Raw genomic sequence first — 461,373 nt, forward strand, 5'->3', positions numbered from 1 at the left:
GGACGGGCCGACGGCCGTTGCCGGGCCGGACGGGCCGGGCAGGCCGACGGCCGTTGCCGAACCGGACGGGCCGGCAGCCGTGGGCGGGCCGGACGGTTCGGCGCCGGACGTGGTCGGGGCGGCCGGCCCGTCAGCAGCGGCCGGCCCATCGGCAGCGGCCGGCCCGTCGGCAGCGGCCGGCGCGCGGTAGCGGACCAGTGCCGGGAAGGCGAGTCCGAGCAGCAGCGCGAGTACCGCCGCGGCCACGCCGCCGCCCACCCAGGCGATGCCGACCCCGAAACCGGCGGCCATGGTGCCGGCGCGCAGGTCTCCCAGGCGCGGCCCACCGGCGACCACCGTGACGTTGACGCCCTGCAACCGACCGCGCAGCCGGTCCGGGGCGTAGACCTGCAACATCGACTGCCGGAAGACGGCGCTGACCAGATCGGCCGCCCCGGCGAGCGCGAGCAGCCCGACCGCCAGCCAGAGCTGCCGGGCCAGTCCGGCCGCGGCGATCGCCACGCCCCAGCCGACGACGGCGCAGACCAGGGCCAGCCCCTGCCGGCGGACCCGGCTGATCCAGCCCGAGGTGAGCCCGCCGAGCACCGATCCGATCGCGATCGCGCTGAAGAGCCAGCCGACCGCCGAACCGCCGCCGAACCGCTCCTGCGCGACCTCCGGGAAGAGCGCCCGGGGCATGGCCAGCACCATCGCGATGATGTCGACGGCGAAGGAGAGCAGCAGCACCGGCGTGGTGGCCAGATAACGGAACCCGTCCACGACGCTGGCCAGGCCGGCCCGCCGGGGCGCCCCGCCGTCGTCCAGCGGCGGCATCGAGGGCAGCCGGTAGGTGGCCCAGAGTGAGACGGTGAAGAGCAGCGCGTCCACCCCGTACGCCACCGGCAGCACCGCCTCGACCGGGCCGACCGAGAAGACCAGGCCGGCGGCGAGCGGTCCGAGTACGCCACCGGCGGTCGAGGTGGTGTAGCCGAGCGTGTTCGCCGCCGGCACCAGCGTGGTGGGCACCAGCCGGGCGATGATCGCCTGCCGGGCCGGCGAGCTGACCGCGAAGGCGACCGTCTGCACCGCGACCAGGAGCAGCAGCAGGACCGGGCTGCCCACCCGGAAGAGCGCCTGGAGCAGCAGCCCGAGGGTGGAGAGCCACATCAGCAGCGAACTGGCGAGCAGCAGCCGGCGCCGGTCCACCGCGTCCGCCACGGCGCCGCCCCAGAGCCCGAAGACCAGCAGCGGGACGAAGCCGGCGACGCCCAGCAGGCCGACCCAGAACGACTCCCGGGTCAGCGCGAACATCTCCACCGGTACGGCGACCGCGGTGAGCTGGAAGCCGAACATCGAGACGCCGTTGCCGATCCAGAGCCGCCGGTACGCCGGCACCCGCAGCGGACGTACGTCCATCGCCCATCGGGCGAACCGGCCTCCGGAGCGTGCCCCGGAGGCGTCGCTGTCGGCACCGATCACACCGTCAGCGCCGATCGAATCATCAGCGCGGGTCGACCTGTCAGCGCCGGTCAAGGTGCCAGCCGCTCAATGATCCACTCGTCCGCACCGGTCTGACGGTAGCGCAGCCGATCGTGCAGCCGGCTCGCCCGGCCCTGCCAGAACTCCACCGTCTCCGGGACCACGCGCAGGCCGCCCCAGTGCGGGGGCGCCGGCACCGGCACGTCACCGGCGAACCGCTCGGCGGCGTCCCGGAACCGGGCATCGAGCGCGCTCCGGTCGGCGAGCACCCGGGACTGCGGGCTCGCCCAGGCGCCGAGCTGGGAGCCGCGCGGGCGGCCGGCGAAGTACGCCTCCGTCTCGGCCCGGTCGACCGGTCCGATCGTGCCGCAGATCACCACCTGCCGCTGCATCGGAAACCACGGCAGCAGGAGGCTGGCGTGCGGGTTCGCCAGCGCCTCGACACCCTTGCGCGACTCGTAGTTGGTGTAGAAGACCAGGCCGCGTTCGTCGTACCCCTTGAGCAGCACCGTCCGGGTGCTGGGCCGCCCCTGCGCGTCGGCGGTGGCCACCACCATCGCGTTCGGCTCGGGCAGCCCGGCCGCGACCGCGTCGAGGAACCAGTGGTGGAACTGGCTCCACCAGCGGGCCGCCAGATCGGCCTCGACGAGCCCCTCCACCGCGGAGTACTCCCGGCGCAGGTCGGCCGGTGGTGTGTCCCGCATCACGTCACATCCTCGTCCGTCTATCGAAAGCGGGCCGGTCAGGGCCGGCCGAGCAGCGTCCGGCGCCGGTCCGGCGAGACCCGCGCTTACCGTGCTGTGTCGCGCGTAGCACAACCGTGACCTCTCGCAAAGTTAGTTACCCAGCAGGCAAGATGGCACGAATACCTAGCTGAGTTGGCCGAGGACCCGCGCCGGGCACCGCCGGGTGGGCCCTCGAATCGCACGGACGACCGATCCAGGAGCGCGCATGTCCGACTTCAAACCGGGGCTCGAAGGCGTGATCGCCTTCGAGACCGCCATCGCCGAGCCCGACAAGGAAGGAGGGGCGCTGCGCTATCGAGGGGTCGACATCGAGGATCTGATCGGCCAGGTCTCCTTCGGCAACGTCTGGGCGCTGCTCGTAGACGGCCGGTTCGGTCCCGGCCTGCCCCCGGCCGAACCGTTCCCGGTGCCGGTGCACTCCGGCGACATCCGGGTCGACGTGCAGTCCGCGGTGGCGATGCTGGCCCCGTACTGGGGGCTGTCGCAGTTCCTCGACATCTCCGACGAGCAGGCCCGGGAGGACCTCGCCCGGGTCTCCGTGACCGCGCTCTCCTTCGTCGCCCAGTCGGCGCGCGGGCTGGGCCTGCCGGCCGTGCCGCAGAAGGAGATCGACAAGGCGGAGACCATCGTCGAGCGGTTCATGAAGCGCTGGCGGGGCGAGCCCGACCCCCGGCACGTCAAGGCCGTGGACGCGTACTTCATCTCCGCCGCCGAACACGGTCTGAACGCCTCCACCTTCACCGCCCGGATCGTCGCCTCGACCGGTGCGGACGCCGCCGCCTGCATCTCGTCCGGGATCGGCGCGCTCTCCGGCCCGCTGCACGGCGGCGCGCCCTCCCGGGTACTGCACATGATCGAGGCGGTCGAGCGCAGCGGCGACGCCGAGGGGTACGTCAAGGGCGTACTCGACCGGGGCGAGCGGTTGATGGGCTTCGGGCACCGGATCTACCGGGCCGAGGACCCGCGCGCCCGGGTGCTCCGGCGCACCGCCAAGGAGCTCGGCGCGCCCCGCTTCGAGATCGCCGAGGCGCTGGAGAAGGCCGCGCTGGAGGAGCTGCACGCCCGTAAGCCCGACCGGGTGCTCGCCACCAACGTCGAGTTCTGGTCGGCCGTGGTGCTCGACTTCGCCGAGGTACCGGCACACATGTTCACCTCCATGTTCACCTGTGCCCGGATGGGCGGTTGGAGCGCGCACATCCTGGAGCAGAAGAAGCTGAAGCGGCTGGTCCGGCCCGCCGCCCGCTACACCGGCCCCGGCCCCCGCAAGCCCACCGAGGTGGACGGCTGGGACGCCGTCCCCCACGACGTCTGAGGTGCAAGGAAGGGCCCCCGCTTATCGTTTTCTGTTGTAGCGGGGGCCCTTCCTAACACCCCAGACGGCGGGCCGGCGGGAATGTGGGGCAGAACTCAGCCGGTGCCGTGGGATCGTCGGGCGGGTCGCGGGGCGTGGGTGCGAGGATGGGCGGGCGGCAGCGTCGCCGGATCACCCGCTCGGCTCACGGGCCTCTCGGCCCACCGGAAGGATCTTCTAACCGTGGCTGACGTATCGACCATTCGGATTCCCGACGAGATCAAACCCGCTGACGGCCGGTTCGGCTGCGGCCCGTCCAAGGTGCGTCCCGCAGCGGTCTCCGCGCTGGCCGACGTCGCCACGACCTACCTCGGCACCTCGCACCGGCAGAAGACCGTACGCGACCAGGTCGCCCGGCTGCGTCGCGGCATCGCCGAGTTCTTCTCCCTGCCCGAGGGCTACGAGGTGGTGCTCGGCAACGGCGGCACCACCGCCTTCTGGGAGGTCGCCACCTTCGGGCTGATCCGGGACCGGGCGCAGTTCGCCAGCTTCGGCGAGTTCGGCGCCAAGTTCGCGAAGTCGGTGAAGGACGCGCCGTTCCTCGCCGAGCCGACCGTCCGCAAGGCCGACCCGGGCAGCGCCCCGGCGCTGGTCGCCGAGGCCGGGGTCGACGTCTACGGCACGCCGCAGAACGAGACCTCGACCGGCGTCGCGGTGCCGATCCGCCGGGTGGCCGGCGCCGACGACGACGCGCTGCTGCTGGTGGACGCCACCTCGGGCGCGGGCGGCCTGGAGGTGGACGTCCGGGAGACCGACGTCTACTACTTCGCCCCGCAGAAGTGCTTCGGCTCCGACGGCGGGATCTGGCTGGCGCTGATGTCGCCGGCCGCGCTGGCCCGGGCGACCGAGATCAAGTCGTCCGGCCGCTACATCCCGGCCTTCCTCGACCTGGTCACCGCGATCGACAACTCGCGGCTGGAGCAGACCTACAACACGCCGGCGCTGGCCACCGTCTTCCTCGCCGCCGAGCAGACCGACTGGATGAACGCGCAGGGCGGGCTGGCCTGGGCGACCAAGCGCACCGCCGAGAGCGCCTCGATCGTGTACGGCTGGGCCGAGCGTTCCGCCGTGACGACACCCTTCGTGACCGACCCGGCACTGCGCTCCAATGTGGTGGCCACGGTGGACTTCGCCGAGGGTGTCGACGCCACGGCGATCGCCAAGGCGCTGCGGGCGAACGGGATCGTCGACACCGAGCCGTACCGGAAGCTGGGCCGCAACCAGCTCCGGATCGCGCTCTTCCCGGCCGTCGAGCCCGGCGACGTGGAAGCCCTGACCACCTGCGTCGACTACGTGGTCGACCGGCTCTGAGCCGATTCGCCGCTCGGGTCGGGCCGGTCGGACAGACCACCCGACCCGAGTGATCAATCTACCCAGCTCACCCGCGACATGCGGGCGCGCCTCTCCCCAAGGAGTGACCGACCGGCGTACCGTGTGACGAGGACGCCCGGGTGGCTGACCTGTGGCGTGGGGCCAGCGAGGCGGGACGGAGGCAACGCGATGCGGCCAGTACGCTTCGTCGCCCTCTCCGAGGACGGCCAAGCTATGGTGCTCACCGACGAGGTGGGCCGACTTCTCGCGCTGCCGATCGACGAGCGGGTCGCGACCGTCCTGCACAACGAGCCCGGCAGCGCCCCACTGACCGCGGTCGGCGGCGTCACCGAGCCCGCCCCCTCACTGTCGCCACGGGACATCCAGGCCCGGATCCGCTCCGGCGAGTCGGCCGAGGACGTGGCGCGGATCGCCGGGGTTCCGGTCGACCGCGTGCTGCGCTATGCCGGCCCGGTGCTTCAGGAGCGGGCGATGCTGGCCCAGCACGCCCGGCGCACCCGGCTCAGGAACGCGGAAAACCAGGCACCGCTCGCCGAGATCGTCGACGGCCGGCTCTCCCAGCACGGCATCGACACCGAGAAGATCTCCTGGGACGCCTACCGGCGCGACGACGGCACCTGGCGGATCATCGCGACCTGGCCGTCGGGGAAGGCGACCGCGCAGGCGATCTGGGATCTCGACAAGGCGCGCCAGGCGGTGACGCCGCACGACGACATGGCGCAGTACCTCTGCGCCGAGCGGCCGGCGCCGCTGCTCGGTCAGGAGCCCGCGCCGGAACGCGGCGGTCACGCCCTGCCCGGCCCGTCCCGGGTGGAGCCGAGCCGCGGCGGTCACGGGCTGCCGGCACCGGCCGGCGAGCACACCCGTTCCGGTCGGGACCCGATCCGGGCCGGCCGCGACGCGCTGCTCGCCGGGCTCGACCGCCCGCTCGGCTCGTCCGCAGGGCGCGGCCTCGACCCGGCCGCGTCGATGGCGTCGCCGGATGCGCCGCGGCAGCGGCCGGTTTCGGGCGGTGCCGCCGCGCTGCTCGGCGGTGGCCCCGGCTCCGCCTTCGACGACGACGCCGACGCGCCGAAGGAGGTCCCGGCGGTGCCCTCGCTGGCGGTCCTGCGGCCGCGCCGCGCCGCCGCGGCAGGCTCCGGCGAGTCCGGTGACGCCTCGGGCAAGCCGCGCAAGCGCCTGCCGAGCTGGGACGACGTGCTCTTCGGCAGCGGCCCCGCCGCCCGCGAAACCTCCTGACGGCGACCACCGCCGCGGGCCTGCCGGTGACGGCCGCCGCCCGCGAAACCTCCCGACGGCGACCACCGCCGCGGGCCTGCCGGTGACGGCCGCCCACCCGGGACGCCTTCTCACGCCGACCGCCGCCCCCGTGGGCTTCCGATCGGGCGGTGGCGGTCGGCTACCCGAGCGGCCAGGCCGCCAGCCGGTCGTACGTCGGGCGGGGGCCGAGGTGGCTGCGGACCAGCACAAGCTCGGTGGCCGGCCAGGAGGGTCCGAGATAGCTGTCGAGGAGATCCAGGTCCTCGTCGAGGCTCGCCCGGTCCAGCCGGTCGCCGGGGCGGGCCAGGGTGAGGTGCGGTCGCAGCGGCTTCCAGTCGAACGGGATCCTGGATCGGCGCAACTCCCGCCGGATCGTCCCGGCCAGCCGGTGCAGGGCGTCGACCTCGCCGAGCAGACCCACCCAGAGCACCGTGAACCGCCCCCGGCCGAACCGTCCACCACCGCCGAGCCGGAACCGGGGCGGTGGCCGGCCGGACGGGCCCGGATGCTCGGCGGCGGCCGGGGTCTCCTCGCCGGAGCGGGAGCGGGAGCGACGGCGGCGGGGAGGCGGACGGTGCCACAGCTCGACGGCCCGGGAGAGCGCCTCCCGCACCGTGCCCAACCGGTCCTCCGGCACCTCGCCGAGGAACGCCACGGTCACGTGCAGGTTCGACCGGGCGGCCAGCCGGACGTTGATCCCGGCGTCGGCAGCGGCGCCGGTCCGGAGCCGGCGCGCCTGCGCCATGACGTCGTCCAGGGCCTCCAACGGCGGATAGATGGCTACGAAGAGTCGCACCGGGGAACCCTTTCCGGCAGGCGGGACGGCGAGCGGGACGGCGGCCGGCGGGACGGCGGCCGGCGGCTCAACCGCCGCCCTGGCGCGGGCCGGGCTGCGGGGAGGCCAGGACCAGGCCGGCCGCCTGCAGCTCGCCCTCGACGCGTACCCGCTCGATCTCCCGGTCGACCCCGTCCAGGTCGCCGAGGTGCTCCGCCACGCCCAGGCACCGGCTGGCCAGGCGCAGCCGGTCGTCGTACGCCTCCAGCACCGCGTCCTGCCAGAGCCGGGACCGCCCGGCGACGCTCCGCCGCTGGTCGCCCAGCCGGCGCAGGTCGGCGGCGATGCGCTCGATCGCCGGATGCGCCACCCGGTCGAGCTGGGTCGGGTCGACCTGCCGGGTCAGCACGTCCACTTCGAACGTCCGGTCGAGCCGGTCCATGGCGCGGCGCGACCGCCGGCTGTCCCGGCGGTCGGCGAACCAGCCGGCGCACCGGTCGACCAGCTCGTCCGCGCAGATCAACGCGGCCACCACGGCCGGCAGGCACGCTACGGCAAGAAGTGCCAGCGGCAGCGCGAGAGCATGCACAATGGCCACATCCTCGGACGCTAACCGGCGGCAACCCGCCCCGCCACCGGTTTTGCGGTGAACGAATATTCACCTGGTCGCCGGGGCGAGAGCCAGGCGCAGCCGGTCGACGGCCGCCCGGTCACCCGCCCAGCCGACGGCGTCGTCGGCCGAGCGCCGCCAGAGCCAGAGCAGCAACTCCTCGGGCGCGGCGCTGATGGTCGCGTCCGCCCCGCCGGCCGGCGACCCTCCGGCCCGGGTGGTGCCGGGCTCGGCCCGGATCGTGCCGGGCTCGGCCCGGCCGGCGGACTCGGTCGGGTCGGAGACCACGGTCGCGCCCTCGGGGGCGAGCCGGACCAGCCAGCTCGTCGAGCCGGCGGTGGCCACGAGTTGGACCGCCGGGTCGGGCAGTACGGCGGCGAACTCCTCCGGCCACCGCCGGGTGCCGTAGCCGAGGAAGATCCGCAACACCTCGTCGATGCCGTCGGTGGCAAGGTCGTCGGGGATCTCCGTCGCCTGCTGGACGGTCGCCAGCTCGGCGTCGACCCGGTGGACGACCGTCTCCTGTGCCATCCGCCGGAGCCAGAAGCCGACCGTCTGGTCCGGGTCGTACCAGGTGGGGGCCAGCGCGGCCGAATCACGGGCGTCGAACTCGGCGCGCAGCGCGAGACAGGCCCGGTCGAGCAGGGCCAACGGCTCCACCCCGGAGACGTCCGGCGGCCACGTCGACGGCATCCGCCCGGCCCGCATGCACTCCACCTTGTGCAGATAGACCAGGGCGACGTGCCGGACGAGCTCGGCCACCGTCCAGCCCGGGCAGCCCGGCACGGGGGCGGCCAGATCGGCGGAGGCGACCTGCCGCAGCCGGGCCTGGTCGGCGGCCAGGCACTCCAGGAGTCGCACGCGCAGCATGGGGCCAGCTAACCAGAGGGATCCGACGCCCGCAGGTCGCCGAGCCGGTCGCCGGATGGCCGGTGCGCGGTGTCGGCCGGCCGTAACCTGCGAGGACTCCTCTTTCAGGTGTCTGCCGGGTGCACCACGTAGAACCGGGGCAGCGGCAGGATCCGCAGCCGGAGCCGGGTGCCGGTGCGGTGCAACTGCCAGACCAGCGCCGCACCGGCGACGGCCAGCGATAGCAGGCCGCCGATCCAGATGCTCGCCCCGGCGCCGAAGCGTTCGGCGATCCAGCCGATGATCGGTGCGCCGACCGGATTGCTGCCGAGGAAGACCAGCACCCAGAGCGCCATCACCCGCCCCCGGAACGCCGCGTCCACGCCGAGCTGCACCCGCTGGTTGGATGCCTGGGCGAAGAAGACCATGAAGAACCCGGTGAGCGGCAGCAGCGCCACCACCAGCCAGTACGTCGGGGCGAGCCCGACCAGTGTGCCGCAGAGTCCGGTGGCCACGGCGGCGCCGAGCACCACCCAGACCGAGGGGCGGCTGCGCCGGCCGCTGCCGGCGAGCGCACCGACCAGGGCACCGACCGCGAGGGCGGTGGTGAAGAGGCCGAACGAGGCGGCTCCGGTGTTGAAGGTGGTCTTGGCGAGCGCCGAGAGGGTGAGCTGGAAGTTGAAGAGCGACAGCCCGAGCACCGACATCAGCACCATCGGCAGCACCAGGTCGGAGCGGCGGGCGACGTACCGGAGGCCGTCGATCACCCGGGCGGACCCGCGCTCGCCGAGCGGCGGAAGCTTCTCGCGGTGCAGCTCGGCCGGGCGCATCAGCACCACGCAGACCACCGGGGCGATCGAGCTGAACGCGCTGACCAGGAAGACCGGGCCGACGTCGAAGAGGGCGATCGCCACCCCGGCCACCGCCGGGCCGATGATCCGGGCGGAGTTGAAGGTGGCGGCGGAGAGCGCCAGCGCGTTCGGCAGCAGCGGGTTACCGACGAGTTCGGAGACGAAGGACTGCCGTACCGGCGTCTCGACCGCGTTCGCCACGCCGAGCAGACCGGCGAAGACGAAGACGTGCCAGAGCTGGACGATGCCGGTGAGCACCAGCACGCTCATCCCGAGCGCCAGCACGCTCCAGGTGGTGTTGGCGAGAAAGAGCAGCAGCCGCTTGTCGTAGCGGTCGGCCAGCCGGCCGGAGAGCAGGGTGAGCAGGAGCACCGGGGTGAACTGCAACGCGATGACCACGCCGAGCGCGGACGCCGAGTCGTCCGAGAGGTTCAGGACGAGCCAGTCCTGGGTGGTGAACATCATCCACACGCCGATCAGCTTGATCAGCTGACCGGTGGCGAAGAGCCGGTAGTTGCGGACCGTCAGGGACTGGAACATGGTGCTCAGCTTTGCCCGCACTCGGGGTGCGCCTCCTCGGGTCGTACGCGTCATCCTCGACCCTCGGCCCCGACATTGCGGCCAGAAGGTCCTCGCGGACGAAGCGGACCCGATCCCCGGCGGCGGTCAGTCGCGCGCCACCTTCTGCAGGATCTCCGCGGCGCGCTGGAGCGCGTCGCGTTCCTCCGGGGTCAGCTCGGCGAGCCGACCGGCCAGCCACTCGTTGCGGGCCCGGTCGAACTGGGCGAGCATCGCGCGGCCGGTGTCGGTGGTCGCCAGGATGACCTGCCGGCCGTCGGTCGGATGGGGGGTGCGCTGCACGAGGCCGCGCTCCTCCAACTTCGCGACGATCTTGGTCATGGTCGGCGGCTGCACCCGCTCGGTGTCGGCCAGCTCGCGGGGGGTCAGCGCGCCGGCCAGTTCGAGGCTGGTCAGCGCGGAGAGCTGGGTCCCGGTGAGGTCGCCGACCGGCCGGGTCTGCCGTACCCGTCGGTTGAGTCGGGTGATCGCGTCCCGCAGCACCGTCGCAAGCTGCGCGGGGGACATGCGTTTCGCCATCACCGTCCACTCCGTCACAGTCGTTAGCCTAACTAATAAGCCTGGCTAACGACCACCGATTATGACCACTGTCACCGGGACCCGGCGCGTAGTGTGCCACAGCCTAGAAGAGCAGGGTCTCGAGCGGGCCACGCAGGAAATAGAGCACGAAGAGCACGGCCACCGCGTAGAGCAGCGGATGCACCTCCCGGGCCCGACCCCGGGCCACCTTCAGCAGCACGTAGCTGATCACCCCGGCGCCGATGCCGTTCGAGATCGAGTAGGTGAAGGGCATCAGCACGATGGTGAGGAACGCCGGGATGGCGATCTCGTAGTCGGTCCAGTCGATGGTCCGGACCGCGGTCATCATCAGGAAGCCGACCACCACCAGCGCGGTCGAGGCCGCCTCGAAGGGCACCACCACGACCAGCGGGGCCAGGAACATGGCCAGCAGGAAGAGCCCGCCGGTGACCAGGTTGGCCACCCCGGTCCGGGCACCCTCCGCGACCCCGGCCGCACTCTCGATGTACGAGGTGTTGCTCGACGTGCTCGCCGCACCGCCGGCCGCGGCGGCGATCGAGTCCACCAGCAGGATCTCCCGGGTACGCGGCGGCATCTTCTGCTCGTCCAGCAGCCCGCCCTCCTGCCCGACCGCCACCATCGTGCCCATGGTGTCGAAGAAGTCCGTGATGAGCAGCGTGAAGACGAACATGAGTGCCACCAGCACGCCCGCCCGCTGCCAGGAGCCGAGCAGGTCGAAGTTGCCCAGCAGGGAGAGGTCCGGGGTGTCCACCACGGTCTCCGGCAGGGCCGGCACGTTCAACGACCAGCCGGACGGGTTGGGCCGCCCGTCCACGAACGACGGCCCGACCTTGGCGATCGCCTCCACCACGATCGCCAGCACGGTCGAGGCGAGGATGCCGATCAGGATCGCGCCCCTGACCCGGCGTACCACCAGCACCAGCGTGAGCAGCAGCCCGAGGACGAAGACCAGCGCGGGCCAGGTCACCAGCTTGCCGCCGATGCCGAGCCCGACCGGGACGGTGGTGCCGGCGGCGTCCGGGATCCGGCGGACGAAGCCGGCGTCGACCAGCCCGATGACGGTCAGGAAGAGCCCGATGCCGACCCCGATCGCGGTCTTCAGCTGCGTCGGCACCGACCGGAACACGGCGGTACGCAGCCCGGTCAGCACCAGGACGGCGATGATCACGCCCTCGATCACCACCAGGCCCATGGCGTCTGCCCAGGTCATCTGCGGGGCGATCTCGTACGCCACCAGCGCGTTGACGCCGAGCCCGGCGGCCAGCGCCAGCGGGAACCGGGCGACCACACCCATCAGGATGGTCATCACCCCGGCGACCAGGGCGGTCGCCGCCGCCAGCGCCGGAATGGCCAGCCGCGCACCGTCCCCGTCGACCGCGTTGCCCAGGATCAACGGGTTGAGCACCACGATGTAGGCCATCGTGAAGAACGTGGCGAGCCCACCGCGCACCTCCCGGCCGGGTGTCGAGCCGCGCGCCGTGATCTCGAAATACCGGTCGAAGGCGTTGTTCATCGCGTCCTCGCAGGGGGTGTACGAGTGTGATCGGGGCATCGTCCCAGATCAACGGTTACCGGCAAAGGCCCGCCTCGTTACCAACCCTTACCAGTACGGCCGTACGCTGGAACGGTGCCCGAGGAACCGCGGATCGAGCCGATCGATCCACCGATGGTGCCGTTCGCCGTGGCCGGGATCGCCGTCTGGGCGGCCGTCGGGCTGGTGCTGCTGATCTTCTTCCGGGGCTGGCTCGCCGACACCGGCCGGGAGAACTGGCTCTGGGTCTGCCTCGCCGGTGTCGTGGTCGGGTTTCCCGGGCTGGCCGTGATGATCCGGCACGACGCCAACCGCCGTCGCCGCCGCGCCGGCAGGTGAGCGGGTTCCGACCTCAGCCCTGCCCGTACGGCTCGGACGGTTCGCCGGCCTCGGCCGGGCCGGACGCCCGACCCACCGCTACCGCCTCGACCTCGCTGTCGTCGTAGATGGTCGGCAGCTCGTCGACCGGCACCTCGGCCGACCCGACCAGGGCCTCGGAGTGCGCGCCGCAGCCGTGGTCGGCGCTGACCGCCCGGCCGTCGTCCGGGGCGTAGAAGTTTCCGCAGACCCCGAAGGACTGGCGCAGCGCACCGGCGAGCGGGAGATAGAAGCCGCAGGTGCCGCAGCGGGCACTGCGCGGTGCGGCGACCGCGATCGGGGCGGCCGGGCCGTGGTCGCCGTCGTACCACCGCTGGGCGGTGTCGGAGCGCCCCTCCCGGGACATCACCCGGGCGCGTCCGAGCCCCAGTTCCCAGGCCGTCTCCTCCACCGCGGGATCGTCGGAGAGCAGATAGCCGGGGGCGAGCCGCTCGTCGTCGGCCGGAGTGTGCAGCAGGTCGCCGACGCCGAGATCACCCGGCTGGAGCCGCTCCTGCCACGGCAGCCAGCTCGGCGCCAACAGCGCGTCCGGGCCGGGCAGCAGGGTGGTCTCGCAGACCGTGACGTGCCGGCTGCGCGGCACCCGGGTCACCGTGACGGCCCAGCGCCACCCCCGGTAGCCGGCGAGCCGGCACTCGAAGAAGTGCGTCACGAGCCGGTCTGCCTCGGCGATGACGCCCTGGTGGTCGCCGACCTCCGCCGGGTCGACCTCGGTGATCCCGGCCCGCGCCACGTCCACGGCGGTGGCGCAGACCTGGTCGAGGCGGGCCGTGCGCGAGGTGCTGCTCCTGGTCACCCACCCATTCTTGCCTATCCTTGACGGCGGGTCGGCGGCACTCCCCGGCACTTTTCACCGCAGAGATATCTCGGCACAGATCCGACGGTCACCGACCAGATGGGCGAGGATGGTCCTCATGCCGCTGTTCAGCCGCTCTGGGCGATCGATACCCGGACGCGTCGTCGGTACGGCGTTCCGTGCCGTCAGGCTGCTCTTCCGGGGTTCGCTCGGCAGCGCCCGCTGGACGACGCGCCGGGTCGCCCGGGTACGCACGAAGGGTGCCGGCGGCGAGGTCGGGATGGTGCGCCTCTTCGACCTGCACGCCGCCTCCTGCGCCGGTGACACGCTGATCACGATCGGCCTGGCCGGGACGATCTTCTTCAACGCCCCGCTCGGCGAGGCGCGGAGCAAGGTCGCGCTCTACCTGCTGGTCACCATGGTGCCGTTCGCGCTGCTCGCCCCGGTGGTGGGGCCGCTACTCGACCACTTCCGGCACGGCCGCCGGTACGCGCTCGCCGCCACCATGCTCGGCCGGGCCTTCCTGGCCTGGCTGATCTCCGACTACATCCACGGCTTCGGGCTCTATCCGGCCGCCTTCGGCGTGCTGGCGCTCTCCCGCGCGTACGGGGTGGCCCGGTCGGCGGCGGTCCCCCGGTTGCTTCCGGAGGGGATCGGGCTCTCCCAGGCCGGCGCCCGGGCCAGCGTCTACGGCTCGATCGCCGGTGGACTGGTCGTGCCGATCGGGGTGGCGGCGTTCTGGTTCGGCCCGCAGTGGCCGCTCCGGGTCGCCTCGGTGATCTTCCTGGTCGGCATGGTGATCGCGCTCCGCCTGCCGCCCCGGGCCGACTCGGATCCCCCGGAGACCGTGCCGAGAGCGTTCCGGGCGCTGCGGCCGGGCCGCAACGGGCGGGAGCGGGCGCTCAGCCGCAGCGGTCCGGGCGGCCGGCTGGTGGTCGCCGCCCTGGTCGGCAGCGCCGCGCTGCGCGGCGGCTACGGCTTCCTGCTGCTCTTCCTCGCCTTCGCGATAAAGGCCGGCGACCTGGAGACCGAGCTCTTCGGCCGACAGCACGGCGCCGAGGTCGCCCTCGGGGTGATCGGGGCCGGGCTCGGCATCGGGACGTTCCTGGCCACCGCCCTCGGCACCCGGCTGCGGATCCACCGCCCGGTGGTGCTCCAGGCCACCGGCCTGGTGCTGGTCACCGCGGTCGCGGTGCTGGCCACGCTCCGCTTCTCGCTGCTGCTGGTCGCGCTGCTCTGTCTGGTCACCGCCGTGATCAGCGGCGTCGCCAAGCTCGCCGTGGACGCCTCGATCCAGGAGCGCGTGCCGGAGCGCCTCCGGGCGACCGCGTTCGCGCACTCCGAGACGGTGCTGATGCTCGCCTTCGTGGCCGGCGGCGGGCTCGGGCTGGTGCCGGTGGAGGGGCGGATCGGGATCGGGATACTCACCGCTCTCGCCGCCGCCGGGACGGTCTGGGCGGTCGTCTCCGCCGGCCGGCTCCGGGGCGAGCGGCTCTCCGGCCGGGCGGCGGCCGAGGTCACGGCGCCGACCTCCCCCGCGCCGGCCGGCGCTCCCCCGGGTGGTGCCGAACCCTCCGGCGACGCCGCACCCGCCTCCGGCGGTAGGCCCTCCGGCGATGTGCCCGCTGCCGAGGACGCACCGGTGGAGGAGGTCGAGGCGGACCCGGAACTGGCGCCCCCCGGCTATCACATCTACCGTCCGTCGTCCGCCGTACCCGGCCCGGGACCGGGCGACGACGGCTCCCGCCGGGAATCGCGGGGGACGTAGTGGGCGGGACGCTGCTGGTGGTCACCGCCGTCCCGGCCGAGGCCGAGGCGGTACGCGCCGGCCTGGTCGGCGACGGGGTGACCGTCGCCCCCGTCGGGGTGGGCCCGGCCGCGGCCGCCGCCGGCACCGCCCGGCTGATCGCACTCGCCGAGGCGACCGGTCGGCCCTACCGGGGCGTGCTCAGCGCCGGTATCGGCGGCGGATTCCCGGACCGTGTTCCGGTGGGCGGCACGGTGATCGCCATCCGCAGCGTCGCCGCCGACCTCGGCGCCGAATCGCCGGACGGCTTCCTTCCCCTCGACGAGTTGGGCTTCGGCGCCACGGCCCGTCCCGCCGACCCGGCACTGCTCGACGTGTTGCGGGCCGGGCTGCCGCGGGCGGTCACCGGCGCCGTCCTCACCCTGAGCACGGTGACCGGCACGGCCGCGACCAGCGCCGGCCTGCTGGCCCGGCACCCGGACGCGGTGGCCGAGGCCATGGAGGGGTACGGAGTGGCGACCGCAGCCGCCGACGCCGGCCTGCCCTTCGCCGAGCTGCGTACGATCTCCAACCCGATCGGACCGCGCGACCGCTCGGCGTGGCGGATCGGCGCCGCCTTCGCGGCCCTCACCACCGCCTTCAGGCTGGTCGCTCAGAAGCTCTGAGCCGCCGGCCCCGATGCCCAACCCGCGACACTCGGGGGCGGACGTGATCTGGCCGACCGGAGGTGCCCGGCCGGGTGGCGGCCGGGGTGGGCGGGGTTACGGTGGGCGGCGTGGCGCTCTCGCTGGCGATCTCGCCCTGCCCCAACGACACCTTCGTGTTCCACTCCCTGGTGCACGGGCTCGTCCCCGCTGCCCCGCCGGTGGAGGTGACCTACGCCGACGTGGACGTCACCAACACCGCCGCGCAGCGGGGGGCGTACGACCTGGTGAAGGTGAGCTACGCGGCACTGCCCTGGCTGCTCGACGACTACCACCTGCTGCCCTGCGGCGGGGCGCTCGGCCGGGGCTGCGGGCCGCTGGTGCTGACCCGGCCGGGCCGGGCCGGCGACGCCGACCTGACCGGGGCGACCGTGGCGGTGCCCGGCGACCGGACCACGGCGTACCTGCTGTTCCGGCTCTGGTCGGCGCGGCGGCCGCCGGCCCGGATCGAGGTGGTGCCGTTCCACGAGATCATGCCGGCGGTGGCGGCCGGCCGGTACGACGCCGGGCTGGTCATCCACGAGGCCCGGTTCACCTATCCCCGGCACGGCCTGACCGCCCTGGTCGACCTCGGCGAGTGGTGGGAGGGCGAGACCGGCCTGCCGATCCCGCTCGGCGCCATCCTGGCCCGCCGGGGCGGCGTCGACCCGGTCGAGGCGGCCGGCTGGATCCGCGACTCGGTACGCCGGGCCTGGGCCGACCCGGCCGGCACCGAGGCGTACGTGCTGGCGCACGCGCAGGAGATGGAGCGCGACGTGGTCGACCGGCACATCGCGCTCTACGTCAACGAGTTCACCGCCGAGCTGGGCGACGAGGGGCGGGCCGCGGTCGACGCCCTGCTCGGCCGGGCGGCGGCGGCCGGGCTGACCCCTCAGATCTCCAGTTCGCGGGCGACCGCGTGGACGAGCTGAGCCACGGTCTGCGCGGTCTTCCGGTCGGGGAACCGGCCCCGGCGCAGGTCCGGCTGGACCTTCGCCTCCAGCACCTTGATCATGTCTTCGACCAGGCCGTGCAGCTCCTCGGCCGGCCGGCGGCGAAGCTCCGCCATGGACGGTGGCGCGTCCAGCAGCTTCACCCCGAGCGCCTGCGCGCCCCGGCGGCTGTCCACGACGCCGAACTCGACCCGCTGGCCGCCCTTCAGGTCGGTGACACCAGCCGGCAGCGCGCCCTTCGGCAGGAACACGTCGCCACCCTCGTCACTGGTGACGAATCCGTATCCCTTGGCCGCGTCGTACCACTTCACTCGACCCGTCGGCACCTGAACCTCGACTCCCCTGATGAGATTGCTGTCCTCACAAGGCTAGCCGCATCACCCGCGCAAGCGCCTGCGGGAATCCGGTAAGGTCCGCCAGGACCAGGTCGGCGCCGGCCGCGCGCAGTTCGTCCCCGTCGTGCGACCCGGTGGTGACGCCGAGTCCGGGTATGCCCGCGGTCTGCGCCGCCTGCATGTCGGCGACGTGGTCACCGACGTAGACCTCCGCGCCGTGTGTGGTCAGCGCGGTCGCCTTCTCCGCCGCGAAGAGCTCGCCGACCAGGTCGTCGACCGGCATACCGAGGTGGTCCAGGTGCAGCCGGGCCAGCGGGCCGTACTTCCCGGTGACCACCACCACCCGCAGGCCGCGCGCCCGGACCTCGGCCAACGCCTCGGCCGCGCCGGGCAGCGGCCGGGACCGCGTGATCGCGTACTCGGGATAGAGCGACCGGTAGGTCTCGACCGCCTCGTCCAACCGCTCCGGCGGAAACCAGTTCCGCAGCTCGGTGCGGAGCAGCGGGCCGAGCCGGCTCACCACGAGTTCCGCGTCGACGTACACCCCGGTCACGGCGGTGAGCGCCCGGTAGGCGGCGGCGATCCCCGGCCGGGTGTCGATCAGGGTCATGTCGAGGTCGAACCCGACCGCGGGGGCAGCCACGCCGCCATGATCGCACGCCAGGTGCGACGGCCCGGCGCCCGCGTCGACGACCGACGCGCACGGCGGGTGCGACGGCCGGCAGTCGCGTCGGCGTCCGACGCGCACGACCGGGGCCCGGCCGGATAGCGTGGAACGACGATGACCACACTCGCCGACCATCTGCGGGCGCTGCCCGACGAGGCGCTGGCCGCTCTCTTCCGGCTGCGTCCCGATCTCGTCGTGCCGGTACCGACCGATCTGTCCGCCCTGGCGGTCCGCGCCCAGTCCCGGGTGTCGGTGGCGCGGGCGCTGGACGGGCTCGACGAGTTCACCCTGCGGATCATGGACGCGGCCCGGCTGACCCGTGACACAGATCATGCCGGGACGGGAGGTCGTGCCGAGACGTCGGCGGAGGCGATCCTCACCCTGGCCGCCGGGACCGGCCGCCGGGTGGACCGGGCCGCGGTCCGGGCCGCCGTCGACCGGCTCCGGGCGCTCTTCCTGCTCTACGGGCCGGTGGACGCCCTGCGGGTCGTGCCGGCGGTGGACGAGGTCTGCTCGCCGTACCCGGCGGGGCTGGGCCGGCCGGCGGCGGAGCTGGACCCGGAGGCGGCCGCGCTGGTCGCGGACCCGGCCCGACTGCGCCGTACCCTGCTGGCCGCCCCGCCACCGGCCCGGGCGATCCTGGACCGGCTCGCCGCCGGGCCCCCGGTCGGCACGCTGCCGGCGCCGGCCGCCGCCCCGCCCGCCGAGGGCCGCCCGGCCACACCGGAGGAGAAGAGCGCGGCGACTCCCGTCTCCTGGCTGGTGGAGAACCGCCTGCTGGTGCCGGTCCCCGAGACCGCCGGTGGAGCCGCCGCGCCGGCCGCCGTGGAACTGCCCCGGGAGGTCGGCCTGCTGCTGCGCCGCGACACCGGACCGCTCGGTCCGCTGCGCCCGCAGCCGCCTGCGGTGGCCGGCGCCACCCGGGAGCCGAAGGCCGCCGACTCGGCCGGGGCCGGGCAGGCGATGGAGGCGGTACGGCACACCGAGGCACTCCTCGACCAGCTCGCCGCCGAACCCGCCCCGGTACTCCGCTCCGGCGGGCTCGGCGTGCGCGACCTGCGCCGGTTGGCCAGGGCCACCGGGCTGGACGAGTCGACCGCCGCCCTGCTGCTGGAGGTGGCGTACGCGGCGGGCCTGGCCGGCGAGCTCGACCTGCCCGGCGCGGCCACCACCCGCAACGGTGCCGACCAGCAGATGCTGCCGGCCGCCGGCTACGAGGGCTGGCGGGACGCCTCGCTGGCGCACCGCTGGGAGCACCTGGCCCGGGCCTGGCTCACCATGACCCGGCAGGTGGGGCTGATCGGCCAGCGCGACGAGCGGGACCGGCCGATCACCGTCCTCTCCGCCGAGGCGGAGCGGGCCGGGATGCCGGCGGTGCGGCGGGCCGCCCTCGACGTACTCGCCGGTCTCGAACCGGGCACGGCGCCCGGCCCGGACGAGGTGGTCGACCTGCTCGCCTGGCGGGCGCCCCGGCGCAGCCTCGGCCGGGAGACCGGCCAGCGGGAGGTGCTCGCCGAGGCGGCCCAGCTCGGCGTCACCGGTCTCGGCGCGCTCACCACCTACGGCCGGCTGCTGCTGGCGCAGTGGAGCGGCGGGGACGGCCGGCTCGGCGAGCCCGGCGACGACCCGCTCGGCGTCCGGCCGGACGCCGCCGGGGCGGCCGGCGGCGGTTCCGCCACGGTGCGGGCGCTGGACGCGCTGCTGCCGGCACCCGTCGACCACTTCCTGGTGCAGGCCGATCTGACCGTGGTGGTGCCCGGACCGCCCGAGCCGACCCTCGCCGCCGAACTGGCGAGCGTGGCCGAGCAGGAGTCGGCGGGCGGGGCCAGCGTGCACCGGGTCACCGGGGAGAGCGTGCGGCGGGCACTGGACGCCGGGTACGCGGCCGAGGACCTGCACACGCTCTTCAAGCGCCGGTCCCGTACCCCGGTCCCGCAGAGCCTGACCTATCTCGTCGACGACGTGGCCCGCAAGCACGGCGGCCTCCGGGCCGGCGCGGCCGGGTCGTACCTGCGCAGTGACGACGAGGCGCTGCTGGCCGAGGTGCTCGCCGACCGCCGGCTCGCCCCGATGTCGCTGCGCCGGCTCGCCCCGACCGTGCTGGTCACGCCGCACCTGGTGGGGCGGCTGCTCACCGCGCTGCGCGACGCCGGCTATGCGCCGGTCTCCGAGGATGCCAGCGGGGCGACGGTGCTGACCCGGCCGAAGATGCGCCGGGCCCCGGCCAGGGGCTCGATCGCCAACCGGGTCACCGATCCGCTCGCCACCCCCAGGCTGACCACGCCCCGGCTGCTCGGGATCGTGGAGCAGATCCGCCGGGGCGACGCGGCGGCCCGGGCCGCCCGCCGGGCACCGAGCACGGTCCGGGACGCCGGCCGGCCGGGTGGCGCCGGCCCGGCGGCGGCGACCGCCCACGCGCACACCCAGGCGCTCGCCGTGCTCCAGCAGGCGGTCCGGGACCGGGCACTGGTCTGGGTCGGGTACGTCGACGCGCACGGCGCCACCGCGTCCCGGCTGGTCCGCCCGGTCTCGATCGGGGCCGGTTACCTGCGGGCCGAGGACGAGCGCACCGAGACGCTGCACACCTTCGCCCTGCACCGGATCACCGCCGCCGTCCTCGACGGATGAGGCGCGGGGTGTTAGGAAGGGGCCCTTCTACAACAGAAAGCGATAAGCGGGGGCCCTTCCTTGCACCTCACTCGTGTCGGCGGTGGCGGCGGATGGAGCCGACGACGGAGACGATGAGCAGCAGGGTGAAGGCGGCACCGAGCCCCTCACCGAGCGAGTCGACGATGCCCTGCCGCTGCACCAGCCACCCGAAGAGCACCCAGCCGACCAGCAGCGCCGCCACCACGGCGTAGGCCAACAAGGTGGCCCGGGAGACGGGCTCCGAGGCGGGATCCGGGCCGGTCGGAGGGTCTGTCTCGGACCTCACCTCGCGGTCGACCGTCATGCGAACCTCCACGGGCGTCTGCTCCGGGTTCCAAGACTCGCATCCGGCCGACGGATATGACAGGTACGACGACCCGAAGTCGTGTCAGGTCCTCCGACCGACGACCCGGGGTCGTGTCAGGTCCCCGGGCGGCGGCCCATCACGTGCACGCGGGTGCCGACCTTGCCGAGCTGCCACATCCGCCGGGCGTCGCTCGGGAGCAGGTTGACGCAGCCGTGCGAGCCGATCGACTTGTTGTGCAGGTAGGTGGTCGTCTCGTGGAAGCCGATCCCGCCGACGAAGCGCTGCCAGTACGGGAGCCAGACCTCGTACGGGTCGGACCACTCCTTGGTGTTCCGGAAGTTGATTTTGTAGGTGCCGGCCGGGGTGGCGTAGCCCGGCATGCCGGTCCGGGTGACGGTGGGCGGCATCACCACGGTGCTGCCGCGCATCGCCCAGACGGTCTGCTGGGTCAGGTCGATGCAGAAGGTCGTGGCGCTGCCGGCCTTGCACCGCCCGGTGTCGGTGCGGGCCAGCCGCCGCGCGACGTCGGCGGTGAGTGGGCCGGCCCGCCCCTCCGGCGGCCGGATGTCGTAGCGGCGCTGGAACTTCTTGATGGCGGCGCAGTCGGCGGCCGACTGTCGGCCGTCCACGGTGACCTTGCCGAACCCGCCCAACTGGGCGAGGTAGGTCTCCACCTCGCGCTGCCGCTCCCCCTGCGGGCAGCCGGCCGCCGGCTTCGGCTTCGGTGAGTTGGTGGTCGGCTTCGGCGTCGGCTTACGGGTCGGCGGCCTGGTCGTCGGCGGCCTGGTCGTCGGCGTGCTCCGGCGCGGGGTCGGGCTCGGCTCGGCCGCCTCGTCGGAGGCCGCCTCCTCATCCGGCGCGGGCGGCGCGCTCGCCCCCGTTGCGTCCTCCGCCGCCCCGACCGGCGCGGGGCCGCCGGCTCCCGACCCGTCGGACTGCGGATCAAACGCGCACGCACCGGCGCCGAACAGGGCGACCGCCGCTAGAGTGATCAGACCGGTGCCGAGACGCGCCAGTGTCATCTGCTCTGCCCCTCCCCAGAAGCCGTCGTCAGCTAGACGCATGGGAGCGCCGCTCCGGTTGCATCAGGTGAAGAATTTTTCCGGTTCGTTATCCATCGTGCAAGACTGGAGGGTCGGCCCGGAGGCGGCCCGACCCCCGGACGGGAAGGCGTGAGTGTGAGCGGCGGACCACTGATCGTGCAGTCGGACAAGACCCTGCTGCTGGAGGTCGACCATCCGGACGCGCTGGCCTGCCGGATGGCGATCGCTCCCTTCGCCGAGCTGGAACGCTCACCGGAGCACGTGCACACCTACCGGCTGACGCCGCTGGGCCTCTGGAACGCCCGCGCGGCCGGACACGACGCCGAGGGCGTGGTCGACGCGCTGTTGCGCTTCTCCCGCTATCCGGTGCCGCACGCCCTGCTGGTCGACGTCGCCGAGACCATGGACCGCTACGGCCGGCTGCAACTCGTCGCGCACCCCACGCACGGCCTGGTGCTGCGGGCGGTGGACCGGATGGTGCTGATCGAAGTCGCCAAGAGCAAGAAGCTGGCCGGGATGCTCGGGGCGAAGGTCGACGACGACACGATGGTCGTGCACCCGTCGGAGCGGGGCCGGCTCAAGCAGGCCCTGCTCAAGCTCGGCTGGCCGGCCGAGGACCTGGCCGGCTACGTCGACGGCGAGGCGCACCCGATCGAGCTGGCCACCGCCGGCACCGACGGGAAGCCGGGCTGGGAGCTGCGGTCGTACCAGCGGGAGGCGGTGCAGCAGTTCTGGGCCGGCGGGTCGGGGGTGGTGGTGCTGCCCTGCGGCGCCGGCAAGACCCTGGTCGGTGCCGCCGCGATGGCCGAGGCGAAGGCGACCACGCTGATCCTGGTCACCAACACCGTCGCCGGCCGGCAGTGGAAGCGGGAGCTGGTCGCCCGCACCTCGCTGACCGAGGAGGAGATCGGGGAATACTCCGGCGAGCGCAAGGAGATCCGCCCGGTCACCATCGCGACGTACCAGGTGCTGACCTCGCGGCGCGGCGGCGCCTTCACCCACCTGGACCTCTTCGGCGCCCGCGACTGGGGCCTGGTGATCTACGACGAGGTGCACCTGCTGCCGGCGCCGATCTTCCGGTTCACCGCCGACCTCCAGGCCCGGCGCCGGCTCGGCCTGACCGCCACCCTGGTCCGGGAGGACGGCCGGGAGGGCGACGTCTTCTCGCTGATCGGCCCGAAGCGGTACGACGCACCGTGGAAGGACATCGAGGCGCAGGGTTGGATCGCCCCCGCCGACTGCACCGAGGTACGCGTCACGCTCACCGACGCCGAGCGGATGACCTACGCGATCGCCGAGCCGGAGGAGCGCTACCGGGTGGCGGCGACCGCCCGGACCAAGCTGCCGGTGGTGAAGGCGCTGGTCGAGCGGCACGCGAACGACCAGGTGCTGGTGATCGGTGCCTACATCGACCAACTGCACGAGCTGGGCGAGACGCTGGGCGTGCCGATCGTGCAGGGCTCGACCACCAACAGGGAGCGGGAGCGCCTCTTCGACGCGTTCCGGGCCGGCGAGATCTCCACCCTGGTGATCTCCAAGGTCGGCAACTTCTCCATCGACCTGCCGGAGGCGGCGGTGGCGATCCAGGTCTCCGGCACCTTCGGCTCCCGGCAGGAGGAGGCGCAGCGGCTCGGCCGGGTGCTCCGGCCCAAGGCGGACCGCCGGCAGGCGCACTTCTACACGGTCGTCTCCCGGGACACCATCGACACCGAATACGCGGCACACCGGCAGCGCTTCCTCGCCGAGCAGGGCTATGCGTACACGATCGTCGACGCCGACGACGTGCTCGGCCCGCCGCTGCCCAGCGTGGACTGACAGGTGGCCTCAGGGAAGTGCGAAATGACGGGCCGTGGCCCGGCCCTTAACGCAGTAGCAGAGCATTGTGTACGTCATCGTCACCTGATCGAAAACCGGCTGGATCGGGTCAGAAATGTCACCTTTCCACGAAAGGTGCTGGCCAGCTCGGTGCCGGCTCCGCATCGCACGATGGTTACTATCCGCAGTCTTGGCGTTGGCGCATAACAGCTGATCGCAGGTGTGTCGCATAGCCCGCGCCCGTCACTAACTGCAATCGGCGCGGCACCTCACGTGCCGTGGCACATTACAAAACATCCTCAAAGCGGACGGATCGAGAGCGCTCCCAGTCCTGTTGTTGTATGCGCATGCAGATGCTACTGTGCGTCCATCGAAGGTGATGCCCAGCTAAGACAACAGACCGTGACTTGGTGGGGGACGGGACCAGCCTTGGCCGCAGAACGCACTAGCCACGTAGTAGGCATCATCAGAGGTGCCGCGCACCGCGTCATTGGCGGGCACGAGCCCGCGGCCGGTATTCCAGACTCTGACCAGCGGCCGCTTGTGCTTCGGGCGGCAAAGAGCGCCCCCCTGCTCGAGGTCGTCATGGACAGACTGGGGCAAGGAGATGTGGTAGCTCTCGTTCCCGAGACCTGCGGACTCGATTATGTCGGCGAGGTGCGGGCCCAGATCGGGGAAACCAGGCTCATCCGGTCCACAGCCGGTGGGCGCGACGAGGGAATTCTCGCGCTCCCGACATCGGGATCGACAGGTCGGCCCAAGTTGGTCGCGCTTCCGATTTCTCGGATCGAACGGTTCATCGCCTGGGGTGTCCGGCAGTTCTCGTTCCACAGCGGAACGGTCTCTCTAAGCCTGAGTCCGTGGAATTTCGACGTGTCGCTCCTGGACACCTGGGCGGCTCTGGCGGCCGGGGGCACGGTCGTGGCCGCCAATGCGCAACGGCTCGCCGAGACGGAGTACGTGGCTAACCTGCTGAACAGCCACGATGTGACCTTCGTTCAGACCGTTCCGTCGACGCTCGACGCGCTCGTCAGAGCAGGGAACGGAAAGCCGCTTTCCTCGGTCACCGATGTCGTCCTCACCGGAGGAGTCGCGGGAGCCGCGACGCGCCAGGCCGCAGTCGACCTGTTTCCGCACGCACGCTTCCACAACGTGTACGGGTCGACCGAAGTCAACGACTGCCTCCTGTACACAGCATCGCCCGAGACATTCGCGGCTGCGGACAGTGTGCCGTTGGGAGCTCCCATCGCCGGCTGCGAGGTCCACCTCGCCCACGACGGTCGCGTTCTGCCGCTGACCGCCTGCGCCGACGGTGTGCGTGGAGAACTGTTCGTGCGTACTCCCTGGATGGCCGCTGGCTACTTGAATCACGGCCGGATCGAAGCGCTGAGCGACTCCGATGCCGGGCAGGAGCTCTACCCGATGAGAGACCGGGTGGAGCTCGTGGACGGTCAGCTCCGATACCTCGGTCGCAGTGATCGCACCGTAAAACTTCGTGGCCAGCGGGTGAACCTGGACGAGGTCGAGCAGGCGGCATGCGCCACCGGAGTGGTGGGAGCGGCCTGCGCATGGGTCGGCCCGTCAGACTCCGGCGAGGAGCTCCGTCTGGCCTACACCGGGCCGGACAACGGTCCCAAGAGCGTCTCCGGCATCGAACTCCGCCTGGCCCTGAGCCGCCGGCTACCGCCGTACGCCATGCCGAACCGCTTGTACGCGTTCGAAGGCCCCTTTCCCGTCAACGCGAACGGGAAGCCAGATCTCCGACAAATCAGGACAGAGATTGAGAGGGCATGAACTATGACGACGCTCGATGACGTCAAGAAATACATCACTGAAAGATTCGCTCCCGACACCGAACCGCAGGGTCTGCCCGACGACGTGGATCTGAACGCCACGGGAATCCTCACCAGCGTGAGCACCGTGCAGTTGCTCGAATGGTGCGGGAGGACCTACCGGGTCCCGGTCAACTCGATGTCGATCGACCCCGCACAACTGAGCACGCCACAAAGGATTGCCCATTTCATCGATACTCACCGGACCAAACAAGCGTGACTGTGGAAGGAGAGGAAGTTGTTCGCCAGATCGAGGGAGGAAGTCGCTTCCGTGGAGTGGGGGAATGGCACCAGCCACAGGCTCCTGGTCGAAGAGGACAACATGGGCTTCGCCCTTGCACACACCCTGGTACGAGCTGGTACCGAGTCAAGGCTCGAGTATCGGCGCAACCTCGAAGCCTGCTACTGCATCAAGGGCTCCGGCACCGTTGAGGATACCGAAGGAAATGTCGTAGAACTCAGGCCCGGTGTTCTCTACGCCCTCAACAACCACGACCGACACTACCTGCGGGCATCCGACGACGAGGACCTCGAACTGATCAGCGTGTTCAACCCTCCGATCCGTGGAGACGAGAAGCATATCCTCTCCGATGCCGGGTTCAGTTCTTACTGAGGACGAGGAAAGCCATGATCGAAGAACGTTGGCAACGTATCCTTGAAACGCTCGGCGGGCGAGACCGTTCGGTGCGAGAGGGCGGGTTCTGCCGGGACCTTTGGCGCGAGGTCGCCGAGACCGGGCTCTTCGCGGTCCTTCCCGGGTCCGCGCCGGGCGAGTGCATGGCCGAGGCGGTCACGCGGTTCCGCGAACTGGGCCGGGTCAGTCCAGACCGGGGACTCACGTTCTCGGCGGTGACCCAACTGGCCAGCACCGTCTTCTGTCTGACGGTCTTCGGCAGCCGCGAACTGCGGGAACGATACCTGCCCGCAGCGCAATCCGGCGCCGCGATCGGCGGTCACGCGATCACCGAAGCCGAGGCCGGCTCGGACGTGATGAACATGTCGACAACAGCCGTCCGGCGGGGCGACCACTATGTACTCACCGGAAGCAAGCGGTTCATCACGAACGCCCCGATCGCCACGACCCTGGTCGTCTACGCCAAGACCGAGGGCGACGGACCCGAGGGGGGCCTGTCGGCGTTCCTCGTGGAAACGGGGTGGCCGGGTGTCGGCGCTGCCGGGGCGATGCCGACCGCAGGGTTGCGTAGTGCCCCGATCGGGGAGGTTCATCTTGACGGGGTCAAGGTGCCCGAGGCCAACCGCGTCGGCCACCCCGGAGCCGGCATGCTCATCCTCGATCAGGTGATGAAGCGCGAGATCCTCCTGGCGTTCGCGGCCAACGTCGGCGAGATGGAGCGCTCCGTGCGGGAGTCGGTCGACTATGCCAACCAGCGCGTGCAGTTTGGCGCGCCTATCGGCGGCAATCAACTGGTTGCCGATCGTTTGGTCGAAGCGCAGATCGCAATCGAGCTGGGTGGGACGTTACTGGAATCCATTGCCGCCAAGATCGATGGATACAGCGACGTGACGATACCAATCGCGGCAGCGAAGGTGTTCATCAGCGAGGCACACCTGGCCTGCGCGCTGAACAGCATCCGGATCCGGGGCGGTAACGGCTATCTCGACACGGAACCATACTGCGCAGATCTCCTCGACGCGGTGCCGGGAACGATCTACTCCGGGTCGAACGACGTCCTGCGTACGAAGATCGCAACTATGATGGGGATAAAGACATGAATTTCGACCGACTGGCACTTGTGAAATCTACCGAGGTGTTGGACTACGGCAATCCGGCCGTTTCTTCCTTCGTGGAAGACGCGGGGTGCTATCGGGCTCCCAGCATCGCCGGCGCTGTCGAGCGCCTCCACGACGCCGTGCGGGACGGAATCGACTACAATGTCTTCAACGTGCCACTGCACGAAGGGCTCCGTGCCTCGGAGGTGGTGACGTACGGGTCGGGGTTCTGCCTCCATAAGAGCCTGCTGTTCGTCGCCGGGTGTCGCAAACTCGGTGTGCCCGCAGTCCTCTGCTCCGATATCGTCACCAACCACGTGGCCGACAGGGCGATGCTGAAGCTGGTCGGCGGAGACGAATTCCTCCACTGGTACGCGCAGATTTACCTGAATGGAAGGTGGTGCAAGGCGGCACCGGTCTTCAATGCGCTCCTGTGCAGTCTGTACGGAATCGAAGTGCTGCGTTTCAACCCGCACGGGGATGCGGTCAGGCAGCAATACCGCGGAAACACCAGCCTGGTCTTCATGGGTGGGGAGCGCCGCTACCCAAACCCTGACATGCGCGAAGTCCTGGCGGCTATCCAGAAGATGCATCCTCGAATGGTCACGCCGTCAGGACGGACACCCACCTCACAGTCGCTCTCGGCGGCGGCCCACGCGTGAAATAGAAAGGAATGCTTCCCGATGTGGAAACCCGACGGCTGGGACTCGGAGTTCAAGCTTGGTGTCGTCGCGCCTCATGCCGATGTCGGTCCGGAGGCCGAAGCTCAGGCCATCCTCGCCGGGCATCCGGTGACCGTCCACGGTGCACGCGTCCACTTCGCGCCGATGCACCCCGGCGGGCATATCGATGACAAGATCGCCCACGACCCGGTCCTGCGGTTCATCCAGCCGGATGTGATCGATCCTACGGTTGAAAGTCTCTCGAGCGCACCTCTCGACGCGATCGGCCTGGCGTTCACCAGTTCGTCGTTCAAGATCGGCGCGGCTGGCGAGCGAGACCTGCTCACCAGGCTCGCCCGGTCCAGCCACGGTATCCGGCTCGTCACCACGGGCACCGCCACGGTGACCGCGATCCAGACGCTCGAGTTGACCCGGATCGCCGTGATGGCACCCTCCTGGTTCGACGACGATCTCTGCGGCGCGGGTGGGTCCTACTTCACCGAGCAGGGGGTGGATGTTGTCTCGGTGACACCGAGTGGGCCGCCCGGCGGACCGTTGGCGATCACGCCTGCGGCGACCGCCGAGGCGGTCCGGGCTCTGGTGGCGCGCACGAAGGCTCGGGCGGTGTTCATCGCCGGTAACGGCCAACGTGCGATCGGCGCCATCGACCAGATCGAACACGAACTCGGCGTGACCGCTCTGACGGCCAATCAGGTCCTTGTCTGGTCGTGCCTGGAAGGAATCGCTCTGCGGGGAAGGATCAAGGGTTACGGAAGACTCTTTTCGTTCGGGTGAACGCCAGCACCTCCTGTGGTACGTTAGTTGTATGTACATGGATCATGGTGGCGAAGGCCGGGAAGGTCAGCGGGACGCCAGGGATCTCCCTGCGTCCTGGTCGCAGATCGCCCTCTTCGCTTCCGCCGTGGACACGAGGCTCGGCAAGTGGCTCGCGGACGCATACAGCATCGGCCTGACCGAATACCGCGCCCTCCTGCTGCTCAGTCGGGCACCGGACAAGGAGTTGCGGGTCAACGACCTGGCGCAGCAGGTCGGCTTGAACCAGAGTTCGGTGACCAGGCTTCTGAGCCGACTGGAGGCCAAGTCGCTGAGCTACCGCGACATATGCCCTGACGACGGTCGGGGTGTGTACGCCGTCATCGCGGACAAGGGCATGGAACTCCTGCGAGAGGTTCGCACGCCCTACGAGGCGAAGGTGGCCGAGGTCCTAGAGGACGTTGCCGACCAGCAGGTCACGGTGGGCCGCCATCAGGTCAGCAGAGCCTTCATGACAGTCGGTGAGCTGCTCGGTAAGTAACCGCGTCGCCAGGGGAGGCCGCACTGTACCGCCACATCTGCATGTACATGCAGTGACCAGAAGTGGGAGTCAAGATGACGACAAAGGTCGATGTGTACGTGGACTACGTGTGCCCGTACTGCCTCCTCGCGGAGGAAGCGATCGAAGAGCTGGCACGTGAGCGCGACATCGAGATCAGACTCCAGCCGTTCGAGCTTCGGCCCGACCCCGTGCCGACGCTCCGGCCCGAGGACGACTACCTGCCGACCGTGTGGAGCAGGTCGGTCTATCCGATGGCGCGCCGGCTGGGCGTGCGGATCTCGCTGCCCACGATCTCGCCGCAGCCCCGAACGCAGAAGGCGTTCCTGGTCCTCCAACTGGCCAAGGAGCAGGGGGTGGCGGAGCGGTACTCGCACGCGATGTTCGCCGCGTTCTTCCAGCACGACCGCGACATCGCAGACGACGACGTGATCATCGACGTCGCCGCCTCGGTGGGTCTGGGGCGCCCGGAGGTCGAAGCGGCACTGGCGAGCCCGCAACGGCGCGCCCGGCACACCGAGGACCTCAGGTACGCGGTCGAAAGGGTCGGCGTGCGGGCAGTGCCGAGTTTCCTCGTCGGCAACAATCTCATCTCCGGCGTCGCTGACGCCGGCCAGTTGAAGGCCGCGGTCGACCAGATCGTCCGCTCAGGAGTCACATCGTGAGTTGGTCGAACGAGCAACTCACGAGCCTCATGCGCGACGCGGTCGCGTTCACCCTCCGGCACGTCGAAAGCGGTGGTCTGCCGTTCGTCGGGGTGGTGATCGACGAGTCGGGACACGTCTCCGAGTACGGCGTCAACCAGGTTCGCGAGACCGGAGATCCCACAGCCCACGCCGAGATCGTCGCGATGCGCGCCACCATCCGGGATCGTGACCGCACCGACCTGGCAGGCATGTCGCTGCTGGCGACCGGTGAACCTTGTGGGATCTGTTACCGCTTCGCGATCAGACAGCGCATCAAGCGAATCTACGTCGCCGTCTGTAGCGACGCCGTCGCCACCTGGGGCTTCGACTACCGGGACAGCTACCGGCTCCTGGGTATCGACCGCGCGCGAATGGTCGACCTCGTCACACCCCTTCCGGTCACCAACGGGTTGGAGCCGTTCGAACGATATCTGCGACTCAACCGTCCGGTCTGACAAATTCGATCGTAAGAGCGAAAAGGAGATTCAACATGCACTGGCTGTATCTGGCGGTTGCGGTGGTCTTCGAGATCACCGTGGCGATCGCCGCGGGAAACGCGAAAGGATTCACCCGGCCGTGGTGGACCGCCGCCACGCTTGTCAGCGGCGGCATTGCCACCTACTTCCTCAGCCTCGCACTGCTGACCTTCGATGTCGGCGTCGGGTACGCCATCTGGACCTCCATTGCCAGCGTCGGGATCGTCGTTCTCGGAGTGCTGCTGTTCGGGCAGCGGCTGGGCTGGAGGAAGCTGCTGGGCATCGCCATCGTCATCGGCGGCGTCGTCGGCCTGCGGATCAGCGGTGCGGCCTGAACCATCCTTTGACACTCGACCCGAGAGGACAACGACATGACGTCGACAGGTGAGAACCACACGAACAACGGCTTCGCATGGGTGATGCTCCTCCTCGCCGGGGGATTCGAGATCGGCTACGCGTTGAGCGTCGGAGGCAGCCAGGCCTTCACCGAGCTCGGCTGGTCGCTCGTGGCGGTCGTGTTCTTCCTGCTCACACTCTTCTTCCTCAGCGTCGCACTCAAGACGATCGACGTGGGCATCGGCTACGCGGTCTGGGCGGGCATCGGCTCGGTGGGCTCGGCCATCTTCGGCGCCTACCTGTTCGACCAGCCACTGACTCCGATCCAGGCATTCTTCCTGGCGGTCATCATCGCCGGAGTCGTCTGGCTGAAGCTCGCCGACAGCGCCAAGCTCAAGACCAAGGACAGCGACCCACTCCTCGTGGAGGCCGGGCGGAACGGCTGAGCCCGTTCGTCGTTCTCCGCAGCCCGCTGACGTCGGCCTGCCGGTCCTCGACGTGCACGGCCACCGCCCAGCGACCGTCCGGTTTCTCGCCAGAACCGACGATCACGGCGGTGGCCGTGGAGGCTCCACTCCACCTCCACAACGCATAGCTCACTTGTGATCATCGAGCATCCTCAGAATCAAGTCTCGGGACTGGACCACGGGCAGCGCCAGCGCGTCCATGCTGGCGGAGAGCGCGACGGGGTTTTCCCGGTGGATCGTGTTCGCCTGCCGCTCGCGGCAGGTGGCGACCAGGTCGTCGACCTGGCCGGCATTGCGCGGCTCCGCCACGAAGACCTCGCGACGGAGCCAGACCACCCCGGGACGAGCTGAGCCATGCGTCCCCGCCGCTCCGGGAGACCGATATTGTCGCCACCGATAGGACTAGAAGTGCCGCTGATAGTATCGACGGCGTGACGGTCAGCATCTCGATCACCTTGGACGACGACCTCGGCGCCGAGCTCAACACGGCGGTCGGCGGCGGCAACCAGTCCGCTGTCGTCGCCGAGGCGATCCGCGAATACCTGGACCGCCGGGCTGTCGCGGCAGCCGCTGTGTGGCACGCTTCGTTGACTGGCGACGATGCTGCTGCCTTCGCCGAGTTCAACGCCGAGTGGTAGCGCAGGCGAGCGGACCGACCCGCGGCGACGTCTACGACTATGCGCTCGGCAGCCGGCGCATCCGTGTGCTCGTCGTCAGCGCGACCGCGTACAGCCGCGTCTATCCGGTGATCGTCCTTGTCCACGACCGCGCCGACGGCGACGTTCCGGGGATCCTGCTGCCGTTGCCTGGTGATCTGGCCGGAGGCGGCACCATCGACCTCTCTCGCGTTCGTTTCGCCGATCCAGCAGCGTTCGGGCATCGTCACGGCAGGATCGCGGCCGCACTCGCTGCGAAGGTTGACCACGGCCTGCGCCGCCTGCTCTCCCTGGAGCAACACAGGACAAGCTGGATCAGAACACCCGGCGACGACCGGCGGGTTGACCCATCTTCGTACTAGTCGAGCGGCTGACCCGCACCAACCTGGGCCCCGGCTTCCCGGTGCGGCGCTGGCGTCAATTGGGCGCCTGCGCAACATGGACGCCTCGACCGGTAGCTCTCAGCGTCCGTCATAAGCCGCTCCAGGTCTGTCCAGACGCGCCACGAATGCTGGCCTACGCGGTGTTCTATGGAAGCAACCGCGCCGGGCCGGAGATCGCACAAGATATGGTGCCAGGTGTCGAGTTTGACCTCCGGATACCGCCTATGCGCTGTCGCGCCAACGATACCGATGCCTGTCCAGGCTGGATCTGCTGATGCGTGACACCGGGTTCGTTCATCGGGTCCTGGCCGAGTTGGCAACGACGTAAGGTGAGCCCGACCGAGGCAGCGGTCCTGCTGGCGATCTCCCGTCCGCAAGTCCGCATTGCTCGCCTTCACCACTCGTCGGGGTGGTCGCGTCGCCACCGGTCCCGGTGCCGGCGCTCCCGCGCCAGCCGCTCGCGCAGTTCGGCGAACTCCCGCTCGCCCCGGGCGGCCTGTTCGGCCCGCTCCGACTCGGGGATCTCCGCCCAGCGCCGCATGAACTGGTCCACCCCGGTGTCCAGCCCGGAGGCGAAGACCGGGGAGGTGGCCGCCTCGCGCAGTCCGCGCCGGCCGTCCAGCACGTCGTCCACCAGCCGGCGGAAGTCCGGGTCGTCGGTACGCTCCCCGAGCACCCTCAGCGACTCGCGCAGGTGCCGGGAGAGCGCCGGGTCGCCACCGGCGACGTCGAGCAGCGGTTCGTCGTCCAGCAGCGATTCGTCGTCGTTTCCTCGGGTGTCGTCCGCTCGGGTCATGGTGTCGTCGACTCCGTTTCAGCCCCGGTGGTGGGAGACGGGCGTTTCCTTGGGCGGCCGCACCGCCGGATGGTCGTACTCCCGGGAGGGCAGGTACGGCAGGCTCGCGTTCTCCACCTCGCCGAGCAGCCCGGCGACCACCCCGGCGTACGCCTGCACGATGTTCCAGATGTGGTTCTGCACGCTGAGGATCTGCTGCCACTTCGCGGCCGCCTGCCCGGCGGTGAACGCAATGCTGGCGCCGCCGAGCAACGGGCCGATGACGGTGGGTGCCGAGGCGGCCGTGGCCGCCATCTCGATGCCGATCGCGATCAGCAGGTCGGTCAGTCCCTCCAGCAGGCCCTTGAGGGCGCCGGCCGTCTCGTAGACGCTGAACGCCGTCGTCTCCAGTTGGTAGCCGAGCGAGACGAGGGCGCTGATCTGCCCCCTGAGCACCTGCGATATCCCGCTGAAGTACTCGTCGGCGGTGTCGGCGGCGTTGCCCTCCCAGCCGTACCCGACGGTCGCGACGGCGGAGTTGACGACACTCGCGCAGGCGTCGTTGAACGCGGCCAGGTTCTGCACCGCCGCGCCGGCCGTCTGCAGCGCCTGCCAGTCGCCGGTCAGCTCCCCGGCGAGCCACTGCCACGGGTTGGTGCCGCAGACCAGCTCGGCTGCCCGGCCCAGCCAGTACGACGGGCTGATGTACTGCGGCAGCCCGAGCACGTTCTCGAGACTGTCCGGGATCGGATCCGCTGCCTTCGGCTCGACCAGATCGTCGATGGGTGCGGCCATGCCGTCGTCGTCCTCCCCACCCGCTCAGTGCGTGCGGTCGAACGTCTCGGCCGACCGGGCGTCCGTGGACTGGTAATAGTCCGCAGCCCGGTCGGCCTCCTGGGCGGAGAGGGTCAGCACGTTCGCCAGCTGGGCGTACGAGAGCGTCAACGTCCCCTTGATCCGGGCGACGGCGTCGAAGGCCGTCTGGTAGAGCGGCCCCCGGTCGCCGCTGATCTCCAACCACCGCTCGGTGTAGCGCTGTGCGGCCTCGGCATCATCGACCAGCCCGGCGATCTCGGCACCGAACTCGCGGATGATCGCCGGTTCCGCCTTGAAGTACGGCACGCGTTCTCCCCATACGTCCCCGGACACGACGGCGTCGAGGGTGGCAGCCGGCTGCTTCAGATCGGTTTCACCGCCGGTCCCATCGCCGGCCTCATCGCCGGTCTCATCGGCGGTACGCCTGCGGCGCCGGTCACGGATCGGCAGCCGGCGCCGGTCACCGGACCGGGAGCTCCGGGCCGCCGTCGAGCAGCTCGACCAGCAGGTCGCCGTACTCCTCGATCCGGTCCAGCACCTCGGCGGCGGGCAACTGGCGGACGGCGCCCGACTCGCCCTCGGCCGCCGCCTCGACCTCGGCCCAGGTCAGCGGGGTGGAGGCGGTGGGGGTGGGCTGCGCCCGCAGCGAATACGGCGTCACCGTCGTCTTCGCCGCGTTGTTCTGGCTCCAGTCGATGAAGACCTTGCCGGGGCGGAGCCGCTTCGCCATCTGGGCGGTGATCGACTTCGGCGCCTCGCGGGCCAGCTCCTCGGCGACCCGCCGGGCGTACGCCGACACGGTGTCGGCGGACTGCCGGCCCGAGATCGGGCAGAGCAACTGCATGCCCTTGCGGCCGGAGGTCTTCGGATAGCTGTCGACCCCGTCGGCGGCGAGCCGCTCCCGGAGCAGCAGGGCGACCTCGCAGCACTCGGCGAGCCCGGCCGGGGCGCCCGGGTCCAGGTCCATCACCATCAGGTCCGGGTCGGCACCGACCTTCCACTGTGGGGTGTGCAGCTCCAGCGCCGCCAGGTTCGCCAACCACACCAGCGTCGGCAGGTCGTCGCAGACGACGTAGTCCAGCATCTCCCGGCCCCTGGACGAGCCGGGCGACGGGAGCCGCTCCAGGCGTACCCAGTCCGGGGTGCCGCCGGGGGCGTTCTTCTCGAAGAAGGAGGCGCCGTCGACGCCGTTCGGGTAGCGGATCCGGGTCAGTGGGCGGTCGCGCAGGTGCGGCAGGAGCGCGCCGGAGACCCGGGTGTAGTAGTCGATCACCTCGCCCTTGGTGAAGCCGGAGGCCGGATAGAGCACCTTGTCCAGGTTGGAGAGCTCGAGGCCGCGGCCCCCGACCTCGACCCGGATCCGCTGTTCACGTGCCATCGACGTCCGCCACGTCGGTCACGTCAGTTACGTCGGTCGCCTCGCCCACGTCGGTCGCCTCGCCCACGTCGGTCACGTCCGTTACCGCCTTGTCCGGGCGCAGCCGGCGGATCCGGGGGAACCGCAGCCGGCCGTCCGGCGTCCGCTGGCCGTACTTCACCTCCACCACGATCTCCGGACGTACCCAGATCGCGCCCCGGGCATCCTCCCGGGGCACCGGGGTGACGAACGGCGACCCGCCGGTGCGCAGCGGCTCCAGCACCGACAGCAGCTCCCGCTCGATCGCCGCTCCGATCCCGCCGCCGACCCGGCCCCGGTAGACCAGGCCGCCGCCCGGCGCCGGCACCCCGACCAGCAGGCCGCCGATCCGGCGTACGCCGGGCCGCCAGCCGCCGACCACGAAGTCGTCGGTGACCTCCAGTTTCACCTTGACCCAGTCCGGCGAGCGGACCCCGGGCCGGTAGATCGCGTCGACCCGCTTCGAGACGACACCCTCCAGCCCGTGCTCGCCGGCCGCCTGATAGGTGGCGGCACCGTCGGGGAAGACCGGCGGCACCGCCCAGCGCGGCCCGGCCAGGCCGAGCGCCTCCAGCGCCTCCCGGCGGCGCAGGTAGGGCCAGCCGGTCAGATCCGTCCCGTCCCGCCGCAGCAGGTCGAAGATCATGTACGTCACCGGCAGGCTCGCCGCGAGCCGGGCGGCCCGGTTCCGCTCCCGGACGTGCATCCGCTCGGCCAGGGCGGTGAAGGACGGCTGGCCGCTCTCGGTCAGCACCACCACCTCGCCGTCGAGCACCGCGTCGGTCAGCTCCCGCTCGCGCAACTGCGCCCCGAGGGCGGCGAGCTCCGGATAGGCGGCGGTGATCTCGACCCCGGAGCGGGCGTAGAGCCGCAGCGTGCCGGCGGTGACGTCGCCGAGCGCGCGTACCCCGTCCCACTTGAACTCATGCACCCAGCCGGGGCCTGCGGGCAGCTCCCCGGTGACCGCGAGCATCGGCTTGACCGGGGTGCCGGGCACGATCTCACTCTAGGTCCAGCCCGAAACACTCGCGCCCGGTTCGATCCGGTGCGATCCTGGATCGAACCGGTCGCCCGCACCGGCAAACCGTGGGATACCGGCTGCTCAGGGGGACTTTCTCGCCCGACCGGGTGAATATCCACCCGGAGAGGGGAAGGTACGGGATCATGCGGGCTATCTGGCGGGGCGCCGTCTCCTTCGGGCTGGTCTCGATCGGCGTGCGGGTCTACTCGGCGACCGAGGAGAAGGACATCCGGTTCCACCAGGTGCACCGCACGGACGGTGGCCGGATCCGCTACAAGCGGGTCTGCTCCATCGACGGCGAGGAGGTCAGCTACGACGACATCGCCAAGGGGTACGACATCGGCGGCGGCGAGATGGTCATCCTCAGCGACGAGGACTTCGCCGAGCTGCCGCTGAGCACCTCGCACGCGATCGACGTGCTGGAGTTCGTCCCGGCCGAGCAGGTCGACCCGATCCTCTACAACAAGGCCTACTTCCTGGAGCCGGACAACGCGGCGATGAAACCGTACGTGCTGCTCCGGGACGCACTGACCGACTCGGAGCGGGTGGCCATCGTCAAGGTGGCGCTGCGGCAGCGGGAACAGCTCGCCACGCTGCGGGTCCGGGAGGGCGTGCTGCTGCTCAATACCATGCTCTGGCCGGACGAGATCCGCCGCCCCGACTTCGGCTTCCTCGACGAGGACATCACGGTACGCCCGCCGGAGCTGGCGATGGCGAGCTCGCTCATCGACTCGATGGCCGGCGAGTTCGAGCCGGACGTCTTCACCGACGACTACCGGACCGCGCTCCAGGAGGTGATCGACGCCAAGGTGGAGGGCCGGGAGGTGGTGCAGCCGGAGGAGGTCGAGGAGGCCCCGGCGGCGGCGGTCGACCTGATGGCGGCGCTGCGCGCGTCGGTGGACCGGGCCCGGGCCGCCCGGGGCGAGGAGCCGGCCGGGGCCGGCGCCGGCCAGCCCACCCCGATCTCCGCCGCCAAGTCCGCGAAGGCCGCGGCGGCGAAGAAGACCACCCCGGCCGCGAAGAAGACCGCCACCGCGAAGAAGGCCGGCGACAAGGCCGCCAAGAAGCCGGCGGAGAAGTCCACCGCGGCCAAGAAGACCGCGAAGAAGACCGCCGCCGCCAAGAAGACCCCCGCGAAGAAATCTCCGCGCAAGTCCGCCTAAGGTGTAAGGAAGGGCCCCCGCTTATCGTTTTCTGTTGTAGAAGGGCCCCCGCCTAACAGGGGCTCAGTATGCCGGCGGCGTGCCGAACGGGTACGCCTGCGGCGGCGCGTCGGCATTGTGCGCGGCACAGTACGCCGCCCGGGGGCTGGGCCCGGTGAACGGCGGGACGTAGCTGGTCAGCACGGCCAGTCCGGCGGCGATCGCCACGGCGCTGGACTCGATGTCGAACTCGACCACTGCCCGGGCGAAGGGCGTACGGGCGCCGGCCAGCCGGACGGCGTTGCGCCATGCCTGCTCCCGCCAACTGATGATCAGCGCCAGGACGGTGCCGGTGGAGATGCCGACGTCGAAGCCCTGCGCGTCGAAGCGGGCGATCAGCTCGGCCAGCAGCGGATCCATCACCGCTTCGAGGATCTCGTTGACCTTGTCGTGGTCGGGCTTGCGGCTGCTGCCGTCCGGAGTGGTCAGCCCGACCCGTTCGAGCACGTACGGCAGGTCGCGGTTGATGTGCGCGTTCATGCCGAGCATCAGGTCACCGGCTCCGGTGAGCCGACGGGACCGCGCCGCGTCCAGGGCGGCGAGCCATGCGCCGGGTACGGCGGAGCGGCGCCCGGCCGCCCAGTCGTCGTACGCCCGGTAGTAGTACTCGGCGAAGAGCGCGCCCTCCCGGTTGACCCAGGCGTTGTCGGCGAAGTAGCCGTCCTGGTCCCGCCCCCACTTGAAGCCCTGGGTGGTCCGCAGGTATGCGAGCACGAAGGTGGCGTGGTGGCCGCAGGCTTGCCCGAGCCGGGCGAAGCGCTCCCGGAGGTCGGCGATGGTGCCGTCCACGCACCCGGCACCGCCGTCCGGGCAGGTGTCCGGCACCTCCGCCCGCGCCGCCGCTGCCTGCGCCGATCGGGTCGACGGCGGGGTGGCGAAGGCCGGTGGGGCGACCGGGGTAGCCACCGTCGCGCCCAGCGTGGCTGCCAGCAGTGCGCGCCATGCCGTCTGTCGTCCCATGACCGCCCCCTCAGATGATGATCGACATCAATCTAAGAACATCATTCCGAATCTGAGTTACCAGTCAGGAATGTTGGTCTGATACCCGACTCGACCAGCAGAAAGGGTGGTGTCGGCAGTTATCCTGACGGCCGGTCGCGGCAGCGGTCGTCACACCCGGCGACACCGCGCCGCGCCGAGACTCCCGGCCGGTCCGCCGGATGCGGGCGGAGCGGACCGGCCGGGGCATCCCGTCGGCGGGTGCCGGGCAGCCGCCAGCCGTCGCCGAGCAGCCATCGGCGGTCGCCGGGCAGCCGCCAGCCGTTGCCGGGCAGCCGCCAGCCGTCGCCGAGCAGCCATCGGCAGTCGCCGGGCAGCCGTCAGCCGTTGCCGAGCAGCCGTCACCCGTCACCCGTCAGCGGTCACCCGTCATCCGTCAGCGGGCAGCCGTCACCCGTCACCCGTCATCCGTCATCCGTCAGCGGGCAGCCGTCACCCGTCACCCGTCATCCGTCAGCGGTCGCTGAGCAGCCGTCAGCGGTTGCCGAGCACCGTCACCTCGGCCAGCCCGGCCCGCGCGTAGGGCACCTCGGGCAGGTCGGTGACGGTGACCCGGACGTACCGGCCGAGCCCGGTGAAGAGTCCACGCTGGGTCGCGGTGGTCAGCGCGTTGTCGGTGCGGTCCAGCACCGGCACCCAGTGCTGGGCGTCGGTGGAGGTCTCCACCAGGTAGCCGTACCCGAACTCGGCGCCGTGCGGGTCACCGGCCGGGACGTCGGCACACTGCCCGGCCGCCGGCCCGGCGACGCTGTTCGGCTCGCCGTCGCGCACCGGTGCCGGCTGGTTGCCGGCGCAGGCCAGCCCGCCCCGCACGCCGTTGCCGGAGACCACCAGCGGGGTCCCGCCGGTCCGGTTGCCGACCAGGGTCACCGGCCCGGTCACCTGGTTGCCGGTGAGCACCACCCGGCCGGTCGTGCCGACCACCGACAGCGGGCCGGTGACGCGCACGCCGGTGAGCTGCACGGACCGGGCGCCGAGCGCGGAGACCGGGCCGGTCACGGTCGCGTCGGTGGCGGCCAGCGAGGCCCCCGGCAGCACGGTGACCGGGCCGGTCACCGTCGCACCGGCGGCCAGGCAGGTCACCCCGGCGGGCACGGTCAGCGGCCCGGTGTGCCGGCCCGTCACGGTACGGGTGCAGGCCGCCCGCAGGTCGGTGGCGGGGAAGGTGAGCTGGATGCCGGTCAGCGTGTACCAGCGGCCCAGGTCGACCTGCCAGCTCTGCCCGGTGCCGGTGGCGGCGGCCCGCCAGGCGGTGCCCGGGTCGCCGTCGACGGCGAGCGCGCCGGGCTGGTCGGGCAGCGCGCTGCTGGTGGCGGTGGGGCGGCCCGCGGAGAGCGTCACCGGGCTGTCCCCGGCGGTGTAGCGGGTGTAGTTGTGGAGCCGCTTGGCCTGCGGCAACGGATGCCCGGTCACCTTGGCGGCGAGGTCGCACGGGCCGTTGCTCCTGATCGTCACGGACCGGCCCTGGATGTACTCGATGACCTCTTCCCGGTCGTCGCCGCAGAAGTCGGCGTGCCAGAGCCGGGCCGCCGGATCGAGGGTGCTGATCACGTCCCCGGCACCGTTCATGATGGTGGTCGGCTCGCCGCAACCCCGGTTCCACACCATGATCAGATCGCTGTAGTCGCCGGTCCAGTTGTGGATCGGCTCCGGGATCGAGCCCCAGCAGCCCCGGGTCTCCCGCGCCTCCCGCCAGACGTGCCGGCCGTCGACGTCGAGCAGGAAGAGCCCGTCGTAGCCCTGGGCGCTCCGGTCGATCCGGTCCAGGCCGAGGGACTCCAGGCCGGGCAGGTCGGGCAGGTAGTCGCCGGTCATGATGTTCTGGGTCTCGACGATGTCGGCGTTGCGCCAGATCTCCGCCCCGGTACGCCCGTCGTGCGCCACCGCCGCGTCCCCGCCGAGGATCAGCTCCAGGTCGTCGTCGCCGGTGATGTCGGCCATCCACATGGTGTCGGCGTGCCCGCCGCCCCGGTGCTGCCAGAGCAGGTCACCGTCCGGGCTCAGCATGTCGTAGCCGATCATGATCTCCTGGCGCCCGTCGCCGGTGAAGTCGTACGGCCACGGGTAGTGGCCGGTGTTGCCGCGGTGGGTCCAGAGCAGGTTCCCCTGGTCGTCCAGCGCCCACGCCGTCTCGTAGCGGTCCTTCAGCACGATCTCCCGCGCGGTGTTCCCGCCGCTGAGGTTGGCGAAGATGATCGCGTCGTGCGCCAGCCGGTCCGGCAGGGCGAAGTCCCGGACGAGTCGACCGGTCCGACCATCGAAGATCATGAACCGGCCCTCGGCCGTGGTGTCGCCGCCGGGGTGCATGACCGCGACGACCTCGTTGTCCCCGTCGCCGTCCACGTCGTGCACCTGGGCCGGGATGTCGCTGCCGTTGTTGCGCCCGCGCGGATCGACCGCCCCGGCCTGCCAGAGCAGCCGCCCGTCCAGGTCGTACGCGGTCAGCGCGGCGACCAACGCGCCCTCGTAGCGGTCGTCGGCGATGTAGTGCGGCTGCATCATCACCACGTCCAGCCGGCCGTCCCCGGTGACGTCGCCGAGCAGCGGCCGGGCGCCACCTCCGGCGGCGCCGGTGTCGAAGCTGGTGACCACGGTCGGTTCAATGACCACGGTCGGTTCAATGACCACGGTCGGTTCAATGACCACGGTCGGTTCAATGACCACGGTCGGTTCAATGACCACGGTCGGTTCGATCTGCGCCGCGCCGGCCGGGGCGGCGGGTGCCACCCCGGCGAGTGCCACCAGCAGGGCGAGCACCGCTCCGGCACCCGGCAGGCGGAGGTGCCGGCTCGACGGCTTCGGGGACATGGACGACCTCCGGTTCGACTCGCCGGGTTTCATGAATCGTTTCAACGTCGCCAACCGAACCTACTGACCCACATGGGCGGATGTCAATACCTACCAGGCCGGCCGCCGGGGCGAGACCGGATCTTCCGGGTGAGGCAGGATGGAAGCCGTGGTGGACGCGGTGATCTTCGACCTCGACGGCGTACTGGTGGACTCGGAACCTGTCTGGGAGCGGGTCCGACGGCGCTACGTCGACGCCCGCGGCGGCCGGTGGCAGCCCGACACCCAGCGCCGGCTGATGGGGATGAGCACCGGGGAGTGGTCCTCCTACCTCGGCGAGCTCGGCGTTCCCGGCAGCACCGAGCAGATCGCGACCGAGGTGATCGACGCGATGGCCGAGGAGTACCAGGAGCAACTTCCGGTGATCGACGGCGCGCCCGAGGTGGTCCGGCGGCTCGCCCGGCACTGGCCGCTCGGGCTGGCCAGCTCGTCCCCGCGCCGGCTGATCGACGTGGCGCTGGCCGCGACCGGGCTGGCCGAGGAGTTCCGGGTGACCCTCTCCACCGAGGAGGTGGCCCGGGGCAAGCCGGCCCCGGACGCCTACCTGACCGTCGCGGAGCGCCTGGGCGTGCCGGCCGGCCGCTGCGTCGCGATCGAGGACTCCAGCAACGGCGTACGCTCGGCCGCCGCCGCCGGCATGCGGGTGGTGGCGGTCCCGCACGGGGCGTACCCGCTCGACCCGGACGCCGAACAGCTCGCCGCGTTGATCCTGCCACAACTGGGCGATCTCACCGAGGAATCCGTGCCGCCGGCCCGGTCACCCCGGATCCTGGAGATCTCCTGGGGCAGCATGACCGTCGACGGGCTCGGCGACGGCAAGGACTTCAAGCTCTATCCGGGCGGCGGCCGGCCCTGGGACTGGTCCGAGACCGGCACCCGGCACGAGCCGGGGATCCAGCCGGCCGACGTCGAGGAACTCCTCGCCAACGGAGCGACCCGGGTGGTGCTCTCCGAGGGTTTCGACGGGCGGCTGCGGGTCGACCCCGCCACGCTGCGGTTCCTCCAGGAACGGGGCGTCGAGATCCAGGTGGCCCGGACCGGCGAGGCCGTCGCGCTCTACAACGGCCTCGCCGCGCGGGAGCCGGTCGGCGGCCTCTTCCACTCCACCTGCTGACCTGGCACTATCCCCGGCCCTCCAGCCGCAGTGCCATCTCGCGGTAGCGCGCCACCGGCACCAGATGCACGCCGTCGAACGCACCGCTGTCCCGCAGCCGCTCGATCTGCTCGCAGGCCGCGTCCACGCCAGCCCGCCGGTCCCGCCCCACCCGGGCGACCAGGTCGGCCGGGATCTCGATGTCCGGAATCGTCGCCGCGAGCCGCTGCGCCATCGCCGGGCTCGCCAGCACCATCACCCCGGCGTAGACCGGCACGTCGAGCGCGACGGACTCGCGCCAGCGCAGCAGGGCGTCGACCGAGAAGCTGACCTGCGCGAAGACGAAGTCGGCGGCGCGCTTCCAGCTCGGCAGCCGGCGCAGGCCGGCGGCCACGCCCACCCGGAACGGCGGCAACCCGGCGAAGACCGGACCCTCACCGGCCGCGCGGGCCTCGTCGATCATCGCGCGTACGGTGAGCTCGCCGCTCCGGTCGCCGACCGCCGGCTTGTCGCCGTAGACGAAGAGGAACTCCCGCACCCCGTACGCGGCGGCGGTCAGCATGTCCCGCTGGAACCCGAGCCGGTTGCGGTCCCGGGCGTTCAGGCAGGCGATGCTCCGGCCACCCATCGCCGCCACCTCGTGCGCGACCGCGATGCTCGACACCGTGGCCCGGCCGATGTGGTTGTCGGGAATCAGGAACGAGGAGGCCACCGGAGCCAGCACCCCGATCTGGTGGCGGACGTGCCGCAGGTCGGGACGGGTCGGCGGCTCGATCTCGCAGATCAGCTCGAAGCTCGGCGGGTCCATGTGAGCAGCGTAGGCGGCGCGGGTCCGGCCGGTCCGGCGCCGCGCGGCCGAGGTGGCCGTCTCGTCAACCGGTCACCCAGCCCAGCGCCCGCCCGGCCGGCCGGGTGTGTCGGCTTTACGTCAGGACGGCGCAGGCGGACGGACCAGGTCGGGCGGATCGGGTGTGCAGCACCGGCGGCGCCGAGGAGATCGCGGAGGCGGCGAAACGGCGCCGGACAAGGGCGTTTCTGCGGAGTACGCCCGGCTCCGACCGCATCGCTCCCCACTCCGGCCATGACCAGCACAAACACGAGAGCGTTCCACGTATAACTCCGCTTCGTGGCCACCCTGTTGCTGAACGTGATTGTCTGCGTACCATGCCCGAGGAGCAGGCCACGATGCGACATCCCCCAACGATCAGCGAGAACGGTCAACGGTATGCCAACTTTTCGATCGACGCTGCGCCGCGCCTTCCACCAGTCCGGCGCACACCACGTCCGTCGGGCCGCCCACCGGATCGCCCTCCGTACCCGGGCAGGGGCGTTCCGCAACGAGATAGGCGTGATCATGCACGCCGACCACACCGACATCCGCGGCACCGAACTCGCCGTCTACAAGGGAAACCTCGACCGGAAGGCGGTGGCCGCCTGGCGGCGCCTGGTCGCCGAGATCCGGCCCACCGTGGCTGTGGACGTGGGCGCCAACTACGGCGAGGTGGCCTTCTCGACCTGCTACTACGGGCTCCGGGAACTGCATCTCGTCGAGCCGAACCCGGCCGTGCTCCCCTGGCTGGGCAAGACGATCGCGGCGGCCGCCGCCGACTATCCGGGCACCGTGCTGCACGCGGGTGCCGCCAGCGACCGGTCCGGCACCGCCCGGCTCTACCTACACCAGCACACCGGCGTCGCGTCGCTGCGGGTGCAGAACGACCGGGGCGTCGAAGTGGAGTGCTTCCGGCTGGACGAACGGATCCACCTGCGCGACGACGACTCGCTGCTGTTCAAAATCGACGTCGAGGGTCACGAGCAGGCCGCCCTGGAGGGCATGGCCGGGCTCCTCCGCCACCGGCGGGTCGCCGGCATCTGCGAGGTGCTGCACGCCGACGACGCCCTGCTGGAATACCTCTGCGCCAACTTCGCGGTCACCCTCCAGCGCGCCGGCCGGGAAGAGCCGGTGGACGAGGCGCAGTTGCGTGCCACCGTCGCCCGGGCCAGGGAGGACGGCTGGGGCGACCTCAGCAAGGACGTGGTGCTCCGGTCCCGCTGACCGGCGGCAGCCGCAGGCCGTCCGAGCGGGGGCGACCGCAGGCCGGGAGGGGCCGGGCTAGGCGGCACAGACGAACTGCGGATCCGCCCAGACGCCTACCGCACCGCCGGAGGCGCTGCTGGTCACCAGGTCGACGAAGCTGGCCCTCGGGATCCGCACGTCGATCTGCTCGGCGCTGTCCGCCCGGCTCCGCACACCCGACTCGAAAACGGTCACGTCGTCCGCGCGTACCGCGAAGACGACCTCGACATCGTCGTCACCGACATCGATGACGGCCCGGAGCCGCTCGCAGCCGAGCGGCGGTTGCACCCGGAGCCGGCTCGGCGCCGCGGTGAGCACCGCGCGCGGATAGACCTGGCCGTGCACGGTGACCGAGCCGGGGCTCGGCCCGGCCGCTGGCGGCGGCGAGGACCGCCGCTCCGCGCCTCCGTCCACGGCGCTGCCCTCCACCAGGATCGGCAGGTCGGAGAGGCGGTAGGTGACCTCGGCCCGGGCCATCTGGGCAGGGCTGCGGGTCGTCACGCCCGGCCACAGGTTGAGCGCCACGAACCCCAGGCCGACGGCGAGCACCGCGACCGTCGCGGTCATCGCCCGGTGCCAGCGCCGGGCGGCGCCGGCCGTCAGCGGTACGGCGGCCACCGCCACCGGTACGGCGGCCGGTCGCACCGCCGGCCCGGCGGGCGGCCCGGCACCGACGGCCGGGCGTGGACGGACGGAAGGCGGGATCACCGCCGGCCGGCGCCGAGCGGCCAGATCCTCGATCCAACCGACGAGCGCCACCACCACGGCGACCAGCAGCCAGACGGCGGCGAGCCGGAGCGCGACGGTCTGCACCCAGCCGGAGACGGCCACCGGGGCGATCAACGCCCCGGCCAGCACCCCGGCCGGCAGGTGCCACAGGTAGATGGTGACCGCCCGGGCGTTCAACAGCTCCACGAGGCGGTCCAGCGGGCGGATCCGGGCCAGCCAGTCGAGTCGCGGGCGGAACCGGAGCACCGTCGCGACGAAGGCCATCGACCACAGGGTGTTGCCGCCGGCGATCCGGTTCAGGTCGTAGTTCCCGCTCGACCAGCCCACCACGAGCACCCAGGCGGCTCCGGTCACGGCGAGCGCGGCGACGGCGAGCGCGTACCGCCGGGCGGGGATCCGGCGCAGCAGCCCGTCGTGGTGCGCGAAACCCAGCAGCCAGCAGGCGAGGTAGGTGCTGACGTTGGTGGCCTGCTCGTTGAAGTACCCGCCGACGGTCACCACGTCGAACCGGAAGGCGATCGGCAGCGCGACCGCCAGTGCCAGGCTCTGCCAGGGCCAGCGCCGGAAGGCGGCGAGCAGCACCGGCGAGAGCAGCACCAGCCACAGATAGGTGACGATGTACCAGAGCACGACGTTGTAGGCCCAGGCCCACGGCTGGTCGCCGACCGGCGGCGTGCGGGCCGGAAAGACCCACCAGGCCAGCTCGCCCCAGCCGAGCCGGGCCTCCGGCTCCGTCCGCCAGCCGGTCACCAGCAACAGCGTGACCGTGACCGCTCCGAAGCCCCACAGGGGTGGCAGCAGCCGGCGCAGCCGGCGGCCGACCGCGCGCCGCCCGGCGCGGTCCAGCGAGCCGGCCATCAGCGATCCGGCGAGCGCGAACATCAGCCCCATCGCCGGGAAGAGCACGGTCAGCCAGATCCAGCCGAGCACGTGGTAGCTCACCACCCGGACCAGTGCCGCCGCCCGCCACAGGTCGAGATACCGGTCCCGGCCTTCCGTCGGCGCACCTGGCCGATCCTCCGCCGGCGCGGCAGGCCGATCCCCTGCCGGCGCGGCAGGCCGATCCTCGCCCGGTACGACGGCAGCCGTCACCGTCGGCTCGGTTGACGAAGTCATCGGCGTCTCCACGTCTCCGGTCGGACCGCGCCCGGCGGCCCCCGCCCACCGCCCAGAACCGCCCAGACGGGCAGGCGCTTCGACAGACGGACGTTGCCCAACAGTCCTACCCGACAAACCTGAACGATTCCTGACCGGGGTCGGCGCAGGTCGGCGCATGTCCCTCCTTCGGGTGCGGCCGGGTTTCGTGGCGCGATGTGACGTCCCACACCCCGCCACGGCGCGGCGAAACTCCGGCGCTCCACCCGGTCGGGCAGCAAGATGGGTGGATGGCCGGCGAGTGCGCGGAGCCGACCGCGCAGACCGGGATCGAGACCGAGAGGTGATCGTGGGTGGCAGCACCGGGGAGGTCAACGATGAAGGCAGCCGTCTACCAGCGCACCGGCGACCCGTCCGTCCTCGAGGTGGTCGACCGGCCGGTGCCGGAGCCGGGCCCGGGTGAGGTGCTGGTCCGGGTGGCGGTCTCCGGGGTCAATCCGACCGACTGGAAGTCGCGGCGGGGCGACGGGTCGGGGGCGCCGCCCCGGCACGGCTGGCAGATCCCCCACCAGGACGGTGCGGGGATCATCGAGTCGGTCGGCACCGGGGTGGACGCGAAGCTGACCGGCGAACGGGTCTGGATCTGGGAAGCGGCCTGGCAGCGGCCGTGGGGCACCGCGGCGGAGTACACGGTGGTGCCGGTCCGGCAGGTCGTCCGGCTCGGCTCGGCCTCCTTCGACCTCGGTGCCAGCCTCGGCATCCCGTTCCTGACCGCGCACCGCTGCCTCACCGTCGGCGAGACGATGCCGGACCGGCTCGACGTCGGCGCGCTCAGCGGGCGGACCGTGCTGGTGCAGGGCGGGGCGGGTGCGGTCGGCAACGCCGCCGTCCAGCTCGCCCGCTGGGCCGACGCCACCGTCATCGCCACGGTCAGCAGCGCCGAGAAGGCACAGCTCGCGGTCGCCGCAGGCGCGTCACACGTGATCAACTACCGCGACGAGGACGTGGTGGCCGAGGTCCGGAAGATCGTGCCGGACGGGGTGGACGCGATCGTCGAGGTCGCCGCCGCGCACAACGCCGAGACCGACTGCCAGGTGATCGGCGCCAACGGGGCGGTCGCGGTCTACGCCGACGACGGCGGCGGGTCGCTCACCCTGCCGGTCCGCCCGCTGATGGTGCCGAACGTCCGCTGGCAGTTCGTGCTCGTCTACACCCTGCCGACGGTGGCCAAGGCACACGCCGTGACCGACGTGGCCGCCGCCGCGTCCTCCGGGGTGCTCCGGGTCGGCGCCGAGGTGGGCCTGCCGCTGCACTACCACCCGTTGGACGAGGTGGCCCGGGCACACCAGGCCGTGCAGGACTCGGCGGTGGGCAAGGTGCTGGTGGTGACCAGCGAGTCCTGAGTACCGCAGATCACCGGGGCGCCGCCCGCCGCTACGGGACGAGGACGATCTTTCCGCGCAGCCGTCCCGCCTCGACCAGCCGGTGTGCGTGGGCCGCCTCCGCCAGCGGCAGCGTGGCCGCGACCCGGGTGCGCAGCCGCCCGTCGGCGACCTCCGCCATCAGCTCGGCCAGCATCGGCCGGTCGAGCCGGATCAGCACGATCTCCTGCCGTACCCCGCGCTCCGGGTCGATCGGCGGGACCGGCCGGGTCGACACCAGCGTGCCGCCGTCGGCGACCGCGGCGGCGGCCTCCGGCCCGAGCGGCACCGCGTCGAGCACCGCCGGCACCGGCCCGACCCCGGCCAGCCCGGCGGAGCGCGGCACCACCTCGGCGACGCCGAGGCTGCCGACCCACTCCTCGTCGTCGGTGCTGGCCAGCGCGATCACCCGGAGCCCGGCCCGCGCCGCCAACTGGGCCGCGAAGCCGCCCACCCCACCGCTGGCGCCGGTGACCAGCACGGTCGAGCCGGGAGCCGGCGACATCATCTCCAGCGCCCGCCGGGCGGTCAGCGCGTTCAGCCCCACGGTCGCCGCCTCCGCCGGGTCCAGCCCGTCCGGCACGCCGACCAGCCAGTCGGGCCGGGCCACCAGAAGCTCGGCGTACGCGCCGACGCTGCCCCGGGTCTGATACCACGGCACCATCCCGGCGACCCGGTCGCCGGTTCGGTGGCCGGGGACACCGTCGCCGACCGCCGCCACGTCACCGGCGAAGTCCCAGCCGAGCAGGAAGGGTGGCTCGACCGGCCCGCCGGGGATCGGCCCGATCCGCGCGGCCACGTCGGCGGGATGCACCGCCGCCGCGCGCACCCGGACGAGGATCTCACCGGGGCCGGCGACCGGGTCCGGTCGCTCGACCACCGCAAGCACACCGGGCCCGCCCAGCGCCGTCACCGCCACCGCTCGCATCGCACGCCCCTTCCGCGTGCCCGACATCCTTCCCGGCCCGACATCGGGTTGGCAACGGCTCGACCGGCGACCTGCGCCGCTCAGCCGGCCAGCTCGGTCACGTCCAGGGTGCCGGCGGCGTAGTCGGCGCGTACCCGCTTCTTGTCGAACTTGCCGACCGAGGTCTTCGGTACGGTCTCGACGAAGGCCCACCGCTCGGGGAGCTGCCACCCGGCCACCCGGTCGGCGAGGAATCCCCGCAGCTCCTCGGCGTCCACCGTGGCGCCCTCCCGGCGCACCACCGTCGCGAGTGGACGCTCGTCCCAGCGTGGGTCGGGTACGCCGACCACGCACGCCTCCAGCACCGACGGATGCGCCATCAACGCGTTCTCCAGCTCGACCGAGGAGATCCACTCCCCGCCCGACTTGATCACGTCCTTGGCCCGGTCGGTGAGGGTGATGAAGCCGTCCGCCGAGAGCGTGCCGACGTCACCGGTACGCAGCCAGCCGTCCCGGAACTTCTCCGGGTCGGGTGCGTCGTCACCGACGTACCGGCCGGTGACCCACGGGCCACGGACCTCCAGCTCCCCGACGGCCTCGCCGTCGGCGGGCAGGTGCCGGCCGTCCGGGCCGACGATCCGGGCGGCGACCCCGGCCGGCACCCGCCCCTGGGTGTAGCGGTAGCGCCAGGCGTCGTCGCCGGTCGCCCCGGCCGGGGGTCGGGCCACCGAGCCGAGCGGGGACATCTCGGTCATCCCCCAGGCGTGGATCACGTCGATGCCGTGCCGCTCGGCGAAGGCGTGCATCAGCGCGGGCGGGCAGGCCGAGCCGCCGACGATGACCTCGGTCAGCGAGGAGGTGTCGACCTCGTGGGCGTCCAGGTGGTTGAGCAGGTCGGTCCAGATGGTCGGTACCGCGCCGGCCAGGGTCGGCCGTTCGGCCTCGATCATCGCGGCGATCGGCGCGCCCTGGAGGAACCGGTCCGGCATGACCAGCGAGGCGCCGGAGAGGAAGGCGGCGTAGGGGATGCCCCAGGACATGGCGTGGAACATCGGCACGATGGCGAGTTCCCGGGTGGTCGGGCCGAACCCGAACGACTCCGGCAGGCAGATCTGCACCGAGTGCAGCCAGATCGAGCGGTGCGAGTAGGCCACGCCCTTCGGGTTGCCGGTGGTGCCGGAGGTGTAGCAGAGGGCGGCGGCGTCGCGCTCGTCCAGCTCCGGCCAGTCGTACCGGTCGGGCCTGTCCCGCAGCAGGTCGTCCCAGCGGTGTACGGCGACCCGCCCGCCCCCGGCGGCCAGCAGCGGAGCCGGGTCGCCGGCACCGACCACCACCACGTGTGCCACAGTGGACATCTCGGGCAGCGCCCTGGCCAGCAGCGGGATCAGCGTCGAGTCGACGAGCACCACCCGGTCCCCGGCGTGGTTGGCGATGTAGGCCACCTGGTCGGGAAAGAGCCGTATGTTCAGGGTGTGCAGCACCGCGCCCATGCTCGGCACCGCGAAGTAGGCGACCAGGTGCTCGGCGTTGTTCCACATGAAGGTGCCGACCCGCTGGTCGCCGGTGACTCCGAGGTCGTCGCGGAGCGCGTGCGCGAGCCGGGCCGCCGCCACACCGACCTCGGCGTACGTCGCCCGGCGGGAGCCGTCGCCGGTCCAGGTGGCCACCTCGGCGGTGCCGTGCACCGTGCTGCCGTGCTCGAGGATTCGGGAAACCAGCAGGGGGGCGTCCATCATCGTGCTACGCATGGGCAACAACCTAGTGGCGCAACTCACACCTTGACCACCCGGAAGGCGGGCAGATGAGCAGCATCCCGTGGGCCGAGTCCTACATCGGTCAGCTCCGCGCGCTCGCCGGTGACCGCACCCTGATGTTCGTCGGTGCCCGGGGAGTGGTACGCGACGCGGCCGGCCAGGTGCTGCTGATCGAACGCTCCGACAACGGTCACTGGGCGATGCCGGCCGGCGCGATGGAACTCGGCGAGTCGATCGCCCAGTGCGCCATGCGCGAGGTCTGGGAGGAGACCGGGCTGACCGCCACCGGAGTCACCCCGTTCGCCATGTACACCGGCCCGGACCGCACCTTCACCAACATGTATGGCGACACCTACCAGCTTTTCGTGGTCGCCTTCCGGGTCGACGCCTGGTCCGGGACGCTTGTCACCGCGACCGACGAGACCACGAACGCCGGCTTCTTCGCACCCCGGGCCCTGCCGGCGCCGGTCTCCGCCACCGTGCTGGAGACCCTGGACGACCTGACCGTCTTCGAGCAGACCGGCCACGTCGTCCTGAAATAGCGAGGGTTGAGCGCAAGCGACAAGACGACCGGATTCCTTTATATCCACCCTGGACCATTGCCCGAACTCGGCGGAAAATTGGCGGCGGTCAGCATTTCCATCCCGGCTCCGAGCCGCCGCGAGAAAGTTCGAGAATAAATGAGTCACAGTGGTGTTCCGCAGATCCTGAAGTTCCTGCGCTCCCTCAACGGCGGTATGACGCAGGAACAGGTCGCCGGACGGCTGAATGTCTCCACGTCCCTGATCGCCAAATTCGAGACGGGCCGGCTGGTGCCCATGCCGGACACCGCGAAACTGTTGGACGAGCTGTTCGGCAGCGGCGATCTGGTCCAGAGCACCTCGGCCGCCGCCCGGAGGACGACCCCGCAGGAGTGGTTCCGCCAGTGGCCCGACATGGAGCGCGAGGCGGTCGCCATCCGGTGGCACGAGGCGAACTACGTGCCCGGCCTGCTCCAGACCGAGGCGTACGCCCGGGCGGTGCTGACCTCCGGTCTGCTCGACGCCGACGAGGTCGAGGCGCAGGTGGCGCTCCGGATGGAGCGCCAGGCGGCCGTGTTCGGCCGCGAGAGGATGCCGGTCTGCACCTTCATCGTCGACGAGCTGGCGCTGCTGCGCGGCGAGCCCCGGTCGATGCTGAAGGAACAGTTGGCGCACCTGGTCGAGATGTCGACCCGGCCGAAGATCTTCATCCACGTCGTGCCGCGATCCGCCGGGCTCTATGTCGGGCAGATGGGCCCGCTGATCCTGGCCTCCCTGCCCGGCGGGAGCGACGCGGCGTTCCTCGAAGACCAGGCGGGGGGACGGGTGCTGGCCGAGCCGGACCAGGTCGCCGCGATGGCGCGGGCCTGGGACGCGATACGCTCGGTGGCACTCCCCCGAGACATGTCCCGGGACCTGATCGTGAGGATGGCGGACGAGCTATGACTCCCACCTGGCGGAAGTCGACCCGCAGCAACGCGAACGGCGGCGCCTGCGTCGAGGTCGCCGACAACCTTCCCGGCCGCGTGCTCGTCCGGGACAGCAAGGACCCGCACGGGCCGGCCCTGACCTTCGGCCCGACCGCCTGGCGGCACTTCCTGCACGGCGTCGCCGCGCGCTAGACAGCGCGCGGCGACGGGCGGCCCCGGAGCAGCACGACCGGCGGCCTCAGATCATCGTCTGGGTGTTCGCCTCCATCTCGGTGGCGGCGTCCCCCTTCCGCTCCCCGGCCAGCCCCTCGCCGGAGCCGGCCGGTGGGCCGCCGCGCAGCTCGTCGTTCGGCATCGCCAGGGTGATCGCCACCGCCAGCAGGGCGATCAGCCCGGCGACCAGGAAGACGGTGTGCAGTGCGCCGACGAACGACTCCTGCACGGCGGCCCGGATCGGATCCGGCAGCGCCAGGATCCGGGACGGCTCGTTGACCGAGAACTCCGTGCTGGCGCCGGCGAACTGCGTCCGCTGCTCCGGCGGGAGCTGGGCGATCGCGCCGGGTAGCCGGTCGGAGAGCCCGGCGGAGATCCCGGCGGAGAGCAGCGCGCCGAGGATCGCCACCCCGAAGGAGCCGCCGAGCGACCGGAAGAAGGTGGCGGCCGAGGTGCCGGCGCCGAGGTCGCGGACCGCCACCGCGTTCTGCGCGGCGAGGATCAGCGACTGCATGCAGAGGCCCAGCCCGACGCCGATGACCACCATGTAGACGAAGGCGTTCCAGAGCGGGGTGTCGACCTGCAACCGGGTGAAGAGCAGCATGCCGGCGACCAGCACGATCGCCCCGGCCACCGGAAACCACTTGTACCGGCCGATCCGGCTGATCGCCTGCCCGGAGAGGACCGAGGTGACGATCACGCCGACCATCATCGGCAGCATCAGCAGGCCGCTGTCGGTCGGCGAGGCGCCCTTGACGATCTGGAGATAGAGCGGGATGAAGATGATCGACCCGAACATCACCAGGCCGAGGATGAAGCCGGCGGCGTTCGCCAGCGCGAAGGTGGACCGGCGGAAGAGGCGCAGCGGCAGGATCGGCTCGGCCACCCGGGCCTCCTGGCGGAGGAAGAGGAGGCCGAACACCGCGCCGGCCACGAAGAGCCCGAGGATGACGGCGGAGCCCCAGGCGTACTCGTTGCCGCCCCAGCTCAGCGCGAGCAGCAGGGCGCTCACCCCCGCCACCAGCAGGCCGGCGCCGAGCCAGTCGATCGCGTGCTGCCGCCGCTGGAACGGGATCAGCCGCATCACGTGGTAGCAGACGATGATGGCGACGACCGCCAGGGGCACGTTCAGGAAGAAGATCCACCGCCAGTCATGCTCGGCGAAGTAGCCGCCGACCAGCGGTCCGGCCACCGAGGAGACCCCGAAGACCGCCCCGAAGAGGCCCTGGTAACGGCCGCGCTCCCGGGGCGAGACCACGTCGGAGATGATGGTGAAGGCGAGCGTCATCAGCCCGCCGGCACCGAGCCCCTGCACCCCACGCGTGATGATCAACTGGGTCATGTCCTGGGAGAAGCCGGCGGCGAGCGAGCCGACCAGGAACGTCCCGATGGAGAAGAGGAAGACGGGGCGGCGACCGAACAGGTCGGCCGTCTTCCCGTAGAGCGGGGTGGAGGCGGTCGCCGCCAACAGATAGGCGGTGACCACCCACGAGTAGTGGTTGATCCCGCCCAGCTCACCGACGATCGTCGGCAACGCCGTCCCGACGATGGTCTGGTCCAGGGCGGCGAGCAGCATCCCGGTCATCAGACCGCCCATCAGGAGCAGGATCTGACGACGGCTCAGGGCGGGCCGGGACTCGGCAGCGGTGGTCATGGTGCCTTCTCCCCCTGTCGGCCTGGAAAATGCCTACCGTCTGCCTACGGTCTGCCTACCGTCGCGCCCGGACCGGCGGCGGACGCAGGCCGGGCAGCCCGGCGCCATGCCGGGCCGCCCGGAACGAACCACCGCTGATCAGGTCACCGGTGCGGTGCTCAGTGGATGCCCTCGGCGATTTCCTCCACGAGCTTCGCGCAGAACGCCGGCAGGTCGTCCGGCCGGCGGCTGGTCACCAGGCCGTTGTCGACGTGGCACTCCTCGTCGACCCAGTGCGCGCCCGCGTTCGACAGATCCGTGCGCAGGCTGGGCCAGGAGGTCAGCGTCCGGCCCTTCACCACGTCGGCCTCGATCATCGTCCACGGCGCGTGACAGATCGCCCCGACCGGCTTGCCGGCGTCGAAGAAGGCCCGGACGAAGCGGACCGCGTCCGGGTTGCCCCGCAGGGCGTCCGGGTTGGCCACCCCGCCGGGCAGCACCAGGCCGTCGTAGGCCGCCGGGTCCGCCTGCGTCACTGTCGTGTCGACGTCGTACGCCCCCGCCTTGTCCAGGTGGTTGAAGGCCCGGATCTGGCCGCCGTCGAGGGAGACCAGCTCCGCCCGGCCACCTGCGGCCTCGACCGCCGCCCGGGGCTTGGTGTACTCGACCTCCTCCACTCCGTCGGTGGCCAGAAACGCGATGCGCTTGCCCTGCAAGGTCGCAGTCATCTCGGTTCTCCTTTCCGGGGTGGAAACGGGGGATCCGCGGGCACGAACTCTCTGCTCGCGTCCCGATAAAAGACGTTCCCGGTACGGCAGGAGCCAAACCACGCAGCGTACGCCGCCCAGGCCACCTCGGGGCGGGGTTCGGCGGGCCCAGGTTTGCCCGGCCGGACACCGGGGACCCGCAGCCACATGGCGACAGACGCAGCGGAACAGCGCCGGTTGGCCTCGGTGGTGGAGAGCTGGCTCGGCAGGGGCGTACTGGTGGTCGGCGACGCCATGCTGGACGAGTGGCGGTTCGCCGAGTCCGACCGGCTCTGCCGGGAGGCACCGGCCCCGGTGCTGACCCTGCGCCGCCGGCTCACCGCCGCCGGTGGCGCCGCGAACACCGCCGTGAACCTGACCGCCCTGGGGGGGCGGGCGGCGCTGGTCGCCCCGGTCGGCGCCGACGTGGCAGGTGACGAGCTGCACGACTGCCTGGACCGGGCCGGTGTCTGGGACCGGACCATCAGCCAACCCGGCCGCCCCACCCCGGTCAAGCGACGGCTGCTCGCCGCCGACCAGATACTGCTCCGCGAGGACGAGGGCGACGCCGACGAGACCCTCCCGGAGGAGGGCGTACACCGGATGGTGAACGCCCTCGCCCGGGCGACCGAGGAGTTGCGGGCCGACCGGGACGGCCAGCCGCCGACCCTGGTGGTCTGCGACTACGGCCTGGGTGCGCTGCCCGAGCCGGTACGCAGCTGGCTGGTCCGGCACCGCGACCACTTCGCCACGGTCGCGCTGGACGCCCACGACCTGGTCTACTGGCGCGGGCTCGCCCCGACCGTGGTGACGCCGAGCTTCGCCGAGGCGACCCGGCTGCTCGACGAGGCGGTCTCCGCCGCACCGCCCAGCCCGGCGTCGGCGGTGGCCGGCACCCGGGTCAGCCTCGCCGAGGACGGCACCGCCGTGGCCACCGGCGTGCCAGCCGGCGGCCCGTCGGCCGGCGGCGGCCCGTCGGCCGACAGCCCATCAACCGGCAGCAGCCCGTCGGCCGACAGCCCATCAACCGGCAGCAGCCCGTCGGCCGACAGCCCATCAACCGGCAGCGGCCCGTCGGCCGACAGCCCATCAGCCGGCGGCGGTGGCGCGGACGACGGCCGGGACGGTGACGGCTCCGGCGCACCGGAGGGAACCCCGCCGGGTGGCGGTGACGGCGCCGGACCGGTCGGCGGCGACGGCATCACGGTGACCAGCGACGAGATCGGGGTCTCCGGCGACGACATCGTGGTGGCCGGAGACGAGCGGGCGAGCGCCGGCGGTGGCCGCCCCGTCGCGGCCGGCGGGGCCAGCCGGGCGCTGGTCGCCCAGGCCCGCCTCGCCGAACTGCGGGAACGCACCGGAGCCGACGTCGTGGCGGTCACCCTGGACGCCGAGGGCGCCGTGGTCGGCGGTGCCGACGGTCGGTCCCGGCGCAGCCACGCCACCCCGGTCCCGGCAAGTTACGCGGTCGGCGCCGGTGACGCCTACCTGGCGGCGATGACCCTGGCGCTCGCCGCGGGAGCGCCACTGCCGACCGCCGCCCAGCTCGCCCAGCTCGCCGCGACCACCACCGTCTCGGACACCGGCACCTGCGTCTGCCTCCGCGAGGACCTGCTCGTCGCACTCGGCTCGACCGACGAGGAGCCGGCCCGGATCGTGCTGGACCGGGACGCCCTGCTGGAGCTCGTCGGGCGGCACCGGGCCGAGGGCCGGACGCTCGTCTTCACCAACGGCTGCTTCGACGTGCTGCACCGGGGACACGTGCGCTATCTCGACCAGGCCCGTGAACTCGGCGACCTGCTGGTGGTGGCGGTCAACTCGGACGAGAGCGTGCGGCGGCTCAAGGGCGCGGACCGGCCGGTGAACCCGGTGGAGGACCGGGTCGCCCTGCTCGCCGCACTCTCCTGTGTGGACCACGTGGTGGTCTTCGAGGAGGACTCGCCGGCCGCGCTGATCGAGGCCGTCCGCCCCGACGTCTACGTCAAGGGCGGCGACTACCCGCCGGAGATGGTCCCGGAGGCACCCCTGGTACGCCGGCTCGGCGGCCAGGTCCGCACCCTCGGCTACGTACCCGACCGGTCCACCTCGGCGGTGATCGACCGGATCCGCTCGCACGCCGACGACCGGAAGGGCGCCCGGAGCAGTGACGCCGGCACACGCCCGGCCCCCGACGGAGGTGGCGAGCCGGTTCCCGCGCCGGCCGACGCGGGCGGTACCGCGTCCGGGCCGAGCCACCGGGTGTGACCGCCGCGCCACGTCCCGACCCGGCTGGCCGGCGGCCACTCGACCCGGGCACGCCGACCGGTTTCCGGGCGCCCCGGCTGCTGGACGTGCTGATCCCTACCCGGAACCGCGCCGCCGAACTGGCGGTCACCCTGGCCGGGCTGGCCGCGCAGCACCCCCCGGGAACCGCCCCGGAGAACGCGGCCGGAGCCGCCCCGGACGGCACGGCGGCTTTCGGGGTGGTGGTCAGCGACCAGTCCGACGGCGAGCCGGGCTGGGCCCAACCGGCGGCGGCGGCGATGGTGCGGGTACTGCGCCACCGGGGCCACCCGGTGCTGCTCACCCGCCGGCTGCCCCGGCGCGGCCTGGCCGAGCACCGCGCCTACCTGCTGGACGCCTCGGCGGCCCGGTACGTGCTCTACCTCGACGACGACGTCTGGCTCGAACCCGGCACCGTCGACCGGCTGCTCACCGCGATCCGGCAGCTCGGCTGCGGCTTCGTCGGCAACGCCGTGCACGGTCTGTCCTATCTGGACGACGTACGGCCGGAGACCCATCGGCACTACTGCGAGTGGGACGGGCCACCGGCACCGGAACGGCTGGCCCCCGGCACGCCCGAGTGGGACCGGGCCCAGATCCACTCGGCCGCCAACCTGCTGCACGTCACCTCGGCCCGGCGGCTGCCGCCGGGGCAGTGGCGGGCGTACAAGGTCTCCTGGATCGGCGGGTGCGTGCTCTACGACCGTGCCCGGCTCCGCGCGGCCGGCGGGTTCGACTTCTGGACCCGGCTCGACCCGGGCCACCAGGGCGAGGACGTCGCCGCCCAGCTCGCCGTGATGGGCCGGTACGCCGGCGCCGGCGTCCTGCCCAGCGGCGCGTACCACCTGGAGGCGCCGACCACGGTGACCGAGCGGAGCCAGGAGGCGTGGGAGGTCACCGCCCGGTCAGGTCGGCCACCGCCGCCAGCACCTCCACCACCGGTACGTCGGTGACGAAGGAGACCCGGTGCGGGCAGCCCGCTCCGCCGCCCCGGGCCGGATACAGCTCCCGGCTGCAGTCCTGCCCGCAGACCGGGCAGTTGAGGGTCCACGAGGCGATCGGCCGGTGCCGGGCACGCAACGGCACCGCACAGTTGATCATGTTGCCGACCCAGAAGATGCCGACGGTCGGGGTGCCGAGCGCGGCGGCGACGTGCACCGGCCCGGTGTCGTTGGCCACCACCACCTCGCAACCGGCATAGCAGCCGATCAGGCCGCCCAGAGAAAGCTCGCCGACCAGCGACCGGACCGGATGCCGGGCCGCCCCCACCACCTGCGCGACGAGGGCCCGCTCCTCCGGCGTACCGGTCAGCAGCACCTCGTACCCCTCGGCGACCAGCTCGTCGGCGACGGCGGCGAACCGGTCCGCCGGCCAGCGCCGACGCGGGTCGCTCGCACCCGGGTGCAGGGCGATCCTCGGCCGCTCCGGCTCGCCCAGCACCGCGTACGCCTCGGCCAGGTCCGCCCCGGTCGCGGCCAGCCGGGGCACCAGCCCGGTCGGGGTGGCCCCGACCAGCCCGGCCACCTCCAGATAGCGGACGACCTCCGGCTGGTAGTAGACGTAGCGCAGCCACCGGTCCAGCGGCGGCGCGTCCTCGGCGCGCAGCCCCGCGGTCACCCGGGCGCCGAGCCCGGCCACCAGCGGGTTGGAGTTGGCCCCGCCCCCGTGCATCTGCAGGGCGAGGTCGAACCGCTCCCGGCGGGCCGCGTCGAGGAACCGGGCCATCGACTCCGGTGCCGGCTCCGGCTCGCCGGACCCGGCGGGCCGGATGCCGTGCGCGGGCGGCACCACCAGCACCCGGTCGACCGGGCCGGGCCGGTCCCGGAGCAGCCGCTCGTGCCAGGGTGCCCCGATCAGCACCAGCTCGGCGGCCGGATAGCCGGCCCGCAGCGCGTCGAGCGCCGGAAGCGCGAAGATGAAGTCGCCGAGGGCGTTGGCCCGGAGCACGGCGATCCGCTCGACGTCGGCGACGAGGTCGCGCACCTTGCCGATCATCGGGTGCGGGTCCGCCGGCGCCGGGTCAACCGTCGAACCGCGGGGCCGGGGTGCCGGCAGCGGTGTCCGGCCGGTGCAGTTCCCGGTCGGCGGCGGGGTCCACGTTCTCCGGCCGGCCGCCGGCCGTGGTCGTACCCCCGGCGCGCTGGCCCGGGTCGTGCCGCCGGCCGCCGATGATGATCGTCCGCCGGCCCGGCCGGGGCGCCTTCGGCAGCCGCACGGTGAGCAGGCCGTGATCCATCACGGCGTCGATCCGGTCCGGGTCGACCGGAGCCGGCAGGTGCACCCGGTGCTCGAAGGCCCGGCTCTGCGATCCGCTCCCCGCCATCCCGTGGTCGGCGTTCACCTCGGCCTCGGAGCGGGCCCGGATGCAGAGCTCGCGGTCGTCGAGTTCGAGCGCCACCTCCTCCGGAGCCACCCCGGGCAGCCGGGCGGTGACGGTCCAGCCGTCCCCGGCCGGCTTCAACTCGACATCGGGCTGCCCGCTCCGGCCGCCGACCAGTGCGGATCCGACCACCCGGCCCAGCTCCGCGCGGAGCGCCTGCAACTCGCCGAAGGGGTCCCAACCCCGGTCGCCGGTGCCACGCCGGTCTGCCGTGCCATGTCGGTCTTCGGCACCCCGTCGGTCTTCCGTACCACGTCGGTCTTCCGTACCACGTCCTGGCTCACCCATGCCGCCGTGTTCCCTCCGTCGTCACTCGTCGCCCACCGTGCGTCGTGCTGGGGCTCACCGCTCCTCGTGGTGGTCGGCGGAGGCTGCGGCGGCGGTCCGGGGGCGCAGCGAACTCGGCGCGTTCAGGCCGGCCTCCGGGTCCACCCCGACCCCGAGCCGGTCCACCAGTTCCCCGCCCAGCCAGGCGCCGACACCGGCACCCGCCACCGCCACCACCTCGATCGCCACCAGCGCGCCACCGGCCGCGCGGGTCTCCGCCGCCAGCCGCACCGCCCAGACCGCCGCGAAGAGCAGCAGTACGGCGATGTTGGTCGCGGCGTGCGCCACACCCACCCGCTTGGCACGGGTGCCGCCCGGCACGGCGAGCAGGTCCACCGCGCCGGCCATCAGCGCCAGCACCCCGCCGATCAGGCCGACCAGGATGTTCCAGTACGCCAGTTCGCCGAGGAAGCCGGGACCGCCGGCCACGTCGATGACGTCGAAGATGGTGGCCGCCACGAAGAGGGCGATCGGGAACATCACCAGCATCGGATGGACGGGGTGCCCCAGCACCTTCAGTCGGCTCTCCATCATCGTCGCCTCCCAGGCTCATCCGGATGCCGCGCGCCGGACCGCCGCACTCGCCGGTGCGCCCGTCGACGGAGTTCGACGCTGCTGAGGCGGTACCCGAATTGTCCGTCGGCAAACCCTCCGTACCGGCGTCGCACACAGGCGGTCGTACCGGCGACGGTGCCGGCTGTCGCGACGACGGTGCCGGCCGGCGCGGGGGTTGGGCTCAGGCCGTGGCACAGCGGTCGCGGAGGACGGGGACGCCGTCCCCGGTCAGCTCGTCGCAGTGGCTGGCACGCCCGGTCATCGCCATCACCAGCGCCACCGTGCGGCCGGAGACCATCGGTCCGGCGCCGGTGGCGAACGGCCCGTCGGTAGCGGCGAGCCGCAGGCCGCCGATCCGCCCCTTGGCGAGTACGACCAGGTCCGAGCCCCGGTAGTACTCGGCCACCCTGGTCACGGTGGCGACCGGGTAGTCGTACCGGATGCCCAGCGGTCGCCGGATGTCCTCGCCGTGCACGATGCTCTCCCCGAGCATCGCGATCGTCGGCAGCGGCGGCTTGGTGGTGCTGCCGGCCACCCGGCGGAACCGGTCGAGCGTCTCCGCCGGGGTGGCGCCCACCTGCTCGGCCAGCCGCATCGCGACCTGCCGGTCGAAGTCGAACCGGCAGCGGAGCACTCCGGCCAGCCAGCGCAGCGGGGTGAGGCTGGCCGCTGCGGTCAGGTGCGCCAGCACCTCCCGCACCGAGAGGCCCACGCAGAGCGACGGGGTGGCCCACCGTTCGTCGGGCAGTTCCGCAAGGTCGGCCGCCAGCGCCTCGCGCTCGGCGTGGACCAGCGCCCAGAGGTCGGTACGGTCCGGCGATCCCGGTGTCGATGCGGTCATCTCAGGCAGCCTCCTGGCTCGTGGTGGATAGGGAACTCTCGTGGCGCGCTCGGAGCTCGCGGTGCGCTGGGGGCTCTTGGTGCGCTGAGGGCTCTTGGTGCGCTGAGGGCTCTTGGTGCGCTGAGGGCTCTTGGTGCGCTGAGGGCTCTTGGTGCGCTGAGGGCTCTCGGTGCGCTGAGGGCTCTCGGTGCGCTGAGGGCTCTCGGTGCGCTGAGGGCTCTCGGTGCGCTGAGGGCTCTTGGTGCGGTGAGGGCTCTCGGTGCGGTGGGGTCGGTGGGGTCGGTGGGGTCGGTGGGGTCGGTGGCCGACGGACGCGCCGCGAAGACGGGCGGCCCGGAAAGAAGGACTGCCGGCGTGGCGGAGAATCGTCGCTCGTGAGCGAAGTTTCTCCGGCGACGGCCGGCCCCCCGACCACCGCCGGGGCTGCGGTGGGCGGTGATCTGCTCGATGCGGCCCGGGACGGCGACGACGCGGCGTTCGGCCGCCTGGTGGCGCCGCTCCGTCCCGAGTTGCACGCACACTGCTACCGGATGCTGGGGTCGACCCACGACGCCGACGACGCCGTGCAGGACGCCCTGCTCCGGGCCTGGCGAGGGCTGGCCGGCTTCGCGGGCCGGGGCTCGCTGCGGTCGTGGCTGTACACCGTCGCCACCCGGGCGTGCCTGGACATCGTCAAGGCTCGCGGCCGGCGGGCGCTCCCGGTGGACCTCGGCCCGGCCAGCCACCAGGTGGTGCCGGACGGTGCCGGGCCGGCGCGCGGGGAAGGCTGGCTCGGCCCTTATCCGGACGCACGGGTGGCGGACGGGCCGGCCAGCCCGCACGCCCGCTACGAGCGGCGCGAGGCCGTCGAACTCGCGTTCGTCGCGACCCTGCAGCACCTACCCGGCAACCAGCGGGCGGTACTGCTGCTCGCGGACGTCCTCGGCTTCCCCGCCGCCGAGATCGCCGGCATCCTCGGCGCCTCCGTGACGTCGGTGCACTCGGCCCTGGCCCGGGCCCGCCGGCTCGTCACCGAACGGGTTCCCGCTCCCAGCCAGCAGCAGACCCTGCGCCGGCTCGGCGACGACCGGACATGGCAGGTCGCCCGCAGCTATGCCGACGCCCTGGAACGCCGCGACATCGATGCGCTGGTCGCGCTGCTGACCGAGGACGTCACCTGGTCGATGCCGCCGCTGCCGCACTGGTACTCGGGCGCCGAGGCCGTCGCCGACTTCGCCCGGCAGGTCCCGTTGGGCCGGTGCCCGAGCTGGCGTACCCGACTGGTCGGCGCGAACGGGCAGCCGGCGGTGGCCTGCTATGTCGGACCCGAACCCGCCGCGCCGCACGCCGCCTGGTCGATCACCGTGCTGACCCTGCGCGGCGCGCGGATCGCGGCGCTCACCTCGTTCCTCGACGCCGACCGCTTCGGGCCGTTCGGCCTGCCCCGCGTCCTGCCGTGAGCGGCGGCCCGCGCCATGAAGGACCGCACGGTGACGACCGGGCCGAGCAGGAGCGTGGGCGTGGCCCGGGACAACCCGATCCCGGCGGAGATCGTCGTCGCGTCGGCGCCGGACTCGGGGAGGGGAGGGTCGGGCGCTAACTCCGGGGAGGCAGGGTGATGGCTACGACGACGCTGTTGACGACGGTGGCCGTCACCGTACGGGTCACGGCCTCCGCGGCGGCTCCGGCTCCCCAGTTGCCCCGCTCGAGTTCCTTCGCCCGGGTGATCACAGATGACGTCCACGGGATCCCGGGATGGAACTGCGGCAGAGTGCCGCTTCCCCAGAGCAGCGCCGCGAGCGCGGCGACCCGTGCCTGCGGCTCTGTGCCTTCCACCAGGACCCGCCGGACCTCGCCGAGGAGGCGGGCCCGACGTCCGGTGCCACCGTCCCGGAGAGCGGTCGTACGGAACAGGCCGAGCACCTTGCGGTCCGTCCGGTCGATGTCGCCGCGTTCGATGAGCCGCTGCAACACCGGCTCGCGCAGCGGAGGGCCGATCGCCGCGAGTGCCGCCTGCACGCTCCGGGGCTTCGTGGACAGGTGGTCCCACGCCGATCGGAGGATCTCGTCCGACGGCGCACTCCCCTCGACGCTCTGCACCCGCACCGCCCTGCCAGCGGGTGCCGTCGTCACGTGTTCGGCGAGGGCGAGATCTGCGAGTACGGCACCCGCGAGGACGTAGAAGAGGGTGTTCTCGCCCGCGATGGTGCCGGAGTCGGGCTGGAAGAGGAGGAGCAGGAGGTCTTCCGCCAGCGTCGGGGCGCCGGGCTGCCCCGCCGCGTCGGGCATCTCGAACGGCGGTGTCATCGGCGGGGTTTGTCGCCGTATGTGACGTTCGGTCCTTCGACTTCGACAACTGGTGTGCTGGACATGCCACCAATGACACCAGCGGAGACCGCCATTCGTCAGTGCCCGCGTGTCACGACAACGATGTGACGTGGTGTCACTGACGGCCGGTCGGGACCGGAAGCATACTGGGCAGGTGACGGCAAGATCCCTGCGCATCACCGAGGCGACGCAGGGACGGCTGCGCCGGCTCAACCTCATGACGACACTGCCGCCACTCCTGATCGCGGCGGCCTTCGTCGTCGCCGTCGACTCGCACGCCTGGTGGCACGCCGTCATCCTGGCTCCAGGCGTCCTGGCGGCCCTGGTGATCTTCGAACGGTGGACGGCGGACGACGTCATGCGGGTCGCCCTGCCCTGCACCATCGTGGCGGGGGCCGTGTGGCCGGTCGGCGCACTGGTGACCGCCAGCCCCAACGCCTACTGGGGGATCTGTACCGTCGGATCTCTCGCCCTCACCCGACCGCCGCGGCATCGCGGCCTGGTGGCAGCCGCACTCTTCGGCTACGTCGCGGCGGTGGGCGCGGCACGGCTGCTCGTCGATCGGGACGACGTACCCAAGGTCCTGATCACCTACATCCTCATCCCGACGGTCGTCACCGTGGTCGTGACCGTCCTGACGTTGCTGGGCGAGCGCTTCTACGACATCGTTCGGGAGCTCGAACAGTCCCGGAAACGCGAAGCGGAGCTGGCCGTCATCCGCGAACGCGTCCGGTTCGCCAACGATCTGCACGACATCCAGGGCCACACGCTGCACGTGGTCAAGCTGAAGCTCGCGCTGGCGCAGAGGCTGGTGTCCGGTGACACCGACCGGGCGAAGAGGGAACTGCACGAGACCTACGCTCTGGTCAGCGACACCATCACCCAGACCAGAGAACTCGCGTACGCCCAACGGCGGCTCAACCTCTCCGCGGAACTCGAGAACGCGAAGAACCTCTTCGAGGCGGCCGGCATTCGCGTACGGGTGACGCGGGAGGCCGAGGTCGAAACCCGGGTCAGCGAACTGCTCGGCCTGGTCCTCCGCGAGACGACCACCAACATTCTGCGGCACGCACAGGCCACACAGGTGCGGATCACACTCTCCGCCTCCGGCATAGCGATCGTCAACGACGGCGTACCGGGCGACGCGCCTCCCGAGATGAAGGGACTTGCCGCCCTCAGGCAGCGGGTGGCGGACGGCGGCGGTGATCTGGTGGTCGAGCAGGAGAAGGGGGAGTTCACGACGAGTGCCTCCTTCGCGCGATCCGTGACAACCTCGTCATATCCCCGGGAGGAGGCCCGTTGACCACCGTCGTGCTCGCCGACGACGAGGCCCTGCTCCGCAGGGCCCTCGCCGCGCTGCTCCCGCTCGAAGGCGACATCACCGTCCTCGCCGAGGCGGAGGACGGTGGGACGGCCGTCGAGGCCACTCTGCGACACCGGCCCGACGTGCTGGTCATCGACCTCGAGATGCCGGGCGTCGACGGCCTGGGCGCGATCACGCAGATCCGCCGTGTCCGGCCGGAGCAGGTGATCCTGATGCTGACCCGGCACGCCCGGCCCGGCGTGCTGCGCAAGGCGCTGCGGCTGGGCGTCCAGGGCTTCGTCAGCAAATCCGCCGAACCGGCTCACATCACCTCGGTCATCAACACCCTGCACGAAGGCAGGCGCTGGATCGACCCGGAGGTCTCCGCACTCGCCATCGTCGACGACTGTCCCCTCACCGACCGCGAACTCGACGTGCTGCGGGTGACCGGCGAGGGCTACTCCGTCGCCGACATCGCCGCCCGACTCCACCTCGCGCAGGGCACCGTACGCAACTACCTCTCCAACGCCATGCAGAAGACCCAGACCCAGACCCGCCACGAGGCGGCGCGCTACGCCCGCGAACACGACTGGCTGTGACCCACGCCTCGACCAGCATCAGCAGCAGCGGGTCGGGCTCGCGCCCGTCGGGCAGGCGCAGCCAGCCACTGATCCGTCCCTCGCCGGAGGGCTGACCCGCCGCCCAGCCGATGGTGGCCGGGTCGAGGCGCAGGTCCAGGCGCTGGATGATGGGCGATCGCTCGAGAAACGCGGGTGGTGCCTGGTCGGCCCGGAAACACTCGTCCGGGCCGGGCAGTGGCGGCGGGATGGCCGACGTCCGCACCTCATCGGTGAGGGCGTCGAGCTCGCCGTAGGTGGCGAGCACGCGGAGTCGCTCCACCTCGACACCCGTCTCGTCCCGCTGCGACAGCCGGGCGGCCCCTATGGAGAGGGTGTTGCCCCGGCGGAGCACCTCGGTCCGGACGGTCGCCTTTCCGGGACGCGTCGCCGACTGGTAGTAGGCGGTGATCGCCGGCCCGCGGCCGTTGAGCTGTTGGGTGGCTTGGCTTCCCGCATCGCGCGGTCGCTCCTATTACTTGTCGCCACTGGTCGACCGTCGGCAGGGGTTTTCGGGGGTAGGCGGGGGCGACAACCTGGCGGGGCGCATCGCTGTCGCTGGGGCTTGCGCAGGTTGGCATCCCGCCGGGCACTCGTCCTGACCTGCACGACAAGGCCGCTGACCCGGGCAAGCCCAGTCAGCGGCCTTCATCATCTGTCCCGGCTGGGTCCGGCCGTCACCGGTCCTCCGGCCGTCACCGGCCCTACGGACGGACGCGGCCGGAACCCTCTGGGCGGCGTCGCCTGCCCTACGGCGGCGGAAAGAACATGCCCTGCGCGGTCACCGACGGACTAGCCGCCGACTCGTTGCCGGCGGCATCGACGGCGACCACCGTGTACGTGTGCCAAGTCGCCCCGCCCACCGCCAACGTCAGCTGGGTCCCGTCGGCCGCTCCGGCGACGGTCGCGCCCTCGTACACCCGGTAGCTGATAGCGGGCTCGCCTCCGGTGGAGGCAGACCACGCCAAGGTGAGCCGAGCGTCGGTGGGCCAGTTGCCGGGGGCGTTGCCGGTGACCTCGAGCGACGCCGGTGCCGCTGGCCGGGCGGCGGGACCGGGTGTGGTGGTGACCCGCGCCTGGGCGGAGCGTGTGGTCTCGCCGCAGGACTGGGGAAGGGTCGCGCTGACCCGATAGACGTGTCGGGACGCGGACGGCAGACCGGAGACGACCGTCTCCGGGTAGCGGGAGGTGGCGACAGCCGTGTCACCGTCCCAGATGGTGTACGAGGTGGCGGTGGCGTCGAAGGTCCAGCCGAGCCGCACCGACGACGGGGAGAGCGCGGTCGCCGTCAGCCCGACCGGCTGGGGCGGGCTGCTCAGGCAGGTCTCGGTACTGGCCGACACCGCTGGGCTGTGCGTCGACTCGTTGCCGGCGGAATCGAGCGCGGCGATGGTGAAGCGGTGCCAGGTGGCGTGGAAGAGCCGTTGAACGGTGGCCGTGGTGCCGACTGTGACGGCGACCCGGGTGCCGCCCTCGTAGACCGCGTACCGGTCCGGCGGCGGTCCGGCCGGCGCGGTCCAGGCCAGGCTGATTGTGGTGTCGGTGCGCCCGGTGACGGTGAGCCCGGCAGGCGGGGCGGGCCGCGCGGGATCACCGGCGGCGGTCGTGGCGCTGGTCGAGCCGACCGGTTCGGTCGATCCGGGACCGCATTGGTTGAGCCGGTAGAGCCGGATCTGGTGATCGGTGGCGGGCGCCAGACCGCCCACCCGGGCGCTGGTCAGCGATGTCCAGCCCAGGCTGACGCCGTCCACCCGCAGTTCCAACTCACCGCCGAGCGGGTGCCGGGGCCAGGAGAGCGAGACCGCCGACGCGGTGACGGCGGTGACGGTGATCGGCAGGGTCGGGATCGGCAGGCACTCCGGGTTGACCCCGGAGAGCCAGGACCGGCCGGTCACCGGGTCGGTCGGCGCCGACTCCCGCCCGTGCCGGTCGACAGCGGTGACGGTGTACGCGTGAGACGAACCGAAGGGCACGTTCATCGTCGCCGACGTGGTGGTGGTGCGGGCGACCACTTCTCCGCCCTCGTACACCCGGAAGGAGTGGACCCGTGGCCCGGTGGGCGGTTGCTGCCAGGTCAGGCTGATCGCGGTGCCGTTGGTGCTGGCCCAGAGCGCGGTCGGGGTCGTGGGGCCGGTCGGTCCGCCGTACCGCGCGGCGGCGGGGGATGCGCCGAGCAGAATGACGGCGATGAGTGCGGCGCTGGTCCGCACGGCGGCGCCGCGCCAGTGGGATGGGGTACGCACGGCTGTCCCTCCATTGACACCGACCATTTATCGATTGCAATCAATCATGTCTAGGAAACTGGCGCATCGACGCCATGTCAAGCGCGGGTTGACCGCACTGGCGGACATCGCCGCGTTCATCGCCGCCACTCTCACCAGCACCCCCAGACCGACCAGGTGCCGCGCGGTGAGCAACGGGTCTTGCGGAAGGCCATTCGGGGCGTTCTCGTACTCGGCGACCATCGCAAGTTGTACTCCTGGCTGAAGACCCGCCGCGACGGCTTCGGCGCCGGATCAGCCCCGCCACCGGACGCCGACTGCTTGCCAGATGAAGCTCGGCCAGCCGCGGGAACCCCGGGTTCGGCACCTACTCGGCCTCCAAGGCGGCGATCCGGCAGTACGCCCGGGTCTGGGCGGCCGAACTGGCCCCCGCCGCATCCGGGTCAACGTCCTGGTCCCCGGCCCGACCGACACTCCCGGTCTGCGCAGCATCGCCGGCGATGACCAGACGCAGGTCGCCGCCCTCCTGGCGCAGATGGCCGCTACCACGCCCCCGCACCGGGTCGCCGACCCCGCCGAGATCGCGCAGGCGGCGCTGTTCCTCGCAAGCGACCGATCCAGCTTCATGACCGGCAGTGAACTGTTCGCCGACGACGGCGAGGTTCAGGTGTTCCCCGCCGCCGTCCAAATGGTTGAGTCCTGACCGGGGACTCGACCGCGACGCCGTCCAGGCCGCGGTGACCATGCCTTACCACAACGGTGGAACCGAAGGCGTGAACACCAAGACCAAACGAATCATGCGGCAGATGCACGGCCGAGCCGGGTTCACCCTGCTCCGTCACCGCATCCTGCTCAACTGAAGTCACCTACGGTCACCACCGAAAGAGCGCCAGAGCCGTAGTCGGTTCTGTCGACGATCTTGTGATAATCAGCGGGCGAGAAGAGCGCGTTTGCGGAGCAGTAAGAGGCCGGCTCGGCCGAACATCTGCCGTTTGATCATCTTGATGCGGTTGATGCTTCCTTCGACGGGTCCCGAGCTGTGCGGCAGGGTCAGGCCGTTGCGGATCGCGTCGATGTCGCGGCGCAGGTTTCGGGCGAATCCGGCCAGCGGTGCCATGGTGTCGTTCTCGGCGGCGGTGATCCAGTCGTCGAGGCGGTCGCCGTGGCGGCTGGTCATCATCACCGCGAAGGCTCGGACATGTTTGACCAGGCGATCCAGGCTCTGGTCGCGATTGCGGATGTCGCGTAGTTTCGCGGCGTCGCGGGAGTCGACCCGGTCGGGGTGGGTCATGATCCATGAAGTGACCTGGCGGACGGTGGGTGGTTTCGGGCCCGGATGTGGGGCGTGCCCGCGACCCTTCCGGAAGCTGCGAAGGTAACGCTGAACAGCGAGTTCGCCGCCTGGGTAGCCTTTCTGCTGAATCTCGCGGAAGAGTTGGGTGGCGTTGCGTTCGCCCTCGTTCCAGCGTTGGTGCAGGTAGCCGGTGAACGGGTCGACCACATGGGTCCGCTGTTCGGTGACCGCGGTGAGGTCTTCGATGCTGCGGGCGTTGGCGAACTTGCGGACGGTGGCCTGGTGTAGGCCGAGCTTGCGTCCGATCGCCGCTTTGGACATGCCCTGAGCGGCTAACTCTTGGACGGCGGTGTAGTTCGCCCGCAGCCGCGTGACGATCTTCTTCTCGGGCAGCGGCTGCACCACTTCTGGTGCGGTGTCACCAGCCGGGCGGCGGTGTTGGCGCTGCGAGTCCAGCCCGGTGGGCGTTGACGGTCTTCTCGATCGCCTGGCCCAGATTCATCCAGAGGTGAAACCGGTCAGCGACCTGCACCGCGTCCGGGGCGCCTTGCCGGGCTCCTTCGCCATAGCCGCCGGCCCGATCCCGGCAGATGACCTCGACCTCCGGATGTTGCCGCAGCCAGGCTGCGAGACTGTCGCCATCGCGGCCGTCGAACATCTCGATCGGGCGGTGGGTGGCCATGTCGATGAGCACGGTGCCGTAGTGGCGGCCTCGCCGGAACGCGAAGTCGTCGACGCCCAGCACTGTCACGGCCCTCGCCGTCGGGTCCGGCAAGGCTTTGACCAGTCGTAACAGTGTGTCTCGTCCGGCCGGCATCCCGAGCACGGCAGCCAGCCGGGCCCCGGCACGGCCTGCCAGTGCCAGACCGATCTCGGTGAGCAACACCCGCAACCCGGGCGTGAAGCGGGCATGCGGGGTGGTCACTCCGTCGACCTGCTCGGCGAAGGTCACCACGGTGCAGGCGACGTTATCGCAGCGGAATCGGCGTACCTGGATCTGAAGGATCACGCCGATCCCGGCGGTCGCAAGATCACGCAGTTGTCGCAGGTAGCGGCCGTGAACACGAGCAGAGGGCTGTTGGCAACCGTGGCATCGCGCGGTCGAGGACAGGACTCGGGTGGAGAGAATGACATCGCCCTCCCTATGCTCAACACCATCGATCAGTAGACCTGACAGATGAGGCAGTAGCTGCTCTACAAGCGAACACGCCCCACATGATCAACGGCTCCCGAATGCTGCCGCCGCAACTGTCCACATCACAAGATCGTCGACAGAACCACGCCTGGGTCACGGTCGGCACCAAGCCGAACGGGAAACCGGACCGGCGCCACGTCAAGCGGCGGACGAAGGACGAGGCGAAGGAGCGCGTCGACGAGCTGCTCGCCCAGAAGCAGGCGGGCACCGTCGTCCGGCCCGGCCGGGCGATGACCGTCGAGGCGTGGCTCACCACCTACCTCGACACCGTGGCGCCGCGGCGCTGTGACCCGAGCACGATCTACGACTACCGCAGCAAGATGCGCACCTGGGTCTACCCGGAGATCGGCAGGGTCCGGCTCGACCAGCTCACCGCCGACCACCTCGACGCGGTCTACACGGTGATGGACCGTGCCGGCCGGGCCGGGTCGACGGTGCTGAAGGTCCACCGGATCCTCAGCAGGGCGCTGGAGGTGGCGTACCGGCGAGGGCACATGCCCCGCAACCCGGCCCGGATGATGGACGCGCCCAGCTTCAAGGCGCGCGAGATCCAGCCGTTCCGCGAGGAGGAGGCCGTAACCGTGCTGGACGCCACCGAGTGGCGCCGCAACGCGGCTCGGTGGGCCGTCGGTCTGGCCCTCGGCCTGCGCCAGGGCGAGGTCCTCGGGCTCCGGTGGCCGTACGTGGACCTGGAGGCAAAGGAGCTGCGGGTGTGGTGGCAACTGCACCGCAGATCCTTCGAGCACGGGTGCGCCGGCGAGCCGTGCGGTCGGCGGCGGGCCGGGAACTGCCCGTCCCGGGTCCTGCCGCTGCGCAGTGGAGAGCAGATCGTCGACGGAGGGTTGATCTTGAAGGAGCCGAAGGGGAAGTCGAAACGGACGGTGCCGCTGCCGCAGGAGCTCGTCGACGCGCTGCGCCGGCATCGGGAGATCCAGGAGCTGGAGCAGGCGATGGCCGGCGCGGCGTGGCTCGATCACGGCTTCGTCTTCGCCACGGCCACCGGCGGCCCGATCAGCCCTGAGGCCGACTGGGACGAGTGGAAGGCGCTCCTCAAGGCGGCGGGGGTCAGGGACGCCCGGGTGCATGACGGGCGGCACACGGCGGCGACCATCCTGCTCGCCCTCGGCGTACCGATCGAGGTAGTGCAGGAGCTGTTGGGACACAGCGACATCCGGCTGACCCGGGGGTACAGCAAGGTCGCGTCGGCGATGGCGCGGGATGCTACGGACCGTATCGGTGGTGCCCTGTTGCGGAAGCGGGCTGCTCCCTGATTCGCACCCTTGATCTTGGCCGGGGATCGCCGAAGGCCCGGTGACCGTGGAGGGGAACTCCAGGTCACCGGGCCTTCGGTGTTTCTGAGCCGCCTGACGGAATCGAACCGTCGACCTACGCCTCTCGACCGTTGCCCTTCTTGGCTTGTCATTAGTCGCCAAGAACGACGGTTGACCTGCGCAGACACAACTAAGTGATGATCAACTTTGTCGCCTGTCGTCAGGCTTTGGCATGGATTTTCGGGGGGTAAACGGGGGCACCGTCCAAGCTGCCGGGACGTCCGGGTGCTGCAAGGAACCGCAAACCCGGTGGGCGCCGCGTCTGTCCCCGATCGCCGCCTCGCCGAATAAGACGCGCGGTCGGCCTCTGCTGGCCGGGATGGGCACGAGCCGGCCGGGGAAGCGAAGGCGCCATCTTTGCGGCAGCGTCCTGGATGCGTGTCAAAAGCGCCGCCGTCGGGGACTGCGGCGTCCGGGTCAGCAGCGGCCCACACGGATGCGGCGGGTGGTGATCCGGGCTAGTATGGGCACGGGCAGTGCGCCTGCCCGTGCCCGGTGTGGTGACCCACGCAGAACCACATGATGGGCCAAGAGGCTCCGACTCAGCGCAATCAACCGCCTGGCGTTCTCATGCGCCCTGCAACTGGCGGATGCGTGGGGTCTCGCCGGGGGTGTGGGTTGTGATGTTTGAGCGGTTCACCGACCGAGCGCGGCGGGTTGTCGTCCTGGCTCAAGAAGAGGCCCGGATGCTCAACCACAACTACATCGGTACGGAGCACATCCTGCTCGGCCTCATCCACGAGGGTGAGGGCGTGGCGGCTAAGGCCCTGGAGAGCCTCGGCATCTCCCTGGAGGGCGTCCGTCAGCAGGTGGAGGAGATCATCGGCCAGGGTCAGCAGGCGCCGAGCGGGCACATCCCGTTCACGCCGCGGGCCAAGAAGGTGCTGGAGCTGTCGCTGCGCGAGGCGTTGCAGCTCGGCCACAACTACATCGGTACGGAGCACATCCTGCTCGGTCTGATCCGTGAGGGTGAGGGCGTCGCGGCCCAGGTGCTGGTGAAGCTCGGCGCCGACCTGAACCGGGTCCGCCAGCAGGTGATCCAGCTTCTCTCCGGCTACCAGGGCAAGGAGCCGGCCGCCGCGGGTACGGCGCCGGGTGAGGCCGCGCCGTCGACCAGCCTCGTGCTGGACCAGTTCGGCCGCAACCTGACCCAGGCCGCCCGGGAGGGCAAGCTCGACCCGGTCATCGGGCGGGAGAAGGAGATCGAGCGGGTGATGCAGGTGCTCTCCCGCCGTACCAAGAACAACCCGGTCCTGATCGGGGAGCCCGGGGTCGGTAAGACCGCGGTCGTCGAGGGGCTGTCCCAGCGGATCATCAAGGGCGAGGTGCCGGAGACGCTGAAGGACAAGCAGCTCTACACGCTTGACCTGGGTGCCCTGGTGGCCGGCTCGCGTTACCGCGGTGACTTCGAGGAGCGCCTGAAGAAGGTGCTCAAGGAGATCCGTACCCGGGGCGACATCATCCTCTTCATCGACGAGATCCACACCCTGGTGGGCGCGGGTGCCGCCGAGGGCGCGATCGACGCGGCGAGCATCCTCAAGCCGATGCTGGCCCGTGGCGAGCTGCAGACCATCGGCGCGACCACCCTCGACGAATACCGCAAGCACCTGGAGAAGGACGCCGCCCTGGAGCGGCGGTTCCAGCCGATCCAGGTGGGTGAGCCGTCACTGGCGCACACCATCGAGATCCTCAAGGGCCTGCGGGACCGCTACGAGGCACACCACCGGGTGAGTATCACCGACGCCGCGCTGGTCGCGGCGGCGACGCTGGCCGACCGGTACATCTCCGACCGGTTCCTGCCGGACAAGGCGATCGACCTGATCGACGAGGCCGGTGCCCGGATGCGGATCCGCCGGATGACCGCGCCGCCGGACCTGCGGGACTTCGACGAGCGGATCGCCCAGGTCCGCAAGGACAAGGAGTCCGCGATCGACGCGCAGGACTTCGAGCGCGCCGCGCAGCTGCGGGACAAGGAGAAGCAGCTGCTCGGCCAGAAGGCGCAGCGGGAGAAGGAGTGGAAGGCCGGCGACCTCGACGTCGTCTCCGAGGTCGACGACGAGCAGATCGCCGAGGTGCTGGCGAACTGGACCGGTATCCCGGTCTACAAGCTGACCGAGGAGGAGACCTCCCGGCTGCTCCGCATGGAGGACGAGCTGCACAAGCGGGTCGTCGGCCAGGAGGACGCGGTCAAGGCGGTCTCGAAGGCGATCCGGCGGACCCGGGCCGGCCTGAAGGACCCGAAGCGGCCGTCCGGCTCGTTCATCTTCGCCGGTCCGTCCGGCGTGGGTAAGACCGAGCTGTCCAAGGCGCTCGCCGAGTTCCTCTTCGGCAGCGAGGACGCGCTGATCCAGCTGGACATGTCCGAGTTCCACGACCGTTACACGGTCTCCCGGCTGGTCGGTGCGCCCCCCGGCTACGTCGGCTACGACGAGGGTGGCCAGCTCACCGAGAAGGTGCGGCGCCGGCCGTTCTCGGTGGTCCTCTTCGACGAGATCGAGAAGGCCCACCCGGACGTCTTCAACACCCTGCTCCAGATCCTGGAGGACGGGCGGTTGACCGACGGCCAGGGCCGGATCGTGGACTTCAAGAACACGGTCATCATCCTGACCACCAACCTGGGCACCAGGGACGTGGCCAAGGCGGTCTCGATGGGCTTCCAGGCCTCCGAGGACTCCGACTCGAACTACGAGCGGATGAAGCAGAAGGTCAACGACGAGCTGAAGCAGCACTTCCGGCCGGAGTTCCTCAACCGGATCGACGACACGATCGTGTTCCACCAGCTCAACGAGGTGGAGATCCTCTCGATCGTGGACATCATGATCCAGCGGATCGAGACCCAGCTCCGCAACAAGGACATGGGGCTGGAGCTCACCGACAACGCCAAGAAGTACCTGGCGAAGAAGGGCTTCGACCCGGTGCTGGGCGCCCGGCCGCTACGCCGGACGATCCAGCGCGACATCGAGGACAACCTGTCCGAGCGGATCCTGTTCAACGAGCTGACCCCCGGTCAGATCGTGGTCGTGGACTGCGAGGGCGACCCGGACAACATCGACAAGTCCAAGCTGGTGTTCCGTGGTGCGGAGAAGCCGGTGCCGGTGCCCGACGCGACGCCGGCCGTGTGACCTGGTGCGGGAACCGGAGCCGGTCTCCCGCACCAGCCAGGCCCCAACGAAGTCACTAGTCAGCGGAGACCTGATATGTCTGACCTGCCCACCGGCAAGAGGAAGGCGGTGCCCGACCGGGCCCGCAAACGAGCCGTGCGCGACTATGCGGCGCAGGCAAACGTGCCGTACTCGGTCGCCGCGCGGCATCTGGCCCCGCCCCCGGCCCCGGCAGACCGCACGATCTACCCGCCCGGCGACGATGCCCACCGGGCGTGGCTCATCGAGTGCCGTGAACGCCGGACCGCGCAGCAACGCGTTGCCGACACCCGCCGGAGCGCCGACCTGCCGTTCGGACGTGCCCAGCACCTCGTCGAACGGTTCCCGCCGAGCCGGGGTATGCACGGCACCGGTGTCGGCCAGCTATATCACGGGACTGGCCGGGTCGAGACCCTGGCATTGCTGTACCACGTCGTCGCCCGAGAGTCGCCGCAGGTGTTGCCGAAAGCCGGCGAACTGGCTTGGACGGCGGAAATGGGTGAGGAGACGGCGATGGACACCATCTGCGCTGTCCTCGACCGGACCGCGCGGCTGCTGCTCGACGACGATGACATGAGCCTGCGGACCCGGATCCGGGCCGCGCTCGATGCCGGCGCGGCACACCACCAGGTGCAGGTCCGGAGCAACAGCGCGCGCCTGGACGCAGTATTTCGTGCCGCGGACACCGTCGTCGACCAAGAGGGCGTCTGGGACTCGCGGCTGGGACTCGCCCTGACCGGCGTCAGCCACATTCTCGACGCGGTCCTCGTGGTGAACGAGGACGGCCACGCGCCCGGCACCCGGGTGCTCCTGGGCGGCCTCCGGGCCACGATCGTCGGCGCGGCATGGGACCGCAGCGGCCCGCCCCGGCGGTACGTCGTGGCGGTGGACGCCTCGACGCGAAGCACCGTGCACCAGCCGGGCGAACTGACCGTGCTGCCCGGGCAGGCGTCCTTCTGAAGCTCTGTGGCTGGACGAAATCATTGCGGAGGAACGCGTCACGCCGCAGACGATCAGCAGGTACGAGATCAGCGTGCGCGTCTCGATCGTGCCAAGCCTTGGCAACCTGCGCATCCGAGAGGCCGGCGCGGGCCGCATCGACAAGTTCCTCCGTAAGGTCGCCGAGGACCGCCCGTCAGCCGCTAGGAGTGCAGAAGTCGTCCTCGGCCAAATGTTCGCCCTGGCCGTACGCCGTGGCGCGCTGACGACCAACCCCATACGCGAGACCGGTCGACTACGTAACCCGCAACGTAAGGTGGTCGCCCTAGAAACGGAGCAGCTGGACGGCGTTCGCTCGGCAATCCGCAAATGGCAAGAGCCCACACCAGGGAAGTCCGGACCTCGCCCCACCACTGACTTGGCCGACATCGTTGACCTCATGCTCGCCACCGGCGCCCGCATCGGCGAGATCCTGGCGCTCCGCTGGGAAGACCTGGACCTCTCCAGCGAACACCCGACCCTGACCATCTCCGGCACCATCGTCTACCTCAAGCGCAAGGGCTTCTTCCGGCAGGACTGGACGAAGTCCGACGCGGGTCACCGGGCAATGGTCCTGCCTCGGTTCGCGGTCGGGATGCTGATAGCCCGCAAGATCACCGCCGCTGACAACCCCCACGACGCGATCTTCGCCTCCCGGCGTGGGACCTGGCTGTCCCCGCAGAACGTTCGTCGCCAGTGGCGCCAGGCCCGCGCCGACACCGGCCTCGAATGGGTGACGCCGCACACCTTCCGCAAGACCGTCGCCACCCTCATCGACAAGGAGGCCGACGCCGACAGCGCCGCTGCCCAGCTCGCCACAAGACCAAGAAGATCACCAAGAAGCACTACATCGTGAAGCCCACCCTCGCCCCGGACAGCTCCAACATCCTCGAACAGCTCGGCGCCAAACTGGTCACAACCGACCCCAAGCGTCGCGATCATGGGCCAACCCGGGCCACGTAGACGCGGGCAGGCGAGGGCCCGCCCGACATGACCCGCCATGTCGAACCTGATCGCCTACGGACGTTATCGAGGGGTTTTCGGGGGGCGATTCAAAACTACATAGACAAACATGAGACCCTGCCCAGCATTTCTGCTGGTCAGGGCCTCACCTTGGAGCCGCCTGACGGAATCGAACCGTCGACCTACGCATTACGAGTGCGTCGCTCTGACCGACTGAGCTAAGGCGGCAACGCCGGCAAGTCTACGACACCCCTCGCCGGCCCGTCCCACGGGTTTCCGACGAGCGCGCCGGCCCGCCGGCCGGCAGCCGCCGCAGCAGAGGACAGCCGCTACGCCGGCGCGGAGGGACGGCCGCTCCGTGGAGCGGGCAACGGTCGGTACGCGGACAGTTGTCCGAGCCCCGCCGGACTACGCTGCCACCGATGACCGATCACCAGGCACCGCCGATCCCGGTGCAACCCGCGGCCCCACCCCGTCCCGGCAGCCTCGATCCCCGCGAGCTCGGTTTCACCCCACAGCGCCCGGTGCCGTGGCTCGCGCCGCTGCTGCTGATCAGCACCGGGCTGCGTACGCTGCTGGCGTTCCTCTTCGGCGCCTACCTCGACAAGCGCGAGCTGCAGAACTCGCTGCCGAGCGAGGTGACCCGGCAGGTCGGCCCGGACGGTGACCTGTGGCTGGACTACGTCGCCGACCTCGGTGACGGTTTCGACGCCACCTACTCGGTCGCCTACCTCCTCTCCCGCCCCGAGGTCACCACGGACGGGCACCGGCTACCGCGCGGCCAGATGCTGCTGATGGGCGGCGACCAGGTCTATCCGACCGCGAGCGGCGAGGCGTACGAGAACCGGTCCAAGGGCCCCTACCAGGCGGCCCTGCCGCAGCCGCCGGCCGACGGCCCGCAGCCGGTGCTCTACGCCCTCCCCGGCAACCACGACTGGTACGACGGCCTCACCGCCTTCCTCCGGCTCTTCGTCCGCTCCCGGGACGACAACGTCGGCGGCTGGCGTACGCCGCAGAGCCGCTCCTACTTCGCCGTCGAACTGCCGGCCGGCTGGTGGCTCTTCGGGCTGGACTCGCAGGCCGGTTCCTACCTCGACGACCCGCAACTGCGCTACTTCGAGGAGGCGGCGCAGCGGCTCACCGCCGAGTCGCGGGTGATCATCGCGGTGCCGGAGCCGGCCTGGCTCAAGGCCGTCGACAAGCCGGGCGAGTACGACACCATCGACTATTTCATCCGTACCATCGTCGCGCCGACCGGCGCCCGGGTGCGGCTGCTGCTCTCCGGCGACCTGCACCACTACGCCCGCTACACCGGGCCGGACCGCGAGCTGGTCACCTGCGGTGGTGGCGGCGCCTACCTCTACCCCACCCACAAGCTGCCCGCCCGCATCGAGGTGCCGCCGAAGGACACCCTGTCCCGGCGGGCCAGCACCAGCGAGTGTTACGAGCTGGCCGCCCGCTATCCGGAACCGGGCCGGTCCCGGCGGTACGGCTGGGGCATCTTCGGCCGGCTGCCGCTGCGCAACCCGGGCTTCGCCACGCTGCTCGGTGGGCTGCACACCCTGCTGATGCTCGCCATGGCCGGGGTGGTGGCGCCGCGCTCCGAGGCGGCGGCGCAGCGGCTCTTCAGCATCCCGCTCGCCGCCATGCTGGTCGTCACGCTGCTCGGCGCGGTCTTCTTCGCCAAGCCGCCCAGCGCCAGCGGGAAGCGCCACGCCCGGCACTGGATCCTCGGGCTCTGTCACGGCTTCGCCCATGTCGGGCTGGCCGCCGCCGGCACCTGGATCTGGCTGCAGCTCTTCTTCCACGCCTGGCCATGGCCGATGTCGGTGGTCGCCGCGGCGGTGGTCTACGGGCCGGTGGCGGGTCTGGTCGCCAGCCAGCTCACCGCGCTCTACCTGCTGGTCGCCGGTTCGTTCGGGGTCAACCTCAACGAACTCTTCGCCGGGCAGGGGATCGAGGACGCCAAGAGCTTCCTCCGGCTGCACATCGCCGCCGACGGCACCCTGACCGGCTATCCGGTCGCGGTCGACCGGATCTGCCGGCGCTGGCAGGCGGAGCCCGACGGCGCTCCGGACGCCGCCTGGCTGACGCCCACCCAGCCACTGCCACTCCGCCTCGCCGAACCGCCGTTCACGCTCCGTTGACCACCCTCCGCAGCTCCGGACGCCGGTGAACGACCGGCGGGAACGGCCGGGGCCGCGGAACGACCGGGGAACGGCCGGGGCCGGGGAACGGCCGGCGGGGGCCGTGCGGCGGCGCGCGGGTCTCCGCCGGTCAGCGCTCTTCGTAGGCGCGGCGGGATCCGCAGACCTCCGACAGGGCACACCGGCGCACACTGCCGTCGGAGAGCTGCCGGACGGTCACGGTCTCGCTCGGCGGGTGCCTGGAGACCACCTTGGCCTGCCCGTCCGGTGTCTCCACCCGCTGGCCGGGGCTCGGATAGCTGCCGCTCTCCGCATAGAGCGGGTGCTCGTATTTCAGGCAGCACATCAGCCGGCCGCAGGCACCGGAGATGCGCAGCGGGTTGAGCGGCAGTTCCTGATCCTTGGCCATCCGGATGGTCACCGGCTCGAAGTCGGTCAGGAAGGTGGCGCAGCACAGGTCGCGCCCGCAGGAGCCGATGCCGCCCTGCACCCGCGCGGAGTCCCGTGCCGAGAGCTGGCGCAGCTCGACCCGGCAGTGCAGGGTGGCGCCGAGGTCGCGGACCAGGGATCGGAAGTCGACCCGGTGCGGCGCGGTGAAGTAGATGGTGGTCCGCGACCCGCTCGACGAGCCGCTCGGAGCCGAGTCGACGACGTGGTCGACGGCGACCACCTTCATCGGCAGCCCGTGCTCCCGGATCAGCCGCTTCGCGGCCACCTTCGCCTCCGCCTTGCGCTTGCGCAGCATCTCGTCGCGGCGCAGGTCCTCCTCACCGGCCAGGCCCGCCAGTCGGGGGAAGCCGCTGGTGTCGTCCGACACCCACTGCGCGGCCCAGACGCACTCCGCCACCTCGGTGCCCTCGTCGGTCGGGACCAGCACCCGGTCGCCGACCGCCGGCCGCAGCTCGCCGGGATCGAGGTAGTAGAGGCGGCCGTAACGGTTGAAACTGACCGCGCACAGCATGCCCATGCGCTTCACCCTACGACGGCCGCACTGTCAGAGGACGATCCGGCCGCCGTCGGGGCCCCACACGGGGAGGTCCGTCGGCCGGTGGGCGAGGACGTCCAGCTCCGCCGCCCACCGCTGCGGCAGCACCTCCGCCCGGTCGTACGCCTCGGCGACCGTGGCCAGGATCCGGGCGCCGATCTCGGCGGCGGCCGGTGCGACCGGCGGACCGACGCCGGCCCGGGCGGCCGTCACCACGGCGACCGCCTCCGCCGAGCCGAGCACGTCGCCGACCGTACGGGCCAGCGCCCGGCGGGTGTCGGCGATCCAGTCGGCGACCGCCCCGGCGTACGCGGCCGTGGCGTCGACCCGCCCGGTCAATCCGGTCACGTGCTCCGCCAGCCCACTGCGGTGCGCCGCGTACGCCTCGGCGGCCGGCCCCTGCCAGGAACCGCCCTCGGCCAGCGTGGCCCGGACCTCCTCGTAGGCCCGGCGCAGGTCCCCGGTCACCCGCGCGGCGTCGGCCAGTGCGCCGGGGCGCAGCTCGATCACCGCCTGCACGGCGTCGCCGGGCAGCACCCGGAGCCGGCGGAGCAGCGGCCAGATCCGGTGCCCGGCGGGCGCACCGGCGGCGGCGAGGACGTCGTCGACCCGCCCGGACAGCTCGACGGCCGGCTCGGCGAGCTGGTCGAGGGCGTCCTCCATCACGCCTCCTCCGCGTAGCGTCGCTGCGCCGCGGCGTCGCTCTCCGCATAGCGTCGCTGCGCCGCGGCGTCGCTCTCCGCATAGCCGCGGCCGGCGATCCGCAGTGCGGCGCCGGTGTCGGTCAGCGTCTCGGCCGCCGCCAGCAGCTCCCGCCCCCGGGCGTCGAGCGCGGCCACCCACTGCCGGTGCAGGCACGCGCCGACCTCGCCGAGCCGCCCCGGGCCGTCGGCGACGACGGCGCCACCGTCCGGCCCGGCGTACGGCAGCCGGCGGGCGAGATCGGTGAGCGTGCCGGCAACGTCGTCGAGCCGGCCGGCGATCTCCCGCAGGGCCTCCACTCAGGCCTCCGTCAGTCGGCGGTATTCGCCGAACGTCTCGGTGTGGAGCTTCTCCCGGGCCCACCGGGCGGCGTCGTCGGCCGCGGTGATGGCGGTCCGGACCGATCGGGCCACCTCCGGTCCGGTACGGGTGTGCAACGGCCCGAGGAACCGTACGTCGGTGACCGTCCCGGCGGCGCTGACGACCAGTTCGACCAGTCCGTCCGGCGAGCGGACGGTGACCTCGACCCGGCGGATCGCCTCGTCGAACTCGGCCTGCAGCGCCTCGATGCGCCGGTACCGCTCGATCGCTTCCTCGACCCACGACTGGTCGATCTCCCGCGTCACCGGCAGGCCCTCCCGCTGTGGTGAAACCGAGCGCGTCGCTCACCGAATGTGTCACCCTCGCTGCGTTACGGCACCGAACCGTACCGGGCGGACCACCCGAAGGGAACCCTTCACCCAAGATCGACCTGATCAGGACCGATCGCCCGGATCCGGCCAGTCCCATCTACTCCGGCCGATGCCGACCGATGCCGGTCGCCCCGGCGGCGGGGTCAGCCCCGCCAGAGGGCGAGCATCATCGCCTCGACGGCGATCCGGGGCTTGACGTTGGTCTCGATCGCCGCCCGGCAGCCGAGCACCGCCTCAAGCCGGCGCAGCGTGCCTTCGGGGGTCCACTTCCCGGCGGCGGTGGTCGCCATGCCGGCGACGTCGGTGTGCACCGGCTCGACCGGTGCCCGCAACGAGACGGTCAGCACGTCCCGGTAGAAGCCGGCCAGGTCGACCAGGGCCCGGTCCAGCGCGTCCCGCTGGGCCCGGGTGGCCCGGGACTTCTGCCGGCGTTCGAGGTCCTTGAGTTGGCCGGCCGCGCCCCGGATCGCGCTGGTCGCGCCCCGGCCGGTACCACCGGCGCCGAGCGCGGTCTCCAGGGCGGCCCGCTCGGCCGCGTCGGTCTCGGCCACGGCCGCCGCCGCCTCGGCCTCGGCCGCGTCGATCAGCGCGGAGGCGGCGTCGAAGCAGGCGCCGACGCCGGTCAGCCTGCGCGGCAGGGCCAGCACCGCCTCCCGCCGCCTGCGCGCGTCCGGATCGCGGGCCAGCCGGTGCGCCCGGCCGACGTGCCCCTGGGCGGCCGCGGCCGCCCAGGCGGCCACGTCCGGCCCGATGCCGTCGCGGTCCCGGAGCACCATCGCCACCGCCTCGGCCGGCGGCTGGCGCAGCGCCACCACCCGGCATCGGGAACGGATGGTCACCGAGATGTCGTCCGGGTGCGTCGACGGCGTGCAGAGCAGGAAGACGGTACGCGGCGAGGGCTCCTCGATCGCCTTGAGCAGCGCGTTGCCGGCGGCCTCGGTGAGCCGGTCGGCGTCGGTGATGACGAGCACCTGCCAGCGTCCCCCGCTGGGGGTGCTGGCCGCCCGCAGCACGAGCGCCCGCATCTCGCTCACCCCGATGGAGAGCCCTTCGGGGACCACGAACCGGACGTCGGCGTGCGTCCCGGCGAGGGTCGTGTGGCAGCCGGCGCACTCGCCGCAGCCGGTGCCACGGAGGCACTGCAGGGCTGCCGCGAACGCCCGGGCCGCGACCGAACGTCCGGAGCCGGGGGGCCCGGTGAAGATCCAGGCATGCGTCATCGCGCTTCCGGCGGTGGCCACCTCGACCGGTGCGGTCTCGGGGCTGTCGGCGGCCGGGACGGTCTCCGCCGCTGCGCTCGCCGGGACGGTGTCCGCCGCTGCGGTCGCCCGGATCGCCTCCGCCGCCGCGGTCGCCCGACGGAGGGTGTCGACCGCCTCTGGCTGCCCGACCAGGTCGGCGAAGACCTCGGGCATCAGGGCCGCCGTTCGAGTTCGAAGCCGCCATGCCCACCACCGACGCGGTCCGCCGCACCGCGGCCCGCCTCCGCACCACCGGCACCCCGCTGCACCCCGGCACCCCGCTCCGCCGCTCTGGCAGGCGGCTCGGCCTCGGGACGCGGCTCGGCCTCGACAGGCGACTCCGCCTCGACAGGCGGCCCCGCCTCGGCCTCGGCACGCAGCTCGGCCTCGGCACGCAGCTCGGCTTCGGATAACTCCGGTCGGGCCGAGGTGTCCGGTGGGCTCGCCGGTTCGGGATGAGCGGCCAGGTCCGGGTCGGCGAGCATCCCGGTGACCCGCTCGGCCACCGCCGCCGCGAGTTCGTCGGCGGGCCGGGCGGCGTCGAGCACCAGGTAGCGCTTCGGGTCGACGGCCGCCAGGTCGAGGAAGGCGTACCTGACCCGGTCGTGGAAGTCGAGCGACTCGGCTTCCAGCCGGTCCGGATCGCCGCCCCGGGCGCCCACCCGGGACAGACCGGCCCGGGGCTCGATGTCGAGGAGGACCACCAGGTCCGGCTTGAGGCCGCCGGTGGCCCAGGAGGAGAGCCAGGAGATCTCCTCGACCGGCAGGGTCCGGCCGGCGCCCTGGTAGGCGAGCGACGAGTCGACGTAACGGTCGCTGATCACCACCGCGCCCCGGGCGAGCGCCGGGCGGACCACGCTGGCGACGTGATGGGCCCGGTCGGCCGCGTAGAGCAACGCCTCCGCCCGGGGTGCGACGGCCTCGGCGCCGGCCGTCCGGCCCAGCACCAGGCTGCGGATCTGCTCCCCGATGCCGGTCGCACCCGGCTCCCGGGTCACCACCACCTCGTGGTGTCGCTGGCGCAGCGTCTCCGCCAGCCTGCTCACCTGCGTCGACTTGCCCGCGCCCTCACCGCCCTCGAAGACGATGAAGGCGCCGCTCGCGGCGAACGGCTCGGCCGGGAAGAGCGGCCGGCCCCGGATCGAGCCCCAGAGGTCGGAGAGCACCGGCACGCCCGGCTTGTCGTCCATCTGGCGGAACGCCTTGATCCCGGTGAAGATCCCGACCGCACCGGCGACCAGCAGCAGCAGCCGGGTCGAGGAGACCGAGACACCCAGGTCGACGATGCGCAGCTGCCAGGAGCCACCGACGCCGACCAGCAGGCTGCTGACCGAGATCGCCAGGATCAGCACCAGCCGGGTGCCGGTCTGCACCACGGCGAAGACCCGGCCGCGTACCTCGTCGGCGATCTCGCCGCCGAGCAGGGTGATGCCGGCCAGGAAGGCCATCCCGGCGCCGGCGCCGACCAGGACCGCGCCGAGGATCGCCATGGAGAGGTGGATCGAGCCGGCCAGCACCAGCACCGAGGCGCTGGCCAGCACGATGCTCATGCCGAACCAGCGCCGCCGGGACATCTCCCGGACGATCATCGGCCCCAGCCCGACGCCCGCCGACAGGCCGAGGAAGATCGCACCGAAGAGCAGGTAGAACGCCGCGTCACCGGCGGCCAGCGACTTGGTGAAGAAGTTCGCCGTACCGATCACGACGCCGCCGCCGGCGAAGGCGCCGAAGATGCCGAGCACCAGCCCCCGGACCAGCGGGGTCTTGCCGATGAACCGCCAGCCGTCGACGAACTGGCGCAGCACGCTCTCGTCGGCCCTGCCGGCGCTCTCGCGGCGACCGCTGCGACCACTGATCTCCCGGATGCCGAAGAAGACCACCAGCGCGGTCGCCAGCCGGCTGAGCGAGTTGAAGTAGAGCGCCAACTGGGTCGGGTCGGCCCAGCCCGGCGGCGGACCGGCGGAGACCGCCCGGATGCTCCGGTCCAGCACGGCGATGCTCACCGCGGCCAGCACCGGGGTGAGTCCGTAGGTGGTGATCAGCGTGAGCTGGTTGGCCACCTCCAGCCGGGTCCGGGGGATCAGGTTCGGGACCGCGGCCTCCTTGGCCGGAATCCAGATCAGCGTGATCGCCTCGATCAGGAAGGTGGCGACCGCCGCCCAGCCGACCACCAGGCCACCGCCGACGTCCAGCAGGGCGGCGAGCGGGATCGAGGCGAAGAGCACGAACCGGAGCAGGTCGCAGACGACCATCGTGATGCGGCGGTCGAACCGGTCGGCCAGCACCCCGGCGACCGGGCCGAGCACCAGGGCCGGAAGCAGCCGGACCGCGATCACGGCGCCGAAGGCGAGCCCTTTCGCGGTGTCGCCGGTGACCTGGCTGGAGGCGAAGACCGAGGTGGCGAGGAGGCCGAGCCAGTCACCGAAGGAGGCGGCACCCAGCACCAGCCACAGCCGGCGGAACGGACGGATCCGCAGCACCGAGCGGAGCGCCTGGTAGCCGGTCCGGTCGACCGGACCGGCGGTGGAGACGGGCGCGGATGCGCCGGGCGGCGGCGTCGTGCGCCCCGCGCTCCTGTCGTTGTCGTCGATGGCCGTACCCCTCCGCGCCCCGGCCCATGGCTGGGCTCCCCCGATCACACTCTAATCGCGGTACGGATCCGCCCCGACCCCGACATTCCCCGGAGCCGGAGCCCAGGGACCTCCCGGACGGCCGGCCCGATACGCGAGACGGTTTCGCATTTCAGCCCCAGAGGTTAGCGTGCACGAATGGCCACCGAACGCGACCACCTGCACCGATGCCTGGACCGGGCGACCGCGCACCTCGACCCTCCCTTCGCCGTGGTCGACCTCGACGCGTTCGACGCCAACGCCACCGCCCTGGTGGGTCGGGCCGGCGGGAAGCCGGTCCGGATCGCCAGCAAGTCCCTGCGCTGCCGGACCCTGCTCGACCGGGCCCTGGCCCGACCCGGCTGGCAGGGAGTGATGACCTACACGCTGGCCGAGGCGATCTGGCTGGTACGCAGCGGCGTGACCGACGACGCCCTGGTCGGCTACCCCACCGCCGACCGGCAGGCGCTGGCCCGACTGGCGGCTGAACCCGAACTGGCCGCCGCGATCTGTCTGATGGTCGACAGCACCGCCCACCTCGACCTGATCGACGCGGTCGCCCCGGCAGGCTCCAGGGCGGAGGAGATCCGGACCTGTCTCGACCTGGACGCCTCGTGGCGCCCGCTCTCCGGCGCCCTCGGCGGCCGGTTGCACATCGGCACCCGCCGCTCGCCGCTGCACTCACCCGCCGAGGCCGGCGCGCTGGCCGCCACGATCGCGCAGCGGCCGGGATTCCGGCTGGTCGGCCTGATGTCGTACGAGGCACAGATCGCCGGGCTCGGCGACGCACCGCCCCGGCAGTCCGTACGCGGTGCCACCATCCGGCTGCTGCAACGGCGCTCGTACCGGGAACTGGCGCACCGGCGCGCGGCGGCGGTGGCCGTGGTACGTGACCACGCCGACCTGGAGTTCGTCAACGGCGGCGGCACCGGCAGCATCGCGCTGACCGCGGCGGACCCGGCGATAACCGAGGTCACCGCCGGATCCGGCCTGTACGGCCCGACGCTCTTCGACGCGTACCGGAGCTGGCGACCCCGACCGGCGGCGTTCTTCGCACTGCCCGTCGTGCGCCACCCCACCGCGCGGATGGCGACCCTGCTCGGTGGTGGCTGGGTCGCCTCCGGACCGGCTTCCCCGGGCCGGCTGCCCACCCCGTGGCTGCCGCCGGGTCTGCGGCTGACCCGCCTCGAGGGGGCCGGCGAGGTGCAGACGCCGCTGACCGGCACCGCCGCCGGATCGCTGCGGATCGGTGACCGGGTCTGGTTCCGGCACGCCAAGGCGGGCGAGCTGGCGGAACATGTCGGAGAGTTGCACCTGGTGCAGTCGGGCCGGGTCGTGGACACCGTTCCGACCTACCGGGGCGAGGGCCGGGCCTTCCTCTGATCGAGGATCGGGCCCGACACGCCCGGAAACACGGCCGGCAGCGGCCGGTCGGCCAGCCAGCGCAGATGGCCGGTCAGCCGGCGCACCGCCGGTCAGCCGGCGGAGGACGCGGCGTCGACGTGCCGGTGCAGGTACTCGCGGATCAGCGCGGTCGCCTCGGCCAGCACCTTCTCGTCGCCCTCGGGATCACGCCGGAAGGCGAGCTTGATGAGCGCGTCGGCGGCTTCCACCGCGATCTCCAGCGCGAAGCGCAGCCGGGGCGCGTCGGCGGTGCCGAACTGCTCGACCAGGACCCGGGCCAACTGCTCGGCGATGACCCCGTTGTTGTCCCGCTCCTCGTCGAGCAGGTGCAGGTCGACGACGTCGCCGAAGTGCAGGGTACGGAAGCCGGGCACCTCCCGGTGCATGGTGATGTACTCGTCGATGGCGGCGTCGACCCCGTCCCACCAGTGGGTCAGGTCGCCCCGGGAGAAGCGCTCGCTGAGCCGCTCCAGGTATGCCTCCATGTTGCGCAGGGTCAGTGCCTGCACGATCGCTCGCTTGTCGGGGAAGAACTGGTACACCGACCCGATGGCCACTCCGGCCCGCTCGGCGAGCAGGGTGGTGGTCAGTCCCTCGTAGCCGACCTCGTCGACTATCTCGGCACAGGCGTCGAGCATGCGCTGGACCCGGGCGACGCTGCGGCCCTGCACCGGTACGCGGCGCAGTGGACCGGATGTGGCGGTTGACGTGGACACTCGTCGCCACTCCCTTTCGACGGGGTGAAGGTTACTAGGCGTCACGATTCGAGGACGCTAACCGTACTAACGAGCCGAACGGATATCGGTATTTACTCGCCGTGACGATCCTGATTTACTCGCCCTGGTACACCTTCTACCTGAGTATAATTCGTGTTCATCTATTGCTGGCCTGGTCACGGCCGGGGAGGTCACGATGAGCGGGCGTGCCGCACCACCCGGAGCCACCTCCTCCTGGCGCAACTGGGCCGGTAACCAACGGGTCAGCGGCGACGCACTGCGACCATCGACCGTGGACGAGATCGTCGCCACGGTCGCCACCGCGCGGGCCGCCCGCCGGCGCGTCAAGCCGGTCGGCAGCGGCCACTCCTTCACCGCGATCGCCCGGGCCGAGGACCAGCGGGTCGATCTCACCGCGCTGAGCGGACCGGTCCGGGTCGATTCCGAGCGTCGGCAGATCACGGTACCGGCCGGGACGACACTGCATGCGCTCAACGAGTTACTCGCCGGTCACCAGCTGGCGCTGGCCAACCTCGGCGACATCGACGCGCAGACCGTGGCCGGGGCGATCTCCACCGGCACCCACGGCACCGGCGCCGGATACGGCTGCCTCTCCGCCTTCGTCACCGGGCTCACCCTGGTGACCGGCACCGGAGAGGTCCTGGAGTGCTCCGCCGACCGGCACCCCGACGTCTTCGCGGCGGCCCGGGTCGGGCTCGGCGCCCTCGGGGTGATCGTCGAGGTCACCCTGAGCTGCGTGGACGCCTTCGTGCTGCGCGCCGACGAGCGCCCGGCCCCCCTCGCCGAGGTGCTCGCCGACCTGCCCGCCCTGGTCGGCGGGAACGAGCACTTCGAGTTCTACTGGTTCCCGTACACCGACCGGGTCCAGGTCAAAATCAACAACCGGGTGCCCGCCGACGACCGGCCGCTGCCGAAGCTGCGGGGCTGGCTGGACGACGACTTCCTGGCCAACTCCGTCTTCGCCGGTGCCTGCCGGCTGGGCCGGGCCGCCCCGGCGCTGGTGCCGACCATCTCCGCCGTCTCCGCCCGCGCGCTCACCGCGCGCAGCTACACGGCCCGCTCCGACCGGGTCTTCTGCACCTCGCGCCGGGTCCGCTTCGAGGAGATGGAGTACGCGCTGCCCCGGGCCGCCCTGCCCGAGGCACTGGCCGGGCTCCGCCGCGTCGTCGACGAGCTGCCGTTCCGGGTGCTCTTCCCGGTCGAGGTCCGGTTCACCGCCCCGGACGACATCTGGCTCTCGCACGGCTACGGCCGCGAGTCGGCGTACGTCGCCATCCACCAGTACGCCGGGATGCCCGCCGAGCCGTACTTCCGGGCCTTCGAGCGGATCGCCACGGCGCTGGGCGGCCGGCCGCACTGGGGCAAGCTGCACTACCGGGACGCGGAGTCGCTGCGCCCGGCGTACCCGCGATTCGCCGACTTCCTGGCCGTGCGGGACCGGCTCGACCCGGACCGGATCTTCGCCAACTCCTACACCGAGCAGGTGCTCGGCCCGTAACTCCGCCCGTCGGCCCGGCAGGCGACCGGCGGTGGGAAATCGGTCGGGCCGGGGCGGGCGATGCCGTATACAGGCCCGATGACCGGTCCGACACCCCGGATGCGCCAGTACTCGGACGCCGACCTGCCCCGCCTGTCCCGGACCTTCACGGCCTGGATCGCCGACGCCGGCCGGTGCGGCTACGACCACGTCGGCGAGGTGCCGCACCGGATCTACGAGAACCTGCGGGGCCGGCCGGTGCAGGAGCTGGTCCAGCTCTGGGAGGCCGACGGCGAGATCGTCGGGCTCGCCGTCAACCTGCGTTTCGGCACCGCCTTCGACGTCTTCACCGCGCCCGCGCTGCGCGGCGGCGCCGCCGAGGCCGAGATGCTCCGGGCGGCGTACGAGACCACGGCCGCCTGGATGGACCGGACCGGGAGCGCCGAGCCGTACGTGCTGACCGACGTCTTCGACTGCGACACCACCCGGATCGGGCTGCTCACCGGGCTCGGGTTCACCCGGTTCCGCACCTGGGACGACGTGACCGTGCGGGACCTCGCCCAGCCGACAGCCCGGCCGATCACCGAGCCGGTCACACCGGAGGGCTTCGTCCTGCGTACCGCCCGGCCGGGCGACGCCGAGCAGCTCGCGCAGGCGCGCAACTCCGCGTTCGACGCGGACTGGACCGGCGAGCTCTACCGGTCGGCGGTGATGACCCGGCCCGGCTACGACCCGGAGCGGGAGATCGTCGCCGAGTCGCCGGACGGGCGGATCGCCGCCTTCACCGTCTACTGGCTCGATCACCGCAACCGGGTCGGCCACCTCGAACCGGTCGGCACGCACCGGGACTTCCACCGACGCGGGCTGGCCCGGGCGGTGCTGCTGACCGCGATGCACCGGATGCGGACGGCCGGCATGGCGACGGTGACCGTCAACCACAACGCGGAGAACCAGCCGGCCCGCAGGCTCTACGCCGGGCTCGGCTTCCGCCGCGAACACCGGACGTACGGCTTCCGCCGCCCCCGGCCGGACCCGCCGTCGGCCTGACGCGGCGCGGATTCAGTCGGTCGGCTCGACGGAGGCCGTCGCCCTCGTCGGGGTGGCCTTCTTCGCCGCCGTCGCCTTGGCGGCGGTCGTCTTCTTCGCGGTCGCCTTCTTCGCCGTTGCCTTCTTGGCGGTTGCCTTCTTCGCGGTCGCCTTCTTCGCGGTCGCCTCGGTCGTGCCGGTGGCCTTGGACGCCGCCTTCTTCGCGGTCGTCTTCTTCGCCGCCCGCTTGCGCGGCGAGGGGCCCTTGGCCCGCTTCTCGGCGAGCATCTCGGAGGCCTCCTCCAGGGTCAGCGCCTCCGGAGTCTGGCCGCGCCGCAGCGACGCGTTGGTCTCGCCGTCGGTGACGTACGGCCCGAACCGGCCGTCCTTGATCACCAGTGGCTTCTCGGTGAGCGGGTCGGCGCCCATCTCGCGCAGCGGCGGGGCCGCCGCCCGACGCTGCCGGGTCTTCGGCGCCGCCAGCAGCGCCAACGCCTGCTCCAGGGTGACCGTGAAGAGCTGCTCCTCCGACTCCAGCGACCGGTAGTCGTCGCCGCGCTTCACGTACGGGCCGTAACGGCCGTTCGCGGCCAGCACCTCGGCACCGTCCGGATCCACCCCGACCCGCCGGGGCAGGGTGAGCAGTTGCAGCGCCTCCGTCACCGACAGCGAATCCGGGGACTGGGAGCGCAGCAGCGAGGCCTTGCGTTCGCCGCTGGTGACGTACGGGCCGAAGCGGCCGGAGCGGAGCACGATCGGCTCACCGGTTTCCGGATGCTCGCCGAGCTTGCGCTCCCCGCCACCGCCGAGGAAGAGCTCGTGCACCTTCTCCGGGGTCAGCTCGTCCGGGGCCAGCCCCTCGGGGATCGGCGCCCGATCGCCGGCCCCGGCCGTCTCCTCGGGCGGGCCGCCGTCGCCGGTCTCCCGGGGAGCCTGGGCGGCCGGCTCCGCGCCGGGCAGGCTCCGCTGCAGGTACGGGCCGTAGCGGCCGACCCGGACCACGACGTCGCGCCCCTCGTCGTCCCGGAACAGCGGGATCGAGTTGACGCTGCGCGCGTCGATCTCGCTGAGGTTCTCGGTGACCATCTTCTTCAGCCCGCCGGAGCGGGCCACCGACTTGTCACCGCCCATGTCGCTGCCGAAGTAGAACGAGGTGAGGAAGTCGACCGCCGCGTGGTCACCACCGGCGATCTCGTCCAGCTCGTTTTCCATCGCGGCGGTGAAGTTGTAGTCGACCAGCCGGGGATAGTGCCGCTCCAGCAGGCCGACGACCGCGAACGCCAGGAACGACGGGATCAGCGCCTGACCGCGCTTGAAGACGTACCCCCGGTCCTGGATCGTCGCCATGATCGACGCGTACGTGGAGGGGCGGCCGATGCCCAGCTCCTCCAGCGACTTGACCAGCGACGCCTCCGTGTAGCGGGACGGCGGCTGGGTGTGGTGCCCGGTCGCGGCCAGCTCCTCGGCGGTCAGCGGCTGGTCCTTGACCAGGTTGGGCAGCCGCCGCTCGGCATCCTCGGCCTCGGCGTTCTCGTCGTCGGAGGACTCCACGTAGGCCCGCAGGAAGCCCGGCTCGGTGATGGTCTTGCCGGTCGCGCCGAAGTCGGCCTCCTCGCCCGCGCTGGAGACCGCCCGGATCCGCACCGAGACGCTGGAACCGACCGCGTCGGTCATCTGGGAGGCGATGGTCCGCCGCCAGATCAGCTCGTAGAGCCGGAACTCCTCGGCGGAGAGCTCGTTGGCCAGCTCGCCCGGGGTGCGGAAGGTGTCCCCGGCGGGGCGGATCGCCTCGTGCGCCTCCTGGGCGTTCTTCACCTTGCCGGTGTAGCGGCGGGGCTCCGGGGGCACGTTCCGCTCGCCGTAGAGCTCGGCGATCTGCCGGCGGGCGGCCGCGATGGCCGTCTCCGACAGGTTCACCGAGTCGGTACGCATATAGGTGATGTAGCCGTTCTCGTAGAGCCGCTGGGCGGTGCGCATCGTCTGCTGCGAGGAGAAGCGCAGCTTCCGGGCCGCCTCCTGCTGGAGCGTGGAGGTGATGAACGGCGCGTACGGGCGGCGGCGGTAGGGCTTCTCGTCGACCCGGGTGACAGTGAAAGGCCGCCCGTCGAGGCGGGCGGCCAGGCCACGGGCGCCGTCCGCATCGAGGTGCGTCACCCCGGCGCCCGGCTTCACCCGGCCGGTGGTCGGCTCGAAGTCCTTGCCGGTGGCGATCCGGTCGCCGTCGAGCGCGACGAGGGTGGCGGAGAAGCTGCGCGGCCCGTCGGCGGCGCCCTGCACGGCGAGGGTGGCCAGGATGTCCCAGTATTCCGCGCTGCGGAAGGCCATCCGCTGCCGCTCGCGCTCGACCACGATCCGGGTGGCGACCGACTGGACCCGGCCGGCGGAGAGTCCGGAGCGGACCTTGCGCCAGAGCACCGGGGAGACCTCGTAGCCGTAGAGCCGGTCCAGGATCCGCCGGGCCTCCTGGGCGTCGACCAGGTCGCGGTCGATCTCGCGCGGGTTCGCCACCGCGGCCTGGATGGCCTGCCGGGTGATCTCGTGGAAGACCATCCGCTTGACCGGGACCTTGGGCTTGAGCGTCTCGACCAGGTGCCAGGCGATCGCCTCGCCCTCGCGGTCCTCGTCGGTGGCGAGGAAGACCTCGTCGACCTCCTTGGCCAGCCGGCTCAGCTTGCTGATCTGCTGCCTGCGGTCGGGCGAGACGACGTAGAGCGCGGCGAACCCGTTGTCGACGTCGACGCCGAGCCGGGCCCAGGACTCGCCCTTGTATCTGGCGGGCACGTCGTCGGCGTTGCGCGGCAGGTCACGGACGTGACCGAGGCTGGCCTCGACGACATAACCCGGGCCGAGATAGCCCGAGATCGTCTTGGCCTTCGCCGGTGACTCGACGATGACCAGACGGGTGCTCCTGGCGTTGCTCGGCACGTCTCTCCTGACCTCACTCACGATCTTCCCCCTGCGGACCGCCCTGTCCGCGCCGCCGGCCGGGGACGGGATCGACCGCCCGGTGTCCGGACGTCCAACGTAACGCGCTCGCCGACCCGGGAGTTGCGCGGGCCGAGAAGAGCACCGCTACGCTGCGGTGACACCGGGTGCAACAACCTGGGACGGGCGGTCATGCCGGTCGGCGACACCGTACACCCACGGACGATCGGTGCGGGACCAACCGGACGGATCACGTCCCACCTGTTGGGCCGCCAACCGGAACAATCAAACAAAACCGGCGCCGAGCTGTCCGGGATGCGACAGTTGTCGATCCATCCGCTCCCGGGGCGGCAGTTACCCGATCGAGGGCACCGGGGCGACACTTCCCGGCCACTGGCCCGGCGGCGCCGCCGGGGGCCGGTCACCCACCAGCTCCGCGAGCCGGGCCAGCCGGCGCCGGCCGGTGATCCGGTACGCCGGACCGCCCGCCCCGGCGTCGAGCAGCACCGCCGGCAGGCCGATCGCGGCCAGCGCCGCACCGACCGGCTCCCAGCACGCCTCGTCGGCGGCGCCGAGCCGGAGCAGGAAGCCGAGCGGCTCGGGAGTGCCGGCCGCCGCCACCCAGATCCGGAGCCGCGGACCGGTCAGGAAGAAGTTCGCCGGCGGCCGTTTCACCGTCTCGCGCAGCCAGGCCGCGCCGAGCGGCGCGAGCAGCGTGCTGTACGACGTCTGCACCCCGTGCCGCTCCGCCGCCCGCGTCCGCCCCAGCCAGCTGGCGGTCAGCCCTCGACGGGCCAGCTCGGCGACGAGCACGTGTACCCGCCAGGCGTCGTCCACCATGATCGTGATCCGGGCGGTGCCCCCCATCCGGACCAGCTCCCCGGGGCCGGCGAGCAGCCCGGCGAGGTCACCGACGGCGGGATCGGCGGCCTCGACCCCGAAGAGCGAGAGCTGCCGGACCGGATCCGGCGGCGGCTCGGGACGCCCCGGCCGCTCGGCGGCCGGTTCCGGAGGCGGCTCGGCCGGCTCGGCCGGCTCACCGCCTCCGCCCGGCTCCGCCGGCACGAGCGCCTCCGCCGGCACGAGGGCCTCCACCGGCACGAGCGCGTCAGCCGGGGGTGCGGGCGGGTCGGGCGGCACGAGCGCGTCGGCCGGGGGTGCGGGCGGGTCGGGCGGAGGCGCGGGTGCGTCAGCCGGCGCGGACGCGTCGGCCGGGGGCGCGGGCGGGTCGGGCGGGATCAGCGACACTCCGGAACCTCGTCGAAGGCCTGCTTCAACTCCACCGAGTCCAGCTCGCTGGTGTCGAGCGAGCTGGCGTCGTACTCCTGGTTGAGGGTGTCGACCGCGGCCTTGACCCCGTCGTAGAACTCGGCGGGCCGCCCGGTGCCGAGCGCCTCGATCGACTCGCCGGCCCGGCCGTAGGCGTCCCGCATCGAGGCCAGCGAGGAGACGAAGCCCTCGGAGATCGCCTCGCCCTTGTCCGTGTCCGGCACGCCGGCCGCCGCCACCTTCTGCCGGGCGGTCTCACTGGCCTGCTCGGCACCCCGGAGCAGCCGGACCAGGTTTTCCTTGGCCTGCGCCGGGCTGGTCTGCGCGGTCATCTGCTGCTGGGTGCTCCGGGTCAGTGCCCCGATCTCGGCCCGCCACGGCGCCAGTGCCGCGCAGACGGCGGCGGCCCACGCCTGCGGGGTGGGCCCCCCGGCACAGCCCCCAAGAAGCAGGGCGATCGTGCACAGGGCCGCCGTGAGTTTTCCGGCGGATGCCGTGCGGGGGGTTCGCATGCGTTGCAGCGTACGGGTTGGACCCGACTTCGCGAGGGGGGTGATCCCGGTGGAACGAGCCGGGCCCGCCGCGATACGCGACGGGCCCGGGTCGGCCTGCCTGCCGTCTCAGGCGTTGACCGTCTGCGGCTGCTGGTCGGAGCTGCCGCTGCCGGCACCGCCGGAGTCCGGGTCGGAGTCCGACATGGCCACCGGCTTGCGCTTGCTGATCAGCACCGCCACCACGATGACCAGCGCGGCGACGACCGCGACGGCGATCCGCAGCCCGGTGTTGGCGTCCTCGCCGACGCTCCACGCCACCACGGCCGGGGCGATCAGCAGCGAGACCAGGTTCATCACCTTGATCAGCGGGTTGATCGCCGGCCCGGCGGTGTCCTTGAACGGGTCACCGACCGTGTCGCCGATGACCGTGGCCTCGTGCGCGGCCGAGCCCTTGCCGCCGAACGCGCCGTCCTCGACGAGCTTCTTGCTGTTGTCCCAGGCACCGCCCGAGTTGGCCAGGAAGACCGCCATCAGCGTGCCGGCCCCGATGGCACCGGCCAGGTACGCGGCCAGCGCACCCGGACCGAGCCCGAAGCCGACCGCGATCGGCGCCATGATGGCGAGCAGCCCCGGGGTCATCAGCTCGCGCTGCGCGTCCCGGGTGCAGATGTCGACCACCTTGCCGTACTCCGGCCGCTGGCTGTAGTCCATGATCCCGGGCAGCTCGCGGAACTGCCGGCGTACCTCCATCACCACGGCACCGGCCGAGCGGGAGACCGCGTTGATGGCCAGGCCGGAGAAGAGGAAGACCACCGCGGCACCGACGATCAGACCCACCAGGTTGCGCGGGTTGGCGACGTTGAGCAGACCGTCGATCGACAGGTCGGAGCCCGCGTCCCGCAGTGCCACGCCCAGCGTGTCGGTGTACGACCCGAAGAGCGCGGTGGCCGCGAGCACCGCCGTGGCGATCGCGATGCCCTTGGTGATCGCCTTGGTGGTGTTGCCGACCGCGTCCAGCTCGGTGAGCGTACGCGCGCCCTGCTCGTCGATGTCGCCGGACATCTCGGCGATGCCCTGCGCGTTGTCGGAGATCGGGCCGAAGGTGTCCATCGCCACGATCACGCCGACCGTGGTGAGCAGACCGGTGCCGGCCAGCGCCACCGCGAAGAGCGAGAGGGTGAGCGAGCCGCCGCCGAGCAGGAACGCGCCGAAGACCCCGGCGCCGATCAGCAGCGCCGAGTAGACCGCCGACTCCAGGCCGACGCTGATCCCGGCCAGCACCACGGTGGCGGGGCCGGTCAGCGACGACTTGCCGATGTCCTGCACCGGGCGTCGGTTGGTTTCGGTGAAGTAGCCGGTCAGCGCCTGGATGGCGGCGGCCAGCACGATGCCGATCACGACGGCGCCGATGGCGAGGATCCGCGGGTCGATCGGGTCGGAGGCGCCCTCGGCGAGGCCGAGCCGGGTCCGCCAGTCGTCACCGAGCAGTTCGGCCCAGGTGGCCGGCAGGTAGACGAAGGACATCACCGCGACCAGGATCGCCGAGACCACCGCGGAGGCGTAGAACGCCCGGTTGATCGCGGTGAGCCCGGAGCGGTCGCCGGCGCGCAACCGGGTGATGAAGACGCCGAGGATGGCGATGAGCACGCCGATGGTGGAGACGATCAGCGGAAAGACCAGCCCCTGCTCGCCGAAGGCGGCCCGGCCGAGGATCAGCGCGGCGACAAGCGTCACGGCGTACGACTCGAAGAGGTCGGCCGCCATGCCGGCGCAGTCGCCGACGTTGTCGCCCACGTTGTCGGCGATGGTCGCCGCGTTGCGCGGGTCGTCCTCCGGGATGCCCTGCTCGACCTTGCCGACCAGGTCGGCGCCGACGTCGGCGGCCTTGGTGAAGATGCCGCCGCCGACCCGCATGAACATCGCGAGCAGCGCGGCACCGAAGCCGAAGCCCTCCAGCACGGTCGGCGCGTCACCCCGGTAGATCAGGACGACCGCCGCCGCACCGACCAGGCCGAGGCCGACGGTGAGGAAGCCGACGACGCCACCGGTGCGGAACGCGATCTGCATCGCGTTCTCCCGGCCGCCCTGGTGCTCCCGGGCGGCGGCCGCGACCCGGAGGTTGGCCCGGGTGGCCAGGGCCATGCCGGCGCCACCGATGAAGGCGCTGAACAGGGCGCCGACCACGAAGAAGCCCGAGCGGCCGATCTTGACCAGCGTCTCGCTGCCGTCGGTGTCGTGCACCGGCAGCAGGAAGAGCAGGATCACGGCGACCACGACGAAGATGCCGAGGGTCCGGAACTGGCGGAGCAGGTAGGCCGAGGCCCCCTCCTGCACAGCTCCGGCGATCTCCTGCATCTTGTCGGTGCCCCTGCCGGTCGAGAGCACGGCCCGGGTCAGCGCACCCGCGAAGCCGAGCGCCACGAGGGCGATAACCGCCGCGACGACGACGTACGTCAAATTCTCGCCGCCGAGGGACAGCCCGCCACTGTCGGCGGCCATATCTACGGACATCTATGTCCTCCTGTACCGAACACTCGCGCCCGACCGGCGGACGAACCGGTCAGGCGTCTCCACGCGTGGAGCGACGACTCGCAAGCGTTCCGCCGGCCCGCCACCCCGGGCGTCCGGCGATGCTCCCCCACCCACAGGAGCGGGACCAGCACACTTGCCGATAACCCCGGGTACTCTAGCGGGCCGTCGTGTTGAGGGTCACAACCAGGACCCGGGCAAACGCGATGATCTTCGTCGCTGTGCTAGCCGTGGGAGTCTGCTAAGGCGCTCCCCGTGCCCGCCCGGTGCGCTCCCCGTGCCCGCCCGGTGCGCTCCCCGTGCCCGCCCGGTGCGCTCCCCCAGGCCCGGCCGGTCAGCGGCCGAGCGGCCAGGCCATCCGGACCTCGGTGCCGACACCCTCGTCCACCGGACGCACCTGGAGATCCTCGACAAAGCCTGCGAGCAGGGCGAACCCGACACCCACCGTAAGCGCCTCGTCGGTCAGCGACTCGTCGGCCAACTCGTCCGGCGGCAGTGCCGCCAGCCCCAATCCGGCCTCGATCGGCGCGCGGTCGATCACCCGGACCGTGTACGTCGGCCCGTCCGACATCTCCACCAGCACCAGATCGGCCAGTCCGTACTGGCGGTGCAGGGCGACCGCCCGGGCGCAGGCCTCGCCGATCGCCAGCCGTACCTCGTCGAGCAGTTCCTCGGGCACGCCGGCCCGCCGCGCCACGGCGACCCCGACCAGGCGGGCGGTGCGGACGTGGACCGGAGCCGGGCTGAAGGAGAGCCTGACCCTCGACATCACGCCTCGACCGTCGACATCAGGCACCGGGACGTCGACATCAGGCATCGGCGCCGGAGGAGTCGGCCCCGATCGCGGCGTCCAGCGTGGCGAAGATCGGGAAGACCTGGTCGAGGGCGGTGATCCGGAAGATCTTGAGCAGCGGCTCCTTGTCGCAGACCAGCCGGAAGCTGCCACCGACCGGACGGAGCCGCTTGAGCGCCCCGACCAGCACGCCGAGGCCGGTCGAGTCGAGGAAGTCCACCCGGCCCAGGTCCACGACGATCGCCCGGGCGCCGCCGTCGATCAGCTCGACCAGGCGCTCACGGAGCCGGGGGGCGGTGTAGACGTCCACCTCGCCGCCGACCTCCAACACGGTGTGCTCACCGATGGTGCGGGTCGTCAGCGACAGATCCATCAGTCCTCCTCTGACCGCCAGGAACGCTCCTGCGCATCTAACCATCGACCAGCGGACCGCGCAGCGGCGGCGGACCGGCGGCGGACCGGTCGCCACCCGGTCTTCCGACGCACGTACGAGAGTGCGAGAGTGCAGGGCGTGACGTTTCCAGCAACAGTATCGGCCGGTACCGGAGCCGGAGACTCCCACCCGGCCGGTCGCCCCGGCGCGGGCGAGCTGCTGGACCGGCTGCGGGCCCGGGCCCCCGGCGCAGCGGTCGCCGGCCCGGTCACGCACGTCGAACGGATCCCCGCCCGGCCGGGCACCGTGGCCGAGTGGCCGGAGTGGGTGCCGGCGGACCTGCGCGCGGCCCTGGCCGGCCAGGGCGTATCCGCGCCGTGGCGGCACCAGGTGGAGGCGGCCACGCAGGCGTACGCGGGCCGGCACGTGGTGGTCGCCACCGGCACCGCCTCCGGAAAGTCCCTCGCGTACCAGCTCCCGGCGCTGGCGACCCTGCTCGCCGACCCCCGGGCCACCGTGCTCTACCTGGCCCCGACCAAGGCACTCGCCGCCGACCAGCTCCGGGCCGTCGCCGCGCTCGGTCTCGACGGGGTACGTCCGGCCTGCTACGACGGCGACACCCCGCGCGCCGAGCGGGACTGGATCCGGGCGCACTCGCGGTTCGTGCTGACCAACCCGGACATGCTGCACCACGGCGTCCTGCCCGGACACGCGAAGTGGTCCGCCTTCCTGCGCCGGCTGGCGTTCGTGGTGGTCGACGAGTGCCACACCTACCGGGGCGTCTTCGGGTCACACGTGGCACACGTGCTGCGCCGGCTCCGGCGCCAGGCGGCGCGCCATCCGCGTACCCCCGGACAGCCCGTGCCGGGCCAGCGGGGCGGCGCGGCCGGCCCACCCGGCGCCGCGACGGCGGCCGGGCCGGTCTTCGTGCTGGCGTCGGCGACCTCGGGCGACCCGGCGGTCGCCGCCGAGCGGCTGACCGGCCTGCCGGTCAGCGCGGTCACCACGGACACCGCGCCGCGCGGCGGCCTGACCTTCGCGCTCTGGGAACCTCCGCTGCTGCCCCCGCCCACCGCGAACGCCCCGGAACCCGCCGACCCGACCGAGGTGGCCGAGCCGACCGAGGTGGCCGAGCCGACCGAGGTGGCCGAGCCGACCGAGGTGGCCGAGCCGACCGAGGTGATCGCGGCCGTTTCCGCCGACGCCGCTCCGGTGCGCCGGTCCGCGCTGCGGGAAACCGCCGACCTGCTCAGCGACACCGTCGCGGCCGGGGTCCGGACCCTGGCCTTCGTCCGGTCCCGGCGCGGCGCCGAGGTGATCGCCACCACCGCCCGGCGGGCACTGGACGAGGCCGTCCCCGGACTCGGCGCCCGGGTCGCCGCCTACCGCTCCGGCTACCTGCGCGAGGAGCGCCGGTCGCTGGAGCAGGCGCTGCTCGGCGGTGAGCTGCTCGGGCTCGCCTCCACCAGCGCCCTGGAACTCGGCGTCGACCTGGTCGGCCTCGACGCGGTGCTGATCTGCGGCTATCCCGGCACCCGGGCCTCGCTCTGGCAGCAGGCCGGCCGGGCCGGACGCTCCGGCCGGGAGGCACTCGCCGTGCTGGTCGCCCGGGACGACCCGCTGGACAGCTATCTGGTGCACCATCCGGAGGCGCTCTTCGGCCGTCCCGTCGAGGCGACCGTGCTCGACCCGGCCAACCCGTACGTGCTCGGGCCGCAGCTGGCCTGCGCGGCGGCGGAGTCCCCGCTGACACCGGCCGACCTGGAGCTCTTCGGCGAGGGGGCGAAGGAGGCGGTCGAGGAGCTGGTGGCCGGTGGTGCGCTGCGGCACCGGCCGACCGGGTGGTACTGGCGGCACGTCCGCAGGCCCGAGGTGGACCTGCGCGGCACCGGCGGCGCGCCGGTGGACGTGGTCGAGTCCGCCACCGGCCGGCTGCTCGGCACCGTGGACCCGGCGTCGTCGCACTTCCAGGTCCACCCCGGCGCGGTCTACCTGCACCAGGGCGCGTCGTACGTGGTGGACGACCTCGATCTCGACGACGGCTGCGCGCTGGTGCACGCCGAGGAGCCGGACTGGTCCACCCATCCCCGCGACGTCACCTCGCTCTCGGTCGTCTCGGTCCGCTCCTACCTGGACGCGGGCCCGGTCGGGATGTTCCTCGGCGAGGTCGACGTGACCAGCCAGGTGGTCTCCTACCAGCGTCGCCGGCTCGCCTCCGGCGAGGTGCTGGCCACGCTGCCGCTGGAGCTGCCCGCCCGGGAGCTGCGTACGGTCGCGGTCTGGTTCACCGTCTCGCCGGAGTCGCTGGCCGCCGCCGGGGTCGAGCCGGCCGACGTGCCGGGCGCGCTGCACGCCGCCGAGCACGCCGCGATCGGGTTGCTGCCGCTGGTCGCCACCTGTGACCGCTGGGACATCGGCGGGCTCTCCACCGCCGCCCATCCGGACACCGAGGCGCCGACGGTCTTCGTCTACGACGGGCACCCGGGCGGTGCCGGCTTCGCCGAGCGGGCGTACCGGGCGGCACCGGCGTGGCTGACCGCGACCCGGGACGCGATCGCGGAGTGCGGCTGCGAGGCCGGCTGTCCCTCCTGCGTCCAGTCCCCGAAGTGCGGAAACGGCAACAACCCGCTGGCCAAGGCGGAGGCCGTACGCGTCCTCGACGTGGTGCTGGCCAACCTGGCGGCGGCCGGTCCGACGGAACCGGGCGAGTCCGATCGCTCCGATCGCGGATAGTCGGTATTCGCACGCATGGATCTATGGCTATCCGGTTAAGTTACGCTGGGAGCGCTTCCACGGATCCTGAGGAGGACGTCGTGGCCGACACCATCGCCGAGACCGTCGAACTGCTGTACACCATCGACCAGGCACATCTCACCGTCGATCAGCAGATCGCGCTCTCCCAGGCGTACGCGGCACTGGCCCAGGCCGAACGCCTGGACCAGATCCACCAGATGCTGCACAGCATCCATCAGGTGCTCAACAGCTGGGTGGTACGCCGCGCCACGGAGGGCAGCCTCCGCTGACGATGCGGCCAGGGCTTGGGATGGAGGGAAGGGCTTCCGCCTATCGTCTCCGGCAGCACAGGGGGCCCTTCCCCGCCGTCCCGATGCGACTCGACCGGAGGCCGGTTGCGTAAGCACACATTGACGTCCTCGAATCCATGCACGTAGAGTTGGTTACTCTCACACTGAGTCAGCGGAAGACTGCGGCGCGGCGTCCGGCGCCGACCGGCCTCGCGTCGACAGCGATCCACCACCGCTCTCCGTCGCGCCCTCGAAGGCAGGTCGTCGCTGTGATCACGCCAGCCAGCACCACCGCCGGCCGCCGCCGATCCCGCCGCCCGCACGGCTCACTCGGCACCGGCCTGGCGCTGCTCATCGCCGCCGTGCTCGGTCCGCTCCCGCCCGCGACGGCAGCCGCGGCGGCGGCGTTACCGGCCATGCCGCCGGACGTCCAGGCGCCGACCCAGCCCGGCCAGCCGCAGGTGCTGTCGGTGACGCCGGGCGCGGTGACCATCACCTGGGCGGCCTCGACGGACGACGTCGGGGTGACGCAGTATCTGGTGTTCCAGGGCGAGCAGTTCTACCGCCAGTACCTCGCCCGGACGGTCTCCGACAACGCTCCGCTGACCCTGAGCCTCAGCCCGACGGCGGCGAGCACGCACTTCTCGGTCGTCGCCCGCGACGCGGCCGGCAACAGCTCTCCGTTCTCCGGCCGGACGAACGTCCGGCAACCGCCGAGCTTCCCGCGCACCGGCGACAACACCGTCCCGCCCACCGCGCCGGGCAGTCCGGTGGTCACCGCCGTCACGCCGAACGGCTACGAGGTGACCTGGGAGCCGGCGACCGACGACCTCGGCGTGATCGAGTATCACGTCTACCACGTCTTCGCGATCGACGAGATCCGGGTCGATGCCAGGGTCAGCACCAACTCGGCGACCATCGTGCCCCGGCGCGGGTACGAGACGATCTACGTCGTCGCCTACGACGCATCGTGGAATTCCAGCAGGAGCCCCACCGTCCAGCTTCTGCCCCCGCCAACGCCGGCACCAACGCCGGCGCGATAGCGACGCCGGCGAGGCAGCCCGGACCTCGCCGCGACTCTCCGGTGCCGACCTGCCGCAACGGTGGAACTTTGCCGAGCCGGGTGCTCGGACCAACTCCGTCACCTGCCTAGCGTGGCGCGGCCGAGGTGCCTCGGACAGGGCCGGCTCGGCTGGTTGCCAGGGCGGTCCGAATCAGCCCGGGTAGCGGTTCGACCGTCACCTCGGCGGTGATCTGGAGGTCGAGCCCGTCCAGCGTGCAGCCGGTGATCCGCGCACTGTTCGCGGCCGCGATGGCGGCAGCCCGGGCGCACGCCGGATCCGCGCCGTCGAGCGCGCGGGCGGCTCCAGCGAGCGCGCCGAGATCGGCCGCGATCCGGGCCTGATGGCGGGCCACCCGAGCAGCTTCGACCGCCGCCCCGCCGAGACTGAAGACGACCAGGGCGAGTCCGACGGCGAGCAGCCACAGGCTGGCACCGCCCCGGTCCGGCTCGCCGCCGAAGCCGGCACCCCCGGTGACACCGACCCCCGTGGTGTGGTCGGTGGTCACGATGCCGGCTCCGGTGCGCCGGGCTCGACCGCCGCGACCGCGGTCGCGCTCACCGTCAGGCGAGGCAACCGTGCACCGAGCGCACGCACCGGCGCTCGTACGGTGGCCACCACCCGGTCACCGCTCACCGCGACCGACACCACCGCACCCGGCGGCGCGGCCCGGATGCCGGCCTGAACACCGGGGGCACCGCGGGAGGCGGCCAGCGCCGCCTCCCGCGCCGCGTCCACACACTGCCCCTTGACGATCACCGCGTTGACGGCGGTGAGCCCGGCGAGCATCAACAGCAGCAGCGCCGGCAGGCCGGCCGCCAACTCGGCGGTGAACGAGCCCCGGTCGCGGCCGGCCGGCCAGCGCCGGGTCACGACAGCGCCCGGTCGATCACCCCGGCCAGCGCGGTCTGGACGCGGCCGGAGGTCAGTACCTTCAACAGGATCCCGGCGAAGGCGACGGCGGCGAGGGTGCCGACGGCGTATTCAGCGGTGTTCATCCCGGCGTCGTCTCGGAGCCGGGCACGCAGCTTGCGCAGCATGGAATTCCTCTCTCGAATCGGTCACAGCACGTCGCCGAGCACGGCGACGATCACCGGCACCAGGCCGGCGAGAATGAAGGCGGGCAGGAAACAGAGACCAAGTGGCAGGACGATCAGCACGCCGGCCCGCCGCGCCGCCGCCTCGGCAGCGGTCAGACGATCCGCGCGCAGGTCGTCGGCGAGCCGGGTCAACGCCCCGGCAAGAGCCGCCCCGCTCGCCGAGGAGCGGATCGCCGCCGCTGCCAGCCGCTCGGCGCCCGCCACGGGGCCGAGTCGCCCCCACGCCTCCTCCGGCGTACCGCCGAGCCGGAGTGTCCGGCCGACCTCGGTGAGGCGCTCGCCGAGTGGTCCGGCGAGCGCCTCCGCGACGGCACAGACGGCACCGTCGACCGGTGCACCGGCCCGTAGCGCCGCAGCGAGCAGGTCGGCAGCGAGCGGCAGGTCGGCGGCCTCCCGCAGTCGGCGCCGCCGGGCCGCCGCCGGTTCGAGCCGGCGCAGCAGGCGGTCGAGAAGCCCTGCCGTCGCCACCCCGAGCAGCACGCCCGGCCAGCCACCCAACAGCACGCCGGCCGCCAGCCCGGCCAGCCCGGCACCCAGCCGAACCATGTCGAATCGGCCCGAGCGCCCCGGCGGGTCCTGTTTCATCCCCTGCCCCGGGATGGCGACATTGGTCGGGTAGGGCGGCCGGTCGAGCATCTCCCCGGCCGAACGGCGCGGCCGCACGGCCTCCAGCCCGAGCACGGACAACCGCTGTCGGGGCGATCGGCGGGTCGGGCCGCCGGTCAGCGCCAGCAGTAGTGCCAGGCCCGCCAGGATCCACGGGACCGCCGCCATCCGCACCGGAATCAGCGCCCCACGGTAGCGGCACGACCGAACCCGCCGGCCCTGCCACCTCTGGTGGTACGGGCGGCGTCACCCCCGGCGGTAAACCCGGCACCACCGCAGGCGGTACGGGTGGCGGTGCCACCGGCAACCGTGCCACCGGCAACCGTGCCACCGGCGACGGTGCCACCGGCGACGGTGCCACCGGCGACGCCGAGCCGAGCCGCCCAGAGCAGGCCGGCCAGTTGCAGGGTGACGGCGCCGATCGCGCACCCTGCCCCGAGCGAGGTGTGCAGCAGGATGTCCAGGGGATCGACGCCGATGCCGTAGCCGAGGGCGATGCCGCCGGCCGGCAGCGCGGCGAGCAGCCACGCGGTGGCCCGGGCGCCGGCCGCCTGTGCCTCGGCGGCGGCCAGCCCTCTCGCCATCGCCCGCGCGTCCGCCTCGATCCGCTCCACGAGATCGGCCAGCGGCGCACCGGTCTGCTCGGCGAGCCCCACGGCGGCACGGACCAGCGCGGTCAGCCGGTCCGGCCCCTCGGCCACCCGCACGGCGGCGACCGGCGGCAGGCCGGCGCGCAGGTCGGCGGCGAGCGCACAGAGGTCGTCGAGCTGCTGCCGGTGTGCCCGCTGTGCCGAACGATCGGCGCGACTGCGGAGCAGCCTGCGTACCGCCAGGCCGGCGTAGGCGGCGGCGATGAAGCCTGCGACAGGGCCGCCGGCAAGTTCCCCGCCGACGCCGCCGAGGACCGCGCCGCCGAGCACCGCTCGCCAGGGCGGCACCCGGGCCAGGCCGTCCAGAGCGGTCCGCCAGGGCAGTCGCGAGCCGGACCACGCCGCTGTCGAACCGCACCGCGCCGCCGTCGAACCGCACTGCGCCGCCGTCGAACCGCACTGCCGCACCGGAGCCCGGACGGCGACGACGGTGTGCCGGCCGCCGATCACGGCCCGGCGGCGGCGCCGGATGCGCCGGGCCGGCCAGCCGAGCAGAATCCCCGCGCCGGTCAGGCAGGCGCCCGCCAACCACCAGGCGGTCATGGCGTAGTGCCCCGGGTCATCTCCCGCCGGTGCGAGGCGGGCGACCACGGCCGGGCTCCGGGGTCGAGCAGCGGGGGCACCGGCACGCCCCGTTCGGCGAGCAGCGCGGCCAGTGCCGGGGCGGCCGGCCCGACACCCCGGTCCCGCCGCCAGGCCGGTACGGCGGTGACCAGCCGCTCGGGGCCCGCCGGCAGCAGCAGGCAGACCGCCTCCAGCACCCGCCCCGACGCGGTGCGCCGGACCTGGAGCAGCACCTGTAGGGCGGCGACCACCTGGGCGTGCAGCGCCGGCCGGGACAGCCCGCCGAGCAGACCCAGCGCCTCCAACCGGGCCGGCACGTCACCAGGGGTGTTGGCGTGCAGGGTGCCCGCCCCACCCTCATGCCCCGTGTTGAGCGCGGCGAGCAGGTCGACCACCTCCGCACCCCGGCACTCGCCCACCACCAGCCGGTCGGGGCGCATCCGCAGCGCCTGCCGGACCAGGTCACCCAGACCCACCGCGCCGGCTCCCTCCACGTTGGAGGTCCGCGCCTGGAGGCCGACCACGTGCGGATGGAGCGGCCGCAGCTCGGCGGCGTCCTCGACCAGTACGATCCGCTCGCTCGGCGGCACCAGCCCGAGCAGCGTGTTCAGCAGTGTGGTCTTAACCAACCAACGACATGTACCATTTATGTTTGCGCAGCGGCCCGTGGCGGCGGTTGCGAGGTGCCGGCGAACACGGCGCTGGCGTTGCGGGTCTGACGATGTCTCTGTCGTCGTCGCGCTTCTCCTGGTCGCCGCCATGCGCCTGGCTGCTGCCCGGGTATTCGGGTACGGAAGCCGGGTCAATCGGCTGGCTCGCAATCGCCTGCCTGATCACAGCCGTGTGGACATTGCCCGCGCTTGCCGGCTCCTGAACTCTCCCCGCTACCCCTCGTAGGCGAGAAGCCGGCGCCGAAAATCCTCGCCCCGTTAACCTTTTTGATCGTCCCCAGCCGGGGACTGCTCGGTCGCCCGGCCTGGTATGACTTACTGCCCCTGTCGTACGCATGATCCGGGGGGTGTTGTCGCCGGGCCGGGTGGCGTCGGCGGACCGCTGATAGGGACCCGGCCACCCCGTCCGTGGGGTAGGTCTCTCCGTAACGTGGATGCCGGCAGTCCGGCGCTGTGACCAGCGGCCGAGCCAGGACATCGCGGTGAGGAGGGCAGGCTGTGCACGACGGGTTCGGCGTCTTCATCGGACTCGATGTGGGCAAGGAAGGACACCACGCGGTCGCGTTGAACCGTGAGGGCAAGCGGCTGCACGACGCGACCCTGCCCAACACCGAGACCGGGCTGCGGAAACTGTTCGACAAACTCGCCCGCCACGGCCGGATCCTGGCCGTGGTCGACCAGCCCGCCTCGATCGGTGCGCTGCCTGTCGCGGTCGCCCGCGCCTGCGGCCACCAAGTGGCCTACCTGCCCGGTCTGGTCATGCGCCGGCTGGCCGACCTGCACCCCGGCACCGCGAAGACCGACGCCCGCGACGCCTACGTCATCGCCGACGCCGCCCGCACCCTGCCCCACACCCTGCGTCGGGTCGACACCGGCGACGAGACCCTGGCCGAACTGGAGGTGATGGTCGGCTACGACGACGACCTCGCCAGCGAGGTCACCCGCGTGGCCAACCGCATCCGGGGCCTGCTCACCCAGATCCACCCACCCCTGGAACGCGTCCTGGGACCGAAGCTGCAGCACCCCGCAGTACTCGAGGCGCTCTCGCGGTGCGGCGGACCCACCGGTCTGCGCAAGGCCGGCCGGGCGAAACTCACCGAGATCGTCAAGGCCCGCGCGCCGCGCATGGGCACCCGCCTGGTCGAGCAGATCTTCGCCGCACTCGACGCGCAGACCGTCGTGGTCCCGGGCACCACCGCCGCCGAGACCGTCCTTCCCCGACTCGCCGACAACCTGCGTGACCTGCTGCGACAACGCGACCAGGTCGCCGAACAGGTCGAAAGGATGCTCGATACGCACCCTCTTGCCCCGGTCCTGACGTCGATGCCCGGCATCGGCGTCAGGACCGCAGCCCGAATCCTGCTCGAAGTCGGCGACGGCAGCTCGTTCCCCACCCCCGGCCATCTGGCCGCGTACGCCGGCCTGGCCCCGGTCACCCGCCGCTCCGGCACCAGCATCCGCGGTGAACACCCACCCAAGGGTGGCAACAAGCAGCTGAAACGCGCGTTCTTCCTGTCCGCGTTCGCCGCTCTCGCCGACCCGCTCAGCCGCGCCTACTACGACCGCAAACGCGCTGAGGGCAAGAAACACAACGCCGCCCTCATCTGCCTCGCCCGCCGCCGCGTCGACGTCCTCCACGCCATGCTCCGCACCCAGCGGCCATACCAGCCCAAAACGGCGGACGAACCCCGCCTCGCTGCTTGACACAACCCATAGGGACACCCCCCCGCCTGATGCGGCGCCAACATCACCCCGCCTGCCATGGTCCTATCCGGGTTGTCGGCAGGCGGGGTGATGTTTCTGTGTCCGGGTCTGGACACAGGACTCGCCGACCGGGTGCGGGTGTCGTTGATTAGCGGGTAGACGAGCGAGAGGAGTAGAGCGTGCCCCCGAGTGACCCTCGCTGGCCGCCGAATCGGAGTGCGACCCCTTCGCGGCCCGCCGAAGGGAAGCAGCCGTCCCGTCGTCTCAACCCGATGTTCGCGATCTTCTGCGCTTTGTTTCTGAGCGGGATGGTAGCGACGACGTGGCCAGGGATTGGAACCTGGATCTTCATCGGGACGGCGGTGCTCTTGGCTTGGCTCATCAGACGGCCGCCTGGCGGGCCGTAGCGGTACGGGGGTACCTTGCCGTCAGGCCGGATCTCAATCCGCCACCGGCAGCCCTCGACGTCGTGCGGGGGCACCAACCCACACACACCTGCGGGAGTATTCGCCACCGCAGCGTTCAGGCCGGGGGGCCGTGAGGTCGAGCAGCGGAAGCAGACGGCACGGATCGGTAAGTGACGGCAGCAACCCGATTGAGCGGTCCCGCCACGTGATCAAGATCGCAATGAACCTCAAAATGCACCCTGAACAGGCAATATGGTCTCGTGATCTTCAAATCGCGGATAGTTGCTGAGCGAGTTGACCGGTCCGTCGCCCGAATGCTGGCGGCAGCCTGATGCCCGCCTACCGGCTCGACGACCCGGAACTCGATCGGGTGATGCGGGACCTCGCCGCCGACACGGCCGCCGGGTGGCCCGCACTGTCCGAGGAGCAGCGCGCCCAGCTCGCCCCTCTCCTCGCCCCGTCCCTGCCGCGTCGCAGGCCACGCTCTCAACCTGACACCTCAGGTCGACGTAGGAAAGCCGCCTGATGCCGCACTATGCAATGGACGACCCGCGCCTTGAGCAGGAGATCAGGGTAATCGCTGCCGAGACTGCCGCGAACTGGCCCGTCACCGACGAGATGCTGAACCGCCTCGGCCCGCTCCTGAACCCGCCGTCGACCGCTGGGCCTCCTCCAGCGTCGGCAGCGTCGGATCAGTGAGCTGCATGACTACCCGCGCCGAGGCGATTGAGGCCGCCGGACGGGCAATCGCCGCCGGCCTCGCCCTGCGGGACTCCCTGCCGCCACGCCAGGCCGCCGAACTTGCCTGGACCCCGTCCGGCCCGTCTGCGGAGGAGATCGAACAGCGAATCCGGGCGCGACGGGACGCCGTACGACTGCAAGCGAGCCGCCCCAATGGACGATGACCGGCTCCTCATCTCCTTGGCCGAGGTCGCGAAGCTCACCGGCTGGTCGGAACGGTCCCTCCTCGACGACTGCCGGGCCGGGCTGATCGCCCACGTGTGCCGGAAGGGCTCGTACAGCTTCACCCGCAAGCAGCTCGACGCGCTCATCGAGCGGTACACCGTCGAGGGTACTGCCGAGCCGGAGTCGGCTGCGGAGCGTGAGGCCCGCGAGATGGAAGAGGCGATCCGGTACAACAGGACACTTCGCCGAGGCGCCGAGTAGCCGCTCCTAGTTCGACGGCGGCCGATTATCGGCGGCCCGGCCGGGCTGGGCCTGCTCGTTGATCCGGTTCGCGAGGTCGCGTTGGGAGAGGCTGGCGAGTCGCCGGAGGGTTCGGATGCGGTTGGGGGTTGTCCCGCTCACGGCGTCTCCTCGCCAGTAGGCAACTGTTCGACGTTCGGTCGTCAGGTTACCGACATACCGTGACGCTGCTGGCTGGCGACCGAGTTGAACACCTGTCGATGCTGTTCAATGCCGGCTGGGTTCGGCGGAGCGTATGTGGCATGACCTGCGCTCCTGCGAAGCAGCCACCCACGGGGAGGCTACGGCTTCGGTTCGACTCCAGCCGCCCGGCAAAGCTGGTAGATCCGCTTCCGGCTGTACTCGGTGAGTTCCCGGATCTCGGTCACAGTGCGCCCGTTGCGGGCCGCTTCGACGACGGCGGGCGCGACGCGCTTTTGCAGCTCAGCAACCTTGGCTTGGGCTTCGGCGAGCAGCACCTTGTATCGCGCGGAGTCCTCCCGCGCTTGGGCGAACTCCCGCGCCACGTCATCGAGGGTTTCGGTCACACGCCCGATCTTGCCCGATCTGGTGCGCGAAAAACATCCCTCGTTTTCCCGATGACCTCTACCTGTGGTGAGAATTTCTTGGTAGAGTTTCCCCATCAGCAAGGCGGCCCGAGGCCGGTGCGCGAACACCGACCAAGGGCCTTGACCAGACGACCTGCGCGAACAGGAGTCCGATCCGCCATGCACGCTATCAAGCCTGCTCTCAAGGCCATCGGCGACACGATCACCTACACCGCCGGCCGCCACACGATCACCCTCCAGTGGGTCCGTGAGGACGTCTACACGGTCACCACCTACCAGGGCACCTACCGCATCGAAGACCAGTGCGGTTCCTACTCGACCGAGGGACTGGCCCGGTCCGTCGCCCGCCTCTACGCCGAACTGGCCAAGGCCGAGACCGACCCGTTCACCCTCGCCGACACCGTCCCCACCGGCCAGCACCAGCAGGTGCGACCGACGATGGCGGGCGCCCACCTCGCCGACGTCACCGACGTCCAGCACCGGGCACTCGCCACCGCCGCCATGTTCGGCCGGGTCGAGCGGTCCGCCGACCACAACGTCCGCACCCTCAAGGCGCTCGCCCGCAAGGGATACCTGACCCTCGTGATGCGGCCCGGCAAGCGGTACGACGTGGCGCACGGCGTCATCACCGAACGCGGCGAGCGGGAGCTGACGCGTCTCGACGCGATCCACGACCGGCAGGAGAAGACGGCCGCCCACCGCGCGGCGCTCTCCCACCTGTAGACGGCGGACCGGGCGGACGCACAGGCAGGCTTCGCCCGGTTCTGCACACCCCATCCGAGCATCTCCCCCGCCGGGGGTGGCGTGGCCTACCGGCCACGAAGCAGCGCCCGTCACCCCCCGGCCCAACCCAAAACACGAGCAAGGGCAGCAGTAACGGGCGGATCCCAGCACCGCGTAGGCACACAGCAACCGGGATCCCAGATCGCCACTTGGAGGCGACCCGCAATGAGTATCCACCCGACCTCCCCCGCCCCGTCCGCCGACGGGCCGGACAACCCGAAGACCAACATCCCCACCCCGCGTACCCCCGGCAGCATCGACGACCGGGGAACCGGCGCCGCACCGCAGCCGGACGGGTTCGACACCGACGAGCAGGTCGAGACGTTCCTCAACGGCTGTCAGAGCCTCATCGCCGGGAAGGGCGCCGACGACCTCGCCGAGGCCGGTCGTCTCGTATTCGCCGGAGCGAAGACGTTCAGCGAGATCGTCAACTCCGGAACCGGGGCGCAGTGGCAGAAGTTCCGGGAGGAGACCGACGCCGCGCTCGCCCGGATCGAGGCCCGGCCGTTCACCGACGACTACTGCCGCCGCCTGAAGTCGATCGACCTGCACGCGCTGACCTCGGATCAGGTGGTCGCGTCGGTGATCGCGTTCGCGCAGTGCCCCTCCTGGTGCGACCCGGCCGAGTGCTGCCCCGACGACCTCGGCACGTCGCCGATCCACGCCGGGATCGTCGCCACGATCCGCGACCGGGTGAACCAGGACGACACCGAGGTTGAGGTGCGGATCGAGCGGCAGGACATGAACGGCGTGCCGGAGATGGCGTACGTGGCGGTCAAGCCGTCGTCGGGGGTGTTGGAGTTCAGCACCAAGACGGCCGGGCAGCTCGCGGACGCGATCGGCCGGGCGCAGCGGGCTGTGCTGCGGGACCAGGGCAACCCCGAGGGCGGTGCCCGATGACCCTCGCACCCGTCCGGCCCGATGTGGCCGCGCCCGTCTTCATCGCCCCGGCCACGCTGCCATCCCTGCCGCCGTGCCCCGAGTACTGCGACGGCACCTGCTTCGAGCAGTGGTACGACGCCCAGTCGGGCACCACCTACCACGGCTCACCGTTCACGGAGGCGACCGTCACGAGCCCCATTCGGGGCGAGGAGACGCTGTCGGTATCGGTGACCCGGACCGACACCCTCGCCGGCCCGGGTGAGCCCGTCGTGCACGCCATCGTCGGTGACCCGGCGTTCGACGACATCGAGATGACGCCGGAGCAGGCTCGCCGGGTGGCGACTCTGCTCCTGGCCGCTGCCGACATCGCGGACGGGGTGACGGCATGACGCTCGCACCCGTACGGCCACACACGGGCGACGTTGCGTTCGTCCCGCCGCAGCGCACTAGGGTTCCGGCCGTCACGCCGTGCCCGCTGTTCTGCGATCGCAACCACCAGCCCGACCCCGACGGCAGCATCGACCACTCCGGTGAGATCGGCGAACTCATCGCCGCCCACGACAACATCGCCAGCCGGGACGTGGAGACCGCCGTCACGGCGTACCGGCTCGACATCCCCGGCCAGCCGAGCATGCCAGAGGTTCTGCTCGACATCGCCGTTCCGGGACAGATGCCGTACGCGCACCTGTCGTGGACGCCGACCAACGCCCGTCGGCAGGCCGGGGTGCTGGTCGAGGCCGCCGACATGGTAGATCCGCTGCCGGTCGGCGAGACGTGGGAGCCGGCCCGGCATGTGCGTGTCGGTGACGAGATCCTGACCGGCGACGGCTGGCAGCACGTGTACATGCTGCTGATCTGCGAGCGCGACCGGCAGGTGTCCCTGTGGACCCCGGAGCGGGACGGTGACACCGACGGGTGGGAGTACGACACGGCCGACCTGATCCGGGTCCGCCGGCCCTCCGGCACGCTGACGATTCCGGCGCAGGAGATCCGGTACGACGACCACCTGCTCACCTCCGACGGCTGGCAGGCGGTCGAGGTGACCACGGTCGACGCCAAGTCCAAGTTCGTGGCGGTGTTCACGGAGGAGAAGAACGCCGACGACTCCGACGGTTGGCAGTTCGGGTTCGGTGACGAGATCACGGTTCGGCGGGTGGCTCGATGACCACCGTCATCATGGAGCGGCAGGCCGCTGTCGGGGCTTCGGTCCCGGCGGTGGCCGCCGGCCCGACCCACCTGATCCGCGCCTCTTCGACGAACCCGGGCAACATCCTGGTTAGCCGCGCCGAGCGGGGCGGCACCATCAACCACCTGTTCCCGGTGGTGGAGGTTCACGAGTTCACCGACCGGACCGGCTACCGCATCGCGCTGGTCGTCTGCCGTAACGGCACCTTTGCCTTCTCGCAGAGCAACGTGATCGAGATCGCCGGTCCGCGTCCGGCTCGACGTCAGCGGGTGAAGCGATGACCGCCAGCGCCCCGCCGTTCGACTTCGACGCGTTTGTCCGCAACGAGCGGACCACGCTTCTCCGGGTCGTCGCCGCACAGACCATGGACTGGCACGTTGCCGAGGATGCGGTGCAAGAGGCGCTGTTGACGGCATGGCAGGAGCAGGCGCAGTACGAGGTCCGGGAAGACTCGTCACCGCTCGGCTGGGTTATCACGATCGCGAAGTACCGGGCAATGTCGGCACTAAAGGCTCAGCGCCGCATCCTGTCGACGGGCGACTGGGTCGAGCGGTTCGCCGAGATCGAGGATCGGCCCACCGACAGTGGCCTGCCCTGCATGGCCGATCCCGACGTATGCGAGCGAGTTGCGGCGGCCCTGGAGGTTCTACCACCTGGGCAGCGTCAGGTTGTCGAGATGCACTGCCTTCAGGGACTTCCGCTCTGCGAGATTGCCAAGCAGCTCGGCATTACCGAATCGGCTGTGGGGTGGCAACTCAAGACCGCGCTCGGCCGTACCGACTGGACTCCGCCGCCACCACGCAAGGCCGTGCATGACGGCGGAGTCTCTGGCTGGTTCAACGACGCCAATCTGCCCGTTGGCTTCAGTAAGGCTGAGGTTCTGGCTGCCTTGACCGCGAAGCAGCGTGAGGTTGTTCGGCTGCGGCTTGTCGAGGGGATGACTTACACGAGGATCGCCAACAAGATGGGCATCTGCCCCAGTGCCGTTGATGGTCTTATGGAGCGGGCCAAGGCCACCATGAGGCGCGTTCTGGCAGGGGATCCGCCGCCGCCCTCGAAGCCAACTTACCGCCCGGGGCCGTCGTCGACCGCGCTGGAGGTGTTGAACACTCCGGCACTGTTCAACCGCCTGACATCGCGGCAGCAGGATGTTCTTCGCCTCCGCTACCGCGACGGCCTGAGCTGCAAGGAGACAGCGACCCGGGTTGGCGGCATGACTCCGAATGCGGTCAAGAAGCTCGTTTGGAACATCTGCGACCGGGTGGAGGCGGCTCGCCGGGAAGTGCCGTACTCGTTCCCGGTCGCGTCCCGGTCGATGGCGGCAAAGGCGAACGCGTCATGACCGCCGCGATGATCGCACCCGCCTGGGCCACCCGGACGAACCCGGAGGCCGACGACTGGACCATCCACACTTCGGACCCGACCGACGTGGTGACCGACGGCCCGGATGGTCCCGGCACCTTCCGGATCGAACTGTCCGAGGAGATCGAGAACAGCCAGTCGAAGGGCGTCATGATCGCCATGCTCAACGTCGGCGACTGGGCCGACCTGAGCCCGGCACACGCGCTCGACTTCGCCGAGCAGCTACGCGACCTCGCCCTCACCGGAGCCGGCCCGGCCGGCGTCGACCTGCCCGCCGACCGGGTACGTGTCGGTGACGAGCTGCTGACTTCGAACGGCTGGCAGCTCGTCGAGACGGTCGACGTGGACGGCTGGGTGGAAACCGGACACGCGCACGCCGTCAGCCTCGGCACCACCGTCCACAACGGCGACGTCGGGTACCGGTACCCGATCGGCTTCCCGGTCCGGGTCCGCAAGGCGGTGACCCGATGACCGCCGCCGTGATCGAGCCTGGCACCGAAACGGCAGCCGTCACCGAACCCGAGTGGTGCAGGTGGCAGCAGTGCGCCGCCGACGCGCTCGGCGACCGGTACCACATGTCGGCACCCGAGGACGTGCCGACCGACGAGGGAACCGGCCTGCTCGATGTGGCGCTCGCCCGCCTCGACGACGTGGACGGGATCGGCAAGCCGACCGTCTCGATCAACCTCGGTCGTGGTGGTGGGCAGAGCGTCGAACTGACTGCCGCTCAGACGCTCCACTTCGCCGAGGTGCTGCGCCGGTACGCGCTACGCGCCGCCGGGCGGTCCGGGGTCGAGATGCCTATCGGACTGGTCAGGGTCGGCGAGGAGATTCAGACCGACGCCGGTTGGGATGCCGTCGAAGGTGTTGACGCCGACGGCTGGTGCTGCGGGCGGCCGATGCTGCCGGTCGAGGCCCAGATCGCCGACCGGGATGGGGAGACGAACCGATGAGGGACGTCAAACCGGCGCTCATCTTCCGAACGGCGGTGCCCGGCCGGGCGTTCGCCGCCATGAACGCCGACAACCCCGCCGCCGCGCTTGCCGTCGCGATGCGCCGCCCCGACGGGTGGACGGTCGCCACGGCCGGCGGCCGGGTCGTCGCCGACCGGCTCGACCAGCGGAAGGCGAAGGCGCTGATGCTCCGCACCGCCACCACGGCCGCCGGTGCCCTCACCCGCCCGCTCCTGTCGACCGCCCCAGCGGCGGCGGCCCGGCCGGTGGAGGTGACCGGATGCCCGTTCTGACCCGACCCGGTACCCTCCTGGTCCGCGCCCGGTCGGTCGAGCCCGGTATGCGGATCACCCGAGACATCCACGTCGGCGGCGGCGTCTACAAGCCCGCCGAACCGCTGACCATCACCGCTGTCCACCTGTTCCGCGACCGTGCCCGCGATTGCGTGCTGCTGATGGTGTTCGCCGGTTCCGACCTGTGGCCACTGCCGTGGGTGCTACGACTTCCGGCCGGACGAGCTGGTCGAGATCGTCGCCGAGCCCGAGCAGGTGACCCGATGAACCGTCGCCGTACCGGCTGGCGGTTCCTCCTCGCTGCCGCCCTGCTCCTTCTCCTGGCGCTGCCGGTCGGCGGCTGGCTGACCGTCACCCTCGCCGCTATCGCAACCGCGTGTACCGCTGTCGCGTTCCGACTCTTCACCGTTGGAGGTGGTCGCTGATGGACCCCATGAGGCATGAACCGTGGTGCTCGGCCGGGCACTGCACCGTCGCCGATGACCTGCCCGCCGACGGTGGGGAGCACCGGTCGAAGCCGATCGCGCTGGACATGGCCGGTGTCATCGGCCCGCGCCAGGTGGTCGTCCAACTGTCCCGCGTCGAGGCGGCGTGGCCGACCGACACCTATCTGATGATCGGTGTGGCGGGGGCGGAGGTGTTGATGCCGACTCGGACGGCCGGGAATCTGCTCGCGACCGTCGATGGTCTGCTGGCCCGGACGGCGCCGCCGCCGATCCGGGTTGACGAGCGGGCAGCCGAGATGGCCTTCCGGTATGGGTTCCCGGCGAGCGCGGACGACGACGCCTGCCCGGTCGACGGGATCGAACACGGCACCACCTGGCTTGGTGTCGACGACTCCGGCCACAACTGGTGGACGCATGACGTCGGGCCGGAGGCGTGCGGGCTGCGCTGGTCGAACCCGATCCGGAAGCCGCACAACGGGGTTCCGATCGTGCTGGTCACTCCGGCCGAGACGATCTGCCACTTCTGCGGCGACTACCGCCTACACGCCACGCCGGAGGTGTCGGCGGCGTACGGGGCCGCGCACACCCGCGCGCACGAGCGGGAGGTGCGGTCGTGAACCGGGTCACCCGCGTCTATCTCGCCACCGTGTATCTCGCCACCGTGGCCAGGCTGTGCGTGCTGGTCGCGATCGTCTGCCACCTGAGCGGGGGGTGGTGACCGTGGTGGAGATCCGTCTTCAGGGCAGCCGGACCGAGGTCGCCCGCCTGGTCGAGCGGGTTCGGGTCGTCTTCGACGTGGTGTCGGTGTCCCGCACCTACCGCAATAACCGGGCCGACGACCGGGACAGCGTCCGCGTGTACGTCCACGTCAACCCGCCACCGGTCGCCCCGCCCGCCCTCAACGAGACCGAACGGCCGGCGGATCGGGGCGAGCTGTGCGTGTGTGGCCGTCCGGCGGTGAAGGTGTTCCTCGGCGGCCCGTTCGGTCCGACCGGCTACTGCGGCATGCCCGATGGTGGCCAGCGCGGCCCGTGCCGGTTCTGCGGCGGAGAGCGACACCAGGCCGCACGCTGTTCGCGGTACGTGCTCCGTCCGGACGGCGACGGGGAGGTGCGGCCGTGATGGCGAGCCAGCTTCAGACGATCCGTCGTCGACCTGCCAAGCTGACGCCGGAGGTTCTGGTGCGGTTGCTCCGCGAACTCGGGGAGGTGCCGCCCCGGCGGCCGGTCCGGTCGGTTCGTCTGCCGAAGAGGAAGGCCGTCCGATGAGCGAGACCAGCCAGCCCACCCCCGCCGCGTTCAGCCTCATCGACTTCTACCGTGATGAGGCCAACAAGCGGGCCGAGCAGTACTACGAGCTGCGCGCGGCTCTCGGCAGCATCAACTTCGAGACGAAGGCCGGGCTGCACCGGCACGAGAGTGGGGCGCGTAGGACGCCGTCGCAGGCGCTCCGGGAGATCGCGGCCATCATCGCCGACTGGGAGAAGCGGTCAGGGGTGATCCTCTGATGGGCGGCGCCCGCACGCCGCCCATTTGCGAGAGGCTGCGAGTTGCCTGCTGATCCGGCGAGCCGGTGCCGAGCGGAAGGTTCAGGGGATCCCCGCGAACACCTTTGCTGAGCAGGGCCAGTAGCCGGAGGCGTCAGCGTGACGAATCTCTTCGACCCGCGTTGGTTGGTCGTGGGTCACGTCGGCCAGCGGTAGCGGACATTGCGCCGGTTTCCCGCCTTGATGAGCAGTTGGCACTCGACCGGCTGCCCGTCCTCCGTGATGGAGACCCGGAACGTCCGCAGAATTGGAACTTCGGTTGGCAGTTCCAGGCGGACGAACTCCTCCGACGTCGCCGGTCGCGCCGACACCACGTCCTCGAACCGGGCCAGCACCCGACCCATCCTGGCCAGAGCGGCCGGCGATCCGCCTCGGATCTTCCGCTGCTCTGCCAGTGCGGTACCCCGAGCCAGGTTGACCGGGTAGAAGGTACTGACCAGCTCGACCGGCTCGTTGTCGAGGGTGAGTAGCTGGTACCGCCGAACCACCGGCATCCCACGGTCGGTACCGAAAGCGGCGGCGACTTCCGCCGGTGCCGGCACCTCGCCGACGTCGATCAGGGCCGAGGCGCCTTCCTCGCCCCGACGGCTGGCGGCCGTGATCCAGGCGTACGGCTGGCCCGGCTCGACCGGCTCGGCGTAGTCGGCCGGAGTGATGGTCTGCTGCTGGACGGGACGGACGTAGACCCCTCGACCGGGCTGTCCCTCGACGTAGCCCTCCGATTTGAGAATCGTGATCGCGTTCTGGATCGTGGCCCCGGGCGCCTCGTAGGTGGCGCTCAGCTCAGCGGTGCTGGGCAGCTTGGCGCCGGCCGGCAGGTCGCCGCTCATGATGTAGGCGCGCAGCTCGGCGGCGATTTGCTGGGACCTCGGGCGCGGGTCGCGGATTACGGGCATCAGGCACCGCGTCGGGTGTAGACCAGCGGCAGGCCCGGCCGCCGCGTCATGATGCTGTGCTCGTACGGCGCCCCGTCGTTGTCGTAGACCGTGCGCTGAAGAACGAGGACCGCGGCGGTCGGTGCGATGCGCATCTCGTGACGGTCGTCCGGGCTGAGCGCGCTGCCCGCCAGCGACACGTCGACCTGCTCGCGAGTGATGGCCGGCTGGTACCCGAGCTTCGCCAGTAGGGCGACGGCACCACCGGGGATCTTCGCGGCTCCGGCGAGCGGCGTGTTGCTGGCAATCTCGGCAGGCCAGTACGACTCGGCAATCTCGACGGGGGTGTCGTCGGCGAGGATCAGTCGGCGCCGCACCACGACCTGGTCGTGCGGGTTGAGCCCGAGTGCTGTACTGACCGCCTCGGGAGCGGGGGTGGTGGCGACGTCGAGGATCCGCTGCGAGCCGCGCTGGCCGGACTGCTCGGCTTCGGCTGCCCAGGTGTCGCCGGTGCCGGGCGTCAGGTAGCGGTCGGAGGTGCTGGTCCACCTCTGGCTGTCCATGCGCGGCTCCCTCGGTCGGTCGTTCGCTGTTGACCTTACTGCCTTATCCGGTACGCATCAGCGTCTCCGTCAGACATGAGCCTACATCAACCTTGCTGCCTCATCTATATGGCTGTACGGTTGCTGCATGAGCCGCTTCGAAATCTCCGCGTGGTGGACAGCGGTTGTCGACTTCCTGCGGGTGTACGACCAGTACGTCGCGGTCGGCGCCGGCCTACTCGGCGCGGTCATCGCTGTGCGAACGATCCGGAAGTTCGTCAAGGGCCGCGAGCACGACGAGGTCGCCGCCAACCTGGGCGTGTTGCTATTCCTGGTCGTCACCACCGAGGGCATGTGGGAGGTCGTCCACGAACGGCTTGGCGTCAACATCCCCCTGACCGTGGCGATGTTCGCCGCCTACGACGTGGTGATCTACTCGCAGGGCGCTGCCGCCGTGAAGGCGCTCAAAGCCGATCCCAAGGCGCGGATCGCAGGCTTCCTCTTGATCATCTGGTTGATGTCCGCCGCCGGGTCGGTGACGGTCTCCTTTGCCAGCGGCAATGCCGCTACCTGGTTTTTCCGGTTCTTCTCGCCGCTGGTCGCCGCTGCTCTGTGGACGCAGAAGATCCTGGCGAGGCGGGAGCGTGATACCGGCGGCGAGCGCCAGGAGTCCAACTGGATCTGGACGCCGACACGGCTGATGGTCCGCTGGGGGTGGATGAAGCCGGGCGCGGCCGACGATCTGACCGACACGATGCGGCAGCGGCACGTGGCCAAGCTGGTCGACGCGGCGCTGGCGGTGCACGCGACCCGGCCAGTAGAGGGCGTTAAGCAGGACCCGAAGACGGCCGAGCAGGCCGCGAAGTACGCCCGCCGTTTGCAGACGCTCGCGAAGGCAGCCGACGAGACGACGGTCGCCGCCGCCCGCAAGCAGCTCCGGATCGCCCTTGGCATCCAGCGCGAGTTGCTCGCCGACGTCGACCGGCCCGCCGATCCGATCGACGATCGCACCCGGGCCGCCCTCGACGAGATCCGGCTGGGCACCCGGGAGACCACCCGCCGGCTCCGTGCCGGACTACCTCAAGCGGACCCGTTCTGGTCCAACAACGTGGTCCGGATTCCGACCGGTCTGATGGACCAGGTCCAGACCAGCCCGGTGGACCACCGGGTGGACCAGCCGGCGGCCCAAGAGCCGGACCAGAAGGTGGACCAGTCGGCGGACCACTTCGGCAGCCCGAAGGTGGACCAGTCAAACCCGGTGGACCAGCAGGTCAACGGCCGGTCCAAGAGTCGGGCCACCGCACCGGTCGACGACGTTCCGCCGCGCGTGCTGGCGATGGTGAAGGCGCTCCGCAAGCGATATCGGGGCGAGATCCCTGGCCGCCGGACTGTAATGCCGGTCATGGGTTGGACCAACTCCCAGGATGCGCAGGCGGCTATCAACTTGGTCCGCGCTGAGCGGGCTGAACGGACCAACGACACGGACCGCAACGCGGTCTGAAAGGAGCACCGATGAGGCCCAAGACCCTCGGCGAGCTGATCCGTGACTACGGACGGGTCATGCAGTTGGCCGGGATCCATCAGGGCAGCGGCAGCCGTTACGGCGCCCAGGCCGAGCAGGTTCAGGCCAACGCTCTGTACGCCGAAATCGAAAAGCGACTGACCAGCGACAACGTCGACCGCGCTGTGGTCTGAGAGGAGCACGAGATGCAGACCAACGAGCTGACCCGGGCCATCGATGAGCCGATCGACGCGTACCCGGTGCACCTCTGGACTAGCGCCGTGCACAAGGTAGGCGTCGCCACGACCATGCCGGTCGCCGGCACCATCATCAGCGAACTGGTCGGGCCGTCCTGGTTGACCTGGCTGTTCTTCACACTGTCCCTGCTCGGGATGGCCGCGTGTGTCGCCGCGTTGGCGCGGGAGTACCGGGCGGACCAGCGATGAGCCGCCGTCGGCAGCGCGCCCTCGATACCCGGGGCAACATCGCCCTCGGCGCGGCGGCGGCGTTGGGCCTGTTTCTGCTGGCCACCGTGCCGTCCGGTGGATGGGCGCGGATCCACACCTGGCTCGCCGTTGCCCTCGGCGCGCTGGGCGGCACCGCGCTGCTCTGCTTCCGCCTCGCCCGCCGACTGGCGCCCCGGATGGTCGTCGAGGACGAGCCGGCACCAGCTGAGGCGCTGAGCCCCGACGAGGTGATCCCGTGGGGTGAGTCACCCCGGGTGACTCACCCCGCCGACGAGTCACCCCAGACCGCGCTTGAGGTGCGGAAATGACAACTGACGAGCAGGTGACTCACCCCCCGGTGACTCACCCGGAAACGATCACCCTCAAGGTGGCGCAGGAGCGCCCCAGGAAGGTGCCTGACGGGGTCATCCGCGAGCGAACCAAGCGACGCCGTCGCCCGTTGCCCCCGCCGAAGACGATCGCGGCGGTCGCGCTCGTGGTGGCCGCGCTGGAGCTGCTGATCTGGCAGGTCGGCGGGCTGTGGTGGGGCATCGGCATCCATCTGGCGGCCGTCGTGCTATTCCTGCTGCCGACCGGGGTGCTGCTGTTCCTCGCCTGGCGGAAGGCCCGCGCGGCTCGTCGGACCGGCACGACCCAGGCTGCGCGGAAGGTGACGACCACTAGCACCACCCACGGCGGTGGACCGTTGCGCCGGCTGTTCGGGCCGGCCCGGGGCAAGTCCGGCCGCGACCGGGAATCACCGGCCGGCGGCCGGCAGCGCAAGCCCGGCCTGCTCGGCAAGCTGTTCCCCGGTCGCGGCCGGACTGACAAGGCTCCGGTCGGCGGGTCCGGCCGCCCCAGCGGTAGTCGACGCAGCCCGCTCGGCCGGCTGTTCGGCCCCGGTCGACGGTCGTCGCCGAAGGGCGCCACCCGATCCGGTCCGGCCGGTGGGCGTTCGCCGAAGGGCAGCCTGTTCCGCAATCCGTTCCGGGGAGGCACGACGCCGGCCGGTAGCAAGGCGAGCCCGACTGGCTCCCGCAGCCGCAACTCGTTCACGCGCCGGCCGTCCAGCGGCAACCCGTCCGGCCAGTCGCCGAAGGGCAGGGGCGGTCGGTTCTGGCCGGACCTGCTCAAGGGGATACGGCAGGGCGCCGCGCCGCAGCCGGCAGCTCAGGCCGAGCCGAGGCGGAAGCCGTCGCCGGGCCCGACCGCCGTCAAGCCGGCACAGACCCAGAAGGCGCAACCGGCCCAGCCGAAGCACACCAACGAGGAGCGGGTTCGCGAGGCCGTCCAGAAAGCAGCCGACGTCAAGCCGGCGCCGGTCACCACCCCGCGACACACAGGAGGTAGCTACATGGGAGACATGAACCGAGTACGGGCAGCGGCCGACGACCTTGCCGCCGCGCTGAGGGAGTACGACCCGGAGAACATGCACCAGATGTTCCGGGAGATGCCGCACCTGGGCGAGGCGCTCGGCGCGGTAGCGGCGGGCATGCGTCAGATGGCCAGTCGCGCCGAATCGGAGTGGCCGGTGGCGCCCGAGGTCGCCGAGGCCCTGCGCTCCGTGTCTACCGACATCAAGGCCGCGGCCGGCACTGCCGAAGAGGCCCGAGGCACCGTGCGCAAGGAGAACGAGACCGACATCGAGCGGGGCGAGGCGCCGCGTCACGGCTCCCGCGACATCGAGGCGAAGTGGGACGTCCGCGACGCGGACTGACCAAGGAACAACAGGTAGAGGAGGTAGGAGCGTGGTGGACGGTCGGGGATCGTGGGGGAACCTCGCGGGTGGCGTCATCGCCACCGTCGGGCCGCTGGTCGCGGCCGGACTCGGGCAGGCGGTCGACGTGCCGACGTGGGCGCCCGCGATCCCCGCCGTCGGGGTGGTGACCGGCATGGCGGTTCGGGACTGGGTGACGTCTCGGCCGTGGTCGGAGCGGGCGTTCCGGCTCGCCGCCGGGGTCGCGGCCGGAGGGTGGGCGGTCTGGTCGACGATCACCGGCCCGTGGAACCTGGCGAACCTAGTCGTTGGCGGCTCCGTCGCTGCAGCCGGCTGGCTCGTCGCTCCAGCGTTCGCTCCCGAGGATGCGTCACAGCCGGCGAACGCCACCCAGCGCGACAAGCTGCCGGAACCGGCCGGTCGGTGCGCGTACTGGAAGGCGCTTATTGAGAAGATCTGCCGCGTTCAGCCCGTCACGGTCGCCGATTTCGGCGACTGGCCGAACGGGGCCGGATTCACACTCGGTGTCGAGTTCGCTCCTGGCTCGGGGGACACCTGGACGGCCCTTCGCGACAACGCGACACGCCTGGCGAGCTCCGTTCATCCACGCCTGCCGAAGGGTTGCATGATCTCGGCCGTTGAGGGCGACTTGCAGGGCACGGCCGTCGTCCGGATTCCGACCGTGTACGCGCTGGCTAAGGACGTGCCGCTGCCCGATGACACCGACCGGCTGTCGATTTGGGGCGATCTGCCGATCCGCCTCAACGAGGACACCACCACGGCGGTCGTCAACCTCCGGCAGGCATCCGGTCTGATCGCCGGCCAGCGCGGCGGTGGAAAGACGAACCTGCTCAAGGTGCTGATCGGACAGCTCCTCCGCTGCCAGGACAACGTCACCTGGGTCGCCGACCTGAACGGCGGCGGACTCGCGGTTCCATTCATGCTGCCGTACGCCGAAGGGGAGGTGACCACGCCGCCGATCGATTGGGTGGCCTCCACTGCTGAGGAGGTCGTGCTGATGGCCCGGGTCGCCGCTGCCATCGCCGCCGATCGTAAGGCCAGGTACGCGGGGCTGACCGCCCGTTCCGGCGGTGACCTGCTTCCGGTGACCCGTGACCTGCCGCAGATCACCATCGTGGTCGACGAGACGGCCGAGGTCGACGACGACCCCGCGGCCCGGGCGGCGATGGACGCGCTGCGGAAGGTGCAGCGGATCGGCCGCGCCGAGGCCGTCAACGTGATCTTCTCGGCGTTGCGGGCGACCCAGGACACCATTCCGGTATCGCTGCGGAAGCAGTCCAGCCTCAAGTTGTGCGGCCCGGTCGAGGATGACACCGAGTTGGAGTACATGTTGCCGGGCGCCCGGGTACGCAGCGCCGACCTGGTGCACCCCGGCACGTTCTTCCTCCGGCGCGGCGACCAGGGCGCGGCGGTGCGGCAGATCAAGGTGTACCGGACTCTGCCGGACAAGATCCGGCGGTTGGTGCTGGCGACCGACGGGCACCGCGCCCAGGTCGACCGGGCGGGCCAGCAGGTTGGCGCCGGGATTTACGGCGAGCGGTTGCAGCGGTTGCAGCACTGGCTGGACCGGCTTGCCGGCCGGCCAACCTCAGCCTCCGTGCCGGTGGCGCCACCCGACCCGAATCCTCCCGTCGTGCCGGCCGCTGGTGCCCGCCCGTCGACTGGGCGCCACGCCGTTTCCGAGGAGGCACCGCCGCTGACGGCCGCCGAGCGGGACGAGCGCCGTCGTCGGGCCCGGGAAGGGCTCCGGCGGATGGCACACCGGCAGCAGTTCCGGGAGATGGAGCCTGAGCAACTCGGCAGCATCTTCAACGAACTGGTCGCCGACCTCCGTCCGGCCGCCGAGCAGGACGGCGCGAGTTGGCGGCCGGAACTGCTGATCGAGCTGGCTCGGGACGCCGGACCGGAAGGCATCGGACCGACCGAGATGCAGCGGATCCTCGGCACCCGAGGCGTCACGGTCAGCATGAAGACGATCAATAAGTGGGTGGGCAAGCTCGCCGACGAGGGCAGGCTGCGGAAGCTCGACGGCGGACGGTACACCACCTAACCAGCACACACGAAGAGGCACACGCGAAGAGAGGCCCGGACCATTGCCACGGTCCGGGCCTCTCAACGTATCTGGGGTCAGAACGAGTCGTTGCCGTCATGCACCCGGGCGCGGGCGGTCGCAGCCAGCCGGGACGTGGACGCCTCCTCGGCGGCGGCGCGCTCGACGACGGCGAGGGTCTCTGCCCACGTTGCGCCTCGACCGATCGCCACCTGCACAGCGGTGGCCAGCTTGCGCAGACCCTCTGCGTGCGACTCCTTCGACCGGGCGAGCCGGCCCGGGTCGGCGAGCGCCTCGGCGACGTCGGCCTCACGCGGGCGCGGCGTTTCGATCGTCATCACGCGCTCCACTGTCCCACACGCCCCGCGCAGCGTGCTACCGCCGAAGCGGCACGTACCTGCTGCGTACGGCGCAACGGCGATCTTCAGGCTGGACGACTAGCTGCCGCCGCTTCCTCGCCGGAACCTCTCGTGCAGCCAGCGTCACCGACGCTACGATCCGAGCATGGCTGACCTCGAAGCGCGATGGTTCGGTTCTCTCGACAACGCCTTCGCGAAGCTGCTACGAGAGGCACGCAGTCGGGCTGGGCTACGACAGGAAGACGTAGCTCGCCTCGCAGACGTCTCCCTGCGAAGGATCAGCCAGTGGGAAAATGGCGACTTCGACAACCCAAAGTCAGATGACGTGCGAGCTGTCTGCATCGCCCTTCGGATCTCACCGATCCAAGCCGCGATCGCCCTCGGCCTTCTCAACAGATCATCCAACCCCCTTGCCGTGGAGGCGTCCCGCAGTAGTCGGGCCGTCGCCGCCAGCATCCGCAACGCTCGCGTCAGGAAGGGATGGACGCAGCGGTTGTTGGCAGACCGGACCGGGCTTCCGGTTGCCCGAATCGACGAAATCGAATCCAGCTTCGGGAGCTACGCCGAGCCAGACGAAGTCCGGCCCCTTTACGACGCGTTGGGGATCCCCCGCTTACAGCTCGTCGCCGCTGGGTACGGCGATGACCTCGGCCTGACACCGACTGTCGATGAGATCATGCGGATGCTGAGGGCGCGAGATATCCCCGACGAGGCCAAACAGGCGTTCGTTGATTACCTACGCCACCTGCGGGAGTCGACCACGTCAACCACTGTCCAGACCGCGTCGCAGCGGTTCTGTGCGGCGATCGGCAAACCTCACCGACTACTCAGCCCGGAGGAGAAGGCGGACTGGATGCGGCTTCAGGATGAGGTAGATAGCCAGCCACATTCTCGACGCTCGGACCCCCGACGCGACGTCGCATGAGTCAACGCATCCTCCGGGTGCTTGACGCATCCGCCCTGATCGCGTTCTTCCAAGCCCACCCGAAGATGACCGACCTTCTCGACGATGCCGAGTCCGGCAGGCTCGGCCTGATCGTCCCTGTCGCGGCGATGGCCGTCGCGCAAGCCGAGATTGATCACACTTCGGATGGCTGGTCCGCTCTGCTGCTGTGCCCCGGCGTGGACACCATCGGGATGGGCCAGCAGTGCGCGATCGACGTCGGAGCTTGGCCTGGCGATCTTTCCACGAGACACACCGTCTACGAGGCGCACGCACTGAACGCCGTGATCGTTACACGTGACCCTGGTCTCTACAAGGGCTACGAAGTCCGGCTGCTGGTCTTCTGACCTGGCCCCGCGCGGGCGCCGCTCGTTCGGCTCGTTCCGAGCACGGCTGCCGTGCTCCCGTTTGCACCGATCACCAACCATGACCCGCATGGACGTACTCGCAGGATTGCTGGGCGCGGCTATCGGTGGACTGCTGGTTCTCGCCGGCGACTTCGTCCGCCGTCGCGCGGAGTCTCGACGTGATCAAGTTAGGGCGCTTGCCGAGGTGGCTATCGCGTTCTCAGTTCAGTACGGGCGACATGTCGGCAACCTCCGGGAGGCGCTCCGCGGCGGGGTGGCCGCCTCTGGGCACCCCACGCCCTTTTCGGACCGCTATGAGGCTTCAACGAGGTTTTTCATGACGCCGGGCAGTGAGGAGTTAAGGGATGCCGCAGTGACGCTGATCCATGAATACCAGCGGCTGGATGCTAGGTCGCCAGCGAAGGCGACTACCGATACGGATTTCGGCCCATTCTCGGGCGCTCAAAAGATCTTTGAGGCCCAAGTGAGAGAGATTGTCGCAAGGGGGCATGTAATGTCCCGGCGGCGGCTACGCCCGTCGCCTGCCTCGGGCGGCAAAGTGTTAGAGATTCACGATGGCTGACCCTCACATCTATCGGCCGATGCAGCCAGATCGACTTCGCCTGGGCATGCCGTACCACCGCAACAACCGGTCCTGGCTGAAGTCGGTCTTGGGCGACCGGATCCAGCCAACGTGGGTCAAGAACCCTGGCTACTGGACTTTGGCCCGGAGCCACTTCACGCCGTTGGTCGACGCGCTCCTTGAGCGGTTCGGGGTCGTATTCGCGTCGGTGGAGTTCTCGACCACGCAAAAGTGCGACACGCGCTGTCGGGAGGCGCTGGGCGACGACTGCGAGTGTTCGTGCTTGGGCGAGCGTCACGGCGGTGGTCTGTGGGGTGACGGCTGGGTTCAGGTGGGGGAGACGACGCTTCTTCATTCGGACCGGCAGGTGCGGCACATGCGGTTGACTCGCTGACCACGGCGAGTCCGGCTAACCCCCGGGGGCCGGTCAGACCCATCTCGCTTGCGCTTTCGGTCGCAGGCTGCGAGGGACCTCGACAGATACCAGTGGCTTCCACTCGGCCTTGCCAACCTTGGCGATGCAGCGCAGCGTCACCTGATCGCCGTGTACGTGCTTGCCGGCGGCAGCGACCCGCCACATGACGGTGTCCCCGATCGCCAGGCCGGGCCGGTTGTCGTCGTCCGTCGCCACATGCCGCCGCTGGGCCTCTTCCGGCTGCGGTTCCCTGTTGCGGTCAGAGACGTAGATCAGCTCCTTGTCGAGGATGTCGACGGTTAGGTCGTCGAGGTCGTTGGGTCCGTCGAGCCGGACGGCGAGCCGGTGCCATTTCCCGCCGTTGACCGGTTCGATCTCGGCGGTGAACGTGGGGGTCTGCTGTTGGTGAACGGCGCGTTCGGCGGCTTTGGCGGACCGGTGTGCGGCACGCCAGGCGAGGACAGATATGACGAGGGCGGAGGCGGCGACGACGACGCCTACCCACGCAGCCCATGCGGTGAGGGTCGCGGTGAGGGTCGCGGTGAGGGGTTCAGGTTCCACGGCGGTTGATGTTCGCCGTCTGGTGGGTAGCGTGGCCAGGGTGTGTCGCCGATCTGACGCGCGAAGGGGGGGCGGTGGTGGGTGCGGAACGGTCGAAGCCTCCGCACGTGTTGAAGCCCGGGGTGACGGTGGTTCCGACCCGGCATGTGGGCCCGTACAAGGCGGCGATGCGTGGCCGGTGGACCCTGTACGTGGCGGCGTCCCGGTCTGGGGAGCGGGATCGGCGGGCCGGGCTGGTGGTGGAGGATCGGGAGGAGTGTCGGCGTACGAGTTTGTGTCCCCAGGTAGGTACGGATGAACGTGGCCAGGCTGTCCGGGGAGGTCAATCGGGCTGGGGCGGGGTCAGCGGGGACTCCCGGGGGCGGCTTGTGGCGTAGCTTGGTTCGGTGCCGTTGACCTACCCTGCTGTTGATCTTGTTGATGGGGCTGTTCGTCTTCGTCGATGGCGGGAGGATGATCTGGACTGTGTTCGAGTCGCGGCCCAGGATCCGCGAATTGTCGAGGCCACGACGGTTCCGGGAGTGTTCTCGGTCGATGCGGGACAGGCGTTCATCGCTCGGCAGTGGAGTCGAGTCGGCAGCGGTGAGGGCGTCTCGCTTGCGATTGCTGATGCGGTGACTGATCAAGCGCTCGGTTCGGTCGTGCTCATGCTTCGGCCGCAGCCGGAGGTGGCTGGTCTCGGCTACTGGCTTATCCCGTCGGCGCGAGGACGAGGAATCACCACTCGTGCGGTGAGGATGGCGTCGTCGTGGGCGTTGGACGTCGCGGGCATGGAGCGGGTGGAGGCGTGGGTGGAGCCGGACAACGAGGCGTCCCGGCGGGTTCTCACCGCTGCCGGCTTCGAGCAGGAGGGTGTGCTGCGCAGCTTCCTGTCGTTTCCCGGCCGTCGCGCTGACGCGGTGGTCCTTTCCAGGATCCGAGGCCCTCGTCCTCGAAAAGTGTGACCGTGGCCTGGCCGGGCTCAGGCGACGTTGGCTTGGCCGTCGATGGCGGTGAGGCGGTTCTTGAGCCGGTAGCTGGGTCCGTTGATCGCGACGACGTCGCAGTGGTGCAGGAGCCGGTCGAGGATGGCGGTAGCGAGGACTTCGTCGCCGAAGACCTGGCCCCATTCGCCGAAGCTCTTGTTCGAGGTGAGCAGCGTGGAGCCCTTCTCGTAGCGCTTCGAGATCACTTGGAAGACAAGGTTGGCCTGGGCCCGTTCGAGGGGCTGGTAGCCGACCTCATCGATGACCAGGACATTGGGGCGTAGGTAGGTGTGCAGCTTGCGGGCCAGCCGTCCGATGTCATCGGCGGCCGTGAGGTGACGGACCATGTCGTCGAGGCTGGTGAAGTAGACGGTGAACCCGGCTCGGCAGGCAGCGACGGCCAGGGCGACGGCGATGTGGGTCTTGCCGACGCCGGGCGGACCGAGGAGGGCGACGTTGGCTTTGGCCTGCACGAACGCGAGGGTGGCCAGGTCCCGGATCTTGCGCGGGTCCAGCTCGGGTTGGAACGCGAAGTCGTATTCGTCGAGGGTCTTGTGATGCGGCAGCTTCGACAGGCGTAACGCTGAGCGGAAGCGACGCTCGTCGCGGACGGCTTGTTCTTCTTCGAGGACCAGGTCGAGGAAGTCCAGGTAGCCCATGGCCTCGGTGTCGGCGCGGGCCGTGAGGTCCGCCAGGGTGCGGGCCAGGTGCGGCAGGCCGAGGCGGGTGGCGGTGGCCCGGATGCGGTCGGCGACGAGGTCACTCACGAGCTGGTGCCCTTCGGGTAGGTGCGTGTGCTGGTGAAGGGGCTGGTGCCGGCGATCTGGTCATAGACCGACAGCGGTCGGCGGTCGACGGTGACGTGGGCGGCGGCGGCCCGGTTCAGCAGCGCCTGCAGCGGACCGCCGCCGGGTGCCGGTCGGGTGCGTGGGGGTGGGGTGTCGCCGGTCGTGGTCGACCGGCTGTGTCCGTCGGGCAGACCGTCCCAGTGGGCGGGGTCGACGATCCGGGCGCCGCGTCCGACCGCCCTCGGGTGGCTGGCCAGCAGGGTCTGGCCGTACTGGTCGGCGATGGTGGCGTGGATGGTGATGGTCGCGGCGGTGGCGCGGACCTCGACCAGCTGTCGGTGCCGGACCCGGCGGGCAGGGACGGAGTAGAGGTTCGCGTCGTAGGCGATCAGGCAGTCCTTGCCGACATGCCGCAGATGCCTCGCGGCGACCACATACGGCCGCGCCGGCAGGGACCGCAGGGCGGCGTGGTCACGGGCGGCGCGGACGCCGATGACCTCGCCGTGAGTGCGGTGGGTTCGGGCCCGGCGCATCGGCACCCACGCCTGGAATGCGGCGTCCAGGTCGGCCAGCGACGAGAAGCCCCGCCCGGCCAGGACGTGGTCGCGGACGATGGTGACCTGCCGCTCGACCCGGCCCTTGCCAGTGGGTCGGTAGGCGGCCAGGACGTCGATGTCGAAATCGTAGTGCCCGGCGAACGCGACCGCCTCCGGGTGCAGTGGCACCGCCTGCCCGGGGGCGACGTGCCGGCGCACCACCGTTTTCGTCCGGTCGTAGACGATCGACTTGGGCACCCCGCCGAAGTGGGCGAACGCCCGCCGGTGACACTCCCAGAACGCTGACAGGTCCTGACTGGTGGTGAAGCAGCAGAACGGGTCTCGCGAATACGACAGCACCATGTGGAACGAGTAGACCTTGGCGATCCCGACGTGGGCCAGGATTCCGCCTTCGTCGCCCCAGTCGACCTGCGCCTGCGCACCCGGCACGACCTCGAACCGGCGGTGCAACCCGGCCAGCTCGTCCGGGCCGATGCCCAACTCCGCCGCGATCCGCGGCCGGGCCTCCTGCAGATAGAGCTTCACACGTTGGTAGTTGCCGGTGAACCCGTACTGCTCGACCAGCCGCTCATGGATCACCGTGCCCTTGAGCAGCAGTTCCGCCCGCAGCCACGCGTCGATCACGTGCGCGAACGGGCTCAACACCGACGCCCGGGCGTCCCGACGCGGTGACCGCTGCGGCGGCGCCGCCGCGGCCTCGCCGGCCAGGTACTTCCGCACCGTCTTGCGATCCAGCCCGGTCTCCCGAGCGATTTGCGACAGGCTCAGCCCCGCCTCATGCAGCGCACGGTACCGGCGCAGCTCCAGCCACCGCTCCGACCGCAGAACCATCGCCGCCCTCCGCCCAGCTCATACCGGGCGAAGTCTTACTCATCGGACACCCCACCGGCCCGTCGCCACGCCGCGACCTGGCCACGTTCATCCGTACCTACCTGGGGAAACCAACCCGTACACCGACAAGGAGGGGTGAGTGGTGGCGAGGATGCCGGGCCGGTATGCCCGCCCGTGGTGCCCGCACTGCCGTGCACCTGCCAGCCCGGACTGCCCGGATCGGTCCATCTCGCCTCGGCAGGTGCGGCGCCGGCTGGGACGGGAGTTGCGGCGGGAGGCCGCCGACGGGATGCGAGGGTGGCGTGATGGTGGAGGCGTCTGCTGTTGAGGCCCGGCTGCGGGAGATCGTCGGGGATCCGTCGTGGCCCGGCTGGTTCCGGGCTGAGGTGAAGTCATGGGGTGCTGAGGGGTTGGAGCCGGCGTCGCTGGCCGACGGCGACATCCGGGAGGCGCTGCGGGCGCGGATGTTGACCCGGCCGAAGCCCGGCGGTCCGCCGATGACGCGTGAGGGCATCGGTTGAGCGCCGTGTCATTGAGCCGATAAACAGGAGACGGCTTCATCGGGCAGCGGCTACGTTGGCCGATCATGGACGATCGTGAGAAAGAGTTCTTCAACCAGCTCCTTCAACTCTTGACTCAGATCGACCCATGGCTTACCCGCATCGACCCGGACTCGCCACGGGCCACCGTCGCCCCCGGCAGCCCGTTAAGTACCGACAACCACCGAACTGACCCATACCAGACCAGCTATGCCACCTGGCACTCCATCAGCCACGCTGTCGACTGCCTGCACATGCTGCGGACAACCCTCAGGACCGGCATGCTGCACATGTACGCCCCGTATTCGCTGGTTCGCGGGGCGATGGAGAACGCCAGCACCGCAGTCTGGCTACTCGCTCCGGCCTCACGTTCGGAACGCGTGTTGCGGCGCCTTCGCCTTGCGGCGGTCGACATCCACAACGGCGAGAAGATCAAAAACTTGATCGGCTCTGTCGGTCCCCGGTCGCCCGAGGAGCGACGGGAGCAGATTCGAGATCTTGCCCAGCGTTCCAGTCTCGATCCGAAGCGGGCGCTCAACCGTCCCGGCTACGGCGAGATCGTGGCATCGGCGGGTGGGCACGCGCCGATGGGCGAAACGATCGCAAGCCTCATCTGGGGCATATGCAGCGCCGTGGCGCACGGAGACTTCTGGTCAACCGTTGCGGTGGCGGCGCACGACGAACTGCCAGGGGCTCCGGCTGGCATCGCTCATCTGCGGGTGACAGTCAACGTGGAGCGGTTGTTCTTCTCAACGTTCTTTGCCCTGAAGATGACCGAGCACGCATGGCGGTTGTTCGACGAGCGGTCCCGAAGCCCCTACTAACCTCCTGACCTGCCGTTTACGTCGTGTACGCTGGTCGGGTGGACGAACAGTACCGGTTCGACGACACCAGCTACGCCAACCTGGCGGCAGCGGGCATCGACTGGCGCGACGCGATCCACGTCCTCAGAAACGCCCACCGGCGTATCCGCCACCACACCGGATCCGTACTGAGGGTCGCCGCACCCGACCGCGACGGGCGTTGGCTCGCCCTCGCCCTGATCGAGGAAACCGACGACGCCTACCTGCTGGTCGGCGGTCGGCATCTCGACCGGGAAGAGATCGACGCCATCCGCAAGATGTTCGAAGGGGGATCCTGATGGCCAGCCGCGATGACGCGCTCCGAGCGTTGGAAGACCGGGACTGGAGCGGCGCCGAGGTTGACACCTCACCCTCCCGGCCGGCGATGGTGGTGCAGTCGATCCGCCTGCCTGAGGATCTGGCCCGCTGGGTGGAGGATGAGGCGGCCCGGCAGGGCACGAACCCGTCCGTGGTGATTCGTGGCCTGGTGGAGCGGGCGGCCCGGCCGGCGGGCCGGACTGATGTGGTGACGGTGCGGCGGACCGAGTTGGAGTTGGCGTTGCATCAGGCTGTGGAGCGGGCGATCGAGCCGGCGGCGTGACCGGTGTCGGTCGAACCTGAGGTTGAGCTTCCCAACCCCGACGCCGTCTATCTGTTTCGCGGTCGCAGGAAAAGTGCCGCGAAGATCGCAGCGAGAATACCTGCGGTGGGCGGAAACCCCGCTGGCGCGCCGTAGCTGTGGAGCGCCAGCCCCACACCCAGCCCGACAAGAACGCTGGCACTGACTCGGTTCGCATCCACGGTCGGCAGTCTGCCAGCCTCTTGGCAGCCCAACGGGTCGCCGAGTCAGAAGTCGGACATCCGATCCTGGCATGACGTCGGGTGGCTCCGCCCGAGGGCAGTAGGTGCCCGGATGCGACACGCCGCGCATGCGATGTGGAGTCGCTTCGTACATTGATCCATGTGGCAGAAAGCTTGGAAGCCCTACGGCAACTCAACGACGACGAGATCGTCCGTCGCCATGACTCGCACGCGAGAAACACGGTCGTGGGCACGCGGCACTACCTCGATGAGCTGGACCGACGCTCGCGAGAGCGGTCAGCCGTGGCCTCGGAGAAGTTGGGTCGAGAGGCGGTAGGACTCGCACGCCGGACCTACTGGCTGACTTGGACGAATACTCTCCTCGCGTTGGTGGCCGTAGTCGTCGCGCTGCTGGCGCTACTGTTCGGCTGACGACGGTGCGACACACGGTCACGGTCCGTCGGGGATCGTGCCGATCGCGTCGCCCGACTCGTCTGGCCAGGTGGCTTCGATCCGCTGCTTGAGCATGCTACGGGCGTTCATGAATCTGATCGGTCGCCAGATGCTCGGGTTGAAGACCTCAGCTGCCGGCTCCGCCAGCCCGACGATGATGTCCGCCTTGCGGTTGCGGCGGCGGCCGGACAGCGTCACTCCTCGCAGGCAGGTGATGTAGTCGATGGTGTCCGTCATCAGCCGCCCATACGTGGCGGCGTAGCGTCCCATCTGGTCGAACATCCGTTGTACCCACTCCACCATCTGCTCGTACTGCCGCTGCTGTTCGGTGTGGAAGTTCTCCCGGACCTCTCGCCCAGCGTCCTTCGGTAGCTCGCCGACGACGAATCGGGCGGCTTGGGCCAGGGTGACGATCTCGCCGAGGAATTCGCGTCGCGCACGAAAGGTGTTCATGAACTGCTCTTTTCGGCGTTCCAGGTATGGCCGCAGGAGAAGTTCAATGGCCAGGGTGACCACGACGGCGGTGAGGGCTGCATCCCAGTTTGATTCTCACTCCCGGCAGTGTGACGAGACGTCGCAACTCGCCAAGCCGCCCAACGACGTAGGAAAGCCGCTGACCGGCGTCAACAACCAGCCCGTCTACCGGTTGCGCACACGACCGAAGGGCCGGCAGGGGGTACGCGTACAAGCCCCCCGCCGGCCCTTCACCCTCGCACCCCCGAGCTATACGCCGACGTCTACCGCCTCCGCCTAGCCGCCCATATGCCGCCAGATACAACGGCAGCGACCGGTAGCAGGCAGCAGGTCGAGAGGATGACCAGGTGCCACGGCTCGAATGCTCCCATGCCGGGTGACGCTACCTACGATGCGCAACCTCAGGCTCTGGCGAGGAGGTCGGCGTCGCGTCCGGTGATGTAGCCGACGGTTCGGCCGTCGAGTTGCACGGTCACGCCGATCATCGCGGCGCGGACAGCCTGCGTGAGCACCAGCGGATCCAGGACGGGCGCGGGATCCTTCGGCGGCGTGTACGCGGCGGCGCGCATGCCGGCGAGGAACGCGGCCGGCAGGCTGCCGTGCGGGACGACCTCGTGGTCGTACCACTCCATCGCCCGCCGGCCGATCGACAGCGACCGGTCCCGATTCCCGAGCCGGGGAATGAACGCCTCCCCGCCCGTCTCCGCCTCCGCAAACGCGTACCGGCGGGTCGTCGCGGCGGCGTAGACATCCGCCTCCCGCAGCAGCCCCGTCTGCGCCCGCTCGGTGATCCCGCCCCAGCGGCGCACCGACGTCGCCTCGGACTGCTTGTAGTAGGTGTGGACGTACACGTTCGCGGTCTTGCCGTTGAGACTGCTCAGCGTGTTCCGGATCGTCCGCAGCGACGCTTCCGCGCCGGCCGTTCTAGCCGTGACCGTGGTGCCGATACTCTCCGGCATCCTGGTGTAGGCGCCGATCAGCGTTTCGATCTGCGCCTTCGTCAACCCCGCCTGCGTCAGGGTGCGGCGTAGCTGGCCGATGTAGCCGTTGTAGACCTCGTTCGCGGCCTTGATGCTGCCGGTTTCTTCATACTTCTTCTGCGCAGCGTTGGCGGCGGCGGCGGCCATCTCACCGACCCGGATCCGGTTTTCCAGCGCGGCAGTGGAGTTGCCCGTGATGGCCTTGCCGTTCTCCTTGAACGACTCCTTCACCGCTTCCAACGCCTCGTTCGCGGCCAACATCGCTTCATCGGTCGACAGCATCTCCCCGTTGAGCTGCTTCCACGCCTGCGTGTAGCCGCCGACGATCCGGATCGCGTCTTCCATCGACCCGTTCAAAATCTGCTGCTCGGCGGTGACGCCGTGCGCCCGAGCCTGTGCCTCCTCAAGCCACGCCGCTGTCTCCGGCAACAACTTGTTGAACTCGGCGATCGTCATACCCGACTCGGCAAACAGCTTCCGGAACACCTCAGACACACCATTGACGTCCCCGGTCGTCTCCCCGATGTTCCGAAGCTGCTCGTCGACCTCACGGAAGCGTTGCGCCGCCCCCGTGAACGAACCGTCCTGAAATTCCTCGTTGAGAACCTTCAACGGCGGAAGGATCGCTTCCAGACTGCGACCGATCTTCGGCAACCACCCATCCCCGGCGGCGTGCGCTTCCTTCCCAAGCTGGTTGAGATCCTGACCGAACAGACGGGTCAGTTCACCGGACAACTCGCCGGTCTGGGTGAACTTGGTCAAGGAACGATTCAGCGCCTCAACCTTGGTTGCGGAGTCGTCGAACTGGTCGAACACGACCCCGGCGACCTGCAACGCGAGCAGGGCACCTCCGACCTTGCCTGCGGCGCTCGCCACCGATCGAAGACCACGGCTGGCGCGCTGCCCGGCCGGCCCCATCCTGTCCAGCCGGTCTGTTGCCGTGCCGACCGCCACACCCATCGTGGTGGCGGCACCCCGAAGCTTCCCGACCACGATCAGCAACGCGGCCAACACCAGCACCGTCGACTGGACCGGACCCGGCAGGGCCGCGAACGCCTGCACCAGCCCGGACACCACCTGCGCGGCGACGCCCAGGATGTCGAAGAACGCGACCACCGCGTCCCGGGTGGCCGGGTCGGCCAGGGTCTCCCCGAGCGTCTCGCCGAGGATGACAAGCACGTCGACCAGGCCACGCACGGCCGCGTTGCCGGTCGCGATCACACCCTCCACGGAACGCATGTTGTGCGCCTCGTCGTTGAACCGTTCGAGGGCGTCGGCCATGTCCCGCAGCGTGTCCCCGCCGTACGGCAGCCCACCGATCCGACCAACCAGCACCAGCACCTCTTTACCGATGTCGAGCAGGGCGTCGGCCTGCTCGGCGGCGTCGGAGAAGAAGCGGGTCAGGTCACCGCTGCCGGCGGCGTCGTCGATCCACGCGTTGAAGTCGTCGACATACGACAGCAGCGAGCCGCCGAACCGGTCCACGTACGGCTGCGACGTCCGGAACAGTTGACTCAACGCTCGTGCGGTGGTCGGGATCCGCAGGTTGACCCCGTCGAAGAACCGGTCCGCGCTGTCGAACGCCGCATCCAGACCGGCCAGAAACTGCTGGTCCTGGCCGACGCGGGAGAGTTGCCGGAACGTCTGGTTCCACGTCGTCCCGAACCGGACGACCTGCCGCTCCGCGAACGGCAGCACCGTCCCCGCCAGGGCGGTCACCTCGGCGTCCAGGCCGGCGAACACCTGATCCTGCGCCACCCGCCGCAACCCCAGCAGCGCGTTCCGCTGCCCGGCGATCACATCGACCAGCTTCTGCCCGGACGCGGACAGGCGCGTGTACGGGTCGACACCGTCCGGGGTTTCGAAGATCTCCTCGATGCTGTCGCCGAGCCCGGCCGTCGCCAGCTTGAGAGTGCCGATCGACCCCGCCGCGCCGGCCGCCAGGCCGGGGATCGCACCCAGCCCGCCGCCGATCACGCCCAGCACAGGCGGGATTGTCTGCAACGCCGCCGCTGCGGCAGCCGCTGTGGTCGGGATCGCCGCCAGGCCGACGACGGAGGCGAGGGACGCCCGGCCGCCGATCTCTCCGACACCGCTCGCGGCGGCCCGCGCCGTCCGGGCGGCCTCACCCAGATCAACGTTGCGGATCGACCGGCCGGCCGCCTGCGCCGCCGCCGGCAGCCTACGGAATGTCGCCAGCGCGGCGGCGACGGTGCCGTTCACGGCGGCAAAGTCGTTCGCCAACTTTCGGGTCCGGTCGGCGAGAGCGGCCATGTCCTGCCGGGCCGACCGGACCGCCGCCCCCACGTCGACGAGCTGCCGGCGACCGTCCGCGAACCGGCGCAAATCCTGCTGCGCGCGAACCGATTCCCGGGCCAGGTTCCGCACCTCGACCTGAGCAGCCTTGGATTCGTCGCGAAACTTCCGGACCTGGTCGGCGCCGTCCCGCGTCCCGCGCCTGAACTGGCCGAGTTCGGCGATGAACTCGACGGCGACACGACGACGGGCCACGACTCAACTCCTCACCAGAACAACAAGCACGGCCGGCGGTGCCGCCACAGCGCAGGATCGATCACAGCAGCCGAAAGGAGGGAAAACCGCTCCTGATCCTTGGATTCCGCCCCCGACCCGGTACGGCAGGCCGGACGGTGACTTTGACGCCATCAGCGACACCACCCCGGTCAGCTACGAACGCTGTCCAACACCAGCCGCGCCACATCCGACACCGCCGGCAGCGCCCGGCCCGCCCGCTGCCTCACCTGCTCCGGCCGACCGTCAGCCGCGAGCTTGATCAGACTGTTCGCTTCCTTCACCAGCGCGTCCGCCTGGTCCAACGCCGCCTGCGTCCGGGTCCGGTTGTGGAACGTCCCACCACCGACCGAACGAACCACCGCAGGCTGAAACGAGGTGCCCTCCCAGTCGGCGAGCGCAGCGAGCAACTGATCCGTCTTCGCCTGCCTGACCGCCGCCGCCTCCCGCAGTTCGGCCGCCTGAGCCTTCAACGTGCCAGCCCGCGCCCGCAGCAGATCCCGCCGGGCCGGATCCACCTGCCCGCGTGCCGCGTCCGCAGCCTGAACGGCGAGACGCTGCTGTGTCTCCAGACTGGCGAGCCGTTCCGCCATCCCCGACAGGGCGGCCGTCACCGACTCCCACTCGGCGTCGTCGAGCAGATCCTCACCGGCCCGCGCCTGCCGCTCCACCAGCTCGGCAGCCAGCGCCTCCGCCTCACGCGCCTTGCCCGCCGCTTCCGACTCCCACCGGGCGAGAGCCGTCTCGGCCTGGGTCAGCGTCTCCGCCGCCTCGTCGACCGTCGGGATCTCTTCCTTACGCCGCCGCCGAACCGCGATCATCGGAGTTCCGTCAACTGGCGGCGGGCCGCGTCACGACGCAACGCGTCGGCGGTCGCGGTCATCATCCGCAGCGCCCCGTCGTGGCCGTACCGCCGCCGGTACTCCTGCGACTCCCGCAGCGCGTACCGGCCGGCTGCCTCCGGGCTCATACCGACCGCCTGAGCGGCGACGGTGACCGCCTCGACCGCAGCCGCCATCGGATCCCCGCCTCCGGTGGCCTGCCCGTCTTCCCGCAGCGGCCCGGACCACACCCGCCGCGCGTCGGTGACGTTCCCGTCGAAAGGTCGAGCGGCGGCCGACTCCGCCACCGCCCGGGGCAACCCCCACCGGGCGAACGTGTCCGCCATCCTGTCGAACGCCGCGCCCTGGCCCGCCCCGGCCTGATCGCTACTGCTGTTCATGCGCCGCTAGCCTCCTCGCCTCGACACTGTTCCGATCGATCCACCACGACCGGCCAACATGCCGCCCGTTGACCTGCCCCGACCGGGCCAACTGCCGAACCCGGTTCGGGCTCACCCCGAGCAGCTCAGCCGCCGTCACGGTGTCGATCTCCGTCGAAGTTGATCCTTCCGGGATTGCCGCCACCCGCTCTGCCGTACTGCCATCAACGGCAGACGACTCCCGCCAGTACGCGGCGGCGGCCCGGATCGCCTCATGCACCCGGCGAACCTCCACCACCCGGCCAGGATCCAGCCGGCCCAACGCCACAAGCTCGTCAAGTGTCTGCAACCGCTGAGGCAGCGCACCATCGAGAACCCACGCCAACACCACCGCCGGAAAACCCGCCACCTGGACACCCAGCAACGGTCGCCCCGGCGTGGTCATGACCCGCCACCTCGACCACCCGCCGCACCATCAGAGGACCCACCCGCAGCAGCCCGGAACTCGAACACCCTGCGACCCGCCGACGGATCCTCAACCACCACCGCCCGCAGAGCGTCCAGCCGAACCGTCAACTCCTGAATCCGCGCCTGGTCGGCGGCAGTCAGCTCGCCATCCTCAGCAAGCCGGCACAACGCGAACAACCGGTCCTGCAACCGCACGATCTCCACCGCCACCGACGCCCGCGCCAGCAGATCCGGAACCTCCGCACGCTGCCTGGTCTCCACCACCCGCCGGATCGCAGTCGTCTTCGGCAGATCCAACACCCGCCCAACCTCGGCGAAACTCAACCCGGCCAGCTTCAACGCCGCCGCCAAAATCCGATCATCAGCGCGCTTCCGCGACGACGGCGCCACCCGACGCTCCCACGGCTCCGGCTTACGCCGCCGAGGCTTACGCCGCTCCGGCAACACCGCCGACGGTGCATGCTCCGCGAACGCGTCCGCCGCCGCCTGCGGATCAGCGGCGATCGCGGCAACAACCGCCTCCTTCCACCCGAAGTACACGCGGTCATACCACTCCTGCCGCCAAGCAGCGCGCTGCTCCTTCGGCAGATCCGCCGGATACGGCGGCCGGTTCGGATACCAGCGAACGTCCGGAGGCCATGGCCGCAACTCCCGCCGCGACCGGCCCACAGCCTCAACCCGCCAGTACGTCCACCGCCCGTCATCGTCGGGATCCCGAACCGCATACCGACCCACCGGCACATGATCAGCTCGGCCCCGATCCCGGATCACCATGACCAACCCCCACCGGTCCGAAAACGTGCAAACCCATGGAACGCCAACACCACGCCGCCGGCCCGGAACCCGCGAGAGGCCATGGCAGACAAGCAGGCGTTGCCAACCCATGGAAGTAGGCCCGCCAGTGAACCGACCCAACCCGCCGAGATGGCCTGTGCCGGGATGGCGTAGGCGCTACCCCTCGGCCACGCCTGTTCGGCGCTCTCCGTGTCGCTGAGCGGGCCGCCACCGGCTTCCGTGGCTGCCTCGCCCGCACGTTTTGCGGTTCGACCGGTCAAACCGGCCGGCGTTGGCCGGGTCATCGGTTGGCCTCGACGAGCGGACGCGGTTCGCTGAGCGCGTCAACGAGCGCGAAGTAGAACGCGGCGACCTCGGACCGGGCGGCGGCCCGCATCTGCGCCGGCATGTTCAGGTCGAGGGCGTTGTCGATCGTCATGTCGACGAGTTCGGTGACGTCCCGGTCGATGACCGCCATCTCACACGGTGGGCAGATCACGTACGTGCAGGCCGGCATCGTCGCTACCGGCCCGTTGTCGGCGACCCGCCACCGTAGATCCTCGGCGAGCACGCGTACGGTCCACGCTCCCAGCGCGTCCGCCTGGTCGGGCAGGCTGGTGTGGCAAAGCCCGCAGCCTTCCGGTAGCGACGTCTGTAGCGGGGTCTGTTCGGCGAGTTGGTCGACGGCGGCTTTGAAGGCGGCGATCCGGTCGCGGATCGTCTTCCCGGTGGTGGGGGTGGTCATGTGCGGGGTCTCCTGGCTGTGCGGGTGGTCGGGGATGGCCGAAGGTCTTTCGACATAAGGGGTCGTTTCGACGAAGGGGTTGCCCTGTCTGGTGGTGTTTCCTGGTCGAACTCGGTGTCTAGGTTGTGGCTGCTCGGGGGCGGGTGATCCCCAGCGCCCGCCCCCGACTCGCCGCTACGGGTGGCCGACGATCGCCCCGGCGGGCCTCGGTTGGCGCGTTCCCGGATGTCCTCGATAGCTGGCAGCGGCCGGTCGGCAGGCTGGCGGCAAGGGGTGCCGTTGTTCACAGCGCATGCCTTCTGTGGTTGCAGACGTAGTTGCCGCTGTTGAACATCAGGCAGCAGTCCGGGCAAAGGGGCGACTTCTGTTCGTCTCCGGCGAGGTCGTCCATGCACCGGTCGCAGACGGACCAGACGGAGGCGGCGGCGTACAGGTCGGTGACGACGTTCAGCCCGGCCTGCTCGATCTCGGCACGGGCGTTGAGTTGGTCGAGGAAGCGGAGCAGGTCTGGCCGTCGCCACCCCATGACTTGCTCGCGGGTGTAGCCGAACTCGGCAGCGGTGGCCACCATCTGCTCAACGGCCTGGTCGAAGTCGGCGGAGTTGCCCATCAGCATCAAGCGCTCCTTTCTCTGGCGTGCGGGCATAGCGCCCGGATCGGGACTGTCTAGGGATTGGCCAGAAAACGGCGCGAATCGGTCTCGACTCTGGCCAGAAGACATATATGATAATTACCGTTATCATGTAGGCATGGGTACTGCTCTTAAACCGTCCACCGGCACCACCGACCCAGTACTCGCGGCCGTCCGGGCACTGCCGCTGCCCACCGACGACGCCGGCAACCGATGGAACCTCCACACCGCGACGGCAGCATGGCTGCGGTCGCGCGGATCCGACCACACCAGGCGCGGCTACTTCCGTGACCTCAGCGACTACCTCGCCTGGTGCCAGTCGACCGACCTCGACCCCCGACAGGCCAAGCGCGGCGACGTGGACGCGTACACCGCCACCCGGTGCGAGCACCTGTCGGCCAGCAGCACGGCCCGCCGCCTGTCGTGTCTGTCGAGCTGGTACGCGTACCTCGTCAGCAACGAGGTTGCCCCGACCAACCCGGTCGACGCCGTGGACCGCCCGGCAGTGAACCGGGATGCGTCCCCGACCGTCGGGTTGACCGGCGAGCAGGTAGCCACGTTCATGCGCGCCGCACGGGCAGCCACACACCGCAACGCGGCACGGGACGCCGCCCTGCTGGCGATGCTGGCCGAACTCGGCTTGCGAGTTGGCGAGGCGTTGCACCTCGACCTGGACTCGTTCCGACACAACCGAGGGCACCGCACCGTCCGGGTTGTCGGCAAGGGTGGCAAGGAACGCGAGTTGCCGATCCCGCCGCCGCTCGGCCGGGACCTCGACGCCTACCTCGCCGTGCGAGGGAACGACCCTGGGCCGGCGTTCGTCACCTCGAACGGCACACGCGTCGACCAGCCGGCCACGTTCCGGATGGTGCGGCGTACCGCCCGCGCCGCCGGCCTGCCGAACCCTGACAGCCTGTCCCCACACAGCCTGCGGCACTCCGTGGCCACGGCCGCACTCGACAAGGGCGCCGCGCTGCGGGACGTCCAAGACCTGCTCGGCCACGCTGACCCTCGAACAACCCGGCGCTACGACCGATCGCGAGGATCCCTCGACCGATCCCCGGCATACCTGATTGCGTCGCTGTTCGCTGACGACGGTAAGGGTGACGACTAGACGCGTCACCCGCTGGTTCCGGGTCCACGTACCCATCCGGAACCAGCGGGTGGGCGCTCGGCTGTCGAGATGCGTCACCCGAATCACCCGGTGGGTAGGTGACGCACCTCCGCACTCTTCCAACCCCTCGGTTTCGCTACTCACAGTAATCGAATTTGACCAAGAATTAAACAGTAAGTAATAATAATAGATATAAATATCCTTTAAACGGACAGGGTGACGGGTGACTCCTCTACCGAGATGCGTCACCCGGTAGAAGGGGTGCGTCACCCATGCGTCACCCGGTGCGTCACCCACCCGACCATCGGTCTCCGTCGATTCGATCAGGTCGAGTCGGCGAGGTTCATCGCCCGACAGGGCGCCGAACCGGGTGATTCGGGTGACGCATCTCTGTTTTCGCAGGTCAGCGCACAAATGACCCGGGTGACGCACCGGGTGACGCACCGGGTGACGCATCTCCGAGCGGGTGACGCATCTCCCGGTCACCACAGCGGACCTTCCCTCGTCACCCGCTCGTGCCGGTCGTACACGATGGCGGGTCGTCCACCCTTGTCCGTCGTCTCCACCGGCCGCAGCCACCCGGTCTCAACGAGCCGGTCGACCACGGGCACGATCGCAGCCTTCTTCCCCTTCTTCACCCACGCCTGCCGGCAGTGCCGGTTGATCTCGTTAAGCGAGATGACCTTCGGAGCCTTCGTCTGGATCCACTGCAACAGGGCAATTGCGTGCTCGTCCTCGGCACGCGGTGACTCGTCTTCCATACCGAACACCGCGACAGCGTGGGGGATGGCCCAGTTGCCGACCTGGACCGCCGACTCCATCGCGGCCAAGTTGACGGGCTCGTCCGGCGCCCCGCCACCGATCAGGTGCAGAAGGCCGGAGAGTCGAAGCGTGCGGCCAGCGTGCTTCGCCCCCCACCCGCGTAGATCACCGAGGTCACCGTCGGGGCGAAGGCTGACTTCGATCTTGTCCTTGAAGTCGAAAAACGCCTCTCGCGCCTGGTCGGTGAGGAACAGGCGCGGGAACTGGTACTTCGGTGTGTCGGGGTCAGCAACGCTCAGGTTGGCGATCTTGCGCAGGCAGGCATCCCACGCTGCCAACGCGGTCGGGTTGTAGGGGGCGCCCCGCCGATTCCGATATCCGATCCTGCTCTCCGGTACGGCAAGGTAGAACCGTCCGAGCAAGCCTTGCTCGATCATCGCTCGTGACTTCGCGGCGTCTTCCAGGATCATCGGCTGCACGGCCAGGCCGAGGGTCAGAATGGCGCGGGTCATATCACGCTGTTCCCGGCTGATGCGGCTGACCTCGACGTAGTCGCCGTCGTAGCTCTTGAGGACGCTGTCGAGGTTCGGCACGCCGCCCGTGTACCGGCCGAGCAGGATGCTGAAGAAGGTGCCCTCCGAGTCCAGGATCGCACCGTGCTCGCCGTTGACAGACATGTTCCGGGTCAGCACCTCGGGCGTGCTGTCCGCCGGCATGAGGATTCTCGGCGACACGACGTCATCGAGTTCCTTGATCTCCACGTCCAGATCTCGAACCAGCGCGGCGGCAGTAGCCTTCTCTTCCTCGCCCGCCTTCTTGTCCGCCTTTCGCTCCCTCGCCTCGGCGATCTGGCGTCGAAGGTCTTTACGCCGTTCACTGATCTCATCGGCGTGACTCGCCCGGAGCACCTTGTGTAGCCGGCGGACCTCCTGGATCACATCGTTCGTGGCGGGACTCTTGAGGCTTCCGGGTTCCAGCCCGCAAGCGGCGTACAGGTTCAACGGCTCCACCCACCCCGGCTCACACTCGATCGCCAGTCGAGGCGCGGCGAGTGCGGCGGCGGCGGCCTGGCCCATCAGCGCAGGCAGCTCGGCCGGCACCTGCTTGTTGGCGGCAACCGCCTCGATCATGTCGCGGAACGCCGTCGGTACCGCCTCGACCGGATACGGTCCGGGCTTCCCGTACCCGGGTGAACCGAGCGGTTCGGGGTCAGGCCATCGTTCCGCCGTCCGTGTCCTGCCGTCGCGACCCCGCCGCACTTCCCGCTGAAAGTCCTTATCGATCTCCCAGGGGTCGTATGGGTCATTGATATGCGCCCCCGCCTTGTGAGGAGCGCGGCTGGCGGCAGGCGCAGTCATGCGGCCTCCTGCTTGCGCTGATAGCCACCACGGAGGCTGGCGTGGACGGCTTGACCGAATCGGTCGTGGCCAAGCTGGGCGTACAGATCGCGGGCGTCGGTGCCCTCGTCCGGCCACAGCACGGCCGGGGCGAGTCGGGCTGCGTACGCACGGGCGTACCAGCGTCGGCCCGCCGGGTCGTTGTCCGGGATGACGACGGTGTTCGGGTAGCCGCCGAGCACCTGGGTCAGCCGGCCGATGTTGACCGCGTCGGCACCACCGGCCCACGTCGTGGAATAGAAGCCTTTCAATCCATCTGTGGACGATTCGGACTCGACCAGCAACACCGGCTCGCCGAGCGCGACCGCCCGACGGATCTCTGCCTCCCGGTACAGCGGCAGGTCGGCCAACGTGATCCCGAACAACCCGGGTACTAGCCCGCCGTTCGCTGTCCGGGTCTCCCAGGCAAGTTCCTTACTGCCACTGCGGGAGCGCCAGCGGAACAACACCGCCGGCCCATAGTCGTGCCGGGCCTCAAGGCGGAAACCTCGGCTCTCCGGGCTGCCCCGTCGAACCTCTACCTTCGGAAACTCGATCTTGAGCTTGACCATGGCGGCGTACTTCTCCGGCGGAAACGGCGGCGGCTTCCGCAACCGGGACCGGTCACAGCGCAGCGCCAGCAGGATGGCGTTCAGGTCACAGCCACCGAAGCAGCGGATCCACGGACGTCCGTCCGGGCTCGACCGAATCGACAGGCTCGGCGACGAGTCAGCGTGTGCCGGACACTGCCGTATCTCCGCCCCGGTCGGCTGGCTCCCCACCACGTCGAGCAGGGCACTGAACCACTGGTGCGCGTTCACCGGTCACCGTCCACTGGCACCATTCGGCACACCTCGGCGGTAGCCACGATCGCGGCCAGCCTCAGCCGGCCGGTTTCGTCGAGGCCGGTGTGGGAGGCGAGCCACCACAGCCCAACCTCGGTCGACAAGGCGTGCGGCAGGTCCGGGTCATCGGGGTTGGGGTCGACGTCCCGGAACCTGATGTCCACCCGCGCCTCGTCGGTCTCAAGCAGGTCGGCCCACCGATATCCGCCCGGCCATTCCCCCATCGCGCAGAGGACGTCGCCGATCCGATACCAGACGACGGCAGACCCGTCGTCGTCCACGTTCCTGAACGCGTACACCGTCACGCCGCTGCCTGCCTTTCCTGCTCGGCCAGTAGCCGCCGCATCGTCGCCGGCCTATGCGCCTTGCACCGGTCCCCGGCCGGGTACAGCCGGACCCGGCCGGCGCATGGGCTGCTCGGGGTGTAGGCGTTGCACTGACCTCGGGGTGTGATTGGCGGCGGGTTGACGATCCGGCTGGCTTCTCCCGCGATCTCGTCTGCTCGCTGGCGGTCGCCGGCCGCGTGGCACCGCGACCATTCAGCCCGCAGTTCGGTCAGCCGGTCTTCGCTAGTGCGTGTCACGCCACCACCACCAGTCGGCGCATCGCCTGCTCGGCTTCGGCTACCGCGATCGCGTCGGACGCCTCGCCGGACGTTGCCGGTACGGACAGGCGGAGACGGGCCAAGCGGCGCTTCTGCCGGTCACTAACCTCCTGAGCGCGCCAGCGGGCGTCCGCTCGGGAGATGGCGCCGCCTCTGGCTCGGGCGAACTCCTCGCCGAGCCCCTGGCCAAGCTCAAGACTCAGACCGCTCGCCACCTCGGTCGGCTCGCCGATACTGGGAACCTCGACGACACGCCACCGGTCGTCGTCCTGCGGGATGAGCAGCAGCGTCGAGTTCTTCGCCGGCAGGCTGAACCCGTTGCCGACCGGCAGCCAGCGCAGGCGACTGTCCGCGAACAGCCGTACGTGCTTCGCCGATAGGCTGCGGATCGGCACCCGACCACCGAATGCCTGTTCCTCCAGCAGCGCGCGGTCAGCGGCCTCGGCCAGCGTTTCATCCTTCTGCGGCTTGACCCTGCCCGCGTCGTCGCCCGCAAGGTCGGCGATCGAGGCCAGGCCGGCAGCGGGTGGGGCGAACAGCGTCAAGATCAGCGCGTTCTCCTTGGCGGGGTGCTTCCGGAGCACCCTTCCGGCCATCTGCACGAACAGCGGTCTCGACTTCGTAGGGCGTGCGATGAGCGCGCAGCTCAGAGCCGGCTCGTCATACCCCTCAGTCAGAACACCGCAATTCGCAACGACTTGCGTTTCTCCCCGGTGGACCCGGTCCAGGATGGCCCGGCGTTCATCACCGGGCGTCTCCCCCGACAACGCCTCAGCACGGATGCCGAGCCCGTTCAGGTATGCGGCGAGCTGGTGGGCGTTCTGCACCGTCGGCGTGAACGCGACGCCTCGCCGGTCTCGGGCGTACTTGCCGTACCCCTCGGCTGCCGCCGCGATGGCGCCGCTGCTGTCCAGTTCGGCGCCGAGACTGCCGTCGGAGTAGTCCCCGTTTCGCTTCTCCACTCGACTGAGGTCAAGGTCGGATTCGATCTCCAGCGCCTTGACGTCGACCAGGTAGCCGTTTGCGATCATGAACAGGATTCCGCGCTGGTAGACGATCTCCTGCCAGACGGAGCGCAGCCCTACTCCGTCGCTGCGTTCACCGGCGGTGGCGGTCACTCCGACGGTCAGGATTGACGTGTCGGGGTCGAAGCTTCCGAGCGCCCGCAGGGTGTCCATGTACGTGTCGGCCGGGGCGTGGTGGGCTTCGTCGACGACGATGGTGTCGAAGCGTCCGATCTCGGCCAGCCGGTTCGGGCGGCAGATGGTCTGGATGCTGGCGACCACAACGTCAACGTCGCGGTGTTCGTTGCGGACGCCCTTGACGATGCCGACGTTCAGGTCTGGGGCGACGAGTTCAATCTTCTTCGCGGCCTGCGTCAGGAGTTCTTCCCGGTGGGCGATGACAAGTACGCGGCGGCCGTTGGTGGCGCGGCGCCGAATGAGGCCGGAGAAGATGATCGTCTTGCCGCCGCCGGTCGGGATGGCGATCAACGGTCGGCGGACGCCCCGGACGTATGCCTCCCGGATGGCCTCGATCGCTTCCCGCTGGTAGGGCCGGAGGCTGAACGGGCTTCCGCCGGGCGGCCGAGTACCGATCAGGGACTCCTGTCGGTACTGTTGGGACAGACCTGCGGAGTGATGACCCGGGGGTTCGGCGGTGGCGGCGGTCGGGGGTGGTGCCCCGGCCCCGCTCTTTTTTTCGGTCACGTCGCCTCCGGTGGGACGGTCACCGGCTCGGGCTCGGTGCGGATGATGCCGATCGGCAGGTCCGGTCGGAGCAGGACAGCCAGCCGGAGGCGTTGGGCCTGACTCAGCGGCGGCCAGTTGATCGGGTTGTCGCGGACGTACGCCCGCATCTCTTCCCGGGTCACGCGGCTGCCCCTATCAGGGCGGCGAGCCGGTTGAGCACTTTCAGGTAGCGGGTGGCGTACTCGTCGCCGGGGTACCTCAGCGCCCTCTCCCACTTGGAGACGGCGTCCAGGGTCACGCCGACTTCATCGGCGATCTCCTCCAGGGAGACGTTGGCGTGCTGTCGAATGCGGCGCGCTTCGCCACTGTCGATCTTCTGGCGAACCGCCCGGCGCACCTGCACTAGGCGTTGAAGGCGTGTCATGTGGACCATCTTATACACAACTTCGCCATAACCTAGACGCGGGCTTCGCCATTATGGCTGCTGATCTGCTGTCGAAGGTGGTGTCCACTCGGTAACTTCGCCACGTCTGGGCACCCGTGACGAAGCCGATGCGGTAGAACTACGTGATGACCGACCAGCGGCCCGAACTTCGCCCCTGGGGGGTTGTCGCCATGGCTGACTCCCCGATCAGCCACCAGGGTCTCGAACTACCCGCCTGGTTCGACGTTGCCTTCTCGGCGAGCGAGGACGCCCCGACCGTGGCGATACGCGTAAGGATCAACCCCGAGACAGGACCGGTCCCGGTGGGCGTCTACATGGTCCTGGAGAACCCGCCGACCAGCACCTACCGCGACGCGGTAGCCATGCTCAAAGGCGCTCCCATGGAGAAGCTGCTACGTGACGCGGTGTTCATGGCGGCCGGCGCTTGGACGTGGGCGGCCGGACGGGATGAGTTCAACGTGGCACATGACCGGGCACTCTCTGCGGAGCAGACCCGCCTCCTGGGTGACCGAGTGGCCGAAGTGCGGCAGAAGGTCAGCGAACTGCCTCAGCCTCAACGGCGTCGGTCAACGACCCCGGACCTACTGCGAGAGACGGCCGAGGTGTACCGGAAGGCGGTAGCCGAGGGGCATCCGCCGACGTTGGCAGTGTCGGAGCATTTCACCGTGTCACACCGAACCGCCGCCCGCTGGGTGTCCCAGGCTCGCCGGGAAGGCTTCCTGGGCCCGGCTCAGGGCACCAAGGCGGGTGAGGCGCCGTCTACTCCTTCGGAGTGATCCGAACCTTGGCGGGGTCGAAGTCCCGCTTCCCACTGCCGCCAGGCAGGATCTCAACCAACATCAGGCACTGCACCACGGCGCGCTGCCGGTCTAGCGTCATGTCGTCCCACACCTGCTCCATCCGCTCCCCCGCCTCGATCAGATCCCGCAGGATCGGCGCCCGGGACGTGTGCTGCTGAAGCTGCTCGATTTCCTTCAGCCGGTCGTTCAGGCTCCTGGTGATGATGTCGAGCTGCCGGGCATCGATCCCGTCCGGCCGGGCGAACGACGCCGCCGCCTCGTCAAGTCGAAGACGGATCGCGTGCGCCTCCGTCTGCAACGCCTCAAGGTTCGGCGCCTCCTGGTCGACCAGCAGCTCGGCGGCGTCCGGCCGGCTCAACCGCTCAAACACCCGCTCGGTCACGTACAGGTCCGCCTCAGTCCGCCGGACAGCAACGCACGCGTTGGGGCGGCACCGGTAAAGGGCTCGGGGTGACCGGCCGCCGTCCCGCTTCACTCCGAACGAGGTTACCGAGTTGCCGCACACGCTGCACTTCGCCAACCCTGACAGCAGGTATGCCGCCCTGTTCCCGGTCGTCGTCCGTCTGGCCGGATCCGTGACCAAGGCGACGATCGCGTGATGCTGCTCCGGGGGGAGGATCGCCGGCCACTGACCCTTGCCGACCACCTTGCCGCGATGCACGGACAGTCCAGCCAGACGCGGCAACCGGAGCAGATCCCGGACCGTGCTCGGCGTCCACAGTCGGCCCGTAACCGTCGTGTGAAGCCCCGGCACCTTGGCCGCTTCCTCCTTCGCATCCTGTAGCAGCTTCCGCTGACGCTTGATCACAGCGGCGGATAGCTGCTTCGCCCGATCCTTCCGGATCCTCAGGCGAGCCGCGATGTCCTCAACGGACATCCCGTCGGCGTACCGCATCAGGAAGATAGTGGACTCGGCCACCGGGTGAGCGTCGAGCAGATCGCGGTTGTCGAGTAGGTAGTTGATGATCGGCCGGTCGTTGAGTTCCCGGGTGATCGTGCCGATCGGGGTACCTCTCAGAAGCTCGTCAGCCATCCACACGATTTGCGCCGCCTCGGACGGCACGAGGTGCATCCCGTCCTTGGTGAAGCCGAAGCAGCGTCGACCGCCGTGGTTACCGCCCTGCTCGGCCCGCCGCCGGGCGTCCCGGGACACCCGCTCGCTGATCTCCTCGGACTCCCCGGCGTCTTGGGCGGCGAGGGTGCGGGCGATCCGCCTGCCCTGCGCCGTTCGTAGGTCGAACTCGGGGCTGCGGACGTACGCGAAGTCGATGCCGTGGTCGATCGACAGGTCGATCAGATCCTCGAACTCACGCGGACGGCGGGTTACCCGGCCGGTGGTGTACGCGGCGATGACCTCGAATTTGCCGGCCCGCGCGTCGGCGAGCATCCGCTGATAGTCAGGTCTGGGCTTGCGGGACTTGGCACTCGCGCCAATGTCGTTGTCGACGTAGCTTGCGACGTAGACGAGGTCGCGGCGCTTGCCGAGCGCGTCGAGGTCCTCATCCTGGCGGGAGATGCCGAGTTCGCGGCCTTCGCGGTCTTCGCTGATCCTGCGGTACTTCGCGGCTCGTCTGGCCATGCCGGGAGTGTAGTACATGCGAAGGGGTCGTCTTGCCTGACCCGGTGCCTCCGACGACGAGATAGGCGAGCCGGGCGGCGACCACCGCGGCGAGCAGCGTGGCGGCGGCCCGGGTCAGGGTGCCGTGGCGTACCAGGTCGTCGAGGGTGAAGGGGCGCTGGCGGAAGGTCCGCAGCGACAGGTAGGGCCCGGATGTCGCCACCGGTGGCAGGACGGCGTGCAGCCGGGTGCCGTCCGGCAGCCGCGCGTCGACGTACGGGCTGCCCTCGTCGAGTCGCCGGCCGCACGCGGCGGCGAGGCGCTGGGCGAGCCGGCGTACCTCGTCGGGGCCGCCGAGCGGGACCTGGGCCGGGGAGAGCCCGCTGCCCCGGTCGACCCAGACCTTGGCGCCGTTCACCAGCACATCGGTGACCTCGTCGTCGGCGAGCAGCGGCGTGAGCGGACCGGCGCCGACCAGATCGTGGTGGACTCGGGTGGCCATCCGCAGCACGGTGGTGTCGCCCAGGACGGCGGCGCCCGGCTCGGCGCGTACGGCGGCGACGACAGCGGCCGGGGTGACCCTCGTCCCGTCGGCGGCGAACCGGCGTCGGACCCGGGCCGCGAGTTCACTCCTCATCGTGTGTGTCCCTCCGGCACGTCCAGGGCTCCTCGCGCAGGGCGGTCATCGGCTCCTCGCGCTGGGACGGTCATCGGGTCTCGGCCGGAACGCCGACCGCACCGGTGAGGTCGGTGACGAGGCGCTGGCACAGGGCCGCCAGCGGGCCGCGTCCGGCCGCCGCCGGGGCTTCACCGCGCTCGAGGTTGCGGCAGAGCGCCGGCTCGGGGCGCAGCGTGCCGACCAGCGGCAGGTCGAGAGCGCGGGCCACCTCACGGGCCTTGAGCCGGCCCGGTGCCGGGCCGCGCACGATGACCGAGAGGTTGGTGCAGTGCATGCCGGCGACCGCCGCCACCCGGGCCGCCGCGGCCGTGGCCCGCAACTCGGCGGGAACCAGCACGAACGCCTGGTCGGCCGCCTGGAGGGCAACGACGGCCGCGTCGTCGAGCTGCCGGGGCAGGTCCACCACGACGATGTCCCGGCCGCGCCGGCCGGCGTCCATGGTGGCCGCCATCGCCTCGACCGGCAGGGCCAGCAGGTCGCCGCGGTCCCAGGAGAGCATCACCAGGTCGCCCCGGCTCGGCAGCGCCCGGACCAGTGCGGGTGCGTCGACCCGACCGTCCGCTTCGGTCAGCGCCGGCCAGCGCAGGCCCTCGATCTGCTCCCAGCCGAGTACCAGGTCGAGCCCACCGCCGAGCGGGTCGGCGTCGACCAGGAGCGTACGCAGCCCACACCGGGCAGCCGTGATCGCCAGTCCGCCGGCCAGTACGCTCGCACCCGCCCCACCGCGACCGCCGATCACCGCGACTATCCGGGCCGGCCCGCCCACCGCGCCCCGACCGGTGAGGCTCTCGCCGAACCGGTCGACCAGCCACGGCTCGGCCGCCGGCAGCACGGCGACGTGCTCGGCACCGAGCAACTCGGCCACCTCCCAACCGCCGTCGCCTTCCCCTGCGCGGCCGACCAGGACCACCCGGGGCCGGCGGGGCAGCCTCGCCCGAAGGCAGGCCTGGGCCTGGTCGGTGCCGACCATCACCAGCGGCGCGGCGGCCCACCGGGGCCGGGCCGAGGCAGGATCGGCGGCGACCTCGACCTCGGCACCACCGACCGCCGCGAGGCGGAGAAGCTCGTCGAGTAATTCGTTGTCCGAGGTGACGACCAGGGGCAGGCGCGGTCCGGGACGGACCGGGGTACGCGACGGCATCACGTCCTCCAGCGGTGTGATCCGGTTTCAGCAGGGGTGTCCGGTTACTTTCAGCAGCGGTGTCCGGCTACCGGCACACCATGGCCGGCCGAACCACCGCTCCGAGGAAGGACGTTTCTGCCCTGTGGATAACTGACCGAGGTGTGGAAAACCTCCGGACGACCGGTGGATCTGCTATGCGGATCAGGACATTCTGGGGCGATGCCGACACGAGGGTGGTGGGGCGGCTTTCGACGTACCCGCGTGGGTTCTCGGCGCGCGGCGCGGAGCGGGTCGGGCGGGCGGACCGGGCGGACCGGCGGTGGCCGGCCCGTGTTCGGGCCGGCGGGGCGCGGCCGACCCGGCGACGGTCGCGGCCGACCCGGCGGCCTCTGGTGGTGCGGCCGTAGCGGTCGACAGCGCACCGGCCATCCCCAACGCTCCGGCCAACACGATCGGCGCGTGTCTGCGCATGCGCTTTCCCCCGTTGTCCATCGACGGCGGGCTATCCACCGCGATCGGCGCCCATGGCGCCAGTCCGACCCGCTGCGGCGCCATCCCGTCCCGGCCTCTCACGGCCACCCCGACAGCACCGCACCGGGCACGACGGTGCCCGCCCGAACTCATCGGCGTCCACCCTGGAGTCAATCTGCGACCAGCGTGAATGCGCTTCACCCGGACAAGCGACGACCCCCGTCGGGGGGAGACGGGGGTCGTCTGGGGTTCGGCTCCGGGGGGGTCGAGCCGAACCCACCCGGCGGTCACGGGGGGTGCAACCGCCGAGGTCTACGAGCACAGAGGATATGAAAGTGTGTCGTAACTACAAGCATGCCTGAGTCGACCCGTATACGTCGAGTGGCGTTAACTTCCACTCCCTGCGAAAGTCAGCCCTCGCCCTGTGACGGTCATCACCGACCGGCTGATCGGTCGATCAGGGGACAACCGGTCGGCAGGTGCGAAAGCCGACCCCGGGCACCCGCTGACCATAGACCATCCGGCTAGACTTTCGCGCCGTGGGCCGAAGCGCCGCTTTCTTCGATCTGGACAAGACCGTCATCGCCAAGTCGAGCGCGTTGGCGTTCGGTCGGCCGTTCTACCGGGACGGGCTGATCACCCGCCGCGACGTGGTCAAGTCCGCGTACGCCCAGCTCATGTTCCGGCTGGGCGGCACCGACGAGCAGACGATGGCGCGTACCCGCGACTATCTGGCAACGCTCTGCAAGGGCTGGCCGGTGGAACAGGTCCGACAGATCGTCGCCGAGACGCTGCACGAGCTGATCAACCCCTACGTGTACGCCGAAGCCGCCGCCCTGATCGAGGAGCACCAGCGGGCCGGCCGGGACGTCGTACTCGTCTCCGCCTCCGGCGAGGAGATGGTCCGGCCGATCGGGGAACTGCTCGGTGTCGCCGACGTCATCGCCACCCGGATGACGGTGGTCGACGGGCGCTACAGCGGCGAGGTCGAGTTCTACGCGGCCGGCCCGAGCAAGGTGGAAGCGGTCGGCGAGCTGGCCAAGGAGCGGGGCTACGACCTCGCCGAGTCGTACGCCTACTCCGACTCGGTAAGCGATCGCCCGCTGCTCGAGTGTGTCGGCCACCCGAGCGTGGTCAACCCCGACCGGGCACTGCGCAAGCTCGCCACCGAGAACGGCTGGCCGGTGCTGGAATTCCGGCACCCGGTGCCGCTCGGCCGCCGGCTCCGGGAGCGTCCCGCGGTGCCGGTCGCGGCGGCGGCGATCGGGGTCGGCGTCGGAGTCGCCATCGGCATCGCCTGGTACGGCCGGCACCGCAACCGCAGGGCTCGCGCCTCCACCGCCTGACCACGCCGACCGGCACACCCATCCTCCCGCCGCCGGAGGGACTGGACCCGGATGTTAGGCGGGGGCCCTTCTTCTACAAAATGCGATAAGAGGGGGCCCTTCCTTACACCCTTCCTTATACCTCGTCGGCGATGGTGGTGAGGTGGGCCGCGGCGATCTCCAGGGCGGTGGTGTAGTGCCGGAGCCACGAGCGGAGCCCGTCCGGGCTGCCGGTGGCGAAGGCGCCGGCCGCGCCGACGTACTCCGGTTCGCGTTCCAGGTGGCCGAGGTCGACGGCGACCAGGGCGCGCGGGTCGAAGCCGGTGGAGACCAGGGTGAGCCGGGCGGCGGCCCGGGCGACCACCCCGGAGGGGCCGGCGAAGGGTCGCAACGCGAGCAGTTCCCCGTGTACGACGGCGGCCAGCACCGCCGGCGACACCGATGTCCCGCCGGCGACCAGTCCGGCCAGCCCGTCGAGCCGGGCGCCGAGCGCGGACGGTGCCGCGGCCTCCTGTCCCGCGGAGGAGCTGCCGGCCGCAGCGCCGTTGCCGGCGCCGTGTCCGGGGGCGGCGGGGCGGCCGAGTGCCGCCTCCGGGACTGTGCCCCGCGCGGCCAGGGTGTGCAGCCGGGCCAGCGCCTGGCGGGGAGCCTTCGGCCACCGGTCGGCCAGTCCGGGCAGCGCCCCGGCGACCCGCAGCGCCCCCTGCAGCACCGGGTCGGTCACCGTGCCGGCCCGGACCGCCTCGCGCTCGTGGGCGTACCCCTCCAGGGCGGCGCTGGCCACCGCGGACCGGAGGCCGACCTCGGCCGCGACCTGGCCGCCGTGCCGGCGCAACGCGCGGTGCCGCAGGGCCTGGTCGACGCGGTCGCGGGCCCGCTCGACGGCGGGCGCGACGTCGGCGAGGTCGAGCAGCGGGGCGAGCGGATCGGTGGCCACCCTGTCACGGTAGTTGCCGGCCGGGGCGGGGCACCGCCGACCGGGTCACGGACCCGTGGGACGCGGGCACCGCCGAGCGCCGGTACGGGGCCGTTCGGCGCGTCCCGTCCCGCGAGCGGTGCGGATCTCTCGCCCCAGCTACCTGCCCCGATTAACCTCCTAGCGAACGACCTTTACGCGACGTCTGAGGAGCCACCCACCATGAGCGAGACTCTGGCAAACCTGTTGCAGGAGACCCGGCAGTTCCCGCCGCCGGCCGATCTCGCCGCCGCCGCCAACGTCACCTCGGAGGCGTACGACGCCGCCGCCGAGGACCGGTTGGCGTTCTGGGCGCGCCAGGCCGGCCGGCTGGACTGGTCGAAGGAGTGGGACCAGGTCCTCGACTGGTCGAACCCGCCGTTCGCCAAGTGGTTCGTCGGCGGCCGGCTCAACGTCGCCTACAACTGCCTGGACCGGCACGTCGCCGCCGGGCACGGCGACCGGGTCGCGATCCACTGGGAGGGCGAGCCCGGCGACACCCGCACCATCACCTACGCCGACCTGCTGGCCATGACCAGCCAGGCGGCGAACGCGCTGACCGAGCTCGGGGTCACCGCCGGTGACCGGGTGGCGATCTACCTGCCGATGATCCCGGAGGCGGCGGTCGCGATGCTCGCCTGTGCCCGGATCGGCGCCACCCACAGCGTGGTCTTCGGCGGCTTCTCCGCCGACTCGCTGAGCAACCGGATCCAGGATGCCAGCGCCAAGCTGGTGATCACCGCCGACGGCGGCTACCGGCGGGGCAAGCCGTCGGCGCTCAAGCCGACCGTCGACGAGGCGGTCGCGAAGTGCCCGTCGATCGAGCACGTGCTGGTGGTGCGGCGGACCGGGCAGGACGTGGCCTGGAACGGCGACAGGGACGTGTGGTGGCACGAGGCGGTGGAGACGGCCCCGACCGGGCACACCGCCGAGGCGTTCGACGCCGAGCATCCGCTCTTCATCCTCTACACCAGCGGCACGACGGCGAAGCCGAAGGGCATCCTGCACACCTCGGGCGGCTACCTGACCCAGGCCGCCTACACCCACCACGCGGTCTTCGACCTGAAGCCTGCGACCGACGTCTACTGGTGCACCGCCGACATCGGCTGGGTGACCGGGCACTCCTACATCGTGTACGGCCCGCTGGCCAACGGCGCGACCCAGGTCATGTACGAGGGCACCCCGGACACCCCGCACCGGGGGCGGTTCTGGGACCTGGTGCAGAAATACAGGGTGACGGTCCTCTACACCGCGCCGACCCTGATCCGCACCATGATGAAGTGGGGCGACGACATCCCGAAGGGCTACGACCTCTCCTCGCTGCGCCTGCTCGGCAGCGTCGGCGAGCCGATCAACCCGGAGGCGTGGATCTGGTACCGGCAGAACATCGGCGGTGGCGAGTGCCCGGTCGTCGACACCTGGTGGCAGACCGAGACCGGGGCCATCATGATCTCCCCGTTGCCCGGGGTGACCGCGACCAAGCCGGGCAGCGCGATGCGCCCGCTGCCGGGGATCAGCGCCGACGTGGTGGACGACCAGGCGCGGTCGGTGCCGGACGGCGGCGGTGGCTTCCTGGTGCTGCGCGAGCCGTGGCCGTCGATGCTGCGCACCATCTGGGGCGACGACCAGCGCTTCGTCGACACGTACTGGTCCCGTTTCGAGGGGCTCTACTTCGCCGGTGACGGCGCGAAGAAGGACGACGACGGCGACCTGTGGCTGCTCGGCCGGGTCGACGACGTGATGCTGGTCTCCGGGCACAACATCTCCACCACCGAGGTGGAGTCGGCGCTGGTCTCGCACCCGTCGGTCGCCGAGGCGGCGGTGGTCGGCGCCACCGACCCGACGACCGGGCAGGGGATCGTCGCCTTCACCATCCCGCGCGGCTCGATCGACACCGAGGGCAGCGCCGGTGAGGCGCTCATCGCCGAGCTGCGGGAACACGTCTCGAAGACCCTCGGCCCGATCGCCAAGCCCCGGCAGATCATGCTGGTGCCGGAGCTGCCGAAGACCCGTTCCGGCAAGATCATGCGCCGGTTGCTCCGCGACGTGGCCGAGAATCGTTCCCTGGGTGACGTCACCACGTTGCAGGACTCCTCGGTGATGGATCTGATCTCCACCGGAATGCATTCCGGCAAGTCCGACGAGGACTGACGGCCGGCAGCCGACCGGAAGAACACTCATCAGCGCTGCTCCGGCGATGGGCGGGCCCGCCACGGGTCCGCCCATCGCCGTACGGGTTGCCGGCAGGAGGACGTGGGACCACCTACCGGGGTTCCGGCTGTAGCCGAATCGTGACATTCGAATGTCCGGAAATGGGCCACCCTTAGAAGGCTTTCGCCCTGATTAGACGTGGATCTGACCACCCGGATGAGCCGCTCTCAACCCGTGACAGGGTTCCATCGATCTGCAAGGGTGATGGTCGCGTCTGATGACAGTGCCCGCCAAGAGCCGGCCTGTCTTGTAACACTTCCACAAAGGAGGAGGACCTTTGAGGAGACGAGTCACGGCGGGCCTGGCGGGTGCCACGGCCGCGCTGTTGGCCGCCAGCGCGGTCTCTGCGCCGGCGTACGCCGCTCCGTCGGCGCCAGCCCCGGCGGATCGGGAGCCACAGGGAGCGGCCCACCGGGCCGACAACCTGCCCGACCCGCTCGCCGAGCAGCACCAGCAGGTCCGCCAGGAGGCGATCGCCGCACTGCTGTCCGGCAAGGCCAAGCTGCAGACCCGAAACGGGTCGAAGGTCATCCAGATCAAGGCCGACCGGTTCGTCGAGTACCAGCAGCCGCCGAAGACCGACCCGATCTTCACGATCCTGGTCGAATTCGGAAACCAGAAGGACTCGCGCACCGGCGGCACCGACGGTCCGCTGCACAACGAGATCCCGGCGCGTGACCGGGTCTACGACGGCAGCCCGACCGACGACAACAGCACCATCTGGAAGCCCGACTTCAACCGCCAGTCGTACGTCGACCTGATGTACGCCAAGGGCAAGGAGTCGATGGCCGACTTCTACCTGAAGCAGTCGGGTGGCCGCTACACGGTCGGCGGCGACGTCAGCGACTGGGTCAAGGTGCCGTTCAACGAGGCCCGGTACGGCAGCAACAACATCCCGGAGTCCGACGGCTACTGGAACTTCGTCAAGGACACCGCGACCTCCTGGTACGACTCGCAGGTCGCTGCCGGCAAGACCCCCGAGCAGATCAAGTCGTACCTCGCCCAGTTCGACGTCTGGGACCGGTACGACTACGACGGCGACGGCGACTTCAACGAGCCGGACGGCTACGTCGACCACTTCCAGGCGGTGCACGCCGGTGAGGGCGAGGAGGCCGGCGGGGGTGCCCAGGGCGCGGACGCGATCTGGTCGCACCGCTGGGCGGCCTTCCCGAACCTGCAGGGCAGCGCGGGGCCGGACAACAACAAGGCCGGCGGCGTGCAGATCGGCGACACCGGCCTCTGGATCCGTGACTACACCACGGAGCCGGAGAACGGCGGCCTGGGCGTCTTCGCCCACGAGTACGGCCACGACCTCGGCCTGCCGGACCTGTACGACACCCAGGGCGGCGACAACGGGGTCGGGTTCTGGAGCCTGATGGCCTCCGGTTCCTGGCTGAACCACGGCAAGCAGGACATCGGCTCCACCCCGGGTTACATGGACCCGTGGTCGAAGCTCTTCCTGGGCTGGCTGAACTACTCCACCGTGGAGTGGGACAGCGGCACCACCTTCGCCACCCTCGGGGCGGCCGGCAAGACCGACGGTCTCGCCCAGGCGATCGTGGTGAACCTGCCCGACCAGGAGGTCAGCACCGAGTACAACACCCCGTTCTCGGGCGAGTACGAGTGGTGGTCCGGCACCGGTGACGACCTCAACAACACCCTCACCCGGACCCTCGACCTCACCGGGGCCAGCACCGCGGCCATCACGGCGAAGGCCCAGTACGAGATCGAGGAGGACTACGACTACCTCTACGCGGAGGTGTCGACGAACAACGGCTCGACCTGGACGCCGCTGACCAACGAGCTGATCGAGGCCGGCGAGACCGGCATCGACGGTTCGACCGACGGCGAGTGGATCGACCTGACCTACGACCTGTCGGCGTACGCCGGGCAGACCGTGCAGTTCCGTTACCGCTTCCAGAGCGACGGCGGGGTCTTCTTCGACGGCGCGTTCCTGGACAACGTCTCGCTGGTCGTCGACGGGGCGGCTGCCTGGACCGACGGTGCCGAGACGGTCGACCCGGCATGGACCGCTCGCGGGTTCAGCCGGTTCACCGGCAGCACCGTCGAGGTGGTTCCGCACTTCTACATCGCGGAGTACCGGACCTACTACGGCTACGACAAGGTCCTGAAGACCGGTCCCTACAACTTCGGCTGGCAGAACAGCAAGCCGGACTTCGTGGAGCGGTTCTCCAACCACCAGGGCCTGCTGGTCTGGTACGTGAACTACGCGTACAACGACAACAACACGATCACCCACCCGGGCTTCGGGCTCAACCTGCCGGTCGACGTCCGGCCGGGTCCGATCACGGTGCCGGGGGTCGGCAACATCACCAACCGGCGGAGCACCTACGACGCCACGTTCAGCCGGTTCACCAAGCCCGCCCAGACGTTCCACCTCAACGGCGTGGCCACCACTGTGCCGAAGCTGAACCCGGTGAAGGTCTTCAACGACTCGGACCCGAACCGGTACTGGTCGGCGCAGAACCCGATGAACTCGGTCAAGGTCGCCGGCACCGGCACCAAGATCGAACTGCTGCTGGAAAACCACCTGATCTCCGATCTGGCGATCATCAAGATCAGCAACTGATCAGCGGGTAGTCCGGCGTACCACGGTCGGGGCCGGAGGCGCAGGTCGCCTCCGGCCCCGCTCCGTTTCCGGCCGGGTGCGAGGGAGGCGTCAGGCTCCCCGCCGGCCGGTCAGGTCCAGCCAGCCGTACCGGTGCTCGCAGGGCGGACCGGCGGCGATGCCCAGCCGCCGGTCGTCGAGGTCGATCAGCACCGAGTAGACCGTCTCGGAATGCTCGGCCGGCGGCATCCGCTCGTCGACGTGCCGGCAGATGCTCTGCGGAAAGCTGGCGTGGTCACGGAAGAGCGCCGCGAGGTCGCCCTCGCCGACCGTGCCGACCGCGGCCTTCGGCGCGAGCAGTCGCCGCGCCCGCGCCGACCGGAACAGCGACGACCCGCCCCAGTCCTTGATGGTGTCGTAGACCGGCAGCGCCGTCTCCAGGTGGTTGGCGTGGGTGAGATATCCGTTCACCGGGTGCAGCCAGCCGATGTCGCCGGGCACCAACTCCAGGTCGATCAGCTCGCCACCGGCCTCCGCCGCCTGGCCGAGCAGCATGTTGATCGAGCTGTTCCGGCTGCCCCGGCAGACGACCTTCAGCGCCTCGCCCAGGTTCTCCGCCTCCAGCGCCGCCCGGAGCAGCACGTGGTACGGCACACCCGGCTCGACGCCGGGAGCGGGCAGCCCGTCCCGGTCGCAGCCGAGCATGTTCACACAGACGCCGAGCCCCGCCGAGTTCAGCCCCGTCTTGGCGACCATGCCCGCCTCGGTCAGGGTCAGCACGGTCAGCCCGCGTTCGTCCCTGGTGGCGAGCAGCAGCATCACCTCACGCTGGTCGGGGCGCCAGTCCCAGTTCTGTCCCAGCAGCAGGTGCCCGTTGCCGGTGTGGGTGCCGAGGACGCCGACCGCCGTACAGCCGCCGACACCGGCGTCCGGCGACCCGGCCGGCGGCGCGGCCGACCCGGCGATCCCGCCGCGCGCGTCGGCCCCACCGCGCGCATCCATGTCGGTCCCGCCGCGCGCGTCGGTCCCGATGTCCGACGGCCGGCCGTAGATCAGCTCGGTGCGGGCGTTCAGCGCGTAGATCAGCTCGGGCCGCAGCTCCGCCCCCTCGGCAACCCCGTCCAGCAGCTCCGCGATCCGGGGATGATGCCGCCGGGTCGCCCCCTGGAAGCCACGCCCGGCGTCGACCACCGCCGTCTCGTCGAGCCCCGCCTCGTCCCGGAACCGGCGCAGGTAGAAGTCCAGGTTGGCGTGGATCAGGTCACGGGCGCTGGCACCGTAGCCGGTGCCGCACCTGGCCGGCGTGCCCTGCACCCGGATCAACGGCACGGGCAGGTCGGAGTGGTCGAGCCGACGGTCGGGAGTCATGGCACACGTTAACCGCACCGTCCGGTCGGCGTCACCGGTGTTCCTTCCTGATCCCCCGGTCAGGGTTGCCCGCTCGGATCCGCCGGAAACGGCGTCGCTGGCGGGACGAGCCGGGTGAAATCCCGGATGATCCCCTGATCCCGTTGATCGCGCCGGTTCCGTCCACCGCCGATGGCCCTAGGCTGTCTGTCATGAGGGAGCGAATCGGCCAGGTCAACGAGGAGCGGCCGAACGAGCGCACCGGCCGACCCGGTCGTCGGGCCGGTGGCGTCGGCGACCGGCACGGGGAGCCGAGATGAGCGAGCGCGACGGCGGCCGGAGACCCGTCGTCGACGAGTCCTGTGTACTGGTGGACGGGCCGTGGACGCACCGCTTCGTCGGTGCCAACGGCAGCCGGTTCCACGTCGTCGAGGCGGGCAGCGGCCCGCTCGTCCTGTTTCTGCACGGCTTTCCGGAGTTCTGGTGGGCCTGGCACGAGATGCTGCCGGCGGTCGCCGACGCCGGCTACCGGGCGGTCGCGGTCGACCTGCGCGGTTACGGCGCGAGCGACAAGCCACCCCGGGGGTACGACGGCTACACCCTCGCCGCGGACGTGGCCGGACTGGTCCGGGCCCTCGGCGAGCGCTCGGCGGTGCTGGTCGGCTCGGGGGCCGGCGGCATGATCGGCTGGACCGCCGCGTCCTTCCATCCGAGCCTGGTCCGCCGCCTGGTGGTGCTCGCCGCACCGCATCCGCTGCGGCTGCGCGCCGGCATCTTCGCCGATCCGCGCGGCCAGTTCGCGGCGGCCACCCCGACCCTGAAGTTCCAGATCCCCCGGTACGAACACGTGCTGACCCGCGACGACGCCGCGCTGGTCGGCTACTTCCTCCAGCGCTGGGGCGGACCGCGCTGGGTCGAGAGCCCGGGCTTCGCCGACTACGCGGCCCGCTGCCGGCAGGCGATACGGATCCCCCAGGCGGCGTTCTGCGCGATGGAGGGCTACCGGTGGGCGTTCCGCTCGGTGCTGCGGCTGCACGGCTACCGGTTCGTCAAGCTGATGCAGAAGCCGCTGGTCACCCCGACCCTGCAACTGCACGGCGCGCTGGACAGGGCATCGCTGCCGCGTACGGCACAGGGGTCGAGCCGCTACGTGATCGCCCCGTACGAGTGGCGGCTGCTCGACGGTGTCGGCCACTTTCCGCACGTCGAGGCGACCGACCTGGTGCTGGGCGAGGTGCTGCGCTGGATCAAGTCGTGACCGGCTCCACCCGGCCGGCTCGCCCGCCGGGGCCGTCGCTCAGGCGCGGTTCTCGCGCAGGTCGGTGACCTCGGCGGCCGGCGCCCACCCCTGGTAGACGCCGAAGTCGAACGCCTCCAGACCCATCGCCTCGGCGACCGGCCAGCGCCCGCCGGTGTATTCGAGCCGCAGCCAGTTGTCGTGCTGGGCGAGCACGATGAAGGGCTGGCCCTGCCACGAGCACCTGGTGCGTACGTAGACCAGCTCGGCGACCTCGGCGGCGGCCACCACCCGGACGTACCGCCCGGGCCGGACCTCCTCGAAACCCTCGCCCGGTTCCGGCTGGTAGAGCCGTACCTCGTCACCGGCCGGGCTGGCGTCGTATTCGCGGCCGCGCCACTGGGCGACGTAACCGTCGCGCATCAGTCCTCCCCGGCCCGGCGCCAGACCGGGACGTCACAGTCGAGCGTCGCCACCAGCCGCTCCATGCCGTCCGCCCCGATCCGGTGCAGTTGCGCGCCGTGCGGCAGCCGCACGCTGTCCACCTTGAACTCGGCCACCACGTCGCTGCTCTCGCCCGGCGCGAAGCCGTTGCCCCGGAAGGGTGGCCGCTCGATCACCCAGCCTTCCATCGCCCGCATGGCCGCCTCGGTCTGCCCGCCGTAGGGGATGCGGTAGAGGCTGGGCCGGTAGGCCGGCCAGCGGAGAACGTAGATCTCCTCGGCGTCGCGCTCGAACGGCGAGCCCGGGTGGTTGAGGCCGAGCGCGGCATAGAGCTTGGCCGGCGTACGCAGGTGGGCGACCTCGGAGGCCCGGTGCACGAAGCCCGACACCCGGTCGTAACCCCGGTCGAGATAGTAGGGGAGCTGGCTCGGGGCGATGCTCTTCTGCATCATCGTCGGCTGCCCCGGGTCCTCCCGGGCCGGCGCGTACGTCGACCGGGGCGCCTCCTCCTCGGCGGGAGCCTGGGGCGCCGGCTCGCCGCTGTCGTCCCCGAGACCCACCTCGGCGGCCCAGTTCGCCAGCGCGACGATCTGCCCGCCGGGCAGTTTCGCGCCGACCGGCGTGCCCGGGTTGACCGCGAACGACCAGGTGTCGTCCGGCCACCGCCGGATCAGCCGGGCAAACTTGACCTCCACCGTGTCGACGGTCTCCGGCAGGTGGTCGCCGAGCCGCTCCGGCGAGGTGAACACGACGACGTACCGCTCCCCGTCCAGCAGCTCGGTACGCCACTCGAAGCCGTCGTCGCCGGGCCGGGCACCCGGGGCCGAGTTGTACGCCACCGGCAGGAGCACCCTGGCGAGCAGCAGCGTGGAGAGGAACGTGTCGGTACTGCCGTCACCGGCCGCGTCGAGCAGACCCCGCTCGACGTCGTTGGCGGGCACGAAGTCGGCCGGCAGCCGCTGGCCGGCAACCGGTCCGGCACCACCACCCTCCGGGGTGGTGGCGACCGGCCCGGGCACATCCCGACCACTGATCCCCGACTGACCGCTGATCCCGGACTGACCACTGATCCCCGACTGACCGCTGATCCCCGACTGACCGCTGACTCCCGACTGGTCGTTGCCGGGGTCGGCCGGCGTCCGCTCGGCTGGCATCGCCGCCGGCCGCGTGCCGGACTGCTCGGTGACCGGGGCGCCGGGAACCCGCTCGGTTGCCGGTGCGCTGGCGGAGAAGCGTTCGGTGACCGAAAGGCCGGCAGCGAACGGCTCGGGCGCGCGGGCGGCGAGCCTCTCCGTGGGCATCGAGCCCATCTCGAAGGACTCGGCGGCCATCGAGCGGCCGGAGATCGCCTGGGCGACGGCGGAGCCGCTGAAGGTCCGCCCGGTGAAGCCGGCGTCGCCGGAGCCCGGGGTGTCGGCCGGACGGCTTCCCGGGACGGGGTCGGCGGCCGAGCGGCTCGCCGGCACCGGGACGGTGCTGGAATGGTCGGCGGAAGTTGCCCCATGGGCCGGTGCCGGAGCTGCGGCGGCCGCGCCGGAAAGCGATTCACCGCCATCGGACCACGACTCACCAGGCTCGGACCACGACTCACCAGGCTCGGACCACGACTCACCAGGCTCGGACCACGACTCACCAGGCTCGGACCACGATCCGCCGGCCGAGCGGCGAGAGGCCGGCGTGAACAGCGAAGGCGCGGCGGGCGCGGCACCCGGTGACCACACCTCCGGCGCCGGCATCTCCGGCGGTGGCTGCTCCGGGGACTCCGGTCCGGCGGGCCGCTCCTCAGGGAGCTCTCCGGAGAGGCGGATGCCGGCCGGCGGGGTGGACTCGTCAGGCTGCCGCCCGGCGGAGCCGTACCAGACCGGTGGAAGCCCGCCCGGATCGCCGTCCGACGGTGTAGAGGTGGCGGCCGTATCGGCCGTAACCGGTGCGCTGCCGTTCGCCGCGTTCGCCGTGGCTGTCCGGGGCGGTCCCGCGGGGGTCATCCAGCCCGCCGAGGTGTCGTCCGAGATCTGGCTGCCGAAGTCACCGCCCAGCCCACTGCCGGCCGGCGTCGGCGCGATCACCGGCACCGTGGCCGGGCTACCGCCCGACGGGGCCTGCCTCGGCTCGCGCGGCGGAGGGGGCGGGTCCGGATCGGCGCCCGGCGGCGGGACCGCCGGCTCCACATCCTCGACGTGCCTCACCATCCGGAACGGGTCGTCAAGATCCTCCGCCGCCCGCAACGGCGTCGGCTCCCCCTGCATCGGCCGGAACGGCGCCGGCTCTGCTTCCCTCGGCCGGAACGGCGCCGACTCCCGGGACGCGCCGGGCGATCGCGGCGGCAACCCCGACGGCTCCGCCTCCGCCGGCCGGAACGGCCCGGCGGACTCAGGCTCCGACCGGAACGGCCCGTTCGCCCCGCGCTCCGACCGGAAGAGCGCGGTCGGTTCCGACTCGGGGCGGAACGGCGCCGTCACCTCCGACTCCGGGCGGAACGGCGCCGTCACCTCCGACTCCGGGCGGAACGGCGCGGTCGGTTCCGGCTCCGGACGGAACGGCGCGGTCACCTCCGGCTCCGGGAGGAGCGGATCGACCGGCTGCCGGCGGGGCACCGCAGCCGTGGCGCGGGCCCGGGCGGCCTGTTCGACCTGCTCCAACCGCGCCCGGGCGCCCATGCTGCGGCCGGGCAGCCGCACGTCGCCTCGGGAGAGTTGCGAGACGAACCAGGCGGGCAGATATCCCTCGATCGGCAGCCCCGGATTGACCGCGAGCCACCACTCCGGGTTCGGCCACCCGGCGGCCAGGTCGGGATAGGATGCCCGCCGGGTGGATCCGGCGTTTTCGGCGAGACACACGCGCAGCGCGGCGGTGGACGTGAATGCGAGTACGTGGGTCCGGCCCCCGGTGCTCCAGGTGCCCCAGCCCATCGGCGCGCGGCCGGCCAGTGCGTCGGCGGAGACCGGTAGCAGTAGATCCGTACGGGCGAGAATGCGGAAATAAAGTTCCTGGTCACCACCGCGCAGTGCGTCCCGCATCGCGGCCTCGGTCTCGGTGGCCGGCTCCCATTCGGTCACGGCCACCTCCTCTTCGCCGAACGGGCCACAAGCATCGCGTACAACCTACAAGGTGGGGACCGGATCACAATGGTTGGCTGGCGGTGGATGCCGCCGCCAGCGATCCACCGATAGCATCCGGTGGGCGGGTTGTGAACCGGCGACGATACCGAGGACGATCCGGCCCGATGCGGACCGAACCGATTTCGGAGGCGCCCGATGCCTGGCCGGGGAATACGACTCACGCTGGTGGCCGCCCTCGCCGCACTGCTGGCCCCACCGATGGGCGCCGCCCCCGCCCCCGCCGCGCCGCTGGCGCCGCCGATCGCCCAGCGTGCGCTGCCCGGTTGCGACGACGACACCCCACCCGCCCAGCCCATCACCACCCTGCCGTGGGCACAACAGCGCTACGCGCCGGAGCGGCTGGCGCCACTGGCGACCGGCGCCGGCGTGACCGTCGCGGTGATCGACTCCGGCGTTGACGACACGCACCCGCAGTTGAAGGGGCGGGTCCTGCGCGGTCGGGACTTCCTGGAGCCGGGCCTGGACGGCACCCGGGACTGTGCCCGGCACGGCACCGGCGTGGCCAGCATCATCGCGGCGACACCCCGCGACGGGGTCGCCTTCCGTGGTGTCGCGCCGGGCGTCAAGATCCTGCCGGTACGGCTGACCGAGCAAAAAGTAATCGAAGGCAAGACATCGGGCGATCCCGCCGATGTCGGAACATTCGCCCAGTCGATCCGGTGGGCGGTGGACAACGGAGCAGAGGTGATCAACCTGTCCGTGGTCCTCTACGACGACGACCCGACGATCGAGCGGGCGGTGGAGTACGCGCTGGAGAAGGATGTCGTGATCGTCGCCGCCGCCGGTAACCAGTACGCGGAGGGGAACCGGACGCCGTACCCGGCTTCCTACGACGGCGTGATCGGCGTCGGCTCGGTCGGCGAGGACGGCGTCGTCTCCCCCTTCTCCCAGCGCGGCGGATACGTCGACCTCGTCGCGCCGGGCGGCAAGGTGACGGTCGCGGTGCCGGAGCGCGGCCACGTGGTGGAGAACGGCACCAGCTTCGCCACCCCCTTCGTGACGGCGACCGTGGCGCTGATCCGGCAGTACTGGCCGGAACTCAACGCGCGTCAGGTGGCGCAGCGCCTGGTCGCGAGCGCCGATCCGGTGCCGGGGTCGAGCCGGGACGCCTACGGGGCCGGGATGCTCAACCCGTATCGGGCGGTCACCGACACGGCGGCACCGGGCCGGCGCCAGGAGGCGGGCGGCCTGCCGGCGCACGAGGTCGACCCGGTGGAGGTGGCGCGGGCCGAGCGGCGTGCGGCGGCCCAGGAGCGGGCGCTGTGGGTGGCCGGGCTGGCCGGCACCGTGGCGCTGGTGGCGCTGCTGCTCGCCGTGGTGTTGCCCCGGGGCATGCGCCGGGGATGGCGTCCCGCCGGCCCGCCGCCGTAGTCGGGTCCACCGCCGTGGTCGGGTCCGCCGCCGCAGCCGGGTCCGCCGTCATGGCAGACGCCCCGGGTGCGGCGCGGTGTGCGCGGCAGCCCGGGGCGGTCTGGCCCGGTCGGTGCGGTCCTACTGGAACATGCCGGTGTTCTTCTTCTCGGTGCTGAGGTAGTCGGCGGCGGACTCGTCCAGCGCCATCTTGATGTCACGCAGCATGTTGGACAGGTCGTGCGCACCCTGACGCCACCTGGCCTGGCGGACGGCGTACGCCTCCTTGGCCTCGCCCTCCCAGCTGTTGACGAGCGGCGCGGCGTCCGACTCCAGCTGGTCGAGCTGCGAGCCGAGCGTGTTCAACGCCTTCTGGATGTCCGCGCTGGCCTGCTGCAACGCGGCAAAATTGACGACAAGAAGGCCGTCACTCATCGGATCTTCCCCTCCCCGGTCACGTCAGAGCGGCAGCGTGATGCCGCCGGCGTTGGTGGCGTTCATCCGGCTCGACGCCTCGGTGTCGGAGGCGTCGTACTGCTGGCCGGAGCTGCGGACCGCGGTCGCGGTCTCGCGCAGGGCCCGGTGGATCTGCTCCTGGTTCTGCGCCCACTGCTGCTTGACCTGCTCGAACGAGCGGCCACCCGCGCCGCGCCACGCGGTCTGCAACACCTCGAGCTCACCCAACAAGCTGCTCAGCATGCTCTGCAGCGACTGGTCGACGTGCTCGAACTTCGTGGCGGTCTGTTCCATCACCGCGGCTTCTGCCTGCGTCTGGGACACCCCCGAAGTCACCCCGCTCTCTTGACTCGTCGTCACCCCGGGACGCCCACTGTGGACTCCGGGCTCGTCGCCGCTCCCCGGGTGGGTCGCGGCAGAATTCGGCGATAACGTCCGTAGCCGACGGTAGCGGGCCGGAGCGATTCTTGGGTACCCCTTCCGGCCACCCTGTGGACGAACCCCGGCCCCGACGGCTCGGGCGGCAGCTACCGACGGTCACCGATGGTCTCTCTCCACCCGAGACGCCGCACCGATCGGCCGGCTATCCGACGGCGGCCCGGTCCCGGGCCTTCGCGGGATCCAGCGCCGGCCCGCTGGGAATCAGCGTCACCAGACTGGTCGGCATCCGCACCCGTGCGGTGGCGCCGTAGCCGAGGTTGCCCAGCACCTCACCACTGGTCACCGCATGCCGCCGCCCCTGGTCGGTGACGATCGAGATGGCACCGCCGGTGGCACCGGGCGCGGCGGCGGACTCCACCACCACACCCCGGCCGGGCTCCAGTACCACCTGGTCGGCGAGCGTCCCACCCGCGGCCGACCGCGCCGAGGTGGCGGGCGGGTCGGCGATGCCGGAGAGGTCGGCGCCGAGCCGGATGCCCTGCACACCACGGTCGTCCGGCACGTCGCCGCAGACCACGCCCCCCTCCGCCGTCGCCATCTCGGGCGTGGTCGCCGGTGCGGCCGCGTCGTTGCCCGGCACCAGGTCGCCCTTTTTCGGCAACGCGCCGTACTCGCCCTGGGAGAGCGGGGTGGCGTCCTTCTGGCCGCCGCCGTAGGTGGTGATCAGGATGTTGGCCTGCAACTCGGTGATGGTGTAGAGGCCGTCGCGCTTGGCCACCGCGTACTGCCCGCCGCCGCCCTGCCGCTCGACCAGGAAGACCTCACCGATCTCCGCACCCTCCACCGCGTCGGAGGGGTCGCCCGCCCCGGGGATGCGGATCCGGTCCAGGTCCGCCCCGGCGGGCAGCGCGTTCAGCAGCGCCGGCGCCACCGGCACCTTCCGCTGGCTGCCCCAGGTGAGAGCATCGATCACCAGGTCGGGATCCCGGATCAGGTGCCGGCGGTTGTGCCAGATCAGGAAGAGCTGACCGTTGGGGTGGACCGCGAGCAGTCCCTCGTCGCCGAGCTCGTGCCCACCCGGCGCCGCCCGGCCGATCAGCAGTGTCGACTGTGGCTGCCCGTCACCGCTGCCCCCGCCGGTACGCGGCTCGGAGCAGATCGTCCAGCCACCGGAGACCACCCGGTTGCTCGGGGCCAGCGACTCGGGCAGGTCACGGATGCCGAGGGTCACCCCGCGCGGCTCGCCCTCCAGCGACTTGCGCGACACCGACACCGTCTTCGGCGCGGACTGGCCGACGATGAGCAGCGCCGAGGCGTAGTTGAGCACCGGATGCAGGGTGTTCTCGTAGTAGACGTACTGGGCGCCGGACTCCTTCTCGACGATCACCACCGCGGGGTTCTTCCACTTCGTCGCGCCGCCGCCGACGAAAACCCCGTAGACCAGCGCGCCACCCATCCCGATCAGCGCGAGCGCCACGCTGGCCAGGGTGGCGCCGGCCGCACGGCGGAACGGTGACTGCGCGGGATCGGTCTCCCGCATCACCAGCGCGCCCACCACCCGCTGGACCATGAACTGGTAGGAGTGCAACTGGTCCTGCCGCGACGGCATGCGGGCCCCCTCTCCGGTCGGTCCGCCCATACGATAGGCCCCTGAGCGAATCGCGGGGGGCGGCCCACGGCCGACGCCCGTCCAGGGGAGGCTATCGCGGTGACGGTAACTGCGGCGGACAACCGGATCCGGCCCGCCGGGGGCTCGGGGAGCCGGATCGACCGGTCGGTGCCGGCCCCGCTGCCGGCAGCGTCCACTTCGACCCGTTCCGGCCTCTTCGGCGTACGGGCGGGGCAGATCGTGGCGCTCCAGGTGGCCGTGGCCCTGGTCGTCGCCGCCGCCGGCCGGGGTCCGCTGCCACTCGCCGGAGCCGTGCTGCTCGCCGCCGCCCTGGTGCTGCTGACCTGGCTCCGGCTGCGCCGTCGCTGGCTCTTCGAGTGGATCGCCATCGGGCTGCGCTACTCCACCCGGCAACGCGCGCTGCCGCAGGCCGCACCGCCGGAGGCCCTGCTGGACCTGGTCGACTCCGGCGCCACAGTGGTCCCGGTCGACCTGGCCGGCGACGCCGCCGGCATGGTCAGCGACGCCTACGGTCTCACCGCCGTGCTCGAGCTCGGTGACCAGGTCGGCATGCTCGCCGACGCCCCGCAGTCGCTGCTCTCCCCGGCCGGCCTGCTGCCGGCGGCCAGCGCCGAGACCCCACCGATGCGGGTGCAACTGGTGCTCACCGGCGCGCCGGCGCCGACGCTCGCCGCGGGCGGTGGCACCCCGGCGACGTCGTACCGGCAGCTCACCGACGGGCGGCTGCTCGGGCACGAGCGGGCCCTGCTCGCCGTCCGGGTGCTGCGCGCCGACGGCTGGTCCGACGAGGACCTGCGCCGGGCGCTCTCCAGCGCGGTACGCAAGGTGCGCCGCCGGCTCGCCCCGGTGCCGACGCGGGTGCTCGGGGAACGCGCCGCACTCGGCGTACTCGCGGAGACGGCGCACCACGACGGTGCGCAACCGGCCCGGGAGAGCTGGCAGGGAGTCGGCCTGGGCGGCCTGGTGCAGACCACCTTCCGACTGCGCCGCTGGCCGGACCTGCGCACCGAGGCGGGACGCCGGTTCGTGCCCCGGCTGCTGGCGCTGCCGGCGACCGCCACAACGGTGTCGGTGAGTGCCGGGCCGTGGGTGGGCGGCGGCACCGACCACGTCCGGGTCGACGTGACGGTACGGCTCGCCGCCGGCAGCCCGCAGGCGCTCGGCACCGCCGTCCAGGCGCTGCGCCGGCTGCTCTCCGCCGAACACGCGGTGGCCCGGCGGCTCGACGGTGAACAGCTCGACGGTGTCGCGGCGACCCTGCCGCTCGGGGTGCTGAGCTCCGGCCCGACCGCACCGGCACCGGCCACCACCCTGCCCGCCTCCTCTGTGGACGCTCTCGACCTGCCGATCGGCATGGCCGGGCTGATGCTCGGCGCCAACCGACACGGCGCCGCGGTGGTCGCCCGGCTGTTCCGCGCCGAGACCACCCGGGTGGTGCTGGTCGGTGGCGTACGCGCCGCGCAGCTCGTCGCGCTCCGGGCGATGGCGCTCGGTGCCCGGATCGTGGTGCAGACGGCCCGGCCACGCCTCTGGGAGCCGTTCGTACGCGGCGCCAGCGGGCCGGGCTCGCCGATCGCGGTGATCCCGCCGGGGCGGCCGGTCGGTGGCCCCGCCGGCACCCAGTTGCAGCCACTGCTGGTGGTGGTGGACGTCGGCCCGGTGGCGGGTGACTCGCAGCCGGGACCGGGCTGGCAGACCAGCCTGGTCGTCCGCGACGAGCTGGCACCGGTCGACGTCGACGCCGTCTCCCGGGCCGACCTCGTGGTGTTGCAGCCGCTCCGCCCGCACGAGGCGCAGCTCGCCGGCCTGGCGCTGGGGCTCGGTGACTCGGCGGACTGGCTGACCCGGATCCGGGCCGACATGGTCGGGGTGATCAACCGGCGGGTGCTCCGCTGGGCCCTGCTCTCGGCCACCCCGATCGAGTCCCAGCTCATCGGCTCGCCGGCCCGATAGCGGCAACGGATTTCCGGGAAGAGCCCCCTTGGGCAGGCTTCCGCCGCATGGCAGGATCCCCGGATGGATTTCCTGAAAGGCTTCCTCGTCCGGCTCGGCAGCACGGCCTTCGCCTTCTGGCTCGCGACGGTGCTGATTCCCGGGATCAGCCTCGACACCGGTTCGATCGGCGAGGCGGTGCTCACGCTGATCCTGGTGGCGGTCATCTTCGGTCTGGTCAACGGCATACTCCAGCCGATCATCAAGACTCTCGGCTGTGGCCTCTACGTGCTCACCCTCGGCCTGATCGCGCTGGTGGTGAACGCGCTGCTCTTCCAGCTCACCGGCTTCATCGCCGGCCAGCTCGACCTGCCGTTCGAGGTGGACGGCTTCTGGCCGGCGGCGGTGCTCGGCGCGCTCCTCGTCGGTGTGGTCACCTGGCTCCTGGGCCTGATCCTCGACCGCGACTGACCGTAAGGAAGGGCCCCCGCTTATCGTTTTCTGTTGTAGCGGGGGCCCTTCCTAACACCCCTGCGGGCGCGGCGACCACTGGGCGGGAATTGGCCGGGGGCGGGCGCCCGGAGCGGGGATACCGTCACGACGTGCTGAATCTGACCCGCGACGACGGATACCAACTCTCCGACGACCCCGGCCGGCTCGACGTGGACCGGGTGCACCACTGGCTCTCCACCGACGCGTACTGGGCACTGGGCCGCCCGCGCGAGTTGCTGCTCCGGGCGATCGACGGCTCCACGGCGTACGGGGTGTACGCCCCGGACGGCGAACAGGTGGCGTTCGCCCGGGTGGTGACCGACGGGGCGACCTTCGGCTGGCTCTGCGACGTCTACGTCCAGCCGGCGGCCCGGGGCCGAGGGCTGGCCCGCTGGCTCGTCGGTGTCGTCCGTGACCGCCTGGACCGGCTCGGCGTCCGCCGGATCCTCCTCGCCACCTGGGACGCGCACGGCGTCTACGCCGAGGTTGGCTTCACCGCGCTGACCAACCCGGGTCAGTGGATGGAGCTGATCCTGCGCGAGATACCCGACCGGACGGGTACGGATCCGGTGACGCCGATCACCAGAAAGGAGGCAACTCCCGGCCTGCCCCTTACCGTGGAGCGATGACGGGGGTCGGGGCGGGAGCGGGGGCGTGATGAACCAAATGCGGCGCGGATATCTCTACGGAATCGGCGCCTACACCCTCTGGGGGTTCCTTCCGCTCTATCTCCGGCTGCTGAGACCGGCCGGGCCGATCGAGATCCTGGCGCACCGGGTGATCTGGTCGGTGTTCTTCGTCGCGCTGCTGCTCGCGGTGCTGCGCAACTGGCGCTTCCTGGGCGAGCTGCGACGCCGCCCGGGCAAGCTCGCCGGGATGGGGCTCGCCGCCGCGCTGATCGCCGTCAACTGGGGCACCTACATCTACGGCGTCAACTCGGAACGGGTCGTCGAGACGGCGCTGGGCTACTTCATCAACCCGCTCTTCGTCGTCCTGCTCGGGGTCGCCGTGCTGCGGGAACGGCTGCGCGTGGGCCAGTGGGTGGCGCTCGGCATCGGCGGGCTCGCGGTGGCGGTGCTGACCGTCGACTACGGGCGGCTGCCGTACATCGCGCTCACCCTGGCGGCGAGTTTCGGCGGATACAGCCTGGTCAAGAAGCGTCTCGGGCTGCCCGCCGCCGAGGGGATGTTCGTCGAGTCGGCCGCGCTCGCCCTGCCGGCGCTCGGCTATCTCGGCTGGCTCACCTGGCGGGCGGAGTCGACCTTCGGCCAGGTGTCGGTGGGGCACACCGTGCTGCTGATGCTGGCCGGGGCGGCCACCGCCACCCCGCTGCTGATGTTCGCGGGTGCGGCCAACCGCCTCCCGCTGACCGCACTGGGCATGTTGCAGTACCTCGCCCCGATCCTCCAGCTCGGTTTCGGCGTACTCGTCTTCCACGAGCCGATGCCACCGGCCCGGCTGGCCGGCTTCGCGCTGGTCTGGCTGGCACTGGTGGTCTTCACGGTGGACGGGATCCGCAACGTCCGGCGCTCCCGCGCCGCCGCCCTGCTCGCCGCCACCCCCGAGCCGGCGGCCGCGACCGCCGTCCGCTGAGCCCCGGGCCTGGCCGGCCGCCCGGTCGGACCGGCTCGCGCGGAGCCGCGCCGGCCCGGCCAGCTCGCGCGGCGCCGGGCCGCTCAGTCCAGCTCGCGCGGCACCACCCCGCTCAAGCCCGGTCACGCGCCACCACCCCGCTCAAGCCCGGTCACGCGCCACCACCCCGCTCAGGCCGGGTCGCGCGGCACCACCCCGCTCAAGCCCGGTCACGCGCCACCACCCCGCTCAGGCCGGGTCGCGCGGCACCACCCCGCTCAAGCCCGGTCACGCGGCGCCGGGCCGCTCAGGCCGGGTCGCGCGGCGCCGGGCCGGTCCGGGCGGGCAGTTCGCCGGTACGGCCGGCAGCCACCGACTCGTAGAGCTCCTCGAGCAGCCGGGTCTGCCGGTGCAGGTCGAAGTGCTCGGCCACGTGCCGCCGGGCCTGCCCGCCCAGCCGGGTCCGCAGCTCGTCGTCGGCGAGCAGTTGCCGGAGGTTGCCGGCCAGCGCCGCCCGGTCGCCCTCGGCGCCGAGCAGGCCCGTTTCACCCGGCAGCACCGCCTCCGGAATGCCGCTGTGGTAGGTCGAGACGGTCGGCAGCCCGAGGCTCGCCGCCTCCAGGATCGTCGTCGGCAGCCCTTCGGCGTCCCCGTCCGACGCGGTCTTCGACGGCGAGACGAAGACCTTCGACTCCGTCAGGTGCCGGACGACCGCCGACGGCTCCTGGGCACCCAGGAACGTCGCGTCCAGCCCGAGCGCGGCGGCCCGCTGCCGGACCGGCCACTCCAGCGGCCCGGAGCCGATCAGCAACACCCGGGGCTGCCGGTCGCGAAGCGTACCGAGCGCCTCGACGAGGTCGTCGACCCCCTTCTTCTCCACGAAGCGGCCGACGAAGACGGCGTCCCAGCGCTTCGGCACCTCCGGCACGGTCTCCGGAATCGGCACCCCGGTGTGGTGGACCCGGACCTTCGCCGGATCCGCACCTGCCTCGATCGCCCGGTCCCGGATGTAGCCGGAGACCGCCAGGATCAGCGCCGCCCGGTCGAACGCCTGGCGCAGGTTGCGCCGGTAGCGGATGCCGTGCAGGCCCGGAACGTGCGGCTGCCGCGTCACGTCGTAGCCGTGCACGGTCACCACCAGCGGCACCCCGAGCCGGGCGGCCGTGCGGCTGATCAGCCAGCCGTCGTTGCCGAAGTGCGCGTGCACCACCGCCGGCCGCAGTCCGGCCAGCAGCCGGCGCAGCCTCGGCGACTCGCCGGTCACCCGCAGCCGCAGGAAGGCCCGCCGGTCCCGCCGGCCGTCCGGATAGGCGATCACGTCGGTATCGGCGGCCAGCGGCGAGTCGATCCGGGTGGCGCCGAGGAACCTCGGCCGCCAGTGGGGCAGCGCGGTGCCCTGGTTACGGATGAAGGTCTCCGATCCGGCGAGCAGACCGCTGCGGAAGATCACCACGGTGGGTGCGGCACCGGCGGTGCCGGGCGAGGGCGGGATGGTCACCTGCCGATCTCACCATGACCGGGTTCGCCGGAGGTCCGGCCGGCCGGTGTGAGCGGGCGCTCGGCACCGGCTCGGCTCCCCGCGACCGCCGCGCCGTCCGCACCGGAGCGGGACGCCGGGACGGCGTCGGGGTCGGCACCAAAGCGGGACGCCGGGACGGCGTCGGGGTCGGCGCCGGAGGGGGACGCCGGGGCCGCCGATCGCCGGCCGCGGAGCCGCTTCAGGATCCGGTCCCGGATCGTACGCCGCAGCTGCGGCGGGATCAGCCAGATCTGCGCGAACGCCAGGTAGTCGAAGATCCCCGGTTGCCCGTGCCGGCGCGCCTCGCCCAGCAGGGTGCGGAACGCCGCCGCACTGCGGGTCGGTGCCGCCATCGAACTGATCACGCTCATCGTCAACGCGGCGTACGCCCGGCGGGTCAGCAGCGGCCGGCTGCGCTGGAGCCAGGCCAACTGCTCCTCCCAGACCGTGTCGAAGGTGATCCGGGGGCGGTCCTCGTCCTGGTGCCAGATCACCAGCGGCTCGGCTGCGTAGACGAGGTCCACGTCGGCGTGGTCGAGCGCCCGGAAGGTCCAGTCGAGTTCCTGGAGCCGGCGCAGCCCGACGGTGAACGGGACCCGGCGCAGCAGCTCGGTCGGGGCCAGGATCGTCGAGGTCTGGATGAAGCCGTCGCCGTGGAAGAGCCCGCGCCGCAACGTGAGGTACTCGGTCAGCGGCTCGCCGGCGGCCGGCAGCCGGCGCGGCATCACGAACTCGGCCCGGGGCGTGCGGTTCAGCAGCCGGCAGGCCACGATCGGCATCGGCGCCCGGGCGTTGCGGGCCAGTTCGCGCTGCACGGCGAGCTTCTCCGGCAGCCACTCGTCGTCGTCGTCGAGCAGGGCGGTCCACGGTGCCCGCGCCGCCTGGACGCCGACGTTGCGGGCATTCGGCGCCCCGCCGGACTCGGGCAGCTCCACCACCCGGAGCCGGTCGTCGCCGATCGCCGCCAGGGCCTCCCCGGTCTGCTCGTCGGGACCGTCGACCACGACGATCACCTCGAGATCGGTCACGGTCTGCGCCAGTACGCTGCGGACCGCCCGGGTCACCAGATCCGGTCGGCCCCGGGTGGGGATCACGACGCTGACGTCGGGTGCGGTGGAGGACATGAGGGCCCGCTAACTCGTCGAGGGAATCTCGGGAAATACCGGTGGGCAAGACTATTGGCCCGACGGAGAACCGAAGGTTAATTCGAGGCGGCGAATGGTCGTACTTTGGCGAGTCGGCAGCGGTCCGCGGGGTGACGTACACTCGCCGACGATTCGGTCGGGGGCTCGGGAAATCGGCGAATTAATTCGAAGAACCGGGCAGATGAACGTGCGGCAAATGGAGGACGACACCCGATGAGCGCGCCGGACGTCAGCGTGGTGGTGCCGGTCTACAACACCATGCCGTACCTGACCCGGTGCCTGGACTCGCTGGTCGCGCAGAGCATCGGGGCGCACCGGATGCAGGTCGTCGCGGTGGACGACGGCTCGACCGACCGCAGCGGCGCGGAGCTGGACCGCTACGCCGCCCGCCACCCGGGCCTCTTCACCGTCATCCACCAGGCGAACTCGGGCGGTCCGGCCCGACCCTTCAACCGGGGCCTGGACGCCGCCACCGGCCGGTACGTCTTCTTTCTCGGCGCCGACGACCACCTCGGCACGGAGGCGCTGGAGCGGCTGGTCACCGCCGCCGACGAGTGGGGTTCGGACGTGGTGCTCGGCAAGGTGGTCGGGCTGAACAGCCGGCACATCTACCAGGACATCTTCGCCCGCAACGCCGTCGACGTCGACCTCTTCGACTCGCCCCTGCCCCGCTCGCTCGCCAACACCAAGCTCTTCCGCAGGGAGCTGCTCGACCGGCACGGCATCCGCTACCGCGAGGAACTGCGGATCGCCAGCGACCTGCCGTTCACCCTGGAGGCCTGCTACCGGGCGCGGCGCATCTCGGTGCTGGCCGACTACGAGTTCTACTACGCCGTACGCCGGCACAGCGCCACCAACATCACCTATCTGAGCCGCCACCTGGAACGGCTGCGTACGGTCGAGGCGAACGTGCGGTTCGTCGCCGAGCTGATCGAGCCGGGCAAGCGCCGCGACGCGGTGCTGGTGCGCCGCTTCGACCACGAGATCGCCAAGCTCGTCGAGGACGACCTGCTCCGGCTCGACCGGCAGACCCAGCAGGCGGTGCACGAGGGCGTCGGCGCGCTGGTCGCGGAACACCTCACCGACGAGATCGCCGCCCAGTTGGGTGCCGAGACCCGGATCAGGTTCGCGCTGGCCCGGGACGGCAGCCTCGACGACCTGCTCGCGGTGATCCGCCAGGACGCCGAGGTGGGTGTGCCGGCGACGGTGGCCGAGGGCGGCCGGCGGTACGCGGCGTACCCCGGCTTCCGGGACCCGGGGCGCGGCGTGCCGGACGCCTGTTTCGACGTCACGGCGGTGCCGGAGTGGCCGGCCAAGCTCGACGCCACCGGCCTGGCCTGGGAGGACGACGAGCGGGGTGACCGGGTGCTGACCGTCACCGCGTTCACGCCGATCGACGACCTGGCGGCGCACGGCGCCGACCCGCTGGCGGTGAGCGCCGAGGAGATCCCGGCCGAGACCCTGGTCACCGCTTGGGGGGCGACCGGGAGCGTACTCCGGATCAGGTTCCGCGCCGCCGACCTGCTCGCCGGCACCGGCGTCACCGGCCGGCGCCGGGCCGTCTCGGCCCAGATCGGCCCCTTCGACCCGGACCGCGCGACCGGCGCGAGGAACGCGACCGGGGCGGCCGGCGCGGCGCCGCTGCGGGCGCCCCGGCTGGCCGGGGCGGTGCCGCTGCTACGCCGCCGTGGCGCCCGGCTCTACCTGCTCACCCCGGTCCGGGACGAGTCGGGGCGGCTGATGATCTCCGTCGTGCCGATCACCCCCGGCCGGGTCACCGCCCGGCTCCGCCAGAAGCTCCGCCGCCGCTGACCGGCTTCCGGACCCGGTCGGTGGCGGGCAGCCCCTCCAGCAGATGCGCCAGGCTGCGCCGGAAGGTCTCCTCCTCGTCCCGATCGTCCAGGTGCCCGGTCACGCTGACGCACCCCGCCCGGCGACAGATGATCCTGTAGCGTCCGGCTCGTCGGAACCGGTCATCCGCTACAGGATCATGGGATCAAAGAGTCTCGCGGACCGTGGGGGGTACGGTCCGCGAGACGGGCGGGGAGTCGTGGGCCGCCGCTGGGCGACCCGGGATGGCTGGTCAGATCATCCAGCGGTGCCGCTGCACGAAGGGCAGCCGCGCCCACACTCGACCCAGTCCCCAGGTGTGGCCGGCGTACGACGCGGCCAGCACGATCAGCACCGCGGCGTAGATGAGGTGGTAGTCCATGAACGGGTTGGTGGAGCCCGTCGGCTCACCGGCGCTGGTGTGCTGCGCGAGCGGGAACTCCGCGAACCACATCAGCACCATGATCAGCGCGCCCGACGCGGCGGCGACCCGCAGGCCGACACCGACGATCAGCGCGACACCGACGCCGAGCATGCCGAGCATGAAGAGCCAGTTGGCCCACCAGGTGCCGGCGATGCTGTGCGCGACCGACTCGAACGGGCCCACCGAGACGTGCGAGAGGAAGCCCTCGGTCGGCGAGCCGCCGTTGATCCAGGCCCTGTCGCCCGGCGTCGAGTAGCCGAGGCCGAACGTCTTGTCCAGGAAGGCCCAGAGGAACACGAAGCCGGTCGAGATGCGCAGCACGGCCAGAGCCTTGGCGCCGGTCTTGGTCAACATCGCGCCGGGTGCGTCGGCCCGCTCCAGTGGCGTTGTCGCCGGGCGGATGGAATGGCGGGTGGTCATCGTGTCCTCCGGGGTCACCGTTGTCCTGACACCCATCACTCTGCTCCGCACCACCGCGCCGCACCCGGGTCCGAGCACCTCTGTGCCCGGGCACAAGGTCCCGACGCCGGGCGGGACCAACGCCAGGCCGGGAGCGACGGCAGGCGGTCCCGGTCACGGCACGTCGTAGGCGAGCAGCGGGGTGTTGTCGTACCGGAGGAGTTCCAGCCGGATCAGCTCGGAGCGGGTGAACCGGGTGACCCCGGTGAAGGTCGCGTCGTCGCCCGGGGCGGCGAGCCAGGAGCCGACCTGCTCCGTCTGGCCGTTCGGCCCGTGCGCCACCAGCCGGAACGTGTACGCCTTGGTGTAGTCCCTGGTCCTGGCGTACTGGCAGCGCATGGTGACCACCGTGCCCCAACGCGTACCGTCGAAGCCGATCTCGGCGCTGACCGGCACGCTGCCCCGGACCGGTTGCATCGCGACCATCCGCACCTCGACGTCGGTGCCGCCGGACCCTCCGCCCCCCACCACCGGCACCGCCACCCCGAATCCGAGCACGGCGGCCATGGCGGCGGCGACCAGCGCCAGCCCGCCGGAACGGAGCCTGGACCGTCGGCGCTCCCGGCGACGGCTGGCCCGCGCCTCGTCGAGCAGCTTCGGCAGCCGTTCGGCACTGCTCGGGGACGTCGAGATCCGCTCCAGCCCGGCCGGGTCGAGCCGGCCCAGCAGTCCCGGCAGGACGGCGATCTCGGCGACCGCCTCCCGGCAGGCCGGACAGCCGGCCAGGTGCCGCTCGTACGCGGCCCGCTCGGCGGGAGACAGGGCGCCCAGCACGTACGCGCCATCGTCGTGGGCGTACTCGCAGTTCGTCATCCTGTCACCCCCATCTCCGCCAGGACCAGCCGCAGCGACCGCAGCGCGTAGTGCGTCCGCGACTTCACCGTCCCCGGCGGTACGCCCAGCCGGGCGGCCGCCTCCGCCACCGACCGGCCCTCGTAGAAGCACTCCACCAGCACCTCGCGGTGCGATGGCGAGAGCCGGTTGAGCGCCTCCGCGACCGTCCACGCCTCGACCGCCCGGCCCGCCTCGTCGACGACCTGTGGTGGCTCCGGCAGTTCGTCGGTGATCACCTCGCCGACCCGGCTGCTGCGTCGCCGCCAGGCGTCGATGGCGAGGTTGCGGGCGATGGTGAAGAGCCAGGGCCGCACCGGCCCCCGGTGCGGGTCGAGCGCGTCCGGGTGCCGCCACGCCCGCAGCAGCGTCTCCTGCACCAGGTCCTCGGCCCGCTGCCGGTCGCCGCCGGTCAGCCGGAGGGCGTGCGCGAGCAGCGCGTCACCGTGCTCGTCGTGCATGGCGCGCAGTAGTTCAGCGTCCTGGTCGCCGATGCTCTCCTCGCCTCCTGTCCGCTCCGCGCTCACCACTATGCCTGGACACCGGCGCCTCTGCCCCACGCTGGCTGCCCGGTCGCCCCACGCTGCCTGCCCGGTGGCACGTAGGTGATGGTCGGACGGTTCAACCGCCGGCGACGGCCACCATCGGCCTACCGGCCGCCGCCGTCGGCGGACCGGGCACCCCCGCCTCGGCCGCCCGGGTGCCGGACAGCCGGAACCGACCGCTTCCTGCAGGTGTTCATCCCCGGTTCATCGGGCCGCTGGTCGCCGCTCACGGCGCGCTCCTAGCGTCCGGCAGGCACGCGCCCGGCTGCGCCGGATTCTGGCGCCGGGCGGGCATCCGATATTTCCGAGGAGGCTCCATCTCCATGACCGAGCGACCCCGGCTGCTCCCCCTGCTCGGCCCGGCGGGCCACGGCGGGCGGGACGCCATGACCTGCATATACCGCTGCGGCAACGCCTGCGCCCACCCGGTGCCCAACGAGTCCGACAACCCGTACTTCGGCGACGTCGTCAGCGCCGAGGTGACCCGGCGCGGCGTCGTCCGGGCCGGAGCGGTCGGCGCACTGGTGCTCGGCTTCGGTGGCGCGGCGGCCGGTGCGCTCGCCGGCTCCCCGGCGATGGCCGCCCCGGCCGGTGCCGGCGGCCCGGCCCTGCCGGACGTGGACAGCTTCGTGCCGACCCGGCGCGCGCCGGCCCGCAACGGACTCACCTTCAAGCCGATCCCGCCGAACAAGCTCGACACCCTGGTGGTGCCGAACGGGTACGACCACTCCGTGGTGATCCGCTGGGGCGACCCGGTGCTGCCCGGCGCGCCCGAACTGGACGTGCACAAGCAGAGCGCGGCCCGGCAGTCGCAGCAGTTCGGCTACAACAACGACTTCGTCGGCGTCATCCCGCTGGACCGCAAGGGCGAGCGGGCGCTGCTGGTGGTGAACCACGAGTACACCAACGAGAACCTGATGTTCCCGAACTTCACCACCTTCGACGCGATGAGCGTGCAGCAGATCCGCACGGCGATGGCCGCGCACGGGCTCTCGGTGGTGGAGCTGGAGCGGGTCGGCGAGACCGGCGAGTGGAAGCCGGTCCGCAAGGGCAAGCTGAAGTACAACCGCCGGATCACCGCGCACCAGACGAAGTTCGAGTTCACCGGCCCGGCCGCCGGCTCGGCCTGGCTGAAGACCGCGGCGGACCCGAAGGGCCGGACCGCGGTCGGCACCCTCAACAACTGTGCCGGCGGCGTCACCCCGTGGGGCACCGTGCTCTCCGGGGAGGAGAACTTCAACCAGTACTTCGTCGGTGGCGACGGGGTGCCGGAGACGCTGAAGCCGAAGCTCGCCCGCTACGGCATCAGCACCACCGCCCGCTACCCCTCGGACAGCCGGAAGTGGGAGCGCGCCGACGAACGGTTCGACCTGACCGAGCACCCCCACGAGGCGCACCGGTTCGGCTGGGTCGTCGAGGTCGACCCGCTCGACCCGGAGTCGAAGCCGCGCAAGCACACCGCGCTGGGCCGGTTCAAGCACGAGGGCGCGAACGTCATCGTGGCCAAGGACGGCCGGGTCGTGGCGTACATGGGCGACGACGAGCGCTTCGACTACCTCTACAAGTTCGTCTCGGACAAGAAGTTCAAGAAGGGCAACTCCTGGGTCGCCCGGGAGCACAACCTGACGCTGCTGGAGTCCGGCACCCTGTACGTGGCGAAGCTCGACTACACCAGTGCCGGCGAGATCGACGGCTCGGGCACGCTTCCGACCGACGGCGCGTTCAACGGCCGGGGTAGGTGGATCAAGCTGGTCCGGGGCAACGTGTCGTACGTCCAGGGGATGACCGCGTCCGACGTGCTCACCTTCACCCGGCTCGCTGGTGACGCGGTGGGCGCCACCAAGATGGACCGGCCGGAGGACGTCGAGCCGAGCCTGCTCACCGGCAAGGTCTACGTGGCGCTGACCAACAACACCAACCGGGGCGTCGGCACCAACCCGCCCGCCGACGAGGCGAACCCGCGGACCAACAACAAGCACGGGCACGTGCTGGAGCTGGTCGAGGACCGGGCCGACAACACCTCGGAGACCTTCGGCTGGTCGGTGCCGATCGTCTGCGGCGACCCGACCGATCCGTCGACGTTCTTCGCCGGTTACGACAAGACGAAGGTGTCGCCGATCTCGTGCCCGGACAACGTCGCCTTCGACGGTTCCGGCAACCTCTGGATCTCCACCGACGGCAACGCGCTGGGCAGCAACGACGGGCTCTTCGCCACCGCCATCGAGGGACCGGAGCGGGGTCACCTGAAGCAGTTCCTGACCGTGCCGGTGGGCGCCGAGACCTGCGGGCCGTTCATCAGCACGGACAACCGGTCGGTCTTCGTCGCCGTCCAGCACCCGGGCGAGATCAGCGGCGCCTCGCTGGAGAACCCGGCGTCCAACTGGCCGGACGGCGACTTCGCCAAGCCGGGCGTGGTGGTCACCTGGCGCCTCGACGGCGACGAGATCGGCGCCTGATCCACCCGACCGGGCGGTGATCCGCCCGACCGGCGGCTGCGCCGTCCGACGGCCGCGCTGCCCGGCCGGCGGGTGATCGGCACCGTCCCGAGCACTGCCTGCTCAGTGGTCTCCTGTCATCTCCGCAAGGAAGGGATGGCAGGAGACCACGCCGCTTTCCGGTCAGGTCTCGCTGGCGAGGCCGTCGGCGATCGCGCGGGCCGCCGCCAGCAGTTTGGCCCGGACCACCCGCGCCGAGGTCATCATCTCGGCGGCCGGCAGCGCACAGGCGAGCACCGTCCGCCGCTCCATGTCCTTGTCCGGCGTGACCAGTACGGCCGCACACGCCACCCCGTGCCGGAACTGACCCAGCTCCAGGTGCATCCCGCGCCGGTCGCCGGCGGTCAGGTCCGCCTCGAACGCGTCGGCGGCGACCAGGGTCGCCGAGGTGAACGGGCGCATGCCGTACTCGCGCAGGTAGCGGAAGCGCTGCTCGGGGGTGAGGGTGGCCAGCAGCGCCTTGCCCAGCGCGGTGGCGTGGGCGCCCTCGTCGAAGCCGGGCACCAGGTCCTCCAGGTACGGCGACCGGGGTCCCTCGGCCACGGCCGTGATCGCCACCTGCCCGCCGACGAACCGGCCGAGGTAGTGGCTGTACCCGGTGTCCGTGGCGGCCCGGCGCAGCGCCTCGCCCACCGCGGGCGGCCCGCGGAACGCGGTGACCAGTTCGCGGTAGCGGTCCGCCACCTCCAGCCCCACGATGTAGGTGCCGTCTTCGCGCCTGATCACGTAACCCTCGTAGGCGAGCGTGCGCACCAGGTGGTAAGTGGTGGCCACAGTCAACTCGCAACGCCGGGCAATCTGTTTCACGGTCAGGCCCCTCGGTGCCCGTCCGACCGCTTCGAGCACGCGCAGGGCACGCGACACGCTGCGGATCAGGTCCGAAGGTTCCGCCAAGGGGTCGCGCACAACCACCTCCGCCGCCGGGGCTTACAGAATATGAAAAACCGGGCGCCAGCGAAATGCCCGATCGGATTGAGGATGCCAGATCTACGGCGACCGTGCGTACACCCATCGACACGATCGGTTCATACGGGCGGCTCGCGTAGACTCGTCCCAAATGGCCGATGTAACCGAGAACACCCCGCTGGCCGTAACCTCCGCCCGGCCGACCCGTACCATCCTCGCCGCCACCATGATCACGGTCGCCGGTGTGCTGCCGGTCTTCCTCGTCGGCGGGCTCGCCGTGCAGCTCGGCGCCGAGTTGGCCTTCTCCCCCGCCGGGCTGGGCCTCGCGGTCTCCGTCTACTTCGGCGTCAGCGCGGTCGCCTCGATCCCCACCGGAGCACTCGTCGAGCGGTACGGCCCGACCGCCGTCGCCCGGGCCAGCCTGCTGCTGGTCGCCGGCACCATGCTGGCGATCGCCGCCCTGGCCCGCTCCTATCCGGTGCTGCTCGGCCTGCTGGCCGTGGTCGCCGTCGCCAACCCGCTCGGCCAGCTCGCCAGCAACGCCACGCTGGCCCACCGGGTGCCGCCCGGCCGGCAGGGCCTCTCCTTCGGGATCAAACAGGCCGCCATCCCGGCCGGCACCCTGCTGGCCGGGGTTGCCGTGCCGGCGGTGGCGCTGACCGTCGGCTGGCGTTGGGCGTTCGTCGCCGCCGCCGGGCTGGCGCTGGCCGTCCTGCCCGCCGTACCCACCGGTCCGGCCAGGAGCGCGGACCCGGCGCGGCGGCGCGGCGAACGGGCAACCGGGGCGCTCGCCGCCCTCGGCGTCGCCGGCACCCTGGCCGCCGGATCCGCGAACGCCCTCGGCACCTTCCTCGTCGACTCGGCGGCGGCCCGAGGGCTCTCCCCGGCCCTCGCCGGGCTGCTGCTGACCCTCGGCGGTGCGGTCTGCCTGGTCGCCCGGATCACGGTCGGCTGGCTGGCGGACCGCCGCTCCGGCGGCCACCTCAACGCCATCGCCGTGATGCTGGTCGCCGGTGCCGGTGGGCTGGGCCTGCTGCACCTGGCCGGCCCGGTGGCGTTGTTGGCCGGCGTGGTGCTCGGCTTCGGGCTCGGCTGGGCCTGGCCGGGGCTGCTCAACTTCGCGGTGGTCCGGCTGCATCCGCAGGCGCCGACCGCCGCGACCTCGATCACCCAGACCGGGGTGTACGCGGGCGGCTGCCTCGGCCCGCTCGGCCTCGGCACCCTCGCCCACCATCTCGGATACCCCGCGATGTGGCTTGTCGCGGCGGTGGCGATGCTGCTCGCCGCCGGGCTGATGCTGGCGGGGCGGCGGATGCTGCTCCGCGCGCTGCGCCGCCGGAGCGGCGACGGCGGCCCCGCGGCACCGGAAGCAGCGCCCCAACTGCCCCGACCCCGCCGGCCCGGCCCGGCCCCGGCGCAACGGCAGGAAACAGCGACGGGACAGCGGGACACGGCAGCGGACTCCCGCGGCGACAGGCACCCGGGCTCCTGCGGCGGTCAGCCGGCCAGCTCCCGGTAGCGCCCCCGGTGGTGCAGCAGCGGTGCGGCCGGATCGGACAGCTCGACCGTCTCGATCGTCGCCTCGACCAGCAGTGCCCATCCGTACTCCCGGGCGCCGTCCAGGGTGCACCCGGCCCAGCCGCCGATCCCCGCCCCACCGCCGATTCCCGCCCCATCGCCGGTCCCCGGCCCGTCCGGCACCGGTCCGTACGGCGTCCGCCGCCATTTCCCGGTGGCGAAGAGGCCGCCCGGGGCAGGGAAGAGTCCGGCGAACCGGTCGGCGGTCCGGCGGTGCGCGGGACCGAGCAGCGTGACGACGAACCGCCCGCTTCCGGAGGCCGCCGTCCAGAGCTCGGACTCCTCGTCGACCAGGCCGAGCAGCCGTCCCGGGTCGCCGTCGGCGACAAGGGTCGAGGAGACCGTCAGCCCGGCCGGGTCGCCCGCTGTCCCGACCTGGTCGGCGGCTTCGACGAACGGCTGCGCGTACGCCGTCCAGAGCGTCACCGCCGCCGGCAGCCGGCCGCGCAGCCGGCGCACCGGCGAGCGCTCCTGCTCCGGGGCGGCGAACGGATCGGTGTGGTGGATCTGCCCGCCCGGCTCGGCTCGGTTCACCGCACCATTGTGCCGGCCGCGCCCCGCCGGCCCCGGCAAGCCCGCCGTAACCGGCTCCGACACCCGAGCGGCCGGAGTGCCGGGTGCGGAGTCCCGCTAGATCCACCCCTGTTCCCATGCGGTGCGGGCGGCGGCGCGCCGGCTCGTCACGCCCAGCTTCGCCATTGCCGTGGAGAGATAGTTGCGGACCGTGCCGGGAGCGAGGTGGACGGCGGCGGCGATCTCGACGGCCGACGCGCCGGTGCGAGCCACCCGCAGCACGTCGAGTTCCCGGAGGGTGAGCGGGCAGTCGTTCTCGGTCAGCGCGATGGCGGCGATGCCGGAGTCGACGTAGCGCCGGCCCGCGTACACGTCCCGAATGATCTCGGCGAGCCGGCTCGCCGGTGTCGTCTTCGGCACGAAGCCGCCGATTCCCACCGCAAGCGCGCGGCGCAGCACGGCCGGTCTGGCGTGCCGGGTGACCAGCACGATCGGGATGTCGAGGCGGGTCCGGATCTCGGCCGCCGCGTCCAACCCGTCGCCCGGCGGCATCTCCAGGTCGAGCACCGCCAGGTCGGGCCGGTGCCGCGTCGTCAGTTCCACCGCCGCGGCGCTCGTGGCGGCCTGGCCGACGACGGACAGATCCGGCTCCAACTCCAGCAGCGCGGCGAGCGCACCCCGGATCAGGTCCTCGTCGTCGGCGAGGAGCAGCCGGATCACCCTGCACCGGCCGGCAGGCTCGCCACCACGGTGAAGCCGTCGGCCGCGCTCTGCCAGGTCAGCCGGCCACCGGCCGCCTCGAACCGGTGCGCGAGCCCGGCCAGCCCGCCGCTGGTGACACGGTCCGGGTCGGGTCGGGCGGTCATCGGGGCGTCGTTGTGGAACCGCAGCCTCACCTGGCCGGCGGTGCTGACCAGAGCGATCTCGGCCCGTCGGGCCCGGCTGTGCCGGATGACGTTGGTCGTGCCCTCGCGGACCACCAGCCCGAGCAGCCGTTCGTCACCCTCGGAGAGATCCGCCTCGTCGGGCTGGCACCGCATCCGGCAGTCGACGCCCGCCGCCGCCAGTACCCGGGTGGCGTTGTTGATCTCGGTGTCGAGGGAGACCGCCCGGTAGCCCTCCACCACCCCGTGCGTGTCCCGCAACGCCTGCCGGGCCAGCGCCTCCACTTCCCGCATCTGCGCGGCGGCGTGTACCGGGTCTGTGCCGACCAGGCGGGCGGCCAGTTCGCTCTTCAGCACGATGGCCTGCAGACTGTGGCCCTGGATGTCGTGCAGCTCTGCGGCGAAGCGCTGCCGCTCGCCGGTGACCGCCACCTCGCCCTCGGCCTGCCTGGCGCGGTCCAGCCGTACCGTCCCCTCCCAGAACCACACCTGCAGCACGACCGTACCGGTCAGGAACGTGCTGATCATGACGGCGCCGACCACCGGCAGCCAGCCCGACGATCCGGTGATCCAGCCTTCGAGCGCCGCGAGGAGCGCCGCCAGTGCCACCCCGGCACCGGCGACCCGCCAGCGCGGCCAGCGGCTGCCGACCACGACGGCGCTGGTCAGCGTCGCCGCGAACAACGTCCAAGGCCAGGTCGTCGCCAGGGCGTCGGAGAGCGGCATCGTCGCACCGGCTGCCAGCCCGCCGACCGCGACATACCACGGCAGCGCCCTGCCGTGCCTGGTCGACCAGCCGAACACCGCAGCGTGGAACAGCCGGCCGGAGACGGCGACGACCACCACGATCGCCAGCACCAGGCCGGTCAGCAGCGGGGTGGAGATCGGCTGAGTCGGCGCGTCGTCGGTCGCGAGCAGGCCGATCGGCAGTGCGGGCCGCAACACCTCCACCAGGCCCGCTCCGGTCCCTCCGACGAGCGTCAGGACCAGCGTCCACCAGGTGAACATGCGCATCCGGTGGACACCGGGGGAGGTCGGGGCGGTGGGCACGACCCCATGATGCGGGCGCCGGCCGACACGACCAACGGTTGACCGGCGACCGATGACACTTTGTCATGACGATCCGTGCACCATGGCACTACACCGCAACCTCTCGCCGATCGACACTGGCCACCAGGACCGTCCACCTCTGATCTGGGGGATCTCCATGCTCGACCACACAGCTGCGGCCCGCCGGCCACGGATGCGGCGGTCACTCGCGCTCGTCGCGGTGGCCGTGCTCACGGGCACGCTCTGCCCGGTGACACCGGCGGGCGCCACGGCCGCACCGCCCGGGCCGGTCTGGGGCGCCTGCCCGCCACCGGCCGAGGGCTCCACACAGGACGCCCGCCAGGAGTGCGCCACACTGCCCGTGCCGCTCGACTACCGCAGGCCACACGGCCGCCAGATCGACGTCGAGATCTCGCGGATCGCCACGGCCGAGCCGGGCCTGCGGCGCGGCATCCTGCTCTCCAACCCGGGTGGCCCCGGCAGCTCCGGGCTCGACATGCCGAGCTTCCTCGCCGCGGCGCTGCCGGCCGAGGTGCTGGCCCGCTACGACCTGATCGGGTTCGACCCGCGCGGCGTCGGGGCGAGCTCGCCGATCACCTGCGGCATCACCGACCCGGCCGCGATGATCGACATCATCCTGCCCTGGCCTGCGCCGGACGGGTCGATCGGCCGCAACATCGAGTTCGCCAGGACGACGGCCCGGAACTGCGCGGCGCACTCCGGCGAGCTGCTGCCGTACATCACCACCGCCAACACCGCGCGCGACATGGACCGCATCCGGGCCGCGCTCGGCGAGCCGAAGCTGTCGTACCTCGGATACTCCTACGGCAGTTATCTCGGCGCCGTCCACGTCTCGCTCTTCCCGGACCACGGCGACCGGATCATCCTGGACAGCGCGGTCGACCCGAACCGGATCTGGCGCGGCATCTGGCGGCAGTTCAGCCCTTCCACGGCGACACGCTTTCCGGACTTCACCGGCTGGGCAGCCGCCCGCGACGACGAGTTCGGGCTGGGCGCGACACCGGCAGCGGTGGCGGAGACCTATTTCACGACCGCTGCGACACTGGACCGCGAACCCATCGTGACACCCGACGTCGTGGTCACCGGAAACTACTACCGGGCGATCACCCGCACCCTGCTCTACGACGACCGCAACTTCCCGCTACTCGCCACGATCTGGCAGGAACTCGGCCAGGTCGGCCAGGTGTCCCCGCCGACGGCCCTGCCACTGCTGCGGCGGGCGGCGCCAGCGACCCCTCCCGCGCCGCGGGCGGCGCCAGCGACCCCCTCCGCGCCGCGGGCGGCGCCTGCGACCCAGGTACCGGCCGACAACAACATCGCCGTTCTCTACGCGATCGCCTGCGACGACGTGGCGTGGCCGCGCGACATCGACCGGTACGCCCGCGACGTGGCCGTCGACCGCCGGCTCTTCCCGGTCACCGCCGGCATGCCGGCCAATCTCTGGCCGTGCGTCTTCTGGCCGTACCGTCCGGTGGAGGCACCGGTGGCGGTGACCGGCAAGGGGCCGCGCAACGTGCTCATCCTGCAGAACCTGCGCGACCCGGCGACCGGCTGGCACTCCGCGCTCGGGCTACGCACCGCCCTGGGCAGGCGGGCCACGATGGTCACCCAGGATGCGGGGGGACACGGGGTGTACGGCATCCGTTCCGGCCCGTGCGCCGCGGAGATCGCCACCGCCTTCCTCACCACGGGCCGGTTGCCCGACCGGCACCGTCTCTGCCCCGGTCCGTCACCCGACGACATCGGCGTCGCCACGGTCGCGCCGCCGGTACCCGCCGGTCCGCTCGCTGTCCGATAGGCCCGGGCGATCCGCGCAGCGGGCCTCTCCGGCAGGTCGCACGGCCACGCCCGCCGATCCCGGCGGACGACGGAGAAGGTCGGGCGGTCCGGGCGAGGCGTACCGGGAGCGCTACTTCCGCTCGGATCCTCTCGGTTGCCGCCGGCCGGCCTCAACCCCCTGCGGTCGCCGGCCTCAGCCGGTGCGGTCGGCGATGAAGTCGCAGAGCGACTCCAGTGCCTGCCGGGGGGCGGTGTCGGGCAGCGGGCCGAGACAGGCGCGGGCCTCCTCGGCATAGCTGCGCACCGTCTCCCGGGCCCGCTTCAGCGCCGGTGACTCGCGGAGCAGGCCGAGCGCCTCGGCGTGCAGCGCGTCGTCGGTGACCGGACCGAGGGTGAGGATCTCGCGCAGCCGGGCCGAGGACGCGTCGCCGTCCTCGGAGGCGAGCGCGTAGAGCACCGGCAGGGTCGGCACGCCCTCCCGCAGGTCGGTGCCGGGGGTCTTGCCGGACTGCACCGACTCGGAGGCGATGTCGAGCAGGTCGTCGGAGAGCTGGAAGGCGACCCCGATGGTCTCGCCGTAGCCGGACAGCGCCTCGACATGCCGGGCCGGGGCGCCACCGAAGAGCCCGCCGAACCGGGCCGAGGTGGCGATCAGGGAGCCGGTCTTCTCGGCGATCACCTGCAGGTAGTGCCGGACCGGGTCGGCGCCGCGCGGGCCGACGGTCTCGGCGATCTGCCCGTGCACCAGGCGGGCGAACGTCCGCGCCTGCAACCGGACCGCCTCGGGGCCGAGCTCGGCGGCGATGTCGGCGGCCCGGGCGAAGAGGAAGTCGCCGACCAGGATCGCCACCGAGTTGCCCCAGCGCGAGTTGGCGCTCTGCGCTCCCCGGCGCACGGGGGCCTCGTCCATCACGTCGTCGTGGTAGAGCGTGGCGAGGTGGGTCAGCTCCACCACCAGCGCCGCCGCCACCACCTCCGACGCGGTCGGGTCGCCGAACTGGGCGCCGAGCGCGACCAGCAGCGGCCGGAACCGCTTGCCGCCCGCCTGGGTCAGATGCAGGGCCGCCTCGGCGACCAGCGGGTCGGCGCTCTCGACGTTGCGGCGCAGCTCCGCCTCCACGCTGGCCAGCACGGTGGCCACCGAGGTCGCCACGCGGGCGTCGGCGAAGTCGAGCCCGATCGTGTCGAGCCCGAGCGCCGCCAGACCCTCAGCCGTTCCCCCCATGCCCTCAACCATGCCACACCCGCCGGCCAACCCCTGGTGGGGGGCGGTCGGCCCCGGTCCGGGCCAGCGGGAGCCCGATCATCGGACGAATTCGGCGGCGCCGTTGGCGAGATCCAGCAGCGGCGCCGGGGCCACCCCGAGCACCAGCGTGGCGATGACACCGATCATCAGCGCCGCCGCGGTCAGCCCACCCGGCAGCGACACCGTCGGGGTGGACTCACCCGGCTCGGAGAGCCACATCAGCACCACGACCCGCAGGTACGGGAAGGCGAGGATCATGCTGGTCAGCACGCCCGCGATCACCAGCCAGACCTGCCCGGCGTCCAGGGCCGCCCCGAAGACCGCGAACTTGCTGGTGAAGCCGCTGGTCATCGGGATGCCGGCGAAGGCCAGCAGCAGGAAGGTGAAGAGGCCCGCGTAGAGCGGCGAGCGCCGGCCCAGGCCGGCCCACCGGGACAGGTGCGTCGCCTCCCCCTCCGCGTCCCGGACCAGGGTCACCACGCCGAACGCGGCGAGCACCGTGAAGCCGTACGCGACGAGGTAGAACATCGTGCTGGAGAGGCCGTCCCTGGAGAGCGCCAGGGCGCCGACCAGCAGGTAGCCGGCGTTCGCCACCGACGAGTACGCCAGCAGCCGCTTGATGTCCGTCTGGGTGACCGCCAGGATCGCCCCGACCACCATGGTCAGCACCGCGACCGCACCGAGCACCGGGGTGAAGTCCCAGCTCGCTCCGGAGAAGGCCACGTGCAGCACCCGGAGCAGACCGCCGAACGCGGCGACCTTGGTGCAGGCGGCCATGAAGCCGGTGATCGGGGTCGGCGCGCCCTGGTAGACGTCCGGGGTCCAGACGTGGAACGGCGCAGCGGCGATCTTGAACAGCAGGCCGATGGAGAGCAGCGCCAGGCCGGCGAAGAGCAGCACCTCGCTGGCGGCCGAGTCGGTGACCGCGGTCCGGATGGTGGCGAAGCCGACCCCGCCGCCGGAGCCGGTGCCACCGGCGCCGACCGTGAAGCCGTAGATCAGCGCCATGCCGAAGAGGAAGAACGCCGAGGCGTACGCGCCGAGCAGGAAGTACTTGAGGGCGGCCTCCTGGCTCAGCAGCCGCCGGCGGCGGGCCAGCGCGCAGAGCAGGTAGAGCGGCAGCGAGAAGACCTCCAGGGCGATGAACATCGTCAGCAGGTCGTTCGCGGCGACGAAGAGCAGCATGCCGGAGATGGCGAAGAGGGTCAGCGGGTAGACCTCGGTCGCCCCGCCCTCGTCGGCGGCCTGCCGCTGGTCCTCCGGCGACCCGACGGTGACCGCCGCGTGCGCCACGAAGGCGCCGCCGCGCTGCACCGAGCGCTCGCCGATCAGCATCAGCCCCATCCCGCCGAGCACCAGGATCGCGCCCTGGAGGAAGAGCGTCGGGCCGTCGACCGCGACCGCGTCGCCGGCGGTGGTCAGCCGGTCGTTCGCGTTCAGCACCACCGCGACCAGGGCGCCGGTCACGGCCAACAGGCCGAGGATGAGCTGGGTCAGGTGCCGGCGCGCCCGGGGCAGGATCGCCTCGACCAGGACGCCGAGGCAGGAGGCCCCGAAGAGCACCAGGATCGGCGCCAGAGCCGCGTAGTCGATCGGCGGTAGCTCGAGCTCCACTATCGGACCTTCCTTACGTGCGCGACTGGCAGCCGGCTCACCGGTGTGCCTCCTGGACGGTGCCCACCGTCGGCGCCGGATCCTGCGTGCCGAGGTCCTGCTCCATGGTGGCCTGCACGGCGGGGTTGATGACGTCGGTGAGCGGCTTCGGATAGAAGCCGAAGACCAGCAGCAGGGCGATCAGCGGGGCGACCACGACCTTTTCCCGCACCGACAGGTCGCGCCGCATCCCCTCGACCCCGGACAGCGCCGGGTTCAGGGTGCCCTGGGTGGTCCGCTGCACCATCCAGAGCACGTACGCGGCGGCCAGGATGATGCCGGCGGTGGCGACGATCGCGACCGGCTTGTTCACCGTGTACGTCCCGATCAGCACCAGGAACTCGGAGACGAACGGCGCCGTGCCGGGCAGCGCCAGCGAGGCGAGACCGGCGAAGAAGAGCACCCCGGCCAGCAGCGGCACCAGCTTGCCGGCACCGCCGAAGTCGGTGATCAGCGCGGAGCCGCGCCGCGCGACAAGCATCCCGACGACCAGGAAGAGCAGACCGGTGGCGAGCCCGTGGTTGACCATGTAGAGCACGGCGCCGCTGCCGGCCTGGGTGGTGAAGGCGAAGATGCCGACCCCGATGAAGCCGAAGTGCGCGATCGAGGTGTAGGAGACGAGCCGCTTGAGGTCGTTCTGCCCGACGGCCAGCAGCGCCGCGTAGATGATGCCGACCAGCGCCAGCGCGATCGCCCACGGCGCGAACCACTTCGACGCCTCGGGGAAGAGCGGCAGGCAGTAGCGGAGGATGCCGAAGGTGCCGACCTTGTCCAGCACGCCGACCAGCAGCGCGGCGGCGCCGGCCGGGGCCGCCCCACCGGCGTCCGGCAGCCAGGTGTGGAACGGGAAGAACGGCGCCTTGATCGCGAAGGCGAGGAAGAAGCCGAGGAAGAGCCAGCGCTCGGTGCCGGTGGAGATGTCGATCTGGGTCAGTGCCTGCCAGTCGAAGGTCTTGCCGCCGACCACCCAGAGCCCGATCACGGCGGCCAGCATGAAGAGGCCGCCGACCAGCGAGTAGAGGAAGAACTTCACCGCCGCGTACTGCCGCTGGTGGCCGCCGTAGCTGCCGATCAGGAAGTACATCGGGACGAGCATGACCTCGAAGAAGACGTAGAAGAGGAAGACGTCGGCGGCGGCGAAGACGCCGATCATCGTGCACTCGAGGAAGAGCAGCAGCCCGAAGTAGACCGGGACCGAGCGCTTCGACCGCTCGGCGTCGTGCCAGGAGGCGAGGATCACCAGCGGCACCAGCAGCGCGATCAGCATCAGCATGACCAGCGCGATGCCGTCGGCGGCGAAGGTGAAGTTCACCCCCCAGCGCGGGATCCAGGCGTACGACTCGCGGAGCTGGAGCCGGTCGCCACCGGCCTCGAAGGCGATCCACATGAAGACGCTGAGCACCAGCACGCCGAGCGACCAGCCCAGCGCGATCCGCTTGGCCAGCTCGCCCCGGCTCGCCGGGAGGAAGATCACCACGAGCGCGCCGACCAGCGGCGCGACGGTGAGCACCGAGAGGAAGGGGAAGTCGGACATTATTCGGCCTTACCTCCGTCGTCAGTGCCCGATCGGTGTCGGTCGGTCACGCCAACCACCCCAGTTGGACCGCCAGGAACGCCGCCACCACCAGCACGGCGCCGGTCAGCATGGACATCGCGTACGACCGGACGAAGCCGGTCTGGAGCCGCCGCAACCGGCCCGACCCACCGCCGACCCCGGCGGCGAGCGCGTTGACCAGCCCGTCGATGCCCCGGCTGTCGAGGTAGACGAGGGCCCGGGTGAGGAAGACCCCGGGCTTCTCGAAGACCGCCTCGTTGAACGCGTCGGTGTAGAGGTTGCGCCGGGCCGCCCGGACCACCGGGCCGGCCGGCTGCTCCTGTAGGGCGGTGCCGTTGCGGAACAGCAGCCAGGCCAGGGCCGCGCCGAGCACGGTCAACCCGAGCGAGAGGATCGTGATCACGGTGTGCGAGAGCACCGGCTCGTGCGGCACGCCCTCGGCATGCCCGCCGAGCACCGGGTTCAGCCAGTCGGCGACCGGGCTGGCCATCAGGCCGCCGGCCACCACCGAGCCGAGGCCGAGCAGGATCAGCGGCACGGTCATGATCGGCGGCGACTCGTGCGGGTGCGCGATGTCCTCGGTCCACCGCTTCGGACCGTGGAAGGTGAGCACGAAGAGCCGGGTCATGTAGAAGGCGGTCAGCCCGGCGCCGAGCAGCGCCGCGCCGCCGTAGAGCCAGGCGGTCCAGTCCTCCCGCTCGAAGGCGGCGACGATGATCGGCTCCTTGGTGAAGAAGCCGGAGAAGGGCCACATGCCGATGATCGCCAGCCAGCCGAGCCCGAAGGTGGCCCAGGTGATCCGCATGTACCGCGACAGCGCGCCGAACCGGCGGATGTCCACCTGGTCGTTCATGCCGTGCATCACCGAGCCGGCCCCGAGGAACATGTTGGCCTTGAAGAAGCCGTGCGCCAGCAGGTGGATGATGGCCAGCGCGTACGCACCGCCGCCGAGCCCGACGCCGAGGAACATGTAGCCGATCTGGCTCACCGTCGACCAGGCGAGGACCCGCTTGATGTCGTCCTTGGCCGCGCCGATGACGCAGCCCATCAGCAGGGTGAGCGCGCCGACGCTGACCACGACCGTCTGGAGGGTCGGGTCGAGCGAGAAGATCGGGTTGGAGCGGGCGATCAGGTAGACGCCCGCGGTCACCATGGTGGCGGCGTGGATCAGCGCGGAGACCGGGGTCGGGCCCTCCATCGCGTCCGGCAGCCACGCCTGGAGCGGGAACTGGCCGGACTTGCCGGCCGCGCCGAGCAGCAGGAGCAGGCCGAGCGCCAGCACCGTGCCGCCGGCCAGCGCCTCGGCACCGTTGAAGACGTCGGCGTACCGGGTGGTGCCGAGGGTGGCGAACATGATGAAGATCGCGATGGCCAGGCCGGCGTCGCCGACCCGGTTCATCAGGAACGCCTTCTTGCCGGCGGTGGCCGCGCTCGGCCGGTCCTGCCAGAAGGAGATCAGCAGGTACGACGCCAGGCCGACGCCCTCCCAGCCGACGTAGAGCATCACGTAGTTGTTGCCGAGCACCAGCAGCAGCATCGCCGCGACGAAGAGGTTGAAGAACCCGAAGAACTTCCGCCGGCCGGCGTCGTGCGCCATGTAACCGACCGCGTACACGTGGATCAGGAAGCCCACGCCGGTGATCAGCAGGACGAATACCGCGGCGAGCGGGTCGAAGAGGAGCCCGAAGTCGACGTGCAGGTCGCCGACGGCGATGAAGTCCCAGAGGCTCAGCTCGACCGAGCGGTTCTCCAGGTTGCGCAGCGAGAAGAAGTAGCTCAGGCCGAGCACGAAGGCGGCGCCGACGCTGGCCACGCCGAGCCAGTGCCCCCACCGGTCGGCCCGCCGGCCGAGCAGCAGGAGGATCGCCGCGCTGACCAGCGGGATCGCCACCAGCAGCCACACGCTGCCCAGCAACCCCGTGGCGTGGGCGTACTCCACAGAATGTTCCACTGGTGGGCCCCTCTTAGTACTTCAGCAGGTTGGCGTCGTCGACGCTCGCCGAGCGTCGAGTCCGGAAGATCGTCATGATGATGGCCAGCCCGACCACGACCTCGGCGGCGGCCACCACCATGACGAAGAACGCCATGATCTGACCGTTCAGGTCGCCGTTGATCCGGCTGAACGTGACAAGCGCGAGGTTGGCCGCGTTGAGCATCAGCTCGATGCACATGAAGAGGACGATCGCGTTGCGCCGGATCAGCACCCCGACCGCGCCGACCGTGAAGAGCAGGCAGGCGAGGATCAGGTAGTGGTTCGGCGACACCGAGAAGAAGTTCGACATGCTTATCGCTCCGTCCCCTTCAGCGCCGTCTCCTCCGCCGTCAGCTCCCGCTGCGGCAGGATCTGCGGCACGCTCCGCTCGGTCAGCCCGCCGTCCGGCAGTCGGGCCGGGGTGGCGACCGAGGAGGAGGTGGCGTAGACGCCGGGGCCGGGCTTCGGTCCCGGGTAGTTGCCGGGCCGGAACCGGGCCCGCATCGTGGCGACCTGGTCCATCCGGTCCTGCCGGCGGCGCTCCACGTGGGCCAGCACCATCGCGCCGACCGCCGCCGTGATCAACAGCGCCGAGGTGATCTCGAAGGCGAAGACGTACCTGGTGAAGAGGAGCGCGGCGATGCCCTGCACGTTGCCGTTCGCGTTGGCCTGCTCCAGGCCGACCGCGTCGGCCTGGCCGAGCGCCCGCCACAGCCCGGTGGCGAGCAGCGCGCCGAAGCCGAGGCCGAGCAGGATCGCGGCGATCCGCTGGCCGCGCAGCGTCTCGATCAGCGAGTCGGAGGCGTCCCGGCCGACAAGCATCAGCACGAAGAGGAAGAGCATCATGATCGCGCCGGTGTAGACGATGATCTGCACCAGGCCGATGAACGGCCCCGCCTGGACGACGTAGAAGACGCCCAGGCAGAGCATCGTCAGCACCAGCCAGAGCGCGGAGTGCACCGCGTTGCGGGCCCAGACCGTACCGATCGCGCCGAGCAGCGCCAGCGGGGCCAGGACCCAGAAGACCACCTGTTCCCCGCCGGTCACCCCACCGGCGGCGGCGAGCACCGCTTCTCCGGTCATGACGCCGTCTCTCCCGTCGTACCGGAGCCGTCCACCGTGCCGGTCTCGGACCAGGGCGCCCGCTCGGCGCCGGCCGAGGTGCCGGGGTTGGTCAGCGCGCCGACGTAGTAGTCCTTCTCGGTGTCGCCGAGCCGCATCGGGTGCGGCGGCTGCTCCATGCCGGGCAGCAGCGGCGCCAGCAACTGTTCCTTGGTGAAGATCAGGTCCTGCCGGTTGTCCCGGGCCAGCTCGTACTCGTTGCTCATGGTGAGCGAACGGGTCGGGCAGGCCTCGATGCAGAGCCCGCAGAAGATGCACCGGGCGTAGTTGATCTGGTACGTGCTGGCGTACCGCTCACCCGGGGAGAAGCGCTGGTCCTCGGTGTTGTCGCCACCCTCGACGTAGATCGCGTCGGCGGGGCAGGCCCAGGCGCAGAGCTCGCAGCCGATGCACTTCTCCAGCCCGTCCGGGTGCCGGTTGAGGATGTGCCGCCCGTGGTAGCGCGGCGCGGAGACCGGCGGCTTGAACGGGTAGTCGGTGGTGACGACCTTCCTGAACATGTGCGAGAAGGTGACCCCGAAACCCTTGAACGATCCGGTGATCGCGCCCACGTCACACCTCCTTCTCGTCGTGACCGGCGCCGGTCCCGCCCGGCTGTCCGGCTCCGGCCGGTTGTCCGGCGCCCACGTTTGCCGGTTCCCGCTCGGCGACCGTCCGCCTCATCCGGGGGCTCGGCGGCACCGCCAGGTCCATCGGTGGCAGCGGGAAGCTGCCGGACGGTCGCCGGTTGACCTTTTCCTGGAGGGTCCGCTGCGGCGGCCGCTTCCTGCTCGGCCAGAGCAGCGTCAGCAGCAGGACGACCAGCACCGCGCCCGCGATGATCGTGTAGCGGTAGGAGTCCGGCACGTCCTCCTTCTGGAGGGTGCGGATGCCGGCCAGGACCATGATCCAGACCAGGTTGATCGGCAGCAGCACCTTCCAGCCGAGCCGCATGAACTGGTCGTAGCGGAGCCGGGGCAGCGTGCCGCGCAGCCAGATGAAGATGAAGACCAGGCCGATCACCTTGCCCATGAACCAGAGCAGCGGCCACCAGCCGGAGTTGGCACCCTCCCAGATCGTGATCGGCCAGGGCGCCCGCCAGCCGCCGAGGAAGAGCGTCGTGGTGACCGCCGACATCGTCACCATGGCGACGTACTCGCTGAGCATGAAGAGCGCGAACTTGAGCGAGCTGTATTCCGTCATGAAGCCGGCGACCAGCTCCGACTCCGCCTCGGGCAGGTCGAACGGCGCCCGGTTGGTCTCACCGACCGTGGAGATGAAGAAGATGACGAAGCTCGGCAGCAGCAGGATCGCGTACCAGCCCGGTGCGGGCAGGTCGACCAGGCCGAAGAGGTTGAACCGGGTGCCCTCGCCCTGGGCGGCGACGATGCCGCTCGTCGACATCGTGCCGGCGGTCATGAAGACCGCGACGATGCTCAGGCCGAGCGCCACCTCGTAGGAGATCATCTGGGCGCTGGAGCGCAGGCCGCCGAGGAGCGGGTAGGTCGAGCCGGAGGCCCAGCCGCCGAGCACGATGCCGTAGACGCCCATCGAGGAGCAGGCCAGCAGCACGAGTACGGCCACCGGGACGTCGGTGACCTGGAGCGGGGTCCGCTCGCCGAAGATGCTCACCATCGGGCCGAACGGCACCACCGAGAGCGCGGTGACGGCGCTGATCACCGAGATGGTCGGCGCGAAGAAGTAGACGACCTTGTCGGCCGACTTCGGCAGGATGTCCTCCTTGAAGGCCATCTTGAGTCCGTCGGCGAGGGTCTGCAGCAGACCGAACGGGCCGATCTGGTTCAGGCCGGGCCGCTGGGCCATCCGGGCCACCACCCGGCGCTCGAACCAGACGCCCAGCAGGGTGGCGAGGACCGCGACGACGAACGCGCCCACGATCTTGATCAGGACGAGCCACCACGGATCCTTGCCGAAGTCCGCCAGCGTCGGATCCTGGGCAAGGTAGGCGAACGTCATCGGGTACCCCCTCCAGCGCTGTTCAACAGCGGTCCCGGCCGGCCGGCCTCGTCGGCGGCGACCGGGATGGCCGGGCCGACGGTGAGCCGGACGATCGCGCCGGACGTGACGCCGAGGCTGCGCCGGACGCTCGCACCGGGCGAGTTGGTGGGCAGCCAGACCACGTCGTCGGGCAGCTCGGTGATCGCCGCCGGCAGGGTCAGGGCACCCCGGTCGGTGCCGACGGTCACCGCCTCGCCCTCGGCCACCCCCAGCGCCTCGGCGGCACCCTTGCCGAGCCGCACCACCGGCGGCCGGGCGGTGCCGCGGAGCAGCGGGTCGCCCTCGGTCAGGGTGCCGTCGTCGATGAGCTGGTGCCAGGTGGCGAGCACCGCCTCGCCCGGACCGGGCCGGACCGGGTCGGCCGGCGCGACGGCCGGGGCGGCGGCACGGTTGGCCGCGGTCGCCGGCAGCGCGCCCAGCTCGCGGCGGACGGTGTTCACGTCGCCGGTGCCGAGCCGCACGTCGAGCTGCGCGGCGATCGCGTCCAGCACCCGGGCGTCGGTCATCGCGGGGGTGTTCAGCACCGCGTCGAAGGTGCGCAGCCGGCCCTCCCAGTCGAGGAAGCTGCCGGCCTTCTCCACCGCCGGGGCGACCGGGAAGACCACGTCGGCGCGACGGGTCACCGCGCTGTGCCGCAGCTCCAGGCTGACCAGGAAGGGCACCTTCTCCAGCGCCTCGCCGGCCAGCCTCGGGTCGGCCAGGTCGGCCGGGTCGACCCCGGCCACCACCAGCGCGCCGAGCGAACCCCCGGCGGCCGCCGCGAGGATCCCGTCGGTGTCCCGGCCCGGCTGGCTCGGGATGACCCCGGCAGCCAGGTCCCAGACACCACCCAGCTCGGCCCGACCGGCCGCGTCGGTGACCGGACGCCCGCCGGGCAGCAGGTTCGGCAGGCAGCCGGCGTCGACCGCGCCCCGGTCCCCGGCCCGTCGCGGCACCCAGGCCAGCCTGGCGCCGGTACGCTCGGCCAGCTCGGCGGCGGCGGAGAGCCCGCCCGGCACCGTCGCCAGCCGCTCGCCGACCAGCAGCACCGCGCCGGGCTGGCGCAGCGCCTCGGCGACCGAGGCGTGCCCGGCCAGCAGCCGGGCCTCGTCGCCGGGGGCGGCGGTCAGCACCGTCGCGCCGATCTTGGCAAGCCCCCGGGTCACGTACGGGGCCAGCGCCAGCACCTTCAGCCCGCGCTTGTTGTACGCCTTGCGCAGCCGCAGGAAGAGGATCGGGCACTCCTCCTCCGGCTCCAGCCCGGCGACCACCACGGTCGGCGCCCGCTCGACGTCGGCGTAGGTCACCTCGGTGATCCCCGCCACCGAGCTGGCCAGGAACTGGGCCTCCTCGGCCGAGAGGGGCCGGGCCCGGAAGTCGATGTCGTTGCTCTGCAGCGCCACCCGGGCGAACTTGGCGTACGCGTACGCGTCCTCGACGGTGAGCCGGCCGCCGGTCAGCACCCCGACGCCACGGGCCGAGTCCCGGGCCTCGCGCAGCCCGTCGGCGGCGACGGCGAACGCCTCGCTCCAGGACGCCTCGCGCAGCTCACCGGTTTTCGCGTCCCGGACCAGCGGCGTGGTGATCCGCTCGGTGGCGGTGGCGTACTGGAAGCCCCACCGGCCCTTGTCGCAGTTCCACTCCTCGTTCACCGCCGGGTCGTCGCCGGCCAGCCGGCGCATCACCCTGCCGCGCCGGTGGTCGGTGCGCTGGGCGCAGCCGGCCGAGCAGTGCTCGCAGACGCTCGGCGTGGAGACCAGGTCGAAGGGGCGGGCCCGGAAGCGGTACTGGGCACCGGTCAGCGCGCCGACCGGGCAGATCTGCACGGTGTTGCCGGAGAAGTAGGAGTTGAACGGGACGTCGCCCTCCTCACCCTCCTCGCCGTAGTACTCGTCCCGGTAGACGTTGATCTCCTCGGCGCTGGACCGGCCCATCAGGTCGATGAACTTGTCCCCGGCGATCTCCTCGGAGAAGCGGGTGCAGCGCTGGCAGAGTACGCAGCGTTCCCGGTCCAGCAGCACCTGGCTGGAGATGTTGATCGGCTTCGGGTACTCGCGCTTCTGCTCGTGGAAGCGGGTCTCGGCGCGACCGGTCGACATCGCCTGGTTCTGCAGCGGGCACTCGCCGCCCTTGTCGCACATCGGGCAGTCGAGCGGGTGGTTGACCAGAAGCAGCTCCATGATCCCCTCCTGCGCCTTCTTGGCGACCGGGGAGGTGAGCTGGGTACGGACCACCATGCCGTCGGCGACGGTCTGGGTGCAGGAGGCGACCGGCTTGCGCTGCCCCTCCACGTCGACGAGGCACTGCCGGCAGGCGCCGGCCGGGGCGAGCAGCGGGTGGTCGCAGAACCGGGGGATCTCGATGCCGAGCTGCTCGGCGACCCGGATCAGCAGCGCACCCTTCGGCGCCGTCACCTCGATGCCGTCGATCGTGAGCGTGACAGTCTCGGTCTGCTTCGCCACATCTGTCATGTCAGTGGGCTCCTACCAGGGTCTTCTCCGACAGCTTGGGAGCCGTCCGGCCCTCGATGTAGTCGAGGTAGTCCTGCTTGAAGTACTGCAACGAGGAGGTCACCGGGCTGGTCGCGCCGTCACCGAGGCCGCAGAAGGAGCGGCCGAGGATGTTGTCGCAGGTGTCCAGCAGGGTGTCCAGGTCCTCGTGGGTGCCCTGCCCGGCGAGGATCCGCCGGTAGGTGCGGACCATCCAGTAGTTGCCCTCCCGGCACGGCGTGCACTTTCCGCACGACTCGTGGTGATAGAACTCCAGCCACCGGAAGGTGGCGTAGACCGGGCAGTCCTGGTCGGAGAAGATCTGGGTCGCGGTGGTGCCGAGGATCGACCCGGCCGCCGCCACCCCCTCGAAGTCCAGCGGCACGTCCAGGTGCTCGGCGGTGAGCAGCGGGGTCGAGGAACCGCCCGGGGTCCAGAACCGCAGCTCGTGGCCCGGCTGCATGCCGCCGGCCAGCTCGATCAGCTCGCGCAGCGTGATGCCGAGCCCGGCCTCGTACTGCCCGGGGTTGTTGATCCGGCCGGAGAGGGAATAGATCATCGGCCCGGAGGACTTCTCGGTGCCCATGCTCTTCCACCAGGCGGCCCCGCCCAGCACGATGTACGGCACACTGGCGATGGTGCCGACGTTGTTGACCACGGTCGGGCAGGCGTAGAGGCCGTGGGTGGCCGGGAAGGGCGGGCGGAGCCGGGGCTGGCCCCGGAACCCCTCCAGCGAGTCCAGCAGCGCCGTCTCCTCGCCGCAGATGTACGCCCCGGCTCCGCTGTGCACCACCAGGTCCAGGTCGAAGCCGGTGCCGAGGATGTTCTCGCCGAGGTAGCCGGCCCGGTACGCCTCCTGCACCGCGTTGCGCAGCCGACGTGCCGCGTGCACCGCCTCGCCCCGGATGTAGATGTAGGCGCGGTTGGCCCGGATCGCGTAGGAGGCGATGATCACGCCCTCGACCAGCGAGTGCGGGTCGTGGGTCATCAGCGGCAGGTCCTTGCAGGTGCCCGGCTCGCCCTCGTCGGCGTTGACCACCAGATAGTGAGGTTTCGCCGGCGGCTTTCCGTCTGGCTCCTGCGGGATGAAGCCCCACTTGAGCCCGGTCGGGAAGCCGGCGCCGCCCCGGCCGCGCAGGCCGGAGTCCTTGACGAGCTGGATCAGGTCGTCCGGGTGGGCGGCGAGCGCCTTGCGCAGCGCCGCGTAGCCGTCGAGCCGCTCGTAGACATCGAGCCGCCAGGCGTCCGGCGATAGCCAGCGCTTGGTGAGCACCGGGGTCAGCTTCTCCAGCGTCTCCCGCCGAGGCGTCGTGGTCACTTCTGAGCCTCCTCTTCGCTCGCGACTGCGGGGCTCGCAAGCTCACTCCTCGCGCTCGCAGCCTCCTCTTCGCTCGCGACTGCGGGGCTCGCAAGCTCACTCCTCGCGCTCGCAGCCTCCTCTTCGCTCGCGACTGCGGGGCTCGCAAGCTCACTCCTCGCGCTCGCAGCCTCCTCTCCGCCCGCCGCCGAGCGCAGCGAGCGCTCCTGGGCGTCCGTACCCCCGTCGCCGGCCGGCTTGGCGTCGCCGGCCGGCGTGTTGGCGGCGGCGCCGGCCTGCTCGGCGGCCCTCGCGTCGGAGGGCCCGGCCGGCACGCCGTCGACCGGCGGCGTCGTGCCGGGCGCGTCCGGGACGGCGGTCTTCGCGTCCGGGTTGCGGGTCTCGGCGGTGCGGATCTGTGGCGACTTGTCGTCCGGTGCCTTCGGATCCGGCGCGGTGCTGCCGGTGGCGGCGGCCGGTCGGGTGGTCGCCGGGGCCGGCTTGTCGCCGGTCTGGCTGCCCTTGATCGGGGTGTTCGGGTCGTAGCCGGCCACCGAGATGCCGTGCTGCTGGGCCAGCCGCAGCCCGGCCAGCGTCGGGTCGCCGGCCAGCCCGTCGGCCACCGCCTCGGCGCGCGGGTCGGCGTAGCCGGCGAGCTGCCGCGACATCTCCTTGAGCGTGCAGAGCCGGGCGCCGCGGCTGGGCTGCGGACGGCCGCCCGCGCGCAGCTCGTCGACGACCGCGACGGCGGCGTCCGGGTCGACCTTGTCGAAGAAGTCGTAGTTGACGGTCATCACCGGGCCGTAGTCGCAGGCCGCGAGGCACTCGGCGTGCTCAAGGGTGATCGTGCCGTCGGCGGTGGTCTCGTCGTGCCCGACCCCGAGGTGCTCGGTGAGGGCGTCGTAGACCTCCTGCCCGCCGAGCACGTTGCACATGGTGTTGGTGCAGACGCTGACCAGCCAGTCGCCGGTGGGCCGCCGCTTGTACATCGTGTAGAAGGTGGCGACCGCGCCGACCTGGGCCTTGTTGAGCCCGAGCACGTCGGCGCAGAATTCGACGCCGGCCGGGGAGACGTACCCCTCCTCGGACTGCACCAGGTGCAGCAGCGGCAGCAGTGCCGAGCGGGACCGGTCGGCCGGGTAGCGGGCGACGATCTCCCGCGCCCGCTCGTCGAGCTTCGCGTGCAGCTCGGCGCTGCGCGGCTCGCCGCCACGCGGTGCCGGCACCTCGCCGGGGCCGGTCACCAGGCCGTCGAGCCGGGCCGCCGAATTGCCAAACTGAGTCTCGGTCATTAGCGATCACACCCACCCATCACCGGGTCCAGCGACGCGCCGCCCGCGATCACGTCCGCGATCAGGCCACCCTCGGCCATCGCCGGCAGCGCCTGGAGGTTGACGAAGCTGGGCTCGCGGTAGTGCACCCGGTACGGCCGGGTGCCTCCGTCGGAGACGGCGTGCACGCCCAGCTCGCCGCGGGGCGACTCGATGCCGACGTAGACCTGGCCCGCGGGCACCCGGAAGCCCTCGGTGACCAGCTTGAAGTGGTGGATCAGCGACTCCATCGACTGACCCATGATCGTGGCGACGTGCTCCAGCGAGTTGCCCATCCCGTCGACGCCGATGGCGAGCTGCGCGGGCCAGGCGATCTTCTTGTCGGCCACCATGATCGGGCCGGGCCGGAGCTTGTCGAGAGCCTGCTCGATAATCTTGAGCGACTCCCGCATCTCGGCCATCCGGACCAGGTAGCGGCCCCAGACGTCGGCACTCTCGGTGGTCGGCACGTCGAACTCGTAGTTCTCGTATCCGCAGTACGGCATGGTCTTGCGGATGTCCCAGGCGAGCCCGGCCGAGCGGAGCACCGGGCCGGTGACGCCGAGCGCGACGCAGCCGGTCACGTCCAGCACGCCGACGTCCCGGGTCCGCTCCAACCAGATCGGCTGGCCGGAGAGCATGTCCTCGTATTCCTTGAGCCGCTTCGGCAGCAGCTCCAGGAACTCGCGGATCTTGACGATCGCCTCGTCCGGGACGTCCTGGGCGACCCCGCCCGGCCGGACGTACGCCATGTTCATCCGCAGGCCGGTGACGAGCTCGAAGATCTCCAGCACGTACTCGCGCTCGCGGAAGCCGTAGAGCATCACGTTGACCGCGCCCAGCTCCATCGCCGTGGTGGCGATCCAGACCAGGTGCGAGGAGATCCGGTTCAGCTCCATCATCAGCACCCGGATCGTGGTGGCCCGCTCGGTCACCTCGTCGGTGATGCCGAGCAGCTTCTCCACCGCCAGGCTGTAGGCGGTCTCGTTGAACAGCGGCGCCAGATAATCCATCCGGGTGACGAAGGTGCTGCCCTGCACCCAGTTGCGGTATTCGAGGTTCTTCTCGATCCCGGTGTGCAGGTAGCCGACGACCGCCCGGGCCTCCCGGACGGTCTCGCCCTCCAGCTCCAGGATCAGCCGGAGCACGCCGTGCGTGGACGGGTGCTGCGGACCCATGTTGACGATGATCCGCTCGTCGTTGATCGGGTCGTGCCCGCCGACCACCTGGTCCCAGTCGCCACCGGTGACGGTGAAGACCCGGCCCTCGGTGGTCTCCCGGGACTCGGCGTAGCTCGGGTTCGTCGAAGTCATTGGTACGACCTCCGCTGGTCGGGCGGTGGGATCTCGGCGCCCTTGTATTCGACCGGCACGCCGCCGAGCGGGTAGTCCTTGCGCTGCGGGTGGCCCTCCCAGTCGTCCGGCATCAGGATCCGGGTCAGACCGGGGTGGCCGTCGAAGACGACGCCGAACATGTCGTACGTCTCCCGCTCCTGCCAGTCGGCGGTGGGGTAGACCGAGGTGACGCTCGGCACCCTCGGCTCCTCGGCGGTCACCGCGACCTCCAGCCGGAGCTGCCGGCGGTAGGTCATCGAGGTGAGCTGGTAGACGACGTGCAGCCGGCGGGTGTCGGTGCCGAGGTAGTCGACGCCGGAGACCGAGGAGCAGAGCTCGAAGCGGAGCGCCTGGTCGTCCCGGAGCACCTGGCAGACCTCGGCGATCCGCTCGGGCCGGACGTGCAGGGTCAGCTCGCCCCGGTCGACCACGACCTTCTCGATCGCGTCGCCGAAGCCCGGGTACGCCTCCTCCAGCGCGTCGGCGACCTCGTCGAACCAGCCGCCGTACGGCCGAGGGCTGCCCACCACCCCGACCCGCTGCCGGACCAGCCCGCCGAAGCCGGAGGTGTCGCCACTGCCGTGGATGCCGAACATGCCGCGCCCGGCCGGGCTGGCCGGCGGGTATTCGGCCGGCGCCCCGCTGGTCGCCCCGATCGGCGGCCGGGCCACCGGCACGCCGCCGCCCGGCCGGTCGCTGGTCCTGTTGGGCTCGACCGCGTCGGACCCGGTCTTCGCCGGCTCCGCCTTGTCGGGCCCGGTCCCGTTGGGCTCGCTCATCGGCCGTTCCCCCCGACGAGGTGGTTCTGCGCCTTCATCCAGTTCTCGATCCGGAGCTGCTCCTCGCGCCCTTCGGCGACCGCCCGGGTCCACTCGGCCCGCCGCGCCCGGTCGTTGCGGTACGACGACGGCATCGAACCGGGCACCACCAGTGGCACGTCACCGCGCGCCCGGCGCGCCTCGAGCATCCTGCGGCCGTTCGGGCCGAGCGGCTCGTGGCCGATCTTCTCGCGCAGCTTGAGGATCGCGTCGATGAGCATCTCGGGCCGGGGCGGGCAGCCGGGCAGGTACATGTCGACCGGCACGACGTGGTCGACGCCCTGCACGATCGCGTAGTTGTTGAACATGCCGCCGCTGCTGGCGCAGACGCCCATCGAGAGCACCCAGCGCGGCTCGGCCATCTGGTCGTAGATCTGCCGGAGCACCGGGGCCATCTTCTGGCTCACCCGGCCGGCCACGATCATCAGGTCCGCCTGGCGCGGCGAGGCCCGGAAGACCTCCATGCCCCACCGGCCGAGGTCGTAGTGGGAGCCACCGGCCGCCATCATCTCGATCGCGCAGCAGGCCAGCCCGAAGGTGGCGCCCCAGAACGACGACTTGCGGGACCAGTTGACCAGCTTCTCGACCGAGGTCAGCAGGATCCCGGACGGGAGCTTCTCCTCGATGCCCATCTGACGACCTCCCTCAGTCCCAGTCCAGGCCGCCGCGCCGCCACACGTAGGCGTACGCGACGAAGACCGCGACGATGAACAGCACCATCTCCACGAAGGCGAAACTCCCGAGCACGTCGAAGTTGACCGCCCAGGGGTACAGGAAGATGATCTCGATATCGAAGATGATGAACAGCATCGCTGTCAGGTAGAACTTGATCGGGAACCGGCCGCCGCCGACCGGCTGCGGGCTCGGCTCGATGCCGCACTCGTACGCCTCGAGCTTGGCCTTGTTGTAGCGCCGAGGGCCGGCGAAGCGCGCCGCGGCGACGGAGAACAGCGCAAACCCCGCAGCGAGGGCGAAGAGCCCGATGATGGGTACGTACGGCGAGAGCGACATCGTTTTCCCCTGCTCGTCCTTCCCGGCCTCGGTCGATTTCCGAATTCACACTATTCACAGTCGCCCGGACGGTGCCGCCCGGGGGGCCACCGGTCGCCGTTGACCGGCCCGTCGGCGGCCTACACGGCCGGAGCCGCCTTCGTCAGCCCGTTGATGATCCGGTCCATGGCGTCGCCGTCGCGCGGATCGGTCAGGTTCGCCATCAGCTTCAGCACGAACCGCATCAGGGTCGGATGCGGCATGCCGTGCCTGGTGGCGATCCGCATCACGTGCGGATTTCCGATCAACTTCACGAAGACGTTGCCGAGCCGGTAATAACCGCCGTAGCGGACCTTCAGCTCGGCGGGGTAGCCGGCCAGCGCGCGTTCCCGCTCGGGGCCGGCCGGGCGGGCCAGCGCCTGCACCATGATCTCGGCGGCGAGTTCGCCGGACTCCATCGCGTACGCGATGCCCTCGCCGTTGAACGGGTTGACCATGCCGCCGGAGTCGCCGACCAGCAGCACCCCCCGGGTGTAGTGCGGCACCCGGTTGAAGCCCATCGGCAGGGCGGCGCCGAGGACCGGGCCGTCCGCGTTGGCCTCGTCGGTCATGCCCCAGTCCGCCGGGGTGCCGGAGAGCCAGTCGACCAGCAGCCGCCGGTAGTTGGTCCTGCCGAACGCCGCCGAGGAGTTGAGCACGCCGAGCCCGACGTTGACCCGACCGTCACCCATGCCGAAGATCCAGCCGTACCCGGGAAGCAGCTTCTCCGGGTTCTCCTTGCTGCGCAGCTCCAGCCACGACTCCAGGTAGTCGTCCTCGTGCCTGACCGGCGAGCGGTAGTAGCGGCGGACCGCGACACCCATCGGCCGGTCCTCCCGCTTGGCCAGCCCGAGCGCCAGCGGCAGCCGCCCGGAGACGCCGTCGGAGGCGACCACCAGCGGCGCGGCGAAGGTGGCAGGGGTCTTGTCCGGGCCGACCTCGGCGGTGATCCCGGTCACCCGGCCGTCCTCGGCGAGCACCGGTCCGGTGACGTTGACCCCGGTACGCAGCTCGGCGCCGGCCTCGACGGCCCGCTTCGCGAGCAGGTCGTCGAAGTCGAGCCTGGTCCGGACCAGGCCGTAGTTGGGGAAACTGGCCAGGTCCGGCCAGTCGAGTTCGAGGCGTACGCCGCCGCCGATGACCCGCAGCCCCCGGTTGCGCAGCCAGCCGGACTCCGCCGAGGTGTCCACGCCGAGCTTGACGAGCTGCTTGACGGCGCGCGGGGTGAGCCCGTCGCCGCAGACCTTCTCCCGCGGGAACTCGGTCTTCTCCAGCAGCAGCACACGTACGCCGTGGCGGGCCAGGTGATAGGCGGTGGTGGATCCGCCGGGACCGGCGCCCACGACGATGACGTCGGCGTCGTTGTCGACCGTGGTCATCCGCGCCTCCCCTCGCCGTCGCTCGTGAAATGCTTCACAAGCCTCGTCAGGGGAGGAGTCTAAGACCGCCACGCGGCCGGCAACTGGTTAGGTGAACCTAACTTGTCGAGGTAGGCGTGGTGGATACGTCCCCGGGGCCGATCACCCGCCCGGTGGTTCCCGTCAGGCCGGGCCGGCGGTCCGGCCTCAGGGCCGACATCAGGTCCGATCCTCGCCCTCCCGGCGGGCCGGCCGGCGCTCGATCGGCCCCGGCGTGACCGGTCCCGGCTCGGCCGGGTGCGGCTCGCTCGGCGGCCGTACCGGATGCGGATCGGTGGGGTGCGGCTCCGCCGGATGCGGCTCGACCGGCCCGGGTGGCGCCGGGTGCGGGTCGGCCGGGCCGGGCCGGCCGGGCTGCGGCGGCCCCGGGCCGGGGCGTGCCGGATGCGGCTCCGGCGGGTTCGGGCTGGTCGGATGCGGCTCGACCGGATAGCCGGGCATCGACGCGCTGCCGTTAGGGGTGCCGCCGGACGCCACAGCGTGCGGGCTGCCGGGCGTGGCGTCAGGCGGGCTGCCGGGCGTGGCGTCAGGCGGACCGCCGGGCGTCACGTTGTGAGGGCCGCCGGAAGGTCCGGCCCGCTCCTCCGGCGGCCGCTCGGGCTCGTACGGCAACTGCTCGCGCAGCGCGCCACCGCTGACCCGGTCGAGCGCGGCCAGCACGTCGGCGACGACGGTCCGGATCGCCTCCGGATCGGGCCCGGCCAGTTCCCGGATCTGCGCGACCAGCTCGGCGGCCTCGGCCCGCGGATCGGCCGCGTCCCGCCCCGAGGGCTCGTCGCCCCGGGGCCGCGCGACCGGCGGACCGGCGACCGGCGGCGTCTCCTCGGCCGGCTGCTCGCCGTCGGCCTGCCGGTCTGCCCCCGCCATGGGCGCAGCCTACGGGGTGGAATGCCCCTTCGCGGACCAAACCCGCCGAAAGCACCCCGAACGCATGGTGTCAGGACCGGATCGCACGGTGCAGCGCGACGATGCCACCGGTCAGGTTGCGCCAGCCGACCCGGTGCCATCCGGAGCGGCCGATCTGCGCGGCCAGCCCCGCCTGGTCCGGCCAGGCCCGGATCGACTCGGCCAGGTAGACATAGGCGTCCGGGTTGCTCGCCACGGCCCGGGCGACCGCCGGCAGCGACCGCATCAGGTAGGAGAGGTAGACCGTGCGGAAGACCGGGTTCGTCGGGGTGCTGAACTCGCAGACCACCAGCCGGCCACCGGGCCGGGTGACCCGGGCCATCTCCCGGAGCGCCGCCCCGGTGTCGACCACGTTGCGCAGCGCCAGCGAGATGGTGACCGCGTCGAACGCCTCGTCCGGAAAGGGCAGCCGGAGCGCGTCGCCGGCCAGCAGCGGGACCTCGGGCCGGCTCCGGCGGCCCGCCCGGAGCATCCCGATCGAGAGATCGAGCCCCACCGCGTACGCCCCGGAGGTGGCCAGTTCGGCGGTGGAGACCCCGGTGCCGGCCCCCACGTCCAGCACCCGGTCACCGGGGCGGAGTTCGAGGGCGGCCAGGGTGGCCCGGCGCCACCGCCGGTCCCGGCCGAACGAGATCACGGTGTTGGTCAGGTCATACCGGGAGGCCACCTCGTCGAACATCGCCGCCACCTCGTGCGGCTGCTTCTCGAGGCTGGCCCGGCGTCCGGACGGGGTACGGGTCACGCCGGACTAGTCTGCCAGCCACCTGCCCGGCCATCCGTGCCGGGGCGTGACGCACGTACCACGGGCGAGGGCGCAGACACCACGGGCGAGGTGGTCTCCCCACCTCGCCCGTGCTGCGGTGCGTTATGTGAACGGCCCTCATGGACCGATAGAGGACGACCCCCGGTGCGCCGCGTCCCGGCCCGCCGGGCCGGTCCGTCCGCGACGGTCAGCGGTACGTGCCGGCGACGCTATCGGTTCCGCGGCCCCGCCCGCGCTCCCTTGATCCAACTGTTATGACCGCCGGAGCGCGACCGACTTCCAAGAATGTCCTGCTCAGAGGCTATTTATCCGGCTCGGACAGCGCATTGTCGCCGGATCGGCGTCCAGGACCGCCCCCTCGCCCACCCGGCGCTGACCGAATGGACGAGGGTAACTGGAGCGACCGCGACGCGCGAAAGCCCGCGTGCCCCCGGCCGGGTGGCTGCCTCAGCGGGGCGGCTGCCCCAGCACGGCGGCCGCCTCAGCGGGCCTGGACGAGCGGGAGGCTCCGGCCGGCGCCGCCACCGGGCAGCGCGATCGAGGAGAAGTGCGACACGACCCGGTCGTCGGTCGGGTCGTCCGCCGGGGTCCGGTGCACCGCGAGATGCCGGTAGAGGGTGTCCCGCTGGGCCGGGATCCGGCCGGCGGACCGGATCATCCAGATCAGCTCGTGCAGGTTCGACCGGTGCCGCGCCCCGGCCGAGGAGATGACGTTCTCCTCCAGCATGATCGAGCCGAGGTCGTCCACCCCCATGTGCAGGGCGAGCTGGCCGGCCTCCTTGCCGGTGGTCAGCCAGGACGCCTGCAGGTGCGGCACGGTCTCGAAGAAGAGCCGGGCCACCGCGATCAGCCGCAGGTATTCCAGGGTGGTCGCCTGGGTGCGGCCCTTGAGGTGGTTGTTCTCCGACTGGTACGTCCACGGGATGAACGCCCGGAAGCCCCGGGTACGGTCCTGCACGTCGCGGATCATCCGCATGTGCTCGATCCGCTCGGCGTTGGTCTCCCCGGTGCCCATCATCATGGTCGCGGTCGACTCGATCCCCTGCCGGTGTGCGAGCTCCATCACCTCCAGCCAGCGGGCGCCGGACTCCTTCAGCGGGGCGATCGCCCTACGCGGCCGCTCCGGCAGCATCTCGGCGCCGGCGCCGGCGATCGAGTCCAGCCCGGCGGCCTTGATCCGGCTGATCGCCTCGTCCAGGCTCACGCCGGAGACCTTCGCCATGTGCAGGATCTCGCTCGGCCCGATCGAGTGGATGGCGAGCTGCGGGTACGCCCGCTTGACCGAGGAGAAGAGCTCCTCGTAGTACTCCACCCCGTAGTCCGGGTGGTGGCCGCCCTGGAGCATCACCTGGGTCGCGCCCAGCTCGACCGCCTCGGCGCAGCGGCGCAGGATCTCCTCGGTCGGGTGCGTCCAGCCCTCGCGGTGCTTCGGCGCCCGGTAGAAGGCGCAGAATTTGCAGGCGGTGACGCAGACGTTGGTGTAGTTGATGTTGCGGTCGATCAGGTAGGTGACGATGTTGTCCGGGTAGCGGCGGCGGCGCACCGCGTCGGCCGCCTCACCCAGGGCGTGGAAGGGCGCCTCGGTGTAGAGCAGCAGCGCCTCCTCGGCGCTGATCCGCCCGCCGTCCGCGCCACGCTGCAGGATGCTGTCGATCTCCCGGCTCACCGTCACGTACCCGAGAGTACGCCGCCCGGCCCGCACCCCGGTCGAGCCCGTCATCAGCACGCCCGCCGGGCGCCGGTCAGGTGGTGCAGCTTCCGTTGTCGGGGTTGACGCACTTGGCCCGGCTCCAGAGCGTCTCGAAGTTGTCGTGGAAGTCGTTCCAGACGGTCGGGTGCTCGATCTTCACCAGGGTCTCGTCGTGGTCGGTCAGGGCCGGGTCGGTGACGTTGTGCGAGCCGGTGAAGACGACGCTACGGCCGGCCACACCGGCGAAGGTGCCCCGGATGATGATGTTCTTGGAGTGCACCGTCACCACCCGGCCGTCGTAGTTGCTGGCCTCGGCGTCGTGGTACTTCTTCAGCGAGACGTTCGGCTGCCCGTTCAGGGTGGCGTACGCGGTGCTGCCCATCGAGCCGTAGACGACCCGGACCCGGCAGCCCATCCGGCCGATCCGGCGCAGTTGCTCGGCGACGCGTGGGCGGGCGTTGGTGAACTGGGCGTGCGCCACGTCGACCGAGCAGCCGCTGGCGTAGGCGTTCACCTCGGCGAGCCGGTTCGCCAGGGTGTCGCTGTCCGCCCGGGGCGAGTGGTAGACCGTGACGGCGGTGGTCGGCGACTTGTAGTAGCCGTTGGCGGCGTTGAAGTAGTCGTTGTTCTTCCGCTGCGCCCGCATGTCGTTGAAGTACGCGGTGAAGTGGTCGTACAGCTCGTAGTCCTCGTGCACGATCAGCGCGCTGTTGAAGAGGTTGTTCTGGCTGAAGGTGAGGTTCTGCGAGCTGACGAAGACGACCCGTTTCATGGTGCCGCTGGTGGAGAACGTGAAGACCTTGTTGTGGTTGATCGAGTTGCTCTTGTTGCCGATGCAGGCGGTCGAGCCGGCCACCGTCGACGAGGTCCTGCCGCAGATCACCAGGTCGTCCAGGTTCGCCGACTTGAGCAGCGGCACCGCCGTGTTGTCGGCCCGGGTGTTCACCCCGCCGCCGGTCTCGTCCAGCACCACCCGGACGACGACGCCCCGGGCCGCCGCCCGCCGCAACGCCTCCGCCACCACCGGGGAACTCCAGCTGTACATGATGCCCCGGATGTAGCTGCCGGCCGGTACGCCGTCGGCGAGCCGGACCAGCTCGTCCTCGATCGTCCGGTCCCGGGTACCGTCCTCGGCCGGGATGTTGAACCGGGTGTACGCCGGGAACGGGTCGGCGGCGGCAGCAGCCCCGTCCGGTGCGGGAGCGGCGGCGGCCGTCGCGGTCGGGGCGGGCAGGATCGCGGGCAGGATCGCCGCCAGCATCCCGAGCACGGCACAGGACGCCAGTGCGGTGTTGACGGGGGTACGGCGCGGGCCCAGACTTCTCATACCCCGTTACTAGTATAAATGTTTCAATCGAGCAACACTCTGCGCAGGAATTCTTCATCCGGTGTGCCTGATCATCATGCTGGGTGGCGTCACGATCGCGGCGCTCGACCCGGCCGATCCGCGGGGCGTGCTCTTCGTCGTGCTCGGCCTCGTCCTGCTGGTGCTGGCACTGAGCCTGCCCTGGCTGGCGGTCCGGATGCAGGGTTGGCTCCTCGACTCACCCACAACGGTCACGGTCACCCCGGAAAAACTCTCCAGCCGGTCCGCCGACGTGTCGTCCGAGGTCGCCTGGTCAACCGTCCGACGCGTGCAGGAGACCCCCGACATGTGGCTCGTCCGCCTCGGGCGTACCACCTCCTGATGCTGCCGAAGGACGCGACCGACGAGGCGGGCCGCCGGGAGTTCCGGCGCATCCTGGTGGAACGGGGACTCTCCCGGTAGGCCGGACCTGTTACCCGGACCCTTACCCGGCAACGGACGGTTATCCGGTGGCCCGCCGCCGGCCGCCGCGACTACGGTGCTCCGGTGCCGGTACGCCCAGACGTCGACGATTCCGCCGACTCGGCGCTCTGCGCCGACGACGGCACCCCACTCGCCCGGCTGCGGCTGCACGACGATGACGGGCAACGCGTCGCCGCAGACGTACGGCCGCTGGCCGGGGTGGCCCTGCCCGCCGTCGCCGCCCAGGCCCGGCACGATCTCGCCGGGCTGCGCCTGGAGACGCCGCACGAAGGGCTGGCCGATGCCCTGGTGGCGGGCGGGCTCGCACTGCGGCGTGCCGCCACCGAACTACGGCACGACCTGACCCGGCTGCCGGCGCCACCGACGCTGCCCACCGGGTGGACGCTGGCCGCCGCGGGCTGGGACGACGACCTCGCGCAGGCGTGCGACGCCGCGTACGGCCCGGATCATCCGGACGGGCGGTGGAGCGCCGACGACACCCGGCAGGTCCGGGCGATGTTCGACACCGACGACCCCGTCCCGCCGCTGCGGAACGCCTCGGCCCGGGTGGTGGGCCCGGACGGGCGGAGCGCGGGCCACGTGCTGTGCGCCGGCCCCGTGCCGTGGACCGACGACATCTGCGGCTGGATCCTCAACATCGCGGTGGCGCCGCACGTCCAGGGCAACGGGCTCGGCCGGGCCCTGCTGGTGCACGCCCTGCGCGGCACCCGCGAGGCCGGGCTGCCGACCCTCGGACTGTCGGTGGTGGACCGCAACCCGGCCCGCCGGCTGTACGACGACGCCGGTTTCCGCACGCACCGCCGGGTGCTCTCGGTGCCGCTAGCCGGATCCGCCGGGCATCCCGGGCCGGGCTGAGCCGCACAGGCTCCCGTCAGGTCAGTCGGCGGGCCGACCGGCTACCGGGTTCCGCCGCGAGCGGCACCGAGCTGGTGGCCCGCCGCCAGCGTGAAGGCGGCCCAGGCTGCGCCATGCCGGCCTGCACATGTACCGGGACGGCGACCGGGACCACTGCCCGAGCGGCCTGGACGAGGCGGCCCGGCTGGTCGCGCCAACCCGAGGTCGGCGCGGAGGGCCCGGCAACATCGGTTCGGGCGTCGGCGGGCGCGCGTAGGATCCCGGGCATGACGGACTCCGGTGCCAGCCGCCGGGCGGAGGCCGCCCGTCCGCTCAGCCGTCGTAGTCGACGACCAGCGTGTCGGTGAGCGGGCTGGACTGGCAGGTCAGCACGTATCCGGCGGCGACCTCGTCCGGCTCCAGGGCATAGTTGCGGGCCATCGACACCTCGCCCGTGACCACCTTCGCCCGGCAGGTCGAGCAGACCCCGCCCTTACAGGCGTACGGCAGCTCGCTCCGGACCCGCAGGGCCGCGTCCAGCACCCGCTCGTCGCGCCCCATCCGGAAACTCGACGCCCGGCCGTCCAGCCGGATCGTCACCTCGGCGCCGGCCGCCGCGTCCGCCGGCCGGGCCGGTGGCGCGGGCGGCGCGTCCACATGGAACAGCTCGGCGTGTACGGCCCGCTCCGGCACCCCCCGGTCGGCGAGCACCCGCCGCGTGTCCAACACCATCTGGTACGGCCCGCAGAGGAACCACTCGTCGATCCGGTCCGCCGGCACGATGCTGTCGAGCAGCCGGCCGAGCCGGTCCGCGTCGACCCGCCCGGAGAGCAGCGGCGACTCCCCCGGCTCCCGGGAGAGCACGTGCACCAGGTGCAGCCGCTCCGGATACCGGTCCTTGAGGTCGGCCAGCTCCTCCACGAACATCACGGTCCGGCTGTAGCGGTTGCCGTACACCAGAGTGAAGGTGCTGGCCGGCTCGACGGCGAGCGCGGTGGCGACCAGCGAGAGCACCGGGGTGATGCCCGACCCGGCGACCACCCCGGCGTAGTGTCGGACGCGATCCGGCGCGAACGCCGTGCCGAACTGCCCCAGCGGCGGCAGCACCTGCACGGTGTCGCCGGCCCGCAGCGCCGAGACCGCGAAGCTGGAGAAGACGCCGCCAGGCACCTCCCGCACCCCGATCCGGAGCTCTCCGGTCGCCGCCAGCTCGGCCGGCGTCGAGCAGATCGAGTACGACCGCCGCACCTCCGCCCCGTCGGGGACGAACCGCCGCACCGTGAGGTGCTGGCCGGCCCGGAACGCGAAGCTCTCGCGCAGCTCGGCCGGCACCTCGAAGGTGACCGCGACAGCATCCTCGGTCAACACGTCGACCGCCACGACCGGCAACGGGTGGAAGACCGGCCGTCGGCGTACCGGCCGTCTGATCGTCACGCTCACAGCGCCCTCGGGTTGGTCGTCACGTTCAGAAGGCCCTCAGGTGGTCGAAGGGTTCCCGGCAGGCCCGGCACCGCCACAGCGACTTGCAGGCGGTCGACCCGAACCGGCTGACCTGCTCGGTGTCGGCGGCGCCGCAGTGCGGGCACCGCACACTCAACGCCACCCGCACCGGTGCAAGGAAGGGCCCCCGCATATCGTTTTCTGTTGTAGAAGGGCCCCCGCCTAACACGTCGGTGCCGGTGGCCGGTCCCGGCGGGGCGATGCCGGCGGCGGCCAGCTTGGCCCGGCCGGCCTCGGAGATCCAGTCGGTGCTCCAGGCCGGGGCGAAGACCGTGACGACCTCGGCGTCCGGGTGCCCGGCGGCGGCCAGTGCGGCCCGGATGTCGGCGCGGATCACGTCCATCGCCGGGCAGCCGGTGTAGGTGGGGGTGATGGTGACGGTGATCCGGCCGGTCGCCGCGTTCTCCGTGACGCCCCGGAGCACGCCGAGGTCCTCGATGGTCAGCACCCGCAGTTCCGGGTCGACCACCGCGGCGGCCGCCCGGCGCGCCTCCGGTAGCCGATCCGTGCGCGCCTCCGGTGGTCGGTCAGTGCTCGCCTCCGGGGGCCGGTCAGTGCTCGCCCGAGGGAGCCGGTCAGTGCTCGCCTCCGGGGGGCGGTCGGCGCTCACCAGCGGGCTCCCGGATTCGACCGGTGCAGGACCTGCATCTCGGCGAGCAGGTAGGAGAGGTGTTCGGTGTGCAGCCCCGCCCGGCCACCGCTCGGCGCCCAGCCGTCGGCCGGGCGCTTCAGCGTCGCGGTCTCCAGCACCGGTTCGACGGCCGCGAGGAAGGCGGCGCGCAGCCCGGCCGGGTCGACCGGTGCGGCCGGGTCGGCGGCGAAGAGCTCGTGCGTGTACGGCCACACCTCGTCCACCGCCGCCTGCATCCGCCGGTGCGACTCCTCGGTGCCGTCGCCGAGGCGTACCGTCCAGAGGCTCGCGTGGTCGAGGTGGTAGGCGGCCTCCTTGCGTGCCTTGCCGGCGATGGCGGCGAGCCGCGCGTCGGCGCAGCCGGCGAGCGCGGCATAGAGCGGCACCTGATAGGCGGCGAGGAAGAGCAGCTTGGCCATGGTGACCGCGAAGTCCCCGTTGGGCAGCTCGACCAGGAGGCAGTTGCGGTACTCCCGGTCGTCGCGCAGGTAGGCCAGCGCGTCCTCGTCCCGGCCGGCCCCCTCCAGTTCCCCGGCGTAGCTCAGCAGCAGCCGGGCGGCGCCGAGCTGGTCCAGGGCGATGTTGGCCAGCGCGACGTCCTCCTCCAGCTCCGGTGCGGCGGCGACCCATTCGCCGAGCCGCTGCGCGGCGACCAGGGCGTCGTCGCCGAGCCCGAGCAGGTGGTCCACTGTGGGGGGCGTGCCGGGGGCGTTCACAGGTGTGCCGCCCCGTCGGGCACCGGGTAGAAGGTCGGGTGCCGGTAGACCTTGTCGGCGGCGGGCGCGAAGAAGGCGTCCTTCTCGTCCGGGCTCGACGCGGTGATCGCGTGCGCCGGCACCACCCAGATCGACACGCCCTCCTGCCGCCGGGTGTAGAGGTCCCGGGCGTTGCGGAGCGCCAGCTCGGCGTCGGGGGCGTGCAGGCTGCCGACGTGGGTGTGCGAGAGGCCGCGCCGGGCGCGGACGAAGACCTCCCAGAGCGGCCACCCGGCCCGGTCCCCCTGCGGCTCCGCCCGGTCCCGCTGCGGCGCCGTCATGCCGGCACCGCCGTCCGGTCGGCCGGGTGCCCGGCCCGGTCGGCGGAGCGCTTGGCGGCGTACGCGGCGGCGGCCTCGCGTACCCACGCGCCGTCGGCGTGCGCCCGGCGGCGGTGTGTGATCCGTTGCCTGTTGCACGGCCCGTCACCGGAGATCACCCGCATCAGCTCCGCGTAGTCGGGCTGGGTGTAGTCGTACGCCTGCCGCGACTCGTTCCACCGCAGGTCGGGGTCGGGCAGGCTCAGGCCGAGCACCTCGGCCTGCTGCACGCACATGTCCACGAAGCGCTGGCGCAGCTCGTCGTTGGAGAACCGCTTGATCTTCCAGGCCATCGACTGCTGGGAGTGCGTGGAGTCGCCGTCCGGCGGGCCGAACATCGCCAGCGACGGATACCACCAGCGATCCACCGCGTCCTGGGCCATCGCCAGCTGGGCGGGGGTGCCGGTGGCGAGGGTGTGGAGGATCTCGTAGCCCTGCCGCTGGTGGAAGGACTCCTCCTTGCAGATCCGGATCATCGCGCGGGCGTAGGGCCCGTACGAGCACCGGCACAGCGGCACCTGGTTGACGATCGCCGCGCCGTCCACCAGCCAGCCGATGGCGCCGACGTCGGCCCAGCCCAGCGTCGGATAGTTGAAGATCGAGCTGTACTTCTGCCGTCCGGCGAGGAGCAACTCGACCAGTTCGTCCCGGGTGACGCCGAGGGTCTCGGCGGCGGCGTAGAGGTAGAGCCCGTGTCCGGCCTCGTCCTGGACCTTGGCGAGCAGGATCGCCTTGCGCTTGAGCGACGGCGCCCGGCTGATCCAGTTCCCCTCCGGCTGCATGCCGATGATCTCGGAGTGGGCGTGCTGGGCGATCTGCCGGATCAGGGTCTTCCGGTACGCCTCCGGCATCCAGTCCCGGGGCTCGATCTTCTGGTCGGCGTCGATGAGCGCGGTGAAGTACTCCTGCGGGCCGGCGTCGTCCGCCGGGCCGTCACCGGAACGCCCCCGGTCGGCGGCGGCCCGCAGCGCTGCCTCCGCCGCCTCGACCTGATCGAGCAGGCCACCGGCGGCTCCGTCGTCCGGGACCGGGAAGTCATGTCCGTACACGTACCAAGTGTTACAGCTCAACTGGCCAGTAACCAAGACGTGTAATAGAAATGCCGCCCAGAGCCGACGTCGCATGGCCGGGACGGCCGGGACCAAATGTCGCACTGATGGGTGAATGAAACTGGTCACAGGTCCCGGATATTCGGCATCTATTACCACATAGCTGGTGATTTCTCCCCTGTATCGAAGGAGTCCTCGGCTTCACCATCTGGCGGATCGGGCTGCGGCACGTAAACTTTCCCCGTTCCGTCCTGTCGCCTCCCCCGGCAGGCCGGACACGGAGCACCGCCGGTGTGGGGCTGGCGGGGCCGCGTCGACACCACCACCGGCAGCAACAGCACGAGGCAGCCTGCGGGACTGTCTCGCCCCCGACCTCACCCTTGGAGCCCCGACTCATGCGTCCCCGCGTGATCCTGGCGCTCGCCATCACGGCAGTCGTGCTTGGCGGCCTACTGATCGTCCCCGCCGCGTACGCCCGGCTGGTCGACCCCGCGGGGACGCTCGCCTCGGGAGAGTCGGCGCTGACCGGGATCGAGCCGTCCACGCCACCGCCGCCGACACTGGCCGCCGCGTCGGTGACCGTTCGCGGTGTCGACGGCTTCTTCTCCTGGGCGCTCCTCGACCGCGAGAGCGGAAAGATCTCCGGGGCCAAGAACATGACCTCGACCAACTCGACCGAGTCGATGATCAAGGTCTGGATCGTCGCCGACTACCTCCGCCGACTCGGCGACAAGACGCCGCCGGAGTCGATGTTGCGGGCGGGCAGCACCGCGATCCGGGACAGCGACGACATCTCGGCGGAGCGGCTCTACAGCCTGGGTGGCCGGGGCGCGGTGATCGACCGCCTGATCAAGATGTGCGGCCTGACCGACACCCGCAAGGTCGTGCCACCGGGCGAGAAGTCCGTCTGGTGGAGCTACACCGAGATGTCGCCCCGGGACGCGGTGCGGATGGGCGAGTGCGTCAAGGACGGCACCGCCGCCGGACCGACGTGGACCAAGTGGGTGCTGGACGAGATGGCCAAGGTACGCGGCACCACCGCCCGGAAGGACCAGAAGGCCAAAGAGGCCGGCGGGCGCTGGGGGATCATCGACGGCCTGCCCAAGGGGGTCCTGGCGCAGGGGCCGGTCGCGATCAAGAACGGCTGGACGTTGATCTTCGCCGACGGCAAGTGGCACCTCAACTGCCTGGCGATCAGTGACGACTGGGTGCTTGCCGTGATGACCCGGTACTCCGGCCGCAAGGGGCTCGACTACGGCGCCGACGTCTGCGCCAGCGTCGCCAGCCAACTGGTCACGCCGCAGCCCGGTGCGGTGCTCAGGGTCCCGCAGCCCCTCACCGTGGCGAAGCCCTGATGAGCCACGAGGAACGCGCCGCGCGGCGCCGGAGCCGGGCCCACCGCAGCACCCTGCTCCGGCTGGCCCTGTTCACGGGCGTACTGCTGGCCATGGTGCTGGCCGGGCTCCGGCTGATGCCGGGCTCGCCGTTCGCCAGCACCGCCGCCGCCAAGTGGGGGGAGCCGTCGTCCAGCACCACCGGCTCCAGCCGCACGACCCCGGGCGGGCGGCCGAGCACGCCCACCCCGACGCCGAGCCCGGAACTGCCGCCGCTGCCGGTGGCCCCGACCGATGTGGACATCAGCAAGGACGGCTGGTGGAACTGGGCGCTGATGGACACCCGGACCGGCAGGATCTCCGGGTCGGACAACATGGACGAGACCAACCCGACCGCCTCGATGATCAAGGCATGGATCGGCGCGGACTACCTGCGCCGGGCCGCCGAGAAGGGCGGAACCCCGAGTGACAGCCGGCTGAACCAGGTCTCGATCATGATCCGGGACAGTGACAACAACGCCGCGCAGACGCTCTACGAACTGAACGGCGGCACCGCGTCGATCAAGCGTTTGATCAGCATCTGCGACCTGACCGACAGCAGCCCGGCCGCCGACGGCGGCTGGAGCCGTACCGCGCTCTCGGCCCGGGACACCGCGCGGATGGGTGCCTGCATCGCCGACGGGCGGGCAGCCGGTCCGAAGTGGACCAAGTGGCTCCTCGACGAGATGCGCGCCGTACGCGGGGTCGGCAACTTCGGCATCCGCAAGGCGTTCCCGGCCGCCGAGCAGAAGGGCATCGGGATCAAGAACGGCTGGGTGGACCGGCAGCGCGAGCAGAGGTACACGGTCAACTGCCTGGCCATCGGCGACGGCTGGACGATGGCGGTGGAGACCCGCTACGCGCTCGACCTCGGCTACACCTACGGGGCGAAGATCTGCGAGGACGTGGCCCGGCAACTTCGCGCCGCCGCCTCCGACGCCGGCTGAAGACGCCTCCGACGCCGACTGAAGACGCCTCCGACGCCGGCTGGGACCGGCCGTGCCCGCCGTCGGTCCGACCGCTGCCCGGTCAGGCGGAGTAGAAGGCCGGGCCGTCGACCGGTAGGGCCGGGACACCGGCCAGGTCGACGGCGCGGCGGGCGAACTCCCGCAGCCCGGCCACCTGCCGCTGCCCGAGCGAGAAGTCGAGCGTCCTGAAGTAGGTGGCGAGGGTGCCCGCGTCGAACGGCTCCCACCGGGCCGCCGCCTCGGCCACCTCGTCGAGTTCGGCGAGGCAGAGGTCCCGGGAGCGCAGGAACGCCTGGTGTACGTCCTTGACCTGCCCCGGGTGCCCGGCGGCGAAGTCCCGACGGACCGCCCAGACGGCGAAGACCATCGGCAGCCCGGTCCACTCCCGCCACGCCTGCCCGAGGTCGGTCACCGCCAGGCCGCGGCGGGGCGCCTCGTAGAGGGCACGCAGGGCGACGTCGCCGATCAGCACGCCGGCCTCGGCCTCCAGCAGCATGGTCGTCAGGTCGGGCGGGCAGCTGAAATATTCCGGCCGTACGCCGTACTGGTCGGCGAGGAGCATCCGGGCCAGCAGCACCCCGGTCCGGGAGGTGGAGCCGAGGGCGACCCTGGCGCCGTCCAGCTCGGCCAGCGGCCGGGTCGAGACGATGTTGACCGAGAGCACCGGGCCGTCGCTGCCGACCGCCAGATCCGGCAGGAGCAGCAGCTCGTCGGCGTGCCTGAGGTATTCGACAAGGGTTATCGGGCCGATGTCGAGGTCACCGGCGACCAGGGCGGCGCTCAGCCGCTCCGGCGAGTCCTTGTGCAGCTCGACGTCGATCAACGCGCCGGAGCGCATCAGCCCCCAGTAGATCGGCAGGCAGTTGAGGAACTGGATATGTCCTACCCGGGGTCGCCGCAGCTCGGTCATGACCCGACCGTAGCCGTCGGCTCGACCGGCCGCCCGGCCGACCGGGACGGAAGTGGCGCGGGACGCAGGCGGGTCCGTTCCCGCCGGGTGGCCCGGAGCACGACCGGGGTCACGGCGGCGACCACGGCCAGGCCGGCGAGCCCGGTCGCCGCGACCAGCGGCCGGGGCGGGAACCCGGCGAGCAGCACTCCGCCGGCCAGGTAGCCGAACATCCCGGCGCCCTGGATCGCGGCGTTCTGGGCGGCGAAGGCCCGGCCCCGCGCCTCCGGCGGCACCCGGTTGGTCAGCACCAGCGTGCAGAAGACGTTCAGCCCGCCGTTCGCGACGCCGCCGGCCAGCCAGAGCGGGACCAGCCAGCCGGCCGCCGGCACGGTGGCGCCGATCGCGATGGGCAGGCACGCCGCGCCGAGCATCACCAACACGGCCTGGACCAGGGCACCGTCGTCCCGGGCCCGCCGGGCGGGGCCCGCCAGCAGCCAGGCGCCGGCCAGCATGCCGGCGGTCCAGGCCGCACTGACCAGGCCGAACGCCGTGGTCGAGGCGTGCAGGGTCTCGCGTACGTAGAACACCTCGACCACGTTGGCCATGCCCACCCCGGCCGCCGTCGCCGCGACCGCGAGCACCATCGTCGCCAGCAGCGGATCGCGGCGCAGCCGCCAGGCCGGTGCCGGCGGGCCGGACCCGGCGGCGACCGGCACCCCGAGCCCGGTGGTGGGCGACGCCGTCGCCGGCCGGCCGCCCCGGTGGGTACGCAGCAGCAGCCCGGCCGCGATCAGCGCGAGATAGCTGCCGGCGTCGAGCAGCAGCGGAATCCGGGCACCGAACTGCCCCACCAGCAGCCCGGCCAGGGCCGGGGCGATCAGGATGCCGACCGAACCGGCGGTCTGGTTGATCGCGCTGGCCCGGGGCAGGTCGGCCCGGCGCACCATCTCGGGCAGCAGCGCGGCCAGGGTCGGCTGGGTCACCGCCAGCCCGCAGGCGAGCAGCGCGGCGAGCAGCATGATCACGTACGGATCGCCGACGAAGGCGAGCGCGGCGCAGACGATCGCCTGGCCGGCACCGGCGCAGACCAGCAGCGTGCGGCTCGCCACCCGGTCGGCGAGCCGGCCGGTCAGCGGGGCGAGCAGCACCAGCGGCAGGGTGGCGGCCAGCAGCACCCCGGAGACCACCAGCCCACCCGCCCCGGCGGTCTGGAGGGCGAGCGCCAGCGCGGTCGCGGCGAGAAAGTCTCCGCAGGTCGACACGGCCCGAGCGCCGGCCGCCAGGTAGACGTCGCGCCAGCAGGAGACCGCCGGAATCTCCCCGCGCGGGACGACACCGGCAGTTGTGAAGGACATACTTCGAAAGTAATCCTTCACAACTGCCGGTCGCAAGCACCGGACGTGCCGATACCGCCGGGGTCACTCCATCGGCAGCGCCGCGTAGTGGACCATCACCGGACGGGAACCCTCCGGCGGGTCGACCCGCTCGCGGCGCCGGTACGGGCGCATCAACTCCCGGATCGCGTCGTTCAGCTCCGTCAACTCCCCGGCGGTCAGCATCAGCACCGCGCCGCCGTACTGGGAGGCGTCATACCACTCCTTCGGCTCCTCGCCGGCACGCCGGGCCCACTGTCGGATCCGCTCCATGTCGCGGGCGGCGTAGACCTCGACCAGGGTCTCCAGGGCGGCCTTCGCCTCCGGCGACGCGTCCCGGCCGGCCTCGACGCCCCAGGAGCCGACGCTGCTGCGCCAGAGCCGCTCCCGGGCGTCGCCCCGGCTCGGCGCCTGCTCGACCAGGCCGAACTTCGCCAGCTCCCGCAGGTGGTAGCTGACCGCGCTCGGCGAGAGCCCCACGATCTCGGCACACTCGGTGGCGGTGACGGCCGCCCCGGTGGTGCTCAGGTGTTCCATGATCCCCAGCCGGGCAGGGTGCGCCAGGGCCCGCATCACCTGCGGGTCGCTGATCATCATCGGGCGCTGTTCCACCGGACGTTCGGTCATGCCGCCATGATTCCGCCTCCGGTACAACCCGGGGCAGGGGCCCGACCTCCCAGCTACCACAGACTGTTCGTGGTACCCGGAAAATCAGTGGAACGGGTGCCGGGCCGCAGGTAGGCTGGCTGGCCGCTTGACGGCCGAGGTGAGAATGCACCGCAGCGGACGTCTCCGCGCCGGGTGCCGGCCATCCGCCCCCGGACACGCGAGCGAGCAGCCGACGCGCAGCCGCGCCGATGGGAAACCAGCATGCCCGCACACGATCTCGACACCGACCTGGAGCACGAACGCACGCACCTGGCCGCCTCCCGGGCCGCCCTGCGGCGGATGCGGGAGCACGCCGAGTCGCTCTTCCGCACCGGCCAGGACGTCGCCGGGGACGCGTACGCGGCCGAGACGCTCGGCCGGACCCTCTCCCGGCGGGTCGCCGAACTCGCCGACGACCCGAACACCCCACTCTTCTTCGGCCGGCTCGACTTCGCCGACGCCAGCCACCACATCGGCCGCCGGCACGTCACCGACCCGCGCGGCGAGCCGATGGTGCTGGACTGGCGGGCCCCGATCTCCCGCGCGTTCTACCGGGCCAGCGTCCGGGACCCGCAGGGGGTCGCCGTCCGGCGGCGGTTCGGCTTCGGCGGCGGCGAGCTCACCAGCTTCGAGGACGAACACCTGGACCGGGGCGAGGAGTACGGCACCCGCAGCCGGATCCTCACCGCCGAGATCGAACGCCCCCGGGTCGGGCCGATGCGGGACATCGTCGCCACCATCCAGCCCGAGCAGGACGAGCTGGTCCGGGCCGACCTGGCCGACTCGATCTGCGTGCAGGGCGCACCGGGGACCGGGAAGACGGCGGTCGGGCTGCACCGGGCGGCGTACCTGCTCTATCTGCACCGGGAGCGGTTGCGCCGCTCCGGCGTGCTGGTGGTCGGGCCGAACCGGGCCTTCCTCTCCTACATCTCCGCGGTGCTGCCCGCGCTCGGCGAGGTCGAGGTGACCCAGGCGACCGTCGAGGACCTGCTTCCCACCCCGGTACGCGGGGTCGACCCGCCGGCCACCGCCGCGCTGAAACACGACCCCCGGATGGCCGAGGTGCTGCGCCGGGCCCTGGTCGGTCAGCTCCGCACCCCGGAGGAGCCGATCGTGGTCTCCGACGGCTCCTACCGGTGGCGGGTCACGGCCGAGGCGCTGCGCCGGGTGGTCGAGGAGGCCCGCCGGGAGCGGCTGCCCTACGCCACCGGCCGGGACCGGGTCCGGGCCCGGGTCGTCGGCCTGCTGCAACGGCAGTCGGAGGCGCGCCGGGGCGACTCGCCCGGCGAGGGCTGGCTGCGCCGGATGGGCCGGTCGGTGCCGGTCACCGAGTTCCTCGACCGGTGCTGGCCGGCGGTCACCCCGGACGGGCTGCTGCACCGGCTGCTCGCCGACCCGCAGGCGCTGGCGACCGCCGCCGACGGGCTGCTCAGCGAGGCCGAGCAGGCCCTGCTGAGCTGGCCGAAGCCGCCCCGCACCCCGAAGGCGGCGAGGTGGAGCGCCGCCGACGCCGTCCTCGTCGACGAGGCCGCCGGGCTGGTCGAGCGGCTGCCCAGCTTCGGGCACGTGGTGGTCGACGAGGCGCAGGACCTCTCGCCGATGCAGTGCCGACTGATCGCCCGGCGTAGCGAGCACGGCTCCGTCACGCTCCTCGGCGACCTCGCCCAGGGCACCGCGCCGTGGGCCGCCACCGACTGGCGGGAGACGCTGCGGCACCTCGGCAAGCCGGACGCCTCCGTGGTGTCGCTGACCCTCGGCTTCCGGGTGCCGGCCGCCGTGCTGGCGCTGGCCAACCGGCTGCTGCCGGCGCTCGCCGTCGACGTACCGCCGGCCGAGTCGCTCCGCTCCGACGGCGCGCTCGACATCCGTACCGTGACCGACCTGCCGGCCGCGACGGTGGCCGAGGTGCGCGCGGCGCTGGCCCACGACGGCTCGGTCGCGGTGATCGCCGCCGAGGACGAGGCGGAGCGGCTCCGCGTGGCGCTGGCCGGGGCCGGCATCCCGACCACCACCGTGGACGAGGTCGTGGCGGCGGCGCGGGTCACCGTCGTCCCGGCCACCCTGGCGAAGGGCCTGGAGTACGACCACGTGATCGTGGTGGAGCCGGCCCGGATCGTGGCGGCGGAACCGCGCGGCCTGCACCGGCTCTACGTGGTGCTGACCCGGGCGGTGTCCCGGCTCGCCGTGCTGCACACCGCGCCGCTCCCCGCACCGCTCTGACGCCGAGGCGTGTTAGGAAGGGCCCCCGCATATACAAAAAGCGATAAGAAGGGGCCCTTCCTTGCACCGCGTCCGCCGCGGGGTGGAACCCGGCGGCGGAGCCGGTGCCGGCGGATCGTCCACGGTGCCGAGACGCGGTTCGGCAACGAAGTGGACGTTTCCACCGGGCCGGGCGGGACATGATTCGGAGAAGAACCCGACACCTGCCTGGGGAGGATCCGTGAACGCGTTCCGTCCGTACCAGTCCCGACGCGACTTCCTGCGTACCGCCGTGGGGTCGAGCGTGGCGGCGACCGCGGTCGCCGCCGGCGCCGCTCCGGCGGTGGCCGCTCCGGCCGGCACCGCACCCACCGGCTCCGGTGGTTCGCTGCCGGACGAGGCGCTCCGCGCCGGGCTGCGGGCGATCACCGATGCCGGGATGCCGGGTGTCCTCGCCGAGGTGCGCGACGGCCGCGCGACCTGGCGGGGTGCGAGCGGCGTCGCCGACGTGACCACCGGCCGGCCGATGCGTCCGGACCTGCTGCACCGGGTCGGCAGCATCACCAAGACGTTCGTGGCGACCGCACTGCTGCAGCTCGTCGCCGAGCGCCGGCTGGTGCTCGACGCGCCGCTGCGCCGCTACCTGCCCCGGCTCGCCCCGGACGGGGTGACCGTGCGGATGCTGCTCGACCAGACCAGCGGGATCAACGACTACGACCACGTCATCTTCGGCACGGTGGAGGGCATCGAGAAATACCAGCACACCACGATCCGGCCACGCGAGCTGGTCGAGATCGGGCTGGGCCAGGAGCCGACGAACCCGCCCGGTGCCCGGCACTCCTATTCCAACACCAACTACATCCTGGCCGGGCTGCTGCTGGAGCGGATCACCGGGCGGCCGGCGACCGTCGAGGTCCGCCGCCGCGTGCTGCGCCCGCTCGGCCTGTGGCGCAGCTCCTTCCCGGGTACGGACCCCACGATCGACGGCCCGCACTCGGCCGGGTACGTGCCCTGGGTCGACGGCACCCTGCGGGACTTCAGCGTCTACAACATGTCCTGGGCCTGGACGGCCGGGGCACTGGTCTCCACCACCACCGACCTGAACAGGTTCTTCCGGGCCCTGCTCGGCGGCCGGCTGCTCCGCCCGGCCGAGCTGGCACAGATGCGCCGGACCGTGCCGGCCGACCCGACCGCCCCGGACGGCGTCGGCTACGGGCTCGGCCTGCTCAGCCTGCCGCTGCCGGGCGGGCTCGTCTGGGGGCACGACGGGGTGGTGCTCGGGCACCAGACGATGTCGCTGCACTCGCCGGACGGCCGCCGCCAGGTCACCGTGGCGCTGAACGCCACCCACTACTGGGTGCCGGGGCAGCCCGACCCGATCAGCGAGGCGCTCTTCGGGTTCCTGTTCACCGCGTTCGGCGAGCCGGCGACGGCGCTGCGTGCCCTCACCGGCCGACCCGGGCACGGGCTGCTGACCCCGGCCCCGGGCACGGCGGCCCTGGCCGCCCCGCTGCCGGCCCTGTCCACGCGCTGACGCCGCTGCCGCCCCGCCCCACGCGCTGACGCCGCTGCCCGCCGTGTTGCGGCGGGGATCGGCGCCCGGTGCCGCAGCGACCGAAAACTAGTTGGCGCGGTCGTGGAGTTTGTGTTGTAAACTCGTTTACATGACCGGGAACTTTGAGCACGAGCCCATCGACCACCGCGACGAACTGCCGCCGCCCGATCCGGCCGCCGCGCTCCGGTTGATCGCCGACCAGCAGGCCGAGGCGGCCCGCAAGCTCAACCCGAACCTGCTCTGGTACTACTGGCCCTGGGGATTGGCCTGGTTGATCGGCTTCGGCCTCTTCTTCCTGCGGTTCGGGCCGGACGGCCGGGTCTTCGTCGACCTGCCCAGCTGGCTGCCCCTGCTCACGCTTCTCGGCCTGCTGATCGCCGCCGGGATCGTCTCCGGGATCGTCGGTGGCCGGACCTACGGCCAGGTCACCGGCGATTCCAAGCGGCGCGGCCTCTGGTACGGCCTGGCCTGGGGACTCGGCTTCAGCGGCATCAGCTCGGTGCTGGGCCAGGTCTCCGACCAGCTGCCCGACGACGCCGCCGGACTGCTCTGGGCGGGGGTCACGGTCGGCCTCACCGGCGCCCTGCACATGGCCGGCGGCGCGATCTGGCTGGACCGCAACCTCTTCCGGCTCGGCGTCTGGATCAGCGTCATCAACATCGCCGGGATGGTCGCCGGGGTCGGCTGGCATGCCCTGGTGATCTCGCTCCTCGGCGGCGGCGGGATGCTGGCGGCCGGCGTCCTCTTCCTGCTCCGCGACCGTCGGCGCGGCCGGGCCCTCACCGCCGGCCTGGCGGGCACCGCCAGCGGCGGAGCCGCCCGGGGCGAGGGCTCCCAGAGCGACGACCCCCGGGGCGAGGGCTCCCAGAGCGACGACCCCCGGAGCGAGGGCTCCCGCAGCGACGACCCCCGGAGCGCCCGGTGAGCGCCGGCCCTCCGGAGCTCGATCCGGTGATCCACGCACAGGCCCGGCTGCGGGTGACGGCCACCCTCGCCACGCTGCACGGCGGCGACCGGATCGCCTTTCCCCGGCTCCAGGACATCCTCCAGATGACCGCCGGCAACCTCTCGGTGCACCTGCGCAAGCTCGAGGAAGCTGGCTACGTCGAGATCGTCAAGACCCATCACGGCCGTACCCCGACCACGCTCGTCGGGCTGACCCGGCGCGGCCGGTTCGCCTTCGAGGAATACACCCTCGCCGTCCGCGCCCTGCTCGATCCGCCTCAGACGGAGGAGAAGAAGCCATGATCCTCGCCCGCGCCGTCCAGGCCACCCGCCGGTACGGCGACGTCACCGCCCTCGACCGGGTCGACCTCGACCTGCCGGCCGGCGAGCTGGTCGGCCTGCTCGGCCCCAACGGCGCCGGCAAGAGCACCCTGCTGAGCCTGCTGGTCGGGCTGCGCCGGGTGCACTCCGGCCGGGTCGAACTCTTCGGCGGTGACCCTCGCGACCCGGCCCACCGGCGGCAGATCGGCATGACGCCGCAGGAGACCGGCCTGCCGCCCACCCTGCGGGTCGGCGAGGTGGTCGACTTCGTCGCCGCGCATTACGCCGACCCGGTGCCCCGGGCCGAACTGCTCGGCCGGTTCGGCCTCGACGACCTGGTCCGGCGTCAGACCGGCGGGCTCTCCGGCGGGCAGAAGCGCCGGCTCGCCGTGGCGCTGGCCTTCGTCGGCCGCCCCCGGCTCGTCTTCCTCGACGAACCGACCACCGGACTGGACGTCACCGCCCGCCGCGAACTCTGGGACGGCATCCGCCAGTTCCACGCCGACGGCGGCACGGTGCTGCTCAGCAGCCACTACCTGGAGGAGATCGAGGCGCTGGCGCACCGGGTGGTGGTGCTCGGCGGCGGGCGGGTGCTCGCCGACGACACGGTCGGCGCGGTCCGCGACCTGGTCGGCGTGCACCGGGTCAGCCTGGTCACCCCGGAGCTGCCGCCGCTGCCCGGGGTACGCGGCTTGCAGCGGATCGACGGGGTGACCCACCTGATCACCGCCGACGCGGACCAGCTCGTCCGCGACCTGGTGCGCAGCGGCGCACCCTTCTCCGGCCTGGAGATCCGGCCGACGAGCCTGGAGGACGCCTTCCTGCACATCACCGGTGCACAGCCCACCGCCGGTGCGCCCTCGGCCGCCCGAGCACGGCCCGGGCACCGGCCCGCCGCCCAACCCGCCGACGCCTGACGGAGGATCGACGTGCGACTCGCGCTCGTACACACGAGATATCAACTGCTGGAGACGGTACGGATCCCGATCGCGCTGGTCGGCAGCGCCTTCTTCCCGGCCGCCTCGATGCTCTTCTTCGTCGTCCCGTTCAGCGGTGACGACCCGGTGATCGCCACCTACGCCACCGCCTCGATGGTCACCTTCTCGGTGATGACCACCAACATCTTCCAGTACGGCATCGGGGTGGCCGAGGACCGCGCGCAGCCCTGGGATCCGTACCTCCGTACGCTGCCCGCCGGTGCCGCGCCCCGGTTCGCCGGCCGGATCCTCGCCGGCCTGCTCCTGACCATGCTGTCGCTGATCCCGGTGGTGGTGATCGGCGCGCTGGGCACCGCGGCCCGGGTGACCGGGCCGGCGTTCCTGGCCGCGCTCGGCACGGTCGTCGTGGCCGCGGTGCCGTTCACCCTGATGGGGCTCGCGATCGGCTACTCGCTGCCGAGCAGGGCCGCCATCGTCGTCGCCCAGGTGCTCTTCTTCCCGCTGGCGGTCGGCGGCGGCCTGCTCTTCCCGCCCGACCAGTCACCGGGATTCATCCAGACGATCGCCCCGTTCCTGCCGACCCGGGGCGCGGTGGAGCTGATGTGGGCGGCGGTCGGGGACTTCCCGGTCAACCCGCTCTCGTTGACGATGCTCGGTGTCTGGATCGTGGTGCTGGCCACGATCGCCGGCTGGGCGTACCGCCGCGACGAGGGACGGCGGTTCAGCTAGTGTCCTGAGTCGGTGGATAGGTGATTAAGTCGGGTGCAGTACACGGCGAGGCTGTCGAGGATCTCGTCGGCGGTTTTGACCCAGACGAACGGCTTCGGGTCGGCGTTCCATGCCTCGCTCGGGTCGCTCATGTCGGTGAGGTGGGTTTGGCCGGGGCATAGACCCGGTCTGCCGCAGCGTAGATGGCGTCGATGTCAGCGTCGGGGGGAAATCGGCCGGCGAGTTCGAGGTCGACAAGGCCCTTGATGGTGGCCCAGGCAACACGAGCCATGTCTCTGTCACCGCAGAAGGCGGCGACGAGCGGTGCCGCAGCGCGTTCTTCCAGGCCGACGGGCAGTTTCGCCCGGCTGAGAGCCCGGTCGTTAACCGGTTGCGGGCCTCCGGGCGGCCGGACCGGATCTTCGACGCGGTCCGGCAGGTCGTCGTGCAGACCGGCGTGTTGAAGGGCAAGACCCGCCGAGCGCTGGACTCCGTGGTGTTCGATGACGCGGTCGCCACCCAGGACACCATCACCCAGCTGATCGCCGCGATGCGCCGGGTCCGCCGCGAGGTGCCGGGGTTCGGGCGTGATCATCGCGGACCGCTGTCACCCGCATGACTGGGACGATCCGGGCAAGCCGCGGATCGCCTGCTCGCCCAAGACCCCGACATCACGCCCGGCCAGGACCTCGAGGTCCTGGGTGACACCGCTTACGGCATCGGCGAGGCTCGGGCCGCCCTCGAACACGCCGGGCACACCCCGATCGTCAAACCCGCCCCGTTACGCCCCGCCGTCGCTGGCGGGGTTCCAACCACACGCTGTGACCTACCACCGCTCGACAGCCTCTTGAAACACCGTCCCCGTCACCACTGACTCCGCCACCCCCAAAAACCGGAATTGCTCAGTGGTCTCCTAGCCGCCCCCGCGGACGGTCGATGGCACGCCGGGTCCGGACCGGGACGACGAGGGGGCCGTGCTCGCCCTCGATCACCCGCACCCGGGCCCGGTAGTGCGCGCCGAGGATGTCGTCGGTGAGCACCTCCCGGGGCGGGCCGTCGGCGACCACCGCACCGGCGGCGAGCAGCACCATCCGGTCGGCGTACTCGCCGGCGACCGAGAGGTCGTGCATGCTGGCCAGCACGGTCAGGCCGTCGTCGGTGCGGAGCCGGTCGACGAGTTCCAGCACCTCCTGCTGGTGACCGATGTCCAGCGCACTGGTCGGCTCGTCGAGGAGCAGCAGCGGGGCGCCCTGGGCCAGCGCCCGGGCCAGGAAGACCCGCTGCCGCTCCCCGCCGGAGAGCGTCGCCAGCGGCCGGGCGGCGAAGCCGGTCAGGTCCAGCCGGTCGAGGACGTCGTACGCCACCGCGAGGTCGGCGGCGGACTCCCGGCCCAGCGGCGGCACGTACGGGGTACGGCCGAGCAGCACGTAGTCGAGCACCGCCATCCCGGCCGGTACGACCGGGGACTGCGGCACGGTCGCCACCGTGCGGGCCCGGTCCCGGCGGCGGAGCCGGGCGATCGGCGTACCGAAGAGGGAGATGGAGCCGGTGCCGGCCGGCAGCAGCCCGCCGACCGCGCGGAGCAGCGTCGACTTGCCGGCTCCGTTGGGTCCGATCACGGTGACCCACTCCCCGGCCCGGACCGACAGCTTCACCCCGGTCAGGATCGGCACCCCGCCGAGGGTGACGCCGAGCCCGGTCACCTCGACCGCGGCCGTGCCCGGGGCAGCGGCGGTCATTCCGCCACCCGCCGGGTGGTGCGGAGCACGATGGCGAAGAACGGGCCGCCGAGCAGCGCGGTGACCACGCCGATCGGGATCTCGGCCGGCGCGGCCACGGTACGCGCGGCCAGGTCGGTCAGGGTCAGGAAGGCGCCGCCGAAGAGCACCGAGAGCGGCAGGATCGCCCGGTAGCTCGCCCCGGCCAGCATCCGCACGGTGTGCGGGACGATGATGCCGACGAAGCCGATCAGCCCGGAGACCGAGACGGCGGCGGCGGTGCCGAGCGAGGCGGCGGCGACCAGCAGCAGCCGGGAGCGCTGCGGATGCAGCCCCAGGCTGCCCGCCTCGTCGTCGCCGAGGGCCAGTACGTCGATTTCGCGCCGGTGCACCAGGACCACGGCGGTGGTGAGGACCGCGTACGGGAGCACCACCAGCACGTCGTGCCAGCCGGCGGTGGCGAGCCGGCCCAGCATCCAGGAGTAGACCTCCTGGATGCTCTCCGCGTTGCGTTGCAGCAGGTAGGTCTGGCCGGCGGCGAGGAAGGCGGAGACCGCCACCCCGGCCAGGATCAGCGTGGCCGGTGAACGGTCCCTTCCGCCGGCCGCGCCGAGCAGGTAGGTCAGCAGCACCGCGCCCAGCGCACCGACGAACGCGGCGAGCGGGACGGTGACCGGCAGCCCGACCGTGACGTCGGCGCCGGTGACGCCGCGTACCACGATCACGGCGGTGACCGCGAGGCCGGCCCCGGCGGCGACGCCGAGCAGGTGCGGGTCGGCCAACGGGTTGCGGAAGACGCCCTGGTAGCAGCCGCCGGCCAGGGCCAGCATCCCGCCGACCAGCAGGCCGAGCACCACCCGGGGCAGCCGCAGCTCGGTGACGATCGCGATCTCGCGCTCGTGCAGGCCGCTGTCCAGGTGCACCCCGGGTACGAGGTTCAGCAGCTCGACCGCGACGCTGCCCGGCGGCAGGCTGACCGGCCCGAACGCGATCCCGGCCAGCGCGGCGACGACCACCGCGCCGAAGCCGGCCACCAGCCACCGGCGGTGCAGCCCGGCCGGCCGGGCCGGCCGGGCTGCACCGGGCGGGCGGCCCTTCCGGGACGCCCGTCCGGTGCCGGACGCTGCACCCGGTGCGGTGCCGGCCGACGCGTCCGGTGCGGTGCCGGCTGCGCTCAAGCGGGGACCTTGGCGACCGCGTCCACGATCGACCGGAGCAGGTCGACGACCCGGGGGCCCCACCGGGACGCGATGTCGTCGTCGAGCGGGACGATCCGGTTGTCGCGCACCGCGGTCATCCCGGACCAGCCCTTGCGGGCCGAGACGGTCTGCGCGGACTGCTGGCAGCACTTCGTGTCGGCCAGGAAGACCAGGTCGGGATCTGCCGCGATGATCGCCTCCTCGGCGAGCTGCGGATAGCCGCCCTTCGACCCGTCGGCGTCGGCCGGGTCGGCGATGTTCTCCAGCCCGACCATCGTGAAGAGCGAGCCGACGAAGGTGCTGCTGGTCGCCGTGTAGTACTCCGGACCGAGTTCGTAGAAGTAGCTCAGTTTCGCCGACCGCTGCGGCAGGTCCCCGACCAGCTTCGCGACGTCGCCCTTCATCCGGGTGACCAGGTCGGCCGCCTCCGTCGGATGGCCGGTGAGCGCGCCGAGGTCGGTGATCTGCCGGTACGTGTCGTCAAGCGTTCCCGCCGCCGGTGCCAGGTAGTACGGGATCTTCAGCTGGCCGAGCTGATCGACGATCTTGTTCAGGTCGTTGGTCAGCACCACCAGGTCGGGGTTCTTCGCCGCGACCGCCTCGGCGTTCGGGGTGAACGCCGACAGCTCGGTCCTCGGCGCGTCGGCCGGATAATTCGAGTTGTCGTCGGCGGCGGTGACCTGGTCACCGGCGCCGATCGCGAAGAGCATCTCGGTGGCGGTCGGCCCGAGTACGACGATCTTCTCGGGTCGCTCGTCGAGGGTGAGTGTGCCCACCGTCACCGGATATTCGGCACCGCCGGCGCCGGAGGTCGGCTCCGGGCCGGGATCGTCGGTGGCACAGCCGGCCAGGGCCAGCACCACGCCGGCCAGCAGCGCGGCCAGCAACCGGGGCATGCGTCGTCGGGACATCACATCGGTCCTCCTGTCGGGTGAGGTCTGGTGCTCCGCCGACAGGTGCCGCTGCGCCCGCCTGCGGGGCGCCCTTCCTCGAAGGCGCTTTCCGCGACCGCACCGCAGGCGACCTGGCTCATCCTCGCCATGGTCCGGCGCGTGCCGCGACGGCGCGGCGGGCGGACGGACGGACGGGAGGCATCACAGTTGCGGGACAGCGCCGGTTTCGCACCGGCTTCGCTGCGGGGTGGTCGGGGTGAACGGTAGCGCATCCGCTCCGTGACCCCGGGCCGGCGGCTCCGTGACCCCGGCCCGGCAGCTCTGTGACTCCGGCCCGGCGGCTCTGTGACCCCGGCCCGGCCGGCCGGTTTCCGTCGGGCGGTGCTCGTAGAATCCGGCGAATGGCCCTCCCCATCACCGATGGCGACCAACCGCCCGATCGCGCTCTCGAGGTGCTGCGCCGGGTCTTCGGCTACGACAGCTTCCGGGGCGAGCAGCGGGAGATCATCGAGCAGCTCGTCGGCGGCGGCGACGCGCTGGTGCTGATGCCGACCGGTGGCGGCAAGTCGCTCTGCTACCAGATCCCGGCCCTGTTGCGTGACGGGGTCGGTGTCGTCATCTCGCCGCTGATCGCGCTGATGCAGGACCAGGTCGACGCCCTGACCACCCTCGGGGTCCGCGCCGGCTTCCTCAACTCCACCCAGGACCTCGACGATCGCCGGCTGGTCGAGTCGGCCTTCCTCGCGGGCGAGATCGACCTGCTCTACCTCGCGCCGGAGGCGCTGCGCGCCGAGTCCGTGCTCCGGCTGCTCGACCGGGGCACCATCGCGCTCTTCGCCATCGACGAGGCGCACTGCGTCGCCCAGTGGGGCCACGACTTCCGTCCCGACTACCTGGCACTGTCGATGCTGCACGAGCGATGGCCGGCGGTGCCCCGGATCGCGCTGACCGCCACCGCCACCCCGGAGACCCACGCCGAGATCGCGGCCCGGCTCAACCTCAAGGACGCCCGGCACGTCGTCGCCAGCTTCGACCGGCCCAACATCCAGTACCGGATCGTGCCGAAGCGGGAGCCGAAGAAGCAGCTCCTCGACCTGCTCCGCACCGAGCATCCCGGCGACGCCGGCATCGTCTACTGCCTCTCCCGGGCGTCGGTGGAGAAGACCGCCGAGTTCCTGGTGCAGCAGGGCATCGCCGCCCTGCCCTACCACGCCGGCCTCGACGCACGCACCCGGGCCGCCAACCAGCAGCGCTTCCTCCGCGAGGACGGGCTGGTGATGGTCGCCACGATCGCCTTCGGGATGGGGATCGACAAGCCGGACGTCCGCTTCGTCGCCCATCTCGACCTGCCGAAGTCGGTCGAGGGCTACTACCAGGAGACCGGTCGGGCCGGCCGCGACGGCCTGCCGTCGACCGCCTGGCTGGCGTACGGGCTCGCCGACGTGGTGCAGCAGCGCAAGATGATCGAGACCTCGGACGGCGACCTCGCCCGCCGCCGGGCGCTCGGCGCGCACCTCGACGCCATGCTGGCGCTCTGCGAAACCGTGCAGTGCCGGCGGCTCCAACTGCTCGGCTACTTCGGCCAGCAGGGCGAGGCGTGCGGCAACTGCGACACCTGTCTGACCCCGCCGGAGTCCTGGGACGGCACCATCGCGGCGCAGAAGCTGCTCTCCACCGTGCTGCGCCTGCACCGCGAGCGCGACCAGCGGTTCGGCGCCGGCCAGTCCATCGACATCCTGCTCGGCCGGCGCACCGACAAGGTCGTCCAGCACCGGCACGACGCGCTCAGCGTCTTCGGCATCGGCACCGAGCTGACCGAGTCCGAGTGGCGCGGGGTGGTGCGGCAACTGCTCGCCCAGGGGCTGCTGGCGGTCGAGGGCGACTACGGCACGCTGGTGCTCACCGAGGCGAGCGGGGAGGTCCTCGGCCGGCGGCGCACGGTGATGATGCGCCGGGAGGCGCCCCGGGCCGCGTCGGGCGGCCGGAGCGCGTCGGCCGGCCGGGCCGCGAAGGCGGGCGCCGGCACCGCCGCCGTCGCGCTGCCGCCGGGCGCCGAGCCGGTCTTCGAACGGCTCCGGGCCTGGCGGGCGGCGACCGCCAGGGAGCAGGGCGTGCCGGCGTACGTCATCTTCCACGACGCGACGCTGCGGCAGATCGCGGCCGAGCCGCCGACGACCCTGGCCGAACTGGCCAAGGTCAACGGGGTCGGGGAGAACAAGCTCGCAAAGTACGGCCAGCAGATCCTGGACACCCTCGCGGACTAGCTCCCCCCGCCGCCGACGATCATGGTGGGGAGGACGTGGTCAGGAGGACGTGATCGTGACGTTGTCGACGGCCGCCTCGACCAGGCTGGCGGAGGAGGCGTCGGCGGCCTGGACCAGCAGCCGCACCGTCTGGCCGGCGTACGCCGACAGGTTGGCGCTGGCCGTGCTCCAGCTGCCGTTGCGGTTGCTGGCCGCACCGGCCTGGTTGAACAGCTGGGTCGTGCCACCACTGTGCACGACGCTCACCCGGAAGTAGTCCGCGGAGGACGAGTTGGAGCCGTGCGCGAGATACCAGGCCAGGGAGAGCGTCAGCGTGCCGCTGCCCGGCAGGGTGATCGCCGGTGACTGGGCGCTGGTCACCCCGCCGTCGAGGTCGTGGTCACCGGCGCCCGAGCCGGCCAGCCTGCCGGTGACCAGGTCGTTGCTGCCCGCGTACGGGGCGAGCTGCTTGGCGCCGCTGGAGGTGGTCGGCTGGGCCGTACCCCGTTCCCAGGCCCCGGTGGTGGCGGTGTCGGTGCCGGCCGGGTTGACGGTCCAGCCGGTCGCGGTCTCGAAGGTGTCGGACCAGACGGTGGTGCCGCCACCGCCGGTGCCGCAGTACGTCGCCTGGAGCCCCACCACCCGGTACGGGCAGTCGGCGTACTCGCTCAGGATCAGCACCGCCTCCCGGTTGCGGGAGGTCTGCGCCGGGATCACCTCGTCCGGCGGGTAGAAGCCGCCGCCACCGGCCGAGCCCGGGTACATCTCGAAGGTGTACGCGAAGATGTTGTGGGTGGCCCACATCCAGTCCAGGCTGTCCCCGTCGGTGATGTAGAGGTCGCTGGACTGTTCCGGGGTGTAGCCGTTGGTGGCCGCCATCTGCTGGCCGAGGGTGCGGAAGACCCGCTCCTGGTCGGCGTTGAGCCCCGGCCCGGTGTTCGCGGTCGTGTAGCCGTACGGCCAGAGCACCAGCTGCGAGTAGGTGTGGAAGTCGATGTTCACCTTGATCTGCTGGGTGCCGCCGACGACCCGGCTGTTGACGAAGTCGCGCAGCCGGGCGGTCTCCGGCGCGGAGAACGCCGACGGCCCCCGGTAGGTCTCCGAGGAGGTCGAGCCGGAGGAGCCGCCGCAGCAGCCCCAGTTGTAGCCCCAGTTGCGGTTGAGGTCGGTGCCGACGTACGACGAGCCGCTGTTCGGCTGCCGGTTCTTCCGCCAGGACCGGTAGGAGCCGGTGGCGATGTCGTACTCGCTGCCGTCCGGGTTGACGGTCGGGACGATCCAGATCTCCCGGGTGTTGACGATGTTGGTGATCCGGGAGTCCGAGCCGTAGTTGTCGGTGAAGAGGTTGAGCAGGTAGATCGCCATCTCGACGGTCAGGTGCTCGCGGGCGTGCTGCTGGGAGTTGAAGAGGATCTCCGGCTCGTTCTCGTCGGTGCCGACGTTGTCGGAGATCTTGATGACCGGCAGGTCGCGCCCCTCGTAGGAGGTGCCCATGCTCGACCGGCGGGCGATCGTCGGATGGTCCGCGACCACCTGGTTGATCACCGTGTTCAGCTCGGCGTAGTTGTGGTACGCCGAGTCGGCCGGCGGGAAGTCGAGGACGCCGACGTCCCCGTCGTGCTGGTGCTGGCCCCGGTCCGGCGGCGCCGGTACGGCCGCCACCTCGAAGCCGAGTGCCGTGATCGCCTTGACCTCGGCGGGCGTCGCGGTGACGTAGAGCGCGCCGTGCTCGGCGTAGTCGATCGAGGTGCCGGTGGCCGCCACCGCGTTCCGGTCGGCGAGGGTACGCGGACCGGTCACCCGGTATTCGGCGCTGGCGACCTGTTCCGCCTCGGCCCGGTCCGGCCGGGCGCTGGCGGCGCCGGCAGGGCCGAGGCCGGCCACGACGAGTCCGAGCACGACGGTGCCGGCGAGCGCGCCGACCCTGGCCCGACGCCGGATCGACGGGCCGGGTCTTTCGGTGCGGACGAGCATGTAAAACCTCCTGGGGGTAGGGAGGACTCCGCTGGGTAGTGCACACTGCACCACCCGTACCATGGTCATATCAATATCGATCACTTCATGTCCCATGCCAGTCTGACCCTCACGCCGGCAAAGATTTTCTTTGCCTGAACATCTGGCGAAAGTTCTCGACGGACGGGATAGTGACGACAGGACCCGACCTTCGTCCCCGCGGAGCATCGATGGCCAGTTCCCCGAACCCGATCAGCCGGCGCACCTTCACCCTCGCCGGCCTCTCCACCCTCGCCATGCTCGGCACCGGCGTGCCGACCCGGGCCGGCGCGACACCCGGCCGTCCCCGACCGGTCCCGCACGACGAGCAGATCACCTGGCAGGAGTGGTCCGGCTACGCCGACTGGCGGCGCGGGACCCACCGGGGCACCGTCGCCGTCCCCGGCGCACGCACCGGAATCACCATGCTGCGCCCGGCCGGCAGCACCGAATACACCGACCCGCACACCGGGACCACCCGCACCTGGTCGTACGCCACCTGGACCTCGCCGGTCACCCCGGTCGGCTTCGACGCCAGCGAGCTGGTCGCCTCGTGGAACGCCGAGACGCCGGCCGGCACCTGGATCCAGGTCGAACTCCAGGGCACCTACAACACCGGCGAGCTGACCCCCTGGTACGTGATGGGCCGGTGGGCCGCAGGCGACCAGGACATCCGGCGCGCCACCGTCAACCGGCAGGGCGATCCCTGGTCGACGATCTGGACCGACACCTTTTCGATCGACGACGTGGCGAACGGGGTGCTGCTGCGGGCGTACCAGCTCCGGCTGACCCTCTACCGGGCGCCGGAGAACCGGCGGTCGCCCCGGGTCCGGATGCTCGGCGCGATGAGCTCGATGGTGCCGGACCGGTTCACCGTGCCGGCGAGCGCCGGCCGGATCGCCTGGGGCCGGGAGCTGGCCGTCCCCCGCCACTCCCAGAACATCCACGCCGGCCACTACCCGGAGTACAACGGCGGCGGGCAGGCCTGGTGCTCACCGACCTCCACGGCGATGGTGCTGGAGTACTGGGGCCGCCGGCCCTCGGCCGAGGAGACCGCCTGGGTCGACCCCGACTATCCGGACCCGACGGTCAACCACGCCGCCCGAATGACCTACGACTACGCCTACTCCGGCTGCGGCAACTGGCCCTTCAACACCGCGTACGCCGCCTCGTTCCCCGGGCTGGAGGCGAAGGTGACCCGGCTGCACTCGCTGGACGAGGTGGAGCACCTCATCGCCGCCGGCATGCCGGTGATCACCAGCCAGTCCTTCCTGGCGGAGGAGCTGGAGGGGGCCAACTACGGCACCTCGGGGCACCTCTTCGTGGTGGTCGGCTTCACCCGCGACGGCGACGTGGTGGTCAACGATCCGGCGTCGTCCAGCAACGACGTGGTGCGCAACGTCTACCGGCGGGACCAGTTCGAGCAGATCTGGCTGCGTACCAAGCGGATCAACGCCAACGGCGGTGTCTCCGGCGGGTCGGGCGGGATCGCGTACCTGATCAAGCCGTGGTGGAAGCCCTGGCCGAGGCTGGCCGGCTCGACGAACTGGTAACCGCACGGCTGCGGTGGGGCGGTGGCCGCACCGGTGGAGCACACCTGGGGAGGAGCATCGACCCCGTACCCGGTCAACGACGCCCGGGTGCGGGGTCGGTGCCGGTCCGGCCCCGGCTCAGCCCGGCTTGTCGGTCGGCTTTTCCGGGCCGGCCGCTCCCTCGTCGCCCGCCAGGGCGGCGCGGAGCCGCTCCTTCTCGGCCCGCCGCCGCTCCGCGGCCCCGGCCAGCTGCTGGGCCATCTCGTCCCGCCAGCCCCGGAGCAGGAAGAACGCCAGCGCGGCGGAGAAGGCCACCGCCAGCATGAGCTTGAGGAAGATGTTCATCTCGACCGGCCAGAGCGCCAGGGCGACCGCCACGAACAGCCCGAGCCGGCCCAGCGTGTACTTCACCGCGGGACTCATCGTCGCATCTCCGATCAGTTCGTCCGGCCGGCGAGCCAGCGGACGCCGACAAACCAGACCAACGCGTACGCCACGGCGAAGACCGCCGCGGCCAGCCCGCCCGAGACGAGTGGTGGGGTGGAGGCGGCCAGCCCGGCCGCGAGCAGCCCCGTGGTGATCCCGACGGCCGCGGCCACCAGCGCCGCCGCGATCCGGGCCGGACCGAAGCTCCAGGCGCGGAACTCCTCGACGAAGATCCAGGCCGGCAGGATCACCGCCAGCCACCCGCTCGCCTCACCGAAGTCGCCGAGGCCGAGCAGGGCGAACCCGGCGTCGAAGACCAGCAGGCCGAGCAGCCCGACGACCACCCCGGCCAGAGCCACCCCGAGCAGGTCGGCGAGCACCACGATCCGCCCCCGGTCGTCCCGCCGGGGGAAGGGCGCCCGCTCACTCCGCTCGCTCACGACGGCACTCCGCTGTGCTGCGTGCCGCCATCGGGCACCTCGGCACTGAGCTGGCTGATTCGCTCGCTGCGCTCGCTCATGACCCATCGAGGGTACGCGAGCCCAGGCGCGCCCCACAGAAAGGGCGGCTACCCGACGGCGCCCCGGACCCCTACCACCGGGTCCGGGCGGTCGGCGGGGCCACCCTCCCGGGCCGGCGACCGCTCGACCGGCTCGACCGTCCGGCGGCGACGCCGCCACCGGAGCAGGGCCAGCACCGCACCGACGACCCCGACGAGCAGACAGAGCAGCGTCCAGGGAACGTGCCAGACCGTCCCGCTGCTGACCAGCACGGGCAGCGGCCCCTGGCTGGTCGAGGCGGCGACCCGCACCGTACCGGTGATCATGCCAGCCGGCAGCACGCCGTCGACCCGCTGGACCAGGGTGACCCGCGCCCCGGGAAGCATCTCCGGCAGGGGCACCTCCCGGTCGCCGGCGAGCGGCAGGCCGAACGGGCCGGTGGCGCTCACCCGCGCGGTCCCGCCGGCCCGGACGTTGCCGGGGTTGACCACCTGATAGGTGATCGTCGCCGGGCCCCGGGTGAACGGCAGCCACGGGTTCGCGTACCGGACCTCGACCGCGGTGACGTCGACCATCGGGGCCAGCGGCCCGTTCACCCGGAGATAGATCCGGGCGCCGACCCGGCGCTCGACGTTGACCCGTTGCCCCTCGGCGTTGGTCTGCTCCTCGACGACCCCGGCGACTATCCCGGCGGCGTGGTCCCCGGGGGTCGCGTTGCCGGGGACGGTCAGCCGGAACGGCAGGACGGCCCGCTCACCCGCGCGCAGGGTCCGGGTCTGCCGGCCGAGGTCGACCCAGGCGCCGACGTCGTGCGCCGGCTCGCTGGCCGGTGGCAGCGCGAACGCCCCGTCCGCCGAGGTGGCGGCGTCGGTGGCGTAGACGGTGAAGGTGAGCGGCCGGCCGGCCCGGTTGGTGACGACGACACGGTCGTCGATCCGCTGGCCGGGGGTGAGCACGTAGTTGAACTGGCTGCGCGGGCTTCCGCCGGCCGCCGGTTCGACGGTCCACCGGAACTCGTCGCCCGGAGCGGCGGCACCCGCCGGGCCGGGCAGGGCCGTACCGGTCAGCAGGCTGACTGCGGCGGCGGCCAACGCGGCGACGACCCGGCGCGATCGGTGTGCGGTCATGCTCTCTCCTCGTTCGCCCCGACGACCCCGTCGGCCGGGGCCGGCCGGCACCCCTCGCGCCACCCGGTCACGATGCGGCCGTGGGATTGGTCCGGTCCGGATATGGATGCGCGGTGGAGGCACCACGGGCGGGTGGCCCGTGGTGCCTCCACCGGTTCGGCTGCCCCTCGGGCGGTCGGACCGAGGTCAGACCAGCGTCAGGGTCAGGGTGCCGGCGTAGCTGCCCGGCGTGGTGGTGTCCGGAATGCCGAGGGTCAGACCGGCGCCGCACTCGAAGACGCCGGCGCTGCTGCCCTCGTCGGCCCGGCAGAGGGTCCTGGCCTCACCGAGACCGGAGCCCGGCGCCGCCGCCGCACCGGCGGTGGCGGCACCGCTGCCGCTGACCTTGCTGGCGTCCGGCGTCCAGCCGAGCTGGTTGCCGTCGATGGTGGCCGCGGACGGTCCCACGAAGTCCTCCACCTGGCCGGTCAGGTTCCAGCCGGCACCGGTGCCCCGCAGGTCGCTCACCTTCGCCGTGTTCAGCGAGCCGGTGGCCGTACCGCCGACGGTGCCGCCGGTGAGGGCGACGTCGGTGCCGGCCATCTCCAGCAGCAGCCCACCGCCGGCGATCTCGGCCGTGATCCGCTGCTCGCCGGTGATGGCGCCCGGCGCGGTGACCTGGACACCCACCGGGGCGGAGGTCGACGGCTCGTACGCCGCCGGGTCCGCCGGGGTGAACTGGGCGGTCAGCGAGTTGCTGCCGACCGGGAGGGTGGAGACGGTGAGTGCCGCCGTGCCGCCCGACACCGGCGCGGTGCCCAGGGCGGTGCCGCCCCGCCGGAACTCGACCGAGCCGGTCGCCTCCGCCGGAGCCACGGTGGCGGTGAGGGTCACGGGGGTGCCCGACTCGACCGGTCCGGTCGGGCTGGCCGCCAGCGTGGTGGTGGTCGGGACGGCGGGGTCGACCGCGCCCTTGACCTGCCAGTTGCCGCCGCTCACCGCGATGACGGTCTCGAAGCGGTCCGGGTGCACGCCGTTGAGCTCGCTGAGGCACTCGATGACGACGACGTAGTCACCGTCGGCCGGCGTACCGGCCAGCGCCGTGGCCATCGACCGGTTCGCGGTCAGGGTGAACGGAGCGGTGTCGTATCCGGTGTCGCTGGCGATCCGGTTGAGGTTCGCCACCTGACCACCGACCGGGCCGACCCGCAGCGCGGCCTGGTCACCGAAACCGGTGGGGCAGGCGGCCGAGGTGGTGGCCCCGGTGAGCATCGGGTTGTCGGTAACGGTGCCGCTGGTCGGGTTGAGGGTAAGGGTGCCCGCCACGGCGGCCTGGGCCGGCGCCGCGACGCCGGCCAGACCGACCGCGGCCAGCGCGACCGCGCCGGCCAGCGCGACCGCCCGACCGAGCAGGGCCTTTGTTGCCTTCATGAATCACTTCCTTCGGCAGGAGTGCGGCGGTGGCTCTCCCCGATGGGAGGCAAGTCACCCGCCGCGACCTCGATCAGGCTGCACACGGGCCGTGACCCCTCGTGCAGGCCCACGCCAAGGCCGGACATGCAACAGGCAAATTGCGGGTTACGGGCAAACTGACACGGGACTGACGGCAGGAAGAATCGAGGTGATCCACCGCATGAATGCCAGATGTCGGACCCGGCCCGGCAGAGCCGGCGCGTCCGGCGTGGCCGCCGGCCGGCGCCGCCCGGCCGGCCGGACTATCCGAACCGTCCGTGCACATAGTCATGGGTACGCGGATCCTGCGGACTGTCGAACATCACCTCGGTCGGCCCGTGCTCCACGATGACGCCGGGCGTGCCCTGCTCGGCGAGGAAGAACGCGCAGCGGTTGGAGACCCGCGCCGCCTGCTGCATGTTGTGCGTGACGATCACGATCGTCACCTCGGCCACCAGCTCGGCGATGGTCTCCTCGATGCGCCGGGTCGAGGTCGGGTCCAGCGCCGAACACGGCTCGTCCATCAGCAGCACCCTGGGCCGGACCGCCAGCGATCGGGCGATGCAGAGCCGCTGCTGCTGCCCGCCGGAGAGCGCACCGCCCGGAGAGCGGAGCCGGTCCCGTACCTCCCGCCAGAGGCCGGCCTTGGTCAGGCACTCCTCGACCAGGGCGTCCCGGTCGTCCCGGCCGACCCGGGTGCCGGTGAGCCGCAGACCCGCGACGACGTTGTCGTAGATCGACATCGTCGGGAACGGGTTGGGCTTCTGGAAGACCATTCCCACCTGCCGCCGTGCGTCGGTGATCCGGCGGACCGGAGCGTAGAGGTCCTGGCCGTCCAGCAGCACCTCGCCGGCGAGCGAGGCCCCGGGGATCAGCTCGTGCATCCGGTTGAGAATCCGCAGGAACGTCGACTTGCCGCAGCCGGAGGGTCCGATCAGGGCGGTCACCTCGCCGGCGGCCATGGTCAGCGAGACCCGGTCGAGCACCTTGTGCTGACCGAACCAGGCGGAGATCGACCGTGCTTCCAGGTCGGCCAGGGCACCGGCCGGACCGATCGGGGCGGTGGGCAGGATGGAGGTGGTGTCCAGGCTCATCTCGGCTCCGTCGTCATATCTGTCGTCAGTAGAGGTTGGGCAGGAGTCGGGCCGCCTGGTCGGCGACGGCGAGGCCGAGCACGGTGAGCAGCGGCATTCCCGACACCCACGCCTGCCAGCCGCCCCAGCGGGCCCAGGCCCAGCTCACCGCGTACGCGGCGATCAGCAGCGCCTGGCCCCAGAGCACCAGCGGCACCCAGGCGTCGGGGTCGCCGGCCATCGACCTCTCGGCCGCCGTCAGGGACTGCGCGCCGAACCGCCGCTGCGGGGCCGGTTGGACGGGCGAGACCAGGTCGGCGTCGACGTACAGGACGTTGGTCGGCAGGTACGGCCGGCCGTCGGCGGTCGCCAGGGTGAGCCGGCCCGCGCCGTCGGCCAGCCGGGACGGCAGCGGATCGCCCGGCCGCCGCAGGCCGGTGACCCGGTACCGGTGCTCGCCCTGCCCGGTGACCACCACGATCTCGTCGCCCCGCCCCAACAGCGGCAGGCCGGCGAAGGGGCCGCCGTAGCCGGCACGCCGGCCCAGTACGACGCTGGTTCCGGCCTGGCCGGGCAGCACCGTGTCGCGGCGGTGTCCCGGACCGTCCTGGAGCACGCCCGAGGTGGTCCCCTCGACAACCACCTGCCTCGTGCCGATCGCGGGAATCCGCAGGACGGCGACGGAGCTGCCGGGGCGGAGTAACTCGCCGTCGAGATCGGTCTGGCCCACCGGTGCCACACCCTCGGCAAGTTCCTTGCGGAAGTCCGAGTACGCCGTCTGCTGCGCCCGCTCGTGGCGAAGCTGGGAGATCAGCGTGAGGTGTACGACGAAGGTCAGCAGCAGCACCCCGAGAAGCGTCAGCACCGTGCCACTGATCCGTACCGCCGGGATCTCGACCGGACGGGGCAGCCGCGCCGGAGTCTGCGACGGCGGCCGGGCCGGGCCGGGTGGTGGTCCTCCCGGCGGCAGGTCCACCGGTTCCCGCCGCCGGCTGTCGACCGGTGGCACGGTCGAGGGCTCGACGGTCGCGGTCACGGATGCCCGTCCCCTCGTCGGCCCGCCGCCCGGCCCCCGCGTCGGCGGATCAGCGGCACGGCGGCACCGACCGCGACGACCAGCAGGGCGACCCCGCCGAGAATCCAGGGCAGCGACGGAGCACCCTGGTCCCGCCCCGAGGCCAGCTCGGGTACGCCGGTCGCGCCGGCCGGCTCCCCGGCCGCACCGCTCGGTACGGCGGACGGCGTGCCTGCCGGACCGCCCTCGCCAGCGGATGGTGCGCCGGTCGCACCTTCCCCCGGCCGGCTGCCCGCCGGGTCGGGCCGGCCCCCGGTGTCGCCGCCGGGCCGGCCCCCGGTGTCGCCGCCGGGCCGGTCGGCGGTGTCGCCGCCGAGCCGCCAGGTGTTGCCGCGCACCACGATCGGTGCCTCGAAGCGCTCGGGATGCGTGCCCCGGGTCTCGCCGACGCACTCGACGACGATCAGGTACTCGCCATCCGCGGGCGGCCGTCCCTGGGACGTCGCCATCGACCGGTTCGGGTTCATCGTCACCGGTGCCCGGTCGTAGCCGCCCGCGCCGGCCGGCCGGGCGATGTTGCTGTACGGACCGCCGGGCGGCCCGACCCGGAGCAGCGCCGCCGCGCCGTAGCCGGCGGGGCACGGCGTCGAGGTGGTGGCCGAGGTGAGCATCGGGCTGCCGTCGACGGTCCCGCTCGTCGGCGTGACGGTGAGCGCGCCCAGCGCCGCGGAGCGCCCGGCGGACGCCGCCCGCGCGCCCGGCGCGGGCACCGACAGCCCGGCCACGGCGACCATCGCCGTCGAGAGCAGCAGCGCCGCTCCCCGGTACGTCAGTCCTGCCAGTACGGACATGGCTTCCTCTCTGCTGGCCCGGCAATCGGGAACTCCGGCTATCCCTGCGGGGTGTCCCGGCGGCGGGCCAGCACCATCGCCGCCGCCCCGGTGAGGATGAGGACCGTCCCGCCGGTCAGCAGCATCGGCATCGAGGTGCCGGTGAGGGCCAGGTTGCCGCCGCCCCCACCCGTCGGGGTGGAGGTCGTCTGGCTCGGAGTCGGGCTGGCCGTCCCGGTCGGGGTCGGGCTGGCCGTCCCGCTCGGGGTGGGCGTCGGGCTCTCGGTCGGCGTCGGGGTGGGGCTGGCCGTGGCGGTCGGGGTGGGCGTCGGCGTCGGGCCCGCGGTGGCCGTGGGCGTGGCGGTGGGCGTGGCGGTCGGTGTCGGCGAGCCGGATGTGCCCGGTGATGTGGTCGGCTTGTCTCTGACCTGCCAGTTCGGCCCGCTGATCGTGATCAGCGTCTGGAACCAGTCGACGTGCGCCTCGGCCAGCTCGGTCATGCACTCGACCGTGATCCGGTAGTCGCCGTCCGCCGGTGCCGGGATCACGGCGTCCTTGTCGTCCGGGTCCAGCGCCTTCGCGATCGACCGGTTGGTGGTCAGGGTGAACGGTGCGGTGTCGTACCCGGTGTCGCTGGCGATCCGGTCGAGGGTGCCGCCGGTCGGTCGGCCAGGCTGGTCGGCCGGGCTGATCCGGATCTGCGCCTGGGCGCCCCAGCCGGTGGGGCAGGCCGCCGAGGTGGTCGCGGTGAACGCCGGAACGTCGTCCACCGTGCCGGCCGCCGGAGCGAGCGCGAGGGTGCCGAGTGAGGGAGCCGCCTGGGCGGGCGGGGTGAGCCCGATCAGCGCCGCGCCGACCATGGCGGCGCCGGAGAGCAGCGCGACCCCGATCAGCGTCGAGCCGGCCCGGCCGAGCCGGTGGATTGGGCCTTTCACGGCGGTCCTTCCTTCGTGCGACGGGTGATACCCGGCCGTAGCGGGGATAGTGGGTCGTAGCGGGGATAGAGGGTCGTAGCGGGGCTGGTCGGGCGGGGCGTGGCGGGAATACCTGGTCGGGCGGGAACACCTGCTGGGGACGGGCGTCCCGGCCCCGGGAACACGGCCACGTGGCCGGACGTCCACGAAGGACACCCGGCCACCCGGTCACGCGCCTCGGCCGGTCACCCGCCTCGGCGCGCGCCTCAACCGATCACGAGGTAGCAGATCTGCGAGGTCGAGGAGGCGTACCAGCGCGGGTCCTCCGGGGTGAACGTGGCCGTGAGCTGAAGCAGGCCCTTCGGCAGCGCGGTCGTGGCGAAGACCGCCCTGCCGTCGGTCACCGGCGCGGACCCGATGCTGGCGGAACCGGCGAAGAACTCGACGCTGCCGGCGGCGTCCGGCCGCACCTTCGCGGTCAGCGTCACCCGCTGGCCCTTGACGGCGAAGAGGCCCGGCTTGGCGGTCAGCCGGGTGCTGGTGGACGCCGCGTCCTTGACCGCCCAGCTCCCGCCCGCGACGGTGACGAGGGTGGAGAAGTCCTTCGGGGCCGCTCCGGTCGCGCCCGAGCAGGAGATGGCCACCTCGTAGGTACCGTCCGCCGGAGCGCCGCCGAGGGCGGTGGCCAGCGATCGGTTCGCCTCGATCGTGAACGGCGCCTGGTCGTAGTCGGCGAGGCCGCCGATGCGGGCGAGCGGGCTGTACGGGCCACCGGGCGGGCCGACCTTCAGCGCCGCGTTCTCCCCGAAGCCGGTCGGGCAGGCGGCCGAGGTGGTGGCCGCCGTCACGAACGGGTTGTCCTGCACGCTGCCGCTGGTCGGCGTCAGCGCCACGGTGCCGAGAATCGGGCTGTCCGCCTGCGCCGGGCCGGCCGGGCCGGCCAGCGCCAGAGTCGCGATCGCGGCGGTCGACAGCGCTACTGCCGTCCGGCCGAGCAGAGACTTGGCCTTGCTCACGAAGCACTTCCTCTCTCGGTACGATTTCTGCGGTCTGCTCCGTTGGTGACGCTCTGATCTTTGATTTCGATCAATTCATCGCCGATTGGATAGAAACTGCCACCCCGGCTCCACCAGGGCGGCCCGATGAAATGACCACGGCCAGCATTCCGCGCCCGCCGGGTACATCGACACCCGCCCTTCGAAAACGTTTCGTGCCCAATGCTTCGCCATCATGAAGGCCAGATGAACGGCGACTTCCCGGGCCATTCGATGGAGCACGCGGCCGACCATTCGACCGATGGCGGATCGTCAACCGGAACTCGCGACCGGCGGGGCACGCCGGTCGCGAGTGTGCACAGTCGTCGACGCTTCGCCGGGCTAGGCCCCGGACGTCACGCCGGAGGCCACCCGGAGGTGTTCATGTTGCCCGTCAGGGCGGTGGACCCGCAGTCGTTGATCGTGGCGAAGCCGTAACTGGTGATGACCCCGCTCTGGTCGCAGAGGAGCGAGCCGAAGGAGCCACCGGTGGTGAAGACCCGGTCGATCCACTCCTCGGTCAGCTCGCTCGACGCGACGATGTTGTACACGCGCCGGTTGAGCGGGAAGTTCGGGTTCAGCACCTCGTTCGGCGGGTTGGTCCCGGTCGCGTACGGCCGCACCGTGTTGATGCTGCCGAGCAGCGACGGGCCACGCCGGTCCTCGACCCCCGCCAGGCTGTTCCCCTGCGCGATGTGCTGGGCGATCGAGAACGGCATGATGTAGTCGTTGTGACCGGTCAGCTCCCGGCCGTCGTGCTCCTGCACCGGCGCGACCCCGGTGCCGTCCGGCACGGTCGCCGAGGCCGGGACCAGGCACGGGTAGTCACCGGCGTTGATCTCGGCGTCGGTGATGCCCATCTGCTGGTTCCAGAACTGCCGGGTGCCCGAGCCGGGCTGGATCAGCAGCGGCTGGACCGGGAAGGTGCCGACCGTCGGGGTGACGCACTTGTAGATGTTCTGCAGCAGCGAGAGCGACATGTTGAGCGGCAGGTCGCTGTTCTCGTTGATCGCGTACGTCACCGCGTCGAGGGCGAACGGGATCCAGGTCCCGTTGCCGCCCGCCACCAGGGTCGTGCTGCTGGATGACCGGGCGAAGTCCACACAGTCCTCGATCGTGCTCACCGTCGGGGACTGCACCTTGGAGGCCCACAGCGAGCGGTTGCCCTCCGTCGAGCCGTTCGGCCGCTGGAAGACGCAGTTGTCGGCCTTGGTCTTGATCGGCGAGGTGCCGCGCGCGTCCCAGGACGCGAGCACGGTGCCGCCGCCGATCGCCGCGCCCAGACCGTTCATCACGTCCTGCGTGGTGTCCGAGCCGGTGCCGGCCAGGGTCCGGTAGGCCGCGGGGTCGGTCGGGTACGGGGGGAACCCGCTGAACGGGTCGGCCGAGGCCGGGGTGGCCACGGTCGCGACGGCGAGTGCGGCGACGAGCGCCGTCCCCACCGCCTTTCCGAGGGACTTGACCTGCATAGTTCTCCCTTTCCGCAAAAGAGGAGGTCGACCCATTCCACTATTTGGATGGGTCGCAATCAGCATTTCGCGTCCCCGAAGGCATCGATACCGGTATTCAGAAAACGTTTCGTGCCCGATCCTTCGGCCGCATGAAGGCCAGATGAATGGGCCCGGCGGCGCGGCACCGACACGGTCGTGCCCGCGACCGACCCGGGGCCGGCCGCGGGCACGAACGGTTTCGTGGTGCGGCGTCTACGGCGGTGCCGTCAGAGGTTGCCGCGCAGGGCGACGGAACCGCAGTCGGCGGCCACCCCGAACCCGTACTGCTGGATGAGGGCGCCCTGCTGGCAGACCAGCGAGTCCGCACCGGTGAAGACCTGGTCGATCACGCTGGTGTTCAGCTTGGCGGTGGGCACGATGTTGTAGACGGTCCGACGTACCGGGAAGTTGACGTTCATCACCTCGTTCGGCGGCGCCGTGCCGGCGGCGTACGGCGACACGGTGTTGATCCGGCCGAGCTCCGACGGGCCACGCCGGTCCTCGACCCCCGGCAGGGCATTGCCCTGCGCGATGTGCTGGGCGATCGAGAACGGCATGATGTAGTCGTTGTGACCGGTCAGCACCCGGGCGTCGTGCTCCTGGACCTCCGGCTGGCCGGTCCCGTCCGGCACCGTCGACGACGCCGGCACGAGGCACGGGTAGTCGCCGAGGGCGATCTCCTGGTCGGTGATGGACATCTGCCCGTTCCAGAACTGCCGGGTGCCGGAGCCGGCCTGGATCAGCAGCGGCTGGATCGGCACGCCACCGATGTGGCTGATCACGCACTTGTAGATGTTCTGCAGCAGCGCCACCGACATGTTGATCGGCAGGTCGCTGTTCCGGTTGATGGCGAAGGTCACGGCGTCCACCGCGAACGGGATCCAGGTCCCGGTCCCGGCGGGCACGTTGGTGGTGCTGCTCGACGACCGGGCGAAGTCGACGCAGCCGGCGGTCGGGCTGCCCGGAAGCTCCGAGTCCCGGAGCGCGACCCGACCCGCCGTCGAGCCGTTGGGCCGGGGGAGCTCGCAGCCGGTGGGCCTGGTCTTGACGTTCGCACTGCCCCGCGCGTCCCAGGACGCGATCACCTTGTTGCCGCCGATGGTGACCGCGTCACCCAGGCCGTTCAGCACGTCCTGGGTGGTGTCCGAGCCGACCCCGGCCAGCGTCCGGTAGTCGGTCGCCGGGTTCGGGTCGGCGACGGCCGGGCTGGCCGCCGCCGCGACACCGAGAGCGGCGGCAAGGCACGCGACCACCGCTCTGGTAATTATCCTCGCCTGCATTGTCTCCCTTTCTTCGTAAGAGAGTTCCGGCTCGTTGCTCCGTGTGAGCGAGCCGTCTGGAGCATCAGTTGCTGGGCCAGGACCCCGATACCCGAGTCGAGGGAACGTTCAGTGCGCAGTATTTCGCCAACATGTAGGCCGAATGAATCGTCACTTATATATGCCGTCGATTCGGTCGCCGCCGAAACGGATGCCGACCGCCGATTCCTCACGACTCGGTCCCGGTCGGCCGGGGTCGGCGATAGCCGAGTGTGAGCATGGTCGGGCCGGAGATGCCGCTCGCCACCCCGACGCCGAGGACGGCGAGGAGCAGGAAGCGCAGCCAGCCGACCGGCTCGCCCGGGGTCGGCGTGGTCGCGGCCACCGGAGCCGGTGAGCCTGGAGGTGTCGGGGTGGGCCCCGGCGTCGGCGCGACGCTCGGGGTCACTCCCGGCGCCGGAGTCGACGCGGGCGGGGGTACGGATGCCGGATCGGGCCCCGGCGGCTGGGCGGGGTCGGTCGTCGCGGCCGGCGAGGGTGTGGACTTCGCCAGTTCGGCGGCGACCGCCAGGGTCTGGTTCCGCAGCGACTCCGGCAGTGGCACGTAGCCGGGTGGAAGCTGTCCGGGCTTGGAGCCGATCGTCTGCCCCTCCGTGGCGGCGTAGCGCAGCAGCCGGGCGTACTCGCGGCGGGCCGGCTCCGACCGCTCCAGGTTGGCGGCGGCGTAGGTCAACATGGTGAGCGGATAGGCGCCCGGCACGGACTTGCTCGGATTCGCCTGCAGCACCCCGTCGACCGCCGAGGGTTCCATCGCGCCGACCCCGGCCAGCAGGCCCGCGGTGTCCGCCCGCACGCAGTTCTCCCCCTCGGCGTCGCAGAGGCTCGCGGTGGCCAGCCCGTAGCGGGCCGCCGAGGCCGCGTCCGTGATCCCGAGGCCGAACTTCCGGCCCGGCAGCGGCGGTGGTGCGGCCTTGTAGTCGCCCAGCCTGGCCAGCGGGTTCTCCGGATCGACGCCGCCGGCGGTCTCGTCCCAGACGATCCGCTGCCGGGCGTCGCTGCGCAGCGTCTGCCGCGCGGCGACCTCCAGGCTCTCCGCCCAGGGGGCGAAGCCGGGCATGCAGTACGGGAACTTCGGCACGCCGTTCGTGACCTCACCCGTACGGCAGCTCGGGTCCTCCTTCGGAAATCGGGAAAGGCCCTGCCCGTCGCCGAAGACCAGCGGCACGTAGGCCGGGTTCACCCGCATGTTCTGTCCGTCGGGAAGCCCGGAGAGCCATTTGCGGGCCGCCTCGTCCGCCAGTACCCACTGCCACAGCCGACGGGCCAGCACCGATTCTCCGTCGGGAAGCTGGATCGGATAGTGCCGCGACGTGGGAAAGAAGCTCTCGAAAACGGGATTGAGTTTGACGAATTCGTCGTCGACGCGTATCGACCGCGGATTCTTGGCGATGTCCGGACCGCTGCCCTGCGGGTCCTCGGGACTCGGGTTGGGCACGTCCTGCTGGTACGACTGGGTGAGCAGCTTGGCCACCAGGCGGGGGGTCAGCCTCAGTTCCGGCAGCGGCTGGCCGTTGAGCCGCTGCGCGTCCGGCGTCGAGTCCGGCACCTCCGACCTGGAGGTCCGGGCCTCGATCTGAAAGGCGATCACCGCCGCGTTGATGGTGATCGGAGCATGCACGATGGCCGGATCGGTCTCCTCGCGGACCACCGGTTCGTCGACGTAGGCGACTCCCCGCCCCTCGGCACCGGGTGCGAGTACGGCCGCGTCGGCGGTGACCTCGGTGGTGACAGTGTGCGAGAAGGCGGCCTGGCCGCCGGAGCAGAGGCTGGCCTGCCAGCTCACCGCCGCCGGCGCCACCAGTTCGGAGCCGACCGTGTCGAAGACGTCGCCGCCCAGCGGGCACGGCGGGCGGATGGGCTCGAAGTCCAGCGGGAAGACGATCCGGTTGGCGAAGTAGCTGGGCAGCAGCGGCGATCCGCTCGCCCGCCGGGTGCTCTGGTAGGCGGTGCCGTGGAAGTCCCGCTCGCCCCGGGGCACGACCACCAGCCAGCACCGCCGGCCGGCGGTGGCCCCGGCCAGCACCTCACCGCAGTTGAGTCCCTTGGCGTCCGACCCGCGCTGGACCTCGAAGATGGTGCGACCGGTGCCGTCCGGGCCGATCCGGGCCGCCACCACCTCGTTGGTCTCGTCCCGCCGGAAGAAGTCCTCGACGTCGGGGACACCGTCGTCGGGCGCGCCCGCCGGTGGGAAGTCCTTCATCCGGGTGCGGTCGCCGTCCGACGAGCGGAACGGGATGACCTGCGCATCGGCCGGCAGCCGTTCGGCCGGGTCGCGGCCGGCCGGGTTGCCGTTGGCGTCCAGGTTGAAGTCCACGGACCGGCCGGAGGCCGACACACCCACCTGGAGTTCGAGTTCCTCGCTGACCTCGCCCTTGTCCGTCAGGCCGCCGAACTGGCAGGTCTCCCGGAAGTCGGGAGCGTCGGGATCGGGCCCCCAGCACTGCATGATCTGGAGGTAGTTCCGCCCGTAGGCGCTCTCCGGCGCGGTCGGCCTGCCGCCGGTCCAGCTGATCTCGATGCCCTGGGTGACGAGGTCCCTGGTCTGCGAGACGGTGACCCGCAGGTCGGAAAAGTCCTCGTACTGGCCGCGCCGGCCGCTCTGCGTCATCGCGGAGTCGGTGAGCCGGTCGCCGGGTACGGCGGCCACGGCCGGCTGCCGGGCGTCCAGCCCGCCGACGGCGAGCAGGGCCAGCGGCGCCACCAGGGCCGCCACCACCGCCGCCACCACACGCCGGCGGGTCGACGGGCGAATCGACGGGCGGCTCATCGGGTCCACCTCTCCGCGTCCCGGCGTGTGCCGGAAGAGCGCCGGAAGATGAACGGCGGCCCGATCACCAGGGCGAGCAGCACGACCGCGCCGAGCAGCATCATCGTGTGCCGCAGCCGCCACCCGCCCTCGCCGTCCAGCGAGACCGGTACCCCGGTGACGAACTGCTCGCCGCCGCTGCCGGCGCCGGCGCCGAGCACCTCGCCAATCTCCGGGTCGATCTGACCCGGCCCGGCCGACTGGCCCGCACCCGGGCCGGCGGTCGCGGTCGGCCCGGCACCTCCGGTGGGGCCGCCGGTGCCGCTGCCGGTGCCGCTGCCGCCGTTGGATCCGCTGCCACCGCCGTTGTTGCTGTTCTGGGTCGGGGTGTTGGCGGCACCACCGGTGCCGGTCGTGCACTGCTGACCGTTGCCCCTCTTGTCGCACTCCTGGGGATAGACCGCGTTCCGGGCCAGGGTGTTGGTTCCGTCGGTGGAGAAGGTCGGGTTGCGGCAGCTCTGGATCGGCTGCCGGTCCTCCACCACGCCGGGGATCCGCTTCACCTGGTCGAAGCCGGCCCGCACCAGGTTGATCGGCAGCGGGGAGTAGCCGAGCAGGTCGACCTTCTGCTGGCCCTGGCAGAGGAAGTAGTAGGCGAACCGGCCGAGCGTGTATCCCTTGTCGTCGGTGACGCCGTTCTCGCGCGCAAGGGGGATGATCATGTAGGAGTACGAGGAGAGCGGGTACGTCCGCCGGTCGCCGTCGTTGTAGACGTTCTCCAGCTTCTGCGTGAGGTAGTTCTGGGCGTTCGGGTTGCCCAACTCGATCTGCGCCCTGGTCAGCGCCACCGCGACACTGCTGGCGGTCGGCTCAACGTAGTACCCGGCCCGGTTGAGCACCTTGACCACCGGGAAGCCGTTCTCCTTGGCGTACGAGTACTCGACGTAGGTGATGGCGCCCTCGGCGTTGCTGCCGGCGACGTATCCGGCGATCTGGCTCGACCCGGCCTGCGAGGTGAACCCGGGCGGATAGAACGAGAGCACGTTGCACTGCGCCTCGGTCCGGTTCTTGGAGCGGCACCACGGCCGCCAGATCGACGGGTACTGGTTGTTCATCCACTTGACGAACTGGGCGGTGGTGCCGGAGCCGTCGGAGCGGACCACCGGGACGATCCGCCGGGCCGGCATGTTGAGGCCGGGGTTGTCGGCCCGGATCGCCGGGTCGTTCCACATCTTGATCGAGCCGGTGAAGATCCTCGTGATGACCTCGCCCGAGAGCCGCAGGTTGGTCACCCGCCGGCCACCGATCTTCAGGTTGTACATGAAGGAGGTGCCGCCGGCCACGATCGGCATGTACGCGAACCTCCGGCGCGGGATGGCCTCGTTCGCCTCCGCGCCGTACTCGATCTCGGAGACGGCGAAGTCGACCGTGCCCTGGGCGAAGGCATTGCGCCCGGCGGTCGAGCCGACCCCGCTGTAGTGCACGGTGATGTCGTTCTGCCGGACGTCGGCCCGCCACTGGTCGAGCGCGTTCTGGCTCCAGGTCGAACCGGATCCGGTGATCGAGACGAGCCTGGGCGCGGCTTCGGCGGGTGCGCCGAGCACCACCCACGCCGCGACCAGGGCGAGCGTGACCAGCCAGGCCACTGCCCGGCGCATCCGGGTAGCGGTCTCAGCCATCGCGATTCTCCTTGTCGGGTGAGGAAGCGGCGCGACCACGGTGGTGATCGCCGCCAGCGCCGGCCGCCATGTCGGTGTCCGGCGGAAGCGGAAGGGTCGGCTCGCCGAAGCGGCCGTATGCCCGCAGCAGCGGCTCGGTCTGGTCGAACGCGGTACCCGCACCGGCCCGCCGGGCGAACCGCGCCGCATCCCGGGCCGACTGCCGGGCCCGGCGCCGCAGTTGGCCCCGACCGAGCTGCCCCGGGCCGCGTCCGCCGACGATCCGGGCCAGGACGAAGAGGAACAGCACCAGGATCATCAGGATCGCGGCGGTGCCGAAGCCCCGGACGATGAAGTTCTCCTCCGGGGAACGGGTGAGCGAGTAGGTGACCAGCGGCAGCGAGTTGTTCCAGCCCTCGAAGGGGTTCAGGTTGACACTGGTGGCGCCCCCGGCGGTCAGCAGCACCGGCGAGGTCTCCCCGACCCCCCGGGCGGTGCCGAGGATCACCGCCGTGGTCAGCCCGGACCGCGCGGTCGGCAGCACCACGTGCCAGACGGTCCGCCACTGCGAGGCACCCAGCGCCAGTGCGGCCTCCCGGAGGTTCCCGGGCACCAGCCGGATGACGACGTCCGCGGCGCGGATGATGATCGGCAGCATCATCACGCTGATCGCCAGGGAGGTGGCGAAACTGGAGTGCCGGTAGCCGAGGGCGAGGATCACGGTCGCGTAGATGAAGAGCCCGGCCACGATGGAGGGCAGCGCGGTCATCGCCTCGGCGATCGTCCGGACCAGCCGGCTGAGCCGGCCGGGGATCTCGCTGAGGAAGACGGCGCAGACCACCGCCAGCGGCACGGTGAAGAGGAGGGCCAGGGTGATCTGCTGCAACGTGCCGACGATCGCGTGCAGCGCCCCGCCCTGGGTGAGGGGTTCGAGCGGCCCGGTGAGCGACATGTCCTCGGTGAAGAAGTTGAGGTGCGGCAACGGCGGCCAACCCTCGGCGAAGGTGTAGACGACCACCAGCGCCAGCACGGCGAGGACCAGGAAGCCGAGGCTGTGCACCACCGCGCCGACCAGCCGGTCCCGGACCGCCGGACCGTCCTCGTCCAGCGACACCAGCAGCGCGTAGCAGCCGAGGAAGGCGAGATAGGCGATCACGACGAAGCCCAGTACGCCGTCGAAGGGCGCGAGTTGGGTGTAGATCAGGGTGGTCAGGCTCAGCGCGGCGACCGCCGCGCCGATCGCCGCGAAGATGTCCGTGCGGCGCACCGTGGCGGTGACCCGGCGCACCTCCGCCGCCTCGGGCCCGTCCGGACGTGCCGGGAGGACGGTGGTACGGGCTCTCCCCGGCCCGGCGGTCCGCTCGTCGATCGCGTGCTTCGGACTCATCGTCGACACACCCTGCTCATTGTCGGTACGCCGGTCAGACCTCGCTCGCCGCGCCGGAGCGGCTGCGAGCGATGATCATCGAGGCGAGGAAGTTCACGATCAGGGTCATGACGAACAGCGCCAGACCGGCCGCGAAGAGCGCCGAGATGCCGGCCGCGGTGGAGTCGCCGTACCTGAGGGCGATCAGGGCCGCGACCGAGCTGGCGCCGTTCTCCAGGATGCGCGGCTGGATCTCGAAGACGGGAGAGATGATCATTACGATCGCGATCGTCTCGCCGAGCGCCCGGCCCAGCCCCAGCATCGTGCCGCCGATCATGCCGCCACGGCCGAATGGAAGGACGACCGCCCGGATCATTCCCCACTTCGTCGCGCCCAGTGCGTACGCGCCCTCCCGCTCGCCGGCCGGCGCCTGGGAAAAGACCTCCCGCATGATCGAGCAGACGATCGGCGTGATCATCATGCCCACCACCAGCCCGGCGATGAAGGTCGACGAGGTGTAGACCGTCATCGTCGAGAGCGGGTCACGAGGATCGGAATCCCGGACGTGGAAGATCGGGATCCATCCGAAATAGGTGGCGATCCAGTTGCTCAACCCCAGCACGTTGTCCTGGAGCAGGAAGAAACCCCACAGCCCGTAGACGACACTCGGCACCGCGGCCATCAGGTCGACGAGACTGATCAGCGTCTGCCTGATCCGCCGCGGCGCGTATTCGGAGATGTAGAGCGCCGCGCCCGTGGCCAGCGGCACCGCGACCACGATCGCCACCAGGGCGATCAGCACCGTACCGGTCAGCACGGCCGCGATTCCGAAATGTCCCGCACCGGCGTCCGGGTCCCACTCCTGAGTGGTCAGGAATGACCAACCGGCGATCCTCAAGGCATCCTGCGCCTGATAGAGCAGGAAACCCCCGACGAGCAGCATGACGCAGAGCACGACCAGACCGCCGCCGCGCGCCAGTCCACGGAACACCAGATCGGCCGGCCCGCGCCGCTCCCGCACCCGGCGCGGGCCGCTCGCCGGCTCGTCCGGAGACCCCGGAATGCTGGTCCGGGCGAGGTCTACCGCGGCCACCGACGGGTCCTGGTCTCGTTGTCGATCCGCCGGAGCAGGCCGGATTCGAAGGACCGTCGCGGTTCACCCAGCCCCTCGTCCGGCCGGGGCGGCAGCAGCCGGGGTGGCAGGAGCCGGGGTGGCAGGAGGCTGCCCGCCGCACGTCGCGCACCGGCCCGGTCGGCCTGTGACCCCGCACCACGACCGCTCCGCACCAGGCGGGTGCCCTCGATGATCTCGGCCAACGGAATCGCGGCGAGGAATCGTTCCAGGTTGTAGTTGCACTCCCGGGCCCGTAGATAGGACCGGCTGGAGACGGCGACCGTCTCGCCGTCGATTTCGAGCCGCCAGGCCCATTGACCGGTGAACCCGTCGGTCACCGCCAGCGCATTCGCCCGGTGATACTGGTCGCGCAACCGTTTGACGGCCGCCCAACATTCGACGTACGTCGGGTAGCCCACGTCGCCCCGGCCGAGTTTCCGGTTGTTGGGCGAAACGAGCATCCAGACGACCTCCTCCGCGATCTCGCGCGACCGTGTATCCGAGCCTGTGGACATGGACAGGAAGACGAAGCTGGGTTGCTGCACCGGATCCCTCCCGTAAGGGCCTGACATGCCCGTCAGCACCGTCCCGATCGGGCAACCACCGCGATGATGTTGTGCAGCACCCATGACGCACCGTGAATCCGAATACTCACGCCAGACGTGCGGGGGGTAAACATCAGTTCACCGCGAGTCATGAATGGGGACGTACCTTGCATTGGCTCGATAACGCCGGTAGCCGGCGTGTCGTCAGTTGCTCCGACGATTTCGTCCAGCGGCCCGAACCGCCCCAATCACGACATCGCCGCCGCGCCTGCGTGCCAGCAGGCGCAGCCCCAGCCCGATCACCAGCAGGACTGCGCCGAACGCGACCAGCGCGACCAGCGAGCGACCCGTGCGTGGCAGGCCACCCCCCGACCCGGCGGGCGACGTCGGGGCGCCCGTCGGAGTCGGGCTGGCCGTGGGACTCGGACCGGCCGTGGGACTCGCGCTGCCGGAGGGCGCCACCTGCACGGTGATGTCCGCGCCGGCACTTCCCGGGCCGGGAGTCGGCGCCGCGGTGGCGTATGCCGGCGCGGCGAGCACGGCGACACCCACGAGGACGGCCGCCAGCTGCCGCCGGCGACGGGACCGGAGGGCGCCACGAGCCCGTCCGGCACGGTCGGACTCAACACTATCGATCTTCACAGACCGTGTACGTTATGCGCCCGCCGTGGCAGCCGGCGCACGCCAACACGCACGCCGGACATGGCCGAGGTTAAGAGCGTGTGGCGGCCCGTCCGCCGGGCCCCGCAGCGCGGATCACCGGCCTCCCGCCGCTGTCGGCGGCCGTGTCAGGCCCAGACCCGCTGCGGTACGGCCCGCCGCTCGGCCAGGCTCGGCGGGGCGTCGAACTCGCGCACCACGGCGTAGCGGGTGTCCCGTTCGACGGGGCGGAGGTCGGCGTCCCGGATCAGGTCGAGCAGGGCATCCCGGGTCGGCTCCGGGAACGGGTCGGCATCGTCGACGACCTGCGGGGCAGCCGCCGAACCCGCCAGGTCGTCCGCGCCGAAGCCGAGGGAGAGCTGGGCCACCGGGAAGCCGTGGGTCGCCCAGCAGGCGGTCAGGTGCGGCACGTTGTCGAGCAGCAGCCGGGAGACGGCGAAGGTCCTCAGCGAGGCGGCCGGCGACGTCGCCACGCTCCGCTCCGCGGGGACGCTCCGCTCCGACTGCCCGGCGCCGGGACCGCCGGCCGCCGGATCCGCCACGTCGTGCCGGTGGCGCAGCGGGACGAAGGTGGCGAACCCACCGGTCTCGTCCTGCACCTCGCGCAGCCGCAGCAGGTGGTCGACCCGGTGCCGGGGCTCCTCCAGGTGGCCGTAGCGCATGGTGGCCGGAGCGCCGATCCCCCTGGCGAAGGCCGCCCGGTGGATCCGGACCCAGTCCGCCCAGCCGCAGTCGTGCACGGCGAGCTGCGCGCGTACCTCCTGGTCGAAGATCTCCGCCCCGCCACCGGTCAGCGACGCCAGCCCGGCATCGACGAGTTCGTCGAGGATCTCGTCGGCCGTCCGCCCGGTCTGTTCTTCGAGCCGGTGGACGTCGGTTGCGGCGAAGGCGGTCAACTCGACGTCCGGCAGCGCCGCCCGCAACGCCCGGAGCAGGTCCGGATAGTGCTCCCAGGGCAGGCCGGGGTGCGGCGGACCCACGAGATGCAGTCCGGTGACGCCGTCGGCGGCCAGCTCGGTCGCCCGGCGGACGGTCTCGTCGACCGGGCCGGTCCCGGCCAGCGTCAGCCGTCGCTCGACGGCGAAGAGCACCTGGTCGCTGCCCTGTCCCGCCCGCCGGTGGTGCGCCAGCCGGCCGAGCCAGACCAGGTCGTCGGCGGTGTAGAGCGCCTCGCCGTCGGCGCGGCTGAGCCGAGCCCCCGCGTACACCTTCCCTTCAAGCTCACGCTTGCGTCCGGCATCCATCCCAGCACGTCCTTCCAGGCACGATCCTCGTCGAGCCTACGTGGAGCGCTGGAGCGCTCGCGGCGACGGCCGGCGGCAGCGACGTGGTTCACCGGGCCGGGTAGCCTTAACCGGCTTCTCAGCGTCTCGTTACCCGCCGGCGGATCGACATCACCGACGCATTGAGGTAAGACAAAGTGGGACGCGATACACCACCACTGGCGATACCACGGCCGCGCCGCGCGCGCTGCCGTGCACGGAAACGGGAGCGGCATGGCCAACAGCAGGCGCGCACGACCAGACCGGCCGAGTAACGATCTTTCGCCGGTGCTACGCCCGCTGGTCTGGTCGGCCGTGGTCGGTGCGATAGTCGCCGGTGCGATGGCGACCCCGGTCTACGCCGAGCCGCCACTGCCGAACACGGTCCCCGACTCGGGGGTGCGACCGGAGCCGGTCGGGGTGCCGAACGTGCCGCCCACCGGCGCACCGACCACCAGCACGCCGACGACCTCCTATCCGCTGCCGCCGAGCGTGAACGGCCCGCTGGCGAGCCAGATCCTGGCGATGGAGGTGGAGGTCGCCCAGCTCGGCGACCAACTGCTGCGGCTCCGGCAGGAGCGGGACGCGGCCACCACCGCGCTGACCACCGCCGACGGTGCCCGGCAGACGGCCCGGATGAACCTGGCCAATGCCCGGACGACGGCGGACAACGCGGCCGCGGGCGCGCTCAAGGACGAAGCGGCACTGCCGCCCGGTGCGTTCGGCTCCGACCTGCACGGCCTGGACCTGCTGCGGCGGATCGAACGGGGCGAGCAGCGCACCGGCGACTCCGAGCTGGCCGCCGGCGAGGTGGCCCGGGCGCTGCGGACCGAGCAGGAGGCGGAATCCGCCTACCAGGCTTCGTCCCAGACCTACCAGCAGAAGGGCGCCGAGTTCACGGCGACCGAGAAGCGCTACAAGGAACGCTCCGCCGCCCTGGTGGCGCTCAAGCGTTCCAACGCCGACCAGCTCGCGGCGATCGAGCGCGCCCGCGAAGCCGCCGAGCAGCGCATCGGTGCGCAGATCGGCACCGACAGCGTCGCCGGGATGGTCGCCCACCCCAAGGCGCTGGCCGCGATGCGTTACGCCCTCGCCCAGCGGGGCGACCCGTACCTGTGGGGAGCCGAGGGTCCGGACCGGTTCGACTGCTCCGGTCTGATGCTCGCCTCCTACCTCTCGGTGGGTAAGCGGATCCCCCGCGTCTCCCGCGACCAGTACAACGGCACCCGTAACCAGAGTGTCGCCCGGGAGGCGCTGCTCCCCGGCGACCTGGTCTTCTTCGCCTCCGGCAACAGCTGGACCACCATCCACCACGTCGGCATGTACATCGGCAACGGCAAGATGGTGCATGCGCCGACCACCGGCGACGTGGTCAAGGTCTCCACCGTCTGGTGGTCGCGGTTCTACGCCGCGACCCGGGTCTTCCCCGCGGTGCAGGCCCCGAACGCGCCCACGCCGCCGCCGAGCACGACGCCGCCCACCCGGCCGCCGACGACTCCGCCACGGCCGACGCCGACCACCAAGCCGCCCACCACGCCACCGGCGACGCCGCCGACCACGACGCCCACGACGCCGCCGACCACCCCGCCGACGACGACACCGACCACGCCTCCGGCGACCCCGCCGGTGACGCCGGCCCCGACGCCGAGACCTCCGCAGAGCACGCAGCCGCAGACGCCGCCGGTCAGCACGTCGGCCGCCGAGCCGAGCGGCGGTACGCCGAGCGCGAGCCGTAGCCAGACAAGCCCCACTGCGGACGGTAGCCCCGACAGCGACTGAGGGTGCCGGGCCTGCGGCCGGCTGTGCGCTCGTGCGCGGATGTGGCACGGTGAGGGTTGACGTACTTCCGACCCGGCCTACCGGCCCGGGTGTGGGCGCGGGAGGCAACAATGGACGATCCGCAGGTCAGACCGGCCACCGGGGTGGCAGACCCCGAGCCCGACGGTCGGGCTGTGGCTATCCGCTCCGGTCGGGACGGCGTGAACGACAGTGAGCTGTCCCCGTTGCCACCGCTACCGCCGGTCGGCACCGCCCTGCCGGAGCCGTCGGCCGAGGCGGCGCCTGCCGATGCCTACCAACCACCGCCACCGCCCGCTGCCGGGGCGCTCTGGGCGGACGCACCGCACGATCCGCCGGCCGGCATGCCTGCGCCCGAACCGGCCGCTTCGCCGCACTCCCCGGCGGAGCCGGCCACCGACGCGCCGTCCGGCACCGGGGCGCCCGCCGTCGCGTCCTCGGAGAACGAGCCGGCCGTCGAGGTGAACCCGGCCGTCGAGGTGAACCCGGCCGTCGAGCAGCCAGCAGCCGGGCCGCCGACGGCGGAGTCACCGCCGGCCGAACCGGACGCCGCGTCACCGCCGGCCGAGTCCGACTCTGCGGCAGCGGTCCCGTCCGCCGACCCGCGGGTCAGGGGTCGGGCGGTGAGTGTGGCTGCCACCACACCTACCGCAGCCGAGATCGCCGCCATGCCCGCCGCTTCCTCTGGCAGCCGCACCTACCGGGCCGGCGAACTGGCCGACTCCGCCACCTCGGCGTCCCCGCCGGAATCAGTCGCTCCGGTGACGCCGGCCACTCCGGCGACGCCCGTGCCGCCACTGCAACGGCGCCGGCCGCAGGTTCCGGCGCTGGACTCACCGTGGTCGGCGTTTGCCAATGCCGTCAAGTCGCCGCCGGCCGGGTCGGGCTCCGCCCCACCGGCCGCCGCCGGACGTCCCGGATCGGCCCTCTCCGAGCCGGCGGAGGGGGCACGGGAACGGCCCGGGGCGGTGCACTTCACGGCTCCGCCCGCAGCCACTCCGCCGGCAGCACGGGCACCATCCGACCAGCCGTCCCGGGACACGGATGCACCGGCCGCCACCGGCACACCCGGATACACGGTGCCGCCGCAGCGCAGAGCGCCACGTGCTGGTGGCGCCGGTGTCACCCGGGCCAGCGCCTCGGTGCCGGGGTTGTCGCCGGTGCTGCCGACCGAGGTCGCCGCCGTGGCGGCGGCGCCGGGGGTGGCGAAGGTCTACCGCAGCAGCGAGCCGGAGCAGGAGAACCCGCCGGCACGGTCCCGCCCGGCGGAGTCCGCCGGGGAGCCCGAGCCGCCCCGACCGCCGACGCCGCAGGTACCCGAACCCGCACCGGATCCGAGTCCGGCGCCCGTACCTCTCCCGGCGCCGACGCCCGAGCCCACGCCGGAGCCGGCACCGGAACCCGCACCGGTGCCGCCGGTGCCCTCGCCGTTCCCGCCCGCACCGCCCCGGCCGACGCCGGTGCCGCCCTCCCCGAGTCCGGGGCCGGGGCCGGTACCCCCGGGTCCCGTGCCCTACCCGCCGGACCCCGGCCCGACCCCGCCCGGTCCCGGCCCGGTGCCGTTTCCGCCGACATCGGCCGCGTCGGCGTACCCGGCGACGCCCACCTCCGGTGGGCCCGGTGGGCGGCCCGAGGCCGCGCAGTCTCCGGCCGCGTACGTGGTTCCGGCACCCGCCCTGCCCGCGTGGCCGCCACCGACCAACCCGATGTCCTCGGTCAACGCGGCGCGCGGCGGTGCGTCCGGCTACTCGTTGCCCGCCGCCGATCCGGGTCCGGCTGTCGCCGCCGAACCTTCCGCCCCGGCACCGGCCGGCCCCCGCCCGCCGGCCACCGACCCCGCCTCACCAACCCCGCCGCCGAGCGACAGGACGCCGCCGCACTCTCCGGGCTACCGCGAGTGGGCGCGGAACCAGCGGACGGAGGGCACCGTGTACGGCGGCCCGGAAGGGCACGTCACCATCTCGATCCCCAGCAACCAGGTGGAGAACTCCGGCTCGTTGACCGGGCACATCCTGGCCCAGGGCTGGACGGACACCCCGTCGCAGAAGACGAACACCGCCAGGGTGGTGCTGGTACTCCTGATCGGGCTGGGCATCCTGGTGGCGGTCGGGCTGCTCGTGGTGCTGCTGGCCGGCGATGCGTTCAGCAGTCTCTTCGACGGACTGCTGAGCAGCTGACCCCGCCCGACGGCGGTCGCGCTGGTGAGTCTGCCCACTGGCGAGCGCGGCGAGGTGGCAGCGGCGGCAGGTCGCCGTACACTTGGCTGGATTGTTGACCTGGCGCGCGCACCGTGCGCCTCTGGGCGATCTTGCGGGCGAATCGGCAGCGACCTCCGTCGCGGCGGGCCATCGCGAAGATGCGCCCCGCTTGAGAGGTATCCTTGACGACCTTTGCTGATCCCAGCATGTTTCCGTCCGTCCTCGACGCGCAGTCCGGCGTGGGGCAGGACATGACCACCGACCAGGATGTGACCGCCGCCGGGCAGGAGGAGACCGCCACCCGGGAGGCCGTTGGCGTGGGGCCGGCCGACTTCGCCGCGCTCGGGCTGCCCCGCCAGCTCGTCCGCGCGCTGAACCGCGAGGGCATCGACACGCCGTTCGAGATCCAGCGGGCCACCGTGCCGGACGCGCTCGCCGGGCGGGACGTGCTCGGTCGTGGGCAGACCGGCTCGGGCAAGACGCTCGCCTTCGGGCTGCCCGTACTGGCCCGGATGGCGGCCGGTCCCCGGGCCAGGGCACACCACCCGAGGGCACTGGTCCTGGTGCCGACCCGGGAGCTCGCGATGCAGGTGAACGACGCGCTCATGCCGCTCGGTCGGGCTCTCGGGGTGTTCCTCAAGACCGCCGTCGGCGGCGTACCGTACGACCGCCAGATCGACTCGCTGCGGCGGGGGGTCGAGGTCGTGGTGGCCACGCCGGGCCGGCTGGCCGACCTGATCGAGCGGGGTGTCTGCAACCTCGACGACATCGAGGTCACCGTGCTGGACGAGGCCGACCAGATGGCGGACATGGGCTTCCTGCCGGACGTCACCGACCTGCTCGCCAGGACGCCGGCCGGTGCGCAGCGACTGCTCTTCTCCGCCACGCTCGACGGCGACGTCGACGCCCTGGTCAAGCGGTTCATGACCGACCCGGTCACGCACTCGACGGCACCACCGACCGCTGCTGTGTCCACGATGGACCATCATCTGCTGCTGATCCCGCCGCACGACAAGTTCGCGGTGGCGGCCTCCATCGCGGCCCGGCCGGGCCGCACCATGATGTTCGCCCGGACCCAGATGGGCGTCGACCGACTGGTCGGGCAGTTGGCGGCGGTCGGCGTCCGGGCCGGCGCGCTGCACGGCGGCAAGACCCAGCGGGTACGCACCCGCACCCTCGCCGAGTTCCGCGAGGGCCGGATGAGCGTCCTGGTCGCCACCGACGTGGCGGCCCGGGGCATCCACGTCGACGGCGTATCGCTGGTGGTGCACGTGGACCCGCCGACGGACCCGAAGGACTATCTGCACCGGGCGGGCCGCACGGCACGGGCCGGCGAGTCCGGTGCGGTCGCCACCCTGGTGCTGCCCAAGCAGCGCAGGTCCACCCTTGCCATGCTGCAGAAGGCCGGTGTCGAGCCGGCGCAGACCCGGGTCCGGTCCGGCGACGCCGCGCTGGCCGAGGTGACCGGGGCCCGGCAGCCCAGCGGCGTACCGGTCGTGGACGAGCCTCCGGCACCGCGCCGCGCCGCCGGAGGACGCCTCGACCGGTCCCGCACCGACCGGCGCTACGGTGACCGCCCCCGGGGCGAGCGCCGCTACGACGGACGCGGCCAGGACGAGTCCGGCCGGGGTGAGCGCCGCTACGGCGACGGTGGTGGCGGTGTACAGCAGGGTGGCCGTGGCGACCGGAGCGGCGAATGGCGTGCCGGTGGGCGGCACGGCGGCTTCCGGCACGAGGGCCGGCCGCGCGCCGACCGGCCGGTCTGGGACCGTTCCCGGGACGACCGTCCGCGTGACGACCGCGGCGGCGAGCGTCCGGACGAGCGGCGGGGCCGCCGCGACCACCGCTTCGACGGCCGGCGCCCGACGTCGACACGCTGACCGGGCGACGCCGGGCCGGCCGGTGCCGGTCCGGAGCGGGCGCGGTCGGCGGCGGGCGAAGGTAACGTCCATGGACATGTCGACCATGCCGAAGACCCTGTTCTGGAGCCGGACCGACGTGCCCGGCGCCGACCACGCGTTCGCTGCCGACCGCCGTGGGCTCACCGCCCGGGGCACCGCGCTCGCCGTCGACCCGATCCCGTTCACCTGTCGTTACGAGGTGCGCACCGACGAGCACTGGGCGACGGCGGGGTTGGAGGTCAGCTGCGAGGGAGCCGGCTGGTTGCGTACGCTGCGGCTGGAGCGGGCCGCCGGACGCTGGCGGGCAAGTACTGCCGAGCAGGGCGACCTGGACGCGGTGCTGACCGCCGCCGGCAGGCCGGGCGCCGGGCTGCCCGGCACCGAGGAGCCGGAACGGCTCGCCGAGGCCGTCGACGTCGACCTGAGCGCCGCACCGCTCTTCAACACCCTCCCGGTACGTCGGCTCGGGTTACGCGACGCCGCACCGGGCAGCTCGCACCGCATAGTCGCTGTCCGGGTGCTGGTGCCCAGCCTCCAGGTGGTGCCGGCCGAGCAGGTCTACACCGTGCTGGAGGAGGGCAACGTGCGCTTCTCCAGCGAGGGCTTCACCGCCGACCTGACCCTCGACACCGACGGTTTCGTGCGGCACTATCCCGGACTGGCGCAGCGCCACTGATCCGCCCGCGCCACTGATCCGCGCCGATCATCCGCGCCGCTGATCCGCGCCGTGCCGGGATCTCCGGTCGGAGCGTCAGCCGCGCCATTCGCCGGTCGCCAGGAAGCGCTGGACCGTCGACCGGTACGGCGCCAGGTCGAGCCCGCGCTCGGCGACCCACTCGTCCGAGTAGTACGTGTCGGCGTAGCGTTCTCCGCCGTCGCAGAGCAGCGTCACCACCGAGCCGGTCCGCCCGGCGGCCCGCATCTGCGCGATCAGGCCGAACGCGCCCCACAGGTTGGTGCCGGTGGAGCCGCCCACGCGCCGGCCGAGCACCGCCGAGGCGACGCGCATGGCGGCCAGCGAGGCCGCGTCGGGCACCAGCACCATCCTGTCGACGACTCTCGGCTGGAAGGACGCCTCGACGCGCTGCCGCCCGATCCCCTCGATCCGGGAACCGGTGTCGGTGGTGGTCGACCAGTCGGCCGAGGTCCAGGCGGGATAGAACGCGGAGTTCTCCGGGTCGACCACGCAGAGCCGGCTCGGCAGGCGCCGGTAGCGGAGATAGCGGCCGATGGTCGCGCTGGTGCCGCCGGTGCCGGCGCCGACCACGATCCACTCCGGAACGGGGTGCCGTTCCAGCGCGAGCTGCGCGTAGATGGATTCGGCGATGTTGTTGTTGCCCCGCCAGTCGGTGGCCCGTTCGGCGTACGTGAACTGGTCCATGAAGTGCCCGCCCAGGTCCTCGGCGAGCCAGCGCGCCTCGAGCACGACGGCGGCCGGGTCCTCGACCAGGTGGCACTTCCCGCCCTGGAACTCGATGAGGGCGATCTTCTCCGGCGAGGTGGTGGCCGGCATCACGGCGATGAACTCCACCCCCAGCATCCGGGCGAAGTACGCCTCGGAGACCGCCGTCGAGCCCGACGACGCCTCCACGATGGTGGTGTTCGGGCCGATCCAGCCGTTGCAGAGCCCGTAGAGGAAGAGCGACCGGGCCAGCCGGTGTTTCAGCGACCCGGTCGGGTGCACCGACTCGTCCTTGAGATAGAGGTCGATCCCCCAGTCCCGGGGCAGCGGGAAGCAGAGCAGGTGGGTGTCGGCGGAGCGGTTCGCGTCCGCCTCCACCGCGGCGATCGCGTCGGTGACCCAGGCGCGTTCGGCGTCGTCGCACCGGTCGAGCTCGTCCATGACCAGGAAACCTAGCAACCGGCCCGGCTAGGCGGCCGGGTCAGCACGGGCTACCGGCTGGGTCCGGTTCTCCCATTTCGTCGAGAGCGCCACCGTCGTACGGGTCGAGGCCACTCCGGCGGTACGGTTCAGCCGCAGGATGAGCTGCTCCAACTCGGCAATTGTGCCGACACGCGCCTTGAGCAGGAACGATTCCACTCCGGCCATGAAGTAGCAGGACTCGATTTCCGGCATGTCCCGCAGTGCCCCGATTACGTCGTCGGTGTCCCCGCCCGAATCCTGGACGATGCCGATCAGCGCCGTCACGCCGAGCCCGATCGCCTCCGGCTCGACGTCGGCCCGATAGCCCCGGATCACGCCGCCCGCCTCCAGCTTCCCCACCCGCTCGTGCACCGCCGGTGCGGAGAGGCCGACCTGCCGGGCCAGCTCGGCGTAGGAGAGGCGGGCATTGTCGCGCAGCAGGTCGACGAGGCTCAGGTCGATGGCGTCCACGGTCTTCAGACCCTAGTCGCGGCGGGCGGAGCGACCGCCGCGGGCGGCGGCATTGTTGCGGACAAAGCACTTGAATACCGTAAATCGTCCCGGCTAACCTCACAGACAGTACGTTTTCGCGTTTGCCGGACACGACACTCCGGCGGTGTTGTAATTGCCGTACGTCCCTTAAACGAAGGCTCTGGCAAGCATGTGTTCTGGGGGCGGTCCTACCAGTCCGGGGGCTTCGTAGACGCGAGGAGGGGGCTGTGGACACTGGAGATCGTCTGCTGACGCCGGGCGAGGTGGCAGCGCTCTTCCGCGTCGATCCCAAGACCGTCACACGCTGGGCCGCGGCCGGGCGTATCGGCAGCATCCGAACACCGGGCGGGCACCGCCGCTTCCGCGAGTCGGAGGTGCGGGCGCTGCTCGAGGGTGAGGGCATGCTCGACGAGGTCGACGACGGCATCGCGAACCGGCCGCGCAACGCCGGCCCCGCCACCCCGAGTGGACCCGGGCCGGCCGGCGCCGGAAACGTCGGCCTGCACTGAGCCCTTCCGGGCCGGGACCTACCCTCCGGGCCGGGGCCTCGGGGCCCTCGGGCGGCGGGCCTCTGGGCCTCGGGCGGCGGGTCTCGGGGCGGGCGGGTCTCGGGGCGGGCGGGTCTCGGGGCGGGCGGGTCTCGGGGCGGGCGGGTCTCGGGGCGGGCGGGTCTCGGGGCGGGCGGGTCTCGTCGGGTGCCGGCACACGGCGGACGGGAGTCGACCGGCGGCGGTCAGCCGCGATCGGCTCCCAACTCGCCGGACCAGCGCCGGAACAGGGAATGCGGCACACCGAGTGCGTCGAGCACCTTTCCGGCCACGAAGTCCACGAGCTGCCGCGCCGAGGCGGCGGCCCCGGCACCGTAGAAGCCCGGGCTCGCCGGCAGCACCACCGCCCCGGCATCGTGCAGGGTGATCAGGTGCTCCAGGTGGCTGCGGGTGACCGGTGTCTCTCTGGGCACCACCACGACCGGCCGGCGCTCCTTCAGGTTGACCTCCGCCGCTCGCTGTAGCAGGTCCTTGGAGAGGCCGATCGCGATCCCGGCGCATGCCGCCGTACTCGCCGGCACCACCACCATGCCCCGGGTCGGATACGAACCGCTGCTCGGCCCCGCCGCGAGGTCCCCGGCCGGCCAGTACGCGACGTCCGCGCCGGTCAGGTCCCGCCCCAGCCAGGCGGCGAGATCGTCCTTCCAGTGCGCGTCCCGGAACGGGTGCCCCGTCTCGTCCAGGATCGTCAGCCGGGCCGCCCGGGAGACGACCAGGTCCACCGCCTCGCCCGCGTCGATCAGTCCGCCGAGCACGGCGGCCGGATACGGCGTACCCGAGGCCCCGGAGACGCCGACCACCCACGGCCTTCTCATGCCACCAGCCTGCCCCAAGCGTCCGATCCGGCGCCCGGCGCCCCCGGCCCACCAACCGGCGCCGGCCGGCGCCGCCTGCCGGGGCGGCACCGAGCGACGAAGACAGGTGACCGGATCATCACTTTCTGCAAGATAGGACCTACCCGACGGCGATCACAAACAGGCCGGAAACTGCAATGCTGCTCACGTCCGCCGGGGCACGTACGGGAGCCGAGCCCGCGCGTACGGGGACGAAGGAGGGCCGGGCATGTCCGTGGCCAGCTCGTGGGTTGCCGAGCTTCGCTGTCCGATACCGCCACGCCTCTGCCCGCACTCCGACGCCGTGCAGGAGTGGCTCGTCGACTGGGCTGACCGGGTCGGTGGCCCGCTCGACGCGGCGGCCCGGAAGCGCATGGCCCGGGGCGGCATCGCGCGCTACGCGGGCCGGCTCTACCCGGAGGCCACCGAGGCCGACCTACGGGTGCTCGCCGCCCTGTTCACCTGGTTCTTCCTGCTCGACGACGCCTGCGACGCGGCCCAGCGGCCCCGCCCGGCGGAGGTGGCGGCGCTCTGCGACGGCGTGTTGCGCCTGCTCCGGGCCGAGCCGCCGCCGGCCGTACCGGCGCCCCGGTCCGGACAGCCCGGACCGCATCTCGGAACGGGCCCCCCGATGCCGACCGGCGCCGGTGCCGCCGCGGCACACCGGACCGGAAACCCGGGCCCTCCGCAGCCCCGGCCGGCCCACCAGCAGGCATCGGCCCACCAGCAGGCGACAGTCTCCTCCCCACAGGCGACGACATCCTCCCCACAGGCGACGGCTTCCCCGCAGTCCCGTGCCGGGCAGCACGGCTCGGCCGCGACACCGCACGCCCGAGCCGCCAACCAACCGACAGCCCGGCTGTCCGGCCCCGCGCAGAGCCGGGCGGCGAACCAGCCCGCGGCCAGGGCGGAGGCGTTCGACGGACCGCTGCGGCGGATGCTGTCCGACGCCTGGCGGCTGCCGTACCACCGGATGTCGGCAGCCTGGCGGGACCGTTTCGTCGACGCGGTGGCGCACCACCTGGACGGCGTCGTCACCGAGGCGACGAACAAGGCCAGCGGGCGGCTGCCCGGCGTCGCCGAGTACGTGCCGCTGCGCCGGGCGACGTCCGCGGCGTACGTCTCGTACGCGCTGATCGAGTTCGCGACCGGGCAGCCGGTGCCGGACGCGGTCTACCACCACCCGGCCGTACGCGCCGTCGCCGACACCGCCAACGACCTGCTCTCCTGGTTCAACGACCTACTGTCGCTGGAGCGGGACGCGGCCACCTCCGGCGGGCACAACCTGGTGCTGGCGGTGGCCCGGGAGGAGAGGATCCCGGTCGAGTCGGCGATCGAGGTCGTCGTCCGGCGGTGGCAGCAGAGCATGCGGCGGTTCGTCGAGTTGCGCGACGCGGTGCCGTCCTTCGGGCCGGCGCTGGACGGGCCGCTGCGGCACTATCTGGACGGCCTGGCCAACTCGGTGCGCGGCACCATGGACTGGTCCCTGGAGAGCGCCCGCTACCGTTCGTAGCAGGCAACCCCCACCGCCCGCCCCCCGGCGCCGGGGCGGGGATCCGGCCGGCAGCCCGGGTCGGACCGTTCGTGGGCTTGCGGGGCGCCCGAGCCGGCTTGGAGGATGATCGGGTGAACGCCCCGGCAGTCGGCTCCCCCCGCGGCCACCTCCAGGTCCATGACCTTGTGACGGCCTACGATCCCGACCTGCTCCGCCGGGCGTACGAGGAGATCCTCGAGCCGAGCTTCCCCCCGGACGAGCTGGAGACCCTGGAGAGTCTCGCCGGTCGGATGGCGGCCGGGGACCCGTCGACGTTCGGCGCCGTGGCCCTCGCGGACGGCGCACCGGTCGGCGTGATGATCGCCGACTGCTTTCCCGCCTCCCGGGTGCTGCTCCTCAGCTACCTTGCGGTCCATCCCGGTCAGCGCGGTGGCCGGATCGGCTCGACGCTCCTGAACGACGTGCTGCCGACCTGGCGGGAGCGGGCGGACGCCGTCGTCTCGGTCGCCGAGGTCGAGGATCCCCGCTTCCACCCGGCGGGGCCGCACGGTGACCCGGTCAAGCGGCTCCGCTTCTACGCCCGGGCCGGTTTCCGGCTGCTGCCGAGCCCGTTCGTGCAACCCCGGGTCCGGCCTGGCGCCGACCGGGTGGGCGGCATGCTGCTGCTCGCCGCCGCCGGGGCCGAGACGCTCCCCCGACAGACACTGCGCGGCTTCGTCAGCGAGTACTACACGGATTCGGAGGAAGCCGACGAGTCCGTCGACACGGCGTACGCCGGGCTGCTGGCCCGGGTCGACCGCGAGCCCGACCCGTTGGTCCTGCTGCCACCCGAGCAGTACGCCGAGGTGCCGCCGTTGCGGGTCACCGGCGAGCTGCTGCGGCGCGACTATCCCGGCACGGCGGTCGCCGCCCGGCTGCTCGCCGTCGACGAGCGGGGCGTGGCACTGCTGGACGAGGTGTGGGAGCAGGTGCTCGCCCGGATGGCGGCGGGTGAGGAGCTTCCCCGGCCCCGCCGCACCGTCGTCGCCGAGTTCCTGGACCGGCTCTCCGGCGCCGGCCTCGTCTTCGTCTCCCCCGATCCGGGCGACGCCTCGGTGCTGGCCGACTGGTTCGCGGGTGACGCCGACCCGTGGGCGGGCTGGTGGCGGGAGACGCCTCCGAGCTGGGGAGCCGGTGTGCTGGCCCCGGAGCGGGTCGAACGGGCGATCCGCCGGCTGCCGCCGCTGCCCCGACTGCTCCTGCTCCTCTCCGACGTGGTCGGCCTGACCCTGCCGGAGGCGACCGAAGTCGCCGGGCAGGCGCCGGAGCATTATCTCGCGATCCTGGAGGCGGCCCGCATGGAGGTCGTCTCCTTCCTGGACCACGGCGCCCGGTAGGAGGGCGGATGGACGGCTACCTCCGCTGCGACCAGACCGTCCGGCTGGTCGGAAGCTGGCTCGACGGCGCCCTCGACCCCGGGCAGCGGGAGCTGGTCGAGCTGCACCTGCTGGTCTGCCCGCCCTGCCTGGAGTACGTCGGCAAGGTGAGCGACCTGCGTGCCGCGCTCCTGGAGCTGGCGGGGCCGCAGACACCGGGACGTCTCCTGGCGCGGCTCGAGGAGGGTGCGCCGTGAGGTACTACAAGTTCCTCGCCGCCGGCCGGATCGGGCCCTTCTCCCGGCAGACCTGGTCGACGGCGTGGCGGTCGGAACCGGCGATCGTGCCGTGCCGGCAGGGGCTGCACGTCTGCCGTGTCGACGATCTGCCGTACTGGTTGCACGACGAACTGTGGGAGGTGGAGGTCGACGGGCCGGTGCTGGAGATGGAGCGCCAGGTGATCGCCGGGCGTGGCCACCTGCGGGAACAGGTCGGCGACTGGAACGCGCAGACACGGCAGGAGTTCGTCCGCGCCTGCCTGGCCCGGATCGCCGGCCATGCCGCCGAGGAGTGCGGTGAGGCGCTGGACGACGGATCACTTGCCGCAGCCGCCGAGCGGCTGGGCACGGATGGGCCGGTCGACCTCGCGGAGGTCGCCGAGCTCGCCCTGGCCCGTCAGGAAGGCGCCGCGTTGCGCGGCCGGAGCGCCGCGGCCTGGGTCTGCGGCTATCTCGCGGACGCGGTCGAGATGCTGGAAAGCTACCCCGTGGCCGCGCTCGGCTACGCGGCGGCGCGGGCCGCCGAGGCACGTACCGGTGACGACGGCGTCGACCGCTACCTGCTGGAGCGAGCCTGGCAGGCGGAGTGGTTGACCAGGCGGCTCGGGCTCGCCGCCGGCTGAGTACAGTGCCATCCGGCTGAGAGCGGCTGAGGCCGCCTAGCCGGCCCGGCGTCTCCACCTATCCGGCCGCCGTCTCCGCGCCGATCCGGTCGGCCAGGGCGATCGCCCGCTCCATCTCCGCGAGGACGTCGAGCTCCCACCCGTCCACCAGATCACCCCAGTAGTCGGCGAACTCCGACTCGCTGCGATGCAGCTCCGCTTCGAGGACGTTGCGCGGGAAGAGTCCGGCCAGCGCCCCCGGCCCGAGGTCGCCCGGCACCGCACCGCCGGTCGGCGCGACCAGCGCGGCGAGTATCCCGGCCCGATCGGCCCGGGACGCCGACTCGCGGGCCCGGCCGGTCGCCCGGTCCGACATCTCCTGGTAGAAGCGCTGGGTGTACTCGTCCGGCGGGTTCACGCTGTGGTCGAGGGCGTCGGCGGTGCGCTGGAACAGGAAGGCGTTCCGCACCGCGAGCCCGTACTCGGTGGCGGCGGTGACCGGATCGTGCGGCCAGCACAGGTCGCCGAGGCAGCGGTGCAGGTTCGCCAGCAGCTCCGAGTCGACCTCGCCGTCCGGCCCGTCGGCCATCTCCCGGCTGAGCCGCAGGGCCTGCCCCAGGTGGGCGGCGGCCCCGGCCCGGTCGCCGGCCGCGATCGCTATGTCGCTCCACTCGTAGTAGAGCCACGCGGTCATCACGTCGTCGCCGAGTTCGAGGAAATCCGCTTCGAGCCTGCGGTACTCCTCGTCGGCCTTTGCCAGGCTGCCGTCGTACCAGAGTGCGTGCGCGTGGAAGAGCCGCAGGTAGAGCGCGGTACGGGACTGGCTCTCCTGGACCTCGGCCGGCAACCGCCGGTCCCGCTGGCCGCTGTGCAGGCCACAGACCTCGCGGATCGCGCGCAGCGCCCGCCGGACCTCGGTCCAGTGTGGGCCCTTGGGCTTGTCGGGGCCGGGCAGGTAGTTGAGCAGGAACCGGTGCAGTTGCCCCAGCAACTTCCGGTCGTCGTCGTCCCGGGCCGCCGACTCCCAGCTCTCCAGCAGGTGGTGGCAGAAGGGGAAGTCGACGTAGAGACCCCACCACCAGAACGCCTCCATGAAGATGAGCACGAAGCGGGTCCGGGTCAGGTAACGGTCGTCCGGCAGTTGGGCGCAGTGGTAGAGCCACTCGGTCTCGTACGCCTGCCAGACCGGGTCCTCGTACTTGTACCAGGACCCGTACGCCTTGTCGGTCTTGTCCTCGAACTTGCCGATCAGCTCGAAGTAGTGCGCCGCGGCGGCCCGGTGCATCGGCGCCCACCGCTCCGGATAGAGCTGGGCCATCTGCGCGGCCAGGGCCGGCCGGATGAACTCGTGCACCCGGAACCGTGTCCCGTCGGTGGCCCGGTCGAGCAGGCCGAGCCGCTGGCACTCCGCGATGACGGCGCCGGCGACCGGCGCACCCCGCTCCACCTGGCTGCCCTTCGCCCCGTCGAGCTCCGCGTCGGTGTCAAGGAGTCGTTGCAGCAGCGGCGCGTCGAAGGAGTTCAGCAGGGCTGCCGCCTCGACCGCCCGCAACAGTCCCCGGCGCCGGCCCAGGACCGCCTCGACCAGGTGGGCGACGTTGAGCGCGCCGTCGGCGGAGAGGCGTGTCAGCACGCCGCGCAGCCGGTCCGGCTGCCGGGCCTCCTCGCCGCGCTCCTGGATGAGCCGGTGGACCAGCCCGACGGCGGACGGGTGCCCGCCGGTGAAGTCGTGCACCGCCTCGGCCAGCTCCGCCGTCGCGCCGCCGCCCAGGTGGTGACGCAGGTACTGCCGTACCTCGGCGACGGAGAGGAAAGGGAGGCCCTGCGAGCGGTCCGGGTCCACCAGGCGCTGGACGTGCTCCGCGTAGTCGCCGGGGACGAGCGGAACGACGACGAGGGTGTTCGGCAGCCGCCGGGCGAGCCCGACCAGCCACTGCCCCACCGCGTCGTCGATGAGCGTCTCGAACCCGTCCAGGATCACCACGGCGCGCCGCCCTCGCAGCCAGGCCCTCCAGTCCGCGACGAACGCCTCGTCGATCCGCCACTGCGCCTTCCGGGCCCGCTCCACGATGGCGGCCGCCGTCTCCGCGATGGTGACGTCGACACGGTTGTCCTCCACCCGGCCCCCGCCGATCGTGGAGAACTCGTTGTTGATCTGGATCGGGCGGTCGGCAGCCGATTTCGCCGCGGCGATCGCGAGAATCAACTCTCTGAACCACCGACCGCCACCACCCGGCCGGCCCAGCCCGGACGGCGACGCGAAGTTGCTGACCAGATCACCGAGGAGGTTCGACGACCGCTCCAGCAGCAGGCCGGCTGCGGTCGGGGTGAGGCCGTCACCGTACTGGCCGCTGAGCGCCTCGGAGAGGCCGTACCTGTCGACGAGCATCGCGCCGTCCGCGGGCATTCGTAGCACGTCCGGTGCGTCGCGGTCGATTCGGTCGTGCAGTTGCCGCAGGAACGCGGACTTGCCCATTCCGTGCCCACCGAGCACCGCGAAGATCCCGGTCGCGCCACTGTGGATCTTCTGGAGAATCCGGTCGAGCTGTGCGTCGCGGCTGACCATCCCGTCGACCAACCGGACTTCCATCTCCGCTTCGGACGGCCGGCTCATCGACGCGACCGGGGCGGCCGACGACGCGACCGGGGCGGCCGACGACGCGACCGGGGCGGCCGACGACGCGACCGGGGCGGCCGACGACGCGACCGGGGCGGCCGACGACGCGACCGGGGCGGCCGACGACGCGACCGGGGCGGCCGGCGCCGGCGGCAGGTCGCCGCCAGCCTCGGCCACCCGGGTATGGACCAGTGCGGCCGATGCGGCCGGTGCCGCCGATGCGGCCGGTGCCGCCGGTACGGCGGGCGCAACCGGCACTACCGGTGCCGCCGGCACTACCGGTGCCGCCGGCACTACCGGTGCCGCCGGCACTACCGGTGCCGCCGGTGCAAGCGGTGCCGCCGGTGCAAGCGGTGCCGCCGGCTCACTCGGCTCCGCCTGCCGGGGCGGTGTGGAGCGATGATCGACGCTGGCGTCCTCGACGATGCCGCCCGGGCCGGCCGAGACCTCGCTCCGGCTGCCGCCGGTGGCCCGGACCAGCACCCGGCGCACTCGACCGAGCAGGCCGGCCCGGATCACGGTGATGGATTCGGGCGCCCCATCCGCCGCTGTCGCGGACCGTCCGCCCAGCAGCGGGGCGAGACTGATGATCGCCACGAGGAGGCCACCGACACCGACGACCGAGCCGACCGCCTCGGCACCGAGCAGCCATCCGACGACCGCGACGACCACCAGCACCGCCGCCGACACGGAGCCGCCGATGACCCAGACCTTGCGCTCACTCCCTGTCACAGCGTCATTGTCAATTCGTACAGGAAGGACTGTCGATAGTCCTAGCGCGTAGTTGGTATCGCCCGATACGCCGCCGCAGACGCCCGATACGCCGCCTGATACGCCCGGTACGGCTCCTGGTACGCCCCATACGCGCCACCGCAGACCGACGACCGTCGTGCCCGTACCGCGTCGTGCCCGTACCGTCGTGCCCGTACCGTCGTGCCCGTAGCGTCGTACGTCGCTATCCGGCGAGGTCGAGCCGGATTACCAGATCGAGCAGGGCGAAGACGAAGAGGGCGATCCCGACGAACCCGTTGGCGGTGAAGAACGCCCGGTTGACCCGGGACAGGTCGCCCGGGGTGACCACCACGTGCTGGTAGCCGAAGGCGAGCGCGGTCAGCGCCAGCCCGACCCACCAGAGCCAGCCCAGCCCGACCAGTTCGCCGTACCAGATGAAGAGGACGAACGTCACGACGTGGGCGACGGTCGAGGCGTGCAGGGCGAACCGGAGGCCGTACCGGGCGGGGACGCTGCGTACCCCGATCCGGCGGTCGACCTCGGTGTCCTGGCAGGCGTAGATCAGGTCGAAGCCGCCGATCCAGAGCCCGACCGCCGCGCCGAGCAGCCAGGCCGGGCCGGAGCCGGCGAAGGTGCCGGTGACCGCGAGCCAGGCGCCGACCGGGCCGACCATCTGGGCGAGCGCCAGGATCGCGTGCGGCCAGTCGGTGAACCGCTTGCCGTACGGGTAGACCACCAGCGGTATCGCGGCGAGCGGGGCCAGGGCCAGGCAGAGCGGGTTGAGCGCCGCCGCGGCGGCGAGAAAGACCGCCAGCGCGACGGCCGCGCCGGTCCAGGCCGTCCGGACGCTCACCGCCCCGGTCACCAACTCCCGGCCGGCGGTACGCGGATTACGCGCGTCGATCCGCCGGTCGATGATCCGGTTGGCGGCCATGGCGAAGGTCCGCGCCCCGACCATGGCGATGGTGATCAGCAGCAGGTCGAGCCAGCGCACCTGCCCGCCGTGCCGCTGCATCGCGGTCAGCGCCGAGAGATAGGCGAACGGCAGCGCGAAGACCGAGTGCTCGATCGCCACCAGCCGGAGGAAGGACTTCACCCGCCCCGGCGACTCTGCCACCGCCGTCATGAGATGCCGTACTCCGTCCAGCGCTTGTCGACCAGCGACCGGACCTCCGGCGACATGGTCATCTCCTCCGGCCAGCCCCGGGTGTAGCCCTCGGTCGGCAGCTTGCGGGTCGCGTCCACCCCGGCCTTGCCGCCCCAGAACTGCTGGTAGGACGAGTGGTCCAGGTGGTCCACCGGCCCCTCGGTGAGCAGCAGGTCGCGGGCGTAGTCGACGTTGCCGAAGGCCCGCCAGGCGACCTCGGCGTAGTCGTGCACGTCGCAGTCCTCGTCCACCACCACGATCAGCTTGGTCAGCGACATCAGGTGGGCACCCCAGATCGCGTTCATCACCTTCTGGGCGTGCTTGGGGTAGCGCTTGCGGATCGAGATGATCGCGCAGTTGTGGAAGACCCCGGCGGCCGGCAGGTCGTAGTCGACGATGTCCGGGATCAGGAGCTTGAGCAGCGGCTGGAAGATCCGCTCGGTGGCCTTGCCGAGGCCGTGGTCCTCCTGCGGCGGCTTGGAGGTGATGATCGAGTGGTAGACCGGCTCTCGCTGGGTGGTCATGCACTCGACGTGCAGCACCGGGAACGGCTCGACCGGGGTGTAGAAGCCGGTGTGGTCGCCGAAGGGCCCCTCGGGCAGCCGTTCGCCCGGCTCCAGGTAGCCCTCCAGCACGATCTGGGCGTGCGCCGGCACCTGGAGCGGCACGGTCAGGCAGTCGACCATCTCGACCCGCTCGCCCCGGAGGAAGCCGGCGAAGAGGTATTCGTCGATGTCACCGGGGAGCGGGGCCGAGGCGGCGTAGGAGACCACCGGGTCGCAGCCGATGGCGATCGCCACCGGCAACCGCTGGCCGAGACGCTCCGCGACGGCGTGGTGCGCGGTGGAGTCCTTGTGGATCTGCCAGTGCATGCCGAGGGTGTTGGGCGAGTGCTGCTGCAACCGGTAGAGCCCGAGGTTGCGCTTGCCGGTCTCCGGATGCCTGGTGTGGGTCAGCCCGTAGTTGTGGAAGACCCCGCCGTCGCCGGGCCAGACCTGGAGGCCGGGGAGCCGGTTCAGGTCGACGTCGTCACCCCGGTAGACGATCTGCTGGCAGGGGGCGGTCCTGACCTTCCTCGGCGGTACGGACTTGAGCTGCATCACCTTGCCCAGGCCCTCGCGGATGCCGGACCAGCCGACCGGCAGCTCCGGCTTGACCAGCGCACCGATCCGCTCACCGATCTCGTCGAGCCGGTCGACGCCGAGTGCCATCGCCATCCGTCGCTCGGTGCCGAAGAGGTTGATCGCCACCGGCATCTCGCCCCGGGTCGGGCGCTCGAAGAGCAGGGCCGGGCCGCCGGCCCGGACGGTCCGGGTGACCACCTCGCTGATCTCCAGCGTCGGGTCCACCGGCACCGGCACCCGGCGCAACTCGCCGGCACCCTCCAGCGCAGTGAGGAACTCCCGGAGATCGGTGTACGGGAAGCCACGAGCCGCCATGCTGGCTAGTCTGTCGCACCCGCGAGCGGGGCGGCACGGCCGGGTCCCCCGGCGTGACCGGCCTCCCGCCGGCACGGGCCCACGGCCGGGTCCTCCCCCTTGACCGCTCTCCCACCGGCACGGACCGGGCCGGCGCCTCAGAGCAGGCCGATGCCGAGCAGCAGGGTGCCGGCCACCAGGCCGACCCCACCGGCCACCGCCAGCCAGATCAGCCTGTTGGGCCGGGTGTCCGAGGGGCGGACGACGGAGAGGAAGAAGCCGAGCGGCATCAGGATCGGCGCGGCGACCAGGAGGGTACGGATCAGCGTCCGCATGCCGTCGCCGTAGTCGCTCCGGTCCAGGTAGAGGAGCGCGACGAGGGCGAAGAGCACCAGTACGCCCGCGTGTGCGTGCCCGGCGGTCCAGAGCGCCCGCCGGACGGGGTTGTCGAGATAGCCGGGTATCCGCCGGACGAGCTGCATGAGCAGGGACAGCCCGCCGAACGCGATGGTCGAGACGGTGATCAGCAGGATGGCGGCGGTGGTCTGCGTCGCGGACGACATGGTGGTCTCCCCGGAGGTGGCACGATACCCAACTTGTCACCGTCAAGATTCCGGGACGACAACCATCTTGTCAATAGCAAGATTCCCTCACGACAGGCCGCCCCGACATCGAAGAGAGGTCCTCCGGCTCTCCGCCCCGGCGAACCCCGCTCTCCCAACCCGAAACTCCGCCGGCAGCCGAGACCCTTCAATAGATCTTGACGAGTTGTTGTCGCTCCCGACGACAACAACTCGTCAAGATCTACAAGCAATGTCCCGCACCCGGAGAGCCGGGGGCGGGATCAGGGGCCGCTTCCGGGGTCGGGTGCACCGGGGTCAGTCGCCGGTGTAGAGGCGGTGCCGGTCGACCAGGACGACGTCCGGGCGCCCGGCCGAGGCCGCCACGAGCTGCTCGGTGAAGCCCTCGGCACTGGCCAGCACCAGCCGTACGTCGCGGGTGTCGTGACCGGCGCGGCCGCGCAGCAGCGTACGGATCCGGTGCAGCCGGTCGAGATCGGGCTCGCCGAGCCGGCGGCCCCACTTGACCTCGCCGATCGCCAGGAGCGGGCGTGGTCCGTCGCCGAGCGGCGGCTCGCCGACCGCGACGAGATCCAGTTCGTGGCTCGTCCGGCCGACCGGGTCGCCGAGCACGGCCGAGTTGACGTCGGCGACCGGGCCACCCAGGGTCTCCGGGGCGGCGAACCGGAGCACCCACTCCCGGACCAGCCCTTCGAAGCAGGGGCCGAGCACGGCGCTCGCGTACCGGCGCTGGGAGCGCCGCCAGACGTCCGCCCCGCGACGCTGCTCCAGTGCGGTCCAGGCCGGGCGCATCACCGCCTGGTAGAACGTCACCAGCGGTTCGGTGATCCGGTAGCTGCTCCGGCCTTGTCGGAACGGGTCAGGAGCGCGGACGAGCAGGCCGACGTCCTCCAGCACCGTCAGCGGATGTTGCAGGTCGGTGGCCTTGCGCCCGATGTATCCGGCGATTCCGCCCCGGGTGGCGTTGCCCTCGGCGACGGCGGCGAGCACGGAGTGGTAGAGGGCCGTCTCCCGCAGGTCCGGATCTTCCGCGAGCAGATAGCGCGCCTCCCGGAAGAGCGGCCGGGCCGGGTTGAGCACGGCACGTGCCACCCAGTCGTCGAAGTCGGCCAGGTCTGCGGGGGCGTCGTCGGAGACGTACTCACGCCGGTAGGCCGGGGTGCCCCCGACGATCGCGAAGACCCGGACGGCCAGTGCCGGGTCGGCGAGTCCCCAGAACCGCGCGGCGGCACGGTAGTCCAGCGGCTGGATCGGCAGTTCCAGGCCGGCCCGGCCACGCAGCGGGGCCGAGCCGGCGAGCAGTCCGCCCATGAACGAGAGCGCCGACCCGCAGAGCAGGATCCGGGTACGCGATCCGGTGCGCTCGCCGCGCCCCGGCGTCAGGGCGTGCTGCAGGACGGAGGGCAGGTTCCGGCTGGATCGGGCCAGGTAGGGAAACTCGTCGAGCACGACGGTGGTCGGGCGGCTGCGCCCGAGCGCGAGCAGGCCGTCGACCGCGTGCTCCCAGTCGGGCAGCTCGACCGGCCCCGGGGCGTCGGTGTGCTGCCCCAGCGCCACTCCCAGCCGGCGCAGCGAGTCGGCCGGCGTGGCCTCGGTGGCGCCGAAGTAGAAGCCGCCGGTGGCGCGGGCGAGCTCGTAGAGGAGGAGCGTCTTGCCCTGTCGCCGCCGCCCGCTGACCACGCCCAGCGTCGCACCCTCCCGGTCGTCGGCGACGAAGCGGGACAGCTCGGCCCACTCGGCGTCCCGATCGAAGATCTCCGCCGGCTTCTGAATCCCCACCCAGCGCCGCCCTCCATTAGAAGTACACTTCTAAGAATCGTACTTCTAACTCTGACGCCTGGCTGGCCGGACGGGTCAGCAGCCGGACGGGTCAGTGGCCGGCGCCGGCTCGGGTGGCGGCGCGGCGGGCGACGTACCGTCGGATCTTGGCGGCGGTGCCGCAGTCCTCCATGCTGCACCAGCGACGGCTGCGGTTCTTGCTCTCGTCGACGAAGAGGAAGCGGCAGCCGCCGCACGCCTTGATCCGGTCGAGCGGGCCGGTCGTCAGCAGCTCGACGGCGGCGTGGACGATCGGCCACAGCGGGCCGGCGAGCTCGGCCTGACCGGGCCAGCTCCACCGGAAGCCGGCCACGCCGGGGACGAACCGCGCGTGCGCGTACGCCTCCGCCGCGCCGTCCCGGAGCCGGGTCAGGTCGGCGGCGGCGGGCTGCCCGCCCTCGGCCGCCGCTCGGAACAGGCCGTCGAGGAGTTCCCGGACCTCCAGGGCGCGCCGGTACGCGGCACGGGCCCGAGCCGGCTGCTCAGCCGCCTGCCGGCGCAGCGCCGCCATCTCCGCCTGGTCGAGCACGCCGATCCAGCCGGCCCAGGCCACCAGGTCGTCGTAGCGGTGCAGGATGTCGTCGTCGGGGGGACCGACCGGCGGCCCGCTGCGCGTGTTGACATAGTCGAGCGCCAGGCTTCCTCCGACGATCCGCATCCGGGTCACGTCGTCCGCCGTTTCCATCAGAGCGCAATTTACCTGTTGCGACAATCGAGCCTACGCCGCTACCGTTCCCTCCGTAAGTCTATTTGGCGGTAACAATCGGCTGCGCCCGCTCCCGCCCGACGAGGCGCCGACCGGTGGGACGATCCTGGAAAGGACGACATGACAGCCGCGACACGAGGCGCCGCGACGACCCCGAGCGAGGGCGGGCTGATTCACAACCCGGTGCTGCCCGGCTTCCACCCGGACCCGGTCATCCTGCGGGTCGGCACCGACTACTACATCGCCACGTCGACCTTCGAGTGGTGTCCGGGCGTACGCCTGCACCACTCGACGGACCTGGCGCACTGGCGGCCGCTCGGCGGCATCCTCACCGAGCGGCGGCTGCTCGACCTGCGCGGCGCCGCCGACTCGGCCGGGGTCTGGGCTCCGGACCTGAGCTACGCCGACGGCCTGTTCCACCTCGTCTACACCGACGTCTCCAGCTTTGCCATGGGTTACTGGGACTCCCAGAACTACCTGGTCACCGCCGCCGATCTTGCCGGGCCGTGGAGCGATCCGGTGCCGCTGCACGCCCGCGGGTTCGACCCGTCGCTCTTCCACGACGACGACGGCACGAGCTGGCTGCTGTCGATGACCGCCGACTGGCGGGAGGGTCGCAACCGGTTCGCGGGCATCCAGATCCAGCGGTACGACCGGGCGGCCCGCAAGCTGGTCGGCGCGGAGCGGATCATCTTCGAGGGGACCCCGGTGGGGCTGACCGAGGCACCCCGGATCTACCGCCGGGACGGCTGGTATTACCTCGTCACCGCCGAGGGCGGGACCAGTTGGCCGCACCAGGTCACGGTGGCACGATCGCGCGAGCTGTTCGGCCCCTACGAGGTCGACCCCGACGGCCCGATGCTGACCTCGGCCGGGCGGCCCGAGCTCGAGTTGCAGAAGGCCGGGCACGGCAGCCTGGTCCGCACCCCGGACGACGAGTGGTACATGGCGCATCTCGTGGCGCGACCGTACTCGCCACTCGGCCGCTGCGTGCTCGGCCGGGAGACCGCGATCCAGCGGGTGACCTGGGACCGGGACGGCTGGCCGCGCATCGACGGCGGCGTCCCCGCCGTGACGGTGCCGGCGCCGGCCGGGACCTCCTCCTCGATCACCACGGCGGCCGGCGCCGATCCCGGGTTCGACCACGACGACTTCGACGCGCCGGAGCTCGGCCCCGACTGGTCGACGCTGCGCCGCCCGGCCACGCCGGACTGGGTGCAGCTCACGGCCCGCCCCTCCTACCTGCGGGTCTACGGCGGGCAGTCGCCGGTCGGGCGGCAGCGCCCCAGCCTGGTGGCCCGGCGCGTCACCGGCACGCACTGCACGCTGACCGCGACGATGGAGTTCCGCCCGGACAGCTACCGGCAGCTCGCCGGCATCACCGCGTACTACAACAGCCAGAACTGGCACTACCTCTACCTGACGGCGGACGACGACGGCCGGCGCGTGCTCGAGGTGATGTCCTGCGACGGCGGCCGCCGCGTCCAGCACGCCGGCTGCCGGGTCGACGCCGGCAACCTCGACCGGGTACGCCTGCGCGTCCGCCTCGCCGGCCCGGCCCTCACCTTCGGCTACGCGCCCGGCACGTCGACAACCGTGGACGGGGTCGACGACGACTGGCGGGAGCTTCCCGTCGAACTGGACGCGACAATCCTCTCCGACGAGCACGCGGTACGCCGGGTGGAGGGTGAGCCGGAGGCGTGGGGCTTCACCGGCGCCTTCGTCGGTCTCTGGGTGCAGGATCTCGGCGCCGACGGCGGCTTCGCCGACTTCGACTCGGCGACCTACGAGATCGACCGGCCGCACGCCTCCCACCGTGGCTAGCCACCCTCGCCCCGGCCAGCCACCATCGGCCGGACCAGCCACCCTCGCCCGGACAACCGTGGAGGCACGGTTGGTCAGCGCGGGTGCACGGCGTAGCTCAGGTGGGTCGCCCGTGGCGACGACTCCGATCGGACCGGCTCCAGCGCGATCCTGGACGCGTCCACGCCGTCGAACAGGCGGGTGCCGGCGCCGAACAGCACGGGCGAGAGCGCGATCGAGAACTCGTCGACCAGGCCGGCGTTGAGGTACCGCACGATCGTCTCGCTGCCGCCGGCGATGCGGACATCCCGGTCGCCGGCGGCAGCGCGGGCCTGGCCCAGCGCGCTGTGGATGCCGTCGTTGACGAAGTGGAACGTGGTCCCGCCCGGCCGTTCCCAGGGGTCGCGCCGCTGGTGGGTGACGACGAAGACGGGGGTGTGGAAGGGCGCCTCCTCCGGCCATGCCCGCTCGCCGCCGTCGAACATGCGCTTGCCCATGACGCTCGCGCCGGTCCGCGCGAACGTCTCCCGGGCGATGTCGTTGTCGCGCCCCTCCTCACCGCCCTCGCCCAGTTTGAGGCTCTCCCGGAAGAACCGCTGCGGGAAGATCCACGCCTGTAGTTCCATCCACTGCGCCATCCAGCGCTCCAGCCTCGGGTCCTGCTTCCGCTGCTCGGTCGTGGCAAGCGCGCCCTCCATCGACTCGGGCGCGCTGAAGCCGTCCAGCGACATCGACACGCTGAAGAAGACCTTCCCGGCCATCAGCGGCTCTCGTTCTTTGCGGCGATCTCGGCGACGTAGGTCGCCAGGTTGCTCAGGGTCTGCTGGCCGCCCTCGATCGCGTGGTACTTCTCGACCGCGTCGTCACGCAGTTGCCTGCTGGGAAACACCGTGCGCATCACGATCCGGGTAGCCGCACCCTCCGGCCCGACGGTCGGCGCCGCACCCTCCGGCCCGACGGTCGGCGCCGCACCGTCCGGCGTGAAGGTCAGGGTCGACTCGAAGGCGTTCGGGTCGTCGCGGGACTCGCCGTGCAGCAGCGCGATCCGCTCCGGTGGGGCGATCTCGGTCCAGGTGATCCACTCGGAGTAGTCGGTCCCGTCCGGCCCGTGCATCACGAAGTCCCACTCCCCGCCCACCCGAAACTCGAAGGACCGGGTCGTGGTGGTGAAGCCGTCCGGCCCCCACCACCGCGACAGGTGCCGGACCTCGGTGAACGCCTCGAAGACCAGCTCCCGTGGGGCGTCGATCACCCGGGAGATCGTGATCTCCCGGTCGGCCGTCGCCGACTCCGCCCGCGTCTCCCGCCCTGTCCCTGCCCCTGTGCCTGCCATCGGTCAGTCCTCCTGACGTGTCTGCTTGAGTTCCTGCACGTAGGTGTCCAGCCGGTCGAAGCTCTCGTTCCAGAACCGCTCGAACCCGCCCACCCACTCGTGGACGGGCCGCAGACCTCGGGCGTCCAGGCCGTAGAGGCGCTGCTTGCCCGCCTCGCGGACCCGCACCAGCCCCACCTCCCGGAGCACCCGCAGGTGCTTGGAAGCCTGCGACTGGCTCATCCCCAGCTCCTGGGCGAGGTCGGTCACCGGCCACTCACCCGCCCGCAGCAGCGCCAGGATGTCCCGGCGCTGCGGCTCGGCGATCGCGTTGAACGCGTCCGACGTCGTCGCTGCTCGTGCCACGGCAGCCATCATATTCCGATATCGGAAAGCGTCAAGCGGGACGGGGACGCCACGGGCCGCCCCGCGCTACGACAGGACCCCGCTCAACCACGCGAAGAGCATTCGGGCCGCCGCCGGGTTGGCGGCGGCCCGAGATCGCCGACAGATCGTGCCGGGTGTGGGTGCCGGGTGGGAGGGGTTGGCGGGTGGAAGGGATTGGCGGGGCGTCAGCGGGGCGGAAGGGCCCGGACGAAGGCGCGCCAGGCCGCCGGGGCGAAGAGCAGCGCCGGCCCCGGCCGGTCCTTGCTGTCCCGCACCCCCACCACCCCGGGCAGGTTGCCCGCCACCTCCACGCAGTTACCGCCGTTGCCGCTGCTCCGCGTGCTCTTGACCCACACCGCGCCGGTCAGATCCATTTCTCCGCCACTTCCCGTATCAACTCGATGGTCTGCTGTTGCGGCAGCGCCTCGCTCCGCACCGCCTCCCAGGCCCGCTGCAACGCCGCCAGGTCCGTCGCCCGCTCGACCACGTCGCCGGCCAACTGGTTGTCGAGATAGCCGGCCTCCGTCCGGTCCGGCGCGGTGGCGATCACGAACGGCCCGTTCAGCCCAGCGTACGCCCCGACCGACGCCGGGACGACGTGCAGCCGCACGTGCGGCAGCGCGGCGGCGGCGACCAGCGCCTCCAGTTGCTCGCGCATCACCGCCGCCCCGCCGACCGGGCGGTGCAGCAGGCCCTCGTCGAGCACGGCGGTGAAGTCGACCGGGTCGGGCCGGGTCAGCACCGCCTGCCGGGCCAGCCGGACGGCGAGCCGGCGCTCCGCCTCCTCCAGGCTGGTCAGCCCGGCATCGGTGAGCACCGCCCGCGCGTACGCCTCGGTCTGCAACAGCCCCGGCACCACCAGCGCCTCGTACGACCGCAGCGACGCGGCGTTCTCCTCGGCGCCGGACCACTCGACGAACCACTGCGGCGAGCCGAGCCGGAGGGCGAGCCGCCCCAGCGCGCCCCCGGTCTGCAATGCGGCGTCGACCGCGTCCCAGAATCCCGGCGGCGGTTTGCGGCGCCCACTTTCGATCATGCCAATGGTGGAGGATGCCCACGGAATATGCCGGGACAGATCCTCCTGGGTCATTCCCCGAGCCTCCCGGGTCAGCCGCAACTCGTCGAGCAGATATCGCAGTCGATCGTCCACGATCACACCCTCCTCACCGGTCTGCCGGCGCGCCACACACCGCACACAATGCACGGTGGCCAGCCACAACGCGTGTCGAGCCCTACCGAGGGTAGGGCCTGTCGGGCCACTGTGGAAGACATCACGGTCCCGCTCGAAACCGGGCACGGCAATGCCCACGAAGGCCGGGCGGGAACGGGCGGGGGCGGCGCCGGGATATGTACGGATCCCGCGCGCCGCTCCCGCAGCCACAATTCCCCGACAATTGGAGGGCAGCATGGCTCGGGTACGCCGAATCAGACCCCGACACCGCCGGGACTGGCGCCGACTGTGGCGCTACTGCCGATGCGGGTGGCGCTGGCGCTGCCCGGACTCCATCGCACTTGTCCCCATGCCCTACCCGCCACCAACACCGCTGCGGTCAACACCACCGCCACCAACACCGCCGCCAGCGGACGCCGGACGGGCCGGCGCGGTCGCCTCCGACCCGCCACCGCCACCGCCACCACTGGATGCGGTCACCTCCGACCCGCCACCGCCACCGCCACCACTGGATGCGGTCACCTCCGACCCGCCACCGCCACCGCCACCGCCGCCACCGGACGCCGTCGCCTCCGACCCGCCACCGCCACCGCCGCCGGCCCGCGCCAGGACCACCAACAGCCGCTTCTCACGGGCGATCCGGGCACGGGCGGCCGAGCGGGCCCGGCGATGACCTATCTGTTCTTCGCCGGCTTCCGCCCGCACCTGCCGATCCGCCCGCTCTTCCTCTGCCGCACCTGCGGAGGGAAGTGGCCCTGCCAGCCGGCCCGGCTCGCCCTGCTGGCGATGTTTCAGGACGACCGGCAGGGGCTGCGGCTACACCTCGCCCGCAAGCTGCTCACCGCCCTGGCCGACCAGCCCTGCACCGACACCGCCACCCTGACCACCCGCTTCCTCGCCTGGCTACCCCCACCACCACCTTGAGCACGAAAAGATCGCGGATCTTGGAACGGGAGAGTCGCCATGGCGACCATCCGGTTCCAAGATCCGCGATCTTCATCGCAGCAGAAGAGAGAGTCAGTTTAGGCCGGCGTAGGAGTGGAGGCCCTCGAAGAAGATGTTGACGCCGTAGAGGTTCATCTGCATGGTCAGGAAGCCGAGCACGGCGATCCAGGTCGCCACCGGGCGCTTCACGCTCGGCGTCGCGCGGGCGTGCAGGTAGCCGGCGTAGACCACCCAGGAGATGAAGGCCCAGACCTCCTTCGGGTCCCAGCCCCAGTACCGCCCCCAGGCGGCCTCGGCCCAGACGGCACCGGCCATCACCCCGAAGGTGAAGAGCGGGAAGGCGAAGGCGTGCAGCCGGAAGGTCAACCGCTCCAGCGTGTCGGCGGCCGGCACCCGCGCCCCGAGGCTGTACGGGAAACTCCGCCTGCCCCGGTCGTAACCGTCCCGGATCAGGTACATCACCGCCGGCACCGCCCCGAGCAGCAGGATGCCGGAGGAGGTGGCGATCGTCGCCACGTGCACGACGAACCAGTAGGAGTCGAGCGCCGGCACCAGCGGCACGATCGGCACGTAGAGCACCATCCCGGCGACCGCCAGCAGCAGCACCATGGCCAGCGTGACGAAGAGCCCGAGGTGGCGCAGTGTCGTACGCCGCTGGAGCAGCACCAGCCAGCCGACCACCCCGACGAAGGTGACCGAGAGCAGGTACTCGTACATGTTGCCCCACGGCATGCGCTCGGCGGCGACGCCCCGGGTGACAAGTACGGCGAGGTGGGCCAGGGCGGCGAGCACGGTGAGCGCGACGGCGGCCCGCCCGGCCAGCACCGCCCGGGAGGCCGGCGTCCCACCCCCCGGCGCCACCACGTCGTCCACGTCGACCGGACCGCCACCGATGCCGCCACCGACACCGCCACCGACACCGATGCCGGCACCGTCACCGATGCCGTCACCAGCACCAGCACCAGCACCAGCACCAGCACCGGCACCGGCACCGGCACCGACGAGAACCCGCTCGCGCTCCGGTCGGGTCGCCGCGCGGCCGATGACGCTGCGGGTGCCGAAGGCGTACTCGACGGCGTGGCAGATCATCGCCAGCAGGTAGGCGAGGACCGCGACCACCAGAAGTTGGTCGGACAGCGCAGCCATCAGTCGGTCTCCTCGTCGGGTCGCACTCCGCCGGGTCGCGGCTCGTCGTCTCCCGGGCGCCCGGGTCGCGTCTCGGCGACGAGCCGGGCGAACTCGTCGGCGAACCCGGCGTACTCGGTACGCGGCAGGCCACCGACCTCCACCAAACTACTACGACCCGTCGTGCGCCGGAACCAGACCCGGCGGCGCCGCCCGAACAGCGACGGCATCAGCCCGACCAGCAGCAGCACCGAGCTGATCAGCACGATCCGCTCGCCCGGGTCGTAGCGGACGGAGATGGTGACGTACTGGCGGGTGCCGAGGAACTCCACAGACGTGCCGTCGTCCAGCGTCCACGTCTCACCGGGGCGCAACAGCCTGGCGTCGCCGACCTGCTTCAGCTTGCCACTGCTCACCTGGCGCTGGTCGAGCCGGTAGACCGACCCGGGCACCCCGGCGTCCAACCCCAGGTTGCCCCGGTAGGCGAAGAGCATCACCGCCGGGGAACGCTCCGCCGGGTAGGTCGAGCGGACGAAGGGCGGCGAGTCCGGTGCGGTCGGGAGGTAGAGCCCCTCGAAGGCGACCTGGAGGTCGGGGTTGCGCGCACCGGTCACCGGGTCGAGGTTGACGTCCGGGAAGGCCGCCACTCCCTCGCTGGTCAGGTTGCCGTCGATGGTGAGGAACGCGTCGTCGCTGGTCTGCGTCTCGCCGTTGCGGTCGGTGTAGCGCAGGATCGGCGCGTAGCCGTGCCCGAGCAGGTAGACGCTGGCCCCGTCCAGCCGCAACGGATCGTTGACCGAGAAATCCGCCCGGTACGGCTCCCGGTCCCCCTGCTCCACGATCGCCTCGGCCCGGAACGACTCCGGCTGCCCGGTCGGCAGGAACGTCGCCGTGAAGTCCGCCAGCTCCAGGCAGAACGGCGGCAGGTCACCGCCGTCCACCCGGTGCCCCAGCTTCGACTCGGCATACTGCTGGAGGGTGTTGCAGAAGGCGTTCTCCGGGCCGGCGACCAGCAGCCGGTTGCCGTGCCAGCCGTACCAGGACCCGAGCCCGATCCCGAGCAGCACCCCGATCAGCGAGAAGTGGAAGAGCAGGTTGCCGGTCTCCTTGAGATATCCCTTCTCCGCCGAGACCGTGTCGCCCCGGACCGCCACCCGCCAGCGCCGTTTCCGCAGCGTCGCCGTGATCGCCGCCAGGTCGCCGTCGTGGTCGGCCAGCACGGCGTGCTGCGGCAGCCGGTCGAGCCGCTTCGGGGCGGGCGGCGGCACGGCGCGCAGCGCGCGGAAATGGTCGCGCAGCCTCGGCACGATGCAGCCGACAAGCGAGGTGAAGAGGAGTACGTAGATTGCGGAGAACCACGGCGAGGCGTAGACGTCGAAGCCGCCGATCCGGTCCAGGATCGGGTAGAGGTCGGGATGCTCGACGGCGTACCGGTTGACGTTCTCGATATTGATGTTGCGCTGCGGCAGCACCGAGCCGGGGATGGCGGCCACCGCGAGCAGGAAGAGCAGGATCAGCGCCGTACGCATGCTGGTGAGCTGCCGCCACGAGTTGCGCAGCAGTGCCAGCGGGCGCGGCACCCGGCGTACCCGGGGCGGTTCGGCACCTCCGGCCGGGCCGCCGCCCGCCGACGGCGCCGGGTCGACCACCCCGGCCGGCGCGCCGGCTCCGGTCGCCCGCTCCGGCTCCCGGGTCGGCATCAGATGCTCACCTCGCCGACCCCGACCGTGGTCTGCAACCAGATCACCAGGTCCTGCCAACCGCCGGTGACCAGGGCCAACCCGATGACGATCAGCAGCGCGCCACCGACCCGGGTGACCCAGCGGCTGTTGCGGCGCACCGCCCGGAAGAGCCCGAGCAGCCGGTCGAAGCCGAGCCCGAAGGCGACGAAGGGCAACCCGAGCCCCAGGCAGTACGCGACGGCGAGCACGGCGGCCCGGTCGGCCTGGCCGCTCACCGTCCCCATCCCGACCACGGCGCCGAGGGTCGGGCCGACGCAGGGCACCCAGGAGAGCGCGAAGACCGCGCCGAAGACCGGGGCGCCGAGCAGCCCGGCGCTGGGCAGGCGCCGGATCCGGAACTCCCGCTGCATCCCGGGGACCAGCCCGAGGTAGGAGAGGCCGAGCACGATGATCACGAGCCCGATGCCGATCTCCAGCGGTCGCTTCTGCGCGAACAGCGCCTGGCCGGCGGCGGTGACCAGCACGGCGGTCAGGGTGAAGACGGCGGTGAAGCCGGCGATGAAGAGCAGCGTGCCGGCGAGCACCCGGCCCCGGACCATCCCGGACGTCTGCCGGGTCGCCGGCCCGGCGACCACCGCCACCCCGCTCCCCACCGACTCCCCGCCACCGGCCGGCGCCCCAACGGAGACGCGGTCGGCCGGCGCCCCGTCAGGGACACGGTCGGCCCGCACCCCGCCGGGGGCGGGGTCGGTCGCGGCGCGGCGCCGCTCCAGGTCGCTGCCGGCCAGCCCGGTCACGTAGGACAGGTAGCCGGGCACCAGTGGCAGCACGCACGGGGAGAGGAAGCTCACCAGGCCGGCCAGCGCCGCCGCCCCGATCGCCAGCAGCACCGGCCCGCTCCGGGCAAGCTCGGCGAAGGTCTCACCCATCAGCCCGGCCCGCCCGAGGCATCCGGACCCGGCGGGGCCGAGGCACCCGGACCCGGCGGGGCCGATTCACCCGCCGGGCCGGCCGGTGGCGGGGCCTCGCCCGCGATCCGGGAGACGATCGGCTCCAGGGCGTCCCGGGTCGTCCCGGCCCGGATCACCACCGCTATCCGGTGCTCCCGGTCGAGCACGATGGTGGCCGGGATCGAGTTCGGCGGGATGTCGAAGGCCAGCGCGAGCCGGCTCGGCGGGTCGAAGAGGCTCGGATAATCGATCTTGTACGCCGCCTCGAACGCCTTCGCCTTGTCCCGCCCGTCCTGGATGTTGATCCCGAGGAACCGTACGCCCCGGTCCCTCGTCGCCTGGTAGGTCGCCTCCAGGTCGTCGGCCTCGGCCCGGCACGGCGCACACCAGGAGCCCCAGAAGTTGACCACCACAACGTGGCCGCGATCCCGGGTCAGGTCGTACCCCTCGCCGGTCAGCAGCTCACCGGCGACCGCCGGAGCCGGCGGACGGTGCTCGGGGGCGCACTCGACGATGCCGCCCTCCGTCGGGCAGTCGTCCCGCCAGTCGCCGCCGCCCGCGCCTCCGGCACCGCCGCCCGAGCAGCCGGCCAGGGCCAGCGTCACGGCGGCGACGGTGGCGGAGACGGCGACCGCGAGCGCGACGGGCGCACCGGGGCCGGCGGCCCGCCGGGGGCGGCTCATCATGCCCCCTTGGCTGTCCGGGCCGTCGGCGACATGGCGATCAGGTGCGCGGCCGGCTCGGTGTAGCCGATCCCGACGATCTTGGCACCGTCGAAGTGGAACGACGTCAGGCTGGCCAGCCCGCACTGCCGCTTGCGCGGGTCGTGCCAGAGGCGCTTGCGCTCGGCGTAGCGGCGCAGGGTCCAGATCGGAAGCTGGTGCGAGACGCAGACCGCCTCCCGCCCCTCGGCGGCGATCCGGGCCGCGTGCAGTGCCCCGAACATCCGCTCCGCGATCGCCGTGTACGCCTCGCCCCAGGACGGGGTGACCGGGTCGCGCAGCACCCACCAGTTGCGCGGGTCCCGGAACGAGCCGTCGCCGGGCGAGACGCGCTTGCCCTCGAACCAGTTGGTGCTCTCGATCAGCCGCTCGTCCACCCCGACCGGCAGCCCGAACTGCCCGGCGATCGGCTCGGCGGTCTGCTGGGCCCGCTCCAGCGGACTCGCCACCACGTGCGTGACGTTACGGTCGGCGAGTGCCTGCGCGGCGGCCTTCGCCATCTGCACCCCGAGCTCGGAGAGGCGGTAGCCGGGCAGCCGGCCGTAGAGGATCCTGTCCGGGTTGTAGACCTCACCGTGCCGGAGCACGTGCACGACCGTCCTGCTGCCCACGTTTGTCACCCCCCGTGACCGGCCGCCGCCGCAGCCTGCGCCGCGACCGGCACGACCGCCGCGACCTGCTCCAGCGCGGCGTCGTCCAGCGCCGTCGAGACGAACCACGATTCGAAGGAGCTGGGCGGCAGGTAGACCCCGCCGGCCAGCATCGCGTGAAAGAACGCCCGGAACGCCGCCACGTCCTGGACCCGCGCGGTGTCGTAGTCGTACACGTCCGCGTCGGTGAAGAAGATCGAGAACATGTTTCCGGCGTACGAGAGCCGGTGCGGCACCCCGGCGGCGGCCAGCGCGTCACCGGCCAGCTTGCCCACGGTGGCGGCCGTCTCGTCCAGCCGCCGGTACGTCGCCGCGTCCGCCAGCCGCAGCGAGGCGAGCCCGGCGGCGGTGGCCAGCGGGTTACCGGAGAGCGTGCCGGCCTGGTAGACCGGGCCGGCCGGGGCGAGCCGCCCCATCACCTCGGCCCGCCCGCCGAACGCCGCCGCCGGCAGCCCGCCGCCCATCACCTTGCCGAAGGTGTAGAGGTCGGCGTCGACCGGATCCAGCCCGGCCCAGCCGCCCGCCGAGACCCGGAACCCGGTCATCACCTCGTCCACGATCAGCAGCGCGCCGTGCGCGTGGGCGATCCGGGCCAGCGCCTGGTTGAACCCGTGCCGGGGCGCCACCACGCCCATGTTGCCGGGCGCGGCCTCGGTGATGACCGCGGCGATCTCCGGCCCGCGTGCCGCGAAGGCCGCCTCGACCGCGGCCACGTCGTTGTAGGGGAGCACGATGGTCTCGCTCGCCGCCGCGCCGGTGACCCCGGGCGAGTCGGGCAGGCCGAGGGTGGCGACCCCCGAGCCGGCCGAGGCGAGCAGCGCGTCGACGTGCCCGTGGTAGCAGCCGGCGAACTTGACGACCGTGCCCCGCCCGGTGAAGCCCCGGGCCAGCCGGATCGCCGACATGGTCGCCTCGGTCCCCGAGTTGACCAGCCGGACCTGCTCGACCGGGGTACGCGCGACGATCTCGGCGGCCAGCTCGACCTCGCCCTCGGTCGGGGTGCCGAAGCTGGTGCCGAGGGCGGCGGCGGCCCGCACCGCCGCGACCACCTCGGGGTGGGCGTGCCCGTGGATCAGCGGCCCCCAGGAGCAGACCAGGTCGACGTAGCGCCGCCCGTCGGCGTCGACCAGCCACGCCCCCTCGCCCCGGGCCATGAACCGGGGCGTGCCGCCGACGGCCAGGAAGGCGCGTACGGGAGAGTTCACCCCGCCCGGCACGAGTGTGCGGGCGCGGTCGAACAGGGCTTCGGAGGCCGGTGCCTCGGCCGGATAGCGACCGGGGCCGGCGGGGTGCGTCTCAGTCACGGTCCCGCCATTCTGTCAGCGCCACCTGTGCGCCCGGCACCCACCCCGTCCGCCGTCGCCCACGTCACGACCGCCGTCGGCGCCGGCCCGCCCTCCGGCGGGGCAGGGACGACCGCCGCCGCTGGCGCGGGAGCCCTCTCCGCTGGCGCGGGAGCCCCCTCCGCTGGCGCGGGGGGCGCTCTCCGGCGGGGCGGTGGGCCATCGACAGGCCGGTTCGGGTGGGTCGCGATAGGCTGATCGGGTGAACCGGGCGGAGCTGACCATCGGCGTGCAGCGGACGACCGACGAGGCGACGCTTCGCCTCGCCGGCGAGATCGACATGCTCACCGCCGCCAGGCTGTCCAGTGTCGTCAACGAGGTGCTCACCGACGCACCGCCCCGAATCGTGCTGGATCTGGCGGATGTCACGTTCTGTGACTCCCAGGGCCTCGGCACGCTGGTGGTGCTCAGCCGCAAGGCCAGCCACGCGCAGAGCCTGCTGCTGCTGACCAACGTCGGCGAGTTCCTGCTCCGGGTGCTGGACATCACCGGCCTGCGCTCCGCCCTGATGATCCGCAACGAGCAGGCGACCGGCTGACCCGGGCACGCCGCCGGCCGTCAGGCCACGGCTCCCCAGCGCGCCTGCTCCAGCATCTCCGCCGCACGCTCCCGGCTCTCCGGATCGTCCGAGCGCAGCAGTGCGACCGCGTCGTCGACCGCCTCGGTCATGGTCCGCCACTGGTTGTCCCGCTCCCGGACCAGCTCCGACTGCGCGGCGAGCTGCCGCGTCTTCACCCAGAGCTCGACGAAGACCGAGACCTTGGCCCGGAGCACCCACGGGTCGAACGGCTTGGTCAGGTAGTCGACGGCGCCGACCGCGTACCCGCGCAGGGCGAGCTGGGCGTCCCGGTCGGCGGCGGTGAGGAAGATGATCGGTACGTGCCGGGTGCGCTCCCGCCGCTTGATGTGACTCGCGGTCTCGAAGCCGTCCATCTCCGGCATCTGGGCGTCCAGCAGGATGACCGCGAAGTCCTCCACCAGGAGCTGCTTCAGCGCCGCCTCGCCGCTCTCCACCGCGACCGACTGCACCGGCAGCCCCTGGAGGATCGCCTCCAGCGCCATCAGGTTCTCCCGCCGGTCGTCGACCAGCAGGGCCTTGGCAACCTCGCTCACTGGATCGTCCCCCCGCTCCGGATCGTCTCCGCCTCGGACACGGTCACTCCTCGACCTCCCGCCCATCTCCGTTGACCCAGGAGGCCATCAGCTCGATCAACTCGTCCAGGTCCACCGGCTTGGTGATGTAGTCGCTCGCCCCGGCACCCAGCGCCGACTCCCGGTCGCCGGGCATCGCCTTGGCGGTCAGGAAGACCACCGGCAGGTCCGTGAAGCGGTGGTTGCGGCGGATCGCCCGGGTCGTCTCGTAGCCGTCCTGGTCGGGCATCATCGCGTCCATCAACACGATGTCCACCTCCGGATGCTCGGCGAGCAGGCGTACCCCGTCCACGCCGTTGTCCGAGTAGAGCACGGTCATGCCGTGCAGCTCCAACGCGCTGGTCAGGGCGAAGACGTTGCGTACGTCGTCGTCGATGATCAACACGGTGGCGCCGTCGAGCTGCCGGACGGCCGGGGTCACCGGCCGGTCCACCTCCGGCGAGGTGCGCAGCATCGCCGGCAGCCCGCCGCGGTTGGTCTGCAGCGGCGGCACCGGTGTCGGCGCGACCACCGCGTCCGGGGCCAGCACGTCCGGCACGAAGAGGGTGAACGTCGAGCCCTGCCCCGGTGCCGACGAGACCGTGATGGTGCCGCCGATCAGCCGGGCCAGGTCACGGCTGATCGAGAGCCCGAGCCCGGTGCCGCCGTACCGCCGGCTGGTGGTGCCGTCGGCCTGCTGGAACGCCTCGAAGATCAGCCCGAGCTTGTCGTCCGAGATCCCGATCCCGGTGTCGATCACCGTGAACGCCACCACCTGGCGCGCCGTGGCCAGCGCCGGCACGTCGAAGAACGCACCCTCCGGCGCCGGCCCGATCCGCAGCGTCACCGCGCCGTTGTCGGTGAACTTGACGGCGTTGGAGAGCAGGTTGCGGAGGATCTGCTGCAACCGCTGGGCGTCGGTGACCAGGGTCGGCGACAGCTCCTTGGAGATCCTGACCTGGAAGTCCAGGCCCTGCTCCTCGGCCTGCGGCGCGAACGCCTGCTCGACGTAGGCGCGGATCTCGGAGAACCGCACCTCGGTCGGCTCGACGTCCATCCGGCCCGCCTCGATCTTCGACAGGTCGAGGATGTCGTCGATCAGCGAGAGCAGGTCGGAGCCGGCGCTGTGGATGGTGCGGGCGAACTCGATCTGCTTCTCGGTCAGGTTGCTCTCGGAGTTGTCCGCCAGCAGCCGGGCCAGCAGCAGCAGCGAGTTGAGCGGCGTACGCAGCTCGTGGCTCATGTTGGCCAGGAACTCCGACTTGTACGCCGACGCCCGGGCGAGCTGCTGCGCCTTGTCCTCCAGACCGATCCGGGCCAGTTCGATCTCCCGGTTCTTCGTCTCGATGTTGCCCTTCTGCTCGGAGAGGAGCTGCGCCTTGTCCTCCAGCTCGGCGTTGGTGCGCTGGAGCTCGGCGGACTGTTCCTGGAGCTCGTGCGCGAGCCGCTGCGACTGGGAGAGCAGTTCCTCGGTCCGCCGGTTGGCCTGGATGGTGTTCACCGCGATGCCGATGGTGAGCACCAGCCGCTCCAGGAACGCCAGGTGCAGGTCGGAGAAGGGCGCGACGCCGGCGAACTCGATGACGCCGAGCAGCTCCCCCTCGAAGAGCACCGGCAGCACCACCAGGTCGGCCGGGGGTGTGGCGGCGAGCCCGGAGCGGACGGTCAGGTTGCCGTTCGGCGGCGCGCCGACCCGGATCGTCCGCCGGGAGAGCGCGGCCTGCCCGACCAGCCCCTCACCGGGGCCGAAGGTGACGTCGTGGTGCCGGGCCACGTAGCCGTACGACGCGGTGAGCCGGAGCCGCATCACCGCCTCCTCGTTGTCGGCGAGGAAGAAGGCGCCGAGCTGTGCGTCGACAAGCGGGGTCACCTCGGTCATGATCATGCGGCAGACCTCGACGAGATCCCGCTGCCCCTGGAGCAGGCCGCCGATCCGGGCCAGGTTGGAGTCGAGCCAGCCCTGCTCCGCGTTCTTCTTGGTGGTCTCGCGGAGCGTGACGATCATCTGGTTGATGTTGTCCTTCAGCTCGGCGACCTCGCCCTGGGCCTGCACGGTGATCCGCTGGGTCAGGTCGCCGGTGGTCACCGCCGTGGAGACCTGGGCGATCGCCCGGAGCTGGGTGGTCAGCGTGGAGGCGAGCTGGTTGACGTTCTCGGTCAGGTCGCGCCAGGTGCCGGAGACGCCCTTCACCTGCGCCTGGCCGCCGAGCTTGCCCTCGGTGCCGACCTCCCGGGCGACCCGGGTCACCTCGTCGGCGAAGGACGAGAGCTGGTCGACCATCGTGTTGACGGTGTCCTTCAGCTCCAGGATCTCGCCCTGCGCGTCCACCGTGATCTTCTGGCCCAGGTCGCCCCGGGCCACCGCCGTGGTCACCGAGGCGATGTTCCGGACCTGCGAGGTGAGGTTCGACGCCATCGAGTTGACGTTGTCGGTCAGGTCGCGCCAGGTACCGGAGACGCCCTTCACCTGCGCCTGACCGCCGAGCTTGCCCTCCGTGCCGACCTCCCGGGCCACCCGGGTCACCTCGTCGGCAAAGGACGAGAGCTGGTCCACCATCGTGTTCACCGTCGACTTCAACTCCAGGATCTCCCCCTGGGCGTCAACGGTGATCTTCTGCGACAGGTCACCCTTGGCCACCGCCGTGGAGACCTGGGCGATGTTCCGCACCTGGGCGGTGAGGTTCGAGGCCATCGAGTTGACGTTGTCGGTCAGGTCGCGCCAGGTGCCGGCGACGCCGCGGACCTGGGCCTGGCCACCGAGCTTGCCCTCGGTGCCCACCTCCCGGGCCACCCGGGTCACCTCGTCGGCAAAGGACGAGAGCTGGTCGACCATCGTGTTCACCGTCGACTTCAGCTCCAGGATCTCGCCCCGGGCGTCGACCGTGATCTTCTGACCCAGGTCACCCCGGGCCACCGCCGTGGTCACCGAGGCGATGTTCCGGACCTGCGAGGTGAGGTTCGACGCCATCGAGTTGACGTTGTCCGTCAGGTCCCGCCAGGTGCCGGAGACGCCCTTCACCTCGGCCTGGCCGCCGAGCTTGCCCTCGGTGCCCACCTCCCGGGCCACCCGGGTCACCTCGTCGGCGAACGACGACAACTGGTCGACCATCGTGTTCACCGTCGACTTCAGCTCCAGGATCTCGCCCCGGGCGTCGACCGTGATCTTCTGGCTCAGGTCGCCCCTGGCCACCGCCGTGGAGACCTGGGAGATGTTCCGGACCTGTGAGGTGAGGTTGCCGGCGAGCTGGTTGACGTTCTCGGTGAGCGCCCGCCAGGTGCCGGCGACGCCGCGTACCTGGGCCTGGCCGCCGAGCTTCCCCTCGATGCCGACCTCCCGGGCCACCCGGGTCACCTCGTCGGCGAACGACGACAACTGGTCCACCATCGTGTTGACGGTGTCCTTCAGCTCCAGGATCTCGCCCTGCGCGGCCACCGTGATCTTCTGGCTCAGGTCGCCCCGGGCGACCGCCGTGGAGACCTGGGCGATGTTCCGCACCTGGGCGGTGAGGTTGGACGCCATCGAGTTGACGCTGTCGGTCAGGTCCTTCCAGGTGCCGGCGACGTTCGGCACCTCGGCCTGGCCACCGAGCTTCCCCTCGGTGCCCACCTCCCGGGCCACCCGGGTCACCTGCTCGGCGAAGAGCCGGAGCGTGTCGGTGAGCCCGTTGATGGTGTGCGCCAACTCGGCGACCTCGCCCTTGGCGGAGACGGTGATCTTCTGCGACAGGTCGCCCCGGGCCATCGCCGTGGTCACCTGGGAGATCGACCGCACCTGGTGCGTCAGGTTCGACGCCATGGTGTTCACCGAGTCGGTGAGGTCCTTCCAGGTGCCGGCGACGCCGCGTACGTCGGCCTGGCCGCCCAGCTCGCCCTCGATGCCGACCTCCCGGGCGACCCGGGTCACCTCGTTGGAGAAGGACGAGAGCTGGTCCACCATCGTGTTCACGGTGCGGCCGATCCGCAGGTACTCACCGCGCAGCGGGCGGCCGTCCATCTCCAGCGCCATGTGCTGCGAGAGGTCGCCGTCGGCCACCGCCACGATGACCCGGGCGATCTCGGTGGTCGGCCGGCCGAGATCGTCGATGAGCGAGTTGATCGCCCGCTGCCCGTCGGCCCAGGAGCCCTCCAACCCCTCCTCGTCCAGCCGTTCGGTGAGCCGGCCGTCCCGGCCGACGATCCGGCTGATCCGCCGCAGGTCGAGATGCTGCCGTTCCTGGAGGGAGACGACGTCGTTGAAGGCGTCCGCCACCTCGCCGGCCGCCCCGGCCCGGCGTGGCAGCCGCACCTTCAGATCGCCACGGCCGACCCGCCGCAGCGCTTCGGCGAGCTCGCTGAGCAGCACCGCGTGCTCGGCGGCGGACCGCTCCTCGGCAGACATCTGTTTCGCCGTGGTCATCGTTCCTCGCTCGGGTTGGAAGGAGGTGGGCCGACCCGGCCGGCCGGCGCCGCCAGGTGGTCGGCGGGTCCGCTCCGCCGCGCCCGTGCGCTGCCGCACAGGCCGCGACCCCACCCATCATTGTGCCTTTCGTCCATCGGATGCCACCCTCGTCGTCCGTCGGCCGCCGGCAACGGCAGCCGTCCGGTAACGGCAGCCACCCGGACGGACGAGGCGGCAAAGCAGGCAGAACGGTCAAGTTGGGCAGGGTCCAGCGTAGCGCGGGACCGGCCCGGCGGCCCGACCGGCACGAGCCCGGCGACCCGGGCGGGGGCGCGGAGGTGTCTACCCCGGATAGGGTGGCCTGGATCTCGGATCGGTGGAGGATACGAAGGGTGTCAGCGGAGGCGGGCGGCGGCACGGGCACCGGCGGGACGGCGACCGGGGGCACGGGCGAGCAACTGCGCAGGGTACGGCTGCCGGCCGACCGGCGTACCCCGGCGGCGGCGCGCGCCCTCGTCCGGTCCGTCCTCGACGAGGCGGGGCTCGACGAACTGCTGAACGAGGCACTGCTGCTCACCACCGAGCTCTCCACCAACGCCGTCGAACACGCCCGCACCGAACTGGACATCGAGGTCGTCGCGGACGAGAGCGGCCTGACCGTGACGGTCTCGGACTTCGCGGCCGGACCGATCGACGACGTGACGGCGAGACCGCGCAACGATCTGACGGACATCTCGCAGGTGTCGGAGCGCGGCCGTGGCCTGCTCCTGGTCGACCACTTCGCCAGCCGCTGGGGCACCACCCACCAGGCCGCCGGCAAGGGCGTCTGGTTCCGGCTGGACCGCAAGCGCCCGGCCGGCGCGGTGCAGCAGTTGCTGGAGTCACCGCCCCGGCTGATCCTGCACAGCGGCGTCACCAGCCCGCCGGCCCCGTCCGCGCCGAGTGCCGGTGCGATGAGCGCGCTGATGCAGACCGCCCCCGACCCGTACGCGGACGACCCGCTCCCCACCTTCGCGGCCGACCTGCTGGTCCGGGTCGGCGACATGGTCGGCGCCGCCGGTGGCGCCGTACGCCTGGACCGGGGCGACGGCGCCGGCCGGCAACTGCTGGCCCGGTACGGCCGGCAGCCCCGCTCCGGCGACGAGTTGCTGCGGGTGCCGCTGACCGTGCACCGCCCGTACGCCGGGGAGCTGGAACTCGACGCCGCACCCTCCGGATACGCCCGCCCGCTCGCCGCGCTCGTCGCCGAACGGCTCTCCCTGCACCTGGAGAACGACCGGCTGCGCCGCGCCGACGTACGCCGGCAGACCTGGCTGACCTTCCTCGCCGAGGCGAGCGAGCTGCTCGCCCAGTCGCTCGACGTCGAACTGACGATGGCGCTGATCCCGCAGCTCGTGGTGCCCCGGCTCGGCCAGTGGTGCGCGGTGCACATCACCGACGAGTGGGGCCGGCTGAAACTGGCCGCCGCCACCCACGCCGACGAGGCGGTGCTGCCGCAGGTGCACAAGCTCCTCTCCGAGGAGGGTCCGGAGTCGGTGCAGGCCCGGCTCCGCGAGGCGTCCCGCAGCCAGGGGCAGGTGCCGATCGGCCCGCCGCTGGACGGCTTCGCCATCCCGCTGGTCGCCCGGGGGCAGCGGCTCGGCACCCTGGCGGTCGGCCGGCACCAGCGGCACCGGCACGATCCGGACGAGATCGCCGTGCTGGAGGACGTGGCCCGGCGGGCGGCGCTGGCCATCGAGAACGCCCGGATCCACGACGAGCGGCGCAAGGTGGCGCACACCCTCCAGCAGTCGCTGCTGCCGCCGGTGCTGCCGGTGGTCGAGGGGATCGGCTTCGCCGCCGAGTACGTGCCGACCGGGGACGCGGCCGAGGTCGGCGGCGACTTCTACGACGTCGTACCGCTGACCGAGGACCGCTGGCTGGTGGTGGTCGGGGACGTCTCCGGCAAGGGCGTGCAGGCGGCGGCGGTGACCGGGCTGGTCCGGGACGTGATCCGGGTGCTGGTCGGGGACGGCAAGCCGCTGCCGGAGGCGCTCTCCCGGCTCAACGGCACCCTGGTCGAGCGGGGCGGCGGCCGGTACTGCACGCTGGCGCTGGCCGCCGTGGACCGGGATCCGGTCGGCCGGTTGACCGTCTCGCTCTATCTGGCCGGCCACGACCGGCCGGTGCTGGTCCGCGGCGACGGGCGCGCCTCCTTCGTGGGCTCCGGCGGCACGGCGCTCGGCCTGCTCGACTCGATCACCTCTCCCGTCGCCGACGTGCGGCTCAATCCCGGCGACGCGCTGGTCTTCTACACCGACGGGGTCACCGAGCGGCGACGCGGCCGGGAGCTCTTCGGCATCGAGCGGCTGCGGGACGCGGCGGCGCCGCTGGCTGGCTATTCGGCCGAGGTGGTGGCCGCCCGGCTGCGCGCGGCGGCGATCAACTTCTCGGTCGAGTCGCCCCGGGACGACATCGCCATCCTGGTGCTGCGCAACGACGCCACCGGCTGACCGCCACCCGGGGCCGACCCCGGGCCCGGCCCGGCCGGTGGGAACCGACCGGGCCGGGCGCACCCCCGCCCAGGGGTCAGATGCCGCCCGGATAGCGCCCGGGGGCAAGCCGGTGTGCCGGGTCGAAGCGCTCCTTGATCCGGCGCCGCAGCGGCAGGTCGGGCAACTCGCCCCAGAGGTCGACGGCGTCGCGGATCCGGGCCGGCGCGGCCACCACCAGGCAGCGGCCGGATCGGGCACGCAGCACCGCGCGTACGCCGTCCAGGATGGCGCCGACCCGCTCCGGTGACGTGCCGCCCGGCAGGGCGGCGTGCACCACGCCCAGCCCGGCCGAGCCGCGCACCGGCACCGGCGCCCCGACGGCGTCCCGCAGCGCGTAGACGGCGGCGTGCAGGTCACCGATCGGCACCTCGATGCGCAGCGCCACCTCGTCGGGCTGGAACGGGTAGCGGCGCCACCAGCCCGGCGCCGCCGCAGCGGTCGCGGCGTCCCCGCCGAGCAGCGCGGTCAACCGGGCCGCCCGCTCGGCCACCTCGGCCGGCCCGCCCTCCAGCAGCACGGCGAGGGTGCCCGCACCGGGCTCGCCCGAACGGCCGCGCGCGCCGCGCGCCGGTCCGGCCCGCCCCTGCCCACCGGCGCCACGACCCCGGCCGGCGGGATGACCGGAAGCGGCGGGCCCGGCGGGATGGCCGGAAGCGGCGGGGCTGCCCGGTGCCTCGAACCAACCCCGCGCACCCGACCCGCCGGTCGGGCCGGACACCCCCGTGCCGTCCGGACCGACCGGCGGGAGGTGCCCGCCGGAGCCGACGCCCCGGTCCCGGGAGCCGGCCGCCGGCACCCGGCCACCGGGCAGGTCCACCTCGATGGCGGTCGGCCGCAGGTCGGCGTCGAGGACGGCCCCGACCAGGTCGTGCACCTCCAGCGGTGTCCAGACCGACCGGGTCACCCAGGCCCGGCTCGCGGGGATGGGCTGCACCCGCAGGGTCGCCGAGACGAGCACGCCGAGCGCACCCTGCGAGCCGCAGAGCAGCCGGGCCACGTCCGGGTCGGCCGGCGTCGGCCGGGTCTGCGTGAGCACGCCGGAGGCGTCGACGTAGCTGACCCCGACGATCTGGTCGCAGGGCGTGCCGTGCAGGTGACGCAGCGGGCCGCTCTCGTTGGCCGCCACCACGCCGCCGACGGTGGCGCCGGCCGACGGCACGTCGATCGGGAGCCGCCGGCCGGTCCGCTCCAGGATCGCCCCGGCGGCCCGCACCGGCGTGCCGGCGCCGATCTCGGCGACCAGCTCGCCCTCGGGCTGCCGCCAGACGCCGGCGAGCCGGCCGGTGTCCAGCACGATGTCGAGCTGCGACGGGGGCATCCCCCAGTCGAGTTTGGTGCCGGCCCCCCTCGGAACCACCGAGAGGTCGTGTGCGGCGGCCAGCCGGACCACCTCGGTCACCGCCTCCGGGCTGCCCGGCGCGGCGACCCAGCGGGCCACCGCACCGGCCACTCCGTCGGCCGCCCCGGCGGGCCGGGCGAAGCGGGCACCACAGATGTCCGCCAGCCGCCGCGCGATGTCCGCGCTCCCGCGCCGTTCCGTCGAGATCTCCCCCACTCTGGTCATCGTACACATGTGCTAATTTTCGGCAATGCCGGGGCCGGGTCGGGCCGCCCCGCCCTCGCGACGGACGGGTAACGTGACCGGGTGACCTCTGAGACGACCGCCGCCCCCGTCGCCAAGCGGGTGCCGACCGAGCGCACCCACCACGGCGACACGGTGATCGACGAGTACGCCTGGCTCGCCACGAAGGACGATCCGGAGACGATCGCCTACCTGACCGCCGAGAACGCCCACACCGAGCAGAGCACGGCCCGGCTCGGTGCGCTGCGGGAGGCGCTGTTCAACGAGACGAAGCGGCGGACCAAAGAGACCGATCTATCCGTGCCGGCCCGCAAGAACGGCTACTGGTACTACACCCGGACGGTCGAGGGTGAGCAGTACGGCATCCACTGTCGCCGGGCGGTGCGGGACGGCGAGACCGCCCCGCCGATGCCGGACGACGGCGCACCGCTGCCCGGCGAGGAGATCCTGCTCGACGGCAACGCGCTGGCGCAGGGGCACGACTTCTTCGCGCTGGGCACCTTCGACGTCAGCCCGGACGGGCGCTGGCTCGCCTACTCCACCGACTTCGCCGGCGACGAGCGGTTCACCCTGCGGGTCAAGGACCTCTCCACGGGTGAGGTGCTCGCCGACGAGGTGCCGGACACGTTCTACGGCAGCGCCTGGTCGGCCGACGGCTCCACATTGTTCTATCTGACGGTCGACGAGAGCTGGCGGCCGTACCGGGTCTGGCGGCACGCCGTGGGCACCCCGGCGGAGGCCGACGGGGTCGTCTACCAGGAGGACGACGAGCGGTTCTGGGTCGGCGTCGGGCTGACCCGGTCGGAGCACTTCGTCGTCATCGACGCGCACAGCAAGGTGACCAGCGAGGTACGGGTCATCCCGGCCGGCAACCCGACCGGCGAGCCGGCGGTGGTCGCGCCCCGCCGGCAGGGCGTCGAATACTCGATCGAGCACCACGGGCACCGGTTCCTGATCCTGCACAACGACGGCGCGGAGGACTTCGCCCTCGCGTACACCTCGGCGGACGCCCCGGGCGACTGGGTGCCGATGATCGAGCACACCCCCGGCACCCGGCTGGAGGCGGTGGACGCCTTCGCCAACCACGTCGTGGTCTCGCTGCGCACCGGAGGGCTGACCGGGATCCGGGTGCTGCCGGTCGGCAGCACCGAGTCGTACGACATCGACTTCCCCGAGCCGCTCTACAGCGTCGGGCTGGGCAGCAACCCCGAATACCAGACCACCGCCATCCGGCTGCACTACACCTCGCTGATCACCCCGGACTCGGTCTACGACTACGACCTGGTCAGCCGGGAGATGGTGCTGCGCAGGCGGAAGCCGGTGCTCGGCGGCTTCGACCCGGCCGGCTACGAGCAGCACCGGGACTGGGCGCTCGCCGACGACGGGACGAGGGTGCCGATCTCGCTGGTCTGCCGGGCCGGCACGCCCCGGGACGGCTCGGCACCGTGCGTGCTCTACGGCTACGGCTCGTACGAGGCGAGCATGGACCCGTGGTTCTCCATCCCCCGGCTCTCCCTGCTGGACCGTGGCGTGATCTTCGCCGTGGCGCACGTGCGGGGCGGCGGCGAGCTGGGCCGCCGGTGGTACGAGACCGGCAAGCTGCTGGCCAAGAAGAACACCTTCACCGACTTCGTGGCCAGCGCCCGGCACCTGGCGAAGTCCGGCTGGACCTCGGCGGACCGGCTGGTGGCCAGGGGCGGCTCGGCCGGCGGCCTGCTGATGGGCGCGGTGGCCAACCTCGCTCCGGACGCCTTCGCCGGGGTCGTCGCGCAGGTGCCCTTCGTCGACCCGCTCACCTCGATCCTCGACCCGTCGCTGCCACTCACCGTCACCGAGTGGGAGGAGTGGGGCAACCCGCTCGCCGATCCCGAGGTGTACGCGTACATGAAGTCCTACTCGCCGTACGAGAACGTGACCGCCCAGGACTATCCGCCGATCCTCGCCGTCACGAGCCTCAACGACACCCGGGTGCTCTATCACGAGCCGGCGAAGTGGATCGCCCGGCTGCGGCACGTCGCGCCGCAGGGGTCGTACCTGCTCAAGACGGAGATGGGCGCCGGGCACGGCGGCCCGAGCGGGCGCTACGACTCCTGGAAGGAGGAGGCGTTCGTCGCCGCCTGGATCCTCGACCGGTTCGGCATCGGGGCCTGAGCCCGCCGGTCACGGCCGGCTCGCGCGTGCCGTGCCGGCCTTCAGGTCCGCGTGCTCGGGCACGATCCGGGTGAGCTGGTCGAGGCGCCGCAGCCGCCCGTCCGGGGCGACCCGGCCGAACATGTAGATCTCGATGGTCACGACCTGTCGCCGGCGCATCGTCGCGGTCAAGGTGTAAGCGGCGGCCTGGGGCACGCCGCCGGACAGCAGGTCGCCGCGGGACGGATGGAGAGCGGGGCCGCCCGTGCGGCGTTCCTGGAGAGCGTCCTGCGGGTCCTCGGAGTGACGGGATCCGTCCTGCCACATGGCTGACCAGGGCCGGGAGGCCCCGCTCGCCCGGTCCCGCACCCCGTCGCGGTCGACGCACAGCGTACTCGGCAGACCCTCTTTTAGTTAACAACCTTGCAAGAAAGCGCTCTCTGCCGTACAAACATTTACATGCGTACACGCCGAGCCACTCTCGTCCTGGCCCTGCTCGCCGCGACGCTTGTGGTAACCCCGCCCAGCCCGGCCGCAGCAGAGCCGGGCGCGCTCACCTGGAGCGACGAGTTCAACGCACCAGCCGGCACCCCGCCCGACGGCAGCAAGTGGAAGCACGACATCGGCGGCGGTGGTTGGGGCAACAACGAGCAGCAGTACTACACCGACAGCACCAGCAACGCCGCGCACGACGGCAACGGCAACATGGTGATCACCGCCCGCCGGGACAACCCGGCCAACTACCAGTGCCACTACGGCCGCTGCCAGTACACCTCGGCACGGCTGCTCACCGCCGACCGCTTCACCCAGACGTACGGCCGGTTCGAGGCCCGGATCAAGGTGCCACGCGGTCAGGGCATCTGGCCGGCGTTCTGGATGCTCGGCGGCATGCCCTGGCCCGACCGGGGTGAGATCGACATCATGGAGAACATCGGCCGCGAGCCGGGCAACGTCTACGGCACGCTGCACGGCCCCGGCTACTCCGGCGGGAACGCGCTCAGCCACCGTTACACGCTCCCCGGCGGCCAGGCCTTCGCCAACGCCTTCCACACCTTCACCGTGGACTGGGCACCGGACTCGATCACCTGGTACGTCGACGGCATCCAGTACGGCCGCAAGACCCCGGGCGAGCTGAACGGCAATCCCTGGGTCTACGACCACCCGTTCTTCATGATCATGAACGTCGCGGTCGGTGGCCACTGGCCCGGCTACCCGGACGCCAGCACCACGTTCCCCCAGCAGATGCTGATCGACTACGTCCGGGTCTGGGGCTGGAACACCGGCGGCGGCAACCCGGGCACCGGCAACCGGATCATCGGGTTGGCCAACAAGTGCATCGACATCCCCGGCGCGAACCCGGCCGACGGCACCCAGTTGCAGATCTGGGACTGCAACGGCACCGCCGCCCAGAGCTGGACCTTCACCGGCGGCACGGTCCGGGCGATGGGCAAGTGCATGGACGTGGCCAACGGCTCCACGGCCAACGGCGCCAACATCCAGATAGTCGGCTGCAACGGCAACCCGGCACAGCAGTTCGTGCTGAGTGCGGCCGGTGACCTGGTGAACCCGCAGGCCAACAAGTGCGTCGACGTACGCGACCGGAGCACCGCCAACGGCGCGAAACTCCAGCTCTGGGAGTGCACCGGAGCCGCCAACCAGAAGTGGCGGCGCGGCTGATCCCATCGGACGCGCGGCGGTACGCCGACCCGCCGCGACCCCGGCCCCGCACCGAGAACGGTGCGGGGCCGGTTGTCACTCTTCGTGCGCGATATCGTGATATCATCGTCGCGGATCGGAGGTGCGACATGCCCAACATCCTCATCCGCGATCTCAGTCAAGAAGCCGTCGACCGCATCGACGCCGCAGCCGCCAACCTCGGACTCTCCCGCAACGAATACCTGCGCCGCAAGTTCGAGGAGAACGCCAGCCGGGCCGGGGAGCGGACGGTCACCGCCGAGGACTGGCAACGGTCCGCAGAGGCATTCGCGGATCTGGCCGATCCCGTGGTGATGGAGGCCGCGTGGCGGTGACGAGCTGGCTGATCGACAAGTCTGCGTACGTTCGGCTCCAGCTCGGCCAGGCGGCACACCGCGACGAGTGGAGCACACGCATCAGCCGCGGACTCGTCCGGCTCTCCTCGATCACCCGACTCGAACTCGGCTACTCGGCGCGCTCCGGAGAAACGGGACGTCGGCAGTTCGCCGCCCCACCACTGTCGCTGATGCCGGTCGAGCATCTCACACCTGGTATCGAGGGCCGGGCCCTGGAGGTCCAGATGCTGCTCGCCGATCGTGGTCAGCACCGCGCCCCGTCGATCCCCGACCTACTGATCGCGGCGACCGCCGAAAAGACCGGGCTGACCGTCCTCGCCGCCGACAAGGACTTCGACCTCATCGCGGCGGTCACGGGCCAGCCGATCGAATCCCTGGCCGGCTGACGGATCGGGCGTAACGGACCGATTCGCACGGCGCGACGTCAGACGGTGGACCCGGCCGTATCCCGCGCCGGCGATTCCGACCGCCACTGAAGATCCGCGCGGAGCAGCAATAGGGGGCGCGCGCACCGCGTCGACGTACGGGACGAGCCGGCGTACCCCGTGCGAGTCGTGGCCGACCAGGTCGGACTCGACAAGCGAGGTCGCGACGGCCCGGGCGGTCGGTTCCGGGGTGCCGGCGGCGCCGAGGACCCGGACGGCGATCTCCACCAGCTCGTCGGCGGGTACGGCGACCGGTGTGGGGTCGTCTGTGGGTTCGTCGCTCTCCCCGGCGCCGGACGTCGTCACCGACCCACCGGGCGCCCGGCCGGCCGGCGCCGTCGACCAGGACGGCGAGGACGGCACGGAGGGCGAGGACGGCGCTGGGCGGTTGCCGGCGGCCAGGTCCCGGTCGGCGTCGCTCTCGGCACTCCGGATCCGGTCGTCGCGGTGCACGGCTCCACCTCATTCCGTCATACGGAACGCCATTCCATAGTAATCTTCGTCACATTCTCAACCATCCGGTCGGCCTCCGCAACCTGCTGGAAACAAATCGGCCTCGCACCTGATCGGGTGCGAGGCCGTCGCCGCAACGGGCGGCGGTCACCGGCTCAACAGGCGCCCCGCTCGACGGAGACGCTGGCGAACTGGGCGGACTCGTCCGAGAGGTCCCGGTCGAACCACACCACCAGGCAGACCGGATGGTCGCCGTCGGAGTTGGTGAGTTCGTAGCGGTCGGCGCCGCGCGGGTCCCTGCCGGCGTCCCTCAGCCGCACCTTCGCCCAGACATCCCGGGGAAACCGCCCGCCGTCACCACGGTTGCCGACCGAGATCGCCTTCTCGACGTCGAAGACGGTCACGCCGAGCCCCTGCACCGGGGTGCGCTCCAGTTCGTACTCGGCGTTGTCGGCGACCGCGTACACCTCCGACTCGTCGTAGTCGCGGTTGGCGACGCTCAGGAAGATCCCGATCATGACCGCTGCGACCAGCAGCCCGACGAGCCCCGCGCCGAGCCGCCGCCGGGACTGCTCGGCGGCGAGGCGGTCGGCTGGATGGTCCTGCAACGTCTCTCCCCGACATCCGTCCGGCTGCGCATCGGCGTGGCCGGCACCCTACCCACCCCGGTCAATCCCCGCCCGGTCCAGGGCCCACCGCCCCGGGGGCGGCGGGGACGGCACGGGCACCCAGCGCCCGGGAGACCTGGCCGGCCGCCTCGACCACCTGCCGGCCCACCTCCTCCGCCGGCTGGTCCGCCGCCTCGTAACGCAACGCCGCCGCACTCACCCCGCCGATCACGTGTCCGGTGTGGTCGTACACCGCCGCGCCGGCCGCGCGGACCCCCGGCTCGTTCTCCTCGTGGTCCTCGGCCCAGCCCCGGGCCCGGACGGTGGCGAGTTCGGCCAGCAGCGGCCCGACCTCGACGATCGTCTCCGAGGTGTGCCGGCGCAGCCCGGTCCGCCCGGCGAGTGCGGCGACCCGGTCGTCGTCCATGGCCGCCAGCACCGCCTTGCCGATCGACGTGCTGTGCAGATCCAGGCTCATCCCGACCCGGGAGGCGAGCTGGTACGGCTTGCCCCCCTCCACCTTGGCCACGTAGACCGCCTCGTCTCCGTGCAGCAGTGCCAGATGCACCGTGCGGCCGGTACGCCGTTGCAGCTCCTCCAACTCGGGACGGACCCGGGCGGGCAGGTCCAACCGGTGCATCACCCGGCCGGCGAGCGCGAGCATCCGGGGCCCGGTGAAGTAGTCCCCGTTACCGCCCGGCCGGGCCAGCCCGCGCTCGACCATCACCTGGAGGATCCGGTGCACGGTCGCCTTCGGCAGCTTCGCCGCCGCCGCGATGTCGGTCAGCCGGCTCTGCTCGACCAGCGCCTCCAACACCGCGAACGTCTTGTCCGAAGCGCTCGCACCGGTCCGGTCAGCCATGCTTCCAATGTAGGGAACGCCACCGGCGACCCGACCCGCCGGCTCTCCGGCGGTCGGCGTGGAAACGCCCGCTGCTCGGTGCGGATCGGGATCAGTGCGGATCGGGACGGGTGGCGGCCGCCGCCAGCACCGCCGGGTCGACGTTGCCGCCGGTCACCACCGCCACCGTACGCCCGGCGGGCAGCTCGGCGGCGTGGAACATCCGGGCCGCGGTGGCCACCGCACCGCTCGGCTCCACCACCAGCCGGGCTCCCCGGACCAACCGGGTGGTGGCGGCGGCGATCTCCTCCTCGCTGACCGTCACGATCCCGTCCAGCCGGGCACGCAGGTGCGCGAAGGTCAGCGCGGAGAGGTTGGTCCGCAGCCCGTCCGCACTGGTCCGATAGGTGCGGGCCGGCTCCCACTGCCGCAACTCGCCGGCCCGCAGCGACTCGGCGGCGTCGGCGGCGAGCGCCGGCTCGACCCCGACGACCCGGGTCTGCGGGCGCAGCGCCCGGAGCGCCGTGGCGACCCCGGAGGCGAGCCCGCCGCCGCCGACCGGCACCAGCAGCACGTCGACGTCGGGCAGGTCCTCGACGACCTCCAGCCCGACGGTGCCCTGGCCGGCGATGATCCGCCGGTCGTCGAAGGGCGGGATCAGGGTACGTCCCTGCTCGGCGGCGACCGCCTGGGCGACCGGCAGCCGGTCGGCCGGGGCGACCATGCGCACCTCGGCACCGAGGGCGCGCACCTGGTCGACCTTTGCCGCCGGAGCGCCCTCGGGGATCACCACCGTGCACGGCACCCCGTGGACCCGGGCGGCGTAGGCGAGCGCCTGTCCGTGGTTGCCGGAGGAGTGCGTGACCACGCCCCGGGCCCGCTGTGGGGCGTCGAGCCGGGCCACCGCGTGCGTCGCGCCGCGCAGCTTGAACGAGCCGACCGGTTGCAGGCTCTCCGGCTTGAGCCAGAGCCGGTCGTCCCAGCGGCTGGGCAGCAGCGGCGTACGCAGCACCACGCCGGCCAGATCGCCCGCCGCGGTCCGGACGTTCTCGACGGTGACGAGATCCACCTGATCATCCTGCCACCGGGCCGGCGCCCGGTCCCGGTGACGGTGCCGCCCGCGCTCCGGCGGCCGTCCCGCTGGCCGGACCGACGGGGGTGTGGCGGGGAAGAATCACGATCCCCACGGGATGAACAGCCCCAAAGCCTACTATTCCAGGAAGGCAGCGGATGATACGAGGATCGTGATGACCAGCTCCGACGAGCCCGGCGAGCAGCCGTACCGGCCCGGTGCCGGCGGGCCGCCGGCCGGCGGGGAGCAGCCGACGGAGCCCACGGGCGGAGAGCCTGCGGGAGGGGAGCCTGCGGGAGGGGAGCCGACGGAACCGGTCCCCCGGCCGTGGGACTGGGCGATCGATCCGCCGCCGCCGGGTGGGCCGAGCCGGGAGCCGACGCCGGACCCGTCGGCCGGTCCGTCGGTCGACGAGATCCCGGAACCGATCCCGCCGACCGACCGCTACCCGGACACGATCGCCCCCGGCGCGGGTCCCCCGTCTCCACCGCACCCGGAACGGCCGGGCACGTCCGCGCCGCACCCGGAACGGCCGGGCATGGCCGCGCCGCACCCGGAACGGCCGGGCATGGCCGCACCACCACACCCGGCACGGCCGGGCAGGCCCGCAGCGCCGCCGGACTGGTCCACGCCGGAGACGCCGGCCGCCGCACCACCGCTGAGCGGCCTTCCGGCGGCCCGTCCGGAGCCGCCGGCACCATCACCCTGGGGCCCCCGGTCGGGCGGACCGGCGGGCGGCGCGGAGTCCGGCGCCCCGCCGCGCGGCACCGGACCGGTCCCGGAGCCGCGCGGCACCAGCCCGCTCCCGGAGTTCGCCCCACCGACCGACCGGCGATGGTGGTTCGTACTCGGGATCGTGGCCGCCCTGCTCTCCTGCTGCTGCGTGGCCGCCGCGGTGATCGTGCTGACCTGGGGACCGGATTTCTACACCGGCCTGCGCGACCGGAAGCCCCGGGTGGTCGGCCTCGACCAGCCGGCCCGGGACGGCGACCTGGAGTTCCGGGTGCACGGGCTGCGCTGCGGGCTCGCCGAGGTCGGCGACCCCCTGATCAGCCAGCGTGCGGTCGGTCAGTTCTGCATGGTCGACCTGGCGGTCCGCAACCTCGGTGCCCGGCCCGCGCTGTTCCACGACGACCTGCAGGTCGCCTACGGGCCGGCGGGGCAGCGCTTCGGGGCGGACAGCTCGGCCGGGCTCCTCGCCAACGCCGACCAGCTCGGCTTCCTCAGCGAGATCAACCCGGGTAACCGGGTCACCGGGGCGATCGTCTACGACATCCCGCCGGACGCCCACATCGTGCGGCTCCGGTTGCGAGGCGCCGCCAGTTCACCGGGGGTGCAGGTGCGGACCGGCTAGCGCCCGGCCGACGCCGGTCCGCCCGGCCGACGCCGGTCCGCCTGCCCGGGCGGGTGCGGCCAGGGTTACCGGCCGGCGGCGTGCCAGGCGGCGAGCAGGTCGGCCTCCTCCGCCTCGGTGAGCCCGATCCGCTGGCCCTCCCCGGGTCCGGCCCCGGCCAGCCACTCGGCGGTGTCCCGGACCGACTCGGCGAGCGGCCGGGTACGCAGCCCGGCCGCCAGGCTCGGGGTCACGTCCCGGGTCATGAAGCCGGCGTACTCCGGCAGGGGCAGCCAGAGCGGCAGCGACCGGGGGCCGGACCACGGCTGCACCCCCTGCTCGACCAGGAACTCCTGCGGCACCCAGCTCGGGGTGGCCCCGCCGGGGAGCACCTCGGCGAGGAACGCGGCCCGGGTCGTCGGCGCGCCGGTGCCGTCGTACGTGCCGGTCAGCCCGCGCTCACCCGCCGCGACGATCCAGCCGGCCAGGTCGCGTACGTCCACCAGCTGCACCGGCTCGTCCGGCGCGCCGGGCGCGAGCACCTCGCCGCCCCGGGACGCCCGCCGGACCCAGTATTCGAAACGCCCGCTCGGATCCTCGGGACCGACCAGCAGCCCGGCCCGGCAGACGAAGACCCGGTCGGCGCCGAACGCCTCCGTCACGATCCGCTCGCAGGCCACCTTGCAGGCGCCGTACGCCTCCGCGTCGCGCCACGGATCCTCCGCGTCCCGGGGCGGGGGCGCCAGCACCCGGGCGGTCCCGGCCCGCTGGCCGGCGACGGTGGTGTCCGCGTACACCGAACCGGACGAGACGAGGGTGACGTGCCCCACCCGGCCGGCCAGCGCGGCCGCCGCGTGCCGGACATGGTCGGGATGCCGGGCCACGTCCACCACCGCGTCGAACTCGCCGCCGATCGCGGTGAGACCGGCCGGGTCGTCGCGGTCCACCCGGACGAAGCGGACGCCTTCCACCGGCTTTCCGGAGGTGCCCCGGGCGGCACAGGTGACGTCGTGGCCGGCGGCGAGCGCCTGCCGGGCGACGGCCCGGCCGAGAAAGACGGTGCCGCCGAGGACGAGGATTCGCATCCGGCGATCGTGCCGGGGCCGGAGGGCGGCCGGTAACCCCTGTTCGCGGAGAGCGGAGCAGGTGCCGCCGCCGGTTCCGGCCGGCCCGACCGCAGACCGCCGGCCGACTTCCCGGCGCCTGCCATGCGTATCGGGCCGGTTGTGGAGTACGGTTCGACCGATATCCCAGGAGGTTGCGAATGTCCCTGACGGTGCACACCGAGGAGCGGGCCGACGTCGTCGTCGTGTCGGTCGCGGGCGAACTCGACATGGCCACCGCGCCGCAACTTCAGGATCAGATCACGGATCTGCTGGAGAAGGGGCGCACGAAGCTCGTCTTCGACCTCTCCGAGCTCACGTTCTGTGACTCCACCGGGCTCTCCGTCTTCGTCCGCACCCGCAACAGCGCCGACGAGGCCGGCGGCCTGGTACGGCTGGCCGCACCGCGCCGGGGAGTGCTGCGCATCCTGGAGGTCAGTGGCCTGGTGGAGGTGCTCCAGACGCACGCCACGGTCGAGGAGGCGGTGGCGGGCGGCCCGCCCAGCGCGGGCTGAGCGCCGGATCCCGGCCGCTTTTCCGGCCGCACCGGACGGGGCGCTAGGTTGTCGACCGACACGATCACGGCAACCTGGAGATGCCAATGCTCAAGGGCTTCAAAGACTTCATCATGCGCGGCAACGTCGTCGACCTTGCCGTCGGTGTGGTCATCGGCGCGGCCTTCACCGGCCTGGTCACCCAGTTCACCGACTCCTTCCTGAAGCCGCTGATCACGATGTTCGGCGGTGGCGAGGGCATCGAGGCCGGCGTGGAGAAGCTGCCCAACGGCGCCGAGGTGGACTGGGCCGCCTTCGTCAACGCCACCATCACCTTCCTGATGACCGCGGCGGTCCTCTACTTCCTGGTCGTCTTTCCGATGAACAAGCTCGCCGAGCGCCGCCAGCGGGGCGAGGAGCCGCCGCCGGCCGCACCGAGCGAGGAGATCAAGCTGCTCACCGAGATCCGTGACTCGCTTGTCGCGGCGGGCCGGGCACCGAACCGGCACCCGGAGGGCCCGGACGAGCGGTTCGGCCAGCAGTACCCGCCGGCTCCGCGCCGCCCCTGAGCAACCGCCCGAGCAACCGCCCGCTCGGGCGCCCGCTCTCGGGTGCCCGAGCGGGGCGTCACCCACCCGGGTGGCGGGCCGGACACCGAACGATCTTCTCGAACACGCGTTCGATAAGGTCCCGGCATGGAACAGCGAAAGCACTGGTGGAACGGCAAGTGGGGGCGTCTGGCACGGCGCGACGTCTACCTGCGGGCCGACGCCGACCAGTGGCACGTGGAACAGCGGGCCGGCGGTGCCGAGGGGATCTCCCGGTTCTACGAGTTCGACGGCGAGGAGGCGGCGTACGACATGATCCGCACCCTGCTGGCCGGCTCGGACACCTGGCGGGAGCTCTCCGCCCGCCCGCCCGGCGCCGGCTGACCGACCGGCGCACGGGCTGCCCGGGACCGACCGGCCGGCTCAGCGGGCCGGCGCCTCCAGCAGCGCGATGGTGCTGAGCGTGACCTGGTCGCGGATCCGGGTCACCGAGGTCTGCCACTGCCGGGTGAAGCCGGGCCGGTGTTCGAGGTCGTGCCAGACCGGCAGCACCGACTCGTCGAGCCGGGCCGCCGGCATCCAGAGGTGCAACAGGCAGTCGATCGCCGGGCGGAGCCGGTGCACCTTCTGGGTCCGGGTGCCCGGCCCGGTGAGGCTGAACTCGATGAGCGAGAGCAGCGTGGTGAGCAGCCAGTCGTGCAGGGCGAGATCCTCGCAGAACTCCACCAGGGCGGGTACGGCCTCCGGCGGCGCGGTCAACTCCAGGGTGCGCAGGGTGTCGGACTCGATCCGCAACTTCCCGCGCGCCTCACTCGTGGCGTCGGCCGCCGGCAGGACGGACCAGCGCAGCCGGGTGCGCTTGGTCCGGAACGGGGGTCGCCGGTCCAGCCGGGCCGAGCTCTGCACCGCGTCGATCAGCCGGGCGCTGATCGCGCCGAGGTTGAGCGTCTGCGACTGGTGGGCACCGAGGAAACCCGCGGAGACGTCCCGGACGTCGACCTTGCCGATCGTCTCCACCCAGCCCGGCCGGGCCAGGTAGTGCGACCAGGTCAGCCGGCGGTTGCTGGCCGCCCGGTCCAGCCGGGTGTACGTGGAGCCCTGCAGCACGTGCCCACCGGTCACCGCGGCGCGCGACACCACCGTCCCGACCCCCCGGGTCCGGCTGCCCGACCTGGTCGGCAGCCGGCAGTCGATCCCGGTGAGCTGGTCCGGCGAGACCGCGTACGCGATCGGGCGCTCCGACCGGCGGACCCGCTGGCCGACCAGGAGGTCGAGGAGTTGGGCGGTGTTCTCCAGCGAGAGCGAGCTGGAGTTCTGCAGGAGTCCGGTGTGGACCTCGCCCAAGGTCAGCATCGCGCTCCTCCGCAACCTCGTGCGCACCGCGACCGAACCGCCGGAACTGGGGCGCCGTAACAGCGTCACAGTAGCCGACATTCCGCCGCCGCCCGGCGACCGCGTCCGATCAGCGGAAACGCGTTCTTGCAGCACATTGGTACGGTGGCGTCACGCGCCGCTCACGCCGCCGCCCCCATAGGAGCTGCCGTGACCAAGGTCTACGTCTCGGCCACCTTCCGCGATCTGCAGGAATGTCGGGCCGCCGTGCAGTTGGCGCTGCGCCGGCTGCGGGTCGAGGACGTGGCCATGGAGTCCTACGTGGCCGAGGACCGGCGCCCGCTGGAACGCTGCCTGGCCGACGTCGCCGAATGTGACGTCTACGTCGGCATCTTCGCCTGGCGGTACGGTTTCGTCCCGGCCGGCTACGACCGCTCCATCACCGAGCTGGAATACCGGGAGGCGCTGACCGGCGGCAAGCCCTGCCTCATCTTTCTGCTCGACGAGGAGGCGCCCTGGCCGCGCAGTTTCGTGGACCGGGGCGCCGACGCCGACAAGATCGAGGCGCTCCGGGCGGAGCTGGCGGACCGGCACATGTGCGGCGCGTTCCGGGATCCGGCCGACCTGGCCGCGATGGTGACCGCGGCGGTGGCGAACTACCTCACCGACGCCGGGGTGCCGACCGGCGGCGGGATGCAGACGCTGGGCCGGGACGCACTCAAGCAGTACCTGCTCCGGCTCCGCCAGCACTACGGTGTGCTGGACCTCGACGCGGTGACGCCGGAACAGACCGAGGACTACCTCGGGATCCAGTTGACGTCGGTCTTCGTGGAGCAGTGGGTACGCGAGGACCCGCCCCCCGCCGAGCTGCCCCGGGAGTGGCTGCGGCGGATGCAGTCGGAGGGGCGGATCGGCACCGAGGACGTGCCCGAGGAGGTCGACCCCCGGGAGCTGGTGCAGTTGCACGAGTCGTACCGGGCGAAGCCGTTGCAGCGGCTCTTCGACGTGCTCGGCGCGCCGGACCAGCGGGCGGTCGTGCTGCTCGGCGACCCGGGATCGGGCAAGTCGACCGCGGCCCGCTACGTGACGCTCAGCCTCACCGGCGGGCCGGTCGACGACCGGCTGACCGCACTCGCCGACCACCTGCCGCTGTTGATCGAGCTCCGCTCCTTCATCACCCTGGCCGCCGAGGGCCGGTGCGACAACTTCGTCGACTATCTCGACCACCGCGCCGGCACCGACGGGCTCGGCATCGACCGGACGACGCTGCTGCGGCACCTCGGCGTCGGGGGCCGGGCGGTGATGATCCTGGACGGCCTCGACGAGGTCTTCGACCGGCACCGGCGGGAGGAGGTCGCCCGGCAGATCGCCGGCTTCGCCGCCAACCACCCGCAGGTACGGATGATCGTCACCTCCCGGATCATCGGCTACTCGCGGCGGATCCTGACCAGCGTCGGCTTCGTCCACTACACGCTGCAGGACCTCGACGAGAGACAGACCGGGGAGTTCCTGTCGAGCTGGTACCGGCTGGCGGTCGGGGACCGGCCGGAGGACGCCCAGGCCCAGCGGGCCAGGCTGCTCGACGCGATGCGGCACTCGCACGCGATCCGGGAGCTGGCCGGCAACCCCCTGCTGCTCACCATCCTGGCGATCATCGGCAAGCACCAGCCGCTGCCACGGGAGCGCTGGAAGCTCTACGACCACGCCGCGACCGTGCTGGTGGCGCAGTGGGACACCGACCGGCACCTGCGCGAGCAGTCCCAGGTCGCCGACTTCCTGGACACCGAGGACAAGAAGGAGCTGCTGCGCCGGCTGGCATACCGGATGCAGTCCGCCGACCGTGGGCTGACCGTCAACTACATCGACCGGGTCGAGCTGAGCGACGTCTTCGAGCAGTACCTGATCGAGCGCTACCGGCGGGACGCCGTGACCGCCCGGGTCATCGCGCTGGCGATGATCGACCAGTTCCGGGAGCGGAACTTCATCCTCAGCCGGTACGGCCCGCACGTCTACGGCTTCGTGCACCGCACCTTCCTGGAGTTCTTCTGCGCCGACGCCATCCTGGCCAAGTTCCAGCACGACCAGGTCCTCTCCTTCGAACAGCTCAAGGAGCTCTTCCGGCAGCACTGGGCCGACCTGTCCTGGCGGGAGGTGCTGCGGCTGCTCGCCGGCGCCCTGCACCAGAACCACACCGCGCAGCTCATCCACCTGCTCACCACCGAGGTCAACCAGCCCTGGCCGCCGGCCGACTTCGCGCCGCCACCGTGGAACCTGGCCCTCGCCGTGCAGTGCCTCGCCGAGGTGCGCAACCTGCACAGCGCCGCCGCCAAACCCGCCGAGACCCTGCTGCGGCAGCTCATCCTGCTGCTGGAGCACTGCGTCTCGATCGACGACCGGGAGACCGCCCGGCTCATCGACGAGGAGATCCTGCCCGCCGCCAAGGCGATCGGCCCGAACTGGCCGGGCCGCAGGATCTACCTCTCCTGGTACCGCCGCCGGGGCGTCCGCGTCGTCTGGAACCCGGTCTCCATCCACGCCGCCCGGCTGGCCGCGATGCTCTCCACCCCCGCCGAGCGGATCGACGACCTCTTCGACGACGTCCTCGCCACCATGGACGAGAGCCCCGCGTGCTACGCCTCGGTCGCCGGCCTCGCCGAGCTGGCCCAGCTCGCCACCAGCGCCGCCGACAGCCCCGCACACCAGGCCGCCGCCGCCCGCGCCCGGACCAGACTGATCAAACGCGCCCGCGACGACGGCCACGCCGGGGTCCGGCTCGCCGCCGTCGAGGCGCTCGGCGAGCGGTTCGGCACCGACCCGGAGGCCCGCGACCTGCTGATCGAACGCGTCCGGGCCGACGGCTACGCCGGGGTGCGGCTCGCCGCCGTGCAGGCGCTCGGCGAGCGGTTCCGGGACGAGCCGCACGTCCGCGACCTGCTCCGGGAACGCGCCCGCGCGGACGAGCACGCCAGCGTGCGGCGTACCGCCATCCAGACCCTCGGCGACCGGTACGGCGGCGACGACGACCTCCGGGACGTGCTCGTCGAGTGCCTCCGCACCGACACCGACGCCGAGGTGACCCGTACCGCGGCGCACGTCCTGGTCGAGCGCTTCGCCGCCAGCCGGCACGTCCGCGACCTGCTCGTCGAGCGTGCCCGCGACGACACCGACCCGGTCACCCGGCGCACCAGCGTCCGGGTGCTCGGCGAGCGGCTGGCCTCCGACGCCAAGGTCCGCGCCCTGCTCATCGACCGGGCGCGCGCCGACCGCGACCCCGGGGTGCTGCGCGTCGCCGCCCGCGCCCTGATCGACCGGGACGGCCCGGACACCACCACCCGGGACCTGCTGGTCAGCCGGGCCGGCGGGGACGCCGACGAGGTCGTCCGGCGGGCCGCGCTGCGGATGCTGGTCGAGCACTTCGAGCGGGACACCGCGCTCATCGACCTGTTGGTCACCGCCGTCCGCACCGACCGGGACGCCGACGTACGGCTGCTCGCCGCCGAGGCGCTGACCGACGAGATCGGCGCCGAGGCCTCGGTCGGCGCCGCGCTCGGCGAGCTGGCGCTGCGCGACCCGGACCCCCGGATCCGGCTGGTCGCCGCCCGGGCCCTGATCGAGCGGGTCGGGATGGACTCGGCCGTCTCCGAGGTGCTCGCCGGGCTGGCCGGCGACGACGCCGACGCCGCCGTACGCCTCGCCGCCGTCAACGCGCTCGCCGACACCGCCCGCCGCGAACCGGCCGTCCGGCAGGTGGTGCTCGACCGGGCCCGCGCCGACTCCGACGCCGAGGTCCGGCTCGCCGCGCTGCGGGCGCTCACCCGGGAGCCACGGGTGCCCGACGAGGTCTACCAGGTGCTGGTCGACCGGGCACACCACGACCCCGACGCCGCCGTCTTCGCCCTCGCCGCCACCGCCGTGGTCGAACGCGGCGGCTCCCGGGACGACGTGCAGGAGTTGCTCGCCGGGCGGGTGCACGGGGACGGCAACGCCCGGGTCCGGCTCGCCGCCGTACGCCTGCTCGTGCAGCGGGTCGGCATCGACGCCGAGGTCCGGGAGGCGCTGCTGGAGCGGATCCGGCACGACCCCGACCCCGAGCTCGTGCACGAGGCCGCGGTCGAACTCGCCACCCGGCTCGGCACCGACGTCGAACAGTGCGAGTTGCTGATGGCCCGGGCCACCGGCGAGGATCCGCAGATCCGCACCGTCGCGGTACGCATCCTCGGCGAGCACTACGGCGCCGACCGGGCCGTACGCGAGCTGCTGATCGACCGGGCCGGCACCGACCGGGACGTGCAGGTACGCCGGGAGGCGCTGCGGGTGCTCGGCGAACGTCTCGCCGAGCACCCCGAGGTGCGTACCCTCTTCGTCGAGCGGCTCCGCGACCAGGACTGGTCGGTGCGCGCCGCCACCGTGCTCGCCCTCGGCACCCACTTCGGCGCCGACCACCAGACCCGGGAACTCCTGACCGAGCTGGCCCGGGACGACCCGGATCCCGGCTTCCGGCGCCGGGCCGGTCAGGTGCTCACCTGGCTGCCCGACGCGGATCCCGACCACCTGCCGGACGTGCGGCGGTGAGCGCGGTGCGGGGTGCGCGGTGCGGGTCAGTCGCCGATGAAGGCGTACTCCGTCCGCTCGACCAGGTCCTTGGGCAGGTCGATGTGCTCGTTGCGGCTGCGGGTCTGTATCTGGTCCAGCACGGCCGGGCTGATCGAGACCTGGCTGAGGATGGTCCGGACGGCGTGTTCGACCGGCAGGAACCGGCTGCCGAGCACCGAGAAGGTCCGGTACGCGCTGAACGGTGCGGCGTACGGGTTGAGCTTCACCACCGCCGGCATCTCGTCCCAGTCGTCCGGCCAGTCCTCGAGCTGGTAGGGATTTGTCACGCCCTCGCCCTCGTGCCGCAGCAGGCCGAGCCGGAGAAGTTGCCAGACCGCCGCCAGGAACGGGCAGGACCAGCGCCGCTTGCCGTCCTCCTCGTAGTCCCAGAGCTCGACGTCCATGAAGATGGAGTGCCGGTTCGCCGCGTTCTGCACCGGCGGCTGCCAGGCCCGCCCGGCGCTCATCGCCTGACCCGGGCCGGAGGCCGGCGACCGCCTGCCGTTGCAGAGCCAGCCGGTCTCGGAGGTCGGCGGCCGGTCTCCGGTGGTCTCCGGGACCGGGTCGGAGACGAGCTGGGTGAGCACCAGTTCGGCGAGCGGGACGTCGTCGGCCTGGGCGCAGCCGGCCTCCCGGGCGAAGTAGTCGATCACCAGCCCGGTGCCCTCGGCCGCCTCCCGGACCTGCTCCATCACCAGCCTCGGCGTGCTGAACCGGGTGAAGTAGTCGTCGATCAGGAAGCAGGTGCTGACCCGGGGCCGGCCGCTCGGTGTCCGCTCGGCGATGGCCTGCCGGGCCGCCGCCGCCCACGGCGCGACCCGGGCGAAGTGCCGGCGGAGCTGGTCGATGCCGCCGGCGAACTCCTCGATGTAGAGGTGTCCCAACTCGATGGAGAGGTGGGCGAGCGGCACGGACTCGACCCCGCGTCTGGCCGCCGTCTCCTCGAAGGTCACATCCGGTCGTCTCATAGCATCTCCCAGGCCGCGTCGTCCACGATCAGTTTTGCCAGCGCCGAGAAGGCCTCCACGGTCTCCAGGTTCGCTATCTTGCGCGCGTACACGTCGTTGTCGGAGATGAGCTGCTCCCGCCACTGCAGCACCGGGTCCAGCGGCACCGACCCGATCAGCATCGTCCGGCCGACCCGGTGGTTGCTGGCCAGCTCCAGCAGGTCCTGGTTGCACTCCCGCAGCCAGGCGACCTGCGCCGGCCGCAGCCCCTCCAGCTCCGGCGAGTCCGGGTCGACCACGGCGGTGCGGACGAACCGGAGCCGATTCATGAGGTCGTCGTGGTCGTGCCCGGCCCGGGTGCCGGCGTCCAGGATGCCCCGGGTGCCGTAGACCAGCCCGGAGGCGGCGAGGACGTGCTGCCGGGTCCAGCGGTGGAAGACCAGCCACCGCGAGCGGACCGACTTCAGCTCCGGCATCGCGGTGGCGGCCAGCACCATCTGGGTGGCGTACGACCGGCCGGCGCTCAGGTCGACGAGGCAGAGGTCGAACTCCTCCTCGAGCCGCAGGAAGAGCCGGGCGCAGCGTTCGATCCGCTCGCGGGTGGCCGGGAACTCGCCGCCGCCGCTGTCACCGGGGAGCAGCACCAGCCGGCCGGCGCCGGGTGGCCGGCTGCGCAGGCTGGGCCGGTCGGACTCGGTCCACACCTCGATCCGCTGCGGCTCGGCCAGGGCGCCGTCCAGATAGTCGTGCAGGCCACCCCGGGTGGTGCCGTGCACGGCGGAGTTGATGTGGAAGATCGCGCCGGCCGTCGGCGACCCGAAGTCGAAGTCGAGATAGCAGACGTCGCTGCCCTGCAACGCGCTGCGGTAGAGCATGTTGCTGCTGGTGACCGAGCGCCCGGTGCCACCCTTGTCGGAGGCCGCGAAGATCAGCATCTCAGCCCGCCTCCGCGACGTCCCGGCGGGCCGCGCTCAACTCGTCGAGCTGGCGCAGCACCGCACTGGTCAGCGCCGCCGCGGTGCCGGGACGCTCGTGCACGATCTCCCGGGCGCGGCGCAGGCTGACCCGGACCACCTGCAGGGTCTGCTGCATCCTCGGCCCTCCTTCGGCCGCCCCGGTCAGCAGCTCCATGTCGTAGAGGTGCTCGGCCTCGTTGAGCAGGTCCTGCGCGTGCAGGGTGAGCCGCTCGCTCGGCACCGGCGGTCGGCGCAGGATGCGCGCGGTGGTGACGAGGGACTGCACCACGCGTTCGGTGTAGTACCACGAGGGCGAGTCGTGATATTCGTCGAACTGCCGGAACGCCCGGGCCGGCTGGTCCCAGAGGCTGCGACCGTTGCCGCGCTCGAGGCGGCGGAGGACCAGATGGTCCCAGACCCGGTCGGCCAGGTCGAGCAGCTTCGCCCGCTGGTCCGCGTCGCTGAGCAGGCCGGCTATCAGCGCGGTGCGCTGCAACAGCAGGGCGGAGAACTCGGTGACCGCCCAACGCAGCCTCGGGCCGCCCAGCTTGTCGCTGTTCTGCAGCGTCAGCCGTACGCCGGGGGCGTGCAGCGCGAGCGCCGGGTCCACGTCGAACGGACGGCGGGTGATCCGCGCCCGGTTCGCCAGCTCCTCCAGGACCGCACCGACCCGGCTGAGTTCGGCGTCCGCGCCCCGCTCCATCACCAGGCCCTTGACCGCCAGCGAGGTCACCAGCAGGGTGTAGTAGTCGGAGGCGTCCCGGTCGGTGGTCCGCCAGGGGATGTCCTCCAGCGGCCAGCGGTGCCCGTCGCCGAAGGTGGCGACGGTGGCCCAGTAGCCGCGGGTCAGGTCCCACCGCAGTTGGAGTGCCCGGGACAGCCGCTGCTGCTCCTCGTTGAGCAGGCCGAGGATCCGGGTCCGCTCGGTGAAGAGTTCCTCGATCGCGTCGATGGCGATCACGGTGAAGTAGAGGTAGGGCTCCTCCGGCGCGATCCCGGACACCTGCTGGCCGATCGGCTCCGTCGTCTCGACCTCCGGTGCCTCCCCGACGACGCCCCAGGACCAGCCGCACTCGAAGAGCCGGTTCGGACTGTCCAGGTCGGCCACCTGACCAGAACCGATCATGACCTCGCGGAAGCTCGCGATCGTCTGCCGCAGCCGGCGACGGAGCTGGGAGACGATCTGCCGCTGCGGCAGGTCGCCCTGGTTGAGGGTGCGGATGAGCGCCTGGCCCTCGTCGGAGTCGGCGTCGAAGACGTTCACCGCGAAGCTGCGCAACAGCCCGACCATGGCGGCGGTGAGCCGTACGCTCGCCATGGTCTCCAGATCGTCGATCTCCCGGAGGATCTCCTCGCGGCGCACCGCCGAGCGGAAGACCTTGGCGAAACCGATCGCGGCCAGGGAAAGTGTGATCGACATGGCGAACGAGTCGACGATGTCGAGATCGAGTTGCTGCTCCGAGGGCTCCTCGCCGTCGGTCTGGAAATAGGTCCGGCCGGAGAATACCGGTGTCCCGGATTTGTCGGTGTAGCGCTGGTAATACTCCGTGAGCACCTGGATGACGACCCGCGGAATCTGGGTGGCGGTGCCGAGCGGGCGCAGGGCCCTGATCATTTCCTCGGCTGTCTCGTCCGGACGGTCCAGTCCGAAGCTCGCCTGGGTGGCCGGGAGCAGGATGCAGAGGAGCTGCTCGGCGTCACTGATCGAGTTCGGGCCGTCCCGCCCGCCCCACTGCCACTTGCCGTCCTGCCAGCTCGACCGGACGGTGGCCGTCCAGATCTCCAGGAGCTCCTGACGGGGCTGGATCCTCATCTATCGTGCACCACCATCCGCGAAAACACCGGCTAGGTCGAGCGGCACTTCTGTTGTGTGTCGGGGAAGACCTCGCGGCTCCCGCGCGCGTTCGATGATAGATACGCGATCGACCGGTTGGGGTGAGCCACCTTCACGACCGGCCGCGAATCAGAGGAAGATGCTGGTCAACGCCGGACTGCTCGGCTTTTCCACAGTGGCGGCACGTTTCACCGCGGCCACCCCCTTCGCGTCCCGGGCCTGTCTGTCAATGATGGCGCACGCGTCAAGGCGGGCGGAACCGTCGACCGGTGGGGCGCCGGATCAGCCCGGCCGGACCGGGCCGGTGAGCTGCCGGCGTACCGCCCAGAGCGCCGCCTCGGTGCGCGACGCCGAGCCGGTCTTGCGGAGCAGGTTGGAGACGTGCACCGTGACCGTACGCACCGAGATGCCGAGCGAGCGGGCCACCTGCTTGTTGGACATGCCGGCGGCCAGGCAGGAAAGCACCTCGATCTCCCGTCCGGTCAGCTCGGCGGCGGGCGCCGGCGCCTCGTCGAACAGGTGCTCGCCGCGCTCCGCGACCAGCAACTCGACCAGCCGGTAGGGGTTGCCCCCGGTCCGCCGCCACACCGCGTCGACGGCCCCCGGCGCGACCGGGCGTCCGGGGTAGACCTGGCCCAGCACGGCGGCGACCTCCGGCCGGCCCAGCGGGCCGAGATGCTGCCGGACCGCGCCCGGGGCACCGGCGAGCCGGGCCAGGGTCGCGGCGACCAGCCCCGGCGAGATCGCCGTCTCCGCCGGCCGGCTCGCGACCACCAGCAGCGCCGGCAGCTCCGGAGCGGCGGCGAGTTCACCGACCAGGTTGAGGCTGGCCGGGTCGAGCGCGTGCAGGTCCTCCACCACCAGCACCGCCGGGCCGGCACCGACCAGGGCCCGTACGGTAACCACGGCGAGCCGGAGCAGCGCGTCGGGGGCGTACCGCTCCCGGGGCGGGTGCGGGTGCTGGGCGAGCCAGGCCAGCGCGTCCGGCGGCAACGGCAGGCCGGCGGTGTCCCGGCCGCTGAGCACCGCGGCCAGCCAGTCGTACGGTGCCGGGGTGTGCACCCGGGCCGTGCCGGTGAGGACGGTCGCCGGCCGGGGCGAGAGGTCGGCCAGGGCGGCACTGATCAGCAGGCTCTTGCCCACCCCGGCGGCGCCGGTGACCACCACGCGGCCGGTGCGGGGACGCCCACCGGCCACCGTGGCCCAGGCGGTGGCGAACTCGGCCAGCTCGCCGGTGCGCCCGACCATGGAGACCGGCATCATGAGCCAACCCTACGCAGTAGTGCGTAGTGACGTAGGCGTGGATCTCCGGGCAAGCTGCACGGTATGAGCTTTGTCTTGCGCAGCCTGGCGGTCAGCGACCCGGGTCTGGTCCGGCCCAACAACGAGGACGTGGCGTTCGCCGGGAGCCGCCTGGTCGCGGTCGCCGACGGCATGGGTGGTGCGCCGGCCGGCGAGGTGGCCAGCGAGATCGTGATCAGCGGCCTGGCCCCGGTGGAGCGGTCGGCGGAGACGGATCCGCTGGCCGCCCTGGTTACGGCGATCACCACCGCCAACGCCCGGATCCGGGCGGTCACCGACGAGGACCAGGCCACGGAGGGGATGGGCACCACTGTCACCGCCATGCTGCTCACCGGCCGCCGGCTCGGGGTCGCGCACGTGGGCGACTCCCGGGGCTACCTGTTCCGCGCCGGCAGGTTCACGCAGCTCACCAGGGACGACACCTTCGTGCAGGCCCTCGTCGACCAGGGCGGGCTGACCTCCGAGGAGGCGCGACGGCACCCGCAGCGGTCGCTGGTCACCCGCGCGGTGCAGGGCGGTCCGGTCGAGCCGGCCACCGTCGCGCTGATCGTCGAGGCCGGCGACCGGCTGCTGGTCTGCAGCGACGGCCTCTCCGATGTGGTGAACGACGACGCCATCGCCGGGGTGCTGGCCGGCTACCCGGACCGGGCGGAGTGCGCGCAGCAGTTGGTCAAGCTGGCGCACCAGGCCGGCGCCCCGGACAACGTCACCCTGGTGGTGGCCGACGTCGTCCCGGCGGCCGGGCCGGAGCTGCCGACCCCGGCGGGGTGAGCGGACTCCCGGAAGGCTCGATTGGGCCCGCAGCCGGGGCGGCACTCGGTAACCTCGACATATGGCGCAAATCGCTCCGATGATGGGGTCGTGGTGACGGCGGCACCACACCGGTCACCGGTGCGGCTGTCGGTCAACGGCAGACCGTACGAACTCGACCTCGACAACCGGACCACCCTGCTCGACACCCTCCGGGAGCAGCTGGGGCTGACCGGCGCGAAGAAGGGCTGCGACCACGGCCAGTGCGGATCCTGCACGGTGCTGCTCGACGGCCGGCGGGTGAAGAGCTGCCTCGTCCTCGCCGTGGCGGCGGACGGCTCCAGCCTGGTCAGCGTCGAGGGCCTGGCCGGCGACGGCAGCGGCAGCGGCAGCGGCAGCGGCGAGTTGCACCCGTTGCAGAGCTGCTTCGTCCAGCACGACGCCTTCCAGTGCGGCTACTGCACCTCCGGGCAGCTCTGCTCGGCCCTCGGCATGCTCGACGAGGTGCGCCGGGGCTGGCCGAGCGCGGTCACCGCCGACCTGGCCGCCGGCCCGGAGGGGCTCACCGATCCGGAGATCCGGGAGCGGATGAGCGGCAACCTCTGCCGCTGTGCCGCGTACCCGCACATCGTCTCCGCGATCCGGGAGGCCGCCGCCGTGGAGCGGGTCCGGTGAGGAGCTTCCGGTACGAGCGCGGCAGCGACCCCGAGCAGGCCGTGGCGCTGGCCACCGCCGAGCCGGACGCGGCGTACCTGGGCGGCGGGACGAACCTGGTCGACCTGATGAAACTGGGGGTGGCCCGGCCCGGCCTGCTGGTCGACGTCACCCGGTTGCCGCTGGACGCGGTCGAGCCGCTCCCCGACGGCGGCCTGCGGATCGGCGCCACCGTCCGCAACAGCGACCTGGCCGTGCACCCGACGGTGCGGCGGGACTTCCCGGTGCTCGCCCGGGCGCTGCTGGCCGGGGCGAGCGGTCAACTGCGCAACATGGCCACCGTCGGCGGCAACCTGCTGCAACGGACCCGCTGCCACTACTTCCAGGACGTCAGCCGGCCCTGCAACAAGCGCGACCCCGGTGCCGGCTGCCCGGCGCTGGAGGGGCAGAACCGGGACCTCGCCATCCTCGGCTGGTCGCCGCGGTGCGTCGCGACCCACCCGTCGGACATGGCGGTCGCCCTGGTTGCCCTCGACGCCGTGGTGGAGGTGCTGGAGCCGGCCGGCGCCCGGGACATCCCGCTGGCCGGGTTCCACCGGCTGCCCGGGGAGCGGCCGGACCAGGAGACGACGATGGCACCGGGTGGGCTGGTCACGGCGGTACGGATCCCGGGGCTGCCCTTCGCGCGCCGGTCGGCGTACCGGAAGGCGCGGGACCGGGCCTCGTTCGCCTTCGCGGCCGGCTCGGTCGCGGCAGCGATCGACCTGGACGGAGGGCTGGTCCGGGACGTCCGGCTGGGCTGGGGCGCGGTCGCGCACCGGCCCTGGCGGCCCCGGCTCGCCGAGGCGGCGCTGCGCGGGCAGCCCGCCACCGAGGAGACCTTCCGGCTCGCCGCCGAGGAGGAACTCGCCGCCGCCCGACCGCTGGCGCACAACGCCTTCAAGGTGCCGCTGATCCGCAACCTGACCGTGCGGACCCTGACGGAGCTGGTCGGGCCTGCGGGCACCGGGGAGCCCCGGTGAGCGCACCGGCGGCGGTCGGCCGGGGGCACCCCCGGCTGGAGGGCCGGGAGAAGGTGACCGGCGCCGCCCGGTACGCCGCCGAGTACCCGGCGGACGGGCTGGCGCACGCGTACGGCTGGGCGGTGCAGGCCGGTGTGGCGAAGGGACGGATCGTCCGGGTCGACAGCGGGGCGGCGCAGGCCGAGCCGGGAGTGCTGGCGGTGCTGACGCACGAGAACGCGCCCCGGCTGGACCCGGCGGAGAGCCCGGAACTGCTGCTGCTCCAGCAGCCGCTGGTGCGCTACCGGGGCGAGATCGTGGCGCTGGTGGTGGCGGAGTCGCTGGAGGCGGCCCGGGAGGGCGCCGGGCTGCTCCGGATCGACTACGACAGCGAACCGCACAGCAGCGTGCTGACCGAGCGGCATCCGGGCCTCTACAGGCCGGACCACGTCAACCCGGCGTACCCGACCGACACCCGCACCGGTGACTTCGACGCCGGTTACCGGGCCGCCGAGGTGCGGCTCGACCAGACGTACCGGACGCCGGCCTACCACAACAACCCGATGGAGCCGCACGCCGCGACGGCGTGGTGGGCGGAGGGTCGGCTGCTGGTGCACGACTCCAGCCAGGGCACCACCGAGGTCCGGGCCGCCCTGTGCCGGCTCTTCGCGCTGCCGCCGGAGGCGGTCCGGGTCACCGCCGAGCACGTCGGGGGCGGCTTCGGCAGCAAGGGCAGCCCACGCTGCACCCCGGTGCTGGCCGCGATGGCGGCCCGGCAGGTCGGCCGGCCGGTGCGGTTGGCGCTCACCCGGCAGCAGCTCTTCGGGCCGATCGGCTACCGCACGCCGATCATCCAGCGGGTCCGGCTCGGCGCCGACGCCGACGGCCGGCTCTCGGCGATCTGCCACGACGCGATCAGCCAGACCTCCACCAGCGTCGAGTTCGCCGAGCAGACCGCCGTGCTGACCCGGTCGCTCTACGCGGCGCCGCACCGCCGGACCACGCACCGGCTGGCCCGGCTCGACGTGCCGACCCCGTCCTGGATGCGGGCGCCGGGCGAGTGCCCGGGATCGTTCGCGCTGGAGTGCGCGATGGACGAGCTGGCGGTGGCCTGCGGCGTCGACCCGGTGGAGCTGCGGATCCGCAACGACGCCGAGGTCGAACCGGAGGAGGGCATCCCGTTCAGCAGCCGGAACCTGGTCGCCTGCCTGCGGGACGGGGCCCGGCGGTTCGGCTGGGCGGAGCGCGATCCCGCCCCGGGGATCCGGCGGCAGGGTCGCTGGCTGGTCGGCACCGGGGTGGCCAGCGCGGTCTACCCGGCCCGGACCCCGGGCGCGTCGGCCGAGGCGGTGGCCGGCCCGGACGGGACGTACCAGGTGAGGATCAACGCCACCGACATCGGGACCGGCGCGCGGACCGCGCTCTGGCAGATCGCCGCCGAGGCCCTGGCGGTGCCGGGCGACCGGGTCGGGATCAGCATCGGGGACAGCGACCTCCCGCCGGCCCCCATCGCCGGCGGCTCGACCGGCACCGCCGGCTGGGGCCTGGCGGTGGACCGGGCCTGCCGGAGCCTGCGTCGGCAGCTCCGGGAGGCGCACGGCGGCACCCCACCGCCGGACGGCCTGACGGTACGGGTGGACACCGCCGAGGAGACCGGGTCGCTCCCCCGGCTCGCCCGGTACGCCTTCGGCGCGCACTTCGTGGAGGCCCGCGTCGACATCGACTCCGGTGAGATCCGGGTCGGCCGGATGCTCGGGGTCTTCGCCACCGGCCGGGTGGTGAACCCGACCACCGCCCGGTCCCAGTTGATCGGCGGGATGACCATGGGAATCTCCATGGCGCTGCACGAGGAAGGGCTGCTGGACCAGCGCTTCGGCGACTGGGTCAACCGCGACCTCGCCACCTACCACATCACCGCCTGCGCCGACGTGGAGCAGATCGAGGCGCACTGGGTGCCGGAGGAGGACGACCGGGTCAACCCGCTCGGGGTGAAGGGGCTCGGTGAGATCGGCATCGTCGGCTCGGCGGCGGCGGTGGCGAACGCCGTCCACCACGCCACCGGGCTGCGGCTGCGCGCCCTGCCGATCCAGCTCGACAAGCTGGTGGACCGGCTGCCGGCCGCGGGCGGCGCCGGTTAGCCGCGGTCCCCGGCCGGCCCGGCGGCGGTACGTCAGCGAGGCGGACCTGGACCCGGGCCCGCGCCGAGGCCGCGCCGCACGAGCCGGGCACCCGGCACGGCGTCGCCGCGTACGCCCTCGACCCGACGGCCGCGAGCCGGCTCTGGGAGATCTCGGTACGCACCCTGGCCGGCCGTTCGGGCCACTAGTTGATAGTGGCCGATGGCTGTGGCTGGAAGACTCCCTTCCGGGGAGTCCTCCGGCAGCCGCCACCCACCGGCCGGTCGGCTTCCCGACAGATCCCCGACCGCTGCCCATCCACGGGTCCGCCGGCCCCGAAGACGGGTGGAACGGCGGGATCGGGTTCCTGGGGAGGCGGGGATGACGGCTGGCCGGACAATCGGTGTCGACGATCCGGAGCTGGTGGGTCGGGCCACCGAACTGGCGTTGCTGGACACGGCGGTGGCGACCGTACGGGACGGCCGATCCATGGTCGTCGAGATCTGCGGCGAGGCGGGGCTGGGCAAGACCCGGCTGCTCGCGGAACTCGGACGCCGGGCGGCCGGCGCGGGACTGCTGGTCTGCTCCGGCCGGGCCAGCCAGTTCGAGCAGGGGATGCCGTTCGGGATCTACGCCGAGATGCTGGAACCGCTGACCGCCCGGCCGGACGCCGACCCGCTGCCGGTCGGCGCCGGCACGCTCCCGGTCGGCGCCGGCACATCCGGATCCGGCGACCCGGCGTCGCCGGTGGACCGGCCCCGGGTCACCGCCGGCGTACGGCGGATGCTCGCCGGGTCCGCAGCCCCCGGCGTCGCGCTGCTCCTCGACGACGTGCACTGGGCCGACTCGGCCTCGCTGGAGCTGACCGAACAGCTCGTCCGGAAACCGCCGCAGGTGCCGCTGCTGCTGGCGGTCGCGTTCCGGGGCACCGGCGCGCCGGAACGGCTGGTGGACGCCATCGGCCGGCTCGGCTCGGCGGCGATGTCGATCGACCTGCCACCGCTGGAGCCGGCCGACCTGGAGGCGCTGCTGGCCGGCGTACCCCGGCGCCGGCGCGAGCTGATCCGGCGCGCCAGCCTCGGCAACCCCTTGTACATCAAGGCGCTCTCCCGGCTCCCCGACCGCACCCTCGACGAGCTGTCGAGGCTGGCCCGGCAGCACAGCCCGGTCGACCCCGACTGGCTCGCCGGCTCGCAGCGCCACATCCTGGCCGGGCTCGCCGCCGAGATCACCGCGCAGGAGCAACCGGTGCAGCGGGTCGCCCACGTCACCGCCGTCGTCGGTGACCACACCACCATCGACCTGGTCGCACACGTGGCGGAGCTGCCGATGCCCGAGGTGGCCCGCGCCGTCGACCAGCTCGGCCGGATGGGCCTGATCGGGGCCGACGGGGCCCGGCTGGCGTACCGGCATCCGCTGATGCGGGCCGCCGCGTACACCCTGACCGGTCCGGCCTGGCGCTTCGAGGCGCACACCCGGATCGCCGCCTACCTGCGCGACCAGCGGGCGTCCCGGCAGGTGGTGGCCTACCACACCGAACAGTCCGCCCGGTACGGCGACGGGGTGGCCGCCGCCATCCTGGTCGAGGCCGGGATCGCCTTCGCGCACGAGGCCCCGGCCCAGGCCGCCCGGTGGCTCGGCACCGCGTTGCGGATCATGCCGCACGGTGCGGTCCCCGACGACCGGCGCAGCACCGTCACGCTCTGGTACGCCCGCGCTCTCGGCCGTAGCGGTCAACTGGAGCGCAGCCGGGAGCTGCTGCAACAGCTCCGCTCCGCCGCCGGCCCGGTACGCGTCCAGGCCGAGGCGTTCAGCGTGGCGGTCGCCCGGCAGCTCGGCGACTACGCCGAGGCGGCGGCGACGCTGCGCGTACAGCTCGCCCGGGGCGGGCTCGACCCGCTCGGCGAGGCCAAGCTGCGGGTCGAGCTGTCTGCCGTCGACGCGTTCCGGGAGGATCCGGCCGCCGCCGTGCACCACGCGAGGCGGGCCCTGGAGCTGCTGGACCGGGACCGGTCGGTGCTGGTCGCCACGGCGCAGACGTTGCTGGCCCTCGGCACGCTCTACGGCGGCGACGCCGTGCTCGCCCGGCGGTATCTCGTGGACGCCGTCGGCACGGTGGACGCGATCGGCGACGCCGACCTGCGCCGCTACGTCGAGATCATGTCGCCGCTGGCGCTGACCGAGATCCAGCTCGGTCACCTCGCCGACGCCGCCCGGCACCTGGCCCGGGCCCGACGGATCCTCGACGCGCTGGGCCCGAGCAGCGCCTCGGCGTACCTGCTCGTCATGGAGACCGCGCTGCACACCCGTACCGGGCGGCTGCCCCGGGCCGTCGAGGCGGCCGACGAGGCGGTCGCCGCCGCCGAACGGGCCAGCAGCGCCGAGATGCGCGCGATGGCGACGGCGGTCCGGCTGCGCCCGCTGCTCTGGACCGCCGGGCCGGCCGAGGCGCTCGCCGTCGCGGACGCGGGCGCCGACCCGCCCCGCTCCAGGGCCTGGTGGCGGACCGGCCGGGTCGAACTCGCCCTCGTCCATGCCGCACTCGGCCACCGGAGCGACGGCCTGGATCTGCTGGCCGACCCGGTGACCCCGCACTCCACGCATCCGCCGACCCTGGTGGCACGGCACGCGATCACCGCGCTCGCCGCCGCCCGCTCGGGAGACCTCGCGGCCGCGGAGGAGTCCGGCGACCGGGCGCGGGCCGCCGCCACCGGCCTGGGCTACGAGGATGCGCTCGCCGGGTTCGCGCGGGCGTTCACGGCGTACCGGCGCGGATGCTGTGGCGAGGCGGTGTCGCTGGCGGCCGGCGCGGCCGGCGGCTTCGCGGCGGCCGGCGCGCCGGTGGAGGTCGCCCTGGCACACCACCTCGCGGGCGCCGCGCACCTCGGCGCGGGCGAGTCCCGGCCGGGCCGCGAGGCGTTCGACCGCGCCGAGGCCGGGTACGCGAGCTGCGGCGCCGGCTGGATGTCGGCGGTGCTTGCCGGCCATCGCGGGGAGGCTCCGACCCCGGCCGCACGACCGGCTGCCGGCGCCCCGGCCGGCGCGCCGCTCACCGCCCGGGAGCGGGAGATCGCGGAACTGGTGACGGCGGGCCTGAGCAACAAGGAGATCGCCGCCCGGCTCTTCCTCAGCCGCCGGACCGTCGAGTCGCACCTGGCCCGCGTCTTCGCCAAGCTGGAGGTCCGGTCGCGTACGGCGATGGCCCGTCGCCTCGCCGACCGGACGGACGAGTAGCCGCCGGGACGGGCACGCACCGAGCCGGCCCGGTCCGGACGGACGCGTGCGCCGTGGGCATCCGTCGCGGCCGGTTGCGGTAACCGGTTCGGTATTTTCACGGATCCGTCCGCCCCCCGGCTCTGCCACCCTGGGCTTCGCCGGTCGAACCCATCCTGACCTCGCCGGTTGACCCCGACCCTCCAGGAGGCATCGAATGACCACCGTGACGAGCCGGCTGCGGCGGATCGCCTACCCGCTGGCCGGCATCGCGCTCGGGCTGGTGCTCGGCATCGCGCCCGCGACCCTCACCCGCGGCGACCTCGCCTGCTGCACCATCCCGACGCCGCCGCCGTGCGCGACACACCCGGAAATGTGCGCCTGACCGCGTACCTGCGGGCGTCTCCGCGCTCCTGCGGGCGCTCCGCCCCGGGCCGGACGGCGCGGCGCCGTCCGGCCCGGTGGTGGCGGTCAGGACGTGACGCGGAAGGTGGCGTCCTGCCGGTCCGAGGCGCTGGAACTCGCGCCGAGCGGGTCGATGCGCAGGATGTAGCCGCTGTGCCGCAGGTAGCGGTCCGGGAAGTTGTGGGAGCGGAACGAGGTCCAGGCCGGGTCCGCGAGCCCGGCGGTGCGATGGAAGGTGGCGTCTGCGCGGAAGATTGAGCTGTTGTCGTTGCGGTCGAGCCGGATCGCGTAGTCGGCGTGCCGCAGGTAGTACCCGGGAAGGTTCACCGACTCGAAGGAGACCCCGGCCGAGTCGGCGAGGCCGGGGACCATCCGCCACATCTGGTCCTGGTACGGCTCGAACGGGTACGGGTCGATCCGCCCGATGTTGCTCGCGTGCCGCACGAACCGGTCGGGGAAGTTGGAGGACTTCAGCCGGACCCAGTTCGGCGACCCCCAGCGGCTGACCATGGCGTTGTACTCGCTGTCGGTGACGCCGACGACCGAGCCGTGCTTGGAGTTGATCGGCGGGGTGTAGTCACGCTGGTTCAGCACCGACCAGGAGCCGCCGGAGACGCTGGCGGTGGCCCAGAGGTACATGTCGTTGTTGACGGGGCTGAAGGAGTCGCCCCAGAGCCACCAGGCGCCACCGTCGTTGCGCCGCACCAGGTGCGCCCCCTCGATGGCGTTGCCCTGCCGCAGCCCGCCGGTGTAGGTGGAGAAGCTGTTCGGCGCGCCGGTGCCGGACCGCGCGCCGTAGAGGTTTCCGTTGGAGAGGTTCTTGTAGTACAGGTACGTCGTCCCGCCGTCGACGTGGATGTCCGCGTCGAGCACCGGGAAGCCCGGGCTGAAGTAGGTCTGCGGCGAGCTGACGGTGCGGAAGTCGGTCGTGTAGTTGACGAGGAAGAGGTCCGTGGTGGTGTTGGCGGAGTAGACGATGCCGTACTGCCCACGCGCCGCGTCCCAGAAGACCGTCGGCGCCCAGGTGTGCACGTTGCTGTAGGTGTGCATCCGGAGTCGGCGGTAGCCGGTGAAGCTGCTCAGGTTGGTCGAGTCGTACACGTGCAGGTACTGGCTGGTGCGACTGAAGTCGGTGCCGGAGAGGTCCGTGGCGACCACCACGAACGTGCCGTCCCGCCTGCGGAACACGAACGGGTCCCGCAGGCCCCGCTCACCCGCCGTCGGGGTGACGACCGGGTTGTTCTGGTTCAGCGGTGTCCAGTTGAGACCGTCCCGGCTCACCGCCAGGTGCAGGCCGTAGTCGGCGCCGGTGAAGTCCGGCGACTCGGTGAAGTAGGTCATGGCGTACGCGGTGTTCGGCGCGGCCAGGGCGGATCGAGGGCTGGCTGCCAGGCCGGTCGCGGTGAACGCGGTGGAGGCGAGGGCGCCCATGGTGAACTGTCGACGGGTTAGCGCCATGGTGTCTGTGACCCTTCTGGTCGACGTGGGGACGCACGTCTATGTTAGCGCTAACATAGCGTCCCCGACGCGTCACCGCAAGCCCGCGTCCGGACCCGGCCGCAGGCGGAGACGGCGGCGGGAACAGCGACAGAAGTCTCGGCTGGGCGGATCCGCCCGAGAGCGCCGCGCCCTGCCGCCGCGCGGGGCAGCGATAGCGAACCTTCGATCGCCCAGGAGGTAGACTGCGGCCGTGACGGGCAAGCCCCCGGACGGCGGCCGGCGTGGCAGGCGCCCAGGCAGACCGACGATGGCCGCGATCGCCCGCCTTGCCGGGGTCTCGACACCGACGGTGTCGAGGGTGCTCAACGGCAGGTCGGGCGTGGCCTCGGAGACCCGGCGTCAGGTGGAGGCCCTGCTCCGCGAGCACGGCTACCGACGGCCGAACTCGGTCGCACCGGCAGCCAGCGTCGAGGTCGTCTTCTTCGGCCTGGAGGGTCACCTCACCATCTCGATCATGCGAGGCGTGGAGAGCGTCGTCCGCCGGCAGGACCTCGTGGTGGGCTTCACCGACGTGCTGAGTCGGGCATCCACCGAGCGCCCGTGGGCGCAACAGCTGCTACAGCGCCGACCGGTCGGGATGATCGCGGCACACTCGTCCTTCGCACCGCAGGAACACGCCCTGCTCACCGCCAGCGGCATCCCGATGGTCGCGCTCGACCCGGCCGGGATGCCCCCGGACACGGTCCCGTCGGTGGGCGCGGCGAACTGGAGCGGCGGGGTCGCCGCCGCCCGCCACCTGCTCGAACTGGGACACCGGCGCATCGCCGTCATCGCCGGGCCGCTCAAGTCCCTGGTCGCGCGTGCCCGGCTGGAAGCCTGCCGGGCCGCGATGGACGCCGCCGGCGTACCGCTCGACGACCGGCTCGTCCGCAGCGGCGAGTTCTTCTTCGAGCGGGGCCTGGCGCTCGGCGCGGACCTGCTCCGCACGACGGACCGGCCCACCGCGATCATCTGCGGCAACGACCTGCAGGCGCTCGGCGTCTACGAGGCCGCCCGGCGGGCCGGCATCGCCATACCCGACGAACTGAGCGTGATCGGCTTCGACGACCTGGAGTTCACCTCCTGGTGCGGGCCGCCCATGACCACCGTCCGGCAGCCGTTCGACGCGATGGGCGCCGCCGCGGCGAGGCTCGTACTCGCACTCGCCGCCAGTGAGCCCCTCGACCACACCCGGGTCGAGTTGCCGACCACGCTGGTCGTACGGGCCAGCACCGCCCCACCGCCCGACCGGTGACCCGTCCCGCTGGCCCGGTCTCCCACTCGCGGCATCCGCCGCCGGCAGCGGACGACCACCGGCGTCGGCCGGCGCGGCTTCCGGTAGCCTGAGTGCCGCGGGTCGCTAGCTCAATTGGCAGAGCTGAGGACTTTTAATCCTCAGCAGCGGTCTTTGCCTCTCGCTACCGAACGTAAAGCGACTCGTCCGGAGTTTCGCCCGCGAATCCAGGAACTTGTCGCCGAGTATCGGCAGGTCAGAATGACTGTTGCACATTGTAGCTGCCCTGTCGAGGGTCACTTAGAGCCAAAATCCAGATTCTAGGCGTGGAATCCGTCCAGGGTCGCTGACATCCGAGCGCCCACGGAGCACCCACGACCGCGCCGTCTGTCCCGTTGTCTCCGTCGGTGGGTACGGCCGCAGCGGCGGTTATCGGCGCCCGGCGCGCACCGCTCGTCGTATGCCATCCTTGCCGGTCGTGGCCGCAGGGATGTGGTTGGCCGCCCGGATCGACTGGGTGTCCAGCACGACCGCGGTCGGGTCTTCGGCCCGGCCGGCCTTCTCCCGTGCCTGGCAGCGCAGCAGATCATGAATGGCGTGGTCGGTGCCGTCGTCGCGCCACAGGGCGAAGTAATAGTAGGTCGCGGACTTCGGGGGCAGGTCGTGTGGCAGGTAGGCCCACTGGCAGCCGGTCCGGTTCTGGTAAAAGATCGCATTCACGATCTCCCGCAGCTCGTAGCGGCCCTGATGGCCGGAGACCGACGGATGCTTCGCCTTCCACGCCTGCAAGAACGGTCCGACCACCGCCCACTGCTCCTCGGTCAGGTCGCTCGGATACGCGGCACGGTCACCCACGGCCAGCCCAACGCCCTGCCGGCCTCATCGGTTACGACCACGACTCACAATCACACCCGGAACCAAACCCATAACGGACGAAAGCTACCGAACCATCCTTTCAGGCGGCTAGGCGGGCGCAGCGACGGTCCCGGCTGCCTGGTCGCGGCTCTTTTTCGAATGCTGGAGCAAGGTGATCAAAACCTCCTTACTGGAGTCCTTTTTCCGCGCGTCGCAGAGCATTACCGGGACGTCGGGGTCGAGTGCGAGTGCGAGTTTGACCTCGTCGAGGCTGTATTGGCGGGCGCCTTCGAAGCAGTTCACGGCGACGATGAACGGGGTGCCGTGCTCTTCGAAGTAGTCGACGGAGGGAAAGCAGTCGGCCAACCGTCGTGTGTCGGCGAGGACGACTGCGCCGAGCGCGCCGAGGGTCAGTTCGTCCCAGATGAACCAGAAGCGGTCTTGCCCAGGGGTGCCGAACAGGTAGAGCACCAGATCCTGCCTGATGGTGATCCGGCCGAAGTCCATGGCTACGGTGGTGGTGTTCTTCTTCTCCACTCCGGCGATGTCGTCGATGCCGACGCCCTGTTCGGTGAGGAGTTCCTCCGTGCGGAGGGGCTGGGTCTCGCTGACCGAGCCGACCATAGTGGTCTTGCCGACTCCAAAGCCGCCAGCGATCAGAACTTTGACGGCATCGGGCATGTCGATGCCGTCGACTCGGTCAGAGTGCTTTGAGTCCACTGATTACCGCCTCGAACAGGTCATCGTCGGGAAATCTGGAAGCCGACCGGGGCTCGCGTACCCGTAAGAGTTGCCGCTCAAGCAGGTCGCCGAGCAGGACGCGGACTGTGCCGAGAGGCAGTTTGAGATGCGCCGCGACCTCGGCCACCGACAAGGGCCGCTGGATGAGACCGACGATGGCAAGGTGTTCGGGACCCAGGCCGACCTCGTGTGCCGGCACCGGCTGGGTCGCGATCACGTTTGAGATCATGTCGAACTGGCCCTTGGCAGGCGTTGTTCGCCCGCGGGCGAGCGCGAACGGCCGCACCAGTGGACCAGCGTGGTCATCGACCCACAGGTCCTCTGCGGATTCGTCGGGGGGAAAGGGCATCTTGCACCTTAGATTTCGGCGGCCGGTTGGCCATTGGTCCGCGACGGCGAGGCGAGGTATCTGCCAGCGCGCTTGACGAGCATGGCCATCTCGTAGGCGATGATTCCGATGTCGGCGGCCTCCGAAGCCAGCACCGCCAAGCACGCGCCGTCGCCGGCTGCGGTGACGAGCAGGAACGAGGATTGCATTTCGATGATGGTCTGCTGTGGGGGGCCACCACCGAATCGCTTCCCAGCGCCTTTGGCCAGGCTTTGGATGCCGGACGCCACGGCTGCAAGGTGCTCTCCGTCGTCACGGCTCAGTCCTTCTGAGGTCGCGATCAGCAGACCGTCTACGGAGAGGACGATGGCCTTCTCAGCCTGTGTGACGCGCTCGACCATGTCGTTCAGCAACCAGGCCAGGTCAGCGCTCGCAGCTGTCTTGTGCACCACTCAAGGTCCTCTTTCTGGGTGGCGGGGATCGCCGGGGTCGATCTCGTAGATTGGTCAGGTGAGCGGGTGGTTCCCGGGTGGGCTGTCCACGGCTGTAGGCGGGGGGACGGCGTCGTCCTCATCAGGCAGGAGCGTCGCGTCGGTCCGGCCGCGCCGGGTGCCGCTCTGATAGGAACTCATCATTTTGCGGATCTGCTCCGGCGTTCGCCGGGCTGAGCCGTCGCCGGCTGCGGTGTCTTCTGCGGAAGTCCGGCTCTGCCCGCGTAGCGGCGCGGCGAGGCTGGCTTGGCGAACCCGGACGGGCAGTCCGGATGGTGTCTGGGTGGGCGGGGACTGTGCGGTTGGGCCGGCGGGTGTTTGGTCCTTGTGGTCCAGCTCCGGCTCGATCCTGAGGTCCCTCCACGCCTGGTAGCCGGGCCTCCGCCGTTGCATCGGCTGCCGGTCCTCCGGCGCGTCCGCAGTTTGTGTGGGCTTGACCAACGCGACAGGTCGCGCCGCCCCTGCCTGCGGCGGGACTGCCGCTGTGGAGCTGCTCGTCGGGCGCGCCCGTCCGTTCAGGCCAGCGCGAGGCGTATCGTTTTCCCCCGTCATCTCGGCGACGAGGTCTTGCGGGAGGAGGACGACGGCCGTCGTGCCGCCGTACAGCGACTCCTTCAGCCGTACCCGCACGCTGTGACGCCGGGACAGGCTGCTCACCACGAACAGGCCCAGTTGGCTGGCGTCGGTCAGGTTGAGTTCCTGATCGGTAGCAAGTCGCTCGTTAGTCGCCTCGAGTTCCTCTTCGGACATGCCGAGCCCTCGGTCTTCAATTTCGATCGCGTACCCGTTGGCGACCATCCCGCCCTTGATCTGGACGTTGGTGTGCGGGGGCGAGTAGGACAAGGCGTTCTCAATTAGTTCGGCGAGCAGGTGGATCAGGTCGAGGACTGCTCCTCCGGCCAGCGCCACGTTTCCGGGCGGCTGCACGGTGACCCGGGTATAGTGCTCGACCTCCTGGCTGGCGGCACGAAGGACGTCGACCATCGGCACGTTGCGGCGCCAGGTCCGGCCGGCTGTGGACCCCGACAGCACGATTAGGTTTTCCGCGTTACGCCGCATCCGGGTGGCGAGGTGGTCAACCGTATACAGGCCCTGAAGCTGTTTTTCCGGAAGTTCGCCTTGCTGTAGGTCGGTCAGCAGCCCAACCTGACGGTGCACCAGCGTCTGTGTGCGGCGGGCTAGGCTGAGGAAGACATCGCGGACGCTCCGGCGCAGTTCGGCCTGCTCAACGGCGGTGCGAATCGCGGTTTCTTGCACGCGGTTGAACGCTTGGCCGACTTGGCCGATTTGGTCGTTTCCGAAGTTGAGCGGTGGAGCCTCGGCGGCGACATCCACCGGTTCACCTCGGCGGAGCCGGGCGACCACGCCGGGCAGCCGTTCGTCGGCAAGCTCGTTCGCCGCGCTCCGCAGCCGGTCGAGCTGTGCCATCAATTTTCGGGCGGTTGTGATCGAAAGTACGATCGAGGCGAAAACTGCGGCGGTTCCGAGGCCTACGGCGAGCAGCAGCCGGACGATGACCCAGATGGCGACGGATGTGGCGCTGTTGACGATCCCATCGCCGCCGGCCGTCACGACGGTGTGTAGTTCGGCCAGGGCGTCGTCCACCACGGTGCGCCACTGTCCCGAGTCCACGCGGGTCTTCGCGCCTGCCGGTCCACTGACTGCTTGGTCTTCAAGTGCCCGGAGGCGTTCGAAGGCCGTGCCCGCGAGCATCTGTTCGTACCGGGTGCGGTCGTCGGCGTGCAGCTTGATCGAGGTTTCGCTACCCACGAACCGTTGGGCACCCACGAGCTGGGCGAACTGTGTGTGGTCGGCGGCGGTCATCCGCCCACTGGCGAGGACACTGGTCAGCAGCGCGTCCTCTTGAGAGATTAGCTCCGACATCCGGTTGAGCTGGATGAGGGCGTTGGCGTACCCGGTGATGTCCCGGTCATCGAGGCTTGCCGTGGCGTCGTAGATGTGGAAGATCGAGTCGATCGTCTTGGTAAAGGCGCTCGCCGCAGTTGCGCGGTCGATGGTCCGGGCGTCGACGGAATCTCGGGTGGTCGTGAGGTCGTTCAAACTCGCGTAGGTCGCGTCGAGTCGTTGCGCCAGCTTCGCGCTGCCGGCCAGATCCGCCTGCCACGCCTGCGCGGACTCCGTGAAGCGGGCCGCAAGCCGCTCGGTTTCCAGCCGTTGGACTTCCAGGTCCGGCTGCGGCCGGCTGTTGCGCCCACCCAGGTAGGCGAGGGTGAGGCGCCGCTCGTCCTGCAACGCCTTCAGCAGCGGTTCGCTCGGCGTGTACACGGCGCTGTTCAGCGTGTTTACCCACAGCAGGTTGAGGCCGTCCCGCAGGGTGACCCACGCCGCGAAAGCCCACAGGAGGGTTAGCGACACCAACATCGCGACTACCTTGGTGCGCATACTTGTACTGCGAGAACGCATTACACCGTCCCCAGTCGGCCGTTGAAACAGCGGCATTGCGCTTGCGAATCGGTGGTACCTGGGCGCGTGCGAGTGTCCGGCACGCGACAACGGGGGACGCTAGCAGTGTCCGAAGAATCCCTCAAGCGGTCCTGATCGCGGCTTTTCGTCGGTTTGTCCTGAGTTTGGTCACCGGCTCGGGGCGTGACGGTGGGCAGCGCGCTGACCTGGGGTGTTGGGTGTTGGTGGGTTGTTCCTGAGGCACTAATTGGTGTCCTACGCTCGGGTTCGTGGCGTGGATTCGGCGGGTGCGGACGGCTTCGGGCGCGACGGCGGTGCAGATCGCCGAGTCCGTGGGCGGGCGTCGGCGGATCGTGGCTCATGTGGGCTCGGCGCATACCGAGGCCGAGTTGGGGCTGCTGGTCTCGCGGGCCCGCGAGTTGCTTGCCGATCCCGGGCAGGGCGAGTTCGACCTCGGTGTAGAGCCGGTCGTGCCGAGGGCGACGTTGGTCGGCCCGGCTGGTGACGCGGCGCTGTTTGACCTCGGCGGGTCACCGGAGCGTGGACCGGTGGTGCCCGCCGCGCCGCGGGTGGTGTCGACGGCGTCGCGGGTGTTGTGCGAGGTGCTGGCCTCGGTGTTCACATCGCTTGGATTCGACCGGCTGGGCGACAGGGTGTTCCGGGACTTGGTGATCGCGCGGGTCGTGGAGCCGACCTCGATCCGCGACACCGGCCGGGTGCTGACCGACCTGGGCCGCAAGCCGGCCAGCGAGAAGACGATGCGCCGCACCCTGACCCGCGCACACACAGGCGCCTACCGCGACCAGATCGCGCGGCTGTGCTTCGCCCACGCCCTGAACAGCGGCGACGTCAGCCTGTGCTTGTACGACGTGACCACGTTGTATTTCGAGGCGGACAAGGAGGACGACCTGCGCAAGGTCGGATACTCCAAGGAACGGCGGGTGGACCCGCAGATCGTCGTCGGGCTGCTCGTCGACCGGTACGGGTTCCCGTTGGAGATCGGCTGCTTCGCCGGCAACAAGGCCGAGACGTTGACGTTGCTGCCCGTCATCCGCCAGTTCCAGGCCGGCCACCACATCGCGGGCATGGTCGTCGTCGCCGACGCCGGCATGCTCTCGGCCACCAACCTACGCGAACTCGACGCCGCTGGCCTCGGCTTCATCGTCGGTTCACGTACCACCAAGGCGCCGATCGACCTGGAGTCCCACTACCGCTGGCACGGGGACTACTTCACCGACGGACAGATCATCGACACGATCACCCCCCGCACCGGCGTCAACCGGGACAACGACCCCGCCCTCAAGGCCGAACCGGTGTGGAACCCACGAACACACACATCGGCATGGCGGGCGGTGTGGGCGTACTCGGCCACCCGCGCTGCCCGGGACAACAAAACCCTCAACGCCCAAGAGGCAAAGGCGCGAGCCGTGGTCGCCGGAGAGAAGACGACCCGAACCCCGAGATTCGTCACCATCAACGGCAACGCCCGCACCCTCGACGAAGCGTCGCTGGCCAGGGCTCGGAAGCTGGTCGGGCTCAAGGGCTACGTCACCAACATCGCCCACAACGTGATGAGCCCGGCCGAGGTGATCTCCCACTACCACGACCTGTGGCACGTGGAGCAGTCCTTCCGCATGTCCAAGACCGACCTCGCCGCCCGACCCATGTTCCACCACACGAAAGACGCCATCGAGGCGCACCTGACCATCGTCTTCACCGCCCTGGCCGTCACCCGCGAAGTCCAGACCCGCACCGGACTCGCGATCCGCAACGTCCTCCGTCAGCTACGCCCGCTACGATCCGCGACCCTCGCGATCAACGAAGCCACGCAGACGTTCCCACCCCAGATCGACCCCAACCGGCAAGCCATCATCGACGCCCTCGCCACGAGGGACGTCAGGCACTAACGAAATGACCGAACTCGGGTTGTACTGCGAGAACGCATTACACCGTCCCCAGTCGGCCGTTGAAACAGCGGCATTGCGCTTGCGAATCGGTGGTACCTGGGCGCGTGCGAGTGTCCGGCACGCGACAACGGGGGACGCTAGCAGTGTCCGAAGAATCCCTCAAGCGGTCCTGATCGCGGCTTTTCGTCGGTTTGTCGCGGCTTGGGTTGAACCGTGGCCGCCGTGCCGGAGCCCTGTCCGCCCGCTGGCACGGTCAGTTCCGGGTGCTGCTGCGCGAGGTGCATGGCAGCGAGCACGGCGGCTCGCACGATCGCGGTTGGCCGGTAGAGTTCCTTGCCGTACCACAGCGCCGGCCCGATGGTTTGCGTTGCTGCTTCATGCAAGTAGGTGTAGCCGCGCTTCGCCGCCGGGCCAACGCCGACAACTCCCGTCCGTGTTGACAGCAGGACCTGCACGGCGTAGGCGGTCTCCTCAAGGGTGCCGCCCCAACGCCCCCATGAGCCGTCGTCGCGCTGGTTGGCCAGGATCCAGCGGACCGCCTTCGTCACCGACTCGCCCGCCGCAGGTTCCCGACCGAAGTCGTTGAGCGCAAGTGTGCTGCACGCGATGGCGTAGAACGGCGAGGCGTGCCACCGGTCAGACCACTCACCGTCGACCTGCTGGTGCTCTCGCAGTGTGGCCGTCAGCCGGTCGATCGCGGCCACGTAACGCGGCTCGGGGTCGGCACCGCTGCGCACGTAGTGCCCAAAGGCGTCCAACACGTGCGCGTTGGTGCTCACCGAGAAGCCGTCCTCGCCCGGCCACGTACAGAAACCGTCCGCAGTCTCGTACTTCCACAGACTTTGTGGATCGACGGCCTGGCCGACCTGCCCGAGCGCGTACAGCGCCACAGACGTGGTATCGGCGTCGGCGGGCAAACCGGGACCGGCTGGGCTGCCGACCGGGCCCAGTGCCCCGCGCAGGCTGGCCACAACGCTCGGCGGCACCGCGAACTGGACGCCGGCCCGCCTCAGTCCGCTTATCACCCAGGCCCGTTCGAACACCGTGATCGGAAGCGGGCACGGTACTGGTCCGCCGTGTCCGGTAGCAACCGTCGCCAAGAACGTCAGGGCCGGATCGGTCGGCGCGAGGGTGTCAGGATCGCCGACGCATGCGGCGGTGGCCGCAGGCGAGGCACCGACCGCGCCCGGGGGCACCGGGTGGATGCCCGTATCGCGACGGGCGGCAGGGTCCAGGACCTCCAGAAAGTGCAACAGCTTGGGTGGCAGCTCGACGCCGGCGGCCAACGCGTGGCGGACCTTGGCGAGGCGGGTATCGTCCATTCCCGCCGGCAGGCCGAGACGCGATCCCTGCCACATGGTCGGCGACTGTGAGACCCAATCAAGGTGCTGGTTGATCGCCGCCACAAGGGACGGCACGATAAGGTCCGCCGCCGGAGTGTCCGGCACCAGCAAATCTGTCCGCAACCAGATCGTCAACGCCCGCACGCCACGGTCAGCCGCAGCGGCCAGATCCGCCTTGCCGCCGTACCGCTGCGCGCCGAAACGGGTTGTACGCAGTGTCGCGAGCAGTGCCTCGGTGGCGCTCAGCGTGGGCACCAACGCGTACCCGTCTGGCGGACCCCAGCCACCGTCCGCCCGTTGGTTGCGCACGAGGAATGTGATGCGCTCGGCGTGCCCCTCCAACCACGGCGACAGCGTCACAAGCCGCGCCGTCTCGTACACCGACGGGGCCACCTGACCCCACGGTTCAGCCACCAAGCTGTCGATCAGGTCATGGACGGCGGGGTCGACCCCGCCGTTATCAGCACCCGAGGGTACGGCGGCCTCGCCCTCGATGCTCACAGGCTCCCCCAAAAGTCCGACACCTGATAGAAGCCGCTCGTAAATGCGATCTGTCGTTTCAGGTACCTGGCCTGCCGGGGACAGATGGACTCTAGCGGCCGGATGATGTCGTGGCAGCCCTCAACGAGCGCGGCGAGCCGGTTGCTCACCTCGGCGGGGTCCTCCACCAGCATGAGCGCGTTCAGATCGCCCCACTGTAGGTCACGCCGATACGTGGCGAGGTCGTTGACCAGCCGCAGCACACGCTGCACCTCGCGGCTCGCGACCATCAGGTCCTCAAGGTGGTCAAGGCAGTCCTGCTCGCCCGAGTAGATCCAGAGCGACACGTTGACAAGCGAGCAGGCGAGGTTGTCGGAGTTGCTCAGGTACTCGTCGAGCGTCGGCGCGGCGAGCGCGTCCGGCGCGGCCTCGACGCGGGTGGTCTTCCACTCCCACTCCCGGACGACTGCCGCGAACATCCGCCGGAGTTCGTCTCGCCATGCGGACCGCAGAGATGCGAACGCCGGCACCACCGCCAGTTCGTCCCGGATCTCGGCGAGCAGCCGCGCCAGTGGATGACCGTCGGAGGGCGGCCCGCCGTCGGCAACGGCGAGGCAATCGGCGGCGATCTGCTGTACGTCGTCGGCCACCTGTGCCAGATAGTCGATCTGCCAATCGGCGGCGAACACCCACAGCAGTGTCCGGGTGGTTAGCCGCAGTTGCTCGGCCGTGTGCTCCGGCGCAGTGAACGCGATCGACATCGCGATGCTGCTGATCAGGCCCGAATCAAAGGGACGGCCGGAAAAGAGGTCACCGTGGTTGGACGCGACCAGGTGCAGATCACGTTCGAGCCTGACAGCGAGCGCACAGATGCGTCCGTGGTCCACCGCGCCGAGCAGGTCGTCACCAGCGGCCGAAATGCGCGTGGTCAACGTCATGGAACCGGGGAGCGATCGCGAGGCACCAGTGTGAGCTGGTTGGCACGAGGCTTCAACGAGGCCCCGAGCCGCGGCTTGAGATCGGCTGCCCTGCCGAGCCGGAACCGGAACCGGCTCAGAAGCGTGGCCATGATAATCGGCGCCTCAAGCAGGAAGAGGTACTGCCCGATGCACTGATGTGGGCCGCCACCGAACGGAAAATAGCTGTAGCGATAGTGCCGCTTCGGCCGATCGGGGGAGAACCGCTCTGGATCAAACGCCTCTGGACGTTCCCAGAACGCCTCCATTCGCTGCGTCACGTAAGGACTGACCAGGATGGTCGCTCCGGCCTCAAGCCGCACACCACCCAAGACCTGCTCTCCGACTGCGGTGCGTGGGATCATCCACCCGGCGGGCCAGAGACGCAGCAACTCGTCCAACACCATCCGGCTGTAGCGCAACCCGGCGAGGCTGGCCCGGTCCACCGGCCCGCTCCCGACCACCTGGTCGACCTCGGCGTAGAGCCGAGCGGCTACCTCGGGGTACGCCTCAAGGACCGGCCACAGCCAGGACAGGACGGCGATCGTCGTTTCCGTGGCCGTAGAGAACATGGCGACGACGTCCCCACGGATCTGGGCCTCACCGGGATCCGTGCCGTCCTGACGCGGCCGGCATAGCGTGGCAATGATGTCGTCGCCGTCGTCCGGCTCCCGGCGCGCCTTCCGTATGATAGGCAGGACCACCTCATCGATGCGCCGCACGGCGTCGTGGAAGGCCCGATCGCCGGGCATACGGATGTGGTAAGGCACCCCCGGAGCGAGCAGGCGAGGCATCATCGTCGTGGTGATCGTCTCCAGGCCTGCGTTGATCTGCAACGCATCCTCGACGGATATCTTCCTACCGAACAGGACCCGCGTCGTAGGTCGGCACACGATCTGCGACATCAGGGCACCGACGTCGACCGGCTCCCCCGTACGCGCCGGCTCGTCCAGCACGTCGGCCGCCTCGCCGATCGCCTCCGCCATCCGGTCGACCAGCGTCTCCACCCGCTTGGCGGTGAAGAGTGGTTGCAGGGTTTGCCGGCTGGACTCCCACAACCGTCCCTCGGTGACGAGGATTGCGTCTCCGACCGCCCTGCGTATTGGTCGCCAGAGCAGGCTCTCACCGTCGCGGATGTAACTGTCGGTGTCGCGCAGGACCTGCACTAGGTGCTCGGGATGTGTTACCAGATACGGGCGAAACGTGCCGAGGTTCAGCCGCACGATCTCACCACCGTACCGGTTCCCGAGATGAACGAGTGCTGCCATCGGGTCTCGAAGCAGGCGCGGTAGCGCGTGGTGTAGGGGGATCGACCTAGCCCGGCCTGTGATGGCATCCGCCTCAGACATGAGCACCTCCACGATCTCTTACCCATCTGCGAGGGCAAGGTCGGCTGCGGCCTTGTAGGACTCGTGAAGTACGGTTAACTGATCATCCCACGCGAGCACCCGCAACTCCAGGCTCATCGATCATCTTCGTCGACCCGCGCTTCCCGCCGAGGTGCTCCGCCAGTCAGGCAGGCTCATCGATCCCCAGGTGCCTCGTGGCGACCTCGCCTAGGTGGTGTCCGGCGGATCTTGATGGTGGTTCGTTGTTCTGGTCGTGGCGCGTTTTGATTTGACTGATGCCGAGTGGGCGGTGTTGGAGCCGTTGCTGCCCGCGCAGCCCCGTCGTGGTGGGCAGTGGCGCGATCACCGGCAGGTGATCAACGGGATCTGCTGGGTGAAACGGACCGGGTCGCCGTGGCGGGACATGCCCGAGCGGTACGGGCCGTGGAAGACCAGTCATGAACGGTTCCGCCGGTGGGCTGCCGACGGCACCTGGACCCGTCTCAAGCAGCAGGTGGTCGCGTTGGCTGAGGCTGACGGTGACATCGACTGGGACGCTCAGGTCGATTCCACGGTCGTGCGCGCTCACCAGCACGCCGCCGGTGCCCGTAAAGGGGGCTCACCACCAAGGATTCGCAGGCACGTCAGGGTCTGGGTCGTTCCCGGGGAGGGTTGACCACGAAGGTGCACACTATGGCCGACGGGCGAGGCCGTTCGCTCGCCACGCGGATCACCCCGGGCCAGGCCTCCGATACCAAGCAGCTGGTGCCCTTGTTGGATCAGATCGCCGTGACCCGACCCGGCGGCGTCGGCCGTCCCCGTAAGCGTCCGGACTCGCTGACCGCGGACAAGGCGTACTCGTCCAAGGCGAACCGGGCCGCGTTGCGGGCCCGCAAGATTGCCGCCGTGATCCCCGAACGCGCCGACCAGAAAGCCAACCGGACAAGGAAAGGATCATCAGGCGGCCGTCCCCCAGACTTCGACACCAGCGCATACACCCACCGCAACCAGGTCGAACGTGGCTTCGGTCGACGCAAACACTGGCGAGGCCTGGCGACCAGGTACGACAAGCTCATCGAAAGCTACGAAGCCACACTGGACCTCATCGAGATGCTCGACTGGCTCCGTGCCGTACCCGACCACACTCCATGATCCGCAGGACACCACCTAGGGCCAGGCCGGTCGGAAACGGCCGATCGTTGCAGGTCCCAACAGCGGACGCACGGGCTTCGTCTCCGGGGGCGCAGCCCGTCGAACGCCGGTGGCAGGGACGGTCCAACCCGGTTGGCTGGACATCACCTATGGATCGCCGTGAACCGCACGCTGCAAGGCCCTATCGGCTGCCTGGTCGCCGCCCGGCGTACGGATACAGGCGTACCGTCACGAGGTCGTACGAGGGTTAGTCATCGTGCCCACACCACCAGCATTCCCTGGGTGGCCCGAGTCGGGCGGCCCCTACCGGCTGCGGACGGAAACATCACACGGCGGGGGCGACCACAGCCGGGACTTCGCAGCCGCCCTGTCGCTCATCTACTGCTCACTTGCCCACTGCACGCAGGTTGGTCGCTGCCCGGTACGGACGAACTCGCGAGCGGCCTGCCGAGCGGTGGCCGGCGTGACCCGGGCTCGGGTCGGGCCGGCGAAGACGGCGTCGCCGCCGTAGTCGAACGCGATGTCCGGGGCCCCGCTGGGCCACGACGGAGCGTCCGCCTCAACCCCGATGCCGCCTTCGGGACCGAGCCAAAGGACAAACGACCGGTCCGGATGGCCGACGCCGATCTGCAGCGCGGGCGGCTGCGGTTCGTCCCACGGCGATGCGTCACCAGCGAGGTGCTCCGGTGGGTAGATCCCGACGACCCGCGGAACACCGGACGCGGCGGCTTCATCGAGGGCGGCGTCCAACTCCGTGGCGGAGAAGCCGGGCCGGCGGTTACCCCAACCCCACGTGACGACGTAGCTCAATGCGCGATCCCCTTTCCGGTTCCCTCCTACTCGCCGACCACTCGCACCCCATCCGGAGCGTCCGGATCTCGCACGTAGACCGTGAGACGCGAACCCGGTGATGATGTGTCGCAGCACCCGATCGCAACCGTACGGGTCGTCCGTGCAGGGCTCTCTGTTGACCACCAGACTGACCTCCTGCGGGGCGCCGGGCCGGCGCATCTCCTGGGCAACTCGTGACTCCACGTGATCGGTGAGCGTCCACGGAAACCCTTTCAGCCCGGGAACCGGACGCAAGGTCGCTGGTGGATGCGATCTTGCGTCCGCTCCTCCAGAGCTCGGCCGACAACGGGGTCCCGGCCGAGTCGAACGCCTGGCCGTGGGTCGGGCCTTGATCGTCCGGTCGTTTGGGCAGATCCTGTCCCGCCTGCCGGATCCAGGACGGCACCGGGACAGCGACGCGCGTCGGGGCCGGCCCAGGTGCCGGGCGTGCTGGGGCTGGCGCCGGGAGGCTGATGCCGACGGTGCGGCAATACGCCACAAGGGCCGCCGCTGCCAGGGCTGCGTCCCGGTCGGCCTCACCCAGGCGCTCAACGCGGCCCGCCGGCGCCAGCGCCACCGTGGTCGTCCCGGACCGACGGCGGCGATGCTCCCACCGATCCTCGACCACGTGTGGCCGCACCTCGGGCAGGTCGAACACCTGCCGTGCCTCTACCGACGTCACCGGCGCCCGCCGCAACGACCGGCCACAACACCGGCACCCAGCCGGACGATGCGTCACCACCTCGTCGGGCACCTCGACCTGCCGCAACGTGAAACCCTTATCCCCCCGGCTGTTTGCCCGACGGCCGATCCGACCGCGACCGCCGAGACCGTGGTGGCGCCTTGACCGGCCCATCGGACGACGGCGGCTTCGACGATGTCCGCGAATCACGGCGCAGCTTCGCTTCCAACTCCGCGACCCGCCGCGTCAACACCTCGATCCGCGCATCCCGCCCGGCCAGGGCCGCCTCCAACCGGGCGAGCCGCTCCACCACCCCACAACCGGCGGCGAATCGGCCACGACGACCGTGGATGACCCAAACCGCCAACAAGATCAAACCAGAGGATTAAGAACCTGCTGAATGGTTACCAGTCCAGGTACCAATTGTGTCGAGTCACGGCAGCGGGCGCCACCGCACTCAATCTTACCGCTCGACTGGTCGCGGCCAAGGAGCGCTGCCGCTAGAGCTGGCTGGTGGCGCCAAATACGTCAACCGAAGTCAACGGGAGTCAACCGACGTCCATCGCACTCGCCTATGCACCGGGCTCATACGACGGCCACCATGGCAGATGTGATGGTGGCGAACGCGCGGGCATTGGTGCGCGGAGGCGACTGATCGATGCATTGCGGCGTGCAGGATGAGGTCTATGCGGTCTACGAATGGAGGTGAGGAAGTGCGTGGATTCGAGTGGTCACGTGGATGGAACTGGGACTGACCGCAGGGAGGACTGGTTGTCGGGACCGTCGTAATCGCATCCGTATCGGACCTGCTTCCCCGTCGTCCGATACGGATGCGCCCCCTGTATCAAGTGCCAAACTCGAACCCTAGGAGCCGACAACATGACCGCCGATGCTGCCGGGCCACGCGGATGGTCCATCCCTACGCGGCCACTTTCGACATGATCGAGAGTTCGATGGCAGGGTGGCCAAGCCTTGCCGAGGTGGGCCGCCACGCGATGAACCACCGTTGTGTGCAGCTGCGACTAGATGGCCTTGACACCACGACACCTTGATCCCGGAGGCGACCATGCTGCGGTCCATCGCGACCGTCTCTCTTGGCGGCACGCTAGAGCGAAAGCTGCAAGCCGCCCACCAGGCGGGCTTTGACGCCGTCGAAATTGTCGATGAGGGCGAGCTGGCCACATGCGCGATGGATCGCGCGATCATTCGACGCTGGACAGTGGGCCAGGACGCGCTACGCGTCAGCGTGTTCCAGCCCTTCCGTGACTTCGAGGGCGTGGCAGACCACACTCTGCGGTGCAACCTGGTCCGGGCCGAGGCTACTTTCGCGCTGATGAGCGAGCTGGGAGCGAAGACGCTCCTGGTCTGCTCTAACACCTCGCCGACCGTCCTCGACGACGACGGCCGCGCCGCCGACCAACTGCATCAACTCGCCGACCGTGCGCGCCAGCACGGAATCCGCATCGCCTACGAGGCTCTCGCATGGGGCACCTGCGTGAGGTCCTACCTGCACAGTTGGCGGATTGTCCAGCGAGCGAATCACTCGCACCTTGGTGTTTGCCTCGACTCGTTTCACATCCTGGCGCGTGGTGACGACCCGGCGGGCATCAAGGACATACCTGGCGAGCAGATCTTCCTTCTTCAGGTGGCCGACGCGCCGCCGAGTATAGACCTGGATGTGCGACAGTGGTCGCGCCACCACCGGTGTTTTCCCGGCCAAGGCTCGTGGGACTTAGTTGCCTTCCTCGGACATGTGGCCGCGACCGGCTATACCGGTCCTTTGTCGCTGGAGGTGTTCAACGACGCGTTCCGGTCGGCGGACCCCGGGCGCACGGCGATCGCCGGAATGCGGTCGCTGGTCGCGCTTGAGGCCGCGGTGCTGGCCCGATGACCGGGCCAGCCGCCGCGATCCTTTCTTGGCGATGGGAACTCGTCGGCCCTGCCGCTTCTTTCGGGGACGAGGCGCTCGGCCTGGACCGGTGGCGGGAGCTGCCCCGGGCCCAGACGCCGCCGTGGCCGGACCAGGCGGTGGTCGACGGGGTCTGCAAGATTCTCCAGAACGTGCCGTCGATCGTCGCGCCCTACGAGGTCGACCAGCTCCGGCAGCGGCTGGCGCAGGTCTGCGAGGGCCGGGCGTTCCTGCTCCAGGGCGGCGACTGCGCCGAGACCTTCACCGACAACACCGAGAGCCACCTGCTGGCCAACGCCCGGACCCTGCTCCAGATGGCGGTGGTGCTGACCTACGGTGCCTCGCTGCCGGTGGTGAAGGTGGCCCGGGTCGCCGGGCAGTACACCAAGCCGCGCTCGCTGCCGACCGACGCGCGAGGGCTGCCGGCATACCGGGGCGACATGATCAACTCGCTGGAGGCGGTGCCGGAGGCCCGGGTCGCCGACCCGCAGCGCATGATCCGGGCGTACGCGAACTCGGCCGCCGCGATGAACATGCTCCGGGCGTACCTCGCCGGTGGGCTGGCCGACCTGCACGCCGTGCACGACTGGAACAAGGGCTTCGTCAAGAACTCCCCGGCCGGCGAGCGCTACGAGGCCATCGCCCGGGAGATCGACCGGGCGCTCGCCTTCATTCGGGCCTGCGGGCTCACCGAGGACGAGGCGCTGCGCACCGTCACCCTCTACTGCTCGCACGAGGCGCTCGCCCTGGAGTACGACCGCGCCCTGACCCGGGTCTCCGACGGCCGGGCGTACGGGCTCTCCGGGCACTTCCTCTGGGTCGGCGAGCGCACCCGGCAGCTCGACGGCGCGCACCTGGACTTCATCTCCCGGATCGCCAACCCGATCGGCGTCAAGCTCGGCCCCACCACCACCCCGGACGAGGCGATCGAGCTCTGCGAGAAGCTGAACCCGGAGAACATGCCGGGCCGGCTCACGCTGATCAGCCGGATGGGCAACGGCCGGGTCCGGGAGGTGCTTCCGCCGATCGTGGCCAAGGTCACCGCCGCCGGCGCCAAGGTCGTCTGGCAGTGCGACCCGATGCACGGCAACACCCACGAGTCCTCCAACGGCTACAAGACCCGGCATTTCGACCGGATCGTCGACGAGGTGCTCGGCTACTTCGAGGTGCACCGGTCCCTGGAGACCCACCCGGGCGGCCTGCACGTCGAGCTGACCGGCGAGGATGTCACCGAATGCCTCGGCGGCGCCCAGGCGATCGAGGACATCCACCTGCCGGACCGCTACGAGACCGCCTGCGACCCCCGGCTCAACACCCAGCAGTCGCTCGAACTCGCCTTCCTGGTGGCGGAGATGCTCCGCGACCAGGCCCCGTGACCACATCCCATGGGAGGTCTACATGATCGGCATACCCGGCACGACGGTCTTCCGCATTGAGACGGCCAGCACTGGCTACCACCTCGACGCTGCCCTGCATGGACTGAAGGACCCGAACATCCGGGCACGCTGGCGGGCCGACGAACGGGGCTATCTGGCCCAGGCCGGGCTGACCGGCGAGCAGGTCGACGCCGTGCTGGCGCGCGACTACAACCGGCTGGTCGAGCTCGGCAGTCACCCCGCCTACTTCTCGGTCCTCTTCCTCGCCGACGGCGACACCTTCGCCGCCGCCGCCGCTGCCATGAGCGGGATGTCCGTGCCGGCGTACGAGGCGATGATGGCAGCCGGCGGCCGGTTCGGGCTCCACTGGCTCCACCCGGCTGAGCAGTGATGGCCGTCATCACCGCTGGGCTGGCGACCAGTCATGTGCCGGCAATCGGTGCCGCGATCGACAACGGCCAGCGAGGGCTCGACCGATGGGAGTACGTCTTCGGCGGGTACCGGTGGACGCAGGAGTGGGCCCGGGTCCACCGTCCCGACGTCGTGATCATGGTGGGTAACGATCACGGTAACGCGCTACCTCCGTCCGTGGTCCCGACCCTCGCCATCGCCGTCGGTGAGACGTTCCGCCCCGCCGACGAGGGTGCCGGACCACGGCCGGTACCGGATGTCCCCGGCCACCCGGCCCTGGCGCGCCACCTGGTCGCCGAGTTGCTCGCCGGCCCGGATCCGCTCACGCCATGCGTGCTCCATGACTTCCGGGCCGATCACGGATGGACCGTGCCCCTGTCACTGGTACACGGGCACGGCGACGAGGAGTCGCAGTCCTCCTTCGCACGGTGGCCGGTCCCGGTGGTACCGGTGATCATCAACGTCTCGCACCATCCGACCGCGTCCGCCGCGCTGTGCTGGCGGCTCGGCCAGGCCATCCGGCGAGCTGTGACGGACTGGCGAGACGACCTCGGCGTCCAGGTGTGGTCCGTCGGCGGCATGTCGCACCAGCTCGCCGGCGGTCGGGCAGGGTGGATCAACCGGCGGTTCGACGCGGCGTTCCTCGATTTGCTGGTCACCGACCCCGCTCGGCTGATCGAGATTCCGGAGATGGAGTATGTACGTCTGGCCGGCCACGACGGCGTCGAACTGGTCACCTGGCTCATCATGCGCGCCGCGATGGGCCGCGACGTACGAGTGCTGCACCGTCACCACCCCGACCGGCCGGTCAGCAACACCGCACTCGGCCACCTCGTCCTCGTGCCGGCCGCGCCGTGAGGACGCCAACCCTGACCGGGCTACGGCGGTCGCGTCCCGGCCTGCCCCACCAGGAGCAGGTCGGCCGGCGTCCGGTCCGGATCGCGGTCGTCGGCGTCGGGCAGATCGGTCGGCAACACTTGGCCGCCCTGGCAAGCACACCCGGCGCCACCGTGGTGCACATCGTCGACCAGCACCGCGCGAGGGCCGAGGCGGCCGCGCAGTCCGCCGGCGGCGCCGAGGCCGGCGACGACCTGGACCACACGTTGAGCCGGGACGACGTGGATGCGGTCGTCTTGGCCACGCCCACACCACAGCACGCGGCCCAAGCCGTCGCCGCGATGCGCGCCGGGAAACATGTCCTCGTCGAGATCCCCGTCGCCGAGTCCCTACCCGACGCACGCGACGTGCTCGACGCGCAGCAGGCGACGGGACTGATATGCATGGTGGCCCACACCCGACGATTCAGTCCCGCCCACCGCTGGATCCGAGAGCGGCTACACGCCGGAGACCTGCACCTCGAGCAACTGCTGATCACCACGCTCTTCAACCGACGCCGGAATGTCGGACTCACCGGCGAGCCGCGCGACTGGACAGACAACCTGCTGTGGCACCACGCCGCCGGCGGTGTCGACCTCTTCGGCTACCACACCGATCAGGTGGTGGCCGCCGACGTCCTGCAAGGACCGCCGCACGCCGACCTCGGCATCCCCATCGCGCTCAGCATCCAACTGCAGTCCCAGGCACGCCAGCTCCTCACATACGCGCTTAGCTTCGGCGGCGCAGGTGATCAGGGCAGCTGGTACACCTACGTCTGCCGTGAAGGCACCTACCTCGCCCGGGGCGACTCGCTCACGGACCGGGCTACCGGAGAGCCGGTCGACCTGGCACACCTCGGCGCAGTGGGCATCCAAGACCAGGAGTTCGTGGCGTCGATCGCCGAGGGCCGGCAGCCGGAGAGCAGCCTCAGCGCGGTCTGGCCCTGCTACGAGCAACTCGCCCGGCTTGATGCCCAACTGCGCGACGGCGGCTGACCGGTGACAGCTTCCGACGCTGTGGTACCGCTGCGCCTCCGGCTCGCCGCCCGACACCGAGCAAGCCGGTCGGTCAGGGCGCGGCCAACATAGAGCACGCGCTTTGACCCGCCGTCGCCGTCTCGTGCTGCTGGGAACCTGCTGCCTCAGCCTATTCGCCGTCGTCATGGACGCGTCGATCATGGCGGTCGCGCTGCCCGCCATGCGGGCCGACCTAGACGCGACGATCTCCCAGCTGCAGTGGACCATCGGCGCCTACTCCGTAACCCTGTCCAGCCTGCTCGTCCTCGCCGGCTCCACGGCCGACCGCGTCGGCCGGCGTCTGATATTTCAAGGCGGGCTGGTGGTTTTCGGAGCCGGGTCACTGCTCTGCAGCCTCGCGCCGACCCTGCAGTGGCTAGTCGTCGCCCGAGTGGTCCAGGCCATCGGTGCGGCGGCCCTCAACCCCGTCGCGCTGGCGATCATCACCAACACGTTCGTCCACCGCAGCGAGCGGGTCCGGGCTATTGGCGCATGGAGCGCCGTGGTCGGTGTCAGTATGGCTCTCGGACCACTGCTCGGCGGCGGCCTGGTCGACGCGGCCGGCTGGCGCGCCATTTTCTTGATCAACCTTCCGGTCGTGCTCGCTGCACTGACGCTCACCGCGCTCGTCATCCCTGAGTCCCGGGCGGTCCGGGCACGCAGACTGGATCCGGTCGGCCAGGGCCTTCTACTGACAATGCTGGCCGCCGGCGCGGTCACAGTGATCGAGGGCCCGAATGTCGGCTGGACGTCACCGCAGACCGTCGTCACCATCACCATTGCCATCGCGGCGAGCGTCGGCCTGATCGGCTACGAGACACGACGCGTCGACCCGTTGCTGGAACTGGGGTACTTCCGGCGCCCAGCGTTCACCGGCGCCACCGTCCTTGCGGTGGCCACCTTCAGCGCGCTGAGCGGCCTGAACTTCCTGGGCAGCCTGTACCTACAGGAGGTGCGCGGCCTGTCCGCCCTGCAGGCCGGCACCTACACGCTGCCCCTGGCGGTGATGACGCTGCTGGTCGCCCCGCTGTCCGGCCGACTGGTCGGCAGCCACGGTCCGCGGCTGCCGCTGCTGATCGGCGGCGCGGGCTTGACGACCGGCCCTCTCCTGCTCACCGGGCTCACCGCCGACACATCGCCCGGCCGGCTCCTCGCGGCGTACGCCTTGTTCGGCCTCGGGTTCGGCGCGGTCAACCCGCCGATCACCGCCAGCGCCGTGTCCGGTATGCCCGCAGCACAGGCGGGGACAGCGGCGGCGATCGTCACCGCCGGCCGGCAACTCGGCCAAGCACTGGGTGTCGCAGGCATCGGCAGCGTGCTGGCGTCGGGCCTGCACGGCGCGCCCGCCAGCGGTATCGACCAGGCCGGTCGGGTTGGCTGGTGGATCGTCAGCGCGTGCGGGCTCGCCGTTCTGGTCGTCGGCCTCGTCGTCACTGGCCAGCGCAGACCGGCTGCGCACCTTCGGGTTGCTCTGCCCAGCCGCAGCGGTTCCGCTGTCTGAACCTCGACCTTCCACGCGATCAAACCGATCCGCGCATTGTAGACGGTGTTGGAAATCGGTAGGGTTGCGCCGCATCGGCGATGCTCGTAACGTTCGCCCCTGCCCGTCCTATAGCGGATGATTGGATGACACGTTGGCGCATTCCGAGGACGATCATGTCGGCGGGCAGCCTGGCTTAGAACTCCCTGGTCAACCGCCGTCGGATCGGCGTGCTACCCGACGTACGTCCATTAGACGCAGCGTCCTGCGTCTCGTACTGGCGCCCACCGTCGTCGTCGTGGTCCTCTGGCTCGTGGCCTCCGGCTACCTCGTGTTCCAGGGCTTCTACGTCCGGGCCGTCGCCGACTCGGTGCGGAGTGTATCGATACCGGCCGTATCCGCGCTAACCTCGGTCATGCAGGAGCGTCGGCTTTCTGTCTCATACCTGGCGCAGCAGGCGGGCAATCAGCGACGTCTCGTTGATCAGCGTCAGCTGACCGACGGACGCCTAGCCGCGCTACGTGCTGTGGCATCCGACGCACTCGGCAACGCGCCCGACTCCATCGTCACCCGCTGGCAGCGGCTCACCGAGTATCTGGACCAGTTGCCGGGCGTGCGCAGCGGCATCGACTCGCGCTCGATCGACGGCAGCGGCGCATTCCGGTTCTATAACGAGTTACTCGACGCGGCGACCGACCTCTTCGACACGCAGGCCCGGGTTGTCCCCGACGTGACGGCGACCCAGGGCGGCATCACGGCTACCGATATGTTTCGGGCCAGTGACCAGATGTCCCGCGCCGCGTCGATGATCGACGGCGCGTTCGGCGGGCGGACGTTCGGCCAGCAGGACTACCTGGCGTGGCTGGACATCGTCGGCTCGTACCACGCCGGTCTCGACCGCGCCGCTGCGCATCTTCGCCCCGGTCCGGCCGGGCGTCTAGCCGCCCTCAAGTCCAGCGACTCGTGGCGCACTCTAGTCAACGACGAGCAGGCGATCATCACCGGCGGAGCGTGGCAGGACGGCGTACCCCGCAGCCTGTCCCCCACGAGGGCTCGCTGGGCGACGCAGACTCAGCAGGTCTCGGACCAGCTGCTGGACCTGACCGTGGTCCAGGCCGACGAGGTCTCCGCCGAGGCCCTGAGCGCCGGCAACAACCAACTGCTGGCGGCGCTGCTCGCGAGCGCGCTCGCGGCGTCGGTTGCGGTCGGCGCGATCTGGTGGGCGTGGCGCCGATCGAAGGCGATCCCGATCCGGCTCGCCAGGCTGGGCATGGACGCTTCCGTCATGGTCGACGAGCGGCTACCCGCCGTCATGGAGCGACTGCGCCACAACGAAAAGGTGGATCCTCGCGCGGAACTGTCGATCGGCAAGGACCGCGACTACGGCAACGACGAGATCGGCGACTTGGCCCAGCTCATCAACCGGTCCATGGCCGTTGCTGCCGGCGCTGCAGTGAACGAGGCGAGGACCCGGCAGGCCGGTCTCCTGATGCTCAGAGGCATCGCCCGACGTCCGCAGCGGCCACTGCAAAGCAGCCTCCAGAGCCTTGAGAAGGCGCAGAACGGGGCCGACGAGAAGCAGCTCAAACTGCTGTTCGACGCCATGCACCAGATTACGCAAGGGCGACGCTTCTTCGAGAATCTGATCATCCTGACGGGCGATCAGGTCGGCCGGCGCTTCTCGAAGCCGGTGCCGGTGAACCGAGTGCTGCTGGCAGCCAAAGCGGAGTCCCAGCACTACCAGCGGATCACTCTGCGTGGGGCGCCCGACATCCCGATCGCTGGCCCTGCGGTGACCGAGACCATCCATCTCCTGGCCGAGCTACTCGACAACGCGCTTGCGTTCAGCCCACCGACGACGACGGTCTGGGTGACCTGCAACGAGGTCAGACACGGCGTCGCGGTGGAAATCGAGGACGGCGGTGTGGGAATGAGCGCCGAGGCCCTGGAACGCGCCAACATCCTGCTCGCAACCGCACCCACGCCGGACGTGACGGACCTGCGCGATGGGAAGCAGATCGGTCTGAACGTTGTCGCGGAGCTAGCCAAACGCAGCGGCATCCGGGTGACGCTGCGTTCCTCCGCGTACGGAGGGACCCTGGCCATCGTGCTCATACCCGAGCGCATCATCGCCCGCGAAGACGTCGCCGCAGCCGCAGACGCCGCAACCGAGCGACCGGCCACGCACGGGGCGACGACGCTGCCGGACACCGCACGACGACACGAGCCGCGAGGCGCCGCGCCGTCCCGGACCGCCACGGCAGTAGCGTCACCACCCCGACCGGAACAGCCGGGCGGCGATCACACGGTGCGGCGATCCGCTGCCGTGAACGGATCGGGTGATCCAGCACCCCCGAGTCACAGATCCGCCACGCCGCACCAGGAACGGCCCTCAACACCGGCCGGTAGCGACGGCTCACCCGGCCGACCGCCGCTACCAACCAGAGAGCCGCAGACGCACATCGCGCCCGGGCTGCGCGACACACCGACCACAGGCGTCCCGTCGGGGGGTACGTCGCGTGCCGGGCGGTCACCTGAGGAGGCTCGGGACCGGCTTAGCAGCTACCAGCGAGGGTGGGCCGCAGGCAAGACACCACCGGCCGGGCCGCCGCCGGTAGGAAACGACGATGAGTCCGTCGATAACGGAGGCAGGGACGCGTGACTGAGTCAACTGAACGCCCCGATCTGGCCTGGATGTTGAAGGATCTACTCAGCGTTCCAGGTGTCGTCCACGCCCTAGTCCTGTCGGCCGACGGGTTGCCCATGCAGCCGTCGCTGTCGCTGGCACAGGATGACGCTGACCTCCTCGCCGCCGGCGCCTCGTCGCTACACAGCGTCGCTGCGGGCATCGGCAGGAAGTTCGCCAGCGGGCCGGTACGGCAGGCCGTCATCGAGTACGACGAGCACACGCTCTTCGTCGCGGACGCCGGACCCAACGCGCGGCTCGCCGTCGTTTCTAATCAGTCTGTCGACATGGGAACCGTGGCGTTCGAAATGAGCAGGCTGGTGGTAGCCGTGGGCGAGAATCTCGGCACCAGGGCGCGGACTGGTCGAACACAGGCCGCCAGCTTAGGCACAGGCCATGACTGAGCCGTCCGGCGTGAGCGAGCCAGACGATACACTTGTGCCGCTCTATGTCCTTGTCGGTGGCCGAACCAGCCCACGCAACAGCAATCTGGATCTCGCGACACAAGTAGTCGCCCTGCCAGTCGACACATCACGACTAGAGCCGGAATACCAAGACATCGTCGATCGGTGTCGGACCTGGAAATCCATCGCCGAAATCAGCGCCCACCTACACCGGCCGCTTAACATCACGAAACTGATGGTGGATGTACTGGTAGAGCAGGACGCCCTCAGAATCGGCACACCAGCGCAACACCGCATCACCGACTACCGGCTACTGGAGACGGTTCTCGCCGGTCTGAAGGCACTCTGAAGTCAAAGGGGCTACTAAACGTGGACCGTCACTCGTGAGTGTGGATCGCCACTCGGTCAAACTGGTTGTCGCCGGCGGACTCGGCGCCGGCAAAACAACCTTCGTCGGCGGGGTCAGTGAGATCCCACCGCTGACGACCGAGGAGGTCATGACCCAGGCGGGCGCCGCCGTCGACGACGTCACCGGCGTGGACCAGAAGAACCACACGACCGTCGCCCTCGACTTCGGGCGCATCACCATCGCGCCCGACGTCGTCCTCTACCTGTTCGGCACGCCCGGGCAGGACCGGTTCTGGTTCATGTGGGACGAGCTCACGCAAGGCGCGATCGGCGCGATCGTGCTGGTAGACACCAGACGACTCAACACGAGCTTCGCTGCGGTCGACTACTTCGAGCGGCGGGAGACGTCCTTCGTCGTCGCCGTGAATCGGTTCTACGGCGAATGCCCCTACACCGAATTGGAGATCCGCGCGGCGCTGAAGCTCAGCGACGCAGTACCCCTGGTGTGGTGCGACGCACGCGATCGCGCCACCACCAAGCAGGCACTCATCCACCTCGTTCGGCACGCCATGTCATCCCTAACCAAGAGCGAATGACGACCTCTGCGGACACCGCCTGTCCCGGCGTTTCGAGTGGTGTGACTTCAATCCAGCGAGTCTGCGGTCACGGGCGTTTCAAGATCATGCTGTGATTCCGAGGATGGCGAAGGGCCTGGTCATGTTGCGGCTGGCCCATCGGGTGGATTCGGTGATGTCGGAGCGTCCGGCCAGGCGTAGGGCGTTTATGGCCAGGTTGCGTAGCGAGGCGAGTACGCGTGGTCCGGACCGGGTGCGGACGCGGGAGTGGTCTTCGCGGTAGCAGGTGTCGCGGATCCAGTGCAGGGATTCCACGGCCCAGTGGCTCTGGTTGAAGGCGGCGATCTGGGTGGTGGTTGCCTGTTCGGGGGTGTGGCTGGCGACGCCGAGTTGAGCGGCTGCGGACAGGTGCGTGCCGGTGGTGTCGGTGACGTAGCGTTCGATCAGCCACACCTGGTCGACGTGCGGGAACGGCAGATCGGGCGGGGCGGGTAGCACCCGGATCGTGCGCCGGGTGATCCGTCCGTGGCCGGTCTCGGTGCGACTGTCGGCGATCGGGGTGTGCTGCCAGGGCAGCGCGTCCAGTGCGTCGAACAGCGCGCGCCGGTTCTCCTTGACCGGGAACACGAACTGCCCGCCACGGGCGCGGATGAGCTCGGCGGTGGCCTTGACCGTGTGCAACGCGTCCGCGGTGACCGTGCTCCCGGCGATGTCCAGGGTGGCCAGCAGGTCCCGGGCGCAGGCCGGTTCGTTGGTCTTGGCCCCGGTCACCTCGGCCTGGCCGATCACCACCGCCACCGCGCCGGGTTCGGTGCCACCGGCGAGCGCTGCCAGCAGTTGCATCTGGTCGCCGTCGGCGTCCCGAGTTGGCTCATTTGGTTAGTGCGTGACGTCCGGCCGGTTCAGGGCGTCGAGGATGGCTTGCTGGTCGGTGGGGATCGCCGGTGGCAGGGTGTGGCTGGTCCCGTTGATCGCGATGGTCGCGGACCGTAGGGGCCGTAGCTGACGGACGGCGCTGCGGATGGACATTCCGGTGCGGTTCTGGACCTCGCGGGAGACTGCGAGTGCGGCGAACACGATGGTCAGGTGCGCCTCGATGGTGTCGTGGGTGCGGTGGAACATGGGCCGGGCTGCCAGGTCGGTTTTGCTCATCCGGAACGACGCTTCGACTTGCCAGAGGTCGTGGTAGGAGCTGATGACTTCGCCGGCGGGCATCACGTTGCCCGCGATGTTGGTGACGTAGCCCTTCAGGCCGACCAGGCGGCGGGCGCGTTCCAGCGAAACCTGGTCGAGGGTCTGCGATCCGTTGCTGGTCTTGACGAACCGGGGAGTCCGGGCCGCTTTCTGCCCGTCGACGACGGCGCGGGCCCGTTCCTCCTGCGCGGTGAGGGTGCGCCGGTCGCGCACGGCCCGTTTGTGGGAGTAGGCCCAGACCGCCCGCCAGGAGCCGGGATGGGTGTGCGGGTTCCAGAGCGGTTCGGCGCGTACGGCCTGATCGTTCTCGTTGTGCTGGCCGGTCTTGGGTGTGATGGTGTCGATGACCTGCCCGTCGGTGAACGCGTCACCGTGCCAGTGGAAGTGGCTGGCCAGATCGATCGGGGCCTTGGTCACCCGTGAGCCGACGATGAACCGCAGACCGGCCTCGTCGAGCTTGCGCAGGTTGCTCGCCGAGAGCATCCCGGCGTCGGCGACCACGACCATGTCGGCCATCCGGTGGCGGGCCTGGAACGCGGTGATGATCGGGATGATCGTGGTGGTCTCGGCCTGGTTGCCGGCGAAACAGCCGATCTCCATCGGGAACCCGCCGCGGTCGACCAGCAGCCCGACCACGATCTGCGGATCGACCCGCCGTTCCTTGGAGTAGCCGACCTTGCGCAGCTCGTCCTCCTTCTCCGCCTCGAAGTACAAGGTGGTGACGTCGTAGAGGCACAAGGTGATGTCCCCGCCTGCGACGACGTGGGCGAAACACGCCGCGGCAACCCGATCCCGGTAACCACCGTCCGGGCCGGCGCGGGTCAGGGTGCGTTTCATCGTCGCGTAGCTGGCGGGACGCCGCCCCAGGTCGGTCAGGACCCGACCCGCGTCGAGCAGCGAGGTGGGTTCCACGACTCGTGCGATCACCAGATCGGCGAACACCGCGTCGTCGAGCACGCCGAACCCCAAATCGGCGTAGACGCCGGCCAGGGCGTCGTAAAGCACCCGCGAATCCGTGGACACCACTCGGCCCGCGCCGTCGCGAACCCCTACCTGCGGGCGCGGCTCGTCGAACAACCCGGGTGTCGCCTCGGCAGGCTTGGCCAGCGGTGTGACCCGCGGCGCAGCCTCCACAGCGAACAACACACCCTGGCCGGGATCGGCCAACAGCTCACGAGCCCGTTCGAGCAGCACCCCCAGCTCGACCTCGGTATGCGCCGACCCGACGTGCGCCACGATCCGCTGACGACCCGCCACGTACTCGGCGATCTGCACCGCAGTGGCCCCCGAACCCGTCCGCACCCGCCGCACGAACGCCATCCCACGACCCTACGAGACATCCCTTAGTGCGTGAAAACAACCCCGACCGCGAACATCACCGCAGGTCACAGCCTGGCCGCCCTCAAGATCCGCGAAACTTGAGCCAACTCGGGTTCGGGGGTGTGGCTGGCGACGCCGAGTTGAGCGGCTGCGGACAGGTGCGTGCCGGTGGTGTCGGTGACGTAGCGTTCGATCAGCCACACCTGGTCGACGTGCGGGAACGGCAGATCGGGCGGGGCGGGTAGTACCCGGATCGTGCGCCGGGTGATCCGTCCGTGGCCGGTCTCGGTGCGACTGTCGGCGATCGGGGTGTGCTGCCAGGGCAGCGCGTCCAGTGCGTCGAACAGCGCGCGCCGGTTCTCCTTGACCGGGAACACGAACTGCCCGCCACGGGCGCGGATGAGCTCGGCGGTGGCCTTGACCGTGTGCAACGCGTCCGCGGTGACCGTGCTCCCGGCGATGTCCAGGGTGGCCAGCAGGTCCCGGGCGCAGGCCGGTTCGTTGGTCTTGGCCCCGGTCACCTCGGCCTGGCCGATCACCACCGCCACCGCGCCGGGTTCGGTGCCACCGGCGAGCGCTGCCAGCAGTTGCATCTGGTCGCCGTCGGCGTCGACGGCTGCGCGCACGGTTTTCCCGTCCAGCCGCAGCAGATCCGCCGGCAGGGGCTGCGATACCTGGTCGGCGGGGTCATGCCGGCCGGCGGCCGGGCCCCGGCCGGATCGGCGGGCCGTCGTCCATGCTCCGATCGCGGTGTCCAGGGCCCGCGTGTCGGTATCGGTGCAGACCCGCCACAGCGTCGACCGCGACGGCCGGCCCACCGGTAACGCACCTGCCCGCAGGTACAAGTCGGCCAACACGGGCTGCGGCACGTCGGCGACCCAGCCCGCCATCGCCGTGTACCCGGTCATCCCGGCCACCGTCGCCGCCGCGACCAGCGCCAGGACCACCGCGGCCGGATGATCCCGGCCCTGCGACGACCGGCCATCCGACACCCCGGCCAGCAGTTCGAGCAGGTCACCACACGCCTGCCCGACCGGAACACCAGCAACCAACGCCACATCGGCGTCGGGCATGACACACTGCACCACGACGAAGCTCCGTACGACAAGATCCGTGAGAAGACCTCGTCCTACCGGAGCTTCGTCCCTACCCCGCCTCGCGACACGCCACTGTGGCCAGACCGCGACCCCCCGCACTCACACCACACTCATAATCTTGAAACGGCCGTGGTCTGCGGTTGCGCCGTCGTCAGCGAAGCCGAACCGCTGCAAATGATCAGCGCCGACGTTGTCACCGACTCGCTCGCGCAGATCGGCCAGTCGGTAGGTCAGCTGCCCGTCTGCGGGTCGTGGCTCTCTGGGGCGTGGGCGGATGCGGGTCACCCGACCGGGCATGCCATGAGGGGCTCGCCCCGCTCGTCAGGCCGGCGGTCCGGGATACGTATCGCCGTGCCCGGTGGGTAACTGCACGGCCGGCGGGCGTCCGGCGCGACGGGAGCCTCGCATCACCCGGACGGCGTTTCTCGGGGAGAGCATCTCGGTAGCGGGCGCCTTCATCTGCGCGACCCGGAGGAACGTCGTCGCCAACCCGGCGTTCACCGTCGCGGCACGCCGGTAGCGGTTCAAATATCCGTTTAGGATCCGGTCGGCGACGGTCCGGCGGCCCGGGATCTCGGGAAACCTCATGTCCCCGCCGACCGAGAGTGTCCATGCATCGTCGACCACCGACCTCGCGGCCCTGTAGAACCGCGCCGGCAATCCCGCGGTCTCCGCCCGTGTCAGATCTCGCAGGATCAATGCCTCCATCGCCGCCACGCTCATGCCCTGGCCGTACGTCGGGTTGAAGGAGCACAGCGCGTCCCCTACGACGACAAAGCCGTCAAGGTGTCTAGGGCACCGCTCAAAGCGGTGCCGCACGCTGGCCCGGTACGGCATCGGCACCGGGTCGTCGAGTGGCTCGGCCTCGCGGAGCAACCGGGCCAGGTCAGGAACCGGCAGCGCGTCCGCGAACGCCAGCAGGGGCCGCTCGTCGACCGGTGGGGCGTTGCCCGCCAGGCCGAATAGGGCGACCGTCCACCGGTCGCCCTCCACGCGCATCGCGGCACCACCACGAGGGTTGCCGGGCATGGGCACGATCAGCATGCCGTGCCGGCCGTCGAGCTGGCCCTGTGCCCAGCGGTAGGTTCGAGTCACATACGTGACATCGACCTCGACCCGATCGGTGGCCGGCACCGGGAAGCCAGACTCACGCAGCCACGCCGGAGCTCGCGAGCTGCGGCCCGTTGCGTCCACGACGAGGTCAGCCTCCAGGCCCGGGGTGTCACCGTCGGACGTCCGCACGCCAACCGCCGTCGCACCGGCCGCCCCGATGAGCAGCCCGGTCACCTGGACGCCAGACCGAATCGTGATCCCGGGGAGTTCGCTGACTCGTCGGCGGACGTGGTGCTCCACCGTCGGTCGGCTGACCCCCAGCACCGTCAGGCCGGAGGGCCCTGCCGCTATGGCCTGTCCGTCGAGCACATAGGTGGTGTCCTGCTGGGGATCGAGACGGAGAGCTCCAGCGGCAATCAGGTCGCCCTCGACACCGGGGAAGAGTTCGCCCAGGATCTCGGCGCCAAGGGTCAGAAGTACGTGCAGTTGTCGCCCCTGCGGTACACCCCGCCGGGCCGTCGGGTCTTCCGGCAGGCGATCACGCTCCAAGATAGTCACCCGTTCATACGTTTCATACAGCGCTCGTGCGGCCAGCAGTCCGGCCATGCTCGCGCCGATGACGACGGCATGCTTCCTAGAGTCCATGACCAAAAATCATCGCAGACGATGGGTCAGCTTCAAAGATCGACGCAGCGGAATTAGCCACCGCGATGATGACGCTCTCGTCGGGTCGCGCCGCGGTCGCGCCCGTCCAGACCGCCTCCGTCAGCCGATAGCCGATAGCCGATAGCCGATAGCCGAGGCTCCTCACCACATGCTCGGTGGCTTGGCCGAGCCGATGGTGCTGGTTACAGATGTGTTCTACTCCGGACTGCGACGCCGGTTCTCACCTACCGGGCGGGAACCGCGTCTGCTGTTCTGCACCGCCGGGGCGCACCAGACCTTGGTACCAACGCGGCTTCAAATCCGTCACGATGTTGAGCACATCGGCTTGATGTGGACCGCTCCCACGGAGTCGAAGCCGTCACCGACGTTAAGTCGGTGACGGCTTGGGTTGGACCTTGCCGGATGGTTCATCGCGGACCCAGAAGTCCGTTGTAGTCTCAGCTACGAAGCCGCTGAGCGGGCGCTGGTCCTAACGTTACCTCACGCCTGGTGCCGTGATCGATCGTCCGGGGCCGGCCCCGGACTGCCGGCCCCAGCGCTTCGGCCGACCTGCCCGGGTCCAGCCGCCGACAGGATGACAAGGGACTGTGATCCTCAGCGGTGCAGTTCGCCGGACTGGTCGAGCATCAATAGCGCCGCGTTGTAGTCCTGGTCGTAGACCTGGCCACATCCTGGGCACGCTACCTCGGCGGCTCGCTCGTACCGCCGGTGCGGGTCTGCGACGTGTCCGCAGCGACGGTGCGTACGAGTCAGGTGGGCGTTAGGCACCTCCCTCACCGTGGCGCCGTTGTGCTGGGCTGCGCTGGTCAGCAACCGCCGGAGGCGTCCGGGCGCGGCGAGGTTCGCTCGCGCCCGAGCCCTCCGCGTGACCTCGGCCGGCACAGCGGACGGTCGGCCGACAGCCTCACCGTCAACCGGGCCCGGCCGGGCGCCCTGGCGGGGTATCTGGCCAAGGTCAGCCCCGCTTAGCAGCGAGGACAGGTCGGTGTCGTCGACCAGCAGCAAATCGACCTGGTCTGCAAGCCATGCGGCGACCTGGTGCCATGCGTTGTCGCGCCGACTCCGAATTTGGTCGGCTTCGTTCGCTTCCCACTGCCACAGCTGGCGGTCCGGCCGGTGCCAGGCCCGAAGCATGTCGATGACCTCGGCTGCGCCGTCCCCCACCAGGGGAGCCTGATCGAGCTGGCGGACGAGTTCGGCGAACCGTCTGGGCGACCGCCATTTCCGCACCTCCATGGCCGTGATCGGCGCTGCAAGTGCGGAGTTGTCAGGTTGGGGGCGCTGATCAAGCCACTCCGCCAACCTGCGTTGCACAGCAGCGAGGCTGGTGTCCCGTCTGCTCCGCAGAGCGTCGGGTCGGCCAGCGACCTCGACCCAGGCCGGGGGGAGCACAATCTCACCCCACCGGCCGGCGTCGTAGGACCGGACGACTTCCGACAGGTGCGGCGGCACTGCCATGGGCTCGGAGGACGCCCAGGTGCCGACCCTGACGGACCCCGATCGCAGGCGCCAACCGAAATGCACCGCGACCGGGTGCCGGCCACGTACCGGCTCCGGATCGGGCACCCGGGCGGTGACACGCAGGGCGGCCCGGGGCCGCCCGGCGAGTTGCTCCACGACGAGTTCGGCCGTCACGACGTCTGCCGTCGCGGGCAGCATACGGTCCACGGTGATGGGCAGGGTCAGGTGACGACCGGCGCCGATGGCGAACCGGGCAACGCCCGAGCGCGCGGTCCGTCGACGCTCGTGCCGTGGCAGCGCCAAGAAGACCGACGGAGGTAGCCATGGCGTGATCTGCAAGACGTTGCGCCACCGACCTGTACCCGAGGCGAGCAACTCGGGTGTGCGCGGCGGTTCACTGGACCTGCGCTGCAACGTCACGGCGATCGTTCCGGCGCAGTTCCACTCGCGGACCCGCAACATCGCTTGCCTGCCCTGTTCGTGCTCCTGCTGGACCCGCCGCACGGCTTGGACGTGCCGTGCCAGGATCAGGTTGTAGGTCGCCCAGTACAGTCCGTCGGCGGCGTATCGCTGCCGGCAGCTCTTCACCGCCGCCTTGTGCTCGACCAACAATGCTTCTCGGACCGGGGTCGTCGCCGGATAGACCTCGGCGATCGCGGCCCGTCGCTGGCGCCGTAGCGCGCCGACGCGCCCGCGCGCTGTCCGCAGTTCGGTGGCGGTTTCCGCGCGGGTGACGGTAGTGCGGTCAGCGGCATGCTCTCTCCGAGCCTGCGCCTCGAGCGCATCCGCCTCCTGTGACGCGGCGGCCAACTGCCGCTCGATGTCGGCGATCTGCGGGTGCCCGGACCACACATCCGACAGTTGCTGTTCATACCGGTGTCGCAGCGCGACGAGATCATTCCTGAAGCGATGGGCCGAGGCCAACTGCTGCCACATCTCGGCAGGTAGGTCGTCGTGACCCCGCAGCCCGTACCTGTAGACGACCGTAACCATTACACGGTGAGTGTCAGATGTCGCCGTCCAGCCCGACCGGGGCGCCGCTCAAGCATCCAGGGCGTCTCCTTGCGTACTCAACCGAGGGTGGGCACGGGTCATACAACCTCGTACGATCCGCCGCTGTCAAATCCGCTAAGCGCTGCCACGTTCCGGGGGCGGCGCGGCGTCGGGCCGAACAACTCGCATTTGCCGCGGCGACGCGGGGCGCCTAGCTAGACGAGCAGGTGAGGGACCTTCGAGGCGATGTACGGACGCAACATGCGCAGCGTTCCGACCAGTGAGTTGATCTCAGCGACTGTCGGGTAGGTATTTGTATTCGAAGTGAGTCAGGTGCAGGGCTGCGGCGACGATGTCGCCGATACGGCGTGGGCTCGCGGTGGTGTGCCGTAGGGTTTTCCAGCGTCCGATCAGGATCGCGAAGCCGCGTTCGCCTTGCCAGCGCAGGCCGCGTAGCAGCCGGTTGTAGGCACGGTTGCTGATGTGGAGCCGGTGGCCGTCGGCGGGTTGCTTGACCGGGGTCTTGATGCCGTGACCTGCCCCTTCGTAGCCGGCGTCCGCCAGAGCGGGCAAAGCAAGTTCCGCGGCGGCCCAGTTCAGGGCCGCGGTGACGCCCAGGTGTTGAGCGCAGGACAGGTCGTGTAGGTGTCCGGGCATCGCGTCGGAGGTCCATACCGGCAGTCCGTCGGGACGCATGACGGCTTGGATGTTCGCGCCGAAGTCACGGTGCTTTCCGGAGTACCAGGCGTCGATGGTGTCGCCCTTGACGCTGCGCGTGGTCTCGGCGAGCCGGTCGCAGTCGAACAGCTTGCCGTCCAGGATCACGTACGACCAGCCGTCGTCGGCGATCCGACGCAACGCGTCGTGCAGACCAGGCGCTTGGGCGGCGAGGACGGCGACGCCTTCGGCCACGTATCGGTAGGCGGTCGCCCGGGAGATGCCGAACCCGGCGCCCAGCAGCGCGATATCCTCGCCTTTGCGGAACCAGATCAGCACCAGAAGGGCCTGGTAGAAGCAGGTCAAGGCGCGGCTGTTGTCGCGGGTGCCCCGCGTACGGCGTTCGGCGGCGAGTAACCGGCCGAGGTAGCGCACGAGTTCCCTGGGGACGTCGACCGTGGCACGATATGCGATCACGTGGGGTCCTCACCGTGTGGGTGATCTTGTGGTGAGAACTACCTACCGAGGGCCCCACACCCCACTCCAGTACCATCCCATCTCGACGCCTTCGCCCGTGTCGCACCAATCAACCCATTCGCGTCGCTGAGATCCCCTCAGTGCACGCACAAACGCCTGGACATGTTCGTCGGTCATGGGGGTGGATAGCGTGAATATGCCACGACGTGACGTGAAGATGCCCCGATTGAGCAATTCCAGGTGAACCAGCTCGGGAAGTTCTGCCGAGGAGGCCCGCAGCGTGAGGGAGTCGTCGGCGTCTCGGACTTGACCGTCACCCCAGTGCAGATGTGCCTGCGACCCGATGCCGGTGACCTGCAATCTGACACCTGCCTCGCGGGCTGCGTCGGGTAGCTCGCGGATCAGTTGCTCTCCGAGGTTGTTCAGCGCGCTCACCTCGGGCGGGCCGTACGCCTCAAGTGCGGCGATCCCGACCCGCAGGGCAAGTCCGTTGCCGACGTGGGCGCCGGTATGCCACAACGGCCGGTCGCGGCTGGGATCGAACCGGGCCATGATGTCGGCGCGTCCACCGACCGCGCCGAGCGGCAGCCCACCCCCGATGATCTTGCCGGTGATGGTGAGGTCGGGGTGGACGTTGTAGCGGGTCTGTAGCGGACCGAGACGGAAGGTGTTGCATTCGTCGAGGATCAGCAGGATGTCGTGCTTGTGGGTGAGTGCGCGCAGTCCGCAGAGGTAGCCGGGATCGGCGGGGATGCATCCTGCGGCGCCCATCATGGGCTCGACGATCAGTGCGGCGATTCGGCTGCTCCTCAAGGCCAGCAGGTGGCCGGCCTGGGCCAGATCGTTGTAGCGCACCAGGAGCACGTGGTTGCGCACATCCCTCGGGACTCCGCGAGGGATACGTATCGGCGGGAACGTCGCGGGTAGGCCAGCTTGCGCGTGGGCGGGATCCGACATGTCCGCGAGCATGTTGACGTCGTTGTGCATGCCGTGGTATCCGCCATCGATCTTCACGATCAAGTCCCGTCCGGTGGCGGCCCGCGCCGCCCGCAGGGCGAGCATCGTCGCTTCGGTGCCGGAGTTCGTGTACCGGACCAGGTCGGCGGAGGGGATGCGGTCGCACAGTATCCGGGCGTGGTGAATCTGCAGCTCCACGGGGGCGCCCAGGGCAGTACCCAGGGCGGCTTGCTCGGACGCGGCGGCGACGAGATCGGGATGGGCGTGGCCGTGGATCAACGATCCCATGTTGTTGACGAAATCCAGGTAATCGTTGCCGTCCACGTCGGTGATGACACATCCATGGCCGGACGCCATGAAGGTCGGGTAGGGCGTGAAGTAGCTGAGTGTCCGGGTGTCGCCCCCGGGGAGCCAACTCTGCGCCGTCGTGTGCATCCGCCGTGAGTTTGGCGTACGCGCGCGGTACGTGCTCCTCACAAGCTGGGCAACCTCGTCAGCCGGGTTCGTCATCATCGCTCGCCTTCGCACGCGGGGGTTAGACATGACGCAATCGGACGTCACCGAGTACGACGCACTGGCATGCGAGACGCCAATCCGGTTCGGCATCCAATGCGTGTAGTGTGCGTTTCTCACGAGGTGTCGCGGGGCCGAGGTTCGTGGCTCCGGATATGACCGGGACGAGGCAGCAGCCGCAGCCTCCGACACGGCAGCCGAAAAGGATCGGCAGTGCGCTGTCGATGCGGGCTTGGCAGAGCGAGGAGCCGGGCGGCACGTCGACCGAGTGGGCGTCGACCCGGATCATTGCCATCTCATCGCCCGATTCCGGGTATACGGAGAGCGGCCGTGTCTCTGACGAGTGAGCCAATCTCAGAAACGAATGTGCGGTAGTTGTCGTCTCTGGTTTCGAAGGCACGACCGGTTGTCGTCGCACCTCGCAGAATCTGTGCCGCGAGGTGGCGATGCAGCATTCGGTAGGTGGTAAAAAGTTCAATGCAGCACTGGTAGGCGTCGGTCAATGCCGGACACCGCCGCTCCATCACCCACGGACGCAGCGGCGTACTGAATCCGCGAATCGAATCGAAGAACTGTCGCCACCGCCTCGGCACGAAGCGCAGTCCGTTCTCCCGCGCCTCGTGCGCTCCCGGATGGCGGAAGTCGACCCGGAACAGAGCATCCAACATCAGCATGAGGGGTAGCTGGTAGCGGAAGCCGCCCCGTTGAGCTCGTCGCCGACCCAGCCCCCGGTAAGCTGGATCTTTCGAAACTCCGCAGGGCGCACACACGGAATGAAATGTCGGACGCAGAAATAGACGTTGCGCAACGCATTACGGACGCATCGCAGGGCGAACGTACCGAGTTCGACATCGTCTGCGGCCGCGCACTCCAGAGCCAGGCACCCCTAGCTGTAGACCGGCACGCCCCATGATTCGATGGCGAAAAACGCCCGATGAAATTGGTGTTCGGATTCACTGGCGCCGTTGAGCCAGAAATATGGCGAGACGTGGTCGAGGTCGGTAAGGTCGCGATACCGTACGAGTGTTCCCTGTGGCAGCTGGTCGACGCGCCATGACCGCATCGTCATCATGACCTGATTGAAGCGGGGTAAGATACCGGTCGAGTTGGCAAGCGAAGTTACAGCGGTTGAATGGCTGGGGTCTGATCCGATCGATCGCCTGTGATCAACCACTCTGGACTCTTGGTCGGTGTCGATCTATACCTGGGGTGTGAGGTACGCCGATAGTGGTGGCCTGTCCGCTGCGGGACGGGTCAAGCGGGAGCAGGTACGGATGCAGGCCGCGCGGATGTTCGCCGTCGATGTGCCGGCGACGCGGGTCGCGGCCCGGTTGCGGGTGTCGACGAAGTCGGTCTACCAGTGGCGGCGCCGCTGGCGGGCGGGTGGGATGACCGCCCTGGCCTCGGCCGGGCCGGGTGGAAACCTCTCCCGGCTCTCGCCGGATCAGCTCTTGCGGCTACGCGCCGAGTTGGACCTCGGCCCGGCCGCGCACGGCTGGACCGAGGACCAGCGGTGGACCCTCGCCCGGGTCGCCACCCTGATCGGCCGGCTGTTCCACGTCTCCTACACCCTGCGCGGCGTGTCCTATCTGCTGCACCGCATGGGCTACACCCCGCAGGTGCCCAAGCATCGGGCCGCGCAGCGCGATGAGAACAAGATCGCCGACTGGCGGGCCACCACCTGGGCCAAGGTACGAGGCTAGCGGCGGCGACCGGAGCGTGGATCGTCTTCGAGTTGCGCCGTGAGGCGCTGTGGTTCGAGTGGGGGTGAGAGACCTTCACCGCCGATCTGTCGTAGCAGGTGGGTGGAGCCGGGGGCAGCCTGATCCGGGTGGTGCCGGGGAGGGCGGGAGCGGCCCTGACAAAGCCGGGACGTGTCAGCACTGCCAGATGGTGCGGGTCCGGCGAGCGGGTTGGAGAGGAGTACGCGAGGAACCGGCGTCTTTACGTCTCTTAACGATTACACCGGCTCGAAACCTGGCGGATCTGGGCCGGAGGCGGTGCGCACCCACCCCTTGTGGTGGGGAACTCCTTGGCCGGTATCTCGAAGCCGGCCGGGAGGCCACGGGGAAGGTCTACGGCGTACCCGTGGCGATGCCGCAGGGACACAGTCGGGCTCCTCCTCCAACGAGCGAATCGCGGTGAACACGGGAACCGCCCGGTCGGGCTCCCTTGCGGCGGGTGGCCAGCCCGCGCGCGTGGGATAGGCGCATCGACCGCTGAACGGGCCGGGTGGGGCGGAGCCGCCGTAGTACTCCGAGCCGGGGAGAGCCCGCGCGCATGGGGAAGGGCGGCAGCGGTATCGAGAAGGGAAGGATGCTGCAATGCCGGGAGACGCGCCGCCGAATGGCGGTGCTCCGATCGAGGTGGCTCTCACGGGACCGCATCGGCGGGTATCGGAGATGCAGGCCAAGCTTCACCGTTGGGCGGTGGCCGATCCCGGCCGCCGGTTCGACGATCTGTTCAACCTCGTGCACGACCCGGCGACGCTGATCGTGGCGTTCGAACGGGTCGCTGGCAACCGGGGCGCCGGCACTGCGGGCGTGGACGGCCTGACGGCCGCCGTGGTCGAGGATGTGATCGGTGTTCCCGGGTTCCTGGACGACCTGCGCGTCCGTCTCAAGGCGGGTGTGTTCCGGCCGTTACCGGTGCGGGAGAAGCGGATTCCCAAGCCGGGCGGGTCGGGCAAGGTGCGGCGGTTGGGGATTCCCACCATCGCCGACCGGGTGGTCCAGGCCGCGTTGAAACTGGTGCTGGAGCCGATATTCGAGGCCGACTTCAAGCCGGTCTCCTACGGGTTCCGGCCCAAACGGCGGGCCCAGGACGCGATTGCCGAGATCCACTTCTACGGCAGCCACGGATACCGGTGGGTGCTGGACGCGGACATCGCCGCGTGTTTCGACGAGATCGACCACGTGGCGCTGATGGACCGCGTCCGGAAGCGGGTCAAGGACAAACGGGTGCTGGCGCTGGTCAAGGCGTTCCTGAAGGCCGGGCTCCTGACGGAACTCGGCGAGATCGAGGACACCTGGACCGGTACGCCGCAAGGGGGCATCCTCTCCCCGCTGCTGGCCAACATCGCCCTGTCGGCGCTGGATGAGCACCTGCACCGGGCATGGGACAGCGGCGGTGAGTTGTCCACCAGTTCCCGACGCGAACAACGCCGGGCCAAGGGCCTGCCCTCGTGGCGACTGGTCCGCTACGCGGACGACTTCGTCGTCATGGTCAACGGGACCAGGCAGGACACCGAGGCACTGCGTGAGGAGACCGCCCGGGTACTCGCACCGATGGGGCTACGGCTGTCACCGGCCAAGACCCAGATAGTGCACCTGAGCGAGGGGTTCGACTTCCTGGGGTTCCGCATCCAGTGGCGCCGCAAGAGGGGAACGGGCAAGTGGTACGTCTACACCTTCATCGCCGAGCGGCCTTTGCGGGCGCTGAAGGTGAAGATCCGTTCCTTGACCCACAGAACGTCGCAGCAGGACCTGGCCGTGGTGCTGATCAACCTGAACAGGACCACGCAGGGTTGGGCCCACTACTTCCGGCACGCTGTCGCGAAGCACGTCTTCAGGAAGGTGGACGACCTGGTCTGGAACCGGCTCGTTCGTCTTCTGCGCGTACGGCACCGCTGGAACTGGCGGGACATCCGCCGCCGGCTCACCACCCCCACAGGGAAGTGGCTGCCGATCGCGGCGGACGGGATCGAGTTGCGGAAGATCAGCGCGATCCCGATCACCCGGTATCGCTACCGAGGCAACAAGATCCCTAACCCCTGGGGCTTGGGAACCGTCTGACGGCAGAGACCGTGGAGAGCCCGTTGCGTCGAGAGGCGCACGGCGGGTGTGCGCCGTGAGGCGCTTCGTTGTATCCCCCGCGCAGCGGGGAGGAACTGGAGGGAGGTTCCTGGGTCTGCCGGCTTACCTGGACGCGAAAGCGCGAGGGGACAAGAGCATGCCGGAAGCGTGACGGTTGTCTGGAGGCGTTGTTGACGCTCACGTAATTCCCCTGGCCTGGGCTCATGTAATGGGACCGGTTCCCGGGCGTGGTGGGAGCGCGTGAGTGGAGGGGTCAGTAGGGTGGCTGGCCGGGTTCAGGGCTGGACGCGGGTATGTCTGGTGCCCAGTCCTCATGTTGTCGGGCCAGGGTGCGGGGCGGCCGTTGTCGTCCCAGAAGCCGGTTTCGGCCCCGGCGGCGAGTAGGGCGGTGTTGAGTTCCTCGCGTTCGGCTCGGGTTGGGAGGCTGGAGTGGGTTGCCGGGTTGGTCATGCTGGGGTCCTTCCGGGCGGGGCCGGCGGCCGTCGGGGCGCGAGGTGTCGACCGGTTCGGAAGGCTTCGGCTTCGCGGGCTTGATCGGGTCGTCTACTTGGTAGTGGTCGACACCTTGGGTCGTTTGTTCGGCCGGTAGGAGGGGCCGTTCATGAAGACCTGGTGGCTGGTGTTGATGAGCCGGTCGAGTAGCGATTCGGCGACGACGGGGTTGGGGAACAGCGGGTACCAGTCCTGGGGTGCGCGGTTGGCGGTGATCGCGCTGGAGCGGCCTTCGGCGATGCGTTGGGAGATCAGTTCGTAGAGGTCGTCGGCTTGGCTGGCGGTGAACTCGCGCATTGCGAAGTCGTCGAGGATCAGCAGGTCGGCTTTGACGTGTGCGGCCAGACGCTTGTCGAAGGTGCGGTCGGCGTGGCCGCCGGCGAGGTCGGCCAGGATGCGGCTGGTTTTGTGGAAGCGGACCTCGGCGCCGGCGCGGATGGCCAGGTGTCCCATGGCTTGGGCGACGTGGGTCTTCCCGACGCCGACGGCGCCGTAGAGGATGATCGATTCTCCGGCTTGCAGCCAGCGCAGTGCGGCGAGGTCGCGGATCTGGGCGGCGGGGAGTTTCGAGTTGGCGGAGAAGTCGAAGCCTTCGAGGGTGGTCTCGGTGTCGAAGCGGGCGCGGCGCAGCCGGCGGCCCATGGCCACCTGTTCGCGGCGGGTGATCTCGTCGTCGCAGAGGATCTGTAGGAACTCCAGGTAGCCGAGGTCGCCGCCTTGTGCCTGGGCGAGGCGGGCGTCGAGGGTCTCGAGCATCCCGGACAGTTTCAGCGTCCGGAGGCTGTCGGCCAGCGCGGGGCGCAGGATCGTCATCGTGTCGTCTCAGCCTTCGTTGGTGCGGTGGGGGATGTGCGGGTGCGGCATGAACGCGGTGTCGTGTGGCTCGTCGTCCCCGGCGTCGTCACGACGGTCGGGTCCGATCGCGTTCGTCGCGTTCGTCGTGGTCACGGTGGTTGCGGTCGTGGTGGGGAACAGGATGACGTCGGCGAACAGGCCGGCGGGGCCGTGCAGGAACGCGGGCGCGCCGGCGTCGCCGGTGGGCCGGTCGTGTTCGACGTCCTCGAGCCCGGCGGCCAGGATGTTGCGGATGGTGCGGTAGGACGGGTCACCGGCTGTGGTGGCTTTGCGGCAGGCCGCCTCGAGCCGGGCGTCGGAGTACTTACCCGCCAGGTTGAGGATCGCCTGCGCCGAGCGCAGCCGGTGCAGCGCCGGGCCGTCCAGCAGTTCGGCGATCACCGCGGCGGTCGCGGGCCCGGTCTGCTCGGCCCGCTCGCGGCACCACTGCGGGGTGCGCGTGTGGAAGGCGATCTTCTCCGGTGGGTAGTCCGCGATATCCGTGGCTCGGCCTTTGTCCTTACGGACGTGGGTCTTGACCAACTCGCCGTGATGGAAGATCTGCACCATCCTCGTCGTGGCACGGATGTCGACGAGCTGCCCGATCAGCTTCCAGGGCACCGAGTAGAGCGCCTTACCGCACTTGACGTGGACGTCCGGGGCGACCTTGGCCCGCGACCACTCCGCCAGGGTGAACGCCGCCGCCGGCAGCGGGGTCAGCGTCCCCGCTTCGGACTGGTCGAACACCTCCGCCGGGGTGCGCCCGTCCAGGCCGCGGTGCTTGCGTTGCCCGGCGACCTCACGGCACCAGTGCAACGCCGAGGCCTGCATCTCGACCAGGGAGGTGAACTCCCGGCCCTTCCACCAGGAATCACGGATATAAGGCATCTGCCGCTCGACGCGGGGCTTGTCCTTGGGCTTGCGGGCCCGGGCCGGGTCGACCAAGACGCCGTAGTGCGCCGCGAGCTCGGCATAAGCCCGGTTCAGTTTCGGATCGTAGAGGTCAGGCTTGTCCACGCCGGTCTTCAGGTTGTCCGGCACCAGCCTCGCCGGGCAGCCGCCGAAGAACGCGAACGCCTCGACGTGACTGGCCGTCCACGAGGCCTGGTCCATGCTGACCACCGGCCGCACGAACATATGCCGGGAGTGCGACAGGACCATGACGAACGCCCAGATCCGCTGCGAACGCCCGGTGCGCGGGTCCGTCCACGAGCCCAGCAACCCGTAGTCGATCTGCGCTTCCAGCCCCGGCTCGGGATCGGCCCGCAGCACCGTCACCTTCTCCCGCGCCGCGTCCTCGGCCAGGTTCGCCGTGACATACCGTTTGAACGAGGCCAGCGAGCCGGTCACCCCGTGCTCGTCACGCAGCCGCTGATGGATCGTCGCCTTGGTCACACCAGCCCGCAGCATCTCGACGATGTACTCGTGCTGCTTGGCGAAGTCCGGCCAGGTCACCTGCCGCAACCGAGTATCCGTCAGATGCGGGAACCACTGCTTGACCAGCGGCTCCCAGTCCGCCTGACTCATCGGCGGCGTCCCGCCGGGCACGAACCCCGCCGCGATCGCCGGCTCGACATAACGCCGGATCGTCTTGCGGTCCACTCCCAACGAACCCGCGACGTCGTACTGAGACCGGCCCGCGTACCAGTGCACCAGGATCTCGGTTATATCGATCACGTAGAACGTCCTCCTCGCCATCCGCTCCCCAGAGGGCCTGCCGGCGGAAAGATCATCTACGCGAGAAGGAAAGGATCTTGGCAACTACAGCCGAACGCTCGCCGTCCCCTCCGCGAACACCACGAGCGGCCTACCTGGTCCATGACGAGCGCGCCCCAGGGGAATTACGTGAGCGGATCACGGCCTCCAGGGGGAATTACGTGAGCGCTGACAGGCGTCCAGGGTGACGTGTCACGGGACCCGCCCGATATGGCCAAGGCTGGATTGCTTGAAGCCCAATCCCCAGCGATGAATGTGCGCATCCATCGGAACGACGCTTGAAACCGATGCCGCGTCGTGCGTCGGCATGAACCCGGAGGTCGATGCAACCTCCACGGCGTGGGGCACCGCCCAACGAGGGCGGGTGAGGGGATGAGTGGGCGGCCTACGTCGGGCTCGACACGTATGACGAAGACGTACCACGGGATCGCCTACGGGACGCGAGTCCTACGGCGACGGAGTGCCCGTAGTAGTCGCGGGAGTGACGACCCGCCAGGGAGGCCGGGAAAGCCGGGCCGCAGGGCGAAGGGGCACAGGTGATCACGACGTCCAGCGATGGGAGGTACGCGTGATGCGGAACGCCGCAACGGTGCTGGGCGTCATCCGGGAACGCGGCAGGCGTGGCCTGCCGATCGAGAGGTTGTATCGGCAACTGTTCAATCCGCAGCTGTTTCTGCTGGCCTACGGGCGCATCTACGCCAACAAGGGGTCGATGACGCCCGGAGTCACGCCGGAGACCGTGGACGGCATGTCCCTGGCCAAGATCGAAGCGATCATCGACGTGCTACGTCGTGAGCGCTACCGATGGCGGCCGGTCAAGCGTGTGCACATCCCGAAGAGCAACGGGAAATCGCGCCCGCTGGGCCTGCCGACGTGGTCGGACAAGCTGGTCGCTGAGGTGGTGCGCCTGCTGTTGGAGGCGTACTACGACGTCCAGTTCTCCGACCGTTCTCACGGTTTCCGTCCGGGCCGGGGCTGCCACACCGCGTTGAGTGAGGTGGTCGAGGTCTGGAAGGGAACGCACTGGTTCATCGAGGGAGACATCTCCGACTGCTTCGGGTCTCTTGATCACCAGGTCATGGGCTCGATTCTGGCGGAGAAGATCCACGACGGCCGGTTCCTGCGGTTGGTGTCCAACATGCTCACGGCCGGGTACCTGCAAGACTGGCGGTGGCACGCCACGCTCAGCGGTGCGCCGCAGGGCGGAGTGGCGTCACCGGTCTTGTCGAACATCTACCTGGACCGGTTGGACCGGTTCGTCGGGCAGACTCTGCTGCCTGAATACCATCAAGGCGTCCGGCGTCGGCGCCACCGCGCCTACCAAGTCGTCGTCGACCAGATCGCGAAGGCCAAACGCCACGGTGACCGTGCTGCGGTCCGGCTGCTCACGCAGCGCCGCCGCCGGATACCCAGCCAGGACCCCAACGATCCGGGCTATCGACGACTTCGGTATGTGCGCTACGCCGACGACTGGCTGCTGGGGTTCGCCGGACCGCGGCACGAAGCCGAACAGATCAAGACGCGGATCGCGACGTTCCTGCGCGAGGAACTCAAGCTGGAACTCTCACCATCCAAGACGTTGATCACCCACGCCACCAGCCAGGCGGCGCGGTTCCTCGGCTACGAGATCAAGACGCAACACTCGGACACGAAGATCACCCGGGGCCGCCGAGCGGCCAACGGGGCAATCGGACTGTTCGTGCCCCGCGACGTCATCAGGCAGCGATGCGCGAACTACCTGCGCGAAGGCAAACCCGCCCAACGCGGTGCGCTGCTTCACGACGACGACTTCACCATCGTCGCGAAGTACCAGGCCGAGTACCGGGGCCTGGTCCAGTACTACCTCCTCGCCCAGGACGTGTTCCGCCTGGACACCCTGCGTTGGGTCATGGAGACCTCCATGCTCAAGACCCTCGCAGGCAAACACCGGTCCACCGTCACGAAGATGGCCCGCAAGTACAAGACGGTCATCGGCACCCCTGACGGGCCCCGGACCTGTTTCCAGGTCACCGTCCCCCGGGACCGAGGCAGGAAGCCACTGGTCGCCCGCTTCGGTGGGATACCGCTCCGCCGCCAACGCGCAGCGGTCCTGACCGACATGTCACCGATCATGGCCAGCGCCAAACGCAACGAACTGATCCACCGGCTGCTGGCCGGACGATGCGAGCTCTGCGAGTCCACCGACAGGTTGGAAGTCCATCACCTGCGCAAACCCGCCGACCTCAACCGCCGCGATCGACCCGACAAACCCGCGTGGGTGCACCTCATGGCCAAACGGCGCCGCAAGACCCTCGTCATCTGCCGGAACTGCCACGAGGACATCCACGCCGGTCGGACACGCACATCCACCCGGAACTGACCACTGGAGAGCCGTGTGTCAGGGAAACCGACCAGCACGGTTCGGGAAGAGGCCGACGGAAAAGGACCCACACCATGGGCACCTCGCCGGCGGCCCACTTCACTCGGGAAGCGGCCCGAGGAAACGGACCGGTCGAAAGACCAGCACCGCGCTTCGGGCCGACTTTCACACCCACACCAGCCACGCGATGCGCCAGCTCATCGCCGCCCGCCACCGGTGGCTGACCGTGGTCCAACTACCCGCGTACACACCCGACCTCAACCCCGTCGAGGGCCTGTGGTCAACGATGAAGTCCAGCCTCGGCAACCTCGCCGTCGACGGCGTGGACCACCTCGCCGCGATCATCCGCAACCGACTCAAACGCATCCAGTACCGACCCGACCTGATCCCCGGCTTCCTCACCCAGACCGGACTCAGCCTGCAACCGGAACCACCGTGACCGAAACAGACCCCAGACTTTCAACCGCTGTATCAGATCGTCAAGCGCGATGGGCATCACGCTCCGGCCACTCGCTGCCGGGAGCGCGGCGCTGCCCTGCCGCCACATGTGATTCAAATAGGTTAGCGGGACCATCCGTAGCTCCTGCGCAGGCAGAGACAGGGCAATCGCTTGCTGGACGAGGTCCGCAGCAGGTCCGGCGTACGCGGCGCTCTCGGCTGCTAGCCAGTTCCGGAACGCGTGATCGTCTCCCTGGGCATAGCGGCTGCTCCCGAGTTCGCAGAGCCGGACGATCTCCCCCAGCGGTACGGGAAATCGGTAGTCCGGGGTCCGGGGCGGCATGAACCCGGTGTGCGTTGAGGCGACCAAGCCCAACGAGTCGAGTGGCCTTTGCACGTCAATGGCGGCGACGGGTGGACCGTAATCAAACTCGGCACGTTCGTCGGACAACACGAGCAGCGGGACGTCCCGGGTCGCCACCCCCCAGCGCGGGCCAGGCACCGCTGCCCGCAGCGCCAGCGAGGATAGCGGGGCGGGTGGCAGGTCCGCTGACAGCGGCGTCGGAAGCACTTGGAGAGCGGTCCGTCGCTCCGTCCACATTGTGGGCACCTCATTCTTCAGGGTTCATCCGGTCCTGGGTTCGGGCCGCCGTACGCTGAGTCATCGCGCCGGGCGGGACGGTGAGGGCTGTCACGGCAACTGCCAGCGCTTGCGGCCGTGCTATACAGGTCGAGGTTGTCCCCACCGCCCCATTCCCCCTATGGTCGCGCCAACTGGCCCGCAGGTGCGGTCGCCGAAACGGCGTGCGGGTCGAGTTGGTCGCCAGTCGATGCCGGTAACAGTCTCTGGGGTCAGTGTCACCCAGCGCATCGGAGCAACTGCGTGGTTGACGAACTCGGTCTAGGTAGTTCTGCTAACCCCGTCGCCGTCGCTACACGGATCCATGGAATATCGCGCCTTGTCATAGGTATGATCACCGCTCGTGGTTGGCCGAATCCGGAAGGGCTGCCCGAAAACGGGAGATAACGATCATGGGGAGCGAGCTCTACTTGACTGAGGCGCAGCGATCGAGTGGTCTGAAGTGTGCCGGGGACTTGCCTTTCGGAGTCTCCGCGCCGGACGCTCATCGACGTCGATGAGCGTCCAGGGGAACCTGCCGCAGGATATCGCGGTCTTCGTCGGTCGCAGCGACGAGTTGACCAAGGGGATACAGCTGCTTCGTCAGGTGCGGCTGCTCACCCTTACCGGACCTGGCGGCGTGGGCAAGACGCGGCTGGCGCTGCGGATCGCGGCTCAGCTACAAATGCGTGATGGCGCATGGATGATTGATCTTGGCGCGATGCATGATCCACAGGCGTGCACGCCTGACCGTCTCTACGCCTACCTGGCAATGGGTCTGGGCATCCGCCGCCACAAGGCTGCAGGCCTCGACGCGCTACTCGATCATCTACATGACCGGCGGATGCTGGTCCTGCTGGACAACTGTGAACACGTGCTGCCCGCAGTGCGGGTGGGTGTCGCCGCATTGCTGCTCGCCACACCGCACGTTCGCGTTCTGACAACGTCACGGCAGGCATTGGCGATCGACGGAGAGCACACCATCGTCGTGCCTCCCTTGTCCCAAGAGGACGCGGTCGGCCTGTTCGGCGCCTACGCCAGAGCGGCTGGGGCAGAGGATGTTGCCCTTGCTGATCGACAGGCCGTAGCGGAGCTCTGCCAACGGCTCGACGGACTGCCACTGTCGATCCGACTGGCGGCGAGCCGGGTCCGCACGCTTTCCCCTCGGCAGCTCCTGCTTCGGTTCGCCGCCGACCGGTTTCGTCTGCTGTCCGACGCCGCCGGCATCGGCGGCGACCACAATGCCGAGCGACACGGCGCGCTCGAACGCGTGGTGGGCTGGAGCTACGAGCTCTGCACCGACTCTGAGCAACGGATGTGGGCCCGCGCGTCGGTTTTTGTCCGGACGTTCGGGCTGGGTGCGGCTGAGATGGTCTGCAGTGGCAGCGGCATTGCCGCCGCCGATGTCCTCGACATCCTCACTGGCCTCGTCGCCAAGTCGGTCATCGCGGTCGACGCCAGCGCCGATCCACCTCAGTACTTTCTGCTGGACACCCTGCGTGACTACGGCCTGAGGAAGCTGGCGGAGGCTGGCGAGACACACCGGGTGCGTGACCGACACCGCGAGTACCACCGCCGCCTCCTATCGCACGCCGCCAGTGCCTGGTTCGGCGCCGGTGGGCTCGATGCCATGGAGTCTGTGTACCAGGATTTGCCGGACGTCCTAGCCGCCATCGACGAGTCGATCCGGCAAGGAGACCCACCGACTGCCAGGGAGATGTTGCGGAACTTGGTGCGTTCCCAGGCGCCATTCTTCTGGGGTTTCCTCGACCAGTGCGACCGACGGCTACGCCACGTCTTAGAGCTGTCCGCTGCACCGGCCGACGCCGCGGATGCAGCTGACCTGTCCGCCACCCATGCCGCCCTCGCGTGGATCGCCACGGTCCAAGGCCACCACAGCGCCGCGCAGGCCCTGTTGACCACGGCACGCGAGACAGAGCGACAGTGGCACCTCGGCTCCACCGGGCCGGTCTTGTTCGCAGCCGGCGCCAACGAGGCGTTCGGCACCGGCAGCAGCCGCGCCATCCCGCTGCTGGCAGCGGCTCGCAAGGCATACAGCGACCAAGACACCGTGGGCGACAGGCATATGGCGACCCTGCTGTGGGCATTCGCCACCGCAGTTGCAGGGAACCCCGCAGACGCCGTCGTGGCGAGCGCAGAATGCCTCAGAAACACCTACGAGGCAGAAGCCGACTGGGCGAGTACCTGGGCGCTGTGGGCGTCCGCCACCGCTGCCCTCGCCGGTGGAGACTATTCACGAGCGATCGAGTTCTGCACCCGCAGTCTGCGCCTTCAGCACGATATGGGTGACCAGTGGGGGCAAACGTGGTCGCTCGAACTTCACGCGGCAATCATCGCTGCCCAGCTCAGCCGGGCTGACAAGCCGGTCGAGGAGGCGAAGCGGGCAGCCTGGCTGCTCGGTGCCGCCCGTACCCTGCGCCAGAGAATGGGGGTCACTCTGGCCGGCCTACCGCCGCTCGCCGAGCAGCACGCCCGCGCCAAGGCGGCGATTGCCGCTATGCTAGACGAAACCGCGATGAACGCGGCAATAGTGGCCGGTGCTCGCGGACATACCCATGCAGTGCGAGTCGCGCTGGGGAAGACAACCGTCCGCCGGCCTAGTGCATCCGCAGACGGCCTAACCCATCGAGAGCATGAGGTAGCCAGGCTGGTAGCGGCTGGGTTGACAAGCAGAGAGATCGGGGCGCAACTACGCATTAGCCCGCGTACCGTCGACGCGCATGTCCTGAACATCAGAATGAAACTCGACCTACCCCGGGGTCGGGCAGCCATCGCAGCCTGGGTAGTAGGTGAGGCTGGGCACCAATCTCCGGTCACACCGCCTGGCGCCGGTTGACCACCCTTCGTACGATGGAAACGCTGGCGGTGCTCCTGCGCTGACCTCCTGCTACATCCACGACCGCCGGTAGCGATTCTACCGGCGTGGGCTCAGCTCGTACGCGCTGTCGGTGCCCACCCAGACGAAATGCGGGTCTATCGGAAGGCCCAGATCCTGCAACTTCAGCCGTAAAGCATCGCACACCAGCCGTCGATAAAACTCGTTAGGCAGGTGGTGGCCCCGTTCCCATCGACAGATCATCGATACAAGTGACGAATCACAAGGTAGCTGGAGATTGTGCGCCTTCGCCGCCTGCCTCATAGCGTGGGCTAGCCTTATCTGTTTCCATCCCAACCGCATGCGGGCACGTCTGATGACGGCTCCAGGGTCCGGGGCGCCTTCACGGTTCGGCTGACTCTGCGATTGATCTACCCGTCTCACTGATGCCTCCGTCCTGGCCGACAGCAACGACACGAAGTAGCGCCCGTTGCTCGGCCTTCGTTTGCCCCCGCAACCGTGCTGGTCCGGCCCTGGCACGGTTCCGTCGCACAGGTTGTCCAGAGCAACCTCGGTGAACCTTGACCAGTGTCGACGGCCGATACCGGTCATACATCGCGATGAGTACCTAACCGGCGCTACCCCGTCTAGGTAGTTGCGCGGATAAGGCCAGCTAAGCAGGCGTTAGGCCTACGCATGCGGGAGTGGCGGGTGGTGTCGAGCTGGAGGTTGGAACGGCGGCACTCGACGATGTGGTCCGGGTCGCTGGTGGCCGCCAAGGCTAGGCAAGCGAGGGCGGGTGCTCGGCGGCTGCGGAGACCGCCGCGCCTGCGCCCTGCACCTGCCTCACCAGCACGGCGATCGCCGGTGCGTCCAGGACGAACCCGTGTCGGGGTACAGGTTCACGTGCACAGGCGCGTACGGCCTAGTGTTCTGAGTCGTTGGATAGTTGATTAAGTCGGGTGCAGTACGCGGCGAGGCTGTCGAGGATCTCGTCGGCGCTTTTGACCCAGACGAACGGCTTCGGGTCGGCGTTCCATGCCTCGATCCAGGCGGTGACGTCGGTTTCGAGGTCTTTGACACTGCGGTGGCTGCTGCGTCGTAGCTTGCGGCGGGTCAGTTCGGCGAACCATCGCTCGACGAGGTTGAGCCAGCTTCCGGATGTGGGGGTGAAGTGCAGGTGGAACCGGGGATGCGCGGCCAGCCAGGTCTTGATCGCCGGGGTTTTGTGGGTGGCGTAGTTGTCGCAGATCAGGTGCAGGTCGAGGTCGGCGGGGGTGTTCTTGTCGATGGTCTTGAGGAACCGCAGGAATTCCTGGTGCCGGTGCTGGCGTTGATGCTGGCCGATCACCTTGCCGGTGGCCACGTCCAGCGCGGCGAACAGACTGGTGGTGCCGTACCGGATGTAGTCATGGGTCTGCCGGCCGGGAACCCCGGGCATCATCGGCAGGACCGGTGCGCTGCGGTCCAGGGCTTGCATCTGGGATTTCTCGTCGACCGCCAGCACCATGGCCCTGTCCGGCGGGTCGAGATACAACCCGACCACGTCGCGGACCTTCTCGATGAACTGCGGATCCTTGGACAGCTTCCAGGTGTCGACCAGATGCGGTTTGAGCCCGAACGCCCGCCAGATCCGCGCCACCGCGGTCTGGTTCAACCCGGCCGCGCGAGCCATCGACCGGGTCGACCAGTGCGTGTCGTTGCCCGTCGGCGCCTCTTCCAACGTCTTCACGATCACCGCCTCGACCTGCTCGTCGGTGATCTTCCGAGCCGCGCCAGGCCGCGGCTCGTCCGACAGACCCGCCAGCCGGTCCCGGACGAACCGGCCCCGCCACTTGTTCACCGTCTGCGGCCACACACCCAACCCCGCAGCCACGTCCTTGTTGTTCGTACCTTCCGCGCAGGCCAACACAATCCGCGCCCGCAACGCCAACGCCTGCGCCGTCTTCGCTCGCCGGGACCACGACGTCAGCGTCTCACGTTCCACATCAGACAACACCAACTCGGCTTTGGGGCGACCCGTTCGCGGCATGCACTGCACACTACCCGATTTACACAACGAATCAACGACTCAGGACACTAGCGGTACGCAGCTCTGCACTCCAACGAGTACCCCGACAACCCGTCGCGAATCGAGGCCACCGCGCCGCGTCGCCCTGCGGTCACCACGGTCAGGTTGGCGAAATCGAGGCGTCGCAACTCGTCGAGCTGCCGGGCAGCGGAGGCTGTCGGGAAATCTGGGGGCCTTCGGTGAAGGGCATGGGGCGTGGCGGGGTCGGGGTCGGGTCTGGGCCGATGGTGGTTGCGGTCGTGTCTGTCCTGGCCTGCGTGGCGTCGGCCGGGCTGGGCTGGGTGCCTTCGTTGTGCTGGTCTGTCAGGTCGGTTCGTTGCGTTGGGCTGATCGGTCGGTGTTGGTCGCGGGCGGGCGGCCGCGGGCCAGGTCGCGGGTGTGGCGGTGCAGTGTGAGCAGGTTGCTGGTGGCGTTGATGAGCTTCCACTCGTTGTCGGCCGCGGGCTTGCCGCGGCGTTGGAATGCGGTGATCCCGCGGTTGTGTTTCGTGTCGCCGAAGACGGGTTCGATGGTGGGAGCGCGTTGGGCGTAGCTTTCCGCGCCGGTTTGGGTTCGTAGTCGGTGGCGCATCCGGTCGGCTGGGCTGGCGTCGGGTGGTGGCTCATCGGTGGCGTAGCCGTTGGCGCGTAGCTCGGTCAGCATCACGCGGTTCTTGCCGGGGGCGATGACGCGGTCGGGCCCGGGGGCGGTGAGGTTGTCGTCGGACCAGTAGCCGGCGTCGAGGGCGAACAGGTCGATCGTGCCCAGGCCGGCGCGGTCGGCGTTGACAACGGCGGTATCCATCATCGGGATGGCCAGGCGCACGTCGTTGGCGTCCTGGCTGACCTCGGCGGCGAGGACGAGACGTCGTCCGTGTTGCACCCGCACGGAGGCGGCCTGGCAGTTGTAGCCCTGGGTCCAGCCTCGCTGGGTCCTGAGCATCCGGCTGTCCGGGTCGGTGGCATTGCCGCGACGTGCGGCACTGGGCAGGTGTTCAACAGAGCACCCAGGCCGCACCGCGAGCGCGGTGCCGGGGGGTTCGGGTGTTGGCGTGGTGTCGGGGGGTTCGGGTGTTGGCGTGGTGTCGGGGGGTTCGGGTGTTGGCGTGGTGTCGGCTTGGCCCTGGGCAGCGGCGAGGTCGGCTTCGGCCTGGGCGATGAGGGCGTCGTAGTCGGGTCGGGAGCCGGGTAGGCGCCGGCCGGCGGCCTGTTCCTTGGCTACGCGCTGGTCCCGGCGCTGGGTGAGTTGGTCGAGCTTGCGTTGTGCGGTGGCGATCTTGTCTGCTCGGCGGGGCCGCCCGGTCGGGGTGGGGCCGTGCTCGTCGGCGTCGTGCTCGGCCCGGGCCTGGTCGATCTGGCGCAGGGTTTCTTTCAGCCGGGCCAACCGGTCCAGACGTCGACGCAGCTCGGCGGGCAACTCGTCGCCGCGGTTGTCCGGACCGTACAGGCTGTCCTGGTGGGCGTCGGTGGCGGCGGCCTGCGCCAGCATCGACTCCACCTCCGCGGACAACCGCTCGTACTCGCGTTGCAGCGCCTCGCGTTCGCGGGTCTTGCCCAGCCCGGCCGACGCGGCGATCTTTGTCCCGTCCACCGCCACCACGCCGACCTGGCGCAGCCCGGCCTTGGCGCACAGCAGCAGCACCTCGGTGAACAACTTCTTGATCGCTTCCTCATGGTTGGCCCGGAACGCCGCGATCGTGCTGTGGTCGACCACCCGGTTACCGGTGACCACCCGAAAGCCCAGGTCCCGCACGCACAACGCCTCGATCCGGCGACTGGAGCGCTGACCCAGGCAGTACGCGTAGACCAGCAGTGTCAGCAGCATGTCCGGGTCGTACCCGGCCCGCCCGGCGCTGCCCAGACGGGACCGGGCGTGAAACGCTGTCGTATCCATCGCCGCGACCGCGTCGATCAGGAACCACGCGAGATCATCCTCGGGGATGAACTCCTGCACGCTCGGCGGCAGCAGAAACGGCTGGCTACGATCCACCGGCAGATAGCGCTTAGCCACACCCCATACTACAACAAACATCAATCACTATACATATTCTGGACATCAATTTCCCGACAGCCTCAGCGGCGTCGGGCTCCTGCTCGTTGGCATTGGTCTGGATCATCGCGATCCGGCGCCCGGCGAGTGCTTCGGGCAGCCAGGGGCGGTAGCGGTGAGCCACCGAGGTTGACCATGATGTCGGCGCCGACGGTCAGCGCGGCGGTCAGGCCGGGTCGGCGGCGTCGCCGAGCACCTCGTAGCAGTCCACCTACACGATCGCGGGCGGATACGCGGTGACGCCGGTGCTGGCGAGTTCGTCGGTGATTCCGCGTAGGCCGGAGAACCAGGTACGGTTTGCCGGCGGCGTCGCAGACGACGATCGGCGGGGTGTCGCCGACTCCGGCGAACAGCATGCCTTGCATCACGTCGTCGTTCACGGAAGATGAACGATCCCAGCGATATCGATCCCAGCGCCGCCCGCACCGTCGAGGAGTTCGCGGCGCTGCTGCGGCAAGTCCGTGGCCGAGCCGACAACATCTTTACCGGGACCTGGAACGGTGGGGCCGCGAACACGCCACACCGCTGCCGCGCAGCACCCTGATCGACGTTCTGGCCGGCCGCCGCCTGCCACGCAAACCGTTGCTGCGTACCTTCCTCGCCGCCTGCGGAGTCGACACCACCGCCGACGGTCGATGGGAGTCGGCGTGGAACCGGCTCGCCGAGCAGCAGCCATCAACCGTTCACCCGACGCCCGCGACAGCAGGCGACACCGCGTCGGACGCGTGGGTTGCCGCAGCCCGCGCCCAAGCCGAGCAGATCACCGCCGGTGAAATCGCTGGTCACGCTCGTTTCGCGTGATCAACGGCACACGTTTCTGACGCGGCCCTTGGTTCCGGTCGTCACGGATCGACAGGAAATCATCCTCGCTGACCGGCCACGCGGCGACAGCCTTCCGGGCCAGAGCCCAAGTAACCGGCTCCTGCACGTCGCGTAGCAGTCGAAGGATCCCGCCGAAGGACCCAGATCAGCCTCGCCCATTTGGGTCATTGCGCCGGAAATCGTTCGCAACCGCGCCGCGCGCCGCCGCTGAAAACCCGGATCACACCACCCACCCCGACGTTGGTGCCATGGCGTCCCGCAACCGATCATCCGTCACGTTCACCGTGCCTGACTGACCTCCGAAAGAAGCGGGAGAACAACTGTGGACAACCGCCCCTGCGATTGCGGTTTGATTCTGGCGGCCCTGCCGGCTTGCCGCCCCCTGTTCTGTCAGCATCACGGCTTTCGGCCAACGCCACCGTAGTTGTCCACGTGGGCCGGATCGTCGAGGACGGATCGCCAGTACGCCACGGAAACGATTCCGGGTTCGACGGGTTCCAGGCTGTCGAAGTAGGCGGTGATTTGATCTGGCGACCTGAGGTGGTAGCGGGGGTTGGCGGAGAGGTTCCAAAGTCGGGCGGCCTCGATCACGCCGGGGCTGGTGGTGGTGCCGTCGCTGGACACCAGGTAGCTGCCTGGGGCCAGGGGCCGCATGAGCCGGTCCACGATCGCGCGGGCTTCGTCGTGGGCTTCGACGTGGCCGAGGATCCCCAACAGGATAAGCCCGATGGGCTGGGTGAGATCGAGGGTGCGGGCCGCCTCCCGCAGAATTCTGTCGGTGTCGCGAAGGTCGGCATCGACGTAGTCGGTAGTGCCTCCGGAGGTACTGGTGAGCAGGGCGCGTGCGTGGGAAAGGACGAGCGGGTCGGAGTCGACGTAGACAATCCGGCACTCGGGGGCGGCGGCCTGGGCGACCTGGTGTGTGTTCTCAGCGGTGGGCAGGCCTGTGCCGACATCGAGGAACTGACGGACGCCGGCCCCGGCGACGAGGTACCGCACGGCGCGGGTGAGAAAGGCCCGGGAGGCGCAGGCGAGCGTAGGCATCTCGGGAAAGGCGTCCGCGATCTGATCGCCGAGGTTCTTGTCGACGTCGTAGTTGTCCTTTCCGCCGAGCCAGTAGTTCCACACCCGGGCCGTGTGGGGCACGCTCGTGTTGAGCCCGCCCGGTCGCTTGCTGAGGCGCACGGAATTTGCCTTCCTGGGGGATGCCGGCGTGCTGCTTGCCGGAATTGCCCGTCGTGTCGAGGTTGGATAGGAGGTGCTTGCTGGCCGGGACCTATGACTGGCGCCGGGAGAGGTCGGGGCGCTGCCGGCCGCTGGAGCGTCGGGTTCGATCATGTTTTGTGCGAGCGCGGCGAGGGTCGGGGGTCCGGCTCGGTCGGGGTACTGGATGGTCTGCCGGGCGGCGGCAACGCCGAAGCGTATTCCCTCTTGGACGCTGCCGGGCCGCTGCGCCTCTACTGCCAGGATACCGGCGGCGAAGGTATCGCCGGCTCCGACGGGGTCGACCACCTGCTCCGCCGGCATCGGGGTGAGGCGGTGGTTCGTCGTGGTGAGGTTTCCGTTGACGAGCTGATGGATCTGGACGCGGTGCGTCGCTCTGACGATGACCGCCGCTCCGCATGGCATCGATTCGAGCAGGCACTGGGCGATCTTTTGGTCCGATTGTTCGCTTTCGCGCAGGGTGCGGAACTCCGCCTCGGTGAGAAGGAGGTAGTGCGCCCGATTCAGGATCCCGGCGATGCTGCCGGTGGGGGCCAGGCACCACTGGTGGCCGGGGTCGACGGAGAACCGTAGACCCGGGTTGCGTCGGGCGGCGGCGGTAAGGACTTTGAGTAGTGCGGCGGGTGATCGGGCGTCGAGCAGGGAGCTGACGTGCACGATCGTCGCCGTGGCGACGTAGTCGGCGACGGCCTCCAGGCGGCGATTGAAGTGGTCGGCTACGTATGCGTTGGCGCCTTCGTGGACCAGGAGCGTGCGGTCCCCGTGGTGGTTGAGGGCGAGGCAGACACCGGCCAGATTGGTGTGCTGGAGGACCATGCTTCGGTCGATGCCGAGCGCGGCGAGGACCTCTCGGTGTGCCGCTCCTGCCGGCGGGATTCCCGCGACACCGACGTAGCCGAGCTCTACGGGCTGCTTGCAGGCGGCGAGGGCGACGGCCGCGTTGAAGGCCGATCCGCCGGGCCGCACGTCGATCCGGTGCCTGCTGCCCTCCACGAGTTGTAGAGCGGTCCGCATCGTGTCGTGGGGCACTCGATGTTCGGTGCCGCCCTTCAGTGGCCGGCCGAGGATCTGGGCGAGGTCGGCGAGCAGTGACATTTCGTCATCCTCGGGGACCGTGACCACGACGTCGGTGTTCAGTGCGCCGATGAAGACAACCGAAGCCTGGTCCGTGTCGTGCTGGCGGGAAGTCATCGCGGCAGGTCCGCTCGTTGTCCGGCGGGCCGCCGGGGGCGACGTGACCGGCCGGTAAGGGTCTGGACCGGCACAGCGCAGCAGTGGTGGTGCTGCGCGACGGCCTTGCTCGTTGATGCGCCTGCTTGGCGGGCTGGTGTGGGGTTCGTTAATGGGGCGATGCGGGATTGCCGGTCGAGGTCGACGTACAGCCGGAGATCGCACACGTCTGCTGGTTTCGCGTGTCGGATCGCCTCGTAGGCGAGCAGGACACCGGTCTGGGGTGCGAACAGCAGCCGGGCTGTCTCCTCACCACTAGTGGCTGTGGCGGCGAAGGCGGCACGCCTGCTGAGGGCGCGCGGGCCGGCCGTTGTCTGCTCGAGTGTCCGTCCCGATCCGTCGACGTGGCGCCACTGCCGCTGCTGGAGCCCGACGTGCCCGTCGCGGGACCACCGGATCGTGTGTTGATACGCGTATGGTCCGGGCGCTGAGTCCGCCGGTACCGCAGCGAGTCCCACGGCCCGGTTCCGCAGGAAGTGACGGCGGGCCCACCGTCCCAGGGCAGTGCCGGGGGTCGGGGTTGGCGCCACCTCGGGAGCCACTGCAGGAGCCGGATCCAGGGTCGTCCCGGCGGCGGGCGTGGTCGACCGGGCGCCCGTCTGCGTGACGGCGGTGATGACACCCGTGGTCGCTACCAGCACACTGGCCGCGACGACCGCGGTCGTGCGGTGCGTCGTCCGGTTCGGAGGTCGAGTCACGGCAAGGTTGATCTTTCGATAGATGGTAATGGATCAGGGTTGGTGAGCGTGGTGCTGCCGGCGGGCTGTCGTCTCCGTGGCCGGCGGGCGATGTCGGCCGCTTCGAGGTGTTGCGCGAGGCGGTTGTCGATCGGCGGTAGCTGGTCGACAACCGTGTCGGTGTCGCCAGGGTGCCGAGTGGTTACGTTTCGTGCGGGCACGGTGTCCACGCTGGTGCCGAGGCCCGCCGCCTGCCGGTACGTCACCAGCAGCGCATGACCCGAGGTGCTCTCGACCTTTCCTGGCCGCCAACCTCCTCGGTAGACCCAGACGGGGCTGCCACGGTGGTAGCTGTCAGCTGTGGGTATGTCGGCGGGGGATCGTTCGTGAGGGGCTGTGGTGGGGGCAGGCATCGACACATCATCCTTTCGTGGGCAGATGGTCGGCGGAATCGGTCGGGATGGCGAGGGTTTAGACGCCCCAGTGCGGACTGCGGACAGGTTGGACCTCGACGAGCAGGCCAGCCTCGACGAGTCGGCGAATGACCGACAGCAGGGCAGAGGGCCGGAGCGCATGGACGCCGAGCAGCAGTTCCTCCACCGCCGGCGGGGCGAGGACGACCTGCCCGGTGCCCTCGTGGTGCCACAGTTCGCTGAGCACGCCGGCGGCCCGATGCGCGTACGAGCGGGCGGGCCATCGTGCTTGGACCTGACGTTGCCAAGCGGGGGGGCGACGACCTCCGTCGTCCCGGGTACGCCTGGCAGCGGGTGAGCGGACTCTGTCGCCGCGATGCCCCCCGACTCTGGATCGGCAGGCGGCAGGCCAGACCCCGCAGGCCCTTCCCTGCGCCGTTGGCCGCCGGGCTCGCCGGGGCACCGTGACCGTCGGCGCCTTCGCTGTTGTCGAGGTCGTCGACGAACTGGTCGACCTGTGACTGGGTGATGCCGGGCATACGCACGATTTGGGACCAGCCGCCGAAGGTCGGCAGCGCCCACCGGTCGACGAGTGCCGGTGGTGGGCGAAGCGCGACCGTGAAGGTGAGGGGGTGCACGCCGCGGGCGTCCCAGCCAATGGAGATGAGCCAGCCATGGGTGTAGGCAGCGAGTCGACGGGACTGGTCCGCCTGGGCGCGGAGCCCGTCGACGCCGTGCTGATGCACCGCGTACCACAGAGACAGGACCGCCAGACCGCATCGGGAATTCGTCAGCGTGGTGCGCAGGCTGTCGCGGACGGTCAGCACCCCGCACGGGATCGGCGAGCCGAGGAACTTGTGACCGCAAACGATGACGCTTCCGGCACCGTCGTCGAAGTCGACGCCGGGCCGCTGGTCGCGGGCGACGAGGGCGAGAGGGAGGCCGGCCAGGGCGGCGTCGGCGTGGACCCACCGGCAGTGCACGGCGAGCCGGTCGAGGATCTCGGTGGTGCTGCGAACGTCGTCAACGGCCTCGGTCGCGGCCATGCCGACGGTCGCCACGACAACCGCCGGCCGGTGCCGGTGCTGATCGAGCTGGCCGGCCAGGTCGTCGTAGTCGATCTCGCCGTTGCCGTCAGTGCGGGTGGTGATCGACGGCATCGCGAGCCGGTCGGCGGCGTGCCGAACGCAGTGGTGGGCGGTCTCGCTGTGATGGACCATCGCGTCCAGGTAGCGGGTGCGGGCCAGCCACAAGGCGTGCTCGGTACCCTCACTCGCCCCGCTAGTGACGTACCCCCACCGGTCGTCGTCGGGTGCCTGGAGCAGGTCGGTGACAATCGCGAGGGCCTCCCGCTCGAAGCGTTTGGTGTGGTGCGGATACCGGCCGTCGACCGCTGGATCTCCGAGGTTGTTCAGCAACGGCGCCGCTAGCAGTCCAGCGAGTGGCCGGTAGTCGAAATCGGCCGCGGCCAGTCCCGGTGGTCGGACCGCCACCAGCGGGCGTGTCAGGTAGCCGACCGAAACGCATCCTCGCTGCGCAAATGTTGGAAACGAGTAGCCAATCCGGGAGGAAGACGCCATGTCGGACTACGCTCTCATGTAGAGGGTGTGGGAGTTCCGCAGATGCTGCGAGGCGTGCCCCGCGAGCAGCGCCTTGCTGCCCCGGGAGCCAATTGGACCCATCCGTCGGCAACGGGTCAAAGTTGGCGACAGGAGTTTGTGACTCTGCCTGACCGTCCTAAATGATCTTTCTCCCAGGGCTACCGCTCCCATCCGCCGACTTCTCGGGTCGGCGTCCCGTAGAGCAGCGACCTCTAGGTCGTTGCGATGATCGATGTGACCTCAGGCTACGAAGCGATGACGTCTCGAACTACTAATTTCCTAGTAGTGTTCGTATGCTGGTGAGCATGGACCGTGGTGAGATGGAAAACGACCGGGGCCTGATCCGAGGGATCGGCTCGAACATCGCTGCGCACCGCCGCGCTGTTCACGTAACCCAGCAGGATCTTGCGGGCCGTATCGGCAAGTCTGTCCAATGGGTGTCTGCCGTGGAGCAGGGACGCCTGCACGCCGAGCGGCTTACCGACCTCCTACGCATCGCTCAGGTCGTAGGTTGCAGGATTGAGGATCTGATCGGGCGGCCAGTAGATCGGCTCGCGCCCGGCCCGCGCCCCCCAGGGGAGGCGGTCGCGGCCGTGCGCGAGGCGATCATGCGCGCAGCTGTGCCTGGCAACATGGAAGGCGTTGTCCCTCAACTGTCGGACGTCAACGTTCGTGTTGCCGACGCCTGGGTTGTCTGGCACAACTCCCCGACAGCGCACAGTACGCTCGGTCGCGTGTTGCCCAGTTTGCTGATCGACGCGACCGCTCTGTACCGGATGGGACCGGATCGCTGTGCTGCTGCACGCAGCCTGGCCGGCGCCTACCAGGTCACTCGTCAATGGTTACATCACATCCCAGACGGAGACCTAGCCTGGATAGCGGCGGACCGCGCTATGGCCGCCGCGCGCGAAGCGGACGATCCCCATCTGATCGCGCTTGGCGCTTGGGCCCTTTCCGCCTCGTATCGTCGGGCAGGGCAGCAGGACGAGGCCACGCGGCTCTGCCTTGCGGCTGCCGACGAATTGAAGAGCAGAATCGACAGTTCGGATCCGGACCCGAACCTGCTCGCTGATTATGGAATGCTCCATCTTGCAGCATCGATCAGTGCGGCGCAGTCTGATGACGACGGCCGCGCGTGGGCCTTCCATCGAGTAGCTGACGATGCCGCCCGCGCCCTTGGTGCGCACTATGACCCGTGGACGGCCTTCGGGCGAGGCAACGTCGACATCCATGGGCTCGCTATCAGTGCAGAACTGGGGCGCCCGGATACGGTTGTTGAATATTCTTCGCGTCTCGACGTATCGAATACTCCTAGCGTCGAGAGGCAGGCAGCGGCGCTGATAAACACTGCCCGGGGCTACGTGAGGAGAGGCGAGGACGAGTCGGCCGTTCTGGTCCTTCTTGATGCGGAGCGGATATCCGAAGAAGAGGTCCGCGACTCGACCCTGGTCCGCGAACTCATCCGAGAGTTGCTCTATCGAGACCGGGCGAGAGCACGAGGACATGTTCGTGCCCTCGCCCAGCGGGTGGGTCTACTTGCGTCCTGAGCTCGCCGCTGTCGCGTCAGATTTTCCGAGCATGTTGGCGATCGTTGTCGGCAACGCATTCGCGACATCGCCAGCGGCAATCGGCCCCCCTGCGGAGGCCCGAATGGCGGCCTGCCCGTGCACGTAAGCCGCCATGGCACCAGCATCCATGGCGCTGATACCTTGTGCCATCAGCGCTCCGGCGATACCTGCCAAAACATCGCCAGAGCCAGCGGTGGCCAGCCAGGCAGGCCCGTCGCTTTGGCTATACAACCATCCCTCCGGACTCGCGATGAGGGTCGTGGATCCCTTGAGCAGTACCGTGGCGTCGGCCTGCGCGGCCAACCTCAGTGCATAGAGCGCCGGACTCGACTCGACCATGTCTCTTTGAATTGACTCACCTAACAGTCCAAAAACCCGAGCCACCTCACCCGCATGCGGCGTAAGCAGTACTTGGGTGCCGGGGGTGGCGCGAATGCCTGCTGCGCGTTGCCGCACGCACTCTGCTAACGCTCCCGCGTCAACGACACAGGGAAGGCCCGAATTTAAAGCCTCGGCAATCGCCCGGTCCTGCCCGGAATCAGACTCGACGCCTGATCCCAACAGCCAAGCCTGAACTCGCCCTCCGCCCGGGACCGACTCTGGCACGGCGCGGAGCACGTGGTCCGTTACGCCAGGGGGGCCAATAAAACGCACAATACCCACGCCAGCGCGTTGAGCTCCGGCTACAGCCAGCACCGCCGCACCGGGGTACGCGTCCGAACCGGCAACTGCGCCAAGCACTCCACGCGTGTACTTGTGTCCGAACTTCGCTGGTATAGGCCAGCGAGCTGCAACTCCACTACCAGTCAGGCGTCGCACGAACGGCACGCCAGGTAAGCCCTCCTCAATCCCCACGCTTATGTCGACCACTTGCCCAGCAGCGTCAGAGGCAGGCGGCAATAAGAGGCATGGCTTCAAGGCGCCAAAAGAAACCGTGACATCGGCGCGAACATGTACTCCGGACAGGACACCCGAATCGGGGTCCAGGCCACTTGGCATGTCAGCGGAAACGACAGAAGTTCCTGCTGGTACTGCTGTGGCTAACCTCCCCGACGCCCCAGAGAGGGAAGGCCTTCCACCGATGCCCACCATCCCATCGATAATGATGTTTGCGCGCTTCATTTCCTCCAATCCTTCTTCCTCACCTGGTCGGTGAGTTGCCTTTATTATCCGTCCACCGGCAGCACGGAAGTCTGCCACTCCCCGGACGTGCGCGGTATCAGCGGTCAAGACTGCCAGGACCAAGACGCCGCGACGCTGAAGCCGGGCGCCAGCGAGCAGCGCGTCGCCACCGTTGTTCCCTGGCCCAACCAACATGACCGCTCGACGTCCATACACTCCGCCGGTCCGGGCCTGCAATACCTGCGCTGACACCGCAGCGAGGGCCGCAGCTGCCCGGTCCATCAGCTCGCCCTCGGCCAACCGAGCTAGCACCAGTGACTCAGCGGCTCGGATGTCTGTGGCGCGGTGTGCGGCGAGAGCACCGTCTCTAATGAGCATCCTGTAAGGCTGACATATCGCAACGGCGGATGACGTGTGGCAGTGGAGTGAGGAGTATCCCTGCGCGCCGCAATCGGCTGAGCTGCCGCGAGGCAGGTGGACAGACAGACTACCGGACGCGCCCCGATGACGATCGGGGCAGACAAGAGCGCGATCAAACTACTACTTCAATAGCAGTGTGAAGCCGGCAGCGGGTTGTTCACTACCGAGGGTCATCCAACGGCTTTCGGGTCGGGGACGACGTAGCAATCCTCGCCAAAACGAACGGAGGGTACCTCTTGGCTGACAAGCCGCACGAGAAGTGGCCGTCGGCGGGCGGCGACTCTACGGCTACCAGCAGGCCGGCGGTGAGCCACCCCGCCCGCCGACCATCGCTCTGCGGGAGCCTCGGGTTCCGCATCGACGGATGCCTGTCAACGCCCGCGTCCGTGGCGCCTGTTAATCGCGTTGACCTGGGCCGTGAGCAGCGGCCGGACAGGCTCCCGGGACCGTCGGCGTCCGAAGGGTTGGTGGCGACGTGATCGACGGTCTGCGTCTCATCACGTACAACCTCGAAACCTACCGTCGCGACGGTGAGCACCGCCGGTACGCCGAGGTTGAGCAGGTCATCGGGGAGATGGTCTCCGGTGGTCCGGCGATCGTCGCTGTGCAGGAGGTCGTCGGCGGCAGTTGGAGTGCCGCGAGCCGGGGGTTGCGCCATCTCGCTGCGGTGACCGGGTTGCGATGCGACGCCGGCGGCGGCCGGCATGGGGTGGCGGCAGCGCCTGGCCGGCACCACCGTCTTGCGGTGGGCCTGATGTGGAGTCCAGGGATTGAGGCTGTCCTTGGCTCGTTGGGGACGGTCACGGGTGGCCTGTTGTGGCACGCACTGGTCTGGGTCACCCTCGACATCGGCGGTCGCAGGCACGTCGTCGCCACCTATCACGGGCCGCCGTCGGACGGCCGGGACCAGCGCCGGCACGAGGCGAAGGTTGTCGCCGATACCCTCGCTGCTGACCGGCGGTACCCCACCTGGCTCGGCGCCGACTTCAACGCCCCCGGCGCCCGGACCGTGGATGGTGCCTACTACGACCCGGACCCCGCCGAGGCCGTCACCGCCGGGCAGCGGGCGGCGTGGGGGGACAAGCTGCCGGAGATCGGCTACCCGACCGACCGGACTCCCGATCTGCAATTCGCCGACGCGGGGTTCGTCGACGTCGCGGTCGCGGCCGGCGTTGCGTGGGCGCCGACGACCGGTCATCGGCCGACGGACCGCAACGGTCGGCGGCGTTTGGACCGGTGGCTGTCTCTGTCCGCACATGGTCAGGAGGAGAGACCTGTGGAGGACATGGTCATCGCCTACACGGTGCCTGACAGCGCGTTGATCCGTAGCGCCTCGGACCACCGGCCGGGCGTCGTCGACATCCGGCCCTAAGACGTCGCCGCAGGCAGGCGGTAAGCCTCCTCGCGGGTTGTCCGCGAGGTGACACGAAAGGGGCATGTCGACCGTCATGAGGTTGATCGCGGGAGCGGCGATCCGATCCTGGCCAGGGCCGTGGCATCCGGTCGGGGTCTCGACCAGGCGGGGTCTCGCCAGCCGTGGCGGCGGGCTGCTGTCGGTTTCGCCCGTCCCTTCGGTGCGCGGGCTGGCGAACACCTGGGCGGCTACACCGAGTCCCGCCGCGGCCGTGGAAGTCGTTGGCCGAGCGCCGCGGGATGTGTCGTGACGCAAACACGAGCACCAGGGGTGACCGCTGTGTCGGTGACGGCCACGGACACCGCGATGACGGGGCTTGCCGATCGTGTGGAACTCGCCCTCCGATGCGCCCGGCTCGCCATCCACTACAGCGCTCTGGCGTACGGGAGCACCGAGGTCAGCAGGGTACTCGGCGACGCGACCGTGCTCCTCGACACGGCCCACGCCCTGATCACCGCCCCTGCCACCGGCAGGAGGCCTGCCAGCGACGCTGCTGCGGCGGTCACCGACACCGAACAACGCGACGCTGCCGCCCTGGCCTTCCGCTACGGGTGGTCCGCGGCGATGCTCACCGATCACCTGTGGTGGGACATCCACTCGCCGGCCGGCATTCCGGAGCAAACCCGGGCGGCAGCCGTCGGCGCCGTCGCCGATTCCGGCGACCTGTTCCGGCAGGCACTCGAATGCCTCGCCTTGATGCCGGCCAAGCTGGCAGGGTCGCGACGGATTCCCCGGCAGCGTCCCCCAAGCGTGGGGTCCCCACAGGAACACCGCCTTCGTGCCCCGCTCGAGCGGAGAACAAGGTGACGGTTTTCGGTGTGTCATCCCCGCACGAGCCACCGGGCCGGTTGACGCTGCGGCGGTTGCAGACGCCGATCCACCGGCACCGCGACCCGGACCCCGGCCAGCGGGTGACGCTGGTGGGCACTTTCCCCGTCGGGACGCCTGCGTACTACCACCGCCTACGGACGGTCATTGAGGCCTGCGAGGTCGACGGCGCCGTGGTGCAGCGCGAGGGACCGGGCGACGTCCCCAGCGACGAGACCGCCACCGCCCGAGAGGAACGGCGGCTCCTCGGCGCTCTGCGTCGGACCCGGGAGATGGACGCCGCCTGTGTCGCCAGGCTGGGCTGGACCGATCAGCGTCCCGGTATGCGGTACGCCAGCGCACCGCGGTGGCGGGCCGTCGACCTGAGCGACCTGGAGATCATCCGTAGGGCGGGTCCGGTCATGGCCGACCTGGTACGGCAGACGATCCGCCTGGCGGACTGGGATCCCGATGATGCGGCCGCCGCCGACCGGTACCAGCGAACGATCACGGCCATGATGCGAGCGGCGGTTGTCCAAGCCGGCCGGCCACAGCCAGGCCGGGGGACGCGGCCATCCTCGACGACCGTCACGCCGTCGCGGTCGCCGGTGTGTTGGCCGCCCACGGCGACGTGGTCCTCGTGTGGGGCGTCGGGCATGTTCCCGGCCTCGACGTCCGCCTTCGCGAGCACGGGTTCCTGCGCATGAACCGGAGATGGGCGACTGGGCTTGTACTGCCGCGCATCACCGCCGGGCGGTGGCATTTCCTCGGCGGCCGGCGACCTCCGCCGCCGAAGCGGCTAAGGGGGCGTTAGGTGATTGTCCCGGCAAACGCAGTCAACCAGGTCCTCGCCGTCTTGCTGAAAGGCGCGGGGTACACATCCATGACGCATGCCGCCGAGGCGATAAACGACTTCGGGCGACAGCAGTACGGCCTCGACCTCAGCTACGACCACAGGCGTGTCGCGCGATGGTTGCAGGGCGGCGGTTGTGACCGGCCCGACCTTGTCGCCAAGGCGCTCAGCAGTGCATGGGGGACCGACGTCCCACCGTCGCTGATCTGGCCCGACACACGCAACGGCGCCAGGCAGCTTCCCGCACACCGCCAACCGTTCGTCGCCATACGAACACTGGACGAGCTGGCGACCTTCGTGCGACGCGACATGCTGTGCGACGGCTCCACGCTGCCCAGCCTGGCGGCGGTCACCGACGGATCCGAGCTCGTCGACGCGATCAGTCGCTGGTGCGACGCCGACACGGTCCGACTACCACCCTCAACCAGTAAGGGATCAGAGCGTGTCGGTGTGGAGGCCGTCGAGGGAATCGAGCACGTCACGGCACGGCTGATCGCGGCTAATGCCGAGTTCGGCGCGAGGGTATCGCGTGACGCCGCGGTCGGGCACCTCAAGTCCGCAGTGGACCTCCTCAACACGGCCAGCTACGACGACGCGACCGGGAACCGGCTGCTCGCGGTGGTCGCCACACTCGCCGCTGTCGTCGGCCGTATGTGCCACGACAGCGGCTTGGAGGGACCAGCCCAGCAGTACGCCACCTACGGACTCCAGGCGGCACGCGAGTCCACCCACGAGCACGGGCCCTTCAGCAGTGTATGCATCCTGGCGGACCTGGCCCGCCAGCTACGATCCCTGGACCAGCCGCACGCCGCCCTGCGGCTGATTGACCTCGCGGTCAGCGTGCTGCCCGACGCGCACGCCCATGGCAAACGTGTCAAGGCAATGCTGTGGAATCTCAAGGCCCAGGCCCTCACAGCAACGGGCACGACTGGCCTTAGGGAGGTACGAGGCATGATCAGCCTCGCCGCTGATCTCCGCGCCGAGTCACGCGCCGAGACGCAGTCACCGCCGCCACCTGGCACTCTTCCGCACCCAACCGACGCCGATCTGCACCGCGAAACGGCAGACGCGTACCTGCACCTGGCGTCCGCCTTTCCGGCCCAGGCCCCGGATCTCGCGAAACGCGCGGAGATCGAGGCCGTCAAGGCGCTGGCCATCTCGGACCCGACGCTGCGCCGCGCACGTGTCTACAGTCAGATCAGCCTCGCCTGGGCTCGATTCCTTCTCGGCGACACAGAGCAGGCCCGCGTCGACGCGGAGGAAGCCGTCAGGCAGACGGCAGCGGTTCCAGACTCCGCACGGCTCAGGGCCCGGCTCTGGGAAATGCTTGCCAGCGATCCCACGGGTCAGAGTGGCGCCGGCGCCCTTTGGGTCGCTGGTGATCGCACCCTCGTACCTACGTGCCGGATGCCCCGCCGATGACTTGGATGCCCAGCCGCCGGGGCCGTGCTCCTCAGGCCGGCGGCACCGACCCACAGCGGACAGGCACACTGTCGCCGATTCCTGCCAAAAACAGCCCGGCCCCCAGCAGTGAGCGCGGGCAGGCGCCGCAGCGGTCCGCGGTCCGCGCGAGCCGTCTCTGCGGCGGGTGAGGCGTCCGGCTCGGTCGAGCAGGAAAACGCCGCGTTGCGGCGCCGGGTGCGGGAGTTGAAAGAGGAACGCGACATCCTGCGCAAGGCGGCCCGGTATTTCGCCGGAGAGACGCGCTGGTGAACCGCTTCCAGTTCGTCGCCGACCACCAGGCACGCTACGGAGTGAAGCGGTTGTGCCGAATCCTGAACATCGTCCGGTCCAGCTTCTACTACTGGAAGGCCACCGCCGCCGGCCAGGCCGCCCGCGACGCCGCGGCGGCTCTGGCGGTACGGATCCGCGTCGTGCACCCCCGTCGTGATCGTCCATCACGATGAAGCCGGCAGTAAGACCGGCACGCTCGCTGACTGAGTCCGCCGCGCAGTGAAGCCGCCCGCCGTATGCATCCGCTGCTACCCGTCGGCAAGCAGCGGCACCCGTGGTTCCGCAATCCCACCCGCCGATCTCTTCAAGTGCACGTCAGGGCCGTCAACGACCATTGGCCCGGTCGAGCAGGAGGATGCCAGCTACTCCCTCCGTGGTCTCAAGATCACCGGCGACGATGCGGGTAGCTCTCGCACGCCATGTTAAACGCCCGTCTCGCGCCCAGAAAGAAACCCGTCCAGCACCCAATTAGAGGCCCGGTTCGCGCCCCGCCAAACGCCCATTTGACGGCCTTCCATCCCTAGCTGATCTCGTGTTTGGTTGTGTACGGCATCGGACCGTCGGCGATTCCTGGAGATCCACCAGATTGGGCGCGGCGGTTCGGCGTATTCCCTGCCTTGCCGCCGGATGAAAGCTCGCCGTCCGGCTATCAACTGTGTGCCCGGAAGGATCCAGAAAATGCCAACAGCAGTGCTGGCCAGGGAGCCATCGATTCACCGACGGAGTCGCCCGAGCTATCCATCCGCCGGCGTCATAACGCCGGGGTTCACTCGCCGCGCATTCGCGAAGGCCTCGCTACTCGCTGGTGCCGGTCTCGCCTCGGGCGTCCCCTTGCTGTCCTCAGGTTGTAGCAGTTCCGGTGGCACGTCGGGGCCCAGGGGTGGAGTCGATAAGGTCCGGTTCGTTACGACGTTTGGCACCCAGGGACGGGACGCCTACGCGTTTGTGGCGAACGCGAAGGGCTTCTTCGCGGAGGCTGGGCTTGAGGTGGAGATCGAGCCGGGTCGGGCGGGTGACTACAACCACACGGCGATCCGGTCTGGCAAGGCGCAATTCACGGTCGTAGATGCTGCCGGGGCGCTCGTCAGATACGGCAAGGCAGAGGACCCGGATACGACCTTCCAGATCGTCGGAGCGGTCCATCAGTCCACGCCGCTTTCCATTGTGTCCTTGCAGGAGGCGGGTATCACGACTCCCCGGAGTCTGGAGGGACGCACACTGGCGACCGTCAAGGGGGCGGCGCCGGCGGCGTTGTTCCCGGCCTACGCCCGGCTGGCGGGGATCGACGAGAAAAAGATCAGGTGGCAGTACGGGCAGGCGAGCGGACTCAACACGCTCCTGGCGAGTGGGCGGGTCGACGGGATCGGGATCTTCCTGTTCGGTAAGCCGGGTGTGGAAGATGCTGCGGCGAACCGGCCGGCGTCGGTGCTGCCGTACAGCGACTACCTGCGTGACCTGTTCGGCGGTGTGGTCGTCGTCCAGAAGGAGCTGGTCGCCAAGGACCCTGATCTGGTTCGGCGGTTCACCGCCGCGCTGTTCAAGGGCGCGGCGTACGCGGTGGATCATCCGGGGGAGGCGGGCGGGATCCTGGCGCAGGCAGTCCCGGGCCAGGACGCCAAGCTGGCCGCCGCTGAGCTCACGCTCATGCGCAACTACGTCATCCCGGCGTCCGGCGCACCGGTCGGCGCCATCGGGGAGGAGCGAATGGTGCGGGGCGTGGGGGTGCTCCAAGCGGCCGGGCTTCTGCCCGACGGGTCGGCAGCCAGCCTGGCCGGCCAGGTGGTCAACTTCGACATCGTCGGCGGTGGGGTCCGATGACGGCGATCCCGGATTCGCACCCCACCGCCGATCCGTACCCGATGAGCAATGCGGATGCTCATTCGCCCGACCACCACGCGGCGCTGGCCGAACTGCTCGATCCGGTCACCATGGCACGTCTGGCGGAGCTGGGCGACTCGATCGGCACCGACTGGATCGGCGCCACGTGCGCCGATGTCGGCTCCGGCGGCGGCAGCATCGCCATGCGGCTCGCCGACCAGGTCGGGGACGACGGTCGCGTGTACGCGATCGACACGGATCCAGACCAGATCCCCGACCACCCGCGTCTCGTCCGGGTCCAGCACGACATCCGTAGCGGCGCCCCACTGCCCGGCGACTTCTACGACCTGATCGTTGCCCGACTCGTTCTGAGCCACCTGCCGGAGCGTGAAGCCATCCTCCACCGCCTGGTGGACGGCCTCGCGTACGACGGAACCCTCATGGTCGCGGACTGGGCGCCGTTGCGTGACCGCCAAGAGATCATCGTGGCCGCTCCCAGTGAGAACGCCGCCGACCTCTACGCGACCTATCAGCGGACCGTGGGAGAAGTGGTCTTCGACGCGGCCGGCACTGACCGCGGCTGGGCTCGGCGGATACACACCGTGATGGTGTCCGCGGGCCTGGTGGATGTGCAGACGCACTTCAGCGGCGAGTACTGGACCGGCGGTAGCGCCGGGACCCGGTTCGTCGCAGCAATCGTCAAACAAGTCCGCCCCCGCCTGCTCGCTGCCGGCATGACCGACCTACAACTCAACAACCTGCTGGCGCTCCTGCACGATCCCGGCCTGGTGATACACGGTCATCCGCTGTACATCACGAGTGGGCGGCGTCCGGGGTGACCGCAGCCCGGTGGGCGGGCGCGATCCGGATCGGATGAGCGCTCGCCCACCGGCGCTGCAGTGTGACCGGTAGGCCGTCGAGGACGTGGGTACTCATGAGATTGATCAAGACGACGCTGGGTGAGAAGCGCCCGAAGTGTTCGGCGGGAGTCTTGCTGGGCAGGTTTTTGCCTGTTGGCGCGCTGGCTGGCATGGTCGGCTGCTGGTGGCTGGCTACCGCGATGTTCGCGGTCGACCCGTTCTTTGTGCCGTCCCCGATCGACGTCGCTGACGCGTTCTTCGCCGCACCCGGCTATCTGCTCCAGGAGACTGCGGCGACTGCCGGCATCACCCTCGCTGGGTTCGGCTTGGCCACAGCGTCGGGGCTAATCGTGGCTGCTCTGATCGCCACGTCGAGGACGGTCGAGCGAGCGGTCATGCCAATCCTCGTGGCGCTCCATTCGGTGCCTAAGGTGTCCGTTGCTCCGCTGCTGGTCGTCTGGCTGGGGTTCGGGGCGCAGCCAAAGATTGCGATGGTCATGGTAATCAGCTTCTTCCCGATCATGTTGGCTGCGGCGGCGGGCTTAACATCCACTCCAAGGGAGTTGGCCGAGCTTGCGCACTCCCTGTCCGCCTCCCGCTGGCAGAAATTCGTGAAGATTCGTTTCCCGTGGGCGTTGCCGCAGTTCCTCGTCGGACTCAAAGCCGGAGTCACGCTGGCGGTAATCGGAGCCGTGGTGGCCGAGTTGGCCAGCTCGAACAGTGGGCTGGGAACTGTCATTCTCACTGCTGGTACGACGGCGGACACCCCGACGGCGTTTGCCGCGATCAGCCTCCTAGCCCTGATGAGTACCAGCCTCTTCTTCGGCCTCGTCGCGATCGAGCGGTCGATGCTCGCATGGGCATCGGAAACCACCGCATAGACGTCCGCATGCCGTTTCCGTTCGCGCCACTTCAGCATTGGAAGGAGCAGGGCCGGGTGGACGCCTTGCGCATACGACCACGCCGCAGTCTGCAATCAGCGGTCTGGTACTACCAGGACCCGGCGACCGATCGGTGGGTGACCGTGGTCGGCGTCTGTCCCCAAGGCGAGATGGTCTACTACCTGAGCCTGCGCACCATCGCTCGTCGCGGCAGGGTCGGCCGGTCGCAAATCCACTACGAGGGATTGTTCGTGCCCCCGTCGGAGTCGGAGAAGAAGACGGCGCCCCGCCCGGGTGATATGGAGCTGGCTGAGCAGATCAGTCAGTGGCAGGTGCTCAGCATCGCGCGGGCCGGGGTCTTGGGCTGGGTCGACGCGCGAGAAGGGTTACGTCCCGAGGCGGACTGGTGTCCGCACACGGTCACTGTCTCGGAGCTGGTGAACCTTACCGGCCTGCGCTGGGCTGACGCGCACGTCCGCCGGGAACTAGAACGCCTGGACTGGCCGGACGGCAGCCGCCGACGCCCAGCGATGCACCGCTGGCGTGAAGCGAACATGGCTCGTCTGGCGACCCGGCAGGGGAGGACCACTCCGCTGCGCAACCATCCCGCACTGCTGACGTACCGGTCCGCCAACGCTCTGCAGGCGGTCGGCGAAGACGCTCAACACACCGTCCTGCTGTGGGGTCCGGAGGTGATGCCCCGAATCGCGATGGGCCTCGCCGACCTCGGCTACATCCGTCGAGGGCAGGAGTGGCTCCAGGTCGGTCAGCTACCTCACCGGCCAACCGCCGCCGCGCACCTGCTGCTCGGCTGCGGCCCTCGCCACCCCTCTGTCCTGCCGCTGGCCTCACCACCACAGCGGCACTGATGTCCCCATGACCAGATTCGGCCGGTGCCTCATCCCGCCCGGCACCGCCGACCGGTCGCCGACGGGCCGCCAGCTCCGGGATACCCGTCGCGGTACTGCCACGCACTACCGCAGAGCGAGCGGACTGCACGCTCCTTGATGACGGTTCGGGCGGCTGCATGGCACACCGGTGGCAGACGCCAGTGCCGCCAGCGGTGGTTCCGACCGACCGAATAGCCCGCTCCCGCCGAAGCCTCTGCCCTGCGACAAACCAGCGGGGTCCCAGGGCAGGGCGCTCCTCACGGAGCGCATTCAACCCGCTGAATCACCTCAGAAAGGTGCACTTTGTACCGCATGATTCGGAGCGTCGTCGCTGCGGCGATGCTCCTCGGCCTCCTCGGTGCTGCCGCACCAGCAGCAGCCGAGACCGGCAAGCCGACCATCGACGGGCCGACGGTCACGTACCGTCCCTTCCCACCCCCTCCGGGTGGAGGGACCACCCCCGGCGGCCCGCCCGGCCACCCCATCACCCCGATGATCGTCGGCGGTCAACCCGTACCGCTGCCGACCCCGTACCCGGCCACAGCAAGTCTCCAGATCCACAACGTGGCCCACGACCCGCATTGGCACACCTGCGGCGCCTATGTCGTCAACATCGGTCCTCGGCGCGATGTGGTCGCCACCGCCGCGCACTGCGTCACCGAGTACAACTCGACGACGATCAAGGATCCGAAACTGTTCCGCTTGCGTATCGGCTCGGCCGACCAGTCAACCGGCGGTGTCGTCGCGTACGTCACAGCGATCGCCACGTACAAGGACTGGGACTGGGGCATGACCCCCGACGTCGGCAGGGACGGCGACATCGCCCTCCTGCGCCTGGACCGAAGCGTGCCCGTCAACGGCTTCCCGATCCTGCCCCGCGCCAACCGGCATGACCCGGTGAAGCTCGTCGGCTGGGGACTCACGTCGGTCGACGGGACGGCCACGCCAACGCACCTCCAGGAGATGGACGTCGTGCTCCTCAAGCCCAGCGAGTGTGCGGCGGGCGCCATCACCGCCGGCGAGCTGTGCCTCGACAGCCCGGCCGGCACCGGCGTGTGGCTCGGCGACTCCGGTGGCCCCGCCCTGCAACGCATCCGCGGGCGCTGGTTTGCAGTCGGGATCGCCAGCCGCACAGTCAGCCCGGGACCAGGCCGAACCATCTACACCGACGTGGGCGCCTACCTGTACTGGATTTTGAGGACGGTCGCCAACGACTGGGCAGACGGTCGTCACGCCGTGCCCGAGCAGAACCTGACCTCCTGAACACCCGTGCGGCCCGGCCCAACCCTGTGGTCGGGCCGGGCCGTACGGCTCAACTGATCTACCCCGCAGGGGTGGCCGGGGCGGCGATCTGCCCGGCACCCACGACATCCGACGCTTCTTGCGGGGTCTCCAAATCTGAGTGCGACGAGTCGGTTCCGCACCCAAACCGATCACGAAGACGCCCAGCGAGTGCACAACCCCTGTCCCCCGCAAGACCTACACCCGACCGGCCGGATATGGAGAGTAGATGACCACCCCTACACTCGGCCCGATCCGCCGATTACGGCCAGCGCCCTTACGGGGAGCATGATCTCCTGCCCGTCGCTGGCCAGCGGCCGGCCCGTCCACCCCCGGGGGTGGGCCGGCCGCACCCCTACAGCCGACAGTGTCGCCCCCCAGCAGGGCGATATCGGCAGCGCGGCCTCACGGCCGGTGAGCGCGGGCCGCCGGTTACACCCGCGCCGATGTAACAACGCTTGGCCGAGCGAACAGTCGCCGTCGCCGACGGCAACCTGATCGCCGACCGAGTCTCGCTGCCCGCAGCCGTAGTAGACGGAGAAACGATCTACATGGACACGAGAAAACCTGACCCAGAGGTCCGGGCCGACGCCAGCCCGCACGGAACCGTCCAGTCGATCGCTGAGATGCCGGTGTTCTCGCCGACTTGTTCTGGCCCCACTACTCCAGCGAATTCCGGACCCACTGCCTCAACTCCAGAAACTGAAGGCTCCACACCGATCTCGATGCCGCGCGGCGTCATCGTGGCCCCACGTCCCGTGCGACTTGCTGCCGAGAGCGCTGCCGCGCCGGTCTTCGACCGGCTTGCCATCGAGCCCTGTGCCCCGGCGCCGCCGTCCAGCAGGCGACACACCGACCGCGATCGTCGAGCTCCGGCTCAGCGGAGCTTCCTGGGCCGGCGGCAGGCTGTTCCAGGGATTGGGACGGGCGGGGCCAACTGGAGTTGGAGCGCCAATTGATGAAGTCCTCTGCGATGCAGGCGATGGGTCCAGAACTTCCTGGAGAGGTGGGGCCAGAACTACCCGGCGAAAACATGCCGGAGATCCTCGCCATCGCCAGTCTGTATCGAACCATCCAGTCGGTCGCCGAGGTGGCGGCCACCATTGGCCATGGCTATGACTACGTCCGTAGACGGCTCAAGCTGGCCGGGGTGGAGGTGCCCAGGCAGGGGGGCCGTCGTCTCAAGCACAGGCGGACAGCTCCCCCGGATGAGGACATCATCAGCCGTTACACCCAGAGGTTCCACACCCTGGATCGCATCGCCGATGACCTGCGTGTCTCGTCTTCCTACGTGCGCAGCCGGCTGGACACGGCCGGGATCCCTCGACGACCGCGCGGGTGGCGGCCTCCGCAGGAGGACCAACCACGAGCGAAGGACCAGGCCCGGCTGTGGCCTCGGGTGGCCCGCCGACAAAACGATCGGATGAATGGGGGCACAGCTGTGGATTCTGAGTCGAGCGCCGTGGTGGTGGGGATCGGTGCTTTGAATGTCGACTGCGTGGTACCGGACCGAGCAGCCGGGCGGGTGTCTCCGCTGTTGGCAGGGATGAACGCGGTGATCGGATCTCCGACGGCGCCGGGTACGGAGCGGCGGGTCAGCGCCAGCGTCATCCGGACCGCGATCGAGATCGCCGATCCTCTGCGTAGACATGCCCGGCCCGGCGGATCCGCCTACAACGCGCTGGTCGCTCTCGCCGCGTGCCGTCTGGGGCTGCGACTCGGATATGTCGGGGTGGCGGGCGCGTCACCAGCCCGGGTCAACCACACGCGGCAGCTCGCGGGCCTGGGGGTGGACCACCGCTTCGTCATGGAGCGACGCGAGCTGGCCGGTATCTGTCTGGCCATCACCACAGGTGGTGACCGGACGCTGATCACTCACGAGGGCGCCAACATCTACATGTCTGACCACATCGACGAACATCGAGCGGCGATTGTCGACTATTTGGCGGGCGCCGCCGTCGTTCACGTCACCTCGTTCCTCGACGAGAAGGCTGCCGAGCGTCTGCTGGGCGTGCTGCGAGCGGCGCGGCGCCGTAACAGGCGCTTGCGTATTTGTGTCGATCCTGGCCACGTGTGGAGTACCTCCACCCAGCGGGCCGTCGTCGGCATCCTTCGACTCGCCGACTACCTCATACTCACCGGCGTCGAGATGCGTGCCCTGGGCCGCTCGCAGGACCGTGGCGGAGCGGTCGTCGACCGACTCCTGCACCGGATGCCCGCCGGCGCGGTGGTCATCGTCAAGAGCCCGTCCGGGGCCACCGTCTACCGACTGCGAGACGACCGGCTGACCCGCACGGCCCACAGGCATATACCGCTGCAGCCGGAAGATGTCGCCGACAGCGTCGGCGCTGGCGACATCCTCGCCGCAGGAGTGTTGGCGGCAGCGGCCCGGGGACCTGAGCGCGTCAACGAGGGCGTACGGATGGGTATGGCACTGGCCCGTCACGCCATTCAACATCCCGGCCGGTCCGGGTTCTCCCACTTCCCAGCCATGGCCGAGCACGCCATAGCCGAGTGGGCGGCGCAGCACCGGCCGGACAGGACTCATTCCGATGCGGGTTAGCCCACCGAGGCGGCGATGCAGACCACGCGAGGTCGCTGCCGTTGTGGTCGTCGCAGGGATTCTTATCGACGGCCCAGATCCTGTCACTTCCGACGTAGAGACGTTGCAGCAATCGCGCCGATATCCCGGCGCCCCCGCTCCGCTACCCGGGCCGACGTCGACCGCCCAGATACCCGGTATGCAGCTCCTTCCGATCGCGGACCGGTTCGCGGGACCGGTCTACTTGGCCGGCCTAGAGCTGTACCGTCCGTGCCTACCTCCGGCGGATCAACGACCACCACCATTCGGCGTCATCTTGCACCGGTTAGCGGTCTGCCCGCTCACGACAACGCCTTTGACCGTCATTTGGAGGCAACCCCGGCATGGCCGATCTCTGGCTTAACCGAGCAAACACACCCGCGAATCGTCGTCACAGCCCGGATACCAGCACTGCCGGCCCACCTGATGACAGAGTGCTGACGGATCAACTTCGCCTAGGCGCGGAGCACCACGCGGTGAGACAACAGATGGTGCCGCTCCTGGTCGAGGACCGCCTGCCAACGTGGGTGAGGGTGCTCAGCCAGTTGGCAATCGCGTTCACGCTCGGCGGGATAGCCCTGACGTCAGTGGTTGCGGCAGCGGTGTTTCCGATGGCCAGTGATCCCTGCTCTTCCGATGCCTCCGCGTTCATCTGCACCCCCCAAGGGCAGCACATCGCGGCTGCGGCCCCGTTCTACGGCGGCTTGACCGGCACAGGAGTAATCGCCATCGCCATCTACATCGGACCCCGGCGATACCGCCCGCTCTGGGCTGCGGTCGGCTTCACCATCGCGGTCACCGGGTGGATGACCGGCTACGCCATCGCCGTAACGGCAGAATAACCGCCGGAGTCAACCACGTTCGCCGCCGCCCTAACTCCAGCGCGCGTTGCTGATCGGCGATACCGGAATTCGGTTACCCATCAGGATGGTAACAGCCAGGTGGGCTAGAGCACGACGAAATGACGACAACCCTACGGCTACCGCAAAGATTGGTACCGGAGGTCCCAAAATGGACCCCAGCTTTGTTAACCGAGAAGGGCCGTTAGCAGATGACTGAAGCCACGCAAGGCGATAAAGAAAGTTTACGAGAAGAGTTGAACGCTCCGGTCATGCTAGACGTGGTAGACGCACATGACGAGGTAGTCGGGCAGATCGCCGAAGCCGCACGCTCCCCACAGGATCTTATCCTGCGTTTCGCATTCGTGATGCTCGCCGATAGCTCGGGTCGGCTCCTGCTCCACATGCGCGCTGCAAGCAAGCCCGACTATCCACTTTTTTGGTCTGGCTCGGCGGCTGGTCATTTGACCAGCGGAGAGACGTACGTGACCGGGGGCGAACGGGAGACTTGGGAAGAGCTGGGCATAAGGGTCCGCCTGGAACTGCTGGGTAGGTTCTACTCACCGGAACGCCGACGGTGGGTCGGGGTCCTCTTTGGGTTTCACAATGGCCCGGTGACGATCGACAGACAGGAGATCGCCCGGACCGAATATTTCGATCCACAGCGGCTGGACAGGCTATGGGAAAGCCTGCCGATGACGACTTTCCTGCGCAGATCGCTGGCCCTAGTCCTGCCACGGCTCGAACAGCTGCGTACCTCGGGACAGCTGACGAATCCACCTGCTGATCTACACGAGTCTGACGCCATGGACACGGGCGTCAACCGACCAGCGTACCGGGCACACCTCGCCGCCCAGTGGGCCTCCTACGCCGCCGGCCGCCTAGCGCAGACGATCGGTTCGAAACGCCTCGTCGAACTGCTCACGGACGCGGCGGCAAACCTGCGGGCGGCGCACGAGCTGCTGACCGACACGCCGGGGCACACCGATAATCTCGCCCTGGACTGGCACGGTAAGCCCCAGGACACCGCCTACCATTGCACGTGGAGCGCCGCCGTGCTCGCCCAATGCCTGGTCGACCCGAAGGGGTTCCTTGCGAACAGTGCGCCTCGGCGCCACCAGCACGCGACCGTGCTCGCCGCGCTGGCCGTACAGGGCCTTCAGGACGCGCTGAGGGAGTTCCCGCCTGGCCCCGGCAGCCCTGCCAGTCGGCAAGAGTCGCCCAAGTGGCTGCGACCCTCATCGACGCCATCGGGTGCCACCTCCGGAACGGGTGACGGGATCAATGCACTGTCCGACAGCGCCGAGCGAGGCGGCCCACCGCTGACTTTCCTACGCCTGGTGGAAGGCACCGTGATGGCGGTCGCCGATAACGAGATCTACACCCTGCCGGTGCTGGTGCATGTCGATCTGAACGAGCGAGAGGTTGACGCCATCGCGACCGGGGTGCAGGTCGTCCGCTGCCAAGACGGCAGCAATGCCGTGCTGATCTCCGCCGTACCCGACCAACACGAGCAGTGATCCGCGTCTGGGCAGCTCAACACCTCCTGGCCGGGGAAGAACTATCGGAGGGCTACACCCATGTCCGAGTACCGCCAGACGCCGTCGTGCACAGCACCGGCGCCCGGCGCCATCTTGGCCGCGAGCTTCCACGCCACTGTCAAGCCCCGAGTTTGACGAAGTGACTCACGTCCTGACTTGCGGGGCCGGCGGGTCAAAGTCTCGTCGCCTACCCGGCAGTACCCACTGGCCGAAGATAGGGTGTGCTGTTAGCTTGCGGGCGGGTGGGGTGTCGTCAGGTAGGACTCCAGTTGGTCGATATCGACCAGTCCGTAGTGCCCGTTGTCGGTCCACGCAGGCAACTCCAGGCCCAGATGTCCAGCCGTTCGGGCATTGTTGATCACGGCACGTATACCAGCGGCATGTCGCTCGGCGAGGGAACGCAGAGCCGGACCGGCGTCGCCCATTCCGGCGAGATAGCATCGGGCAAGTGGCGTAAGCGCAATCGCGTGTGCACCAAGGAAGGCGGCAAACTCCCGAGAGCCAACGTCAGCAGCGCAGGCGGCATCGCTGCGGTTCGGCCAGGGCACGCCAATGTGTTGGAACAAGGCGGCGACGACGCTGCCCAGGTCGGCGTCGGCCGTGCGATGAGGGCGCATCGACCACCCAACGCCGACCGGTACCGGGCTCCACCTTTCGCATCGGCGTTGGTTCATCGTCGCCACGAGGATCCGCCGTAAATCGACCACGCGCCCGTCACTGTTTCGGACCGCTTCGGTACGGGGAATCAACAGGGTCCCGGTGAACCGCATTCGCGCGCGGGTAGAATCCTCTGCCAGCATCTGAATCGTGGTCTCGGCACCGAACCGGGCTGCGTCCAGCGAGGCTTCCGTGTCGCTGCTGTGACAGCGGAAGGTCTCGTCGCCGTCTTTCCACCCGACCCGCCACCGGTAGAGGTGGCGCGACCGGGCCTTGGCGGCGAACATCGCGCGTGCATGTTCTGTGTCTAGATGGTTGTCCAGGACGTTGATGTGCGCCTCGAGCGGTCGGGGAGCGCCGGATACGGGGACCTCGGCGGTCAGTCCGTCGTTTCCCCACGCCAACCACTGCAACGACGTCGGTTGCCACTCACTCGCGCGCAGTACGGCATCCCCGATGCCAGCCAGATGCAAGCGCATAGCGAACCGGAGCACCGCCACATCATCCGGCCCCCACTCGGTCCAGACGCACGACTCCAGAACGTCCAGCCGATGTTCATGAGTTTGGTCTCCAGACTGCCGCCGCGACCACCTCAGCAGCGCGGCCCGCAGGGCGGTAGCCCTATCGATTGCAAGCTCGCCAGCGACGATCCGTAGATCGTGAGGGCCCAACCGGGCGAGCATGACGTCGATGAAAGCCACGGCATCCACGATCGATTCCGGCAGCGGCGGGATTGTCCGGGCACGACGGCGTGGGGTAACCTCGGCGGCATCGGAGAGATCGGCGGCGGTGGTCAACGCTCCAACTGGCACCTGGTCGACGCGCTCCAGCAATCGTTGCAGCAACGCCCGACCTGACATACCTGACGGCGGGAACCCGCCCACAAAGCGGCAGGCCGCGTCCATCACCTGGTCGGGTCCCACGCGGAATGTACGAGCAGCACGTTTGATCCTCCGGCCGGCAGGCACCGTCGATGAGTCGCTCACGTCTTTGTCCAATCAGTATCGCCGACGCAGCCAACGCCTTGCGTGCTCACCGCCGCGCCGCCCAGCGCGAACGGTCGGCAGGGCGAAGTCGACGCCTCTTGGTAGCAGCTTGTCCTTGCCAGTCCAGAAACGCGCTGGTAGCCCCTCGGCGGCCGACCCGGCTTCGGTCCGCGCGCCACTCACTGCGCCAACCAGCCGCTCCGTCCCGGCACCCGTGGTGGCGCTGGTCCACCTGCGCGGCGTCCCGAGCACCACTGGCCGCGCCGCCGCGATCCTCCAGCACGTGCTCGACATGCCTGCCCCGGCCGTCGTGATGCCGCTCGACTCCCCCCCCACGTCACCACCGCCTGCCTCGCCACCAATGTCGGCATTCTACGAGGAACGGGGACGCGGCGCATGTCAATCCCCTGGAATCGTGGAGGACTCGGTTATGCGGCCTGGCTCTCCAGGACGCGGGTGGTTGATCGTTCGTAGTCGATTGGTGAGCGTCCGTCGCAGACGGAATGGCGGCGTCGGCGGTTGTAGAAGTCGGTGATCCAGGTGGCGACCTTCAGCCGGGCCTCGGTACGGGTGCGGAAGTGACGGCGGTGGACGTACTCGACCTTGATGGTGGAGAAGGTGGCCTCGGCGACGGCGTTGTCGAAGCACGAGCCGACCCGGCCCATCGACTGGCGTACCTTCCACCGGGCGCAGGCCCGGGCGAAGTCGGCCGAGCAGTATTCGCTGCCCCTGTCGCTGTGGAAGATCACCCCGTCGACGTTGCCGCCGCGGGTGACCGCGGCCATGTTCAACGCGGCGACGGCCAGGCCGGCGTCGTGCCGGTCGCCCATGGCGTAGCCGAGGATGTGCCGGGAGTACAGGTCGATGACGGTCTAAGTTACGTGGAATCTGCTGTTATGTGGAATCTGTCTGGTGGCTGACTCTTGCCTCACGGCTGGGGTGGTGGCGGCGTTGAGCGACCGTGGAGTTGGTGGAGCGGTGGCCGGTACTCGACCGGCATGAGATGGCCGCGGTGTGGCTGCAGGTCTGGGTCGATCTGGGTCGGGCGGCGCGCACCATCGACGCGTACGGGCGCGGGCTGGCCGAGTACCTGGAGATGTGTGAGCGGCTTGGCGTCGATCCGCTGACGGCGGGTCGGGCGGACGTGGCGGTCTACGTGCGTGAGCTGACGCGGCGGCCGGGCCGTCTCGGCGTCAACGTGGTGTCGATCGAGTCGGGCGCTGGGCTGGCGAACGCGACGATCCAGCAGCGGCTGGTGCCGGTGCGGCTGTTCTACGACTTCCTGATGGAGGAAGGAGTGCGCCAGTCGAACCCGGTCGGGCGTGGCCGGTATACGGCGGGCCGCACGTTCGGCGGTGGGCAGCGGGGTCTGGTGCCGCGGTTGACGAAGCTGCCGTGGATTCCGACCGATGAACAGTGGCTGTCCATCTTGGACGTTGTGCGGAGCGAGTCGGCGCGCACCCGGGTGATGCTGGCGCTGGCCTACGACTGCGGTCTGCGCCGGGAGGAGCTGTGCTCGCTGCGCACCGACGATCTGGATCCAGGGCACCGGATGGTGCGGGTGCGGGCAGAGACGACCAAGAACAGGTTGGAACGGGTGGTGCCCTACTCGGCGGTGACCGGTGCGCTGTTGTCGGGGTATCTGGCCCACCGGGCGACGGTCAGCCGGATGCGCGGCGCGTTGTTCTTGTCCGAGTCGCGCCGCAATCATGGCCAGGCGCTGACGTTGTGGACGTGGTCGAAGGTCGTGCGGCGCATCGCGCTGGCCGCGCAGACGCCGCGGTTTTCCACCCACACCACGCGGCATCTGTGCCTGACTGACCTGGCTCGGATGGGCTGGGAGATCCATGCGATCGCCACTTTCGCGGGCCACCGCAGCACCGAGTCGACGATGCGCTATATCCACCTGTCCGGCCGGGACCTGTCCGCGCGGTTGGCCGCGTCGATGTCACAACTGCACGCGTGGCGGGTCGCTGCCCTCGCCGCGCTGGACGGGACCGGCCAATGAGCACCGCGCCGCTACGCCTTTCTACCGGCGGATCGTCTGCAGTAGACCACGCTGCTCTCGTTGAGGGTTCGGACGGATGGGACCGCCGGCCGCGGCTGTCCCCGGGTGAGGCCGCGGCGTTGGTCGCGCTGGACGCGAAGGCGTTGCGCCGCAACCGCTGCCGTGGCGTGCCCCGGCGCACTGCCCTGTCGTGGCGAGCGTTGTCGCGGCTGGTCGAACCTTTGGACGCCGCCTGCGCCGCCCTTCACGACGCTCACGGCGACCCGGTCCGGTTCGGCCGTGCCGGCCGGCAGGCCACCGCGATCGTGCTCGGCGGTTGCGCCACCGTGGGCCGGACGTGGTGGGGGTGGACCAGCTGGGACTGGGCCCGGCTGGTCGGCGCCAGCAGCCGGGCGTTCCGCGACGCGCAGCCACTACCGACCGAGGTCACGGTGCGCCCTTTCCTGCTCGCGCTGGGCTGGCTGCTGGGCGGGTTCACCGACTACCAGCACGTGGGCAACTTCAACCGGCTGCACTTGGCGCACCTGGTCTTCGGTGAGCAGCCGGTCGCCGCGGCGATGGAGTCGGTAAGCACGATCACGCAGGGGTGGGGCTACCGCAGCCAGACCGACTCCGAGGGCCGCTACCGGTTACCCGGGATCCTGGCCCAGGCTCTGCTGATCAACCGCAGCCCGCGGCTGGAGGACCTGACCACTGGGGCGTTCGCCGGCCTGCACACGCACCCGGCCAGCACCGGACGTCACCCGACCACGCTCTACACGCTGCAACGCGCGGTTGCCGGCCTCGGCCACTGCCAGCCTCCGGTGCGTCCCGGGTTCAACCACGCGCCGGGGTTGCCCGGCGTCCCGGCGGCCTGGGCGCAGGTTCTGCAACGCTGGTACGACACCTCGGCGCTGACACCCGACGTCCGCGCCAACATCCGCTGCAACATGGCCAAGACCGGACGGTGGCTGGCCGCCGAACATCCCGATGCGGTCGACCCACGCCGGTGGACCCGCGCCATCTGCGCTGCCTGGGTCGCCGCGGTGGACCGGATGACCGTCGGTGACTGGGTCGGCCGCCGCGACCACCTGCACGAGCGCATCGGCGCGCCGATCGCCCCGCGCACCAAGGCCCACATCCTGATGGGCACCCGCACCTTCTTCCGCGACCTGCAGGAGTGGGAGTGGATCCCCCGCAGGTTCGACCCAGCCCGCGCGCTCGCCGTCCCGCGCAGCGTCGCCGCCCTGATCGGCACCAACCCCCGCGTCATCGCCGACGACGTGTGGGCCAAGCTGCTGTGGGCCGGGCTCAACCTGCAGACCACCGACCTGCTCGGCACCGCCGCCGGCAGCTACTACCCGATCGAGCTGACCCGCGCACTGGCACTGACCTGGCTGTTCGCCGGCCTACGCAGCGACGAACTCACCCGGCTCCGCGTCGGCTGCATCCGCTGGCAGCACAACGGAACCCCCATCGCTGGCGACTCCCGCGACGTGCTCGCCGAGGACGCCGTCTGCCTACTCGACGTCCCCGTGCACAAGACCGGCACCGCGTTCACCAAGCCCGTCGACCCGATCGTCGGCCAGGCCATCGACGCCTGGCAGAACATCCGACCCGTCCAACCCAAGCGGCACGACCGCAAGACCAGCGAACACGTCGACCTGCTGTTTTCCACCCGCGCCCACCCGGTCGCCAAGGAGTACATCAACCGCACCCTCATCCCGACGCTATGTGCCAAGGCGAACGTGCCCACCAGCGACGTCCGCGGCACCATCACCAGCCACCGGGCCCGCTCCACCATCGCCAGCCAGCTCTACAACGCCAAAGAACCGATGACCCTGTTCGAGCTGCAAGCCTGGCTGGGCCACCGCAGCCCGAACAGCACCCAGCACTACGCGAAGATCACCCCGGCCACCCTGACCAAGGCATACACCGAGGCCGGCTACTTCGCCCGAAACCTACGCACCATCGAAGTCCTCATCGACCGCGACGCCGTCACCACCGGCACCGCCACCACCGGAACACCTTGGCAGCACTACGACCTCGGCCACGGCTACTGCAGCTACACCTTCTTCGAACAATGCCCTCACCGCATGGCCTGCGCCCGCTGCGACTTCTACACCCCCAAGGACTCCACCAAGGCCCAGCTGCTGGAGGCCAAGACCAACCTGCAGCGCATGCGCGCCTCGATCCCACTCACCGACGACGAACGCGCCGCCGTCCACGACGGCCAGGCCGCCCTCGACACGCTCATCAGCCGACTCGCCGACACCCCAACCCCCGCCGGACCCACCGCACGCCAGCTCGGCATCCCCACCACCGCCACCCTGCTACCCATCCTCAGCGTCACCCACAGCCAGGCCATTGAAAATCACTGATTCCACAGAATGGCGAGGTAGAGCTTGCCCTCCTGCGTAGCGATCTCGGTCATGTCGCCGCACCAGGCCACGTCCGGCGCGGGCGCGGTGAACTGACGCTTGACCAGGTCCGGGGCGGCTGGCCGCTTGCCCTGTCGGGTCAGCCCACGCCGGCGCCGTTTCGCTCTGGCGACGAGGCCCAGATCAGCCATGAGCTGGGCGATCGTGTTGTCCGACACCCGCCAGCTCTGCTCGCGTAACTCGTCGCCGATGCGTGGGCTGCCGTAGGTGCCGCCTGAGGCGTCGAAGACGCGCCGGACCGCGTCCGTCAGCTTGGTCCTACGGCCCTGGCGGGGTGTCGGCCGACGGTCGCGCCACTTGTAGAACCACGACTCGGACACCCCCAGGGCCCGGCAGGCCACCGCGTGCGGCACGTCGTGCTCGGTCCTCTGGGAAGCGATGAAGGCGGCCACGCTCACCGGCCCGTCGCTTCCTTGACCCACAGGACCACGGATCGCTTGAGGACATCACGCTCCATCGCCAGCTCCGCGTTCTCCCGCCGCAACCGCGCCAACTCAGCCCGCTCGTCCTCCGCCAGCTGCCCGGCAGCGGCTTCGCCACGAGCGGCACGATCCTGCTGAACCCAGTTGGCCAGGGTGCCGCTGTTGATCCCCAGATCACGCGCTACCTGCGCGATCGACTTCCCGGTCTCCCGCACGATCCGGACCGCGCCAGCGCGGAACTCCGGATCGAACCGGCGTCTCGTCTCAGCCATGAACCTCTATCCCTCAAGTTCTAGCCTCCACGTTACGAGGGGAACCACAGACTCCAGCACCCGCTTCGTCAACTGCTGCAGCAGACCGCCCTCACCGGTGAGCTTCAACCCTTCACCACGTGCCCGGTCCACCAGCAACGCGATCAGCTGCTCATCCGTGGCCGCACCCACCGACCCGCCCGCGGGCTCCTGCTCGATAGTGGTCTCGGTCGTCATCTGGCGCATCTCCCTTGATCAGCAGATCCGCCGTTAGTTGTACACACCCGAACCGGCGCACATCCAGCCACCGCTGCTCATCCATCGCCCCCACCGCCAGCCGCCCCACGCCTGCCCGATCACGACCCGAGCAGCCTCACCCTCAGTCACCCGCTGACGACGGACAAACAGTGCGCACCTCTGCAAGATCAGCGTACATAGCTCTGCACTCCAAGCCGTACCCCGACAACGCGTGCGTTCCGGAACGGATCAAGCCGCGGGCGGCAGGGGCGGGCCGGGCGGTTGTTCGCCGTCGGCGGGCAGGTGCAGTGCCTTGAGGATCGCTGCGACCGGTACGCGGTAGCGGCTACCGAACCGCAGCACGGCGACCGGGAACTGGTTGCGTTTGGCGAGGTCATAGGCCGCGGCGCGGGACAGGCCGAAGATTTGCGCCGCAGTGGTGATGTCGGTGACCGCTCCGAGCGCGCGGATGCGCTCGACGGTCCACGCCTGGGGAGGCGTTGGTACGCCTTCGGCAGAAGCGGTGGCTGTGCTGTTCATGGGATTCGTCCTTCGGGAGTGAGGGAAGGGTCCGCCACCGGCACGGTGGCGGATTCTCGGAATGGGTGGGATCGCTGGTGTGGTGGTCAGCCGGGTGGCTCCCACCGGCTCCGACCCGGCTGCGCCGCTCGGTGACCCACAACGCCGGATGCTGCCCCGGCGACAACAGCGGCCTGACCTCGTCCACCCACTGCTCCAGGACCGGCACGACCCAGTCCATCTCCGGCACCGTCAGGACCGTGCGCCGTTTGGGTGCACCGCCGCGTGACGCCTTGCCGAAACGGACGAACAATGCCCCGAACCGGCCGTACCGAGCTGCTTTCGGGTTGTGCCGAAGGTCTGCCAGGTCCAGACCGCAGCACTCCTGCCGACGTAACCCGTACGCGTAGACGGTCTTGAGCATCGCGGCGTCGCGCATCGCGGTCAGCGAGCCCTTCCGACGCCGGCTCCGGATCTCCTCCACCCGGCCGTCTGCCGCATCGAACAGTGCCTGCACCTCGTCGTAGGTCAACGGCCGCCGGCCCGGGTCCCCCTCGTAGTCCGATACGTGGACCACGCTGTTGTGCTCGTGGAACACCTGCGTGACGGAGGCGCCGAACCGCTGCTGGCACTGCTCCGGCCACCCGTAACGGGGATCGGCCGCGTACTCGCAGAACATCCGCAACGCGATCTCGTATCCCCGTGCGGTGGACACTCGGATCGGCTTGGCCCCGGAACGCAGGTCGGCGATGAACGCCTCTGCTTCCGCGGCCGTCCACTGCCACGGATACAGGCCGCTGAACGACATCAGCCGGCGGACCAACGCCAACCGCGGTCCGATCGTGGCCTCCTGATCGAGGAACCGAGCCGCCTGTTGCCGGGCCCAGCCCGACAGCATCGCCTCAACGACCGCCCGCTGCGGATCCAGCGGGACGACACCTTCGACCAGCTCCAACCGCGCCGAACCGGCCATTTCCCCCGCCACAGCCAGCTCCCATCGGCGTTGCATTAGAAGCAACATTGTTGGGATGGAAGACGTATCGTGCAAACGTCGAGGTCAGCCGTCGAAGATCAGTTAGCATCATCGATCAAGCCGTCTCGTCTGGCTGGCCTTGGTCGTCGACGGACATCCCGAGTTGTTGCATCTGATGCAATATGCGCTGGTGGGCTTCGTCGTGGAACGCGGCGCTGATGTCGATGCCCACGTAGCGGCGGCCGAGTTGCAGCGCGGCGAGACCGGTCGTCCCGGCGCCGGAGAACGGGTCCAGAACCACACCGCCTGGCGGGCAGCCGGCCGCGATCGCCCGCAGTGGCAGGTCGATCGGGAATGGGGCCACGTGCGACCCCCGGTAGGGGCGGGTCGCTATCCGCCACACATCCCCCGGGTTGCGTCCCTTCGGGTGGGCGGCGGTGTGGGCGTGGCCGAGCGGGGCGAGGTTGCCTCGTCCGGCCCGGGGCTCGACGCTGGCCCCCTCGGCGCCGTGTTTGCCGGCGCCGTAGGCGGTGGCGCCGCAGCGGCGGGCGGTGGCGCCGACTCCGCCGGTGTGGCCTTTGCGGGATCCGCCGATGATCCGGGTCCCGTCGGCAGCCTCCGGCCTGACGAGGGGGATTCGGATCGGATCCAGGTCGAAGTGGTAGGAATGGGATTTGGTGAGCAGGAACAGCAGTTCGTAGCTGGTGGACAGGCGGTCGCGGACGGATTCGGGCATCGGGTTGCTCTTGGCCCAGATAACCGCGTTGCGCAGGTACCAGCCGCCCGCCTGAAGAGCGAGGGCAGCCCGCCAGGGCACTCCGACCAGATTCTTCGGAGGGAGCATGTCCTGGACGCGCGGCATGGAGGGTCGCAGCCCGCCGGGTTGCGGCCGGCCTGCCTTCGGTGCGCCGCCTGCGGCGCTGCTGTAGCAGTCGCCGAGGTTGGCCCAACAGGTGCCTGTCGGTGCGAGGACTCGTCTGGCCTGGTCGAAGACCGCGACGAGGTGGTCGAGGTAGTCGTCCAGGGCTGGTTCGAGTCCGTATTGCGGGTCGATCCAGCGTGCCTGGCAGGCCGGGCAGGTGGTGCCGTCGGTGCGGCGGGTTCGGCCGATCGGGTGCGGGCAGGCCGGGGCACCGCCGTTCCAGGCGCCGGTGCCGTAGTCGCGCAGCCCCCAGAACGGTGGGCTGGTGACGATGCAGTCGACGCTGGCGCCGGGCATGGCGGCGAGGACCTGGCGGGCGTCGCCGAGATACAGCTCGACCGGCCCAGCCTGCCGGTACCGGTAGGGGTCCAGCGCGGTCGGATCGGTCATGTCGGCACCGCCCATCGGTGCGGGCAGGACAGCAGCCGCAACGCGGTGGCGGCCTGCTGGGGGACGACGCCGTTGCCGAGGACCCGCAGTGCGAGCGTGCGCGGCAGGTCCAGCTCCGGATCGGTGACCCAGTGCTCGTCGAGGCCCATGAGCCACTCGACGAATGGTGGGGCCAGCACCGGTTTGCTGTGCCGGCCGAGCTGCGTCGGGTCCGGGGCCGGCCGGCCGAGCAGCGTTTCCCACCGCGCGACCGCCGCGGCGTAGACACCCCAGTGGGCGTCGTCCGGCTCCGCCGGCTCGGGCAGGTCGGCGACGGTGGACCGCAGGTCCGCACCGCCGCTGCCGTGCCGGCCCGGCCCGCGCCCGTCCGACGCGGTCGGTGTCGGCAGCGTGCGCGGCGGGATGCGGACGGCAGCCGAGGGCAGCGTCAGGTCCCCGTGCGAGCCCCGCTGCCCCGGGCAGCCCTTCGCGCCGTCCGTCGCCCGCGGGGTGGGCAGTAGCCGGGTGGTGTCGGTCAGCGTCCGGCCGGCGGTGACGTTCGCCGACGACCGGCTGTTCGCCGCGGTCGATGTGGGCAGTAGGGCCGCCGCCGCACCGCCCCTGCCGTCGTCGTCGGTGCTGGTGGCCAGCGTGGAGGTCAGGTGTGCGGCCCACTGGTGCAGGCGGGGGCGGCGGGTCGGCTTCGGTGACGGCGAGCGGTTCGACCCGTGCCCGATCGTGGTCGGGGTGGGCAGGAGGCCCTGGCGGGTGCCGGTCGGCTCGACCAGATCCGGCAGTCCGTACTGGTGGCCGGGGCCCTTGCCGTCACGGGCGCATGGTGTTGGCAACGTCGGCACCCCCTCGATCTGTGGGAGTGGCCAGCAGGAACAGTCGGTCTCTGCGGTGGGCCGCGCCGATGTCGGATGCGCGTAGGCATAGCCAGCTCGTGTCGTACCCGAGCGCGGCCAGGTCGGCGTGGACGATGTCGAGCCCTCGCCGCAGGAGCGCGGCAACGTTCTCCACGAAGAGAAGGCGCGGTCGAAGTACGCGAACGGCTCCCGCGACGTGTTTCCAGATGCTGGAGTGCTCTCCGGTGATACCGGCTCTTCGTCCCGCGTTGGAGATGTCCTGGCAGGGGAAGCCCGCCGTGAGGATGTCGACCGGCTCGACGTGGGTCCAGTCGACGGTGCGGATGTCGCCGAGGTTGGGGATGCCGGGCCAGTGGTGGGCAAGAACGGTACCGGCGTGCCGGTCGGTCTCGGCGTACCAGGCGAGCTGGCCGCCGAGCACCAGCTCGACGGCCAGGTCGAGGCCGCCGTACCCGGTGCACAGTGACCCGATCCGCACTTCTGCGCCGGGTGGTTGGGGGTGGCGGGCCAGGTCGGCACTGCTCACGCCACCCCCGGCCCGGTCGTCGCAGCACCGGCGTCGAACGTGTCCGCCGGGTGTGGGCAGGTGAACGGGCCGCATCCTGGCGTGTCATCGGGTGATGGCCGGTTACGGGGACGCAGGATCACCTGGTCCAGGGGCACCCGCTGCGCGTGCAGGTAGTACCTGCCCCGCAGCGGTTGTCCGTCGGCGTTGGCCCGTGCCGAGCCGTGCCGGATCGCCGTGTCGAAGGCGACGGCGTCCGCCCACTCGGCGGGGCTGCGCGCCTTGAGGTCGGCCCAGAAGCTGTCGTCGTGGAACGGACACCCGATACAGCTCGACTTCGGGGTGTCCCCCATGCCGTGTTCGGCCAGGTAGGCGACGCAGTCCTCGCGCCGCCATTTCAGGTCGAGCAACGGGAAGACGTGCCGCATGTAGCGCACGTCCGAGTCCCGCGCCCGGCCGATCTCGTCGAGGGAGATGCCGATCGCGACCTCGGCGTACACCCCGTTCGGGACCCGGATGGGGTGTGGGTAGCCGAGCCGGCGGCGGACCTCCCGCTTGATCGGTTTGATCTTGTATTCGTTGGTGCACTGCCGCCGGGCCATTCCTCTTTCGCCGTGGGGGCCGAGGCAGAACAGCGGCATGGAGGCGAACCTGTGCTCGGGGTCGAGTGCGTCTGCGCGGATGTCGCCGCCGGCGACCCGCACCAGCGGGATGCCGGCGCGTTGCGCGATGCCGGTCAGCCGGTCGAGGTGTCGGTAGACGGCCTGCGGCTCCCAGCCGGTGTCCGAGAAGACAGCGGCGTCGAACCGCGGAATCCTGCCGTGGGCGGCCAGCAGCAGGCAGGTGGAGCTCTGTATCCCGGCGCCGAGAGACAGCAGCCTGATCGTCGGTGGGGTCACGCGGCCTCCCCCGCGGGCAGGGGGCGTGCCAGGACAATGACGTCCTCGTGGGCGATCAGGTGCATCGGCACCCCTGCCTGGCGGGCCTTACGTACGGCGGAGAGCTGGAAGAAGCTCGGCCGGGCGATCAGCCGCCCGCCGCGGACCGCGGCGAGTAGCGCCACGCACCGCTCGACCGGGACGAGCCCGGCGGCGGTTCCGGCGCCGATGACCGCCGAGGGCAGGTCGACGAGCTCGCCGCGCTTACGCCACGGCCGGGCGGTCACCACGACCACGCCGCCGGGCTTGAGCAGGGTGGCGCAGCCGGCCAGGATCTCGGCGAAGCCCTCGGCCAGGCCGGGCAGGTTTCGGTAGGCGAGGTTGCCCTTGTCGGTGCCGTCGTTGTAGGTGTTGTCGGACTTGCGCACCCCGGCGCCGGCCTCGGGGCGGACCAGGCCGTGCACGGTCGGCCCGTACGGCGGGCTGGTCACCACCAGCGACACCTGGCCGGCCAGCGCGGCCGGCAAGAGGCTGGTGATCCGGGTGGCGTCGCCACGCACCACCGACGCACGCCCGGGGGCACCCTGCCGGTGGGCGTGGGCGACGTTCGCGTCCGCGATGTCGCTCCACTTGGACTCGTACTCGACGCCGATGGCGTCCCGGCCGAGATGCGCGGCCTCGACCAGGGTGGTGCCGATTCCGCACATCGGGTCGAGCACGAGGTCGCCGGGCGAGGTGTAGAAGGTGATGGCGTGCGCGGCGATGGCCGGCAGCATCCGCGCCGGGTGCCGGACCGAGTCCGGTACGTACCGGCCGCGGCGCTGTACCGGTCCGGTCAGTTGGGCGGGGGCCCAGACGGACAGCTGGCCTGGCTCGGCGGCGGTCTCGCGTCGTGCGCCGCGGCCGGTGCCGGTCTTCGGGGTGCTCCGACCGCGGTCGTTGTCGTCCGGGTCGGGCGTGCCGGTCAGGGTCGTGGGCCTAGGCACGGGCGCCACCACCCCGCCGGGGCCGCGGGGTGGACGGCCGGGTCTGGCTGAACACGAAGCAGTCGGCGTGCACCCGCAGGTGCGCGACCGCCCACCGCTGGCCGTCCTCGCCGGCGGTGAGGGCGAGGAGTTCCTCGTCGGTGGCGAAGTAGGTGAACTGGTCGCCGTCGGCGTCGGCGCCGACGGCGACGATGTGTTGCAGGTAGCCGAGCCCGGCGGCGGAGGCCGCCGCGACCAGGGGGCGGAAGTCCTCCGGGGTGGCGGGCCTGCCGATCGGGGTGCCGACCACCAGGACGAGGCAGCCGCCCGGGCGCAGCAGTTGCCCGCACGCGGCGAGCAGCCAGGCCAACCGGACGCGGTTGGCCGCGTCGCCGGAGGCGTCCAGGGGCCAGCAGGCGACCACCAGGCTGGTGACGCCGGCGACGCTGGCATCGGGGGGCAGCGCGGTGACCGGCGGGCCGTCCGGCGGGATGGCGGAGTCGGTGAGGTCGTCGCCGAACCAGGCGGCCAGGTCGGGGGGCTCCGGCCCGTCCAGGTCCGTCCCGCTCGCCTCGTCGAGGTCCGTGCCGGTCTCGTCGTCGGGTTCGGTCCCTTGAGGCGGGGTGGCCGAGCCGATCATCAGCGAGGCCGCGTCGGTGAACCAGGCCTTGTGGTGCCGGCGCTGTCCGCGCTGGCAGGCGGCGGCCAGGGCGTGGCCGTCGGTGAGGTCGACGACCGTCTCGCCGGGCCGGCTGTAGGCGGAGACCAGTCGGCAGGCCAGGCGGGCGGGCACGGTGATGGTGGGGTCGTCGTCGCGGCGGGCGGTACGCCAGACGGTGATCGGCACCGGCGGGTCGCCGGCGACCAGATCAACCAGGACAGTCGGGTCGGCGCCGCCGGTGTGGGCCGGTTCGCCGTAGGGCTGCGGGGTGTGCGGGTTGGATCGACTCATGCGATGTCGGCTCCGCGCCGCGCCGTGACGCGCTGACACCCACCAACCGGGGTTTGTCAGACGTGGCGAACACCCCGGAATCTGACAACTGTCACCCGGCATCTGACAAGGCGCCCGGAAGGCCATGACAGCTCGGATATGTCCTGATACGTGGTTGGAGTGCTGGGCGCACCGCGGCCTGCGGCTGGCGACGGAGGACACTCCGACGAGTCGCGCGGTCAGATCCGTCGGGCTCTCTCGCCGCGCCCGGCTGGCGGTCACTCTCTGTATCGCGCGGTGGGGCGGCGACGGACATGTGCCGGCTGGGTCTGCGGGTCCGTGTCCGCGGGGTGTCGCGGCTCGGCACGGCCGTGCCGGCACCTGCCGGCGGCGGTGTCGGGCGGGCCCGGCAGTTCGGTGCTCTCGGCAGTTCGGCTACGCCGCGGCAGTGCCGTCGGCACTTCCCGGCCACGCGGCAGTGCCGTGGCGGTCCGGGACCGTGGCACTGCCGCCTGGCGGTTTCCGGCGCGTCCGGCAGTTCGGCGGTCCGGCATGCCGCTGCTGGGCAGCGCCGTCGATGACGGCGACACCGGTCACGGTCCGGGGAGGCCGGCCCGTGTCCGTTGCTGCGGTCCGTCCGAGCGGCACATGCCGCTGGCCGACGAGCCGGGTGCAACAGCGAGGTCGCCCAGGTGTTCGGGCCCCGTGTTCTGACTGTTCGTTGTCAGAGCCCTGTCAGATCGCGTTCCGGGTCGCGATGGGCTTCCCGGCGCCTTGTCAGCTTCTTCACGCCCATTCGGCGCTGTTCCCTGTCCCTGCCCGGCCGCGAACGCAGAGCAGGGGTGCGGAAAGTCTGACGGCGCAGCTCACAGCCCACTTCCCCACGACGGGTACCTCTTTCGAGAGCCGATGCCCCCAGCGTTTCACTCCTTACGGTCGATTCCTTGTCAGAGTCGCTGGCGTCTCGCGCAGGCGGTGAGAACCGCCGTCGACCTGCTCTGTCATGCCCTTGTCAGCGTGCTGTGGCGCACTGGGTGCCGTTCGCCGCGCCTGCGGCACATCCCACCGCCTCTGGTTTGGAGCCCAATTCCCATGAGCGAGTCCGACCTCCGTGACGACTGGCCGGCGTCCGCGCTGCAGGCCGCCGACAAAGCGTTCGCGGCACTGACCGTCGGCCCGGCGCCGCTGACCCTCGACTGTGCCGTGCTCACCGCCGGCCGCACTGCCACGTCCGGCACTGCCGATTCGGCAGGTGCCGGCACTGCCGGGCCCGGCAGGTCCGTGTCCGGAGCCGGTGGCAGACCTGCCGGCGGTTCCGGCACGTCGGCAACCGCCGGCATCGATCTTGATGCGCTGCCCGGCGACGTGCCGCTGCCGGTCCTGCGGGACTGGCTGATGGCGCATCCGAGCGCCTACACCGCCCGTGACGCTGTGTGGCGGGAGCTGGTCCGCCGCGCCCGGCAGGGTAGGCCCGAGTGGGTGATCGCGGCCGTCGGGATGGCCATGCCGGCACTGGTCGCCATGGCCGGTACCCTCGCCGCCGGATACCGGGGTGACCCGGCCGATATCGACGCGGAGATCCTCACCGGATTCTTGGAGGGTCTGCGCGGCGGCGTGGATCCGGCCCGTGACGCCCCGCACGCCAGCCTGTGCTTCGCCGCCTGGCGCGCCGGCCGGGACCTGCGCCTGTCCCAGCAGGAGTACCTGCTCTTCGACGACATCGACGCCGCCGCCACCGGGTCCCGCCTGCCGCGCCAGCCGTACGGACACGTCGACCTGCTGGTGTACCGTGCCGAGGCGCTCGGGCTCATCGACAGCGAGGACGTCGAGCCGTACATCGCGATCCGCCTCGGCCGGCGCACCCCCGAGCTGGTCGCCGAAGCCCTCGGCGTCGACCTGGACGTGCTGCGGATGCGCCTCAACCGGGCCGACGCCCAGCTGGCGTGGGCGCTCGAGGTCGGCGTCCTCACCGGACCGTGTTCCCCAAAGGTGCGCGACGAGCTGACCAGACGCCACGACATGCGCGTCAGGGTCCGGGCTGGCAAGGCCGCCGCGGCGCGCCGCACCACCGGCCCGCGCCGTCCCGTGAGCCCGGCCGCTGCGGCGGCCTGACCGACCCGCATCATTTGCTCTCCTCGGGCCCGGCGCGACGATCGCGCCGGGCTCGCGCCACGCCACCACCCCGGCGCCGCTCGCTCCCACCACGAAACCTGCTGGCGGACAACGACCACCCCACCCCGCCCGGGGGCCGCGCGGGGCGCCGGGACGCGGAACCTGACCGCAGGTCTGACATCGGATCTGACAGGCACGGGTGACGCGCCGGATGCCCGCCAGCCGCGGGGTCGGCACCCGCGGCCCTCGGTATACCGGTTGACCTGCCCTGTCAGATCCACCAACGCCGTGTCAGATCGCAGGGTGTTCGCCACGTCTGACAGAGCCCGGTTGGTTGGTGCAGCGGTTCTCGCCGGCGCCACCGACGGCCCGGACCCGGGGACGCTGCCCGCCGTCGGGCTAGTGGGAAGCACGTGCGTCTCGTGTGCCCCGGGTGCCGCGCCCCTTCTGATGCGCTGACACCACATCGAAACCGCCAACCCGTGAGGGAGGACGAGCTCCTCCCGGGGATTCTCCACGCGGTTCGCCCGTTCACCTCCTGCGACGCCCGGCGGCGGTGCCCACCCGTTCCGGCATTCGCCCCAACGCGCACCCGTCGAGGTGCGGCGCGGGGCGGGAGGTGAACCCCAATGTCCCGTACGCGACTTCCGCGAGCCCGCACGCTCCTGTTCCGTCACTCCACCTTGCGGCGCCCCACCTGGCGCCGGGCCGGCATCCTCGCCGCGCTCCTGGCCACCGCCACTCTCCTGGTCTCCGTGCCTACCGCCGCGCTCGCGGACCCGGGCACTCCGCCCCATCTCGCGGCCGACTCGCTGCACGACGTGATCGCCAACCTCCGCAGCTGGATCATGGGAATTCTGGCCGCGGTGGCCACACTGTTCCTGGTCCTGGCCGGCGTCTACTACACCACTGCGGGTGGCGATCCCGCCCAGGTCGACAAGGCCAAAGGAGCCCTGAAGAACGCCCTGGTCGGATACGGCCTGGCAGTGCTGGCCCCGATCCTGCTGAGAGTCGTGCAGGGCATCGTCGGGAATCCCTGATGGGCTGGCTGTCCCCGGTCGCCGAGATCCTCGACACGTTCATGCAGTGGGTCGCCACGGCGATCCTCGCCTGCTTCGACGCGGTCCTCGGCGCGATCGCGAAGTCCCTGTTGATCACACCGGATGTGACGGGCCTGCCGCAGGTGCAGGCCCTCACCGGCCGTGCCACCTGGATCGTGGACACGGTCTTCGTCCTCGCGTTCGTCGCCGCCGGGATCCTGGTCATGATCTCCGGCGGCGACGAGCGGTCCCGCTACACGATCAAGGACCTCGCCCCTCGCCTGGTCGTCGGGTTCATCAGCGCCCACTTCTCGCAGCTGCTGTGCGGCCTGGCCATCGAGGTGGCGAACGGCCTGACCGAGGCGTTGTCCGAACCCGGCCACAACCCCGACGGCGCGTTCACGGCCATCAACACGCATGTCCACGCCGCGGCCGGCGAACCCGGGCTGCCGGCGCTGCTGTTCGCGACCATCGCCCTGCTGATCACGGTGCTGCTCGCCATGACCACGTTCAGCCTCATCGTGCGGATCTGCACCCTGCTGGTACTCACCGCGGCGGCGCCGCTCGCCCTGGCCTGCCACGCGCTGCCGCAAACTGACGGCCTCGCACGGTTGTGGTGGCGCGGCTACGGCGGCTGCCTGGCCACGCCGGTGCTGCAGGCGATGACGTTGCAGGCCGGACAGTGGATGCTGCTCGATCCGCAACACATGCTGCCCACGCTGGGGTTGCCCGGCGATCCAGGACTGGTGCTGAACCTGTTCGTGGTCGTGGTGCTGCTCTGGTACACGGTCAAGATCCCCGGCCTGGTCGGCCGGTACGTGTCCCAGTCCGGGCGCAACACCAGCTTCCTCGGCGCGATCGTGCGCGTGGTGGTCGTGCAGCAGTTGGCCAGGACCGTTCCTGGCCTGGGCCGGGCGCGGGTGATGGCCCGATGACCGGTACCCGCGACGACGACACCGTCCGCGCCCGCATGCCCGCCGACGTGGACGCACCCGACAAGGTGCTGTACGGCCTGACCTTCCGGCAGTTGGCGATCCTCGCCGTCGCCGCCGTGGTCTTCTACGGCGGCTGGCGGTCGCTGCACACCCTGTTACCCGTCCCGCTGCTGCTCGGCGCCGGCGTGGTCCTCGGCGGCCTGGTATTCGGCCTGGCCGTCGGGCGCCGCGACGGACTGCCGATGGACCAGTGGCTGCTCGCCTCGATCCGCCACCACCAGGCGCCGAAGGCGCTGTCGACCACCGACACGACCAGCCGCACCCCTAGCTGGGTGGACGGCAGCGCCGGGCGGACACCGCTGCCCGCCCCGCTGAGACTGCCCGCGACCGCGATCGCCGACGACGGTGAGATCGCCCTGCCAGGCGCGCCGGCGGCGATCGTCGCGGCCACCACCGTCAACCTGGCCCTGCGTACCCCGGGCGAGCAGCAGGCCCTGGTGGACACGTTCGGCCGCTGGCTCAACTCGCTGTCGACACCGACGCAGGTGGTGGTCTCCGCCCAGCCGGTCGACCTGGCCAGCCACGCCACCGGCCTGGAGCAGGCCGCCCACCGGCTGCCGCACCCGGCGCTGGAGACGGCCTGCGCCGACCACGCCCGTTTCCTCGACGACCTGGCACAGCGGCGCGATCCGCTGCGCCGGCAGGTCCTCATCGTCACCCGCGCCCCCGCCGGCGGACACGGCGGGCACGCCGCCCGCCGGCGCGCCGACGACACCGTCCGGTCGCTGTCCGGGCTCGGGGTGACCACCCGTGCCCTGGACGGCGACGCGGCCACCGCCGCGATCGCGGCCTGCGCCGACCCGTACCGGCCGCCCCGCACCGGCGGCCTGGCCGCCCCCGACACGGTCATCACCGGGGCGCCACCCCCGCACACCCGCAAGAGGAAGGCACCGTCATGAAGGAACTCCTACACCGCCGCGCCGCACGCGACGCCGCCTCGCCTGCCTCCACCAGCGGGGTGGCCGCGGTGGTCGCCCCGGCGTCGGTGGAGGTGACTCCCCGCTTTCTGCGGGTCGGCGACGGGTACGCGGCCACCCTGGCCGTCAGCGGCTACCCGGCCGAGGTCGGGCCGGGCTGGCTGGAACCCTTGCTGGCCTGGCCCGGCCGGCTCGACCTCGCCCTGCACATCGACCCGCTGCCCGCCCCGATCGCCGCGGCGCGCCTACGCACCCAGCGGGCCCGGCTGGAGTCCTCCCGGCGGGCGGACAGCGACAAGGGCAAGCTGTCCGACCCGTACGTCGAGGCCGCTGCCGAGGACGCCGCCGACCTGGCCCAACGGCTCGCCCGCGGCGCCGCGAAGCTGTTCCGCGTCGGGTTGTACCTCACGGTGCACGCCAGGTCGGAGGCGGAACTTCTGGAAGCGTGCGCCCAGGTGAAGGCCGCCGCCGCCTCCACACTCCTGGAGGTGCAGCCGGCGACCTGGCGGCACCTGGCCGGTTGGACCACCACCCTGCCCCTGGCGACCGACTCGCTGCAAATGCTGCGCACGATGGACACTCAGGCCCTCGCGGCGGCGTTCCCCCTTGCCAGCCCCGACCTGCCGGCGCCGCTGCCGGGTGACCCGCCGATGTCCGGCGGTGTGCTCTACGGCGTCAACCCGGCCTCCAACGGGATCGTCTGGTGGGACCGGTGGACCTGCGAGAACTACAACTCCGTCGTCCTCGCCCGAAGCGGTGCCGGCAAAAGCTACTTCGTGAAGCTGGAAGTCCTCCGGAACCTCTACCAGGGCGTTCAGGTGTCGGTTGTGGACCCCGAGGACGAGTACGTCCGGCTCGCAGAAGCCGTCGGCGGCACCCTCGTCCGGCTCGGCATGCCCGGCGTGAAGATCAACCCCCTCGACCTTCCGGTCGGTGACCACCGGCCCGATGTGCTCACCCGCCGCGGGCTGTTCCTGCACACCGTCATCTCCGTGCTGCTCGGGCACCCCCCGCCGCCAGCGGAGCGGGCCGCCCTCGACAGGGCGATCCTGACCGTCTACCGGCAGGCCGGCATCACCGCCGACCCGCGCACCCACACCCGACCCGCGCCCCTGCTCAAGGACCTCGTCGGCTGTCTGGAAGCCGACGCCACACCGGCCGCCGCGCAGCTCGCCGCACGACTCGCCCCGTGGGTGCACGGCAGCTTCGCCGACCTGTTCGGCCCCACCACCCACGCCCCGATCGGACACCTCGTGGTGTGGAGCCTACGGCACCTGCCCGACGAACTGCGCACCATCGGCACCCTGATCGCCCTGGACCACATCTGGCGACAGGTCGACCTGCCACGGCAGCCCCGATCCACGGCGACACCACCGGCACGACGCATCGTCGTCGTCGACGAGGCATGGCTGCTGATGCGCGACGGCGAAGGCGCGAAGTTCCTGTTCCGCATGAGCAAGGCAAGCCGCAAGCGGTTCGCCGGACTCACCGTCATCACACAGGACGTGGCGGACGTGCTCGGCACCGAACTGGGCCAGGCCGTGGTATCCAACGCCGCCACCCAGGTGCTGCTTAAGCAAGAAAACCATGGCCCCTGGCGGGGCCACCCACAGGTGGGTGAAACTCGGTCGGCGGTGTCGCTCGCCGTCGCCGGTTGGGCTTGGTGCCCTCGCGGTGCCTGAAAGCAAGAATGGTGCGGGAGTCCGTCCCTGGTACCCCAGGTTGTTGCCCCCTGTGCACGTGTCTCAGTGTCATGAGTCTATGACGGGCTCTGCGAGCGACATCGCCCCTGGCTGGTGATCGGGACGGAGGCGTGTCGTTTGGACGTGTTGTACACGCATGTCGCGGGGATCGATGTGCATAAGAAGCAGGTCACAGTGACGGTGCGGACCCCGGATCCGCGGCGGCCGGCGCTGCGGCGGGAGAAGACCCGCACGTTCCGCACGTTTTACGCGGATTTGCTGGCGATGGGAGCGTGGCTGGCCGAGTGCGGGGTGACCCGGGCGGCGATGGAGTCGACTGGCGCGTACTGGTGGCCGGTGTACGCCGCGTTACGGGAAGCCGGCGGGCCGGACCTGACGATCGACGTGGTCAACGCGGCGCACGTCAAAGCGGTCCCGGGCCGCAAGACCGATGTCAAGGACGCGCAATGGCTGGCCCGGCTGTTGGAGGTCGGCCTGCTACGGGGCAGTTTCCTGCCGCCGGACGACATCCGCGAGATCCGGGACCTGACCCGGTATCAGACGAAGCTGACCGAGGAACGCTCCCGGGAGAAGCAGCGGCTGCTCAAGGTCCTGGAGGCGGCCGGGATCAAGCTGGACGTGGTCGCCTCCGATACGTTCGGCGTGTCCGGCCGGGCGATGCTGGACGCCCTCGTTGCCGGCGAGCGTGACCCGCAGGTCCTCGCCGGGTTGGCGCGTGGGGTGTTGCGGAACAAGACCGAGGACCTGCGGCTGGCGTTGGCCGGCCGGTTCACCGCCCATCACGGGCAGATGATCGGGTTCCACCTAGCCCGGCTCGACCACCTCGACCAGATGATCGACCAGGTCAAAGAGAAGATCGGCCACCCCGGGGCCCCGGGCACCAGCCGCCGGGCGGCGACCGAACCCGCCGGGCTGCTCGCCCCGTTCGCCGCGCAGATCCGGCTGCTGACCAGCATCCCCGGGATCAGCGACCGGGTCGCGGCGGTGATCGTCAGCGAGATCGGCGTGGACATGAGCCGGTTCCCGTCCGCGAAGCATCTGGCCGCGTGGGCCGGGCTCGCCCCGGGCAACAACGAGTCCGCCGGCCGGCGCCACCGGGCCCGGCACCGCAAAGGCAACACGCACGTCCAGTCGATCCTCATCGAGGCTGCCCTGTCCGCCTCCCGCACGCGGACCCGGCTCGGGGCCCGGTTTCACCGGCTGCACCGCCGCTTCGGTGGCAAGGCGAACAAGACCGCCGCCAAGAAGGCCGGATTCGCCGTCGCGCACACCCTCATCAAGGTCATCTGGACCGTGCTGGCCACTGGAAAGCCCTACACCGATCTCGGCCACGACTACTACACCCGCCGCGTCAACCCCGAGACCCACACCCGCCGACTGATCGCCCAACTCGAGGCCCTGTCCGGCAAGAAGATCGTCCTCGTCGACCACGACAACGGCCCGTACGACGACGACAGCCTCGGCAGCCACCACGACGGCGAGGCCGCCGCCTGAAACGGCCTACCAGCAGCACCCGCACACAAGCGGTGGGAAGAGCGCCGACAAGGCCGTTCTCCGGCAAAAGGTCAGACCACAAGGGCCGACAACGTGGTCGCTCTCCCCACCAACGACCCAGCTTGCCGCACCCCGGCCACCCACGGCAAGCACCTCACCATGCTCGGAAACCATCATGTCCCGGCTCCGCCGGGACGCTGCCGCGCACGTGCTCAAGGTTCGAGTTTCGTCTCAGCCCCCCAGGCCATCGACGCGGTCGGCGACGCCTTCGGCCTCACCGGTGGCGAACGACGGCTGCTGCTGGCCGCCCGCCCCGGACAGGGACTGCTCATCTCTGGCATCGCCCGGACCGGCTTCGAATCCATCAGCTCCGAGCAGGAGCACGCCCTGTGCACCACCAACCCCGCCGATCTCATCGACGACGAAGACGAGGACGACCTGTGAAACCCCTACCCCTGACACCGCCGCATCCGGCGACCGACCCCCACCGGGCCGGCATACTGTCCACCGCCCCCGACCCCGAACTGTCACCACCCGCGCTGTGGGTGTGGCAGGCCGGCGCCTGGGCAATCGACCGGCCGTGGCTGGCCGCCGTCGCCGCCGCATGCCTGGTGGCGTGGATCGCCGGCCGCAACCTGCTCGCCTCGTGGCGGCACCGCCGGCACGCCACCGGCGCCCGCCTGGTCACCATCGCCCCGCCGCCGCAGGTGGAACCGCACAGCTCGGCCGCGTTCCTGGCAAACCTCTCCGGCACCCTCACCCCGCCACGGTGGCGACGGCTCATCTACGGCACCCCGCACATCGCGTGGCAGTACACCTGGACAGGCCGGCAGCTGCTGGTCTCGGTCTGGGTACCCGGCAGCGTGCCGACAGGCGCCGTCGAGGCCGCCGTGCGCGGCGCCTGGCCCGGCGCCGCCTGCACCACCACCGAGGCCGCCGACCCGATCCCGGCCTCCGCAACGGCCGCCACCGGCGGGCACCTGTACCCCACAGCAGCCGAGTGGCTACCGTTCCACGCCGACCACGACGCCGACCCGCTACGCGCACTGCTGGCCGCCGGCGCCCAGCTGCGCGACGGCGAGCACGCCTGCGTGCAGATCCTCGCCCGACCGGCACCCCCACGCCGCGCCGCCCGGGCCCGCCGGGCCGCCGGCCGCCTCCGCGCCGGCAAGACCGCCACCCCGACGATCAACCCCGCCGCCCCGCTGCTGTGGCTCGCCGAGGCGCTCCTGCCCGGCCGCACCAGCACCCCCTCGACGGCCCCGCGGCGCGACCCCGCCCTGGAGCGGGACGTGCGGGCCATCCTCGACAAGACCAGCCACGTGCTGTGGGAAACCGGCATCCGCTACACGGTCGCCTCCACCAACCACCGCTCGGGCGCCCGGCCCGACAACCGGCTACGCGCGGTCGCCGACACCGTCGCGTCCAGCTTCGCCGTACACGCCGGCCGTAACCGGCTCGCCCACCGCACCCGCATGCCCCACCCGGTCGCGGTACTGGCCGCCCGCCGACTCGGCCCCGGCTTCCTCACCGCCGCCCCCGAACTCGCCGCGCTCGCCGCACTACCGCAGGACCTGGCCGTACCCGGCCTCGACCGCGCCCGCGCCAAGTCGATGCCGGCCCCGGTCGCGGTGCCGACCGGCGGCCGCGGCGTCACCGTGCTCGGCGACGCCGAAATCGGCGGCCACCCCGTCGCGCTGGCCGTCCCGGACGCCCGCTACCACCTGCACATGGTCGGCTCCACCGGCTCCGGAAAAACCACCCTGCTCGCCAACATGATCATCGACGGGATCCTCGCCGGACGGGGCACCGTGGTGATCGACCCACACGGCGACCTCGTCACCGACATCCTCGACCGGCTGCCCGCCACCGTGGCGCACCGGGTGGTGCTGTTCGATCCCGACCAGCCCAACCCGCCCACCCTCAACCCCCTCGAAGGCCGCGACCACGACCTGATCACCGACAACCTCGTGTCGATCTTCGGCAGCATCTTCGTCAAGGCGTGGGGGCCGCGCATGGACGACGTCATGCGGGTCTCCTGCCTGACCCTGCTCAAGCACGCCAACGTCACCCTGCAACACATCCCACCGCTGTTGACCTCGGCGCAGTTCCGCTCGGAGATCACCGTCGACCTCGACGACCCCGAAGGCCTCGACGGGTTCTGGGTCTGGTACGACGAGATGACCCCAGCCCTGCGATCGCAGGTCATCGGGCCCGTCCTCGCACGTCTGCGCGCCTTCCTGCTCCGGGACTTCGTGAAGCGGGCGATGCGCTACCCGAGGTCGAGCTTCGACATGAGCAAGATCCTCGACGGTGGTGTGCTGCTGGTCCGCATCCCCAAGGGCGTTCTCGGCGAGGACACCAGCCGCCTCCTCGGCTCCCTGATCCTGGCCAAGGTGTGGCAGGCCGCCACCGCCCGCGCCAGCATCCCGGCCGAACAGCGCCGCGACTGCCAGATCGTGCTCGACGAGTGCCAGAACTTCCTCACCCTCGCCAGCAGCCTGGACACGATGCTCGCCGAAGCCCGCAAGTACCGGCTATCCATGGTCCTCGCCCATCAGGATCTGGCTCAGTTCCCCCGGGATCTGCTGGCCGCGGTCAGCGCGAACGCCCGCAACAAGGTGTACTTCAGCGTCAGCCCCGAGGACGCGCGAGTGCTGGCCCGGCACACCACACCCGAACTTGACGAACACGACCTGTCACACCTGGACGCCTACACCGCCGTCGCCCGCCTCGTCGCCGGCGGCCGGCAGACACCCGCGTTCACCATGCGCACCCGGGCACCACGCCCGATCGTGGGCGAGGCCACCGCCATCCGGCACACAGCCGCGCAAGCGGTGCCCGAGCAGGACACCAGCGCCGTCGACGAACTCGTCCAACGGCTGACCAAGCGGGAAAAGAAGGAACGCTCCCGCCGCCGCAAACCCACCCCAACCGGCGGCGAGGAAACCGCCGCCCCCGGCCGGTCACGGTCTGCGACGGGTCACCCGTCGCGTGACCCGTCGCGTCGCCACTCCGGTCCCGGGCCTGACAGACAGTCCTGACCTGCTCTGTCAGTGCCGCACGTGGCCCCTTTCCGCCCTGCCGGGCTCCGTCCCTCGTCCCAGACACCCTCCGATAGGAGGGCACCGTCCTCCGCTGAGGAGTGTTCCTGATGTACCGCCGTGTCCCACCCCCGTCGACCAAACCTGATCCGCTGTCGGTCTACCGCCGGCTCACCCCTCGTGACCGTCTGCTGATGTCCTGGCTGGCCGAGCACTACCTGCTCTCCGCCGCCCAGGTCGGCCGGGCACTGTTCACCGCGCGGCGTACCGCGCAGCAGCGGCTGACGATCCTGCACCGGCTGGGCGTGCTGCACCGGTTCGCCTGGGCCGCCGCCGACGGCACCCCGGAGACCTCCTACCTGTACACCCTCGGCCCGGTCGGGCTGCGCCGGCACCCGACCGCGTTCAGCGACCCCGACAACCTCGGGCTCAAGGCACCCCGGTCCAGCATCGACCGCGCCGAACGCATCGTGCACAGCAGGCGCCTCCACCACCTGCTCGGCGTCAACCAGTTCTTCGTCGACCTGCACGCGCACACCCGCGCCCAGCACGACACCCGGCTGCTGCGCTGGTGGTCCGAACAGCACGCGACCGCCGCCTACAGCGGCACCAAACGCACAACCGAGGGGCAGCGCAGGATCGACGTCTTTCCCGACGGGCACGGCATCTGGCACGCCGACGGCGCCACGATCGGGTTCTTCGTCGAGCACGACCGCGACACCGAGGACCTCGCCCGTGTGGTAGCCAAACTGCGCGGCTACGAACACCTCGCCCGCTACGGCGGACCCCGCTTCCCGGTGCTGCTCTGGGTACCCCACCAACGCCGGGAAACCAGCCTGCTGCGAATCCTGCACGACGTACCCACCCGGATGCCGGTCGCACTCGCCGTGCACAACGACAACCCCGCCGGACCGGTCTGGGCACTGACCTCGGACCCGATCCGCCGACGACACCTGCACGAACTGCCCAGCGACCCCGGACCCGACGGCTACCCCGACCCGTTCGGCACCCCACTCACCGACGACATCGACGAGGGGCTCACCGACGAAGACGAACTCGCCGACACCTGACATTCACCGTCCGCGTCTCACAGCAGCACGACCAGCACACACCACTGACAGACTTCCACACCTGACAAGGGGCGGCACCGCTCGACCTCCCGGGCGAACGCAGGAGCCCGCTCGCCAGCGCGGTCCTCTCCTCGACCCGGCCGGCTTCACGCAACTATGACAGGAGTCGAAGGGCGGTGGTGAGCTGTCGTCGGATCGCGTCGATGGTCGTCGGGGCGGGACTGGGGGTGTCTACGGCGATCGCCGTCTGCTGTAGCAGGGTTTCGGCTGCCCAGATGCGGTGCCAGGCGAGCGCCCAGACTTCGGCGGGCAGTCCGGCTCGGTCGGTGAGTGCGTCGGGGTGGCCGCCCGATTCGACGTAGCGGACGAGTAGCGGGCGCAGCCGGGAGGCGTTTGGCGTGTGCCGTGTGCCGTGCCAGGTGGCGAGGTCGAGTATGCCGGGGCCGGTGAAGGCTTTGGCGAGGTCGAGTAGGTGCCAGCCCTGTGTGGTGATGTGCAGCGAGGTGGGATGCAGCTCGGAGTGGCATAAGGCGAAGGGCTCCAGCTCCGCGCCGGCCGCCCTCCGGGGCCCAACGATCTCCAGCTCCTTGAGGAGGTCGGCGATTCCCTCGCTGCGGACGTGCAGATCGCCGGCCTCGATCTGGTGCAGGTAGTCGAGGCTTCGGGTGGGAGAGGTCGTGAGGGTCGCTCCGTCGTAGGTGGTTAGTCCGTCGACGGGGCCAAGGGCGTGCAGGCGGGCTGCGGCGATCACAGCGTCATCCTCGGTCGCCTCCCGGGTCGCCGACCCAAGGTCCTGCATGATCATGCCGAGATGCTGGTGTCGGTGGGCGGAGGCGTAGACCTGCGGCACGGGTACGCCTCGTGCCGCGAGCAGCCGAAGCACCCGGTCCTCGTCGGTGAACGGGGGGCCGGCGTACTTGAAGATGGCCGTGCGGCCGTCGGTCAGGTGGAGGCGTTCGACTCCGCTGAGACGCCAGACACGGATCGGGTCTCGTCGAGGGGTGCCGAGACGAGCTGTACGGGACAGGGAGTCGAGAAGGGCGGCGATCGTCTGGTCGTTCACGGTGCCGCCGCCCTGAACGCCGTCGCCTGCCGCGCCGACTCGGTGGCGCGGTCCATCAGGGTCAGGATGGTGCGGAGTCCTTCGGACATGCTGGCCGGCACGAGGCCGGCGCCCGCCTCGTGGAAGGCGTGGAAGTGCGGGAGGAGGCGCAACAGCGCGGGGCGGGCGGCGAAGAACGCGTCCTGGCCCGCCGCCGCTTCGCGAGCCCTTCGTAGGAGCGATGTCAACGCCACGATCTTGTCCGCGGTGGAGGCGAGGAGAACCGGCCGGTCACCGGTGTTGATGGGCGGGTCGGGCTCATCGAGGGCGTGATGCTCGACCTGCAACGCCCGAATGATGCGGGGTACCTCGGGGCCGTAGGTGGCGGTAAGCACGCGGTCGAGGTCGACGTCGGGTGGAACGAACTCGGGGGCGTCGTGGAGCAGCACTGCGGCGACCAGGTGCGGGGAGGCGTCGGGCAGGTGCCGCACGAGGGTGGCCGCGACCCGGACGGCGTGCACGTATGCGGGCCGGTCGTCGATGACGTGCCCGAAGCACCAGGTGTTGGCCTCGGCGAGTGCCCGGACGACGAGCGGGTGACGTGGCGTGGTCAGTGCGGTCATCTCGCGACCCGTTTCTCCTAGCATGGGGGCATGGACGGCCCGTTGCCCGATTGGGCTGAGCGAACCTGCGGTGTGTGCCCGGCCCAGGAACTCGGACCGGGCCAGTTCGACGTGGTGGACCAGCGCGGACCCGAGTTCGCCTACGACCGGGAGATCGGGTGGCGTGTCAGCCGTGACGGCGTCGCGGTCTGTGTGCACCCGTACCGGGTCGGGTTGCCCCCGGGCCAGTACGCCTCGGCGGGTAAGCCGGTGCCGGACCTGAGCCCGGCACCGATTCCTCCGTCAGCGGCAGCGTTGGAGCTACCGACCGAACTGGACGACCTGGAAGGGTGGCTGGTCGCCACCCTTCGCACGGTGGAGCCGGAACGGATGTTCACCGCGGTGGCGCGGGCGGAACGCCAGGCTAAGGAGCGGTTCGCACCCGGCGCGGTAGTACAGGCGTTGCGCCGGGTGCTGTCCGTGGAGCTGGCGCAACGCTGACTCAGACGGCGACGGCCTCGGTCTCCGCGTCGAAGTCGATGGCGTGGCCGCGCCCGTTGCGGGCGATGCCGGCGGCGCCGTACTGGCGTTCCAGGATCGCCAGGCGGCGGCCGACCTCCGCCGAATCCAGCCAGTACCGCAGCGGCTGGTCGCCCCATCCGGCGGCGGCGTAGTAGTCGTCGGTCACGCAGCCCCGGGTGTACCCGAAGTCCTCCAACTCGGTCGCGTGCGGGAAGGTGACCCCGAGGTCGGACTGCATGCCGCTCATCAGGGTGAACTGCGCGAGGACGGCATGGATCATCTCGTCGACCGGCGCCGGCACCAGCAGTTCGGCCGCCTCCTCGTCCCCGCCGGTCAGCTCGTACACCGCGGCCTTGAGAGCCAGGACGCGCAGCGCCTCGACCAGCAGCGGTCCGGCGTCCCGCTCCAGGCTCCACTGACTGATCGTCGGGTAACCGGTGAACGTCGCCCAGCAGGACGAGTACCTCATCGAGGAGCTGTTGAGCCTGTCCCAGGCGGAGTGCTCGCGCATCGCGTCCAGGATCTCCGCTGCCCGGGGGCCGACCCTCTCCGGGGCCGGCATGGTCTTCGTTTTCACGGTGGTGTCCTTTCCGATGCTTGTGATTGAGTGGAGGGAGTGCGGCGAGCCTGGCACCCCCGCCAGGTCTTGACTTAGCGTCACTCACACAAGACCCCTTGTGAACGGTCTGGGTGTTGCGGCAACATCGGCTGACGTGGATGGTGAGTGGCCGATCAGACGAGACGCCAGCGAGGCCGTTCAGCTCGTCTTCGGCCTCGTCCTACGACAGCTCCGCACCGAGGCCGGAATGTCGCTGCGAACCCTCGGCCGAGTCGCGCACTACGACTACAGCCGCCTGTCCCGGGCCGAACGCGGCGAGCATCTGGTGGATCCCGCGGTCGTGGCCGAGCTGGACAAGGTCCTCGACACCGGAGGTCTCCTCGCTCGGCTCCGGACGTTGGCCCCGCCCGCCCCCGCTCGCCGGCGCGGCCACGCACGCGCCCCGATGACGACCTTCGTCGGGACCGACGGCGGTAGCGTGGAGTTTCGGACTCCCGATGGAAGGACCGTGCATGTGAACCTATCGCGGCGCGAACTCGCCCAGCTACTCGCCAGCGGAGCGCTGCGCGCAGTCCTGCCTGCTGGAACCGCGGACCTGGACGAAGCCGACCGCGTACGCGGCGCGCTCGCCGAGCCCCGCGTCGTCGACACGCAGGTCCTCGCCTACTTCCGCCGCCTGTTGGACGAGCACTTCGCCGCCGACCGGATGCTCGGCCCCCGTCAACTGCTCGGGCCGGTGCTGGCCCAGCTCGACGTCCTCGACGCTGTTCGCCGGCACGCTCGACCCGGGGTCGCCGGACCCACGATGCGCCTGCTGGCCCAATACGCCGAGTTCGCGGGGTGGCTCTATCAGGACAGCGGAGACCTCCAAGCCGCGATGCATTGGTCCGACCGGGCATCACAGTGGGCGTTGGCCGCTGGGGACGACCAGATGACGGCGTACATGCTCATCCGAAAAAGCAACATCGCCACCCTTGACAATGACCCGGTGGCCGTAGTTGATCTGGCCGCCGCCGCCCAGAAGGTGCGTGGCTCGGTCAGCCCGAAGTTGATCGCGCTCGCCGGCCAGCAAGAGGCACGGGGGTGGGCTCAACTCGGCGACGTTGACCGTTTCCGGCGGAACCTGGCGACAGCCGCAGACCTGCTCCACGATCGGCCACACGACGTCGACCCAGAGGCGCCGGTGTACCTGCACCACTACGACATGAGCACGCTCGAAGAGCAGTCGGCGAGCTGTTACCGCAGCGCTGGCGACACGGACACCGCGATCGCAATCCTCGAACGGAAGCTCACCGACATGCCGCAGCACCTCGCTCGGGATCAAGCGCACCATATGGCGAAGCTCGCCAACGTGGTCATCGAAGCCGCTGAACCAGATCCTGAGCGTGCCGCGGACCTCGGGTTGCGGTGTGTAGCCACGGCCCGCGAGTCGGGCTCTGCGCGGATCGGCAAGGAGCTGCGCGCTTTGGATCGCGAGCTCGGCTCGCGCTGGCCGAATCTCCCCGCGTCCCGCGCGCTCCACGACGCTCTGGCGTCCTAACAACTAAACGAGATGACAGACACGACCATGACCTGCATCGCGCCAAGAGGACCTGGTCGGGCTATACCTCCTGTTCGCCCACTTGGATCTGGCTCAGTTCCCCGGGATCTGCTGGCCGAGGGTGGGTTGTTCGCGACGGAAGCGATTGGCGGCGACGGGGTCGTGCAGGGTGATTCGGGCGCCGCGTTCGAGGAGCAGGTTTGCGATGTCGATGGCCGGTGAGTCGCGTAGGTCGTCGGTGTCCGGTTTGAAGGCAAGACCGAGAATGCCGATCTTTCGGCCTTTGAGTATCTGGAGTTCATCGAGGAGCCGGTCGACGACCCTGGTGCGCTGGCGGTGGTTGACGTCGCGGGCGGCGGTGACGATTGGCATGGCGAGGTGGTACTCGCTGGCGGTCCGCGCGGAACCTGGTGCGGATGGTGCGTTTCCTTCTAACTCGGAAGTAGACCTACTTCCTCCCGATTAGGGCCGCTTCGCGTAGCGGAGCGACAAGGACTAACCCCCGCACTGGCCCTCATGTCCAACCAAGCCGCCGATCGAGGAGACGCACTTGTCGCGCTTCAACTCGCCTCAGCGGCCCAGGAAGCCGCCGCCGCCGCGCCGGCCGGGCCGTGGTGCGGTCCCTGGTCACCGCCCGCAGCAGCCTCGCCCACGCAGCGGCGGGCGACCTCACCGGTTTCTACCGGCTGCACGACACCACCCTCGAACTCCTGGACACCGTTCCGGACGGTCCCTCGCCTGGCTGGGCCTCCTACATCGACCGGGTCGAACTCGACGCCATCACGGGCCGCGGCCTCGTCGTACTCGCGGACCGAATCCCGATCCGGCGCAAGCAGCTACTTCGCGACGCGTCGCAGCTCCTGTACAGCCGAGCCCACACCGGTCCCACCGAACCGCCACAGCGGTCGGCGCTGCGTCACGGTGCCTGGCTGAGCCTGGCGCAGACGGCGGCGGGCGACCTTGACCAAGCAGTCGCAACCGCGCGGATGACACTCGACCGGCTGTCCGTCGTCACGTCCGTACGAAGCGTCGAACTGCTGCACCGGCTGCGCGAGACTCTCACCAACGAAGACAGGCGTTCAAGGGCAGTTCAGGAACTGCTTCGAGATCTGCAAGAGCTACGACCAGGTCGGTAAGCGCCGTCAACCTCCTCACGAATCAGCAGCCTGGGCAGCGACGTCGCCACGGCGCCGAACGGCCGCATTCCAACGGCGCCAGCCTCTCGCAGATGCCGAGTGCGGGCTCGCCTGGTTGCGGGTTGCGGGTTGCGAGGATCGCCTCGTCGCGGGCCCCGTCAGGTTCGCCGTAACAGGCAGCTGGCCGTTGGAAGAGCTTGGTGGGGTTCGGCTTCCCCTACCCTGGGTCCGTGGGCCGGTGTTGGGGCATGTAGTACGGTCGGCGCTCGCCGGCGGACCCGGGTGTCGGCGTACGAGTGTGCGTCCCCAGGTAGGTACGGATGAACGTGGCCAGGTCAGGCGACGTTGGCTTGGCCGTCGATGGCGGTGAGGCGGTTCTTGAGCCGGTAGCTGGGTCCGTTGATGGCGACGACGTCGCAGTGGTGCAGGAGACGGTCGAGGATGGCGGTGGCGAGGACTTCGTCGCCGAAGACCTGGCCCCATTCGCCGAAGCTCTTGTTCGAGGTGAGCAGGGTGGAGCCCTTCTCGTAGCGCTTCGAGATCACTTGGAAGACGAGGTTGGCCTGGGCGCGTTCCAGGGGCTGGTAGCCGACTTCATCGATCACGAGAATGTTCGGGCGTAGGTAGGTGTGCAGCTTGCGGGCCAGCCGCCCGATGGCGTCGGCGGCGGTGAGGTGGCGGACCATGTCGTCGAGGCTGGTGAAGTAGACAGTGAACCCGGCTCGGCAGGCGGCGACGGCCAGGGCCACGGCGATGTGGGTCTTCCCGACTCCGGGCGGGCCGAGGAGAGCGACGTTGGCTTTGGCCTGCACAAACGCGAGGGTGGCCAGGTCCCGGATCTTGCGCGGGTCCAACTCGGGTTGGAACGCGAAGTCGTATTCGTCGAGGGTCTTGTGGTGCGGCAGCTTCGACAGCCGAAGTGCTGAGCGGAAGCGGCGCTCGTCGCGGACGGCCAGTTCTTCTTCGAGGACCAGGTCGAGGAAGTCCAGGTAGCCCATGGCCTCGGTGTCGGCGCGGGCGGTGAGGTCCGCGAGGGTCCGGGCCAGGTGCGGCAGGCCGAGCCTGGTGGCGGTGGCCCGGATGCGGTCGGCGACGAGGTCACTCACGAGCTGGTGCCCTTCGGGTAGGTGCGTGTGCTGGTGAAAGGGCTGGTTCCGGCGATCTCGTCATAGACCGACAGGGGACGGCGGTCGACGGTGACCTGGGCTGCTGCGGCCCGGTTCAGCAGCGCTTGAAGCGGACTGCCTTCGCCGGATGCGGAGCGACGGCGGGCTGGTGGGGTGTCGCCGGTGGTGGCCGCCCGGGTGTGTCCGTCGGGCAGGCCGTCCCAGTGGGCGGGGTCGACGATGCGGGCGCCGCGTCCGACTGCTCGGGGGTGGGTGGCCAGCAGGGTCTCGCCGTGCTGGTCCGGCAGGGTGGCGTGGACGGCGATAGTCGCGGCGGTCGCACGGACCTCGACCAGTTGCCGGTGACGGACCCGCCGGGCCGGGACCGAGTAGAGGTTCGCGTCGTAGGCGACCAGACAATCCTTGCCGACATGTCGCAGATGCCTCGCGGCGACCACATACGGCCGAGCCGGCAGCGGACGCAAGGCGGCATGGTCGCGGGCGGCGCGAACGCCGATGACCTCACCGTGGGTGCGGTGGGTACGGGCCCGCCGCATCGGCACCCACGCCTGGAACGCGGCATCCAGGTCCGCCAGCGAGGAGAAGCCCCGACCAGCCAGGACGTGGTCCCGCACGATCGTGACCTGCCGCTCGACCCGCCCCTTCCCAGTCGGGCGGTAGGCGGCGAGGACGTCGATGTCGAAGTCGTAGTGCCCGGCGAACGCGACCGCCTCCGGATGCAGCGGCACCGCCTGCCCGGGGGCGACATGCCGGCGCACGACCGTCTTCGTCCGGTCGTAAACGATCGACTTGGGCACCCCACCGAAGTGAGCGAACGCCCGCCGGTGGCACTCCCAGAACGCCGACAGGTCCTGACTGGTGGTGAAACAGCAAAACGGATCTCGCGAATACGACAGCACCATGTGGAACGAGTAGACCTTGGCGACCCCGACGTGGGCCAGGATGCCGCCTTCGTCGCCCCAGTCAACCTGCGCCTGCGCACCGGGCACCACCTCGAACCGGCGGTGCAGCCCAGCGAGTTCGTCCGGGCCGATGCCCATCTCCGCTGCGATCCGCGGCCGCGCTTCCTGCAGATAGAGCTTCACCCGCTGGTAGTTGCCGGCGAACCCGTACTGCTCGACCAGCCGCTCATGAATCACCGTGCCCTTGAGCAACAACTCCGCCCGCAGCCACGCGTCGATCACGTGCGCGAACGGGCTCAACACCGACGCCCGGGCATCCCGACGCGGTGACCGCTGCGGCGGCGCCGGCGCGGCCTCACCCGCCAGGTACTTCCGCACCGTCTTGCGATCCAGACCGGTCTCCCGAGCGATCTGCGACAGACTCAGCCCCGCCTCACGCAGCGCACGGTACCGGCGCAGCTCCAGCCACCGCTCCGACCGCAGAACCATCGCCGCCCTCCACCCAGCTCATACCGGGCGAAGTCTTACTCATCGGACACCCAACCGGCCCGCCGCCACGCCGCGACCTGGCCACGTTCATCCGTACCTACCTGGGGACACCAACCCGTACGCCGACACCGGGTCCAGCCGCAAACGCCCGGGTCCGCCGGGGTCCTACGTCTGCGACACCTCGCCGGTGGAGGTAGCAGGCCCCGTGGCGGGCAGTTGCCGGTGCAGGCCTGTCGGGTAGAGGTCAGCGCCTAGCGCGACCTCAAGGCGGGCGACGGTTTTGAGGTCACTCCCGTGGTCGCCATTGAGGATGAACCCGATGGTGGGGTGGGTGATGCCTGCGAGTTCGGCGAGGGCACGGTTGCTGATTGGTCGCTCGCGCATCGCGGCGGCGAGCCGGCGGGCGAACTGTTGCGCGTAGTGGGCCTCGACGGGTGCGTCGGGTCGCAGGGTCGCCTCCGGCCAGGTACCTGACTGGACGTAGCTGTTGGGCGCCTTGTCGCCTCTGCCGCGCGGCACCCGTCGCCCTCCGTCGAGTCGTCATCCCGTCGGAATCAGGATGTTGACCAGGGAGCGAGCGGCGAACTCGACACACGTGGTAAATTTATTTACCATCGTGGTGGTTGTTCCTCACAACCAGCTGTGGGTTCTCACGAAAGTTGATCCGTTCTCACTGGATCTGATCCGTATCTGATCCGTTCTCACGGAACTTGATCCGCCCGGCTGCGTGCGGCCGTCCGGGTCGTCGCTAGCCTTTGGGCGGATCTGGATCAGGGGAGGCGGTCGGGTTTGGGCGGTCTGGTGGCTCTGCGGGGTTCGGCGCCTGCCTCGTTGTCCGGGTTTGTGGTCGGGTACGTCGGCCCGGACGGGCGGGAGCAGCGGGAGGACCTGGGCGCGGTGGCCGGGGTGGCGTTCGAGTTGGTGCCGCCGGTTCGGTCGTTCCCCGCGTATCGGGGGCAGCGCAACAACACGGGCCTGTGGTGGGCGGCGACGATCGGCGGGCATGTGGGCTTCGAGTCGTGGTTGGAGCGGGATCATCTGACGCTCCTGGACTTCGACCCCTCGGTGGTGGCGATGGCGTCGCAGCCATTCTGGCTGTCGTGGGACCACGCGGGCCGGCGGCGCTCGCACGCGCCGGACTTCTTCGTACGGCTGGTCGACGGCACCGGTGTGGTGATCGATGTCCGCCCGGCCGCGCGGGTACGCCCGCGTGACGCGGCGGCGTTCGAGACGACCGGCCGGGCCTGCGCCGAGGCTGGTTGGGAGTATCGGCTGGTGCACGAGCCGGATCCGGTGGTGATGGCGAACGTCCGATGGCTGGCCGGGTATCGGTATCCGCGCTGCCTGCGCCCGGCGGTCGCCGCTGCCGCTCCGGCGGTGTTCGCGGAGCCGACGCCGTTGATGGACGGCGCGGCACGGTTGGGTGACCCGCTGGCCAGTCTGCCGACGGTGTTCCACCTGCTGTGGTGCGGCCGGCTGAGTACCGATCTTGCGGTGCCGCTGTCGGAGCTGTCGATTGTGTCGGCGGCGGCCCGGTGAGCGGCGCCGGGCGGGCGGTGCTGGGGGTCGGCGACCGGTTGCAGTTTGACGGTCGATCGTGGACGGTCGGCGGCTTGCAGGGTGTGCGGGTACGCCTGGTCGATGAGGTCGGCGATGCCCAGGTGTTGCTGTTGGCACATGTGCTGGCGTCGCCGGGCTTCGAGCTGTTGGAAGCCGGTCCGGCGCCGGCCCGGCTGGATCCGGTCGGGCTGGTCGACGCGCTGCCGGCGACGGTGCTGGAGCGTGCCCGACAGTGGGAGCGGCACGTCGTGGAGGTGCAGACCGGGTTGCCGCCGGACGCGCCGGCAGGTGTCCGGCCGCGCGAGCCCTACGACCCGGCCCGGTACACGTTGGCGGAGCGGGAGGCGGCCAAGGCGGCCGAGCTGACCGCGGCGGGGCAGCCGACCAGCGCGGTCACGGTCAAGCGGATGCGGCTGCGCTACCGGTCCGAAGGCCTGTGGGGCCTGGTCGACCACCGGGCCACCCGCCCGGCGTCCTCCTACGGTCGGGTCGACGACCGGGTGGTCGCGGCGGTTGAGGCTGTGATGGCGGCCGAGACCGGGGAGTCGACCGGCACCCGGTCACGGCTGCGGCGCCGGGTGGAACATTTGCTGGCCGTCGAGCACGGGTCAGGTGTGGTGCCGATGCCGTCGACGGCGACGTTCTACCGCCTGGTCGCCGTGATGGATGCCGGCCGGCATACCTTCGGCGAGGCGACCACCCGCCGCAGCCTGGCGAATCGGCCAGCGCGGCCGTTCACCCGCGCCGTCGCGGTCCGCCCAGGCGAGTTGGTGCAGATCGACACGTCCCCGCTGGACGTGATGGCGCTGCTGGACGACGGGGTGACCGGCCGGGTGGAGTTGACCGTCGTGCTGGACGTCGCGACTCGCTCGATCTGCGCGGCGGTGCTGCGCCCGAAGGGCACCAAGGCCGTCGACGCGGCGCTGCTGCTGGCCAAGATGTTGGTCCCGGAGCCGATGCGGCCCGGCTGGGCGGACGCGCTGGCGATGGCCCGCTCGCGCATCCCCCACCGGCGGCTGCTGGACCTGGACGCGCGGCTGGAGCACGCCGCCGCCCGGCCGGTCATCGTCCCGGAGACCATCGTCACCGATCGAGGTGCGGTGTTCGTCTCCGAGACGTTCGTGCGGGCCTGCGCCCGGCTCGGGATCTCCGTCGAGCCGGCCCGGCCGGGCACCCCGACCGACAAGGGCCACGTCGAGCGCACGTTCGGCTCGATCCGCACCCTGTTCTGCCAGCACGTGGCCGGCTACGTCGGGCCGAACGTCACTCGGCGGGGCACGGCGGCGGCCACCGAGGCGGTGTGGTCACTGCCCCAGCTTCAGGAGTTACTCGACGAGTGGATCGTCGCTGGGTGGCAGCCCCGCCCGCACGAGGGACTACGTGACCCGGATGCCGGTGGCCGGGTGCTGTCGCCCAACGAGATGTTCGCCGCCGCGATCGCGGCGGCCGGGTACGTCACCCTGCCGCTGACCGGCACCGACTACCTGGAGCTGCTGCCGGTCGCGTGGCGCACCATCGGCGATCACGGCATCCAGATCGACTACCGACACTACGACAGTCCTGATCTGGGCCGTTACCGGCACGAGTCCTCTGGCGTGGTCGGCAAGGGCAAGCTGTGGGAGGTCCACTACGACCCCTACGACCTGTCGCACGTATTCGTCCGGGATCACCAGGGCGGCGGCTGGATCACGGCCGCCTGGACCCACCTGCCGATGGTCGGGCAGCCGTTCGCCGACTTCACCTGGCGGGCCGCCCGGCAGATCGTCGCCGGCCGCGGTGGCGACGACACCGACGAGACCGCCGTTGCCCGCGCCCTGGACGACCTCCTCACCCGGGCCGGCGCCGGCCCCGGCGGCGACGCCCGCCATCAGCGGGTGGCCGCCCGGACCCGCGCCGCGTCCCGGCCGATCCCGTCCACCCCGCTGGCCGACCCGGAAGAACCTGCCGACGTCGAAGAGGAGGACCGGGACGTGCCGCTGGCGAAGGTGATCCCGTTCGGGGTGTTCGAGCCCGGCGACGAACGGCGCTACCGGTGACCCGCACCCCGGCGGCAGACCTGGTCGATCCGCCGGCCCACGAACCGCCCACCACGAAGGAAGGCTGGGCGGCGTTCATCGAGCAGCAGCCTTCCCGGATGGAGGTGCTGGCGGCTGCCCGGCTGGCCGCACTCACCCCGGCCGAGCGGGACGCCTACGACGATGCCCGTATCGCCCACCACGCCCGGCTCATCATCGTGGCCACCCCGACCGTTGACCAGATCGTCAACACCGGCCGGCGACTCGTGTTGCTCAACCGCGGCACCGACACCGCACGGCGGGGCTTGGTCGTCACCGGCGACTCCGGCACCGGCAAGAGCACCGCTATCAAGCAGCTCGGCAAGCACCACGAACTGCTGGCCCGGCGTCGGCGCACCGCGCCCGGCCCGTTCCTGCCGGTCGTCTACGTCACCGTCCCGCCAGCTGCCACTCCGAAGGTCCTCGCCGCCGAGTTCGCCCGGTTCCTCGGCCTGCCCCTGCCCCGCAACCTCAACCAGGTCAACATCACCAACGCCGTCTGCGACGTGCTCTCCCAGCTCGGCACCGACCTCGTGCTCGTCGACGAGATACACAACCTCAACCTGGCCACCCGGGTCGGCGCGGAAGCCTCCGACCAGCTCAAATACCTGGCCGAGCGGCTCCCGGCCACGTTCGTCTACGCCGGCATCGACGTCGAACACGCCGGTCTATTCTCTGGCGTCCGTGGCCGGCAGATCGCCGGCCGTTTCGCCTCGATCGCCACCACGGCGTTCGCCTACGGCACCCGCACCCAGCGCGAGCAGTGGGCCGCGCTGGTCAGCGCCCTCGAACACGCGCTACGCCTGCACCAGCACCGCACCGGTTCGCTGCTACGTCTCGCCGGCTACCTGCACGAACGAACCAGCGGCATGATCGGCAGCTTGTCCCACCTGATCCGCGACGCCGCAATCGAGGCCATCTTCGACGGCACCGAACGCATCACCAAGGCCGCCCTGGACCGGGTCGTCCTCGACCACGCCGCCGAACATCCCCGGCCGGGTGCCACCGCTTCAGCGGCCCGGCCACGCCGGACGCCCGCACACACGGCCGGCAGCGGAGCCGCCTGACCGTGCTCGACCCGCGCGACCCCTACTGGCAACGCCGCCTGCGCCCGTTGCCGATCCGAGTCCGGCCGATGCCGCGCGAACTCATGATCTCCTACCTGCGACGGCTCGCCAACGCCAACCGCGTCGACCGCCCTCTGCTGATCCGCCACATCGCCACCGACCACGCCGGTCACATCGGCCCGTTCCACACGCACGACCTCGCGCTCAACCGGCCGGCGCTCGCGCGGCTGGCCATCCTCAGCGGCTATCCCGAAACCGTCCTGCTGGCCGCCATCTCCACCCGCACTCTCAAAAGACCGGGGCCGGAGCCGCTGCGCGACTGGATACCGCTGGGCGGCACCGATCCCACCCTGCTACGCCCCTGCTCCCACTGCACGGCCCGCCGCGGAATCCGCGTCCCGTCCATCATCCAGCTCGAACCGGGCCAGCCACCCGTCTGCATCCAGCACCGCCGCACGTTGGTGCCCTACCACTACCGGTCCGACCGTGGCAACGAACAGCCCCTCGGGGCGACACCCGAGATCGTCACCGCTGCGCACCGCTACAAGATCCTTCGCCGCCGCCACCGAGACACCATCGGCGAGGCGTTCGCCGCAGCCGCCGGCATCACTCGCTTCTGGGGACGAGGCCGGGCCGGATTTTACAGGGACAAGCCAGAGCAGATCAGTGCCCGCTGGAGCGCCCGAGCCGAGCACCTCCCGGACGTTCCCGACACTGTCATCCGATACCCGGAAATCGTCGCGCTCACCGGCCTGTTCACCTCGATCCCCGAACTGCTGCTCACCCCAAGCGGGGACCGCGACGCCCCCTCAGCCATGCAGTTCCTCCTCGCCGCCGCGCGCTGCCTCGAACACCCGGCGCCCGAGCAATTGCTCCGCCCCGCCCACCCGCTGTCTCGCTGGGCCGGCACAACGGACATGCCCGCCTGGTTCTGGCGCAACATCAACGAACCAGACCGAACGATCTACCGAACCCTGGCCCAAGGCTCAACCCGGTCACCCAACCAGGGCGCCCGCTAAGTAACCACGGCACCACCAGTCACAAACGATGTTCATCTTGCTGGTTGACGGCGACGTCACGCCCTCCCGCCATGGGTGCGTGATTCCGTTCGCCCCAGGCGAGTTGGGCAAATTTGGAAACTCTTCGTATATCTACAGTCGTGGATGCGACTTTTGGGTTCCGTCTGCCGGTTCCCCATTGGAAGCATCGGGCCGAACTGATGCCACAGTAAGGAGGCCCACAAGTGCAGAGAGTGATCCGACGCGTTGGGCACCAGGGAAGCGCGATCTTACTTATCGTCGCCACCCTCCTGGCCGCCGCAGCCTCACCAGCCGCAGCTCGGCCCAGCGGAGTGTCGGCAGCTTCCTCGCTGTCGCCCGATCTCTTCCGGACGGACGAGCGCGGAGCCCTTGCGAGACTCGCCATGGCCAAGGCAAGCCAGCCACAGGCACTCGCCCCCATCGTCTACGCCGACATCGCCTGCCACATCCTTCCGACGAGGTACGTTCAGGACAAGGGGTGGGGCGTGGACGCCCAACCCAACAGGCAGTTGCACATCTACCGCGACCTGTTCATCAACGGCCAGTGGTGGAAGACCACCGAGAACTGGCCCTACGCGTCGTCGAGCGGATCATGGAGCACTCCGACCGGGGACCATGCAAGTCTGCTCAGCGGTACCTTCATGTTGTGGGTGACCGCCTACTACAACTCGGATGATGCCTACATCGGTCGCGCGACCGACACCTGCACCGCCTAACCGCCGGCAGCGGCCACCGCCGTGGAGGCATGGGTAGCCCTGGAGTGGTGATGATCGACGAGAACCCCGCCAACGACCCGACCCGTGAGTGGATCACGGGCAGGCCCGACGTCGCGTTCGACGCTCGCGCCTTGCTCCGCAAGGTCGACAGCAACGGCCAGGGCCTCGTGCGCTATCTCGCCGAGCGGGCCGGCCAGCCGGTTGCCACCCACACGATCGCCACTGATCTAGCCGTCTCGACGCAGTCGATCGAGGATTGCCTCGCCTGGATCAACAAGCTCGCCGAAGCCTTGGGCTACGTACCGCTCGTAATCTGGTCGGATGTCGGGCTACTCATCACCACTGACGCAGCTGTTGTCGCACGTCAGGGGCTGATCGACGCCCAGCGTTGACGGATCCAGGGGCGGTGGGCTCAGTCGAGTCCACCGCCCCTGGTCTGTCGGTTCCGCCTCGCGGTAAGCCTGCGCCGGATCGCACCAAACGCCCATAACGCCGCCAGCAGCAGTGCAGCGGGTATCAACAGGCCAAAGGCGGATCTCAGCAGCGTGGGGAAGTCCATCGTCACCCCCGCTCTCGAAGCCCTCGTGGACGCTACGTTTCAGGCTACCCGTCGATGCGGTTATGGCGTCATACCTCGCAGCACTGGCAGGCGTTGCCGACCGCCTGTCCGCCCACAAACCAACCGGCGGCTACGTAGCAAAGAGATCAGTTTCGGTGAGAAGAAGACACCGTAGCGCTTCTCACCAAATCTGATCCGCTGCTGGTCAGCGCGCTGCCCCGGATCACCTTCGCTGAGAACCTACACCAGCGTGTCCTGTCCAGGTGAAGATGGCGGAGTCCAGGTCAACATGGCGGATGATCTGGCGGCGTCCAGGTTTAGTTGGCGTGTCATGGGCGTCGATGGGTCGCCGATCGGCCGAGAATGCTCGGTGTGACGACGCTACCGGCCGTGCGGGATGTGGCTTCTGGCTGGTCGCTCGATGAGTTCGTGGTGGGGTACGTCACCGAGGACGGTACGCGGCGTCGGGTGTCGCTGGCGGAGGCGTGGGCGGTGCGGTTCGAGGCGGTTGCGCCGGCTCGGCGGTTTACCGCGCGGAAGGGTCAGCGGCATCTGTCGGGTCTGTGGTGGTCGTCCACGGTCGCTGGTCACGTGGGGTATGAGTCGTGGCTGGAGCGCGATCATGTGATGTGGCTGGACTTCGATCCGGCTGTGGTGGGGATTGCCGCGCAGCCGTTTTGGTTGTCGTGGACGGCGCCGGGCGGCAAGGGTGTAGCGCACGTGCCGGACTTGTTCGCCCGTCGGGCGGATGGCTCGGCGGTGGTAGTTGACTGCCGGCCGGTTGAGCGTCGGCCGGCCCGGGATCGGGTGAAGTTCGAGGCGACGCGGTGGGCGTGCGAGCTGTTGGGTTGGGAGTACCGGCTGGTCGGCGCTTCGGAGCCGATCGCGACGGCGAATCTGCGGTGGCTGGCCGGGTATCGGCACCCGCGCCATCGCCTCCCGGGGATAGCGGCAGCGTTGCGGGTCGCGCTGGCGGAGCCCGCCGCGTTGATGGCTGGCGCGGAGGCGGTCGGTGATCCGGTCGCGGTACTGCCGGTGCTGTTTCACCTGCTGTGGCGCCACGACCTCGTTGTGGACCTGTCGGTGCCGCTGCACGCGGGCACCACCGTTACCAGCGTGGTAACGCCGTGATCGGCGGGCATGCGCGGGCGGTACTGCGTCCGGGTGACTGGGTGAGCTTCGACGGCGGTGAGCACCAGGTGGTCGCGGTGGCAGGCACGTCGGTGCGGCTGCGCGCTCAGGCCGGTACGGAGCAGGTGGTGCTGGCCTCCTTCCTGATGGCCGCGCCGGACTTCGCCGTGGTGGACGGGACGACATTGCCCGGGATGGAGCCGTTCGGGCTGTTGGACGGCCTGCCGGAGGAGATCCTCGTTGAGGCGCGGGACTGGGAACGGCATGTGGTCGAGGTGGAGACCGGCCTACCGCCCGACGCCGAGCCAGGCGCGGCAGCGCGGCCGGAGTACGACCCGGTGGCCCGCACGGTAGTGCAGCGCACCGAGGCCAAGGCTGCCGAGTTGGGTGTTGGCTATCGGACGGTGGAGCGGATGCGCGCCCGGTACGCGCAGCAGGGTTTGTGGGGGTTGGTGGACCGGCGGGCGGTGCGGGTTCGGGAGGCTACCGGGCGGGCGGACGCGCGGCTGGTGGCGGTGGCTCGTCAGGTGATCGATGCCGAGACCCATGTGTCGACGGGCACTCGTGGGCGATTGATCCGGCAGGTGGTCAAGGCGGTGGAGGACATTCACGGGCCGGGGGTGGTGCCGCTGCCGGGCCGTTCGACGTTCTACAAGCTGATCGATGCGTTGTCGACCGGGCGGCACACGTTCGGGTCGGCGGTGACCCGCCGGCAGACGGCGAACCGGCCGCAGGGGGTGTTCACGCCGACGTTCGCCGCGCGGCCGGGTGAGCAGGTGCAGATCGACTCGACTCCGATCGACGTGATGGTGCTGCTTGAGTCGGGAATGCCGGTTCGGGCGGACCTGACGATCGCGGTCGACGTGGCGACCCGGACGATCTGCGCGGCGGTGCTGCGGCCGGTGGGCACGAAGGCGGTGGACGCGGCGTTGCCGCTGGCCCGGATGCTGGTGCCGGAGCCGATGCGGCCGGGCTGGTCGGCGGCGCTGCGGATGTCCGCCTCGCGGCTGCCGCACGCCCGGCTGGTGGACGTGGACGCCCGGATGGAGTTGGCTGCGGCGAAGCCGGTGATCGTGCCGGACACCATCGTCATCGACGGCGGGAAGGTGTTCGTGTCGGAGACGTTCACCCGGGCCTGCGCCCGGTTGGGCATCTCGGTGCAGAACTGCCGCCCGGGGACGCCCACGGACAAGGGAGTCGTGGAGGCTACCTTCGACGCGATCAACACCCTGTTCTGCCAGCACGTGGCCGCCTACACCGGCTCCAATACGACGCTTCGGGGCGACCGGGTGGACGCCCAGGCGGCGTGGACAGTGCCCGACTTGCAGGACCTCCTCGATGAATGGCTGCTCTGCGGGTGGCAACCTCGCCCCCACGACGCGCTGCGCGACCCGTACTTCCCGCGCCGGGCGATCTCGCCCAACGACAAGTACGCCGCCCTGGTCGCCGCCGCCGGCTACCTGCCGCTGGTGCTGACCGGGGAGGACTATCTGGAGCTGCTGCCGGTTGCCTGGCGGCAGATCAACGATTACGGCGTCCGGATCGACTACCGCACCTACGACAGCCCTGAGCTGGGGCCGTGGCGGCGGCAGCACTCCGGCGTCACAGCCCGGCGGGGGTTGTGGGAGGTGCACTACGACCCCTACGACCTGTCGCAGGTGTTCGTCCGGACCCCGCACGGGTGGGTCACCGCCGCATGGACACACCTGCCGATGGTCTCGGCGCCGTTCGCGGACTTCACCTGGCGCCATGCCCGCCGGCTGGCGGCGCAGGCCGGCCGGGACGACACCAACGAGACCGAGGTGGCCCGCGTCCTCGACGAGCTGCTCACCCGGGCTCAGGCCGGCCCGCCAGCGGACAAGGCGAGTGCCCGGGTCGCGGCGCGGACCAGGGTCGCTGCTGCCGCGCACCGGCCCCCACCCGCCGAGGAATCCGCAGAAAAGGCTGACGAAGACGACGAGTTGGCCGGGCAGACGAGTACGACCGTGGTCCCGATGGGGATCTTCGACGCCCGTGCCGAGGCCGAGAGGTGGCCGTATTGACCGCCATCCTGCCCCGCCCGCGCACCGGGGAACCCGACGACGCTGAGCCGTCGGTGGAGAATCCGTTGACCACCAAGGAGGGATGGCGGCGGTTCGTGGACACCGAACCGAACCCGCCGGCCCTACTGACCGAGGCGGCGTTGGCGGGGCTGAGCGCGGGGCGGCGGGTCGGGTATGACGAGGCGCGAATGGAGTACCACGCCGATTTGCCGTTGGTGAACACGCCGGTCATCCGGCAGGTCATCGCGACGAGCCGGTTGCTGATTCAGCTCAACCGCAACCAGGTCTCCGCCCGCCGGGGCGTGATCATCAGCGGGGCGTCGGGCACCGGCAAGACCACCGCGCTGAGCCAGCTCGGCCGGGCGCACGAACTCGCCGCCCGCCGGCGGCACCCGCAGGATCGGCACCGGTTGCCGGTCGTCTACATCACGGTCCCTCCGGCGGCGACACCACGAATGGTGGCGGTGGAGTTCGCCCGGTTCTTCGGCCTACCAGCACCTCGTTCGGCGAACCTTACCGACGTGACCAACGCGGTCTGCGCCACCGCCGCCCGCACCCACGTCGACCTGGTGCTCGTCGACGAGATACACAACATCAGCCTCGCCACCCGGGCCGGCGCGGAAGTGTCGGACACGCTGAAGTACTTCGCGGAACGGCTGCCGGCCACGTTCATCTACGCCGGCCTGGACGTCGACGAGATCGGCCTGTTCGCCGGCACCCGGGGCCGGCAGATCGCCGGCCGGTTCACCCTCATCCCCGCGCGGCCGTTCGACTACGGCACCAGCGAGCAGCGTGAAACCTGGCGCGGTCTCGTCTCGACCATGGAGGCCAGCCTGCGGTTACACCGCCACCAGCCCGGCACTTTCACCGGGCTGGACGAGTACCTGTTCGCCCGCACCAGCGGCATGATCGGCAGCCTGTCGCACCTGGTGCGCGGCGCGGCGGTCCTGGCCATCCAGGACGGCACCGAGCAAATCACGAAAGATCTGCTCGACCTGATTCCCGTCGACCACGCCGCGCAACGTGCCCACGTCCAGCGACCGGGCCGGCGCGGCAAGGCCAAGAAGTGAACGACTGGCGGCGGCTGCCGATCCCACTGGCGCCCGCGCGGCACGAAACCCTCACCTCCTGGCTGCGCCGTCTCGCCGCAGTGCACGGACTACCCAGCAGCACGCTGGACCAGCACGTCGGCATCCAACGGCGCGTCAGGCACGTCGACGCCGCCGCTGCCGCGCTGCGCCGGCTTGCGGCCATCACCGGCTACCAGCCCGTTGGACTGGCCTGGGCGCTGCCCGAGCTGCGACTTCCGCCAGCGGACTGGCGCAGCCTGCGTCACCTGGCCCAACGCGCCTGCCCCCGCTGCACCGCTCGGCATGAAGGCGGCCAGGTGCGACAACTGTTCGCCCACGACGAGTACCTGTGCACCCGGCACGGATACTGGATCGGCCCACCGGACGGAATCCACGACGACCCGCCCCTCTCGCTCGCCGCACGGCTGCCCGAACTGGTCGCCGCGCAACACCGGCTGCGGCGCGCCACCCGCCGACACGGCTGGGCGGCCACCTTCGACGCCACCGTCTCGGCGACCCGCATCTGCCTGGACCTGCGGTTCAGCGCACCACATCACCCCCTCTGGCGACGGTGGGAACAGCGTCTCCACCTGCTCATGCCAGGCGGCTACCGGCGGTCGCTGTTCATGGCCGCGATCTTCCCGGAAGTCACCGCGCTCGCCGCAGTGATCGCCTCACCCACCGGACGAGCCGTGACCGCGCAACAACGGCCGGTGGAGTTCCGTCCCTTCCTCGACGCCTGCGCGCACGCACTGGACTGCCGAGGCACGGCCGACGCAATCACAGACGCGACCATGACCTGGGCAAACGCCCGCGCGGCGCGTTCCCGGATGGAGCCCGCCGCCATCTACCCCGACACGATCCACCACCACGACGGCAGCCCTCGCGTCACCGAGAAGCAGGTCCTGGCCGAGGAACGCATCGCGCACCGCTTCGCCCGGGACCGACGCGCACCCCGCACCTTCAGCCCAGTAGCGCCGCTGCCCTACGCCCACCGGCCAGCACCAGCCGCCACCGGGAGGTCGAACTGATCCCAAAGGTCCACGAACGCGGCCCCATCCACGGGCTCGGCCCGCTACTGCGCTACCTGTTCGGCCCCGGCGAGAACAACCACCGCGGCGGCAAGCACGACAATCCTCGCGTCATCGCCGCCTGGGCCTACGCCACCTGCGGCAACCTCTCCGACCTGCAACCACCGGCGAACCCAAACGGCCGCCGCTCGCCACGACGACTAACCGAACTCCTCACCCAACCCGTCACCATCGGCTGGAAACCCCCCACCCTGCCGGTCTGGCACTGCTCAATCCACAACCACCCCGACGACCCGATCCTGTCCGACCACCAGTGGAAACACATCGCCACCGAGATCACCGCCGCGACCGGCATCGCCCCGCACGACGACCTGTCCGCAGCCCGCTGGATCGGCATCCGCCACGCCGACAACCACATCCACATCGTCGCCACCCTGGTCCGCCAAGACCGCCGCACCGTCTGGCCACGCAGCGACTACCGCCGCTGCCAAGCCTGCTGCCGCTACCTCGAACAGCACTACCAGCTACACCGCGTCCACGGCCACCACGCCAACAAACGCCTCCCCACCCCAGCCGAGCTCAACAAGACCACCCGCCAACACCGCGAGGAAGTACCCCGCCACCAACTCCGACGCGCAGTCCACGCCGCCGCCGACGCCAGCACCGACGAACAGGACTTCCTCGACCGTCTCCGCGCGTCCGGCCTACTCGTCCGGCCCCGCACCGACCCCACCAACCCGACCCAGCTCACCGGCTACGCCGTCGCGCTGCCCGAAGACCACAACGCCGCCGGAGACACGATCTGGTACAGCGGATCCACCCTCGCCGCCGACCTCAGCCTGCCCCAACTACACCGCCGCTGGCAGACACGATGACCACCAATCCACCCGCCGGGCGCCGTCACCGCCCGCACATATCCCCAAGCCGGCAGAACCGCCTCTCCGTCCGCCTCAGCGACGACGAACACCACGAGATCGTCACCACCGCCCACCAACTCGGGCTCACACCAACCGGGTTCTGCGCCCAAGCCGCCCTCGACACCGCCCGCAACCTAAACACCACCGCCCACGAGCAGATCGAGAACGAAAGCCTGGCCAGGCTGCAATCGGAACTGTTCCAAACCCGCGTCGCGCTCAACCAACTCCGCGCCGAGCTCAACCACACCCGCGATCACCAAGGCCCGACAGA

The 461,373-nt window shown here is 70.9% G+C and carries 403 protein-coding genes, 1 tRNA gene and 23 pseudogenes (1 of these 427 only partly in view); 195 read left to right on the forward strand and 232 right to left on the reverse strand.

Annotated features, from left to right (window positions below):
• Window positions 1-168: 168 nt before the first annotated feature.
• Window positions 169-1,395, reverse strand: a pseudogene (locus tag ACN27G_RS26905) (MFS transporter); the annotation flags it as partial.
• Window positions 1,396-1,508: 113 nt separating this feature from the next.
• Window positions 1,509-2,162 carry a pyridoxamine 5'-phosphate oxidase gene (gene pdxH, locus ACN27G_RS26910; RefSeq protein WP_421495529.1) on the reverse strand — a complete coding sequence of 218 codons (654 nt, stop codon included), beginning with the start codon at window positions 2,160-2,162 and terminating at the stop codon, window positions 1,509-1,511.
• A 247-nt stretch (window positions 2,163-2,409) separates the two neighbouring features.
• On the opposite strand from pdxH, the gene ACN27G_RS26915 reads away from it, so the two are divergent.
• The 3 genes from ACN27G_RS26915 to sepH all read left to right on the forward strand — a co-directional run bounded on the left by ACN27G_RS26915 (window position 2,410) and on the right by sepH (window position 6,126).
• On the forward strand, window positions 2,410-3,516 hold the full coding sequence (locus tag ACN27G_RS26915; RefSeq protein ID WP_421495530.1) for a citrate synthase 2: 1,107 nt from the start codon (window positions 2,410-2,412) through the stop codon (window positions 3,514-3,516).
• Window positions 3,517-3,738: 222 nt separating this feature from the next.
• Window positions 3,739-4,866, forward strand: a complete 1,128-nt coding sequence (gene serC, locus ACN27G_RS26920) for a phosphoserine transaminase (RefSeq protein WP_421495531.1) — start codon at window positions 3,739-3,741, stop codon at window positions 4,864-4,866.
• A 189-nt stretch (window positions 4,867-5,055) separates the two neighbouring features.
• The gene (gene sepH / locus ACN27G_RS26925) at window positions 5,056-6,126 is read left to right on the forward strand and encodes a septation protein SepH (protein WP_421495532.1); all 1,071 of its coding nucleotides are present in this window, start codon (window positions 5,056-5,058) and stop codon (window positions 6,124-6,126) included.
• A gap of 160 nt (window positions 6,127-6,286) precedes the next feature.
• On the opposite strand, the gene ACN27G_RS26930 is transcribed toward sepH, so the two are convergent.
• The 6 genes from ACN27G_RS26930 to ACN27G_RS26955 all read right to left on the reverse strand — a co-directional run bounded on the left by ACN27G_RS26930 (window position 6,287) and on the right by ACN27G_RS26955 (window position 11,903).
• On the reverse strand, window positions 6,287-6,943 hold the full coding sequence (locus ACN27G_RS26930; RefSeq protein WP_421495533.1) for a 2'-5' RNA ligase family protein: 657 nt from the start codon (window positions 6,941-6,943) through the stop codon (window positions 6,287-6,289).
• A 67-nt stretch (window positions 6,944-7,010) separates the two neighbouring features.
• On the reverse strand, window positions 7,011-7,520 hold the full coding sequence (locus ACN27G_RS26935) for a hypothetical protein (RefSeq protein WP_421495534.1): 510 nt from the start codon (window positions 7,518-7,520) through the stop codon (window positions 7,011-7,013).
• Window positions 7,521-7,580: 60 nt separating this feature from the next.
• Window positions 7,581-8,402 carry a maleylpyruvate isomerase N-terminal domain-containing protein gene (locus tag ACN27G_RS26940; RefSeq protein ID WP_421495535.1) on the reverse strand — a complete coding sequence of 274 codons (822 nt, stop codon included), beginning with the start codon at window positions 8,400-8,402 and terminating at the stop codon, window positions 7,581-7,583.
• A gap of 104 nt (window positions 8,403-8,506) precedes the next feature.
• Complete coding sequence (locus ACN27G_RS26945) at window positions 8,507-9,793, reverse strand: MFS transporter (RefSeq protein WP_421495536.1); 1,287 nt, start codon at window positions 9,791-9,793, stop codon at window positions 8,507-8,509.
• Between the two features lie 105 nt (window positions 9,794-9,898).
• Window positions 9,899-10,348, reverse strand: a complete 450-nt coding sequence (locus tag ACN27G_RS26950) for a MarR family winged helix-turn-helix transcriptional regulator (RefSeq protein ID WP_421495537.1) — start codon at window positions 10,346-10,348, stop codon at window positions 9,899-9,901.
• Between the two features lie 85 nt (window positions 10,349-10,433).
• Window positions 10,434-11,903 carry an NCS2 family permease gene (locus ACN27G_RS26955; protein ID WP_421495538.1) on the reverse strand — a complete coding sequence of 490 codons (1,470 nt, stop codon included), beginning with the start codon at window positions 11,901-11,903 and terminating at the stop codon, window positions 10,434-10,436.
• A gap of 114 nt (window positions 11,904-12,017) precedes the next feature.
• Between ACN27G_RS26955 and ACN27G_RS26960 the strand changes: the two genes are divergently transcribed.
• A complete protein-coding gene (locus ACN27G_RS26960) occupies window positions 12,018-12,221 on the forward strand; it encodes a DUF2530 domain-containing protein (protein ID WP_421497472.1) in 204 nt (67 codons plus the stop codon).
• Window positions 12,222-12,234: 13 nt separating this feature from the next.
• On the opposite strand, the gene ACN27G_RS26965 is transcribed toward ACN27G_RS26960, so the two are convergent.
• The gene (locus ACN27G_RS26965; protein ID WP_421495539.1) at window positions 12,235-13,107 is read right to left on the reverse strand and encodes a DUF3027 domain-containing protein; all 873 of its coding nucleotides are present in this window, start codon (window positions 13,105-13,107) and stop codon (window positions 12,235-12,237) included.
• Between the two features lie 67 nt (window positions 13,108-13,174).
• On the opposite strand from ACN27G_RS26965, the gene ACN27G_RS26970 reads away from it, so the two are divergent.
• From ACN27G_RS26970 to ACN27G_RS26980, 3 genes are all read left to right on the forward strand, one after another.
• Window positions 13,175-14,824, forward strand: a complete 1,650-nt coding sequence (locus tag ACN27G_RS26970; RefSeq protein ID WP_421495540.1) for an MFS transporter — start codon at window positions 13,175-13,177, stop codon at window positions 14,822-14,824.
• A complete protein-coding gene (locus ACN27G_RS26975) occupies window positions 14,824-15,468 on the forward strand; it encodes a futalosine hydrolase (protein ID WP_421495541.1) in 645 nt (214 codons plus the stop codon). Before ACN27G_RS26970 ends, ACN27G_RS26975 begins: the two co-directional genes overlap by 1 nt.
• Window positions 15,469-15,578: 110 nt before the next feature.
• Entirely contained in the window at window positions 15,579-16,418 is an 840-nt protein-coding gene (locus ACN27G_RS26980) for a 1,4-dihydroxy-6-naphthoate synthase (protein WP_421495542.1), read from the forward strand.
• Here the strand turns inward: ACN27G_RS26980 and ACN27G_RS26985 are convergent.
• Together ACN27G_RS26985 and ACN27G_RS26990 are read right to left on the reverse strand one after the other, a co-directional pair.
• Window positions 16,379-16,765, reverse strand: coding sequence for a cold-shock protein (locus ACN27G_RS26985; protein WP_101368382.1), 387 nt, complete (start codon window positions 16,763-16,765; stop codon window positions 16,379-16,381). The two genes, ACN27G_RS26980 and ACN27G_RS26985, sit on opposite strands and share 40 nt — an antisense overlap.
• 34 nt (window positions 16,766-16,799) lie before the next feature.
• Window positions 16,800-17,417, reverse strand: coding sequence for an HAD family hydrolase (locus ACN27G_RS26990; RefSeq protein ID WP_421495543.1), 618 nt, complete (start codon window positions 17,415-17,417; stop codon window positions 16,800-16,802).
• A 138-nt stretch (window positions 17,418-17,555) separates the two neighbouring features.
• Between ACN27G_RS26990 and ACN27G_RS26995 the strand changes: the two genes are divergently transcribed.
• Window positions 17,556-20,069: a helicase-associated domain-containing protein gene (locus tag ACN27G_RS26995; protein ID WP_421495544.1), complete on the forward strand. Its 2,514-nt coding sequence runs from the start codon at window positions 17,556-17,558 to the stop codon at window positions 20,067-20,069.
• A gap of 67 nt (window positions 20,070-20,136) precedes the next feature.
• On the opposite strand, the gene ACN27G_RS27000 is transcribed toward ACN27G_RS26995, so the two are convergent.
• Together ACN27G_RS27000 and ACN27G_RS27005 are read right to left on the reverse strand one after the other, a co-directional pair.
• A complete protein-coding gene (locus ACN27G_RS27000) occupies window positions 20,137-20,394 on the reverse strand; it encodes a hypothetical protein (RefSeq protein ID WP_421495545.1) in 258 nt (85 codons plus the stop codon).
• 116 nt (window positions 20,395-20,510) lie between these two features.
• Window positions 20,511-21,419, reverse strand: coding sequence for a L,D-transpeptidase family protein (locus tag ACN27G_RS27005; protein ID WP_421495546.1), 909 nt, complete (start codon window positions 21,417-21,419; stop codon window positions 20,511-20,513).
• Between the two features lie 156 nt (window positions 21,420-21,575).
• On the opposite strand from ACN27G_RS27005, the gene ACN27G_RS27010 reads away from it, so the two are divergent.
• The 12 genes from ACN27G_RS27010 to ACN27G_RS27065 all read left to right on the forward strand — a co-directional run bounded on the left by ACN27G_RS27010 (window position 21,576) and on the right by ACN27G_RS27065 (window position 30,757).
• The gene (locus ACN27G_RS27010; RefSeq protein WP_421495547.1) at window positions 21,576-23,255 is read left to right on the forward strand and encodes a DNA repair helicase XPB; all 1,680 of its coding nucleotides are present in this window, start codon (window positions 21,576-21,578) and stop codon (window positions 23,253-23,255) included.
• A 609-nt stretch (window positions 23,256-23,864) separates the two neighbouring features.
• On the forward strand, window positions 23,865-25,049 hold the full coding sequence (locus ACN27G_RS27015) for an AMP-binding protein (protein WP_421495548.1): 1,185 nt from the start codon (window positions 23,865-23,867) through the stop codon (window positions 25,047-25,049).
• Window positions 25,050-25,052: 3 nt separating this feature from the next.
• Window positions 25,053-25,307 carry a hypothetical protein gene (locus ACN27G_RS27020; protein ID WP_421495549.1) on the forward strand — a complete coding sequence of 85 codons (255 nt, stop codon included), beginning with the start codon at window positions 25,053-25,055 and terminating at the stop codon, window positions 25,305-25,307.
• A gap of 18 nt (window positions 25,308-25,325) precedes the next feature.
• On the forward strand, window positions 25,326-25,700 hold the full coding sequence (locus tag ACN27G_RS27025) for an ectoine synthase (RefSeq protein WP_421495550.1): 375 nt from the start codon (window positions 25,326-25,328) through the stop codon (window positions 25,698-25,700).
• Window positions 25,701-25,714: 14 nt separating this feature from the next.
• On the forward strand, window positions 25,715-26,821 hold the full coding sequence (locus ACN27G_RS27030; protein WP_421495551.1) for an acyl-CoA dehydrogenase family protein: 1,107 nt from the start codon (window positions 25,715-25,717) through the stop codon (window positions 26,819-26,821).
• Window positions 26,818-27,480, forward strand: coding sequence for a transglutaminase-like domain-containing protein (locus ACN27G_RS27035; protein WP_421495552.1), 663 nt, complete (start codon window positions 26,818-26,820; stop codon window positions 27,478-27,480). Before ACN27G_RS27030 ends, ACN27G_RS27035 begins: the two co-directional genes overlap by 4 nt.
• 21 nt (window positions 27,481-27,501) lie before the next feature.
• Window positions 27,502-28,275 carry a maleate cis-trans isomerase family protein gene (locus ACN27G_RS27040; protein WP_421495553.1) on the forward strand — a complete coding sequence of 258 codons (774 nt, stop codon included), beginning with the start codon at window positions 27,502-27,504 and terminating at the stop codon, window positions 28,273-28,275.
• Between the two features lie 31 nt (window positions 28,276-28,306).
• Window positions 28,307-28,795, forward strand: coding sequence for a MarR family winged helix-turn-helix transcriptional regulator (locus ACN27G_RS27045; RefSeq protein WP_421495554.1), 489 nt, complete (start codon window positions 28,307-28,309; stop codon window positions 28,793-28,795).
• 74 nt (window positions 28,796-28,869) lie between these two features.
• The gene (locus ACN27G_RS27050; RefSeq protein ID WP_421495555.1) at window positions 28,870-29,478 is read left to right on the forward strand and encodes a DsbA family oxidoreductase; all 609 of its coding nucleotides are present in this window, start codon (window positions 28,870-28,872) and stop codon (window positions 29,476-29,478) included.
• Window positions 29,475-29,954, forward strand: a complete 480-nt coding sequence (locus tag ACN27G_RS27055) for a deaminase (protein WP_421495556.1) — start codon at window positions 29,475-29,477, stop codon at window positions 29,952-29,954. Before ACN27G_RS27050 ends, ACN27G_RS27055 begins: the two co-directional genes overlap by 4 nt.
• A gap of 35 nt (window positions 29,955-29,989) precedes the next feature.
• Window positions 29,990-30,310, forward strand: a complete 321-nt coding sequence (locus tag ACN27G_RS27060) for a DMT family transporter (RefSeq protein ID WP_421495557.1) — start codon at window positions 29,990-29,992, stop codon at window positions 30,308-30,310.
• Between the two features lie 36 nt (window positions 30,311-30,346).
• Complete coding sequence (locus ACN27G_RS27065) at window positions 30,347-30,757, forward strand: DMT family transporter (RefSeq protein WP_421495558.1); 411 nt, start codon at window positions 30,347-30,349, stop codon at window positions 30,755-30,757.
• A gap of 150 nt (window positions 30,758-30,907) precedes the next feature.
• Here ACN27G_RS27065 and ACN27G_RS27070 read toward each other — a convergent pair whose 3' ends face one another.
• Window positions 30,908-31,114, reverse strand: a complete 207-nt coding sequence (locus tag ACN27G_RS27070) for a hypothetical protein (RefSeq protein WP_421495559.1) — start codon at window positions 31,112-31,114, stop codon at window positions 30,908-30,910.
• 95 nt (window positions 31,115-31,209) lie between these two features.
• Between ACN27G_RS27070 and ACN27G_RS27075 the strand changes: the two genes are divergently transcribed.
• Together ACN27G_RS27075 and ACN27G_RS27080 are read left to right on the forward strand one after the other, a co-directional pair.
• Window positions 31,210-31,416 (forward strand): ribbon-helix-helix domain-containing protein, encoded by a 207-nt coding sequence (locus ACN27G_RS27075; RefSeq protein ID WP_421495560.1) that lies wholly within the window; start codon window positions 31,210-31,212, stop codon window positions 31,414-31,416.
• The gene (locus tag ACN27G_RS27080) at window positions 31,410-31,796 is read left to right on the forward strand and encodes a hypothetical protein (RefSeq protein ID WP_421495561.1); all 387 of its coding nucleotides are present in this window, start codon (window positions 31,410-31,412) and stop codon (window positions 31,794-31,796) included. The genes ACN27G_RS27075 and ACN27G_RS27080 overlap by 7 nt, the downstream gene beginning before the upstream one ends.
• A 415-nt stretch (window positions 31,797-32,211) precedes the next feature.
• On the opposite strand, the gene ACN27G_RS27085 is transcribed toward ACN27G_RS27080, so the two are convergent.
• The 5 genes and pseudogenes from ACN27G_RS27085 to ligD (ACN27G_RS27105) all read right to left on the reverse strand — a co-directional run.
• On the reverse strand, window positions 32,212-32,613 hold the full coding sequence (locus ACN27G_RS27085) for a hypothetical protein (protein ID WP_421495562.1): 402 nt from the start codon (window positions 32,611-32,613) through the stop codon (window positions 32,212-32,214).
• Between the two features lie 18 nt (window positions 32,614-32,631).
• Window positions 32,632-33,387 carry a hypothetical protein gene (locus ACN27G_RS27090; protein ID WP_421495563.1) on the reverse strand — a complete coding sequence of 252 codons (756 nt, stop codon included), beginning with the start codon at window positions 33,385-33,387 and terminating at the stop codon, window positions 32,632-32,634.
• Between the two features lie 24 nt (window positions 33,388-33,411).
• Complete coding sequence (locus ACN27G_RS27095) at window positions 33,412-33,714, reverse strand: type VII secretion target (RefSeq protein WP_421495564.1); 303 nt, start codon at window positions 33,712-33,714, stop codon at window positions 33,412-33,414.
• 154 nt (window positions 33,715-33,868) lie between these two features.
• Window positions 33,869-34,786, reverse strand: coding sequence for a non-homologous end-joining DNA ligase (gene ligD, locus ACN27G_RS27100; RefSeq protein WP_421495565.1), 918 nt, complete (start codon window positions 34,784-34,786; stop codon window positions 33,869-33,871).
• Window positions 34,787-34,850: 64 nt separating this feature from the next.
• Window positions 34,851-35,801 (reverse strand): annotated as a pseudogene (gene ligD, locus ACN27G_RS27105) (non-homologous end-joining DNA ligase); the annotation flags it as partial.
• Window positions 35,802-35,968: 167 nt separating this feature from the next.
• Between ligD (ACN27G_RS27105) and ACN27G_RS27110 the strand changes: the two are divergent.
• Window positions 35,969-36,988: a Ku protein gene (locus ACN27G_RS27110; protein WP_421495566.1), complete on the forward strand. Its 1,020-nt coding sequence runs from the start codon at window positions 35,969-35,971 to the stop codon at window positions 36,986-36,988.
• A gap of 63 nt (window positions 36,989-37,051) precedes the next feature.
• On the opposite strand, the gene ACN27G_RS27115 is transcribed toward ACN27G_RS27110, so the two are convergent.
• Both ACN27G_RS27115 and ACN27G_RS27120 read right to left on the reverse strand, forming a co-directional pair.
• Window positions 37,052-37,987, reverse strand: a complete 936-nt coding sequence (locus ACN27G_RS27115; protein ID WP_421495567.1) for a DUF5995 family protein — start codon at window positions 37,985-37,987, stop codon at window positions 37,052-37,054.
• Between the two features lie 513 nt (window positions 37,988-38,500).
• Complete coding sequence (locus tag ACN27G_RS27120) at window positions 38,501-40,834, reverse strand: discoidin domain-containing protein (protein ID WP_421495568.1); 2,334 nt, start codon at window positions 40,832-40,834, stop codon at window positions 38,501-38,503.
• Window positions 40,835-40,973: 139 nt separating this feature from the next.
• On the opposite strand from ACN27G_RS27120, the pseudogene ACN27G_RS27125 reads away from it, so the two are divergent.
• Both ACN27G_RS27125 and ACN27G_RS27130 read left to right on the forward strand, forming a co-directional pair.
• Window positions 40,974-41,618: pseudogene (locus ACN27G_RS27125) on the forward strand (HAD family hydrolase); the annotation flags it as partial.
• Complete coding sequence (locus tag ACN27G_RS27130; RefSeq protein ID WP_421497473.1) at window positions 41,616-41,987, forward strand: Mth938-like domain-containing protein; 372 nt, start codon at window positions 41,616-41,618, stop codon at window positions 41,985-41,987. The pseudogene ACN27G_RS27125 and the gene ACN27G_RS27130, both read left to right, overlap by 3 nt.
• Window positions 41,988-41,994: 7 nt before the next feature.
• Here ACN27G_RS27130 and ACN27G_RS27135 read toward each other — a convergent pair whose 3' ends face one another.
• Window positions 41,995-42,774, reverse strand: coding sequence for a methylenetetrahydrofolate reductase (locus ACN27G_RS27135; RefSeq protein ID WP_421495569.1), 780 nt, complete (start codon window positions 42,772-42,774; stop codon window positions 41,995-41,997).
• Between the two features lie 417 nt (window positions 42,775-43,191).
• Between ACN27G_RS27135 and ACN27G_RS27140 the strand changes: the two genes are divergently transcribed.
• Window positions 43,192-44,019, forward strand: a complete 828-nt coding sequence (locus tag ACN27G_RS27140; protein WP_421495570.1) for an FkbM family methyltransferase — start codon at window positions 43,192-43,194, stop codon at window positions 44,017-44,019.
• A gap of 57 nt (window positions 44,020-44,076) precedes the next feature.
• Here ACN27G_RS27140 and ACN27G_RS27145 read toward each other — a convergent pair whose 3' ends face one another.
• Window positions 44,077-45,885 (reverse strand): acyltransferase family protein, encoded by a 1,809-nt coding sequence (locus ACN27G_RS27145; RefSeq protein WP_421495571.1) that lies wholly within the window; start codon window positions 45,883-45,885, stop codon window positions 44,077-44,079.
• Window positions 45,886-46,241: 356 nt separating this feature from the next.
• On the opposite strand from ACN27G_RS27145, the gene ACN27G_RS27150 reads away from it, so the two are divergent.
• On the forward strand, window positions 46,242-47,267 hold the full coding sequence (locus ACN27G_RS27150) for an NADPH:quinone reductase (protein WP_421495572.1): 1,026 nt from the start codon (window positions 46,242-46,244) through the stop codon (window positions 47,265-47,267).
• A 31-nt stretch (window positions 47,268-47,298) separates the two neighbouring features.
• Here the strand turns inward: ACN27G_RS27150 and ACN27G_RS27155 are convergent, their stop codons facing one another.
• Together ACN27G_RS27155 and ACN27G_RS27160 are read right to left on the reverse strand one after the other, a co-directional pair.
• Window positions 47,299-48,213 carry an NADP-dependent oxidoreductase gene (locus tag ACN27G_RS27155; RefSeq protein ID WP_421495573.1) on the reverse strand — a complete coding sequence of 305 codons (915 nt, stop codon included), beginning with the start codon at window positions 48,211-48,213 and terminating at the stop codon, window positions 47,299-47,301.
• Window positions 48,214-48,293: 80 nt separating this feature from the next.
• The gene (locus ACN27G_RS27160) at window positions 48,294-49,940 is read right to left on the reverse strand and encodes a long-chain fatty acid--CoA ligase (RefSeq protein ID WP_421495574.1); all 1,647 of its coding nucleotides are present in this window, start codon (window positions 49,938-49,940) and stop codon (window positions 48,294-48,296) included.
• A 53-nt stretch (window positions 49,941-49,993) separates the two neighbouring features.
• On the opposite strand from ACN27G_RS27160, the gene ACN27G_RS27165 reads away from it, so the two are divergent.
• The 3 genes from ACN27G_RS27165 to ACN27G_RS27175 all read left to right on the forward strand — a co-directional run bounded on the left by ACN27G_RS27165 (window position 49,994) and on the right by ACN27G_RS27175 (window position 51,588).
• Window positions 49,994-50,488 carry an NUDIX domain-containing protein gene (locus tag ACN27G_RS27165; RefSeq protein WP_421495575.1) on the forward strand — a complete coding sequence of 165 codons (495 nt, stop codon included), beginning with the start codon at window positions 49,994-49,996 and terminating at the stop codon, window positions 50,486-50,488.
• A gap of 138 nt (window positions 50,489-50,626) precedes the next feature.
• Entirely contained in the window at window positions 50,627-51,412 is a 786-nt protein-coding gene (locus ACN27G_RS27170) for a helix-turn-helix domain-containing protein (RefSeq protein ID WP_421495576.1), read from the forward strand.
• Window positions 51,409-51,588 (forward strand): DUF397 domain-containing protein, encoded by a 180-nt coding sequence (locus ACN27G_RS27175; RefSeq protein WP_421495577.1) that lies wholly within the window; start codon window positions 51,409-51,411, stop codon window positions 51,586-51,588. Before ACN27G_RS27170 ends, ACN27G_RS27175 begins: the two co-directional genes overlap by 4 nt.
• A gap of 46 nt (window positions 51,589-51,634) precedes the next feature.
• On the opposite strand, the gene ACN27G_RS27180 is transcribed toward ACN27G_RS27175, so the two are convergent.
• Complete coding sequence (locus tag ACN27G_RS27180; protein ID WP_421495578.1) at window positions 51,635-53,263, reverse strand: MDR family MFS transporter; 1,629 nt, start codon at window positions 53,261-53,263, stop codon at window positions 51,635-51,637.
• 158 nt (window positions 53,264-53,421) lie between these two features.
• Window positions 53,422-53,970 (reverse strand): type 1 glutamine amidotransferase domain-containing protein, encoded by a 549-nt coding sequence (locus ACN27G_RS27185; RefSeq protein ID WP_421495579.1) that lies wholly within the window; start codon window positions 53,968-53,970, stop codon window positions 53,422-53,424.
• 186 nt (window positions 53,971-54,156) lie between these two features.
• Between ACN27G_RS27185 and ACN27G_RS27190 the strand changes: the two are divergent.
• The 3 genes and pseudogenes from ACN27G_RS27190 to ACN27G_RS27200 form a co-directional block, all read left to right on the forward strand.
• Window positions 54,157-54,908, forward strand: a pseudogene (locus ACN27G_RS27190) (PfkB family carbohydrate kinase); the annotation flags it as partial.
• Window positions 54,909-55,290: 382 nt separating this feature from the next.
• A pseudogene (gene rfaE2 / locus ACN27G_RS27195) lies at window positions 55,291-56,232 on the forward strand (D-glycero-beta-D-manno-heptose 1-phosphate adenylyltransferase); the annotation flags it as partial.
• Window positions 56,229-57,203 (forward strand): glycosyltransferase family 2 protein, encoded by a 975-nt coding sequence (locus ACN27G_RS27200; RefSeq protein ID WP_421495580.1) that lies wholly within the window; start codon window positions 56,229-56,231, stop codon window positions 57,201-57,203. The pseudogene rfaE2 and the gene ACN27G_RS27200, both read left to right, overlap by 4 nt.
• Here the strand turns inward: ACN27G_RS27200 and ACN27G_RS27205 are convergent.
• The 4 genes from ACN27G_RS27205 to ACN27G_RS27220 all read right to left on the reverse strand — a co-directional run bounded on the left by ACN27G_RS27205 (window position 57,145) and on the right by ACN27G_RS27220 (window position 60,353).
• Window positions 57,145-58,245 carry a glycosyltransferase family 9 protein gene (locus ACN27G_RS27205; RefSeq protein WP_421495581.1) on the reverse strand — a complete coding sequence of 367 codons (1,101 nt, stop codon included), beginning with the start codon at window positions 58,243-58,245 and terminating at the stop codon, window positions 57,145-57,147. The genes ACN27G_RS27200 and ACN27G_RS27205 overlap by 59 nt on opposite strands.
• A gap of 25 nt (window positions 58,246-58,270) precedes the next feature.
• Window positions 58,271-58,792: an Hsp20/alpha crystallin family protein gene (locus ACN27G_RS27210; protein ID WP_421495582.1), complete on the reverse strand. Its 522-nt coding sequence runs from the start codon at window positions 58,790-58,792 to the stop codon at window positions 58,271-58,273.
• 180 nt (window positions 58,793-58,972) lie between these two features.
• Window positions 58,973-59,488 (reverse strand): DUF2231 domain-containing protein, encoded by a 516-nt coding sequence (locus tag ACN27G_RS27215; RefSeq protein WP_421495583.1) that lies wholly within the window; start codon window positions 59,486-59,488, stop codon window positions 58,973-58,975.
• 205 nt (window positions 59,489-59,693) lie between these two features.
• Window positions 59,694-60,353: a maleylpyruvate isomerase family mycothiol-dependent enzyme gene (locus tag ACN27G_RS27220; protein WP_421495584.1), complete on the reverse strand. Its 660-nt coding sequence runs from the start codon at window positions 60,351-60,353 to the stop codon at window positions 59,694-59,696.
• 440 nt (window positions 60,354-60,793) lie between these two features.
• On the opposite strand from ACN27G_RS27220, the gene ACN27G_RS27225 reads away from it, so the two are divergent.
• Window positions 60,794-61,792 (forward strand): sigma-70 family RNA polymerase sigma factor, encoded by a 999-nt coding sequence (locus ACN27G_RS27225; RefSeq protein ID WP_421497474.1) that lies wholly within the window; start codon window positions 60,794-60,796, stop codon window positions 61,790-61,792.
• Window positions 61,793-61,928: 136 nt separating this feature from the next.
• Here the strand turns inward: ACN27G_RS27225 and ACN27G_RS27230 are convergent, their stop codons facing one another.
• Window positions 61,929-62,639, reverse strand: coding sequence for a GOLPH3/VPS74 family protein (locus tag ACN27G_RS27230; RefSeq protein WP_421495585.1), 711 nt, complete (start codon window positions 62,637-62,639; stop codon window positions 61,929-61,931).
• A 175-nt stretch (window positions 62,640-62,814) separates the two neighbouring features.
• Here ACN27G_RS27230 and ACN27G_RS27235 point away from each other — a divergent pair, with 175 nt between their 5' ends.
• Together ACN27G_RS27235 and ACN27G_RS27240 are read left to right on the forward strand one after the other, a co-directional pair.
• On the forward strand, window positions 62,815-63,963 hold the full coding sequence (locus ACN27G_RS27235; RefSeq protein ID WP_421495586.1) for a sensor histidine kinase: 1,149 nt from the start codon (window positions 62,815-62,817) through the stop codon (window positions 63,961-63,963).
• On the forward strand, window positions 63,960-64,562 hold the full coding sequence (locus ACN27G_RS27240) for a response regulator (protein ID WP_421495587.1): 603 nt from the start codon (window positions 63,960-63,962) through the stop codon (window positions 64,560-64,562). Before ACN27G_RS27235 ends, ACN27G_RS27240 begins: the two co-directional genes overlap by 4 nt.
• Window positions 64,563-64,845: 283 nt before the next feature.
• On the opposite strand, the pseudogene ACN27G_RS27245 reads toward ACN27G_RS27240, so the two are convergent.
• Both ACN27G_RS27245 and ACN27G_RS27250 read right to left on the reverse strand, forming a co-directional pair.
• Window positions 64,846-64,992 (reverse strand): annotated as a pseudogene (locus ACN27G_RS27245) (acyl-CoA thioesterase domain-containing protein); the annotation flags it as partial.
• Between the two features lie 337 nt (window positions 64,993-65,329).
• Window positions 65,330-66,823, reverse strand: a complete 1,494-nt coding sequence (locus ACN27G_RS27250; protein WP_421495588.1) for a fibronectin type III domain-containing protein — start codon at window positions 66,821-66,823, stop codon at window positions 65,330-65,332.
• A 307-nt stretch (window positions 66,824-67,130) separates the two neighbouring features.
• On the opposite strand from ACN27G_RS27250, the gene ACN27G_RS27255 reads away from it, so the two are divergent.
• Window positions 67,131-67,505 carry an SDR family oxidoreductase gene (locus ACN27G_RS27255; RefSeq protein WP_421495589.1) on the forward strand — a complete coding sequence of 125 codons (375 nt, stop codon included), beginning with the start codon at window positions 67,131-67,133 and terminating at the stop codon, window positions 67,503-67,505.
• Between the two features lie 225 nt (window positions 67,506-67,730).
• Here ACN27G_RS27255 and ACN27G_RS27260 read toward each other — a convergent pair whose 3' ends face one another.
• On the reverse strand, window positions 67,731-68,501 hold the full coding sequence (locus ACN27G_RS27260; RefSeq protein WP_421495590.1) for a transposase: 771 nt from the start codon (window positions 68,499-68,501) through the stop codon (window positions 67,731-67,733).
• 13 nt (window positions 68,502-68,514) lie between these two features.
• Entirely contained in the window at window positions 68,515-69,282 is a 768-nt protein-coding gene (locus ACN27G_RS27265; protein ID WP_421497475.1) for an ISL3 family transposase, read from the reverse strand.
• Between the two features lie 47 nt (window positions 69,283-69,329).
• Between ACN27G_RS27265 and ACN27G_RS27270 the strand changes: the two genes are divergently transcribed.
• The 4 genes and pseudogenes from ACN27G_RS27270 to ACN27G_RS27285 all read left to right on the forward strand — a co-directional run.
• Entirely contained in the window at window positions 69,330-70,562 is a 1,233-nt protein-coding gene (locus tag ACN27G_RS27270; protein WP_421495591.1) for a tyrosine-type recombinase/integrase, read from the forward strand.
• 683 nt (window positions 70,563-71,245) lie between these two features.
• A complete protein-coding gene (locus tag ACN27G_RS27275) occupies window positions 71,246-73,744 on the forward strand; it encodes an ATP-dependent Clp protease ATP-binding subunit (RefSeq protein ID WP_421495592.1) in 2,499 nt (832 codons plus the stop codon).
• 75 nt (window positions 73,745-73,819) lie between these two features.
• Window positions 73,820-74,722 (forward strand): hypothetical protein, encoded by a 903-nt coding sequence (locus tag ACN27G_RS27280; protein WP_421495593.1) that lies wholly within the window; start codon window positions 73,820-73,822, stop codon window positions 74,720-74,722.
• Between the two features lie 4 nt (window positions 74,723-74,726).
• Window positions 74,727-75,703: pseudogene (locus ACN27G_RS27285) on the forward strand (tyrosine-type recombinase/integrase); the annotation flags it as partial.
• Between the two features lie 151 nt (window positions 75,704-75,854).
• On the opposite strand, the gene ACN27G_RS27290 reads toward ACN27G_RS27285, so the two are convergent.
• Window positions 75,855-75,931: transfer RNA gene (locus ACN27G_RS27290), tRNA-Thr, on the reverse strand.
• Between the two features lie 194 nt (window positions 75,932-76,125).
• Between ACN27G_RS27290 and ACN27G_RS27295 the strand changes: the two genes are divergently transcribed.
• Entirely contained in the window at window positions 76,126-77,850 is a 1,725-nt protein-coding gene (locus ACN27G_RS27295; protein ID WP_421495594.1) for a metallophosphoesterase family protein, read from the forward strand.
• Between the two features lie 130 nt (window positions 77,851-77,980).
• Here the strand turns inward: ACN27G_RS27295 and ACN27G_RS27300 are convergent, their stop codons facing one another.
• The 6 genes from ACN27G_RS27300 to tmk form a co-directional block, all read right to left on the reverse strand.
• On the reverse strand, window positions 77,981-78,817 hold the full coding sequence (locus ACN27G_RS27300; protein ID WP_421495595.1) for a PSP1 domain-containing protein: 837 nt from the start codon (window positions 78,815-78,817) through the stop codon (window positions 77,981-77,983).
• Window positions 78,818-78,844: 27 nt separating this feature from the next.
• Complete coding sequence (locus ACN27G_RS27305; RefSeq protein WP_421495596.1) at window positions 78,845-79,498, reverse strand: hypothetical protein; 654 nt, start codon at window positions 79,496-79,498, stop codon at window positions 78,845-78,847.
• A complete protein-coding gene (locus tag ACN27G_RS27310) occupies window positions 79,498-79,836 on the reverse strand; it encodes a hypothetical protein (protein WP_421495597.1) in 339 nt (112 codons plus the stop codon). The genes ACN27G_RS27305 and ACN27G_RS27310 overlap by 1 nt, the downstream gene beginning before the upstream one ends.
• A complete protein-coding gene (locus ACN27G_RS27315; protein WP_421495598.1) occupies window positions 79,837-80,163 on the reverse strand; it encodes a YbaB/EbfC family nucleoid-associated protein in 327 nt (108 codons plus the stop codon).
• Window positions 80,164-80,372: 209 nt separating this feature from the next.
• Window positions 80,373-81,644, reverse strand: coding sequence for a DNA polymerase III subunit delta' (locus ACN27G_RS27320; protein ID WP_421495599.1), 1,272 nt, complete (start codon window positions 81,642-81,644; stop codon window positions 80,373-80,375).
• Window positions 81,644-83,914, reverse strand: coding sequence for a dTMP kinase (tmk, locus tag ACN27G_RS27325; protein ID WP_421497476.1), 2,271 nt, complete (start codon window positions 83,912-83,914; stop codon window positions 81,644-81,646). The genes ACN27G_RS27320 and tmk overlap by 1 nt, the downstream gene beginning before the upstream one ends.
• Window positions 83,915-84,238: 324 nt before the next feature.
• Here tmk and ACN27G_RS27330 point away from each other — a divergent pair, with 324 nt between their 5' ends.
• Window positions 84,239-85,462, forward strand: coding sequence for an amino acid deaminase/aldolase (locus tag ACN27G_RS27330; protein WP_421495600.1), 1,224 nt, complete (start codon window positions 84,239-84,241; stop codon window positions 85,460-85,462).
• 92 nt (window positions 85,463-85,554) lie between these two features.
• On the opposite strand, the gene ACN27G_RS27335 is transcribed toward ACN27G_RS27330, so the two are convergent.
• Window positions 85,555-86,199, reverse strand: coding sequence for a TetR/AcrR family transcriptional regulator (locus ACN27G_RS27335; protein ID WP_421495601.1), 645 nt, complete (start codon window positions 86,197-86,199; stop codon window positions 85,555-85,557).
• 196 nt (window positions 86,200-86,395) lie between these two features.
• Between ACN27G_RS27335 and ACN27G_RS27340 the strand changes: the two genes are divergently transcribed.
• Both ACN27G_RS27340 and ACN27G_RS27345 read left to right on the forward strand, forming a co-directional pair.
• The gene (locus ACN27G_RS27340) at window positions 86,396-87,718 is read left to right on the forward strand and encodes a D-arabinono-1,4-lactone oxidase (RefSeq protein ID WP_421495602.1); all 1,323 of its coding nucleotides are present in this window, start codon (window positions 86,396-86,398) and stop codon (window positions 87,716-87,718) included.
• Between the two features lie 78 nt (window positions 87,719-87,796).
• Window positions 87,797-88,744, forward strand: a complete 948-nt coding sequence (locus ACN27G_RS27345) for a GNAT family N-acetyltransferase (RefSeq protein WP_421495603.1) — start codon at window positions 87,797-87,799, stop codon at window positions 88,742-88,744.
• Between the two features lie 12 nt (window positions 88,745-88,756).
• Here ACN27G_RS27345 and topA read toward each other — a convergent pair whose 3' ends face one another.
• The 6 genes from topA to ACN27G_RS27375 all read right to left on the reverse strand — a co-directional run bounded on the left by topA (window position 88,757) and on the right by ACN27G_RS27375 (window position 97,106).
• A complete protein-coding gene (gene topA / locus ACN27G_RS27350) occupies window positions 88,757-91,648 on the reverse strand; it encodes a type I DNA topoisomerase (RefSeq protein WP_421497477.1) in 2,892 nt (963 codons plus the stop codon).
• A 354-nt stretch (window positions 91,649-92,002) separates the two neighbouring features.
• Window positions 92,003-92,713, reverse strand: a complete 711-nt coding sequence (locus ACN27G_RS27355; RefSeq protein WP_421497478.1) for a hypothetical protein — start codon at window positions 92,711-92,713, stop codon at window positions 92,003-92,005.
• A gap of 173 nt (window positions 92,714-92,886) precedes the next feature.
• Window positions 92,887-93,429 carry a hypothetical protein gene (locus ACN27G_RS27360; protein WP_421495604.1) on the reverse strand — a complete coding sequence of 181 codons (543 nt, stop codon included), beginning with the start codon at window positions 93,427-93,429 and terminating at the stop codon, window positions 92,887-92,889.
• 108 nt (window positions 93,430-93,537) lie between these two features.
• Window positions 93,538-95,922 (reverse strand): sodium-translocating pyrophosphatase, encoded by a 2,385-nt coding sequence (locus tag ACN27G_RS27365; RefSeq protein ID WP_421495605.1) that lies wholly within the window; start codon window positions 95,920-95,922, stop codon window positions 93,538-93,540.
• A 352-nt stretch (window positions 95,923-96,274) separates the two neighbouring features.
• A complete protein-coding gene (locus tag ACN27G_RS27370; RefSeq protein WP_421495606.1) occupies window positions 96,275-96,712 on the reverse strand; it encodes an ATP-binding protein in 438 nt (145 codons plus the stop codon).
• A 37-nt stretch (window positions 96,713-96,749) separates the two neighbouring features.
• Window positions 96,750-97,106: an STAS domain-containing protein gene (locus ACN27G_RS27375; RefSeq protein WP_421495607.1), complete on the reverse strand. Its 357-nt coding sequence runs from the start codon at window positions 97,104-97,106 to the stop codon at window positions 96,750-96,752.
• 138 nt (window positions 97,107-97,244) lie between these two features.
• On the opposite strand from ACN27G_RS27375, the gene ACN27G_RS27380 reads away from it, so the two are divergent.
• From ACN27G_RS27380 to ACN27G_RS27390, 3 genes are all read left to right on the forward strand, one after another.
• Window positions 97,245-99,839: a DEAD/DEAH box helicase gene (locus ACN27G_RS27380; RefSeq protein ID WP_421495608.1), complete on the forward strand. Its 2,595-nt coding sequence runs from the start codon at window positions 97,245-97,247 to the stop codon at window positions 99,837-99,839.
• A gap of 80 nt (window positions 99,840-99,919) precedes the next feature.
• On the forward strand, window positions 99,920-100,129 hold the full coding sequence (locus ACN27G_RS27385; RefSeq protein WP_101368442.1) for a hypothetical protein: 210 nt from the start codon (window positions 99,920-99,922) through the stop codon (window positions 100,127-100,129).
• Window positions 100,130-100,398: 269 nt separating this feature from the next.
• Complete coding sequence (locus ACN27G_RS27390; RefSeq protein ID WP_421495609.1) at window positions 100,399-101,172, forward strand: hypothetical protein; 774 nt, start codon at window positions 100,399-100,401, stop codon at window positions 101,170-101,172.
• A gap of 106 nt (window positions 101,173-101,278) precedes the next feature.
• Here ACN27G_RS27390 and ACN27G_RS27395 read toward each other — a convergent pair whose 3' ends face one another.
• The 6 genes and pseudogenes from ACN27G_RS27395 to ACN27G_RS27420 all read right to left on the reverse strand — a co-directional run.
• Window positions 101,279-101,698: an Rv3654c family TadE-like protein gene (locus ACN27G_RS27395; protein WP_421495610.1), complete on the reverse strand. Its 420-nt coding sequence runs from the start codon at window positions 101,696-101,698 to the stop codon at window positions 101,279-101,281.
• Window positions 101,695-102,063, reverse strand: a complete 369-nt coding sequence (locus ACN27G_RS27400) for a TadE family type IV pilus minor pilin (protein ID WP_421495611.1) — start codon at window positions 102,061-102,063, stop codon at window positions 101,695-101,697. Before ACN27G_RS27400 ends, ACN27G_RS27395 begins: the two co-directional genes overlap by 4 nt.
• Window positions 102,060-102,230, reverse strand: a complete 171-nt coding sequence (locus ACN27G_RS27405) for a DUF4244 domain-containing protein (RefSeq protein WP_421495612.1) — start codon at window positions 102,228-102,230, stop codon at window positions 102,060-102,062. The genes ACN27G_RS27400 and ACN27G_RS27405 overlap by 4 nt, the downstream gene beginning before the upstream one ends.
• Window positions 102,231-102,251: 21 nt before the next feature.
• A complete protein-coding gene (locus tag ACN27G_RS27410; RefSeq protein ID WP_421497479.1) occupies window positions 102,252-102,875 on the reverse strand; it encodes a type II secretion system F family protein in 624 nt (207 codons plus the stop codon).
• A 200-nt stretch (window positions 102,876-103,075) separates the two neighbouring features.
• Window positions 103,076-104,137 (reverse strand): type II secretion system F family protein, encoded by a 1,062-nt coding sequence (locus ACN27G_RS27415; RefSeq protein WP_421495613.1) that lies wholly within the window; start codon window positions 104,135-104,137, stop codon window positions 103,076-103,078.
• Window positions 104,086-104,736 (reverse strand): annotated as a pseudogene (locus ACN27G_RS27420) (ATPase, T2SS/T4P/T4SS family); the annotation flags it as partial. The pseudogene ACN27G_RS27420 and the gene ACN27G_RS27415, both read right to left, overlap by 52 nt.
• A gap of 543 nt (window positions 104,737-105,279) precedes the next feature.
• On the opposite strand from ACN27G_RS27420, the gene ACN27G_RS27425 reads away from it, so the two are divergent.
• On the forward strand, window positions 105,280-106,485 hold the full coding sequence (locus tag ACN27G_RS27425) for an IS110 family transposase (protein ID WP_421495614.1): 1,206 nt from the start codon (window positions 105,280-105,282) through the stop codon (window positions 106,483-106,485).
• Window positions 106,486-107,786: 1,301 nt separating this feature from the next.
• Window positions 107,787-108,059, forward strand: coding sequence for a hypothetical protein (locus tag ACN27G_RS27430; RefSeq protein ID WP_421495615.1), 273 nt, complete (start codon window positions 107,787-107,789; stop codon window positions 108,057-108,059).
• A 6-nt stretch (window positions 108,060-108,065) separates the two neighbouring features.
• Here ACN27G_RS27430 and ACN27G_RS27435 read toward each other — a convergent pair whose 3' ends face one another.
• Together ACN27G_RS27435 and ACN27G_RS27440 are read right to left on the reverse strand one after the other, a co-directional pair.
• Window positions 108,066-108,200, reverse strand: coding sequence for a hypothetical protein (locus ACN27G_RS27435; RefSeq protein ID WP_421495616.1), 135 nt, complete (start codon window positions 108,198-108,200; stop codon window positions 108,066-108,068).
• Window positions 108,201-108,379: 179 nt separating this feature from the next.
• Window positions 108,380-108,625, reverse strand: a complete 246-nt coding sequence (locus ACN27G_RS27440; RefSeq protein WP_421495617.1) for a hypothetical protein — start codon at window positions 108,623-108,625, stop codon at window positions 108,380-108,382.
• 180 nt (window positions 108,626-108,805) lie between these two features.
• Between ACN27G_RS27440 and ACN27G_RS27445 the strand changes: the two genes are divergently transcribed.
• The 13 genes from ACN27G_RS27445 to ACN27G_RS27505 all read left to right on the forward strand — a co-directional run bounded on the left by ACN27G_RS27445 (window position 108,806) and on the right by ACN27G_RS27505 (window position 116,058).
• A complete protein-coding gene (locus ACN27G_RS27445; RefSeq protein WP_421495618.1) occupies window positions 108,806-109,369 on the forward strand; it encodes a hypothetical protein in 564 nt (187 codons plus the stop codon).
• Window positions 109,370-109,594: 225 nt separating this feature from the next.
• Window positions 109,595-110,329, forward strand: coding sequence for a hypothetical protein (locus ACN27G_RS27450; RefSeq protein WP_421495619.1), 735 nt, complete (start codon window positions 109,595-109,597; stop codon window positions 110,327-110,329).
• Window positions 110,326-110,700 carry a DUF6907 domain-containing protein gene (locus ACN27G_RS27455; RefSeq protein WP_421495620.1) on the forward strand — a complete coding sequence of 125 codons (375 nt, stop codon included), beginning with the start codon at window positions 110,326-110,328 and terminating at the stop codon, window positions 110,698-110,700. Before ACN27G_RS27450 ends, ACN27G_RS27455 begins: the two co-directional genes overlap by 4 nt.
• Complete coding sequence (locus ACN27G_RS27460) at window positions 110,697-111,476, forward strand: hypothetical protein (RefSeq protein ID WP_421495621.1); 780 nt, start codon at window positions 110,697-110,699, stop codon at window positions 111,474-111,476. The genes ACN27G_RS27455 and ACN27G_RS27460 overlap by 4 nt, the downstream gene beginning before the upstream one ends.
• Complete coding sequence (locus ACN27G_RS27465) at window positions 111,473-111,778, forward strand: hypothetical protein (RefSeq protein WP_421495622.1); 306 nt, start codon at window positions 111,473-111,475, stop codon at window positions 111,776-111,778. Before ACN27G_RS27460 ends, ACN27G_RS27465 begins: the two co-directional genes overlap by 4 nt.
• Window positions 111,775-112,839 (forward strand): sigma-70 family RNA polymerase sigma factor, encoded by a 1,065-nt coding sequence (locus ACN27G_RS27470; RefSeq protein WP_421495623.1) that lies wholly within the window; start codon window positions 111,775-111,777, stop codon window positions 112,837-112,839. Before ACN27G_RS27465 ends, ACN27G_RS27470 begins: the two co-directional genes overlap by 4 nt.
• Entirely contained in the window at window positions 112,836-113,330 is a 495-nt protein-coding gene (locus tag ACN27G_RS27475; protein ID WP_421495624.1) for a hypothetical protein, read from the forward strand. The genes ACN27G_RS27470 and ACN27G_RS27475 overlap by 4 nt, the downstream gene beginning before the upstream one ends.
• Window positions 113,327-113,812 (forward strand): DUF6907 domain-containing protein, encoded by a 486-nt coding sequence (locus tag ACN27G_RS27480; protein ID WP_421495625.1) that lies wholly within the window; start codon window positions 113,327-113,329, stop codon window positions 113,810-113,812. The genes ACN27G_RS27475 and ACN27G_RS27480 overlap by 4 nt, the downstream gene beginning before the upstream one ends.
• Window positions 113,809-114,105 carry a hypothetical protein gene (locus tag ACN27G_RS27485; RefSeq protein WP_421495626.1) on the forward strand — a complete coding sequence of 99 codons (297 nt, stop codon included), beginning with the start codon at window positions 113,809-113,811 and terminating at the stop codon, window positions 114,103-114,105. The genes ACN27G_RS27480 and ACN27G_RS27485 overlap by 4 nt, the downstream gene beginning before the upstream one ends.
• On the forward strand, window positions 114,093-114,530 hold the full coding sequence (locus ACN27G_RS27490) for a hypothetical protein (RefSeq protein ID WP_421495627.1): 438 nt from the start codon (window positions 114,093-114,095) through the stop codon (window positions 114,528-114,530). Before ACN27G_RS27485 ends, ACN27G_RS27490 begins: the two co-directional genes overlap by 13 nt.
• The gene (locus tag ACN27G_RS27495) at window positions 114,530-115,168 is read left to right on the forward strand and encodes a hypothetical protein (RefSeq protein ID WP_421495628.1); all 639 of its coding nucleotides are present in this window, start codon (window positions 114,530-114,532) and stop codon (window positions 115,166-115,168) included. The genes ACN27G_RS27490 and ACN27G_RS27495 overlap by 1 nt, the downstream gene beginning before the upstream one ends.
• Window positions 115,169-115,274: 106 nt before the next feature.
• Window positions 115,275-115,673, forward strand: a complete 399-nt coding sequence (locus ACN27G_RS27500; RefSeq protein ID WP_421495629.1) for a hypothetical protein — start codon at window positions 115,275-115,277, stop codon at window positions 115,671-115,673.
• A 142-nt stretch (window positions 115,674-115,815) separates the two neighbouring features.
• A complete protein-coding gene (locus tag ACN27G_RS27505; protein WP_421495630.1) occupies window positions 115,816-116,058 on the forward strand; it encodes a hypothetical protein in 243 nt (80 codons plus the stop codon).
• Between the two features lie 176 nt (window positions 116,059-116,234).
• On the opposite strand, the gene ACN27G_RS27510 is transcribed toward ACN27G_RS27505, so the two are convergent.
• Window positions 116,235-116,993 carry a GntR family transcriptional regulator gene (locus ACN27G_RS27510; protein WP_421495631.1) on the reverse strand — a complete coding sequence of 253 codons (759 nt, stop codon included), beginning with the start codon at window positions 116,991-116,993 and terminating at the stop codon, window positions 116,235-116,237.
• A complete protein-coding gene (locus ACN27G_RS27515) occupies window positions 116,993-117,535 on the reverse strand; it encodes a GntR family transcriptional regulator (RefSeq protein ID WP_421495632.1) in 543 nt (180 codons plus the stop codon). Before ACN27G_RS27515 ends, ACN27G_RS27510 begins: the two co-directional genes overlap by 1 nt.
• A 127-nt stretch (window positions 117,536-117,662) precedes the next feature.
• On the opposite strand from ACN27G_RS27515, the gene ACN27G_RS27520 reads away from it, so the two are divergent.
• The 6 genes from ACN27G_RS27520 to ACN27G_RS27545 are packed head-to-tail and all read left to right on the forward strand — an operon-like array spanning window position 117,663 to window position 123,249.
• On the forward strand, window positions 117,663-119,015 hold the full coding sequence (locus tag ACN27G_RS27520) for a hypothetical protein (RefSeq protein WP_421495633.1): 1,353 nt from the start codon (window positions 117,663-117,665) through the stop codon (window positions 119,013-119,015).
• 11 nt (window positions 119,016-119,026) lie between these two features.
• Window positions 119,027-119,209: a hypothetical protein gene (locus ACN27G_RS27525; RefSeq protein ID WP_421495634.1), complete on the forward strand. Its 183-nt coding sequence runs from the start codon at window positions 119,027-119,029 to the stop codon at window positions 119,207-119,209.
• Window positions 119,210-119,221: 12 nt separating this feature from the next.
• Window positions 119,222-119,461, forward strand: a complete 240-nt coding sequence (locus ACN27G_RS27530) for a hypothetical protein (protein ID WP_421495635.1) — start codon at window positions 119,222-119,224, stop codon at window positions 119,459-119,461.
• The gene (locus ACN27G_RS27535) at window positions 119,458-119,790 is read left to right on the forward strand and encodes a hypothetical protein (protein ID WP_421495636.1); all 333 of its coding nucleotides are present in this window, start codon (window positions 119,458-119,460) and stop codon (window positions 119,788-119,790) included. The genes ACN27G_RS27530 and ACN27G_RS27535 overlap by 4 nt, the downstream gene beginning before the upstream one ends.
• Window positions 119,787-121,178, forward strand: a complete 1,392-nt coding sequence (locus ACN27G_RS27540) for a hypothetical protein (RefSeq protein WP_421495637.1) — start codon at window positions 119,787-119,789, stop codon at window positions 121,176-121,178. Before ACN27G_RS27535 ends, ACN27G_RS27540 begins: the two co-directional genes overlap by 4 nt.
• Before the next feature lie 31 nt (window positions 121,179-121,209).
• Complete coding sequence (locus ACN27G_RS27545) at window positions 121,210-123,249, forward strand: hypothetical protein (RefSeq protein WP_421495638.1); 2,040 nt, start codon at window positions 121,210-121,212, stop codon at window positions 123,247-123,249.
• A 77-nt stretch (window positions 123,250-123,326) separates the two neighbouring features.
• Here the strand turns inward: ACN27G_RS27545 and ACN27G_RS27550 are convergent, their stop codons facing one another.
• Window positions 123,327-123,587, reverse strand: coding sequence for a hypothetical protein (locus ACN27G_RS27550; RefSeq protein WP_421495639.1), 261 nt, complete (start codon window positions 123,585-123,587; stop codon window positions 123,327-123,329).
• Window positions 123,588-123,753: 166 nt separating this feature from the next.
• Between ACN27G_RS27550 and ACN27G_RS27555 the strand changes: the two genes are divergently transcribed.
• The 4 genes from ACN27G_RS27555 to ACN27G_RS27570 all read left to right on the forward strand — a co-directional run bounded on the left by ACN27G_RS27555 (window position 123,754) and on the right by ACN27G_RS27570 (window position 125,875).
• The gene (locus ACN27G_RS27555; protein ID WP_421495640.1) at window positions 123,754-124,533 is read left to right on the forward strand and encodes a helix-turn-helix domain-containing protein; all 780 of its coding nucleotides are present in this window, start codon (window positions 123,754-123,756) and stop codon (window positions 124,531-124,533) included.
• A complete protein-coding gene (locus ACN27G_RS27560) occupies window positions 124,530-124,898 on the forward strand; it encodes a hypothetical protein (protein WP_421495641.1) in 369 nt (122 codons plus the stop codon). Before ACN27G_RS27555 ends, ACN27G_RS27560 begins: the two co-directional genes overlap by 4 nt.
• An 88-nt stretch (window positions 124,899-124,986) precedes the next feature.
• On the forward strand, window positions 124,987-125,481 hold the full coding sequence (locus ACN27G_RS27565; protein WP_421495642.1) for a hypothetical protein: 495 nt from the start codon (window positions 124,987-124,989) through the stop codon (window positions 125,479-125,481).
• Window positions 125,474-125,875, forward strand: coding sequence for a hypothetical protein (locus tag ACN27G_RS27570; RefSeq protein ID WP_421495643.1), 402 nt, complete (start codon window positions 125,474-125,476; stop codon window positions 125,873-125,875). Before ACN27G_RS27565 ends, ACN27G_RS27570 begins: the two co-directional genes overlap by 8 nt.
• Window positions 125,876-125,908: 33 nt before the next feature.
• On the opposite strand, the gene ACN27G_RS27575 is transcribed toward ACN27G_RS27570, so the two are convergent.
• Window positions 125,909-126,457 carry a hypothetical protein gene (locus ACN27G_RS27575; protein ID WP_421495644.1) on the reverse strand — a complete coding sequence of 183 codons (549 nt, stop codon included), beginning with the start codon at window positions 126,455-126,457 and terminating at the stop codon, window positions 125,909-125,911.
• Between the two features lie 386 nt (window positions 126,458-126,843).
• Between ACN27G_RS27575 and ACN27G_RS27580 the strand changes: the two genes are divergently transcribed.
• On the forward strand, window positions 126,844-127,401 hold the full coding sequence (locus tag ACN27G_RS27580) for a GNAT family N-acetyltransferase (protein ID WP_421495645.1): 558 nt from the start codon (window positions 126,844-126,846) through the stop codon (window positions 127,399-127,401).
• 17 nt (window positions 127,402-127,418) lie between these two features.
• On the opposite strand, the gene istB (ACN27G_RS27585) is transcribed toward ACN27G_RS27580, so the two are convergent.
• Complete coding sequence (gene istB / locus ACN27G_RS27585) at window positions 127,419-128,189, reverse strand: IS21-like element helper ATPase IstB (protein ID WP_123111745.1); 771 nt, start codon at window positions 128,187-128,189, stop codon at window positions 127,419-127,421.
• On the reverse strand, window positions 128,186-129,598 hold the full coding sequence (istA, locus tag ACN27G_RS27590) for an IS21 family transposase (RefSeq protein ID WP_421495646.1): 1,413 nt from the start codon (window positions 129,596-129,598) through the stop codon (window positions 128,186-128,188). Before istA (ACN27G_RS27590) ends, istB (ACN27G_RS27585) begins: the two co-directional genes overlap by 4 nt.
• 305 nt (window positions 129,599-129,903) lie before the next feature.
• Between istA (ACN27G_RS27590) and ACN27G_RS27595 the strand changes: the two genes are divergently transcribed.
• The 4 genes from ACN27G_RS27595 (at window position 129,904) to ACN27G_RS27610 (ending at window position 131,580) form a co-directional block, all read left to right on the forward strand.
• Window positions 129,904-130,119 carry a hypothetical protein gene (locus tag ACN27G_RS27595; RefSeq protein WP_421495647.1) on the forward strand — a complete coding sequence of 72 codons (216 nt, stop codon included), beginning with the start codon at window positions 129,904-129,906 and terminating at the stop codon, window positions 130,117-130,119.
• Between the two features lie 65 nt (window positions 130,120-130,184).
• Complete coding sequence (locus ACN27G_RS27600; RefSeq protein ID WP_421495648.1) at window positions 130,185-130,961, forward strand: hypothetical protein; 777 nt, start codon at window positions 130,185-130,187, stop codon at window positions 130,959-130,961.
• Between the two features lie 38 nt (window positions 130,962-130,999).
• Window positions 131,000-131,278, forward strand: a complete 279-nt coding sequence (locus ACN27G_RS27605; RefSeq protein WP_421495649.1) for a hypothetical protein — start codon at window positions 131,000-131,002, stop codon at window positions 131,276-131,278.
• A complete protein-coding gene (locus ACN27G_RS27610; RefSeq protein ID WP_421495650.1) occupies window positions 131,278-131,580 on the forward strand; it encodes a hypothetical protein in 303 nt (100 codons plus the stop codon). The genes ACN27G_RS27605 and ACN27G_RS27610 overlap by 1 nt, the downstream gene beginning before the upstream one ends.
• 650 nt (window positions 131,581-132,230) lie before the next feature.
• Here ACN27G_RS27610 and ACN27G_RS27615 read toward each other — a convergent pair.
• The 8 genes from ACN27G_RS27615 to ACN27G_RS27650 all read right to left on the reverse strand — a co-directional run bounded on the left by ACN27G_RS27615 (window position 132,231) and on the right by ACN27G_RS27650 (window position 140,020).
• The gene (locus ACN27G_RS27615) at window positions 132,231-132,749 is read right to left on the reverse strand and encodes a hypothetical protein (RefSeq protein WP_421495651.1); all 519 of its coding nucleotides are present in this window, start codon (window positions 132,747-132,749) and stop codon (window positions 132,231-132,233) included.
• 359 nt (window positions 132,750-133,108) lie between these two features.
• Window positions 133,109-136,198 (reverse strand): hypothetical protein, encoded by a 3,090-nt coding sequence (locus ACN27G_RS27620; RefSeq protein WP_421495652.1) that lies wholly within the window; start codon window positions 136,196-136,198, stop codon window positions 133,109-133,111.
• 170 nt (window positions 136,199-136,368) lie between these two features.
• Window positions 136,369-137,037: a hypothetical protein gene (locus ACN27G_RS27625; protein WP_421495653.1), complete on the reverse strand. Its 669-nt coding sequence runs from the start codon at window positions 137,035-137,037 to the stop codon at window positions 136,369-136,371.
• Window positions 137,034-137,438, reverse strand: a complete 405-nt coding sequence (locus ACN27G_RS27630; RefSeq protein ID WP_421495654.1) for a hypothetical protein — start codon at window positions 137,436-137,438, stop codon at window positions 137,034-137,036. Before ACN27G_RS27630 ends, ACN27G_RS27625 begins: the two co-directional genes overlap by 4 nt.
• Entirely contained in the window at window positions 137,425-137,862 is a 438-nt protein-coding gene (locus tag ACN27G_RS27635) for a helix-turn-helix domain-containing protein (protein ID WP_421495655.1), read from the reverse strand. The genes ACN27G_RS27630 and ACN27G_RS27635 overlap by 14 nt, the downstream gene beginning before the upstream one ends.
• The gene (locus ACN27G_RS27640) at window positions 137,859-138,620 is read right to left on the reverse strand and encodes a hypothetical protein (RefSeq protein WP_421495656.1); all 762 of its coding nucleotides are present in this window, start codon (window positions 138,618-138,620) and stop codon (window positions 137,859-137,861) included. Before ACN27G_RS27640 ends, ACN27G_RS27635 begins: the two co-directional genes overlap by 4 nt.
• A 340-nt stretch (window positions 138,621-138,960) precedes the next feature.
• Window positions 138,961-139,404: a hypothetical protein gene (locus ACN27G_RS27645; protein ID WP_421495657.1), complete on the reverse strand. Its 444-nt coding sequence runs from the start codon at window positions 139,402-139,404 to the stop codon at window positions 138,961-138,963.
• Window positions 139,405-139,687: 283 nt separating this feature from the next.
• A complete protein-coding gene (locus tag ACN27G_RS27650; protein ID WP_421495658.1) occupies window positions 139,688-140,020 on the reverse strand; it encodes a hypothetical protein in 333 nt (110 codons plus the stop codon).
• 133 nt (window positions 140,021-140,153) lie between these two features.
• On the opposite strand from ACN27G_RS27650, the gene ACN27G_RS27655 reads away from it, so the two are divergent.
• The gene (locus ACN27G_RS27655; protein ID WP_421495659.1) at window positions 140,154-141,149 is read left to right on the forward strand and encodes a tyrosine-type recombinase/integrase; all 996 of its coding nucleotides are present in this window, start codon (window positions 140,154-140,156) and stop codon (window positions 141,147-141,149) included.
• Window positions 141,150-141,631: 482 nt separating this feature from the next.
• On the opposite strand, the gene ACN27G_RS27660 is transcribed toward ACN27G_RS27655, so the two are convergent.
• The 6 genes from ACN27G_RS27660 to ACN27G_RS27685 form a co-directional block, all read right to left on the reverse strand.
• A complete protein-coding gene (locus ACN27G_RS27660; protein WP_421495660.1) occupies window positions 141,632-143,269 on the reverse strand; it encodes a YfjI family protein in 1,638 nt (545 codons plus the stop codon).
• On the reverse strand, window positions 143,266-144,108 hold the full coding sequence (locus ACN27G_RS27665) for a hypothetical protein (RefSeq protein WP_421495661.1): 843 nt from the start codon (window positions 144,106-144,108) through the stop codon (window positions 143,266-143,268). Before ACN27G_RS27665 ends, ACN27G_RS27660 begins: the two co-directional genes overlap by 4 nt.
• On the reverse strand, window positions 144,105-144,437 hold the full coding sequence (locus ACN27G_RS27670) for a hypothetical protein (protein ID WP_421495662.1): 333 nt from the start codon (window positions 144,435-144,437) through the stop codon (window positions 144,105-144,107). Before ACN27G_RS27670 ends, ACN27G_RS27665 begins: the two co-directional genes overlap by 4 nt.
• A gap of 274 nt (window positions 144,438-144,711) precedes the next feature.
• Window positions 144,712-146,445, reverse strand: a complete 1,734-nt coding sequence (locus ACN27G_RS27675; RefSeq protein WP_421495663.1) for a DEAD/DEAH box helicase — start codon at window positions 146,443-146,445, stop codon at window positions 144,712-144,714.
• Window positions 146,442-146,609, reverse strand: a complete 168-nt coding sequence (locus ACN27G_RS27680) for a hypothetical protein (RefSeq protein ID WP_421495664.1) — start codon at window positions 146,607-146,609, stop codon at window positions 146,442-146,444. The genes ACN27G_RS27675 and ACN27G_RS27680 overlap by 4 nt, the downstream gene beginning before the upstream one ends.
• Window positions 146,606-146,851 carry a helix-turn-helix domain-containing protein gene (locus ACN27G_RS27685; RefSeq protein ID WP_421495665.1) on the reverse strand — a complete coding sequence of 82 codons (246 nt, stop codon included), beginning with the start codon at window positions 146,849-146,851 and terminating at the stop codon, window positions 146,606-146,608. The genes ACN27G_RS27680 and ACN27G_RS27685 overlap by 4 nt, the downstream gene beginning before the upstream one ends.
• 146 nt (window positions 146,852-146,997) lie before the next feature.
• On the opposite strand from ACN27G_RS27685, the gene ACN27G_RS27690 reads away from it, so the two are divergent.
• Window positions 146,998-147,648: a DUF6214 family protein gene (locus ACN27G_RS27690; RefSeq protein WP_421495666.1), complete on the forward strand. Its 651-nt coding sequence runs from the start codon at window positions 146,998-147,000 to the stop codon at window positions 147,646-147,648.
• On the opposite strand, the gene ACN27G_RS27695 is transcribed toward ACN27G_RS27690, so the two are convergent.
• From ACN27G_RS27695 to ssd, 3 genes and pseudogenes are all read right to left on the reverse strand, one after another.
• Entirely contained in the window at window positions 147,632-149,251 is a 1,620-nt protein-coding gene (locus ACN27G_RS27695) for a recombinase family protein (protein WP_421495667.1), read from the reverse strand. The two genes, ACN27G_RS27690 and ACN27G_RS27695, sit on opposite strands and share 17 nt — an antisense overlap.
• Window positions 149,252-149,269: 18 nt before the next feature.
• Window positions 149,270-149,867: pseudogene (locus ACN27G_RS27700) on the reverse strand (ATPase, T2SS/T4P/T4SS family); the annotation flags it as partial.
• Between the two features lie 70 nt (window positions 149,868-149,937).
• A complete protein-coding gene (gene ssd, locus ACN27G_RS27705) occupies window positions 149,938-151,050 on the reverse strand; it encodes a septum site-determining protein Ssd (protein ID WP_421495668.1) in 1,113 nt (370 codons plus the stop codon).
• 992 nt (window positions 151,051-152,042) lie between these two features.
• Here ssd and ACN27G_RS27710 point away from each other — a divergent pair.
• Window positions 152,043-152,849 carry an HAD family hydrolase gene (locus ACN27G_RS27710; RefSeq protein ID WP_421495669.1) on the forward strand — a complete coding sequence of 269 codons (807 nt, stop codon included), beginning with the start codon at window positions 152,043-152,045 and terminating at the stop codon, window positions 152,847-152,849.
• Between the two features lie 115 nt (window positions 152,850-152,964).
• On the opposite strand, the pseudogene ACN27G_RS27715 reads toward ACN27G_RS27710, so the two are convergent.
• Window positions 152,965-153,315: pseudogene (locus ACN27G_RS27715) on the reverse strand (oxidoreductase); the annotation flags it as partial.
• A gap of 84 nt (window positions 153,316-153,399) precedes the next feature.
• A pseudogene (locus tag ACN27G_RS27720) lies at window positions 153,400-153,765 on the reverse strand (oxidoreductase); the annotation flags it as partial.
• Window positions 153,766-153,966: 201 nt separating this feature from the next.
• Here ACN27G_RS27720 and acs point away from each other — a divergent pair.
• Window positions 153,967-155,934 (forward strand): acetate--CoA ligase, encoded by a 1,968-nt coding sequence (gene acs, locus ACN27G_RS27725; RefSeq protein WP_421495670.1) that lies wholly within the window; start codon window positions 153,967-153,969, stop codon window positions 155,932-155,934.
• A gap of 337 nt (window positions 155,935-156,271) precedes the next feature.
• Complete coding sequence (locus ACN27G_RS27730) at window positions 156,272-158,584, forward strand: immune inhibitor A domain-containing protein (protein ID WP_421495671.1); 2,313 nt, start codon at window positions 156,272-156,274, stop codon at window positions 158,582-158,584.
• Between the two features lie 90 nt (window positions 158,585-158,674).
• Here the strand turns inward: ACN27G_RS27730 and ACN27G_RS27735 are convergent, their stop codons facing one another.
• Window positions 158,675-159,931, reverse strand: a complete 1,257-nt coding sequence (locus ACN27G_RS27735) for a C45 family autoproteolytic acyltransferase/hydolase (protein ID WP_421495672.1) — start codon at window positions 159,929-159,931, stop codon at window positions 158,675-158,677.
• Window positions 159,932-160,226: 295 nt separating this feature from the next.
• On the opposite strand from ACN27G_RS27735, the gene ACN27G_RS27740 reads away from it, so the two are divergent.
• On the forward strand, window positions 160,227-161,168 hold the full coding sequence (locus ACN27G_RS27740) for an alpha/beta fold hydrolase (RefSeq protein ID WP_421495673.1): 942 nt from the start codon (window positions 160,227-160,229) through the stop codon (window positions 161,166-161,168).
• Window positions 161,169-161,207: 39 nt separating this feature from the next.
• On the opposite strand, the gene ACN27G_RS27745 is transcribed toward ACN27G_RS27740, so the two are convergent.
• Together ACN27G_RS27745 and ACN27G_RS27750 are read right to left on the reverse strand one after the other, a co-directional pair.
• Window positions 161,208-161,573, reverse strand: a complete 366-nt coding sequence (locus ACN27G_RS27745; protein WP_421497480.1) for a hypothetical protein — start codon at window positions 161,571-161,573, stop codon at window positions 161,208-161,210.
• Window positions 161,570-164,647: an SseB family protein gene (locus ACN27G_RS27750; protein ID WP_421495674.1), complete on the reverse strand. Its 3,078-nt coding sequence runs from the start codon at window positions 164,645-164,647 to the stop codon at window positions 161,570-161,572. The genes ACN27G_RS27745 and ACN27G_RS27750 overlap by 4 nt, the downstream gene beginning before the upstream one ends.
• A gap of 198 nt (window positions 164,648-164,845) precedes the next feature.
• On the opposite strand from ACN27G_RS27750, the gene mycP reads away from it, so the two are divergent.
• A complete protein-coding gene (gene mycP / locus ACN27G_RS27755; RefSeq protein WP_421495675.1) occupies window positions 164,846-166,081 on the forward strand; it encodes a type VII secretion-associated serine protease mycosin in 1,236 nt (411 codons plus the stop codon).
• Between the two features lie 120 nt (window positions 166,082-166,201).
• Here the strand turns inward: mycP and ACN27G_RS27760 are convergent, their stop codons facing one another.
• The 3 genes from ACN27G_RS27760 to eccB form a co-directional block, all read right to left on the reverse strand.
• A complete protein-coding gene (locus tag ACN27G_RS27760; RefSeq protein ID WP_421495676.1) occupies window positions 166,202-166,495 on the reverse strand; it encodes a WXG100 family type VII secretion target in 294 nt (97 codons plus the stop codon).
• Window positions 166,496-166,519: 24 nt separating this feature from the next.
• Entirely contained in the window at window positions 166,520-166,840 is a 321-nt protein-coding gene (locus ACN27G_RS27765; protein ID WP_421495677.1) for a WXG100 family type VII secretion target, read from the reverse strand.
• Window positions 166,841-167,099: 259 nt separating this feature from the next.
• A complete protein-coding gene (gene eccB / locus ACN27G_RS27770) occupies window positions 167,100-168,506 on the reverse strand; it encodes a type VII secretion protein EccB (protein ID WP_421495678.1) in 1,407 nt (468 codons plus the stop codon).
• A 99-nt stretch (window positions 168,507-168,605) separates the two neighbouring features.
• On the opposite strand from eccB, the gene eccE reads away from it, so the two are divergent.
• The 4 genes from eccE (at window position 168,606) to rarD (ending at window position 172,544) form a co-directional block, all read left to right on the forward strand.
• Complete coding sequence (eccE, locus tag ACN27G_RS27775; RefSeq protein WP_421495679.1) at window positions 168,606-170,480, forward strand: type VII secretion protein EccE; 1,875 nt, start codon at window positions 168,606-168,608, stop codon at window positions 170,478-170,480.
• A gap of 63 nt (window positions 170,481-170,543) precedes the next feature.
• Window positions 170,544-170,930, forward strand: a complete 387-nt coding sequence (locus ACN27G_RS27780) for a phage holin family protein (protein WP_421495680.1) — start codon at window positions 170,544-170,546, stop codon at window positions 170,928-170,930.
• A 131-nt stretch (window positions 170,931-171,061) separates the two neighbouring features.
• Window positions 171,062-171,580, forward strand: coding sequence for a GNAT family N-acetyltransferase (locus tag ACN27G_RS27785; RefSeq protein WP_421495681.1), 519 nt, complete (start codon window positions 171,062-171,064; stop codon window positions 171,578-171,580).
• Window positions 171,581-171,608: 28 nt separating this feature from the next.
• Window positions 171,609-172,544: an EamA family transporter RarD gene (gene rarD, locus ACN27G_RS27790; protein WP_421495682.1), complete on the forward strand. Its 936-nt coding sequence runs from the start codon at window positions 171,609-171,611 to the stop codon at window positions 172,542-172,544.
• A 286-nt stretch (window positions 172,545-172,830) separates the two neighbouring features.
• Here the strand turns inward: rarD and ACN27G_RS27795 are convergent, their stop codons facing one another.
• Complete coding sequence (locus ACN27G_RS27795) at window positions 172,831-174,021, reverse strand: glycosyltransferase (RefSeq protein ID WP_421495683.1); 1,191 nt, start codon at window positions 174,019-174,021, stop codon at window positions 172,831-172,833.
• On the reverse strand, window positions 174,018-175,166 hold the full coding sequence (locus ACN27G_RS27800; protein WP_421495684.1) for a glycosyltransferase family 2 protein: 1,149 nt from the start codon (window positions 175,164-175,166) through the stop codon (window positions 174,018-174,020). The genes ACN27G_RS27795 and ACN27G_RS27800 overlap by 4 nt, the downstream gene beginning before the upstream one ends.
• Window positions 175,167-175,400: 234 nt before the next feature.
• Here ACN27G_RS27800 and ACN27G_RS27805 point away from each other — a divergent pair, with 234 nt between their 5' ends.
• Window positions 175,401-176,999 carry a glycosyltransferase family 2 protein gene (locus tag ACN27G_RS27805; protein ID WP_421495685.1) on the forward strand — a complete coding sequence of 533 codons (1,599 nt, stop codon included), beginning with the start codon at window positions 175,401-175,403 and terminating at the stop codon, window positions 176,997-176,999.
• Here the strand turns inward: ACN27G_RS27805 and ACN27G_RS27810 are convergent.
• From ACN27G_RS27810 to ACN27G_RS27825, 4 genes are all read right to left on the reverse strand, one after another.
• On the reverse strand, window positions 176,962-177,102 hold the full coding sequence (locus ACN27G_RS27810; RefSeq protein WP_421495686.1) for a hypothetical protein: 141 nt from the start codon (window positions 177,100-177,102) through the stop codon (window positions 176,962-176,964). The two genes, ACN27G_RS27805 and ACN27G_RS27810, sit on opposite strands and share 38 nt — an antisense overlap.
• Before the next feature lie 168 nt (window positions 177,103-177,270).
• Complete coding sequence (locus ACN27G_RS27815; RefSeq protein ID WP_421497481.1) at window positions 177,271-177,861, reverse strand: DoxX family protein; 591 nt, start codon at window positions 177,859-177,861, stop codon at window positions 177,271-177,273.
• Between the two features lie 153 nt (window positions 177,862-178,014).
• Window positions 178,015-178,713: an anti-sigma factor family protein gene (locus ACN27G_RS27820; protein WP_421495687.1), complete on the reverse strand. Its 699-nt coding sequence runs from the start codon at window positions 178,711-178,713 to the stop codon at window positions 178,015-178,017.
• Entirely contained in the window at window positions 178,710-179,258 is a 549-nt protein-coding gene (locus ACN27G_RS27825; protein ID WP_421495688.1) for a sigma-70 family RNA polymerase sigma factor, read from the reverse strand. The genes ACN27G_RS27820 and ACN27G_RS27825 overlap by 4 nt, the downstream gene beginning before the upstream one ends.
• 341 nt (window positions 179,259-179,599) lie before the next feature.
• Between ACN27G_RS27825 and ACN27G_RS27830 the strand changes: the two are divergent.
• Window positions 179,600-179,867, forward strand: a pseudogene (locus ACN27G_RS27830) (phosphatase); the annotation flags it as partial.
• 68 nt (window positions 179,868-179,935) lie between these two features.
• Window positions 179,936-181,732: pseudogene (locus ACN27G_RS27835) on the forward strand (PhoX family protein); the annotation flags it as partial.
• 162 nt (window positions 181,733-181,894) lie between these two features.
• Here the strand turns inward: ACN27G_RS27835 and ACN27G_RS27840 are convergent.
• Complete coding sequence (locus tag ACN27G_RS27840; RefSeq protein WP_421495689.1) at window positions 181,895-182,677, reverse strand: IclR family transcriptional regulator; 783 nt, start codon at window positions 182,675-182,677, stop codon at window positions 181,895-181,897.
• A 151-nt stretch (window positions 182,678-182,828) separates the two neighbouring features.
• Here ACN27G_RS27840 and ACN27G_RS27845 point away from each other — a divergent pair, with 151 nt between their 5' ends.
• Window positions 182,829-184,196: an MFS transporter gene (locus ACN27G_RS27845; protein ID WP_421495690.1), complete on the forward strand. Its 1,368-nt coding sequence runs from the start codon at window positions 182,829-182,831 to the stop codon at window positions 184,194-184,196.
• Here ACN27G_RS27845 and ACN27G_RS27850 read toward each other — a convergent pair.
• The 3 genes and pseudogenes from ACN27G_RS27850 to ACN27G_RS27860 all read right to left on the reverse strand — a co-directional run.
• A pseudogene (locus tag ACN27G_RS27850) lies at window positions 184,175-184,777 on the reverse strand (flavin reductase family protein); the annotation flags it as partial. The gene ACN27G_RS27845 and the pseudogene ACN27G_RS27850 sit on opposite strands and share 22 nt — an antisense overlap.
• Window positions 184,778-184,885: 108 nt before the next feature.
• Window positions 184,886-185,488 (reverse strand): response regulator transcription factor, encoded by a 603-nt coding sequence (locus ACN27G_RS27855; RefSeq protein WP_421495691.1) that lies wholly within the window; start codon window positions 185,486-185,488, stop codon window positions 184,886-184,888.
• Window positions 185,485-186,702 carry a sensor histidine kinase gene (locus ACN27G_RS27860; protein WP_421495692.1) on the reverse strand — a complete coding sequence of 406 codons (1,218 nt, stop codon included), beginning with the start codon at window positions 186,700-186,702 and terminating at the stop codon, window positions 185,485-185,487. Before ACN27G_RS27860 ends, ACN27G_RS27855 begins: the two co-directional genes overlap by 4 nt.
• Before the next feature lie 157 nt (window positions 186,703-186,859).
• Here ACN27G_RS27860 and ACN27G_RS27865 point away from each other — a divergent pair, with 157 nt between their 5' ends.
• Window positions 186,860-188,521, forward strand: coding sequence for an alpha/beta hydrolase (locus ACN27G_RS27865; RefSeq protein ID WP_421495693.1), 1,662 nt, complete (start codon window positions 186,860-186,862; stop codon window positions 188,519-188,521).
• A 174-nt stretch (window positions 188,522-188,695) separates the two neighbouring features.
• On the opposite strand, the gene ACN27G_RS27870 is transcribed toward ACN27G_RS27865, so the two are convergent.
• From ACN27G_RS27870 to ACN27G_RS27965, 20 genes are all read right to left on the reverse strand, one after another.
• Window positions 188,696-189,727 (reverse strand): polyprenyl synthetase family protein, encoded by a 1,032-nt coding sequence (locus ACN27G_RS27870; protein ID WP_421495694.1) that lies wholly within the window; start codon window positions 189,725-189,727, stop codon window positions 188,696-188,698.
• A 78-nt stretch (window positions 189,728-189,805) separates the two neighbouring features.
• The gene (gene nuoN, locus ACN27G_RS27875) at window positions 189,806-191,365 is read right to left on the reverse strand and encodes an NADH-quinone oxidoreductase subunit NuoN (protein ID WP_421497482.1); all 1,560 of its coding nucleotides are present in this window, start codon (window positions 191,363-191,365) and stop codon (window positions 189,806-189,808) included.
• Window positions 191,366-191,399: 34 nt separating this feature from the next.
• Window positions 191,400-192,935: an NADH-quinone oxidoreductase subunit M gene (locus tag ACN27G_RS27880; protein ID WP_421495695.1), complete on the reverse strand. Its 1,536-nt coding sequence runs from the start codon at window positions 192,933-192,935 to the stop codon at window positions 191,400-191,402.
• A 46-nt stretch (window positions 192,936-192,981) separates the two neighbouring features.
• A complete protein-coding gene (gene nuoL / locus ACN27G_RS27885; protein WP_421495696.1) occupies window positions 192,982-194,907 on the reverse strand; it encodes an NADH-quinone oxidoreductase subunit L in 1,926 nt (641 codons plus the stop codon).
• A 13-nt stretch (window positions 194,908-194,920) separates the two neighbouring features.
• Window positions 194,921-195,238: an NADH-quinone oxidoreductase subunit NuoK gene (nuoK, locus tag ACN27G_RS27890; protein ID WP_203869377.1), complete on the reverse strand. Its 318-nt coding sequence runs from the start codon at window positions 195,236-195,238 to the stop codon at window positions 194,921-194,923.
• A 2-nt stretch (window positions 195,239-195,240) separates the two neighbouring features.
• Entirely contained in the window at window positions 195,241-196,011 is a 771-nt protein-coding gene (locus ACN27G_RS27895; protein WP_421495697.1) for an NADH-quinone oxidoreductase subunit J, read from the reverse strand.
• The gene (gene nuoI, locus ACN27G_RS27900) at window positions 196,008-196,601 is read right to left on the reverse strand and encodes an NADH-quinone oxidoreductase subunit NuoI (RefSeq protein ID WP_421495698.1); all 594 of its coding nucleotides are present in this window, start codon (window positions 196,599-196,601) and stop codon (window positions 196,008-196,010) included. The genes ACN27G_RS27895 and nuoI overlap by 4 nt, the downstream gene beginning before the upstream one ends.
• Before the next feature lies 1 nt (window position 196,602).
• Window positions 196,603-198,006 carry an NADH-quinone oxidoreductase subunit NuoH gene (gene nuoH / locus ACN27G_RS27905; protein WP_421495699.1) on the reverse strand — a complete coding sequence of 468 codons (1,404 nt, stop codon included), beginning with the start codon at window positions 198,004-198,006 and terminating at the stop codon, window positions 196,603-196,605.
• Window positions 198,003-200,498 carry an NADH-quinone oxidoreductase subunit G gene (locus ACN27G_RS27910; protein ID WP_421495700.1) on the reverse strand — a complete coding sequence of 832 codons (2,496 nt, stop codon included), beginning with the start codon at window positions 200,496-200,498 and terminating at the stop codon, window positions 198,003-198,005. Before ACN27G_RS27910 ends, nuoH begins: the two co-directional genes overlap by 4 nt.
• A 1-nt stretch (window position 200,499) precedes the next feature.
• A complete protein-coding gene (gene nuoF, locus ACN27G_RS27915) occupies window positions 200,500-201,834 on the reverse strand; it encodes an NADH-quinone oxidoreductase subunit NuoF (protein WP_421495701.1) in 1,335 nt (444 codons plus the stop codon).
• A complete protein-coding gene (gene nuoE / locus ACN27G_RS27920) occupies window positions 201,831-203,000 on the reverse strand; it encodes an NADH-quinone oxidoreductase subunit NuoE (protein ID WP_421497483.1) in 1,170 nt (389 codons plus the stop codon). Before nuoE ends, nuoF begins: the two co-directional genes overlap by 4 nt.
• 104 nt (window positions 203,001-203,104) lie before the next feature.
• Window positions 203,105-204,436, reverse strand: coding sequence for an NADH-quinone oxidoreductase subunit D (locus ACN27G_RS27925; RefSeq protein ID WP_421495702.1), 1,332 nt, complete (start codon window positions 204,434-204,436; stop codon window positions 203,105-203,107).
• A complete protein-coding gene (locus ACN27G_RS27930) occupies window positions 204,433-205,236 on the reverse strand; it encodes an NADH-quinone oxidoreductase subunit C (RefSeq protein WP_421495703.1) in 804 nt (267 codons plus the stop codon). Before ACN27G_RS27930 ends, ACN27G_RS27925 begins: the two co-directional genes overlap by 4 nt.
• Entirely contained in the window at window positions 205,233-205,907 is a 675-nt protein-coding gene (locus ACN27G_RS27935; RefSeq protein WP_421495704.1) for a NuoB/complex I 20 kDa subunit family protein, read from the reverse strand. The genes ACN27G_RS27930 and ACN27G_RS27935 overlap by 4 nt, the downstream gene beginning before the upstream one ends.
• 13 nt (window positions 205,908-205,920) lie before the next feature.
• A complete protein-coding gene (locus ACN27G_RS27940) occupies window positions 205,921-206,286 on the reverse strand; it encodes an NADH-quinone oxidoreductase subunit A (protein WP_421495705.1) in 366 nt (121 codons plus the stop codon).
• A gap of 119 nt (window positions 206,287-206,405) precedes the next feature.
• Window positions 206,406-207,683, reverse strand: a complete 1,278-nt coding sequence (locus tag ACN27G_RS27945) for a geranylgeranyl reductase family protein (RefSeq protein ID WP_421495706.1) — start codon at window positions 207,681-207,683, stop codon at window positions 206,406-206,408.
• 198 nt (window positions 207,684-207,881) lie between these two features.
• A complete protein-coding gene (locus tag ACN27G_RS27950; protein ID WP_421495707.1) occupies window positions 207,882-208,589 on the reverse strand; it encodes a hypothetical protein in 708 nt (235 codons plus the stop codon).
• A 70-nt stretch (window positions 208,590-208,659) separates the two neighbouring features.
• Complete coding sequence (locus tag ACN27G_RS27955; protein WP_421495708.1) at window positions 208,660-209,370, reverse strand: demethylmenaquinone methyltransferase; 711 nt, start codon at window positions 209,368-209,370, stop codon at window positions 208,660-208,662.
• A 502-nt stretch (window positions 209,371-209,872) separates the two neighbouring features.
• On the reverse strand, window positions 209,873-211,063 hold the full coding sequence (mqnC, locus tag ACN27G_RS27960; RefSeq protein ID WP_421497484.1) for a cyclic dehypoxanthinyl futalosine synthase: 1,191 nt from the start codon (window positions 211,061-211,063) through the stop codon (window positions 209,873-209,875).
• Window positions 211,064-211,133: 70 nt separating this feature from the next.
• Window positions 211,134-212,408, reverse strand: coding sequence for a phospholipase D-like domain-containing protein (locus ACN27G_RS27965; protein WP_421495709.1), 1,275 nt, complete (start codon window positions 212,406-212,408; stop codon window positions 211,134-211,136).
• Window positions 212,409-212,469: 61 nt separating this feature from the next.
• On the opposite strand from ACN27G_RS27965, the gene ACN27G_RS27970 reads away from it, so the two are divergent.
• Together ACN27G_RS27970 and ACN27G_RS27975 are read left to right on the forward strand one after the other, a co-directional pair.
• The gene (locus ACN27G_RS27970; protein ID WP_421495710.1) at window positions 212,470-212,769 is read left to right on the forward strand and encodes a YcxB family protein; all 300 of its coding nucleotides are present in this window, start codon (window positions 212,470-212,472) and stop codon (window positions 212,767-212,769) included.
• Between the two features lie 164 nt (window positions 212,770-212,933).
• Complete coding sequence (locus tag ACN27G_RS27975; protein WP_421495711.1) at window positions 212,934-213,725, forward strand: GNAT family N-acetyltransferase; 792 nt, start codon at window positions 212,934-212,936, stop codon at window positions 213,723-213,725.
• A 312-nt stretch (window positions 213,726-214,037) separates the two neighbouring features.
• Here ACN27G_RS27975 and paaE read toward each other — a convergent pair whose 3' ends face one another.
• The 5 genes from paaE to paaA form a co-directional block, all read right to left on the reverse strand.
• The gene (gene paaE / locus ACN27G_RS27980; protein WP_421495712.1) at window positions 214,038-215,144 is read right to left on the reverse strand and encodes a 1,2-phenylacetyl-CoA epoxidase subunit PaaE; all 1,107 of its coding nucleotides are present in this window, start codon (window positions 215,142-215,144) and stop codon (window positions 214,038-214,040) included.
• Window positions 215,145-215,169: 25 nt separating this feature from the next.
• Window positions 215,170-215,673: a 1,2-phenylacetyl-CoA epoxidase subunit PaaD gene (paaD, locus tag ACN27G_RS27985; RefSeq protein ID WP_421497485.1), complete on the reverse strand. Its 504-nt coding sequence runs from the start codon at window positions 215,671-215,673 to the stop codon at window positions 215,170-215,172.
• A gap of 137 nt (window positions 215,674-215,810) precedes the next feature.
• A complete protein-coding gene (gene paaC / locus ACN27G_RS27990; RefSeq protein ID WP_421495713.1) occupies window positions 215,811-216,551 on the reverse strand; it encodes a 1,2-phenylacetyl-CoA epoxidase subunit PaaC in 741 nt (246 codons plus the stop codon).
• Window positions 216,548-216,871: a 1,2-phenylacetyl-CoA epoxidase subunit PaaB gene (gene paaB / locus ACN27G_RS27995; protein WP_421495714.1), complete on the reverse strand. Its 324-nt coding sequence runs from the start codon at window positions 216,869-216,871 to the stop codon at window positions 216,548-216,550. The genes paaC and paaB overlap by 4 nt, the downstream gene beginning before the upstream one ends.
• Window positions 216,868-217,959 (reverse strand): 1,2-phenylacetyl-CoA epoxidase subunit PaaA, encoded by a 1,092-nt coding sequence (gene paaA / locus ACN27G_RS28000; protein ID WP_421495715.1) that lies wholly within the window; start codon window positions 217,957-217,959, stop codon window positions 216,868-216,870. The genes paaB and paaA overlap by 4 nt, the downstream gene beginning before the upstream one ends.
• A gap of 395 nt (window positions 217,960-218,354) precedes the next feature.
• Here paaA and ACN27G_RS28005 point away from each other — a divergent pair, with 395 nt between their 5' ends.
• The gene (locus tag ACN27G_RS28005) at window positions 218,355-219,314 is read left to right on the forward strand and encodes a hypothetical protein (protein WP_421495716.1); all 960 of its coding nucleotides are present in this window, start codon (window positions 218,355-218,357) and stop codon (window positions 219,312-219,314) included.
• Window positions 219,314-220,279 (forward strand): hypothetical protein, encoded by a 966-nt coding sequence (locus ACN27G_RS28010; RefSeq protein WP_421495717.1) that lies wholly within the window; start codon window positions 219,314-219,316, stop codon window positions 220,277-220,279. Before ACN27G_RS28005 ends, ACN27G_RS28010 begins: the two co-directional genes overlap by 1 nt.
• 82 nt (window positions 220,280-220,361) lie before the next feature.
• Here ACN27G_RS28010 and ACN27G_RS28015 read toward each other — a convergent pair whose 3' ends face one another.
• From ACN27G_RS28015 to ACN27G_RS28025, 3 genes are all read right to left on the reverse strand, one after another.
• On the reverse strand, window positions 220,362-221,210 hold the full coding sequence (locus ACN27G_RS28015) for a menaquinone biosynthetic enzyme MqnA/MqnD family protein (protein WP_421495718.1): 849 nt from the start codon (window positions 221,208-221,210) through the stop codon (window positions 220,362-220,364).
• Window positions 221,207-222,547: an MFS transporter gene (locus tag ACN27G_RS28020; RefSeq protein ID WP_421495719.1), complete on the reverse strand. Its 1,341-nt coding sequence runs from the start codon at window positions 222,545-222,547 to the stop codon at window positions 221,207-221,209. Before ACN27G_RS28020 ends, ACN27G_RS28015 begins: the two co-directional genes overlap by 4 nt.
• Before the next feature lie 63 nt (window positions 222,548-222,610).
• Complete coding sequence (locus ACN27G_RS28025) at window positions 222,611-223,192, reverse strand: ArsR/SmtB family transcription factor (RefSeq protein WP_421495720.1); 582 nt, start codon at window positions 223,190-223,192, stop codon at window positions 222,611-222,613.
• Window positions 223,193-223,435: 243 nt separating this feature from the next.
• On the opposite strand from ACN27G_RS28025, the gene ACN27G_RS28030 reads away from it, so the two are divergent.
• From ACN27G_RS28030 to ACN27G_RS28055, 6 genes are all read left to right on the forward strand, one after another.
• Window positions 223,436-225,433: a HelD family protein gene (locus tag ACN27G_RS28030; protein WP_421495721.1), complete on the forward strand. Its 1,998-nt coding sequence runs from the start codon at window positions 223,436-223,438 to the stop codon at window positions 225,431-225,433.
• A gap of 418 nt (window positions 225,434-225,851) precedes the next feature.
• Window positions 225,852-226,946: a serine hydrolase domain-containing protein gene (locus ACN27G_RS28035; RefSeq protein ID WP_421497486.1), complete on the forward strand. Its 1,095-nt coding sequence runs from the start codon at window positions 225,852-225,854 to the stop codon at window positions 226,944-226,946.
• A 130-nt stretch (window positions 226,947-227,076) separates the two neighbouring features.
• Entirely contained in the window at window positions 227,077-227,892 is an 816-nt protein-coding gene (locus tag ACN27G_RS28040) for a transporter (RefSeq protein ID WP_421495722.1), read from the forward strand.
• Entirely contained in the window at window positions 227,889-228,215 is a 327-nt protein-coding gene (locus tag ACN27G_RS28045; protein WP_421495723.1) for a transcriptional regulator, read from the forward strand. Before ACN27G_RS28040 ends, ACN27G_RS28045 begins: the two co-directional genes overlap by 4 nt.
• Window positions 228,212-229,150 (forward strand): ABC transporter ATP-binding protein, encoded by a 939-nt coding sequence (locus tag ACN27G_RS28050; RefSeq protein WP_421495724.1) that lies wholly within the window; start codon window positions 228,212-228,214, stop codon window positions 229,148-229,150. The genes ACN27G_RS28045 and ACN27G_RS28050 overlap by 4 nt, the downstream gene beginning before the upstream one ends.
• 12 nt (window positions 229,151-229,162) lie before the next feature.
• Window positions 229,163-229,900 carry an ABC transporter permease gene (locus ACN27G_RS28055; RefSeq protein WP_421495725.1) on the forward strand — a complete coding sequence of 246 codons (738 nt, stop codon included), beginning with the start codon at window positions 229,163-229,165 and terminating at the stop codon, window positions 229,898-229,900.
• Here the strand turns inward: ACN27G_RS28055 and ACN27G_RS28060 are convergent.
• Window positions 229,897-230,031, reverse strand: a complete 135-nt coding sequence (locus ACN27G_RS28060) for a hypothetical protein (RefSeq protein ID WP_421497626.1) — start codon at window positions 230,029-230,031, stop codon at window positions 229,897-229,899. The two genes, ACN27G_RS28055 and ACN27G_RS28060, sit on opposite strands and share 4 nt — an antisense overlap.
• A 236-nt stretch (window positions 230,032-230,267) precedes the next feature.
• Between ACN27G_RS28060 and ACN27G_RS28065 the strand changes: the two are divergent.
• Window positions 230,268-230,529, forward strand: a pseudogene (locus ACN27G_RS28065) (IS5/IS1182 family transposase); the annotation flags it as partial.
• 252 nt (window positions 230,530-230,781) lie between these two features.
• On the opposite strand, the gene ACN27G_RS28070 reads toward ACN27G_RS28065, so the two are convergent.
• The 3 genes from ACN27G_RS28070 to ACN27G_RS28080 form a co-directional block, all read right to left on the reverse strand.
• Complete coding sequence (locus ACN27G_RS28070; protein WP_421495726.1) at window positions 230,782-231,618, reverse strand: ABC transporter ATP-binding protein; 837 nt, start codon at window positions 231,616-231,618, stop codon at window positions 230,782-230,784.
• Window positions 231,615-232,649, reverse strand: coding sequence for a FecCD family ABC transporter permease (locus tag ACN27G_RS28075; protein WP_421497487.1), 1,035 nt, complete (start codon window positions 232,647-232,649; stop codon window positions 231,615-231,617). Before ACN27G_RS28075 ends, ACN27G_RS28070 begins: the two co-directional genes overlap by 4 nt.
• 122 nt (window positions 232,650-232,771) lie before the next feature.
• Window positions 232,772-233,707 carry an ABC transporter substrate-binding protein gene (locus tag ACN27G_RS28080; protein WP_421495727.1) on the reverse strand — a complete coding sequence of 312 codons (936 nt, stop codon included), beginning with the start codon at window positions 233,705-233,707 and terminating at the stop codon, window positions 232,772-232,774.
• Between the two features lie 383 nt (window positions 233,708-234,090).
• Here ACN27G_RS28080 and recQ point away from each other — a divergent pair, with 383 nt between their 5' ends.
• Window positions 234,091-235,953 carry a DNA helicase RecQ gene (recQ, locus tag ACN27G_RS28085; protein ID WP_421495728.1) on the forward strand — a complete coding sequence of 621 codons (1,863 nt, stop codon included), beginning with the start codon at window positions 234,091-234,093 and terminating at the stop codon, window positions 235,951-235,953.
• 39 nt (window positions 235,954-235,992) lie between these two features.
• On the opposite strand, the gene ACN27G_RS28090 is transcribed toward recQ, so the two are convergent.
• Window positions 235,993-237,906 (reverse strand): M14 family zinc carboxypeptidase, encoded by a 1,914-nt coding sequence (locus tag ACN27G_RS28090; RefSeq protein WP_421495729.1) that lies wholly within the window; start codon window positions 237,904-237,906, stop codon window positions 235,993-235,995.
• A gap of 209 nt (window positions 237,907-238,115) precedes the next feature.
• On the opposite strand from ACN27G_RS28090, the gene ACN27G_RS28095 reads away from it, so the two are divergent.
• Window positions 238,116-239,477 (forward strand): C39 family peptidase, encoded by a 1,362-nt coding sequence (locus ACN27G_RS28095; RefSeq protein ID WP_421495730.1) that lies wholly within the window; start codon window positions 238,116-238,118, stop codon window positions 239,475-239,477.
• A gap of 117 nt (window positions 239,478-239,594) precedes the next feature.
• On the opposite strand, the gene ACN27G_RS28100 is transcribed toward ACN27G_RS28095, so the two are convergent.
• The 17 genes from ACN27G_RS28100 to ACN27G_RS28180 form a co-directional block, all read right to left on the reverse strand.
• Window positions 239,595-239,879 (reverse strand): DUF4229 domain-containing protein, encoded by a 285-nt coding sequence (locus ACN27G_RS28100; RefSeq protein WP_421495731.1) that lies wholly within the window; start codon window positions 239,877-239,879, stop codon window positions 239,595-239,597.
• A 14-nt stretch (window positions 239,880-239,893) separates the two neighbouring features.
• The gene (locus ACN27G_RS28105) at window positions 239,894-240,322 is read right to left on the reverse strand and encodes a hypothetical protein (RefSeq protein ID WP_421495732.1); all 429 of its coding nucleotides are present in this window, start codon (window positions 240,320-240,322) and stop codon (window positions 239,894-239,896) included.
• Window positions 240,323-240,450: 128 nt separating this feature from the next.
• A complete protein-coding gene (locus ACN27G_RS28110; protein ID WP_421495733.1) occupies window positions 240,451-241,509 on the reverse strand; it encodes a WxL protein peptidoglycan domain-containing protein in 1,059 nt (352 codons plus the stop codon).
• Window positions 241,510-241,695: 186 nt separating this feature from the next.
• Window positions 241,696-242,919, reverse strand: a complete 1,224-nt coding sequence (locus tag ACN27G_RS28115) for an Ig-like domain-containing protein (protein WP_421495734.1) — start codon at window positions 242,917-242,919, stop codon at window positions 241,696-241,698.
• 284 nt (window positions 242,920-243,203) lie between these two features.
• A complete protein-coding gene (locus ACN27G_RS28120) occupies window positions 243,204-244,034 on the reverse strand; it encodes a phosphate ABC transporter ATP-binding protein (RefSeq protein WP_421495735.1) in 831 nt (276 codons plus the stop codon).
• Window positions 244,035-244,059: 25 nt separating this feature from the next.
• Window positions 244,060-245,049 carry a sortase gene (locus ACN27G_RS28125; RefSeq protein WP_421495736.1) on the reverse strand — a complete coding sequence of 330 codons (990 nt, stop codon included), beginning with the start codon at window positions 245,047-245,049 and terminating at the stop codon, window positions 244,060-244,062.
• The gene (locus tag ACN27G_RS28130) at window positions 245,046-245,879 is read right to left on the reverse strand and encodes a hypothetical protein (RefSeq protein WP_421495737.1); all 834 of its coding nucleotides are present in this window, start codon (window positions 245,877-245,879) and stop codon (window positions 245,046-245,048) included. The genes ACN27G_RS28125 and ACN27G_RS28130 overlap by 4 nt, the downstream gene beginning before the upstream one ends.
• 38 nt (window positions 245,880-245,917) lie before the next feature.
• Window positions 245,918-246,793 (reverse strand): hypothetical protein, encoded by an 876-nt coding sequence (locus ACN27G_RS28135; protein ID WP_421495738.1) that lies wholly within the window; start codon window positions 246,791-246,793, stop codon window positions 245,918-245,920.
• A 245-nt stretch (window positions 246,794-247,038) separates the two neighbouring features.
• Window positions 247,039-247,788: an Ig-like domain repeat protein gene (locus tag ACN27G_RS28140; protein ID WP_421495739.1), complete on the reverse strand. Its 750-nt coding sequence runs from the start codon at window positions 247,786-247,788 to the stop codon at window positions 247,039-247,041.
• Between the two features lie 374 nt (window positions 247,789-248,162).
• Window positions 248,163-249,275 (reverse strand): hypothetical protein, encoded by a 1,113-nt coding sequence (locus ACN27G_RS28145; protein ID WP_421495740.1) that lies wholly within the window; start codon window positions 249,273-249,275, stop codon window positions 248,163-248,165.
• A 248-nt stretch (window positions 249,276-249,523) separates the two neighbouring features.
• Window positions 249,524-250,549, reverse strand: coding sequence for a hypothetical protein (locus tag ACN27G_RS28150; RefSeq protein WP_421495741.1), 1,026 nt, complete (start codon window positions 250,547-250,549; stop codon window positions 249,524-249,526).
• A 235-nt stretch (window positions 250,550-250,784) separates the two neighbouring features.
• The gene (locus ACN27G_RS28155) at window positions 250,785-253,382 is read right to left on the reverse strand and encodes a hypothetical protein (RefSeq protein ID WP_421495742.1); all 2,598 of its coding nucleotides are present in this window, start codon (window positions 253,380-253,382) and stop codon (window positions 250,785-250,787) included.
• Window positions 253,379-255,040 carry a phosphate ABC transporter substrate-binding protein PstS gene (locus ACN27G_RS28160; RefSeq protein ID WP_421495743.1) on the reverse strand — a complete coding sequence of 554 codons (1,662 nt, stop codon included), beginning with the start codon at window positions 255,038-255,040 and terminating at the stop codon, window positions 253,379-253,381. Before ACN27G_RS28160 ends, ACN27G_RS28155 begins: the two co-directional genes overlap by 4 nt.
• A complete protein-coding gene (gene pstA / locus ACN27G_RS28165; protein WP_421495744.1) occupies window positions 255,033-256,406 on the reverse strand; it encodes a phosphate ABC transporter permease PstA in 1,374 nt (457 codons plus the stop codon). The genes ACN27G_RS28160 and pstA overlap by 8 nt, the downstream gene beginning before the upstream one ends.
• Window positions 256,407-256,440: 34 nt before the next feature.
• Complete coding sequence (gene pstC, locus ACN27G_RS28170) at window positions 256,441-257,478, reverse strand: phosphate ABC transporter permease subunit PstC (RefSeq protein WP_421495745.1); 1,038 nt, start codon at window positions 257,476-257,478, stop codon at window positions 256,441-256,443.
• Window positions 257,466-257,960, reverse strand: a complete 495-nt coding sequence (locus ACN27G_RS28175) for a hypothetical protein (protein WP_421495746.1) — start codon at window positions 257,958-257,960, stop codon at window positions 257,466-257,468. Before ACN27G_RS28175 ends, pstC begins: the two co-directional genes overlap by 13 nt.
• 872 nt (window positions 257,961-258,832) lie before the next feature.
• Window positions 258,833-259,948 (reverse strand): aminofutalosine synthase MqnE, encoded by a 1,116-nt coding sequence (locus ACN27G_RS28180; protein ID WP_421495747.1) that lies wholly within the window; start codon window positions 259,946-259,948, stop codon window positions 258,833-258,835.
• 252 nt (window positions 259,949-260,200) lie between these two features.
• Between ACN27G_RS28180 and ACN27G_RS28185 the strand changes: the two genes are divergently transcribed.
• The 4 genes from ACN27G_RS28185 (at window position 260,201) to ACN27G_RS28200 (ending at window position 266,538) form a co-directional block, all read left to right on the forward strand.
• Window positions 260,201-261,745, forward strand: a complete 1,545-nt coding sequence (locus ACN27G_RS28185) for a C40 family peptidase (protein ID WP_421495748.1) — start codon at window positions 260,201-260,203, stop codon at window positions 261,743-261,745.
• Between the two features lie 173 nt (window positions 261,746-261,918).
• The gene (locus ACN27G_RS28190) at window positions 261,919-263,940 is read left to right on the forward strand and encodes a hypothetical protein (protein ID WP_421495749.1); all 2,022 of its coding nucleotides are present in this window, start codon (window positions 261,919-261,921) and stop codon (window positions 263,938-263,940) included.
• A gap of 227 nt (window positions 263,941-264,167) precedes the next feature.
• Window positions 264,168-265,841, forward strand: a complete 1,674-nt coding sequence (locus ACN27G_RS28195; protein ID WP_421495750.1) for a DEAD/DEAH box helicase — start codon at window positions 264,168-264,170, stop codon at window positions 265,839-265,841.
• Between the two features lie 76 nt (window positions 265,842-265,917).
• Window positions 265,918-266,538, forward strand: coding sequence for a putative glycolipid-binding domain-containing protein (locus ACN27G_RS28200; RefSeq protein WP_421497488.1), 621 nt, complete (start codon window positions 265,918-265,920; stop codon window positions 266,536-266,538).
• 75 nt (window positions 266,539-266,613) lie between these two features.
• Here ACN27G_RS28200 and ACN27G_RS28205 read toward each other — a convergent pair whose 3' ends face one another.
• On the reverse strand, window positions 266,614-267,705 hold the full coding sequence (locus ACN27G_RS28205; protein WP_421495751.1) for a PLP-dependent cysteine synthase family protein: 1,092 nt from the start codon (window positions 267,703-267,705) through the stop codon (window positions 266,614-266,616).
• Between the two features lie 27 nt (window positions 267,706-267,732).
• Window positions 267,733-268,197 (reverse strand): Lrp/AsnC family transcriptional regulator, encoded by a 465-nt coding sequence (locus ACN27G_RS28210; protein ID WP_421495752.1) that lies wholly within the window; start codon window positions 268,195-268,197, stop codon window positions 267,733-267,735.
• Window positions 268,198-268,445: 248 nt separating this feature from the next.
• On the opposite strand from ACN27G_RS28210, the gene ACN27G_RS28215 reads away from it, so the two are divergent.
• On the forward strand, window positions 268,446-268,727 hold the full coding sequence (locus ACN27G_RS28215; protein ID WP_421495753.1) for a BldC family transcriptional regulator: 282 nt from the start codon (window positions 268,446-268,448) through the stop codon (window positions 268,725-268,727).
• A gap of 224 nt (window positions 268,728-268,951) precedes the next feature.
• Here ACN27G_RS28215 and ACN27G_RS28220 read toward each other — a convergent pair whose 3' ends face one another.
• Window positions 268,952-269,581, reverse strand: coding sequence for a UbiX family flavin prenyltransferase (locus ACN27G_RS28220; RefSeq protein ID WP_421495754.1), 630 nt, complete (start codon window positions 269,579-269,581; stop codon window positions 268,952-268,954).
• A 247-nt stretch (window positions 269,582-269,828) separates the two neighbouring features.
• Here ACN27G_RS28220 and ACN27G_RS28225 point away from each other — a divergent pair, with 247 nt between their 5' ends.
• The 4 genes from ACN27G_RS28225 (at window position 269,829) to ACN27G_RS28240 (ending at window position 273,350) form a co-directional block, all read left to right on the forward strand.
• A complete protein-coding gene (locus tag ACN27G_RS28225) occupies window positions 269,829-271,112 on the forward strand; it encodes a terpene synthase family protein (protein ID WP_421495755.1) in 1,284 nt (427 codons plus the stop codon).
• A gap of 167 nt (window positions 271,113-271,279) precedes the next feature.
• On the forward strand, window positions 271,280-272,470 hold the full coding sequence (locus tag ACN27G_RS28230) for a GNAT family N-acetyltransferase (RefSeq protein WP_421495756.1): 1,191 nt from the start codon (window positions 271,280-271,282) through the stop codon (window positions 272,468-272,470).
• Window positions 272,471-272,478: 8 nt separating this feature from the next.
• On the forward strand, window positions 272,479-272,706 hold the full coding sequence (locus ACN27G_RS28235) for an anti-sigma factor family protein (protein WP_421495757.1): 228 nt from the start codon (window positions 272,479-272,481) through the stop codon (window positions 272,704-272,706).
• Window positions 272,703-273,350 carry a hypothetical protein gene (locus tag ACN27G_RS28240; protein ID WP_421495758.1) on the forward strand — a complete coding sequence of 216 codons (648 nt, stop codon included), beginning with the start codon at window positions 272,703-272,705 and terminating at the stop codon, window positions 273,348-273,350. The genes ACN27G_RS28235 and ACN27G_RS28240 overlap by 4 nt, the downstream gene beginning before the upstream one ends.
• A 58-nt stretch (window positions 273,351-273,408) precedes the next feature.
• On the opposite strand, the gene ACN27G_RS28245 is transcribed toward ACN27G_RS28240, so the two are convergent.
• The 6 genes from ACN27G_RS28245 to ACN27G_RS28270 form a co-directional block, all read right to left on the reverse strand.
• A complete protein-coding gene (locus tag ACN27G_RS28245; protein ID WP_421495759.1) occupies window positions 273,409-276,678 on the reverse strand; it encodes a hypothetical protein in 3,270 nt (1,089 codons plus the stop codon).
• A gap of 223 nt (window positions 276,679-276,901) precedes the next feature.
• Window positions 276,902-277,804: a menaquinone biosynthesis prenyltransferase MqnP gene (mqnP, locus tag ACN27G_RS28250; protein WP_421495760.1), complete on the reverse strand. Its 903-nt coding sequence runs from the start codon at window positions 277,802-277,804 to the stop codon at window positions 276,902-276,904.
• Window positions 277,801-279,264, reverse strand: coding sequence for a menaquinone biosynthesis decarboxylase (locus ACN27G_RS28255; protein WP_421495761.1), 1,464 nt, complete (start codon window positions 279,262-279,264; stop codon window positions 277,801-277,803). Before ACN27G_RS28255 ends, mqnP begins: the two co-directional genes overlap by 4 nt.
• Before the next feature lie 137 nt (window positions 279,265-279,401).
• Entirely contained in the window at window positions 279,402-279,806 is a 405-nt protein-coding gene (locus ACN27G_RS28260) for a hypothetical protein (protein ID WP_421495762.1), read from the reverse strand.
• Between the two features lie 315 nt (window positions 279,807-280,121).
• Window positions 280,122-281,603, reverse strand: coding sequence for an ATP-binding protein (locus tag ACN27G_RS28265; RefSeq protein WP_421495763.1), 1,482 nt, complete (start codon window positions 281,601-281,603; stop codon window positions 280,122-280,124).
• A gap of 91 nt (window positions 281,604-281,694) precedes the next feature.
• Window positions 281,695-282,327, reverse strand: a complete 633-nt coding sequence (locus ACN27G_RS28270) for a CGNR zinc finger domain-containing protein (protein WP_421495764.1) — start codon at window positions 282,325-282,327, stop codon at window positions 281,695-281,697.
• 141 nt (window positions 282,328-282,468) lie between these two features.
• Between ACN27G_RS28270 and ACN27G_RS28275 the strand changes: the two genes are divergently transcribed.
• Window positions 282,469-284,172, forward strand: a complete 1,704-nt coding sequence (locus ACN27G_RS28275) for a glycoside hydrolase family 43 protein (RefSeq protein ID WP_421495765.1) — start codon at window positions 282,469-282,471, stop codon at window positions 284,170-284,172.
• A gap of 74 nt (window positions 284,173-284,246) precedes the next feature.
• Here the strand turns inward: ACN27G_RS28275 and ACN27G_RS28280 are convergent, their stop codons facing one another.
• From ACN27G_RS28280 to ACN27G_RS28300, 5 genes are all read right to left on the reverse strand, one after another.
• Window positions 284,247-284,912 carry a dihydrofolate reductase family protein gene (locus ACN27G_RS28280; RefSeq protein WP_421495766.1) on the reverse strand — a complete coding sequence of 222 codons (666 nt, stop codon included), beginning with the start codon at window positions 284,910-284,912 and terminating at the stop codon, window positions 284,247-284,249.
• Window positions 284,912-285,484: an SRPBCC family protein gene (locus ACN27G_RS28285; protein ID WP_421495767.1), complete on the reverse strand. Its 573-nt coding sequence runs from the start codon at window positions 285,482-285,484 to the stop codon at window positions 284,912-284,914. The genes ACN27G_RS28280 and ACN27G_RS28285 overlap by 1 nt, the downstream gene beginning before the upstream one ends.
• 3 nt (window positions 285,485-285,487) lie before the next feature.
• Window positions 285,488-285,829: an ArsR/SmtB family transcription factor gene (locus tag ACN27G_RS28290; protein WP_421495768.1), complete on the reverse strand. Its 342-nt coding sequence runs from the start codon at window positions 285,827-285,829 to the stop codon at window positions 285,488-285,490.
• Between the two features lie 206 nt (window positions 285,830-286,035).
• Window positions 286,036-286,224 (reverse strand): DUF397 domain-containing protein, encoded by a 189-nt coding sequence (locus ACN27G_RS28295; RefSeq protein WP_421495769.1) that lies wholly within the window; start codon window positions 286,222-286,224, stop codon window positions 286,036-286,038.
• Window positions 286,215-287,000 carry a helix-turn-helix domain-containing protein gene (locus tag ACN27G_RS28300; protein ID WP_421495770.1) on the reverse strand — a complete coding sequence of 262 codons (786 nt, stop codon included), beginning with the start codon at window positions 286,998-287,000 and terminating at the stop codon, window positions 286,215-286,217. Before ACN27G_RS28300 ends, ACN27G_RS28295 begins: the two co-directional genes overlap by 10 nt.
• A gap of 370 nt (window positions 287,001-287,370) precedes the next feature.
• On the opposite strand from ACN27G_RS28300, the gene ACN27G_RS28305 reads away from it, so the two are divergent.
• A complete protein-coding gene (locus ACN27G_RS28305) occupies window positions 287,371-287,694 on the forward strand; it encodes a hypothetical protein (RefSeq protein ID WP_421495771.1) in 324 nt (107 codons plus the stop codon).
• A complete protein-coding gene (locus ACN27G_RS28310) occupies window positions 287,691-287,945 on the forward strand; it encodes a flavin reductase (RefSeq protein WP_421495772.1) in 255 nt (84 codons plus the stop codon). The genes ACN27G_RS28305 and ACN27G_RS28310 overlap by 4 nt, the downstream gene beginning before the upstream one ends.
• Before the next feature lie 93 nt (window positions 287,946-288,038).
• On the opposite strand, the gene ccsB is transcribed toward ACN27G_RS28310, so the two are convergent.
• From ccsB to hemL, 6 genes and pseudogenes are all read right to left on the reverse strand, one after another.
• Complete coding sequence (gene ccsB / locus ACN27G_RS28315; RefSeq protein WP_421495773.1) at window positions 288,039-289,112, reverse strand: c-type cytochrome biogenesis protein CcsB; 1,074 nt, start codon at window positions 289,110-289,112, stop codon at window positions 288,039-288,041.
• A complete protein-coding gene (resB, locus tag ACN27G_RS28320; RefSeq protein WP_421495774.1) occupies window positions 289,112-290,791 on the reverse strand; it encodes a cytochrome c biogenesis protein ResB in 1,680 nt (559 codons plus the stop codon). The genes ccsB and resB overlap by 1 nt, the downstream gene beginning before the upstream one ends.
• A complete protein-coding gene (locus ACN27G_RS28325) occupies window positions 290,791-291,702 on the reverse strand; it encodes a cytochrome c biogenesis CcdA family protein (protein ID WP_421495775.1) in 912 nt (303 codons plus the stop codon). Before ACN27G_RS28325 ends, resB begins: the two co-directional genes overlap by 1 nt.
• 71 nt (window positions 291,703-291,773) lie before the next feature.
• Window positions 291,774-292,406: pseudogene (locus ACN27G_RS28330) on the reverse strand (TlpA family protein disulfide reductase); the annotation flags it as partial.
• A complete protein-coding gene (locus ACN27G_RS28335) occupies window positions 292,406-293,065 on the reverse strand; it encodes a histidine phosphatase family protein (protein ID WP_421495776.1) in 660 nt (219 codons plus the stop codon). The pseudogene ACN27G_RS28330 and the gene ACN27G_RS28335, both read right to left, overlap by 1 nt.
• Window positions 293,062-294,399 carry a glutamate-1-semialdehyde 2,1-aminomutase gene (gene hemL / locus ACN27G_RS28340; protein ID WP_421495777.1) on the reverse strand — a complete coding sequence of 446 codons (1,338 nt, stop codon included), beginning with the start codon at window positions 294,397-294,399 and terminating at the stop codon, window positions 293,062-293,064. The genes ACN27G_RS28335 and hemL overlap by 4 nt, the downstream gene beginning before the upstream one ends.
• Window positions 294,400-294,640: 241 nt before the next feature.
• Here hemL and ACN27G_RS28345 point away from each other — a divergent pair, with 241 nt between their 5' ends.
• Complete coding sequence (locus tag ACN27G_RS28345; protein ID WP_421495778.1) at window positions 294,641-294,976, forward strand: STAS domain-containing protein; 336 nt, start codon at window positions 294,641-294,643, stop codon at window positions 294,974-294,976.
• 20 nt (window positions 294,977-294,996) lie between these two features.
• On the opposite strand, the gene ACN27G_RS28350 is transcribed toward ACN27G_RS28345, so the two are convergent.
• Window positions 294,997-295,551: a response regulator gene (locus ACN27G_RS28350; protein WP_421495779.1), complete on the reverse strand. Its 555-nt coding sequence runs from the start codon at window positions 295,549-295,551 to the stop codon at window positions 294,997-294,999.
• Between the two features lie 43 nt (window positions 295,552-295,594).
• Window positions 295,595-299,965, reverse strand: a complete 4,371-nt coding sequence (locus tag ACN27G_RS28355; protein WP_421495780.1) for a HAMP domain-containing protein — start codon at window positions 299,963-299,965, stop codon at window positions 295,595-295,597.
• Between the two features lie 374 nt (window positions 299,966-300,339).
• Between ACN27G_RS28355 and ACN27G_RS28360 the strand changes: the two genes are divergently transcribed.
• A complete protein-coding gene (locus tag ACN27G_RS28360; protein ID WP_421495781.1) occupies window positions 300,340-302,439 on the forward strand; it encodes a SpoIIE family protein phosphatase in 2,100 nt (699 codons plus the stop codon).
• Window positions 302,440-302,515: 76 nt separating this feature from the next.
• On the opposite strand, the gene ACN27G_RS28365 is transcribed toward ACN27G_RS28360, so the two are convergent.
• Window positions 302,516-304,045: an FAD-binding oxidoreductase gene (locus ACN27G_RS28365; protein ID WP_421495782.1), complete on the reverse strand. Its 1,530-nt coding sequence runs from the start codon at window positions 304,043-304,045 to the stop codon at window positions 302,516-302,518.
• Between the two features lie 81 nt (window positions 304,046-304,126).
• Between ACN27G_RS28365 and ACN27G_RS28370 the strand changes: the two genes are divergently transcribed.
• A complete protein-coding gene (locus ACN27G_RS28370; protein ID WP_421495783.1) occupies window positions 304,127-306,214 on the forward strand; it encodes a S9 family peptidase in 2,088 nt (695 codons plus the stop codon).
• A 9-nt stretch (window positions 306,215-306,223) separates the two neighbouring features.
• Here ACN27G_RS28370 and ACN27G_RS28375 read toward each other — a convergent pair whose 3' ends face one another.
• Entirely contained in the window at window positions 306,224-306,373 is a 150-nt protein-coding gene (locus ACN27G_RS28375) for a hypothetical protein (protein ID WP_421495784.1), read from the reverse strand.
• A gap of 279 nt (window positions 306,374-306,652) precedes the next feature.
• Here ACN27G_RS28375 and ACN27G_RS28380 point away from each other — a divergent pair, with 279 nt between their 5' ends.
• From ACN27G_RS28380 to ACN27G_RS28390, 3 genes are all read left to right on the forward strand, one after another.
• Window positions 306,653-307,870: a family 16 glycosylhydrolase gene (locus ACN27G_RS28380; protein WP_421495785.1), complete on the forward strand. Its 1,218-nt coding sequence runs from the start codon at window positions 306,653-306,655 to the stop codon at window positions 307,868-307,870.
• Window positions 307,871-307,998: 128 nt separating this feature from the next.
• Window positions 307,999-308,223 carry a hypothetical protein gene (locus tag ACN27G_RS28385; RefSeq protein ID WP_421495786.1) on the forward strand — a complete coding sequence of 75 codons (225 nt, stop codon included), beginning with the start codon at window positions 307,999-308,001 and terminating at the stop codon, window positions 308,221-308,223.
• Window positions 308,214-308,630 (forward strand): PIN domain nuclease, encoded by a 417-nt coding sequence (locus ACN27G_RS28390; protein WP_421495787.1) that lies wholly within the window; start codon window positions 308,214-308,216, stop codon window positions 308,628-308,630. The genes ACN27G_RS28385 and ACN27G_RS28390 overlap by 10 nt, the downstream gene beginning before the upstream one ends.
• On the opposite strand, the gene ACN27G_RS28395 is transcribed toward ACN27G_RS28390, so the two are convergent.
• The 4 genes from ACN27G_RS28395 to ACN27G_RS28410 form a co-directional block, all read right to left on the reverse strand.
• On the reverse strand, window positions 308,517-309,122 hold the full coding sequence (locus ACN27G_RS28395) for an Ldh family oxidoreductase (RefSeq protein ID WP_421495788.1): 606 nt from the start codon (window positions 309,120-309,122) through the stop codon (window positions 308,517-308,519). The genes ACN27G_RS28390 and ACN27G_RS28395 overlap by 114 nt on opposite strands.
• Window positions 309,123-309,277: 155 nt before the next feature.
• On the reverse strand, window positions 309,278-309,730 hold the full coding sequence (locus tag ACN27G_RS28400; protein ID WP_421495789.1) for a hypothetical protein: 453 nt from the start codon (window positions 309,728-309,730) through the stop codon (window positions 309,278-309,280).
• Window positions 309,731-309,791: 61 nt separating this feature from the next.
• On the reverse strand, window positions 309,792-310,592 hold the full coding sequence (locus tag ACN27G_RS28405; protein WP_421495790.1) for an IclR family transcriptional regulator: 801 nt from the start codon (window positions 310,590-310,592) through the stop codon (window positions 309,792-309,794).
• 91 nt (window positions 310,593-310,683) lie between these two features.
• Entirely contained in the window at window positions 310,684-311,640 is a 957-nt protein-coding gene (locus tag ACN27G_RS28410) for a threonine ammonia-lyase (protein ID WP_421495791.1), read from the reverse strand.
• A gap of 178 nt (window positions 311,641-311,818) precedes the next feature.
• Between ACN27G_RS28410 and ACN27G_RS28415 the strand changes: the two genes are divergently transcribed.
• A complete protein-coding gene (locus ACN27G_RS28415; RefSeq protein WP_421495792.1) occupies window positions 311,819-312,997 on the forward strand; it encodes a DUF4352 domain-containing protein in 1,179 nt (392 codons plus the stop codon).
• A 65-nt stretch (window positions 312,998-313,062) separates the two neighbouring features.
• On the opposite strand, the gene ACN27G_RS28420 is transcribed toward ACN27G_RS28415, so the two are convergent.
• Window positions 313,063-314,061 carry an NAD-dependent epimerase/dehydratase family protein gene (locus ACN27G_RS28420; protein WP_421495793.1) on the reverse strand — a complete coding sequence of 333 codons (999 nt, stop codon included), beginning with the start codon at window positions 314,059-314,061 and terminating at the stop codon, window positions 313,063-313,065.
• A 179-nt stretch (window positions 314,062-314,240) separates the two neighbouring features.
• Here ACN27G_RS28420 and ACN27G_RS28425 point away from each other — a divergent pair, with 179 nt between their 5' ends.
• The 3 genes from ACN27G_RS28425 (at window position 314,241) to ACN27G_RS28435 (ending at window position 315,505) form a co-directional block, all read left to right on the forward strand.
• On the forward strand, window positions 314,241-314,594 hold the full coding sequence (locus ACN27G_RS28425) for an STAS domain-containing protein (protein ID WP_421495794.1): 354 nt from the start codon (window positions 314,241-314,243) through the stop codon (window positions 314,592-314,594).
• 86 nt (window positions 314,595-314,680) lie between these two features.
• The gene (mscL, locus tag ACN27G_RS28430; RefSeq protein ID WP_421495795.1) at window positions 314,681-315,142 is read left to right on the forward strand and encodes a large conductance mechanosensitive channel protein MscL; all 462 of its coding nucleotides are present in this window, start codon (window positions 314,681-314,683) and stop codon (window positions 315,140-315,142) included.
• A 126-nt stretch (window positions 315,143-315,268) separates the two neighbouring features.
• A complete protein-coding gene (locus ACN27G_RS28435) occupies window positions 315,269-315,505 on the forward strand; it encodes a hypothetical protein (RefSeq protein WP_421495796.1) in 237 nt (78 codons plus the stop codon).
• A gap of 39 nt (window positions 315,506-315,544) precedes the next feature.
• Here the strand turns inward: ACN27G_RS28435 and ACN27G_RS28440 are convergent, their stop codons facing one another.
• The gene (locus ACN27G_RS28440) at window positions 315,545-316,474 is read right to left on the reverse strand and encodes an SCO2521 family protein (RefSeq protein ID WP_421495797.1); all 930 of its coding nucleotides are present in this window, start codon (window positions 316,472-316,474) and stop codon (window positions 315,545-315,547) included.
• A 189-nt stretch (window positions 316,475-316,663) separates the two neighbouring features.
• Here ACN27G_RS28440 and ACN27G_RS28445 point away from each other — a divergent pair, with 189 nt between their 5' ends.
• A complete protein-coding gene (locus ACN27G_RS28445) occupies window positions 316,664-321,025 on the forward strand; it encodes a HEAT repeat domain-containing protein (protein ID WP_421495798.1) in 4,362 nt (1,453 codons plus the stop codon).
• A gap of 26 nt (window positions 321,026-321,051) precedes the next feature.
• Here ACN27G_RS28445 and ACN27G_RS28450 read toward each other — a convergent pair whose 3' ends face one another.
• The 4 genes from ACN27G_RS28450 to ACN27G_RS28465 form a co-directional block, all read right to left on the reverse strand.
• Entirely contained in the window at window positions 321,052-322,014 is a 963-nt protein-coding gene (locus ACN27G_RS28450) for an SCO2522 family protein (RefSeq protein WP_421495799.1), read from the reverse strand.
• On the reverse strand, window positions 322,011-322,928 hold the full coding sequence (locus ACN27G_RS28455; protein WP_421495800.1) for an SCO2523 family variant P-loop protein: 918 nt from the start codon (window positions 322,926-322,928) through the stop codon (window positions 322,011-322,013). The genes ACN27G_RS28450 and ACN27G_RS28455 overlap by 4 nt, the downstream gene beginning before the upstream one ends.
• A gap of 1 nt (window position 322,929) precedes the next feature.
• Entirely contained in the window at window positions 322,930-324,762 is a 1,833-nt protein-coding gene (locus ACN27G_RS28460; RefSeq protein WP_421495801.1) for an SCO2524 family protein, read from the reverse strand.
• A 303-nt stretch (window positions 324,763-325,065) separates the two neighbouring features.
• Window positions 325,066-326,046 (reverse strand): AAA family ATPase, encoded by a 981-nt coding sequence (locus ACN27G_RS28465; protein ID WP_421495802.1) that lies wholly within the window; start codon window positions 326,044-326,046, stop codon window positions 325,066-325,068.
• A gap of 63 nt (window positions 326,047-326,109) precedes the next feature.
• Here ACN27G_RS28465 and ACN27G_RS28470 point away from each other — a divergent pair, with 63 nt between their 5' ends.
• The 6 genes from ACN27G_RS28470 (at window position 326,110) to ACN27G_RS28495 (ending at window position 334,205) form a co-directional block, all read left to right on the forward strand.
• Window positions 326,110-326,856, forward strand: coding sequence for a PP2C family protein-serine/threonine phosphatase (locus ACN27G_RS28470; RefSeq protein ID WP_421495803.1), 747 nt, complete (start codon window positions 326,110-326,112; stop codon window positions 326,854-326,856).
• Window positions 326,857-326,949: 93 nt separating this feature from the next.
• Entirely contained in the window at window positions 326,950-327,510 is a 561-nt protein-coding gene (locus tag ACN27G_RS28475; protein WP_421497489.1) for a 2Fe-2S iron-sulfur cluster-binding protein, read from the forward strand.
• On the forward strand, window positions 327,507-328,511 hold the full coding sequence (locus ACN27G_RS28480) for an FAD binding domain-containing protein (protein WP_421495804.1): 1,005 nt from the start codon (window positions 327,507-327,509) through the stop codon (window positions 328,509-328,511). Before ACN27G_RS28475 ends, ACN27G_RS28480 begins: the two co-directional genes overlap by 4 nt.
• Window positions 328,508-330,628, forward strand: a complete 2,121-nt coding sequence (locus ACN27G_RS28485; RefSeq protein ID WP_421495805.1) for a xanthine dehydrogenase family protein molybdopterin-binding subunit — start codon at window positions 328,508-328,510, stop codon at window positions 330,626-330,628. The genes ACN27G_RS28480 and ACN27G_RS28485 overlap by 4 nt, the downstream gene beginning before the upstream one ends.
• 360 nt (window positions 330,629-330,988) lie before the next feature.
• On the forward strand, window positions 330,989-333,841 hold the full coding sequence (locus ACN27G_RS28490; RefSeq protein ID WP_421495806.1) for an ATP-binding protein: 2,853 nt from the start codon (window positions 330,989-330,991) through the stop codon (window positions 333,839-333,841).
• Between the two features lie 196 nt (window positions 333,842-334,037).
• Entirely contained in the window at window positions 334,038-334,205 is a 168-nt protein-coding gene (locus ACN27G_RS28495; protein WP_421495807.1) for a hypothetical protein, read from the forward strand.
• 86 nt (window positions 334,206-334,291) lie between these two features.
• Here the strand turns inward: ACN27G_RS28495 and ACN27G_RS28500 are convergent, their stop codons facing one another.
• Window positions 334,292-335,683 carry a glycoside hydrolase family 43 protein gene (locus ACN27G_RS28500; RefSeq protein ID WP_421495808.1) on the reverse strand — a complete coding sequence of 464 codons (1,392 nt, stop codon included), beginning with the start codon at window positions 335,681-335,683 and terminating at the stop codon, window positions 334,292-334,294.
• A gap of 232 nt (window positions 335,684-335,915) precedes the next feature.
• Here ACN27G_RS28500 and ACN27G_RS28505 point away from each other — a divergent pair, with 232 nt between their 5' ends.
• Complete coding sequence (locus ACN27G_RS28505) at window positions 335,916-336,959, forward strand: LacI family DNA-binding transcriptional regulator (protein ID WP_421495809.1); 1,044 nt, start codon at window positions 335,916-335,918, stop codon at window positions 336,957-336,959.
• Between the two features lie 432 nt (window positions 336,960-337,391).
• On the opposite strand, the pseudogene ACN27G_RS28510 reads toward ACN27G_RS28505, so the two are convergent.
• The 5 genes and pseudogenes from ACN27G_RS28510 to ACN27G_RS28530 all read right to left on the reverse strand — a co-directional run.
• Window positions 337,392-337,793, reverse strand: a pseudogene (locus tag ACN27G_RS28510) (transposase); the annotation flags it as partial.
• A gap of 108 nt (window positions 337,794-337,901) precedes the next feature.
• Window positions 337,902-338,513, reverse strand: coding sequence for a GTP-binding protein (locus tag ACN27G_RS28515; RefSeq protein ID WP_421495810.1), 612 nt, complete (start codon window positions 338,511-338,513; stop codon window positions 337,902-337,904).
• Window positions 338,494-338,883 (reverse strand): DUF742 domain-containing protein, encoded by a 390-nt coding sequence (locus ACN27G_RS28520; protein WP_421495811.1) that lies wholly within the window; start codon window positions 338,881-338,883, stop codon window positions 338,494-338,496. The genes ACN27G_RS28515 and ACN27G_RS28520 overlap by 20 nt, the downstream gene beginning before the upstream one ends.
• 8 nt (window positions 338,884-338,891) lie before the next feature.
• Entirely contained in the window at window positions 338,892-339,314 is a 423-nt protein-coding gene (locus ACN27G_RS28525) for a roadblock/LC7 domain-containing protein (protein ID WP_421495812.1), read from the reverse strand.
• A 54-nt stretch (window positions 339,315-339,368) separates the two neighbouring features.
• Complete coding sequence (locus ACN27G_RS28530) at window positions 339,369-341,777, reverse strand: nitrate- and nitrite sensing domain-containing protein (RefSeq protein WP_421495813.1); 2,409 nt, start codon at window positions 341,775-341,777, stop codon at window positions 339,369-339,371.
• Window positions 341,778-342,046: 269 nt separating this feature from the next.
• Here ACN27G_RS28530 and ACN27G_RS28535 point away from each other — a divergent pair, with 269 nt between their 5' ends.
• Window positions 342,047-343,684: an IS1634 family transposase gene (locus ACN27G_RS28535; RefSeq protein ID WP_421495814.1), complete on the forward strand. Its 1,638-nt coding sequence runs from the start codon at window positions 342,047-342,049 to the stop codon at window positions 343,682-343,684.
• 137 nt (window positions 343,685-343,821) lie between these two features.
• Here the strand turns inward: ACN27G_RS28535 and ACN27G_RS28540 are convergent, their stop codons facing one another.
• The 3 genes from ACN27G_RS28540 to ACN27G_RS28550 are packed head-to-tail and all read right to left on the reverse strand — an operon-like array spanning window position 343,822 to window position 347,773.
• Window positions 343,822-345,528, reverse strand: coding sequence for a prenyltransferase (locus tag ACN27G_RS28540; RefSeq protein WP_421495815.1), 1,707 nt, complete (start codon window positions 345,526-345,528; stop codon window positions 343,822-343,824).
• Window positions 345,525-346,445, reverse strand: a complete 921-nt coding sequence (locus tag ACN27G_RS28545) for a terpene synthase family protein (RefSeq protein ID WP_421495816.1) — start codon at window positions 346,443-346,445, stop codon at window positions 345,525-345,527. The genes ACN27G_RS28540 and ACN27G_RS28545 overlap by 4 nt, the downstream gene beginning before the upstream one ends.
• Window positions 346,442-347,773, reverse strand: coding sequence for a cytochrome P450 (locus ACN27G_RS28550; RefSeq protein WP_421497490.1), 1,332 nt, complete (start codon window positions 347,771-347,773; stop codon window positions 346,442-346,444). Before ACN27G_RS28550 ends, ACN27G_RS28545 begins: the two co-directional genes overlap by 4 nt.
• A gap of 292 nt (window positions 347,774-348,065) precedes the next feature.
• Between ACN27G_RS28550 and ACN27G_RS28555 the strand changes: the two genes are divergently transcribed.
• A protein-coding gene (locus ACN27G_RS28555; RefSeq protein WP_421495817.1) for an IS5 family transposase occupies window positions 348,066-348,943 on the forward strand; the annotation gives its coding sequence in 2 pieces (ribosomal slippage) (window positions 348,066-348,413 and window positions 348,416-348,943; 876 coding nt in all).
• A 378-nt stretch (window positions 348,944-349,321) separates the two neighbouring features.
• Here ACN27G_RS28555 and ACN27G_RS28560 read toward each other — a convergent pair.
• The 3 genes and pseudogenes from ACN27G_RS28560 to ACN27G_RS28570 all read right to left on the reverse strand — a co-directional run bounded on the left by ACN27G_RS28560 (window position 349,322) and on the right by ACN27G_RS28570 (window position 350,769).
• The gene (locus tag ACN27G_RS28560; RefSeq protein ID WP_421495818.1) at window positions 349,322-349,753 is read right to left on the reverse strand and encodes an Imm1 family immunity protein; all 432 of its coding nucleotides are present in this window, start codon (window positions 349,751-349,753) and stop codon (window positions 349,322-349,324) included.
• A gap of 26 nt (window positions 349,754-349,779) precedes the next feature.
• Window positions 349,780-350,327, reverse strand: a pseudogene (locus ACN27G_RS28565) (DddA-like double-stranded DNA deaminase toxin); the annotation flags it as partial.
• Between the two features lie 226 nt (window positions 350,328-350,553).
• On the reverse strand, window positions 350,554-350,769 hold the full coding sequence (locus ACN27G_RS28570) for a DUF6444 domain-containing protein (protein WP_421495819.1): 216 nt from the start codon (window positions 350,767-350,769) through the stop codon (window positions 350,554-350,556).
• 753 nt (window positions 350,770-351,522) lie between these two features.
• Between ACN27G_RS28570 and ACN27G_RS28575 the strand changes: the two genes are divergently transcribed.
• The 10 genes from ACN27G_RS28575 to ACN27G_RS28620 all read left to right on the forward strand — a co-directional run bounded on the left by ACN27G_RS28575 (window position 351,523) and on the right by ACN27G_RS28620 (window position 361,558).
• A complete protein-coding gene (locus ACN27G_RS28575; protein WP_421495820.1) occupies window positions 351,523-352,347 on the forward strand; it encodes a sugar phosphate isomerase/epimerase family protein in 825 nt (274 codons plus the stop codon).
• On the forward strand, window positions 352,344-353,741 hold the full coding sequence (locus ACN27G_RS28580) for a class II 3-deoxy-7-phosphoheptulonate synthase (RefSeq protein ID WP_421495821.1): 1,398 nt from the start codon (window positions 352,344-352,346) through the stop codon (window positions 353,739-353,741). Before ACN27G_RS28575 ends, ACN27G_RS28580 begins: the two co-directional genes overlap by 4 nt.
• A 22-nt stretch (window positions 353,742-353,763) precedes the next feature.
• Entirely contained in the window at window positions 353,764-354,132 is a 369-nt protein-coding gene (locus ACN27G_RS28585) for a protocatechuate 3,4-dioxygenase (protein WP_421495822.1), read from the forward strand.
• Complete coding sequence (locus ACN27G_RS28590; RefSeq protein WP_421495823.1) at window positions 354,132-355,010, forward strand: class III extradiol dioxygenase subunit beta; 879 nt, start codon at window positions 354,132-354,134, stop codon at window positions 355,008-355,010. The genes ACN27G_RS28585 and ACN27G_RS28590 overlap by 1 nt, the downstream gene beginning before the upstream one ends.
• On the forward strand, window positions 355,007-356,023 hold the full coding sequence (locus ACN27G_RS28595) for a Gfo/Idh/MocA family oxidoreductase (RefSeq protein WP_421495824.1): 1,017 nt from the start codon (window positions 355,007-355,009) through the stop codon (window positions 356,021-356,023). Before ACN27G_RS28590 ends, ACN27G_RS28595 begins: the two co-directional genes overlap by 4 nt.
• 124 nt (window positions 356,024-356,147) lie before the next feature.
• Window positions 356,148-357,545, forward strand: coding sequence for an MFS transporter (locus ACN27G_RS28600; RefSeq protein WP_421495825.1), 1,398 nt, complete (start codon window positions 356,148-356,150; stop codon window positions 357,543-357,545).
• A gap of 277 nt (window positions 357,546-357,822) precedes the next feature.
• The gene (locus ACN27G_RS28605) at window positions 357,823-360,186 is read left to right on the forward strand and encodes a nitrate- and nitrite sensing domain-containing protein (RefSeq protein WP_421495826.1); all 2,364 of its coding nucleotides are present in this window, start codon (window positions 357,823-357,825) and stop codon (window positions 360,184-360,186) included.
• Window positions 360,183-360,614 carry a roadblock/LC7 domain-containing protein gene (locus ACN27G_RS28610; RefSeq protein WP_421495827.1) on the forward strand — a complete coding sequence of 144 codons (432 nt, stop codon included), beginning with the start codon at window positions 360,183-360,185 and terminating at the stop codon, window positions 360,612-360,614. Before ACN27G_RS28605 ends, ACN27G_RS28610 begins: the two co-directional genes overlap by 4 nt.
• Window positions 360,607-360,963: a DUF742 domain-containing protein gene (locus tag ACN27G_RS28615; RefSeq protein WP_421495828.1), complete on the forward strand. Its 357-nt coding sequence runs from the start codon at window positions 360,607-360,609 to the stop codon at window positions 360,961-360,963. The genes ACN27G_RS28610 and ACN27G_RS28615 overlap by 8 nt, the downstream gene beginning before the upstream one ends.
• Before the next feature lie 34 nt (window positions 360,964-360,997).
• Window positions 360,998-361,558: a GTP-binding protein gene (locus ACN27G_RS28620; RefSeq protein WP_421495829.1), complete on the forward strand. Its 561-nt coding sequence runs from the start codon at window positions 360,998-361,000 to the stop codon at window positions 361,556-361,558.
• Between the two features lie 84 nt (window positions 361,559-361,642).
• Here the strand turns inward: ACN27G_RS28620 and ACN27G_RS28625 are convergent, their stop codons facing one another.
• From ACN27G_RS28625 to ACN27G_RS28665, 9 genes are all read right to left on the reverse strand, one after another.
• Window positions 361,643-362,380 carry an ISAs1 family transposase gene (locus ACN27G_RS28625; RefSeq protein ID WP_421495830.1) on the reverse strand — a complete coding sequence of 246 codons (738 nt, stop codon included), beginning with the start codon at window positions 362,378-362,380 and terminating at the stop codon, window positions 361,643-361,645.
• A 36-nt stretch (window positions 362,381-362,416) separates the two neighbouring features.
• A complete protein-coding gene (locus tag ACN27G_RS28630) occupies window positions 362,417-364,051 on the reverse strand; it encodes an IS1634 family transposase (RefSeq protein ID WP_421495831.1) in 1,635 nt (544 codons plus the stop codon).
• A 65-nt stretch (window positions 364,052-364,116) separates the two neighbouring features.
• Complete coding sequence (locus tag ACN27G_RS28635; protein WP_421495832.1) at window positions 364,117-365,124, reverse strand: ISAs1 family transposase; 1,008 nt, start codon at window positions 365,122-365,124, stop codon at window positions 364,117-364,119.
• Window positions 365,125-365,469: 345 nt separating this feature from the next.
• Entirely contained in the window at window positions 365,470-366,846 is a 1,377-nt protein-coding gene (locus tag ACN27G_RS28640; RefSeq protein ID WP_421495833.1) for an FAD-dependent oxidoreductase, read from the reverse strand.
• Window positions 366,847-367,461: 615 nt separating this feature from the next.
• Entirely contained in the window at window positions 367,462-369,264 is a 1,803-nt protein-coding gene (locus tag ACN27G_RS28645) for a zinc ribbon domain-containing protein (protein WP_421495834.1), read from the reverse strand.
• A gap of 348 nt (window positions 369,265-369,612) precedes the next feature.
• On the reverse strand, window positions 369,613-370,455 hold the full coding sequence (locus tag ACN27G_RS28650; protein ID WP_421495835.1) for a transposase family protein: 843 nt from the start codon (window positions 370,453-370,455) through the stop codon (window positions 369,613-369,615).
• 42 nt (window positions 370,456-370,497) lie between these two features.
• On the reverse strand, window positions 370,498-371,847 hold the full coding sequence (locus ACN27G_RS28655; RefSeq protein WP_421495836.1) for an aspartate aminotransferase family protein: 1,350 nt from the start codon (window positions 371,845-371,847) through the stop codon (window positions 370,498-370,500).
• 100 nt (window positions 371,848-371,947) lie between these two features.
• Entirely contained in the window at window positions 371,948-372,220 is a 273-nt protein-coding gene (locus ACN27G_RS28660; protein WP_421495837.1) for a 2Fe-2S iron-sulfur cluster-binding protein, read from the reverse strand.
• Window position 372,221: 1 nt separating this feature from the next.
• The gene (locus tag ACN27G_RS28665) at window positions 372,222-372,599 is read right to left on the reverse strand and encodes a hypothetical protein (RefSeq protein WP_421495838.1); all 378 of its coding nucleotides are present in this window, start codon (window positions 372,597-372,599) and stop codon (window positions 372,222-372,224) included.
• Between the two features lie 537 nt (window positions 372,600-373,136).
• On the opposite strand from ACN27G_RS28665, the gene ACN27G_RS28670 reads away from it, so the two are divergent.
• Window positions 373,137-373,628 carry a winged helix-turn-helix domain-containing protein gene (locus ACN27G_RS28670; RefSeq protein ID WP_421495839.1) on the forward strand — a complete coding sequence of 164 codons (492 nt, stop codon included), beginning with the start codon at window positions 373,137-373,139 and terminating at the stop codon, window positions 373,626-373,628.
• Window positions 373,629-374,354: 726 nt separating this feature from the next.
• On the forward strand, window positions 374,355-375,719 hold the full coding sequence (gene ltrA / locus ACN27G_RS28675) for a group II intron reverse transcriptase/maturase (RefSeq protein ID WP_421495840.1): 1,365 nt from the start codon (window positions 374,355-374,357) through the stop codon (window positions 375,717-375,719).
• 564 nt (window positions 375,720-376,283) lie between these two features.
• On the opposite strand, the gene istB (ACN27G_RS28680) is transcribed toward ltrA, so the two are convergent.
• Entirely contained in the window at window positions 376,284-377,045 is a 762-nt protein-coding gene (gene istB / locus ACN27G_RS28680; protein WP_421495841.1) for an IS21-like element helper ATPase IstB, read from the reverse strand.
• A gap of 186 nt (window positions 377,046-377,231) precedes the next feature.
• Window positions 377,232-378,743 (reverse strand): annotated as a pseudogene (istA, locus tag ACN27G_RS28685) (IS21 family transposase); the annotation flags it as partial.
• 610 nt (window positions 378,744-379,353) lie between these two features.
• Here istA (ACN27G_RS28685) and ACN27G_RS28690 point away from each other — a divergent pair.
• The 3 genes from ACN27G_RS28690 (at window position 379,354) to ACN27G_RS28700 (ending at window position 385,055) form a co-directional block, all read left to right on the forward strand.
• The gene (locus ACN27G_RS28690; protein WP_421495842.1) at window positions 379,354-381,141 is read left to right on the forward strand and encodes a reverse transcriptase domain-containing protein; all 1,788 of its coding nucleotides are present in this window, start codon (window positions 379,354-379,356) and stop codon (window positions 381,139-381,141) included.
• Between the two features lie 13 nt (window positions 381,142-381,154).
• The gene (locus ACN27G_RS28695; RefSeq protein WP_421495843.1) at window positions 381,155-381,580 is read left to right on the forward strand and encodes a transposase; all 426 of its coding nucleotides are present in this window, start codon (window positions 381,155-381,157) and stop codon (window positions 381,578-381,580) included.
• Between the two features lie 1,135 nt (window positions 381,581-382,715).
• On the forward strand, window positions 382,716-385,055 hold the full coding sequence (locus tag ACN27G_RS28700; protein WP_421495844.1) for an ATP-binding protein: 2,340 nt from the start codon (window positions 382,716-382,718) through the stop codon (window positions 385,053-385,055).
• Between the two features lie 904 nt (window positions 385,056-385,959).
• Here the strand turns inward: ACN27G_RS28700 and ACN27G_RS28705 are convergent.
• Window positions 385,960-387,066, reverse strand: a complete 1,107-nt coding sequence (locus ACN27G_RS28705; protein WP_421495845.1) for an IS630 family transposase — start codon at window positions 387,064-387,066, stop codon at window positions 385,960-385,962.
• Window positions 387,067-387,408: 342 nt separating this feature from the next.
• Entirely contained in the window at window positions 387,409-389,073 is a 1,665-nt protein-coding gene (locus ACN27G_RS28710; RefSeq protein WP_421495846.1) for a transposase, read from the reverse strand.
• A gap of 390 nt (window positions 389,074-389,463) precedes the next feature.
• Between ACN27G_RS28710 and ACN27G_RS28715 the strand changes: the two genes are divergently transcribed.
• Entirely contained in the window at window positions 389,464-389,934 is a 471-nt protein-coding gene (locus ACN27G_RS28715) for a hypothetical protein (protein ID WP_421495847.1), read from the forward strand.
• A gap of 417 nt (window positions 389,935-390,351) precedes the next feature.
• Here ACN27G_RS28715 and ACN27G_RS28720 read toward each other — a convergent pair whose 3' ends face one another.
• From ACN27G_RS28720 to ACN27G_RS28735, 4 genes and pseudogenes are all read right to left on the reverse strand, one after another.
• Window positions 390,352-391,140 (reverse strand): SAM-dependent methyltransferase, encoded by a 789-nt coding sequence (locus ACN27G_RS28720; protein WP_421497491.1) that lies wholly within the window; start codon window positions 391,138-391,140, stop codon window positions 390,352-390,354.
• 207 nt (window positions 391,141-391,347) lie between these two features.
• A pseudogene (locus ACN27G_RS28725) lies at window positions 391,348-392,370 on the reverse strand (PfkB family carbohydrate kinase); the annotation flags it as partial.
• Window positions 392,371-393,557: 1,187 nt separating this feature from the next.
• A complete protein-coding gene (locus tag ACN27G_RS28730; protein ID WP_421497627.1) occupies window positions 393,558-393,746 on the reverse strand; it encodes a hypothetical protein in 189 nt (62 codons plus the stop codon).
• Window positions 393,747-394,365: 619 nt separating this feature from the next.
• Window positions 394,366-395,079 (reverse strand): annotated as a pseudogene (locus tag ACN27G_RS28735) (pyridoxal-dependent decarboxylase); the annotation flags it as partial.
• A 326-nt stretch (window positions 395,080-395,405) separates the two neighbouring features.
• On the opposite strand from ACN27G_RS28735, the gene ACN27G_RS28740 reads away from it, so the two are divergent.
• Complete coding sequence (locus ACN27G_RS28740; protein ID WP_421495848.1) at window positions 395,406-396,647, forward strand: helix-turn-helix transcriptional regulator; 1,242 nt, start codon at window positions 395,406-395,408, stop codon at window positions 396,645-396,647.
• Here ACN27G_RS28740 and ACN27G_RS28745 read toward each other — a convergent pair.
• Entirely contained in the window at window positions 396,633-398,168 is a 1,536-nt protein-coding gene (locus tag ACN27G_RS28745) for an NAD(P)H-hydrate epimerase (protein ID WP_421495849.1), read from the reverse strand. The two genes, ACN27G_RS28740 and ACN27G_RS28745, sit on opposite strands and share 15 nt — an antisense overlap.
• A gap of 517 nt (window positions 398,169-398,685) precedes the next feature.
• Here ACN27G_RS28745 and ACN27G_RS28750 point away from each other — a divergent pair.
• The 13 genes from ACN27G_RS28750 (at window position 398,686) to ACN27G_RS28810 (ending at window position 413,688) form a co-directional block, all read left to right on the forward strand.
• The gene (locus tag ACN27G_RS28750) at window positions 398,686-399,582 is read left to right on the forward strand and encodes an endonuclease/exonuclease/phosphatase family protein (protein WP_421495850.1); all 897 of its coding nucleotides are present in this window, start codon (window positions 398,686-398,688) and stop codon (window positions 399,580-399,582) included.
• 312 nt (window positions 399,583-399,894) lie between these two features.
• On the forward strand, window positions 399,895-400,431 hold the full coding sequence (locus ACN27G_RS28755) for a hypothetical protein (protein ID WP_421495851.1): 537 nt from the start codon (window positions 399,895-399,897) through the stop codon (window positions 400,429-400,431).
• Window positions 400,432-401,245: 814 nt separating this feature from the next.
• Window positions 401,246-402,706: a hypothetical protein gene (locus tag ACN27G_RS28760; protein WP_421495852.1), complete on the forward strand. Its 1,461-nt coding sequence runs from the start codon at window positions 401,246-401,248 to the stop codon at window positions 402,704-402,706.
• Between the two features lie 108 nt (window positions 402,707-402,814).
• Entirely contained in the window at window positions 402,815-402,997 is a 183-nt protein-coding gene (locus tag ACN27G_RS28765) for a hypothetical protein (protein ID WP_421495853.1), read from the forward strand.
• Window positions 402,994-403,191 carry a transposase gene (locus tag ACN27G_RS28770; RefSeq protein ID WP_421495854.1) on the forward strand — a complete coding sequence of 66 codons (198 nt, stop codon included), beginning with the start codon at window positions 402,994-402,996 and terminating at the stop codon, window positions 403,189-403,191. Before ACN27G_RS28765 ends, ACN27G_RS28770 begins: the two co-directional genes overlap by 4 nt.
• 772 nt (window positions 403,192-403,963) lie before the next feature.
• The gene (locus ACN27G_RS28775) at window positions 403,964-404,836 is read left to right on the forward strand and encodes an ABC transporter substrate-binding protein (RefSeq protein WP_421495855.1); all 873 of its coding nucleotides are present in this window, start codon (window positions 403,964-403,966) and stop codon (window positions 404,834-404,836) included.
• Complete coding sequence (locus tag ACN27G_RS28780) at window positions 404,833-405,675, forward strand: class I SAM-dependent methyltransferase (RefSeq protein ID WP_421495856.1); 843 nt, start codon at window positions 404,833-404,835, stop codon at window positions 405,673-405,675. The genes ACN27G_RS28775 and ACN27G_RS28780 overlap by 4 nt, the downstream gene beginning before the upstream one ends.
• A 95-nt stretch (window positions 405,676-405,770) precedes the next feature.
• A complete protein-coding gene (locus ACN27G_RS28785) occupies window positions 405,771-406,577 on the forward strand; it encodes an ABC transporter permease (protein ID WP_421495857.1) in 807 nt (268 codons plus the stop codon).
• On the forward strand, window positions 406,553-407,446 hold the full coding sequence (locus tag ACN27G_RS28790) for a hypothetical protein (protein WP_421495858.1): 894 nt from the start codon (window positions 406,553-406,555) through the stop codon (window positions 407,444-407,446). Before ACN27G_RS28785 ends, ACN27G_RS28790 begins: the two co-directional genes overlap by 25 nt.
• 513 nt (window positions 407,447-407,959) lie before the next feature.
• The gene (locus tag ACN27G_RS28795) at window positions 407,960-408,730 is read left to right on the forward strand and encodes a S1 family peptidase (RefSeq protein ID WP_421495859.1); all 771 of its coding nucleotides are present in this window, start codon (window positions 407,960-407,962) and stop codon (window positions 408,728-408,730) included.
• A gap of 1,051 nt (window positions 408,731-409,781) precedes the next feature.
• Window positions 409,782-411,311, forward strand: coding sequence for a carbohydrate kinase family protein (locus ACN27G_RS28800; protein ID WP_421495860.1), 1,530 nt, complete (start codon window positions 409,782-409,784; stop codon window positions 411,309-411,311).
• Window positions 411,312-411,673: 362 nt separating this feature from the next.
• Window positions 411,674-412,171 carry a hypothetical protein gene (locus ACN27G_RS28805; protein WP_421495861.1) on the forward strand — a complete coding sequence of 166 codons (498 nt, stop codon included), beginning with the start codon at window positions 411,674-411,676 and terminating at the stop codon, window positions 412,169-412,171.
• 209 nt (window positions 412,172-412,380) lie between these two features.
• The gene (locus ACN27G_RS28810; RefSeq protein WP_421495862.1) at window positions 412,381-413,688 is read left to right on the forward strand and encodes an NUDIX hydrolase; all 1,308 of its coding nucleotides are present in this window, start codon (window positions 412,381-412,383) and stop codon (window positions 413,686-413,688) included.
• Window positions 413,689-413,936: 248 nt separating this feature from the next.
• On the opposite strand, the gene ACN27G_RS28815 is transcribed toward ACN27G_RS28810, so the two are convergent.
• Together ACN27G_RS28815 and ACN27G_RS28820 are read right to left on the reverse strand one after the other, a co-directional pair.
• Window positions 413,937-415,289 (reverse strand): hypothetical protein, encoded by a 1,353-nt coding sequence (locus ACN27G_RS28815; protein WP_421495863.1) that lies wholly within the window; start codon window positions 415,287-415,289, stop codon window positions 413,937-413,939.
• A 491-nt stretch (window positions 415,290-415,780) separates the two neighbouring features.
• The gene (locus tag ACN27G_RS28820) at window positions 415,781-416,218 is read right to left on the reverse strand and encodes a DDE-type integrase/transposase/recombinase (RefSeq protein WP_421497492.1); all 438 of its coding nucleotides are present in this window, start codon (window positions 416,216-416,218) and stop codon (window positions 415,781-415,783) included.
• Window positions 416,219-416,313: 95 nt separating this feature from the next.
• On the opposite strand from ACN27G_RS28820, the gene ACN27G_RS28825 reads away from it, so the two are divergent.
• Window positions 416,314-417,360, forward strand: coding sequence for a tyrosine-type recombinase/integrase (locus ACN27G_RS28825; protein ID WP_421490902.1), 1,047 nt, complete (start codon window positions 416,314-416,316; stop codon window positions 417,358-417,360).
• 119 nt (window positions 417,361-417,479) lie between these two features.
• Window positions 417,480-419,720: a tyrosine-type recombinase/integrase gene (locus ACN27G_RS28830; RefSeq protein WP_421490903.1), complete on the forward strand. Its 2,241-nt coding sequence runs from the start codon at window positions 417,480-417,482 to the stop codon at window positions 419,718-419,720.
• Here ACN27G_RS28830 and ACN27G_RS28835 read toward each other — a convergent pair.
• The 10 genes from ACN27G_RS28835 to ACN27G_RS28880 all read right to left on the reverse strand — a co-directional run bounded on the left by ACN27G_RS28835 (window position 419,714) and on the right by ACN27G_RS28880 (window position 427,642).
• Complete coding sequence (locus ACN27G_RS28835) at window positions 419,714-420,178, reverse strand: IS3 family transposase (RefSeq protein ID WP_421495864.1); 465 nt, start codon at window positions 420,176-420,178, stop codon at window positions 419,714-419,716. The two genes, ACN27G_RS28830 and ACN27G_RS28835, sit on opposite strands and share 7 nt — an antisense overlap.
• Window positions 420,175-420,474, reverse strand: a complete 300-nt coding sequence (locus ACN27G_RS28840; RefSeq protein ID WP_018829231.1) for an IS3 family transposase — start codon at window positions 420,472-420,474, stop codon at window positions 420,175-420,177. The genes ACN27G_RS28835 and ACN27G_RS28840 overlap by 4 nt, the downstream gene beginning before the upstream one ends.
• A 6-nt stretch (window positions 420,475-420,480) precedes the next feature.
• Window positions 420,481-420,690: a hypothetical protein gene (locus ACN27G_RS28845; RefSeq protein ID WP_421497628.1), complete on the reverse strand. Its 210-nt coding sequence runs from the start codon at window positions 420,688-420,690 to the stop codon at window positions 420,481-420,483.
• A 394-nt stretch (window positions 420,691-421,084) separates the two neighbouring features.
• Complete coding sequence (locus ACN27G_RS28850) at window positions 421,085-422,257, reverse strand: site-specific integrase (RefSeq protein ID WP_421495865.1); 1,173 nt, start codon at window positions 422,255-422,257, stop codon at window positions 421,085-421,087.
• A 40-nt stretch (window positions 422,258-422,297) separates the two neighbouring features.
• The gene (locus ACN27G_RS28855; RefSeq protein ID WP_421495866.1) at window positions 422,298-423,494 is read right to left on the reverse strand and encodes a DNA-methyltransferase; all 1,197 of its coding nucleotides are present in this window, start codon (window positions 423,492-423,494) and stop codon (window positions 422,298-422,300) included.
• The gene (locus ACN27G_RS28860) at window positions 423,491-424,330 is read right to left on the reverse strand and encodes a hypothetical protein (protein WP_421495867.1); all 840 of its coding nucleotides are present in this window, start codon (window positions 424,328-424,330) and stop codon (window positions 423,491-423,493) included. The genes ACN27G_RS28855 and ACN27G_RS28860 overlap by 4 nt, the downstream gene beginning before the upstream one ends.
• Window positions 424,299-424,868, reverse strand: a complete 570-nt coding sequence (locus ACN27G_RS28865) for a DNA cytosine methyltransferase (protein WP_421495868.1) — start codon at window positions 424,866-424,868, stop codon at window positions 424,299-424,301. Before ACN27G_RS28865 ends, ACN27G_RS28860 begins: the two co-directional genes overlap by 32 nt.
• Window positions 424,865-425,746: a hypothetical protein gene (locus ACN27G_RS28870; RefSeq protein ID WP_421495869.1), complete on the reverse strand. Its 882-nt coding sequence runs from the start codon at window positions 425,744-425,746 to the stop codon at window positions 424,865-424,867. The genes ACN27G_RS28865 and ACN27G_RS28870 overlap by 4 nt, the downstream gene beginning before the upstream one ends.
• Window positions 425,743-426,693 carry a TRM11 family SAM-dependent methyltransferase gene (locus ACN27G_RS28875; protein ID WP_421497493.1) on the reverse strand — a complete coding sequence of 317 codons (951 nt, stop codon included), beginning with the start codon at window positions 426,691-426,693 and terminating at the stop codon, window positions 425,743-425,745. Before ACN27G_RS28875 ends, ACN27G_RS28870 begins: the two co-directional genes overlap by 4 nt.
• A 10-nt stretch (window positions 426,694-426,703) precedes the next feature.
• Window positions 426,704-427,642, reverse strand: a complete 939-nt coding sequence (locus ACN27G_RS28880) for a hypothetical protein (RefSeq protein WP_421495870.1) — start codon at window positions 427,640-427,642, stop codon at window positions 426,704-426,706.
• Window positions 427,643-428,713: 1,071 nt separating this feature from the next.
• On the opposite strand from ACN27G_RS28880, the gene ACN27G_RS28885 reads away from it, so the two are divergent.
• The 9 genes and pseudogenes from ACN27G_RS28885 (at window position 428,714) to ACN27G_RS28925 (ending at window position 439,996) form a co-directional block, all read left to right on the forward strand.
• Window positions 428,714-429,733 (forward strand): hypothetical protein, encoded by a 1,020-nt coding sequence (locus ACN27G_RS28885; protein WP_421495871.1) that lies wholly within the window; start codon window positions 428,714-428,716, stop codon window positions 429,731-429,733.
• A gap of 629 nt (window positions 429,734-430,362) precedes the next feature.
• The gene (locus tag ACN27G_RS28890; protein WP_421495872.1) at window positions 430,363-430,773 is read left to right on the forward strand and encodes a pilin; all 411 of its coding nucleotides are present in this window, start codon (window positions 430,363-430,365) and stop codon (window positions 430,771-430,773) included.
• The gene (locus tag ACN27G_RS28895; RefSeq protein ID WP_421495873.1) at window positions 430,773-431,708 is read left to right on the forward strand and encodes a conjugal transfer protein TrbL family protein; all 936 of its coding nucleotides are present in this window, start codon (window positions 430,773-430,775) and stop codon (window positions 431,706-431,708) included. The genes ACN27G_RS28890 and ACN27G_RS28895 overlap by 1 nt, the downstream gene beginning before the upstream one ends.
• Complete coding sequence (locus ACN27G_RS28900; RefSeq protein WP_421495874.1) at window positions 431,705-432,667, forward strand: PrgI family protein; 963 nt, start codon at window positions 431,705-431,707, stop codon at window positions 432,665-432,667. The genes ACN27G_RS28895 and ACN27G_RS28900 overlap by 4 nt, the downstream gene beginning before the upstream one ends.
• Window positions 432,664-434,367, forward strand: coding sequence for a VirB4 family type IV secretion system protein (locus tag ACN27G_RS28905; RefSeq protein ID WP_421495875.1), 1,704 nt, complete (start codon window positions 432,664-432,666; stop codon window positions 434,365-434,367). Before ACN27G_RS28900 ends, ACN27G_RS28905 begins: the two co-directional genes overlap by 4 nt.
• Before the next feature lie 144 nt (window positions 434,368-434,511).
• A complete protein-coding gene (locus ACN27G_RS28910) occupies window positions 434,512-435,882 on the forward strand; it encodes an IS110 family transposase (protein ID WP_421490773.1) in 1,371 nt (456 codons plus the stop codon).
• Between the two features lie 234 nt (window positions 435,883-436,116).
• A pseudogene (locus ACN27G_RS28915) lies at window positions 436,117-436,326 on the forward strand (conjugal transfer protein TraC); the annotation flags it as partial.
• Between the two features lie 53 nt (window positions 436,327-436,379).
• Entirely contained in the window at window positions 436,380-438,926 is a 2,547-nt protein-coding gene (locus ACN27G_RS28920; RefSeq protein ID WP_421497494.1) for a type IV secretory system conjugative DNA transfer family protein, read from the forward strand.
• Window positions 438,927-439,036: 110 nt separating this feature from the next.
• On the forward strand, window positions 439,037-439,996 hold the full coding sequence (locus ACN27G_RS28925) for a replication-relaxation family protein (RefSeq protein ID WP_421495876.1): 960 nt from the start codon (window positions 439,037-439,039) through the stop codon (window positions 439,994-439,996).
• Between the two features lie 154 nt (window positions 439,997-440,150).
• On the opposite strand, the gene ACN27G_RS28930 is transcribed toward ACN27G_RS28925, so the two are convergent.
• Together ACN27G_RS28930 and ACN27G_RS28935 are read right to left on the reverse strand one after the other, a co-directional pair.
• Window positions 440,151-441,059, reverse strand: coding sequence for an aminoglycoside phosphotransferase (locus ACN27G_RS28930; protein WP_421495877.1), 909 nt, complete (start codon window positions 441,057-441,059; stop codon window positions 440,151-440,153).
• Window positions 441,056-441,661, reverse strand: coding sequence for a metal-dependent phosphohydrolase (locus tag ACN27G_RS28935; RefSeq protein WP_421495878.1), 606 nt, complete (start codon window positions 441,659-441,661; stop codon window positions 441,056-441,058). The genes ACN27G_RS28930 and ACN27G_RS28935 overlap by 4 nt, the downstream gene beginning before the upstream one ends.
• Window positions 441,662-441,691: 30 nt before the next feature.
• Here ACN27G_RS28935 and ACN27G_RS28940 point away from each other — a divergent pair, with 30 nt between their 5' ends.
• On the forward strand, window positions 441,692-442,141 hold the full coding sequence (locus ACN27G_RS28940; protein WP_421495879.1) for a hypothetical protein: 450 nt from the start codon (window positions 441,692-441,694) through the stop codon (window positions 442,139-442,141).
• A 1-nt stretch (window position 442,142) separates the two neighbouring features.
• On the opposite strand, the gene ACN27G_RS28945 is transcribed toward ACN27G_RS28940, so the two are convergent.
• Entirely contained in the window at window positions 442,143-442,724 is a 582-nt protein-coding gene (locus ACN27G_RS28945) for a hypothetical protein (RefSeq protein WP_421497495.1), read from the reverse strand.
• Window positions 442,725-442,875: 151 nt separating this feature from the next.
• Here ACN27G_RS28945 and ACN27G_RS28950 point away from each other — a divergent pair, with 151 nt between their 5' ends.
• The gene (locus tag ACN27G_RS28950; RefSeq protein ID WP_421495880.1) at window positions 442,876-444,261 is read left to right on the forward strand and encodes a helix-turn-helix domain-containing protein; all 1,386 of its coding nucleotides are present in this window, start codon (window positions 442,876-442,878) and stop codon (window positions 444,259-444,261) included.
• Between the two features lie 105 nt (window positions 444,262-444,366).
• On the opposite strand, the pseudogene ACN27G_RS28955 reads toward ACN27G_RS28950, so the two are convergent.
• Window positions 444,367-444,657: pseudogene (locus ACN27G_RS28955) on the reverse strand (UDP binding domain-containing protein); the annotation flags it as partial.
• A gap of 215 nt (window positions 444,658-444,872) precedes the next feature.
• Here ACN27G_RS28955 and ACN27G_RS28960 point away from each other — a divergent pair.
• The gene (locus ACN27G_RS28960; protein ID WP_421495881.1) at window positions 444,873-445,397 is read left to right on the forward strand and encodes a hypothetical protein; all 525 of its coding nucleotides are present in this window, start codon (window positions 444,873-444,875) and stop codon (window positions 445,395-445,397) included.
• 335 nt (window positions 445,398-445,732) lie between these two features.
• Here ACN27G_RS28960 and istB (ACN27G_RS28965) read toward each other — a convergent pair whose 3' ends face one another.
• From istB (ACN27G_RS28965) to ACN27G_RS28975, 3 genes are all read right to left on the reverse strand, one after another.
• Entirely contained in the window at window positions 445,733-446,503 is a 771-nt protein-coding gene (istB, locus tag ACN27G_RS28965; protein WP_421495882.1) for an IS21-like element helper ATPase IstB, read from the reverse strand.
• Window positions 446,500-447,915 carry an IS21 family transposase gene (gene istA / locus ACN27G_RS28970; RefSeq protein ID WP_421495883.1) on the reverse strand — a complete coding sequence of 472 codons (1,416 nt, stop codon included), beginning with the start codon at window positions 447,913-447,915 and terminating at the stop codon, window positions 446,500-446,502. Before istA (ACN27G_RS28970) ends, istB (ACN27G_RS28965) begins: the two co-directional genes overlap by 4 nt.
• Before the next feature lie 165 nt (window positions 447,916-448,080).
• The gene (locus ACN27G_RS28975; RefSeq protein WP_421495884.1) at window positions 448,081-448,434 is read right to left on the reverse strand and encodes a helix-turn-helix domain-containing protein; all 354 of its coding nucleotides are present in this window, start codon (window positions 448,432-448,434) and stop codon (window positions 448,081-448,083) included.
• A gap of 312 nt (window positions 448,435-448,746) precedes the next feature.
• Between ACN27G_RS28975 and ACN27G_RS28980 the strand changes: the two genes are divergently transcribed.
• From ACN27G_RS28980 to ACN27G_RS29035, 12 genes are all read left to right on the forward strand, one after another.
• Complete coding sequence (locus ACN27G_RS28980; protein WP_421490713.1) at window positions 448,747-449,454, forward strand: TnsA-like heteromeric transposase endonuclease subunit; 708 nt, start codon at window positions 448,747-448,749, stop codon at window positions 449,452-449,454.
• A complete protein-coding gene (locus tag ACN27G_RS28985) occupies window positions 449,451-451,511 on the forward strand; it encodes a Mu transposase C-terminal domain-containing protein (RefSeq protein WP_421490714.1) in 2,061 nt (686 codons plus the stop codon). Before ACN27G_RS28980 ends, ACN27G_RS28985 begins: the two co-directional genes overlap by 4 nt.
• Window positions 451,508-452,596, forward strand: coding sequence for an ATP-binding protein (locus tag ACN27G_RS28990; protein ID WP_421490715.1), 1,089 nt, complete (start codon window positions 451,508-451,510; stop codon window positions 452,594-452,596). Before ACN27G_RS28985 ends, ACN27G_RS28990 begins: the two co-directional genes overlap by 4 nt.
• Window positions 452,597-452,598: 2 nt before the next feature.
• The gene (locus ACN27G_RS28995; protein ID WP_421490716.1) at window positions 452,599-453,615 is read left to right on the forward strand and encodes a TniQ family protein; all 1,017 of its coding nucleotides are present in this window, start codon (window positions 452,599-452,601) and stop codon (window positions 453,613-453,615) included.
• A 404-nt stretch (window positions 453,616-454,019) separates the two neighbouring features.
• A complete protein-coding gene (locus ACN27G_RS29000) occupies window positions 454,020-454,352 on the forward strand; it encodes a hypothetical protein (RefSeq protein ID WP_130463598.1) in 333 nt (110 codons plus the stop codon).
• Between the two features lie 50 nt (window positions 454,353-454,402).
• The gene (locus ACN27G_RS29005) at window positions 454,403-454,744 is read left to right on the forward strand and encodes a hypothetical protein (protein ID WP_421490717.1); all 342 of its coding nucleotides are present in this window, start codon (window positions 454,403-454,405) and stop codon (window positions 454,742-454,744) included.
• Window positions 454,745-455,283: 539 nt separating this feature from the next.
• On the forward strand, window positions 455,284-456,042 hold the full coding sequence (locus ACN27G_RS29010) for a TnsA-like heteromeric transposase endonuclease subunit (RefSeq protein ID WP_421495885.1): 759 nt from the start codon (window positions 455,284-455,286) through the stop codon (window positions 456,040-456,042).
• Window positions 456,043-456,083: 41 nt separating this feature from the next.
• Complete coding sequence (locus ACN27G_RS29015) at window positions 456,084-458,084, forward strand: Mu transposase C-terminal domain-containing protein (RefSeq protein ID WP_421495886.1); 2,001 nt, start codon at window positions 456,084-456,086, stop codon at window positions 458,082-458,084.
• Window positions 458,081-459,154 carry a TniB family NTP-binding protein gene (locus ACN27G_RS29020; protein ID WP_421495887.1) on the forward strand — a complete coding sequence of 358 codons (1,074 nt, stop codon included), beginning with the start codon at window positions 458,081-458,083 and terminating at the stop codon, window positions 459,152-459,154. The genes ACN27G_RS29015 and ACN27G_RS29020 overlap by 4 nt, the downstream gene beginning before the upstream one ends.
• Complete coding sequence (locus tag ACN27G_RS29025) at window positions 459,151-460,185, forward strand: TniQ family protein (protein WP_421495888.1); 1,035 nt, start codon at window positions 459,151-459,153, stop codon at window positions 460,183-460,185. Before ACN27G_RS29020 ends, ACN27G_RS29025 begins: the two co-directional genes overlap by 4 nt.
• A gap of 299 nt (window positions 460,186-460,484) precedes the next feature.
• Entirely contained in the window at window positions 460,485-461,060 is a 576-nt protein-coding gene (locus ACN27G_RS29030) for a hypothetical protein (protein ID WP_421497496.1), read from the forward strand.
• A protein-coding gene (locus ACN27G_RS29035; protein ID WP_421495889.1) for a plasmid mobilization protein crosses the window boundary here: on the forward strand, window positions 461,057-461,373 show its 5' portion. The gene runs 115 nt beyond the window's last position; only the first 317 of its 432 coding nucleotides appear in the window; its start codon is at window positions 461,057-461,059; its stop codon lies off the right edge, out of view. The genes ACN27G_RS29030 and ACN27G_RS29035 overlap by 4 nt, the downstream gene beginning before the upstream one ends.

This window comes from Plantactinospora sp. WMMB334 (assembly GCF_049179095.1).
Classification (GTDB): Bacteria; Actinomycetota; Actinomycetes; order Mycobacteriales; family Micromonosporaceae; genus Plantactinospora.

Coding starts and splice junctions, on each gene's coding strand:
- sepH (WP_421495532.1), top strand. CDS start 5,056: ATGCGGCCAGTACGCTTCGTCGCCCTCTCCGAGGACGGCCAAGCTATG.
- ACN27G_RS27740 (WP_421495673.1), top strand. CDS start 160,227: ATGAGCGAGCGCGACGGCGGCCGGAGACCCGTCGTCGACGAGTCCTGT.
- eccB (WP_421495678.1), bottom strand. CDS start 168,506: ATGCCGTCGCGGCAGGACCAGTTGCACTCCTACCAGTTCATGGTCCAG.
- ACN27G_RS27035 (WP_421495552.1), top strand. CDS start 26,818: ATGAATTTCGACCGACTGGCACTTGTGAAATCTACCGAGGTGTTGGAC.
- ACN27G_RS27865 (WP_421495693.1), top strand. CDS start 186,860: ATGCTCGACCACACAGCTGCGGCCCGCCGGCCACGGATGCGGCGGTCA.
- ACN27G_RS28895 (WP_421495873.1), top strand. CDS start 430,773: ATGGGCTGGCTGTCCCCGGTCGCCGAGATCCTCGACACGTTCATGCAG.
- ACN27G_RS27925 (WP_421495702.1), bottom strand. CDS start 204,436: ATGACTTCGACGAACCCGAGCTACGCCGAGTCCCGGGAGACCACCGAG.
- ACN27G_RS27460 (WP_421495621.1), top strand. CDS start 110,697: ATGACGCTCGCACCCGTACGGCCACACACGGGCGACGTTGCGTTCGTC.
- ACN27G_RS28580 (WP_421495821.1), top strand. CDS start 352,344: ATGACCGGGCCAGCCGCCGCGATCCTTTCTTGGCGATGGGAACTCGTC.
- ACN27G_RS26955 (WP_421495538.1), bottom strand. CDS start 11,903: ATGCCCCGATCACACTCGTACACCCCCTGCGAGGACGCGATGAACAAC.
- ACN27G_RS28220 (WP_421495754.1), bottom strand. CDS start 269,581: ATGAGAAGGCCGTGGGTGGTCGGCGTCTCCGGGGCCTCGGGTACGCCG.
- ACN27G_RS28195 (WP_421495750.1), top strand. CDS start 264,168: ATGTTTCCGTCCGTCCTCGACGCGCAGTCCGGCGTGGGGCAGGACATG.
- ACN27G_RS27490 (WP_421495627.1), top strand. CDS start 114,093: ATGCCCGTTCTGACCCGACCCGGTACCCTCCTGGTCCGCGCCCGGTCG.
- ACN27G_RS28010 (WP_421495717.1), top strand. CDS start 219,314: ATGAGCCACGAGGAACGCGCCGCGCGGCGCCGGAGCCGGGCCCACCGC.
- ACN27G_RS27475 (WP_421495624.1), top strand. CDS start 112,836: ATGACCGCCGCGATGATCGCACCCGCCTGGGCCACCCGGACGAACCCG.
- ACN27G_RS27430 (WP_421495615.1), top strand. CDS start 107,787: ATGGACGATGACCGGCTCCTCATCTCCTTGGCCGAGGTCGCGAAGCTC.
- ACN27G_RS28200 (WP_421497488.1), top strand. CDS start 265,918: ATGTCGACCATGCCGAAGACCCTGTTCTGGAGCCGGACCGACGTGCCC.
- mscL (WP_421495795.1), top strand. CDS start 314,681: ATGCTCAAGGGCTTCAAAGACTTCATCATGCGCGGCAACGTCGTCGAC.
- ACN27G_RS28500 (WP_421495808.1), bottom strand. CDS start 335,683: ATGGCGCTAACCCGTCGACAGTTCACCATGGGCGCCCTCGCCTCCACC.
- resB (WP_421495774.1), bottom strand. CDS start 290,791: ATGCCGACCCGGGAGCCGGAGCGGGCGACCGGAGCCGGCGCGCCGGCC.
- ACN27G_RS27175 (WP_421495577.1), top strand. CDS start 51,409: ATGACTCCCACCTGGCGGAAGTCGACCCGCAGCAACGCGAACGGCGGC.
- ACN27G_RS27090 (WP_421495563.1), bottom strand. CDS start 33,387: ATGGCCGCACCCATCGACGATCTGGTCGAGCCGAAGGCAGCGGATCCG.
- pdxH (WP_421495529.1), bottom strand. CDS start 2,162: ATGCGGGACACACCACCGGCCGACCTGCGCCGGGAGTACTCCGCGGTG.
- ACN27G_RS28040 (WP_421495722.1), top strand. CDS start 227,077: ATGACCGGGAACTTTGAGCACGAGCCCATCGACCACCGCGACGAACTG.
- ACN27G_RS28020 (WP_421495719.1), bottom strand. CDS start 222,547: ATGTCCTTCACAACTGCCGGTGTCGTCCCGCGCGGGGAGATTCCGGCG.
- ACN27G_RS27020 (WP_421495549.1), top strand. CDS start 25,053: ATGACGACGCTCGATGACGTCAAGAAATACATCACTGAAAGATTCGCT.
- acs (WP_421495670.1), top strand. CDS start 153,967: ATGAGCGAGACTCTGGCAAACCTGTTGCAGGAGACCCGGCAGTTCCCG.
- ACN27G_RS27695 (WP_421495667.1), bottom strand. CDS start 149,251: ATGGCCAGACGAGCCGCGAAGTACCGCAGGATCAGCGAAGACCGCGAA.
- ACN27G_RS28080 (WP_421495727.1), bottom strand. CDS start 233,707: ATGTCCCGACGACGCATGCCCCGGTTGCTGGCCGCGCTGCTGGCCGGC.
- istB (WP_421495841.1), bottom strand. CDS start 377,045: ATGACGATCCTGCGCCCCGCGCTGGCCGACAGCCTCCGGACGCTGAAA.
- ssd (WP_421495668.1), bottom strand. CDS start 151,050: ATGCCGTCGCGTACCCCGGTCCGTCCCGGACCGCGCCTGCCCCTGGTC.
- ACN27G_RS27625 (WP_421495653.1), bottom strand. CDS start 137,037: ATGATCGCGGTTCGGCGGCGGCGTAAGGAAGAGATCCCGACGGTCGAC.
- mqnP (WP_421495760.1), bottom strand. CDS start 277,804: ATGACGGCGGTGGCAGAGTCGCCGGGGCGGGTGAAGTCCTTCCTCCGG.
- ACN27G_RS28325 (WP_421495775.1), bottom strand. CDS start 291,702: ATGGGTGAGACCTTCGCCGAGCTTGCCCGGAGCGGGCCGGTGCTGCTG.
- ACN27G_RS27690 (WP_421495666.1), top strand. CDS start 146,998: ATGACCGACCAGCGGCCCGAACTTCGCCCCTGGGGGGTTGTCGCCATG.
- ACN27G_RS28005 (WP_421495716.1), top strand. CDS start 218,355: ATGCGTCCCCGCGTGATCCTGGCGCTCGCCATCACGGCAGTCGTGCTT.
- ACN27G_RS26960 (WP_421497472.1), top strand. CDS start 12,018: ATGGTGCCGTTCGCCGTGGCCGGGATCGCCGTCTGGGCGGCCGTCGGG.
- ACN27G_RS27295 (WP_421495594.1), top strand. CDS start 76,126: ATGACCGATCACCAGGCACCGCCGATCCCGGTGCAACCCGCGGCCCCA.
- ACN27G_RS28655 (WP_421495836.1), bottom strand. CDS start 371,847: ATGCACACGACGGCGCAGAGTTGGCTCCCCGGGGGCGACACCCGGACA.
- ACN27G_RS28160 (WP_421495743.1), bottom strand. CDS start 255,040: ATGGCTGAGACCGCTACCCGGATGCGCCGGGCAGTGGCCTGGCTGGTC.
- ACN27G_RS28490 (WP_421495806.1), top strand. CDS start 330,989: ATGACGGCTGGCCGGACAATCGGTGTCGACGATCCGGAGCTGGTGGGT.
- ACN27G_RS28845 (WP_421497628.1), bottom strand. CDS start 420,690: ATGACGACCGAGACCACTATCGAGCAGGAGCCCGCGGGCGGGTCGGTG.
- ACN27G_RS27450 (WP_421495619.1), top strand. CDS start 109,595: ATGAGTATCCACCCGACCTCCCCCGCCCCGTCCGCCGACGGGCCGGAC.
- ACN27G_RS27570 (WP_421495643.1), top strand. CDS start 125,474: ATGGCTGACCCTCACATCTATCGGCCGATGCAGCCAGATCGACTTCGC.
- ACN27G_RS28705 (WP_421495845.1), bottom strand. CDS start 387,066: ATGCCGCGAACGGGTCGCCCCAAAGCCGAGTTGGTGTTGTCTGATGTG.
- ACN27G_RS28415 (WP_421495792.1), top strand. CDS start 311,819: ATGACCAGCTCCGACGAGCCCGGCGAGCAGCCGTACCGGCCCGGTGCC.
- ACN27G_RS27155 (WP_421495573.1), bottom strand. CDS start 48,213: ATGCGAGCGGTGGCGGTGACGGCGCTGGGCGGGCCCGGTGTGCTTGCG.
- ACN27G_RS27205 (WP_421495581.1), bottom strand. CDS start 58,245: ATGATCGGCAAGGTGCGCGACCTCGTCGCCGACGTCGAGCGGATCGCC.
- ACN27G_RS27160 (WP_421495574.1), bottom strand. CDS start 49,940: ATGCGTAGCACGATGATGGACGCCCCCCTGCTGGTTTCCCGAATCCTC.
- ACN27G_RS27050 (WP_421495555.1), top strand. CDS start 28,870: ATGACGACAAAGGTCGATGTGTACGTGGACTACGTGTGCCCGTACTGC.
- ACN27G_RS27045 (WP_421495554.1), top strand. CDS start 28,307: ATGTACATGGATCATGGTGGCGAAGGCCGGGAAGGTCAGCGGGACGCC.
- ACN27G_RS27320 (WP_421495599.1), bottom strand. CDS start 81,644: ATGCCCGAGGTCTTCGCCGACCTGGTCGGGCAGCCAGAGGCGGTCGAC.
- recQ (WP_421495728.1), top strand. CDS start 234,091: ATGGCCCTCCCCATCACCGATGGCGACCAACCGCCCGATCGCGCTCTC.
- ACN27G_RS28905 (WP_421495875.1), top strand. CDS start 432,664: ATGAAGGAACTCCTACACCGCCGCGCCGCACGCGACGCCGCCTCGCCT.
- ACN27G_RS28945 (WP_421497495.1), bottom strand. CDS start 442,724: ATGCCGGCCCCGGAGAGGGTCGGCCCCCGGGCAGCGGAGATCCTGGAC.
- ACN27G_RS28090 (WP_421495729.1), bottom strand. CDS start 237,906: ATGCTCGTCCGCACCGAAAGACCCGGCCCGTCGATCCGGCGTCGGGCC.
- ACN27G_RS28180 (WP_421495747.1), bottom strand. CDS start 259,948: ATGGATGCCGGACGCAAGCGTGAGCTTGAAGGGAAGGTGTACGCGGGG.
- ACN27G_RS28025 (WP_421495720.1), bottom strand. CDS start 223,192: ATGACCGAACGTCCGGTGGAACAGCGCCCGATGATGATCAGCGACCCG.
- ACN27G_RS28100 (WP_421495731.1), bottom strand. CDS start 239,879: ATGAGTCCCGCGGTGAAGTACACGCTGGGCCGGCTCGGGCTGTTCGTG.
- ACN27G_RS27300 (WP_421495595.1), bottom strand. CDS start 78,817: ATGGGCATGCTGTGCGCGGTCAGTTTCAACCGTTACGGCCGCCTCTAC.
- ACN27G_RS28235 (WP_421495757.1), top strand. CDS start 272,479: ATGGACGGCTACCTCCGCTGCGACCAGACCGTCCGGCTGGTCGGAAGC.
- ACN27G_RS27185 (WP_421495579.1), bottom strand. CDS start 53,970: ATGACTGCGACCTTGCAGGGCAAGCGCATCGCGTTTCTGGCCACCGAC.
- ACN27G_RS27610 (WP_421495650.1), top strand. CDS start 131,278: ATGGCCAGCCGCGATGACGCGCTCCGAGCGTTGGAAGACCGGGACTGG.
- ACN27G_RS27230 (WP_421495585.1), bottom strand. CDS start 62,639: ATGACACCGCCGTTCGAGATGCCCGACGCGGCGGGGCAGCCCGGCGCC.
- ACN27G_RS27485 (WP_421495626.1), top strand. CDS start 113,809: ATGAGGGACGTCAAACCGGCGCTCATCTTCCGAACGGCGGTGCCCGGC.
- ACN27G_RS27600 (WP_421495648.1), top strand. CDS start 130,185: ATGGACGATCGTGAGAAAGAGTTCTTCAACCAGCTCCTTCAACTCTTG.
- ACN27G_RS28900 (WP_421495874.1), top strand. CDS start 431,705: ATGACCGGTACCCGCGACGACGACACCGTCCGCGCCCGCATGCCCGCC.
- ACN27G_RS28455 (WP_421495800.1), bottom strand. CDS start 322,928: ATGCTGATCTTCGCGGCCTCCGACAAGGGTGGCACCGGGCGCTCGGTC.
- ACN27G_RS27560 (WP_421495641.1), top strand. CDS start 124,530: ATGAGTCAACGCATCCTCCGGGTGCTTGACGCATCCGCCCTGATCGCG.
- ACN27G_RS27950 (WP_421495707.1), bottom strand. CDS start 208,589: ATGGCGGGGGCAGACCGGCAGGCCGACGGCGAGCAGCCGGCCGAGGAG.
- ACN27G_RS28630 (WP_421495831.1), bottom strand. CDS start 364,051: ATGGCGTTCGTGCGGCGGGTGCGGACGGGTTCGGGGGCCACTGCGGTG.
- ACN27G_RS27520 (WP_421495633.1), top strand. CDS start 117,663: ATGAGCCGCTTCGAAATCTCCGCGTGGTGGACAGCGGTTGTCGACTTC.
- ACN27G_RS28425 (WP_421495794.1), top strand. CDS start 314,241: ATGTCCCTGACGGTGCACACCGAGGAGCGGGCCGACGTCGTCGTCGTG.
- ACN27G_RS28405 (WP_421495790.1), bottom strand. CDS start 310,592: ATGGCTGACCGGACCGGTGCGAGCGCTTCGGACAAGACGTTCGCGGTG.
- ACN27G_RS27340 (WP_421495602.1), top strand. CDS start 86,396: ATGAGCGGGCGTGCCGCACCACCCGGAGCCACCTCCTCCTGGCGCAAC.
- ACN27G_RS28940 (WP_421495879.1), top strand. CDS start 441,692: ATGGACGGCCCGTTGCCCGATTGGGCTGAGCGAACCTGCGGTGTGTGC.
- paaB (WP_421495714.1), bottom strand. CDS start 216,871: ATGACGGCGCCGCAGCGGGACCGGGCGGAGCCGCAGGGGGACCGGGCC.
- ACN27G_RS28050 (WP_421495724.1), top strand. CDS start 228,212: ATGATCCTCGCCCGCGCCGTCCAGGCCACCCGCCGGTACGGCGACGTC.
- ACN27G_RS28700 (WP_421495844.1), top strand. CDS start 382,716: ATGAGCGTCCAGGGGAACCTGCCGCAGGATATCGCGGTCTTCGTCGGT.
- ACN27G_RS27145 (WP_421495571.1), bottom strand. CDS start 45,885: ATGACTTCGTCAACCGAGCCGACGGTGACGGCTGCCGTCGTACCGGGC.
- ACN27G_RS27445 (WP_421495618.1), top strand. CDS start 108,806: ATGCACGCTATCAAGCCTGCTCTCAAGGCCATCGGCGACACGATCACC.
- ACN27G_RS28495 (WP_421495807.1), top strand. CDS start 334,038: ATGACCACCGTGACGAGCCGGCTGCGGCGGATCGCCTACCCGCTGGCC.
- ACN27G_RS27510 (WP_421495631.1), bottom strand. CDS start 116,993: ATGCCCGTAATCCGCGACCCGCGCCCGAGGTCCCAGCAAATCGCCGCC.
- ACN27G_RS28635 (WP_421495832.1), bottom strand. CDS start 365,124: ATGCCCGACGCCGATGTGGCGTTGGTTGCTGGTGTTCCGGTCGGGCAG.
- ACN27G_RS28810 (WP_421495862.1), top strand. CDS start 412,381: ATGACTGAAGCCACGCAAGGCGATAAAGAAAGTTTACGAGAAGAGTTG.
- ACN27G_RS27535 (WP_421495636.1), top strand. CDS start 119,458: ATGAGCCGCCGTCGGCAGCGCGCCCTCGATACCCGGGGCAACATCGCC.
- ACN27G_RS28035 (WP_421497486.1), top strand. CDS start 225,852: ATGCCGGGTGTCCTCGCCGAGGTGCGCGACGGCCGCGCGACCTGGCGG.
- ACN27G_RS27255 (WP_421495589.1), top strand. CDS start 67,131: ATGAAGCTCGGCCAGCCGCGGGAACCCCGGGTTCGGCACCTACTCGGC.
- ACN27G_RS28855 (WP_421495866.1), bottom strand. CDS start 423,494: ATGACCGATCCGACCGCGCTGGACCCCTACCGGTACCGGCAGGCTGGG.
- ACN27G_RS28260 (WP_421495762.1), bottom strand. CDS start 279,806: ATGTCGTCCGCGACGCAGACCACCGCCGCCATCCTGCTGATCACCGTC.
- ACN27G_RS27455 (WP_421495620.1), top strand. CDS start 110,326: ATGACCCTCGCACCCGTCCGGCCCGATGTGGCCGCGCCCGTCTTCATC.
- ACN27G_RS28800 (WP_421495860.1), top strand. CDS start 409,782: ATGCCGGAGATCCTCGCCATCGCCAGTCTGTATCGAACCATCCAGTCG.
- ACN27G_RS28355 (WP_421495780.1), bottom strand. CDS start 299,965: ATGACCACGGCGAAACAGATGTCTGCCGAGGAGCGGTCCGCCGCCGAG.
- ACN27G_RS27140 (WP_421495570.1), top strand. CDS start 43,192: ATGCCAACTTTTCGATCGACGCTGCGCCGCGCCTTCCACCAGTCCGGC.
- ACN27G_RS28225 (WP_421495755.1), top strand. CDS start 269,829: ATGTCCGTGGCCAGCTCGTGGGTTGCCGAGCTTCGCTGTCCGATACCG.
- ACN27G_RS27815 (WP_421497481.1), bottom strand. CDS start 177,861: ATGACCACCCGCCATTCCATCCGCCCGGCGACAACGCCACTGGAGCGG.
- ACN27G_RS28660 (WP_421495837.1), bottom strand. CDS start 372,220: ATGGCAATGATCCGGGTCGACGCCCACTCGGTCGACGTGCCGCCCGGC.
- ACN27G_RS28375 (WP_421495784.1), bottom strand. CDS start 306,373: ATGCGCCGGCGACAGGTCGTGACCATCGAGATCTACATGTTCGGCCGG.
- ACN27G_RS28030 (WP_421495721.1), top strand. CDS start 223,436: ATGCCCGCACACGATCTCGACACCGACCTGGAGCACGAACGCACGCAC.
- ACN27G_RS27780 (WP_421495680.1), top strand. CDS start 170,544: ATGGATTTCCTGAAAGGCTTCCTCGTCCGGCTCGGCAGCACGGCCTTC.
- ACN27G_RS27540 (WP_421495637.1), top strand. CDS start 119,787: ATGACAACTGACGAGCAGGTGACTCACCCCCCGGTGACTCACCCGGAA.
- ACN27G_RS27505 (WP_421495630.1), top strand. CDS start 115,816: ATGAGCGAGACCAGCCAGCCCACCCCCGCCGCGTTCAGCCTCATCGAC.
- ACN27G_RS27655 (WP_421495659.1), top strand. CDS start 140,154: ATGGGTACTGCTCTTAAACCGTCCACCGGCACCACCGACCCAGTACTC.
- ACN27G_RS28745 (WP_421495849.1), bottom strand. CDS start 398,168: ATGCTCATTAGAGACGGTGCTCTCGCCGCACACCGCGCCACAGACATC.
- ACN27G_RS27085 (WP_421495562.1), bottom strand. CDS start 32,613: ATGACCCGAGCGGACGACACCCGAGGAAACGACGACGAATCGCTGCTG.
- ACN27G_RS28625 (WP_421495830.1), bottom strand. CDS start 362,380: ATGCAACTGCTGGCAGCGCTCGCCGGTGGCACCGAACCCGGCGCGGTG.
- ACN27G_RS28285 (WP_421495767.1), bottom strand. CDS start 285,484: ATGGCAGGCACAGGGGCAGGGACAGGGCGGGAGACGCGGGCGGAGTCG.
- ACN27G_RS28175 (WP_421495746.1), bottom strand. CDS start 257,960: ATGCTCGTTTCGCCCAACAACCGGAAACTCGGCCGGGGCGACGTGGGC.
- ACN27G_RS27595 (WP_421495647.1), top strand. CDS start 129,904: ATGGTGGAGGCGTCTGCTGTTGAGGCCCGGCTGCGGGAGATCGTCGGG.
- ACN27G_RS28575 (WP_421495820.1), top strand. CDS start 351,523: ATGCTGCGGTCCATCGCGACCGTCTCTCTTGGCGGCACGCTAGAGCGA.
- ACN27G_RS27410 (WP_421497479.1), bottom strand. CDS start 102,875: ATGAAACAGGACCCGCCGGGGCGCTCGGGCCGATTCGACATGGTTCGG.
- ACN27G_RS27495 (WP_421495628.1), top strand. CDS start 114,530: ATGGACCCCATGAGGCATGAACCGTGGTGCTCGGCCGGGCACTGCACC.
- ACN27G_RS28530 (WP_421495813.1), bottom strand. CDS start 341,777: ATGCGTTCTCGCAGTACAAGTATGCGCACCAAGGTAGTCGCGATGTTG.
- ACN27G_RS28115 (WP_421495734.1), bottom strand. CDS start 242,919: ATGAAGGCAACAAAGGCCCTGCTCGGTCGGGCGGTCGCGCTGGCCGGC.
- ACN27G_RS28255 (WP_421495761.1), bottom strand. CDS start 279,264: ATGGCGGCTCGTGGCTTCCCGTACACCGATCTCCGGGAGTTCCTCACT.
- ACN27G_RS28935 (WP_421495878.1), bottom strand. CDS start 441,661: ATGACCGCACTGACCACGCCACGTCACCCGCTCGTCGTCCGGGCACTC.
- ACN27G_RS27880 (WP_421495695.1), bottom strand. CDS start 192,935: ATGTCCGACTTCCCCTTCCTCTCGGTGCTCACCGTCGCGCCGCTGGTC.
- ACN27G_RS27870 (WP_421495694.1), bottom strand. CDS start 189,727: ATGGGGGGAACGGCTGAGGGTCTGGCGGCGCTCGGGCTCGACACGATC.
- nuoH (WP_421495699.1), bottom strand. CDS start 198,006: ATGACGTTCGCCTACCTTGCCCAGGATCCGACGCTGGCGGACTTCGGC.
- ACN27G_RS28615 (WP_421495828.1), top strand. CDS start 360,607: ATGACTGAGCCGTCCGGCGTGAGCGAGCCAGACGATACACTTGTGCCG.
- ACN27G_RS27150 (WP_421495572.1), top strand. CDS start 46,242: ATGAAGGCAGCCGTCTACCAGCGCACCGGCGACCCGTCCGTCCTCGAG.
- ACN27G_RS27170 (WP_421495576.1), top strand. CDS start 50,627: ATGAGTCACAGTGGTGTTCCGCAGATCCTGAAGTTCCTGCGCTCCCTC.
- ACN27G_RS27940 (WP_421495705.1), bottom strand. CDS start 206,286: ATGTCGCTCTCGCCGTACGTACCCATCATCGGGCTCTTCGCCCTCGCT.
- ACN27G_RS26970 (WP_421495540.1), top strand. CDS start 13,175: ATGCCGCTGTTCAGCCGCTCTGGGCGATCGATACCCGGACGCGTCGTC.
- ACN27G_RS28070 (WP_421495726.1), bottom strand. CDS start 231,618: ATGACCGCCGCTGCCCCGGGCACGGCCGCGGTCGAGGTGACCGGGCTC.
- ACN27G_RS27280 (WP_421495593.1), top strand. CDS start 73,820: ATGTCTGACCTGCCCACCGGCAAGAGGAAGGCGGTGCCCGACCGGGCC.
- ACN27G_RS27650 (WP_421495658.1), bottom strand. CDS start 140,020: ATGCTGATGGGCAACTCCGCCGACTTCGACCAGGCCGTTGAGCAGATG.
- ACN27G_RS27945 (WP_421495706.1), bottom strand. CDS start 207,683: ATGACCACGGTCGACAACGACGCCGACGTCATCGTCGTGGGCGCCGGT.
- ACN27G_RS27180 (WP_421495578.1), bottom strand. CDS start 53,263: ATGACCACCGCTGCCGAGTCCCGGCCCGCCCTGAGCCGTCGTCAGATC.
- ACN27G_RS27800 (WP_421495684.1), bottom strand. CDS start 175,166: ATGTCCTCCACCGCACCCGACGTCAGCGTCGTGATCCCCACCCGGGGC.
- ACN27G_RS28440 (WP_421495797.1), bottom strand. CDS start 316,474: ATGCTGACCTTGGGCGAGGTCCACACCGGACTCCTGCAGAACTCCAGC.
- ACN27G_RS28590 (WP_421495823.1), top strand. CDS start 354,132: ATGGCCGTCATCACCGCTGGGCTGGCGACCAGTCATGTGCCGGCAATC.
- ACN27G_RS28280 (WP_421495766.1), bottom strand. CDS start 284,912: ATGGCCGGGAAGGTCTTCTTCAGCGTGTCGATGTCGCTGGACGGCTTC.
- ACN27G_RS27820 (WP_421495687.1), bottom strand. CDS start 178,713: ATGACGAACTGCGAGTACGCCCACGACGATGGCGCGTACGTGCTGGGC.
- ACN27G_RS27215 (WP_421495583.1), bottom strand. CDS start 59,488: ATGGAGAGCCGACTGAAGGTGCTGGGGCACCCCGTCCATCCGATGCTG.
- ACN27G_RS27845 (WP_421495690.1), top strand. CDS start 182,829: ATGGCCGATGTAACCGAGAACACCCCGCTGGCCGTAACCTCCGCCCGG.
- ACN27G_RS28790 (WP_421495858.1), top strand. CDS start 406,553: ATGGGCATCGGAAACCACCGCATAGACGTCCGCATGCCGTTTCCGTTC.
- ACN27G_RS28665 (WP_421495838.1), bottom strand. CDS start 372,599: ATGCTGATGTTGGATGCTCTGTTCCGGGTCGACTTCCGCCATCCGGGA.
- ACN27G_RS28780 (WP_421495856.1), top strand. CDS start 404,833: ATGACGGCGATCCCGGATTCGCACCCCACCGCCGATCCGTACCCGATG.
- istA (WP_421495646.1), bottom strand. CDS start 129,598: ATGGTTCTGCGGTCGGAGCGGTGGCTGGAGCTGCGCCGGTACCGTGCG.
- pstA (WP_421495744.1), bottom strand. CDS start 256,406: ATGAGTCCGAAGCACGCGATCGACGAGCGGACCGCCGGGCCGGGGAGA.
- ACN27G_RS27365 (WP_421495605.1), bottom strand. CDS start 95,922: ATGTCCGTAGATATGGCCGCCGACAGTGGCGGGCTGTCCCTCGGCGGC.
- ACN27G_RS28465 (WP_421495802.1), bottom strand. CDS start 326,046: ATGATGCCGGTCTCCATGGTCGGGCGCACCGGCGAGCTGGCCGAGTTC.
- ACN27G_RS27270 (WP_421495591.1), top strand. CDS start 69,330: ATGCTGCCGCCGCAACTGTCCACATCACAAGATCGTCGACAGAACCAC.
- ACN27G_RS28885 (WP_421495871.1), top strand. CDS start 428,714: ATGAGCGAGTCCGACCTCCGTGACGACTGGCCGGCGTCCGCGCTGCAG.
- ACN27G_RS28795 (WP_421495859.1), top strand. CDS start 407,960: ATGATCGTCGGCGGTCAACCCGTACCGCTGCCGACCCCGTACCCGGCC.
- ACN27G_RS28365 (WP_421495782.1), bottom strand. CDS start 304,045: ATGACCAGAGTGGGGGAGATCTCGACGGAACGGCGCGGGAGCGCGGAC.
- ACN27G_RS29000 (WP_130463598.1), top strand. CDS start 454,020: ATGGCCAAGGCAAGCCAGCCACAGGCACTCGCCCCCATCGTCTACGCC.
- ACN27G_RS28435 (WP_421495796.1), top strand. CDS start 315,269: ATGGAACAGCGAAAGCACTGGTGGAACGGCAAGTGGGGGCGTCTGGCA.
- ACN27G_RS27110 (WP_421495566.1), top strand. CDS start 35,969: ATGCGGGCTATCTGGCGGGGCGCCGTCTCCTTCGGGCTGGTCTCGATC.
- ACN27G_RS27805 (WP_421495685.1), top strand. CDS start 175,401: ATGAGCGCGCCGGACGTCAGCGTGGTGGTGCCGGTCTACAACACCATG.
- ACN27G_RS27935 (WP_421495704.1), bottom strand. CDS start 205,907: ATGGGCATCGAGGAGAAGCTCCCGTCCGGGATCCTGCTGACCTCGGTC.
- ACN27G_RS27405 (WP_421495612.1), bottom strand. CDS start 102,230: ATGCTGCGCAAGCTGCGTGCCCGGCTCCGAGACGACGCCGGGATGAAC.
- ACN27G_RS27120 (WP_421495568.1), bottom strand. CDS start 40,834: ATGTCCCCGAAGCCGTCGAGCCGGCACCTCCGCCTGCCGGGTGCCGGA.
- ACN27G_RS27930 (WP_421495703.1), bottom strand. CDS start 205,236: ATGAGCGAGCCCAACGGGACCGGGCCCGACAAGGCGGAGCCGGCGAAG.
- ACN27G_RS27040 (WP_421495553.1), top strand. CDS start 27,502: ATGTGGAAACCCGACGGCTGGGACTCGGAGTTCAAGCTTGGTGTCGTC.
- ACN27G_RS28520 (WP_421495811.1), bottom strand. CDS start 338,883: ATGCCCTTTCCCCCCGACGAATCCGCAGAGGACCTGTGGGTCGATGAC.
- ACN27G_RS27895 (WP_421495697.1), bottom strand. CDS start 196,011: ATGACCGGAGAAGCGGTGCTCGCCGCCGCCGGTGGGGTGACCGGCGGG.
- ACN27G_RS28385 (WP_421495786.1), top strand. CDS start 307,999: ATGCCCAACATCCTCATCCGCGATCTCAGTCAAGAAGCCGTCGACCGC.
- ACN27G_RS28925 (WP_421495876.1), top strand. CDS start 439,037: ATGTACCGCCGTGTCCCACCCCCGTCGACCAAACCTGATCCGCTGTCG.
- ACN27G_RS28380 (WP_421495785.1), top strand. CDS start 306,653: ATGCGTACACGCCGAGCCACTCTCGTCCTGGCCCTGCTCGCCGCGACG.
- ACN27G_RS28420 (WP_421495793.1), bottom strand. CDS start 314,061: ATGCGAATCCTCGTCCTCGGCGGCACCGTCTTTCTCGGCCGGGCCGTC.
- ACN27G_RS27555 (WP_421495640.1), top strand. CDS start 123,754: ATGGCTGACCTCGAAGCGCGATGGTTCGGTTCTCTCGACAACGCCTTC.
- ACN27G_RS27515 (WP_421495632.1), bottom strand. CDS start 117,535: ATGGACAGCCAGAGGTGGACCAGCACCTCCGACCGCTACCTGACGCCC.
- ACN27G_RS28785 (WP_421495857.1), top strand. CDS start 405,771: ATGAGATTGATCAAGACGACGCTGGGTGAGAAGCGCCCGAAGTGTTCG.
- ACN27G_RS27480 (WP_421495625.1), top strand. CDS start 113,327: ATGACCGCCGCCGTGATCGAGCCTGGCACCGAAACGGCAGCCGTCACC.
- ACN27G_RS28305 (WP_421495771.1), top strand. CDS start 287,371: ATGCCCTACCCGCCACCAACACCGCTGCGGTCAACACCACCGCCACCA.
- ACN27G_RS27275 (WP_421495592.1), top strand. CDS start 71,246: ATGTTTGAGCGGTTCACCGACCGAGCGCGGCGGGTTGTCGTCCTGGCT.
- nuoK (WP_203869377.1), bottom strand. CDS start 195,238: ATGTCGAACTTCTTCTCGGTGTCGCCGAACCACTACCTGATCCTCGCC.
- ligD (WP_421495565.1), bottom strand. CDS start 34,786: ATGGCACGTGAACAGCGGATCCGGGTCGAGGTCGGGGGCCGCGGCCTC.
- ACN27G_RS27685 (WP_421495665.1), bottom strand. CDS start 146,851: ATGACACGCCTTCAACGCCTAGTGCAGGTGCGCCGGGCGGTTCGCCAG.
- ACN27G_RS26995 (WP_421495544.1), top strand. CDS start 17,556: ATGACCACACTCGCCGACCATCTGCGGGCGCTGCCCGACGAGGCGCTG.
- ACN27G_RS28275 (WP_421495765.1), top strand. CDS start 282,469: ATGACAGCCGCGACACGAGGCGCCGCGACGACCCCGAGCGAGGGCGGG.
- ACN27G_RS27135 (WP_421495569.1), bottom strand. CDS start 42,774: ATGGACCCGCCGAGCTTCGAGCTGATCTGCGAGATCGAGCCGCCGACC.
- ACN27G_RS28295 (WP_421495769.1), bottom strand. CDS start 286,224: ATGGATCTGACCGGCGCGGTGTGGGTCAAGAGCACGCGGAGCAGCGGC.
- ACN27G_RS27965 (WP_421495709.1), bottom strand. CDS start 212,408: ATGAGAAGTCTGGGCCCGCGCCGTACCCCCGTCAACACCGCACTGGCG.
- mycP (WP_421495675.1), top strand. CDS start 164,846: ATGCCTGGCCGGGGAATACGACTCACGCTGGTGGCCGCCCTCGCCGCA.
- ACN27G_RS28015 (WP_421495718.1), bottom strand. CDS start 221,210: ATGACCGAGCTGCGGCGACCCCGGGTAGGACATATCCAGTTCCTCAAC.
- ACN27G_RS27550 (WP_421495639.1), bottom strand. CDS start 123,587: ATGACGATCGAAACGCCGCGCCCGCGTGAGGCCGACGTCGCCGAGGCG.
- ACN27G_RS28645 (WP_421495834.1), bottom strand. CDS start 369,264: ATGTGGCAGCAGTTGGCCTCGGCCCATCGCTTCAGGAATGATCTCGTC.
- ACN27G_RS27060 (WP_421495557.1), top strand. CDS start 29,990: ATGCACTGGCTGTATCTGGCGGTTGCGGTGGTCTTCGAGATCACCGTG.
- ACN27G_RS27465 (WP_421495622.1), top strand. CDS start 111,473: ATGACCACCGTCATCATGGAGCGGCAGGCCGCTGTCGGGGCTTCGGTC.
- ACN27G_RS28640 (WP_421495833.1), bottom strand. CDS start 366,846: ATGGACTCTAGGAAGCATGCCGTCGTCATCGGCGCGAGCATGGCCGGA.
- ACN27G_RS27760 (WP_421495676.1), bottom strand. CDS start 166,495: ATGAGTGACGGCCTTCTTGTCGTCAATTTTGCCGCGTTGCAGCAGGCC.
- ACN27G_RS29005 (WP_421490717.1), top strand. CDS start 454,403: ATGATCGACGAGAACCCCGCCAACGACCCGACCCGTGAGTGGATCACG.
- ACN27G_RS28585 (WP_421495822.1), top strand. CDS start 353,764: ATGATCGGCATACCCGGCACGACGGTCTTCCGCATTGAGACGGCCAGC.
- ACN27G_RS27220 (WP_421495584.1), bottom strand. CDS start 60,353: ATGACCGCATCGACACCGGGATCGCCGGACCGTACCGACCTCTGGGCG.
- ACN27G_RS28450 (WP_421495799.1), bottom strand. CDS start 322,014: ATGAGACGACCGGATGTGACCTTCGAGGAGACGGCGGCCAGACGCGGG.
- ACN27G_RS27065 (WP_421495558.1), top strand. CDS start 30,347: ATGACGTCGACAGGTGAGAACCACACGAACAACGGCTTCGCATGGGTG.
- ACN27G_RS27525 (WP_421495634.1), top strand. CDS start 119,027: ATGAGGCCCAAGACCCTCGGCGAGCTGATCCGTGACTACGGACGGGTC.
- ACN27G_RS28460 (WP_421495801.1), bottom strand. CDS start 324,762: ATGAGGATCCAGCCCCGTCAGGAGCTCCTGGAGATCTGGACGGCCACC.
- ACN27G_RS27660 (WP_421495660.1), bottom strand. CDS start 143,269: ATGACTGCGCCTGCCGCCAGCCGCGCTCCTCACAAGGCGGGGGCGCAT.
- ACN27G_RS27005 (WP_421495546.1), bottom strand. CDS start 21,419: ATGACACTGGCGCGTCTCGGCACCGGTCTGATCACTCTAGCGGCGGTC.
- ACN27G_RS27565 (WP_421495642.1), top strand. CDS start 124,987: ATGGACGTACTCGCAGGATTGCTGGGCGCGGCTATCGGTGGACTGCTG.
- ACN27G_RS28185 (WP_421495748.1), top strand. CDS start 260,201: ATGGCCAACAGCAGGCGCGCACGACCAGACCGGCCGAGTAACGATCTT.
- istA (WP_421495883.1), bottom strand. CDS start 447,915: ATGGTTCTGCGGTCGGAGCGGTGGCTGGAGCTGCGCCGGTACCGTGCG.
- ACN27G_RS28890 (WP_421495872.1), top strand. CDS start 430,363: ATGTCCCGTACGCGACTTCCGCGAGCCCGCACGCTCCTGTTCCGTCAC.
- ACN27G_RS27470 (WP_421495623.1), top strand. CDS start 111,775: ATGACCGCCAGCGCCCCGCCGTTCGACTTCGACGCGTTTGTCCGCAAC.
- ACN27G_RS28840 (WP_018829231.1), bottom strand. CDS start 420,474: ATGGCTGAGACGAGACGCCGGTTCGATCCGGAGTTCCGCGCTGGCGCG.
- ACN27G_RS28155 (WP_421495742.1), bottom strand. CDS start 253,382: ATGAGCCGCCCGTCGATTCGCCCGTCGACCCGCCGGCGTGTGGTGGCG.
- ACN27G_RS28740 (WP_421495848.1), top strand. CDS start 395,406: ATGGACCGTGGTGAGATGGAAAACGACCGGGGCCTGATCCGAGGGATC.
- ACN27G_RS28270 (WP_421495764.1), bottom strand. CDS start 282,327: ATGGAAACGGCGGACGACGTGACCCGGATGCGGATCGTCGGAGGAAGC.
- ACN27G_RS28545 (WP_421495816.1), bottom strand. CDS start 346,445: ATGACGTTGACCACGCGCATTTCGGCCGCTGGTGACGACCTGCTCGGC.
- ACN27G_RS28310 (WP_421495772.1), top strand. CDS start 287,691: ATGACCTATCTGTTCTTCGCCGGCTTCCGCCCGCACCTGCCGATCCGC.
- ACN27G_RS28060 (WP_421497626.1), bottom strand. CDS start 230,031: ATGAGCGACCCGAGCGAGGCATGGAACGCCGACCCGAAGCCGTTCGTC.
- ACN27G_RS27330 (WP_421495600.1), top strand. CDS start 84,239: ATGGCCACCGAACGCGACCACCTGCACCGATGCCTGGACCGGGCGACC.
- ACN27G_RS27030 (WP_421495551.1), top strand. CDS start 25,715: ATGATCGAAGAACGTTGGCAACGTATCCTTGAAACGCTCGGCGGGCGA.
- ACN27G_RS28110 (WP_421495733.1), bottom strand. CDS start 241,509: ATGACCGCACACCGATCGCGCCGGGTCGTCGCCGCGTTGGCCGCCGCC.
- ACN27G_RS28145 (WP_421495740.1), bottom strand. CDS start 249,275: ATGCAGGTCAAGTCCCTCGGAAAGGCGGTGGGGACGGCGCTCGTCGCC.
- ACN27G_RS27530 (WP_421495635.1), top strand. CDS start 119,222: ATGCAGACCAACGAGCTGACCCGGGCCATCGATGAGCCGATCGACGCG.
- ACN27G_RS28120 (WP_421495735.1), bottom strand. CDS start 244,034: ATGAGCCTGGACACCACCTCCATCCTGCCCACCGCCCCGATCGGTCCG.
- ACN27G_RS27345 (WP_421495603.1), top strand. CDS start 87,797: ATGACCGGTCCGACACCCCGGATGCGCCAGTACTCGGACGCCGACCTG.
- ACN27G_RS26915 (WP_421495530.1), top strand. CDS start 2,410: ATGTCCGACTTCAAACCGGGGCTCGAAGGCGTGATCGCCTTCGAGACC.
- ACN27G_RS28205 (WP_421495751.1), bottom strand. CDS start 267,705: ATGGACGAGCTCGACCGGTGCGACGACGCCGAACGCGCCTGGGTCACC.
- ACN27G_RS26940 (WP_421495535.1), bottom strand. CDS start 8,402: ATGCTGCGCGTGCGACTCCTGGAGTGCCTGGCCGCCGACCAGGCCCGG.
- ccsB (WP_421495773.1), bottom strand. CDS start 289,112: ATGGCTGCGCTGTCCGACCAACTTCTGGTGGTCGCGGTCCTCGCCTAC.
- ACN27G_RS27635 (WP_421495655.1), bottom strand. CDS start 137,862: ATGACCACGCCGGGGCGACCGTTGCTGGGTGTCCAGGTGGCGGGTTTT.
- ACN27G_RS27305 (WP_421495596.1), bottom strand. CDS start 79,498: ATGGAGGACGCCCTCGACCAGCTCGCCGAGCCGGCCGTCGAGCTGTCC.
- ACN27G_RS28470 (WP_421495803.1), top strand. CDS start 326,110: ATGAGCTTTGTCTTGCGCAGCCTGGCGGTCAGCGACCCGGGTCTGGTC.
- rarD (WP_421495682.1), top strand. CDS start 171,609: ATGAACCAAATGCGGCGCGGATATCTCTACGGAATCGGCGCCTACACC.
- ACN27G_RS28095 (WP_421495730.1), top strand. CDS start 238,116: ATGGCCAGTTCCCCGAACCCGATCAGCCGGCGCACCTTCACCCTCGCC.
- ACN27G_RS27630 (WP_421495654.1), bottom strand. CDS start 137,438: ATGAACAGCAGTAGCGATCAGGCCGGGGCGGGCCAGGGCGCGGCGTTC.
- ACN27G_RS27910 (WP_421495700.1), bottom strand. CDS start 200,498: ATGACAGATGTGGCGAAGCAGACCGAGACTGTCACGCTCACGATCGAC.
- ACN27G_RS27165 (WP_421495575.1), top strand. CDS start 49,994: ATGAGCAGCATCCCGTGGGCCGAGTCCTACATCGGTCAGCTCCGCGCG.
- ACN27G_RS27645 (WP_421495657.1), bottom strand. CDS start 139,404: ATGACCACCCCCACCACCGGGAAGACGATCCGCGACCGGATCGCCGCC.
- ACN27G_RS28805 (WP_421495861.1), top strand. CDS start 411,674: ATGGCCGATCTCTGGCTTAACCGAGCAAACACACCCGCGAATCGTCGT.
- ACN27G_RS28880 (WP_421495870.1), bottom strand. CDS start 427,642: ATGAGTCGATCCAACCCGCACACCCCGCAGCCCTACGGCGAACCGGCC.
- ACN27G_RS27115 (WP_421495567.1), bottom strand. CDS start 37,987: ATGGGACGACAGACGGCATGGCGCGCACTGCTGGCAGCCACGCTGGGC.
- ACN27G_RS27360 (WP_421495604.1), bottom strand. CDS start 93,429: ATGCGAACCCCCCGCACGGCATCCGCCGGAAAACTCACGGCGGCCCTG.
- ACN27G_RS27375 (WP_421495607.1), bottom strand. CDS start 97,106: ATGGATCTGTCGCTGACGACCCGCACCATCGGTGAGCACACCGTGTTG.
- ACN27G_RS28690 (WP_421495842.1), top strand. CDS start 379,354: ATGCGGAACGCCGCAACGGTGCTGGGCGTCATCCGGGAACGCGGCAGG.
- ACN27G_RS28130 (WP_421495737.1), bottom strand. CDS start 245,879: ATGTCCGTACTGGCAGGACTGACGTACCGGGGAGCGGCGCTGCTGCTC.
- ACN27G_RS27000 (WP_421495545.1), bottom strand. CDS start 20,394: ATGACGGTCGACCGCGAGGTGAGGTCCGAGACAGACCCTCCGACCGGC.
- ACN27G_RS27735 (WP_421495672.1), bottom strand. CDS start 159,931: ATGACTCCCGACCGTCGGCTCGACCACTCCGACCTGCCCGTGCCGTTG.